The sequence below is a fragment of the Streptomyces sp. NBC_00989 genome (genome assembly GCF_045162655.1).
In the GTDB taxonomy this organism is placed as follows: Bacteria; Actinomycetota; Actinomycetes; order Streptomycetales; family Streptomycetaceae; genus Streptomyces.
Genome location: NZ_CP108728.1, coordinates 1,488,413 through 1,949,785 on the forward strand (window position 1 = coordinate 1,488,413; position 461,373 = coordinate 1,949,785).

332 protein-coding genes, 1 tRNA gene, 5 pseudogenes and 1 riboswitch (1 of these 339 running past the window's edge) are annotated in these 461,373 nt (G+C 70.3%); of the genes and pseudogenes, 154 read left to right on the plus strand and 184 right to left on the minus strand.

Translation table 11 applies throughout. From position 1 onward, the window contains the following. The first annotated feature begins 30 nt into the window (after positions 1-30). The 6 genes from rhaI to OG714_RS06780 all read left to right on the plus strand — a co-directional run bounded on the left by rhaI (position 31) and on the right by OG714_RS06780 (position 7,790). Positions 31-1,191, plus strand: coding sequence for an L-rhamnose isomerase (gene rhaI, locus OG714_RS06755; RefSeq protein WP_406119258.1), 1,161 nt, complete (start codon positions 31-33; stop codon positions 1,189-1,191). A 115-nt stretch (positions 1,192-1,306) separates the two neighbouring features. Further along, positions 1,307-3,346 carry a bifunctional aldolase/short-chain dehydrogenase gene (locus tag OG714_RS06760; protein ID WP_406119260.1) on the plus strand — a complete coding sequence of 680 codons (2,040 nt, stop codon included), beginning with the start codon at positions 1,307-1,309 and terminating at the stop codon, positions 3,344-3,346. Positions 3,347-3,354: 8 nt separating this feature from the next. Next, on the plus strand, positions 3,355-4,806 hold the full coding sequence (locus OG714_RS06765) for a rhamnulokinase family protein (protein ID WP_406131741.1): 1,452 nt from the start codon (positions 3,355-3,357) through the stop codon (positions 4,804-4,806). A 73-nt stretch (positions 4,807-4,879) separates the two neighbouring features. Beyond that, positions 4,880-5,641 carry a (Fe-S)-binding protein gene (locus OG714_RS06770; protein ID WP_406119262.1) on the plus strand — a complete coding sequence of 254 codons (762 nt, stop codon included), beginning with the start codon at positions 4,880-4,882 and terminating at the stop codon, positions 5,639-5,641. Continuing rightward, positions 5,638-7,125 carry a LutB/LldF family L-lactate oxidation iron-sulfur protein gene (locus OG714_RS06775; protein ID WP_406119263.1) on the plus strand — a complete coding sequence of 496 codons (1,488 nt, stop codon included), beginning with the start codon at positions 5,638-5,640 and terminating at the stop codon, positions 7,123-7,125. Before OG714_RS06770 ends, OG714_RS06775 begins: the two co-directional genes overlap by 4 nt. Further along, complete coding sequence (locus tag OG714_RS06780; RefSeq protein ID WP_406119264.1) at positions 7,122-7,790, plus strand: lactate utilization protein C; 669 nt, start codon at positions 7,122-7,124, stop codon at positions 7,788-7,790. Before OG714_RS06775 ends, OG714_RS06780 begins: the two co-directional genes overlap by 4 nt. Here OG714_RS06780 and OG714_RS06785 read toward each other — a convergent pair. Beyond that, the gene (locus tag OG714_RS06785; RefSeq protein ID WP_406119265.1) at positions 7,763-10,870 is read right to left on the minus strand and encodes a family 78 glycoside hydrolase catalytic domain; all 3,108 of its coding nucleotides are present in this window, start codon (positions 10,868-10,870) and stop codon (positions 7,763-7,765) included. The two genes, OG714_RS06780 and OG714_RS06785, sit on opposite strands and share 28 nt — an antisense overlap. A 129-nt stretch (positions 10,871-10,999) precedes the next feature. Between OG714_RS06785 and OG714_RS06790 the strand changes: the two genes are divergently transcribed. Further along, complete coding sequence (locus OG714_RS06790; RefSeq protein ID WP_406119267.1) at positions 11,000-12,154, plus strand: betaine/proline/choline family ABC transporter ATP-binding protein; 1,155 nt, start codon at positions 11,000-11,002, stop codon at positions 12,152-12,154. Positions 12,155-12,169: 15 nt separating this feature from the next. Here the strand turns inward: OG714_RS06790 and OG714_RS06795 are convergent, their stop codons facing one another. From OG714_RS06795 to OG714_RS06820, 6 genes are all read right to left on the minus strand, one after another. Then, positions 12,170-12,748: a hypothetical protein gene (locus OG714_RS06795; RefSeq protein WP_406119269.1), complete on the minus strand. Its 579-nt coding sequence runs from the start codon at positions 12,746-12,748 to the stop codon at positions 12,170-12,172. A gap of 39 nt (positions 12,749-12,787) precedes the next feature. Further along, positions 12,788-13,726 (minus strand): ABC transporter substrate-binding protein, encoded by a 939-nt coding sequence (locus tag OG714_RS06800; RefSeq protein ID WP_406119271.1) that lies wholly within the window; start codon positions 13,724-13,726, stop codon positions 12,788-12,790. Then, positions 13,723-14,394: an ABC transporter permease gene (locus OG714_RS06805; protein WP_406119273.1), complete on the minus strand. Its 672-nt coding sequence runs from the start codon at positions 14,392-14,394 to the stop codon at positions 13,723-13,725. The genes OG714_RS06800 and OG714_RS06805 overlap by 4 nt, the downstream gene beginning before the upstream one ends. Beyond that, positions 14,391-15,071 carry an ABC transporter permease gene (locus OG714_RS06810; RefSeq protein ID WP_406119275.1) on the minus strand — a complete coding sequence of 227 codons (681 nt, stop codon included), beginning with the start codon at positions 15,069-15,071 and terminating at the stop codon, positions 14,391-14,393. Before OG714_RS06810 ends, OG714_RS06805 begins: the two co-directional genes overlap by 4 nt. A gap of 62 nt (positions 15,072-15,133) precedes the next feature. After that, positions 15,134-15,502, minus strand: coding sequence for a hypothetical protein (locus OG714_RS06815; protein ID WP_406119276.1), 369 nt, complete (start codon positions 15,500-15,502; stop codon positions 15,134-15,136). Further along, positions 15,499-16,056, minus strand: a complete 558-nt coding sequence (locus OG714_RS06820) for a DUF4232 domain-containing protein (RefSeq protein ID WP_406119277.1) — start codon at positions 16,054-16,056, stop codon at positions 15,499-15,501. The genes OG714_RS06815 and OG714_RS06820 overlap by 4 nt, the downstream gene beginning before the upstream one ends. 234 nt (positions 16,057-16,290) lie before the next feature. Between OG714_RS06820 and OG714_RS06825 the strand changes: the two genes are divergently transcribed. Next, entirely contained in the window at positions 16,291-17,073 is a 783-nt protein-coding gene (locus OG714_RS06825; RefSeq protein ID WP_406119278.1) for an ABC transporter ATP-binding protein, read from the plus strand. Positions 17,074-17,076: 3 nt separating this feature from the next. Continuing rightward, positions 17,077-18,387 (plus strand): FtsX-like permease family protein, encoded by a 1,311-nt coding sequence (locus tag OG714_RS06830; protein ID WP_406119279.1) that lies wholly within the window; start codon positions 17,077-17,079, stop codon positions 18,385-18,387. Between the two features lie 166 nt (positions 18,388-18,553). Here OG714_RS06830 and OG714_RS06835 read toward each other — a convergent pair whose 3' ends face one another. Next, positions 18,554-19,123, minus strand: a complete 570-nt coding sequence (locus OG714_RS06835) for a TetR/AcrR family transcriptional regulator (RefSeq protein ID WP_406119280.1) — start codon at positions 19,121-19,123, stop codon at positions 18,554-18,556. Between the two features lie 150 nt (positions 19,124-19,273). Here OG714_RS06835 and OG714_RS06840 point away from each other — a divergent pair, with 150 nt between their 5' ends. Together OG714_RS06840 and OG714_RS06845 are read left to right on the plus strand one after the other, a co-directional pair. After that, positions 19,274-20,131: an AAA family ATPase gene (locus OG714_RS06840; protein WP_406119281.1), complete on the plus strand. Its 858-nt coding sequence runs from the start codon at positions 19,274-19,276 to the stop codon at positions 20,129-20,131. Continuing rightward, the gene (locus tag OG714_RS06845; RefSeq protein WP_406119282.1) at positions 20,128-21,483 is read left to right on the plus strand and encodes a vWA domain-containing protein; all 1,356 of its coding nucleotides are present in this window, start codon (positions 20,128-20,130) and stop codon (positions 21,481-21,483) included. The genes OG714_RS06840 and OG714_RS06845 overlap by 4 nt, the downstream gene beginning before the upstream one ends. A gap of 15 nt (positions 21,484-21,498) precedes the next feature. On the opposite strand, the gene OG714_RS06850 is transcribed toward OG714_RS06845, so the two are convergent. Then, positions 21,499-22,200, minus strand: coding sequence for an SDR family oxidoreductase (locus OG714_RS06850; RefSeq protein ID WP_406119283.1), 702 nt, complete (start codon positions 22,198-22,200; stop codon positions 21,499-21,501). A gap of 176 nt (positions 22,201-22,376) precedes the next feature. Here OG714_RS06850 and OG714_RS06855 point away from each other — a divergent pair, with 176 nt between their 5' ends. Beyond that, positions 22,377-23,348, plus strand: a complete 972-nt coding sequence (locus tag OG714_RS06855) for a D-cysteine desulfhydrase family protein (RefSeq protein WP_406119284.1) — start codon at positions 22,377-22,379, stop codon at positions 23,346-23,348. Between the two features lie 50 nt (positions 23,349-23,398). Here OG714_RS06855 and OG714_RS06860 read toward each other — a convergent pair whose 3' ends face one another. The 7 genes from OG714_RS06860 to OG714_RS06890 all read right to left on the minus strand — a co-directional run bounded on the left by OG714_RS06860 (position 23,399) and on the right by OG714_RS06890 (position 29,954). Further along, positions 23,399-23,758 carry a cupin domain-containing protein gene (locus tag OG714_RS06860; RefSeq protein WP_406119285.1) on the minus strand — a complete coding sequence of 120 codons (360 nt, stop codon included), beginning with the start codon at positions 23,756-23,758 and terminating at the stop codon, positions 23,399-23,401. Positions 23,759-23,923: 165 nt separating this feature from the next. Beyond that, on the minus strand, positions 23,924-24,904 hold the full coding sequence (locus OG714_RS06865; protein ID WP_406119286.1) for a pyridoxal-phosphate dependent enzyme: 981 nt from the start codon (positions 24,902-24,904) through the stop codon (positions 23,924-23,926). Further along, a complete protein-coding gene (locus OG714_RS06870; RefSeq protein ID WP_406119287.1) occupies positions 24,901-25,614 on the minus strand; it encodes a transcriptional regulator in 714 nt (237 codons plus the stop codon). Before OG714_RS06870 ends, OG714_RS06865 begins: the two co-directional genes overlap by 4 nt. Before the next feature lie 121 nt (positions 25,615-25,735). Further along, on the minus strand, positions 25,736-26,767 hold the full coding sequence (locus OG714_RS06875; protein WP_406119288.1) for an aldose 1-epimerase: 1,032 nt from the start codon (positions 26,765-26,767) through the stop codon (positions 25,736-25,738). Between the two features lie 86 nt (positions 26,768-26,853). Then, a complete protein-coding gene (locus tag OG714_RS06880; RefSeq protein ID WP_406119289.1) occupies positions 26,854-27,636 on the minus strand; it encodes an ATP-binding cassette domain-containing protein in 783 nt (260 codons plus the stop codon). After that, positions 27,633-28,667, minus strand: a complete 1,035-nt coding sequence (locus OG714_RS06885) for an ABC transporter permease (protein WP_406119291.1) — start codon at positions 28,665-28,667, stop codon at positions 27,633-27,635. The genes OG714_RS06880 and OG714_RS06885 overlap by 4 nt, the downstream gene beginning before the upstream one ends. Before the next feature lie 168 nt (positions 28,668-28,835). Next, on the minus strand, positions 28,836-29,954 hold the full coding sequence (locus tag OG714_RS06890) for a substrate-binding domain-containing protein (RefSeq protein WP_406119293.1): 1,119 nt from the start codon (positions 29,952-29,954) through the stop codon (positions 28,836-28,838). A 148-nt stretch (positions 29,955-30,102) separates the two neighbouring features. Here OG714_RS06890 and OG714_RS06895 point away from each other — a divergent pair, with 148 nt between their 5' ends. Further along, positions 30,103-31,176, plus strand: a complete 1,074-nt coding sequence (locus OG714_RS06895) for a LacI family DNA-binding transcriptional regulator (RefSeq protein ID WP_406119295.1) — start codon at positions 30,103-30,105, stop codon at positions 31,174-31,176. A 214-nt stretch (positions 31,177-31,390) separates the two neighbouring features. Then, positions 31,391-32,611, plus strand: a complete 1,221-nt coding sequence (locus OG714_RS06900) for a metallophosphoesterase (protein ID WP_406119296.1) — start codon at positions 31,391-31,393, stop codon at positions 32,609-32,611. Positions 32,612-32,772: 161 nt separating this feature from the next. On the opposite strand, the gene OG714_RS06905 is transcribed toward OG714_RS06900, so the two are convergent. Next, the gene (locus tag OG714_RS06905) at positions 32,773-33,672 is read right to left on the minus strand and encodes an NAD-dependent protein deacetylase (RefSeq protein WP_406119298.1); all 900 of its coding nucleotides are present in this window, start codon (positions 33,670-33,672) and stop codon (positions 32,773-32,775) included. A gap of 185 nt (positions 33,673-33,857) precedes the next feature. On the opposite strand from OG714_RS06905, the gene OG714_RS06910 reads away from it, so the two are divergent. Continuing rightward, positions 33,858-34,433 carry an EF-hand domain-containing protein gene (locus OG714_RS06910; protein WP_406119299.1) on the plus strand — a complete coding sequence of 192 codons (576 nt, stop codon included), beginning with the start codon at positions 33,858-33,860 and terminating at the stop codon, positions 34,431-34,433. Positions 34,434-34,805: 372 nt separating this feature from the next. Beyond that, entirely contained in the window at positions 34,806-35,870 is a 1,065-nt protein-coding gene (locus tag OG714_RS06915) for a LacI family DNA-binding transcriptional regulator (protein ID WP_406131742.1), read from the plus strand. A gap of 323 nt (positions 35,871-36,193) precedes the next feature. Here OG714_RS06915 and OG714_RS06920 read toward each other — a convergent pair whose 3' ends face one another. From OG714_RS06920 to OG714_RS06935, 4 genes are read right to left on the minus strand one after another with little or no spacing between them, the layout of a single operon-like run. Further along, positions 36,194-37,585 (minus strand): glycoside hydrolase family 32 protein, encoded by a 1,392-nt coding sequence (locus tag OG714_RS06920; protein WP_406119301.1) that lies wholly within the window; start codon positions 37,583-37,585, stop codon positions 36,194-36,196. Next, positions 37,582-38,454, minus strand: coding sequence for a carbohydrate ABC transporter permease (locus tag OG714_RS06925; protein WP_406119302.1), 873 nt, complete (start codon positions 38,452-38,454; stop codon positions 37,582-37,584). Before OG714_RS06925 ends, OG714_RS06920 begins: the two co-directional genes overlap by 4 nt. A 22-nt stretch (positions 38,455-38,476) precedes the next feature. Further along, positions 38,477-39,442 carry a carbohydrate ABC transporter permease gene (locus tag OG714_RS06930; protein ID WP_406119303.1) on the minus strand — a complete coding sequence of 322 codons (966 nt, stop codon included), beginning with the start codon at positions 39,440-39,442 and terminating at the stop codon, positions 38,477-38,479. Continuing rightward, complete coding sequence (locus OG714_RS06935) at positions 39,439-40,848, minus strand: extracellular solute-binding protein (RefSeq protein ID WP_406119304.1); 1,410 nt, start codon at positions 40,846-40,848, stop codon at positions 39,439-39,441. Before OG714_RS06935 ends, OG714_RS06930 begins: the two co-directional genes overlap by 4 nt. A 151-nt stretch (positions 40,849-40,999) precedes the next feature. On the opposite strand from OG714_RS06935, the gene OG714_RS06940 reads away from it, so the two are divergent. Further along, entirely contained in the window at positions 41,000-42,571 is a 1,572-nt protein-coding gene (locus tag OG714_RS06940) for a glycoside hydrolase family 32 protein (protein WP_406119306.1), read from the plus strand. 93 nt (positions 42,572-42,664) lie between these two features. On the opposite strand, the gene OG714_RS06945 is transcribed toward OG714_RS06940, so the two are convergent. Then, on the minus strand, positions 42,665-43,630 hold the full coding sequence (locus tag OG714_RS06945) for a pirin family protein (RefSeq protein WP_406119307.1): 966 nt from the start codon (positions 43,628-43,630) through the stop codon (positions 42,665-42,667). Between the two features lie 160 nt (positions 43,631-43,790). Between OG714_RS06945 and OG714_RS06950 the strand changes: the two genes are divergently transcribed. The 3 genes from OG714_RS06950 to OG714_RS06960 all read left to right on the plus strand — a co-directional run bounded on the left by OG714_RS06950 (position 43,791) and on the right by OG714_RS06960 (position 45,139). Further along, on the plus strand, positions 43,791-44,273 hold the full coding sequence (locus OG714_RS06950) for a MarR family winged helix-turn-helix transcriptional regulator (protein ID WP_406119309.1): 483 nt from the start codon (positions 43,791-43,793) through the stop codon (positions 44,271-44,273). Next, on the plus strand, positions 44,270-44,713 hold the full coding sequence (locus tag OG714_RS06955) for a MarR family transcriptional regulator (RefSeq protein WP_406119310.1): 444 nt from the start codon (positions 44,270-44,272) through the stop codon (positions 44,711-44,713). Before OG714_RS06950 ends, OG714_RS06955 begins: the two co-directional genes overlap by 4 nt. A gap of 78 nt (positions 44,714-44,791) precedes the next feature. Next, the gene (locus OG714_RS06960; RefSeq protein ID WP_406119311.1) at positions 44,792-45,139 is read left to right on the plus strand and encodes a tetratricopeptide repeat protein; all 348 of its coding nucleotides are present in this window, start codon (positions 44,792-44,794) and stop codon (positions 45,137-45,139) included. Between the two features lie 67 nt (positions 45,140-45,206). Here OG714_RS06960 and OG714_RS06965 read toward each other — a convergent pair whose 3' ends face one another. Further along, on the minus strand, positions 45,207-46,598 hold the full coding sequence (locus OG714_RS06965; protein ID WP_406119312.1) for a PepSY-associated TM helix domain-containing protein: 1,392 nt from the start codon (positions 46,596-46,598) through the stop codon (positions 45,207-45,209). 199 nt (positions 46,599-46,797) lie between these two features. Here OG714_RS06965 and OG714_RS06970 point away from each other — a divergent pair, with 199 nt between their 5' ends. Further along, positions 46,798-47,442, plus strand: a complete 645-nt coding sequence (locus tag OG714_RS06970; RefSeq protein WP_406119314.1) for a peptide deformylase — start codon at positions 46,798-46,800, stop codon at positions 47,440-47,442. A gap of 59 nt (positions 47,443-47,501) precedes the next feature. Here the strand turns inward: OG714_RS06970 and OG714_RS06975 are convergent, their stop codons facing one another. Continuing rightward, positions 47,502-48,932, minus strand: coding sequence for a dihydrolipoyl dehydrogenase family protein (locus OG714_RS06975; RefSeq protein WP_406119316.1), 1,431 nt, complete (start codon positions 48,930-48,932; stop codon positions 47,502-47,504). Between the two features lie 122 nt (positions 48,933-49,054). On the opposite strand from OG714_RS06975, the gene trxA reads away from it, so the two are divergent. Beyond that, on the plus strand, positions 49,055-49,441 hold the full coding sequence (gene trxA / locus OG714_RS06980) for a thioredoxin (RefSeq protein ID WP_406119317.1): 387 nt from the start codon (positions 49,055-49,057) through the stop codon (positions 49,439-49,441). Positions 49,442-49,462: 21 nt separating this feature from the next. Here trxA and OG714_RS06985 read toward each other — a convergent pair whose 3' ends face one another. Further along, positions 49,463-50,899, minus strand: a complete 1,437-nt coding sequence (locus tag OG714_RS06985; RefSeq protein ID WP_406119319.1) for a benzaldehyde dehydrogenase — start codon at positions 50,897-50,899, stop codon at positions 49,463-49,465. 409 nt (positions 50,900-51,308) lie between these two features. Next, positions 51,309-52,343 carry a LacI family DNA-binding transcriptional regulator gene (locus tag OG714_RS06990; RefSeq protein WP_406131743.1) on the minus strand — a complete coding sequence of 345 codons (1,035 nt, stop codon included), beginning with the start codon at positions 52,341-52,343 and terminating at the stop codon, positions 51,309-51,311. A 140-nt stretch (positions 52,344-52,483) separates the two neighbouring features. Here OG714_RS06990 and OG714_RS06995 point away from each other — a divergent pair, with 140 nt between their 5' ends. Together OG714_RS06995 and OG714_RS07000 are read left to right on the plus strand one after the other, a co-directional pair. After that, positions 52,484-53,158: a TetR/AcrR family transcriptional regulator gene (locus tag OG714_RS06995; RefSeq protein ID WP_406119320.1), complete on the plus strand. Its 675-nt coding sequence runs from the start codon at positions 52,484-52,486 to the stop codon at positions 53,156-53,158. Between the two features lie 32 nt (positions 53,159-53,190). Continuing rightward, positions 53,191-54,327: an FAD-dependent oxidoreductase gene (locus OG714_RS07000; RefSeq protein ID WP_406119321.1), complete on the plus strand. Its 1,137-nt coding sequence runs from the start codon at positions 53,191-53,193 to the stop codon at positions 54,325-54,327. An 18-nt stretch (positions 54,328-54,345) separates the two neighbouring features. Here the strand turns inward: OG714_RS07000 and OG714_RS07005 are convergent, their stop codons facing one another. Beyond that, positions 54,346-55,026 carry a TetR/AcrR family transcriptional regulator gene (locus OG714_RS07005; protein ID WP_406119322.1) on the minus strand — a complete coding sequence of 227 codons (681 nt, stop codon included), beginning with the start codon at positions 55,024-55,026 and terminating at the stop codon, positions 54,346-54,348. 105 nt (positions 55,027-55,131) lie between these two features. On the opposite strand from OG714_RS07005, the gene OG714_RS07010 reads away from it, so the two are divergent. Continuing rightward, entirely contained in the window at positions 55,132-55,695 is a 564-nt protein-coding gene (locus tag OG714_RS07010) for an NADPH-dependent FMN reductase (RefSeq protein ID WP_406119323.1), read from the plus strand. 80 nt (positions 55,696-55,775) lie between these two features. On the opposite strand, the gene OG714_RS07015 is transcribed toward OG714_RS07010, so the two are convergent. Beyond that, complete coding sequence (locus tag OG714_RS07015) at positions 55,776-56,657, minus strand: LLM class F420-dependent oxidoreductase (protein ID WP_406119324.1); 882 nt, start codon at positions 56,655-56,657, stop codon at positions 55,776-55,778. Positions 56,658-56,766: 109 nt separating this feature from the next. Further along, positions 56,767-57,732 (minus strand): TerC family protein, encoded by a 966-nt coding sequence (locus OG714_RS07020; protein WP_406119325.1) that lies wholly within the window; start codon positions 57,730-57,732, stop codon positions 56,767-56,769. Positions 57,733-57,972: 240 nt separating this feature from the next. Between OG714_RS07020 and OG714_RS07025 the strand changes: the two genes are divergently transcribed. From OG714_RS07025 to OG714_RS07035, 3 genes are all read left to right on the plus strand, one after another. Continuing rightward, on the plus strand, positions 57,973-58,956 hold the full coding sequence (locus OG714_RS07025) for an alpha/beta hydrolase (protein ID WP_406119327.1): 984 nt from the start codon (positions 57,973-57,975) through the stop codon (positions 58,954-58,956). Between the two features lie 407 nt (positions 58,957-59,363). Further along, positions 59,364-60,452, plus strand: coding sequence for a helix-turn-helix domain-containing protein (locus OG714_RS07030; RefSeq protein WP_406119328.1), 1,089 nt, complete (start codon positions 59,364-59,366; stop codon positions 60,450-60,452). Between the two features lie 423 nt (positions 60,453-60,875). After that, complete coding sequence (locus tag OG714_RS07035; protein ID WP_406119330.1) at positions 60,876-62,216, plus strand: jacalin-like lectin; 1,341 nt, start codon at positions 60,876-60,878, stop codon at positions 62,214-62,216. A 98-nt stretch (positions 62,217-62,314) separates the two neighbouring features. Here the strand turns inward: OG714_RS07035 and OG714_RS07040 are convergent, their stop codons facing one another. Next, positions 62,315-63,310, minus strand: coding sequence for an Lrp/AsnC family transcriptional regulator (locus OG714_RS07040; protein ID WP_406119332.1), 996 nt, complete (start codon positions 63,308-63,310; stop codon positions 62,315-62,317). 147 nt (positions 63,311-63,457) lie between these two features. Between OG714_RS07040 and OG714_RS07045 the strand changes: the two genes are divergently transcribed. After that, positions 63,458-65,089 carry a DHA2 family efflux MFS transporter permease subunit gene (locus OG714_RS07045; RefSeq protein ID WP_406119334.1) on the plus strand — a complete coding sequence of 544 codons (1,632 nt, stop codon included), beginning with the start codon at positions 63,458-63,460 and terminating at the stop codon, positions 65,087-65,089. A gap of 62 nt (positions 65,090-65,151) precedes the next feature. On the opposite strand, the gene OG714_RS07050 is transcribed toward OG714_RS07045, so the two are convergent. Continuing rightward, on the minus strand, positions 65,152-66,114 hold the full coding sequence (locus tag OG714_RS07050) for an SMP-30/gluconolactonase/LRE family protein (protein WP_406119335.1): 963 nt from the start codon (positions 66,112-66,114) through the stop codon (positions 65,152-65,154). A gap of 390 nt (positions 66,115-66,504) precedes the next feature. On the opposite strand from OG714_RS07050, the gene OG714_RS07055 reads away from it, so the two are divergent. Genes OG714_RS07055 through OG714_RS07065 form a run of 3 tightly spaced genes read left to right on the plus strand, consistent with a single transcriptional unit; the run spans position 66,505 to position 70,141 of the window. Continuing rightward, positions 66,505-67,854, plus strand: a complete 1,350-nt coding sequence (locus OG714_RS07055) for a flavin-containing monooxygenase (RefSeq protein ID WP_406119336.1) — start codon at positions 66,505-66,507, stop codon at positions 67,852-67,854. Beyond that, positions 67,851-68,732, plus strand: coding sequence for an SDR family NAD(P)-dependent oxidoreductase (locus OG714_RS07060; protein WP_406119338.1), 882 nt, complete (start codon positions 67,851-67,853; stop codon positions 68,730-68,732). Before OG714_RS07055 ends, OG714_RS07060 begins: the two co-directional genes overlap by 4 nt. After that, positions 68,729-70,141, plus strand: a complete 1,413-nt coding sequence (locus OG714_RS07065) for an aldehyde dehydrogenase family protein (protein WP_406119339.1) — start codon at positions 68,729-68,731, stop codon at positions 70,139-70,141. Before OG714_RS07060 ends, OG714_RS07065 begins: the two co-directional genes overlap by 4 nt. A gap of 68 nt (positions 70,142-70,209) precedes the next feature. Here OG714_RS07065 and OG714_RS07070 read toward each other — a convergent pair whose 3' ends face one another. Then, positions 70,210-71,289, minus strand: a complete 1,080-nt coding sequence (locus tag OG714_RS07070) for an AraC family transcriptional regulator (RefSeq protein ID WP_406119341.1) — start codon at positions 71,287-71,289, stop codon at positions 70,210-70,212. Between the two features lie 131 nt (positions 71,290-71,420). On the opposite strand from OG714_RS07070, the gene OG714_RS07075 reads away from it, so the two are divergent. Beyond that, positions 71,421-72,611 (plus strand): MFS transporter, encoded by a 1,191-nt coding sequence (locus tag OG714_RS07075; RefSeq protein ID WP_406119342.1) that lies wholly within the window; start codon positions 71,421-71,423, stop codon positions 72,609-72,611. Positions 72,612-72,698: 87 nt separating this feature from the next. Beyond that, positions 72,699-74,303: a purple acid phosphatase family protein gene (locus tag OG714_RS07080; protein WP_406119344.1), complete on the plus strand. Its 1,605-nt coding sequence runs from the start codon at positions 72,699-72,701 to the stop codon at positions 74,301-74,303. On the opposite strand, the gene OG714_RS07085 is transcribed toward OG714_RS07080, so the two are convergent. The 4 genes from OG714_RS07085 to OG714_RS07100 all read right to left on the minus strand — a co-directional run bounded on the left by OG714_RS07085 (position 74,260) and on the right by OG714_RS07100 (position 76,967). Next, entirely contained in the window at positions 74,260-74,982 is a 723-nt protein-coding gene (locus OG714_RS07085; RefSeq protein ID WP_406119346.1) for an ABC transporter permease, read from the minus strand. The genes OG714_RS07080 and OG714_RS07085 overlap by 44 nt on opposite strands. A gap of 49 nt (positions 74,983-75,031) precedes the next feature. Next, complete coding sequence (locus OG714_RS07090) at positions 75,032-75,697, minus strand: hypothetical protein (RefSeq protein ID WP_406119348.1); 666 nt, start codon at positions 75,695-75,697, stop codon at positions 75,032-75,034. Positions 75,698-75,780: 83 nt separating this feature from the next. Beyond that, a complete protein-coding gene (locus tag OG714_RS07095) occupies positions 75,781-76,077 on the minus strand; it encodes a hypothetical protein (RefSeq protein ID WP_406119349.1) in 297 nt (98 codons plus the stop codon). Between the two features lie 182 nt (positions 76,078-76,259). Beyond that, positions 76,260-76,967: a TetR/AcrR family transcriptional regulator gene (locus OG714_RS07100; RefSeq protein WP_406119351.1), complete on the minus strand. Its 708-nt coding sequence runs from the start codon at positions 76,965-76,967 to the stop codon at positions 76,260-76,262. 250 nt (positions 76,968-77,217) lie between these two features. Here OG714_RS07100 and OG714_RS07105 point away from each other — a divergent pair, with 250 nt between their 5' ends. The 4 genes from OG714_RS07105 to OG714_RS07120 all read left to right on the plus strand — a co-directional run bounded on the left by OG714_RS07105 (position 77,218) and on the right by OG714_RS07120 (position 82,534). Beyond that, positions 77,218-77,340 carry a hypothetical protein gene (locus OG714_RS07105; RefSeq protein WP_406119353.1) on the plus strand — a complete coding sequence of 41 codons (123 nt, stop codon included), beginning with the start codon at positions 77,218-77,220 and terminating at the stop codon, positions 77,338-77,340. 108 nt (positions 77,341-77,448) lie between these two features. After that, positions 77,449-80,196 carry a class III lanthionine synthetase LanKC gene (gene lanKC / locus OG714_RS07110; protein ID WP_406119354.1) on the plus strand — a complete coding sequence of 916 codons (2,748 nt, stop codon included), beginning with the start codon at positions 77,449-77,451 and terminating at the stop codon, positions 80,194-80,196. Then, positions 80,193-81,470, plus strand: coding sequence for an MFS transporter (locus tag OG714_RS07115; RefSeq protein WP_406119356.1), 1,278 nt, complete (start codon positions 80,193-80,195; stop codon positions 81,468-81,470). The genes lanKC and OG714_RS07115 overlap by 4 nt, the downstream gene beginning before the upstream one ends. A 2-nt stretch (positions 81,471-81,472) precedes the next feature. Beyond that, on the plus strand, positions 81,473-82,534 hold the full coding sequence (locus tag OG714_RS07120) for an MsnO8 family LLM class oxidoreductase (protein ID WP_406131744.1): 1,062 nt from the start codon (positions 81,473-81,475) through the stop codon (positions 82,532-82,534). On the opposite strand, the gene OG714_RS07125 is transcribed toward OG714_RS07120, so the two are convergent. After that, on the minus strand, positions 82,488-83,327 hold the full coding sequence (locus OG714_RS07125; RefSeq protein WP_406119358.1) for a BTAD domain-containing putative transcriptional regulator: 840 nt from the start codon (positions 83,325-83,327) through the stop codon (positions 82,488-82,490). The two genes, OG714_RS07120 and OG714_RS07125, sit on opposite strands and share 47 nt — an antisense overlap. Before the next feature lie 152 nt (positions 83,328-83,479). Here OG714_RS07125 and OG714_RS07130 point away from each other — a divergent pair, with 152 nt between their 5' ends. From OG714_RS07130 to OG714_RS07155, 6 genes are all read left to right on the plus strand, one after another. Next, positions 83,480-84,532 carry a LacI family DNA-binding transcriptional regulator gene (locus tag OG714_RS07130; RefSeq protein WP_406119360.1) on the plus strand — a complete coding sequence of 351 codons (1,053 nt, stop codon included), beginning with the start codon at positions 83,480-83,482 and terminating at the stop codon, positions 84,530-84,532. Positions 84,533-84,825: 293 nt separating this feature from the next. Continuing rightward, positions 84,826-86,112, plus strand: a complete 1,287-nt coding sequence (locus OG714_RS07135) for an ABC transporter substrate-binding protein (protein WP_406119362.1) — start codon at positions 84,826-84,828, stop codon at positions 86,110-86,112. A 1-nt stretch (position 86,113) separates the two neighbouring features. Then, positions 86,114-87,130 (plus strand): carbohydrate ABC transporter permease, encoded by a 1,017-nt coding sequence (locus OG714_RS07140; protein ID WP_406119364.1) that lies wholly within the window; start codon positions 86,114-86,116, stop codon positions 87,128-87,130. Beyond that, positions 87,120-87,992: a carbohydrate ABC transporter permease gene (locus OG714_RS07145; protein ID WP_406119365.1), complete on the plus strand. Its 873-nt coding sequence runs from the start codon at positions 87,120-87,122 to the stop codon at positions 87,990-87,992. Before OG714_RS07140 ends, OG714_RS07145 begins: the two co-directional genes overlap by 11 nt. Before the next feature lie 311 nt (positions 87,993-88,303). Beyond that, positions 88,304-89,617 (plus strand): MFS transporter, encoded by a 1,314-nt coding sequence (locus OG714_RS07150; RefSeq protein WP_406119367.1) that lies wholly within the window; start codon positions 88,304-88,306, stop codon positions 89,615-89,617. Between the two features lie 61 nt (positions 89,618-89,678). Further along, positions 89,679-91,052 carry a Fic family protein gene (locus OG714_RS07155; RefSeq protein ID WP_406119368.1) on the plus strand — a complete coding sequence of 458 codons (1,374 nt, stop codon included), beginning with the start codon at positions 89,679-89,681 and terminating at the stop codon, positions 91,050-91,052. Between the two features lie 13 nt (positions 91,053-91,065). Here the strand turns inward: OG714_RS07155 and OG714_RS07160 are convergent, their stop codons facing one another. Together OG714_RS07160 and OG714_RS07165 are read right to left on the minus strand one after the other, a co-directional pair. After that, positions 91,066-92,325: a glucarate dehydratase family protein gene (locus OG714_RS07160; RefSeq protein WP_406119370.1), complete on the minus strand. Its 1,260-nt coding sequence runs from the start codon at positions 92,323-92,325 to the stop codon at positions 91,066-91,068. A 76-nt stretch (positions 92,326-92,401) separates the two neighbouring features. Beyond that, positions 92,402-93,790: a glycoside hydrolase family 43 protein gene (locus OG714_RS07165; protein WP_406119372.1), complete on the minus strand. Its 1,389-nt coding sequence runs from the start codon at positions 93,788-93,790 to the stop codon at positions 92,402-92,404. Between the two features lie 237 nt (positions 93,791-94,027). Between OG714_RS07165 and OG714_RS07170 the strand changes: the two genes are divergently transcribed. The 4 genes from OG714_RS07170 to OG714_RS07185 all read left to right on the plus strand — a co-directional run bounded on the left by OG714_RS07170 (position 94,028) and on the right by OG714_RS07185 (position 97,828). Further along, complete coding sequence (locus OG714_RS07170; RefSeq protein ID WP_406119374.1) at positions 94,028-95,449, plus strand: amidase; 1,422 nt, start codon at positions 94,028-94,030, stop codon at positions 95,447-95,449. Positions 95,450-95,475: 26 nt separating this feature from the next. Then, positions 95,476-95,694 (plus strand): hypothetical protein, encoded by a 219-nt coding sequence (locus tag OG714_RS07175; RefSeq protein ID WP_234444330.1) that lies wholly within the window; start codon positions 95,476-95,478, stop codon positions 95,692-95,694. A 143-nt stretch (positions 95,695-95,837) separates the two neighbouring features. After that, positions 95,838-97,325: a flotillin family protein gene (locus tag OG714_RS07180; protein WP_406119376.1), complete on the plus strand. Its 1,488-nt coding sequence runs from the start codon at positions 95,838-95,840 to the stop codon at positions 97,323-97,325. A gap of 56 nt (positions 97,326-97,381) precedes the next feature. After that, positions 97,382-97,828 (plus strand): type II toxin-antitoxin system PemK/MazF family toxin, encoded by a 447-nt coding sequence (locus OG714_RS07185; RefSeq protein ID WP_406119378.1) that lies wholly within the window; start codon positions 97,382-97,384, stop codon positions 97,826-97,828. A 40-nt stretch (positions 97,829-97,868) separates the two neighbouring features. Here OG714_RS07185 and OG714_RS07190 read toward each other — a convergent pair whose 3' ends face one another. Then, positions 97,869-98,693: a TIGR02452 family protein gene (locus OG714_RS07190; protein WP_406119380.1), complete on the minus strand. Its 825-nt coding sequence runs from the start codon at positions 98,691-98,693 to the stop codon at positions 97,869-97,871. A 282-nt stretch (positions 98,694-98,975) separates the two neighbouring features. Here OG714_RS07190 and egtA point away from each other — a divergent pair, with 282 nt between their 5' ends. From egtA to OG714_RS07215, 5 genes are all read left to right on the plus strand, one after another. Then, the gene (gene egtA / locus OG714_RS07195; RefSeq protein ID WP_406119381.1) at positions 98,976-100,286 is read left to right on the plus strand and encodes an ergothioneine biosynthesis glutamate--cysteine ligase EgtA; all 1,311 of its coding nucleotides are present in this window, start codon (positions 98,976-98,978) and stop codon (positions 100,284-100,286) included. After that, positions 100,283-101,623: an ergothioneine biosynthesis protein EgtB gene (gene egtB / locus OG714_RS07200; RefSeq protein WP_406119382.1), complete on the plus strand. Its 1,341-nt coding sequence runs from the start codon at positions 100,283-100,285 to the stop codon at positions 101,621-101,623. Before egtA ends, egtB begins: the two co-directional genes overlap by 4 nt. Further along, entirely contained in the window at positions 101,623-102,414 is a 792-nt protein-coding gene (gene egtC / locus OG714_RS07205; RefSeq protein WP_406119383.1) for an ergothioneine biosynthesis protein EgtC, read from the plus strand. The genes egtB and egtC overlap by 1 nt, the downstream gene beginning before the upstream one ends. After that, a complete protein-coding gene (egtD, locus tag OG714_RS07210; RefSeq protein WP_406119384.1) occupies positions 102,411-103,373 on the plus strand; it encodes an L-histidine N(alpha)-methyltransferase in 963 nt (320 codons plus the stop codon). The genes egtC and egtD overlap by 4 nt, the downstream gene beginning before the upstream one ends. Before the next feature lie 93 nt (positions 103,374-103,466). Further along, on the plus strand, positions 103,467-103,682 hold the full coding sequence (locus OG714_RS07215) for a dodecin (protein ID WP_019057614.1): 216 nt from the start codon (positions 103,467-103,469) through the stop codon (positions 103,680-103,682). 21 nt (positions 103,683-103,703) lie between these two features. On the opposite strand, the gene OG714_RS07220 is transcribed toward OG714_RS07215, so the two are convergent. Beyond that, positions 103,704-104,195: a hypothetical protein gene (locus tag OG714_RS07220; protein WP_406119386.1), complete on the minus strand. Its 492-nt coding sequence runs from the start codon at positions 104,193-104,195 to the stop codon at positions 103,704-103,706. A gap of 72 nt (positions 104,196-104,267) precedes the next feature. On the opposite strand from OG714_RS07220, the gene OG714_RS07225 reads away from it, so the two are divergent. The 3 genes and pseudogenes from OG714_RS07225 (at position 104,268) to OG714_RS07235 (ending at position 105,855) form a co-directional block, all read left to right on the plus strand. Beyond that, a complete protein-coding gene (locus OG714_RS07225) occupies positions 104,268-104,690 on the plus strand; it encodes a (2Fe-2S) ferredoxin domain-containing protein (protein WP_406119387.1) in 423 nt (140 codons plus the stop codon). Between the two features lie 4 nt (positions 104,691-104,694). Further along, positions 104,695-104,817, plus strand: a pseudogene (locus tag OG714_RS07230) (50S ribosomal protein L32); the annotation flags it as partial. 42 nt (positions 104,818-104,859) lie between these two features. Continuing rightward, entirely contained in the window at positions 104,860-105,855 is a 996-nt protein-coding gene (locus OG714_RS07235) for an LLM class flavin-dependent oxidoreductase (protein ID WP_406119388.1), read from the plus strand. On the opposite strand, the gene OG714_RS07240 is transcribed toward OG714_RS07235, so the two are convergent. Together OG714_RS07240 and OG714_RS07245 are read right to left on the minus strand one after the other, a co-directional pair. Then, positions 105,845-106,867, minus strand: a complete 1,023-nt coding sequence (locus tag OG714_RS07240) for an alcohol dehydrogenase (RefSeq protein WP_406119390.1) — start codon at positions 106,865-106,867, stop codon at positions 105,845-105,847. The genes OG714_RS07235 and OG714_RS07240 overlap by 11 nt on opposite strands. Before the next feature lie 34 nt (positions 106,868-106,901). After that, positions 106,902-109,373 carry an ATP-dependent Clp protease ATP-binding subunit gene (locus tag OG714_RS07245; protein ID WP_406119392.1) on the minus strand — a complete coding sequence of 824 codons (2,472 nt, stop codon included), beginning with the start codon at positions 109,371-109,373 and terminating at the stop codon, positions 106,902-106,904. Between the two features lie 139 nt (positions 109,374-109,512). On the opposite strand from OG714_RS07245, the gene OG714_RS07250 reads away from it, so the two are divergent. After that, entirely contained in the window at positions 109,513-111,867 is a 2,355-nt protein-coding gene (locus OG714_RS07250) for an ATP-binding cassette domain-containing protein (protein WP_406119393.1), read from the plus strand. A gap of 90 nt (positions 111,868-111,957) precedes the next feature. Here OG714_RS07250 and OG714_RS07255 read toward each other — a convergent pair whose 3' ends face one another. From OG714_RS07255 to OG714_RS07280, 6 genes are all read right to left on the minus strand, one after another. Then, positions 111,958-113,088: an alanine--tRNA ligase-related protein gene (locus OG714_RS07255; RefSeq protein WP_406119395.1), complete on the minus strand. Its 1,131-nt coding sequence runs from the start codon at positions 113,086-113,088 to the stop codon at positions 111,958-111,960. Positions 113,089-113,216: 128 nt separating this feature from the next. Next, on the minus strand, positions 113,217-114,149 hold the full coding sequence (locus OG714_RS07260) for a lysophospholipid acyltransferase family protein (RefSeq protein WP_406119396.1): 933 nt from the start codon (positions 114,147-114,149) through the stop codon (positions 113,217-113,219). Next, a complete protein-coding gene (locus OG714_RS07265; protein ID WP_406119397.1) occupies positions 114,149-114,922 on the minus strand; it encodes a GNAT family N-acetyltransferase in 774 nt (257 codons plus the stop codon). Before OG714_RS07265 ends, OG714_RS07260 begins: the two co-directional genes overlap by 1 nt. A 214-nt stretch (positions 114,923-115,136) precedes the next feature. Then, positions 115,137-115,886, minus strand: a complete 750-nt coding sequence (locus OG714_RS07270; RefSeq protein WP_406119399.1) for a succinate dehydrogenase/fumarate reductase iron-sulfur subunit — start codon at positions 115,884-115,886, stop codon at positions 115,137-115,139. Continuing rightward, on the minus strand, positions 115,883-117,835 hold the full coding sequence (locus tag OG714_RS07275; protein WP_406119400.1) for a fumarate reductase/succinate dehydrogenase flavoprotein subunit: 1,953 nt from the start codon (positions 117,833-117,835) through the stop codon (positions 115,883-115,885). The genes OG714_RS07270 and OG714_RS07275 overlap by 4 nt, the downstream gene beginning before the upstream one ends. A 1-nt stretch (position 117,836) precedes the next feature. Then, positions 117,837-118,508 carry a succinate dehydrogenase gene (locus tag OG714_RS07280; RefSeq protein WP_399003825.1) on the minus strand — a complete coding sequence of 224 codons (672 nt, stop codon included), beginning with the start codon at positions 118,506-118,508 and terminating at the stop codon, positions 117,837-117,839. Between the two features lie 120 nt (positions 118,509-118,628). Here OG714_RS07280 and OG714_RS07285 point away from each other — a divergent pair, with 120 nt between their 5' ends. Continuing rightward, the gene (locus OG714_RS07285) at positions 118,629-119,510 is read left to right on the plus strand and encodes a LysR family transcriptional regulator (protein WP_043672571.1); all 882 of its coding nucleotides are present in this window, start codon (positions 118,629-118,631) and stop codon (positions 119,508-119,510) included. Between the two features lie 584 nt (positions 119,511-120,094). Here the strand turns inward: OG714_RS07285 and OG714_RS07290 are convergent. The 4 genes from OG714_RS07290 to OG714_RS07305 all read right to left on the minus strand — a co-directional run bounded on the left by OG714_RS07290 (position 120,095) and on the right by OG714_RS07305 (position 125,254). Further along, positions 120,095-120,874: an SDR family NAD(P)-dependent oxidoreductase gene (locus tag OG714_RS07290; protein ID WP_406119401.1), complete on the minus strand. Its 780-nt coding sequence runs from the start codon at positions 120,872-120,874 to the stop codon at positions 120,095-120,097. 134 nt (positions 120,875-121,008) lie between these two features. After that, positions 121,009-123,144 carry a putative bifunctional diguanylate cyclase/phosphodiesterase gene (locus OG714_RS07295; RefSeq protein WP_406119403.1) on the minus strand — a complete coding sequence of 712 codons (2,136 nt, stop codon included), beginning with the start codon at positions 123,142-123,144 and terminating at the stop codon, positions 121,009-121,011. Next, positions 123,141-123,953 carry an SAM-dependent methyltransferase gene (locus OG714_RS07300; RefSeq protein ID WP_406119405.1) on the minus strand — a complete coding sequence of 271 codons (813 nt, stop codon included), beginning with the start codon at positions 123,951-123,953 and terminating at the stop codon, positions 123,141-123,143. The genes OG714_RS07295 and OG714_RS07300 overlap by 4 nt, the downstream gene beginning before the upstream one ends. A 341-nt stretch (positions 123,954-124,294) precedes the next feature. After that, positions 124,295-125,254 carry an SCO0930 family lipoprotein gene (locus tag OG714_RS07305; RefSeq protein ID WP_406119407.1) on the minus strand — a complete coding sequence of 320 codons (960 nt, stop codon included), beginning with the start codon at positions 125,252-125,254 and terminating at the stop codon, positions 124,295-124,297. A 271-nt stretch (positions 125,255-125,525) separates the two neighbouring features. On the opposite strand from OG714_RS07305, the gene OG714_RS07310 reads away from it, so the two are divergent. The 3 genes from OG714_RS07310 (at position 125,526) to OG714_RS07320 (ending at position 127,689) form a co-directional block, all read left to right on the plus strand. Beyond that, complete coding sequence (locus OG714_RS07310) at positions 125,526-126,137, plus strand: hypothetical protein (protein ID WP_406119408.1); 612 nt, start codon at positions 125,526-125,528, stop codon at positions 126,135-126,137. A 46-nt stretch (positions 126,138-126,183) separates the two neighbouring features. Further along, positions 126,184-126,918: a DUF4239 domain-containing protein gene (locus OG714_RS07315; RefSeq protein WP_406131746.1), complete on the plus strand. Its 735-nt coding sequence runs from the start codon at positions 126,184-126,186 to the stop codon at positions 126,916-126,918. A gap of 222 nt (positions 126,919-127,140) precedes the next feature. Beyond that, positions 127,141-127,689, plus strand: coding sequence for a hypothetical protein (locus OG714_RS07320; RefSeq protein WP_406119409.1), 549 nt, complete (start codon positions 127,141-127,143; stop codon positions 127,687-127,689). 94 nt (positions 127,690-127,783) lie between these two features. Here OG714_RS07320 and OG714_RS07325 read toward each other — a convergent pair whose 3' ends face one another. After that, positions 127,784-128,290 (minus strand): hypothetical protein, encoded by a 507-nt coding sequence (locus OG714_RS07325; protein ID WP_393756116.1) that lies wholly within the window; start codon positions 128,288-128,290, stop codon positions 127,784-127,786. 332 nt (positions 128,291-128,622) lie between these two features. Between OG714_RS07325 and OG714_RS07330 the strand changes: the two genes are divergently transcribed. Then, positions 128,623-129,294: a class F sortase gene (locus OG714_RS07330; protein WP_019057591.1), complete on the plus strand. Its 672-nt coding sequence runs from the start codon at positions 128,623-128,625 to the stop codon at positions 129,292-129,294. Between the two features lie 30 nt (positions 129,295-129,324). Here the strand turns inward: OG714_RS07330 and OG714_RS07335 are convergent, their stop codons facing one another. Both OG714_RS07335 and lysX read right to left on the minus strand, forming a co-directional pair. Then, entirely contained in the window at positions 129,325-130,167 is an 843-nt protein-coding gene (locus OG714_RS07335) for a polysaccharide deacetylase family protein (RefSeq protein WP_406119410.1), read from the minus strand. Positions 130,168-130,258: 91 nt separating this feature from the next. Further along, positions 130,259-133,531, minus strand: a complete 3,273-nt coding sequence (lysX, locus tag OG714_RS07340) for a bifunctional lysylphosphatidylglycerol synthetase/lysine--tRNA ligase LysX (RefSeq protein WP_406119412.1) — start codon at positions 133,529-133,531, stop codon at positions 130,259-130,261. 90 nt (positions 133,532-133,621) lie between these two features. Between lysX and OG714_RS07345 the strand changes: the two genes are divergently transcribed. Further along, the gene (locus OG714_RS07345) at positions 133,622-134,083 is read left to right on the plus strand and encodes a universal stress protein (protein WP_406119413.1); all 462 of its coding nucleotides are present in this window, start codon (positions 133,622-133,624) and stop codon (positions 134,081-134,083) included. Between the two features lie 259 nt (positions 134,084-134,342). Here the strand turns inward: OG714_RS07345 and OG714_RS07350 are convergent, their stop codons facing one another. Then, on the minus strand, positions 134,343-135,158 hold the full coding sequence (locus tag OG714_RS07350) for an alpha/beta fold hydrolase (protein WP_406119415.1): 816 nt from the start codon (positions 135,156-135,158) through the stop codon (positions 134,343-134,345). 52 nt (positions 135,159-135,210) lie between these two features. On the opposite strand from OG714_RS07350, the gene OG714_RS07355 reads away from it, so the two are divergent. Continuing rightward, a complete protein-coding gene (locus OG714_RS07355; protein WP_406119417.1) occupies positions 135,211-135,702 on the plus strand; it encodes a MarR family winged helix-turn-helix transcriptional regulator in 492 nt (163 codons plus the stop codon). Between the two features lie 15 nt (positions 135,703-135,717). Here the strand turns inward: OG714_RS07355 and OG714_RS07360 are convergent, their stop codons facing one another. Further along, positions 135,718-136,857 (minus strand): CapA family protein, encoded by a 1,140-nt coding sequence (locus tag OG714_RS07360; protein WP_406119418.1) that lies wholly within the window; start codon positions 136,855-136,857, stop codon positions 135,718-135,720. A 223-nt stretch (positions 136,858-137,080) separates the two neighbouring features. Here OG714_RS07360 and OG714_RS07365 point away from each other — a divergent pair, with 223 nt between their 5' ends. The 3 genes from OG714_RS07365 to OG714_RS07375 all read left to right on the plus strand — a co-directional run bounded on the left by OG714_RS07365 (position 137,081) and on the right by OG714_RS07375 (position 139,093). Then, positions 137,081-137,626: a sigma-70 family RNA polymerase sigma factor gene (locus tag OG714_RS07365; RefSeq protein WP_329262799.1), complete on the plus strand. Its 546-nt coding sequence runs from the start codon at positions 137,081-137,083 to the stop codon at positions 137,624-137,626. Between the two features lie 155 nt (positions 137,627-137,781). Continuing rightward, positions 137,782-138,303 (plus strand): hypothetical protein, encoded by a 522-nt coding sequence (locus tag OG714_RS07370; RefSeq protein ID WP_406119419.1) that lies wholly within the window; start codon positions 137,782-137,784, stop codon positions 138,301-138,303. Positions 138,304-138,442: 139 nt separating this feature from the next. Further along, positions 138,443-139,093, plus strand: a complete 651-nt coding sequence (locus OG714_RS07375) for a zf-HC2 domain-containing protein (protein ID WP_406119421.1) — start codon at positions 138,443-138,445, stop codon at positions 139,091-139,093. Here OG714_RS07375 and OG714_RS07380 read toward each other — a convergent pair. Then, positions 139,080-139,901, minus strand: a complete 822-nt coding sequence (locus OG714_RS07380) for a helix-turn-helix transcriptional regulator (protein ID WP_406119422.1) — start codon at positions 139,899-139,901, stop codon at positions 139,080-139,082. The two genes, OG714_RS07375 and OG714_RS07380, sit on opposite strands and share 14 nt — an antisense overlap. A 72-nt stretch (positions 139,902-139,973) precedes the next feature. Here OG714_RS07380 and OG714_RS07385 point away from each other — a divergent pair, with 72 nt between their 5' ends. Beyond that, complete coding sequence (locus OG714_RS07385; RefSeq protein WP_406119424.1) at positions 139,974-140,690, plus strand: SDR family NAD(P)-dependent oxidoreductase; 717 nt, start codon at positions 139,974-139,976, stop codon at positions 140,688-140,690. Here the strand turns inward: OG714_RS07385 and OG714_RS07390 are convergent, their stop codons facing one another. From OG714_RS07390 to OG714_RS07400, 3 genes are all read right to left on the minus strand, one after another. Continuing rightward, positions 140,691-141,554: an Fpg/Nei family DNA glycosylase gene (locus OG714_RS07390; protein WP_406119426.1), complete on the minus strand. Its 864-nt coding sequence runs from the start codon at positions 141,552-141,554 to the stop codon at positions 140,691-140,693. A gap of 40 nt (positions 141,555-141,594) precedes the next feature. After that, positions 141,595-143,700 (minus strand): SpoIIE family protein phosphatase, encoded by a 2,106-nt coding sequence (locus OG714_RS07395; RefSeq protein ID WP_406119428.1) that lies wholly within the window; start codon positions 143,698-143,700, stop codon positions 141,595-141,597. A 69-nt stretch (positions 143,701-143,769) separates the two neighbouring features. Continuing rightward, entirely contained in the window at positions 143,770-145,137 is a 1,368-nt protein-coding gene (locus OG714_RS07400) for a DUF6777 domain-containing protein (RefSeq protein ID WP_406119429.1), read from the minus strand. Positions 145,138-145,272: 135 nt separating this feature from the next. Here OG714_RS07400 and OG714_RS07405 point away from each other — a divergent pair, with 135 nt between their 5' ends. After that, positions 145,273-146,694 (plus strand): lipase maturation factor family protein, encoded by a 1,422-nt coding sequence (locus OG714_RS07405; RefSeq protein WP_406119430.1) that lies wholly within the window; start codon positions 145,273-145,275, stop codon positions 146,692-146,694. Here OG714_RS07405 and OG714_RS07410 read toward each other — a convergent pair. The 8 genes from OG714_RS07410 to OG714_RS07445 are packed head-to-tail and all read right to left on the minus strand — an operon-like array spanning position 146,682 to position 154,617. Further along, positions 146,682-147,521, minus strand: a complete 840-nt coding sequence (locus OG714_RS07410) for an amidohydrolase family protein (protein WP_406119431.1) — start codon at positions 147,519-147,521, stop codon at positions 146,682-146,684. The genes OG714_RS07405 and OG714_RS07410 overlap by 13 nt on opposite strands. Further along, on the minus strand, positions 147,518-147,832 hold the full coding sequence (locus OG714_RS07415; protein WP_406119432.1) for an L-rhamnose mutarotase: 315 nt from the start codon (positions 147,830-147,832) through the stop codon (positions 147,518-147,520). Before OG714_RS07415 ends, OG714_RS07410 begins: the two co-directional genes overlap by 4 nt. Next, positions 147,829-148,860, minus strand: coding sequence for an aldo/keto reductase (locus tag OG714_RS07420; protein WP_406119433.1), 1,032 nt, complete (start codon positions 148,858-148,860; stop codon positions 147,829-147,831). The genes OG714_RS07415 and OG714_RS07420 overlap by 4 nt, the downstream gene beginning before the upstream one ends. Beyond that, positions 148,857-149,612: an SDR family NAD(P)-dependent oxidoreductase gene (locus tag OG714_RS07425; protein WP_406119434.1), complete on the minus strand. Its 756-nt coding sequence runs from the start codon at positions 149,610-149,612 to the stop codon at positions 148,857-148,859. Before OG714_RS07425 ends, OG714_RS07420 begins: the two co-directional genes overlap by 4 nt. Continuing rightward, complete coding sequence (locus OG714_RS07430; protein ID WP_406119435.1) at positions 149,609-150,949, minus strand: L-fuconate dehydratase; 1,341 nt, start codon at positions 150,947-150,949, stop codon at positions 149,609-149,611. The genes OG714_RS07425 and OG714_RS07430 overlap by 4 nt, the downstream gene beginning before the upstream one ends. A gap of 59 nt (positions 150,950-151,008) precedes the next feature. Then, positions 151,009-152,037, minus strand: coding sequence for an ABC transporter permease (locus OG714_RS07435; RefSeq protein ID WP_406119436.1), 1,029 nt, complete (start codon positions 152,035-152,037; stop codon positions 151,009-151,011). Beyond that, the gene (locus tag OG714_RS07440) at positions 152,030-153,535 is read right to left on the minus strand and encodes a sugar ABC transporter ATP-binding protein (protein WP_406119437.1); all 1,506 of its coding nucleotides are present in this window, start codon (positions 153,533-153,535) and stop codon (positions 152,030-152,032) included. Before OG714_RS07440 ends, OG714_RS07435 begins: the two co-directional genes overlap by 8 nt. Continuing rightward, on the minus strand, positions 153,532-154,617 hold the full coding sequence (locus OG714_RS07445; protein WP_406119438.1) for a sugar ABC transporter substrate-binding protein: 1,086 nt from the start codon (positions 154,615-154,617) through the stop codon (positions 153,532-153,534). The genes OG714_RS07440 and OG714_RS07445 overlap by 4 nt, the downstream gene beginning before the upstream one ends. Before the next feature lie 163 nt (positions 154,618-154,780). Here OG714_RS07445 and OG714_RS07450 point away from each other — a divergent pair, with 163 nt between their 5' ends. Further along, positions 154,781-155,509, plus strand: coding sequence for a FadR/GntR family transcriptional regulator (locus OG714_RS07450; protein WP_406119439.1), 729 nt, complete (start codon positions 154,781-154,783; stop codon positions 155,507-155,509). Positions 155,510-155,701: 192 nt separating this feature from the next. Further along, a complete protein-coding gene (locus tag OG714_RS07455) occupies positions 155,702-155,953 on the plus strand; it encodes a hypothetical protein (RefSeq protein ID WP_406119440.1) in 252 nt (83 codons plus the stop codon). Here OG714_RS07455 and OG714_RS07460 read toward each other — a convergent pair. From OG714_RS07460 to OG714_RS07490, 7 genes are all read right to left on the minus strand, one after another. Next, entirely contained in the window at positions 155,917-156,606 is a 690-nt protein-coding gene (locus OG714_RS07460; RefSeq protein ID WP_406119442.1) for a hypothetical protein, read from the minus strand. The two genes, OG714_RS07455 and OG714_RS07460, sit on opposite strands and share 37 nt — an antisense overlap. Before the next feature lie 264 nt (positions 156,607-156,870). Next, complete coding sequence (locus tag OG714_RS07465) at positions 156,871-159,885, minus strand: alpha-mannosidase (protein WP_406119443.1); 3,015 nt, start codon at positions 159,883-159,885, stop codon at positions 156,871-156,873. Between the two features lie 56 nt (positions 159,886-159,941). After that, positions 159,942-162,002 carry an endo-beta-N-acetylglucosaminidase gene (locus OG714_RS07470; RefSeq protein WP_406119445.1) on the minus strand — a complete coding sequence of 687 codons (2,061 nt, stop codon included), beginning with the start codon at positions 162,000-162,002 and terminating at the stop codon, positions 159,942-159,944. After that, positions 161,999-163,255, minus strand: coding sequence for a glycosyl hydrolase (locus tag OG714_RS07475; protein ID WP_406119446.1), 1,257 nt, complete (start codon positions 163,253-163,255; stop codon positions 161,999-162,001). The genes OG714_RS07470 and OG714_RS07475 overlap by 4 nt, the downstream gene beginning before the upstream one ends. 90 nt (positions 163,256-163,345) lie before the next feature. After that, positions 163,346-164,248: a carbohydrate ABC transporter permease gene (locus OG714_RS07480; protein ID WP_406119447.1), complete on the minus strand. Its 903-nt coding sequence runs from the start codon at positions 164,246-164,248 to the stop codon at positions 163,346-163,348. Beyond that, complete coding sequence (locus tag OG714_RS07485; RefSeq protein ID WP_406119448.1) at positions 164,245-165,132, minus strand: carbohydrate ABC transporter permease; 888 nt, start codon at positions 165,130-165,132, stop codon at positions 164,245-164,247. Before OG714_RS07485 ends, OG714_RS07480 begins: the two co-directional genes overlap by 4 nt. A gap of 8 nt (positions 165,133-165,140) precedes the next feature. After that, a complete protein-coding gene (locus OG714_RS07490; RefSeq protein WP_406119450.1) occupies positions 165,141-166,433 on the minus strand; it encodes an ABC transporter substrate-binding protein in 1,293 nt (430 codons plus the stop codon). Positions 166,434-166,705: 272 nt separating this feature from the next. On the opposite strand from OG714_RS07490, the gene OG714_RS07495 reads away from it, so the two are divergent. Beyond that, positions 166,706-167,713, plus strand: coding sequence for a LacI family DNA-binding transcriptional regulator (locus OG714_RS07495; protein ID WP_406131747.1), 1,008 nt, complete (start codon positions 166,706-166,708; stop codon positions 167,711-167,713). A gap of 70 nt (positions 167,714-167,783) precedes the next feature. Then, the gene (locus tag OG714_RS07500; protein ID WP_406119451.1) at positions 167,784-168,587 is read left to right on the plus strand and encodes an SAM-dependent methyltransferase; all 804 of its coding nucleotides are present in this window, start codon (positions 167,784-167,786) and stop codon (positions 168,585-168,587) included. Between the two features lie 88 nt (positions 168,588-168,675). On the opposite strand, the gene OG714_RS07505 is transcribed toward OG714_RS07500, so the two are convergent. Beyond that, on the minus strand, positions 168,676-169,224 hold the full coding sequence (locus OG714_RS07505) for an ATP-binding protein (RefSeq protein ID WP_406119453.1): 549 nt from the start codon (positions 169,222-169,224) through the stop codon (positions 168,676-168,678). A 216-nt stretch (positions 169,225-169,440) separates the two neighbouring features. Here OG714_RS07505 and OG714_RS07510 point away from each other — a divergent pair, with 216 nt between their 5' ends. Both OG714_RS07510 and OG714_RS07515 read left to right on the plus strand, forming a co-directional pair. Continuing rightward, positions 169,441-169,692 carry a DUF397 domain-containing protein gene (locus OG714_RS07510; RefSeq protein WP_033279071.1) on the plus strand — a complete coding sequence of 84 codons (252 nt, stop codon included), beginning with the start codon at positions 169,441-169,443 and terminating at the stop codon, positions 169,690-169,692. 160 nt (positions 169,693-169,852) lie between these two features. After that, positions 169,853-170,758 (plus strand): helix-turn-helix domain-containing protein, encoded by a 906-nt coding sequence (locus OG714_RS07515; protein WP_406119455.1) that lies wholly within the window; start codon positions 169,853-169,855, stop codon positions 170,756-170,758. 22 nt (positions 170,759-170,780) lie between these two features. Here OG714_RS07515 and OG714_RS07520 read toward each other — a convergent pair whose 3' ends face one another. Both OG714_RS07520 and OG714_RS07525 read right to left on the minus strand, forming a co-directional pair. Then, complete coding sequence (locus OG714_RS07520; protein ID WP_406119456.1) at positions 170,781-172,328, minus strand: alpha-L-fucosidase; 1,548 nt, start codon at positions 172,326-172,328, stop codon at positions 170,781-170,783. A 22-nt stretch (positions 172,329-172,350) separates the two neighbouring features. Beyond that, positions 172,351-174,204 (minus strand): family 20 glycosylhydrolase, encoded by a 1,854-nt coding sequence (locus OG714_RS07525; RefSeq protein WP_406119458.1) that lies wholly within the window; start codon positions 174,202-174,204, stop codon positions 172,351-172,353. A gap of 353 nt (positions 174,205-174,557) precedes the next feature. Here OG714_RS07525 and OG714_RS07530 point away from each other — a divergent pair, with 353 nt between their 5' ends. Further along, positions 174,558-175,901, plus strand: a complete 1,344-nt coding sequence (locus OG714_RS07530) for an amidase (protein WP_406119459.1) — start codon at positions 174,558-174,560, stop codon at positions 175,899-175,901. A gap of 47 nt (positions 175,902-175,948) precedes the next feature. On the opposite strand, the gene OG714_RS07535 is transcribed toward OG714_RS07530, so the two are convergent. Further along, positions 175,949-176,431, minus strand: coding sequence for a GNAT family N-acetyltransferase (locus OG714_RS07535; protein WP_406119460.1), 483 nt, complete (start codon positions 176,429-176,431; stop codon positions 175,949-175,951). A 55-nt stretch (positions 176,432-176,486) separates the two neighbouring features. Next, complete coding sequence (locus tag OG714_RS07540; RefSeq protein WP_199810877.1) at positions 176,487-176,660, minus strand: hypothetical protein; 174 nt, start codon at positions 176,658-176,660, stop codon at positions 176,487-176,489. Positions 176,661-177,814: 1,154 nt separating this feature from the next. Between OG714_RS07540 and OG714_RS07545 the strand changes: the two genes are divergently transcribed. The 3 genes from OG714_RS07545 to OG714_RS07555 all read left to right on the plus strand — a co-directional run bounded on the left by OG714_RS07545 (position 177,815) and on the right by OG714_RS07555 (position 180,719). After that, the gene (locus OG714_RS07545; RefSeq protein WP_406119462.1) at positions 177,815-179,143 is read left to right on the plus strand and encodes a glycoside hydrolase family 16 protein; all 1,329 of its coding nucleotides are present in this window, start codon (positions 177,815-177,817) and stop codon (positions 179,141-179,143) included. A 165-nt stretch (positions 179,144-179,308) separates the two neighbouring features. Next, positions 179,309-179,884, plus strand: a complete 576-nt coding sequence (locus OG714_RS07550) for an HD domain-containing protein (protein WP_406119464.1) — start codon at positions 179,309-179,311, stop codon at positions 179,882-179,884. Between the two features lie 25 nt (positions 179,885-179,909). Then, the gene (locus OG714_RS07555; RefSeq protein ID WP_406119465.1) at positions 179,910-180,719 is read left to right on the plus strand and encodes an SDR family oxidoreductase; all 810 of its coding nucleotides are present in this window, start codon (positions 179,910-179,912) and stop codon (positions 180,717-180,719) included. A gap of 34 nt (positions 180,720-180,753) precedes the next feature. On the opposite strand, the gene OG714_RS07560 is transcribed toward OG714_RS07555, so the two are convergent. The 7 genes from OG714_RS07560 to OG714_RS07590 all read right to left on the minus strand — a co-directional run bounded on the left by OG714_RS07560 (position 180,754) and on the right by OG714_RS07590 (position 192,194). Then, positions 180,754-182,247: an SDR family NAD(P)-dependent oxidoreductase gene (locus OG714_RS07560; protein ID WP_406119467.1), complete on the minus strand. Its 1,494-nt coding sequence runs from the start codon at positions 182,245-182,247 to the stop codon at positions 180,754-180,756. Positions 182,248-182,352: 105 nt separating this feature from the next. Next, positions 182,353-183,678, minus strand: coding sequence for a wax ester/triacylglycerol synthase family O-acyltransferase (locus OG714_RS07565; RefSeq protein ID WP_406119469.1), 1,326 nt, complete (start codon positions 183,676-183,678; stop codon positions 182,353-182,355). 155 nt (positions 183,679-183,833) lie between these two features. Further along, the gene (locus OG714_RS07570) at positions 183,834-186,149 is read right to left on the minus strand and encodes a GH92 family glycosyl hydrolase (protein ID WP_406119470.1); all 2,316 of its coding nucleotides are present in this window, start codon (positions 186,147-186,149) and stop codon (positions 183,834-183,836) included. 29 nt (positions 186,150-186,178) lie between these two features. After that, positions 186,179-188,794, minus strand: a complete 2,616-nt coding sequence (locus tag OG714_RS07575) for a PA14 domain-containing protein (protein WP_406119472.1) — start codon at positions 188,792-188,794, stop codon at positions 186,179-186,181. Positions 188,795-188,981: 187 nt separating this feature from the next. Next, positions 188,982-190,202 carry a glucose-1-phosphate adenylyltransferase gene (glgC, locus tag OG714_RS07580; RefSeq protein ID WP_406119474.1) on the minus strand — a complete coding sequence of 407 codons (1,221 nt, stop codon included), beginning with the start codon at positions 190,200-190,202 and terminating at the stop codon, positions 188,982-188,984. Positions 190,203-190,253: 51 nt separating this feature from the next. After that, positions 190,254-191,405 carry a glycogen synthase gene (gene glgA / locus OG714_RS07585; RefSeq protein ID WP_406119475.1) on the minus strand — a complete coding sequence of 384 codons (1,152 nt, stop codon included), beginning with the start codon at positions 191,403-191,405 and terminating at the stop codon, positions 190,254-190,256. A 39-nt stretch (positions 191,406-191,444) separates the two neighbouring features. Further along, the gene (locus OG714_RS07590; RefSeq protein ID WP_406119476.1) at positions 191,445-192,194 is read right to left on the minus strand and encodes a (2Fe-2S)-binding protein; all 750 of its coding nucleotides are present in this window, start codon (positions 192,192-192,194) and stop codon (positions 191,445-191,447) included. Positions 192,195-192,403: 209 nt separating this feature from the next. On the opposite strand from OG714_RS07590, the gene OG714_RS07595 reads away from it, so the two are divergent. After that, entirely contained in the window at positions 192,404-193,528 is a 1,125-nt protein-coding gene (locus tag OG714_RS07595) for a DMT family transporter (RefSeq protein WP_406119478.1), read from the plus strand. On the opposite strand, the gene OG714_RS07600 is transcribed toward OG714_RS07595, so the two are convergent. Beyond that, complete coding sequence (locus OG714_RS07600) at positions 193,518-194,741, minus strand: transglycosylase family protein (RefSeq protein ID WP_406119480.1); 1,224 nt, start codon at positions 194,739-194,741, stop codon at positions 193,518-193,520. The genes OG714_RS07595 and OG714_RS07600 overlap by 11 nt on opposite strands. A 319-nt stretch (positions 194,742-195,060) precedes the next feature. Between OG714_RS07600 and gndA the strand changes: the two genes are divergently transcribed. Continuing rightward, positions 195,061-196,500: an NADP-dependent phosphogluconate dehydrogenase gene (gene gndA / locus OG714_RS07605; RefSeq protein ID WP_406119482.1), complete on the plus strand. Its 1,440-nt coding sequence runs from the start codon at positions 195,061-195,063 to the stop codon at positions 196,498-196,500. Between the two features lie 39 nt (positions 196,501-196,539). Here gndA and OG714_RS07610 read toward each other — a convergent pair whose 3' ends face one another. From OG714_RS07610 to OG714_RS07630, 5 genes are all read right to left on the minus strand, one after another. After that, positions 196,540-196,893, minus strand: a complete 354-nt coding sequence (locus OG714_RS07610; RefSeq protein ID WP_406119483.1) for a VOC family protein — start codon at positions 196,891-196,893, stop codon at positions 196,540-196,542. Between the two features lie 707 nt (positions 196,894-197,600). Beyond that, the gene (locus OG714_RS07615; protein WP_406119484.1) at positions 197,601-198,212 is read right to left on the minus strand and encodes an aspartate/glutamate racemase family protein; all 612 of its coding nucleotides are present in this window, start codon (positions 198,210-198,212) and stop codon (positions 197,601-197,603) included. Between the two features lie 47 nt (positions 198,213-198,259). Continuing rightward, entirely contained in the window at positions 198,260-198,604 is a 345-nt protein-coding gene (locus tag OG714_RS07620; protein ID WP_393756001.1) for a GNAT family N-acetyltransferase, read from the minus strand. A 22-nt stretch (positions 198,605-198,626) separates the two neighbouring features. Next, positions 198,627-199,046: an aspartate 1-decarboxylase gene (gene panD, locus OG714_RS07625; RefSeq protein ID WP_406119486.1), complete on the minus strand. Its 420-nt coding sequence runs from the start codon at positions 199,044-199,046 to the stop codon at positions 198,627-198,629. A 302-nt stretch (positions 199,047-199,348) separates the two neighbouring features. Then, entirely contained in the window at positions 199,349-200,248 is a 900-nt protein-coding gene (locus tag OG714_RS07630) for a transcriptional regulator (protein WP_393755997.1), read from the minus strand. Positions 200,249-200,842: 594 nt separating this feature from the next. Here OG714_RS07630 and OG714_RS07635 point away from each other — a divergent pair. Beyond that, a pseudogene (locus OG714_RS07635) lies at positions 200,843-201,939 on the plus strand (ISAzo13 family transposase); the annotation flags it as partial. A 38-nt stretch (positions 201,940-201,977) separates the two neighbouring features. Here OG714_RS07635 and OG714_RS07640 read toward each other — a convergent pair. Together OG714_RS07640 and OG714_RS07645 are read right to left on the minus strand one after the other, a co-directional pair. Beyond that, positions 201,978-202,682: a response regulator gene (locus OG714_RS07640; protein WP_406119487.1), complete on the minus strand. Its 705-nt coding sequence runs from the start codon at positions 202,680-202,682 to the stop codon at positions 201,978-201,980. Next, positions 202,679-203,974, minus strand: a complete 1,296-nt coding sequence (locus OG714_RS07645) for a sensor histidine kinase (protein WP_406119488.1) — start codon at positions 203,972-203,974, stop codon at positions 202,679-202,681. The genes OG714_RS07640 and OG714_RS07645 overlap by 4 nt, the downstream gene beginning before the upstream one ends. Before the next feature lie 221 nt (positions 203,975-204,195). Here OG714_RS07645 and OG714_RS07650 point away from each other — a divergent pair, with 221 nt between their 5' ends. Next, positions 204,196-204,888, plus strand: coding sequence for an ABC transporter ATP-binding protein (locus OG714_RS07650; protein ID WP_406119490.1), 693 nt, complete (start codon positions 204,196-204,198; stop codon positions 204,886-204,888). Next, positions 204,885-207,311: an ABC transporter permease gene (locus OG714_RS07655; RefSeq protein WP_406119492.1), complete on the plus strand. Its 2,427-nt coding sequence runs from the start codon at positions 204,885-204,887 to the stop codon at positions 207,309-207,311. The genes OG714_RS07650 and OG714_RS07655 overlap by 4 nt, the downstream gene beginning before the upstream one ends. Positions 207,312-207,484: 173 nt before the next feature. Here OG714_RS07655 and OG714_RS07660 read toward each other — a convergent pair whose 3' ends face one another. Beyond that, complete coding sequence (locus OG714_RS07660) at positions 207,485-223,291, minus strand: amino acid adenylation domain-containing protein (protein ID WP_406119494.1); 15,807 nt, start codon at positions 223,289-223,291, stop codon at positions 207,485-207,487. Between the two features lie 496 nt (positions 223,292-223,787). On the opposite strand from OG714_RS07660, the gene OG714_RS07665 reads away from it, so the two are divergent. Continuing rightward, complete coding sequence (locus OG714_RS07665) at positions 223,788-225,104, plus strand: helix-turn-helix domain-containing protein (protein WP_406131748.1); 1,317 nt, start codon at positions 223,788-223,790, stop codon at positions 225,102-225,104. A gap of 55 nt (positions 225,105-225,159) precedes the next feature. Here OG714_RS07665 and OG714_RS07670 read toward each other — a convergent pair whose 3' ends face one another. Beyond that, a complete protein-coding gene (locus tag OG714_RS07670; RefSeq protein WP_406119496.1) occupies positions 225,160-227,862 on the minus strand; it encodes a non-ribosomal peptide synthetase in 2,703 nt (900 codons plus the stop codon). A gap of 259 nt (positions 227,863-228,121) precedes the next feature. Between OG714_RS07670 and OG714_RS07675 the strand changes: the two genes are divergently transcribed. Further along, positions 228,122-228,889, plus strand: a complete 768-nt coding sequence (locus OG714_RS07675; protein WP_393765524.1) for an FkbM family methyltransferase — start codon at positions 228,122-228,124, stop codon at positions 228,887-228,889. Between the two features lies 1 nt (position 228,890). Next, positions 228,891-229,772 (plus strand): thioesterase II family protein, encoded by an 882-nt coding sequence (locus OG714_RS07680; RefSeq protein ID WP_406119498.1) that lies wholly within the window; start codon positions 228,891-228,893, stop codon positions 229,770-229,772. Positions 229,773-229,877: 105 nt separating this feature from the next. Here OG714_RS07680 and OG714_RS07685 read toward each other — a convergent pair whose 3' ends face one another. Continuing rightward, positions 229,878-230,090: an MbtH family protein gene (locus OG714_RS07685; RefSeq protein WP_393765528.1), complete on the minus strand. Its 213-nt coding sequence runs from the start codon at positions 230,088-230,090 to the stop codon at positions 229,878-229,880. Positions 230,091-230,428: 338 nt separating this feature from the next. Here OG714_RS07685 and OG714_RS07690 point away from each other — a divergent pair, with 338 nt between their 5' ends. Genes OG714_RS07690 through OG714_RS07700 form a run of 3 tightly spaced genes read left to right on the plus strand, consistent with a single transcriptional unit; the run spans position 230,429 to position 232,950 of the window. Then, positions 230,429-231,463, plus strand: coding sequence for a beta-ketoacyl-ACP synthase III (locus OG714_RS07690; protein ID WP_406119500.1), 1,035 nt, complete (start codon positions 230,429-230,431; stop codon positions 231,461-231,463). Positions 231,464-231,478: 15 nt separating this feature from the next. Beyond that, positions 231,479-231,715, plus strand: a complete 237-nt coding sequence (locus OG714_RS07695) for an acyl carrier protein (RefSeq protein WP_393765532.1) — start codon at positions 231,479-231,481, stop codon at positions 231,713-231,715. Continuing rightward, complete coding sequence (locus OG714_RS07700; protein WP_406119502.1) at positions 231,712-232,950, plus strand: beta-ketoacyl-[acyl-carrier-protein] synthase family protein; 1,239 nt, start codon at positions 231,712-231,714, stop codon at positions 232,948-232,950. The genes OG714_RS07695 and OG714_RS07700 overlap by 4 nt, the downstream gene beginning before the upstream one ends. 196 nt (positions 232,951-233,146) lie before the next feature. Here the strand turns inward: OG714_RS07700 and OG714_RS07705 are convergent, their stop codons facing one another. Then, positions 233,147-234,133: a transcriptional regulator gene (locus OG714_RS07705; protein WP_406119504.1), complete on the minus strand. Its 987-nt coding sequence runs from the start codon at positions 234,131-234,133 to the stop codon at positions 233,147-233,149. A gap of 468 nt (positions 234,134-234,601) precedes the next feature. Here OG714_RS07705 and OG714_RS07710 point away from each other — a divergent pair, with 468 nt between their 5' ends. Together OG714_RS07710 and OG714_RS07715 are read left to right on the plus strand one after the other, a co-directional pair. Further along, positions 234,602-235,048, plus strand: a complete 447-nt coding sequence (locus OG714_RS07710; protein ID WP_406131750.1) for a cold-shock protein — start codon at positions 234,602-234,604, stop codon at positions 235,046-235,048. A gap of 401 nt (positions 235,049-235,449) precedes the next feature. After that, positions 235,450-237,417 (plus strand): ABC transporter ATP-binding protein, encoded by a 1,968-nt coding sequence (locus tag OG714_RS07715; protein ID WP_393765542.1) that lies wholly within the window; start codon positions 235,450-235,452, stop codon positions 237,415-237,417. A 352-nt stretch (positions 237,418-237,769) separates the two neighbouring features. Here OG714_RS07715 and OG714_RS07720 read toward each other — a convergent pair whose 3' ends face one another. Together OG714_RS07720 and OG714_RS07725 are read right to left on the minus strand one after the other, a co-directional pair. Continuing rightward, on the minus strand, positions 237,770-260,866 hold the full coding sequence (locus OG714_RS07720) for a non-ribosomal peptide synthase/polyketide synthase (RefSeq protein ID WP_406119505.1): 23,097 nt from the start codon (positions 260,864-260,866) through the stop codon (positions 237,770-237,772). Further along, positions 260,866-280,227 (minus strand): non-ribosomal peptide synthase/polyketide synthase, encoded by a 19,362-nt coding sequence (locus OG714_RS07725; protein WP_406119506.1) that lies wholly within the window; start codon positions 280,225-280,227, stop codon positions 260,866-260,868. Before OG714_RS07725 ends, OG714_RS07720 begins: the two co-directional genes overlap by 1 nt. Before the next feature lie 938 nt (positions 280,228-281,165). Here OG714_RS07725 and OG714_RS07730 point away from each other — a divergent pair. Continuing rightward, the gene (locus tag OG714_RS07730) at positions 281,166-282,032 is read left to right on the plus strand and encodes a transcriptional regulator (protein WP_406119508.1); all 867 of its coding nucleotides are present in this window, start codon (positions 281,166-281,168) and stop codon (positions 282,030-282,032) included. Between the two features lie 107 nt (positions 282,033-282,139). On the opposite strand, the gene OG714_RS07735 is transcribed toward OG714_RS07730, so the two are convergent. From OG714_RS07735 to OG714_RS07775, 9 genes are all read right to left on the minus strand, one after another. After that, the gene (locus tag OG714_RS07735; RefSeq protein WP_406119509.1) at positions 282,140-282,628 is read right to left on the minus strand and encodes a hypothetical protein; all 489 of its coding nucleotides are present in this window, start codon (positions 282,626-282,628) and stop codon (positions 282,140-282,142) included. A 446-nt stretch (positions 282,629-283,074) separates the two neighbouring features. Continuing rightward, the gene (locus OG714_RS07740; RefSeq protein ID WP_406119510.1) at positions 283,075-284,028 is read right to left on the minus strand and encodes a hypothetical protein; all 954 of its coding nucleotides are present in this window, start codon (positions 284,026-284,028) and stop codon (positions 283,075-283,077) included. A gap of 197 nt (positions 284,029-284,225) precedes the next feature. Beyond that, positions 284,226-285,029: an alpha/beta fold hydrolase gene (locus OG714_RS07745; protein ID WP_406119511.1), complete on the minus strand. Its 804-nt coding sequence runs from the start codon at positions 285,027-285,029 to the stop codon at positions 284,226-284,228. 352 nt (positions 285,030-285,381) lie between these two features. Beyond that, a complete protein-coding gene (gene dpgD, locus OG714_RS07750) occupies positions 285,382-286,188 on the minus strand; it encodes an enoyl-CoA-hydratase DpgD (protein ID WP_393763837.1) in 807 nt (268 codons plus the stop codon). Further along, complete coding sequence (gene dpgC / locus OG714_RS07755) at positions 286,185-287,540, minus strand: (3,5-dihydroxyphenyl)acetyl-CoA 1,2-dioxygenase DpgC (protein ID WP_406119513.1); 1,356 nt, start codon at positions 287,538-287,540, stop codon at positions 286,185-286,187. The genes dpgD and dpgC overlap by 4 nt, the downstream gene beginning before the upstream one ends. Continuing rightward, a complete protein-coding gene (gene dpgB, locus OG714_RS07760; RefSeq protein ID WP_406119515.1) occupies positions 287,537-288,235 on the minus strand; it encodes an enoyl-CoA-hydratase DpgB in 699 nt (232 codons plus the stop codon). Before dpgB ends, dpgC begins: the two co-directional genes overlap by 4 nt. 23 nt (positions 288,236-288,258) lie before the next feature. Beyond that, complete coding sequence (gene dpgA / locus OG714_RS07765) at positions 288,259-289,323, minus strand: 3,5-dihydroxyphenylacetyl-CoA synthase DpgA (protein ID WP_406131751.1); 1,065 nt, start codon at positions 289,321-289,323, stop codon at positions 288,259-288,261. A gap of 189 nt (positions 289,324-289,512) precedes the next feature. Beyond that, the gene (locus OG714_RS07770) at positions 289,513-290,820 is read right to left on the minus strand and encodes a PLP-dependent aminotransferase family protein (RefSeq protein ID WP_393763843.1); all 1,308 of its coding nucleotides are present in this window, start codon (positions 290,818-290,820) and stop codon (positions 289,513-289,515) included. Between the two features lie 2 nt (positions 290,821-290,822). Further along, positions 290,823-292,406 (minus strand): MBL fold metallo-hydrolase, encoded by a 1,584-nt coding sequence (locus tag OG714_RS07775; protein WP_406119516.1) that lies wholly within the window; start codon positions 292,404-292,406, stop codon positions 290,823-290,825. Positions 292,407-292,708: 302 nt separating this feature from the next. Between OG714_RS07775 and OG714_RS07780 the strand changes: the two genes are divergently transcribed. From OG714_RS07780 to OG714_RS07805, 6 genes are all read left to right on the plus strand, one after another. Further along, on the plus strand, positions 292,709-293,812 hold the full coding sequence (locus tag OG714_RS07780; RefSeq protein ID WP_406119517.1) for a hypothetical protein: 1,104 nt from the start codon (positions 292,709-292,711) through the stop codon (positions 293,810-293,812). Next, the gene (locus tag OG714_RS07785; RefSeq protein ID WP_406119518.1) at positions 293,809-294,537 is read left to right on the plus strand and encodes a DUF6182 family protein; all 729 of its coding nucleotides are present in this window, start codon (positions 293,809-293,811) and stop codon (positions 294,535-294,537) included. The genes OG714_RS07780 and OG714_RS07785 overlap by 4 nt, the downstream gene beginning before the upstream one ends. Before the next feature lies 1 nt (position 294,538). Further along, complete coding sequence (locus OG714_RS07790; protein ID WP_406119520.1) at positions 294,539-296,176, plus strand: GH3 auxin-responsive promoter family protein; 1,638 nt, start codon at positions 294,539-294,541, stop codon at positions 296,174-296,176. Further along, entirely contained in the window at positions 296,173-298,545 is a 2,373-nt protein-coding gene (locus OG714_RS07795; RefSeq protein ID WP_406119522.1) for a hypothetical protein, read from the plus strand. The genes OG714_RS07790 and OG714_RS07795 overlap by 4 nt, the downstream gene beginning before the upstream one ends. Before the next feature lies 1 nt (position 298,546). Then, on the plus strand, positions 298,547-299,329 hold the full coding sequence (locus tag OG714_RS07800; RefSeq protein ID WP_406119523.1) for a hypothetical protein: 783 nt from the start codon (positions 298,547-298,549) through the stop codon (positions 299,327-299,329). 428 nt (positions 299,330-299,757) lie between these two features. Continuing rightward, positions 299,758-300,003, plus strand: coding sequence for a hypothetical protein (locus OG714_RS07805; RefSeq protein ID WP_406119525.1), 246 nt, complete (start codon positions 299,758-299,760; stop codon positions 300,001-300,003). Positions 300,004-300,046: 43 nt separating this feature from the next. Here OG714_RS07805 and OG714_RS07810 read toward each other — a convergent pair whose 3' ends face one another. The 7 genes from OG714_RS07810 to asnB all read right to left on the minus strand — a co-directional run bounded on the left by OG714_RS07810 (position 300,047) and on the right by asnB (position 307,254). Beyond that, the gene (locus OG714_RS07810; protein WP_406119527.1) at positions 300,047-300,409 is read right to left on the minus strand and encodes a hypothetical protein; all 363 of its coding nucleotides are present in this window, start codon (positions 300,407-300,409) and stop codon (positions 300,047-300,049) included. Positions 300,410-300,538: 129 nt separating this feature from the next. After that, positions 300,539-301,453 (minus strand): ArsR/SmtB family transcription factor, encoded by a 915-nt coding sequence (locus tag OG714_RS07815; RefSeq protein WP_393763854.1) that lies wholly within the window; start codon positions 301,451-301,453, stop codon positions 300,539-300,541. 102 nt (positions 301,454-301,555) lie between these two features. Continuing rightward, entirely contained in the window at positions 301,556-302,368 is an 813-nt protein-coding gene (locus OG714_RS07820; RefSeq protein WP_393763856.1) for a hypothetical protein, read from the minus strand. Between the two features lie 94 nt (positions 302,369-302,462). Next, a complete protein-coding gene (locus OG714_RS07825; RefSeq protein ID WP_406119528.1) occupies positions 302,463-302,741 on the minus strand; it encodes a PqqD family protein in 279 nt (92 codons plus the stop codon). 54 nt (positions 302,742-302,795) lie between these two features. Beyond that, entirely contained in the window at positions 302,796-304,040 is a 1,245-nt protein-coding gene (locus tag OG714_RS07830) for an MFS transporter (protein WP_406119529.1), read from the minus strand. Next, on the minus strand, positions 304,037-305,074 hold the full coding sequence (locus tag OG714_RS07835) for a diiron oxygenase (RefSeq protein WP_393763862.1): 1,038 nt from the start codon (positions 305,072-305,074) through the stop codon (positions 304,037-304,039). Before OG714_RS07835 ends, OG714_RS07830 begins: the two co-directional genes overlap by 4 nt. A gap of 11 nt (positions 305,075-305,085) precedes the next feature. Then, positions 305,086-307,254, minus strand: a complete 2,169-nt coding sequence (gene asnB, locus OG714_RS07840; protein ID WP_406119531.1) for an asparagine synthase (glutamine-hydrolyzing) — start codon at positions 307,252-307,254, stop codon at positions 305,086-305,088. Positions 307,255-307,897: 643 nt separating this feature from the next. Here asnB and OG714_RS07845 point away from each other — a divergent pair. The 3 genes from OG714_RS07845 to OG714_RS07855 all read left to right on the plus strand — a co-directional run bounded on the left by OG714_RS07845 (position 307,898) and on the right by OG714_RS07855 (position 312,666). After that, positions 307,898-310,711: a type 2 lanthipeptide synthetase LanM family protein gene (locus tag OG714_RS07845; RefSeq protein WP_406119532.1), complete on the plus strand. Its 2,814-nt coding sequence runs from the start codon at positions 307,898-307,900 to the stop codon at positions 310,709-310,711. Positions 310,712-311,091: 380 nt separating this feature from the next. Beyond that, positions 311,092-311,973 carry a class I SAM-dependent methyltransferase gene (locus OG714_RS07850; RefSeq protein WP_406119534.1) on the plus strand — a complete coding sequence of 294 codons (882 nt, stop codon included), beginning with the start codon at positions 311,092-311,094 and terminating at the stop codon, positions 311,971-311,973. A 51-nt stretch (positions 311,974-312,024) separates the two neighbouring features. Beyond that, complete coding sequence (locus OG714_RS07855) at positions 312,025-312,666, plus strand: MSMEG_1061 family FMN-dependent PPOX-type flavoprotein (protein ID WP_406119535.1); 642 nt, start codon at positions 312,025-312,027, stop codon at positions 312,664-312,666. A gap of 92 nt (positions 312,667-312,758) precedes the next feature. Here OG714_RS07855 and OG714_RS07860 read toward each other — a convergent pair whose 3' ends face one another. The 4 genes from OG714_RS07860 to OG714_RS07875 form a co-directional block, all read right to left on the minus strand. After that, positions 312,759-313,634: an NAD(P)-dependent oxidoreductase gene (locus OG714_RS07860; protein ID WP_406119536.1), complete on the minus strand. Its 876-nt coding sequence runs from the start codon at positions 313,632-313,634 to the stop codon at positions 312,759-312,761. A 61-nt stretch (positions 313,635-313,695) separates the two neighbouring features. Beyond that, positions 313,696-314,505: a hypothetical protein gene (locus OG714_RS07865; RefSeq protein WP_393763873.1), complete on the minus strand. Its 810-nt coding sequence runs from the start codon at positions 314,503-314,505 to the stop codon at positions 313,696-313,698. A gap of 124 nt (positions 314,506-314,629) precedes the next feature. Then, positions 314,630-315,907 carry a phosphotransferase gene (locus tag OG714_RS07870; RefSeq protein ID WP_406119538.1) on the minus strand — a complete coding sequence of 426 codons (1,278 nt, stop codon included), beginning with the start codon at positions 315,905-315,907 and terminating at the stop codon, positions 314,630-314,632. A 133-nt stretch (positions 315,908-316,040) separates the two neighbouring features. Continuing rightward, positions 316,041-316,838: a hypothetical protein gene (locus OG714_RS07875; protein WP_393763876.1), complete on the minus strand. Its 798-nt coding sequence runs from the start codon at positions 316,836-316,838 to the stop codon at positions 316,041-316,043. 779 nt (positions 316,839-317,617) lie between these two features. Here OG714_RS07875 and OG714_RS07880 point away from each other — a divergent pair. The 6 genes and pseudogenes from OG714_RS07880 (at position 317,618) to OG714_RS07905 (ending at position 324,972) form a co-directional block, all read left to right on the plus strand. After that, positions 317,618-318,607: a phytanoyl-CoA dioxygenase family protein gene (locus tag OG714_RS07880; RefSeq protein WP_406119540.1), complete on the plus strand. Its 990-nt coding sequence runs from the start codon at positions 317,618-317,620 to the stop codon at positions 318,605-318,607. A 16-nt stretch (positions 318,608-318,623) separates the two neighbouring features. Beyond that, positions 318,624-319,670 (plus strand): SGNH/GDSL hydrolase family protein, encoded by a 1,047-nt coding sequence (locus OG714_RS07885; protein WP_406119542.1) that lies wholly within the window; start codon positions 318,624-318,626, stop codon positions 319,668-319,670. A 198-nt stretch (positions 319,671-319,868) separates the two neighbouring features. Beyond that, positions 319,869-322,106, plus strand: coding sequence for an iron-containing redox enzyme family protein (locus OG714_RS07890; protein WP_406119544.1), 2,238 nt, complete (start codon positions 319,869-319,871; stop codon positions 322,104-322,106). Continuing rightward, positions 322,099-323,937 (plus strand): carbamoyltransferase, encoded by a 1,839-nt coding sequence (locus OG714_RS07895; RefSeq protein WP_406119545.1) that lies wholly within the window; start codon positions 322,099-322,101, stop codon positions 323,935-323,937. Before OG714_RS07890 ends, OG714_RS07895 begins: the two co-directional genes overlap by 8 nt. A 33-nt stretch (positions 323,938-323,970) precedes the next feature. Continuing rightward, positions 323,971-324,111: a hypothetical protein gene (locus OG714_RS07900; protein WP_393763886.1), complete on the plus strand. Its 141-nt coding sequence runs from the start codon at positions 323,971-323,973 to the stop codon at positions 324,109-324,111. Positions 324,112-324,223: 112 nt separating this feature from the next. Further along, positions 324,224-324,972 (plus strand): annotated as a pseudogene (locus OG714_RS07905) (transposase family protein). 397 nt (positions 324,973-325,369) lie between these two features. Here the strand turns inward: OG714_RS07905 and OG714_RS07910 are convergent. Further along, entirely contained in the window at positions 325,370-326,218 is an 849-nt protein-coding gene (locus OG714_RS07910) for a transcriptional regulator (protein WP_406119546.1), read from the minus strand. Between the two features lie 1,482 nt (positions 326,219-327,700). Between OG714_RS07910 and OG714_RS07915 the strand changes: the two genes are divergently transcribed. Continuing rightward, positions 327,701-329,152 (plus strand): purine-cytosine permease family protein, encoded by a 1,452-nt coding sequence (locus tag OG714_RS07915; protein ID WP_406119548.1) that lies wholly within the window; start codon positions 327,701-327,703, stop codon positions 329,150-329,152. 13 nt (positions 329,153-329,165) lie between these two features. Here the strand turns inward: OG714_RS07915 and OG714_RS07920 are convergent, their stop codons facing one another. Beyond that, the gene (locus OG714_RS07920; RefSeq protein WP_406131752.1) at positions 329,166-331,055 is read right to left on the minus strand and encodes an ABC transporter ATP-binding protein; all 1,890 of its coding nucleotides are present in this window, start codon (positions 331,053-331,055) and stop codon (positions 329,166-329,168) included. A gap of 138 nt (positions 331,056-331,193) precedes the next feature. On the opposite strand from OG714_RS07920, the gene OG714_RS07925 reads away from it, so the two are divergent. The 6 genes from OG714_RS07925 to OG714_RS07950 all read left to right on the plus strand — a co-directional run bounded on the left by OG714_RS07925 (position 331,194) and on the right by OG714_RS07950 (position 339,985). Beyond that, positions 331,194-332,126, plus strand: a complete 933-nt coding sequence (locus OG714_RS07925; protein ID WP_406119549.1) for a YbhN family protein — start codon at positions 331,194-331,196, stop codon at positions 332,124-332,126. 173 nt (positions 332,127-332,299) lie between these two features. Then, positions 332,300-333,643, plus strand: coding sequence for a sugar phosphate nucleotidyltransferase (locus OG714_RS07930; protein ID WP_406119551.1), 1,344 nt, complete (start codon positions 332,300-332,302; stop codon positions 333,641-333,643). A 62-nt stretch (positions 333,644-333,705) separates the two neighbouring features. After that, positions 333,706-334,416: an NAD(P)H-binding protein gene (locus OG714_RS07935; protein ID WP_406119553.1), complete on the plus strand. Its 711-nt coding sequence runs from the start codon at positions 333,706-333,708 to the stop codon at positions 334,414-334,416. 62 nt (positions 334,417-334,478) lie between these two features. Further along, positions 334,479-336,614, plus strand: a complete 2,136-nt coding sequence (glgX, locus tag OG714_RS07940) for a glycogen debranching protein GlgX (RefSeq protein WP_406119555.1) — start codon at positions 334,479-334,481, stop codon at positions 336,612-336,614. A gap of 1 nt (position 336,615) precedes the next feature. After that, positions 336,616-338,775, plus strand: a complete 2,160-nt coding sequence (locus OG714_RS07945; RefSeq protein ID WP_406119556.1) for an AGE family epimerase/isomerase — start codon at positions 336,616-336,618, stop codon at positions 338,773-338,775. A gap of 31 nt (positions 338,776-338,806) precedes the next feature. Further along, positions 338,807-339,985: an IS701 family transposase gene (locus tag OG714_RS07950; protein ID WP_406119557.1), complete on the plus strand. Its 1,179-nt coding sequence runs from the start codon at positions 338,807-338,809 to the stop codon at positions 339,983-339,985. A 55-nt stretch (positions 339,986-340,040) separates the two neighbouring features. Here the strand turns inward: OG714_RS07950 and OG714_RS07955 are convergent, their stop codons facing one another. Then, entirely contained in the window at positions 340,041-341,690 is a 1,650-nt protein-coding gene (locus OG714_RS07955) for an ABC transporter family substrate-binding protein (RefSeq protein WP_406131753.1), read from the minus strand. A gap of 145 nt (positions 341,691-341,835) precedes the next feature. Between OG714_RS07955 and OG714_RS07960 the strand changes: the two genes are divergently transcribed. From OG714_RS07960 to OG714_RS07970, 3 genes are read left to right on the plus strand one after another with little or no spacing between them, the layout of a single operon-like run. Continuing rightward, on the plus strand, positions 341,836-342,819 hold the full coding sequence (locus tag OG714_RS07960; RefSeq protein ID WP_406119558.1) for an ABC transporter permease: 984 nt from the start codon (positions 341,836-341,838) through the stop codon (positions 342,817-342,819). A 35-nt stretch (positions 342,820-342,854) separates the two neighbouring features. Beyond that, complete coding sequence (locus OG714_RS07965; RefSeq protein ID WP_406119560.1) at positions 342,855-343,724, plus strand: ABC transporter permease; 870 nt, start codon at positions 342,855-342,857, stop codon at positions 343,722-343,724. After that, on the plus strand, positions 343,721-346,012 hold the full coding sequence (locus OG714_RS07970; protein WP_406119561.1) for a dipeptide ABC transporter ATP-binding protein: 2,292 nt from the start codon (positions 343,721-343,723) through the stop codon (positions 346,010-346,012). The genes OG714_RS07965 and OG714_RS07970 overlap by 4 nt, the downstream gene beginning before the upstream one ends. 34 nt (positions 346,013-346,046) lie before the next feature. On the opposite strand, the gene OG714_RS07975 is transcribed toward OG714_RS07970, so the two are convergent. Further along, complete coding sequence (locus OG714_RS07975; RefSeq protein ID WP_158697264.1) at positions 346,047-346,199, minus strand: hypothetical protein; 153 nt, start codon at positions 346,197-346,199, stop codon at positions 346,047-346,049. Positions 346,200-346,476: 277 nt separating this feature from the next. Between OG714_RS07975 and OG714_RS07980 the strand changes: the two genes are divergently transcribed. Continuing rightward, positions 346,477-347,832 (plus strand): helix-turn-helix domain-containing protein, encoded by a 1,356-nt coding sequence (locus OG714_RS07980; RefSeq protein ID WP_406119562.1) that lies wholly within the window; start codon positions 346,477-346,479, stop codon positions 347,830-347,832. Positions 347,833-348,282: 450 nt separating this feature from the next. On the opposite strand, the gene OG714_RS07985 is transcribed toward OG714_RS07980, so the two are convergent. The 5 genes from OG714_RS07985 to OG714_RS08005 are packed head-to-tail and all read right to left on the minus strand — an operon-like array spanning position 348,283 to position 354,872. Further along, on the minus strand, positions 348,283-349,704 hold the full coding sequence (locus OG714_RS07985; RefSeq protein WP_406119563.1) for a maltokinase N-terminal cap-like domain-containing protein: 1,422 nt from the start codon (positions 349,702-349,704) through the stop codon (positions 348,283-348,285). Then, a complete protein-coding gene (locus OG714_RS07990; RefSeq protein ID WP_406119565.1) occupies positions 349,701-351,689 on the minus strand; it encodes an alpha-1,4-glucan--maltose-1-phosphate maltosyltransferase in 1,989 nt (662 codons plus the stop codon). The genes OG714_RS07985 and OG714_RS07990 overlap by 4 nt, the downstream gene beginning before the upstream one ends. Before the next feature lie 27 nt (positions 351,690-351,716). Beyond that, positions 351,717-352,310 (minus strand): DJ-1/PfpI family protein, encoded by a 594-nt coding sequence (locus OG714_RS07995; protein ID WP_266865035.1) that lies wholly within the window; start codon positions 352,308-352,310, stop codon positions 351,717-351,719. Between the two features lie 5 nt (positions 352,311-352,315). Beyond that, positions 352,316-353,992: a thiamine pyrophosphate-binding protein gene (locus tag OG714_RS08000; protein WP_406119566.1), complete on the minus strand. Its 1,677-nt coding sequence runs from the start codon at positions 353,990-353,992 to the stop codon at positions 352,316-352,318. Between the two features lie 40 nt (positions 353,993-354,032). After that, positions 354,033-354,872 (minus strand): type 1 glutamine amidotransferase domain-containing protein, encoded by an 840-nt coding sequence (locus tag OG714_RS08005; protein WP_406119568.1) that lies wholly within the window; start codon positions 354,870-354,872, stop codon positions 354,033-354,035. A 318-nt stretch (positions 354,873-355,190) separates the two neighbouring features. Here OG714_RS08005 and OG714_RS08010 point away from each other — a divergent pair, with 318 nt between their 5' ends. Genes OG714_RS08010 through OG714_RS08035 form a run of 6 tightly spaced genes read left to right on the plus strand, consistent with a single transcriptional unit; the run spans position 355,191 to position 359,827 of the window. Then, a complete protein-coding gene (locus tag OG714_RS08010; protein WP_406119570.1) occupies positions 355,191-355,604 on the plus strand; it encodes a hypothetical protein in 414 nt (137 codons plus the stop codon). A 25-nt stretch (positions 355,605-355,629) separates the two neighbouring features. Next, a complete protein-coding gene (locus OG714_RS08015; protein ID WP_406119571.1) occupies positions 355,630-357,279 on the plus strand; it encodes a GMC family oxidoreductase in 1,650 nt (549 codons plus the stop codon). A 10-nt stretch (positions 357,280-357,289) separates the two neighbouring features. Next, complete coding sequence (locus OG714_RS08020; protein ID WP_406119572.1) at positions 357,290-358,108, plus strand: ester cyclase; 819 nt, start codon at positions 357,290-357,292, stop codon at positions 358,106-358,108. 41 nt (positions 358,109-358,149) lie between these two features. Continuing rightward, positions 358,150-358,521, plus strand: coding sequence for a nuclear transport factor 2 family protein (locus OG714_RS08025; protein WP_406119574.1), 372 nt, complete (start codon positions 358,150-358,152; stop codon positions 358,519-358,521). Between the two features lie 5 nt (positions 358,522-358,526). Next, complete coding sequence (locus OG714_RS08030; RefSeq protein WP_406119575.1) at positions 358,527-358,976, plus strand: VOC family protein; 450 nt, start codon at positions 358,527-358,529, stop codon at positions 358,974-358,976. 17 nt (positions 358,977-358,993) lie between these two features. Further along, a complete protein-coding gene (locus tag OG714_RS08035) occupies positions 358,994-359,827 on the plus strand; it encodes an SDR family NAD(P)-dependent oxidoreductase (RefSeq protein ID WP_406119576.1) in 834 nt (277 codons plus the stop codon). Positions 359,828-359,895: 68 nt separating this feature from the next. Here OG714_RS08035 and OG714_RS08040 read toward each other — a convergent pair whose 3' ends face one another. The 7 genes from OG714_RS08040 to OG714_RS08070 all read right to left on the minus strand — a co-directional run bounded on the left by OG714_RS08040 (position 359,896) and on the right by OG714_RS08070 (position 368,713). Continuing rightward, a complete protein-coding gene (locus tag OG714_RS08040) occupies positions 359,896-361,527 on the minus strand; it encodes an FAD-binding oxidoreductase (protein ID WP_406119577.1) in 1,632 nt (543 codons plus the stop codon). Positions 361,528-361,648: 121 nt separating this feature from the next. Continuing rightward, positions 361,649-362,023: a nuclear transport factor 2 family protein gene (locus OG714_RS08045; protein ID WP_406119579.1), complete on the minus strand. Its 375-nt coding sequence runs from the start codon at positions 362,021-362,023 to the stop codon at positions 361,649-361,651. Between the two features lie 13 nt (positions 362,024-362,036). Beyond that, positions 362,037-363,233, minus strand: a complete 1,197-nt coding sequence (locus tag OG714_RS08050) for an MFS transporter (protein WP_406119580.1) — start codon at positions 363,231-363,233, stop codon at positions 362,037-362,039. A gap of 121 nt (positions 363,234-363,354) precedes the next feature. Next, entirely contained in the window at positions 363,355-364,524 is a 1,170-nt protein-coding gene (locus OG714_RS08055) for a low temperature requirement protein A (protein WP_406119582.1), read from the minus strand. A 91-nt stretch (positions 364,525-364,615) separates the two neighbouring features. Then, positions 364,616-365,845, minus strand: coding sequence for an NAD(P)/FAD-dependent oxidoreductase (locus tag OG714_RS08060; protein ID WP_406119583.1), 1,230 nt, complete (start codon positions 365,843-365,845; stop codon positions 364,616-364,618). 28 nt (positions 365,846-365,873) lie between these two features. Further along, a complete protein-coding gene (locus OG714_RS08065; RefSeq protein ID WP_406119585.1) occupies positions 365,874-367,277 on the minus strand; it encodes an FAD-dependent oxidoreductase in 1,404 nt (467 codons plus the stop codon). After that, complete coding sequence (locus tag OG714_RS08070; protein ID WP_406119586.1) at positions 367,274-368,713, minus strand: FGGY family carbohydrate kinase; 1,440 nt, start codon at positions 368,711-368,713, stop codon at positions 367,274-367,276. The genes OG714_RS08065 and OG714_RS08070 overlap by 4 nt, the downstream gene beginning before the upstream one ends. A gap of 253 nt (positions 368,714-368,966) precedes the next feature. Here OG714_RS08070 and OG714_RS08075 point away from each other — a divergent pair. The 3 genes and pseudogenes from OG714_RS08075 (at position 368,967) to OG714_RS08085 (ending at position 372,840) form a co-directional block, all read left to right on the plus strand. Then, a pseudogene (locus OG714_RS08075) lies at positions 368,967-369,963 on the plus strand (hypothetical protein). 34 nt (positions 369,964-369,997) lie between these two features. Further along, positions 369,998-371,518, plus strand: a complete 1,521-nt coding sequence (locus tag OG714_RS08080) for an amino acid permease (RefSeq protein ID WP_406119588.1) — start codon at positions 369,998-370,000, stop codon at positions 371,516-371,518. 209 nt (positions 371,519-371,727) lie between these two features. Next, on the plus strand, positions 371,728-372,840 hold the full coding sequence (locus OG714_RS08085) for a mechanosensitive ion channel family protein (RefSeq protein WP_406119589.1): 1,113 nt from the start codon (positions 371,728-371,730) through the stop codon (positions 372,838-372,840). A gap of 27 nt (positions 372,841-372,867) precedes the next feature. On the opposite strand, the gene OG714_RS08090 is transcribed toward OG714_RS08085, so the two are convergent. Beyond that, a complete protein-coding gene (locus OG714_RS08090; protein WP_406119591.1) occupies positions 372,868-374,454 on the minus strand; it encodes a M1 family metallopeptidase in 1,587 nt (528 codons plus the stop codon). A 210-nt stretch (positions 374,455-374,664) separates the two neighbouring features. Between OG714_RS08090 and OG714_RS08095 the strand changes: the two genes are divergently transcribed. Then, positions 374,665-376,884 carry an NADP-dependent isocitrate dehydrogenase gene (locus OG714_RS08095; RefSeq protein WP_406119592.1) on the plus strand — a complete coding sequence of 740 codons (2,220 nt, stop codon included), beginning with the start codon at positions 374,665-374,667 and terminating at the stop codon, positions 376,882-376,884. Between the two features lie 293 nt (positions 376,885-377,177). Here OG714_RS08095 and OG714_RS08100 read toward each other — a convergent pair whose 3' ends face one another. After that, positions 377,178-377,519 carry a DUF5713 family protein gene (locus tag OG714_RS08100; protein WP_406119594.1) on the minus strand — a complete coding sequence of 114 codons (342 nt, stop codon included), beginning with the start codon at positions 377,517-377,519 and terminating at the stop codon, positions 377,178-377,180. An 84-nt stretch (positions 377,520-377,603) separates the two neighbouring features. On the opposite strand from OG714_RS08100, the gene OG714_RS08105 reads away from it, so the two are divergent. Continuing rightward, the gene (locus OG714_RS08105) at positions 377,604-378,422 is read left to right on the plus strand and encodes an N-formylglutamate amidohydrolase (RefSeq protein ID WP_406119595.1); all 819 of its coding nucleotides are present in this window, start codon (positions 377,604-377,606) and stop codon (positions 378,420-378,422) included. Between the two features lie 81 nt (positions 378,423-378,503). Further along, a complete protein-coding gene (locus OG714_RS08110; protein WP_406119596.1) occupies positions 378,504-379,727 on the plus strand; it encodes a cytochrome P450 in 1,224 nt (407 codons plus the stop codon). A 75-nt stretch (positions 379,728-379,802) separates the two neighbouring features. Here the strand turns inward: OG714_RS08110 and OG714_RS08115 are convergent, their stop codons facing one another. Genes OG714_RS08115 through OG714_RS08125 form a run of 3 tightly spaced genes read right to left on the minus strand, consistent with a single transcriptional unit; the run spans position 379,803 to position 382,422 of the window. Next, the gene (locus OG714_RS08115; RefSeq protein WP_406119598.1) at positions 379,803-380,345 is read right to left on the minus strand and encodes a hypothetical protein; all 543 of its coding nucleotides are present in this window, start codon (positions 380,343-380,345) and stop codon (positions 379,803-379,805) included. Positions 380,346-380,350: 5 nt separating this feature from the next. Beyond that, a complete protein-coding gene (locus OG714_RS08120; protein WP_406119599.1) occupies positions 380,351-380,989 on the minus strand; it encodes an RNA polymerase sigma factor in 639 nt (212 codons plus the stop codon). Continuing rightward, on the minus strand, positions 380,986-382,422 hold the full coding sequence (locus OG714_RS08125) for a S8/S53 family peptidase (protein WP_406119601.1): 1,437 nt from the start codon (positions 382,420-382,422) through the stop codon (positions 380,986-380,988). Before OG714_RS08125 ends, OG714_RS08120 begins: the two co-directional genes overlap by 4 nt. Before the next feature lie 110 nt (positions 382,423-382,532). On the opposite strand from OG714_RS08125, the gene OG714_RS08130 reads away from it, so the two are divergent. After that, a complete protein-coding gene (locus OG714_RS08130; protein ID WP_406119602.1) occupies positions 382,533-385,145 on the plus strand; it encodes a CHAT domain-containing protein in 2,613 nt (870 codons plus the stop codon). Between the two features lie 94 nt (positions 385,146-385,239). Here OG714_RS08130 and OG714_RS08135 read toward each other — a convergent pair whose 3' ends face one another. Further along, entirely contained in the window at positions 385,240-387,135 is a 1,896-nt protein-coding gene (locus OG714_RS08135; RefSeq protein WP_406119603.1) for a LuxR C-terminal-related transcriptional regulator, read from the minus strand. Positions 387,136-387,232: 97 nt separating this feature from the next. On the opposite strand from OG714_RS08135, the gene OG714_RS08140 reads away from it, so the two are divergent. Both OG714_RS08140 and OG714_RS08145 read left to right on the plus strand, forming a co-directional pair. After that, positions 387,233-388,339: a M12 family metallopeptidase gene (locus tag OG714_RS08140; protein WP_406119604.1), complete on the plus strand. Its 1,107-nt coding sequence runs from the start codon at positions 387,233-387,235 to the stop codon at positions 388,337-388,339. 190 nt (positions 388,340-388,529) lie between these two features. Beyond that, positions 388,530-388,820: a hypothetical protein gene (locus OG714_RS08145; RefSeq protein ID WP_406119605.1), complete on the plus strand. Its 291-nt coding sequence runs from the start codon at positions 388,530-388,532 to the stop codon at positions 388,818-388,820. Here OG714_RS08145 and OG714_RS08150 read toward each other — a convergent pair. Continuing rightward, a complete protein-coding gene (locus OG714_RS08150) occupies positions 388,817-389,815 on the minus strand; it encodes a sulfurtransferase (RefSeq protein WP_406119606.1) in 999 nt (332 codons plus the stop codon). The genes OG714_RS08145 and OG714_RS08150 overlap by 4 nt on opposite strands. Before the next feature lie 390 nt (positions 389,816-390,205). Between OG714_RS08150 and OG714_RS08155 the strand changes: the two genes are divergently transcribed. From OG714_RS08155 to OG714_RS08175, 5 genes are all read left to right on the plus strand, one after another. Then, positions 390,206-391,126, plus strand: coding sequence for an ABC transporter substrate-binding protein (locus OG714_RS08155; RefSeq protein WP_406119607.1), 921 nt, complete (start codon positions 390,206-390,208; stop codon positions 391,124-391,126). A 129-nt stretch (positions 391,127-391,255) separates the two neighbouring features. Continuing rightward, positions 391,256-392,284 (plus strand): ABC transporter substrate-binding protein, encoded by a 1,029-nt coding sequence (locus OG714_RS08160; RefSeq protein WP_406119608.1) that lies wholly within the window; start codon positions 391,256-391,258, stop codon positions 392,282-392,284. Next, on the plus strand, positions 392,281-393,054 hold the full coding sequence (locus OG714_RS08165) for an ABC transporter permease (RefSeq protein ID WP_327399625.1): 774 nt from the start codon (positions 392,281-392,283) through the stop codon (positions 393,052-393,054). Before OG714_RS08160 ends, OG714_RS08165 begins: the two co-directional genes overlap by 4 nt. Then, on the plus strand, positions 393,051-393,812 hold the full coding sequence (locus tag OG714_RS08170) for an ABC transporter ATP-binding protein (RefSeq protein ID WP_406119609.1): 762 nt from the start codon (positions 393,051-393,053) through the stop codon (positions 393,810-393,812). The genes OG714_RS08165 and OG714_RS08170 overlap by 4 nt, the downstream gene beginning before the upstream one ends. Then, positions 393,809-394,894, plus strand: a complete 1,086-nt coding sequence (locus OG714_RS08175; protein WP_406119610.1) for a phosphotransferase enzyme family protein — start codon at positions 393,809-393,811, stop codon at positions 394,892-394,894. Before OG714_RS08170 ends, OG714_RS08175 begins: the two co-directional genes overlap by 4 nt. On the opposite strand, the gene OG714_RS08180 is transcribed toward OG714_RS08175, so the two are convergent. Beyond that, positions 394,869-395,318, minus strand: a complete 450-nt coding sequence (locus tag OG714_RS08180) for a GNAT family N-acetyltransferase (RefSeq protein WP_406131754.1) — start codon at positions 395,316-395,318, stop codon at positions 394,869-394,871. The genes OG714_RS08175 and OG714_RS08180 overlap by 26 nt on opposite strands. A 49-nt stretch (positions 395,319-395,367) precedes the next feature. Here OG714_RS08180 and OG714_RS08185 point away from each other — a divergent pair, with 49 nt between their 5' ends. Continuing rightward, positions 395,368-395,742: a hypothetical protein gene (locus tag OG714_RS08185; RefSeq protein ID WP_406119611.1), complete on the plus strand. Its 375-nt coding sequence runs from the start codon at positions 395,368-395,370 to the stop codon at positions 395,740-395,742. Here the strand turns inward: OG714_RS08185 and OG714_RS08190 are convergent. The 19 genes from OG714_RS08190 to OG714_RS08280 all read right to left on the minus strand — a co-directional run bounded on the left by OG714_RS08190 (position 395,721) and on the right by OG714_RS08280 (position 417,687). Beyond that, positions 395,721-396,860: an LLM class flavin-dependent oxidoreductase gene (locus OG714_RS08190; protein ID WP_406119612.1), complete on the minus strand. Its 1,140-nt coding sequence runs from the start codon at positions 396,858-396,860 to the stop codon at positions 395,721-395,723. The two genes, OG714_RS08185 and OG714_RS08190, sit on opposite strands and share 22 nt — an antisense overlap. 15 nt (positions 396,861-396,875) lie before the next feature. Continuing rightward, complete coding sequence (locus OG714_RS08195; RefSeq protein ID WP_406119613.1) at positions 396,876-397,955, minus strand: LLM class flavin-dependent oxidoreductase; 1,080 nt, start codon at positions 397,953-397,955, stop codon at positions 396,876-396,878. Further along, entirely contained in the window at positions 397,952-399,325 is a 1,374-nt protein-coding gene (locus OG714_RS08200) for an NtaA/DmoA family FMN-dependent monooxygenase (protein ID WP_406119614.1), read from the minus strand. Before OG714_RS08200 ends, OG714_RS08195 begins: the two co-directional genes overlap by 4 nt. A gap of 19 nt (positions 399,326-399,344) precedes the next feature. Then, positions 399,345-400,565, minus strand: a complete 1,221-nt coding sequence (locus OG714_RS08205; protein ID WP_406119615.1) for an LLM class flavin-dependent oxidoreductase — start codon at positions 400,563-400,565, stop codon at positions 399,345-399,347. Between the two features lie 75 nt (positions 400,566-400,640). Beyond that, positions 400,641-400,781, minus strand: a complete 141-nt coding sequence (locus OG714_RS08210) for a putative leader peptide (protein ID WP_406119616.1) — start codon at positions 400,779-400,781, stop codon at positions 400,641-400,643. Positions 400,782-400,783: 2 nt separating this feature from the next. After that, positions 400,784-401,527 (minus strand): GNAT family N-acetyltransferase, encoded by a 744-nt coding sequence (locus tag OG714_RS08215; protein WP_406119617.1) that lies wholly within the window; start codon positions 401,525-401,527, stop codon positions 400,784-400,786. Positions 401,528-401,606: 79 nt separating this feature from the next. Then, the gene (locus OG714_RS08220) at positions 401,607-402,635 is read right to left on the minus strand and encodes an ABC transporter substrate-binding protein (RefSeq protein ID WP_406119618.1); all 1,029 of its coding nucleotides are present in this window, start codon (positions 402,633-402,635) and stop codon (positions 401,607-401,609) included. A gap of 49 nt (positions 402,636-402,684) precedes the next feature. Further along, entirely contained in the window at positions 402,685-403,482 is a 798-nt protein-coding gene (locus OG714_RS08225) for an amino acid ABC transporter ATP-binding protein (RefSeq protein ID WP_406119619.1), read from the minus strand. Beyond that, entirely contained in the window at positions 403,479-404,459 is a 981-nt protein-coding gene (locus OG714_RS08230) for an amino acid ABC transporter permease (protein ID WP_406119620.1), read from the minus strand. The genes OG714_RS08225 and OG714_RS08230 overlap by 4 nt, the downstream gene beginning before the upstream one ends. Positions 404,460-404,611: 152 nt before the next feature. After that, entirely contained in the window at positions 404,612-404,761 is a 150-nt protein-coding gene (locus OG714_RS08235) for a hypothetical protein (protein ID WP_406119621.1), read from the minus strand. Positions 404,762-404,793: 32 nt separating this feature from the next. Continuing rightward, positions 404,794-404,901: riboswitch (SAM riboswitch) on the minus strand. A 77-nt stretch (positions 404,902-404,978) separates the two neighbouring features. Beyond that, entirely contained in the window at positions 404,979-405,863 is an 885-nt protein-coding gene (locus tag OG714_RS08240; RefSeq protein WP_406119622.1) for a glutathione S-transferase C-terminal domain-containing protein, read from the minus strand. Between the two features lie 68 nt (positions 405,864-405,931). Next, positions 405,932-406,045 (minus strand): putative leader peptide, encoded by a 114-nt coding sequence (locus OG714_RS08245; protein ID WP_401939944.1) that lies wholly within the window; start codon positions 406,043-406,045, stop codon positions 405,932-405,934. Positions 406,046-406,162: 117 nt separating this feature from the next. Next, positions 406,163-407,413: an alginate lyase family protein gene (locus OG714_RS08250; protein WP_406119623.1), complete on the minus strand. Its 1,251-nt coding sequence runs from the start codon at positions 407,411-407,413 to the stop codon at positions 406,163-406,165. Between the two features lie 27 nt (positions 407,414-407,440). Then, a complete protein-coding gene (locus tag OG714_RS08255; RefSeq protein WP_406131755.1) occupies positions 407,441-410,716 on the minus strand; it encodes an alginate lyase family protein in 3,276 nt (1,091 codons plus the stop codon). Between the two features lie 164 nt (positions 410,717-410,880). Next, positions 410,881-412,410 (minus strand): glycosyl hydrolase family 28 protein, encoded by a 1,530-nt coding sequence (locus tag OG714_RS08260; RefSeq protein WP_406119624.1) that lies wholly within the window; start codon positions 412,408-412,410, stop codon positions 410,881-410,883. Positions 412,411-412,445: 35 nt separating this feature from the next. After that, positions 412,446-413,303, minus strand: coding sequence for a carbohydrate ABC transporter permease (locus tag OG714_RS08265; RefSeq protein WP_406119625.1), 858 nt, complete (start codon positions 413,301-413,303; stop codon positions 412,446-412,448). Next, entirely contained in the window at positions 413,300-414,298 is a 999-nt protein-coding gene (locus OG714_RS08270) for a carbohydrate ABC transporter permease (RefSeq protein ID WP_406119626.1), read from the minus strand. The genes OG714_RS08265 and OG714_RS08270 overlap by 4 nt, the downstream gene beginning before the upstream one ends. Then, a complete protein-coding gene (locus tag OG714_RS08275; protein ID WP_406119627.1) occupies positions 414,295-415,644 on the minus strand; it encodes an extracellular solute-binding protein in 1,350 nt (449 codons plus the stop codon). Before OG714_RS08275 ends, OG714_RS08270 begins: the two co-directional genes overlap by 4 nt. A 225-nt stretch (positions 415,645-415,869) precedes the next feature. Continuing rightward, entirely contained in the window at positions 415,870-417,687 is a 1,818-nt protein-coding gene (locus tag OG714_RS08280) for an ABC transporter ATP-binding protein (protein ID WP_406119628.1), read from the minus strand. Positions 417,688-417,829: 142 nt separating this feature from the next. On the opposite strand from OG714_RS08280, the gene OG714_RS08285 reads away from it, so the two are divergent. Next, complete coding sequence (locus OG714_RS08285; protein ID WP_406119629.1) at positions 417,830-418,858, plus strand: glycoside hydrolase family 43 protein; 1,029 nt, start codon at positions 417,830-417,832, stop codon at positions 418,856-418,858. A 42-nt stretch (positions 418,859-418,900) separates the two neighbouring features. On the opposite strand, the gene OG714_RS08290 is transcribed toward OG714_RS08285, so the two are convergent. From OG714_RS08290 to OG714_RS08300, 3 genes are all read right to left on the minus strand, one after another. Beyond that, complete coding sequence (locus OG714_RS08290; RefSeq protein WP_406119630.1) at positions 418,901-419,737, minus strand: carbohydrate ABC transporter permease; 837 nt, start codon at positions 419,735-419,737, stop codon at positions 418,901-418,903. Positions 419,738-419,813: 76 nt separating this feature from the next. Then, entirely contained in the window at positions 419,814-420,809 is a 996-nt protein-coding gene (locus OG714_RS08295) for a carbohydrate ABC transporter permease (protein WP_406119631.1), read from the minus strand. A 9-nt stretch (positions 420,810-420,818) separates the two neighbouring features. Continuing rightward, on the minus strand, positions 420,819-422,309 hold the full coding sequence (locus tag OG714_RS08300) for an ABC transporter substrate-binding protein (RefSeq protein WP_406119632.1): 1,491 nt from the start codon (positions 422,307-422,309) through the stop codon (positions 420,819-420,821). A gap of 302 nt (positions 422,310-422,611) precedes the next feature. On the opposite strand from OG714_RS08300, the gene OG714_RS08305 reads away from it, so the two are divergent. Both OG714_RS08305 and OG714_RS08310 read left to right on the plus strand, forming a co-directional pair. Continuing rightward, positions 422,612-423,649 (plus strand): LacI family DNA-binding transcriptional regulator, encoded by a 1,038-nt coding sequence (locus OG714_RS08305; protein ID WP_406119633.1) that lies wholly within the window; start codon positions 422,612-422,614, stop codon positions 423,647-423,649. Further along, positions 423,646-425,607, plus strand: coding sequence for a DUF2264 domain-containing protein (locus OG714_RS08310; RefSeq protein WP_406119634.1), 1,962 nt, complete (start codon positions 423,646-423,648; stop codon positions 425,605-425,607). The genes OG714_RS08305 and OG714_RS08310 overlap by 4 nt, the downstream gene beginning before the upstream one ends. Before the next feature lie 54 nt (positions 425,608-425,661). On the opposite strand, the gene OG714_RS08315 is transcribed toward OG714_RS08310, so the two are convergent. Together OG714_RS08315 and OG714_RS08320 are read right to left on the minus strand one after the other, a co-directional pair. After that, positions 425,662-426,651 carry a glycoside hydrolase family 6 protein gene (locus OG714_RS08315; protein ID WP_406119635.1) on the minus strand — a complete coding sequence of 330 codons (990 nt, stop codon included), beginning with the start codon at positions 426,649-426,651 and terminating at the stop codon, positions 425,662-425,664. 116 nt (positions 426,652-426,767) lie between these two features. Next, positions 426,768-429,044, minus strand: a complete 2,277-nt coding sequence (locus OG714_RS08320; protein WP_406119636.1) for a glycoside hydrolase family 9 protein — start codon at positions 429,042-429,044, stop codon at positions 426,768-426,770. Between the two features lie 339 nt (positions 429,045-429,383). Here OG714_RS08320 and OG714_RS08325 point away from each other — a divergent pair, with 339 nt between their 5' ends. From OG714_RS08325 to OG714_RS08335, 3 genes are all read left to right on the plus strand, one after another. After that, positions 429,384-430,751: a GH1 family beta-glucosidase gene (locus OG714_RS08325; protein WP_406119638.1), complete on the plus strand. Its 1,368-nt coding sequence runs from the start codon at positions 429,384-429,386 to the stop codon at positions 430,749-430,751. 78 nt (positions 430,752-430,829) lie between these two features. Then, positions 430,830-431,831, plus strand: coding sequence for a LacI family DNA-binding transcriptional regulator (locus tag OG714_RS08330; RefSeq protein WP_406119640.1), 1,002 nt, complete (start codon positions 430,830-430,832; stop codon positions 431,829-431,831). Positions 431,832-431,953: 122 nt separating this feature from the next. Next, on the plus strand, positions 431,954-433,627 hold the full coding sequence (locus OG714_RS08335; RefSeq protein ID WP_406119642.1) for a glycosyltransferase: 1,674 nt from the start codon (positions 431,954-431,956) through the stop codon (positions 433,625-433,627). A 39-nt stretch (positions 433,628-433,666) separates the two neighbouring features. Here the strand turns inward: OG714_RS08335 and OG714_RS08340 are convergent, their stop codons facing one another. The 3 genes from OG714_RS08340 to OG714_RS08350 form a co-directional block, all read right to left on the minus strand. Continuing rightward, on the minus strand, positions 433,667-435,640 hold the full coding sequence (locus OG714_RS08340; RefSeq protein ID WP_406119643.1) for a discoidin domain-containing protein: 1,974 nt from the start codon (positions 435,638-435,640) through the stop codon (positions 433,667-433,669). Positions 435,641-435,742: 102 nt separating this feature from the next. Further along, complete coding sequence (locus tag OG714_RS08345; RefSeq protein WP_406119644.1) at positions 435,743-439,303, minus strand: choice-of-anchor D domain-containing protein; 3,561 nt, start codon at positions 439,301-439,303, stop codon at positions 435,743-435,745. Positions 439,304-439,557: 254 nt separating this feature from the next. Beyond that, complete coding sequence (locus OG714_RS08350) at positions 439,558-442,698, minus strand: discoidin domain-containing protein (RefSeq protein WP_406119645.1); 3,141 nt, start codon at positions 442,696-442,698, stop codon at positions 439,558-439,560. A 1,019-nt stretch (positions 442,699-443,717) separates the two neighbouring features. Here OG714_RS08350 and OG714_RS08355 point away from each other — a divergent pair. Next, positions 443,718-444,146, plus strand: a pseudogene (locus OG714_RS08355) (carbohydrate binding domain-containing protein); the annotation flags it as partial. 97 nt (positions 444,147-444,243) lie between these two features. Here OG714_RS08355 and OG714_RS08360 read toward each other — a convergent pair. From OG714_RS08360 to OG714_RS08375, 4 genes are all read right to left on the minus strand, one after another. Then, positions 444,244-444,317 (minus strand) — tRNA-Pro (locus tag OG714_RS08360). Positions 444,318-444,377: 60 nt separating this feature from the next. Beyond that, positions 444,378-445,292 (minus strand): YceI family protein, encoded by a 915-nt coding sequence (locus OG714_RS08365; protein ID WP_406119647.1) that lies wholly within the window; start codon positions 445,290-445,292, stop codon positions 444,378-444,380. A 109-nt stretch (positions 445,293-445,401) separates the two neighbouring features. Next, entirely contained in the window at positions 445,402-446,160 is a 759-nt protein-coding gene (locus OG714_RS08370) for an NUDIX hydrolase (protein ID WP_406119648.1), read from the minus strand. 26 nt (positions 446,161-446,186) lie between these two features. Beyond that, on the minus strand, positions 446,187-447,647 hold the full coding sequence (locus OG714_RS08375) for an MFS transporter (RefSeq protein ID WP_406119650.1): 1,461 nt from the start codon (positions 447,645-447,647) through the stop codon (positions 446,187-446,189). Positions 447,648-447,794: 147 nt separating this feature from the next. Between OG714_RS08375 and OG714_RS08380 the strand changes: the two genes are divergently transcribed. Then, positions 447,795-448,373 (plus strand): TetR/AcrR family transcriptional regulator, encoded by a 579-nt coding sequence (locus tag OG714_RS08380; RefSeq protein WP_406119651.1) that lies wholly within the window; start codon positions 447,795-447,797, stop codon positions 448,371-448,373. A gap of 24 nt (positions 448,374-448,397) precedes the next feature. Here OG714_RS08380 and OG714_RS08385 read toward each other — a convergent pair whose 3' ends face one another. From OG714_RS08385 to OG714_RS08395, 3 genes are read right to left on the minus strand one after another with little or no spacing between them, the layout of a single operon-like run. Then, positions 448,398-449,468, minus strand: a complete 1,071-nt coding sequence (locus OG714_RS08385) for a maleylacetate reductase (protein WP_406119652.1) — start codon at positions 449,466-449,468, stop codon at positions 448,398-448,400. Then, on the minus strand, positions 449,465-450,322 hold the full coding sequence (locus OG714_RS08390; RefSeq protein ID WP_406119653.1) for an intradiol ring-cleavage dioxygenase: 858 nt from the start codon (positions 450,320-450,322) through the stop codon (positions 449,465-449,467). Before OG714_RS08390 ends, OG714_RS08385 begins: the two co-directional genes overlap by 4 nt. 41 nt (positions 450,323-450,363) lie before the next feature. Beyond that, entirely contained in the window at positions 450,364-452,109 is a 1,746-nt protein-coding gene (locus OG714_RS08395; protein ID WP_406119654.1) for an FAD-dependent oxidoreductase, read from the minus strand. Between the two features lie 192 nt (positions 452,110-452,301). Between OG714_RS08395 and OG714_RS08400 the strand changes: the two genes are divergently transcribed. Further along, complete coding sequence (locus OG714_RS08400; protein WP_406119656.1) at positions 452,302-454,083, plus strand: helix-turn-helix domain-containing protein; 1,782 nt, start codon at positions 452,302-452,304, stop codon at positions 454,081-454,083. 55 nt (positions 454,084-454,138) lie between these two features. Here the strand turns inward: OG714_RS08400 and OG714_RS08405 are convergent, their stop codons facing one another. Then, positions 454,139-454,669: a hypothetical protein gene (locus OG714_RS08405; RefSeq protein ID WP_406119658.1), complete on the minus strand. Its 531-nt coding sequence runs from the start codon at positions 454,667-454,669 to the stop codon at positions 454,139-454,141. A 122-nt stretch (positions 454,670-454,791) separates the two neighbouring features. Here OG714_RS08405 and OG714_RS08410 point away from each other — a divergent pair, with 122 nt between their 5' ends. After that, positions 454,792-455,136 (plus strand): cupin domain-containing protein, encoded by a 345-nt coding sequence (locus OG714_RS08410; RefSeq protein WP_406119660.1) that lies wholly within the window; start codon positions 454,792-454,794, stop codon positions 455,134-455,136. Positions 455,137-455,159: 23 nt separating this feature from the next. On the opposite strand, the gene OG714_RS08415 is transcribed toward OG714_RS08410, so the two are convergent. Next, positions 455,160-456,191: a LacI family DNA-binding transcriptional regulator gene (locus OG714_RS08415; RefSeq protein WP_406119662.1), complete on the minus strand. Its 1,032-nt coding sequence runs from the start codon at positions 456,189-456,191 to the stop codon at positions 455,160-455,162. 107 nt (positions 456,192-456,298) lie between these two features. Between OG714_RS08415 and OG714_RS08420 the strand changes: the two genes are divergently transcribed. From OG714_RS08420 to OG714_RS08435, 4 genes are read left to right on the plus strand one after another with little or no spacing between them, the layout of a single operon-like run. Continuing rightward, positions 456,299-457,474, plus strand: coding sequence for a phytanoyl-CoA dioxygenase family protein (locus tag OG714_RS08420; protein WP_406119664.1), 1,176 nt, complete (start codon positions 456,299-456,301; stop codon positions 457,472-457,474). A gap of 5 nt (positions 457,475-457,479) precedes the next feature. After that, positions 457,480-458,283 (plus strand): SDR family oxidoreductase, encoded by an 804-nt coding sequence (locus tag OG714_RS08425; RefSeq protein ID WP_406119666.1) that lies wholly within the window; start codon positions 457,480-457,482, stop codon positions 458,281-458,283. Positions 458,284-458,334: 51 nt separating this feature from the next. Beyond that, positions 458,335-459,339 (plus strand): Gfo/Idh/MocA family oxidoreductase, encoded by a 1,005-nt coding sequence (locus tag OG714_RS08430; protein ID WP_406119668.1) that lies wholly within the window; start codon positions 458,335-458,337, stop codon positions 459,337-459,339. Further along, entirely contained in the window at positions 459,336-460,358 is a 1,023-nt protein-coding gene (locus OG714_RS08435) for a Gfo/Idh/MocA family protein (protein WP_406119670.1), read from the plus strand. Before OG714_RS08430 ends, OG714_RS08435 begins: the two co-directional genes overlap by 4 nt. A gap of 51 nt (positions 460,359-460,409) precedes the next feature. Here OG714_RS08435 and OG714_RS08440 read toward each other — a convergent pair whose 3' ends face one another. Continuing rightward, positions 460,410-461,373: the 3' portion of a Gfo/Idh/MocA family protein gene (locus OG714_RS08440; RefSeq protein WP_406119672.1), read on the minus strand. It continues 56 nt past the right edge of the window; 964 of the gene's 1,020 nt are visible here — the last part of the coding sequence; the start codon falls outside the window, past its right edge — the gene reads right to left on this strand; the stop codon is at positions 460,410-460,412.

Consider the following 461,373-nt stretch of genomic DNA (forward strand, 5'->3'; position numbering starts at 1 on the left):
CGTTCCGTCGCACGTCACAGGAGCCCTCAAGTGACCGATCTCGCCGCGGTGAAGGCCGCTCTCAGGACCCAGGCAGTCGAGACGCCGTCGTGGGCGTACGGGAACTCGGGGACCCGGTTCAAGGTCTTCGCCCAGGAGGGCGTTCCTCGGACTCCGCAGGAGAAGCTGGAGGACGCGGCCAAGGTCCACGAGTTCACCGGCGTGGCTCCCACGGTGGCCCTGCACATCCCGTGGGACCGGGTCGACGACTTCGGGGCGCTGGGGAAGTTCGCGCAGGATCACGGGCTGAAGCTCGGGGCGATCAACTCCAACACGTTCCAGGACGACGACTATCGGCTCGGGAGTGTGTGTCATCCCGACGCGGCGGTGCGGCGCAAGGCGCTGGATCATCTGCTGGAGTGCGTCGACATCATGGATGCGACGGGCTCCGCCGATCTGAAGCTGTGGTTCGCCGACGGCACGAACTATCCGGGGCAGGATGATCTGAGCGCGCGGCAGGACCGGTTGGCGGAGGCGCTTGCGGCGGTGTACGCGCGGCTCGGGGACGGGCAGCGGATGTTGCTGGAGTACAAGTTCTTCGAGCCGGCGTTCTATGCGACGGATGTGCCGGACTGGGGTACCGCGTACGCGCACTGTCTGAAGCTCGGGCCCAAGGCTCAGGTCGTGGTCGACACGGGACATCACGCGCCCGGTACCAATATCGAGTTCATCGTCGCGACGTTGTTGCGGGAGGGGAAGCTCGGGGCGTTCGACTTCAACTCTCGGTTCTACGCGGACGATGACCTGATGGTGGGGGCGGCTGATCCGTTCCAGTTGTTCCGGATCATGTATGAGGTGATCCGGGGTGGGGGGTTCACCGCTGATGTCGCCTTCATGCTCGATCAGTGCCACAACATCGAGGCGAAGATTCCGGCGATCATTCGGTCGGTGATGAATGTGCAGGAAGCGACGGCTAAGGCGTTGCTGGTGGATCGGGACGCGTTGGGCGTGGCGCAGCGGGACGGGGACGTGCTGGGGGCCAACGCTGTGGTCATGGACGCGTACAACACCGATGTGCGGCCGTTGCTGAGGGAGTTGCGGGAGGAGCAGGGGCTTGACCCTGATCCGATCGCGGCGTATCGCTCCAGCGGGTGGCAGGAGCGGATTGTTGTCGAGCGGGCCGGGGGGCAGCAGGCGGGGTGGGGCGCCTGAGCGTCTGCCGGGTCGTTGTCTGTTCGCGGGTGCGCGCCCTATGTGGCTGGTCGCGCCGTTCCCCGCGCCCCTGAAGGAAATGCGCTCACCCTCTCTCGAAAAGGACTGGAAGTTCATGGCTCCGCACCCCGAAGCTGACGCTCTGCTCTCTCGCTCCAATCGGCTTGGTTCTGATCCTCGTAACACCAACTACGCCGGCGGGAATACGTCCGCGAAGGGCACCGACACTGACCCCGTCACCGGTGGGGATGTCGAGTTGATGTGGGTCAAGGGGTCCGGAGGGGACCTGGGGACGCTCACCGAGGGTGGGCTGGCCGTGTTGCGGCTGGACCGGATGCGGGCGTTGGTCGACGTGTATCCGGGGGTCGAGCGCGAGGACGAGATGGTCGCCGCGTTCGACTACTGCCTGCACGGCAAGGGGGGTGCGGCGCCTTCCATCGACACCGCCATGCATGGACTGGTGGACGCGGCTCATGTCGATCATCTGCACCCGGACTCCGGGATCGCGCTCGCCTGCGCGGCCGACGGGGAGAAGCTGACCGCCGAGTGCTTCGGGGACACCGTGGTGTGGGTGCCGTGGCGGCGGCCCGGGTTTCAGCTGGGGCTGGACATCGCTGCCGTCAAGGCCGCCAATCCGCAGGCCGTCGGGTGTGTGCTCGGAGGGCATGGGATCACCGCGTGGGGTGCGAGTTCCGAGGAGTGTGAGCGGAATTCGCTGCACATCATCCGGACCGCCGAGGCGTTCCTCGTCGAGCGGGGGAAGGCGGAGCCCTTCGGGCCCGTCGTCGAGGGCTACGGTGCGCTCGGCGACGGTGAGCGACGGGAGCGGGCTGCCGCTCTCGCGCCGTACGTTCGTGCTGTCGCCTCTCAAGACCGGCCGCAGGTCGGGCACTTCACCGACTCCGATGTCGTGCTTGATTTTCTCGCGCGGGCCGAGCATCCCCGGCTTGCCGCGCTCGGTACCTCCTGCCCCGACCACTTCTTGCGGACCAAGGTCAGGCCGCTCGTTCTTGATCTGCCGCCCACCGCTCCGCTGGACGAGGCGATCTCGCGGCTGAAGGAGCTGCACGCCGCCTATCGCGAGGAGTACGCCGCCTACTACCAGCGGCACGCTCTGCCCGACTCCCCCGCGATGCGCGGTGCCGATCCGGCGATCGTGTTGATCCCGGGCGTGGGGATGTTCTCCTTCGGCAAGGACAAGCAGACGGCGCGGGTGGCCGGCGAGTTCTACGTCAACGCCATCAACGTGATGCGTGGGGCCGAGGCCGTGTCGGCCTACGCGCCGATCGAGGAGTCGGAGAAGTTCCGGATCGAGTACTGGGCGTTGGAGGAGGCCAAGCTTCAGCGGATGCCCAAGCCGAAGCCGCTTGCCACGCGGGTCGCGCTCGTCACCGGTGCGGGGAGCGGGATCGGGAAGGCCATTGCCCGGCGGCTGGTCGATGAAGGGGCTTGTGTTGTTGTCGCGGATCTCAACTCCGAGAGTGCACAGGCTGTTTCGGAGGAACTGGGCGGGCCCGACAAGGCCGTTGCCGTCGCCGTCGACGTGACGGACGAGGGGCAGATCGCCGATGCCTTCAAGGCCGCGCTGCTCGCCTTCGGTGGCGTCGACCTTGTCGTCAACAACGCGGGGATCTCCATCTCCAAGCCCCTGCTGGAGACTTCGGCCCGGGACTGGGATCTGCAGCACGACATCATGGCCCGCGGGTCGTTCCTCGTCTCGCGTGAGGCGGCTCGGGCGATGATCGCCCAGGGCCTCGGGGGCGACATCCTGTACATCGCTTCCAAGAACGCCGTGTTCGCCGGGCCCAACAACATCGCCTACTCCGCCACCAAGGCCGATCAGGCCCATCAAGTACGGCTGTTGGCCGCCGAGTTGGGTGAGCACGGCATCCGGGTCAACGGGATCAACCCGGACGGTGTCGTGCGTGGCTCGGGCATCTTCGCCGGTGGTTGGGGTGCGCAACGGGCGGCGACCTATGGGATCGAGGAGGAGAAGCTCGGCGAGTTCTACGCCCAGCGGACCATCCTCAAGCGCGAGGTGTTGCCGGAGCATGTCGCCAACGCCGTCTTCGCCCTCACCGGTGGGGACTTGACGCACACCACCGGGCTGCACGTCCCGGTCGACGCCGGCGTTGCGGCCGCCTTCCTTCGGTGAGCGCCGACGTGAGGGTGTATGCCGCGGTCGACCTGGGCGCGTCCAGTGGACGGGTCATGGTCGGCCATGTCGGGCCCGACTCACTGGAGTTGGTGGAGGCCCATCGCTTCCCCAACCGACCTGTTCGTACTCCTGAAGGGCTGCGTTGGGACATCCTCGCGCTGTACGCGGGTGTCCTGGACGGGCTCCGGGCGGCCGGCACGGTCACCGATGGGCGGCTCGACTCGGTCGGCATCGACAGCTGGGCCGTGGACTACGGGCTGTTGGACGCGGACGGGGCGTTGCTGGGCAATCCCGTGCACTATCGGGACGCCCGTACGGAGGGGGTCGCCGAGAAGGTGTGGGCGACCGTGCCCGCGAGTGAGTTGTACGCGTCGACCGGGTTGCAGTACGCGCCGTTCAACACGGTGTACCAGCTGACGGCCGCCCGCGACTCCGCCCAACTGGCCCATGCCGAGCGGCTGTTGCTCATCCCCGATCTGCTGTCGTACTGGCTCACCGGGGAGCAGGGCACCGAGCTGACGAACGCCTCCACCACCCAGCTGATCGATCCCCGGACGCGGGACTGGGCGTCCGGCATCGCCGCGCGCCTCGGCATCGACCTCGGGCTGTTCGCGTCGTTGCGGCAACCGGGCGATCCCGCCGGGGTGCTGCGGGCCGAGGTGGTGGAGGAGACGGGGCTGAACGGGCGCGTGCCGGTGACGGTGGTCGGTTCACATGACACGGCGTCAGCTGTCGCCGCAGTGCCGGCAGTTGGGGAGCGGTTCGCCTATATCTGTACCGGCACCTGGTCCCTGGCCGGGCTGGAACTCGATGCGCCGGTGCTCAGCGAGGCGAGCCGTGCCGCCAACTTCACCAACGAGCTGGGACTGGACGGCACGGTCCGCTATCTGCGCAACATCATGGGGCTGTGGCTGCTTCAGGAGTGCGTACGGGCATGGGGCGAGCCGGAGTTGGGCGAGTTGCTGCGCGGGGCTGCCCAGGTGCCGGCGCTGCGGTCGGTCGTGGACGCGGGGGACGCTTCGTTCCTGGCGCCGGGGCGGATGCCGGAGCGGATCGCCGACGCGTGCCGCGGTTCCGGGCAGCCGGTGCCGGAGTCCCGGGCGGAGATCACGCGCTGCATTCTCGACTCCCTCGCGCTCGCCCATCGGCGGGCGGTCGGCGACGCGCAGGAACTCGCCGGGCATCCGGTCGACGTCGTGCATGTCGTCGGCGGCGGTACCCGCAACGCGCTGTTGTGCCAACTGACCGCCGACGCGTGCGGGTTGCCGGTGGTCGCGGGTCCCACGGAGGCCGCCGCCCTCGGCAACGTGCTCGTCCAGGCGCGGGCCCACGGGCTCGTCGGTGACCTGGCCGGGATGCGGGGGCTCCTCGCCCGTACCCAGCCGTCCACCCGTTACGAACCGCGAGGCGACACCGCCCGGTGGCGGGCCGCCGAGGCCCGGATCGCCGCACGATGAACCGGGGGCTCCCCGAGACGGTGACCTCCGACTACGCTGCACTCATCCGATGATCGACCACTAAGGAGCCGCGATGCGTGTCGCCCTGTTCCTGACTTGCGTCAACGACACGCTCTATCCGGACACCGGGCGCGCCGTGGTGAAACTGCTGACCAGACTGGGCGTCGAGGTCGACTTCCCGATGGCCCAGACATGCTGCGGGCAGGCGCACTACAACACCGGCTACCGCCATGAGGCCGAACCGCTCGCCCGGCATTTCTCCGATGTCTTCGGGGAGTACGAGGCGATCGTCACGCCGTCCGGGTCGTGCGGGGCGATGGTGCGGGAGCTGTATCCGCGGATGGGGGAAAGGGCGCGGGCCGAGGGACGCGGGGACACCCTCGCGGCCACGTTGGCGCCGGTGGTGCCGAAGACGTACGAGCTGACCGAGTTCCTCGTGGACGTGCTCGGGGTGACGGATGTCGGGGCCTACTACCCGCACAAGGTGACCTACCACCCCACCTGTCACGGGCTGCGCAGCCTCGGGCTCGGCGACCGGCCGCTCAAGCTGCTCCGGGCTGTCAAGGGGCTGGAGTTGGCCGAGCTGCCCGGTGCCGACGAGTGCTGCGGGTTCGGCGGGACGTTCGCCGTGAAGAACGCCGACGTCTCGGCGGCGATGGGCGCCGACAAGGTGCGCAACGCCGAGTCGACGGGCGCCGAGGTGCTGTGCGCGGCGGACAACTCCTGTCTGATGCACATCGGGGGCACGATGGCGCGGCTCCACACCGAGATGCGGCCGGTGCACATCGCGGAGATCCTGGCCGCGACGGAGACGGAAGGGGAGGCGGGCGCATGAGCGAGACGTTCGTCGGAATGCCCGCGTTCCCGGCCTTCCCCGTGGCCGCCCACGAGGCCGTCAACAACCAGACCCTGCGCGGAAATCTGCGCCACGCCACCCACACGATCCGCGCCAAACGGGCCAAGGCCGTGGCGGAGCTGTCCGACTGGGCCGCGCTGCGCGAGGCCGGGAAGCAGATCAAGGACCACACGCTCCGTCATCTCGACCGGTATCTGGTCCAGTTGGAGGAGTCGGTGACGGCGGCCGGCGGCATCGTCCACTGGGCCGCCGACGCGGACGAGGCCAACCGGATCGTGACCCGGCTCGTCCAGGAGACGGGCGAGTCGGAGGTCGTCAAGGTCAAGTCGATGGCCACCCAGGAGATCGGGCTCAACGAGGCCCTGGAGGCGGCGGGCATCCACGCCTACGAGACCGATCTCGCCGAACTGATCGTGCAGTTGGGCAAGGACCGTCCCTCGCACATCCTGGTCCCCGCGATCCACCGCAACCGGGGCGAGATCCGGGAGATCTTCGTCCGCGAGATGAGCGAGTGGGGCCGCCCGGCCCCGGACGGGCTGACCGACACGCCCGCCGAACTCGCCGAGGCCGCCCGGCTCCACCTCCGCGAGAAGTTCCTGCGGGCCAAGGTCGGCGTCTCCGGCGCCAACTTCATGGTCGCCGAGACCGGCACGCTCGTCGTCGTCGAGTCCGAGGGCAACGGCCGGATGTGCCTCACCCTCCCCGAGACGCTGATCTCGGTCGTCGGCATCGAGAAGATCGTGCCCACCTGGCAGGACCTGGAGGTGTTCCTCCAGACCCTCCCCCGCTCCTCGACCGCCGAGCGCATGAACCCGTACACCAGCACCTGGACGGGCACGACCGACGGGGACGGGCCGCGCGCCTTCCACCTGGTCCTGCTCGACAACGGCCGCACCGACACCCTCGCCGACGAGGTCGGCCGCCAGGCCCTGCGCTGCATCCGCTGCTCGGCCTGCCTGAACGTCTGCCCGGTGTACGAGCGGGCCGGCGGTCACGCCTACGGCTCGGTCTACCCGGGCCCGATCGGCGCGATCCTCAGCCCCCAACTCCGGGGCACGGCAAGCGAGATCGACGCCTCGCTGCCGTACGCCTCCTCGCTGTGCGGTGCCTGCTACGAGGTGTGTCCGGTCGCCATCGACATCCCCGAGGTGCTGGTACATCTGCGGGAGCGGGTCGTGGAGGGCGGGCTGGTGACCCGCGAGGGCAACAAGGTCGTCCTGCAACCCGCCAAGGGGCATGCCGCCGAGCGCGCGGCGATGCGGGCGGCGCGCTGGACGTTCACCCACCCGGGCGCCCTGCGCACCGGCCAGCGGCTCGCGTCCCGCACCCGGCGCTTCCACCCACGGACGCTGCCCGGCCCCGGCAGGGCGTGGAGCGGCACCCGGGACCTGCCCGCCGTGCCCGCGGAGCCGTTCCGCGACTGGTGGCAGCGCACGAACGGCGGAAAGGACGGCTCCAAGTGAGCAGCAGGGAACGGATTCTGGGCCGCGTGGAGCGTGCCCTCGCGGATGTACCGAAGGACGACACGCCCTACGAGCAGGCCTTCGAGCGCGGCTATCTGCGCGAGCACGGGGACCGGAGTGTCGAGCGGACGGTGGAGCTGCTCGCCGAGAACCTGGCCGACTACCGAGCGCTCGTGCACCGCTGCACGGAGACCGAACTGGCCGCCGTGCTAGCCGGGTTGCTCGCCGAGCGGGGTTCGAAGACCGTCGTCGTACCGCCGGGTCTTGAGCCTTCCTGGCTCGCGGCGGCCGACGTGGAACAGGTCGCGGACCGGGTCGAGAGCACCCCCGCCGAGCTGGACCGGGTCGACAGTGTGGTCACGGCGTGTGCGGTGGCCGTCGCCGAGACCGGCACCATCGTCCTGGACGGCGGCCCGGACCAGGGCCGTCGCCGGATCACGCTCGTCCCCGACCACCACATCTGTGTCGTACGGGTGCCGGACCAGGTGGTGTCCTCGGTGCCCCAGGCGCTCCAACGTCTCGACCCGGCACGCCCGTTGACCTGGATCTCCGGCCCCTCGGCGACCAGTGACATCGAGCTGGACCGGGTCGAGGGGGTGCACGGTCCGCGCACCCTTGAGGTGGTGCTGGTGGGCGGTCAGGCGAGCGTGGAGGTCAACTCGTAGGTGCCGGAGGGCAGTTGGTAGGAGGCGGTGCCGTCCGTGAAGCCGAGGAACTCCACGCCGAGTGCCTCGGTCAGGGGGCGGTCGTTCTCGTGGACGGTCGACGGGTCGGCGGTGGGGATGCGCAGGGTCGCCGTGCTGTTCGCGGGGACCACCGCCCGGTACGTCAACTTCCCTTCCCGCACGGTCCATTCGCTGACGATCTCGCCGTAGGGGGAGACGTGTGAGCCGCGGACCTTCGTGATCCTTCCGGTCGGGTCGATGTGCGGCCGGAGGAGGAAGTGCTTGAAGCCGGGGTGTCCGGGGTCCTTGGCGATGCCGGCCATGCTCTCGTACATCCACTCCATGATCGCGCCGTAGGCGTAGTGGTTGAAGGAGTTCATGTCGACCGGTCCGAAACCGTCCCGCTTCGAGTACGAGTTCCAGCGCTCCCAGACGGTGGTGGCGCCGTTGGCCACCGAGTACAGCCAGGACGGCATCGCGTTCTGGTGGAGGAGCTGGTACGCGAGGTCGACGCGGCCCTCGTCGGTGAGGACGGGGGCGATGACGTTCACGCCGAGGAAGCCCACGGCGAGAGTGTTCTCCGGGTACTCCACGCGGGTGCTGCCGGGGTGGGCGGCCTTGTAGGCCGGACTGTTGCCGATGTTGTCGGCGAGCAGGGTGACCAGTTGGCGGTGCTGCGACTCCGTGTCGTAGAAGCCGAGTTTGAGGATCCAGAGCAGGGCGGTCTGGGTGTCGTCCTCGGTCCTGCCGGCGCTGTTGCCGGGGGTGTGGGGCGGTGGGTCGCCGAGGCTCGACCGGACCGTCAGTTGTCCGCTGAGGGCGTCGGTGGCGAGGTACTTGGTGATGAAGGCCCGTTTGTTGTGGGTGAACAGCCGCTCGTAGGTGGCCGTTTCGGCGGTGCGGCCGGTGGCGCGGGCCATGTCCGCCATGAGGCGGGCGCTGTAGCCGTAGTAGACGTCGCTGATGAGCTGGGTGCTGGTGATCTGGAAGGCGAGCCAGTCGCCGAAGATCGCGCCCTGGCCGGCGTGGGTGCCGCCGGTGCGGCTCCGGATCCAGTCGAGGTATCGGGTCATCGACGCCCAACTGCGGTCGATGATCGTGGTGTCGCCGGACATCTGCCACACCGTCCACGGCACGACCACCCCGCAGTCCGCCCAGCCGCTCGCCGGCTGCGGCCGGCTGAAGCGGTGGCCGGGCGCGACCCAGGGGAACTGGGCTTTCCCCGCGCCGTAGGTGTGCTGCGAGTCGATCAGCGTGTCCTGGAAGTGGCTGAGGAAGGGGACCGCGTCGGTGTTGTACAGGCCCGTGCTGGAGAAGAGCTGGGTGTCGCCGGTCCAGCCGAGGCGTTCGTCGCGCTGCGGGCAGTCGGTGGGTATCCAGAGGTAGTTGCCGCGCTGGCCCCAACGGACGTTGCTGATCAGCTGGTTGACTTCGGTGTCGTCGGTGGTGACCGTGCCGATGTCGTGGAGGGCGGAGGTGGCGACCTTGCCCGTGAGTTTGACGAGGGTGACGGTGGCGGTCGTGGTGACGGAGACGTACCGGAAGCCGTAGAAGGTCAGCGAGTCCTGGTGGGTCTCGCCGGCCGGGTCGCCCTTGAGGATGTAGGTGCTGGTGGCCTCGGCGGTGCGCAGGTTCGCGCGGTAGACCGAGCCGGCCGGCCCGTCGGCGCCGGGGCTGTCGTCGTTGAGCATCTCCCCCGGTCTGAAGGCGACTTGGGCGCCCGCCGGGCCGCGCAGGGTGTAGCGGGGCACGCCGACCAGGTTCTGGCCGAGGTCGATGACGGCGGTGTCGCCGGGGTGCAGGGTGACGGAGACGGTGGACGCCCGCACGGGGTCGGTGACCGTGCGGACGGGGTCGACGACGATCCGGCCCCTGCCGTTCGCGCTGCCGTCCTCGCCGGTGACTCCCGTGTACACGGTGACGGAGCGCGGCTCGCGGTCCCACTCGGGCATCAGGCGGGCGCTCTCGCCGGGATAGGCGACCAACTGGGCGTCGGGGAAGGGGTCTTGTGCCTCGACGGCCGACCAGGCGGAGGTGTCGAAGCCGTTCGCCGTCCAGCCGGGGAGTTCCTCGCGGGCGTCGTAGAACTGGCCGTCGTAGATGTCGTCCGTGCGGTAGGGGCCGGTGTCGGTGGCCCGCCAGTCGGCGCCGGGTGCGGTGACGACCGTCTGGGTGGAGCCGTCGGCGTACCGGACGAGGAGCTTCGCCTTGAGGGCCAGGGGGTTGCCGTCGGCCGAGTAGTGGGCGCTGTTCTCGGAGATGCGGCCGTTGTACCAGCCGTTGCCGAGGACGGCGGCGAGGGTGACCTGGGCCGGGTCCGCGAGCAGGTTCGTGACGTCGTAGGTGAAGTAGTTGACGGTGGTGTCGTAGTTGGTCCAGCCCGGGGGCAGGAACTCGTACGTGGTGCCGTCGCCCTGGGGCACGGACACACGCCGGCCGTTGACGTACGCGTCGTACACGCCGAGCGCGGAGACGTACAGCCGGGCCTCGGTCACCTGCCCGCCCGTCAGTGCCGTCTGGCTGCGCAGAAGGGGTGCGCCGGGGGTGTTCGGGCGCTTGCCGGTCATGGCGATCCACTGCGCGCCGTCCCAGCCGGTGACGCCGTCGGTGCTGCGCAGGCCGGTCTCGAAGTGGGCTGTGGGGGCGGTGACGGCGCGGCCGTGCTCGTCCCACACCGTCACGGTCCAGTGGTAGCGGGTCGAGGCGTGCAGTTCGGGGCCGGAGTAGCGGACGGCGACCGAGTCCGCCGAGTCGACGCGACCGCTGTCCCAGACGTCGGCGCTGCCGTGGGTCAGGTGCCGGGGCGAGGTGGCGACCTTGATCCGGTACGCCGTCTGGTGCCGGCCCCGCGCGGTGGACGCCGTGCGCCAGCCGAATCTCGGGTGTGCCACGTCGACGCCGAGCGGGTCGGTGCGGTGTTCCACGGTCAGGCCCGACACCGTGGTGCCGGCCGAGGCGGTTCCTCCGGCGCCGTTGCCTCCCACCATCGCCGCGGGCACGACGCTCAGGGCCGCGGTGGCGAGCAGCGTGCGGCGGCGCAGCCTTCCCGTGCGGGCCGTGCCGTCGACTTCGTCGTTCATGCCGCTGTCCCTTCGGCCCGCCGGGAGATGGGGGTGCTCCGGATCATTCCAGGGTCTGCGGGCCCGCGTCACCAGCCGGTGGGACGCTGTTGAAGGGCGGCGTCGGACCGGCGCCGTTAGCGTGAGGACATGATCCGGTTCGAGCAGGTCAGCAAGCGGTACCCGGACGGTACGACGGCCGTGGACGGGCTGTCCTTCGAGGTGAACGAGGGTGAACTCGTCACGCTGGTCGGCCCGTCCGGCTGCGGCAAGACGACGACCATGATGATGGTCAACCGCCTCATCGAGCCCACCTCCGGCCGGATCCTCGTGAACGGCGAGGACATCGCGGGCGTCGACCCGGTGCGGTTGCGCCGCCGTATCGGATACGTCATCCAGCAGGTGGGCCTCTTCCCGCACCGCACGGTCCTCGACAACACGGCGACCGTGCCGTCCCTGGTCGGCTGGAAACGGGCGAAGGCGCGGGCCCGGGCCGCCGAACTGCTCGATCTGGTGGGCCTGGACCCGAAGACGTACGGTCCGCGCTACCCGGAGCAGCTGTCCGGCGGCCAGCGGCAGCGCGTCGGTGTGGCGCGGGCGCTCGCCGCCGATCCGCCGGTGCTGCTGATGGACGAACCGTTCGGCGCGGTCGACCCCGTGGTGCGGGAGCAGTTGCAGGACGAGTTCCTGCGCATGCAGGCCGCCGTGCGCAAGACGGTGCTGCTGGTCACGCACGACATCGAGGAGGCGGTACGGCTCGGCGACCGTATCGCCGTGTACGGGCAGGGACGGATCGAGCAGTACGACACCCCCGGCGCCGTGCTCGGCACCCCGGCGACCCCGTATGTCGCCGAGTTCGTGGGCGCGGACCGGGGTCTGAAGCGGCTGTCGGTGACGGAGATCGAGCCCGACGACCTCGAACAGCCCCCCGTCGCCCGCGTGGACGAGCACGCGCAGCGGGCTGCCGAACGGCTGCGGGTGGAGGGCGCGAGGTGGGCGGTGGTCCTCGACGAGCAGGGCGAACTGCAGGGGTGGGTCAAGGCCGACGAACTCACCGCGGGCGGCACGGTCGGCGAACTCTCCCACCGGATGAACGCGTGGGTCCCGGTGGGCGCCCCCTTGAAGCAGGCGTTCGGCGTGATGCTCCAGCACGACGCCGGGTGGGTCGCCGTGCTGGACGGGGCACGCTTCCTCGGTGTGCTGACTCCGGCGAAGCTGCATGAGGCGTTGCGACGGTCGGTGGACGCGGACGCGCTCGGGGTGCCCCGGGGTCAGGTGGACTTCGACTCGGTGGCGGACGCCTGAGCGTGGCTCTCCGGATCAGGTGTAGGTGAGGGGGCAGCCCCGCCGTAGCGCGTGCTGGGCCGCGCGGAGATACAGGGACACGTAGAAGGCCGTGTCCAGGTCCTCGCCCCAGGTCCCGGGGTGGGTGGCGGCGAACTCCTCCGCCTCGCCCTCCAGGAACCAGAACGTCAGGGCGAGGTTCCCGGACGCCTCCGGTATCTCCACGGGCAGTTCGAGTGCCGCCGCAAGCCGCTCGGCGAGGGCGAGCACCTGGGGTGCGCCGACGATCACCGTCTCGTCCGTGTACGCGGAGCTGATCGGCAGCCGTATCTCCTCGGCGATCGAGAACGGCACCAGCACCGACCAGTCGCCGAGCAACGCTCTTTCCGCGGGCGTCAGTCGGGCGCGGCACAGCGCGTCGAACCCCTGCATGGACGGGCTCAGCTTCTCCTCGAAGGCCGCCCCGAAGTCCCGCGCGGGCACGGACGCGTACGGCGGCAGCCCGCGCCGCGCCAGCTCCGCGTCGAGCCCCTTGGCGATCGCCCCCATGCCCCCTTCCCCTGTGTCCTCACTGAACCACTCCTGCGCGTCGACATCGACGAGATAGACACCCATGGCCGCACCGTACAAGCCGCCACTGACAATCCCCCGGCCTCACTTCAGCAGGCCCTTGTCCTCCAGATACGTCCGCGCCACGTCCTGCGCCAACCGCCGCCAGCTGTCCACCTGTTGGTTCATGGAGGCAAGGTCGGCCGTAGTAAGAACGTCGTTGAGTTTCCCCAGCGCCTTGGTCACGCCGGTGCTGCCCGCCCGGGAGCGGTTGACGACCGGGACGACGTAGTCGGCGTTCTGGAGGTGTTTGTCGTCGGTGAGGATGACCAGGCCGAAGTCGTCGAGGGTGGCGTCGGTGGTCGTGGTCAGCACCATCTGGTCCTGGCCGTTCTGTACGGCGCTCTTGGCCTGTGTCGTGCCGACGCCCTTCGGGTCGACGGCGGTGATGTCGATGCCGTAGGTCTTCTTCAACCCCGGTTCGCAGTACGGCCGTTGCACGCACTCGTCACCCGCCGCGAGCCGCACCTCCAGTCCCGAGGCGCCGAGGTCGCTGAGGGTCTTGAGGTGGTGTTCCTCGGCGTACGAGCGGGCCACGGCGAAGGCGTTCTGGTCGACGGCCTTGCCTGGGGCGAGGACCGTCAGACCGCGAGGCGTGGCCAGTTGGCGGAGTGCCTTCATCGTGGTGGTGAGGTCGGGTGAGCCGACGGGCGGTGCGTCGGGGCCGTTGGTCTTGGCGTTGAGCCAGTCGGCGAAGGTGGCCGCGTACTCGGGTACGACGTCGATCTGCCCCGATTCCAGGGCGGGTTCGTAGAGTTCGCGGTTGGCGACGGTGAGCAGGGACGTCTTGTAGCCGGCCTGGTTCAGCAGGAGCGCGTACATCTGGGCCAGCAGGTCGCTCTCGGTGAATCCGGCCGAGCCGATGGTGAGGTGGTGGCTGTCGCCGGGTGGCGCGGTGACGGCGCTCTGGTTCTCCAGGGACGGGCCGGTCGAGCAGCCGGTGACCAGGAGGAGCAGGCCCACCGCGGCCGTACGTCGCTTCATCGCGCTCTCCCCGCCCACCGGGGCGCCAGCCGTTCGGCGACCTCGAAGACACCCTCGACGAGCAGCGCGAACACCGCGACGAGCACCGCCCCGGCCACCACCTGCGCGGTGTTGGCGAGGTTGAAGCCGGCCGTGATGATGCGGCCGAGTCCACCGCCGCCCGCCAGTGCCGCGATCGTGGCGGTGGCGACGAGCTGGACGGCCGCGATCCGTACGCCGTTCATCAACAGCGGCAGGGAGAGCGGCAGTTCGACGCGGAACAGCATCTGCGGCCCGGTCATCCCCATCCCGCGCGCGGCCCGCACCACATCGCGGTCGACCTCGCGCATGCCGACGTACGCGTTGGTGAGCAGCGGCGGTACGGCGAACAGGACGAGGGCGACGACCGTGGGCCCCTCGCCCCATTTGCCGATCGGGGTCAGGAGCAGCAGGACCAGGACGGCGAAGGTGGGCACCGCGCGGCCGATGTTGGAGATGTTCACGGCGAGCGCGCCGCCCTTGCCGAGGTGGCCGAGGACGAGCGCGACGGGCAGCGCGATCAGACAGCTGATGACCAGGCACACGACCGTGAGGACCAGGTGCTGCGCGAGCCGGTGCCAGATGCCGTCGTCGCCCGACCAGTGGGCGGAGTCGGTGAGCCAGTGCCAGGCGTCGGTCAGGGTGTTCATCCGCGCACCGCCCTCGTCCAGGGGGTGATCAGCCGTTGCACGAGCAGGAGGAGCAGGTCGGCGACGATCGCGATCACCACGCACAGCACGGACGCGGTGAGCACCTGTGCCTTGAAGTAGGTGTTCATGCCCGCGTAGATGAGGTTGCCGAGTCCCCCGAAGCCGACGATCGCACCGACCGTGACCAGCGAGACCGCCGAGACGGTGGCGATGCGGAGGCCTGCCATCGCGGCGGGGAGCGCGAGGGGCAGTTCCACGGTGAGGAGGAGGCGGATCGGGCCGTAGCCCATGCCGCGTGCGGCCTGTCGGGTCTCTTCGGGTACGGCGCGCAGGCCCGCGAGGATGTTGCGGACGAGCAGGGTGAGCGAGTAGAGGACGAGCCCGGCGACGACGAGGGTGGCCGAGAGGCCGTAGACGGGCAGGAGCAGGGAGAACATCGCGAGGGACGGGATGGTGTAGAGGATCGTCGTCACCGCGAGCACCGGTCCCGCCGCCCAGCCCCAGCGGCGGGCCACCACCGCGAGCGGCAGCGCGATCGCCAGGCCGATGAGCACCGAGACCGCGGTCAGTTGCAGGTGCTGGACGACCGCGTCGAGAAGGATGTGGCGGCGGGTGCTCAGGTACTCGCCGCAGATCCACTCGTTGCGGGCGAGGCAGTCGTCCGGGGGCGCGGTCACAGGTCCATTGCATCGGGCGGGGCCGGGGGCGGCTCGTTCTGGTGACCCGTACGGGCGGGCGGTCAGGGGTTCCAGTAGGTGGAGAGAGAGGCGGTGAAGGCCGCGGCGGACGTGAGGAGCACGAGTTGGGTGGCGGCCGTGGTCCAGAGGCGGCAGGCGATCGCCAGGGCGACGGTGACGGCCTCGACCCGGCAGAGGAGGACGACGCAGTGGTACTGGTAGGAGGCGGCCGTGGAGTCCATCATCCCGGCGTAGCCCATCCAGTCCTCGGTGAAGACGCCGTCGCTGCCGAGCAGGAGGACCAGCGCGACGAGGAGGACGTCCAGGCCGACGAGCAGCCCGCACGCGATGGCGTCGGCCCGTCGGTGTGCGCGCGAGCGGCGCAGGACGCGCTGCGGGAAGCCGGCCGCGGGGGTGTCCTGGTCGGTCATCGGGTGCCTCCGGCAGTACGCCACGGTCCGACGCCGAGTCTGCCCGTGGTGCCGAGGTCGAGGCCGCCGTCCGGTGTCAGGAGGAGCGGGAGGGAACCGGACCGCGCCGCGACCGTCAGATAGCGCACGTAGGCCGCACCGTCGAAGCCGGTGGTGGTGTTGCGCCACAGCAGGCCGGCGGAGGCGGTCTCGCCGGGTGCGAGCGTCACCGCGCTCGGTGGTTCGTCGAAGCCGGTGACCGTGGCGATTCCGGCGCTGCCGTGGATCACCGACACACCGGTCACGTGCTGCTGGTCGCGGTCGAGCAGCCGGACCTCGGGGTAGCCCTCGACGCGGTAGGCGCGGGTGCCGCAGTTCTCCAGGGTGAGGTCCATGGCGCGCAGGCCCATCGCGGGGTTCACCGGTCCGGCCGTGACGCGGATGCCCTCCTCCGGGCAGACGGGGCCCGGCTTCGGCCATCCGGCGGCGGGATCGTCGTAGGACACGTCCGTGACCGTCCAGATGGCGGCCCCGACGAGGAGCCCCGCCATCGCGACCAGCACGGTGTCGTACACGCTTCTCGGCATCCTTCTCGGCATCCGCAGAGTCGATCAAGACGGGGGCGGGACCGCTGTGGCGGAGGCCATACCTCCGGTCACAGCCCTGTCACAGCATGTCCGGCGGACCCGAGCGCGGGGGTGTCGCTGAGTACACCCCGCGATACGGGTTCTGCGCCCAATGTGCGTAACCGGCTCTCTCCGTAGCGTCGTTGGCGAGGCACAGGGCGTGCCGCACGGAGGGTGATGGCGATGTTTCGCACCGCACGACGCACGCACGACAAGGGACCCGCCGCCGAGGCGCTGCGGCTGGTCAAGGTGAGCAGGACCTACGGCCTTGACGACAGCGCGGTGACCGCTCTGGACGGGGTCACGCTGAGCCTGGAGCGCGGGACGTTCACGGCGGTGATGGGGCCTTCGGGGTCGGGCAAGTCGACGCTGTTGCAGTGCGCGGCGGGGCTGGACCGGCCGGACAGCGGGATCGTGATGGTCGACGGCGCGGAACTGACGGGCGGGAGCGAGGCCGAGCTGACGCGGTTCCGGCGCGGTCGGATCGGGTTCGTGTTCCAGCAGTACAACCTCCTGGACACGCTCACCGTCGCGCAGAACACCGTGCTGCCGCTGAAGCTCGCGGGGCGGCGTGTCGACCGGCGGCGGGCCCAGGAGGTCCTGACCGCGGTCGGGCTCGGTGACCGGCTCGGCCACCGCCCCGACCAGCTCTCCGGCGGTCAGCGACAGCGGGTCGCGATCGCCCGCGCGCTGGTCACCGAACCCCGGGTGATCTTCGCGGACGAGCCGACGGGCGCCCTGGACACGCGGAGCGCGCGGGGCGTGCTGCTGCTGTTGCAGGAGGCGGTGCGGGTGCACGGGCGGACCGTGGTGATGGTGACGCACGACCCGGTGGCGGCCTCGTACGCCGACTCGGTGGTGTTCCTCGCGGACGGCAGGCTCGCCGGCCGGATGCACGCGCCGACCGTCGACGCGGTCGCCGAGCGGCTCGCGCACCTCGGCGACGACGTGACGGCGGGGGTGTGAGCGATGTTCGTACTGGCGATGCGTTCGATCCGGCAGCGGCCGGGACGGTTCCTGGCGACGCTGCTGGCCGCGTTCCTGGGCGCGGCGATCATCATGACGTTCAACTCGCTGCACGACACGGCGGCGCAGCACGGCATCGACTCCGTCAGCGCCGAGACGCTGTCCACGTCGGCGAGTGTCGTCGGGGGCTACGGCACCCTGCTGGTGTTCTTCGCCGTCGCGTCGACGCTGACGGTCAACGTGCGGCAACGGTCAAGGGAGTTGGAGACCCTGCGCTGCTCGGGGGCGACTCCGGCGCAGCTGAAGCGGATGGTCGTGGGTGAGGCGGTGGCCGTCTCTCTGCTGGGCGCGGTCTTGGCCGTCGGTCCCGCGATGCTCGGCGGACGGGCACTGCTCGGGGCGTTCGAGGACAGCGGCCAGGTGGCCCGGTCGGTCGACTACTCCTTCGGCCCCTTCGCGCTCCAATCGGGCCTCGGCATCACGCTGTTGGCCGCGACGGGCGCCGCGTTCCTGGCCGTACGGCGGGCCACGCGCGGGCGGCGCCGGCAGGGCCGGGCGCGGACGTTCTTCGCCTACGCCGCGCTGGTCGCGGGTGTGGTGTCGGTGACGGCGACCTTCGCCTTCTCCGCGACGGACGCGGCGTTGATGGCGGCGCCGGCGTACGGAGCGATCCTGCTGTCGGTCGGCCTGGCACTGCTGGCGCCGCGGCTGCTCAAGGGCCTGCTGGACCGGCTCCAACTCTCGGGCGCGAGCGGCTGGTTGGCCGTACGCAATCTGCGGGAGCGGACCGACCGGCTCGCCGGGATCCTGATGTCGCTGATCCTGTTCACGGCGGTGTCCACGGCGACGCTGTACATGCAGGCGGTGGAGAGCGACGCGGTGAGGTCCTCGGGCCTGACGAAGTCGGTGGACGCGAAGAACCTGGAGACCCTCAACTTCACGGTCGTCGGCATCATCGTGGTCTTCGTCTGCGTGATGCTGGTCAACTCGCTGTACGCGGCGACGACTTACCGCGCCCGCGAGTTCGGCGGACAGCGCCTGGCCGGTGCGACCCCGGGGCAGGTGCTGCGCACGGTCGCCATGGAGACGGCGATCCTCACGCTCACCGGCATCCTGTCCGGCACGGCGGCCGCACTGGCGGGCATCATCCCGTTCACCATGGTCCGCACGGACTCGGTCCTGCCACACCAGGGCCTCGGAATCTGGCTCACGGTCGTCGCGGTGGCGGCGACGGTAACTCTGGGCACGAGCCTGCTGACGGCACACCGGGTACTGCGCACACCGGCGGTGGAGGCGGTGGCATTGGCTGCGTGAGATGAGGGGCATCGCGGTTGGGGGCAGGCGCTACGGCGCCTGCCCCCTCCTAGGTTCTACGCAGGTCGGCCACATACGCACGGTTCGACCTTGCCCTGAAGGGGCGCGGGGAACTGCGCGACCAGCCCCCACGACGCCGCAGCCAAACAACGACATGACCAAATGTTCAGGCAACCCCCGCCGCATCCAACAACGTCCGCACGGTCTCGACAGTCAACCCGTCCAACGACTCCAGCTTCGCCCCGGCACGAGCACTGGCCCCGTCGAAGACCAGCATCAACTGCCGTGCCAGCAAGCCCGGATCACGCGCGCCCCCCAACTCCGCCTGCTCCCGGAACGCGTCCTGCAACTTCTCCTTGGCCGCCCGGGCGACCACGCTCGCCGGATGCTCGGGATCCTTCAGCTCGACCATCGTGGCAAGAAAGGGACAGCCCAGATAGCCGGCCTCGGTCGACGACTTCTCCGCCTGCTCGAAGACGTACAGGATGCGCTCGCGCGACGTACCGGCGTCGTCCGGACCGGGCATGAGCTGCGCCGCGTACCCGGGCGCACGCCGCTCCAGGCTCGCGGCGAGGACCTCGTCCTTGCTGTCGAAGAGCTGGTACATCGACCGCTTCGAAACCCCGGCCGACTTGCACAGGGCTTCCACGCCGAGGGAAACACCGTCGCGGTAGAACAGCTCGGCCGCCGCGTCGAGCAGTCGGTCCCGGGGTGACGCCTTCTCTGTCGTGGCCATACTGCGAGGTTACCGCGCCGCGAGCCAAGAGGAAACCGATCGGTGTACAAGCTTGCGCAGGCACCTGGTCCCGGGTGACAGTGAAGGTGAACAAGCGCTTAGATATGTCGCTGCGCGCCAACGCACCACCCGCGATCCGCCGGAGGCCCCGTGTTCCGTTCCGTCGACGAAGTCGCCGCACGCCTCGCCGAGACCGGCTATCTGGCCTCGCCCGCGGTCGCCACTACCGTCTTCCTCGCCGACCGCCTCGGCAAGCCGCTCCTCGTGGAGGGCCCGGCCGGTGTCGGCAAGACGGAGCTGGCCAAGGCCGTCGCCGAGGTCGCCGGAGCGCGGCTGGTCCGGCTCCAGTGCTACGAGGGCGTCGACGAGTCCCGGGCGCTGTACGAGTGGAACCACGCCAAGCAGCTGCTGCGCATCAGCGCCGGCCGCGACGAGAGCTGGGACGAGACCCGCACCGACATCTTCAGCGAGGAGTTCCTGCTCCCCCGCCCGCTGCTCACGGCGATCCGCGGCGACGACCCGAAGGTCCTGCTGATCGACGAGACCGACAAGGCGGACGTCGAGGTGGAGGGCCTGCTGCTGGAGGTGCTCAGCGACTTCCAGGTCACCGTCCCGGAGTTGGGCACGATCACGGCGACCCGCCGCCCCTTCGTGGTCCTCACCTCGAACGCGAGCCGTGAACTCTCCGAGGCCCTGCGCCGCCGCTGCCTGTTCCTCCATATCGGCTTCCCCGACGAGGAGTTGGAGCGTCGGATCGTACGGCTGAAGGTGCCGGGGCTCGGTGCGGCGCTGGCCGAGTCGGTGGTGCGCGTGGTCGGGGCGCTGCGTGAGATGGAGCTGCGGAAGGTGCCGTCGGTGGCCGAGACCATCGACTGGGCCCGCACCCTCCTGGCGCTCGGCGCCGACACCCTCGACGAGACGGTCGTACGGGACACCCTCGGCGTGCTCCTCAAACATCAGGACGACATCCTCCGGGCGGCCGCGAAGCTCGACCTGGACGCCGTGTGACCGCCGCCGGTGTCACCGAGCGGCTGACGGGCCTCGTCGGGGCGCTGCGCGCGCACGGTCTGCGCATCGGTACCGGCGAGACGGTGGACGCGGCGCTCGCCATGGAGGCGCTCGGTCTCGCCGACCGTGAACTGCTCCGCGAGGGACTGGCCGCGACGCTGCTGCACGGCACGGGTCAACGCCCCCTGTTCGACCCGGTCTTCGACCTCTACTTCCCGCGCGGCGTCGGAGCACCGCAGGCCGAGCCCACCAACCGCGATGACCTCCGCGACCGGCTCGCGGCAGCGCTGGCTGCCAACGACCGAGCGTTGATGGGGCAGTTGGCGGCTGAAGCCGTCGACGGCTTCGGCGGCTACGGCAACTCCCCCACGTCGGACGGCTGGTCGTCGCACCAGACCCTGGAGTGGCTGCGACCGCAGACGCTGCTCGCTCGGGTGCGTACGAGCATCCGGGAGCAGGGCGGACGGTCCGGGTTCACCGACCGGCTGCTCGACGACGAGATCCGGCAGCGCATCGAGGGCTTCCGGCGGCAGGTCGCCTTGGAGGCACGACGCCGGGTCGCCGAGCGGCGCGGCCGGGACGAGATCGCCCGGCGGGCGATCGCTCCGACGGCCGACCGCGTCGACTTCCTGTTCGCCGGACGGGCCCAACTGGCCGAACTGCGCAGGGCAGTTCAGCCGCTGGCCCGGAAGCTGGCCACCCGCCTCGCCGCACGCCGCCGCCGCGCCTCCCGGGGCACGATCGACCTCCGCCGCACCCTGCGCGGCTCACTCTCGACGGGCGGGGTGCCGATGCGTCCGGTACTGCGCCGACGCCGGCCCGTCCGGCCCGAACTGGTGCTGTTGTGCGATGTGTCGGGCTCGGTGTCGGGCTTCTCCGACTTCACGATGCTGCTGGTGCAGGCGCTGCACGACCAGTTCAGCAAGGTGCGCGTGTTCGCCTTCGTCAACCGTCTCGACGAGGTGACGCCGCTGCTCGTGCACGGCACGGCCGACCCCGAGGGCCTCGGCACCCGCATCCGCGACGAGGCCACCCTCACCGGCTGGCACGGCAGCAGCGACTACGGCGTCGCCCTGGGCGAGTTCGCGGAGCGGTACGGCGACGCGGTCGGCCCGCGTACGACCGTGTTCGTGCTTGGTGACGCCCGTACCAACATGAGCGACCCGAATCTCCCGGCCGTCCGGCAGATCGCCCAACGGGCCCGCCGCGTCTACTGGCTGAACCCCGAGCAGCGCACCCAGTGGGGCACCGGCGACTCGGCGGCGCCCGGTTACGCCGAGCTGGTCGAGATGCACGAGTGCCGGAACGCGCAGCAACTCAGCGCGCTGGTCGGCCGGTTGCTGCCGATCTGATCAGCGCAGGTCCGGCTAGGCGGCCAACTGCGGGTACAGGGCGCCGCCTTCGGCGGAGAGCCCGGCCTTCACCTGACGGGTCAGGTCGTCGGCCAGTACCTCGAAGGCGCCGGACTCGATGCCGTCGAGGGCCTGTGCCGCCACGCTCTCGGGAGTGGACTTGGGCGCGTCGACGTGCGCGGCCATGTCGGTGTCGACGTAGCCGACGTGCAGTCCGGTGACGTCGATTCCGCGCGGCTTCAGGTCCAGGCGCAGGGAGTTGGTCTGCGACCAGAACGCGGCCTTGGACGCGCTGTAGGAGCCGGCGATACCCACCCAGGACAGCACCGAGTGGAAGTTCAGGAGGTGGCCGCCGCCGTTGCGCTCGATGATCGGCACGAAGGCACGCGTGACGAGCAGCGGGCCATAGAAGTTGGTCTCGAACTCGCGGCGGATGTCCTCGACGGGCGAGTCCAGGAAGTTCGCGTTCACGGACGCGCCCGCGTTGTTGATCACGATGGTGACGTCCTGCGCCTGCTCGGCCGCCGCGGCGACGGAGGCGGGGTCGCTGACCTCCAGCGCCAGCGGGACGGCGTCCGGGTGCGTGACGGTCTTCGGGTCACGGGCGGTGGCGTACACCTTCTTCGCGCCGCGCTCGTACAGGGCCTCGACCAGCGCCCGGCCGATGCCGCGGCTGCCGCCGGTGACGAGGACGACGGAACCTTCGATGTTCGTCATGGAGATCTCCTGAGGTGAGGGGTGCCGTGGGGTACGCGGCAGGAGGGGCTGGAAACCGATCGGTTTCCTCATGTCGACCACAGTAAACCGATCGGTTTCCATGGGCAAGCCCGCAAGCCCACCCGCAGGTCCGCCCGCGCGTCGGCCGGCGACCGCGACGCGCGATGATGGACGCCATGAGCGACCCGCACAGCGACCCGCACGTGGAACTGGCCACCTTCCCCACCCCCGTCGAACCGGCCCCGAGACTCGCCACCGCGATCGGCCTGGGCCCGGACGACCTGTGGATCAAGCGCGACGATCTGACCGGCCTCGGAGGCGGCGGCAACAAGATCCGCAAGCTGGAGTGGACCGTGGGCGCGGCGCTCGCCGAGGGCGCGGACACCCTGGTCACGACCGGCGCCCCGCAGAGCAACCACGCCCGCCTGACGGCGGCCGCCGGAGCACGCCTGGGCCTGGACGTGGTGCTGGTGCTGCGCGGATCGCCGGGTGCGTCGCGCTCGGGGAACCTCGCCCTCGACGGGCTGTTCGGCGCGCGGATCGCCTGGGCGGGCGACGTGGACCAGGCCGGACTGGACCGGGCGGCGGCCGAGGTGTGCGAACAGCTCCGCACGTCGGGCGCCAGGCCCGCACTGATCCCGTTCGGCGGTTCCAGCGCGCTCGGCGCACGCGGCTATGTGCGCTGCGGTGAGGAGTTGCGCCGGCAGCTCCCCGATCTCCGTACCGCCGTCGTCGCGCTCGGCTCGGGCGGCACGATGGCGGGGCTGGTGGTCGCGCTCGGGGCGGCGGCGGTCCTCGGCGTCGACGTGGGCGCGCTGCCCGAACCCACCCCCGCCGTATGCGAGTTCGCGGGTCTGACCGAACCGGAGGAACTACGGGTACGGCGGGACCAGATCGGCGGCGGCTACGCCACGCTCACCGCGCCCACCGCCGAGGCCCTCACCCTCACCGCCCGCACCGCCGGACTCGTCCTCGACCCGACGTACACGGGACGGGCGATGGCCGGCCTGATCGCGGCCGTCCGGGACGGCGACATCAGGCCGGGTGAGCGGACGGTGTTCGTGCACACGGGCGGGCTGCCCGGACTGTTCGGGCACGCGGAGGCCGTCGCGTACGCCGAGGGGCAGGTCGTCCGGTACGAGGCGTGACGTACGCGCCCGGCGGGTGCGGTGCCGCGGGGCGCGTACATCCGGAGGGGCTACGGAGCCTTCGCGTAGTCCGTGGCCATGGCGCCCGCGAAGTCGTACACGATGACCTGTTCGTCGCCGACGACCCACGCGTCGTGTCCGGGCGGGCACACGAACACGTCGCCGGGACCCACTTCGCCCTCACCGCCGTCGTCCATCAGAAGGTGCATCCGTCCCTGGACCACGTAACCGTTGTGGTGGACCTCGCAACTCTTGGTTCCCGCGATCGGTGCCACGGACTCGGACCAGCGCCAGCCCGGTTCGAAGGTGCCCACGGCGAAGTCGAGTCCGCTGAGGTGGACGGCTTCGAGGTGGCCGCGGGGGAAGTCACGTCGCTCGTCCGGCTTGTCGACCGTCTTCACTTCCAGCATGACGGCTGCCTCCATTCCGGCCGCGCACAGCGCGACCGGGGCCGGTCTCCGTCTCCCGGCATCCTTGAACGGCACCGGCGCTCCGGCGGGGGCCGCGCCCCACCACTCCATCGTCTTCCTGTCCACTCGGGAGCGCCATTCGGGGGAACGCCGGCTCGGGCACCGTCAGGACGAACCGCTCGCGCACAGCCGCGCGAAGCGATCGGTGTCGATGTTGCCGCCGGAGACGATCATCCCCACCCGGCCCGAAAGCGAGCCCGCGCGCCCGGCGAGCAGCGCGGCCAGCGGGGTGGCACCACTGGGCTCGACGACGATCTTCAGCCGCTCGAAGGCGAACCGCATCGCGTCCTTGATCTCCTCATCACTGACCAACGCGACCTCGTCGACCAGCCGTCGGTTCACGGAGAACGTCAACTCGCCGGGCGTATCGGCCGCTTGGCCGTCGGCGATGGTGCGCGGCACCGGGATGGACACGCGGCGGCCCGCCTCCAGGGACCGCTTGGTGTCGTCCCCGGCCTCCGGTTCGACACCGATCACGCGGGTGCGCGGGTGCAGCCCCTTGACGGCGGTGGCCGTCCCGGCGATCAGCCCGCCGCCGCCCACGGGCACCAGGACGGCGTCCAACTCCCCCACTTCCTCGACGAGTTCGAGTGCCGCCGTGCCCTGCCCCGCCATGACGTGCGGATGCTCGTAGGGCGGGATGAGGGAGAGCCCGCGCTCGGCGGCCAGGGCCTCCCCGATGGCCACCCGGTCGCCGCTGTAGCGGTCGTACGTGACGACCTCGGCGCCGTATCCCTCGGTGGCGGCCCGCTTCGAGGCCGGGACGTCCTCGGGCATGAGGATCACCGCGGTGGTGCCGAGTTCGCGGGCGGCGAGGGCGACGGCCTGGGCGTGGTTGCCGGACGAGTAGGCCGCGATGCCACACGCGAGTTGCTCCGGCGTCAGCCGCGAGGCCGCGTTGTAGGCGCCGCGGAACTTGAAGGCGCCGATCCGCTGGAAGTTCTCGCACTTCAAGTACACCTCGGCGCCGACGAGTTGGTCGAGGGTGCGCGAGCGCAGTACCGGCGTGCGGTGGGCGACGCCCTTGATCCGGGCGGCGGCGCCTAGGACGTCGTCGAGGGTGATGGGCGGGGTGCCGGTCGTCACGCGTCTCCTCCAGTGGAAGCGGAATCAGCGGCGGGACCGGGCAGGGTGCCCGTCGCCGCGCGGGCCTGCGAGAGGTAGCTGTAGGCGGAGGCCCGGGAGATACCGAGCCGGGCGGCGACCTGTTCGATGGCCCGGCGCACGGCGAAGACCCCGTGCTCGTCGAGGCCGCGGAACAGCTCCAGCCGCTGCGCGCGGTCGAGTTGGACCCAGGTCCTGCCCCGCCGTAGCTGATGGGCGTCGACGATGGCCTCGACGACGGAGTCGATGTCGTTGCCGAAGGTGGTGGTGGCGGGCGCCTGGGCCGCACCGCCCCCGCCGATCGCGGCCAGCAGCGCCTGCGCCTGCTGTACGGCGGTCACGTCGACGTTGACGCACAACGCGCCGAACACCGCGCCCGTCGAGTCGCGCAGCACCATCGTGGACGACTTGAGCTGCCGGCCGCCCCTGGTCCGGGTGAGGTAGTTCAGCTCGTCGGCGGCCTCGTCGCCGCGCGCCAGCATCCGCAGTCCGATCTCACTCATCGCCCCGCCCACCGACCGCCCGGTCAGGTCCCCAGATACGGCGACCACCGACTTCTCCGGCTGCCGGTAGTCGTGCAGCAGCACCTCGCACACCGGACCGAACGTCGCCGCGAGCCCGTCGACCACGGGCACCAACGCGGCGATGATCGCGTCGCGTTCGGCGTCGCGGGCCGGCTTGCCGTCCGTCATTGCCATCCCTCGGTTCAGACTGTGTGTCCAAGAACTATACCCACAGTCCAACACTCGTCCACAGTGCTCCACCGGAACACCGGGCCGACCGCGTCACACGCGTCCGCCCGGGAGCCACGGTTCAGTGCGTCGAGGGCAGGTACGTGACGCCGAAGCGGAATTCCCGCTGCCGACCGGGCTCCAGGGAAAGGGCGGTGGCGTGTTCCGGACGGTTGTAGGCGTCGGTGGGTGCCTCGACGGGCTCCAGGGCGATTGAGGCGCGCCGGTCGCGGGCCAGGGTGTCGCCGGTGAACACGTGCAGGTACCCGCCGTACTGCCACACCCGTAGCTCGTCCCCGGTCGCGGGGTCGCTCAGCACCGTCTCGGTCCGGCCGCCGGGGCCGGGGACCAGGTCCGCGAAGCAGGCGTCGATGACGGCGTCGCCGAGCCTCCTGGGCCTACGGAAATCCAGGTCGGGGCAACGGTCCAGGGGCAGCAGGGCCTCCTGTCCGCGCAGGGGGATGAGGGAGGCGTCGGTGCGGATCAGGGTGCGGGCGGGGATCCGCAGGACGAGGTCGTCGATGGGGCGGGAGAGGGTGAAGTAGGGGTGCCAGCCCGACGCGTAGGGGGCGACGGTCTCCCCCACGTTCGTCGCCCGGATCTCGATGGCGAGTTCGCGGCGGCCGATCGTGTACTCCACGTCGAGGTCGAGCGCGAACGGGTAGCCGACGTAGCGGCCCGGTCTGATGCTCGTGCTGCGCAGCAGCAGTCGCGCCGAGCCGGCCGTCATGGTGGCCGCGACGAGCCGGAAGGGCGTTTCGCGCGCGAAGCCGTGGTAGATCGTGCGGTCCCCGCGGCGGCCGGGCAGCAGGTCGTGGTCGCGTCCGCCGTGGTGGTAACGGCCGTCGGCGACGCGGTTGGAGAACGGGGCGAGCAGGCCCGCCCGTACGCCGTCCTGCGACCGCAGTTCCGCCTCGTCACGGTAGCCGTCCGTCAGTTCCGTCGGCTGCCCGGCCGCTCCGCGTCCGACCTGCCAGCTCAGCAGCGTCGCCCCGCGCAGGGCTAGGACGGCGCGCACGGCACCGTCCGGCGCGGAGACGGTCACGGTGGGTTCGTCGCCGAGGCAGCCTTCGGCGATCCGGAACGTGTCGGCCGTACCGCCCCTGTCTTTCACTGGGCTTCCGGAACGAGCCTCTTCACCCCCGTCACGGCCTGTGACCCGGCTTCCGGAACGAGCCTCTTCACCCCCGCCATGGCCTGTCACCCGGCTTCCGGAACAAGCTTCTTCGCCCCCGTCATGATGGCCACCGCGTCCTCCATCGAGTGCGACTGCGGGGTGATGACCCCGGCGCAGCCGCCGAGGCGCTGGATGTGGATGCGGTCGGCGACATCGAAGACGTTGGGCATGTTGTGGCTGATCAGGATGACGCCGAGGCCCTGGTCGCGCAGGTCGCGGACGAGTTTGAGGACCTGGCCGGTCTCGCGGACGCCCAGCGCGGCGGTGGGTTCGTCGAGGATGACGACCCGGCCGCCGAAGGCGCCCGCGCGGGCGACGGCCACCGACTGCCGCTGGCCGCCGGAGAGCGTCTCCACGGCCTGGTTGATGTTCTGGAGGGTGCTGATGCCCAGCCGCTTGATGTGGTCGGCCGCCTGACGCTTCATCTCACCGGTGTCGAGCATGCGGAACACCGAGCCGAGCACGCCCTTGCGGCGGATCTCGCGGGCGAGGAACAGGTTGCTGGCGATGTCCAGCGCCGGGGCCACGGCGAGGGTCTGGTAGACCGTCTCGATGCCGGCCTCGCGGGCGTCCTGCGGCCGCTTGAAGTTCACCTCGGTGCCGTCGACCAGGATGCTGCCCTGATCGGGGACGAGCGCCCCGGAGAGGCACTTGATCAGGGTGGACTTGCCGGCGCCGTTGTCGCCGATGACGGCGAGGACCTCGCCGGGGTGGAGGGTGAGGTCGACGTCGTTCAGACCGATGACCCGGCCGAAGACCTTGACCAGGCCCTTGGCCTCGAGAACGGGGGCGGTGGCGGTCGTCACGACTTCACACTCCGGATCCACTGGTCGACGGAGACAGCGGCGATCACCAGGATGCCGACTGCGAGGACTTGGTAGTTGGGGTCGATCCCGGCCAGCGCCAGACCGTTGACGAAGACCTGGACGATGAGCGCGCCGATCAGCGAGCCGAGCACCACGCCGCGTCCGCCGAACAGGCTGGTGCCGCCGATGACGACGGCGGTGATGGACTGGAGGTTGGCGTTGAGACCGCTGTTCGGGTCACCGCCGCCGACCCGGCCGACCAGGATCCAGGCGCCCACCGCGATGGCGAAACCGCCGACCAGGTAGGCGCTCAGCAGCACCCGGTTGACGGAGATGCCGGCCAGTCGGGAGGCCTCGATGTCGTCGCCGACGGCGTACAGGTGACGGCCCCAGGCGGTGTAGCGCAGCGCGTAGCCGATCACCGCGTACAGGGCGATCATGAGCAGGACGCCGTTGGTCAGGTTCAACTGCCCGATGGAGACGGTCTCGCCGCTCCACATGAGGATGTTGCCCGGCTGAAGGGAGATGGTCTGGCCCTTGGCGTAGATGAGCGTGATCGCGGTGAAGATGCTGAGGGTGCCGAGCGTGACGATGAACGGCGGCAGCTTGATCCTGGTCACCAGCAGGCCGTTGAGGGCCTGGGCGGCGATGGCGACGACCGCTCCCGCGAGCAGGGCGAGCACGCCCGACACGTGGTTGTCGGCGACGAGCTTCGACATCAGCAGCGAGGCGAGCACCATGACCGCGCCGATGGACAGGTCGATGCCGGCGGTGAGGATGATGACGGTCTGACCGACGGCCAGCGAGCCGATGACGGCCGTCTGCTGCGCGACCAGGGACAGGTTCTGCAACGCGTAGAAGCGATCGTTGACCAGGGAGAAGACGATGGCGGCGAGCACCAGCACGATCGCCGGGCTGAGCGCCGGCTGACGGTGCAGCACCGAGTGGATGCGCTGGGCCGGTGTGGCGGGCCGGTTGAGGAAGTCCTCCGCCGGTGCCGGTGTCGCTTCACTGTCCACGTGGGTGGTCACAGGGGAGGTCCTTCCGGTTCTGTCCCTCGTGCGGGCCTTCGTAGGAACGAACTCATGAGGTAGGGGCCATGAGGTACGGGCTCATGCGGTACGGGCTCATCGGCTCGTGCGGTGCGGGTGGGCCGCCGGTGCCGGGACGGCTGCCGGCGGCCCACCCGGCCGACCGGGTCAGCTGCCCCAGCAGGCGGAGGCGGCCTGCGCCGGGGTCTGGACCGTCAGTCCCCCGATGGGCTTGGCGGCGGCCAGCGCGGTGCCGGTGTCGTAGAACGACTTGCCGTTGGTGACGCTGGGCTTGCTGCCGCCGCGGGCCAGCTTCGCGATGGAGCTGACGCCGAGCGCCGCCATCTTGCCCGGGTACTGCACGGCGTCGGCGGCGAACTTGCCGCTGGTGACGTTCTTCAGGCCCGAGCAGCTGCCGTCGATCGCGTAGATCGCGGCGGCCTTCTCCTTGCCCGCCGCCTTCAGCGCGTTGTACGCGCCCTCGCCCGCGGGCTCGTTGATGGCGTAGACCACGTTGATGTCCGGGTTGGCCGACAGACAGTTCTCCATCGCGGTGCGTCCGCCGTCGATGGCGCCCTGGGTCGGCTGGTGGCAGGCGATCGTGTAGGTGCCGCCCTTGCCGCCGGTGTACTTCCCGGACTTGGCCTCCTTGCCGTTCTCGGTCTTGCTGCCCGGGTCGATGCCCATGCCCTCCAGGAAGCCGTGGTCGCGGTCGATGTCCACCGAGACGACCTGGTTGTTGAACAGGTCGAGCATGGCGATGACCGCGGGCTTGCCGTCCAGGGCCGCCGCCGCGTACTGGCCGTCGAGCTTGCCCGCCTGCTCGTTGTCGGTGGCGTAGGTGATGTCCGCGACGCTCGGCGGGTTCGGCGCGGTGTCCAGGGCGATCACGAAGAGGCCGGCCTGCTTGGCGCGCTTCAGCGCGGTGTTCACCGCGTCGCCGTTGGTGGTGATCAGGATGCCCTTGTCGCCGCGCGAGACGGCGTTGTCGATGGCGGTGATCTGGGTCTGGGTGTCGCCGTCCGACGTGCCCGCCGCCACGGTGAGGCTCACCTTGTCCTTGGCGGCCTGGGTCTTGGCGTCCTTCTCCATGCTCACGAAGTACGGGTTGCTCAGGGTCTTCAGGATCAGTGACACACCCACCTTCCCGCTGCCGGACGAGGAGGAGCCCGAGTCGGAGGAACCGCAGGCGGCGAGTGTGGCGCCGAGGCACATGGTGACGCCGATGGCCGCCGCACGGGTGCGCCGACTGCGGAGGCCCGACGCCTGGCTGGAGGAGAGGTTCATGACGTGATCCCTTTCGAGCCGTCCCTTGGTCGACGCTGAGACAACGTTGACTCGACGGGATAGTGGGCCCGTATGGACGAGCGCGTCAAGACACTGGTAGACATACGTCGGCAACGACTGGGTAACGCACAATCAGTTGGAGACAACGATGACTCTGGGCGAGCCGCCATCGCGGTCCCCCCGCAGCCGCCCCACCATGCGCGAAGTGGCGGCACTGGCGGGCGTCGCCATCAAGACGGTCTCCCGCGTGGTCAACGAGGTGCCCACCGTCGATCCGGCCATCGCCGCCCGGGTGCGCGACGCGGCCGACAAACTGGGCTACCGGCCCAACCTGACCGCCAGCAGTCTGCGCCGCGGGGACGGCCGTACGGCCACGATCGGGATGCTCGTCGAGGACTCGGCGAACCCCTTCTCGGCGGCCCTGAGCCGCACCGTCGAGAACGTGGCACGCGAGCGCGGAGTGCTCGTACTGGTCGGAAGCCTCGACGAGGACCCGGCCCGGGAGCGGGAGTTGGCCCGGGCTCTCATCGACCGGCGGGTCGACGGCCTGGTGATCGTGCCGGCCGGCCACGACCACAGCTATCTGATCAGCGAGCAGCGTTCGGGCACCTGCATGGTCTTCGTCGACCGCGAGCCCAGCCTGCTCGACGCGGACACCGTCGTCTCCGACAACCGGCAGGGCGCCCTCACCGCCGTCAACCACCTGCTGAAAACCGGCCACCGCCGCATCGCCTACCTCGGCGACCGCGCGACCATCCCCACCGCCGCCCAGCGCTTCGACGGTTACCGGCACGCCCTGGAAGTCGCGCACATCGCCTACGACGACGAGATCGTCCGGCACACAGGGGCCAGCGAGGAATCCGCCATCACCGCGACCCAGCAGCTCCTGGCGCTGCCGAACCCGCCCACCGCGCTGTTCACCAGCCAGAACCTGGTCACCATCGGGGCGGTACGGGCGCTGCGCGCGCTCGGTCTGCAGAACACCGTCGCCCACCTGGGCTTCGACGACTTCCCCCTGGCCGACCTCCTCAGCCCGGGGATCTCCGTCATCGCGCAGGATGTCGAGCAGTTGGGCAGGACAGCGGCCGAGATGCTGTTCCGCAGACTGGACGGCGACCAGTCACCCACCCGCACGGTCACCGTGCCGACCCGGCTGATCGAGCGGGGCTCCGGCGAGATCACAACGGAAGGACCTCAACCTCACCAGGACCGACGGAACTGAACGCACGCGCCGACGGAACAGCCGCCCGCTGTGACCCACCCTGAACACCGCACCCGCATCGGATCCGAAGCGCTTCAAGGTGTCCACGGCGGAGTCCCGCCGCCCCCCGGAGAACCCTCCGCCCACCGGACCGCACCCATGAACTCCCGTCCGCCCGGCCCGAGGACGACCGGATACAGTGCGCGAGACGGCAGCCTGGTCAGAGAGGGGAAGCGTGACCGACACCAGCGACACCCGATCCGCCGACAGCGAAGTGCGAGCCCCGCGGCGGAGCCCACTGCTCCGCCTGATGCGCTACCTCCCCCTGATCGCCCCCGTCCTGCTGTGGGCCGTGCCCTGCTGGGTGCTCCTGTTCACCGGCCAGCACTGGCCGCTGCCCGTCACGCTGGCCGGCACCGCCCTGTTCGTCCTCGGTCTCGTCGGTATGCCGCTCGCCATGGCGCGCGGTCACGGCCGACGCCAGCAGGACCGCGCGGCGATCGTCGGGGACACCCTGCTGGGCTCCAGCTGGGTCCTGTTCACCTGGTCAGTACTGCTCGGCGTCCTGTTGCGGCTCGCCCTGACCGTGGCCGGCGTCGGCGAGGGCCAGGACCGGGCCCGCATCGTCACCTGGGCCGTCCTCGGCGTCTCCGCCCTGCTGCTCGCCTGGGGGTACGCCGAGGCCCGCCGCGTACCACGTGTGCGCCGCCTAGACGTGCAACTCCCGCGGCTGGGAGCCGGGTTGGACGGCACCCGCGTCGTCCTCATCACCGACACCCACTACGGCCCGCTCGACCGCGCCCGCTGGTCGGCGCGGGTGTGCGAGACGGTGAACACCCTGGAAGCCGACCTGGTCTGCCACACCGGCGACATCGCGGACGGCACGGCCGAACGCCGCCGCGCCCAGGCCGTCCCCCTCGGCACCGTGCAAGCCACCAAGGCCCGGGTCTACGTCACCGGCAACCACGAGTACTACAGCGAGGCCCAGGGCTGGGTCGACCTGATGGACGAGCTGGGCTGGGAGCCGCTGCGCAACCGCCATCTGCTGCTGGAACGCGGAGGCGACACGCTCGTGGTCGCCGGCGTCGACGACGTCACCGCCGAGTCCTCCGGCCTGCCGGGCCACCGCGCCCACCTCGCCGGAGCCCTGAACGGCGCCGACCCCGAACTCCCCGTCCTGCTCCTCGCCCACCAGCCCAAGTTCATCGACCGGGCGGCAGCCGCCGGCATCGACCTCCAGCTCTCCGGCCACACCCACGGCGGCCAGATCTGGCCCTTCCACCACCTGGTCCGCCTCGACCAGCCCGCCCTCGCCGGCCTCACCCACCACGGCACCCGCACCCTCCTCTACACCAGCCGCGGCACCGGCTTCTGGGGCCCACCGTTCCGCGTCTTCGCCCCCAGCGAGATCACCCTGCTCGTGCTCCGCTCCCCGCACGTGCCCACCTCGCCGTAGTCCACGAGCCGAGGAATGCGGGGGCGACAGCGGATCAGCGCGCCATTTGCTGAAGGTGCGCGGCCCTTGGACGGTCGACGGGCAACACGTCAACGCTGGTCCCGGTGAACCCTGCTTCGTCCAAGGCCGTCATCCAGACCCTGTTCCTCAGTACCTGTTCCTCAGTCCGCCGGCCCGCCGACCGGGATGCCGAGTCGGTCGGCGACGGTCGTCAGGGCCGTTCCCAGCGGCAGCGCGACCCGGGTGCGGGCGTGCGGGTCGCCCCGGGTGGGGTCCCGGTTGACGATCAGCACCGGCTTGCCCTCCTGCGACGCCTGACGGACGAACCGCAGCCCGGACATCACCGTCAGGGACGAGCCGAGGACCAGCAGCGCGGTCGACTCGCGGACCAGCCGCCGGCAGTGCTCGACGCGCTGCGGCGGAACCGCCTCGCCGAAAAACACCACGTCCGGTTTGAGGACGCCCTCGCAGCCGGCACACGGCATGACGCGGAAGTCCCCGACCTGCGCGTCGGTGAGGTCCGCGTCACCGTCCGGGTTGATCCCGGCGGCGACCGGGTCGAAGCCCGGGTTCTCGGCCTCCAGGCGCCGGGCGAGTTCGCGGCGCGGGCTGATGGCGCGGCAGGAGAGGCACACGACCCGGTCCAGGCTGCCGTGGAGCTCCACGACGCCCTCGCTGCCGGCGGCCTGGTGCAGCCCGTCGACGTTCTGGGTGATCACGCCCGAGACGTGGGCGTCCCGGGCGAAGGCGGCCACCGCGAGGTGTCCCGCGTTCGGGCGGGCCCGCCCGAAGGTGCGCCAGCCGAGGTGGCTGCGCGCCCAGTACCGGCGCCGCGCGTGCGCGCTCCCGGTGAAGTCCTGGTAGGTCATCGGGGTGTGCCGGCTCAGGCTCCCGCCCTCGCCCCGGTAGTCGGGGATGCCCGACTCCGTGGAGATGCCCGCCCCGCTGAGCACCAGCACACCGCCGGCGCTCAGCGCGTCGACGATCGGCTCCAGGTCGGTGGTGCCCGGCAGCAGGTCCGCCGCCGTGGGGGTCCAGCTCAGGGTGGGGCGCATGCGCATGCCGCAAGGGTACGGAATCGGCGGCGACCCCCGGTGGGCGTGACGGGCGTGGACGGTTGCCGGGGAACGGTCCTCCATCCGCCGCGGGCAAACCGGCGCCCGGCGCACCGGGCGGGCGCGTGGGCGCGCGGGGACCCGCCTCGATGAGCTTGAGCGCCGTTGCGGCGCGGCCGGCCGCGGAAAGCATGTCCTCAGTACTGCGAGTGAGGAGACATGTGATGTCCAGCGAGTTCCAGCGGACCAAGCTCCAGGCCATGTTCGAGGCGTTCGACGCGGACGGCAACGGCTACTTGGAGGAAGCGGACTTCGTGGCCCTGGCGGGCCGCTGGGGCCGGCTGCCGCGCGTGAGAGAGGGGGCGGAACTGGCGGCACGCGTGGACGGCGTGCTGAAGGGCTGGTGGCAGCATCTGTCGGCGACCGTGGACACGGACCGGGACGGCCGGATCGACATGGACGACCTCCTCGCCATGGTGGACCTGCTGCCGACCATCCCCGAGGCCGTCACCGCCACCGCCGACACCATCTTCGACGCGGTCGACGAGAACGCCGACGGGCGCATCTCGCGCGGCGAGCACCAGCGGCTCGTCGACACCTGGCACGGGCGGCCCGTGGAGACCGGGGGCGCCTTCGACCGGCTCGACCAGGACGCCGACGGCTACCTCAGCCGCCCCGAGTTCGCCGCGCTGTGGACCCAGTTCTGGACCAGCGACGACCCCGCCGAACCCGGCAACCTGATGTGCGGCCCGATCGGCGCCGGGTGAGGCACCGGAGGCGGCCGTTCAGAGCCGGCCGCGGCGGGTCGCCTGCCAGGTGAGCTGTGTACGGTCGCGGCCCTGGCGACGGTCGTCATCCGCTGAGTGTGGCGCTGGAGGGTGCGCCGCCTGAGCCCCATCCGACTGGCGCCTGTACGTCGGCAGCGTCCGGGATGGTGCCCGCGGCGCTGACGTCGGCATCGCCGGCGGACGACGTGCTTACGCCCAGTCCGAAGCGGCCCCCGCCCTCCGGGGAACCGGGTGATCACATCGGACGCCCGCGCCGCATCGCCCTGAGGATCTCCTGTGTGCCGTGGCGCTCCCCGCGGATAGGGTGGACGGTGATCGACAGGGTCGGGCTGGGTGAGGGCGGCGGGCGGCGTGGGCGGTGCCGAGGAGAGCGGGAGCACGGGCACCGGGCGCCCGACGTCGCGGGACGTCGCCCGGCTCGCCGGTGTGTCGCACACCGCGGTGTCCTTCGTGTTCAACGGCCGGGCCGAGGGCAACCTCTCCCCCGCCACCCAGGAACGCATCCGGCAGGCCGCGGCCCAGCTGAGCTACCGCCCCGACCCGGTGGCCCGCGGTCTGCGCCGTCGTCGTACGGCTGTGATCGGGCTGGTCACCGATGAGATCGCGTCCTCGCCGTTCGCCGGCCGGCTGCTGCGCGGTGCGATGGAGACCGCCTGGGACAGGGACCATCTCGTCCTCACCGTCGACTCCGGCGGTGACCCGGTCAAGGAGGACGCGGCCGTCGCGGAACTGCTCGACCGGCGGGTGGACGGCATCATGTACGCGGCCATGTCACTGCGCCGGGTCCGCGTCCCCGAGGGCCTGCACCGCACCCACTCCGTGCTGGCCAACTGCCTGCCCGAGGACGACTCACTGCCCGCCGTGGTCCCCGCCGAGCGCGCCGGTGGCCGTACGGCGGCCCGGCTGCTGCTCGGTGCGGGCCACCGCCGGCTCGCCGTGATCGGCGGTCTGGACGACATCGCCTCGGCGGAACGTACCCGAGGCATCCGGGACGCCCTGCGCGCCGAGGGCGTCACCCTGCCCAAGGAATGGATCGTGCGCGGCGGCGGGGAGATCTCCGCGGGATACGCGGGAGCGCTGCGCCTGCTCGACGGGGTCGAGCCGGGCCGCCGCCCCACGGGCGTCCTGTGCTACAACGACCGGGTCGCGGCGGGTGTCCTGCACGCCGCGACCCGGCTCGGGATCGACGTGCCCGCCGATCTGTCGGTGGTCGGTTACGACGACCAGGAGCACATGGCCGCGTTCCTCACCCCGCCGCTCACCTCGGTCGCGCTGCCGCACCGGGCGATGGGCGAGGCGGCGGCCCGGCTGCTCCTGGACGCCATCGAGGTCGGCCGTACGCCGCCGGCGACCGTCCGGCGGCTGGCGTGTCCTGTGGTGAGTCGGGCTTCCGTGGGTCCGGCGCCCAGTCGGTGACCCGGGCTGCCAGCCCGTGCCTGGTCAGCCGCGCGGGTCCGGCGCCTCCTTCCTGGTACCCCGGGTCCCCGGTCCGTGCCTGACCTGCCCTGTGGTCAACCGCGCCTCCCTGGATCCGACGCCCACCCGGTAACCCGAGCACCCGGTCCGCGCCTGCCTCTGCCCCTGCCCACGGTCAACCGCACCTCCGTAGGTCCGGCACCCACCCCGTAACCCGCGCACCCGACCCGTGCCAGGGCTGCCCTGTGGTCAACCGCGCCTCCCTCAGTCCGGCGCCCAACCGGTGACCCGGGCGCCCGGCCCGTGCCCGCCCCGACCCATGGTCAGTCGCGCCTCCCTGGGCCCGGCGCCCACCCCGTGACCCGCGCACCCGGCCCGTCGACGACCAGCTCGGCGATGTCGTCGGGGCGGCGGTAGACGCGCTCGGTGACCATGGCCCGGTCCGCGACGAAGAGTTCGAGGAGCGAGCCGTCGACGAGCAGCCGGAGCGTGAGTTCCGGCGCCTTCGGCACGTGCACGGTGATCGGGGCGGAGCCTTCCCTGCCGGTCCGGGGCCAGGCACTGCGGTCGAGGACGACGGTCCCCGAGGCAGGGTCCGCCCGGATGGTCAACTCCCGCCCCGCCGCGTCCCGGAGCAGGCTCACCGTGGTCGCTTCGCATGCGGTGACCGTCAGGTCGTACGCGTGGGGAAGCGGGACCCGGCCCGGCTCGGTGACGAACGGCTCGGCCGGGCGCAGCAGTTCGAGCTCCGGGGCCGGACTCACCCGCAGTGAACCGTCGGGGTGGATGTCGACCACCCGGGGTGCAGTGAGGACGCCCGCCCATCCGGCGCGGTCTATCTCCTCCTGCGGGCGGGCCTCCCACGACCAGCCCCACAGCAGTGCGCGGTCCGGCTCCTGGAGCACGGCGGGAGCGTAGAAGTCCCGCCCCTGGTCGAGCCGGCCGCCGGCGCGCGGCCCGAACCTCAACCCGCCCTGTTCATCGGCCTCCAGACGGCCCGTCAGATATCCGGTGGAGCAGGGGTCTCCGTCCCACAGGGACACCAGAAGTACGTGCTCGCCGCCCGCTGTCCGGTACAGGTGCGGGCACTCCCAGCCCACCGACTTGTCGCCGAACACGCCCGCGGCCACCGGGTCCTTGCCGTCCAGCAGCACGCCGGCGAACCGCCAGTCGGTCAGGTCGTCGCAGTCGTAGAGCAGGACCGACGGCGTGCCGTCGGCGTGCCCGGCGCCGACGAGGGCCCAGCGCCGGTCCGCGTGACGGAAGACGAACGGGTCGCGGAACATCACCACGTCCAGTCCCGGCGGCGGCCCCGCCACCACCGGTGTCGGCAGCGGCTTCCACTCGGTCAGCCGCTCGTCGTCCGGGTCCGCCGCCCGCGCCAGGCAGATGGTGCCGAGTCCGGTGTGGGCATGGTCAACTCCCGTGTACACGGCGGTCGGTGTGCCGTTGTCGTCGGTCACGCAGCCCGACCAGCAGCCGGCCTCGTCGGGGCCGCCGGGCGTCGGGGTGAGCGCGATCGGGTGGTGCTCCCAGTTTGCGAGGTCGGCGCTGGAGGCATGGCCCCAGTGGACGTTCGCGTGCACCGGTGCGTCGGGGTTGTGCTGGTAGAAGAGGTGGTAGCGGTCCCGCCAACGGAACGGCCCATTGGGGTCGTTGATCCAGCCGACGGGCGGACGGACCCTGAAACGCGGCGCGTTGGGGTCATTGCTCAACGGTTGACTCCTGCCGAGGTGATGCCCTCGCGCAGAGGGCGCTGGCCGACGACGAACACGGCGAGGGCGGGGAGCATCGAGAGCACGACCCCGGCCAGGACCACCGAGATCGACCCGGTGCCGAGGTTGCCCTGGAGGGAGACCAGACCCAGCGGAAGCGTGTAGTTCTGGCTGGAGGTCTCCAGGATCAGCGGGCGGAAGAACTCGTTCCAGTGGTAGTTGAAGGCCAGCACGCCGACGATCGCGAGGCCGGGTGTGGCCAGCGGCGCGTACACCGAGCGGAAGATCCGCCAGGTCCCCGCGCCGTCCAGCATGGCCGCCTCGCCCAGGTCCTTCGGCATACCGAGGAAGTACTGGCGCATCAGGAACGTGCCGAAGGCCGTCGGGAAGGCCGGGATGATCAGGCCGAGGAGTGTGTCGGTGAGGCCCATCGACTTCAGCACCAGGAACACGGGCACGATGGTGACCTGCAACGGCACCATCATGGTCGCCAGGACCAGGCCGAAGAGCGGCTTCTTGAAACGGAACTCCAGGCGCGCGAAGGCGTATCCGGCCAGGCCCGCCGTGATCATCTGGCCGACGGCGATCAGTGCCGTCACCAGCGTGGAGTTCAGGGCGAGCAGCCACACGTCGATCTGATCGAAGACCCCGCGGTAGGCCGCGGTCGTCGGATGCGTCGGGATGATCTGCGGGGGCAGGTCGAAGGACTGGGCCGGGGTGCGCAGCGAGGTGGCGACGGTCCAGATGACCGGGCCCAGCGTCAGCAGGGCGCACACGGTCAGTGCGGCGATCCGGGCCCAGGGGGCGATTGAGTGACGTGCGCGACTCAGAGTCGGGGTCGCTTTCAGGGGCGGGGTTGCTCGGCTCATAGCGCTCATGCGGCTCACCGGCTCACTGGTAGTGGACGAAACGCCGGCTGAGCCGGAACTGGAGGGCGGTGACCGCCATGATCAGCGCGAAGAGCAGCACGCCCACCGCGGACGCCTCGCCGAAGTCGAGCTGCTCGAAGGCCCTCTCGTAGATCACCATCACCACGGTGCGGGTGGCGTCGCCGGGGCCGCCGTCGGTGAGGACGTAGGGCTGTTCGAAGACCTGGAGGGCGTTGATGATGCCCATCACCGACGCGACGAGCAGCGTCGGCGACAGCAGCGGCAGCGTGATGCCGAGGTGCTTGCGCAGGCCGGTCGCGCCGTCGAGGGCGGCGGCCTCGTGGATCTCCTTGGGGATGTTGTTCAGGCCGCCGACGAACAGCAGGAACGAGAAGCCGAACTGCTGCCAGACGTAGACCAGGATCACCGTGGCCATCGCCGCGTGCTCCGAGGTCAGCCAGGGCACGGGCGCGACGCCGACCAGGCCGATCAGCCAGTTCACCACCCCGAAGTCCTGGTTGAACAGGTACTTCATCACCACCGAGATAGACGCGGCGGACAGTACGAGCGGGAAGAAGAACGCCGAACGGAACAGCGACCGCAGCCACCCCGGCATCCGCCCGTTCAGCGCGAGCGCCAGCGACAGCGCGATCAGCAGTTGCAGCGCGACCGCGAGGACCATGAAGACGAGCGTGTTGCGGAAGGAGACCAGGACGGTCGAATCCGTGAAGGTCGTACGGTAGTTGGCGCCGCCGGCGAAACGGGGCGGGTCGATCACGTTCCAGTGGAACAGGCTCAGTACGACGGACCCGATGATCGGCACGACCGTGAAGACGACGATGCCGACGACCGTGGGCGCCAGGAACAGCGCGGCCAGCAGCCGGGCACCGCGGTCGCGGACGGACGGCCGCACGGCGACGGCGGGTGGCGTGGCGGGCCGCGAACCTACGGCCGGGACCTGGGAGTTCGGTACCTGGGTGTTCGTCATACCTCACGCTCCATGGCCTGCTCCAGGGCGCCCTGCATCCGGCGCAGCGCGGGACCCACCGCACGCGGCGAGGCCAGCGCGGTGCCGGTGTACTTGAGCAGGACGTCGGTCACCTCGGCGACCTGCGGCGGCGCGGGGATCGGGCCGGTGTCGGGAAACCTGTCGAGGGTGTCGTAGAAGACCTGCCAGTGCGCCGGGCCGCTCTCGGCGTAGCGGGCCGCGTTCAGCATCGAACGCCGGGCCGGGGTGGTCTGGTTGCTCCGGAACAGCCGGGTCATGGTGTCCTTGCGGGCCGCGTACTTGATGAACTCCCAGGCGGCTTCCTGCTTCTTCGAGGTGCGCAGCAGCGCGTAGCCAGCCGCGCCGAACTGGTGGCGCTGGGTGCGCCAGCGCGGGAAGTACTGCACGTCGTAGCCGTCGGCCCGCAGGCCGGCCTGTTGCAGGCCGCCCGCCCAGAAACCGCCCGCCGGTGTGACACCGACGCGGCCGGTGGAGAACACGCCGACCAGATTGCTGCCGTTGCCACCCTCGGGCCGGGTGCACAGGTCCTCCTGGACGAGGGAGGCGAGATAGTCGTACGCCTCCTCGACCCGGCCGGCGGTGGCCTGCGGGGTGCTCCAGCGGAAGCCCCCGCCGCGCCCCTGCCGGTCGGCGGCCGGGTAGAAGGTGTCCCACAGCCAGGAGCCGCCGGGCGCTTTCGACTCCTTCAGCAGGTTCGTGCCGTTCGCGAAGAGCCAGGGCACCACGCCGCCCCACAGCCGGTTGGTCCAGAAGTACGGCGTGAAGTGCGCACCGCCGGTTCGTTTCATCTCCCGCAGCAGCGCGGTGAAGTCGTCGCGGCTCCAGTCGGCCGCCGGGAACCCCGCGCCGGCCCGCTTCAGCACCTGCTTGTTGAGGTACATGTCGGCGGCGTTGAACTCCATGGGCAGCTGGTAGAGGTTGCCCTCGTACATCATCGACTCCACCAGCGAGGGGTGGACGTCGGCGAAGTACTCACGCAGCTCCGCCGCGTCCCGCCGCACCCAGCGGTCCAGGGACACGCCGAGCCGCTGGGCGAACAACTGCACGCCCTCGGTGGCCACATACACCAGGTCGGGAGCGGTGCCCGCGGCGATCTGGGTGAGGATCTTCGCGAAGAAGTCCGACCAGTCGACGGCCTGCACCGCGTTCACCCGCAGCGGGATGTCGGGGTGGAGCCGGTGGAAGCCCTTGGTGAGGGCGTCGACGGTGGCCGGGTCGAAGGCGGCGCCGAGGGTGGCGACGACGAGGGAGCCGTCGTCACGGCCGGGGATGTCGGCTCCCGTGAGCCGGTCCCAGCTCGCGGCGGTCCCGGCCAGGGCGGCTGCTCCGGCCCCGTACGCGCCGTACCGCAGCAGCGTGCGGCGGGGGAGGTGCGAGTCAGTCATCAACGGGCCTAACTCGTGTTAGTTCAGGGGTGATGCCCCAGATGATGGGAACCGGGCGGCGGACCTGTCAAGAGTCGGGAACGCTTGACCTTTATCGAGTTAGGTCTACAGTCCTCGTTCGCAGGAGCCGCCATGAGAGGAACGATGCGTCATGCCCGGAGCGTCAGGGATTTCCAGGAGATCACTGTTCGCGGGATCGGCGGCGGGTACCGCCGCCGCACTGCTGCCGGCCGGAAGGGCCGCGGCCGCTTCGAAGCCCGAGCCGGGGACCGACTCCGCTGCGAGCGGCGCGAGTTACCGCGCCGCGTACCACTTCACGGTCCCCGACCAGTGGAAGAACGACCCGCAGCGGCCCGTCTGGATCGACGGCGAGTACCGCTACTACTACCTCTACAACGCCGACTACTTCACCGGTGCCGTCGGCACCGCGTGGCGCCTGGCCACCACCACGGACCTGGTCTCCTTCACCGACCGCGGGGTCGCCGCGGCCAAGGACACCACGCCCAACGGCGATCTCTGGTCGGGTTCGGCGGTGGTCGACACCGGCGACACGGCCGGGTTCGGTGCGGGCGCGGTCGTCGTCATCGTCACCATGTCCCCCGGCGACGGCACCGACGACCAGGCACAGTTCCTGTACTACTCGACCGACGGCGGCCTCACCTTCACCAACTACGGGACCGACCCCGTCCTGCCCAACCCCGGCGTCGCCGACTTCCGCGACCCCAAGGTGATCCGCGACGAGGACCGGGACCGCTGGGTGATGGCCCTCGCCGAGAACGACAAGATCGGTTTCTACCACTCCGACGACCTCAAGTCCTGGACCTACGTGGGCGGTTTCGTCCACGACGGCATCGGCGTCCTGGAGTGCCCCGACCTGTTCCGCATCACCGCCGGCGACGGCACCGTGAAATGGGTGCTCGGCGCGAGCGCCAACGGGAAGAGCTCAGGGCTGCCCAACACGTACGCCTACTGGACGGGTTCCTTCGACGGCAGCGCGTTCACCGCTGACACGAGTGACCCGCAGTGGCTCGACCACGGCTGGGACTGGTACGCCGCCGTCACCTTCGAGAAGCGGGACGCGAGCGGCGCGGTGGACGCGGCCGCCCGGTACGCGATCGGCTGGGTGAACAACTGGGACTACGCCAACACCACCCCCACCATCGACTGCGACGGCTTCAACGGCACCGACTCCGTCGTCCGCGAGATCACCCTGGAGAAGGCGCCCGACAACACCTACTACCTCGCCTCCCAGCCCGTCGCCGGCCTCGACACACATGTCTCCCGCACCGTGGACCTGGGCGACGTGACCGTGGACGGCACGAAGGTGCTCGACTACACCGGTATCTCCTACGAGGTGACGACCGAGCTCACCTGGTCCCAACTCACCGGCGCCGGGCTCCAGTTGAGGCGCTCACCCGACGGCGGCCGGCACATCGACGCCGGGATCTACACCGACTACGCCTTCCTCAACCGACGCGACACGGTGAACGCCGACACGTCCGGCAAGTGGCAGGAGAGCCACACCCCGTTCGACCCGTCCGCCGGCACGGTGAAGCTGCGCATCCTGGTGGACCGCACGTCGGTGGAGATGTTCGTCGACGACGGCCGCTACGTGCACACCAGCCAGGTGTTCCCGTACCTGCTGGACACCCGGCTCGCGCTGTTCACGATCGGCGGCAGCGCGGTGTTCCGGAACACGGTGATACGTGAGTTCTCGGTGTGAGTCCGGCCAGGCGCAACGCTCATGCCGGCGAGGCTGTCCTGACTGCCTTGGGCTTCGGGCACCAGCCAACCCCATCGACCACACCCCAGCGGCTCAGCGCACCCTCCCCCGCGGCTTCAACCCCACCGGAGGCAGCGCAGGAGCCGGCAACGGATCCCCGTCGTACCCCTTCACCTCGCCGAATCGCGACCCCGTCATCCAGTCCTCACGAGCCTGCGCGATCTCCTCCTGGGACCGTCCGATCCAGTTCCAGAACATGATCAGTTCCTCGTCGAACGGCTCACCCCCCAGCAGCATCAGCCCCGCGTCCGACGTGGCGCGCAGCGGGAGTTCGGTGCGGCCGCAGCCGAGGTAGAGCATCGAGCCCGGGAGGACCGGGACGCCGTCGACGTGGGCCTCGCCGGACATGGCGAGGACGGCGTACTCGAAGTCCGGTTCCAGGGGCAGGCGTACGTCCGCTCCGGCGGCGAGGGCCAGGTCCGCGCCGACGATCGGGGTGTACGTCGTGCCGGGCGAGGCCGCGCCGTCGACGTCGCCGAGGACGATCGTGGCGCGCAGGCCCGGCGCCGTGACGACCGGCAGTTCGGCGTGGTGCTCGAAGTGCGGGTCGACGTGCCGGTGACTGTCGGGGAGGGCGACCCAGAGCTGCGCCCCGTGCAGGAGGCGGGCGTGCGTCTTGGGGCTCTGCTCGGCGTGGCTGATCGCGCGGCCGGAGGTCATGAGGCCCAGTTCGCGCGGGCGGATCGTCGCGACGCTGCCGGTCGAGTCGCGGTGCAGCACCTCGCCCTCGTGCAGCCAGCTCACCGTCTGCAGGCCCATGTGGGGGTGCGGGGGCACCTGCATCCCCGGCTCGTCGGCGATGTCGTCAGGGCCGTAGTGATCCACGAAGCACCACGCGCCGACCATACGGCGGCCCAGGTTGGGCAGCAGCCGGCGGACCTCGGTGGACTCGCCGAGCTGGACCCGGCGCGGGCTGAGGAGTTCACGGACGGGCTCCGCCACCACGAAACCGCGGCCGCCGCACAGGGCCGGAACCGCTTCGCGATCAAGATTGCTCATGGCGACAACCTAGACCCGTCGAGGCGGTTCCGTCAGTCCGTCGAACCGTGGCCGGGGCCGCTCCCCGCCTCCTGTCCTGTCGCCCTCCTTCCCCTCGTCCTGTCGTTCTCCCGTCCGAAAATAGTAGCCATGGACATAGTAGCTATGTACTGTATCGGCCATGAGCAAGGTATCCGAGGGCGCGACGCCCGGTTTCCTGGTCTGGCGGCTGTCGATGAAGTGGCGCGTGGCGGTGGACCGCGCGGTGGCTCCCCTGGGGCTGACCCATGCGCAGTACTCCCTGGTCGCGTCGCTGTACGGCATGCAGCGTTCCGGGCTGCGCCCCAGCCAGCGGCACCTCGCCGACCACACCGGACTCGAAGCCCTCTACGTCTCGAAGCTGGCCCGCGCCCTGGAGGCCGCCGGCCTCGTCGAGCGAACCCGGGACCCCCGGGACCCCCGCGCGGTCCAGCTCGCCCTCACCGAGCAGGGCCGTGAGACGACCCGGCGGGCGATCAAGGTCGTCCACGGTCTTCTGGAGCAGTTGCTGGAGCCGCTCGGCGGTCTCGGCAGCGCACGGAGCCGGGAGTTCGGCCGGGATCTGGCGACCCTGCTCGACACACCCCTCGACCATGCGAGTGAGTACGAGAAGGAGCAGTCATGACCACCACCACGACCCCCGCGGACGCCCGCAAGCTCGCCCTGGCCCACTACGCCGCCCGCGCCGTCCTGGAGAGCGTCCTCACCCGTCACGGCCTCGCCTTCCAGCAGCAGATCGTCCTGCGGCCGGTCGCTCTCGCCGCCGGGCCCGTCGACCGGGGCCGGCTCGCCGCGGACAGCGTCGCGGCCCTGAAGGTCGGCGAGGACTCCGTGCAGGGCACCATCGACGAACTGATCGCGGCCGGACTCGTCGCGACGGACGCGTCCGAGGTGCGGATCACGGACGCGGGCCGGGCCGTGTACGAACGGATCACGCAGGAGACCAGCCCGGTGAGCGCCCGGATCTGGGGCGGCATCCCCGAGGAGGACCTGCTGGCCACCGGCCGCGTGCTGGCCCTGGTCACCGAGCGGGCGAACGCGGAACTGGCGGCCGTAGCAAGGTAGGCGAGGCGCGCGGGGAGGCCGGTTCAGTAGTGGAATATTCAACCAACACGGTCCGTTGTGCACGTCGAAGGAGGTCAAGTGGACATGACGTACTACGACCACGGAACACCGGCGGAGCGCTGGGAGCGCGCGCAGATGTTCTTCGACGCCAAGGACTACGCCGCGGCGGCGCGGGTGTTGGGCGGGCTGGTCGAGGAGGTGCCCGAGCAGACCGGGCCGCGCCTGCTGCTGGCGCGCTCCTACTACCACTCGGCCCAACTGCGGCGCGCCGAAGCCGAGTTGCGCACCCTCGTGGAGCGTGACCCGGTGGAGCACTACGCGCGGCTGATGCTGGGCCGCACGCTGGAGCGCCAGGGGCGCCACGAGGAGGCCGGCTCGCATCTGCGGATCGCCTCGGCGCTCGCGGGTGACTTCGAGCAGGTCTGAGACGCGGCACGGTGAACAGCGAAGGGGCCCGGTTCCGGCACGGAACCGGGCCCCTTCGCATGCGTCGCTACTTCGCGTACGTCCGGCCGCCCCGACGGTGCGCGATCTCGCCCAGCACCACGTCCACGGCGATGAACGCGGCCAGCGGAATGCCCAACAGCGGTACGAAGTAACCGAGTACGGCGATCACCGCCAGGCACGGGACGAGGAGCAGCGGGGACATCTGGGCCCAGGCGCCGCGCGGGATCGGGCGGCCGAAGGAGGAACCCCGGCCGCGCTGCCACCACATGCGGTAGCCCCACACGATCAGCAGGATCAGGGAGCCGGCGAGCAGCATGAGGGCGATCTGGTTGGCCAGGCCGAAGAGGACGCCGGTGTGCAGGTCGATGCCCCAGCGGGTCAGCTTGGCGAGGAACGGGTAGTCGGCGAAGCGGAGTTCGTCGGTCACCTTGCCCGTGGTGGGGTCGACGGCGACGGCGTCCTGTTTCTCGGGCCAGCTGCGCTGGACCTGCTTGACGACGTACGCCGAGTCGGCGTCGGCGGGCGGGACGATCTCGACGGGGTTGCCCAGCCCCTCGGCGCGCGCGGCGGCGAGGATCTTGTCGAGTCCTACGCCGTGTTCGGCGTCGCCGGTCGCGGTGGAGCCGCCGTGGCCCGCGTGCTCCCCGCTCGCCGCTGCGGACACGGAGGGGGTCGACTGGCCGAGGGAGGTGCGGAGTTCGTCGATGTTGGCGCCCGCGTACGTCGACCAGGTCAGTCCGGTCGCCGACAGGAAGATGAAGCCTACGGCGGTCCAGACGCCCACCGTGCCGTGCAGGCCGAGGGTGCGGCGCCGGCCGCTCGTGCCGCGCACCTTGCGCAGGGCACGGCGCCGGGAGAACCACAGCACCAGGCCGCCGCCCGCGATGACCCACAGCCAGCTCGCGGCGAACTCGCTGTACAGGCGGCCGGTTTCGCCGAGTTGGAGATCGCGGTGGAGTTCGTCGATCCAGGTGCGCAGCGGGAGCGCGCCGGTCGAGCCGTACTGTTCGAGCGCGCCGCGGACCTTTCCGGTGTACGGGTCGACGAACACCGCGAGGGTGTGGTCGGCGGCTATGCCCTTGACGCCGGAGAGCATCACACGGGTGGTGGCGCCGTCCTCCGGGGAGGGCCGGACCGCCGAGACCGTGCCCTCGGGGTGCGCCGTGCGGGCGGCGGTCACCTGCTGCGAGATCGGCAGTTCGCGGTCGCCGACGGGGACCGTCAACTCATGGGCGTACACGATCCGTTCGGCCTGGAAGGCACCGGCGTACAGGAAGCCGGTGGCCGCGGCGACGAGCAGGAACGGGGCGACGAGCACTCCGGCGTAGAAGTGCAGACGCAGGATCAGGGGGCGCAGCGGGGCCCAGCGGCTGGGGGACGGTGCCGGGGCCGGCTCTTGCGGGACCTCGGCCGTGGTGGTCGAGGGAGCGGTGGACATGGGCGGGCTTCTCCGGGGGCGAGGAGGAGAGGTACGGGGACGGGAGCGAGGGGGTAGGGGACGGGGGCGCGGAGTCGAGCGGGTGGTGTGTCGTAGCCGTAGTGGTCCAGTAGTCGGGGCGTGAGGGCCGCGAGTTCCCGGGGAAGTGAGTGGCGTGGGTCACACCGGGTGACGGCGGACGCCGTGGCATCCTGGCGCGATGGCACATCCCAGTGATCACGTACCCCTGGCCGAGCGGGTCGAGGAACTCCTCGCCGGCGGCGGCCCGTTGCCCATCGTCTCGGCCGGTGACCCGGTGCTCAGGCGCGGGATCGAGCCGTTCGACGGGCAGTTGGAGCCCGCTCTGCTGGCCCGGTTCGTCGAGGCCCTGCGCGCGACCATGCATGCCGCACCGGGGGTGGGCGTCGCGGCCCCGCAGGTCGGGGTGGGGCTGCGGATCGCGGTGATCGAGGACCCGGCGCCGGTGCCGGACGAGGTGCGGGTCGTGCGCGGGCGGGTGCCGCAGCCGTTCCGGGTGCTGGTCAATCCGTCGTACGAGCCCGTCGGTGACGCTCGGGCCGCGTTCTTCGAGGGGTGTCTGAGCGTGCCGGGCTGGCAGGCCGTGGTCGCGCGGCACGCCTCGGTGCGGCTGACCGGGCAGGACGAGCACGGGCGGGCGGTGGACGAGGTGTTCACCGGGTGGCCCGCGCGGATCGTCCAGCACGAGACGGACCACCTCGACGGGCTGCTCTACCTGGACCGGGCCGAGCTGCGCTCGCTGTCGTCCAACGAGGCGATGGCGGAGCGCTGGGCGCAGCCGACACCGGAGACGGCGTCGGCTGCGCTCGGCTTCGAACTGCCGTAGAGAATCAAGGGGCCCGATGAATCAATCGGCTTTCAACTGCCCAAGGACGTCAGGGGTGTTCAGCCCCGGTAGGCCTCCAGCAGGCGCAGCCACACCTCGCTGATCGTCGGGTACGACGGGACCGCGTGCCACAGGCGGTTGATCGGGACCTGGCCGGCGACCGCGATGGTCGCCGAGTGGATCAGTTCGCCGACGCCGGGCCCTACGAACGTCACACCGCGCAGGATCTCCTCGTCGAGGTCGACGATCATGCGGGCGCGGCCTCGGTAGCCGTCGGCGTAGAGGCCGGCGCCGGCGACCGAGGAGAACTCGACGTCGACCGCGCGGACGCGGTGGCCGGCCTGTTCGGCCTCGGCGAGGGAGAGGCCGACGGACGCGGCCTCCGGGTCGGTGAAGACGACCTGGGGTACGGCGTCGTGGTCGGCGGTGGCCACGTGGGCGCCCCACGGGTCGGTCTCCAGCAGCGGGACGCCGGCGGCGCGGGCGGCGATCGCGGCGCCCGCGATACGGGCCTGGTACTTGCCCTGGTGGGTGAGGAGGGCGCGGTGGTTGACGTCGCCGACCGCGTACAGCCACTCGCTGTCCGGGACGCGCAGGGTGTCGTCCACCGTCAGCCAGGAGCCCGGCTCCAGGCCGATCGTGTCGAGGCCGATGTCGTCGGTCTTCGGGGCGCGTCCGGTGGCGAAGAGGATCTCGTCGGCCTCGACGCGGTCGCCGCTGTCGGTGACGGCGACGACGGTGCCGTTCTCGCGGGTCACCGACGTGACGGACGTACCCGTGCGCAGGTCGACGCCGGCCTCGGTGAGCGCGTCGGCGACCAGCTCGCCGGCGAAGGGCTCCATGCGGGGCAGCAGGCCCTTGCCGCGGACGAGGAGGGTGACGCGGGAGCCGAGGGCCTGCCAGGCGGTCGCCATCTCGACGGCCACGACCCCGCCGCCGACCACGATCAGCCGGCCGGGCGCGGCCTTGGCGCTGGTGGCCTCGCGGCTGGTCCACGGCTTGACGTCGGCGAGTGCGGGCAGGTCGGGGAGGAGGGCACCGGTGCCGGTGCAGACCGCGACGGCGTGCCGCGCGGTGAGGACGTGCCGTACGCCGTCGGGGCCCGTCACCGTCACCCTGCGGGGGCCGTCGAGGCGGCCCTGGCCGCGGTAGAGGTCGGCGGCGATGCCGTCGAGCCATTGGACCTGGCCGTCGTCCTTCCAGCCCGAGGCCTCGTAGTCGCGGTGGGCGAGCACCGCGGCGGTGTCGAGGGGGCCTTGGACGAGGTGGCCGAGGCCGGGCACGCGGCGGGCGTCGGCGCGGGCGATGACCGGGCGCAGCAGGGCCTTGCTGGGCATGCACGCCCAGTACGAGCACTCGCCGCCGACCAGTTCGCTCTCCACGATCGCGGTGGAGAGACCGGCCGCACGGGTGCGGTCGGCGACGTTCTCCCCCACGGGCCCGGCCCCGAGCACCACGACGTCGTACGCGATGGATTCCGTTTCCGTCATGGGGCCAGTCTGCTGGGTGGTGTGCGCTGTGGCCACACGGGTAGGGGCGCGGAATACGGGACCGGACGACCGTGTTGTCCGGGACGGCTTCGCCCCCACATCGAGGAAGAGGGATTTACGTCATGAGCAGCACCGTGGAGCTCACCAAGGACAACTTCGACCAGACGGTCACGGACAACGATTTCGTCCTGATCGACTTCTGGGCGTCCTGGTGCGGGCCGTGCCGTCAGTTCGCCCCGGTCTACGAGAAGGCGGCCGAGGAGAACCCGGACCTCGTCTTCGGCAAGATCGACACCGAGGCCCAGCCCGAGCTGGCCCAGGCCTTCGGCATCCAGTCGATCCCCACGCTGATGATCGTCCGCGACCGCGTCGCCGTGTTCGCCCAGCCCGGCGCGCTGCCGGAGGCCGCCCTGACGGACGTCATCGGCCAGGCCCGCAAGCTCGACATGGACGAGGTCCGCAAGTCCGTCGAGGAGCAGCAGGCGCAGGCCGAGCAGAACGGTCAGTAAGCACCGCCGTTCAGGAAGCGCCTAGAACGGATACGACGCCACGTCCCCGCGTACCGTCGTCCAGCGCACGTCGGTGAAGGCCTCCAGGTTGGCCTCGCCGCCGAAGCGGGCGCCGGTGCCGGACGCGGCGACCCCGCCGAAGGGGGCGACCGCCTCGTCGTTCACGGTCTGGTCGTTGATGTGGACGATTCCGGTGGGGATGCGTTCGGCCAGGTCCAGGCCGCGGGCGCTGTCGCGCGTGACGATGCCGAGCGACAGGCCGTAGGGTCCCGTAGCGGCCAGCGCCGCCGCCTCGTCGGCGGTGGCGAAGGGCCGTACCGGCGCGACCGGGCCGAAGACCTCCTGCGCGTAGGCGGGGGTGTCGTCGTTCACGTCGGCGAGGACGGTGGGCCGGTAGAAGAGGTCCTCGTGGGTGCCACCGGCCGCCAGCCTGGCGCCGGTTGCCGTGCTGGCCTCCACCAGGCCGTGGATCTTGGCCAGTTGAGCGCCGTCGATGATCGGGCCGAGGTGCACCTGCGCGCGGTGCGGGTCGCCGACGGCGAGCAAGTCGGCCTTGGCGGCGAGGCGTTCGACGTACTCCTCGTAGAGCGACTCGTGGACGAGGTGGCGGCCGGTCGTCATGCAGATCTGGCCCTGGTGGAAGAACGAACCCCAGGCCGCGGTCGAGATCACCGCGTCCAGGTCGGCGTCCGCCAGCACGATCAGGGCCGAGTTCCCGCCCAACTCCAGGTGTGCGCGCTTGAGATGACGCCCCGCCGCCTCACCGACCGCGCGTCCGGCGGCAGTCGAGCCGGTGAAGGAGATGACGGGCACCTGCGGATCGGCGACCAGTTCCGCACCGACGTCCGCCCCTCCGGGCAGGATCTGCAGCAGCTCGTCGGGCAGGCCCGCCTCCGCGAAGACCGCCGCGAGCGACAGTCCCCCGCAGACCGCCGTGCGCGGGTCCGGCTTCAGGACGACGGCGTTGCCGAGCGCGAGGGCCGGGGCGACCGAGCGGATGGAGAGGATCAGCGGGGCGTTGAACGGTGCGATCACGCCGACGACCCCGACCGGGATGCGCCGGGTGTAGGACAGCCGGGGCGCCTCCGAGGGGAGGACCTGCCCGGCGGGGCGGGAGGCGAGCGCGGCGGCCTCGTAGCACTCCTGGGCGGCGACGTGCAGTTCGAAGTCGGCCTTGCCGGGGATCGACCCGGACTCCCGCACGAGCCACTCGCGCAACTCCTCGGCGTGCGCGGCGAACAGGTCACCGGCCTTGCGCAGCACACCGGCCCGGACGAAGTGCGGGACGCGCACCCACTCGGCCTGCGCGGCACGGGCCGCCTGGACGGCCGGCCGTACGTCCTCGGCGGCGGCGAGCGTGACGGTGCCGAGCGTGTCGCCGGTGGCGGGCTCGGTGACCGGGTACTCGGGGCCCGAGAGGGGGCGGGGCTGCCAGGTCTTGGGGTCGAGCAGAGGCATGGCGGTTCTCCGATCCGTCACCGGCGGGACCCACCCGGGCGGCGCAAGTCCCGTGTCTTCACGGCCCGTTGGGCGGCCGCGCGACGGGATGCGGTGATCCGGCACAGACACGCGAGCCGCGTCCGGTGTCCGTACGCATCCCCGTCTGGTTGAGCATGCAACATCCTAGTCGCGTACGGCCGAATCGCTCCGGGCACGGTCGCCGGACCCGGGGCGGGCCCGGTCACCGACTCCCCCACTCTCGGCTTCACCCGAGCAGGGCACCCCCACCGCGCCGAGGACGCCCTCCGCCTTGCGGCCGCAGGCACGACACCCGCTCACCGGCGCCCATCAGGCACCGCCGCTCCCCTCCGGCCTGCCCCGCCGGACGGACCCTGGTCGCGTACGGCGGGATCGTCCCGGACACGGGTCAGCTGGAGTCGCGGTGTACCACCGTCGCGCCGAGCAGTTCGTGCGTGGCGGGTACGGCGCCCGGTTCGCGTACCGCGGTATCGACCAGTTCGGCGAGGTCGCGGCCGGACGGCAGTTGGATGTGGACGGTGCTCAGGCGCGGGCGCAGCAGGCGGCCGATCATGAGGTCGTCGGCGCCGATCACCGCCGTGTCCTCGGGGATGCGGATGCCTTCGTCCTGGAGGGCGCGCATCAGCAGCATCGCGTACTCGTCGTTGTACGTGAACACCGCGTCGAGGCCGAGAGCGCGCCAGCGGGCGGCGACCCGGGCGGCGCTCTCCTCGCTGTAGGCGAGCGGGAGTTCGGTCACCGTCGCGTCGGTGTCGAGCAGGGCGCGGCGCACGCCTTCGAGGCGGGGCCGGGAGAAGACCCCCATGCCGGGCTCCTCGGGCACGACCACGCCGATCCGGCGCCGGCCGCGGCCGTACAGGTGCGCACCGGCGCAGTGGCCGACACCTTCGTGGTCCAGGAGCAGGGCGTGCGCGCCCTCGACCTTCTCGGGGCCGAGCGTGAGGACGGCCCGTGCGCCGGAGCGCTTGAGGACCGCGACGCCCTCCGGGCCGAGTCCGGCGCCGGGCACCAGGACGGCGACCGGGCGGAGTTCGGCCCAGGCGCGGGCGGCCTCGTCGCCGCGCAGCCCGACGGAGCCGTGCTGCACGACCGTGTAGTCGAGGCGGCTGAGCGCCCACTGGAGTTCGTTGATGAACTGGCTGTAGAGGAGTCCCACCGGCATCGTCGGCGCCGGCATCAGCACCATGCGGCTGTGGCCGGCGCGCAGACTGCGGGCCGCCGCGTGCGGGACGTACCCGAGTTCCTTGGCGGCCTCGTGGACGCGGCGGCGGGTGGGTTCGCTGATCCGTACGGCACTGGTGTTGTTGAGGACGTAGGAGACGGTCGCGCGTGAGACGCCGGCCAGACGGGCCACATCGGCGCTCGTGGGCACGGAGCGCGGTGCGGGCGACGGAGCTGCGGGCGTTTTCGGTATCTGCACCATGACGTACGGCATCTTGGCAGAAGCCGGGGCCGCAGAGTGCGGCGGGGGAACGGCCGTCACGAGGGCAGCATGGTCCGGTATTTTACGAACATGTTCGTCACGAACTTGTTCGGAGCGAACATGTTCGTTACCGTGGAGGCATGACAGCTCGCCCCGACACCCCGCGCAGCCGCCGTGAACGCCCGGCGAAACCCGCCCTGAACAGGGAGGGCATCGTCGCCGCCGCCGTGGCGGTGCTGCGCGCCGAGGGTCTGAAGAAGGTCACCATGCGGCGCCTGGCCCAGGAGCTCGACACCGGTCCGGCCTCGTTGTACGTGTACGTCCGCAACACCGCGGAGCTGCACGCGGCCGTCCTGGACGAGCTGCTCGGCACGATCGGACCGGCGCCCACCGAGGGTTCCTGGCGCGAGCGGATCGAGCAGGTGCTCACGGCGTACACCGCGATGCTCTTCGAGCACCCGAGCCTCGCCCGTTCGGCGCTCACGGCCTGGCCCAGCGGCCCGCACTACCTGAACCTGATCGAGACCCTGCTGGCCCTGCTCGACGAGGGCGGCGTCCCACCGGCGCAGGCCGCGTGGGGCGTGGACCTGCTGCTCCAGCAGGCCACCGCGACGGCCGCCGAGCACTCGGGCGAGGACGCCGACCAGGACGACTGGGACACCCTGACCGACGCCGTGCGCAACGCGTCCGACCGGACCCACCCGCACATCGCGGCACGCTCCGGCGACCTGCTCGCGGGGGCGCCCCCGGCCCGTCTGTCCTGGCGGTTCCAGGCGCTGATCAACGGGATCGAGCGAACCGCCGTTCCCAACTGACGCTGTTTCCCGCCCACTTCAAGGAGGCCATCATGACCACCCCCCATCACCCCATCGCGATCGTCGGCGGCGGACTCGGCGGGCTGACGCTCGCCCGGGTCCTGCACGTGAACGGCATCGAGGCCGCCGTCCTCGACCTGGACGCCTCCCCCGCCGCGCGCACCCAGGGCGGCATGCTCGACATCCATGACGACTCCGGCCAGCCGGCGCTGCGTGCGGCGGGCCTGTACGAGGAGTTCCGCGCGCTGGTCCACCCGGGCGGCGAGGCCACCCGCGTCCTCGACAGGACCGGCGCGGTCCTCCTGGACGACCCCGACGACGGCACCGGCGGACGCCCCGAGGTGGACCGCGGCCAGCTGCGCGACCTGCTGCTCGGCTCGCTGCCCGAGGGCACCGTCCGCTGGGGCGCGAAGGTCACCGGCGCCCGCCCGCTGGAGGGCGGCCGGCACGAGGTGACGCTCGCGGACGGCACCTCCTTCACCACCGGTCTGCTGATCGGCGCGGACGGCGCCTGGTCAAAGGTGCGCCCCCTGCTCTCGGACGCGAAGCCCGCGTACGTCGGCATCTCGTTCGTCGAGGTGGACCTGCCGGACGCCGATCTACGGCATCCCGTGAGCGCCGAGGTCGTCGGCGGCGGCATGATGATGGCGCTCGGCGCGGGCAAGGGCTTCCTGGCCCACCGTGAGACCGACGGCAGCCTGCACATCTACGTGGCGCTCGCCGTTCCCGAGGACGCGTTCGGGGACGTCGACTTCACGGACACCGAGGCCGCGAAGGCGTACACCCTGGAGCACTTCGCGGACTGGGACAAGAGCCTGCGGGCGCTGCTCGCCGACGCGGACGGGCCGCTGACCCCGCGGCAGATCCACGCGCTGCCGATCGGGCACCGCTGGGAGCGGGTGCCCGGGGTCACGCTGCTGGGCGACGCGGCCCATCTGATGTCGCCGTTCGCGGGCGTGGGCGCCAACCTGGCCATGCTCGACGGCGCCGAACTGGGCGAGGCGCTGGCCGCGCACCCGGGCGACACCGAGGCCGCGCTGGCCGCCTACGAGGCGAAGCTGTTCCCGCGCGGCGAGGAGTCGGCGGCGGAGTCCGCGGCGAACGGGGTCCTGATGTTCGGCGAGGACGCACCGCAGGGCATGCTCGACTTCTTCGCCAGCTTCGGCTGAGCCCCGATCAGCCCGAAGTCAGCGGGGCGACGGCGTACGGGTCACCCGCGCGACGAGGTCGATCCAGCCGGACTCCAGCCGTTCCATGGGCATTCCGCACTGCCTGGTCAGATGGTGGATCAGGGCGGGGTCGAGATAGGCCATGAGCGTCTGGGAGAGGAGATCGCAGTCGGCGTCCGGCAGGAGCTGCCGGAGCAGCATCATGACGTGGGTGCGCAGCGCCTGGAGCGCGGTGTGGGAGAAGCGGCGGGTGGGCTCCGGCTGGGCGGCCAGTTGCAGGTCCAGTTGCTCCGCCGAGCGGTACAGGACGGCCACACCGAACGCGCGCAGCCGCTCGACCGGCGGGGCTCCGGGGCCCAGCGGGGGCGGGCCGCCGAGGAAGTCGGCCTGGAGCGTCTGCGCGGAGTGGTCGAGCAGCGCCATCAGCAGGCCGGTGCGGTCGCCGAAGCGGCGGAAGACGGTCCCCTTGCCGACCTGGGCGGCGGCGGCGACCGCCTCCATGGTGACGCCGGCCACCCCGTGCTCGGAGATCAGCCGGGCGGCGGCCTCCAGCAGCTTGGCGCGGTTGCGGGCCGCGTCGGCACGCAGGCAGGGCTCGTCGGCGTAGGAGCTGACCTCCAGCAACTGGGGCTCGCTTATCGACTCCTCGGGCTTCGGGAAGGGCGGCAGGGCGCTGGACATGAAGACAGCGTAAAGCACGGGGAACAGAACTGGACCGCGGTCCGCTTAGCCTGGTACAACTTTTAAACGGACCTCGGTCCGGATCGTAACGGCAGTGTTTCAGCCCCCCTCTTGGAGTCCCCCATGTCTGTTCGTATCCTCGCGCTCGTCGGCAGCCTGCGTGCCGGCTCGCACAACCGCCAGCTCGCCGAGGCCGCCGTGAAGTTCGCGCCCGAGGGCGCCGACATCGAGATCTTCGAGGGTCTCGCCGAGATCCCGTTCTACAACGAGGACATCGACGTCGAGGGCGACGTTCCGGCCGCCGCCGCCAAGCTCCGCGAGGCCGCCGGCTCCGCCGACGCGTTCCTCTTCTTCTCCCCCGAGTACAACGGCACCATCCCGGCCGTCCTGAAGAACGCCATCGACTGGCTGTCGCGCCCCTACGGCGCCAGCGGCTTCGGCGGCAAGCCCGTCGTCGTGGTCGGCACCGCGTACGGCCAGTTCGGCGGCGTGTGGGCGCAGGACGAGACCCGCAAGGCCGTGGGCATCGCCGGCGGCAAGGTCGTCGAGGAGATCAAGCTCTCGATCCCCGGTTCCGTGACCCGCTTCGCCGAGACCCACCCGGCCGACGACGCCGAGGTCGCCGCCCAGCTGACCGAGGTCATCGCGCAGCTGCACGGCCTCGCGGGCGAGACCGTCGCCGCCTGATCCAGGCACCCCGCTCCACCGTCGAAGGGGCCGGAGTCCATCTGGACTCCGGCCCCTTCGTGTCCCAACGGCCGCTCCGGTCAGTCCAGTTCGGCAAGGCGCGGCACCGCGGGCGCCACGAACCGCTCGATCCACTCGACCGGTTCGCCGGTGCGCGGGCCCAGGATCACCGTGTCGACGCCGAACTTCGTGAAGCCGTCGATCTCCCGCAGGAACGCCTCGACATCGCCCGTGGTGACCGACTCGCCGGTGTGGACGATCGTCTTGCGGATACGGTCGTAGTCGCGCCCCAGGTTGTCGCAGTGCCCGCGCAGCACGTCGAGCTTGTGCCGCAGCTCGTCCGGCGTCGACACGATCAGGTTGCAGGCGTCGGCGTACTGGGCGACCAGCCGGAGGGTCTTCTTCTCACCGCCGCCGCCGATCATGATCTCGGGGTGCGGGCTGCTGACCGGCGCGGGCACGCACAGGGTCTCGGCGAGTCGGTAGTGCTTGCCCTCGAAGGGGCCGTTCGCCTCCGGGTCCCACATCTGGAGGCAGATCCGCAGGGTCTCCTCCAGCCGCTCGAACCGCTCCGCGACCGGCGGGTAGTGCACGCCGAGACCGTGGTGCTCACGGTCGTACCAGGCCGCCCCGATGCCCAGGGTGGCCCGGCCGCCGGACAGCACGTCGAGCGTGGTGGCGATCTTCGCGAGCAGTCCGGGCTGACGGTACGTCACCCCCGTCACCAGCGCGCCCAGTTGGAGCGTGGACGTCCGGCCCGCGAGAAAGCCCAGGGTCGTGTAGGCCTCCAGCATGGCGTCCTCGGCGCCGCCGTTGAACTCCATCTGGAAGTAGTGGTCCATCACCGAGAGCCAGCTGACGCCCGCCGCCTCGGCCGCTGCGCCCGCCGCGGCCAGCTCCGGTCCGACCGCGGCCGGCCCTCCGGGATGGTTGAACCGGTTGATGTGTACGCCGACCCGCATGCCCGACTCCCTTTCACGGTCCACTTCTCAGTGCACTTCGCGGTCCACCCGGACCTACCGTCCCTCGTGACGGTAGGTCTTCGAGCGCTCTCGAAGTCAAGCTCCACGCCTACGGCTTGACGGCGGGTTCCTCGCCCTGCGTCCTCGTGGCCCACAGGCTGGTGAACGTCGTCACCGCGAGGACCAGCACGATGAAGCCGAGGGAGAAGGGGATGGAGATCTCCGGGACGTGCACGCCGGACTCGTGCAGGGCGTGCAGCACCAGTTTGACGCCGATGAAGCCGAGGATGATCGACAGGCCGTAGCTGAGGTGGACGAGTTTCTTCAGCAGGCCGCCGATGAGGAAGTAGAGCTGGCGCAGGCCCATCAGGGCGAAGGCGTTGGCGGTGAAGACGATGTACGGGTCCTGGGTGAGGCCGTAGATCGCGGGGATGGAGTCGAGGGCGAAGAGCACGTCGGTGGAGCCGATGGCGAGCATCACGACCAGCATCGGGGTCATGATGCGCTTGCCGTTCTCCGTGATGAACAGCTTGGTGCCGTGGTAGCGGTCGGCCACGCCGAAGCGGCGTTCGGCGATCTTGAGGAGCTTGTTCTCCTCGTACTCGTCCTCGTGTCCGCCCTTGCGGGCGTCCTGGACGAGCTTCCAGGCGGTCCAGATCAGGAACGCGCCGAAGATGTAGAACACCCAGGAGAACGTGGAGATGATCGCGGCACCGGCCGCGATGAAGCCCGCGCGCAGCACCAGGGCGACGAGGACGCCGACCATGAGCACCCGTTGCTGGTACTGGGACGGCACCGCGAACTTGCCCATGATCAGCACGAAGACGAAGAGGTTGTCGACGCTCAGCGACTTCTCGGTGATGTACCCGGCGAAGAACTCCCCGGTCGGTCCGCTCCCGCCGTAGATGAGCAGTCCGAGTCCGAACAGGCAGGCCAGGACGACCCAGACCACGGTCCAGACGCCGGCTTCCTTGATGGAGACGTCGTGGGGTTTGCGGCCGATGAGGAAGTCGACTCCGACGAGGGCGCACAGGGCGGCGATCGTCAGCAGCCAGACGGTCAGGGAGATGTTCACGGGTGGTGCTCCTGGTACATGAATCAGCAGATGGGGGGATACAGGGGGTCCACAGGGATTTCGACATCGTTGTCTGCGCGAGGTATCCCTTCCACATCCCGCAGATGAACAACAGATCACGTCCTGACAAGGCACCCGCCGTCCGGCGGAGAGGTTCCGCCGGACGGCGGAGGACGGATCGCGGGTAGACGCGCGGAGTATGGCAGTACGAGCCGCCGCGCCCAGCGTCAGGAGAAGCGCATGACGTCCACCCCGCCCCCGCCCCCGTTCGACCCCGAACTCGCCGCGGCGCTGGAGTTGATCAAGGAGTTCATCTCGCCCGGGATGACGATGGAGGACATCGAGGAGATCCGCCTGGGTCCGGCGATCACGGAGTCGATGCAGCTGGACCTGACCCTGGACGGGGCCTTCGCCGTCGAGGACCGGGAGGTGCCGGGACCGGTCGGCGAACCCGCGATCTCGCTGCTGATCTGCCGCCCGACCGCGCCGGCCACGGAAGGTGCGCTGCCCGTCATCTATCACGTGCACGGCGGCGGGATGGTGCTCGGCAACAACCGGGTCGGGGTGACCGGGGCGCTGGACTACGCGCGGGAGCTGGACGCGGTGGTGGTGTCGGTGGAGTACCGGCTGGCGCCCGAGCATCCGCATCCGGCGCCGGTCGAGGACGTGTACGCCGGTCTGCTGTGGACGGCGGAGCACGCGAAGGAGATCGGCGGTGATCCGGAGCGGATCGTCATCATGGGCGCGAGCGCCGGCGGCGGGCTGTCCGCCGCGCTGGCCCTGCTCGCCCGTGACCGCGGCGGACCGCGTCCCATCGGGCAGCTGCTGCTGTGCCCGATGCTCGACGACCGCAACGACACCCCGTCCGCCCGCCAGATGGCCGGCGTCGGCATCTGGGACCGCACGGCCAACGAGACCGGCTGGACCGCTCTTCTGGGCGACCGCCGCGGCACCCCCGACGTGTCGCCGTACGCGGCACCGGCCCGTGCGGAGGACCTCACCGGGCTGCCCCCGGCGTTCCTGGACGTCGGCTCGGCGGAGACCTTCCGCGACGAGGTGGTCACCTACGCCTCCCGCCTCTGGCAGTCGGGCGGCGTCGCCGAGCTCCACGTCTGGCCCGGCGGCTTCCACGGTTTCGACGGCTTCGCGCCACAGGCGGCGGTGTCGCAGGCGGCCCGGGCCGCGCATGTGAGCTGGCTGCGGAGGCTGCTGGCGGCGGCTTGAGCGGCGTGGGAGCGGGGCCGCGGTGACCAGGGGCGTGCCGCGGCGGCTCTTGCCTTGGCCGGGCGGCTTCCACACGGTTCGACGGGTTCACTCCGCGGGCGGCGGTCTCGCGGGCGACTCGGGCCGCGGAGGCTGTCGGCAGCGGCTCAAGGGACGTGGGAGCGCGGCCGCGGTGACGTCGGTGTGTTGTCGCGGCCACTCGACCGGGCGCCCCTCCGCCGGAGGCACGGCACACCAGACGCAGAGGCCGCCGGCGGCTTGAATCCACGACCGCGGCGACTCCGGCGCGCTGTGCGCGGGCGGCACACCAGGGAAGCTCTCCAGTCGCCGCCGTCCAGGGACACACCGTGCGGGATACCCACGCCCTGTCCCTCCTCTCCGCCGGTGGCATGCCGCACCATGGACCTATGAAAGAGCTGGCCGGGCGCCTGACCGCGCTGGATCCGGACGCCGGTGCCGCCGTGCGGGTCATCGGGTACTTCGATCGGCTCGCCGAGTCGCGGGCCGGTCTTGAAGCACTGGTGCGCGGGGCGGCGGTGCTGGCCGGGTGTGCCGCGCGGCTGGTCGACGCCGAACGGCGGGTCCGGGTGCGGGTCGAGGCGGACGGTACGCGCAGGGACAGCGCGTCGCCGCCGGATCCCGCCTGGCCGTCCGCCGCGCTGACGCCGGGCGGGGCCTCCGCGCTCTGGCTGGAGCGTACGGCTCAGGCGGCGCCCAGTGTCGTCGACGCGGTGATCCTGGAGCGGGCGGCCGGTGCCGTACGGCTCGTGCTCGATCGCACCCGGGGCCGGGTTCCCGCCGACGACCCGGAGCTGATCGAGACCCTGCTCGACGGCACGGCTCCCGAGGCGGCCCGGCTGCACGCGGCCCGCCGCCTCGGCCTCGACCCGGCCGACCCCGCGACCCGGGCCCGGGTTCTCGCCCCGCTCGACGGACGGCCCCGGGTCGTCGCCGCGCCGCGGGACACCGGTACGTCCGGCCCGCGACCCGTGTCGGACAGCGATCCGCAGGCGATCCCGGACGGCTCCGGCACCCAACCACCGCACCCGGACGCCGAGTTGCCCGCCGGCCGGCTGGGCATCGGCCCCGCCGTCCCCGTACTGGACCTGCCCCGCTCCTGGGCCGCCGCCCGCACCGCCCTGCGCTTCACCGCCGACGGCACCGCACAGGACCCCGGCCAGCGCATCGTGCACGCCGACGAACTCGGCGGCATCGCCCTCCTCGCCGGACTGGTCGCGCCGGGCGCCGAACCACCGCCCGACGTCCACGACGTGGAAGCGGCGGCGGCCAACGCACCCTGGCTGCTGGCCACGTTGAACGCCGTGGCCACCACGACGAGCCTGCGCGCGGCGGCCACCGAGATCAATGTCCACCACTCCACACTCCAGGACCGGCTGACCCACGCGGAGTCCTTGCTGGGCTGGCCGGTACGGACTCCGCAGGGGCGGCTACGGCTGCAACTGGCCCTGGCGATGCGGCACTTGGCGCGGCCGTAGGGGCGGTCGGGGACGGCGGCGGCCGGAAGCGGCCGGGTTGCCGCCCTCCCCTCATCTCGCCGTGCCCTCGTGACCAGCCGCCGTAGAACTCGCCGTCGTCTCCCTGGACGCGCGCACCGAGCGCTCGCGCCACCTCGCGCATCTTGGCGACGAGGAGGTCACTCGGGTTCTTGGCGATGTTCCCGCGCTCGTCCCGCCAGTCCTGGCGCCGGGTGATGTGGATGTCGTATGCCATACCTGTGGACCGTATCCGCCCGCACTGACAACAAACGGGCACGCAAGGCGAGTTGGCCATCCAGAAGCCACCCGGAATTCCTGATTCGGTGCGGCCGAGGGGGAGTCATAGCAAGCGCTTGTCGCTACATTTTGACATGACCGCCGCATCACCCTCCCCCTCTGTCACTCCGCAGGAGGCACTTCCCCATGCGCAGACTCATCGCCTGTCTGGCGGCCGCGGTCGCGGCCCTGGGCGGGCTCACGGTGGCCGCCGCGACACCGGCCGCCGCCGCAGGTTCGGGCAGCTTCAACGTGCTCACGTACAACGTCGCCGGGCTGCCGGAGTGGTTGTCCAGCGCCTCGACGCCGCGCGACACGAGCACCACCGCGATCGGCACGCGCATCGCCCCGTACGACATCGTGAACGTGCAGGAGGACTTCAACTACCACGCCTACCTGTACTCCACCGACACCCACCCCTACCGCACCGCGACCAGCGGCGGCGCCGGTATCGGCAGCGGGCTCAACACCGTCTCCAACTACGCCTGGGACGGCGACGACTTCGAGCGGGTCGGCTGGAACTCCTGCCAGATCGACTCGGGCGACTGTCTGACGCCGAAGGGCTTCACCTTCATGCGGGAGAGGCTGTCCGAGGGGGTGTACGTCGACTTCTACAACCTGCACACCAACGCGGGTACGAACGACGGCGACGAGGCCTCCCGTGCGGACAACCTCAACCAGCTCACCTCGTTCATCGGCGCCCACTCGGCGGGCAACGCCGTCGTGGTGATGGGTGACACGAACACCCGTTACACCCGCACCGCCGACACCATCGCCGAGTTCGGCGCGGCCAACGGACTCACCGACGCCTGGGTCAAGCTGATCCGCGGCGGCGTCGCGCCGACCAAGGGCAGCGACGCGCTGGTGTGCGACCAGACCGGGGCCACCGTCCCCAACACCTGCGAGGTGGTGGACAAGGTCCTCTACCGCAGCAGCAAGCTGGTCACGCTCAACGCGACCTCGTACAACAACGAGCACGCCAAGTTCCTGAACTCCGACGGGCTGATGCTCTCCGACCACGACCCGATCACGGTCGGCTTCACCTGGTCGCAGAACGCGGACTTCCAGCTCAGCGACCAGTTCGGCGGCCCGCACGGCGACTACTACCAGGACATCGACAGCGTCCCGGCCGCCGCCCGCGCCACCAAGATCTCGCTGCGCTCCGGCTCCCGCGTCGACCAGGTCGGCATCACCCTCGCCAACGGAACGACGCTCACCCACGGCGGCACCGGCGGCACCGCGTCCTCACTGACGCTGGGCAGCGGCGAGTACGTGACGACGGCGTACCTGTGCGAGGGCAAGTACAGCGACACCACGCGGATCTTCTACGCGAAGTTCACCACCAACCTGGGCAACACCCTGGCCGGTGGCACCACCACCTCGGACTGCGTGACCCGCACCGCACCGTCCGGCTGGCAGATCGCCGGCTTCCACGGGCGCTCCGGCGACGAGCTGGACAAGGTCGGCTTCATCTACACGAAGCGCTGACCCGTCGCCGTAGCGACGAAGTGCCGGGCACCGTACGGCAGTTGAGAGCCGGATCATCCGCGACCGCGGGTGGTCCGGCTCGCCGCGTTCCGGCCGCCCTACGCGAACGCCGGGGGTACCAGTCGCCCGCGCGAGATGAGTGAGGTGGCCTGCTTCAGGCGGTGGACGTGGATGCTCACGCCGTAGCCGTCGATGCCCGCCACGGCGGCGACCTTGGTGGTCAGGTACCGGTACAGGTCCTCCGTGTCGCGGCAGATGACGACGACCATGACATTGGAGTCACCGCTGATGGCGGCTGCGAAGGCGACCTCGTCGTGGTCCGCGAGTTCCTCGCCGACGCGTTCGAGGCGGGCCGGGGCGACGCGCAGCCACAGGGTGGCGTTGAGCTCGAAGCCGAAGCGCGCGGAGAGCAGTTCGACGTCGTAGGCGAGCGCCCCCGAGTGCTCCAGGGCGTCCAGCCGGCGGGCCACGCGGGCCGTGGACCAGCCGGTGACGTCGGCGAGCTGGGTGTGCGTGGCGCGGCCGTCCTCCGCGAGGGCGTCGAGGAGCGGGGCGTCCTCGTCGGTGAGGCGTACGGGTGGTCCGGTGGGCATCTCGGGCCGGTCGCCGACGAGTTGACGGATCTGACCGGGCGTCAGCCGACCGCCGTAGCCCGTCCAGTCGCTCACTCCGGACGTGCCGAAGGGATGGATGAGCAGGTCGATGCTCACGTCGAGGACCGAGGCGGACTTGGGCAGTTGACGCAGCAGGACGTCGTCGCGTGACACGTGCAGCGGGGCGCTGATGACGCAGATGATCTCCGAACCGCCGGACGCGAGCCCCGCGTAGGCGATGTCGGGGCGTCGGGCAAGCGCGTCGGCGAGCGTGCCGACCCGGTCGGGGCGGCAGCGGATCCGGGCCACCCAGCGCGCGTCGCCGTGGACGGCGGGGTCGACCAGACCGACCACCCGCATCACCCCGGAGCGGCGCAGGGCGTGGAAGCGGCGGGCGGCGGTCTGCTCCGAGACCCCGGCCACCTCGCCGATCAGCCGGAACGAGGCGCGCGGCGCGCACTGTAGCGCGCGGAGGATTTTCCCGTCGACGTCGTCTGTCATGAGGGAAGTGTGACACTCGAGGGTCGCGATATAGAGGTTTCTCGTCGCATCCCGGCCGTACGTTGGTGATTGTCCATGGTGGAGCTGATCCTGGGGCGCGTGCCTGTTCGAGTTCGAAGGCATCGCATTCGAGAAGGAGAGTTCCCCGTGAACGTCACGACCCCGGCGAGCGGGCGGCCCGGCCGGCGGGCGGCCACCCTCGTCATGGCCTGCCTCGGCGTCTTCGTCGCCTACTTGCCGGTAACCACGGTCGCCGTGAGCCTGCCCGCCATCCAGTCGGCGCTGAACGCGTCGACCTCCCAACTGGCCTGGGTCCAGGACGCGTTCGTCCTGCCCATGGCCGCGTTCATCCTCACCGCCGGTGTCTTCGGCGATGTGCACGGACGCAAGAAGGTGTTCCTGGCGGGCCTGTTGTTCTCCGCCGCCGGTGCGGCCGTGGCACTGTCCGCGCAGTCAGTGCACGTGCTGTGGATCGGCCAGGCGCTGGCCGGTCTCGGCGCGGCGGCCCTGCTGCCGACCACCCTGGCGCTGATCAGCCACGCGGTGCCCGACCACCGGGAGCGCGGCAAGTTCATCGGCGTGTGGGCGACCGCCCTCATGGCCGCGCTGGCCGTCGGCCCGCTGATCGCGGGCGTCATCCTCGACCACGCCGCCTGGCGCTGGATCTACCTCATCTCCGTCCCCGTCCCGCTGATCGCGCTGGGCGTCGCCGCCCGGCTGCTGCCCGACTCACGGGCACCGCACGGCCGGAAGCTGGACTGGCCCGGCCAGCTCACCGCGACCCTCGCCATCACCGCACTCGTCTACGGCGTGATCGAGGGCGGCGCCGGTTCCTTCACGGACGTCAAGGTCATGGTGGCGCTGTTCACCGCGGTGGCCGGCGGGGTCGCGTTCGTGTTCGCCGAGCGGCGCAGTGACAGCCCGATGCTGGACCTGACGCTGTTCCGCAGCCCGGCGTTCACCGCCACCACGCTGGTCGCGATGATCACCTTCCTGGCGCTGATCGGCTTCTTCTTCCTGCTCAGCCTCTACTTCGGCCTGGTGCAGCAACTCGACACGCTCCAAGCGGGGTTGCGGCTGCTCATGGTCACCGCGGCGGCGATCGTGGTCGGCCAGCCGGTCGGCCGGCTGATGCACCGGGTCGCCCCGCGCGTCCTGATCACCGGTGGTCTGCTGGTCATCTCCGGCGCGCTGTTCTCGCTGACCGGCGTCGACGCCGACACCTCGTTCGCGTCCATCGCCTGGCGGCTGGCGCTGCTGGGCCTGGGCATCGGCACCGTCCTGACGCCGATGACCGCGACGGCGGTGGGCTCCGTGCCGTATCAGCAGGCGGGGATGGCCGCGGCCGGCAACAACGCGTTCCGGCAGGTCGGCGGCGCGCTGGGCCCGGCCGTCCTGGGCGCCCTGCTCACCACCAAGGCACTCGACACGCTCCCCGGTCACCTCGCCGACGCCGGGGTGACGGGCGCGACCCAGCGAAGCATCGTCTCGACCGCCGACGCGGGCGGCCTCGGCGCCGTCGCCCACATGAACCTCGGCGCGGACACCGGCCGGGCCCTGGGCGCGCTGGGCGACTCCTTCCTGGACGGCATGAGGCTGTGCCTGGTGGTCGCCGGCTCGCTGACCCTCCTCGCCGCGCTGGTGTGCGTGCTGCTGCTGCGCCGCCCGCGACAGGCCTCTTCGGCTACGGCGGCTCCGGTGGCCGGTACGAGCACAGCCACCGCTGGGGCGCCGACGGCAGCTGTCGCAGCGGCAGTTGACGCCGCACCGAACCGCTGACGCGCGAACCACCCACGGGCGGGACCCCGTTGCACCATTTCGGGGCCCCGCCCGCTGTCACCTCAGATCGACACGGCGACGGCGGTGAACGTCGTGGCGGGCGTCTGCGGGCTGGTGAAGCGGGCGTTGACGAGATAGAGCCGGTTGCCGAAGCGGGCGGCGGTCGTGGGTATGTCGAAACGCGGGTCGGTGATCGTACGGCGCAGGGTCGCCGTGGTGACCTTGGCGTCGAGGTCGAACACGCTGATCCGGTTCAGCCGGTTCTGGACGACGTACAGGGTCCGGCCGATCCGGAACAGGCCGTCCCCGTTGGCCACGTCGGACGCGCCGCTCAGGGCGACCTCGGTGGCGTGGCCGGACCTGAGGGACACGTTGTAGAGCTTGCCGGGGTTGCTGCTGACCACGATGAGGCCGTGTCCGTCCGGGGTACCGACGATGCCGTTCGCGTTGTTCACCCCGGGCGTCTGCACCCAGTCGCCGGTGAGCGGCAGGGCGGTGACCTCGCCCGTGCGGCCGCGGGGCACGCCGTAGAGCACCGCGTCGAGCGAGTCGGTGAACCAGGCGCGGTCGCCGAGCAGGGTGACGTCGTTGATGAAGTGGCCGGTGGCGGGCGTGAGTTGATAGGTCGTCAGCACCTCGCCCGTGCGGGAGTGGACGACTCTCGCGGCCCCGGTGCTGCCGGCGACGTACAACAGCCCGTCGTGGTCCAGCTTCAGGCCGACCGACACCAGGCCGGTGGCGCCCTCGGAGAGGATCTCGCCCTCGCCGGTGCGCAGGTCGGTGCGGTAGATGGCGCCGTTCACCCGGGAGCCCATGTAGGCGTACGGCCTGCTGCCGATGGCTATGCCCTCGGGGAGGAAGCCGTCGGGCAGCGGGAACTCCGTCGGCCAACGGGCCGGTGCGGTCGACGAGTTGGCGCTTGCCGTGCCGGTGCCGGTGGTCACGGCGAGGGCGGTCAGGGCGGCACCGCCGAGCAGGGCGCGCCGGGTGGGGTGGGGGTGTGCGGCTGAGTGGATCCGGGTCATCGTTCGGGCCTCCGGGGACGAGTGGGGGTGAACGGGGGCTGGTGGAACGGTGGTCGATGGACGGCTGGTGATGGAAGGCTGGTCGGGCGAACTCGGGGACTCGGGTGAGCCCAAAGGACTCGGGGTTCGGGGCTCAGCGCTCGGGGTTCAGGGCCCGAGACTCGGGTGAAATCTTCTTCAACTCCGCCCCAAGGCCCGGTATTCGGGTAACGGCCCATCACTCCCCGGAGTTCCCACGCGCCTCGCCCGTATCCGCACGCGCGGCCGCACCCAGCCGTGGCGCGGCCGCTGCGGTCCGGTCCCTGGCCGCGCGGGTCAGTTCGCGCCGGACGGCCGGTGCATACGTTTCCTCCAACACCCGTGGGACGGGACGACAGAGGAGGCAGGCTCGTGACGGAAAGCCAGTTGGACACGTGTGTGATCGGGGCGGGGCCTGCCGGGCTGGCCATGGCCAGGGCGCTGGCGGAGCGGGAGCTGCCGTACACGCATCTGGAGCGGCACACCGGGCTCGGCGGTATCTGGGACATCGAGAACCCGGGCGGCCCGATGTACGAGTCGGCCCACTTCATCTCCAGCAGGACCCTGTCGGGCTTCGGCGGTTTCCCGATGCCGGACCACTTCGCGGACTATCCGCCGCACCGGCAGATCCTGTCGTATCTGCGGTCCTTCGCCGACGCCTACGGGCTGAGCGACCGGATCGAGTTCGGTGTCGGGGTGCGGAGCGTCGAGAAGAACGCGGACGGCACCTGGACGGTCGTCCGGACCGACGGGCAGGAGAGCCTGCACGCCCAGGTCGTGGTGTGCACGGGCTCGCAGTGGCACCCCAACATCCCTGAGATTCCCGGGAAGTTCGACGGGGAGGTCCGGCATACCGCCGGCTATCGCAGCGCGGAGGAGCTGCGGGGCAAGCGGGTACTCGTCGTCGGTGCGGGGAACTCCGGCTGCGACATCGCGTGCGACGCGGCCCGGACGGCGGACCAGGCGGTGATCAGCATGCGGCGCGGGTACTGGTTCATCCCGAAGCATCTGTTCGGGCGGCCGGTGGACACCATCGCCAACAGCGGGCCGCATCTGCCGATGTGGCTGGCGCAGCGCGTCTTCGGCGGACTGCTGCGGATCGTCAACGGCGATCCGACGCGCCTGGGCCTGCAGAAGCCGGACCACAAGCTCTTCGAGACGCACCCGGCCATCAACTCGATGCTGATCCACCACCTCCAGCACGGCGACATCACCGCCAGGCCCGGCATCGCCCGCGCCGAGGGCAGCACCGTGCACTTCACGGACGGCACGAGCGACGACTTCGATCTCGTCCTGCTGGCGACGGGCTACGTCCACAAAGTCCCGGTCGCACAGCGGTACTTCGGCGACGAACAGCATCCCGACCTGTATCTGTCGTCGTTCTCCCGCGAGCACCAGGGCCTGTTCGGGATCGGGTTCGTCGAGACCAACTCCGGCGCTTACCAACTCTTCGACAGCCAGGCGCAGTTGATCGCCGGGTATCTGAACGACGCGCGTCACGGTCTGCCCAGCGCCGAGCGGTTCACGCAGATGGTCCGCGCCGACCGCCCCGATCTGTCCGGCGGGCTGAAGTTCGTCGCCTCGCCCCGCCACACGGGCTACGTCGACAGCGGGGCGTTCGTGAAGTACCTCGGCAAGGTCGCCCGGCAGATGGGCTGGCGCACCGAGGGCCAGGCACCGCCGGCGCGGTCCGCCGCCCGGCGCGTGGAGGCGACGGCATGAGCGGGAGGTTCGACTTCACCGACAAGGTCATGCTGGTCACCGGCGGCGCGGGCGGCATCGGCAGCGCGCTGTGCCGGCGCTTCGCCGCGGGTGGTGCGCGCTGTGTCGTCGTCGACATCGACGGGGTCCGTGCCGAGAAGGTGGCCGCCGGGCTCCCGGGCGTCGGCCACACCGGCATCGGCTGCGATCTGCTGCAACGCGCCGACCTGGAGCGGCTGTTCGAGCGGATCGCCGATGACTACGGCCGTCTCGACGTGCTGGTGAACAACGTGGGGATGACCAGCTCGGAGCGCTTCGACGTCCGCAGCGTCGAGAGCATCGAGCGGGAGATCACCCTCAACCTGACCTCCCCGCTGGTCGCGACCCGGATCGCGATCCCCCTGCTGAAGGCATCCCGCGACGCCCGGGTGGTCACCACGGTCTCCCTCGGCGGGATCTTCCCGCTGGGCGAGACCCCGATCTACACGGCATCCAAGTTCGGGCTGCGCGGCGCGATGCTCGCCATCGGGCTCGACCTGCGCGGCAAGGGCATCCTCGCCGGATCGGTGCTCCCGTCGGCGACCGACACCAGGATGCTGCGCCAAGAGGCCGTGGACGGCGGCAACTCCATGCAGTTCCAGGACCAGCCGCAACAGCCCGCGAACGTCGTCACGGCCGTCGTGAGCCTCCTCGACAGGCCCCGTCTGGAGGCCTACCCGCGGTCCGGCGAGTCCCGTCTGGTGCGGTTCGCGATGCTCGCGCCGAACCTGCTGCCCAGGGTCTTCCCCCTGTTCCGCAAGCGCGGCGACCGCGGCATGGCCCGCTATCTGGAGGAACTCCGCCGCCGCGGACTGGCCCGACAGACCGACGGACGCTGGGAGTTGGTGGAGGAGGCATGACCAGGCGCGACACGCTGCACGTCATCAACCCCGCCACCGGCGAGCCGATCACCAGCCTCCCCGCCGCGAGCGCCGACGACGTCACCAAGGCCGCCGAACAGGCCCGGCACGTCTACGACTCCGGTGTGTGGTCGCGGCTTCCGGTCCGGGAACGCGCCGCCGTACTGCTGCGCCTGGCCGACCTGATGGAACGCGACGCCGAGACCCTCGCCCGGCTGGACAGCGAGGACGCGGGCAAGCCCATCACGGAGTGCCGTACGGGGGACGTGCCGGGCGCGATCGAGACGATCCGCTGGTTCGCCGAGGCGGCGGACAAGGTGTTCGGCCGGATCGCGCCGAGCGGACCCGACGGCCTCGGTCTCCTCACCCGCGAACCGGTCGGCGTGGGCGCGGCGATCCTCCCGTGGAACTACCCCCTGGCGATGGCCAGTTGGAAGATCGGCCCCGCCCTCACCGCGGGCAACTGCCTGCTGGTCAAACCGGCCGAGGCGACCCCGCGTTCGACCCTGCACCTGGCCGCCCTCGCCACCGAAGCAGGCCTCCCAGAGGGCGTGCTCACGGTCCTCCCCGGCTACGGCGAGGAAGCCGGGGCGGCCCTCGCCCGCGACCCCGTCGTCCAGGCCCTCTCCTTCACCGGCTCCACCACGACCGGCCGCCACATCCTCCGGGCGGCAGCCGACAGCAACTTCAAGCGCGTCTCCCTGGAGATGGGCGGCAAGAGCCCGCAGGTGTTGCTGGCCGACGCGCTCTCCTACGGCGACGAGCTGATCGGCGACATGATCGAGGCCGCGTTCCTGACGATGGGGCAGAACTGCACCGCCGGTTCAAGGGTGTTGGTGCACCACAGCATCGCCGAGGAGGTCGTGGAGCGGTTCACGGCCGCCGCGAGGGACCTCGTCATCGGCGATCCGGCCGACCCGCGCACGCAGCAGGGGCCGCTCATCAACCGCGCCGCCTTCGACCGGGTCGCCGGTGCCGTGGATGCCGCCCGGGCGGCCGGCGCCCAGATCCACGCCGCGGGACTCCCCCACGGGCTGCCCGCGCGCGGTGCCTACTACCCGCCCACCGTGATCATCCGCGCGCCCGCCGAAAGCGCCGTACTCACCAGGGAGTTGTTCGGTCCCGTGGTCACCGTCGAGACCTTCGGCTCGGAGGACGAGGCGGTGCGGATGGCCAACGCCACCGAGTACGGGCTCGCCGCCTCGGTCTGGACCCGCGACCTCGACAGCGCGCTGCGGCTGGCCCGGGGCATCGAGGCGGGCGTGGTCTCCGTGAACGCGTACAGCGAGGGGGACATCACCACTCCCTTCGGTGGCTGGAAGCAGTCCGGGTTCGGCGGAGTGGAGAAGTCGACGAACGCCTTCGACCAGTGGACGCGGGAGAAGACGGTCTGGATCCGCACCCGTTGAGCGAGTCATCCGTACCCGTTGAGGGAGTCAGGGGGTAAAGCGCCCTGGAACCCGGCCGGTTGACGGCGTCACGCGCGGTGCGTCGCCGCCCGGAGCAGCTGCTCCCGTAGCTGGACCGGAGAGGTGCCGTGCCAGCGGCGTACCGCGCGGCGCAGGGCGCGTTCGTCGGAGAATCCGGCGCGGCGGGCGATCTCACGGAGCGTCAGCTCCGGGCGCAGCAGGAGCTGTTCGACGCGTTCCCGGCGTACTCCCTCGGCCAGTGCCTCGTACGTCGTGCCGCAGTCGGCGAGTCTGCGGCGCAGGGTCCGTTCGCTCGTCGCGTGCCGTCGTGCCTGTTCGCCGAAGGACGGGATCACCGGGAGGCTCTGCGCGACGGACACCTCCAGGACTTCGAGGAGGTCCTGCTGGTCGGTGCGGGAGGCCAGTTGGGCGTCGAGTGTCTCCAGGGTCGAGGCGTAGGTCACCGGGTCACGGCCGGGCATCCGGGCGCCGGCCCAGGCGGGGTCGATGACGATGCGGTCGGCCGGGGCGCGGAAGCGGACCGGGCAGCCGAACAGGGCGCCGTAGAGCTCCTGTCGGCGGGGTGGCGGCGAGGAGAACTCGACCACGCGCGGGGCGAAGTCCGGGCCGACGGCGAGCCGGGAGAGGGTGACCACGGAGGCGAACCCCTCCTCGATGAGGAAGGACGCCACGCTCGGGTCGATGGCGGGGTCGGGGAGGTCGGCGCGCAGGACGAAGGCGCCGTCCTCGCCGAGCCCGGTGGACCACACGGTCATCGCGCCGGAGAGGTTCTGGTAGTTCACGCCGGTCTCGATGGCGTGCCGCAGGGTGTCGGCGGCCATCAGCGCGAAGCCGAGCAGCCCCCATGCGGTCAGGTGCTGTGCCGCGCCGACCTTGAGGCCCAGCCGCTCGTCCCCGGTGAGTTCCACCGCGTGCCGGATCACCGCGCCGCCCTGCCGGTACGACACCCGCAGCGCGGCCGAGCGCATGAGGGTGTCGTCCAGGCCGACCTCGCTCAGCAGGGGCCGCAGGTCGATGCCGCGTGCGTCGGCGACGATGACGAGATAGCGCAGGATGTTCGGCTGGATCGTCGCCGACGTGCTGCGGCTGGTCCCGTGCGGGTCCGCCGGGGCCGGGGCAGGGAACATCGCACTCACCTCCTCGTGGGCGACCACCGTAAGCACCCGGGCGGCACCGGTCGCGGCGCTGGCCGCCGAAGTCCCCTCAACGGCCCCCGGCGTCCTGCGTCCGTCCCGCCCCGGCTGACTACGGTCTGTGCATGTCAGTCAGCACTCCGGGCCGGGCCCGGGTCGGGCGCCCCGCCGACAGGGCTGGTGCCCGAAGGGCGACGACCCTCGCGTTCGCCGCGCAGGGCATGTCCGTCGCCGCCGTGTACACGACCGTCCCCGCGGTCACGGAACACCTGAGGCTGTCCCCGCTCCTGACCACCGCCACGCTGGTGGGGGTGGCCCTGACGGCGGGGGTCGGCAGCTTCCTGGGACTGGCCGCGGTCCGCGTCGCCGGCCCCGTCGCCACGATGCGCGGGGCCCTGCTCACGGCCGCCACCGCGCTCACGCTGATCGGCTGGGCGCCCGGCACGGCGACCGTTATCTGCGCGTACGTCCTTTTCGGCCTGGCGGTCGGCGGCCTCGACGTCGGCGTCAACACCCGGGCCGCCGCGATCGAACGCGCCTACGGCCGCAGTGTCTTCGGGTCGTTCTACACGGCGTGGAGCGTGGGCGGCGTGCTCGCGGCCCTGCTCACCGCCGGGGTGGCCCGGCTGGACCGGCCGGTGGGCGTCGGCCTGGCCGTACAGGCGGGCGTCCTGTTGGCCGTCGCCGTCTGCCTGCGCACGCACGCTCTTCCCGCCTCCCAAGTGCCTTCTGCGCAGCCGCCGTTGGGGCGGCGGTTGTGGCTGCGGCTCCTCCCCTTCGGGCTGGTCCTCCTCGTCGTCTACGTCGTGGACTCGACCGTCTCCGCCTGGTCGGCGGTGTATCTGCGGCAGACCCTCGGCGCGTCCCTCGCGGTGGCGCCGATGGCGTACGCGGCGTACCAGGCCGGCACGGTCGTCGGGCGCGCGACCGTGGACCGGCTGGTGCAGCGGGTCGGTACGGTCGCCGTCGTGCGCACGGCCGCCCTGGTGGTGGCGGGCGCCCTGGTGGGCATGGCCATGGCTCCGAGCTGGCCGTTCGCCGTGCTCGCGGCGGGAGTCGTGGGGCTGGGGGCCTCGGTGCTGGCCCCGCTGTGTCTGGCCTCCGCCGCGCGGTTGCGGCCCGGCGCCTCGGAGACGGTGCTGGCCCGGCTGAACCTCTTCAACTACGCCGGCGTCGTCACCGGCGGCGCGGTGAGCGGACTCCTCGGCTCCACCGGCGAGTTCCGGCTAGCGTACGCGGCACCGGCCGCGCTGGCGGTGCTCGTCCTGACCGGTGCCCGGCACTTCACGCGGCCGCCGGGGACATCCGGGGCATAGGAAACGAGCCAGGCAATGGGCGGGATATGGCCAACCCATGGGCAGGCGGCAATCGGTCGTTCAACCGGCGCTGCCAGCGTCGCGCCCATGAACACTCCTCGCATGGGCCTCCCCGACCGGCTCGCCGACACCCTGAGCATGCCCGAGCAACACGAATACCTCCGCCGCGCCTTCTCCCGCCGCGGTCTGCTGCGCGGTGGCGCGGTCGCCGCGACCGGGGTCGCCCTCGCGGGCGGCTCCGCCGGACTCGCGGCGGCGGCGACGCCCACGCTCGTGCCGGGTTCCGCCACCGCGGCTGTGCACGGTTCGCTGGTCGCGCCGTTCGGCCGGCACATCGCCTACGGCGCCGATCCGCGGACGCAGATGCGGGTGTCGTGGCAGGTGCCGCTCCCGGTGCGGAAACCCTTCCTCCGGATCGGCAGGAGTCCCCTCGACCTGAGCCACCGCATACCGGCCGAGGTGCGCGACCTGTTCACTCCGGCCGGGATCGGCAAGAGCGCAGACATCGACCAGTACTACGTGCACGCCGCGCTGGACAACCTGAGCCCCGACACCACGTACTACTACGGTGTCGGCCACGACGGCTTCGACCCGGCCGACCCGGGCGCCGCGCACACCGTCTACTCCTTCACCACCGCGCCCCGGACGCACAGCACCCGGCCGTTCACGTTCACCGCCTTCGGTGACCAGAACCCGAGTTACACCTCGATCGGCCTCAACGCCCTTGTCCAGGCGCAGAATCCGGCGTTCCATCTGCACGCGGGCGACATCTGCTACGCGGAGGAGACCGGGCACGGGCTGCCCGGGGACGCGAGCAACTACGACGCCCGCCAATGGGACTCGTTCCTCGCGCAGATCGAACCGCTGTCGAGCCGGGTGCCGTGGATGGTGGCGTTCGGCAACCACGACATGGAGTCCTGGTACTCCCCCAACGGCTACGGCGGCAACGAGGCCCGGTTCACCCTCCCCGGCAACGGTTTTGACGCCGCGTCAGCTCCCGGCGTGTACTCCTTCGTCCACGGCAACGTGGGCGTGGTATCGGTCGACGCGAACGACGTGTCGTACGAGATCCCCGCCAACAAGGGCTACACCGGCGGCAAGCAGACCGCCTGGCTCGACAAGCGGCTCACCGAACTCCGGGCCCGTGCGGACGTCGACTTCGTCGTCGTCTTCCACCATCACTGCGCCTTCTCGACCACCAGCTCGCACGCCTCCGAGGGCGGGGTGCGCGAGCAGTGGGTGCCGCTGTACGAGAAGCACCAGGTGGACCTGGTGGTCAACGGCCACAACCACGTCTACGAGCGCACCGACCCGGTCGTCCAGGACAAGGCCGTACGGACCCTGCCCATCGGCGGCACCCACGAGCCGGCCCGTGGCGGTGTGGTGTACGTGACGGCGGGCGCGGGCGGCGAGAGCGTGTACAGCTTCCCGGTCGCCGACAGCTACGAGGGCCACGAGGACGCGATCGACTCGGTGCCGACGTACTGGACGGGCAAGGACGGCCAGGTCACCGAGAACGTCGACTGGTCCCGGGTCCGCTACACCGGCTACTCGTTCATCCGCGTCGACGTCGAACCCGCCACGCCTGGCCGCACGACGACCCTCACGGTACGGGCGCTGGCCGCGACCGGCGCCGAGGTCGACCGCTTCACGGTCTCCCGCAAAGTGAAGAAGTCCGGGCACGGCCACTAGGACGACACGGAGCGGCGGCCACCGGTGTGGTGCCGGTGGCCGCCGTCCGCGGGTGCCGTCTCAACTCGCCCTGGCGAGCAGGGCCTTGGCGTGGCGGCGGGGTTCGAGGTGCCGCCGCGACGAGGTAGCTGCCGCCGCCCGCCAGCGCGAGCACCCAGTACAGGGGTGCGCCGTGGAGGAAAAGCGCGGCGGAGGAGGTGAGGGCGAGCCAGGCGCCGAGCAGGTACTGGAGGCGGTCGCGGTAGACGGCTCCCCCGGCGAGGTAGAGGAGGCCCACGACGAGTCCGGACGCGGTGGGCCACATGAGCGTGTGGACCTTCTGCTCCTCGAGGGACGCGCTGAGCGCGGTGATGATGAGGAACAGCGCGCCGAAGCCGATCGGCCAGGACGCGGCCAGCAGGTTCCCGACCATCGCGTCGGGGCCGCGAACTCCGCGCAACGTCCTGGCAGTTACGACGCTGGTGACGACGACACCCGCGAGCAGGCCTGCGACGAGCAGCGACGCCGGTATCGCGGACGGCAGGTCGAGGACGGGGTCGTCGCCGTGCGTGAGGGCGTTCACGCCGCGGCAGAGCAGCCAGGCGAGGCCGAAACTCACGTACGACAGACGGTTGTCGAGGACGACGCCGAGGGCGGACGGCTGGGTGCTGTAGGTGGCGGGCGAGCCGGCGTGGGACATGGTGACCTCCGTGGTGGGCTGTGGTGGCGGGGCACGGGCGGGTTGCGGCTCAGGGGTCGCGTCGGTTGGTGAGGATGAACGCCGGTACGAGGACGACGGCCACGTACACCAGGCAGAGGATCAGCGCGGTGAGCGGGGTGGTGACCCCGTCGACGTGCTTGACGACGATGAGGGAGCGGCCGAGTCCGGTGAACGAGTAGGCGGCGACGCCGTCCTGGAAGGACTGCGGTACCAGGGAGGGCAGGATGCCCATGATCACGAAGACCTCCGCCATCAGCACCGACAGGGCGCCCTGCGTGTGCCGGATCAGCGCGCCGAGCGCGAAGCCGAACATGCCGATGAACACCATGTAGAAGGCGGCTCCGAGCACGGCCCGCAGGACGCCCCGGTCGCCGAGCGAGACCCCCAGGCCGGCGGGGAGCGCGGCCTGTCCGACGAGGAACGTGAGCAGCGAGATCACCGTGCCCGCGACCGCGAACACCCCTGTGAGCAGGCCCGCCTTGACGGCGATCACGCGGCTGCGCGCCGGCACCGCGGCGAAGGTCGTACGGATCATGCCGGTGCCGTACTCGGGAGAGATGGCCAGCACGCCGAGGACACCGAAGGCGAACCGCACGATGGCCGTGCCCGTCAGGGTGTCGAGGGCGTCGAAGGACGGGTTGTCGACTTGGCCGGCGCTCGTGTTCAGGCCGATGAGCAGTCCGGTCAGCGGCATGAGGACGAAGGCGGCGCCCAGCGCTCACCAAGTGGAGCGTACCGAGCGGAGTTTGAGCCACTCCGAGGCGATCACGTCACGCATCACGCCGCCTCCTTCGCCCGGTACTCGACGGCGTCGTCGGTGAGGGCCATGTACGCGTCCTCCAACGTCGAGCGCTGGATGGACAGTTCGGTGAGCGGGATGCCGCGGTGGTGGGCGAGCATGCCTGCCTCCTGGGGAGTCGTGCCGCGTACGGCGAGCGCGTCGTCGGCGCGGGTCTCGACCTGGGCCTCCAACGCCCGCAGCGCCGCGGCCAGTTCGCCCCGGCGCGCGGGCAGGGTGCGATGCCGGGGTGGTGGTGACGGACACGGCGGCGCACATGGGTCGCTGCGCGACACTTCAACGCTACTGTTATATAGCGTAACTGTCACGACTAGCTATAACAATACGCCTGGGAGTCGCACCGCCGCAGCGTGGGCCAGGGCACGGAAAAGCCCTGCCGGCGTTGGCCGAAAGGGCTGGAAAGTCCTGTTCAGGGGGCTGGTGGCGCGTCCCGCGCGGGAGGTGGGGGGCGAGGGCGTCAGCGGAGCTGGAAGGCGTCCGCCAGGATCGCGGTCTGTACGTCGAGCAGAGTGGCGGGGTTGTGCCCCATGCCGGTGAACTGGCCCGCGGTCTCCAGCCCCACCGTGCCGTGGATCTGCGGCCAGACCATGATCGTGCCGGTCAGCGCGACGGCCGCCGCGGGGTCCGCGGGGTCCAGGCCGGTCCACTCCGCGACCCACGCCGTCACGTCCCGTTCCTCGCGGAGCCAGGCCTGGAACTCCGCGAGCAGGGGGTCGAGTCCTGCCAGCGGACGCCCCTGCGCGAAGACCGGGAGGAACGGCCCGAGGACGGCGCGGGCCCGCAGCACGGCCTCGGGGGGCAGGGTGAAACCCGCCACCGGGGTGCCCTGCACGAGCAGGTAGAGATGCGGATTCGCCACCGCCCACGCACGGTAGGTCCTGGTCAGGGCATGCAACGCCGCGCGCCCACCGCCTTCGACGTCCACCGCGTGAACCACCACGGCCGCGGCCGTGTAGGCGTCGAGGACCAGCTCGGCCAGCAGATCGTCCCGGCCGGCGTAGTAGCGGTAGAGGGCCGGGCCCGACATCCCGATCTCCTTGGCGATACGCAGCAGGGCCACACTCTCGACGCCACCGGCGGCGAGCTGACGCACGGCCACTTCCTTGATCTCCGAACAGGTCTGCTCCCGGTACCGCTCCCGCGGACTGCGCGCCTGCGCTGCCATGACCCATCCCCTTCCTGCTCACCAACACGTGCATTAACGCCACTGACTTCAGCGACATGCGATAGCGAACGCGATGGTGGAGCACAGCTTCCTTAGATCGCCTCTCAAGGTTTCGGCCTCAGCCCTGGGAAGAGGGGAAATACCGGTTCCAAACCGTTGGTATGCCATTCCCGAAGCGGTCCTCCCCAGCATGGGAAAGGTCAGCGGATCTCGCTGACATCACCCGAAACCACTGAAACGGGAGGCCGTCATGGCCCAGAACATCGAGTCCGCCGACGCGGAGTTCGTCCTGTCCCTGCAGGGCATGGAGATCGAGACCCCCACCAGCTCCATCGTCTTCAGCTGCAGCTCCTGCGGCATCACGAGCTGCTGACACCACCTGAACACGGCGGTCCCGGACGGCATTGGCCACAGCGCGGTGGCCACCGTCCGGGACCGCCCACTTGGTCGAACTCACGAAGACGAACAGGGGCGGGCCGACATGCAATTGCCATGGGAGAACGTGCTGTCGTACATGAACCACGATCCGCGGTGGTTCGAGGACTTCAGCCGACGCGCACCGAGCGGCGAGCACCTGCGCGCTTATCAGACGGTGGTGCCCGACACCTGGCGCACCTGGCGCCGCGGCTACTGGGTCATCGCGGAACCCCCGGGCGCCGCCGTGGTCGGCGAGGGCTGGAAGCTGCATGTCTCGGCGACCTCGCGCACCAGCGTCGAGACCCTGCGGCGGTCCTTGCCGGTGCTGCGGGACGCGGGCGTGCGCTTCAAATTCCTGATGGACCCGATGGCGGTGCGGGAGGCCAACGGGAAGTCGTTCCCGCGTGCTTCGAGCGGGAAGTTCATCACCGTCTATCCCGAGGACGACACGCGGTTCCTCGCCCTCGCGTCCGAACTGACAGACGCCTTGAAGGAGTTGGACGGACCCTATGTCCTGTCCGACCGGCGCTGTCCGGGCTCGCGGGTGGTGTCGTACCGCTACGGCGGGTTCATCAGCCGCTTCGAACTCGAACCGCTGGGTCTGCGCGACCTCATGATCCAGACCCCTGACGGCTCGCTGGTCCAGGATCTGCGCACCCCCTTCTGGTACGCGCCGAGTTGGGCGCGGGACCCGTACGCCGACGCGGAGCCCGTGGCACCCAGGGCCAAGGCCACGGGCAGCACCTCGGGCGGCGGCCAGGGCCTGCTGCACGGCCGGTTCAAGGTCGAGAGCGCGCTGGCGTTCAGCAACCGCGGCGGCATCTACCGGGGCGTGGACACCGAGACGGGCGCGGACGTCGTCCTGCGCGAGGCCCGGCCCGGTGTCGAGGTGGGCCCCGAGGGCATCGACGCGGTCGAACTCCTGCGCCACGAGTACGAGTTGCTGACGGAACTGACCGACACCGGCCTGTTCGTACGGCCCGTCACGTTCTTCGAGCAGTGGGAGCACGCGTTCATCGCCGAGGACCACATCGACGGCGGTCACCTCGGCCACCTGAGCGTCACCCACAACCCGCTGTACGGCCTGGATCTGACCCCGGCCCGGCTGACCGACTACTACGACCGGTTCCGGCTGCTGTGGCTCCAGGTGGCGGACGCGATCGCGGCCTGCCACGAACGCGGCATCGTCCTGGGCGACTTGTCGCCGACGAACATCATGGTCACCGCGGACGACCGCATCCGCGTCATCGACCTGGAGTCCGCCTTCCACGAGGACCGCGGTGGCGGCGCGGGCCTGGGCACCCCCGGGGCGGTCACCCGGCGCGCGATGGCCGCCGGCCGCGGCGACCGGCGCTCCGACTACTACGCGCTCGGCGGCATCATGCTCTGCTGCGTGCTGACCTGCCAGCAGAACGACCTGGTCGACCACGCCGTACCCCTGCGGCTGCTCGACGCAGTGGCCGCCGACCTGGCGCTGCCCGGCGAACTGGTCACGCTGATCCGGGAACTCTACGACGAGGACGCGCCGTTGCCCGACCCGGCGACCCTGCGCCAACGTCTCACCGAGCTGCCCTTCAGCACCGCCTGGCGCGAACTCCCGCCGCTGGCGCGCCGCGTGACCCCCGACCCGGAGTCCAGCGCCGGTCTGCACGGGCGGATCGCGACCACGCTCGACGGCGTGGCGAAGTACCTGCGCGACACCGCCGACCTCCAGCGCGAGGACCGGCTCTTCCCGGCGGACGTGCTCGTCTTCGAGACCAACCCGCTCTCCGTCGCGCACGGCGCCTACGGCTGCCTCTACGCGCTGCACACCACGGGTGAGGCGGTGCCCGACACCTTCCTGGCCTGGGCCCTGCGCAAGCCCACCGGTCACAAGTCCCTGCCGCCCGGCCTGTATTACGGCTCCGCGGGTGTCGCCTGGGTCCTGTCGGCGCTGGGCCATCGCGACGTGGCCGTCCGGGTCCTGCGCGACGCCGCCGAACACCCCCTGCTGTACGCCGAGCCAGGCGTCCTGACCGGCGCCGCCGGACACGGCATGGCGTGCCTGCGGCTGTGGCGCGACACCGGCCTCGCCGAGTTCCTCGACCGCGCCCGCGAGATCGGCGAGCACTTCGCGCGGACCGCGCGGCACGAGGGCGGCCGGGCGCACTGGCCCGGTTCCGGCAAACACGTCCCCGTCGGCTACGGCGAGGGCGCGTCCGGTGTCGCCATGTTCCTGCTGGCCCTGCACGCGGCGACCGGCGACCCGGCCCTGCTGGAACTGGGGCGCGCGGGGCTGGAGTTCGACCTGTCCTGCGGCACGTACGCGCCCAGCGGCCTGTTGTCCTTCCCCGCCGTGGCGGACCCGGACGAGCCGATCGCCGTACTGCGCCACTACTGGGACGAGGGGACCGCGGGCATCCTCACCACCCTGCTGCGCTACCACCACGTGACCGGCGACGAGGCCCTGGGCAAGCACATCGAGGAGCTGCTGCCGGACGTCCGGCGCAAGTACGCGACGTTCCCGCAGCTGTTCCACGGGATCAGCGGGCTCGGCAACGTCCTGCTGGACGCCTACGAGTTCCTTGGCGACCCGGAGTTGCTGGGCGACGCGGAGCGGGCCGCCGAGGCGGTGCTGTGCAGCGCCGTGCGACGGCCGGAGGGCGTGGTGTTCCCGGGCGAGCAGACCGTGCGGGAGAGCTGCGACCTGGCCACCGGTTCGGCCGGTGTCGCGCTCTTCCTGGACCGGTTCCGCAGGACCGGCCCCGGCGCGCGCACCAACACCAACTTCCTTCTGGACGACCTGCTCACGCCGCCCCGGACCGACACATGACCGCCACCGCACCCCTCGACACGGTCAACACACCCCGGCTGAGCCGTAATCGCGAGTTCCGGCTGCTGTGGATCGGCCAGGCACTGTCGGACTTCGGGTCGTCGATGACGTTCATCGTGCTGCCGCTGGTGCTGCTGGCAGCGGGCCACTCCGCGACGGTCGCCGCGACCATCGGCACGGCCTCCCTGGTCGTCGCCCTGGTGACCCGCCTGCCGGCCGGCTACCTCAGCGACCGCTACGACCAGCGCACGCTGATGCTCCTCTGCGACCTGATCCGGATGGTCGCGGTAGGGGCGGTGGCGCTCTATGCGCTGCTGCGCCCCGTGCCGATCGCGCTGGCGCTGGCGACGGTGATCGTGTCGGACGCCGCGCTGGAGGTGTTCCGGCCGTCCCAGAACAAGGTGATCCGACGGATCGTCCCGACCGAACAGCTGAGCGCCGCCCTGTCGTTGAACCAGGCGCGGGCCTACGGCGCCGACATCGCCGCGCCGGCCGCGGCCGGGCTGCTGCTGTCGCTCTCCCCCTCGGTGCCGTTCACGGTGGACGCGCTGACCTTCGGCGCCTCCGCGCTGTGCGTGGCCGCGGCGGTCCGGTCGAGGCGCTCCACGGCGACGCCGGCGGGCACGCCGGGCCCGCGGCCCGAGCGGGCGCGCTTCCGGACCGAATTCACCGCGGGGTGGCGGTACTTGATCAGAGATCCGTTCATGCGCTGCTCCGCCGCGTACTTCGCCGGTCTCAACGTGGCGTTCTCCGCCCTGGCGTTCGCCCTGATCCTCGGCGTGGGCAGGCTGCCCGACGGCGCGGTCATGGTGGGAACGGCCATGAGCGCGGCCGCGATTGTGGGCCTGGCCGGTTCGCTGCTCACCCCGCTCTTCCAGCGGTATGTCTCCCTGAAGGTGACCCTGGCGGCGGCACCGGCGCTCGGGGCCGTACTGCTGGCCCTCGCCTGGACCAGTGGCAGCACCGTCGCGTTCGTCGCCGGCTTCTGCGCCCTGTGCCTGCTCACCCCCGTGACCGCGGCGACGTTCGCCACGATCATGGCGGTCGCCGTACCCGAGGAGATCTACGGCCGGGTCGGCACCACCAGCAGTCTGCTCGCCCAACTCCTCCAGCCCTTCGGGCCGTTGGCCGCCGGTCTGCTGCTGGCCCGGCTGTCGCTGCCCTCGACCGCCGCGGTCCTCGCGGTGGCGCTGGCCCTGCTGGCCGGTGTCCCCCTCGTCCTGCCCGCGCCCACGCAGCCCAACACCCCAGCCCAGGACAGGAGTTCCTCGTGAGCATGCCCCAGTCCCACCCAGGCGCCGACAGCGCCGGTCCCTCCGTCCTCCTCTCCGTGCTGGAGATCGGCGCGACGGACGGACAGGTGCCGGCCGCGCAGGTCGTCCGGGAGATCACCGATGTCGCCCGGGTCAGCGAGGAGTGCGGATTCCACCGTTTCTGGGTCGCCGAGCACCATGGCTCGCCCGACCTCGTCAGCAGCGCACCGGCGGTCCTCATCGCCCATGTCGCCGCCGTCACCCGGCGCATCCGGGTCGGCTCGGGCGGGGTGATGCTCCCCAACCACGCCCCCTACGTCGTGGCCGAACAGTTCGCCACCCTGGGCGCCCTGCACCCCGGCCGGATCGATCTGGGCCTGGGCCGCTCCGCGAGCACGGCGGGGACCGGAACCTACGGCGCGCTGCTGAAGGCGGCACTGCGACGCGACGACAGGGCGACGACCGAGTTCCCCGCCCTGATCGACGAACTGACCGGTTTCCTCCACCCGTTGACGCCGGAGGACCCGGACGACCCGGCCCTGTTCCTGTCCCCCCGGATCACCGAACCGCCCGAACTCCACGTCCTGGGAGCCGGGGAGGGGTCGGCCCGCACCGCCGCCGAACGGTCACTGCCGTTCGTCTACGGCCATCATCTGGGACGCTCCAAGTGCCGCCCTGCGGCGGTGGAACGCTACCGCGAGGCGTTCGTCCCCGGCCCGCGCGGTGCCCTGCCCCATGTCATCGCCTCGCTCAACGTGCTGTGCGCGGAGAGCGACGACGAGGCCGAGCGACTGGCACTGGACGCCGCCCGCCGGACCGCACGGCAACGCAGGGGAACCGCCCCGGACGAGGTACTGCCGCCGGCGCGGGAGGAGTTCCTCGCGCACAGGTTCCTGGAGGACCAGCAGGTGGTCCACGGCGCCCGGGACACGGTGGTCAAGGCCATCGACCATGTGGCGGCCACGCTGGACGCCGACGAGATCATGCTCGTCCCCATCGACCTCACCGGAACGGAACGCTGCCGGACCCTGCGCATGCTCACGGGGCGACGGGCGCCGGCCTCGCGGCCCGCCCGGACCGGCTGATCAGGTCCTGGCAGCCGGTCAGCATCGAGCGGTACTGAGCTTCGAGCACCGGGCTCGGACCCAGGCCGAACTCCCCTGCCAGGAGCTGCCGGTACTCGTCGTAGACCGCGAACGCCTCGGTCTGCCGCCCCAGTTGGAACAGCGTGTTCATGTGCGCGGCCCGCAGGCGCTCGCGGTGCGGATGCAGCACCGTCAGCTCGCCGATGGTGCCGACGACGGCCCGGGCGTTGCCCAGCGCCAACTCCGCCTCCGCCCAGTCCTCGTAGACCTGGAGGTACTGCTTGTCGAGGTGGTCGGCCTCGTCGGACAGGGGCCGCGAACATCGGAGTTCCGGCAGCGCGGGTCCGCTCCACAGGAGCAGCGCCCGGTTCAGCAGCCGTGCCGCGAGGGCGAGTTGGCCCCCGTCCGCAGCCGTGCGTCCGGTGGCGGCGAGGCTCCGGAACCGTAGCGAGTCCAGCTCACCGTCATCCACCGACAGCAGATAGCCGCCCACACCGCGGACCAGCCGTCCGCCCGCGCCGCTGTCGTCGAGGAGTCTTCGCAGCGCCCAGACGTACACCTGGACGTTCTTCCGTGCCGTCCTGGGCGGTCCGCCGTCCCACAGGGCATCCGTCAACACGTCGACGGAGAGCAGGGTGTTGGGGCGGCACAGCAGCATGGCGAGAAGCATGCGCTGCTTGAGCGGCCCGAGCGGCAGCTGCCCGCCGTCCTCGCCGCCGCCGGTGACGGACAGCGGACCCAATACGGAGAACCGAACCTGGCCGGGCCGCTGATCGGCCACCCTTGCGCGCATCTGTACCCCCAACTGTCGGACCACAGGACGAAAGAGTGATCCCCGGGACCGCACCTGTCGCGTCCGGTTCCGTTGAACGGAACCGGACGACCGGTCGGCAGCCCCGCTCCCTCCTTGCCGGGAATCCGCCCACCCCGGCTACAGTGCACACCGTGTGGGCGGACAACCAGGAGCGCGAGCCGCGTGTCGACCGGACGCCGCGGGCCGACGGGATCCGGCGGCGGGCCACGATCCATGACGTCGCGCAGCTGGCCGGGGTGTCCCGGCAGACGGTGTCCCGGGCGGTCAACGACAAGGGTGAGATCGACCCCGCCACCAAGGAGCGGGTCCTGGAGGTCGCGCGGCTGCTGGACTACCGGCCGAGCCGGTTCGCGCGGGGGCTCGTCCGCAAGGGCGCGGTGACGGCGGGGCTGGTGATCCCGGATCTGATGAACCCGTTCTTTCCCGAGGTGGCCGCCGGTGTGCTGGAGGCGGCCGAGGAACGGGGCTGGCAGGTCGTGGTGTGGGACTCGCGCACCGACGAGAACCGGGAGCTCCAGGCGCTGGACACGTTCTCCCACCAGGCGGACGCGGTCGTCGGCTACTTCAAGAACCCGGACGCCGTGCTCGCCCGGCACCTGGGCGGTGTACCGACCGTGGTGCTCGAACGCGGGCCGCACCAGACCCGGTTCGGGGCCGTCGGCATCGACGCCGCCGCCGGTGTCGCGCAGGGCATCAACCATCTGGTGCGTGCGGGGCATCGCAGGATCGGCATGCTCGACGGCGATCGGATCGATGCCCCCGGTCCTCGCAGAGAGGCTTTTCTGTCGGCCGTACGGCAGCACGGTCTGCCCGTCGACGAGAGCTGGGTCGTGCCGAGCCGTGAGCACAGCGTGGCGGGCGGCGAGGCGGCCATGGTGCAACTGCTCGACGCGCGGCCCGAGTTGACGGCCGTCTTCGGGTTCAACGACCTGATCGCCGTCGGCGCGATGCGTGCGGCCCGGCGCCGTGGGTTGCGGGTGCCCGACGACCTGGCCGTGCTGGGCTTCGACGGGCTGTCCCTGGGCGAGTTGGTGGAGCCGACGCTCAGCACCCTGCACATCGACAAGCGGCGCCTGGGCCGGCTGGCCGTCGAACAGGTCGCCCGACTGAGCGCGGGGCAGGAGCCGTTGACCGGCGCCGACGCCTGGGTGATTCCCCAACTGGTGGTGCGGGCCTCGGCGTAGCGCCACTGCGGGTGTGTCGCGCCTGCGTCGGCCGCTGCCTCTCGCCGTCCGTAGAAAGCGCCAACACAACTACCGTGCACGTCCCTTGACACTGGTTTTCGGCCGCCTCGATACTCGACGGCAACGTTCACGTGAACGTTCACGTCCCCCACGTAACCGCCCGGTTTCCCGCCGCCCGATGTCGGACCACCCCCCCATCTCACCGACCGTCGTCGACGTCCTCGCCCCTCCCCCCTCCTCCCCCGGCCGTGGCATGTCCGGAAAGTGAGTGCGCGCCCATGGAAATCCGAACGATGTCCCGCAGACGACTACTGGGGGCCTCCCTCGGTGGCGCGGGTGCCGCCCTGCTCGGCCTGTCGGGGTGCGGGAGCGACCACGGCTCCGTCTCCGCGGGCACCGACCACCTGAGCATCTGGTACTGGAACGGCGCGCTGAGCGACAAGCTCCTCGCCGTCTCCGCCCGCGGCGTGCCCGGCGTACCGGGACTGAAGGTGAAGGGCTCGCCGATCGCCGGCGACTACAAGTCGAAGCTGCGCACCAGCATGGCGGCGCGGGCGTACGTACCGGACCTGGCCTGCGCGAACTCCGACGTCTCGCTGTTCTTCCCCGACGAGGAGGAGTTCCTCGATCTGAGGAAGCTCGGCGCCGACGCTCTGGCGGACGAGTACCTGGGCTGGAAGTGGAAGAGCGGCATCAGCCCGTCCGGGCGGATGATCGGCTTCCCGCTCGACGCCGGCCCGACCGCGCTCTACTACCGCCGGGACCTGTTCGAGAAGGCGGGCCTGCCCACCGAGCCGGCGGACGTCGCGGCGGCGACCGCCACCTGGGACAAGTACCTCGCGCTCGGCCGGACGCTCAGGTCCAAGGCGCCCGGCAAGCCGTTCCTGGTCTCGCAGATCAGCTACGTCTTCCGAATGGCCCTGTACCAGAGCCCGAAGCAGTTCGTGGACGCCGACAACCGCTTCATCGGCGACCAGCAACACGTGAAGCGTGCCTGGGACTTGGCGGTGGAGACCCACCGACAGGGGCTCAGCGCCCGGGTGTTGGACAGCACGCCCGACTACAACGCGGCCATGGGCCACGGCAAGGTCGCCTCGATGATCACGGCGGTGTGGGCGATCGGCGGACTCAAGGACGTGGCGCCGAAGACCTCCGGGGCCTGGCGGCTGACGGCGCTGCCCGGCGGTCCGACGAACTACGGCGGGTCGTACGTGACCATCACCCGCTACTGCCGCGACCCCGAGGGCGCCTTCGCCTATCTGAAGTGGCTGCTCGGGCCGGAGAACCAGCTGAAGAGCTATCAGGAGATGGCGCTGTTCCCCACCACCCCGGCCGCGTACAGCAAGCCGGCGATGCGCAGGCCGGACCCCTTCTTCGGCGGTCAGATACCCGTCGACGTCTTCGGCCCGGCCGCGGAGAAGGCCCCGGTCATCTTCTTCAGCCCCTACGAGGACATCTGCAACACCCCCGTCTTCCAGGAGCTGACCAACGTGGAAACCCTCGGCAAGAACCCCGACAAGGCCTGGCGGGACGCCATGAACGCCTGTGAGCGGACGCTGGCCCAGCAGGGGGTGAGCTGAGATGGCGACCGTCGCCGGAGCGGCCCGGGCGCCCGCGGCCGGAGGCGGAGCCGAGACGGCGCGGGGCGCCGACACCGGGGCCCCGCGCGGGCGTTGGCGGCGGCACGTGCCGCCGTATCTCGCCATCTCGCCGTACTACGTGCTCTTCGCGGTCTTCGGCGCGTTCCCGGTGGGGTTCTCGCTGTATCTGTCCTTCCAGGACTGGGACGGCATCGGGGACATGCGGTTCGTGGGGCTCCAGCAGTACCGCTGGCTGCTGCACGACTCGGTGTTCTGGCACTCGATCCTGAACACCTTCGAGATCTGGTTCATGTCGACGGTGCCGATGCTGTTCCTGGCCCTGGTCATCGCGTTCCTGCTGAACGCGCAGGTGCGCCACGCCACCGCCTACCGGGTCGCGTACTTCATCCCGAACGTGACCTCGATGGTCGCCATGACCATCGTCTTCGGCTCGGTCTTCGCCCAAGCGGGCCTGGCCAACTCGCTGTTGAAGGCGATCGGGGTGGACGGCGTCGGCTGGCTGACGTCCTCCCTCGGCATCAAGTCGGCGATCTCCATCATGATCATCTGGCGCTGGGTCGGCTACAACGCGCTGATCTTCCTGGCGGGTCTGCAGGCCATCCCCACCGAGCTGTTCGAGGCGGCACGGGTGGACGGGGCGAGCAGCCGGCAGACCCTCTTCCGGGTCCTGGTACCGCAGTTGAGGCCGGTGATCCTCTTCGCGGTCATCACGTCCACCATCAACGGCCTGCAGATCTTCACCGAGTCGCAGGTGCTCTTCTACTCGGACGACCCCGGCACCACCGGCGGACCGGGCCAGGAAGGCCTGACCATCGTGCTCTATCTCTGGCAGAAGGCCTTCAACGACCACCAGTTCGGCTACGGCGCGGCGATCGGCTGGTCCCTGTTCGCTCTCATCGCGCTGTTCGCGATCATCAACTGGCGGCTGGTGTCCGGCTCCGAGCGCGACGACCGTCCCCGTATCTCCTGGCGCAAGGGAGCCCGCAGTGGCCGGTGACCGGACGACCCCCGTCGGCGCGGGACTCGCCATCGGTTCCGGCAGCAGGCGCTCCCGTGTCGCCGTGCGGGTGTTGCTGCTGCTCGGTGTGCTGGTGTCACTGTTCCCCTTCTACTGGCTCGTGGTGATGGCCTCGATCACCTCGCAGGAGATCCTCCGGTTCCCGCCCCGGCTGGTGCCGGGCACCCATCTCCTGGAGAACATGCGGCAGGTGATCCACCGGATCGATTTCTTCGGTTCGCTGTTCAACACCGTCGTCGTCTCGGTGGCGGGCACGGTACTGGTGCTGTTCTTCGACTCCCTTGCCGCGTTCGCCTTCGCCAAGTACGAGTTCCCGGCGCGGAAGCTGCTGTTCGGCATCCTGTTGGCGACGTACATGATTCCCGGCCAACTCTCGCTCGTGCCCCAGTTCGTCACCATGGCCGACTTCGGCTGGGCCGGTTCCCTCAAGGCCCTCGTGATACCCGGCGCGGCCAACGCGTTCGGAATCTTCTGGATGCGGCAGTATGCCCAGAACTCACTGCCCGACGAACTCCTGGACGCCGGCCGGATCGACGGGGCCGGTTTCTTCCGCCTGTACCGTCAGGTGGCCCTGCCGCTGTTCCGGCCGGCGCTCGCCTTCCTCGGAATCTTCACGTTCATCCAGCTCTGGAACGACTACATCTGGCCCCTGGTCGTGCTGGTCAACCCCGACCGGCTCACCCTCCAGGTCGCCCTGGCCAACCTCAACGTGGCCTACAACACCGACTACGCGGTGGTGATGGCCGGCGCCCTGATGAGTGTGATCCCGCTGATCGTGGTGTTCCTCATCGGCGCCCGGCACTTCCTGCGGGACCTCGCGGCGGGCGCCACGAAGATGTGACCCGACGGTAGGACCCGAAGACGTGACGGGAAACGCCGTGAATGCCTCGTCTCCCCGTGCCCTAATTGCGACAAAGTGGCTTTCTTTTCGCCTTCTGTCTTCCGGGTACGGGGAGGTGCGGCGTACGCCCTGCGGAGATGTCCGCACCGGATATGCCAAATCTCATTTGACTGCGCTATATTTCACGCCTCAACTCCCCTTGCCCATAGGGGTTTTCCGCTCTCCCCGCCTCCTGCGAATTCTTTTCGCCCCTGGTCGGTACCAACCCGTTTCCCCCTCCGTGATACGCCTCACCGAAAGCTTTCCATTCCGTGGCCATCACTCTGCACGAGGACCGGCCGCCGGCCGGTCGCCATGCAGCCGTTCCGTCCGGCAGCCTGTTCCGACGGATCTACGCACCGCGCACCAGCGACGCCCTGGCGTTCTCCATGTCGACGTACGCCATGCCGCTGCTGGTCCTGGCGATCACCCGGTCCTCGTCGCTGACGGGCCTGGCGTTCGCCCTGGAGTGGACGCCGCGGATCGCGGCGTTCGTGCTGGCGGGCAATGTGGTGGACCGGCGCGGCGCGGCGATCGTGTGTTTCCTCGCCTCGTTCCTGCGGGCCCTGGTGCTGGCGGGGGCGGCCGTGGCGCTGGTGATGCTGCCGCGCGGCACCGCGGAGACGGTGACCGTGCTGGTGCTGGCCGCGGTGACCGGCACCCTCACCCAGTTCAGCTTCGTCGCGAACGAGGCCGTGGGCGCGATCGTCACCCGGCGGGCGGAGAACCGGCCGCACGGAGTGCAGTCGGTCCTCATCGGCATCGACCAGACCGCGATGCTCGTCGGCCCCCTGCTCGCGGGCTTCCTCCTGCTGGTCGGTCCGGGCTGGATGCTCGGCTGCCTGACCGGGCTGTCCCTGCTGGCGGCCGTGCTCGGACTCCAGACCCCGCCCACCCCGCTGCGTGCCGGACGGCCGGTGGGCGAACGCGCGCCCGGCAGTCTGCGGACCGGGCTGCGCATGCTGCGCAAACTGCCCGCCCTGCGCTGGCTGGTGGCGGGCCTGGCCTGTTCCAACCTCGCCCTCGGCCTGCTCCAGTCCGCGAGCCCCATCATCGTCGTCGAGAACTTCGGCCGCTCCTCCGCCGACGTCGGCACCCTGTGGTCCGCCGCCGCGGCCGCGACCCTGCTCGCGGTCACCTGCTGCCGGCTCGCCCTGAGCCGCGTCGACCTCTGGGGCGTGGGAGTCGTCTGCGCGACGTTCGCGTCCGCGGCCTGCCTGGCCCTGCCCCAAGCCCCGTCCTACGCCGCCTACATGGTCCTCATCGCGCTGTTCATGGCGGGCGACGGCGGCCTCACCGTCGTCCTGCGCACCCTGCGCTCGCTGGTCATCCCGGCCACGGCCTTCGGCACCACGCTCTCCCTGACCATGCTGCTCCTGCTGCTGCCCTTCCCGGTGGCCGGCATCCTGGTCGCCGTCACCCCGCCGACCCGCCTCGACACGGTCGTCCTGTGCTGCGCCCTCGTCCAGGCGGTCGCCCTGGCCATCACCTTCGTACGGCTGCGCAACGAGCCCTCGCTACGCGCGTCCGCCGACCGGCCACCCCATCCCATGCTCCCCAACGAACCGTCCACGACGCGACGTTGACGGTAGACGGCCTGCGGTAATTCGGTTGAACGCATGCCGGGCGGGTGTGCAGGCTTGCGCGGTGTTGAAAGACCTGAACCCGAGGACTCTGAGCTGGGACGAGGTGGACCCCGCCCGTCATCCCTTCGACAGCGGGTCCGCGGCACAGACGGTCCGTTCGCTCGGACCGGCCCTGCGGACACCGACCCGCCCCGACGCTTCCGCCGGCCGTCCCGCGACATGCGACTGGGACTGGGACGTGGCGAGGCCCTGGACCGACGCCATGTCGTACTCCCTCGCCGAGCGCTACGGCGGCTGGGCCGTGGGCTGGCGATGGGCCCACGACGAGGGGGACTTCGACGGCGGACCGGTCGGGAGCTGGTGCTGTCCCCCGCACTCGGTCGGCACACCGGAGGAGACCCTGGACCGGGTGGTCGCCGGGCTGTGCGAGTGGCGTGACTGGCTGGAGCGGCTCGCCGACCTGTTCGAGGCACATCCGCTGGACCTGGCGGCCGTGGCGGACCAGCGGATCCTGTGGGAGTGCGCGGCCAGGAACCTGATCTTCCAGGTCATCGACCGCACCGGCTCCGGCAGCGGCTGGTACGGGCACTGCCGTCAGGTCCTCGGCTGGTTCCTCCACCGGTGGAACGTCGACCCCCAGGTCGCGGACGAGTTGGTCGACGAGGCGATCGGCGGGCGGTTCCACAGCTGGACCGGCCCCGACCGGGTGCTCGTCGACGACGTCGCGGAGCGGCTCGTGCGGTCGCTGCGGCCCGCCGACGCGGTGCGCCCCGCCGCCGGACCTCTGCCGGACCACCTGCGGAGCTGGCTCGCGCTGCGCGAGGACGTGAGGTGGGAGGAGATGCCGGACGGCGGCGGGGACGGGCCGGTGATCCCGGCCCGTGACGGCGCGGCGGAGTCCATACGTACCTTCGACAGTGCCGTGGACACGGCGCGCGGGGAGGGTCTGCTCGCCGCCCTGGAGCTGGTGCGGGCCGACGCGGCGCGCGGCGCCCCGCTCGACTTCGACCTGCTGCGCGGCTGGCAGCGGCACGTGCTGGGCACACCGCGACCACCGTCGTTCCGTACCCTGCCGGCCTTCGCGAAAGGCGGCAGGGAGCGCTACGGCATCGGCCCTGACACCCGCGAACGCCTCGACGCCTGTCTGGCCGGGAGCGCGGCGGACGGTGCCCGGCCCCTTCCGTTGACCGCCCGCGCGGCCCGCGCCCATCTCGACGTCTGCTTCTTCCACCCCTTCGACGACGGCAACGCCCGGTCCGCCTTCCTGGCCCTTGTCTTCGTCCTCGCCCGTGAGGGCGTCGCGCTGGACGGGGTCGCCCTGATCCGCCACTTCAGCCTGCCGGCCGACGACCCGCAGAGCGGGGTGATCATGGCCCGGTCCGTCGACATCCACCTCACGGAGACCCGACGCCGTGCGGCCTCGACCGGCGCCTAGACGACGGGCGGGCTCACCAACGCGGCAGTCTCAGCTCGTACTCGGGCCGTACCCGCCGCATGTACGCGGTGTCGTCCCGGCCGCGCACCCCCGAGTCGAGGTAGAGCCGGTGCAGCCGGTCGAGGGCGTCGTGGTCGAGTTCCACGCCGAGGCCGGGGCCTGTGGGCACCTCGACCGCGCCGTCCCGCAGTTCCAGCACCCCGGGGACGATGACGTCGTCGGCCGAGTTCCACGGGTAGTGCGTGTCGCAGGAGTGGTCGAGGTTGGGAATGGCCGCCGCGACATGGGTCATGGCGGCGAGGCTGATGCCCAGGTGCGAGTTGGAGTGCATGGACAGCCCGAGCCCGAACACCTCGCAGACGACGGCCAGTTCACGGGTCCGGCGCAGCCCGCCCCAGTAGTGGTGGTCGGTGAGGAGGACCTGGATCGCGCCCTGCTCGATCGCGGGCCGCAGATGCTCCCAGGCGATCACGCACATGTTGGTGGCGAGCGGGAGCGGTGAGTCCTTCGCGACCCGCGCCATGCCGGGGATGGTGGCGGTCGGATCCTCCAAGTACTCCAGTACACCGTCCAGTTGACGGGCCACGTACGTCGACGTCTCCGCCGTCCAGGCCGTGTTGGGGTCCAGTCGCAGCGGCTGCCCCGGGAAGGCCTCGGCCAGCGCCCTGATCGCGGCGATCTCCTCGTCGGGCGGGAAGACACCGCCCTTGAGCTTGAACGACCGGAAGCCGTACCGCTGTTGCATCAGCCGGGCCTGCTCGACGATCCCGGCGGGGTCCAGCGCCTCGCCCCAGTCGTCGCCGACCGCGGGCCTGCCGTCGAGGGCGGGATGCTCGGCCCACTTGTAGAAGAGGTACGCGGCGAAGGGCACGGCGTCGCGGACCTTGCCGCCGAGCAGGTCGCTGACCGGCCGGCCGAGCAGCTTGCCCTGGGCGTCGAGGCAGGCCACCTCCACCGCCGAGGTGGTCCAGCCGCGTTCGTGGGAGCTGGGGACGGTCGGCAGCAGGGCGGTGTCGATCGCGGCGACGAGGGCCGTCGTGTCGAAGACGTCCAGCCCCACGACGACCTTCGCCGCCGCCGCAAGACGCGCCAGCCGGACGGCGCCGCCCGTGGACTCGCCGAGGCCCACGGTGCCGTCCTCCAACACGAGTTGGAGGACGCATCGGAGGGCCAGCGGCTCGTGGACGCCGTTCGAGTTGAGGAGGGGCGGGTCGCGGAAGGCGATCGGGGTGACGATCAGTTCGCGGATCCGTGTTCCTGCCGTACTGCTCATGCGCCCAGCGCCTCCAGGCCATGGTCGATCAATTCCGCAGGCATCCTGCCCCGTTCCGGCGAACCCCAGTCACAGCTCACGCCCAGGCCGTCACCGGCACGAACGAACTGTCCGTCCGGAAGAGGTCCGTGCCGTCCGTCGGGTCCACCCGCAGTTGGTAGTTGTAGTGACGCAGGTAGTAGCCGGGGTAGTTGTACGACTCGAAGCGCAGCGCGCCGGTGGTGGTGCCCGTCCGGGCGTAGAACGTGGCGTCCCCGGCGAAGGTCGCCGTGCCGTCGTTGGCGTCGAACCGGCCCCGGAAGTCGTAGTGGCGCAGGTAGTTGCCGGCCGAGTCCCGGAAGGAGAAGCCGGTCGCGTCGGCGAGGCCGGCGACGACGGTGAACGTGGACGCCTGCTTCAGCGCGGTGGTGCTGGAGCTGGTCACCACCGGCAGGTTGAGCAGGGAGGACACCTCCTGCCAGTACCGGGTCGTGTAGTTGGCGGACCGGAAGGAGCGCGTGACGCCGGTCGCGAGGCTCGGGCCGCCCGACACCGTCTCCTTGATGACCGTGAAATGGCGTGCCGTACCGGAGAGGGTGGTCAGCGCGGTCGGCACGGACCAGGTGGCGAAGGTGTCGTAGCTGTCGCTGTAGTAGTAGGTGCCGTCGCCGTAGCCGTCGAAGAAGATCCGCCAGCCGCCGTTGTCGAGCTGTACCACCGAGGGGCCCTCGCGGTAGCTGCCCCAGCCGGCCCAGTCGCCGGTCTTCGAGATCGTGTAGGGGCCGGTGAGGCTGGTGGCGGTGCCGTACTCGATGTACTTCGCCGTCTCGTTCTTGGTGAACGCGTGGTACGTCGAGCCGATCCGCACGATGTACGTGTCGATGTGGTTCGAGCCGATGCCGGACAGGGCTACCGGTGAACTCCATGCCGTCAGCGCGGAGTTGGACGCCTTCAGCCGGTACGGCGTGAAGATCCACTCGTCGTCGGTGGTCGAGCAGGACACGATGACGTTGACACTGCCGTCGGCGTCGACGAACCACTCGGGCGCCCACGCGCGGGACAGGTTCGTGATCGGGACCGTGTAGTCGTACAGGAACGTCCAGTTGACCCGGTCCGAGCTGCGCGCGAAGCCGATGGTGGTGCTGACGTCCTCCCAGGTGTGGGTGGTGTACGTCAGGTAGTAGTAGCCGTCGGTGTGCTTGAACACGCTGGCGTCGCGGATGCGGTTGCTCGGCGGGGTGTAGGCCGAGGCCTGGACGAGCCGGAAGTCGGTGGCGTCGTCTGACTGGTAGACGTTGACGGTGCCGTCGTCTCTGTTGAGGAACGGGACGATCGTGTAACGGGTGGCGTAGCCGCTCGCCGGGGCGGCGGCCAGCGCCGTGCCGAGCAGCCCGGGCGCCTCACCCAGGACGAGCACCGAGGCGGGCAGGACGGCGAGCGCGCGCAGCAGGGTACGGCGGGACGGTGTGGGGGGACGTGTGGTCACGGGCGGCTCTCCCGGAGACTCGGACGTTCGCCATGTCGAACGCAGTTCGTGAATTCGGTCAGAAGGTAGGGGTGGGTCAGGGGCACGTCAATGGTTTGTGCAAGGCTGGACGATCTCTGTGGGACGCCTGTGGTCAGGGCCGAACCACCCGCGCCCCGGCGGAAGTTGCCGCATCGGCAGCACACCGGGCGCCCGGACGTTACCGTTCGGTAGACCAAGCGCTTCCGGAGGTGCCGCATGACGCCCGACCGTTCCGCAGGCCTGGCCGAGTCCGCCCGCGCACTGGCCGCCGGGGAGGCGACCGCGCGGGCACTGACCGAGGAGACTCTGGCGCGGATCGAGGCAACTCAGGCCTCCCTGAACGCCTTTCGGATCGTACGGCGGGAAGCGGCGCTCGCCGAGGCCGAAGCCGCGGACAGGGAACTGGCCGCCGGAGTCCGCAAACCGCTGCTCGGCGTGCCGGTCGCCGTCAAGGACGACACGGACGTGGCGGGCGAACCGACCGCGTTCGGCTGCCGGGGCGAGTTCGCGCCGGTCGCGGAGGACGGCGAAGCGGTACGACGGCTGCGGGCGGCCGGTGCCGTGATCGTCGGGAAGACCAACACCTGTGAGCTCGGGCAGTGGCCGTTCACCGAGGGGCCCGCGTTCGGCGCGACCCGCAATCCGTGGAACTCCCGTCATACGCCCGGGGGTTCGTCCGGTGGGTCGGCGGCGGCGGTCGCCGCGGGACTGGTCCCGGCCGCGCTCGGCTCGGACGGCGCGGGCTCGGTGCGCATCCCCGCCGCCTGGACCCACCTCATCGGCGTCAAGCCGCAGCGCGGCCGCATCTCGACCTGGCCGCGGGGCGAGTCCTTCCAGGGCATCACGGTCAACGGCACCCTCGCCCGTACGGTCGCCGACGCCGCCCTGCTCCTGGACGCGGCGAGCGGCAACCACGCGCAGGACCCGCACCAGCCGCCCCGGCTCGCCCTGTCGGAGGCGGTGGGCCGCGACCCCGGCCGACTGCGCATCGCCCTCTCCCTGAAGCCGCCGTTCACCGCACTGCCGGCCCGGCTGCGACCGGACGTACGGGCACGAGTCCTCGAACTCGCCGAGAAACTGGCCCAGTTGGGCCACACGGTCGTGGAGGACGATCCTCCGTACGGGCAGATCGGGTTGACCTTCCTCCCCCGCGCCACCGTCGGCCTCGCCGAGCGGGTCCGCGAGGCGCCGTACCCCGAACTCCTCGACCGCCGCACCCTGGAGGCCGCGCGCCTCGGCCGACGGCTCGTCGGGGCCCCGTTGCGGGCGGCCCGGCGCGCGGAGGCGACCCTGCACGACCGGTTCGGCGCGTTCTTCGGGAGGTACGACGTGGTCCTCGCGCCGACAACGGCCGCTCCCCCGCCCCCTGTCGGCGCGATGCTCGGCCTGGGCGGCCTGGCCACCGACCGCGCGATGGTCGCCGCCTGTCCGTACGCCTGGCCGTGGAACATCCTCGGCTGGCCCGGTGTCAACGTCCCCGCGGGCTTCGTGGCGGGCGGACTCCCGGTCGGCGCCCAGCTGTTGGGCCCGGCGAACAGCGAGCCTCTGCTGCTGTCCCTCGCCGCCCAGTTGGAGGCGGACCTCCGCTGGCACGAGCGGTGGCCGGAGCCGATCACCGCGGATTCCCCGGCCGCATAGGCGGGTTGGGCCCGTACCCTGTGACCATGCAGGATGCGTCGATGGTCGGGCTGATGGGGCGGGTCACCGGGACGGTCGGACCCGGGCTCGTCGGCGAGGTGATCGTCCGGGTGCGCGGCGGCGCCGAGCACTTCCTCGCGTACGCCGCCACGGGCACGGACCGGATAGAGCGGGGCACCGTGGTGATGGTGGTGGAGTACCTGCCGCCGAGGACGGTCTACGTCACGCAGGCATACGACAGTTGAGCCGCCTCCTTCGCAGGTGAGAGCGTTTCAGGGGCGTATGCGTCAAGATTGCAACAAGGATCCGTCAGCGTCTGTACCCCGGTGTCGCGCAGGCGCACACTCCCTTCGTTCGGTGCCGAAAGGGCACCATCAAAAGGGGGCGTATGCCGATGGTCATCGGCGTCGTAGCGGGGGTGGCGGTTCTCGCCGTTCTCGTACTGATAGGCCTGTTCAAGTCGATGTGGCGGGTCGCGGAGCCCAACGAGGCACTCATCATCTCGGGCTCCAAGCACCGTACCGAAGGCCTTGAGGAAGGCATGGGGTTCCGCATCGTCACGGGGCGCGGCACGCTGGTGCTGCCGGGTGTGCAGGCGGTGCGCAAGATCTCGCTCGACCTCAACGAGACCGAGCTGCACGTGGATTGTGTGACCACGCAGGGCATTCCGCTGAAGGTGCGGGGCGTGGTCATCTTCAAGGTGGGCGACGACTTCGTGTCGATCGCCAACGCGGGGCGTCGTTTCCTGGATCAGCAGAAGATGATGTCGGAGCGGGTGCACAACGTGTTCGCCGGTCATCTCCGGTCCATCGTGGGCGGGTTGACGGTCGAGGACATGATCCGCGACCGGGAGAAGCTGACGGGGCAGACCCGTGCCGCGTGCGGTACGGAGATGGAGAAACTGGGTCTGATCGTGGACTCGCTGCAGATCCACGAGATCGAGGACCCGACCGGGTACATCAAGAACCTCGCGATGCCGCACGCCGCCGCCGTACAGCGGGACGCGCGCATCGCGCAGGCCGAGGCCAACCGTCTCGCCACCGAGGCCGAACAGAAGGCCGCGGCCCGGATGTCGGAGGCCACCCGGGACAGCGAGATCCTCCAGGCCGGCTACCAGGCCGAGCGCGACAAGGCGGCGGCGAAGGCCCGGCAGGCCGGACCCCTCGCGGACGCCGCGGCCCGGCAGGACGTCGTCGTGCAGGAGACCCGGATCGCCGAACTCGACGCGCTGCGCCGGGAACAGCAGCTCCAGGCGGACGTCCGCAAGCCCGCGGACGCCCAGGCGTACGAGACCCGGGCCCGCGCCGAGGCCGAACGCGACGCACGGATCTCCGCGGCTCAGGCCAAGGCCAAGGAGACCGAGTTGGCGGCCACGGCCGAGGCGAGCCGGATCAAGACGGCCGCGCTCGCCGAGGCCGAGGCGACCCAGGCACGCGGTGCGGCCGCCGCGACGGCCACCAGGGCGACCGGTGAGGCCGAGGCCGCCGCCGCCCAGGCGAAGGGTCTCGCCACCGCCGAGGCGACCCGGGCCCAGGGTCTCGCCGAGGCGGAGGCCATCAAGGCGCGGGCCGCGGCCCTCGCCGAGAACCAGGAGGCCGTGGTCGCGCAGCAACTCGCCGAGAACTGGCCCGAGATCGTGAAGGCCGGCGCGTCCGCGTTCGGCAGCATCGACAACATGGTGGTCCTCAACGGGGCCGACGGCATGGCGGAGATGCTCGCCAAGGCGCTCACCATGGGCGGCACGGGCCTCGGCCTGGCCCGCCAGCTGCTCTCCTCGATGAACCAGAACGGCCAGACCCCGAACGGGACTTCGGCCCTGAACGGGAGCACGGCACCACCGTCGCAGAAGGTGCCGGTGGAGAAGGACGAGAAGTGATCGTCTGACGGGCGCCCGGCGTCCGCGGTCACGGAGGCACGTTCTAAGGTGCCTCCGTGACCGCCTTTACCGATGAGAACGTTCCGGGCCGCTTCGGCCCCTCCGCCACGACCGAGGCCGACCCGCGTGAGGTCGGCACGGTCCGTACCGAGTACTCCCCCGCGCACGACGGCGACCCCGACCCCGGTGAGATCGTCTGGACCTGGGTGCCGTTCGAGGAGAACGACGGCCGGGGCAAGGACCGTCCGGTGCTCGTCGTGGCCCGTGAGCACGGCGGAACCCTGCTCGCCGTCCAGCTGTCCAGCAAGCGCCACGACGGCGACCGCGAGTGGGTGGCGATCGGCAGCGGCCCGTGGGACAAGTCAGGGCGTGACTCGTGGGTCGACGTGGACCGCGTCCTGCGCCTGCACGAGGACGGCATGCGCCGCGAGGCGTGCGCGATCGACCAGATGCGCTTCAACCTCGTCCGGCACCGGCTGCACGAGCGCTACGGCTGGACCTGAGCGGCCGGCACCGCTTGATCTGAGGGCTTGACCTGAGGGGCTAGCTCTGGAGCTGACGCTCCGGAAACGCCCGTACGAAGGCGTCCAGGACCGTGGCACCCGGCGTGCGGTCCAGGACTCCGAACACCACGTGCTCGAAGGCCGCGGCGAACCGTCCGCCCGGCCCGAGCAGCGCGCGGAAGGCGCCCGCGACCTGCGCCGGGTCGTTCTGGAAGACCCCGCAGCCCCAGGCGCCCAGGACCAGCCGCCGGTAGCCGTGCAGCGCGGCCGTCTCCAGCACCCGCTCCGCCCGTACGGCGATGGCCTGCGGCAGCTCGACCGCGCGCTCGGGTGCCGTGCGCAGGACGACCCCGGCGTTCGGTGCGGCGGCGGTCAGGAATCCGGCGGTGTACGGCTCGTCCAGGAACCGGCCCTTGTCGTCGCGGAAGACGGGGACGGCCGGTGAGTGGATGACCCGGTCCGTGTAGAACGGATCTCGGTGGGCGCGGTGATGATCGTAGAAACCGCGGGCCTCAAGCAGGCATGTGTACAGGGCGGAGCCTCGACACAGGGCCTCTTCCTGGGCCTGCGCGCCGTTGAGGTAGCCGCCGCCGGGGTTGCGGGCGGAGGAGAAGTTCAGGACAGCGACCGGGCCGGTCAGGCGGCGCGCCGCCTCCAGGCTGCTCTCGCCGGTGACCTCGAAGCGGGTCTCCACGGGCGAGAACGGCGATATCCGCACCGGTTCCGGGCCGTACAGGCGCGTTCCCGCACGGGCCGCCTCGACCTCCACGGCGATGGACACCTCGCGCCCGTCCGCCGCGCGATAGCCCCCGGCCGCGACGATCTGCTCGGTCTGCTGCGCGATACCGCGCAGACGCGCGCTCATGGCATAACCCCCGTGTACGCCATGAACGCGCGCCCCGCGATCTCCCCCGTGTTCTCCCCCGTCGTGCTCATACCTGCATCCTGAGCGATGCTGGTCATGCGGTGCAACGGAGTTTTCCGGGGCTTCGCGAACGGCCGGAGAACCGGAGATTACCGATCCCGAACGTGGCAATACGCACCCTTGTGCGACCAGCCGCGAGGGTCTTGGGTGGTACGAGTGTGCCGACCCGGGCCCAACCGAAACCGGGCCGGTGGCATGGTGGAATCTCAGGAGGATCCCGACATGTCCGATACGGCAAGTGACTGTAGCGACTGTACGGAGCCCCGTACCGCGGTCACCGAACCCGAGGTGGAAGCCCTGGTCAGGGGCATCTGCTTCAAGACCGGTCCGCCCCGAACGCTCGGGGTCGAAGTGGAATGGCTCGTCCACGAGCTGCGCATGCCGCAGCTCCCCGTGACACCCGAACGACTCGAAGCGGCCTACGCCGCCTTGAGGACCGTGCCTCTGAGGTCGGCGCTCACCGTCGAGCCCGGCGGCCAGCTGGAACTCAGCTCGTCGCCCGCCGCCTCCCTGATGGAGTGCATCGGTTCCGTCTCCCAGGATCTCGACACCGTCCGCGATGTCCTGCGCCGCGACAACCTGGGGCTGGTCGGCGTCGGCCACGATCCCTGGCACCCGCCGCGCCGCTTCCTGCACGAGCCGCGCTACGACGCCATGGAGCGCTGTCTCGACCGCACCGGCCCCGCGGGCCGCCGCATGATGTGCACCTCGGCGTCCGTGCAGGTGTGCCTGGACGCCGGCTACGAGGAGCCCGGTCCGCTCGGCCTCGGCCGGCGCTGGTGGCTGTCGCACCAGCTGGGCGCGGTCCTGGTGGCCGCGTTCGCCAACTCCCCGCTGGTCGGCCGCAGCCCCACCGGCTGGCGCTCCACCCGGCAGCTCATCTGGATGGAGATCGGCCCCGGCCGGGCGGGCGGTCCGACCCTGGACGCGGAGCCGCGCGACGCCTGGACCGATCACGTCCTGGACTCGCCGGTGATGTGCATACGGCAGGACAGCGGCCCGTGGGAGGTCCCGGAGGAGCTGACGTTCCGGGAGTGGATCAGGTCGGGGGCGCCCAGGCCGCCGACCCGTGAGGACCTCGACTACCACGTCTCGACGCTGTTCCCGCCGGTCAGACCGCGCGGCCATCTCGAACTGCGCATGATCGACGCGCAGCCCGGCGACGACGGCTGGATCGTCCCGCTGGCCGTGACGACGGCGCTGTTCGACGACCCGGAGGCCGCCGAGACCGCGTACCGGGCCGTGAAGCCGCTGGCCGAACGGTCCCAGGGGCTGCCCGCGCCGCACAATCCGCTGTGGATCGACGCGGCCCGCTACGGGCTGTCCGACCCGGAACTGCACGAGGTCGCCCTTGTCTGCTTCGCGGCGGCGCTGGAGGCCCTGCCCCGGCTCGGCGCGACCGCCGAGGTCACGGACGCCGTCCGCGCGTACTTCGACCGCTATGTCGTCCGGGGCCGCTGCCCCGCCGACGATCTGCTCGACCGCGTGCGTGGCACGGACAGCCGCCCGCACGGGAAGGACATCCGCACATGACCGACGCCGACACCGCCGCCGACACCTCCGCTGACATCGATATCGAGGCGCTCAGGCAACGGGCGTTGACCACCCTCACCACGGCCCGGGACCGCACGACGCTCCTCACGAGCTGTGTGGACGAGCCCGAACTCACCGCCCAGGTCTCGCCGTTGATGTCCCCGCTGGTCTGGGACCTCGCGCACATCGGCAACCAGGAAGAACTGTGGCTGCTGCGGGCCGTCGGCGGCCGGGACGCGATGCGGCCCGACATCGACGGTCTCTACGACGCGTTCGAGCACCCGCGCTCCGAACGCCCCTCGCTGCCGCTGCTGCCGCCCGCGGAGGCCCGGCAGTACGCGGCCGAGGTGCGCGGCCGGGTGACCGACGTACTGGAGAGCCACGCCCTCCGCGGGACGCGGCTCACCGACATGGGCTTCGCCTTCGGGATGGTCGCCCAGCACGAACAGCAGCACGACGAAACGATGTTGATCACCCATCAGCTCCGCACGGGCCCACAGGCGTTGACCGCCCCGGACCCGGACCCGGTCCCACTGTTCACCGGACCGTCCGAAGTCCTCGTCCCCGGCGGCCCGTTCACGATGGGCACCTCCACCGAGCCATGGGCCCTGGACAACGAGAAGCCCGCGCACCGGCGGGAGGTGGCGCCCTTCTACATCGACACGACTCCGGTCACGAACGGCGCGTATCTGGCGTTCATCGAGGACGGCGGCTACGACGACCCGCGCTGGTGGACGAAGGAGGGCTGGGCGCACATCCGCCGCAACTCCGTTACGGCGCCCGGGTTCTGGAGCCGGGAGGCGGGCCAGTGGCTGCGGCGCCGGTTCGGCGTCACGGAGGCCGTACCGCTCGACGAGCCCGTGGTCCACGTGTGCTGGTACGAGGCCGACGCCTACGCCCGCTGGGCCGGCCGCCGGCTGCCCACGGAGGCCGAGTGGGAGAAGGCGGCCCGGCACGACCCGACGGCCGACCGCTCGATGCGCTACCCGTGGGGCGACGCCGACCCGGCACCCGAGCACGCCAACCTCGGCCAACGGCACCTGCGCCCGGCCCCCGCCGGAAGCTATCCGGCGGGCGAGTCACCGCTCGGCGTACGCCAGTTGATCGGTGACGTGTGGGAGTGGACGTCGAGCGACTTCCTGCCGTACCCGGGGTTCAAGGCGTTCCCGTACAAGGAGTACTCGGAGGTGTTCTTCGGCCCGGAGTACAAGGTGCTGCGGGGCGGTTCGTTCGCGGTGGACGAGGTGGCCTGCCGGGGCACGTTCCGCAACTGGGACTATCCGATCCGGCGGCAGATCTTCTCCGGCTTCCGCACCGCCCGCTCGGGGGCCGTCTGATGTGCCGTCATCTGGCGTGCCTGGGACCCGAGGAGCCGCTGGGCCGGCTCCTCGTGGACCCGGCGCACAGCCTCTACCGCCAGTCCTGGGAGCCCCGGCGGCAGCGGCACGGGACGGTCAACGCCGATGGTTTCGGGGTGGGTTGGTACGCCGAGGGCGACCCGGTGCCGGGCCGCTACCGGCGGGCCGTGCCCATCTGGGGCGACCAGTCCTTCGCCGACCTGGCCCGCGTGGTCCGTTCGGGGGCGCTGCTGGCCGCCGTACGGGACGCGACGTTCGCGGGTGCGGACGGGGAGGCCGCGGCGGCGCCGTTCGCCGCGGGCCCCTGGCTGTTCAGCCACAACGGCGCGGTCACCGGCTGGCCGCGGACACTGGCGGCCCTGGCCCAACGCCTGCCGCCGGTGGACCTGTTGTCCCTGGAGGCCCGCTGCGACTCGGCGTTCGTCTGGGCCCTGGTCCTGAGCCGGCTGCGGGCCGGAGACGAGGAGGGCCAGGCACTGGCCGACACGGTGACGGAGGTCGCTCACGCGGCCCCCGGCTCCCGCCTCAACCTCCTTCTCACCAACGGCGAGACGATCGCCGCGACGGCCTGGGGCGACACCCTCTGGTACCTCTCGGAGCCCGGCCGCCGCACGGTCGTGGCCTCCGAGCCCTACGACGACGACCCGAACTGGCAGGAGGTCCCCGACCGCACTCTGCTCACCGCAACCCGCACGGAGGTCCTTCTCACCCCCCTGAAAGACCTGCTGAAAGACCTAGCACCCGCACCGTCGAAGGAGCCCCGCACGTGAGCCCGTTCCTTCTCACCCGTACCCTCCCCGAGGACGCCACCGACGCGGCCCTGCGCGCCGACGTCCTGGAGGGCCTCACCCGCACCCCGAAGACACTCCCGCCGAAGTGGTTCTACGACGCCCACGGCAGCGAACTCTTCGAGCAGATCACCGAGTTGCCCGAGTACTACCCCACGCGCGCCGAGCGGGAGATCCTCGTCGACCGGGCCGGCGAGATCGCCGCCGCGACCGGCGCCCGTACGCTCGTCGAACTGGGCTCCGGCTCCTCGGAGAAGACACGTCACCTGCTCGACGCGCTCACCGGCCTGGCGGTGTACGTCCCGGTCGACGTCAGCGAGAGCGCGCTCACGCAGGCCGGGCACGCCCTCATCGAGGAGCGGCCGGGCCTGGACGTGCACGCCCTGATCGCCGACTTCACCGGCGACCTCACCCTGCCGGAGACACCGGGCCCCCGGCTGCTGGCGTTCCTCGGCGGCACGATCGGCAACCTGCTCCCGGCGGAACGCGCGACGTTCTTCGCCGGCCTGCGCTCCCTCCTCTCCCCCGGCGACGCGCTGCTGCTCGGCACGGACCTGGTCAAGGACGAGCAGGTCCTGGTCAGGGCGTACGACGACGCGGCCGGGGTGACGGCCGCCTTCAACAAGAACGTCCTGACCGTCGTCGACCGCGAACTCGGCGCCGACTTCGACGCCGACGCCTTCGACCACGTGGCCCTCTGGGACACCGGCAACGAGTGGATCGAGATGCGGCTGCGGTCCCGCACGGACCAGACCGTGAAGATCCCCGCCCTCGATCTCGCCGTCGACTTCACGGCCGGCGAGGAACTCCGCACCGAGATCTCCGCGAAGTTCCGCAAGGAGGGCGTACGCAGTGAACTGGCAGCCACCGGGCTGGAGTTGGCCCACTGGTGGACCGACCGGGAAGGACGCTTCGCGCTCTCACTGAGCGTGGTGCGCTGACGAAGGGTGACGGGCCGTCTCGCGCACTGCCGCGCCGTGGGGCACGGTGGAGTGACGCGTGACGCGCCCGTCACGGCCGAGAGGAGTACCCGCATGTCCGAGCACACGTACCGGGTCACCGAGATCGTCGGCACCTCTCACGAGGGCATCGACCAGGCCATCCGCAACGGCGTCGCCCGCGCCGCGCAGACCCTGCGCAGCCTCGACTGGTTCGAGGTGACGCAGGTCAGGGGCCAGATCGAGAACGGGCAGATCGAGCACTTCCAGGTCGGCCTGAAGGTCGGCTTCCGCATCGAGGACGAGGACTGACAGCCGTAGCGGCTACAGCTCTCAGGTCCGGCCCTCCCCCTCCTGTGCCGCCTCCAGCGCGGCGGAGGGGGCGGTCCAGCGGGCCCGTACGACCCTGAACCCGGCCCGTTCGGCGTCGTCGCAGACGAGCTCGTCGTCGTCCACGAGGACCCGGATGTCGCGGTCGCGGGCGAGGCGCTTGAGGATCTCCAGTTTGGTGCGCCGGGCGGGCCTGCGGTCGTCGTTGCGCCGCATGAAGACGCGCCCCTCGGGCAGGCCCTGCGCGGCGAGCCAGGCGAGCGTGTCGCGCCGGCAGCGTTCGGGCCGCCCGGTCAGATAGACGACCTCGCACTCCTCGGCACACTCCAGGGCGAGCGCGATGCCCTCCGCCAGCGGCGGGTCCTGCGGCGCGGCCCCGAAGAAGCCGTCCCAGTCGCGCGGCTTGTTCTCCAGGAACCGCTGCCGGTGCGCCGTGTCGGCGAGGGTGTTGTCGAGGTCGAACACGGCGAGCGGGCGCTTGTTGTCGGCAGTCACCCGCCCACCCTAGACAGCCGGACCCTCCACCCCGGCAACAGCCCCTACGAGGCCTGGCCTCATGCTTCTCGCATGTCTGCCGCCACTCCCGCCCCCCGTACGTTCCTCATCGGCGCCGCCCGCGAGCGGCCCTGCACCCTGGTCGTCTGCCGGGGCTGCTGCTGCGGCGACCCGCGCAAACACCCCGGCACGGACCACGCCTGGCAGCTGGAACGGCTGCGGTCCGGTGCCGCCGAGCACGGTTTCGCCGTCCGTACGACGGACTGCCTGGGCCCCTGCGACCAGGCCAACGTGATCGTGGTCCAGCCGTCGGCCGCGGGTCGCCGGGCCGGCGGGCGGCCGACCTGGGTCGGGTTCGCGATGGACGACGACTGCACGGAGGAAATACTCGAGTGGGCGGCCGCGGGCGGGCCGGGGATCGCCGCGCCGCCCGTCACGCTGGAGCTTCAGTTCATCGACCCGCCCCGGGACGCACGCGTCCGGTCCCGGCGGTGAGAGCCGCGCCCGGTGGAAGGCGACGACGCCCGCGCTCGTGCCCGTCACCGTCGACGGCGTACGCCACCTCGGCCCGCAGCGGCCGGCGAAGGCGTACGAGCGGGGGCTGATCCGACCCGAGGGCTGACCAGCACGGGAATGCCGGGGCCTCCCGGGCGTTGAAGTGAACGTGAGTTCCGTGATCGCCTCGACCCCGTTCTCCGTCCTCGACCGGTCCCGCACCCGCGAGGGGCACCCGCCCGCCGAGGCGCTGCGCGACACCGTGCGGCTGGCGCGGGAGGCCGAGGAGCTGGGCTATCACCGGTTCTGGGTGTCGGAGCACCACGGCGTGCCCGGGGTCGCCGGTTCCGCGCCGACCGTGCTGGCCGCCGCCGTCGCCTCGGCCACCCGGAGCATCCGGGTCGGGACGGGCGGGGTGATGCTGCCCAATCACCAACCCCTGGTCGTGGCCGAGCAGTTCGGGGTCCTGGAGTCGCTGTTCCCGGGCCGGATCGACATGGGACTCGGCCGCTCGGTGGGCTTCACCGACGGTGTGCGCAGGGCGCTGGGCCGCGACAAGGACGACGCCGACGACTTCGCCGGACAACTCGACGAACTCCTCGACTGGTTCCGGGGCACGTCACCCACCGGCGCGCACGCACGGCCCTCGGAGGGTCTGAGCGTGCCGCCGTTCGTGCTCGCGATGGGCGAGGGCGCCGACATCGCGGCCAGCGCGGGTCTGCCGATGGTGATCGGGGACCTCCGCAACCGGGAGAAGATGCGGCGCGGCATCGACCACTACCGCGCCCGTTTCCGGCCGTCTCCCTGGGCCGCGAACCCGTACGTCGTCATCTCGGGCACGATCGCCGTGGCCGCCACCCCCGAGGCGGCCCGCCGGCTGCTCGTCCCGGAGGCCTGGTCGATGGCGTACTCGCGCACCCACGGCACCTTCCCGCCGCTGCCGCCCGCCGAGCGCGTGGAGCAACTTCCCATGTCCGACAAGGAGTTCGGGTTCTACGAGGCCGGGCTCACCGGACAGCTCGCGGGCACCGAGGAACAGGTGGCCCACGAGCTGGAGACGGTGCTGAAGGCGACGGCGGCCGACGAGGTCCTCGTCACCACCAGTACCTACGACCGTGAAGCCCTGCTGGACTCCTACCGGCGGCTCGCCTCCCTCATGGCGTGAGCACCATCCGGAAGCGCGCGGCGCCGGACAGCATCCGCTCGTAGGCCTCGCCCGCCTGGTCGAGGGGCACGGTCTCCACCATCGGGCGGATGTTGTGCAGGGCGCTGAAGGCCAGCGTGTCCTGCACGTCCTGCGCGGTACCGGACGGATGACCCCGAACGACCCTGCCGCTCATGAGGAGTTGGAGCGGGCTGATCCCCAACGGCGCGGTGTCCGCCCCGATGACGACCAGCTCGCCGCGGTGCCGCAGGCCCTCCACGGTCGCCGTGGCGGCGTCGGCGTTGCCCGCCGTGGCCAGCACGACCTTGGCGCCGCCGAGCGCCTTCAGCGCGTCCGCGACACCGGTGTCCGCCGTGCTGTCGACGTAGTGGTGCGCGCCCAACTGCTTGGCGAAGTCGGCCTTTTCGGGACCTCGGGCGATCGCCACGGTCTCGAATCCCATGGCGGCCGCGTACTGCACGCCCAGGTGTCCGAGGCCGCCGAGTCCGAGGACGGCGACCAGGTCGCCCGGGCCCGCGGAGCTGCGCCGCAGCCCGTTGAACGTGGTCACGCCCGCGCACCCCATGGGCGCGGCGGCGCTGGCCGACAGGCCGTCGGGGATCCGGGCGAGCGCGTCGACCGGCGCCACGGTCATCTCCGCGAAGCCGCCGTCGTAGGCCCAGCCGGGCACCTTCAGGTTCTCGCAGACGATGAAGTCGCCCTGCCTGCACGGGGTGCAGTGGCCGCAGCTGCCGCCGAACCAGCCGACGGCCACCCGGTCGCCGACCCGCCAGCCGCTGTCCGAGGCGCCTTCGCCGAGCGCGTCGATGTGCCCGGCGATCTCGTGCCCGGTGACGAGCGGGAACTGCACGCCCGGCACTCCGGCGTTCACGAAGAAGGTGTCGCTGTGGCAGATCCCGCAGGCTTCCACGGCGATCCGCACATGGCCCGGTCCCGGCTCCGGCACGTCCCGCTCGGCGATCGCGAACTCGCCGCCGGCCGCGCCCACTTGCGCGACTCGATAACTGCTCATACCTGTCTCCCAGAGGGGTGCGAATGCGGACCGGCTAGTGCGCGGCCGCCTGGCGTGCCCTGATCTCGATCGTGCCGTCGGTCGCGTCGACCAACGCCTGGTCGCCCGCGTCGAGTTCACCGGCGAGCAGCATGTCGGCGAGCCGGTCGTCGACCTCGCGCTGAATGGTGCGGCGCAACGGGCGGGCGCCGAAGTCGGGTTGATAGCCGAGGTTCGCGAGCAGGTCGGCCGCCGCGTCGCTGACCTCCAGGGTGACGTCCTGGGCGTGCAGCCTGCGCCGGGTGTGTTCCAGCAACAGGTCGACGATGTCGCGGAGTTGAGTGCGTTCCAGGCCGCGGAAGACGATGATCTCGTCGATGCGGTTGAGGAACTCGGGGCGGAAGTGCTGGTTCAGGACCGGCATCACCGTCTCGCGCACCTTGGCGTAGTCGTCGACGCCCGCCGCGAGGATGCGGTCGGCGCCGATGTTCGACGTCATGATGACGACGGTGTTCTTGAAGTCGACCGTGCGGCCCTGCGAGTCGGTGAGCCGCCCGTCGTCGAGGAGTTGCAGCAGCGTGTTGAAGACGTCGGGGTGTGCCTTCTCCACCTCGTCGAGCAGCAGCACGGCGTAGGGCTGCCTGCGGACGGCCTCGGTGAGCTGGCCGGCCTCGTCGTGGCCGACGTACCCGGGAGGGGCGCCGACCAGGCGGGAGACGGTGTGCCGCTCCTGGAACTCGCTCATGTCGAGGCGGATCATGCGGCTCTCGTCGCCGAAGAGGGCGGCGGCGAGCGCGCGGGCCAGTTCGGTCTTGCCGACGCCGGTGGGGCCGAGGAAGAGGAAGCTGCCGATGGGCCGGTTCGGGTCGCTCATCCCGGCGCGGGCACGGCGTACGGCGCGGGAGACGGCGGTGATGGCCTCGTCCTGGCCGACGACCCGCTCGTGGAGGTGCTCCTCCAGCTTCATCAGCCGGGCGCGTTCCTCCTCGGTGAGCTGGGCGACGGGGATGCCGGTGGTGCGGGAGACGACCTCGGCGATGTCCTCGGCGGTCACCTTGGGCACCTGTTCCTCGGTGGAGCCGCCCGCCTCCAGCTCGGCCTCGGTGTCCTTGATCCGGTCGCGGATCTCCTTGGCCCGCTCGTACTCCTCGTCGGCGACGGCCTGGTCCTTCTCCCGGTTCAGGGCGGCGAGCCGGTCCTCGACCTCCCGATCGTCGGAGAGCGGCGTCTTGGCGCGCAGCCGTACGCGTGCCGCGGCCTGGTCCATCAGGTCGATGGCCTTGTCGGGCAGGAAGCGGGCGGTGACGTACCGGTCGGAGAGTTCGGCCGCGGCGACAACCGCCTCGTCGGTGATACGGACCTGGTGGTGGGCCTCGTAGCGGTCGCGCAGGCCGCGCAGGATCTCGATGGTGTCGTCGACGGTCGGTTCGCCGATCAGGATGGGCGCGAAGCGGCGCTCCAGCGCGGAGTCCTTCTCGATGTACTTGCGGTACTCGTCGACGGTGGTGGCACCGATGAGGTGCAACTGCCCACGGGCCAGGGCGGGTTTGAGCATGTTCCCCGCGTCGAGGGCACCGTCGCCACCTCCCCCCGCGCCGACGACGGTGTGCAACTCGTCGAGGAACAGCACCAGTTCGTCACTGTGCTCGCTCACCTCGTCGAGGAGTTTCTTCAGCCGCTCCTCGAACTCGCCCCGGTACTTGGTGCCGGCGACCATCCCGGCCAGGTCCAGCGAGACGAGCCGCTTGCCCGTCAGGGTCTTCGGCACGTCACCGGCGACGATCCGCTGGGCGATGCCCTCGACGACGGCGGTCTTGCCGACGCCGGGGTCACCGATGAGGACGGGGTTGTTCTTGCTGCGCCGGGACAGCACCTCGATGGTCTGCTCGACCTCCTCGTCCCGCCCGATCACCGGGTCGAGCCGCCCGGCCCGGGCGTCCTCGGTGAGGTCACGCCCGTACTCGTCGACGGTGGGCGTGCTGCTGGGCTTCTTCCGCTCGGGCTCGGCGCCGGTGGGCACCCGGCCGCTCTCCCAGCCGTTGCCCGCGAGGGCCTGTCCGGCGGCCGACTCGGGGTTGGCGGCCAGGGCCCGCAGCAGATGCTCGGGGCCTATGTAGGAGGAGTCCTCGGCGCGGGAGATCTGGTACGCGTCGAGCAGGGCCCGCTTGGCGGCCGGGGTGAGCGTGGTGGGTTCGGTCTTCGGGCCGCCCTCGGCCCCGGCGGCGAGCCGCTCGCGGATCCGGTCGGGGTCCGCCCCCGCCTCGGCCAGCAGGCGCCGGGTCGACTCCTGCTCGGTGGCGGCGGCCAGCAGATGCCGGGCGTCGAGTTCCTCGCTGCCCTCGACGGCGGCGATGTCCCGGGCCTGGGCCACCAGCTCACGGGCCCGTTCGGAGAGCAGGCTGCCGATGTCGACGCGCTGCGCCCGGCGCGACGGCGCCGCCGGGCCCGAGCCGCCGAAATACCGGGACATCAGCTCGTCGAATTCCTCGAAGGGGCTGCGTCCGAAACCGAATCCGGGAGTGCTCATATGACCACGGGCCTTCTTCCGTGCGGCGACTGTGCGGCAACTGGCATCCGTGTCTTCCAACGTGTCACAGCGCGGACGCCCCCGCACCCCCGCAGGTCACCGGGCACCACACGGCGTGCTCGCATAGACTCGCCGGGTCATGCACAGCCCCGGCACGCCCCGCACCCCTCACGTCCCCGACTCCTACGTCCGTGTCCGCGGCGCCCGCGAGCACAACCTCCAGGGCGTCGACGTCGACATCCCGCGGGACGTGTTGACCGTGTTCACAGGCGTCTCCGGCTCCGGAAAGTCGTCCCTGGCGTTCGGCACGATCTACGCGGAGGCCCAGCGCCGCTACTTCGAGTCGGTGGCGCCGTACGCCCGCAGACTGATCCACCAGGTAGGAGCCCCGAAGGTCGGCGAGATCACCGGCCTCCCGCCCGCGGTCTCCCTCCAGCAACGCCGCTCGACCCCCACCTCCCGTTCCTCGGTAGGCACGGTCACCAACCTCTCGAACTCCCTCCGGATGCTGTTCTCCCGGGCCGGTGACTACCCGCCCGGCGCCGCACGCCTCGACTCCGACGCCTTCTCCCCCAACACGGCGGCGGGCGCATGCCCGGAATGCCACGGCCTCGGCCGGGTCCACCGCACGACCGAGGAATCCCTCGTCCCCGACCCCTCCCTGTCGATCCGCGAGGGCGCGATCGCCGCATGGCCGGGCGCCTGGCAGGGCAAGAACCTGCGCGACATCCTCGACACACTCGGCCACGACGTGGACGTGCCGTGGCGCGAACTCCCCGCCGAGCAGCGGAAGTGGATCCTCTTCACGGACGAACAACCGGTGGTGACCGTCCACCCGATCCGGGACGCGGACCGCATCCAACGCCCGTACCAGGGCACGTACATGAGCGCCCACCGCTACGTCATGAAGACCTTCGCGGACACGAAGAGCCCGACCCTACGGGCCAAGGCGGAACGCTTCCTGACCAGCACCCCCTGCCCGGTCTGCGGAGGCAGCAGACTGCGTGCCGAATCCCTGGCGGTGACCGTCGCGGGCCGTACGATCGCGGACCTGGCCGCGCTGCCACTGGTGGAACTGACAGACACGCTCAACGGAACGTCGGAGGCGGCCCGCGTCCTGACCGAGGACCTGGACTCCCGCATCGCCCCGATCCTCGAACTGGGCCTCGGCTACCTCAGCCTGGACCGCGCCACCCCCACCCTCTCGGCGGGAGAGCTCCAACGGCTGCGCCTGGCCACCCAGTTGAGGTCCGGCCTCTTCGGTGTCGTCTACGTCCTGGACGAACCGTCCGCCGGACTGCACCCCGCGGACACGAAGGCCCTGCTCACGGTGTTGGACCGGCTCAAGTCGGCGGGCAACTCGGTGTTCGTGGTGGAGCACCACCTGGACGTGATGCGCGGCGCCGACTGGCTGGTGGACGTGGGCCCGCAGGCCGGCGAGCACGGCGGACGGGTGCTGTACAGCGGACCGGTGGCCGGTCTGGCGGCGGTGGAGGAGTCGGCGACGGCCCGTTTCCTCTTCGACCACTCGCCCGCACCGGCCCGCGAAGTCCGTTCACCGCGAGGCGAGTTGAAGGTGGGCCCGGTGACCCGGCACAACCTGCGGGACGTGACAGCCGAGTTCCCCCTGGGCGCGTTCACGGCGGTCACCGGCGTCTCCGGCTCAGGCAAGTCCACGCTGATCGGCGAGATCACCGAGGAACTGCCGGGCGTGGGCAGGCTGGTGTCGGTCGATCAGAAACCGATCGGCCGCACCCCACGCTCGAACCTGGCGACGTACACCGGCCTCTTCGACGTTGTCCGCAAGGTCTTCGCGGCAACGGACGAAGCACGCCAACGGGGTTACGGCGTAGGCCAGTTCTCCTTCAACGTGGCCGGCGGCCGCTGCGAGACCTGTCAGGGCGAGGGCTTCGTGAGCGTCGAGCTGCTCTTCCTCCCGAGCACCTACGCGCCGTGCCCGGACTGCGGCGGGGCCCGCTACAACCCCGAGACGCTCCAAGTGACGTACCGGGGACGGAACATCGCGCAGGTCCTCGACCTGACGGTGGAGAGCGCGGCGGAGTTCTTCGCGGACACTCCGTCTGTCGCCCGCAGCCTGGCCGCGCTCCTGGACGTGGGCCTCGGCTACCTCCATCTGGGCCAGCCCGCCACCGAGTTGTCCGGCGGCGAGGCCCAACGCATCAAGCTGGCCACCGAGTTGCAGCGCGGCCGCCGCGGCCACACCCTCTACCTCCTCGACGAACCGACAACCGGCCTCCACCCGGCCGACGTCGAAGTCCTCCTCCGCCAACTCCACGGCCTGGTCGACGCCGGCCACACCGTCATCGTGGTCGAGCACGACATGGCCGTGGTGGCGGGCGCGGACTGGGTGATCGACTTGGGGCCGGGTGGAGGAGAGGAGGGGGGACGAATCGTGGCGGCAGGCCCGCCGGCAGAGGTGGCGGGGGCCAGCGGAAGCACCACGGCCCCCTACCTGGCAGACGCGCTGGGGTAGATGCCCTCTTCTTTTAGGGGCGCGGGGCGGTGTCCATTTGCGGCTCCGCCGCGGGGCGCGACCAGCCCCCACGCACCCGCAGCCAACCGACTACCTCAGAAGACCGGCAACCCACTCCCGGGGCAACCCGTAAGTGTCATGGAGGTAGCGGAAGTCCTCCTCGCTCAACGGCCCTCGAAACTCCGGCCGCGACAACACCCGCCGCCCCCGCTCAAGGAGTTGACCGAACCGCCGCTCCTCGTCCAGCAACACCTCCCGCACAGGGCCGGTACCGACAAGCTCTCCCGGCAGATCGCACAACGTACGCGAGTCGTCGTCCCGGCGCAGAACCGTGAGCAGCCGCCGAATCAACCGCCGCAGCACATATCCACGCCCGGTGTTGGAAGGCCGTACCCCCTCCCCCAGGACGACAACACTCGACCGGAGATGGTCACAGACCACCCGCACCGAGCGCTCGTCCAGATCCCACAACAGCGGAACCGTCCTCATCCACGGTTCGAACAGATCCGTCTCATAGACCGACCGCCGCCCCTGAAGGACGGACACGAGCCGCTCCAGCCCCATCCCCGTGTCGACGTTGACCTGCCGCAGCGGCACGAGCCCACCGTCCTCGCCACGTTCGTACCGCATGTGCACGTGGTTCCAGATCTCCACCCAGCGCGAGTCGGTGGTCGGGCTCCCCTCCGGCGGGCCGTCGCCGGTCCAGTAGAAGATCTCCGAGTCAGGGCCACAGGGACCCACGGGCCCGTTGGACCACCAGTTCTCGTCCCGCGTCGGCTCAACCGGCACACCCAACTCCCGCCAGGTGCCCAGCGATTCAAGGTCAGGACCAACCTGTTCATCGCCGCCGAAGACAGTGACGTACAACTTCTCGCGCGGGATACCGAAACCGTCCCGCAGCAGCTCGTACCCCCAACGCAGGCTCTGCGGATGGTCGTAGTCGCCCAACGACCACGAGCCCAGCATCTCGAACATGGTCAGATGCGTGAGGTCGCCGATCTCGTCGAGGTCGGTGGTGCGCAGACAGCGTTGGACGTTGACCAGGCGCCGCCCCTGTGGATGCGGGCGGCCCTGGAGGTACGGCGTGAGCGGGTGCATGCCGGACGTGGTGAAGAGGACCGGGTCCGAGGGCGGCGGCAGGAGCGTGCTGCCGGTGATCAGCTCGTGCCCGCGCTCGCGGTAGAAGTCGAGGAACGTACGGACGGTGTCGTCGGTGTTCATGGCGGTGAGTCCTTCGGGTCGGGTGGGGACCGGAAAGGAACCGCGGGGAAGCCTATGAACCCTGCGAAGGGGCTGGAAACGACACGTCCCGGCGGTCCGTTTCCGGCCGCCGGGAGAGGTCTGTGAGGTCAGGCGTCGGCAGCCGGCGAGCTGGTCGCTCGCGCGGTCGCGGTGCCGGTGTGCCTGATGATCCTCATGGACGCAACGCTAACAGGACGCCTCCGCGCCGTCCTGCGGATTTTCACCGGGGCCTGCGCCACCGACGTGCAGTGGTCCTGGTGCTGGGGCCGAGCCGTCACCCCGGCCTGTGCCGCGTGGGCGAGGGAGCGGCGGTCGGGGTGGCTGCCGGGCGCGATGGTCTCGCCCACCTCCACCTCGGCGACGAGTCCGCGCGTGGACACCACCCGCCACACCGACGTCAGCAGGGAGTCGCTGCCGACGAACGCGGGCGCGGTGCTGGCGGTGCCGTCCGTCAGGTAGTGCAGGCCGACCGGTTGGACGGGGACTCCGGCGTCCAGCGCGGCCTGGAAGACGGCCCGCCGGAAGTGTCCCTGGGCCCGGCCGCACCAGGTGCTGCCCTCGGGGAAGACCGCGACCGCTCCGCCGGCGCGCAGGGCGCCCGCGATGGACGCGACCGTCTCGGGCAGGGCGCGCAGCCGGTCGCGGTCGATGAACAGGGCGCCGCTGCCCGCGGTCAGTGTCCCGGCGACGGGCCAGTGCCGGATCTCGGCCTTGGCCAGCATGCGGGCGGGGCGTACGGCGGCCAGCAGCGGGATGTCCAGCCACGAGATGTGGTTGGCGACCAACAGCAGTCCGCCGGTAGGAGTGGTGGTGCCGGTGATGCGGAGCCGGATGCCGGCGGCCCGGACGATCGTCCGGCACCACCAGCGCACCGCGCCGGCGGGGATCCGCTTGCCGACGGGAGTGAGTGCGGCCCCGGCGGCCACCACGACCAGGACGGTCACGAAGCGCAGTACGGCGCGCGGTACGGCCGTGACGGACCCCTTCGACTCGATGCACGCCCTGGGGGTGCAGGGCGCGCTGGGCAGCCAGACGCTCATCACGCGGGGACGAGCGAGAGGAAGTGCCGCAGATAGCGCGGGTTGACCCGGCGCATCGACAGCAGCACGTACAGGTCGGCGACCCCGAAGTCCGGGTCGTGGGCGGGCTCGCCGCACACCCAGGCGCCGAGGCGGACGTATCCGCGCAGCAGCGGCGGGAGTTCGACGCGTCCGGTGGGGCGGGTCACGCCGTCGGCGCTCCAGGGCAGCAGCGGTCGTACCCGGAACTCCTCCGGGGCGAGGTGCTTGGCGCTGACCCGGTCCCAGGTGCCGGCGGCGAGGGCGCCGCCGTCGGCGAGCGGGACGGAGCAGCAGCCGGCGAGCCACTCGTGGCCGCGGTCGACCATGTAGCGGGCTATGCCTGCCCAGATGAGGCCGATGACCGCGCCGTCGCGGTGGTCGGGGTGGACGCAGGAGCGGCCGACCTCGACGAGGCCCGGGCGGATCGGGTCGAGGGGGGCGAGGTCGAACTCGCTCTCCGAGTAGAGCCGTCCGGCGACCGCGGCCCGCTCGGGCGGCAGCAGCCGGTAGGTGCCGACCACCTGCCCGGTGACCGTGTCGCGGACGAGGAGGTGGTCGCAGTAGGCGTCGAAGGCGTCGACGTCCAGGCCGGGCTGCGGGCTGGACAGGTGGGCGCCCATCTCCCCGGCGAAGACGTCGTGCCGCAGCCGCTGCGCGGCACGTACGTCGTCCTCGTCGCGGGCGAGCGTGACGGTGTAGCGGGTCGGCGCGGCGGGCTGCGAGGGACGGTCGAGCGTGGATACGCCGGTCATGGCTCTCTCCTGGTCACGGGCCGGGGGCGGCTCGGCGGCGAGCGGTGCCGCCGTACCTGTTGTGCCGACGCCGGCTGTCCGTGGTGTGACCCGCGAAGAGAGAGACGATGTGGGGTTGTTGAATGCCAGGGGTGCTTGGCGGAGCCGGGGTTGAGCACCACTCCGGCTCCGCCCGTCCGCACCCTGCCGGCGAACGTTCGGTGAGCTGGGACGTCTAGCGCTTGGCCACCTTGCGCGTCGCCCGCAGCCACTCCTTGTTCATCCCGGTGATGGACACCAGCGGGATGCCCTTCGGGCAGGCGGTGGCGCATTCGCCGGCGAGCGTGCAGCCGCCGAAGCCCTCCTCGTCCATCTGCGCGACCATGTCGAGGACGCGGGTCTCGCGCTCGGGGGCGCCCTGCGGGAGGACGTTGAGGTGGTTGACCTTGGCGGAGGTGAACAGCATCGCCGCCCCGTTCGGGCACGCGGCCACACACGCTCCGCAGCCGATGCACTCGGCGTGCTCGAAGGCGAAGTCGGCGTCCGGTTTGGGTACGGCGGTGGCGTGGGCTTCGGGGGCCGCGCCCGTCGGGGCCGTGATGTAGCCGCCGGCCTGGATGATGCGGTCGAAGGCCGAGCGGTCGACCACGAGGTCCTTGACGACCGGGAAGGCGGAGGCGCGCCACGGTTCGATGTCGATCGTGTCGCCGTCCTCGAAGGACCGCATGTGGAGTTGGCAGGTGGTGGTGCGCTCCGGGCCGTGCGCGTCTCCGTTGATCACGAGGCTGCACGCGCCGCAGATGCCCTCGCGGCAGTCGTGGTCGAAGGCGACGGGGTCCTCGCCCTTGAGGATGAGTTCCTCGTTGAGGGTGTCGAGCATCTCCAGGAACGACATGTCCGTGGAGATTCCGTCCACTTGGTAGGTGGACATGGCGCCTTCGGCGTCGGCGTTCTGCTGCCGCCAGACGCGCAGGGTGAGCTTCATGCGTAGCTCCGCTGGGTGGGGTGGACGTACTCGAAGACCAGGTCTTCCTTGTGCAGTACGGGAGATGAGCCGGTGCCGGTGAACTCCCAGGCGGCCGCGTAGCTGAACTCCTCGTCCCTGCGCTCCGCTTCGCCGTCCGGAGTCTGCGACTCCTCGCGGAAATGCCCGCCGCAGGACTCGGCACGGTTGAGCGCGTCGAGGCACATCAGCTCGGCGAGTTCGAGGTAGTCGACGATCCGGTTCGCCTTCTCCAGGGACTGGTTGAACTCCTCGCCGGTGCCCGGGACCTTGATCCGCCGCCAGAACTCCTCGCGGATCTGCGGGATGCGCTCCAGCGCCTTGCGCAGTCCGCTGTCGGTGCGGGCCATGCCGCAGAACTCCCACATGAGTTCGCCGAGTTCACGGTGGAAGGAGTCGGGGGTGCGGTCGCCGTCCACCGCGAGGAGGAGGTTGAGCCGGTCCTCGGTCTCCGCCAACACCTCCTGTACGGCCGGGTGTTGGACGTCGATCTCCTCGTGTCCGGGGTGCCGGGCGAGGTAGTCGTTGATGGTCGCCGGGAGCACGAAGTAGCCGTCGGCGAGACCCTGCATCAGCGCGGAGGCGCCGAGGCGGTTGGCCCCGTGGTCGGAGAAGTTGGCCTCGCCGACCGCGAACAGGCCCGGGATGGTGGTCTGGAGGTCGTAGTCGACCCAGAGGCCGCCCATCGTGTAGTGCACGGCGGGATAGATCCGCATCGGCACGGTGTACGGGTCCTCGGCGGTGATCCGGGCGTACATGTCGAAGAGGTTCCCGTACTTCTCCTCGACGGCCTTGCGCCCCAACCGCCCGATGGCGTCGGCGAAGTCGAGGTAGACGCCCTGCCCGCCGGGGCCGACCCCGCGCCCCTCGTCGCACACGTTCTTCGCGGCGCGGGAGGCGATGTCGCGGGGCACGAGGTTGCCGAAGGCCGGGTAGATGCGCTCCAGGTAATAGTCGCGCTCGTCCTCGGGGATCTCGTTCGGCGGGCGCTCGTCGCCCTTCGCCTTCGGCACCCAGATCCGGCCGTCGTTGCGCAACGACTCGCTCATCAGCGTGAGTTTGGACTGGTGGTCGCCGGTACGCGGGATGCAGGTCGGATGGATCTGCGTGAAGCAAGGGTTGGCGAACAAGGCTCCACGCCGGTGCGCCCGCCACACGGCGGTGGCGTTGGAGTTCATGGCGTTCGTCGACAGGTAGAAGACGTTGCCGTAGCCCCCGCTGGCGAGGACGACTGCGTCCGCGAAGTACGTGTCGATACGGCCGCTGATGAGGTCACGCGCCACGATCCCGCGCGCCTTCCCGTCGATGACGATCAGGTCGAGCATCTCGGTGCGCGGGTGCATCTCGATGTTCCCGGCGGCGATCTGCCGGGACAGTGCTTGATAGGCGCCGAGCAGGAGTTGCTGCCCTGTCTGGCCGCGGGCGTAGAAGGTGCGGGAGACCTGGACACCGCCGAAGGAGCGGGTGTCGAGCAGGCCGCCGTACTCCCGCGCGAACGGCACGCCCTGCGCCACGCACTGGTCGATGATCTCCACCGAGATCTGCGCCAGGCGGTGGACGTTGGACTCCCGCGCCCTGAAGTCGCCGCCCTTGACGGTGTCGTAGAAGAGGCGGTGGACGGAGTCGCCGTCGTTGCGGTAGTTCTTCGCCGCGTTGATGCCGCCCTGGGCGGCGATCGAGTGGGCGCGGCGCGGGGAGTCCTGGTAGCAGAACTGGACGACGTGGTAGCCCTGTTCGGCGAGCGTGGCGCCCGCCGAGCCGCCGGCGAGGCCGGTGCCGACGACGATCACCGTGTGTTTGCGGCGGTTGGCGGGGTTGACGAGTTTGGCCTCGAAACGGCGGGTGTCCCAGCGCTCGTTGATCGGGCCGGTGGGGGCCTTGGCGTCGGTGACGGGGTCCCCGGTCGTGAAGTCGGCGTATTCAAGGGCCATTTCAGCTCACCACTCCGGTCATGACGCCCACGGGCACGGCGATGAAGCCGGCGGTGAGCAGCAGTGCGAGGACATTGGCGATGGTCTTCAGGGCGCGGTCACGGCTGCGGCTGCCCGCGCCGAGGGTCTGCGCGGCGCTCCAGAAGCCGTGCCGGACGTGCAGGCCGAGCGCGAGCATCGCGACGATGTAGATGGTGTCTCCGTACCAGGTGGAGAAGGTGTCCACGACGTTCTGGTACGGGTGGCCCTCCTGGAAGCCGCCGGAGTGCACGGTGCCGGTCGTCAGGTCGAGGATGTGCCAGACGATGAACAGGGCGAGGATGATCCCGCCCCAGCGCATGGTGCGCGTGGCGTAGCTCGCCCGGCGTTTCTTGTGCACGTACTTGCTGGGGCGCGCCTTGATGTCGCGGCGGCTGAGCTGGTACGCGGAGACGGCGTGGGCGATCACGGCGACGACGAGGACGATGCGGATCAGCCAGAGCGTCCACTCGTAGTGCATGAAGGGTTCGCCGACGGTGCGCAGCCAGTGGGCGTAGTGGTTGAACTCGCCCGCGCCGAAGAAGATCTTCAGGTTCCCGATCATGTGGACGACCAGGTACAGCAGCATGATCAGACCGCTGACGGCCATCACCGTCTTCTTGCCGACGGAGCTGTCCCACACCGTGCGCGCCATCGACGGCCGTCGGTCCGTCCGCGTTGCCAGAGCCATGTCCAGGGACGTTAGGCGCCCGATACCCGATCGGTCCAAGACATGGTCTGCCTGGTTTCCATAGCCTGTGGCTATCGTGGGTGTATGCAGTTCCAGCAGCTCCAGTACTTCGTGGCCGTCGCCGAGACCCGGCACTTCACCCGGGCCGCCGATCTGGTCCATGTCGCGCAGCCCTCGCTGTCCCAGCAGATCAAGGCGCTGGAGCGGGAGCTGGGTGCCGATCTGTTCCTGCGGGCGCGGGGCAACATCACGCTCACGGACGCGGGCGAGGCGCTGCTGCCGCTGGCCCGGCGCATCCTGGCGGACGCGGACACGGCCCGGCACGAGGTGCTCGAACTGGTCCAACTGCGCAGCGGCCGGATCCGGTTGGGCGCGACCCCGAGCCTGTGCACCGGCCTGCTGCCGGATGTGCTGCGCGCCTTCCACGACCGCTATCCCGGCATCCGGCTGCTGATCGAGGAGGGCGGTTCGCACGATCTCGTACGCGAACTCGCGCGCGGCGCGCTCGACTTGGCCCTGGTGGTGCTGCCGCTGCCCACGCCGTCACCGGCGTTGACCACGGTGGAGCTGCTGCGCGAGGACCTGGTGGTCGTGTCCTCACCGGAGGCGCCGGCGCCGGGCCGCGGCCGGACGGTGCGGATCTCCGACCTGGAAGGCGAGCGCCTGGTGATGTTCCGGCACGGCTACGACCTGCGCGAACTGACCGTCGCCGCCTGCCGCGCCGAGGGCTTCGAACCCGACTTCGCGGTGGAGGGCGGCGAGATGGACGCGGTCCTCGGCTTCGTCCGGGCGGGGCTCGGCGTGGCCGTAGTACCGCGCATGGTGGCGACGAAGTCGGGGCGGGGGCTGCGGGTGACCCCGCTGGCCCGGCCCGGACTGCACCGGACGATCGCACTCGCACATCGCAGCGATGTGGCTCCGCCTCGGGCAGCGAGGGAGTTGCAGCGGATGTTGCTGGAGCGGTGAGGTGGGCTGCGTGGGCTCGGCGGGGGCTGGTGCGGATGCCGGTTGCGGCGGAAGCGGTGGGCTGCGCGGACTCGGGAGGCGGTGGGCGCGGGTGTCGGTTGCGGCGGCTGGTGTGGAGGCGGTGAACCCCGTGATTTCGGCGGGGCCCTGATGCGCATGCCGCAGGAGCGCTGAGCCACAGCACCTCGCCCGGGCGATGTCGCTGACGCCCAGGGCAGCAGGTGCGGCGGGAGCAGCCATCTCGCGGGCGGCACCCGAGCGTCAGCGCGGACGCCGGATGCGGCGGCTGCGGAAGCGATGAACCCCGCGAACCCGGCCGGACCCCGATGCGCATGCCGCGGGACCGGTGAGCCGCAGTGCCGCACCCGAGGGCTGCGGCCGATGCCGATCGCGGCACGTGCGGCGGGAGCAGTCGGCCGCGCGGGCGCACCTGGACGTCGGGGGTGGCCGGTGTTGTGGGAGCGGTCGGCGGCGTGGTTCCACGCGGCGGCCGCCGCCCATGCCGATTGCCGCAGCCGCCGTAGGAGCAGCGGCAACTGGGCGCCGAAGTAAGGGAGTTCATCGGCCCCCGGCTGCCGGGCGGCTCACCAGGTCGGGATGAAGCCGCCGTCGATCACCAGGTCGCTGCCGGTGAGGTTGGCCGCGCGGTCGCCGGCGAGGAAGAGGACCACGTCGGCGATCTCGGCGGGCTGGGAGAAGCGGCCGGTGACGGTGGCGCCGGCGGCCTGGGCGGCGACCTCGGCCGGGGTGAGGCCGGTGGCGGCCGACACGGTCTCGGCCACGCCTCCGCCGCCGAGCCACAGCTCCGTCTCGACCGGGCCGGGGCTGACGGTGTTGACCCGGACGCCTTTCGGGCCGACCTCCTTGGACAGGGCCTTGGAGAAGGCGACCAGGGCGGCCTTGCCCGCGCTGTAGTCGATGACCAGCGGGTCGGGCAGCGTGGCGTTGACCGAGCCGATCGTGACCACGGAGCCGTGCCCGGCGGCCAGCATCAGCGGGAGGGCGGCGCGGGTGACGCGTACCGCCGTGAGGAGGTTCAGGTCGAGGGTGCGCTGCCAGTCCTCGTCGGTCACGGACAGGAAGCCGCCGGTGCGGGGCGGGGCCGTACCGACGTTGTTCACCAGGATGTCGACCCGCCCGCCGGCCGCCGCGATCAGCCGCTCGGCCGCGCCGCGCTCCGCGAGGTCGACCGGCACCCAGGTGACCGGGAACTCCTTGACGAGGGCGTCCAGTCCCTCGGTCGTGGTGCGCGACCCGGCGACGACGGTGGCCCCCGCCCCGGCCAGCGCCTTCACGACGGCGAGCCCGATGCCCTTGCTGGCGCCCGTGACCACGGCGGTGCGGCCTTGCAGTTCGGTGCTCATGGAGTCCGGCTCCTTCGCGATGAGGCCTGCTTCTCAGGACGGCGGCCCGCCGACCCGCCGTGCGTCCGCCTCGGGCCATCCTCGCGCAGCGGCCGCGAGGGCGCCGCGCGAGTCCGGAACCCGGGGTCGCCCACTCACCCCGTAGCGTCCACCAGGGCCAGGTCGTGCAGCCGGTCCGGCGGGCCGGGGCGGGCGTAGTACCAGCCCTGGGCGGTGTCGCAGCCCAGTATGCGGAGCTGTTCGGCCTGGGCGCCGGTCTCGACGCCCTCGACCGTCACCGTGAGGTTCAAGCTGTGGGCGAGGGAGACGATGCCCTCGACGATCTTGAGGTCGACGGGGTCGGCCGGGAACTGCTGCATGCTCTGCGTGAAGGAGCGGTCCAGCTTGAGGATGCTCACCGGCAGCCGGCGGAGGTTGGCGAGGTTGGAGTAGCCGGTGCCGAAGTCGTCGAGGGCGATGTCGACGCCCATCTCGGCGAGGCGCCGCAGCGGCTTCAGGAGGTCGTCGTCGGCGCCGATCAGCGCCGACTCCGTGACCTCCAGGCAGAGCGCGTCGGGTGCGACGCCGGTGCGCTCCAGGATGTCGACGGTGTCCTGGACCAGGCCGGGGTGGGTGAGCTGGCAGGGCGAGAGGTTGACGTTGATGCGCAGGGGGACGCCGTCGCCGTAGGTCTCGCGCCAGGCGCGGGCCTGGCGTACGGACTGTTCCAGGACCCAGCGGCCCAACGGGACGATCAGGCCGGTGTGTTCGGCGAGCGGGATGAAGCGGTCGGGGCCCAGCACGCCGTGCTGCGGGTGCAGCCAGCGGACGAGGGCCTCGGCGCCGCGCACGCTGCCGTCGCCGAGGTGGACCAGCGGCTGGTACTCGATGAAGAACTCGTTGCGGTCCAGGGCGGCGGGCAGGGCCGTTGTGAGGCCGTGGCGGGTGATCGCTCGGGCGTCGGCCTCGGGGTCGGCGAGTTCGAAGCGGTTGCCACCCGCGGACTTGGCGCGGTACATCGTGATGTCGGCACTGCGCAGCACCTCCGCGGGGCCTCGTTCGCCGGCCGGGCCCTCGACGATGCCGATGGAGCCGCGCACGGTGAGGTCACGGCCGTCGATGCTGACGGGGGTGATCAGGGCGTTCATGATGCGGCCCGCGAGTTCGTCGACCTCGCGCTCGGTGTCGGGTCCTGTGGTCAGCGCCACGAACTCGTCGCCGCCGAGCCGGGCGACCATCTCGCCGGGCGCGGTCGCGCACGACTGGAGCCGGTCGGCGACCTCGACGAGCAGCCGGTCGCCGGCCGCGTGGCCGAGGCTGTCGTTGATGGTCTTGAAGCCGTCGAGGTCGAGGTAGCACAGGCCGAACCGCTGGTTGTCGCCCGCGCCGAGCGCCTTCTCCAGGCGTTCGAAGAACAGGGTGCGGTTCGGGAGGCCGGTGAGGGCGTCGTGGGTCGCCTCGTAGCGCAGCCGCAGGTTGAGCAGCCGCCGCTCGGTGGTGTCCTCCATGAGGGCGAGCTGGTACTGCGGGTCGCCGTCGGCGTCGCGCAGCAGGGAGACCGTGAGGTTGGTCCACAGGACCGTTCCGTCAGGCCGGTAGAACGCCTTCTCGACGTGGTAGTGCTCGCGCTCGCCGCGGACGAGTTCGTCGTAGAGGGTCCAGGTCTGGGGCGCGTCGTCCGGGTGGGTCCACTCGCGGACGTTGCGGCCGCCCATGGTCTGTTCGGTGATGCCGAACATGCGCAGCAGCGCGCCGTTGACCTGGAGGATGTTGCCGTCGAGGTCGGCCATGCCGATACCTATGGCCGCGCCCTCGAAGACCGCGCGGAAGCGGGCCTCCGTCGCGTGCAGGGCCTGGGCGACGACGCCCTGGGCCTGGAGGGCGGCCACGGAGATGGCCTCCTGCTCGGCCAGCGTGCGCTCGCGGAGTTCCTGGGCGAAGCCGGCGGCCATGGCGTGCTGGAGGCGGGCCGAGCGGATCCGCAGGTCCTCCTGGGAGCCGTCGCCGCCGCAGTAGAGCACCAGGTAGGCGTCGACGCACTCCAGGGTGTGGGTGAGGGCGTCGGGGTCGGTGCAGTGGGCGGCGACGAGGGCGGCGCCGACCGCCTTGCCCTCCCCGGCCTCGAAGGTCCTGGCGCGCAGCGCCTCGCTCAACCGCCGCGCCAGCGGCAGGAGCAGCTCCTCGAACTCGGGCCGGGTCAGCGACGTCGAGGTCGCCGGGAACACCGCCCGGCTCCAGATGGTCGCGAACCTGCGCAGTCTGCCCTCCGGCCCGTCCGGCTCCGCGATCACGCCGTGCGTCCTACGCCGGCGAATCCGGAGAAGGAGTACGGATCCTCGTCCTCCAGCACCGTGTCCGGCCGCCACTCCGGCATCGGCACCAGTCCGGGTTCCACCATGTCGTACCCCTCGAAGAACCGCGCGATCTCCTCGCGCGAGCGCATGATCAGCGGATTGCGAATGTCCTTGTACACGTCCACCGCGCCCTCCGCCCGCTCCGGTGGCAACGGGATTCCCTCGTACGAGGCATGGGTGAGGATGAGCAGGCTGCCGGGGGCGAGTGCCTCGCGCAGCTGTGCCACCGCTCCGTACGGATCGTCCGTGTCTTCCACGAAGTGCAGTATGGCAACGAGAAGTAAGGCCACTGGCCGATTCACGTCGATGAGCCGCTGCACCTCGGCGCTCGCCAGGATCTCCTGGGGCTTGCGGAGGTCGGCCGCGACGACGTCCGCGGTCGCGTTGCCGGCCAGGACGGCCTGGCTGTGCGCGACCGCCACCGGGTCGTGGTCGACGTACATGACATGGGCGCCGGGGCTGGCCGCCTGGGCCACCTCGTGGACGTTTCCGAAGGTGGGAATTCCGGAGCCGATGTCGAGGAACTGGGTGATGCCCTCGGCGGCCGCGAATCGTACGGCGCGACGCATGAACGCGCGGTTCGCCTGCATGATCTTGGGAAGTCCCGGGAGGAACTCCATGGCCTTGCGGGCCGCTTCCCGGTCGACCTCGAAGTTGTGCGAACCGCCCAGGTAGTAGTCGTAGATACGCGAAACGCTCGGCACCGAGATGTCGATGCTCCGTGGTGCCCAGGCGGGACGCTCCATGTATCTCTCCAAGGCGTAGGCGATCCGGTGTTCGAGCTGAGGCTACTGATCGCCCGCCAAAGGGTCGAGCGGAAACGGAAATTGACCATCCGTTCCCGCTGATTGCCGGTGGCACGTGCCGAATTGCCGTGCGGGGACACGCGGAGAAGCGCGGAGAATGCCGGAATTGGCGCTCGGAATACGCCAAAGCGGCCCGCCCCCTCCGTGCGGTGCGGAGGGGGCGGACCTGGGGTCGCGCGCGCTGCTGTGCTGTTCGGCATGGTGGTCGCTTGCCCACGTCCCTCCCTTCCGCGTTTCGTTGCCGAGTGGGCGGGGGGCGATCAACCCTGGGGAGGTTCTCGCTACGCCGCGGGCGCGCCGACCGCTTTTCCTTCAGGGGAGACGGCGTACCAAGTGCCGCCCACGCCCTGACCGTTGGTCTGTCCGGCGGCCGTGTCACCGGAGAAGGTGTAGATCGGCCAGCAGTCGACGGTCATCTGCTTGGCGCCGTCGGACCGGGTGAAGCCCATGAGGCCCTTCTTCTCGACGCCCTTGGTGTCGTTCGCCGAGACGATGCCGACGGCCGGCCACTTCTCCGCGCAGGCACCGACGCAGTTCGAGACCGACTTCGGCCATGCCTTGTCCTTGAGGAAGCGGTAGACCGTGTGGCCGTTCTTGTCGACGACGATGTCGCCGAGCTTCGCGTCCTTCTTGACGGACAGACCGGGCAGGCTGGCGAGGGTCGCCTTCTTGCCGTCGGGGGCGAGCGCGTACCACTTGCCGCCCACGCCCTGGCCGTTGACGTCACCGGCGTTGACGTCCTTGGCGTAGCGGTAGGCGGGCCAGCCGCCGATGGTCAGCTGCTTGGTGCCGTCGGTGCGGGTCACCTCGCCGAGCAGGGACTTGTCGATACCGGCGCCGGCCGTGGCGTCGTCCGCGGGAACCGGCGGCCACGCGGTGGCGCAGTCGCCGTCGCAGTTGGACTTGGGGGGATTGGCCGTGTCGGCGTCGAAACGGTAGAGGGTGAGACCCGCACCGTCGCTCAACACCTTGCCGAGGTCGGGGTTGTTGGCAACGGTCAGCTGGCCCGCGGGCTCGGCGGCCGCGGCCTGCTGGCCGTCGGCGCCGTATCCGTTGCCGGCGCCGGTGCTGGCGCTCGCCGTGGCACCGATGCTTCCGTAACCTCCGGCCGCCGCCGTGGCACCGACGTTCTGTGCCGCAGAGGAAGGCGTGGTCACATTGTCCGAACCGCACGCCGCCGTCAACGCCATGACGGACACGGCCGTCGCCGCGAGTGAGGCGCTCCGCCAGGAGGTCTTCATCGTCAACTCCCCATAATCACCTGGATGTTGCAGCGCCCGTCTGTGCCGCCGCACGGTCCTAGATACGGGTGGGGACCACGGAAGTGTTCAACCACCGCACAAATTTCTTTCCGACCCCTGTGACACGGCGGCCCCGACTAGTACGCGCGTGCGTATCCGGCCGTGTCCGACGGTCCGTTCGTCAAACGGCCGTACCTCGCCTTCCACTCCTTCGGGGCATTCCTCTCGCGCCCCGGCGCGCCCCGGCCCGCGAGGCCTCATGATCTCGGTCGTGCATGGACCCGAACCGACCCGAACCGCCCTCGCCGCAAGGGTGTTGACCCTGGTGACGCTGACGTGGCTGCTGGCGGGCGCACCGGCGGGCCTGGCAGCGGCCGACGCCTGCGCGTACGCCTCCACGGGGCCCGGCGGCACGGAGGCGGTGGCGGTCGCCGGCGGCGACTGGCCGACTTCCCCGGCCTGCCCGACGCCGACCCCGCCGCCGCCCTGCCCCTCGCCGACGCCCACCCCGTCACCACCGAAGCCCACGCCGTCTCCCCCGCCGAAGGCCACCCCGACGCCGACACCCAAGCCGACGCCGAAGCCGCGGCCCACGCCGAAGCCCACCCCGCCAGCGCCGGCCCAGGCGCCCCGCCCGGCCCCCGCGGCTCCGCTGCCCCGGGTGATCCCGACACCCACACCCACTCCGACACCCACGCCGACGCCGACTCCGAAACCGTCGCCCAAGCCCACCCCGCATCCATCGGCGTCTCCGGTGAGTTATCCGAAGTACCACGCCCAGCCGCGTCCGCGGCCCGCCACCCACCGGACGCCGCCGGTCGTCTACGTCCTGCTCATCACCCTGCCCGCGGTGGTCGCCATCACCGCCCTGCGTCCGCGCTGATCCCCGGAGGAACCCCTTGTCGGAATGGCTTGTTCTCGTCATCGCGATGGTGGCGGCCTGTGCCGTGGTCGTCGTCATCACCTTCGTACGCGAGCGCACCGCGTCCGAGGACGAGGATCCCGGCGACACCCCGGACGTCATCGAGTACATGACGATGTGGATCGGCGTGGTGTACGCCATCGTCCTGGGCCTGGCGATCGCCGGTGTCTGGGAGGCCCGCAGCGCCGCCCAGGACCACGTACAGGCGGAGGCACAGGCGCTGCACGAGATCTCGGAGCGGGTCCGGGTCTATCCGCCTGCCGAACGCGACCGTGTCCGGGCCGACGTCGAGGCCTACGTCTCCCAGGTCGTCAACGTCGAGTGGAAGACGATGGCCGACCACGAGGAGCTCACCCAGCGCGGCACCGACCTCCTCCAGCGCATCCGCGCCGACGTCACCGACTACAAGCCGACGACGGACTTCCAGGCGCAGGCCTACCAGCCGCTCGTCGACCAGGTGGCTGCCGTGGACTCGGCACGCAACGCCCGTTCGGACTCCACGGGGGCGACGATGCCCTCGGTGGTGTGGTTCGGTCTGCTCGCCGGGGCCGTGATCACCATCGGGATGGTCTTCGCGCTGCAGATCCGGCGTACGACACGGGAGCTGATCCTCGCCGGACTGTTCTCGGCGCTGATCGCCTTCCTGCTGTTCCTGATCTGGGACTTCGACGCGCCGTACAGCCGCGGCATCACGGCGTCGGCGCAGCCGTTCCTGAACCTCTTCCCGGACATCAAGGGCTGACGGCCCCTCACCGGGACCGGCCGCCGGGGGACGTCCGCCACGCCGCGGGCGTCCCCCGGTCGCAGGAACGGTGTCCCCTGTGCGGCCCACACCGTTGCCCCATTCGCGCGACTGCGATCGCGGGAGCGCACACATGTTCCTAGCGTTTCGGTCATCGAGGTGCATTTACGGCGCAAGCGGAAAAGGTCCGCTGCTGCTCCTCGGGGACCCGGAGGAACCACCATGCGCGCGATACGCGTCGCTTCGGCCGCACTGCTGGGCATCAGCGCCCTCGCCCTGTCCGCGCCGGTCGCCGTCGCGAAGGGCGACGGCAACCACAACATCACGCCGTTCGGCTTCAGCGTCCTGCCCTCGACGATCGCGGCGGGCGGGCAGGTGACCCTGCGGCTCGACCGGGACCAGGGCGGCTGCAAGGGCTCCGCCACGGTCTCCTCCGGAGTCTTCGACACGGTCAGGATCTCGCCGGGGCAGTCCTCGGCCACGGCGATGGTCGACTGGGACGCGCGGCCGGGCGCGGTGTACCAGGTGACGTTCACGTGTGACGGCGTGAGCGGCTCCACGGGTCTGACCATCGCCTCCGGCCGCACGAACAACAACATCCAGCCGCTCCAGCCGGCCCAGCAGATTCCGCGAGGGGTCCACGCCGGCGAGGGCGGCAGCGTCGCCGGCTTCGACCTCAAGGAGCTCGGCATCGGCGCGGCCCTCATCGCGGGCTCGGTGGGAGCGGCGTACCACTTCTCCCGCCGCCGCACCGGAGAGGACGGCGCCTGACCTCGGCGCCACCTGCACAGGCCTTCGCCCCGGAACCCGCAAGGGTCCGGGGCGAAGGCCTGTCACATGCGCCTGAACTCCGAAGGGGAGGAGGTCAGATCCCGCGCTCGGTGCGGCGGCGCATCCAGAACACCCCGCCGCCCACGACGGCTGCGGCGACCAGGCCGCCGCCGATCGCCATGTCGGTCGGGGTCGCCCCGGCGCTGCTGCTGCCGCCGAGACCGCCGCGGACACCGCCGATGACGGTGTAGGCGGAATCACGGGTCAGCGAGGAGCCGTTGGAGCAACGGACCGTGATGCTGTACGAGCCCGGGGTGGCCGACCGGCTGATCCTGGCCGTTCCGCTGGACGTCGTACCGGAGCCGCCGAGCAGGGACAGGTTGGCGGGGCGTTCGAACCCCGGTGAGGTGGCGATGGCGTTGCCGCCGCTGAAGCAGCCGTCGACCGTGACGGTGAGCTGTCCACCGCGGGCGATCACGCTGGGCAGGGCGACGATGTTGCTGGGGCTGGCGCCCATGCCGTCCGCGACGGCCACCGGGGCGGCGAGCCCCAGGACGGCCACCGCGGCACCGGCGGCAGCCAGGGCACGAGTAGTACGCATGTCATCCTCCGCGGAAGGCGCCCCGGGACCCGTCCCCGGTCGATCGGCGAGAAAGCGCCTCCCAGACGCACCCTCAGATGCCTTGCGCGCGCCCGCATTTCGAGAATGGTCCGTCCTGGTGAGGGGACACGCCGGAGGAAAAGCGCACAATCGGATATTGCCGCAGGTCACGGACCGTCAGAAAATTCCTGCGAGCGTCAACTCGTATGGCGCACATAAGGATGTCCGGGCCACCCGTTCGCGCTTTCCCCGTCGCCGGTTCCGGCTTCGGGACTTAGCGTTCTCGTATGCGCGATTGACGTGGCGACGGCCGCGTCGAGAGGGGATGGCGAATGTCTGCGTCCGAGCTGTCCGAGCTTGCCGAAGAGGAGGAGCGGCAGAAGAAGCGCGCCCCGTGGGGAGTGATAGCGCTTGTTCTGCTGACCGGTCTCGCGCTCATTCGGAATGGTTCGGGGGAGTTCGACATCGGTCCGCCCCAGCCGGCCTCCGCCGCTGCCGCGGACGCCCGGACCGGCCACACCACGTTCGGCAAGGTCCCGGCCCCGCTGCCGTACTCCGTCGCCGACCGGGTGCGGATCCCTGCGATCCGGGTCGACGCCCCAGTCATGCCGGTGGGGCTGGACGCGGACGGCTGGGTCGGCGCTCCGCCGCCGGAGGACCCGAATCTGGCGGGCTGGTTCACCGGTGCCGTCTCCCCCGGCGAAAAGGGCACAGCGGTCGTCGTCGGCCACGTCGACAACAAAATGGGCCCCGCCGTGTTCTACGGACTCGGGGCCCTCAAGAAGGGAAATCGCGTCGAGGTCGCGCGCAAGGACGGAAAGACGGCCGTGTTCGAGATCTACGGCATCGAGGTCTTCGAGAAGAAGGACTTCCCCGGCGACCGCGTCTACGCGTCCAAGGGAACTCCGGAACTCCGCGTCATCACCTGCGGCGGCGGTTTCTCCAAGCAGAACGGCTACGACGGGAACGTCGTCGTCTTCGCCCGCCTGGTCGAGGTCCGCTGAGCGTTCCCCGGCCGGGCGGGCGAAGCCCCGTCAGGTGGTGGTGCGGCGGCGCGGCAGCGTCATGTGGTAGCCGGAGTCGAGCAGGTGCGGCAGGTATTCGCGCAGCGCCTTCACACTCTGGGTCCGGTCGCCCCCGGCGTCGTGCGAGAGCACCACGATGCCGGGGGCGGCGCCGTCCTCGACCGCGTCGACGATGTGGCGGACGCCGGGGGTGTCCCAGTCGAGGGTGTCGACCGTCCAGGCGAGGGGTTCCATGCCCAGGTCGGAGCCGAGCTGGAAGGCAGCCCGGTTCCAGGCGCCGTAGGGCGCGCGGAACCACTGCGGGCGTTCGCCGTAGGCGTCCTCGATGACGTCGCTGGTGCGTTCCATCTCCGAGCGGATCTGACCGCGGGTCATCTTGGTCAGCAGCGGGTGGGACCAGGTGTGGTTGCCGACGACGTGGCCCTCGTCGGACATCCGGGCGAGCAGGTCCCGGTTCCAGTCGGCCATCTCGCCGCACACGAAGAACGTGGCGCGGACGTCGTACTCGGCGAGGGTGTCCAGGATGTGCGGGGTGTAGCGGGGGTCGGGTCCGTCGTCGAACGTGAGCACCATGGTGTTGCCGCGTCCGGACATGCGCAGGAAGGGTTCGTGCCGCACCGGTACGTGGGCGGGGGCGCTGTGGGGTGCGCCGTATCCGGCCACGGGCTGGAGGCGGTAGGAGGAGGGCTTGCGTGTGAGGCGCGGTGGGGGTCCGGCGGCGGGGGCGGTGACCCGGGCGGGGGCGTCGTCCGAGAGTCCGGAGTACAGCAGACCGGCGGTGCCGGCCGCCCCGACGGCAGCGGCGCCGGCGAGCAGGGCCCGTCGGCGCGTGAGCAACTGATCCTTCTTCATGACTCATCAGTCGCCCGCGCGAGCCCCGGCGCCCCACGGCAACACCGGCGCGGCGGCAGGAAAACACCCGCCCGGCCCAGTGTTCGCGCGCTCAGCGGCGCCGGACGAGGGGGAACGGCAGCGTCTCACGGATCGTCAGACCGGTGAGGAACATGACGAGTCGGTCGACGCCGATGCCGAGGCCTCCGGTGGGCGGCATCGCGTATTCGAGCGCGTCGAGGAAGTCCTCGTCCAGCTCCATCGCCTCGGGGTCTCCCCCGGCGGCGAGCAGCGACTGGGCGGTGAGGCGGCGGCGCTGTTCGACGGGGTCGGTCAGTTCGGAGTAGGCGGTGCCGAGTTCGGTGCCGAAGGCGACCAGGTCCCAGCGTTCGGCGAGCCGGGGGTCGGTGCGGTGCTGGCGGGTGAGCGGGGAGACGTCGGTCGGGAAGTCCTTGTAGAAGGTCGGCAGCCGGGTCGGTTCCTCCACGAGCCGTTCGTACATCTCCAGTACGACGTCCCCGCGGCCGTCGTCGGCACCGTACGGCACGCCCGCGCGGTCGCAGAGCCGGTGCAGGCGGGCCAGTTCGGTGTCGGCGTCGATCTCCTCGCCGAGCGCCTCGGAGATCGCGCCGTGGACGGTCTTGACGGGCCAGGGCCCGGAGATGTCGTACTCCTCGCCGTCCTTGCGGGCGACGGGCGAGCCGAAGGCCGCCGTGGCCGCGCCCTGGATCAGTTCGCGGACGAGGTCGAGCATGACGTCGTAGTCGGCGTACGCCTGGTAGGCCTCCAGCATCGTGAACTCGGGGTTGTGCTTGTAGGAGACGCCCTCGTTGCGGAAGGTGCGGCCCATCTCGAAGACCTTCTCCATGCCGCCGACGCAGAGGCGTTTGAGGTACAGCTCGGGGGCGATGCGCAGGTACAGGTCGAGGTCGTAGGCGTTGATGTGGGTGGTGAAGGGGCGGGCGTTGGCGCCGCCGTGGATCTGTTGCAGCATCGGGGTCTCTACCTCCAGGTAGCCGCGCTCCAACAGGCCCTGGCGCAGGGCCTGTACGGCGGTGGAGCGGGCGCGGACGACGCCACGGGCGGCGGGGCTCGCGACGAGGTCGAGGTAGCGCATGCGGACCTTGGCCTCGGGGTCGGTGAGGCCGCGGTGTTTGTCGGGCAGCGGGCGCAGGCACTTGCCGGTGAGCTGCCAGGAGGTGACGAAGACGGTGGGCTCGCCCTGGTCGCTGGTGCCCGCGCGGCCGGTGGCGGTGATGTGGTCGCCGATGTCGGTGTCGGTGACGAAGCGGTCGAGGCCGGGGCCCGACTCGGCGCGGGTGAGGGCGAGTTGGTGGTCGCCTGACCAGTCGCGCAGGGTGAGGAAGACGATGCCGCCGAGGTCGCGCACGAGCATCACCCGCCCGGCGACGGTGACTTGGTCTCCCGCGCGGACCTCGGCGAGGGTGTGGGTGCGCTGGGGGACGCCGACCGGGTAGGGGGCGATGCCCGCGGCGCGCAGCCGGTCGAGTTTGTGGTGCCGGACGCGGACCTGTTCGGGCAGGCCGCTCTCCGGACCGCCGACCTCGTCCGCGCTGTCGGGGCCGAGCGCCGACAGGGGCGGCAGGTCCGCGGTGGTCGCGGGCCGCGGGCCGCTCTTCTGGTGCCCCTTTCCCCAGAGTTGGCGCAGCGACGGTACGGAGACGAAGCCCTCGGCGATGCCGGAGGCGAGGCTGATGCGGGCCAGGGAGGCGGTCTCGCCGTAGCAGATGAAGCGGGGGTACCACTCGGGGTGGTACTTGGCGTTGGAGCGGTAAAGGGCCTCCAGTTGCCACCACTTGGAGAAGAACAGCAGGAGGCGGCGCCACAGGCGGAGTACGGGACCGGCGCCGATGCGGGCGCCCTCCTCGAAGGCCGAGCGGAACACGGCGAAGTTGAGGGAGATCCGGTGGACGCCCAACTTCGGTGCGGCGGCGCAGAGTTCGGCGACCATGAACTCCATGACCCCGTTGGGAGCGGTGCGGTCGCGGCGCATCAGGTCGAGCGAGACGCCGTCGCTGCCCCAGGGGACGAGGGAGAGCAGGGCCAGCAACTTGCCGTCCTCGCCGAGTGCTTCGACGAGGAGGCAGTCGCCGTCGGCCGGGTCGCCGAGGCGGTCCAGGGCCATGGAGAAGCCGCGTTCGGTCTCGGTGTCGCGCCAGGCGTCGGCGCGGTCGACGACCTCCTCCATCTCCGTGTCGGTGAGGGTGGCGTGGCGGCGGACGCGGCAGGTGGCACCGGCGCGGCGGACGCGGCCCACTGCCTGGCGGGTGACGCGCATGTCGCGGCCGGCGAGGTCGAAGTCGGCTACGTGCAGGATGGCCTCGTCGCCGAGTTGGAGGGCGCCGAGTCCGGCGCGGGCGAAGGCCTTCGCCCCGTCCTCGGAGGCGCCCATCACGGCGGGAGCCCAGCCGTGGCGGCGGGCCAGGTCCAGCCAGGTGGCGATGGCGTGCGGCCAGGCCTCGCGGTCGCCGACCGGGTCGCCGCTGGCGAGGCAGACGCCGGCCTCGACGCGGTAGGTGACGGCGGCCTTGCCGCTGGGCGAGAAGACGACGGCCTTGTCGCGCCGGGTGGCGAAGTAGCCGAGGGAGTCGTGGCCGCCGTAGGACTTCAGGAGGGCACGGATGCGGTCCTCCTCGTCGCCGTGCAGGGCCGCTTCGAGGCGTTGGGAGCGGAAGAGGACGGTGGCCGCGTTGAGCAGGGCGAGCGCGCCGAGCAGGCCGAGGAGGAAGAACAGGGCGCGGGGCGGGCGGCCGTCGAAGGAGCGGCCGGAGACCAGGCCACCGCAGACCCGGTCGGCGGCCCAGCCCAGGTGCTGGCTCGTGGGCAGGGTGCCGGGGAACAGGGCGACCAGTCCCCAGCCGGCGAGGATCGCCACGGCGAGCCCGACGAGGAGGACGGCGAGGGCCCGTCGTACGGCCGCGCGGCGGGAGGCGGCGTAGAACTGCTTGCGCGCCACGATCAGCAGGACCAGCAGCAGGGCGCACACGATGAGCGACGGGAGGGACTCGGCGTACAGGCCCAGGGCCACGCCGAGGGCGTCGGTCAGGACCAGCAGGCCGAGGTAGACGACGACCAGCCACCAGGCGATCCTCTTGCGGGCGGCGGTCGCGGCGGCCAGCAGGAACAGGAACACCGCGTAGGCGAGGTTGGCGCTGACGGGGACGATCAGCAGGTCGAGGAAGCGGACCACCGGGCGCAGCACGCGGCGCAGCGGGGCGATGAGGGCGAGCAGGACGCAGAGCAGGCCGAGAGCGCCGAAGAAGGTCGCGAAACCCTCGGGCACTCTGCTGAGGAACCCGTTGCCGGGCGGCCGTATCGGACCCTTGGTGTCCTTGGCTCTCGCGCCCTCCACCGTGGCAGTCATGGTTCCGACTGTAGGAACAGGGCGGGCGGCGCGCCCGTCGAGCGCTCCCGGGCGGGTCCGGGACCTGCGGGTTCCGATAGCCTCACGGCCGTGACGGAACAGCACTCAACTCAGTTCGAGCGGGGCACGGACGGGCCCAAGGTGATCGTGGCCGGAGTGGACGGCTCCGACTCCTCCCTCCGGGCCGCGGCATATGCCGCCGGCCTGGCCAGGCGGCAGGGCGCGCTGCTCGCCATGGTGTACGTGCAGCCGGTGCTGGCGGCGGGCGCGGCGATGGGGGCACCGGTCGCCGACACGACCGACGAGATCGCCGAGAACCTCGTCGCCCAGATCCGCCACGAGACCGAGCGCGTGAAGGGGATATTCGACATCCGCTGGGAATTCCACACGTTCCGCGGCGACCCCTACGGCGGCCTGGTCAAGGCGGCCGACGACCTCAAGGCCGACGCGGTCATCGTGGGCGCCTCGGAACAGGCGGGGCACCGGATCATCGGCTCGGTGGCGGTGCGGCTGGTGAAGGCGGGGCGGTGGCCGGTGACGGTGGTGCCGTAACCTCCGGCGGTGGAGTGGCAGTCGTGGGCGGTCGCGCCGTGGCCGGTGGAGCCGTGGCCCGGTGGTGGTGCCGTAACCGTCGGCGCTCTCGCCGCGGCCGGTGGCGGCCGTGCCGTAGCCGGCAGGGGTGGAGCGGTGGCCGGGCGGTGATGCGCCGGGCCACCGACGACCGTGCCGCGGCCGGTGGCGCTGGTGCCATGGCGGTTCGTACTCGTAGCCGCCGGCGGTTGCGCCCTGGTCGGCCCGTCGCCTCGCTCCGTCAGAGCGCTCCGAGAAAGTCCGTCAGGATCTCGTTGAAGCGTTCCGGGTTCTCCATGTTCGGGTAGTGGCCGACGCCCTCGATGGTCGTGGAGCGGCCGTTCGGGACCGTGTCGGCGAAGCGTTGCGCCATGGCGATGCTGTCCGGCCAGTCGGCTGCGCCGTGGATCGCCAGGACCGGCACGTCCAGCTTCGGGACGCGGGACCACGGGTCGGCCAGGGGGACGTACCAGTCCTGCTCGCCCGGGGTGTGCTTGGAGATCGTGTGGGCGGTGAGTTCGCGCAGGCGGCGGATGACCGACGGGGCGACCTGGTCCGGCGTGCGGTGCGGGCCTGCCACGCCCCGCGTGAACTGGTCGAGCCAGCCCGCGATGTCGCCGGTGGCGAGCAACTGCCCGGCGCGGGCCGTGTGTTCCAGCAGCTCCGGGTCCTTGTACTCGAACACGCTGGTGCCGCCGCCGCTGACGACGATCGCGCGGACGAGTTCGGGGTGTTCCAACGCGGTGTCGGTCGCGACGGCCGCACCCATGGACAGGCCGACCAGGACCGCGGGGCCGAGGTCCAGGTGGCGCAGGAGGCCCGCCAGGTCGTCGGCCCAGCGGAACGGTCCGCTCGCGTTGGCCGAGAAGCCGTGGCCTCGGATGTCGGGCGCGATGACGCGGAAGTCGGCGGCGAGGGACGGTAGTTGGTCGTCGAAGACCCGGTGGTCGGCGAAGCCGGAGTGGAGGAGGACCACGGGGGTGCCGGTGCCCACGTCACGGTAGGCCAGGTCCCCGTCGGCAGATGCGAAGAAGCTCAGTTCCGGAGCAGCTGTCATGACAACCAAGGTGTCATCTTCGGCGGGGGTTTGGCAACCCAGGTGTCATGATGTGCTCGTGAACGACTCCGCTCCCCCGGTTCCCGCCCCGCTGCCCCCCGACGAACTCGGCCATCGCCTCACCGAGGTGTTCGACCTCGTCGGCCCGCTCTACCGGCGCGCGGCGCGCAAGGTGGAGCAGGCCGAACCGGTCGAGGGCGTGTCCGCGGGCGTGCGCGCCGTCCTGAACCTGCTGCGCGTGCACGGGCCCATGACGGTTCCTCAGATGGGCCGCGACCAGGCGCTGAGCCGGCAGTTCGTGCAGCGCATGGTCAACGACGCCGCGACACACGGCTGGGTCGAGAGCGTGCCGAACCCGGCGCACCAGCGGTCCTCACTGATCCGGCTGACCGACGCCGGCCGGTCGACCATCACCGATGTGCTGGGCCGCGAGCACTACTTGATGCGCCAGGTCGGCGGCGAACTGACGGAGGCCGACGTCCGCACGTGCGCACGGGTGCTCACGCAGATGCTGGCCACCTTCGCGCACGTCGACGTCGACTGACCCCGCCCTCTCCCGCTACTTCCCCATCACCAGCCCGTCCTTCGCCGCGCCCCGGCTCAGCACCACCTCGCGGATGCGGTCGCGGTCGCCGGTCAGGTCGGCGCCCTGGCCGATCGCCTGGTTGACGTCGACGACCCGGCCCGCGTCGATGTCGAACAGCTGCGGTACGAACTCCGCCCGGACCACCTCCCAGCGGCCGCCGGGCCGGGCGGGCGGTACGAAGGTGAAGCGGCCGATGGTGCTCAGGTTGCCGCCGGGGTCCTGGGTGCCCGCGTTGTCGTACATCTCGCCGGTGATCTGGTCGCCGAGCCCGTAGACCACCCAGGTGCCGTTGACCTTCTCGTACGCCTGCGGGGCGTGGGCCTGGGTGCCGAGGATCAGGTCGACGTCCGGGCGGCCGTCGGTGCGGGCGGCGGTGAGTTCCCTGGCCAGCGCGAGCTGTTGCGGGTCGGGCGCGTTCTGGCCCGCCGTGCCCCAGCGCAGGGAGACGACGACCACGTCGGCGCCCGCGCGCCGGGCGGCCCGGGCGTCGGCGAGGACGCGGGCGGGGTCGAGGAGGTTGACGGCCCAGGGCTCGGCCGGTGGGAGCGGGACGCCGTTCGTGTCGGCGGTGTAGGCGAGGTGGGCGACCTTCGCCGGACCGGCGCGCAGCAGGGTGACCGTGCGCGCCTCGGCGTCGGTGCGCGCCGTCCCCGCGTGCCGTACGCCGGCCCGGTCGAGGGTGTCGAGGGTGCGCTGGATGCCGGCCGTGCCCTCGTCGAGGCTGTGGTCGGACGCGGTGGAGCAGCTGTCGTAGCCGGTCGCGGCGAGGCCCTGGGCCGCCTCGGGCGGGGACGTGAGGGGCCCGGCGCCGATGGGGTCGCCGTAGCCGCTCTCGACGTGACACAGCGCCAGATCGGCGCGGGAGACGAGGGGTTGGACCGCGGCGAGCATCGGCCGGAAGTCGTAGCCGGTGCCGCCGGCGTCGAAGCGGGCGCGGTCGACGACGGCGCTGTGCGGGAGGACGTCACCGGCGGCGACGAGGGTGAAGCCGCGGGCGGCGGGGGGCGCCGGGCGGCCGGACGCCTTCGGGTCGTGGTGCTGGGCCTGACAGGCGGCGGCCGCGGTGAGAATGCCTGCGACGGCGACGGCCACCTGCTGTCTGCGTGCGATCATCAATTCACCCCACTGTGGTCATATTTACCCACCGATAGGTATGAACTTCACCGCCCCCGCAAACGACTTCCGGCCTCTCATGACCCGTCCGGTGTGCGCGTGCGGCGGATCGCCGGGGGACGCGGACCGTTCGTCGCACCGTTCGTCGACGCGATCGACCGTCCGCCGCAAGCCCCTCGTGCGCCCCCTGTCCCCGAACGTCCCCCTGCGATGCCATACGGCCATGACGGCCGGACCCACGCTCAGAGACGGAACGACCGCCGAGCACGAGCTCGCCGCACTGCAGCGCGAGCACGGCAGGCCGCTGTTCGCGCTGCTGCTCCGGCTCTGCGACGGCGACCGCCAGCGCGCCGAGGACCTCGTCCAGGAGACCCTCGTCCGGGCCTGGCAGCACCCCGAGGCGCTGCGCGCCGACGACTTCGAGTCCGTACGGCCCTGGCTGCTGACGGTGGGCCGGCGGCTCGCCATCGACGCGCGCCGGGCCCGGCAGGCGCGACCGCCCGAGGTCGGGGACGCGGTGCTGGAGAACGCACGCGTATGCGCCGATCACGCGGAACGGTCGGCGGCGACGCTCGATGTGCGGGAGGCTGTGAAGACACTCACTCCGGAGCACCGTGAAGTCCTGGTGCTGGTGTATTTCCACGGGGCGAGTGTGGCGGAGGCCGCGGCAGCACTCGGGATTCCGCCCGGTACGGTGAAGTCCCGCGCGTACTACGCGCTGCGCGCCCTCCGCCGGGTGCTTCCGGGCTATGCGGCCGACCTGCGGTGAAACCAATTCATTAGTCAAACCTCCGTAAAGCGCCTTGCTCAGAACCCGGTTGAGTAATCGGCTGTCCTCATCCGTGTTCCGGACTGGGGGGCCCGGGGTTCCTGACGGAGCCCAGGGCCGGGCGACGCGCACGCACCGGAGGAAGGCAGGAAGGGATGCTGCACAGAGGTCAAGAGAGCACGGACGGCACCGGCGGCGGTGAACTCGTCGTCCCCATGGCGTGGCTGTACGCCGAGTACATCGCCGACGAGTTGCTGCGGACCGGCGACCTGATGCCGCCGACGTCCTTCGAGTTCCGCGCGGGTCGGGACGCGCTGGCGCTGACCATCTTCCTCTCCGACACGGACGGCGAGTTGTCCGGTATCCGAGTGGTGACCCAGTTGGAGACCTGGCTTTCGCTCACGGCGTACGACCAGCCGTGGCAGGACTGGGTCGGGACACGTATGTCCAGGTTGACGGCGGAGGCCGCCGAATCCGGTGCGGACGCACCGGACTTGGCACTGGCGGAGGCCGCCTGGCGCTGGCTGGAGGAGACCGAACTGCTCGCGCCGGATCTGGACGCGGTGCCGGGGCCGGGAGGCGGTCCGGTGACCGGTGAGGACGACGGGCCGAAGGTCTGGACGCCCGCCTGGCAGCTGGGTCTGCCGCTCGGCCATCTCGCCATCCATCTTTTTTGAGATGGGACCAATCCGCGGGCCCGGCCGCTCCGAATCAGTTGCTTGGGATTCTGTGTGCCTTGAGTGATTCGACTGTCTGGTGCGTACCGATGGGAGCAAGGAGTAACCCCACCCGCACCTAACGGCACGAGGATTCGGCATGAGGTCCCTGGAAAGGCATCGCGACGTCGGCGCGTACGCGCTCGGCGTGCTGGACGAGGCGGACGCCTTCCGCTTCGAGGATCACCTCATGGAGTGCACCAGTTGCGCGGCTCATGTGACCGAATTCGGTCCCGCCTCACGGCAGTTGATGCTGTACCGGCGTGCGACGCCGCGCTCTGTGCACCCCATGGCACAACCCGGTCCGCGGCTTCTGGACCGGTTGCTCGGCGAGGTGGCCTCGCGCCATCGGGCCGGACGGCGCCGGTTTCTGTACGCCGTGGCCGCCTCGGTGGTGTTCGCCGTGGGCGGGCCCGCGGTGGCGACCCTGGCCGCGCACGGCGACAACGCCGTGCAACTCACCGCGACCGACGCCAAGTCGGGCGTGTGGGCGCAGGTCACGGCCGCGAACGAGAACTACGGCAGTGACGTGTCCCTCAAGATCAAGGACGGTGCGGGCCCCCGGTCCTGTCGTCTCGTGGTCGTCGGCCGCGACGGTTCCGAGCAGACCGTGACCAGTTGGAACGTGCCCGCGCACGACGCGACGATGATCACGATGCAGGGTGGCGCGGCGATGCACCCCGCCGAGATCGACCACTACGACGTCCGGACCGCGGACGGACTTCAGTTGGTACGGCTCACCTCGCACTGAAGTCCCGGCCTGCTGCGGCCAGTTGCCGCAGGGCCCGGGCGGAGGGGGTCCCCGGATCCGCGGTGACGAAGACCACCTGCTGGTCGTCGTGCGGAACGGTGAGCACATCGCAGTTCACCCGCAGCCGGCCCGCCTGCGGGTGGGTGAGGGTCTTGGTGCGATGACCGGGGGCGTGCACGGGACCGGTCTCCCATATCGCCCCGAACTCCTCGCTGCCGGCGCGCAGTTCGGCCAGCAGGCGGGCGAGCCCCGGGTCGTACGGGTAGCGGTCCGCGGCGCGGCGCAGCCGGGACACCACGATGTGGCCCAACTCCTCGGCGCTGGAGCTCTCTTGGGCCTTTTCCAGGAAGCGGCGACGCGCCAGATTCGGCCGCTCGTCGAGATCGCCGCCGAACAGGGCATCCGCCAGCGGGTTCCAGGCGATGACGTCGTACGTGGCATCCGTGACGATCGCCGCCGTGTCCGGGATGCGGCGCAGCAGGGCCGCCACATGCGGACTGACGGTCCGCACCGGCGCGGCGAGCGGCGTCACCTGCGTCCCCGCCAGCCGGAACAGATGGGTCCGCTCGGCCGGGGTCAGCCGGAACACTCCGGTGAGGGCGTCGAGGATGCGGGGCGAGGGGCGCGGCCCGCGGGCCTGTTCCAGGCGGGCGTAGTAGTCGACGGACATGTGGGCCAACTCGGCGACCTCTTCGCGCCGCAGCCCGAGGGTCCGCCGGGACGGTTCGCCGGGCAGGCCCACATCGGCGGGCGCCAGCTTCTCCCTGCGGCTCCTCAGAAATCGGGCCAGTTCCTGCTTGCCGGTCACTGTGCCTCCCTCCGGCTGCCAGGGATCGGCTGTCCCTGGTTCGACGGCGGCGACTGCGGAATCGTCGTCCCCATGAACGATTCCACAGCACTGGTCACCGGCGCGAACAAGGGCATCGGCAAGGAGATCGCCCGCCTGCTCGTAGCCGAGGGATTCACGGTCCACGTCGGCTCGCGCGACGCGGACCGGGGCGAACGCGCCGTGGCGGAACTGGGCGGCGGCGCAAGGCTGTTGCTCCTCGACGTCACGAGCCCCGACAGCATCACCGCGGCGGCACGGCAGGTGGACGCCCTGGACGTCCTGGTCAACAACGCGGGCATCATGGCCGGCGGAAGCCGGGCACCCGAGGCGGACCTCGACGACTTCCGCCGTACGTACGAGACGAACGTCTTCGGCGTCCTGGCGGTCACCAACGCGTTCCTCCCGGCCCTGCGCCGCTCCCCGCACCCGCGCATCGTGAACATCTCCAGCGGCACCGGCTCCCTGACCTGGAGCGCCGACCCGGACCGCGAGTTCGCCGCCCACGCCGGAGCGGGCGCCGCCTACCGCTCGTCGAAGGCGGCCCTCAACGCCCTGACCCTCTTCTACGCCCAGTCCCTCGCGGCGGACGGCTTCAAGGTGAACGCCCTCGCCCCGGGCCTACGGGCGACGGACCTCAACAAACGGGCCGCGGCGAGCGCCGGGGATCCGGCGGAGGCGGCACGGGGCGCGGTCGACCTGGCGCTGCTGCCGGACGACGGTCCGACGGGGCGGTTCCTGTCCTGGGACGGGACGGGGGTGCCCTGGTAGCTACTTGAGCAGTTTCGACATCCGCCGGTCCGCCAGCGGCTTGCCGCCCGTCTGGCAGGTGGGGCAGTACTGGAGCGAGGAGTCGCTGAAGGAGACCTCGCGGATGGTGTCGCCGCAGACCGGGCAGGGTTCGCCGGTGCGGCCGTGGACACGCAGGCCGCTCTTCTTCTCCGCCTTCAGGCGGCCCGCGGCCACGCCTCGGGAGCGGTCGATTGCCTCCGTGAGTGTGGTGCGGAGGGCCGTGTAGAGCGTGTGGGTCTCGGCCGGGGTCAGGGACGACGCCAGTTTGAAGGGGGACATCCTGGCCGCGTGCAGGATCTCGTCGCTGTACGCGTTGCCCACCCCGGCGATCAGGGTCTGGTCGCGCAGGGCGCCCTTGAGCTGGCGGCGTTCGTCCTTCAGGAGTTCGGCGAAGGCCGGCTCGTCGAAGGCGTCGGCGAGGGGGTCGGGGCCGAGGCGGGCGACACCCGGGACCTCCTGCGGGTCGGCGACGACGTACACCGCGAGGCGCTTCTGGGTGCCCGCCTCCGTGAGGTCGAAGCCCTCGCCGGTCTCCAGGGCCACGCGGAGCGCGAGTGGGCCCTTGCCGGGGCGGGGCGGGCCGTCCGGGAGACGGTCCTTCCAGTGCAGCCAGCCCGCACGGGCGAGGTGGGTCACGAAGTGCGGGCCGCCGTCCGTCTCGACGTCCAGGAACTTGCCGTGGCGGTGCACGGCCACCACCTCGTGTCCCTCCAGCGCGGTGGGCGGAGGGTCGTACGTCTTCAGGACGCTGATGGCGACGGGCAGCACCCGTACGATCTCGTGGCCGACGAGGTGTTCGGTCAGGAAGTCCTTCAGCGCTTCGACCTCGGGAAGTTCCGGCATACGTCCAGGGTGCCATCAGAGGCCCGTGGGGTCAGCTCGGTCAGGTCGGGCCGGATCTGTTCGGATCCGGTCCGCCGCGGTCCGGGATCAGGAACTCGCACCACACGCACTTGCCGCTGCCGCGCGCCTCCACGCCCCACACGTCCGTGAGCAGGTCGACCAGGAGCAGACCGCGCCCGGAGACACCGCTCTCGCCCGCCTCACGGCGGCGCGGGAGGGCACTGGAGGAGTCCTCGACCTCCACGCGCAGCCGCCGTTCGGTGCCGTCGAGGACCCTGAGGGTGACGATCGCGGAGCCTTCGGTGTGCATCAGCGCGTTGGTGATCAGCTCGTCGGCGACCAGTTCGACCTCGTCGGAACGCTCGCCGGCGCCCCACGCGCGGACCGCGGCCCTGATCATGTGCCGCGCCCCGGTGAGGGCCTCGGAGTCGCCGGGGGCCACATGCTGCTGGAGCCGCCCGCCGGACCGCGGGGCGTCGAGTCCGCGCCGGCGCATCAGGAGCAGCGCCACGTCGTCCTCGCCGCCGCGCTCCTCGGCCACGTCGATGAGCAGGTCGGCGAGGTCGCGTACGTCGTCGGGGCCGGAGGCGATGAGCGCGGCGAGGGTCCGCATGCCGTCGTCGAGGTCGGCCCCGGGCTGTTCGACGAGGCCGTCGGTGCACAGCAACAGGGTCTCGCCGGGGGCGAGTTCGATGGTGGAGACGGGGTATTCGAGCCGCCCGAACTCGGCGGACAGCCCGAGCGGCAGCCCTCCCACGACGGTCGCCCGACGGCAGGTCCCGTCCAACTGCCGGACCAGCGGGTCGATATGACCTGCCCGGACCACCTGGACCACTCCGGTCGACAGGTCGACCTCGGCGTAGAGGCAGGTGGCGAAGCGCTCGGTGTCGAGTTCGTGGAGGAAGACGGAGGCGCGGGCCATCACCGTGGCCGGGGTGTGTCCCTCGGCGGCGTACGCCTTGAGGACGATGCGCAGTTGCCCCATGACGGCGGCGGCGTGCGTGTCGTGGCCCTGGACGTCGCCGATGACCGCGCCGACCCGCCCGCCCGGCAGCGGGATGAGGTCGTACCAGTCGCCGCCGATGTCCCGCCCGAGCTTCGCGGACCGGTAGCGGACGGCGACGTCGGCGCCCGGGACGCTGGGGATGGCGCGCGGCAGCATGGCCTGCTGGAGGCCCTGCGCGAGGTCCTTCTCCTGCTCGTAGAACATGGCCCGCTGGAGGCTCTGCGCGATGCTGCTGCCCAGCGCGACGAGCACGTTGCGCTCGTCCGCCGAGAAACCGCGCCGGTCGCTGTAGAGCAGACCCATCGCACCGATCGGCCGTGCCTGCGCGATCAGCGGCAGATAGGCGGCCGCCGTGATGTTCAGCTCGGTGATGTGCGGCCACAGCAGCGGATACCGCTCGGCGAACTCCGCCGGCGACTCGATGAACGCCGGGGCGAGGGTCCGTACGACCTCCCCCATCGGGTACTGCTCGTCGATCCGGGTGACCTCCGTGCCGGGCACGAAGCTGCCCTCGGGGCCCTCCGCGACCAGCCGGATACGGCCGGCCTCCACCAGGCCCATGACCAGGCTGGTCGCGCCGAGGTGGACGAGGCCGTGGGTGTCCTTGAGGACGTCGATCACGTCCTGGACGGTCCGGGCGTGCGCGAGGGCCGCGGTGGTGAGCTGCACGACGTTGGTCTGCCGGCGCAGCGCCGCGTCCTGGGCCGCCTGCTCACGGCGGGCCGCGCTCTCGGCGAGCTCCCGCGTGGCGTCCCGGACGATGCCGATGATCCGGCGCGGGCGACCCGTCTCGTCGCGCCGGATGTAGCCCTGGGTGTGGGTCCAGCGCAGGCTGCCGTCGCGCAGCCGCATACGGAAGTAGGCGCCGTAGTTCTCGCTGCCGTCCTTCAGGGCCTGGGAGACGAGACCGTCGAGCCGGTAGCCCTCCGGCGGCGGTACCCGGATCGCCAGCGACTCGGGCCGCCCGTCGTATTCGTCGGGGCGCAGGTCGAAGACCTCGTGGGCCTGGGCGTCCATGTGGAACAGGCCGTTGTCCAGGTCCCAGTCGAAGCTGCCCATGCGGTTGAGCGCCAGGATCGGGTCCGGGTGGGCGGGCCAGTCGTCCGGGAGTGACAGGGCGCTCGCTCCCCGATCAACCATGCGGCCCACCTTGCCAGGATTTGCCCGATTATTCGACTTGTCCGAGCGCTACGGCGGCACCCTGAGCACTTAGCTGTCGAACATGTTCGTCGGGCTGTCGAAGATGCTGCCGGTACCGGTGTCGTCGGGGATCAGCCCGCCACCGTCGGGCAGGTCAGGGGTCTCCGGGACGGTCGGCGGACCGATCTCGTCCGGGGAGTCCTGACCCTGGGACGGCGCCGGTACGACCGTCCCGGCGCCCGGGGTGGCCCCGCGCTGCGACGGGGTGAGGGTGGTGCCGGGCGGGCTGGTCGTCGGGGTGGCCGTGACGGTGGCGGCGGGGCAGTCCGTGGCGCCCGGGGACGGTGCAGTGCCGGGTGCGACGCCGGTCGCGCCCGGGGTGACGGTGACGGTCGGAGTGACGCAGTCGGTGGCGGACCCCGACGGGGTGGGGCTGCCGCCGGGGGACGCACTCCCGTCGCCCGGGGAGGAGCTCTGCCCCTGGCTCTCGCCCGGGCTCTGGCTCTGGGACGTGCTCGCGCTGCTGCTGGGCGAGGGGCTCGTGCCGCCGGGCGAGGCGCTGGACCCGCTGTCGTGCGGTCGCGGCGACGGACCCGTACGGGACGGTGTCGGCGTCGGCGTCACGTGCGGCGGCCGGGGTACGACGTGGTCGTGGTGGGGCCCGCGATGACCGAGGGGCCGTTCGATCCAGGTGTTGTCGACGATGTTGATGATCGTGATGTTGGTGATCACCTGGGGCGCCGGGGTCACCACGACGACTCCTGCGGGCCGGAACCCGGACCAGGACCGCCCGCTGTCCCCGAGCGCGCCCTGCCCGGCCACGCCCGCCTTGAGCGGGTTGCCACAGGCGCAGCGGACCCGGGGCACGCCCCGGTTGTCGACGAGGACGGCGGTACCGGTCTGGAGGACCGACTGGAACCCGGTCACCCGCGCGTCCCGGAACCCGTGGTTGGTGACCTGGGTGTCGGCGCGCAGCACGACCGAGGTCAGCCCGCGCAGATAGCCGGGGATACCGCCCGGGGAGATCCCCTCGGCCCGCGCGAAAGCGCGGGCCTTGGCCTGGTCGCGGGTGAGATAGGAGATCTGCCGCTCGACGTCGCAGCTGCCGGTCCGCGCGGTCCCGCCGTACAGGCCGGGCGTGGCGCCGGAGACGGTACGCATGGGGCCGGAGGGCGTGGACACGGTCCCCGTGGGTGTCACCTGCGGAGGCGGAGACTTCCGAGGTGTGGACTGCGGCGTTCGGGTGACCCGTGGTGGGGCGCTCGGCGCGGTGGCCGTGGAGTCCGTGAAGGGGTCGGGGCCCTGTGCCGCGACGGGCTGGAGGAAGACCTCGCCGGTCGACTTCGTGTCCTTGCCGCCGTCGCCGCCGCAGCCGGCGACGAGGAGCGTCGCCGAGAGCGCGCAGGCCGTGGCGATGGTTCCGGTGGATGTGCGCACCAGGTTCTCCCGCCTCAAGCCGGGTGATTCGCCACTATTGTCTGCTTCACTCACATGGGTTACGCAACCGGAGGCATGGGACACGGAGAGTGAAGGTCGGCTCGGGCACGCCGACGGAGGGAGGAGGTCACGGTCGTGGGATGGTTCACCGCACCCGACTACTGGCTGAGCCGGCTCGTCTTCCAGCGCGCGTTGGCCGGCGTCTACCTGATCGCGTTCCTCACGGCGGCCCGCCAGTTCCGCGCGCTGATCGGCGAACGCGGCATGCTGCCGATCCCCCGCTTCCTCGCCCTGACGCCGTTCCGCCGGGCCCCGAGCATCTTCCAACTCCACTACACGGACCGCTTCTTCGCGGCCTGCGCGTGGACGGGCTGCGCGGTGTCGGCGGCCCTCGCCGCCGGGCTCGACTCCCAACTCCCGCTCTGGGGCGGGATGTTGTTGTGGCTCATGCCGTGGGTGCTGTACCTGTCGATCGTCAACGTGGGCCAGACCTGGTACGGGTTCGGCTGGGAGTCACTGCTGCTGGAGGTCGGCTTCCTGGCCGTCCTCCTCGGCAACGACGAGGTGGCGCCACCGGTCCTGGTGCTGTTCCTGCTCCGCTGGATCCTGTTCCGGGTCGAGTTCGGCGCGGGTCTGATCAAGCTGCGCGGCGACGCGTGCTGGCGGAAACTGACCTGCCTGGACTTCCACCACGAGACACAGCCGATGCCGGGCCCGCTGAGCTGGTTCTTCCACCACCTCCCCCGGCCCCTGCACCGGGTGGAGGTGGCCGCCAACCACGTGACCCAACTCCTCGTCCCCGTCCTGCTGTTCACCCCGCAGCCGGTCGCGACGGCCGCCGCGTCCCTGATGATCGCGACCCAGCTGTGGCTGGTCCTGTCCGGCAACTTCTCCTGGCTGAACTGGCTCACCATCGTGCTGGCCCTGTCGGCGGTCGAGTTCCCCCACACGGCACCACCCGTACCCGACCCGCCCGTCTGGTACGAGGCCGTGGTCGTCACGGTCGCCGCCCTGCTGCTCTGGCTCGGTCACCGCCCGGTCCGCAACATGGTCTCCAGCCGCCAGATCATGAACCGCTCCTTCGACCCGCTCCATCTGGTCAATTCCTACGGCGCGTTCGGCACCGTCGGCCGCATCCGCCACGAGGTGGTGATCGAGGGCACGACGGACGCCGTACCCCGTGCGGACTCCGACTGGCGGGAGTACGAGTTCAGGGGCAAGCCGGGCGACCCACGCCGCTGGCCGCGCCAGTTCGCGCCGTACCACCTGCGGCTGGACTGGATGATGTGGTTCGCGGCCCTCTCCCCCGGCTACGCCGACCCGTGGTTCGGCGCCCTGGTGGAACGCCTCCTGGAGAACGACCGGGACACGCTACGGCTGTTGCGCCGCTCCCCGTTCCCGCCCGACACGCCCCCGCGCCATGTACGGGCCCGTCTCTTCCGCTACCGCTACACGAGTTGGCGGGAGTTGCGGGAGACGGGCGCGTGCTGGGAGCGGACGTTCGTGCGGGAGTACCTGCCGCCGACGCGGTTGGCGGCAGATATTCAGAGGCCGTAGACGCGGGTGGCGGTGCCCTCGAAGACCTCGGCGCGTTCGGCCGCGCTGAGGTCGTCCGTCAACTCCCCCGCCGAGTCGGCGACTTGGCCGTACGTCGCCGCCAAGGTGCACACCGGCCAGTCCGAACCGAACATCAGCCGGCTCGGGCCGAAGGCGTCGAGTGCGGTGTCCGCGTAGGGGTGCAGGTCTTCGGTGCTCCAGGTCTTCCAGTCGGCCTCCGTGACCAGGCCGGACAGTTTGCAGTACGTGTTGGGGAGCGCGGCGAGGGAGCGGAGGGAGGTCGCCCAGGGCTCCAGTCGTCCCGAGGCGATGGGTGGTTTGCCCAAGTGGTCGAGGACGAAGGCGAGTTGGGGCAGGGAGGCGGCCACCTGCACGGCGGCGGGGAACTGGTGGGGCAGGAGCAGCAGGTCGTAGACGAGTCTCGCGTCGGCGACGGCGGTGAGGCCTCGGCGTACGTCCGGGCGCAGCAGCCAGTTCGGGTCGGGCTCGCCCTGTACCTGGTGGCGGATGCCCTTGAGGTAGTGGCCGCCGGGGAGTTCGCGCAGGCGGGCGAGTTCGTCGGTGACGTCCGGGCTCGTGAGGTCGGTCCACCCGACGACTCCGGCGATCAGGTCGTGCGTGTCGGCGAGGGCCAGGAACTCCGGGGTCTCCTCGGCGACGGTGATCGTCTGGACGAGGACGGTCCGGTCGACGCCGGCCGCCCGGGCCTCGGGTACGAGGTCGGGGACGGTGAAGTCCCGGCGCAGCGGCTGGAGTTCGGGGCCGGTGATCCAGTCCTGGTCGCGGACCGAGAGGTCCCAGACGTGGTGGTGCGCGTCGACCGTCATGGCAGCTCCCATACGACGGGCAGGCCGGCGTCGGCGCCCTTGCCGGAGTAGTCGTGCACCACGCCGAGGAGCTGGGCCATGCGGGCCTGCCAGGCGACGTTCACCGGGAGCTGGTCCAACTCGGCGAGCAGGCGGGCGTAGTCGTCGCATTCCAGGACGTGGAAGAGGTCGGTGCCGCTGCGCCAGATCGTCCAGGAGGTGGCGCCGGCGGCGTGGATCGCGGCGGTGAGTTCCTTGGGGACCTCGCGGTGGGCGCTCTCGTACTCGGCGACGCGGTCGGCGCGGACCTTGGTGTGCAGGGCGACTCTCACGACGGCTCCTCCGGCGGCTTCCCCGACTGCTTCTCCGACGGTTCCCCGGTGAGTCCGGGAACGGGGACGTCGGCGGACAGGAGCCCGGTGTCCCGCAGTTCCCGCCAGAACGCGGCGGGCACGGCGGCGGCGAACTGCTCGGCGCAGTCCCGTACTTCGGCCTCCGACCGGGCGCCGACCAGGACACTCGCCACGGCCGGGTGCGCCGCGCAGAAGGCCAGGGCGGCGGCGCGCAGGGTGATGCCGTGACGCTCGGCCACGGCCTTCATGCGCAGGGCACGGTCCAGCAACTCGGCGGGCGCCTGGGCGTAGTTGTACGTCGCGTCGGGCTTCGGGTCCGCCAGCAGGCCGGAGTTGAAGGCCCCGCCGATGACCACCGACTTGCCGCGTGCGACGGCGGCCGGGAGCAGTTCGGTGAGCGCGCTCTGGTCGAGCAGGGTGTAGCGGCCGGCGCACAGCACCACGTCCACGTCCGTGTCCTGGACGAACCGGGTCAGCATGTCGGCCTGGTTCATGCCCGCGCCGATCGCGCCGACGACGCCCTCCGCACGGAGCTTCTCCAGCGCCGGATAGCCCTCACGGAAGGCCTGTTCGGCGTGGTCGTCGGGGTCGTGGAGGTAGACGACGTCGACGTGGTCGAGGCCGAGCCGATCCAGGCTGGCGTCCAGGGTGCGGCGTACCCCGTCGGCACTGAAGTCCCAGACGCGCTGGTGGGTCGCCGGCACGGCGAAGCCGTTGGCGAGGTCGTCGCCGGCAGCCGCCTCAGCGGGTTCCAGCCGCCGTCCCACCTTCGTGGAGACCGCGTACGACGAGCGCGGATGCTCTCGCAGGGCCGCTCCCAGGCGCCGCTCGGACAGCCCGAGGCCGTAGTGCGGTGCGGTGTCGAAGTAGCGAATGCCTTGCTGCCAGGCCGTGTTGATGGCCAGGGATGCCTGATCGTCGCCGACCGCGGTGTACAGGTTGGCGATCGCGGCGCCGCCGAAGCCCAGTCCGCTGACCTCGACCCCGCTCCCTCCGAGGGCGTTCACTGGCCCACCGGCCGCAGCCGCAGGCCCTGCATGCCGCCGTCCACGGCGAGTGACGTGCCGGTGGTGGCGCCGGACAGGGGGCTCGCCAAGTAGGCGATGGCGCCCGCGACTTCGGCCGCCGAGACGAGCCGGCCGGAGGGCTGGCGGGCGGCCAGGGCGGCGCGTTCGGCGGCCGGGTCGGAGGCGGAGTCGAGGAGGCGGCCGACCCAAGGGGTGTCCGCCGTGCCGGGGTTGACGCAGTTGACGCGGACGCCCTCGCGGAGGTGGTCGGCGGCCATGGCGAGGGTGAGGGAGTACACGGCGCCCTTCGTGGCGCTGTACAGGGCGCGTTGGGGCAGTCCCGCCGTGGCCGCGATGGAGCAGGTGTTGACGATCGCCGCGTGGGAGGACTCACGCAGGTGCGGGAGCGCGGCGCGGGCGACGCGGACCATGCCGATGACGTTGACGTCGAGGACGCGGTGCCATTCCTCGTCGTCGTTGTCCTCGACGGTGCCCTGGGCGCCGATGCCGGCGTTGTTGACCACCACGTCGAGTCCGCCGAGGTCGGCGACCGCGGCGGCGACGGCCTGGCGTACGGAGGCGGCGTCGGTGACGTCGGCGCGGTAGCCGAGCAGCGGCTTCTCGACGCTGCTCGGGTCCAGGTCGAGGACGGCGACCGACGCGCCGCGTTCGGCGAGGAGTTCGGCGGTGGCCCGGCCGATGCCGGAGGCGCCGCCGGTGACCAGGGCCTTGAGGCCCTCGAAGTCGGTCATGCCGCGTGTCCCTTCTGGCGGTCGAGGTCGGCGGCCCAGAAGGTGCCGCCGGGGAACGTGTAGCGCGCGATGGACTCGGGCCGCATGGTGGCCGAGAACCCGGGTGCGGTGGGTGCCATGTAGTGACCTTCGCGGATCACCACCGGATCGAGGAAGTGGTCGTGCAGATGATCGACGTACTCGATGACTCGGTCGTCGGTGGTGCCGGAGACGGCGAGGTAGTCGAACATCGAGAGGTGCTGGACGAGTTCGCACAGTCCGACGCCGCCGGCGTGCGGGCAGACGGGGATGCCGAACTTGGCGGCCAGCAGCAGGATCGCGAGGTTCTCGTTGACGCCGCCGACACGGGCCGCGTCTATCTGGAGGATGTCGAGGGCGCCGGCCTGGAGCAGCTGCTTGAACACGATGCGGTTCTGGACGTGTTCGCCGGTGGCGACCTTGACCGGGGCGACGGCGGCGCGGATGGTGGCGTGACCCAACACGTCGTCGGGGCTGGTGGGTTCCTCGATCCAGTACGGGTCGAACTCGGCGAGTGCCTTGGTCCAGCGGATCGCCTCGGCCACGTCCCAGCGCTGGTTGGCGTCGATCGCCATCCGGATGTCGGGGCCGACGACCGAACGGGCCACCCGGCAACGGCGGATGTCGTCGTCGAGGTCGGCGCCGACCTTCAGCTTGATCTGCCGGAAGCCGTCGGCGACGGCCTGCACCGCGAGCCGGGTGAGCTTCTCGTCGTCGTAGCCGAGCCAGCCCGGGGAGGTGGTGTAGGCGGGGAAGCCGCGCTCCGACAGGATGTTCCTACGGCCCTCCGCGCCCGCCCTGCCACGGCGCAGGATGTCGAGGGCCTCGTCCGGGGTGAGCGCATCGGTGATGTACCTGAAGTCGATCTGGCTGACGAGCCATTCGGGGTCGGCTTCGGCGAGGAGCTGCCACAGCGGTTTGCCGGCGCGCTTGGCGGTGAGGTCCCAGGCCGCGTTGATCACGGCGCCGATCGCCATGTGCATCACGCCCTTCTCAGGGCCCAGCCAGCGGAGTTGGCTGTCGCCGATCAGCTCGCGATTCAACGACCCCGGATCCGCGCAGAGTTCGTCGACCGACCGGCCGATCACATGGTCCCGCAGCGCGTCGATCGCGGCGACCTGGACATCATTGCCCCGCCCGATGGTGAAGGAGAACCCGTGCCCCGCGTGCCCGTCGGCCGCGTCGGTGCGCAGCACGACGTACGCGGCCGAGTAGTCGGGGTCCGGATTCATCGCGTCGGAGCCGTCGAGCTCGCGCGAGGTGGGGAAACGGATGTCGTAGGTGTCGACCGCGGTGATGCGGGCGGGGGTCGGGGACACGGAAGGCCTTTCGGTCGGGTACAGGGATCCGGTGCCGTGCGGGTGCCGGAGCCGGGGGGTCAGTCCTGGGCGCGGCCGGTCGTCACGCGGGCGATCATGAGGGCGACCAGGATGATCCCGCCGTAGATGGCCTGGATCCAGAAGGACGGGACCTGGGCGAGGGTGAGGAGGTTCTGGACGACTCCCAGGAGGAGTACGCCGGTCAGAGCACCGAACATGGTGCCCTTACCGCCGTCGAGGCTGATGCCGCCGATGACCGCGGCCGCCATCACGGTGAAGATCATGTTGTTGCCCTGGTTGGCGCTGATCGCGCCGACGTAGCCGGTCTGCATGACGCCGCCCACCGAGGCGAGGACGCCGGCGACGACGGAGACGCCGAGAAGCATCCGGTCGACGCGGATGCCGGCCGCGCGGGCCGCCTCCTGGTTGCCGCCGATCGCGTACAGGGCGCGTCCGACGCGGTGGTACTTGAGCACGAACCCGGCGATCGCGAAGCAGACGGCGGCCAGCCACACCGACATCGGGACGTTCAGGAAGGTGCTGGTGGCCAGGGTGAAGAAGGAGTCGGGCATGCCGAACAGCGTCTTGCCCTTGGTGGCGCCGACCAGCAGTCCGCGCAGCACGATCAGCATGGCGAGGGTGACGATGAAGGCGTTGAGCTTGAACTTCACCACGAGGATGCCGTTGAAGGCGCCGATGATCCCGCCGACGACGAGGACCGCGACGAGGGCGAGCGGGGCCGCCCACTCGGTGCCCCAGCCGGACTCGGCGGCCGGGAGGACCAGCAGGGCGCCGATGGCGGGCGCGATGCCGACCACCGACTCCAGCGACAGGTCGATCTTGCCGGTGATGAGGATCAGCGACTCGGCCAGGACCACCATCGCGAGCGCGGCGGAGGCGCCGAGGATGGAGATCAGGTTCCGTTCGGTGAGGAACGAGTCGTTGACGATCGCGCCGAGCACCAGGAGCACCAACAGGGCCGGTACGAGGGCGAGTTCACGGGCCCGGCGGAGCAGGACCGTGCGGGCCGAGCCCGCCCCGGTGGCGCGTGGGGCGGCGAGCGGCGGGGCCGCCTTGGTGTCAGCCATGGTCCACTCCTTCGATGGAGGCGATCAGCTCGTGGTCGCGCCAGCCCGCCGGGTGCTCGGCGACGACGCGGCCGTGGAAGAGGACGAGGACGCGGTCGCAGCGCCGCAGGTCGTCGAGTTCGTCGGAGACGACGAGCACGGCGGTGCCGTCGTCGCGGGCGCTGTCCATGCGGGCGAGGAGTGACTCCTTGGACTTCACGTCGACGCCCGCGGTGGGGTTGATGAGGACCAGCAGCCTCGGGTCGGAGGCCAGCGCGCGGGCCATGACGACCTTCTGCGCGTTGCCGCCGGACAGGTCGGAGACGGGCTGTTCGGGGCCCTCGGTGTGGATGTCGAGGCGGTCGATCAGCTCGGTGGCGAAGGCGCGCTTGCGGTCCGTGCCGACGAACCCGAAGCGGCCGAGCCGGTCCAGGACCGTCATGGTGGCGTTGTCCCCGATGGACATGCCGAAGACCAGCCCCTGCCCGTGCCGGTCGCGCGGGACGCATCCGACACCGGCCTTGAGCGCGGCCTGCACATCCCCGAACGGCAGCTTCTCGCCGTCGAGTTGGGCGCTGCCGCCGGTCGGCGTGTACAGCCCGGTGAAGGACTCGGCCAGCTCGATCTTGCCGCTGCCGCTGGACCCGGCGAGTCCGACGACCTCGCCCCGGCGGACGGTGAGGTCGACGTTCTCGTACGACTCGGAGGTGAGCCCTCGTGCGTCGAGGAGGACGGGTGCCGCCTCGTCCAACTCCCGCAGCTGCACCTCCAGTTCGGCGATGGACTCCCCCGCCATGGCCTCCACCAGGGCCCGGCGCGGCAGGTCGGCGACCGGTGCGGTGGTGATCCAGCGGGCGTCGCGCAGCACGGTGACGGTCTGGCACACCTCGTACACCTCCTGGAGGTGGTGCGAGATGAACAGGAAGGTGACGCCCGACTCCTGGAGGGCACGCATCCGCGTGAAGAGCCGCTCGATCTCCCGGTTGTCGAGCTGGGCGGTCGGTTCGTCGAGGACTATGAACCGGGCGCCGAAGCTCAACGCCCTGGCGATCTCCACCATTTGGCGGTCCTCGACCTTGAGGTCGGCGGTGCGCGCCTCGGGGTCGACGTGCACGTCCCAGGTGTCGAGGAGTTCGGCGGCCTCGGTGCGGAGCCTGCGCCAGCTGATGATGCCGCCCCGGGACTGCGGCTGCCGGTTGATGAAGAGGTTCTCGGCGACCGTCAACTCGGGGACCACGGTGGGCTTTTGATAGACGCAGGCCACCTTGGCGCGCCAGGCGTCGCGGTCGGTGAGCGGGGGCGCGGGCTCGCCGTCGAAGCGGACCGTGCCCTCGTCGGGGGCCTGGAGTCCGGTGAGGACGGTGACGAGGGTGGACTTGCCGGCGCCGTTGCGGCCGACGAGGGCGTGGGACTCGCCCGGCAGTACGGTCAGTCGGCCGTCGGCGAGGGCGACGGTGGGGCCGTACCGCTTGACGATTCCCGTCGCCTCCACCAGCGGAGTGGTCGGTGGGCTGCTCATTTGACCGTGTTGCCCCAGAGCTTGGGATCGTCGACGTTGTCCTTGGTGACCAGCGGCGCGGGCAGCTGGTCCTCGAGGATGCCGCTGGGCAGCTTGACGATCGTGGAGTCGTGGTCGGTGGGACCGGGCTTGAAGGTCTTCCCCGCCATCGCGGCCTTGATGTAGTACATGCCGTACTTGGCGTAGGCGTCGGCCGGCTGGGACACGGTGGCGTCGATCTCGCCCTTGCGGATCGCGTCGAACTCCTGCGGGATGCCGTCGTTCGAGACGATCGTGATGTGCCCGGCCTGGCCCGCCTTCTTCAACAGGCCCTTGGACTTGAGGGTCTGGAGGGTGGGCGCGAGGTAGACGCCGCCCGCCTGCATGTAGATGCCCTTGATGTCGGGGTTGGCGTTGAGGAGCGTGTCGAGCTTGGAGGCCGCGGTGTCGGACTCCCACTTGGCGGGGATCTCCAGGACCTTGAGCTTCGGGTACTTCGTCTTGACGCAGGCCCGGAACGCCTCCGACCGGTCACGGCCGTTGACCGAGGCGAGGTCGCCCATGATCTGGACGACCTTGCCGCTGGTGATGTGCGCCCCGAGGTACTCGCAGGCCTTCTCGCCGTACGCGACGTTGTCGGCGCGCACGACCATCGCGACCTTGCCCTTGTCGGGCGCCACGTCGACGGCGACGACCGGCACGCCCTTGCGCTCGGCCTGGTCGAGGCCGGCTTCGATGGCGGCGCTGTCCAGCGGGGCGACGACCAGGCCCTTGACGCCCTGGTTCAGCTCGTTGTTGATGTCGGTGATCTGCTGCGAGGGGTCGCTGTTGGAGTTGACCGTCTTCAGCGCCTGGACACCTTCGGACTTCGCCATCTTCGGCACGTAGTCGTTGTACGACTGCCAGAACGGCGAGGTCAGCAGGGGCAGGATCACCCCGACCTTGCCCGTGCCGCCCCCGCCGGCGCTGGACGCGCCGGTGTCCTTGGTGCTGCCGCACGCCGTGAGCGCGAGGGTGCCGCACGCGGCCGCCGCCGTCGCACGCACCGCCCACGCGGTCAGTCGTCTGCCTTGCCGTCCGTTCCGCACTGTGCTGCCGGCCATCTGTCGGGCTCCTCATCGAGCGGGTTCGAGCAGTTGCCGGAATATTTATCAGACCACTTCGGGGGTGCAACACCCTCAGGAGCCAAATTTTCGCTGTTTCGGGCCGTAGTGGTCGGACCACATCCGTGACTAGACTGCGCGGACCGGCGACAGGAGGAGTGGCGTGGACGAGACCCTGCCGAGTGGGACGGACCCGGTGGCCGCTCCGCCGAAGGGCACGGTGACGCAGCGCGCCATCGACTCGATCAAGGCCTTGATCGGCGAGGGCCGCCTGGAGCCGGGCCAGCGGCTGCCCACCGAGCGCGATCTCGCGGCCCAACTGGGCATCTCCCGCAGCTCGATGCGCGAGGCGATCCGCGCGCTCACGGTGCTCGGCGTCCTGGAGGCCCGGCACGGTTCGGGGATCTACGTCACGCAGCTGGAGGCCGGCGACCTGCTGGAGACCTTCGGTGTCGTCGCCGACCTCTCGCGCGGCCCGGGTCTGGTGGAGCTGCTGGAGGTCCGCCGCATCCTGGAGTCGACGGCGACGGCCCTGGCCGCGGCCCGCATCACCCCGGACCAGCTGGCCGAGGTCGAGAAGCACCTCACGGCGATGAACGCCACCGACGACCCCGAGGAGATCCTCGCCCACGACCTCGCCTTCCACCGCGAGATCGCGGCGGCCGCCGGCAACGACACCATGGCCGCGATCCTGGAGGGCCTGTCGTCCCGGACGTTCCGGGCCCGGGTGTGGCGCGGCTACCAGGAGGAGGGTGCCTTCGCCCGCACCCGCCGCGAACACGCCGCGATCCACCGGGCGTTGGTGGCCCGTGACCCGGAGGCGGCCCGCGCGGCGGCGGCCTCGCACGTGGGCGAGGTGGAGGAGTGGCTCAGGATGCAGTTGGGATCCTGACCGTCACCCGTACGATCGAAGGACCGCCGAAAACCGCCTCGCGTCCGCCGCACGCGCCCTAGCATGACCGTCCCGTTCAGGGGGACGAGGGCATCGGGGGATGACGATGGACAGCGCGGTGGAAGTGGTCCTGTCCGTGACGAGTGAGGGGTCCGCGAACCAGCGGGCCACCGAACTCCGGGAAAGGGGACCGTGGGGGGCGACGGAGACCGCGCCACAGCCATCGGAACCGCGTCCACCGCGAAGGCGGACCTGGTGTCGGTGACCGGCGCCGGCCGACTTCAACTGTCCTTCAGCGACGTCGACTTGGCGACCGCCGAGGTATGTGCGGCGCGGGGCGCCTCGGCGGCCGGGCAGCTGTGGCGCGAGTCGTTCCCCGCCGACCCGCCCTGCCGGGTCCGTGGCGGTCAGCGCCCCGCGACGAAGTCGTCGACCTTGCGATAGGCCACGCGGGCCACCTGCTGGGCGACGTCCGAGTCGGCGGCGTCGCCGAGGGTCATGATCGCGAGGCTGATCACGATGCCCTTGGGGTGCACGACGTACACCAGGTCCGTGTTCTCGCGCAGCCCGAGGACCGTCGTCGCCACCCGCCCCGCCACCGTGCGGTCACCGAACTTCGGGAAGGCGAGCGGACTTTGGTCGCCTGTGTACTCGCCCACGAGGAGCCGGTGGCATTCCCGGAAGGCGTCGGCCTCCAGCCCTACTTCCGTGCGGGCGTCCTCGATCCTGCGCAAGGTGAGCGCCTCGGACAGCACCGTCACGGGCTGATACCGGTTCATCCGCACCTCCACGGTCGGCCGCAGCGGTGGTTTCCGGTACCCGGCCACTCTGCCCGACGCCGGGCAGCCCGAGGAACCCGAAGACGCCGGGCTCGCCGAAGGCGACGGGGAGGGAGACGGGGACGGGGGAATGGAGAAGCCGTCGAGGTCGCCGGGGGCGAGGAGCGCGGCGGCCAGATGGGGCGGCACGGCGGACTCCGCCGCGGTGCCCGTGCCGGCCGGCTTCCCGACCGACCGCTTCGCCACCGGCGTTTCCACGGACGGGACTTGGCCTCCCGGCGTGCACGCGGCCAGCGTGAGCGCACCGGTCGCGGCCACGCACATCAGGCCCCGGCGCACGGCCGGACGGACCCGATGGGCGACACCCCTGAACGCGATTCCTACGGCCCCGGCGCATGACGTCTCCCCCGCGCCACTCCCCCGCCCGCCGGTCCTGGTCCCCGACGGCGCCTGGCGCGATACCGGACGATACGCACCGAAAGAGGCGACATCACCGGTTCCGCCGGATCGCACGCGGCACACGGGCCGTGCGGATACCATCACCGCCCGTGTGCGCGCCCGGTCGTCGGCCTGCCGCCCGCCTCAGCTCCGTCGCAACCTGAGGGTCATCAACTGGAAGGGCCGCAGGGCCAGTTGGATACGGTCCCCGTCCCACCCGGGCGCCGCCTCGTCGGCCAACGGCCGCTCCAGCAGGTCTACGACGTCCACCGCGTCGAACGCGAAGCCCACCGTCAGGGTCGCCCTGGCCCGTCCGCCGTGCGCCTCGTGGAAGCGGACCACGACGTCCCCGCTCCCGTCGTCGGCCAGTTTCACCGCCGTGACGACGACCGCGTCCCGGTCGACGCCCACCAGCGGCGCGACCTCCTGCCCGCCCTCGACCCGCCGCTCCGGCAGGTTGATCCGCCAGCCCTCGCGGACCGCGTCGCCGATGCCCGCGCCGGGCACCAGTGCGTGCCGGAAGCGGTGGACACCCTGGTCGGTCTCGGGGTCCGGGAAGCGCGGGGCGCGGAGGAGGGAGACACGGACCGTGGTGGTCGTACCGTTGTCGCCGTCGCTGCGGACCGTACGGGTCACATCGTGGCCGTACGTCGAGTCGTTGACGACGGAGACGCCCCAGCCGGGTTCCTCCAGGTGGACGAAGCGGTGGTTGCAGGCCTCGAACTTGGCCGCCTCCCATGAGGTGTTGGTGTGCGTGGGGCGGTGGAAGTGCCCGAACTGGGTCTCGGACGCGTAGCGTTCGGCGTGCACGTCCAGCGGGAAGGCGAGCTTGAGGAACTTCTCGGTCTCGTGCCAGTCGACCTCGGTGTCGATGAGCAGCCGCCGCTCCCCGGGGGCGAGGGACAGGACCTGAGTGACCCGGGACGCGCCGAAGGACCGTACGATCCGCACGGCGTTCCCGTCGGCCACGACCTCGTCGGCGTCCGTGAGGTCGGTGACCGTGTTGCGGTAGAACTCGTCGACGTCCCAGGCATCCCACATGTTCGGGAAGTCCGGGTGGAGTTGGAGCAGGTTCGCGGCCCGGCCGGGGGCGATCGTCTCGCGGTCGGCCTCGATGTCGTAGGCGGAGACGACGAGTCCCCGGCCGTCGATCTCGACGCGCAGGAGGCCGTTCTCCAGTACGTGTCCGCCGCCGACCCGGGTCGCGAGTGCCGTCTCGCCCCGCACCGCCGGGGTCTGGGCGCCGCCCGCGGAGACGCCCTCGCGGGTGTGGGGCGCCGAGTTGAAGAGGAGGGTGGTCGTGCCCTCCCCCGCCAGCGCGTACTGGGCCGCGTCGATGATGCCGTTCAGCTCCGCCGCGATCCGCTCGTACGCCCGGCGGGCCTCGCGGTGCACCCAGGCGATGGACGAGCCGGGCAGGATGTCGTGGAACTGGTGCAGCAGCACCGTCTTCCAGATCCGGTCCAAGTCCTCGTACGGGTAAGGGAATCCGGCCCGGACCGCCGCCGTCGCCGCCCACAGCTCGGCCTCGCGCAGGAGGTGTTCGCTGCGGCGGTTGCCCTGCTTGGTCTTGGCCTGGCTGGTGAGGGTGGCGCGGTGCAGTTCGAGGTACAACTCGCCGACCCAGACGGGTGGTTCGGGGTATTCGGCCTCGGCCTTCTCGAAGAACTCCTTCGGGGTCTCCCAGGCCACGGTCGCCGAGCCTTCGAGGTCGCGCAGGCGGGCCGCCTTGGCGACCATCTCGCGCGTGGTGCCGCCGCCTCCGTCGCCCCAGCCGGTGGGCGCGAGGGAGTGCCGGGCGACGCCCTTGTCCTTGAAGTTGCGTGCCGCGTGGGCGATCTCGCGGCCCTGCATGGAGCAGTTGTAGGTGTCGACGGGCGGGAAGTGGGTGAAGATCCGGGTGCCGTCGATGCCCTCCCAACGGAAGGTGTGGTGCGGGAACTTGTTGGTCTGGGACCAGGAGATCTTCTGCGTCAGCAGCCACTTGGACCCGGCCGCCTTGATGATCTGCGGCAGTCCGGCGGCGAAGCCGAAGGTGTCGGGCAGCCAGGCCTCCTCGTTCTCGATGCCGAACTCGTCGAGGAAGAACCGCTTCCCGTGCACGAACTGACGGGCCATCGCCTCCGAGCCCGGCATGTTGGTGTCCGACTCCACCCACATGCCACCGGCCGGCACGAACCGCCCGTCCGCCACCGCCTTCTTGACCCGCGCCCACACCTCGGGCCGGTGCTCCTTCACCCAGGCCCACTGCTGGGCCTGCGACATGGCGAAGATGAAGTCCGGCTCGTCCTCAAGCAGGGCCGTCATGTTGGAGGTTGTGCGCGCCACCTTGCGGACGGTCTCCCGCAGCGGCCACAGCCACGCCGAGTCGATGTGCGCGTGCCCGATGGCGCTGATGCGGTGCGCGGACGGGACGGCGGGCGTGGACAGGACGGCCGACAGCTGTGAACGGGCGCGCTCCGCCGTGCCGTTGACGTCCTGGAGGTCCACCGCGTCCAGCGCCTTCTCGATGGCCCGCAGCAGGTCCCAGCGGCGGGCCGAGTCCACCGGCAGCTCGGCCATCAGCTCGCTGACGACCTCCAGGTCGAGGACGAGCTGCCAGACGTTCTCGTCGAGAACGGCGAGGTCCATGCGGGTGAGCGTGTACTGGGGCTCGCTCCCGGCGGTCTCCTTGTCGCCCAACTGCGTGGGCAGGAAGGGGTGGTAGTCGAGGACGACGGGGTTCGAGGCGGCCTCGATGTGCAGCCGCACCTCCTCGCCGCCGGCGACGGGCGCCCCGATCCTGACCCACTGGTTGCGCGGGTTGAGGCCCTTCACCGGGGTGCCGTCGGGCCGGTAGACGAGGCCCTCGCACTGGAAACCGGGCATGTTCTCGTCGAAGCCGAGGTCGAGCAGCGCCTCGACGGTCTTCCCGGCCCACTCCTGGGGGACGGTCCCGGTGACACGGAACCAGCTGGTCCCCCAGGGAGCACCCCACCGGGCACCCACCTCGATCGGTTCGGGTGTGCCCGCGAGCCCCTCGGCGACGGGCACCGGCTCGTCGGGCGCGTGCCAGACGGCCACCTCCAGCGGCACGGACTCGGGGTACACGGCGGGACGGATGCGCTCTTCGAGGACGCGCTTGAGGCGGGCTTCGACCAGGCTGCGGTCGTCATGCATGCGGGGTGCTCCGTAGCTCGGTTGCGGGTGGGGTCACGGCTGTCGCCAGGCGGGTGCTACCAGGTGTGCGCGACGGTCACGGGGGCCGACGCTGTGTAGAGCTCCCCGGTCGCGCGCAGTTCGAACCACGCCTGCTCCTCGCCCTGTTCGGCCTGCAGGCCTCCGACGAAGAAGGCCCGCTGGCAGGTCCCGCCGAGGAACCGCCGGGTGCCGTCGGGCAGGAGCCGGTGCAGCGTGTAGTGGCGTACGGCGCCGGGCGCGGCGTCCCAGGCGAAGCGCAGGTCGCCTCCGGTGGCGGCGGTGATCCGCAGGTCGGAGGGGGCCGCCGGCGGCTGGGTGTCGTTGACATCGCGAACAGCGAGACCGCCGAGCCGCCAGTTCACAGTGCTCCCGCTCGCGTCGGCCGCGGTGAGCCGTACACCGATCGTGTGCAGCGTTCCGGAGACGCCTGTGAGCGGCACGGTCACCGTCTGCCAGCCGTTGACATCCGTCACAGCCTGCACGCCGTTAACCGAGTTCACAGGCAGATACGTGTACGGCGGTGTCGAGCCCGCCGTGCTCGGCTCGGCGGTGGCGACGGCCAGCTCGACGTTCACACTGCCCGAGTCGGTGCGGAACGTCAGGTCGACCACCGTGTCCTCACCGATCGGCAGCTGTGAACCGTACACATCCACAGTCGCCGGTTGATCCAGTACACCCGAGACCAGCACGCTGCTGCCGCCCCGCCAAGCGGACGCGAAGTCGAAGGTCACAGCGGGCCGTTGCCCGGTCGTCCGCACCACCCAACGCCGGGACGGCAGTCGGTCCTGGAGCCCCAGGTGGTTCCATGCCGTGTCGGAGGTGACCGCCCCGTCCTCGTACCAGCGCAGCCCGTGCCCGGTGTTGAAGACGCTCGCGAACGGCAGCGCGCCGCCCACCGTCGACCGGTCCGCGACCGAAACGGCCGGTGCCCGCCAGGTGTCCGTGCCGTCCGGCTTCGACGGGTCGAGCGAGCGCCCGGTCCAGAACCGGTCGTCGGCGGCGTGGAAGTCGCCGGGGGTACGGCTCGCGGGCAGGTGGTTGCGGGTCCACTCGGGCCGGTAGAAGCCGACGGACGTGATGTGCGCCTTGGTCGTCGGCACCATCGCGTCCCAACTCACGGACGTACTCGACCCGTTGGACTCGACGTCGACACCGGCCCACAACTCGTAGCGGCTGCGCCCAAGCCCGTCCGCCTTCGTCCCGGACGCGGCGAGGGTGCTCGTGCTCCAGCGGAAGTCGATGAACATGGAGTCGGCGGCCTGGAAGAACGCCTGGTTCGACGTGTTCAGGGCGCCCTGCCAGCTGACCGTCCCGTTCACGGTCATCGCGTCGTACCAGGTGACCCGCTGCCCCTGGGCGGCGGCGAGGGACTTCAACTCCCCTACGAAGCCCTGCATGTCCGTCCCGAGGGCGGTGTTCCCGCCACTGGTCTCGGCGTTGACGAACCACCCGTCGAAGCCGTACGCGGCGGCGACCGCGACGAGTTGGGCGGCCAGCGGATAGTGCCCGGCGGAGTCCTTCTGGACCAGGTCGCGGGTCCACTGGAGCTGTCCGCCGTAGGCGACGGGCGGCAGGAAGATGTTGCCGAGGACGGGTACGCCGTGCCGGTGGGCGGCGTCCACAATGGGCGCGTTCGGGGCGAGGATGATGCCCTCGCCGGACGAGCCGCCCCAGAAGACGAGTTCGTCGAGGTAGGACCAGTGGGTGAGGGCGTAGTAGTCGGCGGTGGCCGCGCCCTGCGAGGGGTTGCTCGACGTCGGTCCGAAGGAGACCAGGGACTGGATGCGGGCCTGGCCGGAGCGGGCGGTGCTGTTCGCGGGGGTCGGTGTGAAGCGTGCGGCCAGCGGGACGGCGGCCGCGTTGAAGGCGAGGTCCGCGTCCCCGGCGGCGGTCCAGGTCTTCAGGCTGTTCCAGGTGATGCCGGTGCCCGGGGTACCGGAGGGCAGCGAGTCCGGGTACCAGTAACTGGCGTACGGCTGCCCGGTGTTCGCCGCCGCCTGCTGGGCGGCGAAGGCGGGCGTGGGCAGTTGGGGCAGCAGGGTGGCCGCCGCGCCGGCGAGCAGGACGGTGCGTCTGGTGGGGCCCTGGGGGGTCACGAGCTGGTGTCTCCTTGTGGGGTGGGGAGTACCTGGTCGGGAGTGACGACTTCGGTGATGCCGCGCGCGGCGAGGTGTTCCTTGTCGTCCGCGCGCACGTCGAGGACGGTCGCCGGTCGGGCTCCGTCGGCGACGAGTCGGAAGTAGGCGTCGAACACCGGCCCGCCGGGCCCGCAGACCGAGCGGACCGAGGGATCGGCGGGGACCACGAGCGCCGTCGTGCGGGTGGCGGGCGTGTACGTGGGCTCGCGCGCCGCCTCGGCCAAGACCAGCGCGATGTCCTTGGGTCGCCGGTCGTTGGTCAACAGGCCCAGCCCGTATTCGAGTTCGGGGAAGTCGGCGAGGTCGCGGGACACGTCGTGCGAGCACCACCAGGTGATGCCCCAGAGGTCGGGGCAGTCAAGGGCGTTGGCGATGGTCGCGGAGGCGAAGTCGGCCGCGTGCTCGGCGGGTACGAGCGGCTGGGGCGCGCCGACCTCCTGGAGCCAGACGGGCCGGTGCGGTTCCTCGGCCCACGCCTTGCTCAGCTCGATGAGGTACGCGGCGTGGTGTTCGCTCGGGACGGAGGTACGGCCGTGGCGTTGGGCGGTGCCGTTGAAGACCCAGGAGTGGACGGCCGTCATGGCGCCGCGGCGGGCGGCCTGGGCCGGGGTGAACGGCATGTCGTCCTGGTACCAGGTCGCGTCGTACTCGGCGTGTAGATGCGGCTTGCCGGGCGCACCCTCCGCGCAGGCGGCGAGCATCCGTCCCAGCCAGGCGTCGATCTGGTCCTCGGTGGCCCGGTCGGGGTCCGGATGCGGGCCCGCCGAGAACTGGTTGACCTCGTTGCCGAGGGTCATGCCGATGAAGTTCGGCCGGTCGGCGAGGGCGGCGGCGAGCGTGCGCAGGTAGGCGGCCTGGCCGTCGAGGACGTCCGGGTCGGTGAAGAGGTTGCGCCGGTGCCAGGTCCGGGTCCACGCGGGCAGGTAGTCGAAACTGCTCAAGTGCCCTTGCAGACCGTCCACGTTGACGTCGAGCCCGCGCTCGCCGGCCGCGTCCACGAGGTCAACCAGCTGCTCCACGGCCTTCGTTCGGATCAGGGTCCGGTTGGGCTGGAAGTACGGCCACAGCGGGAAGACTCGGATGTGGTCGAGGCCCAGCTCAGCGATCGAGTCGAGGTCGGCGCGCACGGAGTCGAGGTCGAAGTCGAGCCAGTGGTGGAACCACCCTTGGCTGGGCGTGTAGTTGACGCCGAAGCGCACGGCAGAAGACATCGGGATCCTGGTTCTGTAGTGCGTACGGGACGGGTCTGTAGCGCGTACGGGAGGGGTCTGTAGTGCGTACGAGCGGGTGTCGACCGGCGATCAGCCCTTGACCGCGCCCTCGCCGACGCCCCGGAAGAAGTACCGCTGGAGGCAGGCGAAGAGGGCGATCAGCGGTGCCACGGCGATGACCGTGCCGGCCGCGACGAGCCGTTCGTCGTTGGCGAAGGTGCCGTGCAGATAGTTGAGGCCGATGGTGAGCGTGAACTTGGACGGGTCGCTGAGCACGATGAGCGGCCACAGGAAGTCGTCCCAGGCGCCCATGAAGGCGAAGATCGCGACGACGGCGATGGTCCCATTCACGGACGGCAGCGCGATCCGCAGGAACCGCTGCCACACGTTGGCGCCGTCGACGTAGGCCGCCTCCTCGATCTCGTACGGCAGGTTGAGGAAGGCGTTGCGCATCAACAGGACGTTCATCGCGCCGATGCAGCCCGGGAGGACCACCCCGATCAGGGTGTTGTTCAGGCCCAGCTCCCGCATGGTGGTGAACTGGGCGATGATGATGCCCTCCACCGGCACGAGCATCGCGAGGATGAAGACGAGGGTCGCCACGCGGCGGCCTCGGTAGCGCAGGCGGGCCAGGGCGTAGCCCGCGAGGGCCGAACCGACGCAGTTCGTCACGACGTTGGCGGTGGCCACCTTCAGCGAGTTGAAGGCGTAGTCCCAGACGGGGATGGTGTCGGCGACCCGCTTGTAGTTGTGCAGGGTGGGGTGTTCGGGGAGGAACGTCGGCGGTGAACTGTAGATGTCCTCGGTCGGGCCCTTGAGCGAGGTGGAGAGCTGCCACACGAAGGGGCCTACGGTGATGGCGAGGACGACGAGCAACAGCGTGTAGCGCAGGGTGAGTTCCCAGACGCGGATGCGGCGGCCGTGCTCGTCGGTGATGCGGGGTTCGCGAACCGCCGTCTCCTGGACGGGCCTTGTGCGCTCGATGACGCTCAAGCGTCCTCCTTCCGGTCGGCCCGCAGCACGAGCAGCATCAGCGCGACGGTGACGACGAAGACGACGACCGAGAGCGCGGAGGCATAGCCGACCCGGCCGGTCAGACCCGTGCCCGTGCGCTGGACGAGCATCACCAGGGTGGTGTCCTCGCCGGCCGGTCCGCCGCTGGGGCCCGCCATCAGGTACACCTCGGAGAACACCTTGAAGGCGGCCACCGAGGACAGTGCCCCGACGAGGACCATCGTGGAGCGGACGGCGGGCACGGTCACCGTGAAGAAGCGGCGCACCGCGCCCGCGCCGTCCACCGACGCGGCCTCGTGCAGTTCGCGCGGCACACTCGCGAGCGCGGCCAGATAAATGATCATGTAGTAGCCGAGGCCCTTCCAGACCGTGACGGCCATCGCGCTCAGCAGGAGCAGCCACTGGTCGCTGAGGAAGCCGATCCGTCCGACGCCGATCGTCTCCAACAGCGAGTTGACCAGGCCGCGTTCGTCGAGCAGCCACACCCAGATCAGCCCGACCACGACGATCGACGCGACGACCGGCGTGTAGAAGGCGGACCGGAAGAAGGTGATGCCGGGGATGTTCTTCTGCACCAACAGGGCGAGCAGCAGCGGGAGTACGACGAGTGCGGGGACCACCCCGAGGATGTACAGCGTGCTGTTGCGCAGGCCGGTCCAGAACATGTCGTCGTGCCACAGCTCGCGGAAGTTGGCGAAGCCCACGAAGTGGCCCGGGATCAGGGTGCGCCGGTCCGTGAAGGAGTTGATCACGGTGGAGGCGAAGGGGTACAGCACGAAGACGCCGACGACGAGCAGCCCGGGGGCGGCGAACAGCCAGGGACTGGTGGGCAGTTGGCGCCGCACGCGGGACACGTCGGCCATGGGGACCCTCAGCCTTCCTGCTGGAGCAGCGTGTTGCACGCCTTGACAGCGTTGTCGAGAGCCGTCTCGGGGCTCTCCTTGCCCTGGAGCGCCTTGGCGACCTCGTTGCGCAGCGCGGTCTTCATCTGCTCGCTGAACAGCACCGGCGTGTAATTGACGGCGTTCTTCAGGGACTTGGCGGCGGCGATCCGTACCCGTGTCTCGTCGGTGCCGTCCTCCTTGGTGAAGTACGGGTCGTCGAGGGAGCCGGCGGTGCTCGGGAAGATGGCGACCTTCTTCGCGAACGACATCTGCTGCTGGGCGTCGGTGACGTAGTGCGCGAAGGCCACCGAGGCGGGGGTGTGCTTGGTCTTGGAGTTGACCATCACGCCCATCACGTACATGTTGACGTGCCCCGTGCTGGTGATCTGGTCGGTGATGCCGATGTTCTTATAGAGGGTGGGCGCCTGCTTCTTGAAGTTGTCGAGGTCCAGGGCGCTGCCGGGGTTCATGGCGACGGCGCCGGTCAGGAACTTCTTGCCGGACGACTCCGGGGTGGCGGTCAGCGCTTGCGAGTCGAGGGCCTTCGCGTCGTACAACTCCTTGTACTTGGTGAGGAGTTCGACGCCCTTCGCGTCGTTGAAGGCGAAGGCGGTGCCCGCCTTGTTCATGAGCTGGACGCCGTAGCGGCCGAAGTCCTCGACGGTGGGGACGTTGGCGAGGGTCGCCACCTTGCCATCGGTCTTCTGGGCCAGCTGGAGGGCCTGGGCGAAGAGTTCGTCGTACGTCTTCGGCGGCTGGTCGGGGTCGAGTCCGGCCTGCTTGAAGAGGGACTTGTTGTAGAAGAGCGGGCCCGTGTTGAGGTACCAGGGGAAGGCGTAGGTGCCGGTCATGCCCGGTATCTCGTGGCTGGCCCAAGCACCGGGCAGATACTCGCTCTTGTACTTCGCGGCCGACTTGTCGAGGTCGAGCGCGAGGCCCGCCTTGGCGAGCGGGGCGACGAGGTCCGGGGAGACGTTGACGACGTCGGGCAGGGTGCCGCCGGCGGCGTCCGCGCTGATCTTGTCGGCGTAGCCCTCGGCGGGCTGGTCGATCCACTTCACATGGGTGCCGGGGTACTTCTTCTCGAAGCCGGAGATCACGCCCTCGAAGTAGGACTTGAAGTTGGCGCGGAGGTTCCAGGTCTGGAAGGTGATGTCACCCTCCACCTTGCCCGAGGCGTCGGTCGAACCGCCGTCGTCTCCCCCGGAACCGCAGGCGCTCAGCGGCATGAGGACTACGGCGGCGGCAGCTGCGGCGAAGACTCTGCGGGAGATGCGCACGGCGAGTGGCTCCTTTGCAGTGGGGGTTGGCCAATCGTGCCGGGGCAGACCTTGCACGCTCTCCGGCGGGCGAGTCAATGGATTCCGCTCAGCTAAATTCATTAGTTGGCCGGATCCAGACAACTACACAGGTCAGAGAGGTGTGTTCGCATTCTTGCGGTGGATCACTAATGCGCTTTAGGGTGTGCGGACTCAAGCGCATTAGCGCGCGGCACCGGTGGAATGGAGGGCAGGGGTTGTCAGGCAAGCGGTCGCCCGCGCGTCGGCCGACGATGAAGGACATCGCGCAGCGCGCCGGCGTGTCCGAGAGCGCGGTCTCCTTCGCGCTCAACGGCCGGCCCGGCGTCTCCGAGATCACCCGTGACCGGGTGCGCCGGGTCGCGGAGCAGCTGGGCTGGCGGCCGAGTACGGCGGCGCGGGCGCTGTCCGGGGAGGGTGCGGCGACGGTCGGTTTCGTCCTCGCCCGGCCCGCGGACACCCTCGGCGTCGACTCGTTCTTCCTCCAACTCGTCTCGGGCATCCAGGAGGTGCTCGCCGAGCGCCATCTCGGGCTGCTCTTCCAGATGGCCGAGGACGTCGACGACGAGTGCGCGGTGTACCGGCGCTGGTGGGCCGAGCACCGCGTGGACGGCGTCCTGGTGGCCGACCCGCGCACCGACGACCCGCGGCCCGACCTCCTCGACGAACTGGGCCTGCCCGCCGTGGTGATCGGCGGCGCACCCGACGAACGGCATCCCGGTCTGTCGACGGTGTGGGCGGACGACGCGGGCGCGATGGCGTCGGTGGTCGACGAGTTGTACGCGCGCGGCCATCGGCGGATCGTGCACATCGCGGGCCTGCCGGGCCTCGCGCACACCGAGCGCCGCATCCGCGCCCTGCGCGCCGAGTCCGCGCGGCGCGGGCTGACCGAGGTGCGCTCGGTGACCACCGACTACTCGGACGCCGCGGGCGCCGCCGTCACCCGCCGGGTCCTCGAAGTCGCGGCTCCCCCAACGGCGTTGATCTACGACAACGACGTGATGGCTGTCGCCGGGGTGGCCGCCGCGGCCGAACTCGGCTTCTCCGTACCGGCGGACGTGTCGGTGGTCGCCTGGGAGGACTCCGCGCTGTGCCGCATGGTCCGGCCGTGGCTGTCGGCGCTGTCCCGCGACAGCGTGGAGTTCGGCCGTACGGCGGCGCGGGAGTTGACCGCTCTGCTGGACGGCGGTCCGGCGCGCACGGTGCGGGTGCCGGTGCCCCGGCTGATCGAACGGGACAGCACGGGGACGGCGCGGGACTGAGCGTGCCGTAACTCCCGATTCGAGTCCGAATCGCCGGACACCGCCGGGTACTTCGTGTGAGGCTTTGCCCATGACCTCCGAAGACCCGCTGGCCGACCGGCTCCAGCTCGACCGGCCGCACTCCGCCCGTGTGTGGAACTTCCTCCTGGGCGGCAAGGACAACTACGCCGCCGACCGCGAAGCCGGCGAAATGATCGTCCAGATGTTCCCGGACATCGCCCTGCTCGCCCGACTCCAACGACGCTTCCTGGTAAGGGCGGTGCGCTATCTCGCCGAGGAGGCGGGCATCCGCCAGTTCCTCGACATCGGGACCGGCCTGCCCACCGTCGACAACACGCACGAGGTGGCGCAGCGCATCGCGCCCGAGAGCCGCATCGTGTACGTCGACAACGATCCGCTGGTGCTGGTGCACGCGCAGGCGCTGCTCACCAGCACCCCGGAGGGCGCCTGCGCCTATCTCGACGCCGATGTGCGCGACCCCGAGGGGATTCTCGAAGTCGCCGCCAAGACACTGGACTTCAGCAAGCCGATCGCGCTGACGATGCTGGGCATCCTGGGCCAGATCCCGGACTCGGACGAGCCCGAGTCCGTCGTGGCCCGCTTCCTGGAGGCCCTGCCCCCGGGCAGCTACCTCGCGCTGAGCGACGGCACCGACACCAACGCCGCGCTGAACCAGGCGATTTCGGTGTACAACGCCAACTCCGCCAGCTCGTACCACCTGCGCGGCCCCGAGCGGATCGAGGCGTTCTTCGCGGGCCTGGAGGTCATCGAGCCCGGCATCGTACCCACCTCGCAGTGGCACCCGGAGCCGGTCGACGTGGGCCGAGACCCGTCCGACGTGGACGCGATCTGCGGCATCGGCCGCAAGGCCTGAGCAGCAACACGGAAGAGGGGCACCGGCAGTTACCGGTGCCCCTCTCGCCTTCCCAGGTCTCTCTCGTCGGAGGCGCGTGTGTCTCGGGTCAGATCCTGAACAGCGCCCAGACCGTCTTCCCGCCGCCCGCCCGCAGGTTCCAGCCCCACGACTCGCTCAGCGCGGAGACCACCTGCAGACCGCGCCCGGACTCCGCGAACTCGTCGGGGTGCCCCTCGACAGGTATGCGATCACTGTCATCGGTGACCGCGCACATCGCGTACGGCAGCCGGTCCCACACCGCGAGCCACAGTGAAGGCTGCGGCTCCGCACGGGAGTTGGGCGCCCGCCCGTAACGCAGCGCGTTGCTCACCAGCTCCGACACGGTGACCGTCATGTCGTCGACGAGTTCGTCCCCGGCCCGGCCGGCCAGTGCCGCGCGGGTGAAGTCACGTGCCACCTGGGCCGATCGAGGCATCGGCGGCACGACCAGGACGGAACAGAGGGCCGGGTCGCATCCGTCGCCGACGGCGGGCACCAGGGTGACGGCCTGTCCCGGGTCGGGCGGTCCCACCTGGTCGACGGCTCTGCACAGCCACTCCCAAGTCCCCTCGATCCGCAGGGTGTCGACCGGTCGTACGACTTGCTCTGCGGACATCGCGACCCCTGAGACCCCTGGGAAGAGAGAACACCTGCGCGCACTACACCTGTCCGGAGCATCGTCCTCCGCCTGCCCCTGCGAACGCAAGTGCATCGGCAATTACCGCTGCAATTGCAGACGATCTTGCGAGCGGCCCACCCGAGGGCTATCGTCCTGCACATCACCAATGGATGCAATTGAAGCTGCAATTGCATTCGATCTTCCGGGGGAGCGATGAGGCCTCACATAGAGCACGCGAACGGCATGTCGGCGACCCTGCTGAGCGACGCGCAGTGGCGCAAGAGCCACCACAGCAACCCCGAGGGCAACTGCGTCGAGTTGGCCGCGCTCTCCGACGGCCAGGTCGCCGTGCGCAACTCGCGTCACCCCGAAGGTCCGGCGCTCGTCTACACCAGCGCCGAGATCTCCGCGTTCGTCCGCGGTGTGAAGGACGGCGACTTCGACGGCCTACTCCCCGGCCGCTGAGGTCAGGCAAACCCGCGGATTGGCCGGAAGGCGCCGGACACAGGCCGGCACCTTCCGGCTCCTTCACTCCCCGCAGTTATCCGGAACCTCGGTGCTACGATCCTCTCTTGAGTCCCGAAAACTTGCGGACGGTATCGGCGCGACCGCCGAGGGGATGAACATGACTGCAGCTCAACCGGAATACGCTCCCTCGGGTTCGGACGTGCTGAGCCTTCAGCGCGGCGGTCCGACGGTCCAGCGCATCATGCTGGGCACGCGTCTGCGCCGCCTGCGCGAGTCCCTCAACATCACCCGGGACACGGCCGCTTCGGCGATACGCGCGTCGGACGCCAAGCTCTGCCGCATGGAGCTGGGCCGCGTCGGCTTCAAGGAGCGCGACGTGGCCGACCTGTTGACGCTGTACGGCCTCCAACAGCCCGATGTGCGCCAGGAGTTCCTGGACTCCGCCCGCCGTGCCAACGAACCCGGCTGGTGGCGCGCGTACGGCGACGCCTTCCCGACCTGGTTCGAGCAGCACCTGGGTCTGGAGGAGGCCACCTCCCTCATCCGCACCTACGAAGTCCAGTTCATCCCGGGCCTGTTGCAGACCGCCGCGTACGCCGAGTCCGTCATCCGGCTCGGCCGTCCCATCGACACCCCGGACGCGATCCAGCGCCGTGTCGAACTCCGCATGACCCGGCAGGAGTTGCTCACCAGACCCGGCGCTCCGAAGCTGTGGGTCGTGGTGGACGAGGCGGCGCTGCGCCGTCCGCTCGGCGGGGCGGACGTGATGCGCGAGCAGTTGCGGCACCTCATCGAGACGGCCGCCCTGCCGAACGTCACGCTCCAGGTTCTGCCGTTCCACGTGGGCGGCCACGCGGCCGCCGGCGGTCCGATCACCGTGCTGCGCTTCCCGGTGCCGGACCTGCCGGACATCGTCTACCTCGAACAGCTCACCAGCGCCCTCTACTTGGACAAGCCCGAAGAGGTCGACCGCTATCTCGCGGTCATGGACCGGCTCAGCATGGTGGCCTCACCGGCCCCCGAGTCGGTGGCCTTCCTGGAGAAACTCCTCAGCGACATGTGAGGTCAGGCGAGTCCGCAGTCGCTCAGACCTGTGACCGGTACAGCCCGAACTCCGCGATCTTCACGGTGTCCCGGGCTGCCGTCACACGAACTCGCCACCGCCTAGCGCGTACAGGCGCGGCCAGCAGCAGGATGCGGCTCGCGCCGATCGTTCCCGCGCGGGTGACCTCCGTCCACGCCCCGTCGGCGTACGCCTCGACGACGAAGCCCTCGACCTGCTGGCCGTAGCGCCCTGTGTCCTCCGCCAACCGGACGCGGTCGACGGCCTGTTGCGTGCCCAGGTCGACGGTGACCCGGCCCGGCGAGGTGGTCGTCCGGGCCCCGCGCGCCAGGTCCTCGGGCAGTTCCCGGTCCACGCGCTCGCGGAACTCGCGCAGGCGTGCCACGTCCGGGGCCGCCAGCACGCCGTCCGTGTCCGGTGGGACGTTGAGCAGCAGGACCGAGTTCCGGCCGACCGAGCCGAAGTAGATGTCGATCAACTCGTCGACGCTCTTGGGGACTTGGTCCGGGTGGTAGAACCAGCCGTCGTGGATCGACACATCGCACTCGGCGGGCCACCACTGGAGGTAGTCGGTGTTCGGCTGCGCCGAGACCAGCGCGCCACGGCTGCCCTCGTCGGGGGTGTCGTACGACAACGCCCAGTCCGTGCGCCCGTACTGCTCCTCCTTCACCGGGAGGACGCTCCACTCGTCCTCCCGCGCGATGCCGCCCTCGTTGCCGACCCAGCGCACGTCCGGGCCGGTCACGGCGATCGACGCGTCCGGGGCCAGCGACCTGACCAGGGTGTACCAACTGTCCCAGTCGTAGTCCTCGACGTGGCCCGGCGGGATGCGGCCCTGGGCGCCGTCGAACCAGACCTCGTCGATCGGACCGTACTCGGTCAGCACTTCGTAGAGGGTGTCGAGCATGTGGGCGCCGTAGTCGGTGGCGTCCAGAGTGTAGAAGGCGTCCGGGGAGCGGTCGTCGCCGTCGACGAGTGTCGGGATCGTGCGCGTGGCGCGTGCGCTGCCGTTGGCGTAGACGCCGTGGAGGTACTGGTTCTCGTCGGCGGGCGAGAGGTAGACGCCGGCCTTGAGGCCGTACCGCCGCATGGAGTCGGCGAAGGAGCGCAGTACGTCACCCTGGCCGGCACGCCAACTGCTGTACTCGACCGTGTGGTTGGTGTAGCGGGAGGGGTAGAGGACGAAGCCGTCGTGGTGCTTGACGGTGAGGATGGCGAGCTTGAAACCGCCGTCGCGCAGGGCGCGGGCCCACTGGTCGGTGTCGAGGCCGGTCGGCTGGAACACGTTCGGGTCCTCGTCACCGGTCCCCCACTCAAGCCCGGTGAAGGTGTTCACGCCGAAGTGCAGGAACGCCGTCCGCTCCAGTTTCTGCCAGGCCACCTGCCGTGCGGTGGGCCGGACTTGGGAGGCCTTGCGGACCAGCTCGGCCTCGGTGTCGTCGGGGCTGACGGGGATGCGGGAACGGGAGCCGGACGGGGGCGGGGTCGCCGCGAGGGCGGATGCCGTGGCGGTGCCGGTCGCGGCGAGTGCGGTGGCCGAGAGGACGAAGAGACGTCTGGAGAGGGCCATGGGGTGGGACTCCTCTGGTTGGTCAGTGGGCGGTCAAGTGCCAAGTGGAGGGCTGGTGTTGGTCCGGCGGGTACTGCACGAGCCGGCCGTCGTCCGCGACGCTCAGCGCCATCTGCGTGATCGCGTTCACGAGCCGGTAGCCGCCCGTCGCGGGCGCCAACTCCCAGCGCTGCATGGTGTTCGTGGCGTCGCAGGGCTGCGGGGTGGCCGAAACCCCGGGCTGGAGCGGCACGTTGAGGGTGAGCTTGCCGCCCTGTATCTCCAGGCAGCCCTCGGCGGTCCGCACCGTCGCATAGCCGTCCGGTGTGCGCCGCACCGTGGCGGCCATGGTCGCGCCCGCCGTCCGGAAGGTGTACGTCCCGTCCGCCACCGGTACCCGTGTCAGGTCCCGCCACCCGGGCGCATGCCCAACTGCCGTGCCCCGCGCGGTGAACGCGGCGTACGTGGCGTCGGGGTGCGGGTCGCCCCAGGTCGCCTGGGCGAGGTGCCGTAGCGCGGGCTCGGTGTCGGCGGTGACCTCGTTCTCGGTCTCGCCGCGTCCGTTGTCGGGCCAGAGGCTGATCTTCGCGCCGGTGATGCCGTCGCTGGAGGTGACCTTCTCGCCCTCGAAGCTGCGTGGGTCCCAGCTCTGGTCGTACAGGGCCTCGGTGTCGCTGTGGAAGCCGCCGCGGACGAGGTAGAGGGAGTAGGCCGCGTTCATCAACGGGTAGCCCTGGGCGATGAGTCGGCTCGGCTTCTCCGTGACGTTCAGCCAGTGCTCGACCGTCGTACCGGCGGCCACCGGCACGGTGTTGGCACCGGTGAGTCCGTCGTTCCAGATGCGCAGCTTCCTGCCCTTGCTCGCGGCGTAGGCCTGGACGCGGTTGATGAAGTCGATGTAGGCGTCCTGCGGGGTGGCGTTCGCGCCGTACTTCTCCTGGGCGTAGCGCAGCATCTGCGGGTACTTGGAGTAGTCGGAGCCGAGCATGTACTCGTCGGCGCCCATGTGCCAGGACGACGCGGTGAAGACCTGCGCGTACTCGTCCATGAGGCTCGTGTAGTAGTCGAACGCGGCCTGCTGGGTGACGTCGAGCCGGGCGGGCTGCTTGTTGCCGTCGCTGTCGGTGAGCTGGAGATCGGGGCGGTTCTCTATCCACGGGTCCATGTGGCCCGGGGAGTTGATCTCGGGGATGATCTCGACGTGGTACTTGTCGCCGAGCGCGACGAGACTGCGCATCTCGTCCCGGGTGTAGTAGCCCCAGGTGTTCGCCTCGGGGTGCGCGGCGCTCTTCACCTTGAGTTCGAGGAGCAGTTGGTTGAGCTTGTGGTACGCCATCTCGCGCACCAGGTTCTCCAGCCAGGGCAGGGAGATGTGGACGTAGCAGGCGCAGACGCCGACCCCGCGTTCCTTGTAGCGCGGTACGTCGACCGTGCGTCCGGCGGGGATGTGGTCGCCCTGCGCGAGCAGTTGGAGGAGGGTCCGGGTGCCGTAGAAAGCGCCGGTCTCGGTCGCGCCGGTCACCGACAGCCGTTCGCCTGCCTGGAGTTCATAGCCCTCCGCGCCCAACGAGCCCTTCGACGGCCGGACTTCGATCACGATGTCACCGGGCCGGGTGGCGCCGCCCCGCACGACGGGCACTGTTCCGTGACCGGCCGACTTGAGGTCGTCGGCGAGCGTGTCGGCGACCTCGCGTTCGCTCCTGCTGCCGGCCACGAGCCGGGTCCCGGCCCCGAAGTCGTAACTCCCGGGTTGGGGTGTCCAGTTGGAGAGCGCCGGCACGGTCACCGGCACCGCCCGCTCCTGCTGGACCGCGACCGCCGGCGCGGGTGCCGCGAGCAGTGCGAACACCGCCGCGAAGCCGATGAACCGGAACCGTCTCTTCCTGCACTCAGACATGCCACTCCACCGGTCGCGATTGATCGGACGACTGATAGTTGGACTGCGCTCAGGGACTGTCAATGGGCGGCGGGATCAGCCAAGTTGGGCCATTGATCGGATGACCAGCAGCTCAGTCGGAACCCGCCCGGTACCGGCCCACGAAAAGTCCAAGAAGACGGGACCGAATGTCCAAGGCCGGCGGCCCGTGGCTTTCCACAACCGGCAACCCGTGGTTCTCCACAACTGGCAACCCTTGGTTCTCCACGACGGGCAGCCTTTGGTTCTCCACGACCGCTCACCTCTCGACGCACCGCCCCGGGCGAGGCACAGTTCTCCCTACATACTCGCGAGTAGTGAGAAGGAGCGCGCCCGTGACCAGCTGGGTCGGCCGTACCGCCGTCGAGATCGCCGCCGCCGTACGCGAGAAGCGGGTCACGCCCCGTGAGGTGGTGGCCGAGCATCTCGCCCGGATCGAGCGGCTCGACGGGCGCATCGGCGCGTTCCGGGCGGTGCGGGCGGAGGCCGCCCTCGCGGAGGCCGACGAGGTGGGCGCGCGGGCCGATCTGGCCGAACTCCCCCTGGCGGGCGTGCCGGTGGCCGTGAAGGACAACCTCCCGGTGACCGGCGAGTCCAACCGGGTCGGCTCCGCCGCGACCCCGGACACGCCCGCCGACCACGACCATGTCACCGTGTCCCGGCTGCGGGCGGCGGGTGCGGTGGTCGTGGGGCTGACGAACGTGCCCGAACTGTGCGTCTTCGGCACGACCGAGGGCGTCCACGGCACCGCCCGCAACCCGTGGGACACCACCCGCACCGCGGGCGGTTCCTCGGGCGGCAGCGCGGCCGCGGTCGCCGCCGGCATGGTGCCGATCGCCCTCGGCAACGACGGCATGGGCTCGCTGCGCATCCCGGCGGCCAACTGCGGTCTGGTCACCATCAAGCCGGGGTTCGGGGTCGTACCGGCCGGCATCGGCGACGGCGACTGGTTCGGAATGTCCGAGAACGGACCCCTCGCGACGACCGTCGAGGACGCCCGGCTGATGTTTTCGGTCATCGCGGACATCGAGGTCGTACGCCCCGACGGGCCGACCCCCCGAAAAGTCGCCGTCTCCGTGCGCAGCCCGCTCGCCGGAGTCGCCGTGAGCAAGCCGTATACGACCGCCGTACGGGAGGCGGCCGGGCTGCTGACCAAGGCCGGTCACGCGCTGCACCGCGCCGATCCGCCGTATCCGCTGTCCCTGAGCAACACATCGCTGGCGCACTGGACGGCGGGCACGTCGGTGGACGCGGCGGGGCTCGACCCGCGGAAGCTGACGCGGCGGACCCGGGTGCACGCGGCGATCGGACGCCGGTTCGTGAAGAGCGTCCGTACCGGCAAGGCTCGGGAGCAGCTGCGGGAGCGCCTGACGCCGTTCTTCGCCGAGCACGACATCCTGCTGACGGCGGCGCTGGCCCGCCGCTCCCCCAAGGCCGGGCCGTGGCACGAGCGGGGCTGGCTGCGCAATGTGCTGGCGAACACCAACTACTCGCCGATGACGCCCCCTTGGAACCTCACCGGCTGGCCCGCGATGTCGGTCCCGTTCGGCACCCTGCCCTCCGGCGCGCCCTGCGCCGTACAGCTCGTGGGGCGGCCGGGATCAGAGGCGGCGCTGCTGGACCTGGCGGAGGAGCTGGAGAAGCTGCACCCGTGGGTGCGGACGGCGCCGCTCGACTAGAGGGTGCTTCCAGCAGGCGCTTCTAGAAGGTGCCTCTAGGGGCGCTTCTAGAGGGCTCGGTACATGACGTGCAGGCCGACGCGGCCGTCCCGGGGATGGTCGTAGGCGTCCGGCACCGTGCCCAGGATCGTGAAGCCGAAGGAGAGCCAGAGCTTGACGGCGGGGTTGGTCTCGACGACCGCGTTGAAGACCATGCCGCGAAAGCCCTGGTCGCGGGCGGCGGTGAGGATGTGCTCGGCGAGGGCGCGGCCGATGCCGCGGCCGCCGTGGTCGGGGTCGACCATGAAACCGGCGTTGGCGATGCGGTCGGCGGGGCCGCCGTAGTTCGGGGTGACGTAGGCCGAGCCGACGACGGTCCCGGTCTCGTCCTCGGCGACGTACACGCGCTTCGGCGGGGACGTCCACAGGGCCCGGGCCGCCTCTTCGGAGGTGTCCCGGGCCCAGGTGTAGGTGTCGCCGGCGGCGACGATCCGGTGCCAGAAAGGCCAGATCCGCGGCCAGTCGTCGGCCGCGGCTTCTCTGATCAGCATGGGCGTGATTTTCGCACGCCCATGCTGTCGGCGATCGCGATGGGTCCCGTGGGGGTCAGTCCACGCTGGGCAGGATGTGGGGCTCGGCGAGGTCGTCCTCGTAGCCCGCGAGTCGGATGGGGGCGGACCGTGCCCACACGGCCAGGCTGCCGAGCTCGTCGGACCGGTGGCCCGCACGCTCCGTGTGTTCCTTGGGGCGTTGCTCGCGATTCGTCTTCTCCGGTGTCACCGCGCACTCCTTATGTGTCGGGTCACCCTCGGGGCACAACCGGCCGTCTCCGGTCCGGTACCTGGCCCGCTCGGGCGTGGGTTGTAGGCAGTTCGGACGCGGTGGCGCCAGTTACTCGTGTGAGAGCAGGCCGTTGTGACCGGCTTGTCCCGGGACGGACCATGGGTGTGGGTGGGACCCCTTGTCGCTGTCCGTCTGCCTCAGATTAACCAAATGAGCGGCCCACCGCTCGATGGGGCTGAAAACATGGGGTAAAAATTAGGGACATGCAGCCACCGAGTCTGGCCTGCCCGGACCCGATGGGCTACCGGAGCCCGCGCACATCGCGTGCACGCCGGTGCGGTCAGGGAGCGTCCGGACTCGGCCACCGGACCTTCGCGCAGTCATCCCGCATCCGCCGGCCTTCGAGTTCGCTCAGCCTCCCGTCCACCCCCTCCCGCCCCCAACTGGCCCTCGCAGCCCGGCGAGAAGGTGCTCGACCAGGTTCTGTCCGGCGGCTCATGCGACTGTCGGCGCGTGGATCTCGGTGCTGGTCGCGGTGATCTGACGAACGGGGAGCGGGTACGGCTGGCCGCTCGGGTGTCGGAGCGTTTGCCTTCGACTCCTGAAGCCGCCGTGCAAGGTCCGCGATCGGCTTCAACGGCCGTCGGCTCGGCGACAGAACCCCCCTTCTGACGCCGTCATCGCAGAACCGCAGCTCAACGAGACAAAGCCGCGCTCGACCGATCACCGGAGGACGCTCCACAGCTCGGCGGAACTTGGTTCGGACCTTCTCCGGAGCTCCATAGAGCGTCGCCAGGAGACCTACTCCTCAACCGATCACGTTGAAGCCATTGACGCATGGAGAGCCGCGCCGGACACTCCTGCATTGAAGCGGCGATCCATGCCCGGCGAGCAGCCAACTCAAGCCGTTCTCACACGACATGACGGATCGTCCGTAATCAGCCGCGCGCACCAGGGATCCACGGTGCGGCGGCGTCGACGCAGAGGAGGACAACGAAGAACCGCAGACTCATGATCACCCTGAGAGCGCTCTCAAAGATGTCAGCAGACCATGTCGCCAGACGACGGAGACGACCTGCTCCCCAGCCCCACCAGGAGGCAGGCCCCCGCAGCACTCCCATCCCGCATGCTTGACAGGGAGCACCACAACGATGACAACCTCCCCACCACCTGCCGGTGTTCCGGCCGGCAGGCAGAGAACCGTCCCCCTCGTTCTGGGCAGCGCCCTGGTGCTGCTCATCGGCGCGCTCGCAGGCCTGATCGGCAGCGGCGGCAGCGCCTCGGCGGCCGTACCGGGCGCGCCGGCCGGTTGGACCACCCTCTTCTCGGACGACTTCAACGGCGCTTCCGGCAGCGCGCTGAACCGGACCGACTGGCTGTACGACCTGGGCACCAGTTACGCGGGAGGTGCCGCCAACTGGGGAACGGGCGAGATCGAGTCGGCCACCGACTCCACCAACAACGTCTACCAGGACGGCCAGGGACACCTGGTCATCAAGGCTCTCCGCGACGGGTCCGGCCACTGGACCTCGGGACGCATCGAGACCCAGCGCACCGACTTCGCCGCCCCGGCCGGCGGACAGCTCCAGATGAGCGCGTCCATCCTCCAGCCCAACCCGCAGAACGGACTGGGGTATTGGCCCGCGTTCTGGGCGATGGGCGGCGCGGCCCGCCCGGTCGGCGCGACGAACTGGCCGAGCATCGGCGAGTTCGACATCATGGAGGACGTCAACGCGCTGAGCCAGCACTCCACCACCTTCCACTGCGGCGTGTGGGCAGGCGAGTGCCACGATCCCGACGGCATCACCAGCAATCTTCAGCCGTGCGCGGGCTGCCAGACCGGCTACCACACGTACTCCGCGATCATCGACCGCACGAACACCTCCGCGGAGCAGCTCCGCTTCTACCTCGACGGCAATCTGACCTTCACCGTCAACGAGAACCAGGTGTCGGTCGCGACATGGCAGGCGGCCGTCGACCACGGATTCATGGCCATCTTCGACCTGGCGATCGCCGGTTCCTACCCCGACAAGGTCTGCGGGTGCAGTTCGGCCGCGCAGGCGGGCAGCATCACATCCGGTGCCGCCATGAGCGTCGACTGGTTCGCCGTCTATCAGCAGAGCCCGGGCGGGAGCACCACCGGCGGCACGACGACCGGCGGCACCACAGGCAGTACGACGGGCAGCACGACGGGCGGAAGCACCGGCGGAAGCACGACGACACCGGACTACACCGCCGGGGTGACCCACGTGAGCGCCAGTCAGGCGCAGATCACGTTCGTTCCGACCACACCCGCCGCGTACGTCGATGTGCACTACCTCGTCAACGGCACCGGCCAGCAGAACTTCCGGATGACCAACAGCGGCGGCACCTGGACACAGAACGTCACGCTCACCACCGGTTCCACCCTGACCTACTGGTTCACCTACGAGAAGAACGGGCCTCAGTACGACAGCCCGCACTACACCTACGTTCAGTGAGCCCTCCCGGGCCGGCCCGCCAGGGCCGGCCCGGGAACCGACCAGCGAACTCCGCCAAGCTACGCCGCTCAAGGCGTCACGCAGTTCAGGTCCCGTTGGCCGATCCGCAAGCTCGTCATGATCCCCTGAGGTTCCGCACAGGCTGTCTCGCGGGAGGACTGACGCATGGAGTTGCGCAGCGTCGAGGAGCTGATGGATCTGCTGTACGCGTGTCGGGGCGCCTGGGACACCCCCGACCGGAGCGGCGATCCGGTCGATCTGCACGACCATGCGCTGCAGACGGCCGCGCTGCTGCGCCGAAGTCGCCCCGCCGACAAGGAACTTCAGGTCGCCGGCCTGGTCCACGACATCGGGCATCTGCTGCGGCCGGGTGACGGCGCCGGGCACGCGGACCACGCGGCGGACGCCGTCCGCGCCCTGCTCGGCGAGCGAGTGGCCCACCTGGTCCGCCTGCACGTGCCCGCGAAGCGCTATCTGGCGGCCTCCTCCCCCGGCCGCGACCTGTCCGCCCAGAGCACGCTCACCCTCCGGACGCAGGGCGGCCCCATGTCCCCCGCTGAGGCCGCCGCCTTCGAACGCGACCCGTTCGCCGACGACGCGATCACCTTGCGCCAGGCCGACGACGCGGGCAAGGTCGTCGGCCTCGACGCCGGCGTCCTGGAGGACTGGCGCACAGTGCTGGGCATCGTCGCCGCCCAGCACTCACGACTGCCCAACTCCCGTCTGGGGGCTGTTGACTGACGGTCCGTCATGAGACGGTACGGCGATGACGTCGTCGTACGGTCTGCGAGGTCGGGTCGCCCTGGTCACCGGGGGCACGCGCGGGATCGGCCGCGCGGTCGCCGAGGCGTTCGCCGGGGCCGGGGCGCTGGTGTGCGTGAGCGCGCGGGATGTCGACGAAGTGCGCCGCAGCGCCGAGGAGTTGGGCGGTGTCGGTCTGGCCGGGGATGTCGCCGATCCGGAACACCTGCGCGAGCTGACCGAGTTGGCGCTGCGCGCCTTCGGGCGGATCGACGTGGTCGTCAACAACGCGGCGACGAACCAGCCGTACGGCCCGCTCATGGACGCCGATCCGGACGCGTGGCGCACGGCGTTCGCGGTGAACGTCGAGGCGCCGCTCCGGTTGATGCAGTGCGCGTGGCGGGCGTGGATGCGAGAGCACGGCGGCGCTGTCGTCAACGTGTGCACGGAGGGCGCCGGTCATGTCGGGCCGAACGTCGGGGCGTACGGCACCAGTAAGGCGGCCCTGCTTCATCTCACGCAGCAGCTCGCCGGTGAACTCGCGCCGACGGTGCGGGTCAACTCCGTCTCCCCCGGGCTTGTCCGCACCGACATGGCCCGGTTCGTGTGGGAGCCCGGTGAGGCGGAGGTCGCCGCCGGGCTGCCGCTCGGCCGGATCGGCGAACCGGCCGACATCGCACGCGCCGTGCTGTGGCTGGCCTCCGACCAGGCCGAGTGGATCACCGGGGCGGAGCTGCTGGTGGACGGCGGGACCCGGGTGCGGGCGGCGTACGCGTCGGGCGGGTACGCCGTCCACGACCGGCTGCGGTCGGCGGCGCCGCCTCACCGCACCTGACAGCGAGCCCGCACCACTCGACGCCGGTCGCGGACTACCACTTGCCCGGCGCGTAGTCCTTCAGGAAGACGCCGTACAGGTCCTCGCCCCGTTCGCCGAGGACGATCGGGTCGTAGACGCGGGCGGCTCCGTCGATCAGGTCGAGCGGGGCGTGGAAACCCTCCTCGGCGAGGCGGAGCTTGTCGTAGTGGGGGCGTTCGTCGGTGATCCAGCCGGTGTCGACCGAGGTCATGAGGATGCCGTCGCTCTGGAACATCTCCTGGCCGCTGGTGCGGGTCACCATGTTCATCGCGGCCTTGGCGGCGTTGGTGTTGGGGTGTCCGGCGCCCTTGTAGCCGCGGCCGAAGACGCCTTCCATCGCGGAGACGTTGACGATGTACGCGCGTCCGCTCCTCGCGGACTTCGCGGCGGCGGCCATGGCGGGGCGGAGCTTGCTGATGAGGATGAACGGGGCGGTGTAGTTGCAGAGTTGGGTCTCCAGCAGCTCCACCGGGGAGATCTGCTCGATGGTCTGCACCCAGGTGTTGGTGTCGACGACGTCGGGGACGAGGCCGCCGGCGTCGATGGCGGTGCCGTCGAGGTGCCGGGCGACGCTGGCGTTGCCCGCGACCAGGGCGAGGTCGGCGACCTGCTGGGCGTCGAGGCCGCTGATGCCGACGGGCAGCGCGGCCAGGCCGTCGACCGCGCCGGAGCCGAAGGCGCCGATGACGTGGTGGGCAGGGAGTTCACCGGCGGGCAGCGGGGCACTCTCGCCGTCGACGAGCGCGGCGTAGGCGGAGGGCAGGCGGCGTACGGTCTGGGTCGCGTTGTTGATCAGGATGTCGAGGGGGCCCGCCTCGGCGAGTTGGTCGGCGAGGGCCACGACCTGCGCCGGGTCGCGCAGGTCGGTGCCGACGACCTCCAGGCGGTGCAGCCAGTCCGCCGAGTCGTCCATCGCCTTGAAGCGGCGGATGGCGTCCTTCGGGAAGCGCGTGGTGATCGTCGTGTGGGCGCCGTCGCGCAGCAGCCGCAGCGCGATGTACATGCCGATCTTGGCGCGGCCGCCGGTGAGCAGCGCGCGCTTGCCGGTGAGGTCGGCGTGGACGTCGCGCTTCTCGCGGTTCAGGCGGGCGCAGTCGGGACAGAGCTGGTGGTAGAAGTAGTCGACTTCCACGTACCGGGTCTTGCAGGTGTAGCAGGAGCGGGGGCGCTGGAGTATCCCGGCGATCCGGCCCTCCTCCGTCACCGACGACGGGAGGAGGCCCTCGGTCTCGTCGTCGATGCGCTGGGCGGAGCCGGTCGCGGTGGACTCGGTGACGGCCTTGTCGTGCGCGGTCTTCGCGGCCCGGCGCTCCTGGCGGCGGCGCTGCTTGACGCTGCGGTAGATGCCCGCGGTGGCGCGGCGGACGGTGATCGCGTCGGGGTGGTCGACGTCGATCTTCTCCAGCTCGTCGAGCACGCTGAGGCAGACGGCCAGCCGCTCGGGGTCGATGCCGGGCCCGTACACGACCTCGTCCGGGGTCGTGGAGCCGTTCTCTGTCACCGTCATCGCGCTGCCGTTTCCTTGGGTCATCCGCGGCGGCGCTCGATCGCGCACACCGTCGAACCGGGAATTTTACGGAGCGCCGGGCCGCAGCACCAAACCCGCTCCAGGTCACGACCCGCAGGCGGTGATGAGTGTCTCCACCTCCTCGGTCAGCGCGCGGGCGAACACATCGAGATCCGGTACGGCCTCGGCGTCCGCGACCAGGCCGTAGTGGACCTGTCCCCGGTACGTCGAGACGGCGACCGCGAGGGACTGGCCGCGGGCCAGCGGGGCGAACGGGAAGACCGCGGTCACGGGGTTGCCGCCGAGCTTCAGGCCGATGCCGGGCAGCGGGACGCTGGTGACGAGGATGTCGAACCAGAGCCGGGCGGCCTGCGCCGCGAGGGGTCCGCCGAGGCGGTGGCCGAGCGCCGGGACGTGGTCGGCGAGCAGGGCGACGGCGCCGGCGCCCCGGTTGGGTCCGGCGTCCTTGTTGCGGTCCATGGCGGCGCGCACGGAGTCGAGCCGGGCGAGGGGGTCCGGGTCGTCGACGGGCAGCCGTATCAGGTAGCCGGAGAGCCGGTTGCCCTGGGGCTGCGCGCTGCGCGGGCGGCGTTTGGAGACGGGGATCAGGGCGCGGGGTGAGACGCCCTCGCTGCCGTCGCCGCGTTCGTCGAGCCAGCTGCGCAGGGCGCCCGCGACGACCGCGATGAGCACGTCGTTGACGGTGCCGCCGACGGTCTTGCGGATGCGGTGCACGTCGTCGAGGTCGACGACGACTCCGGCGGTACTGCGGGTGCCCGAGGGTTCGGAGGTCAGCGCCGACGACGAGCGGACGTCCAGGGTGGAGCGGGCGACGGACGCCCCGATGTCGAGGGCCCGGCCGACGTCGGAGAGGGCACCGCGGACCAGTTCGGGCAGTTTGCGCACGTCGGGGATCAGGCCGCGCGCGGGTTCCGCGCGGCGCGGGCGGCGCTCGGGCATGTCCATCGGGTCGAGGATGGCGGCGGCGAGGGTCAGCGCCCGCAGTCCGTCGGCCAGGGCGTGGTGGAACTTGAAGAGCACCGCGAACGAGGCACCGTCCTCGCCGGGCAGCACATGTGCTTCCCACGGCGGTCGGCCGCGCTCCAGCGGGCGTTCCATGAGCCGGCCCGCGTCCGCCTGGAAGTCGGCGGTCGGGGCGTGCAGCCGGACGTGGTGGAGCGGGTCGAAGTCGGGATCGGCCTCGCGGGTGGCGCTCCCGAAGGACAGGGACAGCGGCTGCCACACGTCCCGGATGCGCATCCGCAGCCCGGGGACGGCGGCGGCACGGGCGGCGAGGAGGTCGGCGGCGTGGGCTCCCGCGGTCGGCGAGTGTGCCGAGAAGACGCCGAGTGCGCCCAGGTGCATCGGGTTCCGGTCGGACTCGATGTTCCAGAACGCAAGGTCGAGAGGAGCGAGCAGGTCAGAAGTCAATTGCTTGCCTCGCGTCGACTAGGGGTGAGCCAGCAGTCAAGCGCTGACAAGCGATTACGGTCAAGTACGATCAAGCTACGCACAGTTAACAGCAGATTACATCCGGCCCCGATCCCGCCCCTCTGGGAGGGGCGGGACTCTAGAGGCGCACGGGATCACTTCAGCGCAGGTGGCGCCGCCTGGGGTGATGTACCCCACTCCGACGGGTGCGGGCCGACCGTGAAGTCCAGCGACCGTACGGTGCGGAGCTCGCCGGTGGTCAGGTACGTCCGGTCGTACGACGCCCCGTCCGTCCGGGCGGCCTGGATGTAGCGGTCGGCGGCCGAGGTGCCGGGCGCCCTGATGGTCAGGGCGCCGTGCGGGTAGTAGCGGCGGTCCAGGGTCAGGTCGACCCGGTCGAAGACGGGCGTCGACAGGCCCCAGGTGTCGTAGCCGGGCTGGACCGGGAAGATCCCGATCGACGACAGCACGTTCCAGGCGGACATCGTGCCGAGGTCGTCGTTGCCGGTCATGCCGGTCGGGCCGTCCGTGAACAGGGTCAGCGCGGCATGGACGACGTCGGTCGTCTTCCAGGGCTGTCCGGTCGAGAGGTAGGTGTACGGGGCGATGAGGTCGGGCTCGTTCTGCGGGTTGTACTTGTCCGCGTTGTAGTAGTCGTACGGCCCGTTGACCCACACCTCGCGCGCGGTCTTCGCCGGGTCGGCCAGCAGCTGGTCGTAGGCGAAGAAGGAGTCGAGCCGGTCGTTGGCCGCCTGCCGGCCGCCGATGAGGCCGACCATGCCGGGCAGGTCCTGCGGCACCAGCCACTGGTACTGCCAGGACGTGCCCTCGTGGAAGCCCTCGCTCCGCGCCGGATCGGCCGGTCCGACGAAGGCGCCGGAGGCGTCGCGGGCGCGGAAGAAGCCGGTCGAGGGGTCGAAGATGTTCCGGTAGCTCTGGGCTCGGGCGGCATAGCGCGCGGCGTCGGCGCCGTGCCCGAGGTCGCGGGCCATCTGCGCGAGCATCGCGTCCGAGAGGGCGTACTCCAGGGTGGCCGAGGCCCCGTGGTCGTAGTCGGAGTCACCGGGCTTCACGTGCGGACGGTCCTTGATGTACGGCGCGAAGCCGTTCGCGAGGTACTCCGCGTTGGCCTCCCTGCCCACCGCCGCCGAGTCCGCGGGCGGCACCCCGTCGGCGTTCTGCTTCAACGCCCGGTAGGCGCGCTCCTCGTACCCCTTCAACAGGCCTTGCTGGTAAGCGTTGGTGAGGAATGGCGTGACCGGGTCGCCGGTCATGATGTTCGTCTCGACCGTGTCGTAGCCCCACTTGGGCAGCCAGCCGCTCTCGTCGTCGATCTTGAGCACCGAGATCGCCATGTCGCGGGCCTCGCGGGGTGCGAGCAGGGCGAGGAGTTGGGACTGGGTGCGGTAGGTGTCCCACAGGGACCAGTTCTGGTAGTACGTGAAGTCCCTTGCCCGGTGGACCTGTTGGTCCCAGCCGGTGTAGCGGCCGTCGGCGTCGCTGCCGATGTTGGGCGCGAGGAAGGACCGGTACAGGGACGAGTAGAAGGTCCGGCGCAGGCTGTCGGAGCCGCCCTGCGCGCGTACGTCGTCGAGCCGGTCCTCCCAGGCCCGTTGGGCCTGGTGACGTACCGCGTCGAACGAACTCCCGCCCTCCGCCCGGAGGTTGACGGCCGCGCCGTGCGCGTCGACGTACGACAGGGCTGTGGTCGCCTCGACCGTACGGTCCTTGCCCGTGTCGAAGCAGACGTAGGCGCCGCCGCTCCCGGTCCTCGAACCGGCGGTCACCGTTGGACCGTTCCAGGTTCCGTACGCGGTGAAGGGCCGGTCGAAGCGCGTGACCGTGTAGACGGTGTACGGCTTGGTGTCCTGGCAGAAGCCGCGGCCGGTGATCGAGGTGCGCACGGTCCGGTTGTCGAGGACCTCGACCTTCGAGGTGACCCCGCTGTGGAGCGACTGGGCCGCGTTCAGCAGGACGTTGGCCTTGTCGGTGGCCGGGAAGGTGTAGCGCTGCACGCCGGTGCGCGCGGTCGCCGTCAGTTCGGCCTCGATGCCTGATTTCAGGCCGACTTGGTAGTAGCCGGGGCTCGCGTGCTCGTCGTCGTGGCTGAACTCGGCCGCGTACTGGGCGTAGTCCGTCCGCGTCACGTCACCGGTCGTCGGCAGCACGGGCAGGTCGCCGCCGAGCCCGCAGCCTACGCCGGAGAGGTGCACGAGGGAGAAACCGCGGATGTGGTTCTGGGAGTAGTCGTACCCGGTGTTGTGGCCGGTGTCCGGCGAGAACTGCACCATGCCGAAGGGCACGGCGGCACCGGGATAGGTGTTCCCGTCGTTCTCGGTGCCGATGAACGGGTTGACCAGATCGGTGAGTCGGCTGTCGGTCGAGGCCTGGGCGGTGCCGGGGACGGCGAACAGCGCGGACGCTGCCACCGCCCCCGCCACGCACAGGCGCAGGCGCCGGGTCCATCTCATGCGGGTGGGCCTCCAGTTGGCGAAAAAGTTCAGGCGGAGGGGCAGTTCGCGGGAGTCGCCTGCGAGGCGTCGCGGATCAGGGCCTGCTGAGCGGCCTTCACCCGCTGCACGTCCGGCTTGAGCACCCGCCTGTCGTAGGTCATCAGGCCGTTCAACTCGCCCTCGACGTCCGATATTTGGGTGTAGACCGCGCCGTTGCTCCCCTGGCAGGTCAGGGCGTGCACCTCGGCGAGCTTGGCGAGGTAGTCGTCGGTGTAGGCGGCCGGATCGACGTCCACGTACGACTGCTGCACCGACCAGGCGTGTCCCGGGACCGCGAGCCCGAGACCGCCGTACTCCCCACTCACCAGGGCACGTTGACCGTCCGGATGCGGTGGCAGGGCGGGGCTGGGATAGCCGTGTTCGTCGATGATGTCGCCGGTGCCGCCGTCGACGCCGAGGTTGATGCCGGACATGCTGTTGACGAGCCGGGTCGGGTCCCAGGCCTTGGCCTGGTCGGCGATGCGGGCCTCGTCGTACTGGCCCCACCCCTCGTTGAACGTCACCCACATGACGATCGACGGGCTGCTGATGTGCTCGTCGATCATCTGCTTCATCTCGCGCTCGTACTCGGCACGGGCGGCGGCGGACGGGTTCACCCCCGCGGTCATCGCGGGCATGTCCTGCCACACCATGAGGCCGAGCTTGTCGGCCCAGTAGAACCAGCGGTCGGGCTCGACCTTGATGTGCTTGCGCACGGAGTTGAAGCCCAACTCCTTGTGAACCTTGAGGTCATGGGCGAGCGCCTCGTCGGTCGGGGCCGTGTAGAGACCGTCCGGCCAGAAGCCCTGGTCGAGCGTGGCCATCATGAAGATGGGCTTGCCGTTGAGGACCGTGCGCGGGACGCCGTTCACCTTCTCGACGGCGATCGAACGCATCCCGAAGTAACTGCCGACGCGGTCCTTGCCGACGGTGACCTTCAGGTCGTAGAGGAACGGGTCGTCCGGTGACCAGAGACGGGGGTTCTTGACAGTCAGGGTGAGCGGTCCGCCTGTGCGCCCGTGCACGGTGGCCACCTGCCGCTTTCCGTCGTACGCCGTCGCAGTGATCGGTACGCCGTCCCGAACTCCCTGCGCCTCGACGGTGAGTTGGCTCTTGGCGACGTCGGGGGTGAGTTTGAGGGAGTCGACGTGGTCGGAGGCGACCGGTTCCATCCAGACCGTCTGCCAGATGCCGGAGGTCGGGGTGTACCAGATGCCGCTCGGGTCGAGCCGCTGCTTGCCGATCGGGGGGTTCTCGCCGTTCGCCGCGTCGGTGGGGTCGTAGACACCGACGATCAGTTCCTGGGTGCGGCCGGGCTTCAGCGCGTCGGTGACGTCGGCGCCGAACTTGTCGTAGCCGCCCTGGTGTTCGGTGACCTTCGTGCCGTTGACGTAGACCTCGGCCCGCCAGTCGACGGCGCCGAAGTTGAGCATCAGCCGCTTGCCCGAGCCGATTCTCCAGTCGGCGGGGACGGTGAAGGTGCGGCGGTACCACATGCGGTCCTCGTGCCGTTCGAGCCCGGAAAGCTGGGACTCGACGGGGTACGGGACGAGGATGCGCTCGGCGAGGTTCTTGCCGACCGGGGGCTGCTCCCCTGCCGCGGCCGCGGCGAACTGCCAACTCCCGTTGAGGTTGCGCCAGTCGGTGCGGGTGAGCTGGGGGCGCGGGTACTCGGGGAGGGCGTTGTGCGGGCCCACCTGGTCGGCCCACTGGGTGCGCAGTTCATGGGTGGAGCGGTTCGGGCCGGTGCTCCAGAAGCCGTTGATAACGTTGCCATCGGCCGAGGCGAGGCCGGCTTCGCCGTCGTAGCGGATGTCCGCGGTGCCGGGTGCGGTGCCCGTCTTGTTGCCCACGACGGGTTCGGTGAGCGGGACGAGCAGGGTGCGCGGGTCCGCCGGGTCCAACTTGGCTGTCCCCAAAGGCCACTTGGCGCCGCCGATCACCGCTTCGAGGTGGTCGGTCAGGTCGGGCGGGGGTGCGGCGAGGGGCTGGGCGAAGTCGAGCTTCAGGGTGCGGCCCGTGCTCGTGACCGTGGCGGCGATGGCGCCGTCGTAGTCGTAGCCGTCGGGGAGCCGGAAGGCCGACTGTGGGATGGCCGTCTTCGTGCCGCCGGGCTCGGTCCAGCGCACGTGGAGGTTGGAGCCGCCGTAGTGCTCGAAGTACTCGACCTTGATGTCGTAGGCCGTGCCGGCGGTCAACTCGACGGGGGCGGCGGTCTGTTCGCGGTCCCAGTCGTCGACCCAGTGGTCGATGACGAGCTGTCCGCCGATCCAGAGGCGGAAGCCGTTGTCGCCGATGATCGAGAAGGTGTGGGGGCCGGTCTTCGTCGGGACGAGCTTGCCGGTCCAGCGGACGCTGACGTCGTCGGACCGGCCGGTGGTGAAGGCGAGTCGGGGTTCGAGGTTGTCGAAGTCGAGGTTCGGGTCGAAGCCGGTGGCCTTGAGGTCGGCGAAGTCGAAGGCGCCGGGGGCGGACTGGGTGTAGTAGTCGCCCTTCAGGCCGTGGATCTCGACGGGGTCGTCGGCGGCGGTGGCGCTCGCGCTGGGGACGGCGGCCAGCCCGGCGATGCCGAGGGCCAGGGCGAGCAGGAGCGCGAGTCGGTCTCTGAGTCGTCTGATGCGCACGGAACCCTCCATAACAACGTTGTCATAGGCGGCAGTTGGCATGACAACACGGATTCCGCATTCCGTCCAGGGACATGACAAGCACGGACAGGGCCTGGGCGGGACGGGGTCAGGGCAGGCACCCGGACAGCGCGAAGCCCCGGTGCGGCCGAAAAGCACCGGGGCCCCGGATCGCCAAGACGTGGTGTTACGTGACGAGTTGGCCTTTCCCGAGTGCGATGACCCCGCCCTTGGAGACCGTGTACAGGTCCGCGTCGCGCTCCGGGTTGACGCCGATCGTCGCGCCCGGCGGTACCTCGACGTTCTTGTCCAGGACCGCGCCCCGGACCACCGCGCCCCGCCCGATGTGGACGTTGTCGTGCAGGATCGAGCCCTGGACGACGGCTCCGGGGTCGACCACCACGCCCGGGGACAGCACCGAGCGCGTGACCTGGCCGCGGATGAGGCACCCGGAGCTGATGATCGACTCGCTGGCCATGCCGCCGGCGTTGAAGCGGGCCGGGGAGAGCTGGCCGGAGTGGGTGTAGATGGGCCAGTTGCGGTTGAAGAGGTTGAAGGCGGGGCGCTCGGCGATGAGGTCCATGTGGGCGTCGTAGTAGGCGTCGAGCGAGCCGACGTCACGCCAGTAGCCCTGGTCGCGGGTGGTCTCGCCGGGGACGTGGTTGGCGCTGAAGTCGTACAGCGCGGCCTCACCCCGGTCGGTGAGCGCGGGCAGGATCGAACCGCCCATGTCGTGCACGGAGTTGAGGTCCTCCGCGTCACGCTGGAGGGCCTCTATCAGCGCCTTGGTGGTGAAGATGTAGTTGCCCATCGAGGCGTAGACGCACTCCGGGTCGTCCACCAGACCGGGCGGGTCGGCGGGCTTCTCCAGGAAGTTCTCCACGGTCTGGCCGTCCGAGCCCGGTGTGATCACGCCGAACTGCGAGGACTCGGCGCGCGGGACGCGGATTCCGGCCACGGTGACGCCCGCGCCGCTCTCGATGTGCTGGGCGAGCATCTGGCGCGGGTCCATGCGGTACACGTGGTCCGCGCCGAACACCGCGACATACTCGGGGCGCTCGTCGTAGATCAGGTTCAGCGACTGCAGGATCGCGTCCGCGCTGCCGAGGTACCAGCGCGGGCCGAGGCGCTGCTGGGCCGGGACGGGTGTGACGTAGTTGCCGAGCAGGCTGGACATGCGCCAGGTGGTGGTGATGTGGCGGTCCAGCGAGTGCGACTTGTACTGCGTGAGGACGCAGATGCGCAGAATATCGGCGTTGACGAGATTGGACAGCACGAAGTCCACTAGGCGGTACGTTCCGCCGAAGGTGACCGCGGGTTTGGCCCGGTCGGCGGTCAAGGGCATCAGCCGCTTGCCCTCACCGCCCGCCAGTACGATCCCGAGCACCGAAGGTCCGCCACGACGCATGGCCGCTCCCCTCACCCTGGTTGACCCCAGCCTGCCCCTGAGCAGCGCACACTAAGCCTGTTTGGCGATCTCCCCGTAGAGCCGCGCGGTGCGCAGCGCCACGGCGTCCCAGCCGAACTCGCCCACCGCGCGCTCCCGCCCGGCCTCACCCATCCGTTTCGCAGTCTCCGGGTCGGCGAGCACGGCGTCGAGAGCGAGCGCCAGGTTGGCCTCGAAGTCGTCGTCGACGGACACCAGCAGCCCCGTCTCCCCATGTGCCACCACCTCCGGGATGCCCCCGACGCGGGACGCGACCACGGCCGTACCGCAGGCCATCGCCTCCAGGTTGACGATCCCGAGGGGTTCGTACACCGAGGGGCAGGCGAACACGGTGGCGTGGGTGAGGAGCTGGATCACTTCCGGGCGCGGCAGCATCTGCGGGATCCAGTGGACGCCCGCGCGGACGCTGCTCAGCTCCTGGAAGAGCTCGCGGAACTCCCGGTCGATCTCGGGGGTGTCCGGCGCGCCCGCGCAGAGCACGACCTGTGCGGCCGGGTCGATGTTCCGCACGGCGCGCAGCAGATGGGGCACGCCCTTCTGGCGGGTGATGCGGCCGACGAACAGGACGTAGGGGCGGTCGGGGTCGATGCCGAGCCGGGTGAGGACGTCCGTGCCGTGGTCGGGCCGGTAGAGCGTGGTGTCGATGCCGTTGTGGACGACCTGCACCTTGGCGGGGTCCAGCGACGGGTAGCAGGTGAGGATGTCCTCGCGCATGGCCCCGGATACGGCGATCACGCCGTCCGCGGCCTCGATCGCGGTGCGCTCGGCCCAGCTGGAGAGGGCGTATCCGCCGCCGAGCTGCTCGGCCTTCCAGGGGCGCAGCGGCTCCAGGGAGTGGGCGGTCATCACGTGCGGGATGCCGTACAGGAGCTTGGCGAAGTGGCCGGCCAGGTTGGCGTACCAGGTGTGCGAGTGGACGAGTTCGCGGCCTTCGAGGGCGGCGGCCATGGAGAGGTCCACGGAGAAGGTCCGCAGGGCGTCGTTGGCTCCGTCGAGGGTGGGCCAGGAGCGGTGGCGTACGACGCCTTCGGTGCGGCCCTCACCCCAGCAGTGCACGTCGAGATCGACCAGGGGCCTCAACTCCCGGGCGAGGAACTCCACATGGACGCCCGCACCGCCGTACACATCCGGCGGGTACTCCCGGGTCAGCAGTCCCACTCGCACCCGAAACCCCTTGTTCTCGGCGGCTGATTGCCCTCATGGTCACCCAGAAGCGGCGTTTCGGGAAGAGCCCGGCGGCTGTGTGAAGCAGCAGTCCCCGCACACCCCGCCACCAGGGACCCGATAGTAGAGGCAGCAGCTGCGGCGCCGGAAGGCGGTGCCGGTGAACGTTCCGGTGCCGGCGAGGAGCGGGTGGGCGAAGAGTTCCGCGGTGAGCGCACGCGCGCGTGCGGCCGCTTCCGTACGGCCACGCGTGCGTGCCCAGCGGTCCAGTTCCCGGGCCGCGCCCGCGAGCGCGGAGGCCGCGTTGCCCCACAGGAGGCCGGTGGCCGTGCGGTGGCGGGCGGCCAGGGCCGCGTTCAGTGGTTCCAGGTGGCCGTGGAGCACGGTCTCGGCGAGGGCGTCGGCCGGCAGCGGGCGCACCTCGGCCAGCCACAGGTCGTCCGGCGCGCCGGCGTCGGCGTCCCAGTGCAGCAGGCGCGGGTCGAGGTCGGGGATCCGCCCGTAGAGGGTGGCGCAGCCGAGCGCCACGGACCACAGCCGGGCCGCGAGCGCCTGCTGGGCGATCGAGGCGGCGATGCGCAGCTCAGGGGCCTGGAGACGCTCCGCGACGAGGCGTACACGAAAAGTCAGGGAATTTCCGTAAACATCCGACGCCGGGTTTTCGTAGGTCCGGGCGAGCGTCGGCAGCGGGCCGTGCGGGGCTCCGCCCGTGCGTAGTACGAAGAAGCCGCCGAGGGGGCGGAGCGCGGCAAGTTCGGGGTCGAGGTCCACGAAGAGCAGTAGTACCAAGGCTCTTAGGGGTTTCACCCAGGGGGTGTCGTCCGGTGTCACCCACCTTGGGGAGGACAGAGGTCCTTTCGTACTCCATCGGTAGTACTAGCCAATAGGTGCTCAGGTACGACGACGGGAAGAACATCAAGCGGCATCGTGTTCTGTATGAAAGCCGACCGTTCGCCGCGTGGTGCCAGAGGCGCCCGCCTGACGCAGAGGAGCTGCCGATGAGCGCCCTCGCGTTGTCCATCGTGCTGTCGCTCGTCTCCGCCGTGGCCTACGCCGGCGGGGCGATCGTGCAGGAGCGCGTCGCGGTGTCGTCCCCCGACCAGGAGTACGCGCCGCTGCGCCGACCGAGCTGGTGGGCGGCGGTCGCGTTGAACGGCACGGGCGGTCTCCTGCACGTGGTGGCGCTGGCCTACGGCCCGCTGAGCCTGGTGCAGCCCCTCGGCGCCCTGACGATCGTGTTCGCGCTGCCGATGGCGGCCCTGTTCGTCGGCCGCAAGGCCGGCTCCACCGCCTGGCGCGGCGCCATCATGGCGACGATCGGTCTCGCGGGTCTGCTGTCCCTGGTGGGTACGTCCGACGGTCAGTCGCTGAGCACCGCCCAGCGGGTGTCCGTGGCCGTGTTCACCGGTGCGGTGGTCGTGACCCTGATGATCGCGGGCCGCGCCGCACACCGGCACCCGGCGGTGCGCAGCGTGCTGCTGGCGACCGCGTCCGGCATAGCGTTCGGCATGTCCTCGGTCTTCACCAAGACGGTGACGGTCGACTGGGACAACGGCGCGGTCTCGGCGACCGACATCCCGTTCCTCGGCGTGATCGCGGTGTTCGCGGTGGCCGGTCTGATGCTCTCGCAGGCGTCCTACCGGGGCGCGGGCCTGGCGGCTCCGCTGGCGGTCCTGACGGTCGTGAACCCGGTGGTGGCGGCCGCGGTCGGCATCACGATGTTCGGTGAGACCTTCCGCTACGGCACGACGGGCACCCTGCTCGCCCTGTCCGCCGGAGTGGTCGCCACGGGCGGCCTGATCCTGCTGACCACGGAGCGCCTGGAGAAGACCGCACCGGCCGACTCCGTCAAGGCTCCCGTGGCCCCCTCGCCCGTCGAGGAGTTGCTGGACGCCCTCCCTGGACAGCCCGTCGACGTGAGCGCGAACGTCGACGCCGAGCTCGCCGTGCGGGCCGGGGACATCCTCGTCCCGGCGCCGGCGGCGGTACCGGCCGGCGAGAGTTACGAGACCCTGGAGCCGGCCGGCTCCACTGAACCAGCCGGCTACTTCGGTCCGTTCCACGCCGGGCTGTACGTGATGATGCCGGTCCACGACCGGCGCCGTACCCGAGTCAAATCCTGACGCCGCCGGCCCGCAGATAGGCGAGCGGGTCGATGTCGGTACCGAATCCGGGCCCCGTCCGCACCTCGAAGTGCAGATGCGGGCCCGTGGTGTTCCCGGTGGAGCCCGACCGCCCGATGCGCTGCCCCTCGCCGACCGACTGACCGTCCCGCACGGAGATCGCGGACAGGTGCGCGTACTGCGAGTACCGCCCGTCGGCGTGCCGGATGACGACCTGGTAGCCGTACGACCCCGCCCACCCGGCGCTGACGACCGTCCCCGTCTCGATGGCCTTCACAGAAGTGCCGGTGGGGACGAGGAAGTCGACGCCGGTGTGGTAGCCCTTCGACCAGGAGGAGCCCGTCGCGTGGTAGGCGGTGCCGATGGGGGCGCTCACGGGGGCGACGAGGGAGCGACTCGTCGTCTTCTTGTGGGTGACCTTCTCGGCGGTGTCCGAAGAGGCCTTCTTCTTCGGGGACTTGGTGGTCGACGACTTGGTGGCCGGTTTCGTCTTCGTGTGGGCCGTAGGGGCCGCCTTGCCGTGCAGGCTGAGGCGCTGGCCCGGCAGGATCAGGTCGGGGTCGTCCCCTACGGTCGTGCGGTTCGCGGCGTAGAGCCCGTGCCAGCCGCCGTCGACGCGCTCGGTGTCGGCGATCCCGGAGAGGGTGTCGCCGCGCACGACCGTGTACATCTCGGCGGTGCCCGCGCGGGACTGCGGTGTGGTCTGCGGCTGGACGTCCTTCACGGACCGCTTGACGGTGGTCTGCTTCTTGGACGCCTCGGTCTTGGTCTTGGCCTTGGCGGACTCGGTCCCGGTGCCGCCGACGTGGATGTCGGGGGTGCCGCCGCCCCGGGTGAGCCCGGCGCGCACCGAGCACACCGGCCAGGCACCGGGCCCCTGACCCTTGAGCACCTTCTCCGCTACGGCGATCTGCTGGTCCCGGGTGGCGAGATCGGCGCGGTGCGCGTACGCCGTGCCGCCGTAGGCCTCCCAGGTGGACTGGGTGAACTGCAGCCCGCCGTAGTACCCGTTGCCGGTGTTGATGCTCCAGTCGCCGCTGGACTCACAGGCGGCGACCTTGTTCCAGGTGCTCACATCGGCCGCCTGGGCGGTGCCCGCGCCGACGGCCGCGAGCGGGATCGCGATGCCCGCACCGCCCGCCGTGACCGTGAGCAGCGAGGCCCGGTTGATCCTGCTCGGCTGATACCGGCGGTGCCGACCGCGTACGGCCATGGGAGATCTCCCTCGACGTGCGTCAGGAGGGCCAAAAATAAGCGCCCCGAACAGGCCATGACAAGACGGGTACCGGCCTCCCTGGGGCTCAAGTGACCGGTATTCCCTGCCCGTTGGGAAACAGGTGGGGCCAGAGGGGTTGGCGTTGCGTATCCGCGGAAGGAGCGCTGGTGGAACACCGGCAGAAGACGGACAACTCCGCACGGCCAGCACGTGCGGTCGGGGTACCGGCGGGCCAGGATGGTCAGTGGGGCAATACTGACGAGCACGACCGGTACCACCGATGTCAGGACCTTCCTGATCTTTAGGAGCCAACCGAATGAGCACTTCAGCGCAGATCGGCGTCACGGGTCTCGCGGTCATGGGCCGCAACCTCGCCCGCAACTTCGCGCGCAACGGCTATACGGTCGCCGTGCACAACAGGACCGCGTCCCGCACGCGTGACCTGGTGGCGGAGTTCGGGAGCGAGGGCGACTTCATCGCGGCGGAGACCGCCAAGGACTTCGTGGCGGCGCTGGAGCGGCCGCGCCGCCTGGTCGTCATGGTGAAGGCCGGTGAGCCGACGGACGCGGTGATCCAGGAGTTCGCCCCGCTCCTCGAACCCGGCGACATGATCATCGACGGCGGCAACGCGCACTTCGCGGACACCCGGCGCCGGGAGCGCGACCTGCGCGAACAGGGCATCCACTTCGTCGGCATGGGCGTCTCCGGCGGCGAGGAGGGCGCGCTGCACGGGCCGAGCATCATGCCGGGTGGCCCGAAGGAGTCGTACGACTCGCTCGGTCCGATGCTGGAGAAGATCTCTGCGAAGGCCGAGGACGGGGCGCCCTGTGTGACCCACGTGGGTCCCGACGGCGCCGGGCACTTCGTGAAGATGGTGCACAACGGCATCGAGTACGCCGACATGCAGCTGATCGGCGAGGCGTACCAGCTGCTGCGCGATGTCGCCGGGTACTCCCCCGCGCAGATCGCGGACATCTTCCGCACCTGGAACACGGGCCGGCTGGACTCCTACCTGATCGAGATCACCGCCGAGGTGCTGTCCCACGTGGACGCGGCCACCGGCAAGCCGTTCGTGGACGTGGTCGTCGACCAGGCGGAACAGAAGGGCACCGGCCGCTGGACGGTCCAGATCGCCCTCGACCTCGGCGTCCCGGTCTCGGGCATCGCCGAGGCGGTGTTCGCCCGCTCCCTCTCCGGCCACGCGGCGCTGCGCGAGGCCTCGCGGGGTCTGGCCGGTCCCACCGCCTCGCCCCTGAGCGAGTCGGAGGCGGGAGCCTTCGCGGACCGGGTCGAGCAGGCGCTGTACGCGTCGAAGATCGTGTCGTACACGCAGGGCTTCCACGAGATCGCGGCGGGCAGCGAGGAGTACGACTGGAACGTCGACCTCGGCGCCGTCTCCTCGATCTGGCGCGGCGGTTGCATCATCCGCGCGGCCTTCCTCGACCGCATCCGCGCCGCGTACGACGCCCGCGCGGACCTGCCGAGCCTGCTGTCCGACGAGACGTTCGCGCAGGAGATCGCGGCGGCGCAGGACGACTGGCGCGAGGTCGTCGTCGCCGCGACCCGCCAGGGCGTCCCGACGCCCGGCTTCTCGGCGGCCCTCGCGTACTACGACGCGCTGCGCGCCGAGCGCCTGCCCGCGGCGCTCACGCAGGGACAGCGGGACTTCTTCGGGGCGCACACGTATCGCCGGGTGGACCGGGACGGCTCGTTCCACACCCTCTGGGGCGGTGACCGCTCGGAGGTCGCGAGCTGACCTGGCCGACCGTGCCGAGCCCGCCTGCCGATGAGACGGTCAGGCGGGCTGCCACAGTTCGATGCGATTGCCCTCGGGGTCGGTGACCCAGCCGAAGCGGCCGACGCCCTCCATGTCCTGAGTCTCGCCGTCCACGTCCGCGCCCTTGGCGCGCAGCTGCGCGAGCATCGCGTCGAGGTCGCGGACCCGGAAGTTGAGCATGGTCTGCTGGGTGCGGGACCCGAAATAGTCGGTCCCGGCCTCGAAGGCCGCGAACACCGTCGGCCCGGCCTCCTGGCCCCACAGACCGTGCTCGTCGGCATCGAGGCCGAGGCAGTCCCGATACCACGCGCCGATCGCCTCCGGGTCGGTGGCCCGCAGGAAGTATCCGCCGATTCCAAGCACACGTTCCATGGGGTCATCGTGCCAGGACGGCCGGGCAGGTGCCGGGGCCCGTCCCAGGTGAGCTTTCAGGTGAGCGGCGGTCCCGGTTCAGGAGTCGGTACCGGTTCCGGGCCCGGTGGGATCGGGGACGGAGACGGCTCCGGGGTGGGGCGGGGGTCCGGCGGCGGTGTGGGGAGCGGTACCGGGGGCTCCGGGTCCGGGAACGGAGTCGGGACGGGACCCGGCGTCGGGCCCGGGTGTACGGGGTCGGGGTACGGATGGCTCATCGTGTCCTCCAGCCAGTGGCTACGTCGGCTCTGGACTACTCCCCCGCGTACCCGCCACCCGCGCCGCCACTCACCCGGCTGGGCTCAGCCGACCCGCGCGACGCCTGCCCCGGCAGCGGAGCGGGACGGAGCTCGACAACACCGGGGGCGGACGGAGGCCACCGGACCTGCACCGCCCCGCGCCGCCACTCCCCCAGCCGGTCTCAGCCGACCCGCGCGGCCCGGGCACCGGCAGCCAGCCCCGGGCGCGGGCGCGGACTCGACAGGACCGAGAGCGGGAGGGTGCCACGGGACCTGCATCGCCCACGCCACTCGTCACGCGCGCCACCACTCCCCCGGCCGGTCTCAGCCAACCCGCGCAGCGTCTGTCCCAGCGGCCGCCCGGGGCAGAGCCCGACACCACCACGGGCGGACGGAGGCCACCGGACCTGCACCGCCCCGCGCCACTCGTCACCCGCGCGGGCTCGACAGGACCGGGATCGTCGTGGTCGTCAAGTGCTGGGCCGGTGCCATGGAACCCTGTGCGAGGACGATCGCGTCGGTGCCGGTGACCGCGTCCACGGCGGCCGCCACCAGCCGGGCGCAGCCCTCGGTGTCGCCGGCCTCGAAGCGGGCCCAGGCGCCTTCGACGAGCAGTGTGCGGACTTCGGGAAGTCCCGCAGGGTGGCCGAAACGCCTCCCCTCCTCCTCGACCAGCGCCACGGTCGGACCCAGCGTGCTCTCCAGCGTCGCGGCCACGACGACGTGGGGACCGGCGGCCACGGCGGCGGCTGCCATCGGGCGGTCGGTGCGCAGCACCGGTACGCCGACCCGCGCGCCGGCCGTCTCCGCGACCCCGCCGATGGTCGAGCACGTGCACAGCACCGCCCGAGCCCCTTCGGCGACGGCCGCGTCCAGCACGTCCCGTACCGCCCCTGCCACCGCTTCCGGCCCCTCGCGTCGGGCCCGCACCAACAGCTCCTCGTCGACGAAGTGCCGTAGTTCCAGGCCTTGATGGTCCTCGTCGCGCAGGGCGTCGAAGACCGGGATGTGGGCGGGAGAGGTGTGCAGGAGGGCGAGCACGCGGGCGGGGCCTTTCTTCGGTGCCCGCACAGGGCGGGACGCCGGTTCTAGAAGCGGCCCGGATGCGCCCTGAGCCACTCCATCGCCGCCCGCAGCAACGCCGGGTCCGCGGCCGGTGCCTCGTCGGGATGCCGTTCCGCCCACTTGACGACGTACGGGCACAGCGGGGCGACGACGATCCCCTCGCGGGCCGCGATGCCGTACAGCTCGCGGGCCAGTGAACCCGCGATGCCCTTTCCCTCGTGGGCCGGTTCCACGATCGTGTGGACCGGGACGAGGGCGCGCGCGGGGGCCTCAAGGACGAAGTACTCGATGTGGCCCACGACTTCACCGCCACCGACCGCCTCCAGACGGCCCGCCGCCCGGTCGTCGCGGATCTCGATCTCGCTCATGGGCTTCCTCCTGGTGGGCTGGTCAGGCCGTGACGGCCTGCGGGCTGCGCGTCTGCTCCGAACCCGGCACCGGCTCGGACGGATCGGCGCCCAGGCCCACGATCCGGTTGGCGGAGTCCACATGCACGACCCGGGGCCGAAGCGCCCGCGCCTCGGCGTCGGACACCTGAGCGTAACTGATGATGATCACCAGGTCTCCGGGATGTACGAGGTGCGCTGCCGCCCCGTTGATCCCGATGACGCCGGAGCCCCGCTCGCCCTCGATGACGTACGTCTCCAGGCGGGCGCCGTTGGTGATGTCGACGATGTGGACCAGCTCGCCGGGCAGCAGATCCGCGGCGTCCAGCAGGTCGGCGTCGATGGTGACGGAGCCGACGTAGTGCAGGTCGGCCTGGGTGACGGTGGCACGGTGGATCTTCGATTTGAATACTGTACGAAACACGAAGAAACTCCCTGTTTGTCTGCTCCCTGCCTGTCTCTGCAGGTCAAGGGCGGTCTCCGGAGGCTACATCCTTACGCGTGGTCGGTCAGCTGCGGCCCGGTGTTCAAAGGGCCTTGGCGTGCTCCGGCGACGCACGACTGCCCACTCCTTGCGCCGCATGGGAGGCGTTCCCGTTCACACGTCGCGAGCTCATGGACAGAAAGGGCGCCCGACCATTGCCGAGGCAGGTCAGGCGCCCTTACCGGCGCACATCTGGGGTCCGGGGGATCTACTCGTAGTCCCCTTGCTCGCCCACGGTCCGCTTACTCGCCCGCGGTCCGCCGACTCGACAACTGCATCTGTTCATCGAGGTTCTGGGCGAACTGCAGCCAGGTCTCCGCGTACTGGCGGGCCAGTTTCATCACCAGGGCACCGCAGTGCGGCGGGACCGCCGCAGAGAGCTCGAACCACTGCTGCATACCGACGGCGTTCTGGTGCAACAGGCGCAGCAGGTTACGTCCCTCCTCCTTGTGGCGCAGGGACGGGTCGCGCAACAGCTTCTCCAGCAGGTCGTGGGGATCGCTGTCGCGCGTGTCGTCCGTGCGGCCGGTACGCAATGAGCGCACCACTCCGGCGGGCTGGGCCACCTTGTCCTGGTGCGCCGCCTGTCCGTGTCCGACCACCGGCGCCTCTCCGGCCTGCAGCCGTCTTTTGACATCGCTCACGGTCGCCGGGGAGAGTCCCGCCAGACGAGCGATCTCACGGAGTGAGGCGTCCGGGCGCTCGACGATCAGCTCCGCCGCCCGCTTGCGCCCCTCATCACTGCTGAGCGGGCGGACCTTGCCGTCCCTGCCCACTCTGGCGTGCAGTTGCAGCACGTCGTCGGACTGTCGGCGGATGGCGGCAACGGTCTTGGCTCCGAGACCGGAGGCGCGCGCGACCGCCCGGTCCGACAGATGGGGGTGCGACTTCACGATCTTCGCCGCTGCGGCCCGCCGGTCGGCCTGCGAGAGCGGCAGGCCATGTCTGACGTTCGCCTGTACGGCACGCAGAAACGCGTCCTCGGTGCTGCCTTCGAAAAACTCCACACCGATGACCCGCTGGCCCCTGACGAAGGCGGCCATCAGGCGGTGCATTCCGTCGATTACGCGCATGGTGCGACGGTCGACGAGAATTGGCGGAAGCGACCCTTCCATTTCCGCCAGACGTTCCACGTGCTCCACGTCCGGCCCTCGTGACCGCAGAGAGACGCCGGGCATGATCGAGGATATGGGGACGTCCTCCACCGCCGATGGTTTCGCCTGCGCGGATTCGGATGTCGCACACGAGCCGGGGTCGCGAGTGGCGACTCCGGCAGTGGCCACTCCGGTTAAGTCCGCAGCCACGGATTCGTGAGAGACGCCGAGCACCTGATCCATTCTGTCCACCCCGTTGATTGACAGCTCACAGAACCTGACACACGTAGCGCCCGGACGGCTCAGCACCACCGGGCCGCACTGCCGGACCGCGCCTGGCCGCGGTCTCGGTCGGAGTCCGGGCACAACCGACAGGCGGAATAAAGAATTCCGTTCATCTCACCCCGTTCTTGAGGCGTTGCCCGTGCCTCACTGCCCATGCTCACGCGTCGCTCTGGTCATTGTCGAGCCCTTTGATGTCAGGAACGCACAGTTACAAGCATCCATGACGAGTGATTAGCTGTGGTTTTGTTAGACGGCTCGTCAGTTCGACGGGGGGCACTTTCCTCCCGGACTCCGCCCCGGACCGGCCGGCTAAGGGCTTGCAGGGAATCAAGGTGTTGCTTCCCGTCGAAGTTCGCGGTGTTGCTCCCGTATCCGGACGAGCGCCGGCGACACCTGTCAATGGCTGCGGAAGGCCCGGGGACTCGGGCACGGCGGCGGCGTCCGAGCCGTGGCACAGGCGGCTGCGGTCAGTGAGACGACCGTCCGCAAAGGCGCGTTCGAACTCGAGGCCGGTGAGCAGCCGTTGGAGCGGGTGCGTCGTCCGGGCGGGGGCCGCAAACGAGTCGTGGATCTGAATCCGGGCCTGCGGCCTGCGCTGTTGGCGCTGGTCGAACCGGACGTACGGGGTGACCCGATGTCGCCGCTGCGGTGGACGGTGAAGCCCACCCGCACGCTGGCGCACGAGCTGACCCGGGCCGGCCACCGCGTCAGCGCCGACACCGTCGCCGGCCTGCCGCGGGAGGAAGGCTTCAGCCCGCAGGCCAACGCCAAGACCATCGAGGGCAGCCAGCACCTGGACAGAGATGCCCGGTTCCGCTATCTCAACGAGCAGGCCCGCGCGCAGCGCAACGCCGGCCAGCCGGTCATCAGCGTGGACACCAAGAAGAGAGAACTCGTCGGCGAGTTCAAGAACAACGGTCGCCAGTGGCGGCCGACGGGTGAGCCGGTGCCGGTGAACGTGCACGACTCGCCGACCCGCAACTGGTCAAAGCCGTCCCCTACGGGATCTACGACGCCGCGGCGACCACCACCCGCACCGGACTGCCCGTGGGCGCAGCACTGGGCACCAACACGTACCCGACCGGAGTCCGTACCGGTGACGCCGAGATGGCCGCACTGCCGCTGACCCGGCACGCATTCCACGGCGAGTGGAACTACGCCCTCCACCCGCAGCCCCACCCTGCCGTTCCGGTGGCCCGGGCTCCACAGGAGCCGACCCCGCGGTGGGACCAGGCCTTGCTGTCCGATCCCGCCCTGCCCGGCATGTCCCGGCAGCAACTGGCCGACGTCACAAGGACGTTGATCCCCGACGGCGATGCCCGACGCGGCCGTCCCCCAGGCTCGCCTTCCCCGAACAGATCCTGGCCACCGAGCTCCATCTACGGGTCGCCCTGGCCGCTGAACCTCTCGCCGTACTGTTCGGCAGCAGCCGGACCGCGATGCACCGCACCCTTCAAACCGGCGAGCCCCACAACAAGATCAGGACGACGCGTCAATGATCTGCAAGCCCTTGGGCGCCTCCGCCCGGGGCGATCAGACCCGTCTCGTAGGCGAAGACGACGGCCTGGACGCGGTCGCGCAGGTCCAGCTTCGACAGGATGCGGCCGACGTGGCTCTTGACAGTGGTCGGGCTCAAGAACAGCCGCGAGGCGAGTTCGGCGTTGCTGAGGCCCGTGGCGAGCAGGCGGAGCACCTCAAGTTCACGAGGGGTCAGGCCGGAGAGATCGCGGTGCGGGGTGACGGTCTGCGGTTCGTCGTGCTGGGCGAAGCGCTCGATCAGCCGACGAGTGATCGTGGGTGCGAGGAGAGCGTCGCCGGATTGCACCAACCGCAGGGCGGACACCAGGTGTTCGGGGGTGACGTCCTTGAGCAGGAAGCCGCTGGCGCCGGCCGTGAGCGCGGCATAGACGTACTGGTCGAGGTCGTACGTGGTGAGGATGATGACCCGGGTCTCCGACGACCCGTCACCACCGAGGATGCGCCGGGTGGCCTCGATGCCGTCCATCACCGGCATCCGGATGTCCATGAGGACGACGTCGGGCCGCGTGCGGCGCACCGCTGCGACAGCCTCGGCCCCGTCAGCGGCCTCGGCCGCCACCTCGATGCCGTCCGCAGCCAGAATCATCTTGAAACCGGTCCGTACGAGGGCCTGGTCGTCGGCGATGACGGCGCGCAGCGGCGGCCGCTCCTCTGTCATGCCGCGCTCCACGGGATGCGGGCGGTAACCCGGTAGCCGCCGGTCGGCGTCGGACCGGCCGTCAGTTCCCCCTCGTACACGGCCAGCCGCTCCCGCAGCCCCATGTGGCCGCGACCGTTGCTCTCCACCGGCGAGGCGTCCTTCGCGCCTCCTGTGTCCGTGACCTCGATCTCCAGGCAGTGGTCGGTGTATCCGATGGCGACGGACGCCTCCGCGCCGCGTGCGTGCTTGATCGTGTTGGTCAGTGCCTCCTGTACGACCCGATACGCCGCGAGGTCCACCCCCGACGGCAGCGGTTCCGACGGCAGCGACACCCCGACGCTCACGGGCGTTCCGGCGGCCCGTACCCGGGCGACCAGCGCATCGAGCTGCGCCAGCCCCGGCTGCGGCTCCAGGCCGTCGGGCCTCTCGTAGTCCGGAGCCGCCAACAGGCCCATCACGTGCCGCAGTTCGGCCATGGCGGCCCTGCCGCCCGCCTCGACGGCCAACAACGCCTCCTTGGACTGCTCGGGCACCACGTCCATCACTTTGCGGGCCGCGCCCGCCTGGATCACCATCACGCTGACATTGTGGGTCACGACGTCGTGCAGTTCGGCGGCAATGCGCGCACGCTCCTCCGCGACAGCCCGGCGCATGGCCTCCTCCTGTGCCTGCTGCAGCTCGGTGACCCGGTCCCGGCTGGACGCCAGCCGCAGTTGCAGGAACCGGACGAGACTGGCCAGCATCCCAGCCACCAGCAACACGAATCCCGGGCTGGACCAGCCCGGGAGCAGGGGATGGGCGTTGCGGAACGCGTAACCGGAGAGCGCGGCGGCCATCACCAGGACGACGATCGCCAGTATCCGGTAGCGGCTGTACACGACGGCGCTGTAGGCGCCGACGACACAGACCAGGATGGTGATCCAGGAGGCGGAGCCGCCGATGGCCAGCGCCGCGACCAGCACCGTCACGAAAGCGGCCAGCGGGTACAGGCGCCTCAGTCCGATCGGCAGTGTCGACAGGATGACCATGGCCCACGGGACGGGCGGAACGTCTGCCTCCACGGGCGCCTGATCGGGGCCGGGCAAGGGCGGCGCCGGCACACCGGTTCCGACGTCGATTCTTGGAGGGGGCGCATCCTCCAGCCCGTTACCGGGGTACCGCATCACCACGTACAGAGCGACGGCGGTCAGCACGACCGCCAGCACCACGTCCACGCGCACCGCCCGCTTCGACTGCGGGGCGGACTTCGCCTCGGGGCGCAGCGCGTCGATGAGCTGGTGAAGCCGGCGGCGCCGGTCTTGCGTCTCCATCCGTCCATTGTGGGGCGCTCGTCGCCCGGTCCGCGTCCACCTGTCTGATCAGTGCATTGTCTTCGAGGCCTACTCCTCAGGTAGGACTCCCTGACCGAATCATCCGCTGGGAGGGGCCGATGTTGGTTCCGCGGCCGACGCGCCGCGCGGGCGGCAACCCCTAGGTTCACAGGGTCGGCAACGGCATGTGTCTCTCGCGACCGTAAGGACGGACAACCCGCATGAACCAAGTGATCGAGCTGGAAGGTGTGGCGAAGCGCTACGACACCGCCGGTGCGCCGGCGCTCGGACCGCTCACGCTCAGCGTCGCCAAGGGTGAGGCCCTTGCCGTGACGGGCCCTTCCGGCAGCGGCAAGTCCACGCTACTGAACCTCATCGCCGGCCTGGACAAGCCGACCGAGGGCTCCGTGGTCGTCGCGGGGCTGCGGATCGACCGGTTGAGCGAGCACGCCCTCGCCAAGTTCCGTCGCGAGCACATCGGCATCGCCTTCCAGTTCTTCAATCTCCTCGACGACCTCACGGTCACCGACAACATCCAGCTTCCGGCCCAGCTGACCGGGACGAGCCGGCGCGCGGCCGCGGCCCGCGCGGGTGAGCTCATGGAGATGCTGGGCATCCAGAAGCACGCACGCGCCTATCCGGGCCGGCTGTCCGGAGGTGAGCGCCAACGCGTGGGTGTCGCACGGGCGTTGATCAACCGTCCCGAGCTGCTGCTGGCCGACGAGCCCACGGGTGCGCTGGACTCCGCCTCGGGCGCCGAGGTCCGCAAGCTGCTGATCGATTTGCATCGCGGTGGCCAGACCATCGTGCTGGTGACACATGACCTGGCACTGGCGGAGGCGTGTGCGAGCCGCACGATCCACCTGGTGGACGGTCACCTCGCCCTCGACACGTATGCGCAGGGCGTCCGATGAGCCTCTTCGGTAACGGCGCGCTGGGCCGGGTCGTGCGCTCCGGGGTCGGGCGGCGGCGGGTGCAGACCCTGGTGATCGCCGTGGCCACGATGATGGCCGTGGCCTCGGCCGTGGTGGCCGGGGCCCTGATGGTCGCCGCGGCCGCTCCCTTCGACGACGCCTTCAAGAAGCAGCAGGGCCCGCACATCATCGCGCAGTTCGATCCGGCCAAGGCGAGTGCGGCGCAGCTGGAGCGCACCAAGAAGCTGGCCGGCGTCACGGCGAGCGCCGGGCCTTACGCGTCCACCGCGTTCCGCCCGGTGGACAGGTCGGGCTTCCGGATGCCGACGCTGACCGTGGTCGGGCGGTCCGGCGCGGACGCCGCCGTCGACCGCGTGGAGCTGAAGTCCGGCCGGTGGGCGCAGAAGCCCGGCGAGATCGTGGTCGACGCGTCCTTCCAAGGCCCCTCCGTCGACATCGGCTCCGCCCTCAAGACGTCGGACACCACGAACGCCCAGACCCTGTCGGTCGTCGGGTTCGCCGTATCGGTCGGCAAGTCCGCCGACGCGTGGGCGACCTCGGAGCAGGTCGAAGCGCTGGCGGCGCTGGGCAACCCCCTCACGACCCAGATGCTCTACCGCTTCGACTCCGCGAGCACCAACCAGCAGATCCTCGCCGACCGGGCGAAGCTCGGCTCCTCCGTGAACGCCGGGGCCCTGCTGGGCACGCAGTCCTGGCTGGACACCAAGCGGGCCGCGGATCAGGGCGCGGCGGCGACCGTCCCGTTCGTGATGGCCTTCGGTGTGCTCGGCATCGTCATGTCGGTGATCATCATCAGCAGTGTGATCAGCGGTGCGGTCGGCACGAGTCTGCGCAGGATCGGCATCCTCAAGGCCATCGGTTTCACGCCTCGCGAGGTCGTCCGCGCGTATGTGGCGCAGGCACTGATCCCGGCCACGGTCGGCATCACCCTGGGTGTCGTACTGGGCAACCTGCTCGCGGTGCCGCTGCTGGCGGACACCGAGTCGGTGTACGGCAACATCTCCCTGTCGGTGGCCTGGTGGGTGGATGTCGCGGTGCCCGCCGCCGCACTGCTCGTGGTCGGCCTCGCGGCGCTGATCCCGGCACGGCGCGCCGGACGGCTGAACACGGTCGAGGCCATCGCGGTCGGCCGGGCGCCGCGCCCGGGCCGCGGGCAGTGGGCGCACCGGACCTTGGGACGGCTGCCGCTGCCCCGGCCGGTGACGTACGGGCTCGCCACTCCCTTCACGCATCCGGTGCGTGCCCTCGCGATGCTGCTCGCGGTGGCGTTCGGCACGATCGCGGCGACCTTCGCGGTGGGACTGACCTCGTCCCTCAACGAGGTCGGCAAGTCGCAGGATCCCGAGAGCCGTGCCGCGGTCACGGTCACGACGGTCAAGATGAACAACATCGCTCCCCCGCCGCCACCGCCTCCCGCGGGGGGTGCGGCGGCGGCGAGCCCGTCCCCGGTGACCCCCAGCCCGGCGGCCGGCTCGTCCAAGCCCAAGGTGGCCGACCCGGCGAAGGTGCGGGCCGCCGTCAAGTCCGAGGCGGGGCTGAAGTCGTACTACGGCAAGCTCCAGACGGAGGTCGCCGTGGCCGGGATCTCCGGCGCGGTGCAGGCCAGCCTCTACGAGGGCGACTCGCGCTCCGGCAGCTACGAGATGCTCTCGGGGCACTGGATCACCGGGAAGGGCCAGGTCGTCGTGCCCACGCGCTTCCTGGAGCGGACCAGCACCAAGGTCGGCGACACGGTGCGGATGACCTTCGAGAAAGAGAGCGCCGATCTGCGGATCGTGGGTGAGTCCTTCGACACCTCCGGCAATGAGCTGGAGGTCCACGCGGACATGGCCAACTTCCCGTCGGCCCAGCCCGAGACGTTCCTCGTCGACGTGAAGTCCGGTGTCTCGGCCGACGAGTTCGCCCGGAAGCTCGCGGCGGTGGTGCAGCCGATGGGCGGCGACGCCACGACCGCCGTGGAGCCGGATCAGAGCGGCGTCATCCTCATCATGGACGCCATGGCGGTGCTGCTCACCATCATGCTGATCACCGTGGCCGGTCTCGGCGTGCTCAACTCCGTCGTCCTGGACACCCGCGAACGCGTCCACGACCTGGGCGTCTGCAAGGCGATCGGCATGTCGCCGCGGCAGACGGTGAGCCTCGTGCTCGCCTCGGTAGCCGCGATCGGTGTGGTCGGCGGGCTGCTGGGCGTGCCGGCGGGGTACCTGCTGCACGGCGTCGTCCTGCCGGTGATGGGGCACGCCGTGGGCACCGGAATGCCGTCGCCGGTCCTCGACGTGTACGGGCCGGTCGAGCTGCTCCTGCTGGGGCTGGGTGGCGTCGTGCTGGCCATGCTGGGCGCGATGATCCCGGCCGGGTGGGCGGCCAGAGCCCGTACGGCCACGGCCCTGCGCACCGAGTGAAGCCGGACACGACACGGACAGCGTGAAAGGACAGCCCGGCCCGGGAAGGGCCGGGCTGTCCTCATGCGTACCACTCCGAGCCGTGCGCAGGGTTGCCCGGATGTGCCGCCGGGCTGGCCGGGCCTCCGCTCATCAGCGGGGGCCCGGCCGTCACCTGCCGGCCGTGGGACGGCTCATACGCCGTCGGGCCTGCGCATGCGCCGCAGCGCGGGCCTGGCCTTCGGCCGCCGGTCACCCTGGTCGGCGAGCCAGCCCGCGAGTGCGGCCGGCGTGGGCGAGGTGAAGACGGTACGGATCGGCAGCTCCTCGCCCAGCACCGTACGCACTCGGCTGACCAGGCGTGTGGCCAGCAGCGAATGACCGCCGAGGGCGAAGAAGTCGTCGTCCGCACCGACCGTCGGCAGGCCCAGCACCCGTGCGAACGCCTGACAGAGGATCCGCTCCTGTTCCGTGGCCGGTTCCCGGCCGGCCCCCGCCGACGCGGCGACATCCGGCTCCGGCAGCGCCGCGCGGTCCAGTTTGCCGTTGACCGTCAGCGGAAGCGCGTCGAGGACCACGACCGCCGACGGCACCATGTACTGCGGCAGAGCCCGCGCGACGTGGTCGCGCACCGTCCGGCCGAGCGCGCCGTCGTCGGCGTCCGAGCGGTCGCCCGCGGGCACGACGTAGGCCACCAGACGCCCCTCGCCCGAGGCGTCCACGCGTACGGTCACGGCGGCCCGCGCCAGCGCGGGGTGTCCGGTCAGTACGGACGCGATCTCCTCCGGCTCCACCCGGAAGCCACGGATCTTCACCTGCGCGTCGTCCCGCCCGGCGAACACCAGCCGGCCGTCGGCCGTCCACCGCACCCGGTCACCCGTCCGGTACATCCGCTCACCGGGCCCGGTGTACGGGGACGCCACGAACCGCTCGGCCGTCAGGTCGGGCCGCCCCACGTACCCGCGGGCCAGGTTGGAGCCCGCGACGTACAGTTCGCCCGCCACCCCGACCGGGACGGGGGCGAGCCGGTCGTCGAGGACGAACGCCCGCACACCGCTGATCGGACCGCCGATGTCCGGGTCGTCGCCCACTGCCAGCGGCCGGGACATCGTCGCGCACACCGTTGTCTCCGTCGGCCCGTAGGCGTTGACGAGCCGCCGCCCCGGCGCCCAGCGCCCCACCAGCTCCCTGCCCAGCGCTTCACCGGCCGAGACCAGGGTCGTCACCGGTGCCAGGTCCTCGGGCGTCATCTCGGCCAGGACCGCCGGCGGCAGGGTCACGTGCGTCACCGCGTGCCGGGACAGCACCCGCGCCAGCCCGGGCCCGGGCAGAAGCTCGTCGGCCCCGGCCATGACGAGGCGGGCACCGCAGGACAGCGCCACGACCACGTCCGACACCGCCGCGTCGAAGCTCATCGACGCGAACTGCAGCAGACGGCTCGATCCGTCCACGGCGAACCGGTCCGTCTGCGCGGCCGCCAGGTTCGCCAGCCCAGCGTGCGACACGGCCACGCCCTTGGGGCGACCCGTCGAACCGGACGTATAGATCACGTAGGCCATCCGGTCGGGTGTTCCGGCCACTCGGGGAGCGGTCACCGGAGCCGTCTCCAGGGCGGTCTCCACCCCGGGATCGTCCAGGTTCAGCACCAGAGGCCCCGGAGCGGAGAAGCGCCGCGTCAGGTCGCTCCGGCCGACGACGACGTCGGCCCCGCTGTCCGAGAGCATGAACGCCAGCCGCTCCCCCGGGTACTCCGGATCCAGGGGAAGATACGCCGCCCCTGCCTTCCACACGCCGAGGATCGCGGCCACCGCCTCCACGCCCCGCGGCAGGCACAGACCCACCACGGACTCCGGCCCCACCCCGTGATCCCTCAGGAGGTGTGCCAGGCGGCTGGCCCGCGTGTCGAGTTCCGCGTACGACACCTCGGTCGCACCGGCCACGACCGCGACCGCGTCGGGAGTCCTGGCCACCTGGGCCTCGAACAGCTCCGGCGCCGTCACCGCGACGGCCGGCCCACCGGTGTCGTTCCACTCCGTCAGCACCCGCCGCAGTTCGTGCGCGGGCACCGCCTCAACGGCCACGAACCGTGTGTCGGGTGCTTCTTCCAGCGCGGTCACCAGGTTGCCGACGGTGGTGTGCAGCATGGAGCACAGGGCGTCGGCGTCCACGGAAGCCACCGCGTCGACGGTGAGGGCGAACCCCGAACCGAGGTCGTCCACCGCCACGGCGACCGGATAGTTGGTGCGTTCCCGGGTGAGCAGCAGGCTCACGCCGTCCGGCATGGTGCCGCTGCCCCGCTCCGCTGTGCGGGCGGCGGCCTGATGGTGCCGGTAGTTGAAGATCGAGGTGAACAGCGGGCTGCCGCCCGGGACGCCGCCGGCCCGTTGCGCCAGCGCCAGCGGGGCGTGCTCGTGCACCAGCAACTCGGCCAGCTGGTCCCGCAGTCCGAGCAGTACGTCGCTCACCTTCGACGATCCCACGCGTACCCGCACGGGCAGGGTGTTGATGAAGGGCCCCTGGACGCGGTCGGCTCCGGCCCCGGCGTTCATCCGGCCGAAGAGCACGGTGCCGAACACCACGTCCTCCCGGCCGCTGACCGTCGCGAGGACACGGGCCCACGCCAGGTGGAACACCGTGGCCGGGCTGACACCGAGCGACCTCGCCACCTCGCGCACCCGACCTGCCAGTCCGTCGTCGACGGACCACCGTGAACGGTCCGCGTCAGTGCCGTCACCGTGGACGTCCAGCAGCCCGTACGGGGCCGTAGTCTCCTCGACGTCCCCGAGCAGATCCCTGAAGTACCGCTCGTGTTCCTCCCTCGTCACGCCCAGCCGGGCCTGCGCCACGAAGTCCCGGAACGGAAGCGCCTCGGGAAGCGTGTCGCCCCGGCCCGACAAGAAGGCGCCCAACTCTCTCAGCAGGGCTTCCTGACTCGTGTGGTCCCGGACGGTCTGGTGGATCCGGATGAGGCACACCCATCGGTCAACGCCCGGCCGGGCGGCGATGTGCGCACGGATCAGCGGAGCGCTGCTCAGGTCCATCCGGCCCCCGGCATGCGCCAGCAACTGCCTTACCGTGTCGCCGCCTTCGGGGTCGGCCACGAACTCCTCGACGGGCAGCTCCACTTCGCGCAGCACCACCTGGACAGGCTCGCGCAGTTCCCGCCACAGAATCGCGGTCCGGTAGATGTCGTGCCGGTCCACCACCCGCTGCAACGCCCCGAGGAACGCGTCCAGCCGCTCCCGCGACTCCAACTCGAGCACGATCGGCAGCACATAGACATCGCCTCCCTCCTGATCAGCGACCAGGTGGTGGAAGAGGATGCCCTCCTGGAGCGGGGCGAGCGGGTAGACGTCGGCGATGTTGGCCGCGCCGCCCGGTATCTGCGCGACGACGTGCTCCAGCTCGGCCTCGCTCAGCTCGACGAGCGGGAGCATGTCCGGGGTGATGCGCTCGGCACCCTCCGGAATCCGGTTCTCCGGAACGTCGACCGCGTCCGGAGCCGCGACAGCTGCCAGTCCTGCGGGGGTCGGCGTCTGGAACAGCGCGCGCACCGAAACGGACACACCCCGGCCGCGGAGCTGCTCCACCAGCGACACCGCCAGCAGCGAGTGCCCACCCAGCGAGAAGAAGTCGTCATCGACACCGACCGCGGGCAGGCCCAGGACCTGGGCGAAGGCCTGGCACAGGATCTCCTCCTGCACGGTTGCCGGCGGACGCCCCGTGTCCGCCGTCGCCGCAGCACCGTAGTCAGGAGCCGGCAGCGCCTTGCGGTCCAGTTTCCCGTTACCGGTCAGCGGCAAGGCATCGAGGACCACCACGGCTGCGGGGACCATGTACTCCGGCAGACGGGCGGCCACGAACTCCTTCACCGTTGTGGTGAGTTCAGCAGCGTCCGTGTCGTCGGCCTCGCCGGTGACGACGTAGGCGACGAGTCGGACATCGCCCGGGGTGTCCTCGCGGGCGACGACTGCAGCGTGGGTGACCAGCGGGTGCGCGGCTACGACGGCCTGGACCTCGCCGGGCTCCACGCGGAAGCCGCGGATCTTCACCTGCTCATCCGCACGCCCGGCGAACACCAGCCGCCCATCGACCGTCCACCGTGCGCGGTCCCCCGTGCGGTACATCCGCTCACCGGATGTACCGAAGGGACACGCAACGAACCGCTCCGCCGTCAGCCCGGACCGGCCGACATACCCGCGCGCCACCTGCGCACCGGCCACATACAACTCACCCACCACACCCACCGGAACTGGCTTCAGGTCCCTGTCCAGGACGTAGGTCTGCGTGTTGGCCACCGGAGAACCCACCGGGATCACCCCGGACGCCACATCCCGCACAGTCAGCCGCGTGGTAGCCACACCGACCGTGGTCTCCGTCGGCCCGTAATGGTTGAACACCATGCGCTCAGCGGCAGCCGCCCCCAGCAACTCACCCACCAACTCGGCGGAGGCCGCCTCACCACCCAGGACCAGAGAGCGCACCGAGGCCACCGACGCCGCACCCAACGCCGCCACGTGCGACGGCACCGCCTTCAGACAATCGATCCCCTGCTCCGTGAGGTAGGCCGCCACCGCGACCGGATCGGTCACCGACTCCTCATCGATGAAGTGCAGTTCACCCCCACCGGTCAGGCTCGCGAAGACGGTCGTGTTCGCCAGGTCGGTCGCCTGACCCTGCACCACCGCATACCGGCCTCCGATGCCGAAGCCCACCCGCTCGGGCACCGAGGTGACGTAATTGGCCAATCCTGCGTGGGTGACCGCGACGCCCTTCGCGCGCCCCGTCGAACCCGACGTATAGACCACATACGCCACCTGCCCCGGCAGAATCTCCACCCCCGGCGCCGTCTCCGGGAACGCGGCCAACTGCATCGCCGTGAGCGTGTCATCGACGGCGACCAGACGATGACGTCCCGCCGGAAGATCCTCCAGGATCTCCTCCGTCGTGAGTGTCAGCACCGCACCACTGTCACGCAGGACGAACGCCACCCGCTCCGCCGGCTGACCCACATCCACCGGCACATACGCCGCCCCCACCTTCCACACCCCCAACATCCCGACCAGCGTCTCCACCCCCCGCGGCAGACACAAACCCACCACCGACTCCGCACCCACACCCTGCGCCCGCAGAAAATGCGCCAGCCGATTCGCCCGCACCTCCAACTCCCCGAACGACACCGACACACCCCCCTGCACCACCGCCACCACACCCGGCGACCGCACCACCTGCCCCTCGAACAACCCCAGGACCGTAGCCCCCGCCACCGGCAGACCGGTGTCGTTCCACTCCACCACCACCCGCCGACGCTCAGCCTCGTCAACGACTTCCACCGAAGACAGCCGCAGCTCGGGCTCGGTCAACAACTGGTCCAGCACCCGGACCCAGCGGTCGGCAACGGTTCGAGCGGTCCTGGGGTCGAACAGGTCGGTCGCGACCGTCAACGCACCGTGCACGCCCATCGGGCCACCGTCGGGGTCGTACGACTCACCGACCATCACGTCCAGGTCGAACTTCGCCGCCGGGCGGGCGGTCGGGAGGAGTTCGACGTCGATGCCGGGCAGTTCCAGGGTCGCTTCCGCGGTGTTGTGCATCGTGAAGACGACCTGGAAGAGGGGATGCCGGGCCAGCGACCGGGCCGGTGCCAGTTCCTCCACCAACCGCTCGAACGGCACATCCTGATGCCCGAACCCCGCAAGACTCGTCTCCCGGACCCGCTCCAGCACCTGAGCGAACGTCGGATCACCCGACAGATCCGTACGGATCACCAGCGTGTTGACGAAACAGCCCACCAACTCGTCCAACGCCTCATCCGTACGCCCCGCGATCGCCGAACCGATCGGGATGTCCGTCCCCGCACCCAGCCGCGACAACGTCACCGCCAACGCCGCCTGCAACACCATGAACACCGTCACACCACGCTCACGGGCCACCTCACGCAACCGCACATGCACCCCAGCCGGCATCTCGAACACCGCCGTATGCCCACGATGCGACGCCACCGCAGGACGCGGACGATCGAACGGAAGCCCCAACTCCTCCGGAACCCCCGCCAACGCCTCACGCCAAAAACCCACCTGACGCGACATCAAACTGTCCGCGTCCTCCTCGGACCCCAGCAACTCCCGCTGCCACAACGCATAGTCCGCGTACTGCACCGGCAACGCACCCCACCCGGGCGCCCGACCCTCACACCGCGCCGCGTACGCCACCGACACATCCCGCGCCAGGGGGCGGGTCGACCAACCGTCGCCCGCGATGTGGTGCACCACCAAGGCGAGTACGTGCTCCTCGGTACCGGTCTCGAACAACCACGCCTTCAACGGAGCCTCGGCCGCGAGGTCGAAGGCGTACGAAGAGATCCGCGCGAGTGTGGCCGACAGCTCGGAGGAGTCGAGCCGGACGGCAGGCAGCTCCCACTCGACCTCGTCCACTCCGAGAACATTCTGGTACGGCTCGCCGTCCACGACTCGGAAGACCGTGCGCAGGGATTCATGGCGCGATATGACGTCCCGCAGCGCGTCGGCCAGAGCCCGTGTGTCGAGCCGCCCGGTGAGCCGCAGCGCCACCGGGCTGTTGTACGTCTGGCTCGGCCCCTCCAACTGGCCGATGAACCAGAGCCGGCGCTGCCCGTACGACAGAGGCACCCGTTCCGGGCGGCCCATCGGTACCAGGGCTGCGCGCGCCTCGTCCGCTTCTGCCAGCCGGGCGGCCAACCCTGCCACTGTGGGTGCCTCGAAGAGTTCGCGGATCCCCACTTCCACGCCGAGCAGGGTCCGCAACCGGCTCACCAGTCTGGTCGCCAGCAGTGAGTGCCCGCCCAGCGCGAAGAAGTCGTCATTCACGCCGACCGCGGGCAGGCCCAGGACCTGGGCGAAGGCCTGGCACAGGATCTCCTCCTGCAAGGAGACCGGAGCCCGGTCCGAATCGGTCGTCGCCGCCGCGTATTCGGGGCTGGGCAGGGCCTTGCGGTCCAGCTTCCCGTTACCGGTCAGCGGCAGGGCATCGAGGACCACCACGGCCGCGGGAACCATGTGGTCCGGCAGACGCGCGGCGACGAACTCCTTCACCGTCGCGCTGAGTTCAGCAGTGTCCGTATCGTCCGTCTCGCCGGTGACGACGTAGGCGACGAGTCGGACATCGCCCGGGGTGTCCTCGCGGGCGACGACTGCGGCGTGGGCGACCAGCGGGTGCGCGGCTACGACGGCCTGCACCTCGCCGGGCTCGACCCGGAAGCCGCGGATCTTCACCTGCTCATCCGCACGACCCGCGAACACCAGCCGCCCATCGACCGTCCAACGCACCCGGTCCCCCGTGCGATACATCCGCTCACCGGATGTACCGAAGGGACACGCAACGAACCGCTCCGCCGTCAGCCCGGACCGGCCGACATACCCGCGCGCCACCTGCGCACCGGCCACATACAACTCACCGACCACACCCACCGGAACGGGGCGGAGCCACTCGTCCAGGACGTAGGTCTGCGTGTTGGCCACCGGAGAACCCACCGGGATCACCCCGGACGCCACATCCCGCACAGTCAGCCGCGTGGTAGCCACACCGACCGTGGTCTCCGTCGGCCCGTAATGGTTGAACACCGCCCGATCACCGGCCGATGCCAGCAGCTCACCCACCAGCTCGGCGGAAGCCGCCTCACCACCCAGAACCACAGACCGCACCGAGGCCACCGACGCCGCACCCAACGCCGCCACATGCGACGGCACCGCCTTCAGACAATCGATCCCCTGCTCCGTGAGGTAGGCCGCCACCGCCGCCGGATCGGTCACCGACTCCTCATCGATGAAGTGCAGTTCACCCCCGCCGGTCAAGCTCGCGAAGACCGTCGTGTTCGCCAGGTCGGTCGCCTGACCCTGCACCACCGCATACCGGCCCCCACCACCAAAGCCCACCCGCTCAGGCACCGAGGTGACGTAATTCGCCAACCCTGCGTGGGTGACCGCGACGCCCTTCGCGCGCCCCGTCGAACCCGACGTATAGACCACATACGCCACCTGCCCCGGCAGAATCTCCACCCCCGGTGCAGTCTCCGGGAACACGGCCAACTGCATCGCCGTGAGCGTGTCATCGACGGCGACCACACGATGACGTCCCGCCGGAAGATCCTCCAGGATCTCCTCCGTCGTCAACGTCAGCACCGCACCACTGTCACCCAGGACGAACGCCACCCGCTCCGCCGGCTGACCCACATCCACCGGCACATACGCCGCCCCCACCTTCCACACCCCCAACATCCCGACCAGCGTCTCCACCCCCCGCGGCAGACACAAACCCACCACCGACTCCGCACCCACACCCTGCGCCCGCAGAAAATGCGCCAGCCGGCTCGCCCGTCCGTCCAGTTCCGCGAACGACACCGACACATCCCCCTGCACCACCGCCACCCCACCCGGCGACCGCACCACCTGCCCCTCGAACAACCCCAACACCGACATCCACGGCAAATCCACCACCGTGTCGTTCCACTCCACCACCACCCGCCGACGCTCAGCCGGCAAGACGACATCCACCGCGCCCACTCGGGCCTGTGTGTCCTCGGTCAGCTCGGACAGGACGTGGATGAACCGCTCCGCCAGCCGCCCGGCCGTGGTCGCGTCGAAGAGGTCCGCGGCGACGGTGACAGCGCCTCGCACCCCGGCGGGGTCGCCCTCTGCGTCGAACTCCTCCTCGACCATCACGTCGAGGTCGAACTTCGCGGAGGGCTTGCCCAGGAAGAGCTGCGTGGACCGGATGCCGGGCAGGGTCAGTGTCGCTTCACCCGTTTCCTTGCCGGACGTGGCGTTCAGCTTGGTGAGGACGACCTGGAAGAGGGGATGCCGGGCCAGGGACCGGGCCGGTGCCAGTTCCTCCACCAACCGCTCGAACGGCACATCCTGATGCCCGAACCCCGCCAGACTCGTCTCCCGGACCCGCTCCAGCACCTGAGCGAACGTCGGATCACCCGACAGATCCGTACGGATCACCAGCGTGTTGACGAAGCAGCCCACCAACTCGTCCAACGCCTCATCCGTACGGCCCGCGACCGCCGAACCGATCGGGATGTCCGTCCCCGCACCCAACCGCGACAACGTCACCGCCAACGCCGCCTGCAACACCATGAACACCGTCACACCACGCTCACGGGCCACCTCACGCAACCGCACATGCACCCCAGCCGGCATCTCGAACACCGCCGTATGCCCACGATGCGACGCCACCGCAGGACGCGGACGATCGAACGGAAGCCCCAACTCCTCCGGAACCCCCGCCAACGCCTCACGCCAAAAACCCACCTGACGCGACATCAAACTGTCCGCGTCCTCCTCGGACCCCAGCAACTCCCGCTGCCACAACGCATAGTCCGCGTACTGCACCGGCAACGCACCCCACCCGGGCGCCCGACCCTCACACCGCGCCGCGTACGCCACCGACACATCCCGCGCGAGCGGACCCATCGACCAGCCGTCACCGGCGATGTGGTGCACCACGAGCACCAGCACGTGCTCGTCGCGGTCCACCCCGAACAACCAGGCGCGGACGGGCGTCTCGACGGACAGGTCGAAAGCGTAGCCAGCGGCTCGGGCCATCGCTGCCGTGAGGTCGCCCGGGGCGATCTCACCGGGCGGCAGGTCGGCAGAGGGTTCGATCGTCGGCAGGTCGATCACCGGCTCGGTCAGTGACAGGTCGCCGAGGTCGAGCAGGCGGCCGTCCTGGTGTGGCTGCCGCCCTTGCCGCACATCGACCACGGTGAGGTCCCAGTCGAGCTCGTCGACGGGGACGATCCGCTGGTAGGGCTCCCCGTCGGCAACGGGGAACACCGTCCGCAGCACCTCGTGCCGCTCGATGACGTCCGTCAGCGCCTGGGCGAGGGCCTGCCGGTCCAGATCCCCCGTGAGGCGTACGACGACCGGGCTGTTGTAGGTCTGGCTGGGGCCTTCCAGCTGGCCGATGAACCACAGCCGGCGCTGCCCGTACGACAGGGGCAGCCGCTCCGGCCTCCGCCGCTCGGCCAAGGCCGCGCGGGCCGTGCCCGCTCCGGCCAGTCCGGCGGCCACACCGGCCGGGGTCGGGGCGTCGAAGAGCGTCCTGATCTCCATCTCCACGCCGAGTACGGTGCGGATCCGGCTGACGAGTCGTGTGGCCAGCAGCGAATGCCCGCCCAGTTCGAAGAAGTCGTCGTCGACGCCGACGCTCTCCAGGCCCAGGACCTCGGCGAACGCGCCGCACAGGATCTCCTCCCGGAGATCTGCCGGTCCGCGGCGCGATCGAGCGGCCGCCGCGGCGTAGTCGGGGGTCGGCAGGGCCGAGCGGTCGAGCTTGCCGTTGCCGGTCAGCGGCAGCGTCTCCAGGACCACCACCACCGACGGCACCATGTGCTCCGGAAGCCGTTCACCGGCGTAGGCGCGCAACGAGGCGGCGAGGGTCGTGGGGTCGGCGTCCTCGTCATCGGTGACGACGTACGCGACCAGGCGCACCTCTCCGGGGATGTCCTCCCGGGCGACGACGGCCGCTCGGGTGGTCTGCGGGTGGGCATCCAGTACCGCCCGGACCTCTCCGGGCTCGACGCGGAAGCCGCGGATCTTGGTCTGTTCGTCGACACGGCCGGCGAAGACGACCTGGCCGTCCGGAGTCCAGCGGGCGCGGTCCCCCGTGCGGTACATCCGCTCGCCGTTCGCGAAGGGGCATGCCACGAAGCGTTCGGCGGTCAGCCCCGGCTGTCCCGTGTAGCCGCGCGCCAGCTGCGCGCCCGCGACGTACAGCTCCCCCACCACGCCCTGCGGGACCGGTTCCAGGGTGGCGTCCAGCACGTACAGCCGGGTGTTCGCCGTCGGGGTGCCCACCGGTATCACTCCGGAGGCAGCCCGGTCCGGGGTGAGGCGGGTGGTGGCGACGCCGATCGTCGTCTCCGTGGGCCCGTAGTGGTTGAAGACGGCCCGGTCGCCGGCCATGGCCAGGAGCTCACCCACGAGCGCGGGCGAAGCGGCTTCACCGCCGAGGACCAGTGCTCGGGCGGGCAGTGCACCGTCGGGGCCGAGAGCGGCCACGTGTGAGGGGACCGCCTTCAGGAAGTCGATCCGGTGTTCCGTCAGGTACGCCGCGACGGCGATCGGGTCGGTGACCGTCTCCGCGTCCAGGACGTGGAGTTCACCACCCGTGGTCAGGGACGCGAACACCACGGTGTTGCCCAGGTCCGTGGCCTGTGCCTGGAGTACCGCGTAGCGGCCGCCCGGCGTGCCGAAGCCCACCCGGGCCGGCACCGAGGTCACGTAGTTGGCCAGCGCGCCGTGGGTGACGGCCACTCCCTTGGGGCGCCCGGTCGACCCCGACGTGTACATCACGTAGGCCACCTGTTGCGCCCACAGGTCTACGTCGGGTGCCGTGGGAGGCGCGGCGGTGAGCTGGGCCGCGACCATGATGCCGTCCACCGCGACCAGGCGGTGCCGTCCCGCGGGGAGTTCCTCCAGGATCTCCTCGGTGGTCAGCGTCAGCACGGCACGGCTGTCGCCGAGCATGAACGCGATGCGTTCCGCGGGCTGGCCGGGGTCGATCGGCAGGTAGGCCGCGCCCGCCTTCCACACCGCCAGCATTCCGGTGACGGTCTCCACGCCCCGCGGCAGGCACAGGCCCACCACCGAGTCCGTGCCCACGCCCTGGGCCCGCAGGTAGTGCGCCAGCCGGTTCGCCCGTCCGTCCAGTTCCGCGAACGACACCGAACCACCGGACGAGACGACGGCCGTGGCATCGGCCGTCCGTGCCGCCTGCGCCGCGAACAGTTCGGGCACCAGCTCGCCCGCCGGCTCGGCCGCCGTGTCGTTCCACCCGGTCAGGACCTGTGCGCGTTCGGCGGGTGCGAGCACCCCGACCTGGCTCAGTCGCGTCGCGGGGGCCGTGACCAGTTCTTCAAGCGCCCGGACGAACCGGTCCGCGATCCGCTGGGCGGCTCCCTCGTCGAACAGGTCCACCGCCGCGGTCAGTGAGCCCCGGATGCCTGCCGGTGCCCCTGTCTCGTCGAACGCCTCACCCGCCATGACGTCCAGGTCGAACTTGGCCGCGGGCCGGGCGGTCGACATCATCTCCGCGCGCAGCCCCGGGAGTTCCATCAGCCCGTCGGCGATGTCGTTCATGGTGAGGACGACCTGGAAGAGGGGGTGGCGGGCGCGGGAGCGCTGCGGCGCCAGCTCCTCCACCAGCCGCTCGAACGGCACGTCCTGATGCTCGAAGGCCCCCAGGCCCGCTTCTCGCACGCGGCGCAGCACCTCGGTGAATGCCGGGTCGCCGGACAGGTCGGTGCGCACCACAAGGGTGTTGACGAAGCAGCCGACCAGGTCGTCCAGCGCCTCGTCCGTGCGCCCGGCCACCGCCGACCCGATGGGGATGTCGACGCCGGCCCCCAGGCGGGACAGCAGCACCGCCAGAGCGCCGTGCAGCACCATGAACGGTGTCACGCCCTCGGCGCGGGCCAGGTCCAGCAGCCTCGCGTGCACTTCGGCGGACACGCCGAAGGCGGCCGTGCGTCCGCGGTGACTCGCCACCGGCAGGCGTGGCCGGTCCGTCGGCAGGCGCAGTTCCTCCGGCGCGCCCGCGAGCGCGTCGCGCCAGTACGCCACCTGGCGCGACAGCACGCTCCTCGGGTCGTCGTCCGCGCCCAGCAACTCCCTTTGCCACAGGGCGTAGTCGGCGTACTGCACCGGCAGCTCGTCCCACGTAGGTGTCTGCCCCTCGCAGCGCGCCGTGTAGGCCGTGGAGATGTCCCGGGCGAGCGGTCCCATGGACCAGCCGTCACCGGCGATGTGGTGCACCAGCACCACCAGGACGTGCTCGTCCGTGCGCTCGGTGCGGAACAGCCAGGCCCGCACTGGTACTTCGGCCGACAGGTCGAAGACGTGACCGGCGGCGCCCACGACGGCGCTCGCCAGCTCCGAGAGCGTCCCGTCGGCGGACGCGGCCGGTTCGGGCAGGTCGGTCATCCGCGAGAGCTGCTCGTAGGCCCGGCCGGAATCCCGGACGGTGACCTCCGTCAGCTCCCAGTCGAGGTCCTCCGTGCCGAGGACCGCCTGGTACGGCTCTCCGTCCTCGGACGGCAGGATCGTGCGGAGCGCCTCGTGGCGGCCCAGCACGTCACGCATGGCGGCCTTCAGGGCCCCGGAGTCCAGCCGGCCGGACAGCTTCAGCACGATCGGGGTGTTGTAGGTGGCGCTGGGGCCCTCCAGCCGGCTCAGGAACCACAGCCGACGCTGCGCGAACGACAGCGGCACCCGTTCAGGGCGTTGCCGTCGGGCGAGCACCACGCGGGCCTGGTCCGCGCCCGCGAGTCTGCCGGCGAGTCCCACGACGGTCGGCGTCTCGAACACGGCCCGCATCGGCAGTTCGACGTTCAGCATGCTGCGGATGCGGCTCACGAGCTGTGTCGCGAGCAGTGAATGGCCGCCCAGGTCGAAGAAGTCGTCGTCGACGTCGACGCTCTCCAGTTCCAGGACCTCGGCGAACAGCGCGCACAGGGCCTCTTCACGAGCGTCGGCAGCGCTTCGTCCCGTGTCCGCGTCCGTGGGCCGCTGCGGTGTGGGCGGGTTCTGTGCGAGCTGCTCCGGTGCCGGCGGCTTCTGTCCGTGCTGTTCCGCCTCGGCCGCGCCGCCCGGAAGCTCCAGTTCGCCGTCGGTGGTCCAGCGCGCCCGCATGCCCGCCCGGTACATGCGTGAGCCATCCGCCGCGAACGGGTCCGCGACGAACCGCTCCGCCGTCGCCCCGGCCCGGCCCAGCAGCCCGCGCGCCACCCCGGCACCGGCCAGGTACAGCTCACCCGGCACGCCGGGCGCGACGGGGCGGAGCCCGGCGTCGAGCACGTAGACGCGGTTGTTGGCGATCGGCCGCCCGAGCCGGACCGAGCCGTCGCGCGCGACGGTGCCGGTCTCGTGGACACAGCAGGCCACCAGTGCTTCGGCACCGGTGCCGCCGGTCCGCCACGGAGCCGGGGCGTCGACGCCGTCGGGTGCTTCGGACGCGGTCCTCGCCTGCGGCAGCAGCGCGCTCAGCACGGTCCGGTCGACCGGTGCCGCCGTCTGCGGGTGCAGGCCCGCTGCTGCGTCCGCCGCCCACCCGACATGGTTGGCCAGTGCGCCGTGGGTGATTCCCACGCACGTCGGCTGCCCCGTCGCGTCCGTCGTGGGGACCACCTGCGCGAGGGTCCGGCTCGGGACAAGCAGGTCCAACGGGCCGGTGCGCGGCCCGGCCAGCGGTTCTGTCAGCGACGGATCGTCCAGGGCGATCGCTCGCACCCGGCTCCACGGCAGAGCCGGGAGCCCGTGGTCGGGGTCGTCGCGGCCGGTGAGGACGAGATCGGCCCCCGCCTCGGCGAGCAGTCGGTCGATCCTCTCGGCTGGCAGGGCCGGGTCGACAGGCAGCGTGGCGCCGCCGGCCTTCCACACCGCCAGGGTCGCCACGATCGTGTCCGTGGCGCGCGACGTGCACAGGCCGACCACGGACTCCGGGCCCACCTGCTGCTCGGCCAGATGGTGCGCCAGCCGGTCGGCCCGCCCGTCCAGCTCGGCGCAGGACATGCCGGTGCCGTCGACGATCGCGTCCGGTGTACGGGCGGCCAGCGCCTCCCACAGCCGCACCGGCGACGGCTCCGTCACCGCCTCGGAGTCCGTGTCGTTCCACTCGACGAGTACGCGCGCCCGCTCCCGCTCCGAAAGGACGTCGATCCGGCCGAGGGGGTCGGTGTGCTCGGCCGCGACGAGGCCGCGCAGGATCCGGCCGAAGCGGGGGCAGATCTGCTCCTCCGGCTCCAGGTCACGTGTGCCGCGGTGCACGTCGACGTCCAGCTGGAGCCCGGCGCCGTCCAGCCGGTCGTAGACGTCGAAGCTCAGCGTGTCGATGGGGCCGTTGGCGAGGTTGCGGGTGGTCGCCGTGCAGTCGCCGAAGCCGAGCCGGTAGTCGAACGCCATGACGTTGACGACCAGGTCGCAGAGCGGAACGCCGCCGAGGAGCTTCAGGTCGCGCAGCATGTCCTCGTAGCGGTAGCGCTGGTGCCGGGTCGCGGCCCGCACCTGTGACGTGATCTGCCGCAGGAGGCTCCCCACCGTGGTCGACTCGGCGACGGAGAGACGGATGGGGAGGATGTTCGACGTCATGCCGGGGACCGCGAGCGCGCGGCGTCCGGAACGCCCGAGGACGGGGACCCCGACGACGATGTCCCGCGCGTCCGTCATGCGGTGGTGGTAGAGGGCCGCGGCGGCGATCGTCAGACCGGCCAGGGAGGTCCGCAGCCGCCGCGCACCCAGCTTGAGGTCTGCGCTGTCCGCGGCGTCGATCCCGCCCCGGTACCGGACCGGTGTCCGGGGGAGCTGCCGGGGCCGGTGCCCGTCGGACCGTTTCGCGTGCGGGAGGTCCGACAGCGCACCCGTCCAGTACGCCCGGTCCTCCGCCAGGGCCGGGGAGGAACGGTAGGCGAGGTCCTGGTCCAGAAGGACCTCGATCGGCTCGATGATCCGGTCCTGCTGCGGATCGCGGCCTTCCACCAGGGCCGTGTAGTTGTGCGCCAGCCGGTCGGCGAACAGCCGGCCGCTGTGTCCGTCCATCACGAGGTGGTGAGCGCAGTGCAGCCAATAGTGGCGGTCCGGGCCGACCTTGATCACGGCGTAGCGGGTGAGGGGCCCGCCGAGGACGTCCATCGGCCGGCGCATCCGGCCCAGCATCCAGGCCTCTGCGGCCGCGCGGGGATCGGGCTCCGCGGTGAGGTCCAGGATCTCGACGGGGTGGTCGTCCGCGTCGCCGAGGTGCTGCCGCGGAACGCCGTCCACCAGCCGGAAGCGCAGCCGCGCCGTCTCGGCGTCGTCCATCGTGCGGCGCAGGGCTTGGGTGAGCAGGTCCACGTCGAGGGGGCCGCGTATCTCCACGTACTCGCCGACGTTGTAGACCGGGTTCCCGGGGTCGAGTTGCTGTGCGTACCAGACAGCGAGCTGACCGGCCGTGAGTTCCCGGTGTTCACCTACAGTTGCTGCCATCCCTGCACACCCCAACCGATCCGAATCATCGACTGGAGCAGCGAGGAGCAGCCGCCGTCGAGGCATGCTGAATTACCGTCCAGTCCTCAATGACAAAGCTGCGAGGGGATGCTGTTCGGCACCCCGGATACTGCGCTCGGAATTCCCGCCATGGGCTCGGAATTCCGCGGAGTTCGACGTGCTCGTCCCTTCCGACCGTCGGCGGAGCGAATCAGGACACGGACATTCACGGGCGCGGCCACTCGCCCGGTGGCCTGCTGCCTGGCCACGGCGCGCCCCATGGTGGCAGTTCCCCGCGAAGACGGTCCAGGTCGGCGCCCCGCGTGTTCAACTGAGGCAGCGCCTCACTTGAACGGCTGCCGGTCCGATGCGGGCGTGCTCCCGCTGACACCGGAAGTCGGGCCTGCGTACGGTAGGGCGGATGAGCCGTGCCCAATAGGACAGAGAGCGGGGGGCATTGAGCGTCGACCGCATATCGAAGACGCAGTTCGGTTCCGTGCTGCGCAGCGCGCGAAAGCGCGCGGGTATGACACAAGGGCAGCTCGCCGAGATCTCGACGGTGAGCATCCGGGCCATTCGGGACCTCGAACTCGACCGTACCGGCAGCCCGCGATTGCAGACCGTCCGATTACTGGCCGATGCCCTGCGGTTGAACGGGGCACGGCGGGCGGAACTGGAAGCCGTCGCCGGGCCGACGGTGGTGCGGTCGCTCCACGACGACCTGCCGGCACCACCGGCCCCCCTGTCCCCGCCCCTTGCCCGGGAGGAGGAGACGTCCTCGCTCATCGCACTGCTGCGGTCCACCGGTCACCGGCTGGTCCGGGTGGTGGGCGCGCCCGGGGTGGGCAAAACGACGCTCGTCCAGAACGTCGCGAGCGAACTGCACCGGAACCGGCTCGTTCCGGTGCTCTTCCTGGAGCGTCCTGAGGCACTGCCCGGCACCGGCCCGCACGGTTCCGCGCGCCGGCTGCTGAGCCGCGTCGCGGACGTGGTCGGCTGCGCCCCCACGGTGGACGAGGTGGCCGGCAGTCTCGCCGCGGACGAGGTCCTTCTCGTCGTCGACGACCGTGACCTCGACGAGCGGGATCACCAGGACCTGCGGGGGCTGCTGCGGCTCTGCCGCACGCTACGGGTGCTGATGGAGTCCTGCGACGCCGCCCCGGTACGCGTCGGGGAGATCACCTTCACGCTCTTCCCCCTCGACGTCCCGGAATGGGACCCCCGCGCCTGCGATGCGGCCGCCCTGGACTCCCCCGTGACGCGGTACATGCTGTCGCGCTGCGCCCTGCTCTACCCGGCGGAGGTGTCGTCCCCGGAGACGGTGGCCGCGATCGCCGGCGTGTGCTGGCTCCTCGACGGAATCCCGTCGGCGCTCGAGTCGGCTGCCTCCTGGCTGCTCATCTACGAGCCCACGGAACTTCTGCGCATGGCACAGGCGTCCCCGGCACGGCTGGTGATGCCTCCGTCCCGGACCGATGCCCCGCTCGTCGTCTGGATGCGTGACGCCCTCACGTCGCTCCCGCCGTCGCAGCTCGACGCCCTGCGCAGGCTGGTCGACGCGCGGCCCTGGACGGTGAGCGACGCCGTCACGCTGCTCGCCGGGTCCGTCACGGACACGGAGAGCGCCGTGCACGCGTTGCGCGCACGCGGTCTGGTACGCCGCGTGGCATCCGCGCACGGGAACGGGCAGCGGTTCGTGGTGCTCAACCTGGTGCGCCACCTCGTGCACTCCGAGTTCGGTGCCTCCTCCCCGGCCTGCGGTGTGCCCGTCGCGTGGGCCGGGCTCCGTGACGTCCAGCCGCTGACGTCGTGAGCGGAGCCCGCCGTCGGCGGGATCGCCGGGGCCGTGCGCGGCCGTTCCGGGTCTGTCAGCGGTCCGCCGCCTTGAGGGCCGCCACCACCTGGCGGATGGTGGGGTGGCGGTAGAACTCGCGCAGGCGGAGGGTGGGCAGCCCTTCGGCCCGCATCGCCGCGGAGCTCTTCACCGCGACCGTGGAGTTGCCTCCGGCCTCGAAGAAGTCGTCGTCGAGACCGACCGGGAAGCCCAGGAGTCGTGACCACAACTCCTGCATCCAGGCCGCCAGTTCGTCGTCCGCCGTCGGCGTGGCGTCCTCGGCGGCGCCCTTGGTGATCCCGGGGGCGGGCAGCCGGGCCACATCCACCTTGCCGCTCGTGGTCAGCGGCAGGGCATCCACCTGCGTCATCGTGGCCGGGACCATGTAGTCGGGCAGGAGGGCGGCGGCGTGTTCGCGGACAGACCGCACGTCCCCGCCGTCCAGCACCACGTAGGCGTCGAGGCGCAGGCCGGATGAACCGCCCCCGTCGGTGGAGCCCACGACAACCGCTGCGGCCCGGACGGCTCCGTCCTCCAGCAACACCGTGCGGATCTCGTCCAGTTCGATCCGGAACCCCCGTATCTTCACCTGGTCGTCCAGGCGTCCCAGGTGTTCCAGTGCCCCGTCCGGCCGCAGCCGTCCCCGGTCGCCGCTGCGGTACATGCGGCCACCGTGGTACGGGTCGGGCAGGAACCGTTCGGCGGTCAGGTCCGGTTGGCCGACGTAGCCGTGGGCGACGCCGGCACCGCCGACGCAGATCTCGCCCGCGACCCCGGGCGGCAGCAGCCGTCCCTCGGGATCCAGCACGTAGAGGTGCCATCCGGGCAGCGGTGCGCCCACCGAACGCGTCGCGCCGAGCGCCAGCTCACGTGTCACGGTCTGTGCGGTGACGTGCACGGTGGTCTCGGTGATGCCGAACATGTTCACCACCCGGCACCGGTCGTCGGGGTACGCGTCGAACCAGGGCAGCAGCATCCTGGCGTCCAGCGGTTCACCGCCCAGGATCAGCAGCCGCACCACGAGGCCCGTGTGGTCGACGGACAGGAGGTTGGCGAGGGCCGAGGGCGTCTGGCTGAGCACCGTGACCCCGTGGGCGACCATGAGGTCGCGGAACCGGTCGGGTTCGCGTGAGGTGAGGTGGGGCACGACCACGAGGCGGCCGCCGGTCAGCAGGCAGCCCCAGATCTCCCACACCGAGAAGTCGAAGGCGCTCGAGTGGAAGAACGTCCACACGTCCGCCGCTCCCAGCCCGAAGTCGGCGCGGGTCGCCCGCACGAGACTCAGCACGTTGTCGTGGGGTACGGCGACGCCCTTGGGCCGCCCGGTGGAACCGGACGTGAAGATCACGTAGGCGGTGTCGGCGTCCCCCGCGCCGCGCTGCCCGCCGGGCGCGTCCGGCGCGTGGTCGTCCTCGAGCAACTGGTCGGGGGTGGCCGGACGGTGGCCGTCCTGCGCGAGATCGAGGCGCCGGGTGACCAGCAGGTGTGCCGCCGAGGTCGCCATCATGTGGGAGACCCGTTCGGCCGGGTACGCGGGGTCGGCCGGGACGTAGGCGGCGCCGGCCTTGAGCACGCCGAGCAGCACGGCGACCAGTTCCGCCGACCGGTCCAGGCAGACTCCGACGCGGTCGCCGGGGCGAATCCCCCGCGCTCGGAGACCGGCCGCGAACATGTCCGCCAAGTCGTCGAGTTGGGCGTAGGTGAGCCGCACGTCGTCGTCGGACACCGCGACGGCGCCGGGAGCGGAGGCGACCACCCGGGCGAACGCCTCGTGCACGGTTTCCGCCGAGGCGGGCGACGCGGGCAGCGACCTGCCCAGGCGCACGATGCGGTCGCGTTCCCCGTCGTCGAAGAGCTCGGCGTCGGCGGCGGGAGTCCGCGGTGCCGTCGACGACTGCCCGTACACGTGGGCGACGTGCCGGGCCAGTTGCTCACCGGTCGTGGAACCGGCATGGCTCAGCAGGTGGTCGCAGCGCAGCCACAGCCTGCGGTCCGCCCGGCGGACGAGGGAGAACGTCAGGGGGAACACCGGCGCCAGTGAGGGGAGGTAGGCCTCGCCCTCGCGCAGCGGTTCCCCGGCGCCGCTCGGCAGCGTGCCGGCCACCACCGGGGCGGCCACGAACGCATGCGGCTGCCGGTACACCTCGTCGAGGGTGCCGTTCACCCGCACGGCCACGGCGCCCTCGTCGGATCCGAGGACGATCTCATCGGTGTCGTCGTCGGCGTAGCGTCGCAGCGTCACGGCCAGCGCGGTGCGCAGCCTTCTGTCGTCGGCCGGCGCGTCGGGCGGCAGGACCGCCCAGGCCGTGGCGGACCGGTCGCCGTCGCCCTCACCGAACCCCCAGCCGGGAGGGGTGCCGTTCTCGGTGGCCGGCGTGCTCACGGAAGCGTCGGCGATGCGCTTGAACTCCGCGGTCACCGCCTCCTGGTTCCCGTCGGCCAGCTCGGAGACCAGACGCCGCAGTCCGGCCGTGTCCAGCAGGGCGCGGGGGGCCACGACGACCAGGTCGGCCGGTCCGTCCGGGCGTCGGAGCAGGAGCGCCTGCACACCGTCCCCCGCTCTCGCCGCTTCCCCGCACCACACGTCCGGGGCGCCGTGTTTTCCCGTCACCGGTGGCACGTCCACGACGCGGAGGTACGGCACGTCGCCGACGCCCGCGAAACGCTGCATGACGAGTTCCGCCCGCGCGGGATCCGTCAGGCGGAGCCGGACGGCGTGCTGCTGTGCCCTCACCATGGGTGCGCTCCTCCGCGTCGCCGAATCACCCGAGTACGGTACGAGGCCCCGCGCACGCTGAACGGCAGTTCGGGCGGCGACTCGTAGGCAGCGCGCATACCGCCCTCTCCCCGGAAGGCGGCACGGCGCTCGGGGAAACTGCCTCAGGGATCGCCTCCCGTACTGCCGGTGCCGGAGGCGGCGGGACCCTAGTCTCGGTGCGATGACAGCAGGTGGAGGAACTCCCACGGCTCCGGTCAGGAGAAAGCTCCCGAACGGGATGCACGTCTTCAGTCTCAACGGCAACGAGACGGACTACCTGTACGGCGAGATCTTCGATGACGAGTCCTACGTCCCACCGCAGGGCTGGCGCATGTCCGAGAAGCCGGTGGTTCTCGATGTCGGCGCCAACATAGGGCTGTTCACGCTCTTCGCGACGCAGCAGTGGCCCGACGCACAGGTGTTCTCCTTCGAGCCGGCGCCCGACGTCTTCGACGCCCTCCGGCGGAACACGGGCCACCTTCCCGGTGTGCGCGTCCACAACCTGGCGCTGGGCGACGAGGACCAGACGCGCGAGCTGACCTACTACCCCAACTACACCATGATGTCGGGCTTCGACGCCGACCCGGCGGTCGACAGGGTGCTCGCCTCGGCGTTCATCACCAGCGCCGCCGACTCCATCGACGAGGAGCTCCGGGAGGAGTTCATCCATCAGGCGAAAGACCTGGTGGAAGACAGCCTCGACGAACGGCGGCTGGTGCGCTGTGACGTGCGGCGCGTGGAGACGTTCGCCGAGCGGGCCGGCATCGACCGGATCGACTTCCTCAAGGTCGACGTGGAGGGCTTCGAACTGCGGGTCCTGCGGGGCATCGGCGACCGTCTGTGGCCGACGATCGCCAATGCCGCCGTCGAGGTCGCCGATCGGGGCGGGGCGCTCAACGCGGTGGTCTCGCTCCTGGAGAGCCAGGGCATGACCACGTTCGTCCGGCAGGCGGCGGAGTACCGCACCACCGATCTCCACACCGTTTTCGCATGGCGGGTGGCGTGAGATGACGGAAGTTTCTCCCGCACCCGCACCCGCCGCCCCCGCACCGCCACCGGTACCCGCACCGCCACCGGTACCGGCACGCCCGCCGGCACCGGACCCGCGGGCCCTGCTGTCCGCCAAGCGGTGGGTCGTCCGTCCCCGGCGGACCGAGGATCCGGGCATCAGAGTCTTCTGCTTCCCGCACGCGGGCGCGGGGGCGGCCGCGTTCACCCCGTGGGCCAGGCGCCTGCCACCCGGGGCCGAACTGTGCGCCGTGCGCTACCCGGGGCGGGAGAACCGGATCGATGAGCGGCCCTTCGACGACCTCCACCGACTGGTGGACGCGCTCGCACCCGTGGTCGCGCCGCTGACCGACCGGCCTTTCGTCTTCCTCGGGCACTGCTCCGGCAGCGTCGTCGCGCTGGAAGTGGCCCGCCGCATCCGCGAGGCACAAGGGCGGCTTCCTGCCGCCCTGTTCGTGTCCTCCATCGCGGGACCCGTCCGGCATTCCTCGGAGTCGATCCACCTGCTGCCGCGGGAGGCGTTCTTCGAACGCGTCGCGCTCTACGGCGGGATCGACGCCTCCGTGCTCGACGACCCCGAGATCATGGACGTATTCGAGCCGACGCTGCGCGCCGACTTCCGTATCGCCGAGGAGGGAACGCCCGGGCAGGCGGCACCCCTGGACGTGGCGATCACCGCGGTGGGCGGCCGGCACGATCCCTTCGTGAGCTTCGAGGACCTGGCGGCCTGGCGCGAGGAGACGAGCACCGCGTTCTCCCTCCATCACATCGACGCGGGGCACTTCGTCCTGGACCAGACGATGGAGCGGATGGCGGACGCCCTGCCCGACCTCCTGCGGCAGGCCGGCGCGACCGTACCCACGCCTCGCCCGGCGGACTGAGGGCCGGCCGGGGGGCAGAACGAGTCGGCGGCACGGCGGCACACACACGCCCGTGCCCCCGGCCCGACGTGGACGTCGGACCGGGGGCACGGGCTTTTCGAATGCCTACTTCTTCTCCATGGCCTCGATCAGACTCTTGGGACGCATATCGGTCCAGGTCCTCTCGATGTAGTCGAGGCATTCCGCGCGGCCCGCCTCACCGAACACGGTCTTCCAGCCACCCGGCGTATCCACGAAGACCGGCCAGAGGGAGTGCTGCCCCTCTTCGTTGACCAAGACATAGTAGTTGGCATCGGGGTCGTCGAATGGATTCGTCACCACGCCGTCCCTTCCGAGGTAGTCAAATCAGCCGGCCGGTCAGGGCCATCCCCCGATCAGCAACGGTTGGAGGCTAATCAATCAGCGGCAGCACCACACCCATCGTTCAACTGCGCCGCCGCACCAGTTGAACAACTCACCCCTTCTCAGCTGTGAGTTCACAGCAGCAGCCGACCTTGGAAGGTGATGCGGAATTTCCGTTCCGGCGATACGTGAAGACCTTTTCCGGCCACAGTTGTGCACGGATCCGGAAATGGATACCGTCGCCGGACGATTCACATCACCTCATGCCACGGGACCGCCGTGCCGATCGCGCACGCACTTTGGGAGGCGGCTGAATGAGCGTGTCACGCCTCGGCATCGGTACCCGGAGGGATTCCCAACCCCGGGCAGCGGCCGTGATCTCCGGACTGGGAGCCTGCCTTCCGTCGAGAGCGGTCCACAACACTTCATTGGCGGAAGGCCTGGACACCAGTGACGAATGGATTCGCACCCGTACCGGAATCCAGTCCCGCCGGCGCATCGACCCGGAACTGTCGGTGCTCGACCTGGCCTGCGAGGCCGCCGGAAACGCCCTGCGGTCGGCGGGGACCGACACCGTCGACGGCCTCGTCTTCGCCACGACGACACCGGAGCGCCCCTGCCCCTCCGCAGCCCCCGAGATCGCGTCCCGCACAGGACTGGGACACGTCCTCGCCTTCGACGTCTCAGCCGCCTGCAGTGGGTTCCTGTACGCGCTGACGACGGCAGGCGCCCTGATTACGGCCGGCACCGTGGACAGCGTCCTGGTCGTGGCGGCGGAGACGTACTCACGCATCGTCGACCCGGCGGACCGGTCCACGGCCGTCCTCTTCGGGGACGGGGCAGGGGCGGTCGTGCTGCGCTCCGGCGCGACCGGCGACCCCGGGGCGCTCCTCGCCCACGACCTGGGCAGCGACGGCACGGGCGCGGATCTGATCCGGATCCCCGGCGCCCGCGAACAGAGCACCGGGCAACGCTGGTTCAGCATGTCCGGACGGAAGGTGTACCTGCAGGCCATCGACCGCATGGCGGAGTCGGCCCGACGGGTCATGAAGGACTGCGGCTGGAGCCCCGGAACTCTCGGCATGCTCGTACCGCACCAGGCGAACGCACGCATCATCGAGGCTTTGGCCGGCCGGCTCGGACTCCCGCCGGAACGCGTGCTCTGCGCACTCACACACACCGGCAACACCGCGGCCGCTTCCATCCCGCTGGCCCTGGCCGGCGCGGTGGCCGACCGCCGGCTGGAACCCGGGGCCCGCACCGTGCTGACCGCCTTCGGCGGCGGCCTCAGCTGGGCGTCCACGGGACTGATCTGGCCACAGCTGACCGCCGTCACCTCAGAGGTCTGACAGAAGGAGCCACCTGTGTTCATCGACTACCTCACCACCCTCCTCGGCACCGTCTACAAGGTCCCCGGAGTCATCGACCCCGACAAGTCGTTCGCGGAACTGGAAGTGGACTCGCTGTCCCTGGCGGAGCTCGGCGCGCATCTGGAGGAGGAACTCGGCGTGACGGTCGACGAGGCGGAGCTGACCGGCTCCACCACCGTCACCGAGCTGGCCGGGCTGCTGCACGTTCGCGGGGCGGTCGTGCCGGCATGAACGGGCGAAGACAGCAGCACCCGGATGTGGTGATCACGGGCGTCGGGATGGTGTCGCCCGCCGGCACGGACACGGCGACGGCGTGGAAGGCAGCCTGTGCCGGGCTGCCCACGGCGGCTTCCGACGCCCGGCTCGAGGGCATGGCCGTGGACTTCAGCTGTGCGGTGTCGGCGTTCGACGCGCACGCGGTACTGGGGACCGACGCGCGCCGGATGGATCCCTTCACGCAGTACGCCGTCGCGGCGGCCCGCGAAGCCGTGGCGGACGCGGCGGCGGACGGCGGGCACTGGGACCCGGCCAGGGTAGGAGTGCTGATCGGTACCGCCGTCGGTGGCCTGGAAACCTGGCTGGAGCAGTCGGCGCGGCTGCGGAACACGGGGCCGCGTGCGGTCAATCCGCTGACCGTCCCCAAGGCCATCGGGAACATGGCCGCGGCCGCTGTGGCCCTGGACCTCGGCCTGAACGGACCCACGCTCGCCGTGGCCACCGCGTGCGCATCCGGCACCACGGCGCTGGGTTTCGCCCTCGACCTCTTGCGCGCCGGCCGCTGCGACGTCGTGCTGGCCGGTGGCACCGACGCCGCGATCACCCCGCTCCTGTCCGCCGCCTTCGACCGGCTCAAGGCCCTGTCCCGGCGCCGCGACGAACCGTCGTCGGCGTCCCGGCCGTTCGACCGGCACCGTGACGGCTTCGTCTTGGCGGAAGGGGCCGCGGTGCTCGTGCTGGAGCGTGCGGCGGACGCGCGGGCCCGTGGCCGACGCCCGTACGCGACGCTCCTGGGGTACGGCGAGTCCACGGACGCCCACCACCTCACCTCGCCCGACCCGGACGGGAAAGGCGCGCGGCTCGCCATGCGAAGCGCACTGGCGGACGCCGGGGTGGCCGCGTCGGACGTGGCGCTGGTCAACGCGCATGCCACGGGCACGCCGCTGGGCGACGCCGTCGAGGCACGCCTCATCCACAGCTTCTTCGGCTCGCACACGGCGGTCACCTCCACGAAGGGAGTGACGGGGCACATGCTGGGAGCCGCCGGCGCCGCCGAGGCGGTGTTCACGGCCTTGTCCGTCGAACAGGGCGTCGTCCCGCCCACCGCCAACCTCGATGAGCCGGGGGCCGACATCGCCGACATCGACATCGTGCACGGCGCTCCGCGGTCCGCCCCGGTCCCCGTAGCGGTGAGCAACTCGTTCGGCTTCGGCGGGCACAACGCCGTCGTCGTCCTGGGGCGCGCCTGAACGAGACGCACGAGGAGCCGGGGCGGGCGTCCGCGGCACACGAGGAGTGGGGGTTGTTCGCCGCGCAGGAGAGCCAAGGAGAGCCAAGGAGATGTTCGCCGCCCCACAGAGGCCCAGAGGCCCAGAGGGCATACGGGACGCACCAGGGCTCGTCAGTTCGCGTCAAGGTCTCCCGCGCCGGTTCCCCGCGCGGCCCTCACCCGGCGCCTTCGTCGAGTTCCTGCGCCACCTCCAGCCAGGTCTCGGCGTACTGGCGGGCGAGGTCGACGACGAGGTCCCCGCAGTGCGAGGGCACCGCAGCGGCCAGCTTGGACCAGCCCCGCTCCTCGATCGCGTTGCGCTGGAGTACCCGGAACAGGCGCAGGTCCCCCTCCCTGTGCCGCAGCGACGGATCGCTGAGCAACCTGTCGAAGAGGGCGGCGTGGTCGGGGACCGGCAGCCGGCTGCCACGCGCAGGCGGCCGCGGCCCCTCCGGCGCGGCGGACACCACCGGCAGGATCGGATCCACGGCGTCGGCTTGCGGGCGCCCGCCGCCGGGCGGGGCCGGCTGGGGCGTCTGCTCCGGGACGGGCGGCTCGCCGGCCAGGAGCCGTCTGCGGACGTCGCTCACCGTCGCGGGCGAGACACCGGCGAGCCTCGCGATCTCGCGCAACGACGCCTGCGGACGCTCGGCGATCAGTCGAGCGGCCCGCTCGCGGCCCTCGGCGCCGTTGAGGGGGCGCACCTTGCCGTCCCTGCCGATGCGCGCGCTCAACTGGGTGTTCCCGCCTGCGGAGTTGCGCCGTATGGCGGCTACCGTCTTGGCTCCCAGGCCCGCGACCCGGGCGATCGCCCGGTCCGACATCGCGGGATGCGAGGCGATGATGCGCTCGGTCGCGGCTCGGCGGTCCTCCCTCGACAGCGGGAGGCCGTGGGTCACGTTCGCCTCGACAGCCCGCAGGAAGGCCTCCTCGGCGGTGCCGTCGAAGAACTCGACGAGGACGGTCGCCTCGCCCTTGCGGAAGGCGGCCGCCAGCCGGTGCATTCCGTCGATCACGCGCAGGCTGCGCCGGTCCACCAGGATGGGAGGGAGCGGGGTCTCCACCGCCGCCAACCGGGCCACGTGCTCCGCGGCCTGGCCCTCGAGACGCGGGGAGTCCGCGGGAAGGAGCGAGGCGACCGGAACGGACGTGACCCCGCGCACGGCCGACGCGGGAGGCGCGGCGGACCAGGCCGAGCCGTCTCTTTCTCCGGAGGATTCTGGATACCTCGAGTCGACAGCGCTACGCTTCATTTCCCGCTCCCCCACTGAAGAAACGTCTGTTCTTGACGACGACTTTCGGCAGAAAATCTGCGACCGCCGGGCAGTGAGGGAAATGCGGAATCAATGCTGTCGAACTCGCGACCAGTACACCGGTAGCGGTTTCATCAACTCACCGCCACTCCTCCAGAACGCCCGAAACTGCATTCGAACCTACCTCCAGCATGCAGTTCGGGCAACCGGCGAAGACCAATCCGCGGCCGTCACGAGACGGCGTTCAAGTGCGGCACGGCGGCGGTTGAACGTCCTGTTCCACCGCCGGCCGCTCGCCTCCACGGGTGCCCCTGTCCTATCTTCTTCAGCATGACGCTGATCCGGGCAAGGGGCCCGGTGGGCAAGGGGTTGGTGGGCATGGTTACCGGTCATGTGGTGCGGTTCGACAGTGTGCGGGGTTTTGGATTCATCGCTCCCGATCACGGAGGGGACGACGTCTTCCTGCACGTGAACGATCTCCTGATCCCCGAGCACTATATTCGCTCGGGCCTCGCGGTCCAGTTCGAGGTGGAGGAGGGTGACCGCGGGCTCAAGGCCTCGGCCGTCCGGCTCGCGGAAGGGGCCGAGGCCAAGTCCGCGGCCTTCCAGACGCCCGTCGGCGTCGCCGCGGCCCTGGCGTCGGAGCCCACCAGGCATGCCGACGGCGACGACTCCCTGTGCGACGTGCTCGCCGCGAACGAGTACCTGCACGAGGTGACCGAGGTGCTCCTGTCGACGGCCCCGTCGCTGACGGGAGATCAGATTGTGCAGATCCGGGCGGGATTGCTCCAGTCCGCCAAGAACCACGGCTGGACCGAGGGCTGATCGACGGTGTCGGGGGAGCTCCGGCTCCCCCGCATCCCACCCTCGTCTTTCACGGCCTTCCGGCCTTCCCGGGGTCCTCGCGCGTGACGCCATTCCGCGCTGACACCCCGAAGCGCCGCGATTTCCTCTCCGGGCTCGGCACCCTTCCCGTGCCATGAGCCGAGCACCCCGCAAACAGCCGGATGAACGGTCCGTCCGGCATTGATCGGGGCGACCGTGCACTGCATCGTGGATGCCACGGTTTTCTCTTCATGGAATGCTGCGACGGCGATTTCAGCACACCGCAGAATTCCGGTCCTGGTCGCCGGATGTTGACCCGATGTCTTCTCTCCACCCGATGCGGCGATGCGAGAAGAACAGAGAGCGAGGCAGTTTCCGTGACCGTGCTAAACCGCCCGTCCATGGGCCCGATACGGCTGCGGCCGGGCGACGAGTCGCTCCAGCGCCAGCAGGTCAGACCGGGAACGGTGCGGCGCATCCTCCCGTACGCCCGGCCCTACCGCCGGCAGGTGGCGCTGCTGCTGACGGTGACCGCCCTGGACGCCTGCATCGCGGCCGCCAGTCCGCTGATCCTGAAGTACATCATCGATCAGGGCATCCTGCCCGGGCACCTCGACGTCGTCGTGTGGCTCAGCCTGGCGCTGGCCGGACTGGCCCTGGTGGACGCCGGGGTCGCCTACATGCAGAGCTGGTGCTCGGGCCGGGTGGGCGAAGGAGTCGTCTACCAACTGCGCACCCAGGTGTTCTCGCACGTGCAGCAGCAGCCGCTGGCGTTCTTCACCCGCACACAGACCGGCAAGCTGATCAGCCGGCTCAACACTGATGTCGCCGGTGCCCGGCAGGCCGTGACCACCCTGCTCACCCAGGCCGTCTCCACGATTCTGACCCTGGTCCTGGTCCTCGGCGCGATGTTCTACCTCTCCTGGCAGATCACCGTGGCGGCTCTGGTGATGATTCCGTTGTTCCTGATCCCCGCGCGTCTGCTGACGCGTCGCATGCAGCGCATCACCAGATCGCTCATGGAGCAGGACGCGGAGATGAGCTCGATCATGACCGAGCGTTTCAACGTCTCGGGCGCCATGCTGGCCAAGCTCTACGGGCGTCCGCAGGACGAGGACGCGCTGTTCGCCGGCAAGGCCGCCGAAGTCCGCGACCTCGCCATCAGGCTGGTCGTCTGGGGTCGGCTGCTGCCCATCATCGTCACCGTTCTCACGACCTTCACCACGGCCCTGGTCTACGGCCTGGGCGGCGCCCTCACCATCGACGGGACCATCGAGTTCGGCACGCTGGTGGCCATGGTGGCCCTGCTGATGCGGCTGTACGGCCCCGTCAACGAACTGTCGACCATGCAGGCGACCGCCACGGTCGCCCTGGTCAGCTTCGACCGGGTCTTCGAGGTTCTCGATCTCAAGCCGCTGATCACCGAGCGCCCCGGCGCCAAGGCGTTGCTGCCCGAAGCCGGTGCCGAGAGCCGGGAGGGATCGGCCGCGGACGCCCCGGACATCGAGTTCGAGGGGGTTTCCTTCCGGTACCCCAGCGCCGACGAGGTGTCGATGGAGTCACTGGAGGCGACCGCGAGCCGCAAGCACGAGCGGTCGGACGCGACCGCGCAGGAAGTCCTCCACGAACTGAGCTTCCGCGCTCCGGCCGGCAAACTCACCGCGTTGGTCGGCCCGTCGGGCGCCGGCAAGACCACCATCACCCAGCTGGTGCCCCGTATGTACGATCCGCACCTCGGCACCGTACGCATCGGCGGCCACGACATCCGTGAGCTGACCCTCGACTCACTGCGCGAGAACGTCGGTGTCGTCACCCAGGAGTCCCACCTCTTCCACGACACCCTCCGCGCCAACCTGTCGTACGCCCGTCCCGGCGCCGACGAGCAGGAGCTGATCGAGGCGTGCAGGGCGGCGTTGATGTGGGACACCATCACCGCTCTTCCCGAGGGCCTCGACACCGTCGTGGGTGACCGCGGCTACCGTCTCTCCGGCGGCGAGAAGCAACGGATAGCCCTGGCCCGGTTGCTGCTCAAGGCCCCGCCGATCGTCGTGCTCGACGAGGCGACCGCCCATCTGGACTCGGAGTCGGAGGCGGCGATCCAGCAGGCGCTCAGGACTGCCCTCGCCGGCCGCACCTCGCTGGTGATCGCCCATCGACTGTCCACCATCCGCGAGGCCGACCAGATCCTGGTCGTCGAGGACGGCCGGATCTGCGAGAGCGGAACCCACGAGGAACTGCTGGCGGCGGCAGGACTCTACGCCGATCTCTACCACACGCAGTTCTCCCACCAGGCGACCGACCGCAGGAGCGTCGGCCACCAGCCGTCGCCGTCCGCGGTGATCGCGGGCAGCGCGCAACTCGGGTCCTGACCGACTCCGTCCCCTCGAACGCCGAGCCGGGTCACCTCATGCGGTGACCCGGCTCGGCGTTCGTGTTCCCCTCCCGACAGCGACCCGTCGTGGTCTCGCGTCACTCGGCCCCGCGGACGCCGCCCTGCCGCGCCGTCCGTAAGCGGGCGGGAGCCTCCTCGACCGTGGAAGCCGCCACCTGGCGGAACGTGTGCCCGTGCGTAGCGCCTGCCGGCGCCACGCAGGTCCGGAAGGCGTTCGGTGCGACGCGGGCTTCGGACGCCACATGGGACGGTGCCCGGGCCTGACCCGTCATCGACGGGCAGGCCCGGGCACCGTCCGGCAGAGAGGCGTCAGGCCGTTACCGGAAGGCTCAGGCCTCTCGCTCCGGCCGTGCGGACAGCCACTGCGCCATGGCGTCCCATGCCGCTCCCAGCATGTCGGGCCTTGCCATGTCCGAGTGCCTGCAGGGAAGACGGACGGCTGCGGCCTGCCGGGTGAGGTGGGGCTGCCACAGACCCTCGAACGAGAAGTCCGCCGGTTTCCCTTCTTCCGCGATGAGCAGCAACGTGTCTCCGCCGAAGGTTCCGTATGCATGGCGGTCCCTCAGCGTCGCGTTGTTGTCGAACACGCGGACCAGCAGGGCCACTTCGTCGTCGTCGACTCCGCCCAGCACCGGACCGAGTTCAGCACGGACGCGCTGCGCCAGGCGCGTCGGGCCGTCGGCTCCGTCACTCCGGGGAGTCGCGGCGTCGGTTCCCGGAATCGGCGGGTACGCGTCCATGAGGACCAGCGACACCTCCTCGCCCTCGGCCTCGAGCCGCACCGCGATCTCGTGTGCGGGAGTTCCTCCGAAGGACCAGCCCACGAGGTAGTACGGACCCGACGGCTGCAGAGCGCGAATGCGGTTCACGTACTCAGCGGCCATGTCGGCGACCGAGACCGACAGTTCCCCGGAGCCGTCGAGACCCTGCGCCTGGAGACCGTACAGCGGGTGCTCCTGGGGAATGAAACGGGCGAACGGCATGTAGCACCAACTCAGCCCGCCTGCGGGGTGGATGAAGAAGAACGCCGGTTCGGTACCGCCGGTCCGGATCGACAGCACTCCGCCGAGGGCGTCCTGCACCGAGGTCAGGCTGAACGTCTGCATCAGCCGCGCCGGCGTCGGGTGGGCGATCAGGGTGCGCAGCGACACGGTGACGCCCTTGCCCCGCAGCCGCTCAACCAACGAGACCGCCATCAGCGAGTGGCCCCCGAGCGCGAAGAAGTCGTCGTCCACGCCGACCGCCGGCACACCCAGGACCTCGGCGAACGTCTCGCACACCGCAGCTTCGAGCACCCCCGCGGGGCCACGGCCGGGCGACGGATCCCCGGCGCTCCCCGCCGTGAAGTCGGGGGCGGGCAGGGCTCTGCGGTCCACCTTGCCGTTCACCGTCAGCGGCAAGGCGTCCAGGACCGTCACCGAGGACGGCACCATGTAGTTCGGCAGCCGTTCGGCCGCGAAGCCCCGCACCGAGCCGACCAACGCGCCCGGATCGGCATCAGCGGCCGCAGGAACGACGTAGGCCACCAGACGCTTGCCGCCCTGGGTGTCCTCGTGCACGACGACGGCCGCCTGGCTCAACCGCGGGTGCCCGTCGAGCACCTTCTCGATCTCGCCCGGTTCGATTCGGAAACCACGGACCTTCACCTGGTCGTCCGTACGGCCGGCGAACACGAGCCGGCCGTCGGCCGTCCACCGCGCACGGTCCCCGGTCCGGTACAGCCGCGACCCACCTTCGGCGAACGGATTCGCCACGAAGCGCTCCGCGGTGAGTCCCGCACGTCCCACATAGCCGCGTGCCAGCCCGACGCCGGCCACGTACAGCTCACCCGCGACACCCACCGGCACCGGCGCCATGCGTTCGTCCAGCACGTACACCCGGGTGTTCACCACCGGGGAGCCGATCGCGACGGCCGCCGCTCCGGCGTCGCATCGCCAGAGCGTCGCGTCCACCGTGGTCTCCGTCGGACCGTACGAGTTGAACATGGCACGTCCCCGCGCCCAGCGCGCCATCACGTCCGGTGGGCACGCCTCGCCTGCCACCACCAGCACGGTGTCCGTGCTGATCGATCCCTCGTCGAGGGTTGCCAGCACAGCCGGCGGCAGCGTCGCGTGGGTCACGCGTGTCTCGGCGAGGAACTCCGGCAGCGCGGTGCCCAGCCGCCGATCGGCCGGCACCACCACCAGGGTCGCCCCCGACAGCAGGGCCATCATCCACTCCCACCCGAAGGTATCGAAGGCAGCCGACGCGAACTGCGCCACTCGTGCCCCCGGCCCGACGGCCAGGTGCTGCACATGCCCCGCCACCAGGCTCGCCACGCCCACATGGGAGACCAGCACTCCCTTCGGCCGGCCGGTCGATCCCGACGTGTAGATCACATACGCCGGGTGCTCCGGCCGCAGCTCGGCACAGGCCGTCGCCGAGCTGTCGAGAGCAGCCAGCTCCGTTCGGACCGCCGGGTCGTCCACGACCACCGTCCGCACGTCACCGGGCAGGGTCTCGGTCAGCGCCCCGGAGGTCAGCACGACCTCCAGTCCGGCGTCCCGCACCACATAGGCCATGCGTTCGGCGGGGTGGTCGGGATCCAGCGGCACATACGCTCCACCGGCCTTCAGCACCGCCAGCAACGCCGTCTGAAGGTCGCTGCCACGCTCTAGGCACACACCGACGCACGATTCGGGGCCGACTCCCAAGCCGGTCAGGTATCGCGCGAGGCGGTTCGCACGGGCGTCGAGCTCCGAGTACGAGATCTCCACACCGTCCGAGACGATCGCCACCGCGTCGGGATCACGCACCAGTCGAGCCGCGAACAGCTCCGGCACCGTGACCGCCTGGACCGACGTGTCGATGCCATTCCAATCCGTCAGCATGCGCCGCTGCTCGGTGTCGTCGAGGACGCTCACCTCGGCGAGCCCGCTCTCCGGGCTGTACTCCAGCGCGCTCACCAGGTTGTCCAGGCACGTGTGCAGCAGCCGGCACACCGCCTGCCCGTCCACCGACTTCACCACCTCCACGCTCAGCCCGAACCCGGCCCCGAGATCGTCCACCGAAACGGCGACCGGGTAGTTGGTGGCAACCCGGGCAAACACCATCTGGATACCCCTGGGCGCAGCACCGTCTTCCTTGCGGGGCTCCGCACTCGGGCGCTGACTGTGCCGGAAGTTGAAGATCGAGGTGAACAGCGGACTGCCGTTCGGGATACCGCTCGCCTGCTGCGCCAGCGTCAACGGAGCGTGCTCGTGCACCAGCAACTCCGCCAGCTGGCTGCGCACCCCTTCCAGCGCCCGTTCGACACCGACGGTGCCGACGCGGACCCGCACGGGCAGGGTGTTGAGGAAAAGACCCGGTACCCGGTCCGCGCCGGCTCCGGCGTTCATGCGCCCGAACAGCACCGTGCCGAACACGACGTCGTCGCGGCCGCTGACCGTGGCCAGCACTCGCGCCCAGGCAAGGTGGAACACTGTGGCCGGGCTCACGCCGAGTGAGCGGGCGACATCGCGTACCCGCCGGCCGACCTCGTCGTCGACGTCCAGGTGGGAGTGCACGACACCGCTGCCATCACCATGCACGTCCAGCAGGCCGTACGGGGCGGTGGTCTCCTCCACGTCCCCCAGCAGATCGGTGAAGTACCGCTCGTGCTCCTCCCGCGTCACTCCCAGCCGGGCCTGCGCCACGAAGTTCCGGAACGGCAGCGGCTCCGGCAGGGAGTCCTCACGCCCGGACAGGAACGCGCCCATCTCCTCCAGCAGCACGTCCTGGGTGGTGTGGTCCTGGACCAGGTGATGCATCCGCAACAACGCCAGCCACCCACCGTCCTCACCCGGTTGTGTGGCGGTGTGGACATCGATCAGCGGCGCGCGGCCGGTGTCCATGCTCGGCCCGGCCGCCGCGATCAGCTGCTCCGCCGCAGCAGGGCCTTCAGCGGTCAACTCCACGGATACGACAGGCAGTTCAACCTGGCGGGCCACGACCTGGACCGGCTCACGCAGTTCCTTCCACAGGATCGCGGTGCGGTAGATGTCGTGCCGGTTCACCACCCGCTGGAGAGCGCCGAGGAACGCGTCCAGCCGCTCCCGCGAGTCGAAGCGGATGACTCGCGGTGCCGCGTACACGTCCGTGCCACCACCGTCCGTCTGCAGCAGGTGATGGAAGAGGATGCCCTCCTGGAGCGGGGCGAGCGGGTAGATGTCGGCGATGTTGGCCGCGCCGCCCGGGATCCGCGCGACGATGTGCGCCAGCTCGGCCTCGCTCAGCTCGACGAGCGGGAGCATGTCCGGGGTGATGCGCTCGGCGCCGTGCGGTATGCGGTTCTCCGGAACGTCGACCGCGTCCGGAGCCGCGACAGCTGCCAGTCCTGCGGGGGTCGGCGTCTGGAACAGGGCACGGACGGAGATGGACACACCCCGGCCGCGGAGCTGCTCCACCAGCGACACCGCCAGCAGCGAGTGCCCGCCCAGCGAGAAGAAGTCGTCATCGACACCGACCGCGGGCAGGCCCAGGACCTGGGCGAAGGCCTGGCACAGGATCTCCTCCTGCACGGTTGCCGGCGGACGCCCCGTGTCCGCCGTCGCCGCAGCACCGTAGTCAGGAGCCGGCAGCGCCTTGCGGTCCAGCTTCCCGTTACCGGTCAGCGGCAGGGCATCGAGGACCACCACGCCTGCGGGAACCATGTACTCCGGCAGACGCGCGGCCACGAACTCCTTCACCGTCGCGCCGAGTTCAGCAGTGTCCGTGTCGTCGGCCTCGTCGATGACGATGTAGGCGACCAGTCGGACATCACCCGGGGTGTCTTCGCGGGCGACCACCGTGGCCTGGGTGACCAGCGGGTGGGCGGCTACGACGGCCTGGACCTCGCCGGGCTCGACCCGGAAGCCGCGGATCTTCACCTGCTCATCCGCACGCCCGGCGAACACCAGCCGCCCATCGACCGTCCACCGAGCGCGGTCCCCCGTGCGATACATCCGCTCACCGGATGTACCGAAGGGGCACGCAACGAACCGCTCCGCCGTCAGCCCGGACCGACCCACATACCCGCGCGCCACCTGCGCACCGGCCACATACAACTCACCGACCACACCGACCGGAACGGGGTTGAGCCGGTCGTCCAGGACGTAGGTCTGCGTGTTGGCCACCGGAGAACCCACCGGGATCACCCCGGAAGCCACATCCCGCACGGTCAGCCGTGTCGTGGCCACACCGACCGTGGTCTCCGTCGGCCCGTAATGGTTGAACACCGCCCGGTCACCGGCCATGGCCAGCAGCTCCCCGACCAGCTCGGCGGAAGCCGCCTCACCACCCAGAACCAGAGAGCGCACCGAGGCCACCGACGCCGCACCCAACGCCGCCACATGCGACGGCACCGCCTTCAGACAATCGATCCCCTGCTCCGTGAGGTAGGCCGCCACCGCCGCCGGATCGGTCACCGACTCCTCATCGATGAAGTGGAGTTCACCCCCACCGGTCAAGCTCGCGAAGACCGTCGTGTTCGCCAGGTCGGTCGCCTGACCCTGCACCACCGCATACCGGCCCCCGATGCCGAAGCCCACCCGCTCAGGCACCGAGGCGACGTAATTCGCCAACCCTGCGTGGGTGACCGCGACGCCCTTCGCGCGCCCCGTCGAACCCGACGTATAGACCACATACGCCACCTGCCCCGGCAGAATCTCCACCCCCGGCGCCGTCTCCGGGAACGCGGCCAACTGCATCGCCGTGAGCGTGTCATCGACGGCGACCACACGATGACGTCCCGCCGGAAGATCCTCCAGGATCTCCTCCGTCGTCAACGTCAGCACCGCACCACTGTCACGCAGGACGAACGCCACCCGCTCCGCCGGCTGACCCACATCCACCGGCACATACGCCGCCCCCACCTTCCACACCCCCAACATCCCCGCGAGCATCTCCACGCCCCGCGGCAGACACAGACCCACCACCGACTCCGCACCCACACCCTGCGCCCGCAGAAAATGCGCCAGCCGATTCGCCCGCACCTCCAACTCCCCGAACGACACCGACACACCCCCCTGCACGACCGCCACCCCACCCGGCGACCGCACCACCTGCCCCTCGAACAACCCCAGGACCGTAGCCCCCGCCACTGGCAGACCGGTGTCGTTCCAGTCCACCAGCACCTGCCGACGCTCATCGGGCCGGAGCACATCGGCCGCACTCACTCGTGTCGAGCGGTCGTGGGCCACCTGGGACAGCAGCAGGTTCAGGGCGTCGGCCATACGGGCCACCGTGCCAGGCTCGAACAGATCGGCCGCCGCTGTCACCACCCCGCCGATGCCCGCCGGAGCACCGCCCCGATCGAACCGCTCACCCACCAGCACCGACAGATCAAACTTCGCACCCACCCGGCCCAACGGCAACGCACTGCCCCGCAGACCCGGCACCTGCGCAGCCGTCCCGCCCACACCCGCCACCGACACCGTGTCCTGCATCGTCAAAATGACCTGGAACAACGGATGCCGCGCCGCCGAACGCACCGGCGCCAACTCCTCCACCAGCCGCTCGAACGGCACATCCTGATGCCCGAACCCCGCCAGACTCGCCTCCCGGACCCGCTCCAACACCTGAGCGAACGTCGGATCACCCGACAGATCCGTACGGATCACCAGCGTGTTGACGAAACAGCCCACCAACTCGTCCAACGCCTCATCCGTACGCCCCGCCACCGCCGAACCGATCGGAACGTCCATCCCCGCACCCAACCGCGACAACGTCACCGCCAACGCCGCCTGCAACACCATGAACACCGTCACACCACGCTCACGCGCCACCTCACGCAACCGCACATGCACCGCGGCCGGCACCTGCACCCCCACCGCATGGCCTTCATGCGAGGCGACCGCAGGACGCAACCGGTCATACGGCAACGCCAACTCCTCCGGCACCCCCGCCAACGCCTCACGCCAGAACCCGACCTGACGCGACAGGACACTCTCCGGATCGTTCTCCTCGCCGAGCAATTCCCGCTGCCACAAGGCGTAATCCGCGTACTGCACCGGCAACGGCGCCCACACCGGCGCCCGGCCCTCGCACCGCGCCGCATAAGCAGACGTCAGGTCACGCTCCAGCGGAGCAGACGACCACCCGTCACTGGCAATGTGATGCACCACGACTGTCAGCACGTGCTCGTCCGGTCCCACAGTGAACAGACGTGCCTGGACGGGGATTTCCTCAGCAAGGTCAAACGCGTACCCTGCCGCCTCCGCCACTGCTTCGTCCAACTCCTCCGCGCGCACATCGGTGACGGTCAGCGTGAACCCGGTCTCCTCGACCGACAGGATCCGCTGATACGGCTCCCCATCCACCACCGCGAACATCGTCCGCAGCACCTCATGACGCTCCAAAACATCGCACAGGGCTTCTTCAAGCGCTCGCTGGTCCAAGGCCCCGGTCAGCCGCACCCCGATCGGAATGTTGTACGTCGCGCCCGGACCTTCCAACTGACCGATAAACCACAGCCGTCGCTGCGCATACGACAACGGCACCCGCTCCGGACGCACCCCCGCCACCAGAGCCGGACGCGCCACTTCGGCCTGACCGAGCCTGGTCGCAAGCCCCGCAGGCGTCGGCACCTCGAACAACGTCCGAAGTGGCACCTCGACACCCAGCACCGCACGCACCCGACTCACCAAACGCGTCGCCAGCAACGAATGCCCACCAAGCGCGAAGAAGTCGTCCTCGACCCCCACCTCGTCCAGGCCGAGTATCTGGGCGAACGCCTGGCAGAGAATCTCCTCCTGGACGGTCGCCGGACCACGACCCCCGCCACTCACATACTCCGGAGCAGGAAGCGCCTTACGGTCCAGCTTGCCGTTCACCGTCAACGGCAACGCATCCAGCACCACCACCGCCGACGGCACCATGAACTGCGGCAACCGCTCACCCACAAACTCACGCAGCTCGGACTCCACCACCTCCCCCACCACATACGCCACCAGACGCTTGTCCCCCGGGACGTCCTCGCGAGCGATCACCGTCGCCTGTGTGACCTGCGGATGTGCGGCCAGGACCGCTTCGACCTCACCCGGCTCGATACGGAAACCACGGACCTTCACCTGCTCATCCGCACGCCCCAGATACTCCAGCCGGCCCCCGGCCGACCACCGCACCACATCCCCCGTCCGATACATCCGCTCACCCACCGAACCGAACGGACAGGCGACGAACCTCTCACCCGTCAGCCCCGGACGACCCACATACCCACGCGCCAGACCCGCACCCGCCACATACAACTCCCCCGCCACACCCACCGGCACCGGACGCAACCCACCATCCAGGACGTACACCTGAGTGTTCGCGATCGGGGCGCCGATCGGCACGGACCGCGTGTCCTCGGGCAGCTCCGGAATGGCGTACGTGCAGGCGAACGTGGTGGTCTCGGTCGGCCCGTACCCGTTCACCACCCGCAGTCCCGGCACCGCTGTCTGCGCCTCTCGCACATGCCGCACCGACAACGCCTCGCCGCCGACCAGCACCCGCGCCAGGCCCGCCAGCACACCCGGGTCCTCATCGACGACCGTGTTGAAGAGCCCAGCGGTCAACCACAGGTTGCGGATGTTCTTACCCGAGATCAACAACCGCAGTTCCGCCATGCCCACGGCACCAGGAGGAGCGATCACCAGGCGGCCACCGTGGACCAGTGCGCCCCACAACTCGAAGGTCGAGGCGTCGAACGCCAGCGGTGCCAGCAGGAGGTGCACATTCTGCTCGCTGAACTCGGCGTACTGCTGACCCCACACCAGCCGCACCACGGCACGGTGCTCCACCATCACGCCCTTGGGCAGCCCCGCCGATCCGGACGTGAACATCACGTAGGCGGCGTCACCTGCGGCAACGGCTACTGCCGGATCCTCACTCGGGAAGGATTCATCGACGCTCTCGACCGGTACGACCACGCCGCCGAAGTCCGTCAGAAGATCGGCCAGTCCTCCCTGGCTGACGACGACCTGGACGTCGGCGTCGCGCATCATGGATGCCAACCGGGCGGAGGGGTAGTCCGTGTCCAGCGGTACGTAACCCGCGCCGGCCTTCCAGACTCCCAACAATGCGGCTACTGCATCAGGACCGCGCTCAAGGCACACTCCCACCAGCAAACCCCTGCTCACACCGGCCGCGATGAGCGCATGCGCGATCTGGTTGGCTCGCGCGTTCAGCTCCCGGTACGAGAGCTGCGCGTCCCCGAACTCCACCGCCACGGCGTCCGGACGCAGCCGCGCCTGTTCGGCGACCAAGGTGTGAACACCCTGCTCCGGCAGTTCTGTTGTGGTGTCGTTCCAGTCTTCGAGGAGTCGGTTCTGTTCGGTGGCGTCGAGGATGTCCACCGCCGACAGAAGGCCGTCAGGGTCGTCCTCCAGCGTGCTCACGAGGTTGTCCAAGCAGGTGTGCAACAACCGGCACACCGCCTGCCCGTCGACCGGGCCCACCGCGTCCACCGTCAGCCCGAACCGGGACTCCAGGTCATCCACCGCCACAGTTACCGGGTAGTTCGTCACCTCACGTATGGACACCGTGCTGATGCCTCTAGGCGCGTTGTCGGCTTTCGGCACGGGCACCGCCTGCGGGCGTCGGCCGTGCCGGTAGTTGAACAATGAGGTGAACAGCGGGCTGCCGTTCGGAATGCTGCTGGCCTGCTGCGCCAGGGTCAGCGGAGCGTGCTCGTGCACCAGCAACTCCGCCAACTGGTCGCGCACCCCCTCCAGCGCACTGCCCACACCAACGGCGTCGGTACGGACCCGGACCGGCAGCGTGTTGATGAACAACCCCGGCACCCGATCCGCACCCGCACCCGCGTTCATCCGCCCGAACAACACCGTCCCGAACACGACATCGTCACGACCACTGACCGTGGCCAGCACCCTCGCCCACGCCAGATGGAACACGCTGGCCGGGCTCACCCCGAGCGACCGGGCCACATCCCGCACCCGCAGGCCAACCTCCTCATCGACCCGAAGATACGAACGCACCACACCGCTGCCATCACCGTGCACGTCCAGCAGACCGTACGGAGCGGTGGTCTCCTCCACATCCCCCAACAGGCCCGCGAAGTACCGCTCGTGCTCCTCCCGCGTCACACCCAGCCGGGCCTGCGCCACGAAATTCCGGAACGGCAGCGGCTCCGGCAGCGAGTCCTCCCGCCCGGACAGGAACGCGCCCATCTCCTCCAGCAGGACATCCTGGGTGGTGTGGTCCTGGACCAGGTGATGCATCCGCAACAACGCCAGCCACCCACCGTCCTCACCCGGTTGTGTGGCGGTGTGGACGTCGATCAGCGGCGCACGGCCGATATCCATGCTAGAACCGGCCGCCGCGATCAGCTCCTCCACCGCAGCGGTGCCTTGTGACTCGACAGGGACTTCGATGACGGGCAGTTCGGCCCGGCGGACCACGACCTGGACCGGCTCACGCAACTGCTCCCACAGGATCGCGGTGCGGTAGATGTCGTGCCGATCCACCACCCGCTGAAGCGCGCCGAGGAACGCGTCCAGCCGCTCGCGCGAGTCGAAGCGCAGAACCCGAGGCACCACATACGCATCCGCACCGCCTCCATCCGCCTGCAACAGGTGATGGAAGAACAGACCCTCCTGCAAAGGCGCCAGAGGATACACATCAGCGATGTTCGCCGCGCCGCCCGGTATCTGCGCGACGACGTGCGCCAACTCGGACGCGTCCAGATCAACCAGCGGCAACATGTCCGGAGTGATGCGCTCGGCACCCTGCGGAATCCGGTTCTCCGGGACCACGACAGCGTCCGGAGCCGCCACCGCGGCCAGCCCTGCGGGGGTGGGTGTCTGGAACAGTGCGCGCACCGAGACGGACACGCCCCGGCCGCGCAGCTGCTCGACCAGCGACACCGCCAGCAGTGAATGCCCGCCCAGCGCGAAGAAGTCGTCGTCCACACCCACCGCGGGCAGACCCAGAACCTGGGCGAAGACCTGGCAGAGGATCTCCTCCTGCACCGTCACCGGACCACGCCCCGCACCCGCCGTGAACTCGGGAGCCGGCAACGCCTTGCGGTCCAGCTTCCCGTTCACCGTCAACGGCAGCACATCCAGCGTCATGACGGCCGACGGCACCATGTGCTCCGGCAACCGGTCAGCCGCGAACGCCCTTACCCCGGCGGCAAGGTCGCCTGCGTCGCCGTCCCGGTCCGTCGGTACGAGGTAGGCGACCAGGCGGACATCACCGGGCGTGTCCTCTCTGGCGATCACCGCAGCCCGCGCCACCTGAGGGTGCGCGGCCACCACCGTTTCGATCTCGCCCGGCTCGACACGGAACCCGCGGATCTTCACCTGCTCATCCGCGCGGCCCTCGAAGGCCAGCCGGCCCTCAGCCGTCCAGCGCGCACGGTCCCCGGTCCGATACATCCGCTCACCCGCACCACCGAACGGACACGCCACAAACCGCCCCGACGTCAACCCCGCACGATGCAGATAACCCCGCGCAAGCCCCGCCCCCGCCACATACAACTCCCCCACCACACCCACCGGCACCGGACGCAACCACTCATCCAGCACAAACACCCGAAGATCCGGAAGCCCCACACCAATCACACCACCACCAACACCCGCCGGATCCAACGGCGCATACGTGACATGCACCGTCGTCTCCGTAATCCCATACATATTCACCAACCGCGGCCCCCCACCCCCATGCCGCGCAAACCAACCCTCCAACCGACCCACATCCAACGCCTCACCACCAAACACCACACACCGCACCACCCAGTCATCCCGCTCCTGAGCCATCAACTGATAAAAAGCCGACGGCGTCTGATTCAAAACCGTCACCCCCTCCACCGCCAACAACCGCGCAAACTCCCGCGGCGACCGACTCACCTCAAACGGCACCACCACAAGCCGCCCACCATGCAACAACGCACCCCACAACTCCCACACCGAAAAATCAAACGCATACGAATGAAACAACGACCACACATCACCCGGACCAAACCCAAACCACTCCCGCGTCACCCCGAACAACCGCACCACATTCCGATGCGACACCACCACACCCTTCGGCCGCCCCGTCGAACCCGACGTATAAATCACATACGCCGCAGAATCCGGCAACACCTCCACCCCCAAATTCCCCTCCCCCAACCCCAACCCCAACTCCACCCCAGCAACATCATCCGCACCCAACACCACCACCGGCCGCACATCACCCAACACAAACTCCACCCGCTCCGCCGGATACTCCGGATCCACCGGCACATACGCCGCCCCCGACTTCAACACCGCCAACACCCCAACCACCAACTCCACCGACCGCGGCAACACCAACGCCACAAACCGCTCCGGCCCCGCCCCCCGCTCCACCAACCACCGCGCCAAACGATTCGCCCACGCATTCAACTCCCCATACGACAACGACCGCCCCCCACACACCACCGCCACCGCACCCGGATCACACACCACCTGCGCCTCAAACAACTCCACCACCGACAACCCATCAACCAACCCATCCCCACCCACCAACCCATCCACCACATCCCCACCCACACCAGCCCAACCCAAAACCAACCCACGCTCATCAGCACTCAGCACATCCACCCCACCCACCCGGATATCCGGCGTCTCCACCACCACCCCGACCACCCGCACCAACCACTCCACGAACCGCTCAGCCATCGACGCATCGAACACATCCGCAGCCACGATCACGACACCCCGCACACCAGCAGGAGCACCCCCGGCGTCGAACACCTCAGAAGCCATGACATCCAGATCGAACTTGGCCGTCACCGACCCTGCCGCCCCCGCCGACCCGGCAGATCCGGCCGGCACTCCGGCAGCCTGCAACCCCGGCAGGTCGACAACCGCCCGGGCATTGTTCTGCAGCGTCAACATCACCTGAAACAGCGGATGCCGGGCCAGGGAACGCACCGGCGCGAGTTCCTCCACCAACCGCTCGAACGGCACATCCTGATGCCCGAACCCCGCCAGACTCGCCTCCCGGACCCGCTCCAACACCTCACCGAACGTCGGATCACCCGACAGATCCGTACGCACCACCAGCGTGTTCACAAAGAACCCGACCAGGTCGTCCAACGCCTCATCCGTGCGGCCCGCGACCGCCGAACCGATCGGAATATCCGTCCCCGCACCCACCCGCGACAACGTCACCGCCAACGCCGCCTGCAACACCATGAACACCGTCACGCCATGTTCACGGGCCACCTCACGCAACCGCGCATGCACCGCGGCCGGCACCTCCAGCCCGACCGCATGGCCCTCATGCGAGGCGACCGCAGGACGCGACCGGTCATACGGCAACGCCAACTCCTCCGGAACCCCCGCCAACGCCTCACGCCAGAACCCGACCTGACGCGACATCACACTCTCCGGGCCCTCCTCGGACCCGAGCAATTCCCGCTGCCACAAGGCGTAATCCGCGTACTGGACCGGCAACGGCGCCCACTCGGGCGCACGCCCCTCACACCGCGCCGCATACGCAGACGTCAGATCCCGCTCCAGCGGAGCAGACGACCACCCATCACTCGCAATGTGATGCACCACAAGGCTCAGGACGTGCTCGTCCGGAGCAACCCTGAACAGACGTGCCTGAACGGGGATCTCCGCACTCAGGTCGAAGGCATACCGCGCCGCCTCCGCCACAACCCCGCCGAGCTCCTCCGCGCGCACATCCGTGACCGTCAGCGCGAAGCCGCTCTCCTCGACCGGCAGAATCCGCTGATACGGCTCCCCATCCACCACCGCGAACACCGTCCGCAGCACCTCATGACGCCCGACCACATCCCGCAGCGCCTCCTCAAGCGCATCCCGATCCAGCGCCCCGGCCAGCCGCACCGCGATCGGAATGTTGTACGTCGCGCCCGGACCTTCCAACTGACCGATAAACCACAGCCGGCGCTGCGCATACGACAACGGCACCCGCTCCGGACGCACCCCCGCCACCAGAGCCGGACGCGCCACTTCGGCCTGACCCAACCGCGCCGCAAGCCCAGCCGGCGTCGGCACCTCGAACAACGTCCGCAGCGCCACCTCCACACCCAGCACCGCACGCACCCGACTCACCAAACGCGTCGCCAGCAACGAATGCCCACCAAGCGCGAAGAAGTCGTCCTCAACCCCCACCTCATCCAAGCCGAGAACCTGGGCGAACGCCTGGCACAGGATCTCCTCCTGCACGGTCGCCGGACCACGACCCCCACCGCTCACATACTCCGGAGCAGGCAACGCCTTACGGTCCAGCTTGCCGTTCACCGTCAACGGCAACGCATCCAGCACCACCACCGCCGACGGGACCATGAACTGCGGCAACCGCTCACCCACAAACTCACGCAGCTCGGACTCCACCGCCTCCCCCACCACATACGCCACCAGACGCTTGTCCCCCGGGACGTCCTCGCGAGCGATCACCGTCGCCTGTGTGACCTGGGGGTGTGCGGCCAGGACCGCTTCGACCTCACCCGGCTCGATACGGAAACCACGGATCTTCACCTGCTCATCCGCACGCCCCAGATACTCCAGCCGACCCCCGGCCGACCACCGCACCACATCCCCCGTCCGATACATCCGCTCACCCACCGAACCGAACGGACAGGCGACGAACCGCTCACCCGTCAGCCCCGGACGACCCACATACCCCCGCGCCAGACCCGCACCCGCCACATACAACTCCCCCGCCACACCCACCGGCACCGGACGCAAACCACCATCCAGGACGTACACCTGAGTGTTGACGATCGGAGAACCGATTCCGGCACTGTCGCCCGGTGCGAGCGGGGCCGACATCGTGGCGCACACGCTGGTCTCCGTGGGGCCATAGGCATTGATGAACCGGCGGCCAGGAGCCCAGCGTCCGACCAGGTCACCGCCCAGTGCTTCACCCGCTGACACCAGCGTCAACACCGAAGGCAGATCCTCTGGCGCCAGCACGGCCAGAACGGCCGGCGGCAGCGTCACATGTGTCACCTGGTGCCGCGCCACGACTTCGGCCAACCCCTGACCCGGCAACAGCTCGTGCGCATCGGACAGCACGAGTCGTGCTCCACACGACAGCGCCACCAATACCTCGGACACCGCCGCGTCGAAGCTCACCGACGCGAACTGCAGCATTCGGCTGGCGGAATCCACCGCGAATCGCTCTGTCTGAGCCGCCACCAGGCTGGCCACGCCGCCATGCGACACGGCCACTCCCTTGGGTCGCCCCGTCGAGCCGGACGTGTAGATGACATAGGCCAGTCCACCGGCCTCGCAAACGACTTCGGGAGGAGTGATGGGCGCCGCCACCAGTTCACATGCCACCCGCGTGTCATCCAGGTTCACCAGGTGCACTGCGGGCCCTGACAGTACGGCTGCCATGTCGCCGCGCCCGAGGACTACCCGTGCGCCGCTGTCGGCGAGCATGAACTCCAGCCGCTCCACCGGATACTGCGCATCGAGCGGCACATACGCCGCGCCGGTCTTCAAGACCGCCAGCAATGCGACGACCAGATCCACCCCACGCGGCAGGAACACTCCCACCACGGACTCTGCGCCGACCCCGAGCCCTCGCAGGTAGTGCGCCAGCCCATTCGCCTTGGCCTCCAACTCCGCGTACGACAGCTCAGTAGCGCCGTACACCACCGCCACAGCGTCCGGGGTGCGAGCCACCTGGGCCTGGAACATCTCGGGCGCAGACTGCCGGGACAGTTCTGTTGTGGTGTCGTTCCAGTCTTCGAGGAGTCGGTTCTGTTCGGTGGCGTCGAGGATGTCCACCGCCGACAGAAGGCCGTCGGGGTCGTCCTCCAGCGTGCTCACGAGGTTGTCCAGGCAGGTGTGCAGCAGCCGGCACACCGCCTGCCCGTCGACCGGGCCCACCGCATCGACGGTCAGCCCGAACCTGGACTCCAGGTCATCGACCGCTACGGCCACCGGGTAGTTCGTCACCTCACGCACGGACACCGTGCTGATGCCCCTGGACGCCGTGCCCGCGTCCGGACGAGGGCCTGCCTGCCGACGCCTGCCGTGCCGGTAGTTGAACAGTGAGGTGAACAGCGGGCTGCCGTTCGGAATGCTGCTGGCCTGCTGTGCCAGGGTCAGCGGAGCGTGCTCGTGCACCAGCAACTCCGCCAGCTGGTCGCGCACCCCCTCCAGCGCACTGCCCACACCGACAGTGTCGGTGCGGACCCGGACCGGCAGGGTGTTGATGAACAACCCCGGCACCCGGTCCGCACCCGCACCCGCGTTCATCCGCCCGAACAACACCGTGCCGAACACGACATCGTCACGACCGCTGACCGTGGCCAGCACCCTCGCCCAGGCAAGGTGGAACACGCTGGCCGGGCTCACGCCGAGTGACCGGGCGACGTCACGTACCCGCCGGCCGACCTCGTCGTCGACGTCCAGGTGGGAGTGCACGACACCGCTGCCATCACCGTGCACGTCCAGCAGGCCGTACGGGGCGGTGGTCTCCTCCACGTCCCCCAGCAGATCGGTGAAGTACCGCTCGTGCTCCTCGCGCGTCACTCCCAGCCGGGCCTGCGCCACGAAGTTCCGGAACGGCAGCGGCTCCGGCAGGGAGTCCTCACGCCCGGACAGGAACGCGCCCATCTCCTCCAGCAGGACATCCTGGGTGGTGTGGTCCTGGACCAGGTGATGCATCCGCAACAACGCCAGCCACCCACCGTCCTCACCCGGTTGTGTGGCGGTGTGGACATCGATCAGCGGCGCACGGCCGATATCCATCCTCGACCCGGCCGCCGCGGTCAACTGACCTGCGACATCACTGCTTTCCCGATCGACAGCGACTTCGATGACCGGCAGGTCGGCCCGGCGGACCACAACCTGGACCGGCTCACGCAACTGCTCCCACACGACCGCCGTGCGGTAGATGTCATGCCGATCCACCACCCTCTGAAGCGCGTCCAGGAACGCATCCAGCCGCTCACGCGAGTCGAACCGCAGAACCCGAGGCACCACATACGCATCCGCACCGCCTCCATCCGCCTGCAACAGGTGATGGAAGAACAGACCCTCCTGCAAAGGCGCCAGAGGATACACATCAGCGATGTTCGCCGCACCGCCCGGTATCTGCCCGATGACGTGCGCCAACTCGGACGCGTCCAGATCAACCAGCGGCAACATGTCCGGAGTGATGCGCTCGGCACCCTGCGGAATCCGGTTCTCCGGGACCACGACAGCGTCCGGAGCCGCCACCGCGGCCAGCCCTGCGGGGGTGGGTGTCTGGAACAGCGCGCGGACGGAGACGGACACGCCCCGGCCGCGCAGCTGCTCGACCAGCGACACCGCCAGCAGTGAATGCCCGCCCAGGGCGAAGAAGTCGTCGTCCACACCCACCGCGGGCAGACCCAGAACCTGGGCGAACGCCTGGCAGAGGATCTCCTCCTGCACTGTCGCCGGACCACGCCCCACACCCGCCGTGAACTCCGGGGCGGGTAACGCCTTGCGGTCCAGCTTGCCGTTCACCGTCAACGGCAACGCCTCCAGCGTCATGACGGCCGAGGGCACCATGTGCTCCGGCAACCAGTCAGCCACGAACGCCCGCAGCAGTGCCCCCTCCACGTCACCCACCACATACGCGATCAGCCGCTCATCACGCACCACCACCGCCACGTCCACGACCGCGTCATGACGCGACAACACCGCCTCAACCTCACCCAACTCCACCCGGAACCCACGCAACTGCACCTGCTCATCCGCACGGCCCTCGAAGGCCAGCCGGCCCTCAGCCGTCCAGCGCACACGGTCCCCGGTCCGATACATCCGCTCACCCGCACCACCGAACGGACACGCCACAAACCGCCCCGACGTCAACCCCGCACGATGCAGATAACCCCGCGCAAGCCCCGCCCCCGCCACATACAACTCCCCCACCACACCCACCGGCACCGGACGCAACCACTCATCCAGCACAAACACCCGAAGATCCGGAAGCCCCACACCAATCACACCACCACCAACACCCGCCGGATCCAACGGCGCATACGTGACATGCACCGTCGTCTCCGTAATCCCATACATATTCACCAACCGCGGCCCCCCACCCCCATGCCGCGCAAACCACCCCTCCAACCGACCCACATCCAACGCCTCACCACCAAACACCACACACCGCACCACCCAGTCATCCCGCTCCTGAGCCATCAACTGATAAAACGCCGACGGCGTCTGATTCAAAACCGTCACCCCCTCCACCGCCAACAACCGCGCAAACTCCCGCGGCGACCGACTCACCTCAAACGGCACCACCACAAGCCGCCCACCATGCAACAACGCACCCCACAACTCCCACACCGAAAAATCAAACGCATACGAATGAAACAACGACCACACATCACCCGGACCAAACCCAAACCACTCCCGCGTCACCCCGAACAACCGCACCACATTCCGATGCGACACCACCACACCCTTCGGCCGCCCCGTCGAACCCGACGTATAAATCACATACGCCGCAGAATCCGGCAACACCTCCACCCCCAAATTCCCCTCCCCCAACCCCAACCCCAACTCCAACTCCAACTCCAACTCCAACTCCAACCCAGCAACATCATCCGCACCCAACACCACCACCGGCCGCACATCACCCAACACAAACTCCACCCGCTCCGCCGGATACTCCGGATCCACCGGCACATACGCCGCCCCCGACTTCAACACCGCCAACACCCCAACCACCAACTCCACCGACCGCGGCAACACCAACGCCACAAACCGCTCCGGCCCCGCCCCCCGCTCCACCAACCACCGCGCCAACCTATTCGCCCACGCATTCAACTCCCCATACGACAACGACCGCCCCCCACACACCACCGCCACCGCACCCGGATCACACACCACCTGCGCCTCAAACAACTCCACCACCGACAACCCATCAACCAACCCATCCCCACCCACCAACCCATCCACCACATCCCCACCCACACCAGCCCAACCCAAAACCAACCCACGCTCACCCTCATCAAGAAACTCCACACCCCCCACCCGCACATCAGGATCAGCCACCAAACCCTCCAGCAAACGCCCGAACCAACCCACCAAACGCTCAGCCGTCCCCGCATCAAAAACATCGAGGGCATATTCCAGCGCCCCAGCAATGCCTTCTTCGCGCTCCTCCATGTAGAGCGCGAGGTCATACTTGGCCGTGGTGGACTGCGTGTGTTCAAGGGAACCGCTCAGTCCAGCCATTTCGAGCTTGGCCTCACGGTTGTTCTGGAAGCTCAGCACGACCTGGAACAGCGGATGCCGCGCCATGGAGCGCGTCGGGTTGAGGTCCTCCACCAGCCGTTCGAAGGGCACGTCCTGATGCGCGTACGCGGCCAGGTCGCTCTCCTTGACCCGCGCGACGAGTTCGCGGAAGGAGGGATTCCCAGACGTGTCGGTACGCAGGACCATCATGTTGACGAACATGCCGACCAGATCGTCCAGCGACTGGTCCGTCCGTCCGGCGATCGGGGAACCGATCGGCACGTCGGTCCCCGCACCCAGTCGCGTGAGCAATGCCGCGTACGCCGCCTGCACGACCATGAACAGACTCGCGCCAGACTCACGTGCCAGTCTTGTGAGGCCCTCATGCACTTCGGCCGGCAGCACGAAGCGCACCTTGCCACCGCGGTGTGATGCCACAGCTGGACGCGACCGGTCATACGGCAACGCCAGCTCCTCCGGAGCCCCCGCCAACGCCTCACGCCAGAACTCCACCTGACGCGACAGCAGGCTGTCCGGGTCCTCCTCGGACCCGAACACCTCCCGCTGCCACAGCACGTAATCCGCGTACTGCACCGGCAACGGCACCCACCCAGGCGCACGCCCCTCACACCGCGCCCCATACGCCACCGACACATCCCGCGCCAACGGACCCATCGACCAGCCATCACCCGCAATGTGATGCACCACAAGGCTCAGGACATGCTCGTCCGGAGCAACCCTGAACAGACGTGCCTGGACAGGGATCTCCGCACTCAGGTCGAAGGCATACCGCGCCGCCTCCGCCACGACCCCGCCGAGCTCCTCCGCAGCGACATCAGTAACGGTCAGCGCAAAACCGGTCTCCTCGACCGACAGAATCCGCTGATACGGCTCCCCATCCACCACCGCGAACACCGTCCGCAGCACCTCATGCCGCTCCAGCACGTCCCGCAGCGCCTGGTCCAACGCCTCTCGGTCCAGCTCACCCGACAGCCGCACCCCGACCGGGATGTTGTACGTCGCGCCCGGACCTTCCAACTGACCGATAAACCACAGCCGTCGCTGCGCATACGACAACGGCACCCGCTCCGGACGCACCCCCGCCACCAGAGCCGGACGCGCCACTTCGGCCTGACCGAGCCTGGTCGCAAGCCCCGCAGGCGTCGGCACCTCGAACAACGTCCGAAGTGGCACCTCGACACCCAGCACCGCACGCACCCGACTCACCAAACGCGTCGCCAGCAACGAATGCCCACCAAGCGCGAAGAAGTCGTCCTCGACCCCCACCTCGTCCAGGCCGAGTATCTGGGCGAACGCCTGGCAGAGAATCTCCTCCTGGACGGTCGCCGGACCACGACCCCCGCCACTCACATACTCCGGAGCAGGAAGCGCCTTACGGTCCAGCTTGCCGTTCACCGTCAACGGCAACGCATCCAGCACCACCACCGCCGACGGCACCATGAACTGCGGCAACCGCTCACCCACAAACTCACGCAGCTCGGACTCCACCACCTCCCCCACCACATACGCCACCAGACGCTTGTCCCCCGGGACGTCCTCGCGAGCGATCACCGTCGCCTGTGTGACCTGCGGATGTGCGGCCAGGACCGCTTCGACCTCACCCGGCTCGATACGGAAACCACGGACCTTCACCTGCTCATCCGCACGCCCCAGATACTCCAGCCGGCCCCCGGCCGACCACCGCACCACATCCCCCGTCCGATACATCCGCTCACCCACCGAACCGAACGGACAGGCGACGAACCTCTCACCCGTCAACCCCGGACGACCCACATACCCGCGCGCCAACTGCACGCCCGCCAGATACAGCTCACCCGCCACACCCACCGGCACCGGACGCAGCCCACCATCCAGGACGTACACCTGAGTGTTCGCGATCGGGGCGCCAATCGGCACCGACGCACCCGCATCTCCCGGCGCACACTGCCAGGACGTCACATCCACCGACGCCTCTGTCGGCCCGTACAAGTTGTGCAGCTCCACACCGTCGAACACCTCGAAGAAACTGTTCTGCGCAGTCACCGACAGCGCCTCACCCGAACAGATCACCCGACGCAGACCCACACAACCCGCCGCCGACGGCTCCGCCAGAAAAGCCTCCAGCATCGACGGCACGAAATGCACCGTCGTCACCCGCTCCTGCCGGATCAGATCCGCCACATACACCGGATCCCGATGCCCCCCAGGCCGCGCGAGAACCAACACCGCGCCATTCAGCAACGGCCAGAAAAACTCCCACACCGACACATCGAAACCGAACGGCGTCTTCTGCAAAACCCGGTCACCCGACGACATCCCATACCGCGACTGCATCCACCCCAACCGGTTCACAATCCCGCCGTGAGAAACCGCCACACCCTTCGGACGCCCCGTCGACCCCGACGTGAACATCACATACGCCGGATGCCCCGGCTCCACCACCACGTCCGGCGCCCCACCGGGCCGTCCCGCCACCTCAGCCACCACCGCCGGATCGTCCACCACCACCCGTGCCACGCCCTCCGGCAACCGCCCCTCACACCCACCCGACGTCACCACACACACCGCACCCGCATCCGCCAACATCCCGGCGACCCGCTCCACCGGAAACTCCGGATCCACCGGCACATACGCGCCCCCCGCCTTCAACACCGCAAGCAACCCCACCACCAAATCCACACCACGCTCCAAACACACCCCCACCACCGACTCAACACCCACACCCTGATCCCTCAAGCAATGCGCCAACCGATTGGCCCGCACATCCAACTCCCCATACGACAACTCCACCCCCTCACACACCACCGCCACCGCACCCGGATCAGACGCGACCCGAACCGCAAACAACTCCGCCAACGACGACCCAGCCCCGGCAACCCCAACCCCCGTGTCATTCCAATCCACCAGTATTCTCCGGCGCTCGTCGGCATCGAGGATCTCGACCGAGCTCATCCGCATCGACGGATCCGAGACCGCCGCCGAGAGCACGCGGACCCAGCGGCGCGCGATCTGGTCGGCCGCCTTCTCGTCGAAGACGTCGGCCGCCACCGTCACCACGCCACGCACACCGGCCGGCGCACCCCCGGCGCCGAACATCTCGGCAGCGGTGACCTCGAGGTCGAACTTCGCCGCGGACGTTCCCCCGGTCATGCGGGACACCTTGAGACCGGGCAGGTCCAGCTTCGCCGGCCCGGCGTTCTGCAGCGTCAGCATGACCTGGAACAGGGGGTGCCGCGCGAGGGAGCGGGCCGGTGCCAGTTCCTCCACGAGCCGCTCGAAGGGGACGTCCTGGTGCTCGTACGCGCCGAAACTCGCCTCCCGGACCCGCTCCAGCACCTCGGCGAAAGTCGGATCGCCGGAGAGGTCGGTCCGGATGACCAGCGTGTTGACGAAGAAGCCGACCAGGTCGTGCAGGGCCTTGTCGGTGCGTCCGGCGATGGCTGAACCGATCGGGATGTCCGTGCCGGCACCGAGGCGGGACAGCGTCACCGCGAGTGCTGCCTGGAGCACCATGAAGAGGCTCATACCTCGTTCACGTGCCATGGTGACGAGCCGCTCGTGCACCGCGGCCGGGATCTCCAGCTCAGCTTGGTGACCGCGGCAGGTCGGGACTACCGGCCGCGGCCGGTCGGTCGGCAGCGACAGTTCCTCGGGGACTCCTGTCAGGGCCTCACGCCAGTACTCGACCTGCTGCGACAGCACGCTCTCCGGGTCGTCCTCGTCGCCGAGCAGCTCCCTCTGCCACATGGTGTAGTCGGCGTACTGCACCGGCAGGGGCTCCCACTCGGGCGCCCGGCCCGCGCGTCGCGCCGTGTACGCCACCGACAGGTCCCGCGCAAGCGGGCCGGCCGACCAGGCGTCCCAAGCGATGTGATGCACCAACAGGACGAGAACGTGCTCGTCCTGGCCCGCTGCGAACAGGCTGGCCCGCAGCGGGATCTCCGTGGCCAGGTCGAAGGTGTGCCGCACCGCGCGGTGGACGGTCTCCGTCAGCTGCTTCGGAGCCACATCCGCGACGACCAGCTCGAACCCGGTCTCATCGACCGGCAGGATGCGCTGGTACGGCTCGCCGTCGGGCGCCGGGAACACCGTCCGCAGCACCTCGTGCCGTTCCAGCACATCCCGTAGCGCCGCTTCCAGCGCTTCCCGGTCGAGCGCCTCGGAGAAGCGCAGCACCGTGGGGTTCGTGTACGTCGTGCTCGGCCCTGCCAGCTGTGCCAGGAACCACAAACGACGCTGGGCGAACGAGAGCGGGATCATCAGGACTCCTCCTGGCTGCGCATCGGCCGCAGCGCGGGCCTAGCTTTCCGACGACTGTCACTTTGCTGTGCGAGCCAGACCGCGAGCGCGGCCGGCGTCGGGGTGCCGAAGACCGACCGGATCGGCAGTTCCGCCCCCGTTTCCTCTCTGATCTCGCTGCTCAGCCTGGTCGCCAGCAGCGAATGTCCGCCGAGGGCGAAGAAGTCGTCGTCGACTCCGACCTGGTCCAGGCCGAGCACACGGGCGAACGCCCGGCAGAGGATCTCCTCCTGTGGCGTGGCCGGGCCGCGTCCCCGCCTCTCCGCGTATTCGGGGACGGGCAGTGCCGCACGGTCGAGCTTCCCGTTCACCGTCAGCGGCAGCGCGTCCAAAGCCACCACGGCCGAGGGCACCATGTGGCCGGGGAGCCGACCTGTCGCCCACGCGCGCAGGGCATCGGGCAGTGCGTTCGGCAGGGCCGCCCCCGCCGTGGCATCGGCGGTGGCGTCGGTGGTGCCGCCGTTGGGGGCCGGGACCACGTAGGCGACCAGGCGCCTGTCGCCGAGTGCGTCCTGCCTTGCGATCACCGCTGCCTGCGCCACCTGCGGGTGCGCGGCCAGCACCGCCTCGATCTCGCCCGGCTCGACACGGAACCCGCGGATCTTCACCTGCTCGTCGACTCGTCCGGCGAACACCAACTGGCCGTCCCCGGTCCAGCGCACCAGGTCCCCGGTCCGATACATCCGCTCGCCCGAACCACCGTACGGGCAGGCCACGAACCGCTCACCGGTCAGGTCGGGCCGGCCCACATAGCCACGCGCCACCTGTGCACCGGCGACGTACAGCTCGCCCGCGACGCCCACCGGCACCGGCTTCAGTCGGGCGTCCAGCGCGTACAGCCGCGTGTTGGCCACGGGCCTGCCCACCGGCACCGCACCCGAGCCGATCGACTCCGCAGACAGCCGAGCCGTCGCCACGGCGATGGTCGTCTCCGTCGGACCGTAATGGTTGAACACCCCGTGCTCACCGGCCGCCGCAAGCAAGCCGGCCACCAGTTTCCGCGGTGCCTCTTCACCGCCCAGCACCAGTGCCTTGGCCGGCAGCACCCCGGCGGTACCCTCGGGCCCGGCCGTCAGCGCCGCGAGGTGCGAGGGCACGGCCTTGAGGTAGTCGATGCGGTGTTCCGTCAGATACCGGCTCACGGCCACCGCATCGGTCACCGTGTCCTCGTCCAGGATGTGCAGCTCACCACCGGTGACCAGACTGGCGAACACCAGCGTGTTCCCCGAGTCGGTCGTCTGGGCCTGCACCACCGCGTAGCGGCCGGGCCGGTCGAGGCCGATCCGCCCGGGCACCGTGGTCACATAGTTCGCCAGTCCGCCGTGCGTGACCGCCACGCCCTTGGGCCGCCCCGTCGAACCCGACGTGTAGATCACGTACGCGATCTGGCCCGGCAACGGCGCTGCGGGCTCCACCGACGGTTCCGGTCCCACCGACGGTTCCGGTCCCACCGACGGTTCCGGTTCGGTCGACGGCTGTGTCGACTCGGGTGCGTCCACCGCGATCAGCCGATGTCCGCTCGCCGGCAGTGACTCGAGGAGCTCGCCCGTGGTGAGGGTCAGCACCGCACCACTGTCCGCCAGCACGTACGCGATGCGTTCGGCGGGCATCGTCGAATCGACCGGCACGTAGGCCGCCCCCGCCTTCCACACACCCAGGATCGCCGCGATCGTCTGGACCCCGCGTGGCAGGCACAGTCCCACCACGGACTCCGTGCCCACGCCGTGAGCGCGCAGATAGCGCGCCAGCCGGTTCGCCCGTGCCTCCAGCTCCGCGAACGACACCTCCACCCCGTCTTGAACCACGGCCACGGCGCTCCCGGTACGACGCACCTGAGCCTCGAACAGGGTGGGCGCCATCGACGCGGCGCCCCCCACCACCGTGTCGTTCCAGTCCGTCAGCAGTCGGTCCTTCTCCACCGCGTCCAGGATCTCCATCGACGACAACGAGCTGTCCGGGTCGTGCTCCAGAGCAGTCACCACGCTGTCCAGGCAGGTGTGCAGCAGCCGGCACACCGCCTGCCCGTCGACCGGGCCCACCGCGTCCACGTTCAGCCAGAACCCGGACTCCAGGTCGTCCACCGACACGGCCACCGGATAGTTGGTGGCGGTCCGGGCGTACACGGTGCTGATGCCCTTGGACGAGGTCGCGGCGCTCGGACCGGGCTCCGCCTTCGGGCGCCTGCCATGCCGATAGTTGAACAGTGAGGCGAACAGCGGGCTGCCGTTCGGGACGCCACTGGCCTGCTGCGCCAGCCTCAGCGGCGCGTGCTCGTGCACCAGCAGCTCCGCCAGCTGGTCGCGTACGCCCTCCAGCGCCGTGCCCACACTGACCCCGTCGACACGGACGCGGACGGGCAGGGTGTTGATGAACAACCCCGGCACCCGGTCCGCGCCAGCTCCGGCGTTCATGCGCCCGAACAGCACCGTGCCGAACACGACGTCGTCGCGGCCGCTGATCGCGGCCAGCACCCGCGCCCAGGCCAGGTGGAACACGGTGGCCGGGCTCGCACCGAGTGAGCGGGCGACGTCGCGTATTCGTCGGCCCACCTCGTCGTCGACGTCCATCCGGGAACGCACGACATCGGTGCCGTCACCGTGCACGTCCAGCAGACCGTACGGAGCGGTGGTCTCCTCCACATCCCCCAACAGGCCCGCGAAGTACCGCTCGTGCTCCTCCCGCGTCACACCGAGTCGGGCCTGCGCGACGAAGTTCCGGAACGGCACCGGCTCGGCCAGGGAACCCTCCTGCCCCGACAGGAACGCTCGCATCTCATCGAGCAGCACGTCCTGGCCGGTGTGGTCCTGGACCAGGTGATGCATCCGCAGCAACGCCAGCCAACCACCGTCCTGGCCGGGCTGTGGGGTGGTGTGCACGTCGATCAGCGGCGCGCGACGGATGTCCATGCTCGATCCGGCGGCCTCGATCAACTGCTTTACGACATCGGGGCCTTGCAGGTCGACAGAGATCTCGTGGACGGGCAGTGCGGCCGTTCGGACCACGACCTGCACCGGCTCACGGAGTTGCTCCCACACGATCGCCGTGCGGTAGATGTCATGCCGGTCCACCACCCGCTGGAGAGCGCAGAGGAAGGTGTCCAGACGATCCCGTGAGTCGAACTCCATGACCCTCGGGGCCGCGTACACGTCCGTGCCACCGTCCGTCTGCAACAGGTGATGGAAGAACAGGCCCTCCTGCAGCGGCGCCAGGGGGTACACGTCGGCGATGTTGGCCGCGCCGCCCTGGATCGATGCGACGATCCGCTCGACCTCCGCTTCGGACAGCTCGACGAGCGGGAGCATGTCCGGGGTGATGCGCTCAGCACCCTCCGGAATCCGGTTCTCCGGAACCACGACCGCATCCGGAGCCGCCACCACGGCCAGGCCCGCGGGTGTCGGCGTCTGGAACAGCGCGCGCACCGAAACGGACACACCCCGGCCGCGGAGCTGCTCCACCAGCGACACCGCCAGCAGCGAGTGCCCACCCAGCGAGAAGAAGTCGTCATCGACACCGACCGCGGGCAGGCCCAGGACCTGGGCGAAGGCCTGGCACAGGATCTCCTCCTGCACGGTTGCCGGCGGACGCCCCGTGTCCGCCGTCGCCGCAGCACCGTAGTCAGGAGCCGGCAGCGCCTTGCGGTCCAGTTTCCCGTTACCGGTCAGCGGCAAGGCATCGAGGACCACCACGGCTGCGGGGACCATGTACTCCGGCAGACGGGCGGCCACGAACTCCTTCACCGTTGTGGTGAGTTCAGCAGCGTCCGTGTCGTCGGCCTCGCCGGTGACGACGTAGGCGACGAGTCGGACATCGCCCGGGGTGTCCTCGCGGGCGACGACTGCAGCGTGGGTGACCAGCGGGTGCGCGGCTACGACGGCCTGGACCTCGCCGGGCTCGACCCGGAAGCCGCGGATCTTCACCTGCTCATCCGCACGCCCGGCGAACACCAGCCGCCCATCGACCGTCCAACGCACCCGGTCCCCCGTGCGATACATCCGCTCACCGGATGTACCGAAGGGACACGCAACGAACCGCTCCGCCGTCAGCCCGGACCGGCCGACATACCCACGCGCCACCTGCGCACCGGCCACATACAACTCACCCACCACACCCACCGGAACTGGCTTCAGGTCCCTGTCCAGGACGTAGGTCTGCGTGTTGGCCACCGGAGAACCCACCGGGATCACCCCGGACGCCACATCCCGCACAGTCAGCCGCGTGGTAGCCACACCGACCGTGGTCTCCGTCGGCCCGTAATGGTTGAACACCATGCGCTCAGCGGCAGCCGCCCCCAGCAACTCACCCACCAACTCGGCGGAGGCCGCCTCACCACCCAGGACCAGAGAGCGCACCGAGGCCACCGACGCCGCACCCAACGCCGCCACGTGCGACGGCACCGCCTTCAGACAATCGATCCCCTGCTCCGTGAGGTAGGCCGCCACCGCGACCGGATCGGTCACCGACTCCTCATCGATGAAGTGCAGTTCACCCCCACCGGTCAGGCTCGCGAAGACGGTCGTGTTCGCCAGGTCGGTCGCCTGACCCTGCACCACCGCATACCGGCCCCCGATGCCGAAGCCCACCCGCTCGGGCACCGAGGTGACGTAATTGGCCAATCCTGCGTGGGTGACCGCGACGCCCTTCGCGCGCCCCGTCGAACCCGACGTGTAGACCACATACGCCACCTGCTCCGGCAGAATCTCCACCCCCGGTGCAGTCTCCGGGAAGGCGGCCAACTGCATCGCCGTGAGCGTGTCATCGACGGCGACCAGACGATGACGTCCCGCCGGAAGATCCTCCAGGATCTCCTCCGTCGTCAACGTCAGCACCGCACCACTGTCACGCAGGACGAACGCCACCCGCTCCGCCGGCTGACCCACATCCACCGGCACATACGCCGCCCCCGCCTTCCACACCGCCAGCATCCCCGCGAGCATCTCCACGCCCCGCGGCAGACACAGACCCACCACCGACTCCGCACCCACACCCTGCGCCCGCAGATAATGCGCCAGCCGGCTCGCCCGTCCGTCCAGTTCCGCGAACGACACCGACTCATCCCCCTGCACGACCGCCACCGCATCCGGCGACCGCACCACCTGCCCCTCGAACAACCCCAACACCGACATCCACGGCAAATCCACCACCGTGTCGTTCCACTCCACCACCACCCGCCGACGCTCAGCCTCGTCAACGACTTCCAGAGCGCTCAGTCGTGTGGAGGGCTCCTCTACGACCTGAGCAAGCAGCAGGTTCAGCGCTTCGGCCATGCGGCTGACGGTGTCCGGGTCGAACAGATCAGCCGCCGCTGTCACCACCCCGCCGATGCCCGCCGGAGCACCGCCCCGATCGAACCGCTCACCCACCAGCACCGACAGATCGAACTTCGCACCCACCCGGCCCAACGGCAACGCACTGCCCCGCAGACCCGGCACCTGCGCAGCCGTCCCGCCCACACCCGCCACCGACACCGTGTCCTGCATCGTCAAAATGACCTGGAACAACGGATGCCGCGCCGCCGAACGCACCGGCGCCAACTCCTCCACCAGCCGCTCGAACGGCACATCCTGATGCCCGAACCCGGCAAGACTCGTCTCCCGGACCCGCTCCAGCACCTGAGCGAACGTCGGATCCCCCGACAGATCCGTACGGATCACCAGCGTGTTGACGAAGCAGCCCACCAACTCGTCCAACGCCTCATCCGTACGGCCCGCGACCGCCGAACCGATCGGGATGTCCGTCCCCGCACCCAACCGCGACAACGTCACCGCCAACGCCGCCTGCAACACCATGAACACCGTCACACCACGCTCACGCGCCACCTCACGCAACCGCACATGCACCCCAGCCGGCACCTGCACCCCCACCGCATGGCCCTCATGCGAGGCGACCGCAGGACGCAACCGGTCATACGGCAACGCCAACTCCTCCGGCACCCCCGCCAACGCCTCACACCAGAACCCGACCTGACGCGACATCACACTCTCCGGGCCCTCCTCGGACCCGAGCAATTCCCGCTGCCACAACGCATAGTCGGCGTACTGGACCGGCAACGCCGCCCACTCGGGGGCCCGCTCCTCACACCGCGCCGCATAAGCAGACGTCAGGTCACGCTCCAGCGGAGCAGACGACCACCCGTCACTGGCAATGTGATGCACCACGACTGTCAGCACATGCTCATCAGGCCCTGTGGCGAACAACCACGCCCGCAACGGAATCTCGGAACTCAGATCGAAGGCATAGCCTGCCGCCTCCGTAACCACCTCATCGAGGTTCTCTGTTTCCACATCGGTGACGGTCAGCGCGAAGCCGGTCTCCTCGACGGACAGGATCTGCTGGTACGGCTCCCCATCGGCGACTGCGAACACCGTCCGCAGCACCTCATGACGCCCGACCACATCCCGTAGCGCGTCTTCCAGCGCTTGCCGGTTCAGGGCCCCGGTCAGCCGCAGGACCACAGGCTGGTTGTAGGTGGAACTCGGACCCTCCAGCTGCGTCAAGAACCACAGTCGGCGCTGCGCGTACGACAACGGCACCCGCTGCGGACGCACCCCCGCCACCAGAGCCGGACGCGCCACTTCGGCCTGGCCGAGCCTGGTCGCAAGCCCGGCCGGCGTCGGCACCTCGAACAACGTCCTCAGCGCCACCTCCACACCCAGCACCGCACGCACCCGACTCACCAAACGCGTCGCCAGCAACGAATGCCCACCAAGCGCGAAGAAGTCGTCCTCGACACCCACCTCATCAAGGCCGAGGACCTGGGCGAACGCCTGGCAGAGAATCTCCTCCTGCACGGTCGCCGGGCCCCGGCCTCCACCGCTCACATACTCCGGAGCGGGAAGCGCCCTACGGTCCAGCTTGCCGTTCACCGTCAGCGGCAACGCATCCAGGACTATGACCGCCGACGGCACCATGAACTGCGGCAACCGCTCACCCACGTACTCACGCAGCTCGGCCGGGACCGCATCCCCCACGACGTAGGCCACAAGGCGTTTGTCCCCGGGCACGTCCTCACGAGCGACCACCGCAGCCTGCCCCACCCCCGGATGCGCGGCCAGCACGGCCTCGACCTCACCCGGCTCGATACGGAACCCACGGACCTTCACCTGCTCATCCGCACGCCCCAGATACTCCAGCCGGCCCCCGGCCGACCACCGCACCACATCCCCCGTCCGATACATCCGCCCACCCACCGCACCGAACGGACACGCCACAAACCGCTCCGACGTCAGCCCCGGGCGCCGCACATACCCGCGCGCCAGACCCGCACCCGCCACATACAACTCCCCCGCCACACCCACCGGCACCGGACGCAAACCTTCATCCAGCACATACACCCGCGTATTCGCAATCGGCACACCGATCGGAACCCCGGCAGCGGAAAAATCATCCCCGGGACAAATGGAATACGTGACACACCCGACCGTCGCTTCGGTCGGCCCGTATTCATTCACCACCCTCGCGTCAGGATTCACCCCACGCCAACGCCGCACCATCTCACCAGAAAGCGCCTCACCACCCACCACCACATCACCCGACAACGCACGACCCCGCGCCAGATCACCCAGCAAACCCAGATGACTTGGCGTCACCTTCAAGAAAGTGCAGCCCCACTGGCCCGACAACGCCTCCACCACATCCGCGCTCCCGGTCAACCCCACCACCCGCACACACCCGCCCACCAGCAACGGGCCCAGCAACGACGTCACCGTCAAATCGAACGCCACCGACGAATGAAGACCCGCCACCCCACGCAGACCCTCATACTCCTCACCACACCACCGCAGATAACCCACCGCACTCCGATGAGAAATCACCACACCCTTCGGACGCCCCGTCGAACCCGACGTATAAATCACATACGCCGGATGATCCACACTCAGCGAACCCAAACGCTCGGCATCCGCGACATCCGCATTCGACACACCCGCCAAACGATCCTCAAAACCAGAATCACCCAGCACCATGCACGGCACGGAAACCTCGGGAAACACCGTGCCCGCAGCAGTGATCACACACACCAGACCCGCATCAGCGACCATGAACTCGACGCGATCCGCCGGATAGTCGACATCGATCGGCACATACGCCGCCCCCGCCTTCAGCACCGCCCACACCGACACCACCAACTCGGCCGAACGCGGCAACGCCAGACCCACCAACGTCTCAGGACCCACCCCCTCACCCACCAACACCCGAGCCAACCGACTCGCACGCGCATCCAACTCCGCATACGACAACTCGACATCCCCCACCACCACAGCCACCGCATCCGGCGTCCGCACCACCTGCGCCGCAAACAACTCGGGCAACGTCAACCCCGAGCCCTCCACCCCCGTGTCATTCCAGTCCACGAGCGTCTTCCGGTGCTCGTCGTCGTCGAGAATGTCCACTGCCGACAGGAGACCCCGGGGGTCCTCTTCCAGCGTGGTCACGAGGCTGTCGAGGCAGGTGTGCAGCAGCCGGCACACCGCCTGCCCGTCGACCGGCCCCACCGCATCGACGGTCAGTCCGAACCGGGACTCCAAGTCGTCCACCGACACGGCCACCGGGTAGTTCGTCACCTCATGCATGGACAGGGTGCTGATGCCCTGCGTCGTACTGTCGGTGTCCGCGCCGACATCCGCCTGTGGGCGTCGGCCGTGCCGGTAGTTGAACAGCGAGGTGAACAGCGGGCTGCCGTTCGGAATGCTGCTGGCCTGCTGCGCCAGGGTCAGCGGAGCGTGCTCGTGCACCAGCAACTCCGCCAGCTGGTCGCGCACCCCCTCCAGCGCACTGCCCACACCAACGGCGTCGGTGCGGACCCGGACCGGCAGCGTGTTGATGAACAACCCCGGCACCCGATCCGCACCCGCACCCGCGTTCATCCGCCCGAACAACACCGTGCCGAACACGACATCGTCACGACCGCTGACCGTGGCCAGCACCCTCGCCCAGGCAAGGTGGAACACGCTGGCCGGGCTCACGCCGAGTGACCGGGCGACGTCACGTACCCGCCGGCCGACCTCCTCATCGACGTCCAGGTGCGAGCGCACGACACCGCTGCCATCACCATGCACATCCAGCAGGCCGTACGGAGCGGTGGTCTCCTCCACGTCCCCCAGCAGATCGGTGAAGTACCGCTCGTGCTCCTCCCGCGTCACACCCAGCCGGGCCTGCGCCACGAAATTCCGGAACGGCAGCGGCTCCGGCAGGGAGTCCTCGCGCCCGGACAGGAACGCGCCCATCTCCTCCAGCAGGACATCCTGCGTGGTGTGGTCCTGAACCAGGTGATGCATCCGCAACAACGCCAGCCACCCACCGTCCTCACCCGGTTGTGTGGCGGTGTGGACGTCGATCAGCGGCGCACGGCCGATATCCATCCTCGACCCGGCCGCCGCGGTCAACTGACCTGCGACATCACTGCTTTCCCGATCGACAGCGACTTCGATGACCGGCAGTTCGGCCCGGCGGACCACGACCTGGACCGGCTCACGCAACTGCTCCCACACGACCGCGGTGCGGTAGATGTCGTGCCGATCCACCACCCGCTGAAGCGCACCGAGGAACGCGTCCAGCCGCTCGCGCGAGTCGAAGCGCAGAACCCGAGGCACCACATACGCATCCGCACCGCCTCCATCGGCCTGCAACAGGTGATGGAAGAACAGACCCTCCTGCAAAGGCGCCAGAGGATACACATCAGCGATGTTCGCCGCGCCGCCCGGTATCTGTGCGACGACGTGCGCCAACTCGGACGCGTCCAGATCAACCAGCGGCAACATGTCCGCGGTGATGCGTTCCGCGTCGTCCGGAATCAAGTTGGGCGGCACCACCACCTCGGCCGGCCCAGCGGCCGCCGCCAGGCCCGCAGGCGTCGGCGTCTGGAACAACGCCCGCACCGACACGGACACACCCCGGCCGCGCAGCTGCTCCACCAACGACACCGCCAGCAGAGAGTGCCCACCCAGGGCGAAGAAGTCGTCCTCCACACCCACCGCGGGCAGACCCAGAACCTGGGCGAAGACCTGGCAGAGGATCTCCTCCTGCACCGTCACCGGACCACGCCCACCACCCGCCGTGAACTCGGGAGCCGGCAACGCCTTACGGTCCAGCTTCCCGTTCACCGTCAACGGCAGCACATCCAACGACACCACCGCCGACGGCACCATGAACTCCGGCAACCAGTCAGCCGCGAACCTACGCAGATCCGCCCCCGCAACCTCCCCGACCACATACGCGATCAGCCGCTCATCACGCACCACGACAGCCACGTCCACGACCGCGTCATGACGCGACAACACCGCCTCAACCTCACCCAACTCCACCCGGAACCCACGCAACTGCACCTGCTCGTCCGCACGGCCGTCGAAGGCCAGCCGGCCCTCAGCCGTCCAGCGCACACGGTCCCCGGTCCGATACATCCGCTCACCCGCACCACCGAACGGACACGCCACAAACCGCCCCGACGTCAACCCCGCACGATGCAGATAACCCCGCGCAAGCCCCGCCCCCGCCACATACAACTCCCCCACCACACCCACCGGCACCGGACGCAACCACTCATCCAGCACAAACACCCGAAGATCCGGAAGCCCCACACCAATCACACCACCACGACCACTCCCACCCATCGCCATACCATCCACCGGCGCATACGTGACGTGGACCGTCGTCTCCGTAATCCCATACATATTCACCAACCGCGGCCCCCCACCCCCATGCCGCGCAAACCAACCCTCCAACCGACCCACATCCAACGCCTCACCACCAAACACCACACACCGCACCACCCAGTCATCCCGCTCCTGAGCCATCAACTGATAAAAAGCCGACGGCGTCTGATTCAAAACCGTCACCCCCTCCACCGCCAACAACCGCGCAAACTCCCGCGGCGACCGACTCACCTCAAACGGCACCACCACAAGCCGCCCACCATGCAACAACGCACCCCACAACTCCCACACCGAAAAATCAAACGCATACGAATGAAACAACGACCACACATCACCCGGACCAAACCCAAACCACTCCCGCGTCACCCCGAACAACCGCACCACATTCCGATGCGACACCACCACACCCTTCGGCCGCCCCGTCGAACCCGACGTATAAATCACATACGCCGCAGAATCCGGCAACACCTCCACCCCCAAATTCCCCTCCCCCAACCCCAACCCCAACTCCACCCCAGCAACATCACCCAAACCCAACACCACCACCGGCCGCACATCACCCAACACAAACTCCACCCGCTCCGCCGGATACTCCGGATCCACCGGCACATACGCCGCCCCCGACTTCAACACCGCCAACACCCCAACCACCAACTCCACCGACCGCGGCAACACCAACGCCACAAACCGCTCCGGCCCCGCCCCCCGCTCCACCAACCACCGCGCCAAACGATTCGCCCACGCATTCAACTCCCCATACGACAACGACCGCCCCCCACACACCACCGCCACCGCACCCGGATCACACACCACCTGCGCCTCAAACAACTCCACCACCGACAACAACCCACCCACTGCACCCCCACCCACCAACCCATCCACCACATCCCCACCCACACCAGCCCAACCCAAAACCAACCCACGCTCATCAGCACCCAGCACATCCACCCCACCCACCCGGATATCCGGCGTCTCCACCACCACCCCGACCACCCGCACCAACCACTCCACGAACCGCTCAGCCATCGACGCATCGAACACATCCGCAGCCACGATCACGACACCCCGCACACCAGCAGGAGCACCCCCGGCGTCGAACACCTCAGAAGCCATGACATCCAGATCGAACTTGGCCGTCACCGACCCTGCCGCCCCCGCCGCCCCCGCCGACCCGGCAGATCCGGTCGGTACTCCGGCAGCCTGCAACCCCGGCAGGTCGACAACCGCCCGGGCATTGTTCTGCAGCGTCAACATCACCTGAAACAGCGGATGCCGGGCCAGGGAACGCACCGGCGCGAGTTCCTCCACCAACCGCTCGAACGGCACATCCTGATGCCCGAACCCCGCCAGACTCGCCTCCCGGACCCGCTCCAACACCTCACCGAACGTCGGATCACCCGACAGATCCGTCCGCACCACCAGCGTGTTCACAAAGAACCCGACCAGGTCGTCCAACGCCTCATCCGTGCGGCCCGCGACCGCCGAACCGATCGGAATATCCGTCCCCGCACCCACCCGCGACAACGTCACCGCCAACGCCGCCTGCAACACCATGAACACCGTCACGCCATGTTCACGGGCCACCTCACGCAACCGCGCATGCACCGCGGCCGGCACCTCCAGCCCGACCGCATGGCCCTCATGGGACGCGACCGCAGGACGCGACCGGTCATACGGCAACGCCAACTCCTCCGGAACCCCCGCCAACGCCTCACGCCAGAACCCGACCTGACGCGACAGCAGGCTGTCCGGATCCTCCTCGGACCCGAGCAATTCCCGCTGCCACAAGGCGTAATCCGCGTACTGGACCGGCAACGGCGCCCACTCGGGCGCACGCCCCTCACACCGCGCCGCATACGCAGACGTCAGATCCCGCTCCAGCGGAGCAGACGACCACCCATCACTCGCAATGTGATGCACCACAAGGCTCAGGACGTGCTCGTCCGGAGCAACCCTGAACAGACGTGCTTGAACGGGGATCTCCGCACTCAGGTCGAAGGCATACCGCGCCGCCTCCGCCACAACCCCGCCGAGCTCCTCCGCGCGCACATCCGTGACCGTCAGCGCGAAGCCGCTCTCCTCGACCGGCAGAATCCGCTGATACGGCTCCCCATCCACCACCGCGAACACCGTCCGCAGCACCTCATGACGCCCGACCACATCCCGCAGCGCCTCCTCAAGCGCATCCCGATCCAGCGCCCCGGCCAGCCGCACCGCGATCGGAATGTTGTACGTCGCGCCCGGACCTTCCAACTGACCGATAAACCACAGCCGGCGCTGCGCATACGACAACGGCACCCGCTCCGGACGCACCCCCGCCACCAGAGCCGGACGCGCCACTTCGGCCTGACCCAACCGCGCCGCAAGCCCAGCCGGCGTCGGCACCTCGAACAACGTCCGCAGCGCCACCTCCACACCCAGCACCGCACGCACCCGACTCACCAAACGCGTCGCCAGCAACGAATGCCCACCAAGCGCGAAGAAGTCGTCCTCCACACCCACCTCATCCAGCCCAAGGACCTCGGCGAACGCCTGGCAGAGAATCTCCTCCTGCACGGTCGCCGGGCCCCGGCCTCCACCGCTCACATACTCCGGAGCGGGAAGCGCCTTACGGTCCAGCTTGCCGTTCACCGTCAACGGCAACGCATCCAGCACCACCACCGCCGACGGCACCATGTAGTCCGGCAACCGCTCACCGGCAAAGGCCCGCAGCTCGGACTCCGACGCCTCCCCCACCACATACGCCACCAGGCGTTTGTCGCCGGGAACGTCCTCGCGGGCGATCACCGCAGCCTGCGCCACCCCCGGATGCGCGGCCAGCACAGCCTGGACCTCACCCGGCTCGATACGGAAACCGCGGATCTTCACCTGCTCATCCGCACGCCCCGCGAACACCAACCGGCCCCCGGCCGACCACCGCACCCGGTCCCCCGTCCGATACATCCGCCCACCCACCGCACCGAACGGACACGCCACAAACCGCTCACCCGTCAACCCCGGACGACCCACATACCCCCGCGCCACCTGCGCACCCGCCACATACAACTCCCCCACCACACCCACCGGCACCGGCCGCAAACCCTCATCCAGCACATACACCCGCGAATGAGCAACCGGAGCACCCATCGACACCACCGGCCCCGACCCATCCACCTCCCCCGCCGTCACCATCACCGTCGTCTCCGTCGGACCATACGTATTCACCAACGTCCGACCCGCCGACCACACCCCCGCCAACCCCACCCCGATCGGCTCCGCCCCCACCACAACCCTCGACACACCCGCAAACTCACCCGGATCCAACACCCCCAACAACGACGGCACCACACTCGCCGCCACCACACCCCGCCCCCGCACCAACCCCGCCAACAACGACCCATCCGACCGCTCCGCCGACGACGCCACCACCAACGTCCCACCCGACGCCAACGTCACCGCAACATCCAAAACCGACGCATCAAAACTGAACGACGCGAACTGCAACACCCCCACACCCGGCCCCGCACCCAACACCGGACCCAACGCACCCACCAAAGACGCCAACCCACCCTGCGTAACCGCCACACCCTTCGGCCGCCCCGTCGAACCCGACGTATAAATCACATACGCCAAACTCCCGGCATGCAGGGCGACTTCGAGCGGGATGACCGGCGCAGCCGCCAGTTCACGTGCCACGTGCGTGTCGTCCAGGTTCACCATGTGGGCAGCCGAGTCGGACAGTGCGGCCACCTTGCCGCCGCGTCCGACCACGATCCCGGCGCCGCTGTCGGTGAGCATGAACTCCAGCCGTTCCGCCGGATATTCGGGGTCCAGCGGCACATAGGCAGCCCCCGCCCGCCACACACCCACAATCGCCGCCACCATCTCCACACCCCGCGGCAAGCACAGCCCCACCACCGACTCCACACCCACACCACGCGCCCTCAACAACCCCGCAAACCGACTGGCCCACACATCCAACTCCCCATACGACAACTCCACCCCCTCACACACCACCGCCACCGCACCCGGATCAACAACCGCCCACCGCGCAATCCGCCCAGGAACCAACCCCTCCACCACACCCACACCCACACCCACACCCACAGAAGTCGCATTCCACGCCTCGACCACCAACTCCCGCTCAGCCACACCAAACACATCCACCCCACCCACCCGGATATCCGGCGTCTCCACCACCACCCCGACCACCCGCACCAACCACTCCACGAACCGCTCAGCCATCGACGCATCGAACACATCCGCAGCCACGGTCACGACACCCCGCATACCAGCGGGAGCGCCCTCGGCGTCGAACACCTCGGAAGCAGTGACGTCCAGATCGAACTTGGCCGTGACCGTTCTGACGGACTCCGCCGGCGCAGCCAGCACTCCGGAGGCCTGCAACCCGGGCAGGTCGACGACCGCCTGGGCGTTGTTCTGCAGCGTCAACATCACCTGAAACAGCGGATGCCGGGCCAGTGACCGAGTCGGCGCGAGTTCCTCCACCAGCCGCTCGAACGGCACATCCTGATGCCCGAACCCCGCCAGACTCGCCTCCCGGACCCGCTCCAACACCTCACCGAACGTCGGATCACCCGACAGATCCGTCCGCACCACCAGCGTGTTCACAAAGAACCCGACCAGGTCGTCCAACGCCTCATCCGTGCGGCCCGCGACCGCTGAACCGATCGGGATGTCCGTCCCCGCACCCACCCGCGACAACGTCACCGCCAACGCCGCCTGCAACACCATGAACACCGTCACGCCACGCTCACGCGCCACCTCACGCAACCGCACATGCACCCCAGCCGGCACCTCCAGCCCCACCGCATGCCCCTCATGCGACGCGACCGCAGGACGCAACCGGTCATACGGCAACGCCAACTCCTCCGGAACCCCCGCCAACGCCTCACGCCAAAAACCCACCTGACGCGACAACACACTCTCCGGATCCTCCTCGGACCCGATCACTCTCTGCTGCCACAGCACGTAGTCCGCGTACTGCACCGGCAACGGCGCCCACCCAGGCGCACGCCCCTCACACCGCGCCGCGTACGCCACCGACACATCCCGCGCCAACGGACCCATCGACCAGCCATCACCCGCAATGTGATGCACCACGACGGTCAGCACATGCTCATCCGGACCGACCGAGAACAGACGTGCCTGGACAGGGATCTCCGCACTCAGATCGAAGGCATACCGCGCCACCTCCGCCACAACCCCGCCAAGCTCCTCCGCGCGCACATCGGTGACGGTCAGCGTGAACCCGGTCTCCTCGACCGACAGGATCCGCTGATACGGCTCCCCATCCACCACCGCGAACACCGTCCGCAGCACCTCATGCCGCTCCAAAACATCGCGCAGGGCTTCTTCAAGCGCATCCCGATCCAACGCCCCGGTCAGCCGCACCCCGATCGGCATGTTGTAGATCGCGCTCGGACCTTCCAGCTGCGTCAAGAACCACAGCCGGCGCTGCGCGTACGCCAACGGCAACCGCTCCGGACGCACCCCCGCCACCAGAGCCGGACGCGCCACTTCGGCCTGGCCGAGCCTGGTCGCAAGCCCCGCCGGAGTGGACGCCTCGAACAGCGTCCGAAGTGGCACCTCGACACCCAGCACCGCACGCACCCGACTCACCAGCCGCGTCGCCAGCAACGAATGCCCACCAAGCGCGAAGAAGTCGTCCTCGACCCCCACCTCATCCAGGCCGAGAACCTGGGCGAACGCCTGGCACAGGATCTCCTCCTGCACGGTCGCCGGGCCCCGGCCTCCGCCGCTCACATATTCCGGAGCGGGAAGCGCCTTACGGTCCAGCTTGCCGTTCACCGTCAACGGCAACGCATCCAGGACTATGACCGCCGACGGCACCATGTACGCCGGCAACCGCTCCGCCGAGAAGGCGCGCACCTGCCGAGCCAGCCCCTCGGGCACCGTGCCCTCACCAGGAACCGGAACTATGTACGCCACCAGGCGTTTGTCGCCGGGAACGTCTTCACGGGCGACCACCGCAGCCTGCGCCACCCCCGGATGCGCGGCCAGCACAGCCTCGACCTCACCCGGCTCGATACGGAAACCACGGACCTTCACCTGCTCATCCGCACGCCCCGCGAACACCAACCGGCCCCCGGCCGACCACCGCACCCGGTCCCCCGTCCGATACATCCGCCCACCCACCGCACCGAACGGACACGCCACAAACCGCTCACCCGTCAACCCCGGACGACCCACATACCCCCGCGCCACCTGCGCACCCGCCACATACAACTCCCCCACCACACCCACCGGCACCGGCCGCAAACCCTCATCCAGCACATACACCCGCGAATGAGCAACCGGAGCACCCATCGACACCACCGGCCCCGACCCATCCACCTCCCCCGCCGTCACCATCACCGTCGTCTCCGTCGGACCATACGTATTCACCAACGTCCGACCCGCCGACCACACCCCCGCCAACCCCACCCCGATCGGCTCCGCCCCCACCACAACCCTCGACACACCCGCAAACTCACCCGGATCCAACACCCCCAACAACGACGGCACCACACTCGCCGCCACCACACCCCGCCCCCGCACCAACCCCGCCAACAACGACCCATCCGACCGCTCCGCCGACGACGCCACCACCAACGTCCCACCCGACGCCAACGTCACCGCAACATCCAAAACCGACGCATCAAAACTGAACGACGCGAACTGCAACACCCCCACACCCGGCCCCGCACCCAACACCGGACCCAACGCACCCACCAAAGACGCCAACCCACCCTGCGTAACCGCCACACCCTTCGGCCGCCCCGTCGAACCCGACGTATAAATCACATACGCCAAACTCCCGGCATGCAGCTCCATCCCGGACATGCCGTCTCCCGGCAAGCCGGCCCATTCCTCGACCACAGCCCGATCAGCCAGATCGACGCCTTCCATCCCGGCCGCCGACAAGACCCCCATCAGGCCGCCCCGGCCCACCACAAGCTCAGCCCCGCTGTCCTCCACCATGAAGTGCAAACGCTCCGCCGGATACTCGGGATCCAGCGGCACATAGGCAGCCCCCGCCCGCCACACACCCACAATCGCCGCCACCATCTCCACACCCCGCGGCAAGCACAGCCCCACCACCGACTCCACACCCACACCACGCGCCCTCAACAACCCCGCAAACCGACTGGCCCACACATCCAACTCCCCATACGACAACTCCACCCCCTCACACACCACCGCCACCGCACCCGGATCAACAACCGCCCACCGCGCAATCCGCCCAGGAACCAACCCCTCCACCACACCCACACCCACACCCACAGAAGTCGCATTCCACGCCTCGACCACCAACTCCCGCTCAGCCACACCCAACACATCCACCCCACCCACCCGGACGTCCGGCGTCTCCACCACCACCCCGACCACCCGCACCAACCACTCCACGAACCGCTCAGCCATCGACGCATCGAACACATCCGCAGCCACGACAAGCCGGCCGGTGAGGCCGACCGGGGTGCCGTCCGTGTCGAGGGTCTCGGTGAGCATGACGTCCAGGTCGAACTTCGTTTTCCTCGAGCCCGTCAGTGGCTGAGTCGCGAGTCCTTCGACGTCGACGCCCGGCAGGTCGACGACCGCCTGGGCGTTGTTCTGCAGCGTCAACATCACCTGAAACAGCGGATGCCGGGCCAGTGACCGAGCCGGCGCGAGTTCCTCCACCAACCGCTCGAACGGCACATCCTGATGCCCGAACCCCGCCAGACTCGCCTCCCGGACCCGCTCCAACACCTCACCGAACGTCGGATCACCCGACAGATCCGTCCGCACCACCAGCGTGTTCACAAAGAACCCGACCAGGTCGTCCAACGCCTCATCCGTACGCCCCGCCACCGCCGAACCGATCGGGATATCCGTCCCCGCACCCACCCGCGACAACGTCACCGCCAACGCCGCCTGCAACACCATGAACACCGTCACACCACGCTCACGCGCCACCTCACGCAACCGCACATGCACCCCAGCCGGCACCTCCAGCCCCACCGCATGCCCCTCATGCGACGCGACCGCAGGACGCAACCGGTCATACGGCAACGCCAACTCCTCCGGCACCCCCGCCAACGCCTCACGCCAAAAACCCACCTGACGCGACAGCAGGCTGTCCGGGTCCTCCTCGGACCCGGACACCTCCCGCTGCCACAACACGTAATCCGCGTACTGCACCGGCAACGGCACCCACCCAGGCGCACGCCCCTCACACCGCGCCCCATACGCCACCGACACATCCCGCGCCAACGGACCCATCGACCAGCCATCACCCGCAATGTGATGCACCACCAGCACCAGCACATGCTCGTCGCGGCCCACCCCGAACAACCACGCACGCAGCGGAATGCCGACGCTCAGGTCGAAGACGTGGCGCACCGCCTCCGCCACCGCGGTGTCCAGTTCCTCCGGTCGCACGTCTGCGACGGTCAGTGCGAAGCCGCTCTCCTCGACCGGCAGAATCCGCTGATACGGCTCCCCGTCCGTCTCCGCGAACACCGTCCGCAGCACCTCATGCCGCTCCAGCACGTCCCGCAGCGCGCTTTCCAGGGCATCCCGGTCGAGTCGGCCCGACAGCCGTAGGGCCATCGGAATGTTGTACGTCGCGCTCGGACCTTCCAGCTGCGTCAAGAACCACAGCCGGCGCTGCGCGTACGACAACGGGATCATCGGGATTCCTCCTGTTTACGCGTAACCGCGGCGGGGATCGTGTTCCCCATTCGAAGGTGTCGCACCTGAGGGGCATGCCTTCGCAGCCTCCGCTCGAGCGGAGGCTTGATATTCAACTGCCGGTTTCGTCAGGGGCGGCAGTTGTTTTGGGCTTCGAACGGGTCGGTCATCCGTCATCCCTTACAAGACGTGTCCACGGGCGGCCGTAGGCGGAGCCAGTTCACTATGGTCCAGGCCGCATGTCTGATCAATGCCGGTGATCGAATTCGCCGATCGTTCAACTGCGTCCTGACCGCACTTGAACAGACGTGGCCGGCCCCCGCAGAGCATTGCCCGCCCGCGGTCGGGGCGTCATCGCTTGGGATTCCGGGCTTTCCCGGGGTACGTGCGCCGGACATGGGTGGAGCGACCGTTTTGAAACGTTGACTACCCTTTCGGGGGCCTCATTCCACCGCTGTTTTCACTCAGGATGCCCGCATACTCACGTCTCGTAGTGGGCGCAATACGGAATATTTGGCTCCGAATAAACCCCCCTGTCGTCGCGCAGATGTGAATGTAGGGTGGATGCCGAAGAGCGTCCGACAACCGTCATACGGTCGCGTGTCGGCCACCCGGCGACCGTTAATGGCCATACAGACACCGGTCCGGCTCACCCCGTTGCTCCAAGTTCTCGTAAAAGTACGTGGCACGAACCGGCTCATGCACGGCACGACCCACGAACAGCGGTTCCGAGATACTGATTAATCTGGGGGTAGATCTTGACGCAATCTGGAAGTGAAAGGGCCATATCCAGACCGGAGTACGACTCCAGGACTTCGGACAGCCGGATCGCAACCGTACCCATCGCGTCGCTGCTGCGGGGTGACTCGCCTCGTACCGAGGGCGTGGACGCCCAGCACATCGCACGGCTCGCCGAAATCGAAGGACCCTTACCCGCCGTGCTGGTGCACCGACCGACGATGCGGGTCATCGACGGAATGCACCGCTATCTGGCGGCACTCTCGAACGGCCAGAAGACTATCGAGGTCGAGTTCTTCGACGGAACGACCGAAGAAGCGTATCTGCGGGCCGTGCAGGCGAATTCGATGCACGGGCTCCCGCTCTCCCCCGCCGAACGCAAAGCCGCAGCCGCCCGGATCATCGCATCCCTGCCCCACATGTCGGACCGCGCGATCGCGAAGGCGGCGGGTCTGGGTGCCAAGGCCGTGGCCGGCATCCGCCGCCGGATGGACGAGACGCCCCAACTCAACGCCCGTGTCGGCCAGGACGGCAAGGTCCGTCCCCTCAACAGCGCCGAGGCGCGGTACCGGGTCGCCGAGTTGCTGGCCGAACGTCCCGACGCCTCCCTGCGGGAACTGGCGCGGATCACCTGCGTCTCGCCGGCCACCGTCAGCGACGTCCGAAGACGTCTCGCCTCGGGCGAGCCGCCCGCCCCGGAGCGCTCGGGGGGCCGGAGCCAGGCGGACAAGGGCCCGGCCGCGAGCCGGCCCGCCGCCGCGCCTCCCCAGCCGGCCGGGCGTAAGCAGCACCGCCGGATGCGTCTGGTGGCGCAGGATCCCGGAGTGGTGCTCGACAAGCTGTCGCGTGATCCGTCACTGCGTCACAGGGAGGAAGGGCGGCTGCTGCTGCGGCTGCTCCAGCAGCACGCGATCGCCACGCAGGAATGGCCCGCGCTGAGCACCTCCCTGTCGGGCGACTCCAGGGAAACCGTGGCGAGTCTCGCCCGGGAGTACGCCAAGACATGGCTCGGCTTCGCACAGGAGCTGGACGAGCGTCTCCGGGCCGGGCTGCTCGCCAGCGGGTGAGGACGGCCGCCCGGGCGGGAGCAGGGGGCACACGCCTGCGGCCGCGGACCTGCTCCGCTCGCCGCGCCGATGAGGAGCCCGGACCCCGGGTGATCCGGCTGGCTCCGTCAGGGTAATCGGCCCGGGACCGGCTGCGGCCGGAACAGGAACCCGCCCCATCCGGGCACGGCGTCCGTCACCGGTCGCCAGGTGCCCTCCTGCCAGCCGTGCATCATGTACGACAGGGAGACGGTGAGGCTGCGGACGGTGTCGGCCGTGCGCCGCCGGTGGGGGCGCCGGCGCCCCCACCGCAGGAGCAGAGCGGGGCGGTCGCGCAGCAGTGTCGCGAACGCCCCGAGCAGGACATCCAGTTCGTCCTCGCCGAACTGGATCCGGATGAAGTCGACCCGTGTCAGGTCCTTCCGCCGGCTGAGATCGTCCACGGTGGCCGCCCGTGGACCACCCGGGCGTCCCGGCACGAGACGGTGCACCTGCCCGTCCGGGCCCGCGAGGGTCCTCAATGCCGCGATGCACCGCGCGCAGCCGGCCCCGACGTCCACGCAGACGGCGCCGGGTGCCACGAGCTGGTCCAGTCCCGGGGCCTCCGGATGGGGCACCGGCCGGTGTGGCCGACTCTGGGCGACCGGGGAGGCGGGTCCCGGTTCCCGGGAGTGCCGGAGCCCTGGCAGCGCGACGACGGAACCGCGCGGGTCATCCGCTGTGGGGAGCTCGGATGCCTCGGTCGGCGGCCCGTCGGCGCCTTCGCGACCCGGCCTTCCGTGGTCTGCCACTGCGCATCAGTCCTTCCGGGTCGTGTCACCGCGCCGGCATCGTGGCCGGGCGCCCGTTGACGGTTCGAGGCTAGGTTCCTCACCCGCCGGACCGCGTCCCCCACGGTGACGACCCCGTGTCCTTCGCGGCGCCACGCCCTCCCGTCCGGGACCGTCGGAGGGTGTCCTCCCCTGGGCGTGTCATCCCCTAGGCGTACGCCTAGGGGCGGGGCCTGCGTGCTGGTGCCACAGAGGTGGGAGTCGACCCGGGGCGGGTGGGTGCGGTGCGTGGCTCACCGCGCGGCCAGTCCGTGCCGGCCGACCGTCTCGTACAGGGCCTGGAGGTCCTCGCCGCCGAGAGCGTCGGGGCCGTCTCCGTGCGGGACGAGTTCGATGAGCAGGGTGTCGCCCAAGTGTGCTGAGGTGCCCACGAGATGGGCTCGCGCGGGGCCTCCTGCGGGCTGTTCGGCAGGTGTCGGTGTGCAGAACTCAACCCCGGCTTCCAGGAGTGCGCGGGCCGCGCGGGCGATGTCGTCCGTGCGGAAGGTGAGTCGCTGCTCCGCGCGGTGCGTGGGGGGCGGTTGCGGCGTCGTCCCGTGGCGGGGGCCGGTATCGGGCTCCGGGGCCGCGAGGGTGAGGGCCATGTCGTTCTGGAGTCCGGCGAGTTCCACGGCGCGGGGCGTCGGGTCCGCTGCGCTGTCTCCGCGCGGTCGGCGCGGGGTCAGCCCGAACCCTTCCTCGTACAGGCGGACACAGCCATGGAGGTCGGTCTCTCCGACACCGGTCGTCACGCCTTCGAGCCGCACGAGGGGGGCCGCGGGCGTCCTGGGGGCGGGGCTCTGCGGGAGCCGCGCCCAGCGGTGGCCGCCCGGCCGGCCCGCCGGGGTGTGTCCGGCGGGCAGCAGGGTGTGGTTCATGCCGCCGGCCCCCGCGAGGATCGGGTTGCCGCGTGCGGAGCCGACCTCACGGGCACCGGCCCGCAGCGCCCGCTCCGCGGTGGCGGTGACGTCCGTGCAGTGCAGTGCGATGTCGGCGATGCCGTCGCCGTGTGCGTCGAGGAAGCCCCAGGTGGCGGGTCCGGAGGTGACGACGAGGGAGGCGGTGTCCTGCCGTAGCAGCAGGGAGCTGCGGTCGGGGGCGACGGAGTCCGCCACGCACTCGAACCCCAGGGCCGAGACAAGGTACTGGGCGGTCCGCTGCTTGTCCTTGGCGTACAACTCGAAGTACGCGATGCCGTGCCCTGCCATAGGTCTTCCTTCCTGCGCGAGGTGGTCCGGAGGGCCGTGCCGTTCCCTCCGGGTGCCGACGTTCGAGGTGCGCGTCGTGACCGCGTGCACGTCGTACCGCGTGCACGTCGCGAGCGCGTGCGCTGCGGTCGTGTGTGCGGCGCGCGCGGTTCCGGCCCGCAGCTTCGTGTCCGTGGGCCGTGGACGGTGCCGCGTGGTCAGTACTTGTCGAGGAACTCGATCAGGGCCGCGTTGACCTCGTCGGGGCGTTCCAGATAGCCGAGGTGCCCGCAGTCCGCGATCTCCACGAGGTCACAGTCTGGGATGGCGTCGGCCACCTCGGCGACCAGGTGGGGCGGGCAGACTAGGTCGTGGCTGAAGGCGATGGCCCGGCACGGCACCGTGATGCCGCGCAGTGACGCGCGCCGGTCGCCGAGACCGTCGACGGCGGCGGCCTGGCCGGCGGAGGAGTGGCCGCCGCCGGTGAGTTCGAACAGCTCGAGCAGGGGCGTGACAGCGGTGTCGTCGTTGAGGGTCGTCGGGGAGAACATCTCACTGACCGTCTTCACGGCGTCGTAGCCGGCCGGCAGTCGTATGCCGCTCTCCCGCAGCGCGCGGTCGGCGGCGCTCTGGGCGCGCCGGAAGGCGTCGGAGCGGGCCCGGGACGCGATCAGGATCGCGGAGCGGACCAGTTCGGGTGCGGCGAGGGCGAGTTCCTGGGCGATCATGGAGCCGAGGGACGTTCCCACGATGTGGCAGGGGCCCAGTCCCAGCTGCTCGATGAGGCCCCGGGTGTCAGCCACCATGTCGGCGAGGCGGTAGTCGCCCGCGGGGGCGTCCGATGGTGCGATGCCCCGGTTGTCGAAGGCGACGGTCTCGTATCCGGCGCGGTTCAGTGCCGGCGTCTGGTGCATCGTCCATACCCGGCCCGACGCGGACGAGCCCATGATCAGCAGGACCGGCGTGCCGCTGCCGGAGCGCTGGTAGGAGAGCCTCACACCGTTGGTGTTCACGAATGGCATGTCGAGCCCGTTCTCGTAAGGGGGCAACAGGCGCTCTCCGTTCGGTCACCACGGAGAGGTCCGGGTGGCCGCCCCGCCCTCGGCCCCCGTCGGTCCCGGCTCGCGGGCCGGGTGTCGTGCTCGGTGGAGCATGCGGGCTCCGTCACGGCTCACGATGGCATCGCACCTCGGCGGCGATCAAGCGTTGCCGAGTGGGCCGGGGGCGGGGCCGGTGTTCAACCGCTGCGCCCGCGCGGTTGAACGGCGGCCGGCCACAGCGCTTGCGGCGCGGTGCGGCCGGGCCTGCCTCGGACACCAGGGTATGGAAGGTCCGCGGGAGCCGGTGTGCCGGTGTGCCGGTGTGGGCGTCGCGTCAGGCACCGCGCCAGACCGGAGCACGCTTCTCGGCGAAGGCGCGCGGGCCCTCGACGGCGTCATGGCTGCGGCGTCGTTTCTCCTCCCACGGGTACGTCGCCGTGAAGGCCTCTTCCAGCGGCAGGTGCAGGGACCGCTGCACCGCTTCCTTGAGGGCCCGCACGGAGAGCGGGGCGCTGCGCCGCAGGGCGTCCGTCCAGGTGTCCACGGCGGCGTCCAGGTCGCGCAGCGGGACGACCTCGTTGACGAGGCCGAAGCGCAGTGCCTCGGCGGCGCTCATGCGGCGTCCGGTGAGCAGGTATCCCATGGCCTGTTTCAGGGGCATCTGCCGGGCCAGGCGGAAGGCGCCGCCCGCGCCGGGGACCAAGCCGAGCGTGGCCTCCGGCAGCGCGAACACGGCGTGGTCGGCGGCGACGACGAGGTCACAGGCCAGGGCGAGTTCGAAGCCGCCGCCGAGGGCGTAGCCGTTGACGCGGGCGATCACGGGCTTGGACAGGTCGAACCGGTCGGTGAGCCGGGGTGAGCCGGGCTGTCCGCGGCTGCCGAAGCTGGTGGGCGGGGTGCCCTCCCGGTCCAGCCGGGCCCGCTCGCGCAGGTCCTGGCCGACGGTGAACGCGCGCTCGCCGGCGCCGGTCAGCACCGCTGCCCGGATGTCGTCGTCGGCCTCGATGTCGTCCCAGACGAGGGCGAGTTCGCGGTGCATGCGCTGGTTCATCGCGTTGAGCACCTCGGGCCGGTCGAGGGTGACCCGGGCGATCCGGCCGTCCTTCTCGTAGCGTACGCCCGAGTCCCCGCCGCCGATCACGGTGTGCGCCCGGCTGAGGGTGCCGAGGCGTTGGTGAAGCGGCCGACCTTGTCGATCACGTCGGAGCTGTAGAGGCGGAGGGCCTGTTGCAGCGCGAACTCGGACATGTAGCGGCGGAAGTCGTCGGGTGACTCCTCGGACAGGTTCAGCATCCGCCGGTTGGCGAGGACCGCGCTGCCGCGCAGGCGTTCCACGCTACGTTCCACCGCGAGGTCGAGTTCGGTGCGGTCGTGGACCTCGTCGACGAGGACCCGGGCCTCGGGTTCGGTGGCGAAGATCCGCCGTCCTTCGAGGATCATCTGCCGTGACAGGCGTGGCCCCGCGGAGCGGGTCAGCCGGAAGTTGGCGGCGCCCGGGACGATGCCCTCCTGCGCGGCGGGGAGGCTGATGTAGGCGTCGGCGGCTGCGATGACGTGGTCGAAGACGAGCAGCAGTTGGGCTCCGCCGCCGATCGCGAAGGAGTCGACGACGGCGACCCAGGGTTTGTCGGTGGTCCCCGACCGCCAGCCCGGTGCGTCGGTGCGGATGCCGCACAACAGCTTGTGGATGTAGCCGAGTTCGCGGCGGAGCAGGAAGTCGACGAGGGAGATGTCCCCGCTGTGCAGGGCTTTGAGGTTGATGCCCGCGCTGAAGACGCGGCGTCCGCGGTAGCGGGGATGGGTCATCTCGCCGCCGCGCAGGAGTCCGACCTCGACGGCCGGGTCGAGCAGGGCGAGGTCGACCGCGGTCTCCATGTCGTCGACCTGGGCGTTGTCCTCGGCGTTGAGGGCGTCGTCGCGGCACATGGTCAGCCGGGCCACGGCTCCGGTGCGTTCGAGGCGGACGGAGCCCAGGTCGGCGCGGCCGGTGCGGGTGAAGTCGGGCAGCAGTGCGGTGGCGCGCGGGGTCGGGCGGAGCATGGCGTCGAGGAGGTGGGCGCCGGCCAGGGGTGAGCGCAGGATGCGGCTGAAGAAGATGCCCTGGTCTATTTCGTGGCCCTCTTTGCGGGCCTGTGGCCGGCCGCGTTCGGTGGCGAGCTGGTCGTCGGTGGGGACGAGGCCGGGGAAGGCGGTCGCGGCGGCCCTGGCCAGTTCGTCGATGCGCAGGGGGCGGGTGCGCCGGTCGGTGAGTTCGTCGTAGACCGCGTCGGTGTGGGTGTCGAGGAACGCTGCCCGCAGGTCGCGGACGGTGTCGGCGGCCGTGGTGGCGAGGGTCTGCTGCCGTGCGGAGCGTTCGCCGTGCGGGGGCAGGCCGTCCAGCAGGGTCCGGTGGTGGCGTGCCGCTTGTTCCAGGGCCTGTCTGGCCCGGGGCAAGGGTGCGCGGACGTCGTCCGGGTCGGTGTGCGGTGCGGTGGGTTCCGCGGTGGCGGTCATGCCTCGGCTCCTGTCGTGGCGCGGCGCAGGACGCGGTCGCAGGCCGCGAGGTGGGCGCCGAGCGCCTCTTCGAAGCTGGTGCCGGCCGCTTCGTGCAGCAGTTGGCGGCGGATGGCCAGTTCGGTGCCCGAGACGGCACGTGCGCGGTCCGCGGCGAGCCGGAGGGCCTCGGGCACGTCGTCGGTCAGCTCGTCGACCAGGTGCAGGGCCAGGGCGTCGGCGGCGCTGACGGGGGTGCCGTAGAGGACGGCGTGGCGGATGGGGGCCGCGTGGGTGCCGTGTCCGGCGAGCCGGTACAGGGCCATGCCCGGCCAGGTCCCGCCGCCCTCGACGGGGACGACCAGGCGCACCGTGGTAGTGGCGATGCGGTGGTCGGTGGCCAGCAGCACGTCCAGGGCGGGGCCTCCGCAGTCGCCGTCGGCGACGGCGACGGTGGTGGCGGGCAGGCGTTCCAGGCGGCGCAGGACGCGCTCCCACTTGCTGACGAGGGAGACGGTCAGGCCGTCCGGCAGGGGTCCACCCGGGGCGCCGGAGACGTGTACGACGACGCTGGCGCGTCCGTCGAGGTCCTCGGCTGCCTCGCAGGCCGCGGTGACGGCGGCGACGGTGTGGGCGGACAGGGACTGCCGCCCGTCGATCCGCAGGGGGATCTCCTCGGACGCGGGGTGTGCCGCGGCCGTCGGGGTGCTCTTCATCGCTTCTCTCACCTGTTCCGTGGTCACCACTGCACCAGTGCGGTCTCGATGGTCGAGCCGGGTCCCATCGTCATCAATACGCCGTAGTCGCCGGCGTGGGCGGCTCCCTCCCGGAGCAGTCGCTCGTAGGAGAACAGGAAGGACCCGCTGGAGAGGTTGCCGTAGTCGCGCAGGACGCCGGTGGTGTGCCGTAGGTCGTGGCGGGTGAGGCCGAGGTTGACGCGTACGGCGTCGATCACCTTCTTGCCGCCGGAGTGCACGAGCCAGTGTGCGATGTCGCGCCGCCGCAGGCCGGCGCCAGTGAGAAGCCGGTCGACGATCTGCTCGGCGTTGGCTCCGACGACGTAGGGGACGAGCGGGTCGAGGTAGAAGCTGAACTTGTTCTGGTCGTCGTCCCAGTCGTAGCGCATCGCTTCGATGGCGTCGGTGATCAGGTGGCTGGCGAAGGCGAGGATGCGGGGGCCGTCCTGTGCCGGCGGGGTGCCGGCCGGGCCGTAGGCGGCGTCGGGTGGGTCGGCGGTGAGCGCGACGGCCGCTGCGCCGTCCCCGAAGAGGCTGTTGACGACAGCGGTGCGCATGCTGCCGTCGATGACGTAGGCGGCGGAGCAGGCTTCCGCGCAGAGCATCACGGCAACCTTGCCGGGGTTGGCGGTGACCCAGCCGGAGGTGGCGTTGAGGGCGTTGAGTCCCGCGTTGCAGCCCATGCCGACGACGTCGACGCGGCTGGTGCGGGGCAGGAGGCCCATGGCCTTGATGAGGTGGGCGCTGAGGCCGGGGGTGAGGAATCCGGTGGTGGTGGTGCAGCACAGGTAGTCGATGTCGGCGAGGTCGAGGCCGGCGTTCTCCAGGCAGGCGCGGATGGCTCGGGCGCCCATGTCGAGGGCGGTCCGCTTGTGCTTCGCGAGGAGTGCGCCCTGAGCCTCGGGAAGGACGGCGCCGTCGCTGTCCCGGGGCGGGAGGGTGAGGTGACGGCGTTCGATGGCGCTGTTGAGGAAGACCGAGCGGACCTTGGGGTCGGTGATGCCGAAGAGGTCGAGGACTTCCCGCTGGGAGTACGAATGGTCGGTGACGGCGGTGCCGACCCCCATGATCCGTGGGCTGCCTAGGCCCTTGGACGGTGTGGTGACGGGGGTGTCGAGGAGGGCGGTGTCGTGGAGATCTGCGTCGGCGGTCATCGGAAGGTCCACCCCCACATGCGTGGCTTGCTGCGAATGAGACGTCGTGCTGTCGACACGGGACTTCGCTTTCTGTGAGTGACGGGAGGGAAAGGCGGTGCTTCAGCGGGCCCGGGCCGCTTCGGCGGTGATGAACCGGGCGAGCCGGGCCGTGCCTTCGGTGATGTCGGCCTGGGTCAGGTAGCTGATGGACAGGCGCAGGCTGTGCTCGCCGCCGCCCTGGGGATAGAAGTAGGACATGGGCGTCCAGATGACGCCGTGGTCCTCCGCCGAGCGCACCAGGGCGGCGTTGTCGGCGGGGAAGGGGACGTCCAGGGTGAGGAAGAACCCGCCGTCCGGCTCGTTCCAGCGAACGCCGAGTGCGCTGCGCTCGGGTTCGGGGAAGCATTCGTCGAGCCGTTTCAGGATGGCCCGCATCGCCTCCCCGTAGTGCGCCGAGGTGTCGGTGTTGAGTTCCGAGGTGCGTCCGCCGGCGGCGAGGAGCATGCCCGCCACGGCGGCCTGGCTCAGGGGCGAGGTGTTGACCGTGACCATGCTCTTGATCTTGATGAGTTCGTCGGCGAGGAGGCCCTGCCCGCCGTTCTCGTCCACAACCACCTGGTCGGCGACGGCGAAGCCGACCCGGGCGCCGGGGAAGAGGGTCTTGGAGTACGAGCCGAGGTGGACGACACGCCGGTCGCGGTCGAGGGACTTCAGGGTGGGCAGTTGCCGACCGGGGCTGACCAGCCGGTAGGGGCTGTCCTCCAGGATCAGGAAGTCCTCGCGCCGCGCCAGGTCGAGCAGAGCGTGCCGCTCCCGCAACGGCATCGTGGATCCGGACGGGTTGGAGTGGTCGGGGACGACGTAGAAGGCGCGGGGGCGGCGGCCGCGCGCCTTCTCGGCGGCGACCGCAGCCTCCAGACCGGCGCTGCGGAAGCCGTCGGGGCCCTCCGTCACCGGGGTCGGTTCGACGCCGAGCAGCCGGGCGGCCCCGGTGATGCCGACGTAGCACGGGCTGGAGACCAGCAGGGTGTCCCGCGGCCCCGCCAGCAGGGCGCGCAGGGTGAGGAAGATGGCCTCCTGGCAGCCCACGGTCACCACCACGGCCTCGGGCGGCACGTCGATGCCCTCGTCCTCGCGCAGTGACAGCGTGACGAGTTCGCGGATCTGCCCGCCCGTCGGTCCGTACTGGAAGAGCGCGTCGCGGATCTCCCCCGGTGTGGCGCCGCGTTCCTCCAGGTGGTCGAGGTAGCGGCGGATGTGCCGGAAGATCTCCTCGACGTCGAAGAAGCCGTCGTACGGGCGGCCCGGTGCGAACGAGACCGTCCGGGGGTAGCGGTGGGTGATCTCGTTCAGGAAGTTCATCGTGTCGAGGACCGGGTCGCTGACGCTGGCGTGCAGTTCCGCTCTCCGGAGGGTGGCGGGTGCCATGTCTACCAACGCCATTCCTGCTGGCCGTAGAGATGGCCGGCCTTGATGCCGCGGTCGGCGCACCAGGTCATGAACTCCTCGATCTGCTTGATCTGGTACGTGTCGGGGGTGTACGTCGTCGCCATGACGTGGCCGAGCCAGGGCTCCTCGCCCATGGCGTACACGTACGCCTCCTTGGCGCCCAGTTCGGTCATGATCGCGGCGGCCTGCTCGGCGTTGGAGCCGGACAGCTTGCGGGAGTTGCTCATCTTCTTGGTGATCGGGATGGTGAGCAGGGCCTGGTAGAGCCAGGTGAGGGGGGCGCCGTCGCACTCCATGCCGAGGAAGGCGTAGTCGGCGGCGCCCAGTTCCTGCTTGACGTAGCGGTAGAGGGAGGGCTCGATACCGGAGGAGTCGGCGCCGGCGAAGACGTTCTTGCCGGCGAGCCGCACCCAGTACGTGGACTTGGCGCGGATGTCGAGGTCGCAGTGCTCTCCGAGGAACGGGGTGGCCGTGACCTTGCCGCCGGGGAACTCGACCTCGTCGAAGTCGTCGACCTCGATCACCGGGAAGCCCTGGCTCTTGAGCATCAGCGCTATGTTCGGGTCGGCCAGGTTGCCGCGGGAGGACCGGGGCACGACGATCGCGCCGACGCGGCCGCGCAGTTGCAGCAGGGTCTCCAGCACGATGTGGTCCTGGTGCCCGTGGGTGATCAGCACGAGGTCGATGAAGTCGGGCAGGTCGTCGAGGGTGTAGCGGTCGCCGGCCGTGTTGTCGGCGCTGATGAACGGGTCCGTGACGATGGCCGCCTGCGGGGTCTGCATCACCAGACAGGCGTGGCCGAAGTAGCGGATGCGGCCGCCGGACTCGATGTGGCGGTCCTCGGCGAGGGAGGGCCCTTCGCTGAGCATGTGCGACAGCTGTCCGGCCTGGGTGTCGTCGAGGCCGAGGGCCTCGCGCAGGTGGCCGAGGGTGGTGGGCCGCACGCGGGTGCGGAACAGCTCCGCGAGACCCTCGTGGCGGAAGGGGATGTCGAGCTCCAGGACGTCCGGGGAGGGCAGGCGCGGAGTGCTGAGGACGAAGGGGCGCTCGATGCCGGTCTCGAAGGACAGCTGCACCGACTGCCGCGACTCCTGGTAGATGTCGCTCTTGTAGACGACCGGCTCCATGAAGCGCAGCTGCGCCTGGTTGTCGGTGTCGTAGGCGAGTTCGATCAGGCCGCCGAGCTCCGGCGGCAGCTTCGGGTACAGCGGGGTGAGGTCGAAGCCGGTGGCGTTGGCGCGCAGCAGTTCCTGGCCGGCGACGATCGCGTCGGCGAAGCGCAGGATGTGCGCGCGGTCCCGCTTGATCGCGGCGAGCAGATCGCGCACCTCGTCGGCGCGCTCCTCCGGGATGTTGATGAAGTAGCCGCCGCGGAGGTCGGGGTTGTTGCTGGCCGCCACGTGCACCTGAGGGGACTGCAGGTAGGACTCGAGCAGCGGTACCTGGAGGAATGCGAGGTTCATCGCCGACTGCACCGGTGCCGTGGTGTACGGCCACGCGAAAAATCTGTCGATCAGCGGTTCGACGATCACGTTCGAGCGCAGGAACAGCTGCTGATCAGCCATTGGTTTCCCATCTCTTGGAGCCTTTGAACAGGCAAGGGTGCGGCCTCAAGCTAGGCGTGACGGGGCTGACCGATCAATGTCCAACAGATTTAACGGCGTTGTGTTCAACTGCTTCCTCGCAGCAGTTGAACATGCGGAAAGCCCTCTGCAATTCGGGCAGAAAAACGCCGTCTGTTCAACCGTGTACCAGCGGCAGTTGAACACCCCTGGACCATTGTTACGGTTGTCCCATTCTTCGCCGACTCTTCCGTCGCCGCTTCGTGAATTGCCGCCGAATTCCCTATGCAGAAAGGGCCGATCGCGTGCTCCTCGACGAACTCGTGGTGGCTCCGGTGACGATCACGCCGACGAAACCGCTGACGCCGACGCATGTCAAAGGCCTGTTGTGGACCGACATACTGGTCAAGGCGAGCGCGTCGGTCGGGCGAGTTCGGCTGCTGTGGAACAACCGGATGGCGACCCTCACGACCCAGTCGACCGCGTTCTGGCACTACTTGGACCGGGTCGAGCCGGACACGGACTGGAACCTGGAGTCGGCGGCCGCGATCGGTCAGCGTTACGTCCGCTTCCACTCCGAGGGCGGGAGGAGCGACCCACGGGGAGTGGGCGCCTACCTGGAGCGGGTCGACGCGGCCGGGTGGATCCACCCGGCCGGCCGGCGGGTGCTGGATTCATGGCGCGCGGAGCTGGAACTGCTGGGTGTCGGCGATCTCGGCCTCGGGGAGGACCGTCCGCTGGCAGCGGCGGCGGACACGACGCTGCAAGCGCTGGCGGAGCGGGGCCTGTTGATCGACCACCGCCGCTTCGGCGGTCCCGTCCACCTGGACGGCACGCGCTGGGGCCTGCCGCTGCGGCAGCTGGTCGGGAGCGACGGGCATCCCAACTACCTGCTGCCCATCCTGCGCGAGCTGATCCCCGCGATCGGCCCGGGCCGGGTGTTCCTGCTGGTCTTCGACGACGGTCTGGCCGCCGACTATCTGCTGCTCGACCGGGTGCTGACCGCGTTCGGCGCCCGTTCGGTACGGCTCGCGTTCAGCAGGGTGCCCGTCGGTGGAAGCGTCCGCTCCAGCCGGTACGGCGGCTGGAGCGGGACTACGCTCTCCGACCTGTCGGCGGTCTCCGGTTCGGCCGACAGGGCCGCCTACCGGCTGGGGATGCGGCTGTACTTCGCGGGGGTGCTGCCCCGCCGCTCCGAGCAGCCGTTCCGCATGCAGTTGCTGCGCCGATGCGTGGGACGCGCCGCCCGGCTGCTCACCCGCACCGCGGCCGACGTCGACGGGGGCATGCCGCCGGAGGCGCTCTCCCGGTCCCGGGACCCGAACGGCTTCGTCGACCCCTACCGGCTGACGACGTCCCTGCTCGGCCCGCCGCCGGCGGACCCGCGGCTGCTGAGGATCTACACGTGAGCGGGTTACCGGCCGGGGCGCCGGCGGACGCGGCGGCCCTGCGGGACGCGGCGCTGTCCCGGGTGGCGGCGGTCCGTGCGCGGCTGGGCGCCGGACCGGTTCCCGGGGGGCTGGGGGTGGCCGTGGTCGTGGCCGACCTCGACGTCGCGGCGTTCGTTCGGTGCGCCGCGCAGTTCGCCATGGGGGTCCCGGCCGACCTGCGGGAAGGCTGGTACCAGACCTTCACCAGAACGGTGTTCCTGGCGGGCCGGCCGGAGGCCGTGGCCCTCCGGCACCCGCACCGGCTCGTCACTCCGGACGGGAACCTCGCGTGGCACGGCCCGGCCGCACGCGGGGCGCTGCTGCCGCTGTCCCGGCTGCTGCGCTCCTTCCAGGGCCCCCGGCCGGTCGAGGTGCCGGCCGGACCCCTGACCGTGACCGTGCCGGGGCCGCCCTCCGGACACGCCGCGCAGGTGTCGGTCGCGGTCGGCGACGTCAGCACCGGCGCCTACCTGGTCCATGTGCACCATCTGATCGCGGAGGCCGTGCTGCGCGGGCTGGTGGGCCCAGGTGACACCCTCCGGGTCGGCCACCGGCAGTTCCTCGACCCCGCGGAGTTCCACGACGCCCTCGACCCCGCCCGTGCCGGTGCGGTCCAGACCCGGATCGCCGGCAGCGGCTCCGACCCCGACCGACTGGCCCTGTTCGGCGTGCTGACGTCGGACCGCAACGAAGGAGACCACTGACGTGCAGGCCGAACGGGTGCTCGCGGAGCACCGCCGGTTCCTGGAGTGCCTGGAGCGCCCCGAGGAAGTGCAACAGGACCTGCTCCGGGACATGCTGGAGCGCAACGCGGACACGTCGTTCGGGCATGAGCACGGGCTGGCCTCGGTCCGCACCCTGGACGAGCTGCGCCGGGCCGTGCCGATCCGCACCCATGAGGCGATGATGCCGTGGATCGAGCGCGCCATGGACGGCGAGCCGAAGGTGCTGACCACCGACGATCCGGTCGTCTACTTCTCGTCCAGCGGGAGCACGGGCCGCGAGAAGCACATCCCCATCACCCGTACCTACATGCGGCAGACTTTCCTGCCCTTCTACCACGCGAGTTTCGCGCCGCTGCTGCGGACACTTCCGCAGGCTCCGGCCTCGCCCGGTGGTGTGCTGAACCTCTGGCAGGACCCGACCTCGCCGATCACCCGCACCCAGCAGGGCCGGCCGCACATCGGCGCCAGCCAAGTCGACTACCGCAAGTTCGGCGAGGACGCCGCCGTGGGTCTCGGCAACAACGCCGAGTGGAGCCGCATCCCGGAGGCGCTGGCCGGTGACGACCCCTGGGAGCGCAGCTTCTACAAGCTGCGCCTGGCCGCCGAGCAGGACATCCGGGTGGTGATCGGCGTCAATCCCGCGATGGTGGCCGGGCTGCCGTACCAACTGCGGCAGATGTGGCCACGGCTGGTGGACGACATCCGGGCCGGGACTCTCGGCGGGCACCGGCACTCGACGCCGAACCCGGAGCGTGCCGAGCAGATCGAGGAGTACGCGAAGACGTTCGGCACGGTCCACCCCTACCATCTGTGGCCGCACCTGGCCGCCGTGTTCGTGTGGAACAGCGGCCTCGCCCGGTCCTACCTCCCCCGGGTGCGGGAGACCTACGGGCCGGGGGTGCGGCTGTTCCCGGCGCCGATCGCGTCCTGCGAGGGGCCGGCGGCCGTTCCCGTCGACGGGCATCCTCACGGGGCGCCGCTGTACCTGCCGGGCTGCGTCTACGAGTTCGCCCCCGCCGAGCGGCCGGTCACCGCCGGCAGTGAAACGCTGTCGGCCACCGAGGTGGAGGAGGGGCGCGACTACCACCTGGTGCTCAGCCACGTCGGCGGGCTGTACCGGTGCGCCGTCACGGACGTGGTGACGGTGGTCGGGCGGGTGGGCCGTACCCCGCGTATCGAATACGCCGGGCGGGACGTCGCCCGGTCCGCGGCCGGGGAGCGGCTGACCGAGGCCGTCGCGCTGCGCGCCCTGCGGGCCGCCTGTGACGACACCGGCGCGGAGCTGCGCAACGCGACGTTCCGCCTGCGCCCCGAGGACGAGGGGACCGGCCCCCGCTACCAGATGGCCGCCGCCTTCGCGGGGCCACCGGTTCCCGCACTGGCCGCCGCGCTCGACCGGCGGCTGTCGCGGGAGTGTCCCGGATACGCCCCCGGCCGAGACTCCGGGGCGATCGGACCGCTCGAGGTGATCACCGTGCACCCGGACGCGTTCCTGCGGGAGTGGGAGCGCGCCGCACGCTCCGGGCAGCGTCCGCCCCGCATCAAGGACCGTGTCTTCCTGCCCGACGAGGAGAGGTGGGCGAGGATCGTCGCCACCGCGCAGGAGGTGGCGGTTTGACGCCGGAGCGGGCAGCGGGGCAGGGGTCGGCGGACGTGGTCCCCGGCCGGGGTCAGTACACCGAGGACGCCCGCAGACAGCGGCTTCAGTGGCTGCGCGGGCACAGCGGCGCCGCACTCACGTCGCTGGAGCGGACCGGCCTGGACGCGTACAACCTGGTCGGGAACGTGGAGAACTTCATCGGTTCGGTCGAGGTGCCGGTGGGTCTGGCGGGGCCACTGCTGTTCGTCGGGGACGCGGCGCGCGGGGAGGTGGTGGCCCCGCTGGCGACCACCGAGGGCGCCCTGGTCGCGTCGGCGTCCCGGGGTGCCCGAGCGGTGACCGCGTCCGGCGGGGTGACCACGATGGTGCTGTCGCAGCGGATGACGCGAGCGCCCGTGCTCGAGTGCGCCGGCATCGCCGCCGCCCACCGCCTCACCGAGTGGTTGCGGGAGCGGCGGCCCGCGCTGGAGGCTCAGGTCGGGCTGGTCTCCCGGCACACCCGTCTGGTGGACGTCGAACCTCACCAGATCGGCCGGTACCTGCACGTGCGGTTCGTCTTCGAGACCGCCGACGCGGCCGGGCAGAACATGACGACGGCGGCGACCTGGCAGATCTGTCGCTGGCTGACCGACACGCTCGCTGCCGATGAGGGGCTGCGGCCCAGGAACGTACTGCTGGAGGGCAATCTCAGCGGTGACAAGAAGGCGACCGTCGGCTCCATGCTGGCCGGTCGCGGAACCCGGGTGACGGCCGAGTGCCGCCTGAGCCGCGCCACCATGGACTCGGTGCTCAAGACCACGCCCGAGGCCATGGTCAAGGGCCACCTCTCCACGGTTCTCGGCGCCCAGCAGATCGGCATGCCGGGCCACGGCGTCAACGCGGCGAACATCGTCGCTGCCCTGTTCGTCGCCACAGGACAGGACGTGGCCTGCGTCCACGAGTCGGGTGTGTCGATCTTCTCGATGGAGCAGGACGGCGACGACCTGGTCGCCACGATCCTGCTGCCCAACCTGGTCGTGGGGACGGTCGGCGGGGGCACCGGGCTGCCGCACCAGCGCGACCTGCTCGACCTGCTCGGCTGCGCGGGCACGGGCGGCGGCCGCCGGTTCGCGGAGATCATCGCCGGGTTCGCGCTGGCCCTGGACCTGTCGACGATGGCGGCGCTGGTCAGCGGCCAGTTCGCCCAGGCTCACCAGCGGCTGGGGCGGGCCAGGCGGGTGGACTGGCTGCAGGACGGTGACCTCGACGCGGCCCTGCTGCAGCCGGTGCTGACGCGCGGGCTCGGCGACCCCGGCCTGCACGTCACCCGGGTGGTGTCGTCGCCGCCCCTGCGCGGCGACGGGATCGCCGGCGAACTCGGCGCGCTCGCCGAACGGCGCAGGCTGAGCGGGCTGCACCCCCTGCGGGTCGACTGGACCGCCGGCGACGGGTCCACCACCGCGGTCGACCTCGTCGCCAAGGTCAAGCCACGGGGCGAGGAGATCGTCGCCGGAATCGCGATGGTGCTGTCGCTGTGCGGCCCGGAACCGGCGCGGGCGTGGGAGCGTTGGGGCGCAGTCACCGGGTTTCCCGACGCGCACCGCCGTGAGCTGGCGGTGTACCGGCGCACGGAGAGCGCTCTGACGGAGCTCCTGCCGCGCTGCTACGGGATTCTCGAGGACGACGAGCGCGAGGCGTACGTCGTCCTCATGGAGCGGTTGTCCGACGACGGCCGACCGTGGACACGTGACCGGATCGACAGCGTGCTGCGGGGCGTCGGCCGGGTCCATGGGCACTGGCTCGGCCGGGACGGGGAACTGCTCGCCGAGGGCTGGCTGCAGCGCGTGCCGGAGCCGGCAGACCTGGCCAAGGCGCACGAGCTGTGGGGGGCACTGGTCCGGCACGCCGCGCACGAGCAGCCCGAGCTGCTGGGCCCCGCCCGGACGGACGTGCTGATCGGGCTGGTGGAGGACGCCGGACAGTGGGCCCCCGCCGTACACGCCCTGCCCCGGACGCTGGTCCACAACGACCTCAACCCGCGCAACATCGCGGTGCGCGGAGGACGGGTCGCCGTGTACGACTGGGAACTCGCCACGGTCGACGTGCCACAGCGCGACGTCGTGGAACTGCTCGCGTCCACCCTCGGTCCCGACGCCACGGCGGACGACGTCGAGCACGCCCTCACCGCGCACGCCGAAGCCGTGGCCGCGGTGTCGCCGGAGGCGGCGGCACTGGTGGCCGGATGCGACTGGCGCCGCGGCTACCAGCTGGCGCTGCGCACGTTTCTGACGACCCGGCTGACGCTGTACCTCGCCGGGCACAGCCAGCGCGAGTTCGGCTTCCTGCCCGGCGTCGTGGAGACGGCGTTCCGGCTGTGGCAGCTCGAAGAGGCCCGAGAGGACGACTGACATGCGGGCCGCTGTCGTGGGTATCGACGGTTCGGGCAAGACCACTGTGCTGCGCCGGATGCGCGAGCGGGGTGACGTCATCGTCGTGCACGCCATACGGGCCCACGACGACCCGGACAGTCCCTACGCCGCGCTGTCCAGGGCACTGGCCGGGGCGTCGGCCGCGGCGGACGCCCTGGGCCGGGTACAGCTGAAGCTAGCCGTGCTGTACCTGCAACTCTGTCTGTACGGCCCGACGGAGCGGCAGGCGTCGCGGAACGGCCGGCCCCTGGTCTCCGACCGGCATCCGCTGATCGATCCACTCGCGTATCTGCCGATGTTCGCCCGCACCGAACGGGAGGACACTCCTGGCGCGGACGTCGATGCTTGGTGGCGCGGGCAGGAACCACGGGACGCCCGCGCGGTACGCGACTGGCTCGTGGCCCGCACGGGAAGCGCCGACCCGTGGCCGCTGGGCACCGACTTCCTGGACCAGGCGACGAGGCCACTGCAGGACGTACTGGACTATTTGAGCCGGTCGTTCGGCGTGCCGCTGCCGAACGCCGTGGTGCTGCTCGACCTGCCCGTCGAGGACGCCCTGGCACGGACCAGAAGCCGGTCGAGCAGGAGCGAGCTGCACGAGACGGCGGACCTGTTGTCGCTGGCCCGGCAGCACTACGACACCGCTCTGGCCTGGCTGTCGCGAGCACGGCCCGAGGTCTCCGTGCACCGCGTCGACTGCCGCGGCCGCACCGCAGCCGAGGTGACCGAGGCAGTTCGGGCAGTGGTCGCCTCTGAGGTCTGAGGGATAGGGCGGAGCGCGGCACTGACCTCCACCGCGGTACGGGCACTCCCGAATGACGGCGAGGAGGACCCGGTGGCAGTCATGAGCGGCGCCTCGCGCACCACCCTTCGCTGCTCCCTTGCCAAGGTCTTCATTCTGCGAGGCCAGTCGACTCCTGCCACCAACTCGACGGCCATGGAGGTGACTTCGGCCTTCGCGTCAGGTGCGAGTCGGCCTGGACGGTGTGGTTGTTGCCGAAGACCCGGGTCATAGGTCCCGTGCCGGCGTAGCTCTTGCGGCCCCTCACGTCGGCGTAGCGGCCGAGGTCGTTTGAACCTCAACCGCCGCGATTGGCCAACGAGTTGGCGTGCTCGCGGGCATAGACGGTCTCCGTCCGTGCTGTCGGGACTGGCAGTCGGGGTTTCCTGCATCACTGGCATGGGGTGTTGATGGCGATCGGGTGGGGTGACATGCCGGGTCGGCTGTCGGCACTGGGCTCCGTGTTCGCGCTGGGGTTCGCCGCTGTCGCGGTCGTAGTCACGCGCCGTACTTACCAGATCGAGTCCGAACGCGACTACGGAGTCGCCTTCGACGCGGACACCGCCGGCCTCCCCCAACAGCAGTTTGTGGCCGGACTCCAAAACCCTTCCACGACCGACGCGTCGTCTGCCCGCATGACTGGATCGGAGATTTGATCTCCCGTGATCTGGTCGAGCCGAATGCCCTGGCCGCCGAACATCAGAGCGTCTTCCCCGCCCGGGCGCTGTCCGCGTTGACCGTCAACGGACGTCTGTACGGAATACCGACAAGCGTGGACACCGTAGCGCTGATCCACAACACGCAACTCGCGCCGCAACCACCCGAAACCTTGGACGAGTTGATTGCCACAGGCCGGCCGCTGGCTTCGGCTTGGCCGCTCCGGAATCCATCGCCGCGTTCGAGCGGCTGGGGGAACTCGGCGAGTCCGGCCCAGGACCGCTCCGTCGGTCGATCGACCGCGATGAAGCCTTCGAGCTCTTTGCCACGGCCCGTAGCCCCTGCCTGATCAGTTCCTCGGATGTCATGCAGTGCCTTCAACACAGCGAGCACCAAGTCGTTCATGACTACCAGAAACGATCATGCAACCGATGAGAAGCGACTTTGAAAACGCTCCCTACGCTGCAGGCTGCTACGCCTCGTGAACACCCGTCCGGAGACCGTACGTCGCGAGACGTCGAGCCGGTTGCCAGGTCAGCCGAGCTGCCTCAACAACGCGAGGCCGCTTTGATCAAGTTGGTAGAAGACACTTCCGCCGATGCGCTGCTTCCACACAACGCCGCTCCCGGTCAGCACCGCGAGATGTTGGGAGACGGTGCTCTTCGCAAGCCCCAGCGTCGCGGCCACTGCTGTGGTCGTCATCGGTAGTTCAAGGGTGCGCACCACCTGTGCGCGCCCCTTTCCCAGCAGCAACGCGAGCCGGTCCTCGGTTCCGCCGCCGTCGGCTCCGGCCGTCAGTACACGCAGGCGGCCCGTGGCCCGCGCCTGATACGACATGGCCACCCCGTCGCGGTTCTCGACGAGCAACCGGAGACCGCCGGAGAACGCGGTGGGGACGAGGAGCAGCCGGGACCTCGTGATCCGCAGATCGAGATCCCGGTGGTAGGGCACGGTGAGCCGGGGCCTGGACCAGAGCACCCGGCCACCCAGCTCGCCGAGCATCGCCTCAGGGCCCTCGACGGCGAGAGTACGGCCACGGAGCAGGATCTCCTCCTCCAACGAGGAGCGGATCCGGTTCCAGTGGGGAGCGAGCGCACAGTCCCAGTACCGCTTCAGCAAGGAGTAGAGGCCCCGCTCTTCCGGCACGTTGCCCCTGGTGCGGCGCAAGCGGTCCAGTTCGGCCGCGAAGGTGTTCAGCGCAGGGTCCGGAAGGGGCACGAACCCGGGGACGAGGCGCGACAGCCCGGAGTCACGCAGCACCCCGGACAGGTCCCGCCCCAGCCCTGCCGGCATGTTGAGGCGTACCGCTCGCGCCCAGTCCGCGTACGGCGCGGGTACCTCACCCCGGTAGCGGGCGAGGAGACCGAGGCTGCCAAAGGTCTCCCACAGGGGGCTGAAGGTCAACCGCACGGTGCGGAGGGTGTCCTCGTCGACGTCGATCCTGATCACGACGCCGCGTGCCGAACGCGAGATCGTAGTGCCACTCCGCCATCCCCCTGTTCGTCGACCCGTAAGGCCTCTGTCCGGAATCCCAGCGCCGGCTGCGGACCGTCAGGAGACGTCCACCCGCATGGCGATGTCCTGGCACAGGGCGAGCACGTCCTTGATCCAGGGACGAGGGTCGCCGCTCTCGTACGTCTTCATCGTCTCCACCGCCCAGTACTCCTCGAAGGTGAGGACAGCCGGAGAGGCGGCCTTGAACCTGTTGGCACGCCATTTGGGCTGGTGACTGCCGAACTCGCCCTCGCCTTCGAGCAGGGCGTCGACGGCATGGCCGAAGGCCAGTCGGGCCGAGAGCACCGCACTCTCCAGGTCGTCTGCCTCCATCTGCCCCAGCGCGTCCTCGACGTACATGTCCGCCTCCCCCAGGGAACGGGCGATGACGAACGAACGGAACGCCGTCCCGGCGAGACGACCGCGCCGCTCGTCGACCCAGTCGGCGCCGATCAGGGGAAGACAGTGTCTGATGCGGGCGAGCGTGAGTTCCTCGACGGGCGCCAGGACGTTTCCCGCGACGGTGCCCCGCTCGTACGCCTCCCACGAGACCTTGGCCAGCATCTGGTCGATCTGGGCGTCACACCAGTACTTCACCTCCCACCGTTTCTCCTGCGCGTAGAAGACCTCGAGGCTCACGAACGGAGGCTCCAGCGGCACCGGCAGAGCCCCGCTCGTCTCGGCGTCGTGGAGCGGGTTCGAGACGATGTAGATGTCGTAGTCGCTGCGCAGGTTGTGCCAGCCACGGGCAGCGGAGCCGACGACGAACGCGGCCTGGGTGTCGTCGGGGATGAGGTGACGCTCCCTCAGCGGGGCCAGCCAGTCTTCCTCGGTCATCTTCTGCATGCCGTACGCCCTTCTCCTGGACATGTCCGAACTCGATGCCATCGCCGCACAGCACGCCCGGACCCGTTGCTGAGCCCTTGAACGGACTCGTCAGCGGCCCCGCGCGAGCCGGGGCCCCTCACCATTCGACGATCCCCTTGTCCACCAGCTCGCCGAGGAACTCGACCACGTCCGCCAACACCTGCTCCTCGTCGGCCCCGTACTCCTCGGCCACCAGCCGCGCCACCTCGAGAGTGCTCCGGCGGCCGTCCAGCGAAGCGAAGATGAACGCGGCAATGCCCTCCAGGAGCAGTGCCCTGTCCTCGTCCCCGATCAGGAAATCGTCCTTCATCCGGCGGATTCTGATGCCGAGCACCCGGCGCGGCAGGACATCGCTCCGTGCGACGACCTCATCCATGGGGGATTCCCTTCCTTCGCGGCGTTTTCTACACGGGGATGCAGGAGTCCGGTGTCAGGCCCGCACCTCGCTCAGATCTCGAAGCTTCCGCACGGTGCTCATGACGAGTACGACCGGTGCGAACAGGAATCCGGCGCACACCATCCACAGCGCCGTGTGCAGGCCGAACGCGTTGGCCAGTACACCGCTGAGGAGGGCTCCCAGGGGAAGTGCGCCCCACGAGATGAAGCGCACCGTCGCCATGACCCTGGAGAGGAGATCCGGCGGTGACTCCACCTGCCGGTGCGTTCTGGCCATGATGCTGCCGATCACCAGGGCCATCGCCACTCCGGCGTTGCCGATGACGAAGAAGCCGATGGTGCCCCGCGTGGTCGTCATCGGTATCAACAGTGCGAGGACACCGCCGGCGACCGCTGACACGATCATGGCGCGCGCTGTTCCGATCCGCGCCGCGAGCCTGGCCGCCACCATCGAACCGAACAGGGCCCCGACTCCGTCCGAGGCGATCACGAGGCCGACCACGGTGGACGACGCTCCCACCTCCCGCACCAGGTAGAGCGGGGTCAGCGCCATCAGGGCCGCGGTGCAGAAGTTGCTCAACGCCGCCCAGATCATGCACGGTCTCATCACGGGATGCCGCAGCACGAAGAGGCATCCCTCGCGGATGAGCGTCCATACCGGCACCTGCGGCTGCGCCTTGGGCCTCCGCTCGGGAAGCGTCCACAACGTCGCGGCCGACAGGAGGTAGCTGACGCTGTCGATCAGGAGGACGTCGACGGCTCCCACGACCTTGATGAGCACCCCGCTCAGAGACGGTGCTCCGGTCGAGTTGACCGCGTCCGTGCCCGAGATCAGGCTGTTGCGCGCGGTGAGTTCGTCCTTGGAGACCAGCGCCGGCAGGAAGGTGGAGCTGCCGACGTCGAAGAGTACGGTCGCCAGACTTGTGATCAGGGCTGTCAGCAGCAGATGCACGAACGTGAGCCGGTCCAGCCACCAGGCCACCGGCACGGAGCCCATGGCCGTCATACGCACCAGGTCCATCGTCACCTGCAGCCCGCGCAGGGGGACCTTCTGCACGATGACCCCGGCCGGCAGCCCGAGGAACAGCCAGGCGGCCTGGCTCGCGGCGGCCAGCAACGTGACCTGGGAGGTCGTGGCATGCAGGTTGGTGAGTGCCACGAGTGGCAGCGCCACCGACGTCATGTTGGATCCGGCGCTACTGACGGTGGAGGCGAACCAGAAGCGCCAGAAGGTCCGGGAGTCGTTCGTGCCGCGGGTGGCGGCTTGGCTTGTCGTCATCCGGTGAGCTCTCTGGAAGCATCGCCGCGCTCCTCGTACCCCGGTCCCAGCAGCTCGGACTCCTCGAACGCCGCGAGGGTACGCATGTTTTCCAGCGCTCCGACCTCGGCGAGGTAGCGGGTCAGTTGCGACGCCGCTGCGGCGACATCGCTCTGGATCCTGTGCTTCGGCCAGCTCTCCGCGACGACCTGGTCGATCTGCTCGCTGGTCAGGCCGATGTCCCGAAGGTGGTGCGCCGTCTGCGCGTAGTCGGGTTCGAGGAAGGCGTAGACGGCCGCGGGGATCAGCGGGCCGAGGGCCTGTCGTTCGGAGCGCCCCAGGGCCGGCCACAGATGGGAGAGCACGGACCTGAAGTAGACATGGTGGCGGCCTTCGTCCTCCGCGTGGTCACGGATGATGTTGCGCACGGACTGCGGCAGTCTGCTGTCGCGAGGGATCTGGGACAGCATCCCCGAGATGAGGGTCTCGCTCACGATGGCGAACAACAGTCCTTCCACGCCCCTCAGATGCTGCGGCAGCCGGCCGCGTACCTCGTCGAGTCGCAGCAGGAACGCGGGGGGAACGCGAGCCCCTCTCCGCAGCCATGGCACGCGGGTCTCGGCCTCGATCTCGCAGGCGAACTCATGCGAGAACTGGGCGTGCCAGGCCTCGTCCGTGACGATCTTGTACGCGTCGGACCTCATGTGCCCGGGGAGGGCAAGACCCGAACGGCCCCGGCTGATCTTCGTGGCGACGGGGATGACCGCGAGGGTCTCCAGCTCCGTCGTGAACTCCAGGTAGTCGTACAGCCGTTGCAGGAGCAGCCCCTTCACGACGGCACTCCCCTTGGCCGCGACCAGGGGGTGCCGCACCACCGGGTACAGCTCGGGCGGGAAGTAGAGTTCCAGCTCCGCGGCGGCGAAGTGCCGACGGGGGCGGCGGCGTACGCTCGCGAGGTCGTCCCAGCGTTCGAAACGGCTCACGTACTCCGGACCGCGTGGCCGTTCGGCAGCCTCTCCACGGAGCAACTGCTCCTCGAACCGCTGGAGATACATGGGTGCTCCCGTTACGCGACGAAGAGGATCAACCGCTGGTCGACGAGTGTGTCCAGCTCCTCCTCCACGGCCGTGAGTTCGACGCGTGCCTCGCTGAGCACCGTGGCGAGTGTGGCCGTCCCGTCGATCCGCTGCAGCACCCGGACGATCGGGCTGTCCGGTTCGAGTACGAACTCGATCTGCCCGTCGTTCGCGAGGTACCAGTCGCCGCTGTCGTGGGACAGGAGCAGAAGTCCCTTGGCGGAGACGGGTACTCCGTCCAGGTCGTGGCTCCGCCTCGGTTCGAAGAGCTGCTGGGTGTCGGCCACCGGATCGCTCTGCACGCGGAGTTCGGAGCGCACCGTGCCCGCGTTCATCGACTCCAGCTGCGGCGCGGACGTCACCATCTCGGCGAGCAGACCCATGTTGATGATCCGTGTCAGGAGTTCCACGGAGGGCGAGTCGCTCGTCCCGTCCGCGAAGTCGCTCAGCCGCCGTCGGATCACCCCGGCGTCCAGGTAGGCGTCGGCGCCCGGCGCCGCCAGGGCACGCTCGACCAGTTCCTGCCCGTTGCCGTTCATCAGCCTCACCAGCATGCCGTAGGCGTGGTGGGTGCCGCTTCCATAGAAGAAGGGGCCCTTGGGCCGTTCGGCTATGCGCTGCGGGAGCCGCGATCCCACGGCGTCGCGGAGTATCCGTTTGTCCCACAGCAGTCGGGGACGCAGGTGCTCCGGGATGGACGAGGTGAGTTCCACGATCCGGTGATCGAGGAACGGCACGCGTGCCTCGACACCACTGCCGGCCGCGGTCCGGTCCTCGTGCCAGACGTTGTACTGCTGGATCTTGCGGTACTCGGACAGCACGTACGACGCGTAGACGTCGGCGCTCCGGGTCCTTCCCAGGGAGTCGAGGGCGTCGTCGGACAGGAACGACTCGTCCTCGCCCCACCAGTGCCGGAGGCCGGGCAGCCGGTCGAAGTGCGTGGTGCGGTTCATCCCGGTCAGCCCGGCGAGGAAGGACGGCCAGTCGTCGCTCATGCCGTCGGAGTAGCCGCCGTTGAACTCGTCACTGGCGGCTCCGAGCAGCATGCCGCGCAACTCCGGCCGCACTTGGCGGGCGAACCGATGGAGTTCGTGCTTGTAGTACACCTCCGGGCCGACCATGGGGCTCTCGGTGAGCCAGACCAGGCGCCGCCACTCCTCGGGTGTGGGCGTGAGGTCGGGTTCGAAGAGCACCTGATGGTTGTGGACCCCCCACAGACGGGACAGCCAACTGGCGTGCTCCGCGTCCCCGTTGGCGTGTGTGCCACCGCTGAGGACGGTGAACGTGTGGATGTCCTCGACCTGCGTCCTGGCCAGGGCCAGGACGATCGACGAGTCGATCCCTCCGGACAGGAAGAGCCCCAGTTCACTGTCGGCGGTCGCGCAGTCGCGGATCGACGCCTCCAGCAGGTCTCCGTACCGCTCGATGAAGCCCTCGGCGCTGGTCGACTCGTCCGCCTCGGTGGGCAGTTCCCAGTAGCGGTGCTCCGTCGTTCTGCCGTCGCGGAGGTCCACGCGGAGCACCGAGGCCGCCGGCACGCTTTCCACGCCCTCGAACCAGGTGCACATCTGTTCCGCGCTGAACCGGGGTGCGGCGGCGAGGGCGGGCAGGGCCAGAGCCTTGTCCCATGCGAACCGGCGGGGCGTCGCGGGGTCGGCGAAGAGGCCCTTGATCTCGGACGACAGGACGATGCGCTCGTCCGTGCGGTGGTAATACAGCGGCTTGATGCCGAAACGGTCGCGCGCCAGGACGAGTTGTCCGCGGGCACGGTCCCAGAGGACGATCGCGAACATACCGCGCACGTCGCGCAGGAAGTCCAGGCCGTGCTGCCGGTAGAGGTAGAGCAGGACCTCGCAGTCCGAACCCGTCTTCAACCGCACGTCCGACGGAAGGCCGGCGGCGAGCTCCTTGTGGTTGTACACCTCACCGTTGGCGATCAGGACGAGATTGCCGTCGTCGCTGACGAGCGGCTGGGTGCCGTCCTGCGGATCCACCAAGGACAGCCTGGTGAAGGCAAGACCCACCGGACCGCTTCGCAGCAACTCGCGCTCGTCAGGGCCACGGTGGTGCAGCAGGTCGGCGAAGTCGTTCAGAAGGGCATCGAACTCCGGCCCGAGGTCCTGTCCGTCGAGCCGGGCAACGCCTGCGAGTCCACACATGAATCGTCCTTCAGTGGTGCGTTACCCGATTCCCGGATTTGAGCGGTAAGTGCGCCCCGGTGACGGGGCGCACTTACCAGCGGCCATGATCAGACCGTCCCACGCAGGACAGTGCCCTGGGTGACGGGCTTGGCGGCGGGCTTCGTGTACTTACGCATGCAGATCCCCTCCTCTCGTAATGGCGTACCGGCTCAGACTCCTGCGGCATTGAAACCGCTGGTGTCCGGTTCACCGGCCGATGAAGTGAAGCACGGGAGCAGCGGGCTCGACCAGATGTTTCGCCTCTCACCGAATCACCCTTTCCATTTGTCCGGATCGCGCGCGGATTGCCAGGAGTGCGTCGGCTGCTCCTCGTTCTTCGCGCCGCCATAAAACACCCCCGTCACTGTCTCGACCTGCACTTGTCATTCGGTGTGCGCGGCTGTATAGATGGAATGCTCCCTGGACGTGTGCGGCGTCACCGGCCGGATGCGTCGAATGCCTCGTACGGCCTTTCTTTCCTCTCATATAGCGGCCCGAATAGAGAGGTGCGCGGAGCCATCACCCGCCCTGCCGAAATCATTGATCTCGGAGTGAGATTGTGACGCACAGCCAGGACCATCCATCCTCAGGTGCCACGGACGCGACCGGGGAACTCCGTGATGTGTGGCACCGTTTCCCGGGCCGCTCATGGCCGGGAGAAGTCGCCGACGAGGACAGGGAACTTCTGGGCTGGATCGGCCCGCTCGCCGTGTCGGCACAGGGAAACCTGCGCCGACGGCTCGGTGAGTCGAATCCCGGGCTGGGCCTGCTGGACCACTCCCACGCGTTTCTCGCGCTTCCTTCCTCCCGCTTCCTGGCCATGGTGAAGCCGATGTTGGTTGAGGAGCTGAAGGCGGCACGGAGGAACCGCGAGCCGGACGCGCAGGATGCGGGAAACCGAGGTTTCGAGCGCTTCACCACCTCGCTCCGTGACCCGGAGACCGCCGTCGGCCTGCTGCGGAAATACCCCGCGCTGGCCAGGGAACTGGTCGCGGAATTCGACCGCTGGGTGGCCTTTCGTCTGGAATTCGTGACGAATCTGGTGACCGACCTGCCCCTCCTCCGCGAAGGGCTGGCGGTGACGGCCGCGTCCGCGGCCGATGTGGAAGCCGTCGACTTCGGCGCGGGAGACGCCCACAACGAGGGGAAGGCGGTGGCCGTGGTCTCCTTCCATGGGGGACCCAAGGTTGTTTACAAGCCGCGCTCCCTCGCCTGCGACGCGGTGTTCGCGGAATTCGTCGACTGGCTCGGCGACCGGGGTCTGACGCACCGTCTCCGCGCCGCGCGCGTCCTCGACCGCGGTACCCACGGGTGGTCGGCGCACTACGCGCCGGCTCCGTGCGCCGACGACGGGTCCTTGCGACGCTTCTACTGGCGGCAGGGCGCGTTCCTCGCCGTGTTCCACCTGCTGCGCGGCTACGACATGCACTTCGAGAACCAGGTGGCGGTCGGTGACAACCCCGTCTACTTCGACTTGGAAGCGCTGTTCCACACGGAGCCCTCGGACCCGGGCTGGCTCGACGACGCGGAGGACGTGGTGGCACGGCGTCTCCGCGACTCCGTGCTGGCGGTGGGCCTCCTGCCGCACCGGCTCATCCGGACCGACGAACACGGCGTTCGGGCCATGGAGATGAGCGGCCTGGCCGGTGGTGCGGCACCTGGCGAGTTCTGGGCCCACCCCAGCACCGAGTACCGCGATCCCGGCACGGACCGCATGGAACCGGTCCCGGCGTTCCACTCGGTCGGGGAGTACGGCAACCGCCCCTCCGCCGTGGGCCGCAGTCACGCCCCGGAGGACATGGCTGATGACCTGATCTCGGGCTTCACCCACTGTTATCGCCTTCTGCTCGCTCAGCGTCCGGCGCTGTCGCGGGCCGACGGGCCGCTGGCGCGGTTCTCCCAGGTCCCGGTGCGGGCGGTGCTGCGCGACACCTTCCAGTACCGCGCCGTACTCACCGAGTCCTGGAACCCGGCCCTGCTCACAGATCCGGACCAGCGCCACGCCCACCTCGGGAGCCTCGCACGGTACGACGTCGGCAACGCCATCGAGGACAGCGAGTGGCGGCAGCTCGCGTGCGGCGACATACCCGCCTTCCAGACCACCTCGGACGGCACCGATGTCAGAGACCACTCCGGGGTCCTGCAGAGGGACTTCTTCTCGCGAAGTGGCGCGGACGGTGTGCGGAATCGCCTCGCGTCCTTCTCGGAGGAGGACCTGCGGGAACAGATCTGGTTCGTCGAGACTTCGTTCGCCACCCGCCAGGAGGGCGGTCACCTGTGCCGCCCAGGTTCTTCCGCGTCCGGGGCCGCGTCCCCCGGTCTCGATCTGGATCTGGATCTGGCAGTCTCCGCCGCCCAAGGCATCGGGGACCGGATATGCGACTCGGTGATCCATGGCGAGGGAGGACTGGTCGAATGGCCTTCGCTCCGCATGGCGGGTGACCGTTACTGGTTCGTGGAGGCCGGTGGTATGGGCCTCTACCGCGGTGTCAGCGGCATCGCGCTCTTCCTCGCCGAGCTGGGCCGGTTCACCGGTACGGACCGCTACCGCACACTGGCCCAGGACATCCTCGCCGCCCTCCTGGACCCCGACGACATGCCCGAACCGGAGGAGCTGGCGGGCCTGGACATCGGGGGATACGGCGAACTGGGGGGTGTTCTCTACCTCCTGACCCGGGTGGGCGAGATCTGGGATGCCCCCGAACTCCTCCGTTCCGCCCACCGGCTCGTGCCGGCGTTCACCGCGGCCCTCGACGCACCGCAGCCCCTGGACGTCATGACCGGGGTGGCCGGGGCGGCACTGGCCCTCGTCGCCCTCCACAGGGCCGACCCCCGCGCCCAGGCCCTGGAGGTCATCCGTGCCGCCGGGGCGAAGCTTGCCGACATGGAGGAGTCCACCGCCCCCGGATTCGCCCACGGCCTGGCGGGCAGGGCCCACGCGTTGACGGCTGTCGCGACCCTGACGAGCGACACGACACTGCTGGACAAGGCGGCCGAGGCGCGCAAACGCGTCGCCGGCGCGCGTCTTGCCTCAGCCTCCTGGTGCCGCGGGAACGCCGGTCTCGTCATGGCCGAAGTCGGCAGTCAGCGACTCGTCGACGGTGTCGGGTACCAGCGGCACCCCGGGCTGGACCTCGTCGAAGCGGCCGCGGTCCAGGGGGTCTGCAACGATTCGCTCTGTCACGGCACACTCGGTCTGGTCGAAGCGCTCCTGACCACCGCCGAGCACACGGGCAGCGAGGAACTGCTGCGAGCCGCGCGGGGTGCGGCAGCCGGCGTCGCCCGACGGGTGGCCGTCGGGCGGGTGGTGACCGGTGCCCCCCGGGGCACGTGGACGCCCGGTCTCCTGGACGGAGCCGCCGGAATCGGGTACGGCCTGCTGAGGACCGCGGCACCGTGGCGAGTGCCTAACGTGCTCCTGCTGTCCGCCCTGTAACAGCCCACCTGGTGACCGACGCGACAGATCCACCGGCCGCCGTGGCCCAGCGCTGACCGGCATGGTCCCCTCAACGCTGACGTGGGGCATGAAGGGGGCCGGAACTGAAACTCGGCGACATCACTCCCATGAAGCCACACCCCGATGTGCTCGCATCAGTGCGCACATACCGGAAGCGTGTTGAAAGTCTCCACCAGTTTCCGTGAGCCCGACATCATGGTCAGGACGAAAAGGATGAATCAATCGCTTCACCGGGCGCCTCGCATCGCCGACGAATCGAGGTCTCATCCACAACGACGTCCCGCATCATTTCCCTTGTCCAGAAATGCACTCAGTGAACGATGCACACTCGAACATTGACAGCCGGACGGAGTGCAATCATGCTGTCACGCATGCCTGCTTTTCCACGGAAGGAAAAACCCTTCACGTACTTCAGCGGCGACGCTGCTCTCTACGACCAATCAAGGCCCGCATATCCGGAACCGATGATTTCTCGAATCGTCGCCGCGATGCCTGGACGTAGCGTGGTCAATGTCGGGTGCGGCACCGGCATCGAGGCCCGACAGTTCCAGGCGGCCGGGTGCACCGTGCTCGGGGTGGACCCCGATGCGCAGATGGCGGAGTACGCCCACAGCACCGGTGTCGAGGTCGAGGTCGCGGCGTTCGAGACCTGGGCTTCGGCGGGCCGCGTGTTCGACGCGGTCGTCGCCGGGACGGCCTGGCACTGGGTGGACCCGGTGGCCGGGGCAGCCAAGGCAGCACGGGTACTGAGGCCCGGCGGCGTGCTCGCACCGTTCCACCACTCGTCCCACACCCCGCACGAGCTGGTCGATGCCGTCGGCGGGAGCGCGCTGCCCGCCTGGACCACGCGCTCCGCGGAGGCGTACCAGCGAGTCGCGCCTGACTCCGAGTTCGACGCCGCCGGCCGTCGGAGATCGGCCATGGATCTCTATCAGCCGATGTTCGACAAGATCGCCGACGCGATCCGGGAGACGGGCGTTTTCGGCCAACCCGAGGAGTGGCGGCTCGACTGGGAGCAGAGGTACTCACGAGACGAGTGGCTCGCCCTGGTCCCCACGCAGACCGCCCTCGCCGGGCTTTCGCCGGACAGGATGGCTCAGATACTGGAAGCCACGGCGAAGGCAATTGACAAAATGGGCGGCAGCTTCACCATGACCTACACCACCGTCGTCGTGACGGCGGTGCGTGCGAATACCGGGAGCTGGGTCGGTCCGGCCGAGCACGGCACCCTGCAGAGCTGACTCGTCCTCATGCAGCTTCGGCGCTCGTAAACACCGCGGGAGAAGGTTCTCTTGAGAGCCCATCAGCACACCGGATACACAGAAGTCGGTTCCGCCGATGAATTGCGCGGGCTGCTTGGTGAGCCCAATCAGCGCGCGGTGAACAGGGCACGCCCTCGGCTGCACGAATACGACAAGCAATGGCTCACCATCTCGCCGTACTGCGTACTGGCGACTTCGGATGTTCACGGCAGATGCACGGCATCCGGGAGGGGTGACCCTGCTGGGCATCTTTTCCACGTCCTCGATGACACGACGATCGCCCTGCCCGAACGGCCCGGCAACAAGCGTGGCGACAGCCTCTTCAATATTCTGAGCAATCCACGCGTCGGGATCATCTCCCTGGTCCCCGGCTCCACATCGGTGCTGCTCGTCAACGGGCGAGGCCGCGTTCTCCGGGACGCGCCCTTCTTCGAAGCGATGACGCTCCGCGGGCACCGACCGAAACTCGCACTGCTGGTCGAGGTGGAGGAAGTCACCTACAACTGTCCCAAATCGTTGATTCGGTCCGGGCTCTGGCAGCCGGAGAGCTGGCAGCCGGAGGTGCTTCCCTCGCTCGCCACGCTGATCAAGGCGGTCGAGGCACCTCCTCAGACCGTGCAGGAGCTGGAGGACCACTACGCCCCGCAGAACTACTCCAAGCGTCTCTACTGACCAGCTCCCGGAGGGGAGTTGCGGCCTCCCGGTCCTGTCGCGCCCCTCATCATGAGGCGTACGGAACCAGGGGCGGTATCCCCGGGACCACCTCAGTCGGCCGACGGCCCAGGCGGCTTCTGGCCGCGCAGGAAGCCTGCCAGAACGGAGTAGTCCAGGTCCCCCAGTCCCGCAGCCATCGCCTCCCCGGCCAGCAACCGCGCCTGCCCCGCCAGGCGCAACCGCGTTCCGTGGTGGGCGGCCGTCGCCTCCGCGATCTCCATGTCCTTGGCGAAGAGCCTCAGCCGCGAGTCCGCGGGGAACTCGCCGCCCTCGATCATCGCCCGCTTGCGGACAACCAGTGGCCCGACCCGGGTGCGCTCGAGTTCGTCGAGCGTCAGGTACGGGTCGAGGCCCAATGTGTCGGCGAGGGCCAGTCCTTCGGCCAACAGAGCCATCATGGGCGAGACACACGCGTTCAGGACGCATTTCAGAGCCGCCGCGGCTCCCAGCGGGCCGCAGGGCACCACCGTCCCCAGCGTCTCAAGTACCGGCCTGGCGAGGGCACATGCCTCGTCGCCACCACCGGTCAGGACTCGGAGCTGCCCAGTCACCACCTGGGGAACGCTGCCCGTCACCGGCGAGTCGAGCAGGTGCACGTCCGGCGGCAGCCCCCTGGCCAGCTCGACGATCTCATGCGGTGCGATCGTCGACATCTGCGCGATCACCCGCGGCCGGCCGGCCACCATCCCCTCCGGCCCGCTCATCACCGACCGCACGGCGTTGGCGTCGCTCACCAGCACGATGGCCACCTGGGCACCCGCCGTGGCCGCCGCGGGTGACGGTGCCACCGTCACCCCGCTCTCCATGAAGGGCGCAGTCCTGGCCGGAGTGCGGTCCCACACACTGACGCCGTACCCGGCTTGCGCCAGCCGTACGGCGACCGGCCCACCCATCAGTCCGAGGCCGCAGACTGCCACGGCGATCACCCGGCCTCCCAGCGGAACGTTGTGGTCTCGACGTGTCCAGCCCCCCGGCACCGAACCGGACTCATCGCACCAGCTCCACTGCCCCCGTGGGATGCGCACCGGACAACGTCCGCGCCGAGGCCAGCAAGGCATCGAGATCGGCGTCCGACCCGGACACGTGCAGGTCGGTGAGCATCCCGCTCGGCGGCATCAGCGCCTGGAGCCACGCCGGGCACGACACCTCCACCGGGTCACCGCACGCCTCACGCCATTTCGCCGAGAGGGCGATGTCGAACCCGGTACCCGACCGCCTGGCCGTGATCTCAGCCGGTCCACGCCGCGAGCGGTACTTCGAGGGCGCACTGTGTGCGGCGTCGGCGCCCGTCCCGTCGTCGGCGGGGCCCGAGTACATGTTGAACACCATGGCCGGACCGTCGAGCACGTACGTCAGGTGCCAGGCGCCGAACGGCACCACCGCCAACTCCCCGGACCGGCACACCTGGAAGCCCACGAACGCCTCGTCGCCGGACTCGTCGGCCATGCTGCTCAGCATGAGCACACGCCCGCTGAGCACCTGGAAGATCTCCAGCTGGTCGGCGGGGTTCCAGTGCCCGGTCGAGCGGAATGGCTCACCGCCGGGCAGCGTGCCGTGCTCGTAGACGACCAGGTCGGCGGACCATAAGGTGCCCCCGGCTCCCGCGGGGCCCTGCTCGGCCACCCGAGAGGGAAGCACGTCCCGGGCCGCGGAGTACAGGCGCGGATCGGAGCCGTCCGCGACCGCCGCCGCCATCGCGGCCGAGTCCGCGAAGAGTGCCTCTGGCCCGCTCTCCGCACCCTCTTGGAAGAAGTCCGAGAGACGCCGCTCCATGAGACGGTTGCCAGTGAGCTCCACAGAACACCTCATATCGTCATGCTCGAACATCCTTCGAGCGGTATCAGCTCTTACGAAAGCGGGGCGAACGGGATTTGCGACGGAGACCGGCCTCGAAGGGAGTCCTGGCGACCGGACAGAGCGGTCACTGCGGGGATGAGGAGGCCGTGGCCCACCCGTTGATCGTTGCCAAGCAGTCCAGATGCGCCGCGGGGTCGCTCTCGGGATCGTCGGGACCGGACAACAGGTTGTCGAGCAGCAGTAGCCCGCTGAGGTAGAGGCCCAGGGCGAGTTCGCGGCGAGCGGCCCATCCGGAGGCCCCGGGAAACTCGCGGTCCGTCCTGTCGGAAAGCCGGCAGGCCGCCTCCGACAGGACGTGGAAAGTGTGCGTGTAGAGGAGCCTTCGGGGCCACAGCGGGTCGCTACGGCTGAGTTCACGGAAGAACTCCACAGTCATCAGCATGGCGGGCAAGTCCACCGCGGCGCTGCCGTACGCCGGGAGCGGGCGACGCAGCCGAATCTCGTGGCTGAGGGAGCTGTCCTGGCTGATCTCGAATCCACCGCCGATCGCGGCATCGAACAGGGTCAGACTGAACAGCGCCTTCGCGGCGTCGTACACCGGATCCCAGTATTCCTCGATACCGCGCGGATCCAGCACGGTGAACCGCGGGCCGGGTATCGGGTCGACGCCGCTGCCGGGCCCCTCCTCCGTGCGGATGATGAGGTTGCCCAAGTTCAGGTCGCCATGCACCGGGTAGTACAGCCGCGCCGGCTCGATCGCGGCGAGCACGTCCGGCCGAGAAGCGACCCGGCGGAGCAGCTCGCGGACGGACGGAACCCGGCGCCCGTTCACCCGCAGCTCCGTATCTCCCACCAGCGGCCCCAAGTGCTGCTGGAGCAGTGGCAATCGGCGAGAGAGACGGTCCATGTGGGTGCCGAAACCGTGGCCCGGCGGGGCTGGCACCACGTCGGCCGCGTAGCCATGGGTGCCGAGCACCGCGAACACCGACCGCAGCGTGGCCAGGAACCGTCGCCTGCCCTGATCCCCGTCGTGCAGCAGCATGGTGGGAGAGACCCCGTCGATCCGGGGCATCGCGTACGCTCCCCAGCCCGGCCCCCGCCACTGGCCGACGAGCGGCACGTAGTAGGGCGAGAGGTACGGCAGTTCCCTGTGAATCCGGGAGATCTGTGCGGGCTTCCGGAGGAAGGAGCCCAAGTCGTGGCCATCCACCACACCGGCTCCGGCGCGCAGGACCTTGACCACGACCGCCTTCGCGTCCTCGTCCTCGCACAGGTACACGTGCGCAGGAGTACCGCCGCCGCCGAGTGTGAGCGCCCGCCGCAGCTTGAGTTCCTCGCGCACCCCCGGGGGGATCTGTTCCAGGGAGTCCGCTGCGGAAGAAGGCACCCCCGTGCTGATCATCGATGTATCCGCCCTTCGCACCGCGTACGAATTGACAGTGGTCGCGCCTTCTCGCCGGTTGACGCCGGGCCCGACGCACTCGCACCCGGTGGCGCTGTCACGCGACCGCGACCGCGCGCGGGCCGGCGCAGAACTACGCAGTCCCCTGAAGGGGCCCGGCCGCCTGCCACGCCGACGCGACATCGGCAACCACGATTTCGTTGACGGCGTCGAGGACCTCTTCGGCGGTGGCGCCGTCTCCGTCGACGATGTGCCAGCCCCATTGGGTGGCCATCCGTTCGTACTCCGCCAGCAGAGCGCTCTGCAGTTCCATGAAGGACGTCCGGCCCGCCCGGCCGGCGAAGCCCATGTCCTCCACCGGCCCGACGCCGCCACGCCGCGCTGTGATGCGCCGATAGCACTCCTCCGGCGTGACGCGCAGGAAGATTCCGATGTCGGGCTGCATATACCGGGTGGAGTAGCAGTCGGTGATGAAGTCGCGCATCCTGGCAATGATCTCGCCGGAGAGGTCGTCGTGCGGGACCTCTCCGGCCACGCGCAGCACCTTCATCACGTTCTTGTAGCCGAAGCTCTCCGTGACGACGATCCTGCCGCTGGACGCACTCTCGTTGATGAACTCCGCTTGGATCAGCATGTCGGCCACGAATTCAAGCATCGCGGATGTCGCCATGCCGGAGCGGTGGACGCCAACCGGGGAAACAGTGCCGTCCTGTTCGAGTTTGGCGCGCGTGAAATCCTCGTAGAGAGGCGGACCGTGTTGCACACGGAGCGAGGACGCATCCTCGGCGCCACCGTAGCGCGACCGCCATGTCTCCACGAGGAGCTGTCGCAGAGTGATGTGAGGGAATTCGACCCGGTCCACCTGGGCGGCGATATCCCGCCATCTCAGAAACTCGGACTTGTATCCCTGGTCGGCCAGCCGTGCGGTCAAGCCGTGAGCGACAGTGGTCTTACCAGCTCCGTCCAGCCCTAGGATTCCTACATAGAATCCTCGGCCGGCTCCAGCTGTATCCGTCATAGCCATGGAAATGCTTTCATGTCAGTTCAGCATCCATTCGCTCGATCCCTAGCAGTACCACAGCGCGCCATGTGTGCGCGAGGAATTACTCACCACTCAGTCGTCCCGTTGAGGTCGCAGACCCACATAAGCTAGCTGGCAGCCGGACGTACGGCAAGGGCATCAGAGCCGGGGCGGGTTGCCGCTTCCGCGCCGAGAACCCACGGAATGCAGGGAACAGTCCGATACAGCGCGGGTTCGGATGAACGCCGGTCCCATGGGCACGGGTTAGCGATGTCGCGCCTTACGCGGGCTTCGAACTTTCGATCCCGCGGTGGGGATGTGTCGCCCCCAACCAGCGCCGGAAAATCGGAATCAAAGCTTCCGTCAAACGCGAACGTCCGCAATTGACGGACCATGGGCGGCTTACCCGATTGCCGCTTCCGAACCTGGACCCCATAGACCTGATCAAAACAACGGACATAGCGGATTCAACCCGGCTATCAGGACGTTGACTCGCTCCGATCTCGGTGATTAGCTCGCTGTTCAAGGAAGATGAAGCGGGATGTTTAGATGCCCGCTCCTGCCTCTTGCACTCAGCGCGCCGGAGCCGCCAGGACCGGCTCCAGTCGACGCGCTCGGGATTCAAGCTCCGGTACATCGCTTCATGGTGAAGAAACTCCTGACGGCAGAGATTCGGAACGGAGTACATGATGGCCAACATCGAACATGACTGGCGTGGGCTCAGCAACGAGGAACTCTCGCAGTACGCGACCCAGGGGTACCTCCATCTGCGCGGGCTGTTCAACGAGGCGGAGATCGACCTCGGGCGGGAGATCGTCGACCGGGCCGTGGATGCCCTGATCGTCGACGGCGAGGATCCGGTGCCTTACCACGCCAGCTACTTCGACGAGGGCAGCAGGAAAGATCTGGTGCGGGTGCGCAACGCGATAGCCCAGCAACGCGCGCTGGCGTACTTCCTCGACCACCCACGGCTGGTCGGGCCGATGGTCTCGCTGCTCGGCGAGGGGCTGCACGTGCTGGGCACGGAAGTCTTCTACCGTGACATCGACCAGGCGCCCCACGAGCCCTGGCACGTCGACGGTGGCTCCGCGATGCACGACGTGAACATCGACCACTCGGGACGCAGTCTGCAGGCCAAGGCGCAGATCTTCCTCACCGAGGTGTCCGAGCCCCGTTCCGGGAACTTCCTGTTGATCCCGGGCAGCCACACAGGGCCCGCCCCCACCGCCACCGACATTGAGGAGCTGAACAGGCAGCAGCGCGCGGGAGGCGTCCCCGGGGCGGTGACCGTACGCGCGAAACCCGGTGACGTGCTGCTGTTCCCGTACTCGCTGTGGCACGCCGTCGACTGCAACGTCCACGCGCCGCGTAAGAGCTTCATCCTGCGCTTCGGGCACCTGTGGCACCGGCCGCACGACTACCACGCGCAACCTCCCACCGTGCTCGACGACCTCTCGCCGCGCCTACGCCGGATGTTCGGCGACTTCGGGGCGACGGGACACCCGATGGACCACTACAAACCGACCGACCAGACGACGGTGATGGGCCGCGGCGGCGACTACACCCGGCTGGTCCCGGCTCCGCTCCTCGAACAGCACGGCAAGGACGCGTACGGGCCCGCGTCCTGGGCGGCCGACACACCGTGGACGGTCTGCAACAACGCTCCGGTACCGCGATGAGCGGCGGGGGGACGCTGTGGCTGTGAAGCTCCAACGGTATGAACTAACGCCGCAAATGCGGGATTACGACGAGTTCAACGACGCCGGGCGGCGTCATTACCTGCCCTACCTCATGTACTTCGGACGGCCTGATTTCATCTCGCCGACTGTCAACACCGACCGGTCCGGCTTCCGCGTCAGCACCGGGCCGGACGGGACCAAGGCGTCCGCCGCGGGGCATGTCCCGCCGGGACCGGTGCGTATCCTCACCGGCGGCTCGACCGCCCTCGGCGTAGGCGCCACCAGCGACGACAGTACGCTGGCATCCCTGCTGTGGAGCCGGTACGCCCCGTCCGAACCGTGGCTCAACTTCGCCGGCCACTGCTTCAACCCGGCCCAGGAAGCACTGCTTTTCACGCTGTACCGGAACCTGCTGGGCAACATCAGCGAGATCGTCATCTGTTCTGGCGTCAACGCCATGATGCTCGCGCGGCTGCCCGAGTGGCAGCAGGGTGATCATGGCGCCTTCTTCTTCTGCGGCGAGTACTTCGAGAAAATGGAGGAGCTGCGGGAGCAGAACCGGGACCGGTCCAGGCGCTTCGGCCGCCGGGCGAAAGCGTCGTCCTCACCAGCCGGCGTCGCGACCTTCGACGACGTGCGCCGCGACATCACCACGGTCATCGACTCCGCGGCGGACACCACGCTCCGCCAGCTCGACACGTGGCAGCGCGTAGCCGGTCCTGAGACACGTATTTCGTACGTTCTCCAGCCGATGTCCCGGTGGATGCGTCAGACCTCCACACCGCAGGAGGAGATCCTCTTCGAGGAGAGGGACCGAATCTACAAGCGGGGGGTGTGGGAGGAACTCTACGGGGACGTCGCGACGACAGAGGTCGCGCGAACCTTCGCCGCGGCGCTTCGCGTCGGCTGCGAGAAGCGGGGAGTCCGGTTCCTCGATCTGAACCCCGTCGTCGCCGAGGCGACGACCCCGCACGACTGGCTCTTCGTCGACCGCGTGCACTACAACGACACGGGCCACGACATCGTCGCCAGAACCATGGCCGAAGCACTCGAGCTCTCCTAGGCCCCAGCGTCTCCAGACACGCGGTGCGCGTGCTGCCCAAGCGAGGTGTGGCATGTCTTTCATACGCATGATCGTCGACAAGATCTTCCGGCGCCGGAAACGCGGCGGACGGAAGGACGACGCATCGATCTATCCGATGTTCTGAGAGTTCGCGACTCCGCTCGGCACACGTGGCAAGTCCACCTACTGGGAGGGCCCATGCACCATGACGTGACAAGCGGCGGCACCGTCGCACCCGCCTCATCCGCGCGGGGCGTCGGCTTCGAGCACACCTATCGCAGGCTCTACGCCCACGCCGCCGATCCTGAAGCGCTCGTCCCGGGTGGCACGCTGGTCGACCTGGTCCGCACGGAGCTGCTCCAAGCCTCCGTCGGCACCGATCAGCCGCTCGACAACCTGATCCGCATGGCCGCCGAGTGGTCGTCCGCAGCTGCCGACGCATACCGAGCGGTTGGGCGCCTCACTGACGCCGAGGGCCGCCGGCTCCTCGTCCGCAGGGCAGCCCTTGGATGGGCGCCCCTCGGCCTCGCGTCCGGGGCGTGGCTCCAGTGGCTCACGGCCCCGGGCACCGCGGACTCGACACTGTCGCTCCGGACCCTCGCGCTCTACGCCTCCGATGTCGGCGTTGGCCACCCCGGTTCGGCCAGGGGCAGTGCCTACCTTGGTCTGCTGCGGCGGTTGCGGGCCTCGGACAACGCCGTACCGCTGGCTCGTCTTGCCGGCGACCGGCGGATCGCGGACATGGCATTCCGTCTCGCGGCCCTGCTCCTCCTGATGAGCCGACGGCCCGACGACTTCCGCGACGAGCTCATCGGGGCGGACCTGTGTCTGCGCGCCGTAGGGGTGCCGCCGCCGCTCGCTCTGGCTGGGCGGGAGCTGAACGCAGACTGGGCGGCGATCGACTACTCCGCGGCAACGGACGGCGATCTTCCGCCGATCGACCGGTGCCGTGCCATCGCGGACACCCTGGTGCGGTCCGGTCCGGAGTCAGCCGCACGGGTATACACGGGCTTCCGCTGGGCACTGGCCACGCTGAAGGACCAGGTCGACGCGCTGCGCGAGGAGTTGCGCGCATCGCTGGACCCTGGCTTCGACATGGCCGAGCTGATGCGACGGCGTGCCAGGGAAGGCTCGTTCTACCACCGTCACGTCCTCTTGAAGGATCGGCCGCTGTCCGAGTGGCTGAAGGACTGCCGGGACGATCCGAAGCCGTTTCTCGATGTCCTGGCGCGCAGCGATCTCGTCAGACCGGGGCGTTCCGGTGCCAGTCCTCTGGTCAAGGGTTTGGTCAGCGAGCGCGGCCCGATGTTCAGGGTCTTCTCGCCCGATGATCTCTCCGTCATCAGCCGGTGGATCGACGCCCTCCCCGGTCCCACGAAGCCCCGCGATTCTGACGCTCCCACCCGTACACCGGCTCCCGCCGCGCGGCCGTCGGACCCGCGGCCCCTGGTGAAGCTGTCCGGCCTGCTGGAGACCGGAGTCCCGTCCGGCGGCGGCCCGCGCGACCTGCGCGAGGCCTACCACGCGCTCATGGTGCGTACCGGCAGCCCGGAACTGAACGACTGGTGCCTGCGATACATACGAGGATGGCTGGCACGCGCCCGGCATCGAATGGACTCCCGGTCCGTGCCGCTCCCGGCGCGGTGGACGACCGAAGGTCTGCGGCCCTGGCTCCTGGCGCAGCACGACCGGCACGGAGCGTACTTCGAGGAGAGCGTGAACGTCCCGTTGCCGTCACGCGAGGCCGTGGTGGACGACGCTGTGCAGACGGCGCCGCTCACCCTGATCGACGGAAGCTGGCTGCAGGGCTTCACCGACTACGAACTGGCGTCTTCGGACATCGGACACTCACTCTTCGCGACCTACTGGGACGAACTGGGCAATGGCGACACCAACCTGAACCACCCCCTGATCTACCGTCAGGTCTTGAAGGAGATGGCCGTCCAGCTACCGCCCACGGACTCACCGGAGTTCGCGCGCTGGCCGGGCTTCCGCGACGCGTCGTTCGAACTGCCCGTCTACTGGCTGTGCATCGGACGCTTCCCGCGCACCTTCCTGCCCGAGGTGCTCGGTCTCAATCTCGCCATGGAGCTGTCCGGCGTGGGCGGCGCCTACCGCAGGGCGGGGCTGGCACTGCGGGAATACGGCTTCAGCACCCGCTTCGTGGACATCCACAACACCATCGACAACGTCGCGACTGGGCATTCCGCCTGGGCGGCCGACGCCGTCGACTCATTCATGACGAGCCTGCCGGACCGCGCCGGGCCGGGCAGCCGGGCAGAGACCTGGGAGCGGGTGCGCGTCGGCTACCGCTCGCTCAATCCCCCCACCGGATTCATGGCCCGCAGGGCCGGCCGTCACGGTCGGCTCGCCGGAAGCCGGCCTCGCGGTCCCAGAGCGGTCGTACCAGGGACGGAGGAGCACACCGGTGTCTGACCTGGTTCTCGGAATCTCGGCCTTCTACCATGACAGCGCGGCCGCGCTCGTGCGCGACGGAGTTCCCGTCGCGGCCGCGCAGGAAGAGCGTTTCAGCAGGAAACGGCATGATCCCTCGTTTCCCGTCCAGGCGGTCCGCAGCTGTCTCGACGAGTTGGGGGTGTCCTTCGCGGACATCTCCACGGTCGCCTACCACGAAGACCCCCGGCTGAAGTTCCGCAGGGTACTGGCCACCCTGATAGGTACCGCGCCCGCGGCTGTCACCTCCTTCCGTGAAACCCTGCCGAGTTGGCTGCGGTCCGACGGCAAGCTCCGGACGCTCCAGGTCATCCGGCGCGAACTCGAGTCGATGGGCCTGGGGAAGGTGCCGGACATTGTCGCGCGGCGGCACCACGAGTCACACGCGGCCTCGGCCTTCTTCCCCAGCCCGTATCAGTCGGCCGCCGTTCTGTGCGTGGACGGTGTGGGCGAATGGGCCACCACGACGTTGTGGCATGGCCGGGACACTCAGCTCAGGGCGCTCGCCGAGATCCGGTTCCCGCATTCGCTGGGACTGCTGTACTCCGCCCTGACCTACTTCTGCGGCTTCAAGGTCGATTCCGGCGAATACAAGCTCATGGGCCTGGCCCCGTACGGCAGGCCCCGGTACGCGGACCTGATGAGGGAGCGGCTGATCGACATCAAGCCGGACGGGTCGTTCCACATGGACATGCGGTACTTCGAGTACCTGCGGGGGCAGGTGATGACCGGCCGGGCGTTCGAGAAACTCTTCGGCGGTCCGCGGCGCACGCCCGAGGGACCGCTGACGCAGCGCGAGTTCGATCTGGCTGCGTCCGTCCAGAGCGTCACCGAGGACGTGATGCTCCGCCTGGCTCGTACCGCGCAGGAGCGCACAGGGGAAGCCACCCTCTGCCTGGCCGGCGGCGTGGCGTTGAACTGCGTCGCCAACGGAGAGATCGTCAGGAGCGGGGTCTTCGACGAGGTATGGATCCAGCCCGCTGCCGGGGACGCCGGCGGGGCACTGGGGGCGGCCATGGCGGTGGCGATGGAGCGAGGAGCCGTGCGCGACCACGTCGGCAGCCGGCGGGACGCGATGTCCGGCTCTCTACTGGGCCCCGCCTTCAGCGACGCGCAGATCGCCGAATTCCTGCGGAGCCGCGGAATTCCACACCACCGTCCGGATTCCGGCAGCCTGGTTGATGACGTCGCGGCGGCACTGGCCGACGGCAAGGTCGTCGGATGGTTCCAGGACCGCATGGAGTTCGGACCTCGGGCGCTGGGAGCCCGCTCCATCCTGGGCGATCCGCGCGATCCCGCGATGCAGTCCGCCATGAACCTCAAAATCAAGTTCCGGGAGTCGTTCCGCCCGTTCGCGCCAGCCGTGCTGGCCGCTGATGCGAAGGACTACTTCGACCTCCGCCAGGAGAGCCCGTACATGCTGGTGGTGGCGCAGGTGGCGGCGGCCCAGCAGCTCCCGGTGACCGAGACCGACGCGACCGGAATCGACCTGCTGCACGTGCAGCGTTCCACGATCCCCGCCGTCACCCACGTCGACGGCTCCGCGCGCGTGCAAACGGTCACCCCGGACAGCAACCCCGCCTACCACGAGCTGCTGACCGCCTTCAAGGCGCGCACGGGCTGCCCGGTGCTGGTCAACACGTCGTTCAACGTCCGCGGCGAGCCGATCGTGAACTCGCCGCACGACGCCTACACCTGCTTCATGCGCACCGACATCGACATGCTCGCGATGGGCGGTTTCCTGCTGCACAAGAGCGAGCAGCCTGCGTGGTCCGAGGAAGGCGACTGGCGTGCGGACATCCCCCTCGACTGACCCCTCCCGCCAACCATCCTCACCGGAGAGGTCGTGAGAGACATCATGCTCTTCATCATCTACTTCCTGGTCGTCACCCCGATCGGTCTGGCGAGCCGCTTCCTTCTCGACCCGCTGACGCGACGTCGCAGGCAGCGGGCAAAGACCTACTGGATCGAATCAGCTGATCATTGAGCTTCTTCGAGCGGCCACCGATCGGGTGACGGTCCGTGAAGCGCAACGAGCGAGGCCCCCGGGCAGTTGATCGAGATGTCTGACGTCTCAACCACGCTGCTCAGGGGCCTCGTTGGTCATCCATCCTGCCGCACTCGACCTGCCCCATGCGCTCGTGGACGGGGTCACCATGCTCGTTGTCACCCGCGAGGGCGACCGGCGCCGCAAGCTCCGCCCGTCCCAACGCGCGATGGTGGCACTGGTATACCTGCGCGAACACACCACCCTGGCGAAGATTGCTGCCGGGTTCGAGATCAGCGAGTCCACCGCCCACGCCTGCACCAGCGCGGTCATCGACCTCCTCGCCGACCGTGCACCGGGCCTGCTGAAGGTCCTACGCGAGCAGGATCCGGACTTCGTCCTCCTGGACGGCACGCTCGCCGAGTGCGACCGGGTCGGCGACGGACGGGCCGACTACTCCCACAAGCACCGCCGGCACGGGGTGAACGTGCAGCTAGTCACCGATCCGGACGGCCGGCTGCTGTGGCTCTTGCCCGCGCTGCCGGGCCGCTCCCACGACCTGACCGCCGCCCGCACCCACCGGACCATCCGCATCTGCGAGCGCCAGGGCGTCCCCATCCTGGCCGACCTCGCCTACCAGGGCGGTGACCCTTGGCTGACCACGGGCATCAAACGCAGGCCCCTGCGGGAACTCCCCCTACCGGGAAGACCGTCAACCGGGCCCTGGCCGCGGCCCGGGCACCGGTCGAACGCGGCGTCGCACGCCTGAAGTCCTGGCGGATCTTCCGCAGGTCCCACTGCCGCCCCAACCGCATGACGTCAATCGCCAAAGCCATTCTCACCCTGGAGCGGCAACACTGAAGAGGCTCCCCACGTTGTTCACTGACGGCGTCCGGCTCTACCGCCAGGATCCGGTGCAGCTGGTCGAATACCCCAGGCTGCTGTCACCTCTCCAGACGGCGCCGGCAGGTCCACCCCGAGCCGAACGCCAGCTCCATACGCAGGAGTTGCCGAGCAATGCCCTTGTAGAGGACATACACGAAGCCCTACAAGCAGAGCGGGTTCGCCACCGGCCGTGGCCCCGGCGACTTCTCGGGCCAGGGCGGCAGCAGCGGCTCGATCAACGCCCACAAGTGGTCGTCCGCGATTCACTGCCGAGTACTCACACCATCACGAACGGCCGAATCGACACACCGATCACGCCCGACCAGGACAGTTCAAGAAGGTCGTGTTACGAGTTCTACGGAGTCACCTGCTACTACATCGAAGCCTCGGTCTCATCTCTGATGGCCTGGATGCGCTCGTCCAGCTCCTTGGCGAACTCCGCCCAAGTCTCCGCATACTGTCTCGCGAGGTCGGCGATCAAGTCACCAAAGTGCGGCGGCACTGCTGCGGCAAGCTTGGACCACTCCTGAGCCCCGATGGCGTTCAGTTGCAGGACACGAAGCAGGTATCGCCCCTCTTCCTTGTGCCTCAGGGACGGATCACGCACCAGTTTCTCGACCAGCGAGACAGGATCCGGCTGAACCAGCCGCACTCTTCGTACTACACGCCCTGTACCGGCCTGCACCGAATCCGCCGGGCTGAGGCGATCGGGCTCGGAATCCGTCTCAGTCGCCACCTGCTCCGCCACGGGCGGCTCACCGGACGTGATTCGCTTACGGACATCGCTCACGGTCGCCGGCGAGATACCTGCGCGGCGTGCCACTTCGCGTAGCGAAGCATCCGGATTCTCCGCGATCAGCTCGGCCGCACGGATCCTGCCCTCGGTGCTGTTGAGGGGGCGGGCCTTGCCGTCTCTGCCAACACGTGCACCCAGCTGCGACGCGTCAGCGTCCGAGCTTCGTCGGAGGAGCGCCACCGCCTTGGCTCCCAGGCCTGCGGCGCGTGCGATAGCCCGGTCCGACATCTCGGGATGTGACGCGATAATGCGCGCGGCCGCAGCTCGGCGATCTTCCTTTGACAGAGGAAGACCATGCGTCACATTAGCTTCGACGGCCCGCAGGAAGGCTTCCTCTGGGGTGCCATCGAACAACTCGACTTCGATCGTCTCCTGGCCTTTCAAAAAGGCAACCATCAGGCGATGCATCCCGTCGATCACGCGCATACTGCGCCGATCCACGAGAATAGGAGGAAGGGGAACATCAAGATCGGCTAACCGAGCTACGTGATTCGCATCCTGACCTTCCAACCGCGGTGATTCACCCGGCAGGAGAGACTCAATCAGAACAGGTACAACTTGTCTTTCGCGAGCCTTGGATGGCACAATCGGCGAGGCCGCATCGATCGCTCTATCTTCACGTATTGATGACATCAAGTCGACAGTGTGACGATTCAAGCTCATCTCCCCCATTGGCACAAGATTCGAATCCCTTTGCCACAAGAAAATCTGACAGACACCACCACGCCTTCCTGGAATCCGAGCAAGAGGCCGTAATAAGCGCCCAGGACATTACAGCGGCCCCTGAAACAGGGCATGGGTAAGAACGTCCAGTGCCTCACATCCGTTCCCAACTCAAGGCGAGCCCGACATCTCACCCATTCCTGCCGCCTCACTGGCGATCGCCGCCAGCACCTCCGGTGCGCCGACAACACCTCCAGCGAACCAATCCCGTCTCCCCCTGAGCTCTCGAAAGCCCTTTCGAACCCACATACATGTTCACGTTTCGCTGCAGAGCTGTCGAGGTTTCCTACCTGTGAACCGACGGCCGTTCAACTGCGGCGTCGCATCAGTTGAACGAGCTGTGCAACACATGTCCTGTGCGTTCCAACGTCCCGACCGCCACAGCAGTGACACGGCCACGCCCAACGGAGCCACTCGCAACACATCGTCCACACCACTCGCCACCGTCGACCCAGAAGCGCGGGAGGAGACTTGGGCACCCGGGCCGCCCGGCACTACGCCCGACCACACCCCGCGTCCCACCAGAACTCCAAGTTGACGACGGCCGAGAATTACGCACCCACGAATACCTCATGTAGCGCGCCTTGACATGACGCAACGATCTCCCTCTCTGCAAACACTTTCCGTGACTCTCAGGGAGATCATTCCGACAGGCCCACGTGAGGCCGGAATACCGACGTTCGGAAATGTGCACGGTGAGACTCTCGATCACGTCGTCCTGCGTGTCGTAGCCGACCTCTTCACGCTGCTTACCGAGAGCCTTCCGGAACCGAATCGTGTACGAGCGCGGGCAACGGGTCGGCCTGGAACAACCGCACTCCTTGAAGAACGACCCGATCCCACGAGCAAGCTGTCGACCCACGCATCAAGCCTTCCGAGCAGGGCGATGGGCGGCGCAGGAGGCCCCTGCCGCAGGCGCAGGCGCAGGCGCAGGTCAGCAAGCCGGAGATTCGGGAGTCTCTCCATGCTCGGTAAAAGGTCAGCACCGGGTCGGCTCCCTGCCTGCGTTTATGCAGGTCAAAGGCTGTTCGCCTACTTTACAGCGAGGGGCCCGCGCCATCACAGGCCCAAGCGTCATGTATGGACCAGGTAAAGAGAGTGGTTCACAGATTCAGTTGCGGTTGCCGGGACCCCTGCGGGGGATGAATGTGGCCACACAGGCCTGATCAGCATCCTGGAGGCACCGTGACCACCACATCTGAGCCCCGGGTGTCGGGGCTGGAGATACGTTCCATCGACTATGTCCCCCTGAACGAGCGCCACGGCAAGCTGTGGCACCTGGGCCCCCTGTGGTTCATGTCGAACGCGCAGATCGCCACCCTCGCCGTCGGCCTGATCAGCATCACCGAGGGCGGCAACCTCATCTGGTCGCTCATCGCGATCGTCGCGGGCACCCTGCTCGGCACCTTCTTCATGGCCTTCCACTCGGCCCAGGGCCCCCAGCTGGGGCTGCCGCAGATGATCCAGTCGCGGCCCCAATTCGGTTACGTGGGCGCCCTGTTGGTGTGGCTGTTCGCGTATGTACAGTACGCGGGCTTCAACGTCTTCAACACGATCCTCGCCGGTGAGGCCCTGCACACCACGGTGCACGGCGGCACCAAGATGTGGGTGGCCGTGGTCACCGTGGTCGGCTTCGTGATCGCGCTGGTGGGCTACGACGTCATCCACAAGGCCGAGCAGTTCCTGACGTACACCTTCCTGGTCGTCTTCGGGATCTTCACCGTGGGCGTGCTGGCGACCCTGCACTACCCGGCCGGCTCCTTCGACCTCGGCGGCTTCTCCTGGACGCCGTTCCTCGCGCAGTTCGGCGTGGTCGCGGGCTACCAGATCAGCTGGGCGATCTACGTCTCGGACTACTCGCGCTACCTCCCGCCGGACGTGACCGTCCGCAAGACCTTCTACTGGACCTACTTCGGTTCGGCGCTCGGCGGGGTCTGGCTGATGACGCTCGGCGCGCTGCTCGCCGCCTGGGCGGGCAAGGACTTCGACACGATCCGCTCGATCAACGCGGCGGGCGACAAGGTGTTCAGCGGCTTCGGCGCGATCGTGCTGCTCTTCGCCACCCTGGGCCTGGTCTCGGTGACCGCGCTGAACATGTACGGCGGTTCGCTGACCCTGATCAGCGCGATCGACTCGTTCAAGAAGGTCCAACCGACCGTGTCCGTCAGGGCGTTGACGATCGGACTGACCGCCGCGCTCTCCCTGGCCGGCGCGATGGCCGCGACCGCGAACTTCCTGACGAACTTCAACAACTTCCTGCTGCTGGTGCTCTATCTGTTCATCCCGTGGACCGCGGTCAACCTGATGGACTACTACGTGGTGCGCCGCGGCCACTACGCGATCGCCGAGATCTTCAACCCCCATGGCATGTACGGCCGTTGGGGCTGGCACGGCATCATCTCCTACCTCGTGGGCTTCGGCGTCATGGTGCCGTTCTTCTCCGTCGGCACGCTCTACGTCGGCCCGATCGCGCACGCCATGGACGGCGCCGACCTCTCACTGTTCGTCGGGCTGCCCGTCGCCGGGGCGCTGTACTGGTGGCTGAGCCGCTCGATCGACGTGGAGGCCGAGATCCGGGTGGCCGAGGCGGAGGCCGAGGGGTTGGAGCAGGCGGCGCACGAGCACCGCGAGCCCTGACGCCGCTCCGCCGTCACACCACCGCTTCCTGGACCGGTCCGATCTCCGGCTGCTTCTCGAACTGCGTGCGGTACAGCTCCGCGTATCGCCCATCCCCCGCGAGGAGTTGGTCGTGCGTGCCGCGTTCCACGATGCGGCCCGCCTCGACGACGAGGATCTGGTCGGCGGAGCGCACAGTGGACAGCCGGTGGGCGATCACCACGGCCGTGCGGCCCTGCAACGCCTCGGTGAGCGCCTCCTGGACGGCCGCTTCCGAGGTGTTGTCCAGGTGGGCGGTGGCCTCGTCGAGGATGACGACGCGCTGCCCGGCCAGCAACAGCCGGGCGATGGTGAGGCGTTGGCGCTCGCCTCCGGAGAGCCGGTAGCCGCGTTCGCCGACGACCGTGTCCAGGCCGTCGGGCAGGGACCGTACGAGATCGTCGAGGCGGGAGCGGCGCAGCGCGTCCCACAACTCGTCCTCGGTGGCGGCGGGTTGGGCCAGCAGGAGGTTGGCGCGGACCGAGTCGTGGAAGAGGTGGCCGTCCTGGGTGACCATGCCGAGGGTGGCCCGCAGGGAGGCGGCGGTGAGGTCGCGGACGTCGACGCCTCCGACGCGTACGGCGCCTTCGTCGACGTCGTAGAGCCGGGGCAGGAGCTGGGCGACCGTCGACTTGCCGGCGCCGGAGGAGCCGACGAGGGCGATGGTCTGGCCGGGTTCGGCGCGGAAGGAGATGCCGTGCAGGACCTCGGCGCCGCCGCGGGTGTCGAGGGAGGCGACCTCTTCGAGTGAGGCGAGGGAGACCTTGTCGGCGGAGGGGTAGGCGAAGCGGACCTCGTCGAACTCGACCGCGACCGGGCCCTCGGGGACCTCACGGGCATCGGGTTTGTCCTCGATGAGGGGTTTGAGGTCGAGGACCTCGAAGACGCGCTCGAAGCTGACCAGCGCGCTCATCACCTCGACGCGGGCTCCGGCGAGGGCGGTGAGCGGGGCGTAGAGGCGGGTCAGGAGCAGGGCCAGTGACACGACCGCGCCCGGCTCCAGGCTGCCGTGCAGGGCGAACCAGCCGCCGAGGCCGTAGACGAGGGCGAGGGCCAGGGCGGAGACCAGGGTCAGCGAGGTGATGAACACCGACTGGGCGGTGGCCGTGCGGACGCCGATGTCCCGGACCTGGCTCGCGCGCTCCGCGAACTCCACGGACTCCTCGTCGGGGCGGCCGAAGAGTTTGACGAGGGTCGCGCCGGGCGCGGAGAAGCGTTCGGTCATACGGGTGCTCATCGCGGCGTTGAGCGTGGCCGCCTCGCGCTGCATGCGGGCCATGCGGCTGCCCATCCGGCGGGCCGGGATCACGAACACCGGGAGCAGCACGAGCGCGAGCAGGGTGATCTGCCAGGACAGGGTGAGCATGACGACCAGCGTGAGCAGCAGCGTGACGAAGTTGCTCACCACTCCGGACAGGGTGTTGCTGAACGCCCGTTGGGCTCCGATGACGTCGTTGTTGAGTCGGGAGACGAGCGCGCCCGTACGGGTACGTGTGAAGAACGCGACCGGCATGCGCTGCACATGATCGAACACAGCTGTCCGCAGATCGAGGATGAGCCCCTCCCCGAGCGCGGCGGAAAGCCGCCGTCCCAGAATGCCGAGGGCCGCCTCGGCGACCGCGATCAGGGCGATGAGCAGGGCGAGGCGTACGACGGTGCCGTCGTCGCCGCCCGACACGATCGCGTCGACGACGTGCCCGGCGAGTACGGGGGTCGCGACGGCGAGCAGCGCGGTCACCACCCCGAGCAGGACGAACCGCGCGATCGGGCGGCGGTGCGGCCTAGCGAACTCCGCGATGCGGCGCAGCGTGGCGCGGGCGAAGGGGCGGCGTTCCTGTTCTGCGGTCATGACGGTGTGCAATTGGGTCCAGGCCGTGCTCTCCATGCTCATGGGAGAGACCGTAGGACCTCAAGCGGCGTTGAGGTCAACGGATTCGCCGCAGCCTCGTGTAACGACGCGCGTAAGGACCTGTCCCTGCAGCCGCAACCCGCAGTTGTCGTGGCGCGGAAACCCTCCAGGGATGTGAGACACGTCCGCGTCCGGCAGATCCTGTGCCTGCTTCCGCTGCTCCTGGTCACCGTCGTCGCCGTCCAGCACCGGTCCGTCCTCGTCGAGGGCTTCGGCCAGCTGCGGGCCGCGGAGTGGCCCTGGCTGGTGGCGGCGGCCGGTGCCACCTGTCTGACCTGGGTCGCCGCCGCTTTCACCCGGCAGGGTGCCGTGGTCGAACGGCTGCCCGCACGACGGCTGTTGGCCACACAGTTCGCGGCGGGTGCGGCAAACCACCTGCTACCCACGGGACTTGGCGCGGGCGCGGTCAACCTGCGCTTCCTGACGGTGTGCGGGCTGCCGCTGGCCCGTTCGTCCGCGGCGCTGGCCCTGTACCTGCTCGCGGAGTCGATAGCCCGGCTGAGCCTGCTCACCGGTCTGCTGATCGCCTTCCCGGACGCCCTGCGCCTCGGAACTCTCCTGCCCGCGGGGGCACTTGGCCCGCTGCTCGCCATCGTCGGCGCCGTGCTGTGCGCGGCGGTCCTGACCCTCGTTCTGGTACGGCGGCTGCGGACGGCGATCCTGTCGTTCCTCCGTACGGCGCTCAGCGAGGCGCGTTCCGTGCACACGCGGCCGGCGCGGGCGCTCGCGCTGTGGGGCGGTTCGCTGGCGTTCCCCGCACTCCAGGCGGCCGGACTCGTCGCGGTGGGGCAGGCGTTGGACCTGCCGGTGCCGCCCGCGCAGATGGCGCTCGCCTATCTGGCGGCGACGGTCACGGTGGCGCTGGTGCCCACGCCGGGCGGGATCGGCTCGGTGGAGGCCGCGCTGATCGTGGCGCTGGTGGCGGCGGGCGGCCCGGTCGCGGTGGCCACGGCGGTAGTGCTGGCCTACCGGATCATCACGGTCTGGCTGCCCCTGCTGCCGGGGGCGTTGACGCTCGGCGCGCTGGTTCGGCTGAGAGTCATCTGATTCTCAGGTTCGCTCGAACATTCCTGTAAAGCAGCATCAGCCCTGGTCGAGACATCGGCCAGGGCTGCTTCACGTTCACCCCAACTCCCTTGTTTTACTTTTTACTTGACTCCACATGACAGCACGAGTTGACTGAAGAGCGTTGATTTGTCAGCCGAGGAGGCAGGACTGTCATGGGGGACGAGACGTTAGGAATCATCCTGGCGGGAGGCAGGGGCGAACGCGCCAAGCCGCTCACCCTCGCCTCGTCCGACTACATCCGCAGCAAGGCCCTCATCCCGTTCGTCGGCCGTTCCGTCGTCGAGTGGCTCGTCGAGTCCTGCCGCGACCAGGGCATCCGCCGCTTCTACGTGATCGCCCAGGGAGCCGAGAACCACAGCCAGATCAAGCTCGTGCTCGGCCACGGCGAACGGTTCGGCGTGGAGATCCACTACTCCCGTGCCCGCTTGGACCGGTACAACGTCGGATCGGGCGCCGCCACCCTGCACAACCTCGAACAGTGGGACCTGACGGGCCGTGCACTGGTACTGCCGGTGGACTCCGTCTTCGAGTTCGACCTGGGCAGACTGAAGGAGGCGCACGTCGCCGCAGACGCCGTCGTGACCGTCGCCTCGGTCGGCCGTACCCCCGAGGAGATCGCCGGCAAGTACGGCGTGATGCAGACCTCCCCGGACGGCCTGGTCTCGGGGTTCGTGGAGAAACCCACCCTGGACCGCGTCCACCGGATCTTCCCCGAGACATCGTTGACCCCGCTGGCTTCGTCCGGCCGCACCCTGCCCACCAACGCCGGGATGTACCTGGTCGACTGCGGCCGGCTGCGGCTGGCCGTGCGCAACGCCGAGATGATCCGGCTCGCCCAGCAGCGCCTCGACTGGGGCGGCGACCTGCTGCCCTGGCTGGTCGGGCGCGGGCTGCCGGTCGCCGCCGCGCCCATCGACCGGCTCGGTGACCTCGGCAGCATCGCCGACTACCTCGCCACCCTCGGCGACGTGCTCGGCGGCCGCTACCGGTGGATGACCCGGGCCATGGGCGAACCGACGAGCACCGACCCGCCGTACTGGATCCACGAGTCCAGCCTGCGCACCAAGGACAGCGTCACCGGCACCACCCTCGCCCAGAAGATCTCCGAGGGCAGTGTCGTCATCGGCCCCGCCGTGCGCATCGGGCGCAACGCCGAGATCGGGCCGGGTGTGAAGCTGCGGTTCAGCGACATCGGTGACGGCGTCGACGTGGACGAGGGCGCCCGGCTCAGCCGGACGGCGATCGGCGACAGCGCTGTCGTCGGGCCGTACGCCCGGATCACCGACTCGTACGTCGGGCCGATGGCGCGGGTGCACTCCGAGCGGGACAACCCGGTCCGGCTCGTCCACTCCGCGATCGGCGAGGCCGCCGACCTGCGGCCCGGCACCCGGCTGTCCGGGGTGAGCGTCTATCCGCGGCTGCGGGTGCCCGCCGTCACCGGGCTGCCCACCGGCACCCATCTGACCAGCTCCGACGACATCCTGCACTGGATCTGAGCGCTCCCCCCGTCAACTCCCCCGCCCTTTCCGGCTCTTCCGCAGCCCCCGTGGAGATCTCGATGGACAGCCCGATCGCCGTCATAGGAGGAACCGGCCGCACAGGCCGGCTCGTCGCCCGTCAACTGCTCGCCCGGAGCGAACGCGTCCGCGTCATCGGCCGCAGCACCCAGCGCGCCCGCCGGCACACCCCGCCGCAGGCCCAGTTCTTCGCGGCCGACGTGCGCTCCCCCGCCTCCGTCCGCACGCCCCTGCACGGCTGCTCCGCGGTCGTCTACATCGTGGAACCGGGCACCGACGACGCCGGACCCGACAGCCCCGAGACCACCCTGCACACCGGGGTCCGCCATGTCCTCGACGCCCTGGACTCCACCGCCGCGGCCCCGTACTTCGTGCTGGTCAGCCAGCGTCATGTGACCCGCCGCGACCACCCCATGAACGCCTACGGCCGGATGCTGGACTGGCGCCTCGCGGGCGAGAACGCGGTCCGCTCCTCCGGGCTGCCGTACACCGTGATCCGCCCGGGCTGGCTGACCGACGAGCCCGATCACGGTCATCTGCACCTGGAACAGGGCGACTTGGGCGACGGCCGGGTGGCCCGCCCGCTCGTCGCCGACGCCTGTGTGCAGGCGCTGTACTCCCCCGCGGCCCGCGGCGTGACCTTCGAGATGCGCAGCGAGACGGGACCGGGCGCGACTCCCGTGCCCTGGCAGGAACTCTTCGCCGGCCTCCGCGCCGACGCCCCGACCGCGGCCCGGGCCGCACTCACCTGAGGGTGGCCACCCATGCGTACGACACTCCGACGGACTCTGCGACCGATGCCATGACAGAACAGATGACCTTACGCCCCGACCAGGCCACCGGCTCCCCAGGTGGCCGCCCCTCCGACGTCACCCCCGGGCGGCCACAGCCGCTGGGTCCCACCGTCGACGCCGACGGTGTCAACTTCTCGCTCTTCTCCGAACACGCCACCCGGGTCGACCTGTTGCTCTTCGAGCACTGCGACAGCCCACAGCCGTACCGCACGATCACGCTGCTGCCCGACCGACACCGCAGTTTCCACTTCTGGCACTGTCACGTCAGCGGGATCGGCGCCGGCCAGGTCTACGCCTTCCGTATCGACGGACCGCGTGACAACGGCGAGTTGGGCACCCGCTTCGACCACCGCAAGGTGCTGATCGACCCGTACGCGCGCGCCAACATCAACGGCCGCTGGGAGCGCACCCACGCGATCGGCCCCGGCGACAACGTCGAGAGCTGCATGCGCAGTCTGGTGGTCGACCTCGACGACTACGACTGGGAGGGCGACACCCCGCTGCGCACGCCGATGGCGGAGACCGTCGTCTACGAGATGCACGTGCGCGGTCTGACCGCGTCACCGTCCTCGGACGCCGAGCGGCCTGGCACCTTCTCCGCCGTCATCGACAAGATCCCGCACCTGCGCGAACTCGGCGTCACCGCCGTGGAGTTGCTGCCGGTCTTCGACTTCGACGAGACCCAGGTCCTGCGTACCGGACCGGACGGCACCCCGCGCCGCAACTACTGGGGCTACGACCCCTACGGCTTCTTCGCCCCGCACACCGGCTACTGCTCCAGCCCCCATCTCGCCACGCACATCACCGAGTTCCGCGACATGGTGAAGGCGTTCCACCAGGCGGGCATCGAGGTCATCCTCGACGTGGTCTTCAACCACACCAGCGAGGGCAACGAGTTCGGGCCGACCATCAGCTTCCGGGGCGCGGCCAACGAGGCGTACTACCACCTGTGGCCGCAGGACCGCTCGCACTACATGGACTTCACGGGCTGCGGCAACGCTGTCAACGCCAACCATCCGATGGTCACCAAGTTCATCGTGGAGAGCCTCGAGTACTGGGTGACCGAGCACCACATCGACGGCTTCCGCTTCGACCTCGCCTCCGAACTCTCGCGCGGCCCGCTGGGCTACGAGATGGCGGTGCCGCCGGCCCTGTGGGCGATCGAGCTGTCGCAGGTGCTGGCCGAGACGAAGATCATCGCGGAGCCGTGGGACGGCGGCGGCCTCTACCAGGTCGGCCGGTTCCCGGGGAAGCGCTGGGCGCAGTGGAACGGTCCATTCAGGGACGACGTACGGCGGTTCGTGCGCGGTGACGCGGGGATGGTCGGCGAGGTCGCCTCACGGCTCGGCGGCTCCGCCGACCTGTTCGCGGCCCAGGGCGAACTCCCCACCAACAGCATCAACTTCATCACCTGCCACGACGGCTTCACCCTCAACGACCTGGTCAGCTACAACTCCAAGCACAACCACTCCAACGGCGAGGCCAACGCCGACGGCGCCGACGAGAACTACAGCTGGAACTGCGGCGTAGAGGGCCCCACCGACGACGCCGACGTCGAGTGCCTGCGGGCGCGGCAGATCAAGAACCTGCTGTCGCTGCTCATGCTCAGCCGCGGCGTGCCGATGCTGCTGGCCGGCGACGAGTTCCGCAACAGCCAGGGCGGCAACAACAACGGCTACTGCCAGGACAGTCCGGTCTCCTGGCTCGACTGGAACCAGGCCAGGAAGGAGAAGGAGACCACCGGCTTCACCCAGCGCCTCATCCGGCTCCGCAAGCGCCACCGCACCCTGCGCGAACCGCAGTTCTTCTCCGAACGCCTCAACTCCCGCTCCCTGCCCGACATCACGTGGCACGGCACCCGGCTCGACCAACCCGGCTGGGAGGACCCCAACGCCCGGGTGCTGGCCTGCACGTACGGCGGTTTCGACGGTGACCCGGACCTGCACCTGATCCTCAACATGTACCACCTGGGCCTCGACTTCGAGCTGCCCGAGATCCCCGGTCACCGCTGGCACCGCGTCCTCGACACGGCCCGCCCCGGCCCCGACGACATCCCGCCGCCCGGAGAAGAGGAGCTGGTCGACGGTCCCACCCACCACGCCCAGGGCCGCAGCGTCGTCCTGCTGGCGGCCCTGCCCGACGAGAAGGGCACCTGAGATGACTACCCCTGCCCAACGCCGCATCCACTCCGACACCCTCGCGGGCTACATCACGTACTACAGCCCGACCGGCCGCCGCTTCGGCCTGCGCACCTCCGACGAACGGGAGTTCACCGTCCACCTGGCGTCCAACGCCGTCTCCCGCATCGTCCGCAACCTCGGCGACGACTACCGCGACACCACCGCCGACACCGTCGACATGCTGGCCGAGGGCCGGTTCGTCTTCGCGTACGGCATCCTCTACGAGTGGGAGGGCGGCTCCCGGTTCGACGCCAAGGAGATCACCTTCCCGGAGGAGACCCGCGGCCAGTACGTCTTCGAGCACCCGAACTGGTGGGTCCAACAGGCCACCGCCATCGCCGACTTCTACCTGCGCGGCCACTTCCCCGACGGGGTGTACGACTGGCGCAGGTTCCGCACCCACCTCACCCTCAGCGGCACGCACCTCCCGGACTTCGCCGGCGCGGACGTGCGCCAGGAGACGGACACCATCTCCCGGCTCGTCTACGGCCTGTCCACCGCGTATCTGCTGACCGGCAAGGACCGCTTCCTGGAGGCGGCCGAGGCCGGCACCCTGTATCTGCGCGAACACATGCGGGTGGATGACCAGGCCGACGGCATCACCTACTGGTACCACGGCATCGACATCACCTCGTCCGGCCACCGCCCCGTCTTCGCCTCGGAGTTCGGCGACGACTTCGACGCGATCCCGATGTACGAGCAGATCTACGCGCTCGCCGGCCCCACCCAGACGTTCCGCATCACCGGCGACCCGCGGATCCTGGAGGACATCGACCGTACGTCCGCGCTGTTCCAGAAGTACTTCCGCGACCCGGTGCGCGGCGGGTTCTTCTCGCACCTGGACCCGATCACCCTGGACCCGAACGCCGACTCGCTCGGCCGCAACAGGTCCCGCAAGAACTGGAACTCGGTCGGCGACCACGCACCGGCGTACCTGATCAACGCCTATCTCGCCACGGGCCGTTCGGACTTCGCCGCCCTGCTGGAGGAGACCGCGGACACCATCGTGGAGCGGTTCCCCGACGAGCCGAACAGCCCCTTCGTGCAGGAGCGGTTCCACGCGGACTGGAGTCCGGACCGGACCTGGGGCTGGCAGCAGGACCGGGCGGTCGTCGGCCACAACCTGAAGATCGCCTGGAACCTGACCCGCATCAAGGCCCTGTTCGACAAGCCCGAGTACGCCACGACCGCCGAGCGCATCGCCGAGATCATGCCGGCGGTGGGCAGCGACGGGCTGCGCGGCGGCTGGCTGGACGTCGTCGAGCGGCAGCCCGACCCGGACAGCGGCATCCACCGCATGGTGTGGCACGACCGCAAGGCCTGGTGGCAGCAGGAGCAGGCGATCCTCGCCTATCTGATCCTGGCCGGCACCACCGGCGACCCGGAGCAACTGCGGCTGGGACGGGAGGCGGCGGCGTTCTACAACGCCTTCTTCCTCGACTACCAGGACGGCGGCGTCTACTTCAACGTGCTCGCCAGCGGCATCCCGTACCTGCTCGGCACCGAGCGGCTCAAGGGCAGCCACGCCATGGCCGGCTACCACGCCCTGGAGCTGTGCTACCTCGCGGCCAGCTACACCGGGCTGCTGCTCAGCAACGACCCGATCACCCTGCACTTCAAGCCCCGCCCGGAGGACCTCCCGGACCGGGTGCTGCGCGTCGCGCCCGATCTGCTGCCCGCGGGCACCGTTGAGCTGACCCGGGTGTGGATCGACGACCAGCCGTACCAGAACTTCGACGGCAAGGCCCTCAGCGTCCGGCTGCCGCGCGGCGACGAACCGGTCCGGGTCCGCGTCGAGCTGGAGCCGGCCACGATGCGGCTGCGGATGCGCACCTCGTTCGACGGCGGCACCGCGCACGTCAGCTGCCACGGTGTGATCGACGCGGCCGAACTGGGCAAGTTCCGGCGGATTTTGGCCGAGGTCATGGCGGCGACCCCGCGCCGGGTGGAGTTCCATCTGTGCGAGGTCGGGGGCATGTGCCGGCCCGCCATCAACGAGCTGCTGTTCCAGCGCACCAAGGCGGGCCTGGACGTCGACTTCGTCATCGTGGGCTGTGCGCTGCCGGACGTGGCGGACGCGTTGCTCGCGACGGACGCCTTCCTGCTGGCTGGGGGTGACGAGTGCAACCATGACTGAACTCGCGACCTTCACCCTCCCATTACCCCCGATGCGCACCCCGGGGGCACCGCCGGGCACCTCCGCCGGTCTCCCCGCCTACTGCCGTGACCTGTTCGGCGACTTCACCCGCGCCGACCAGCGGCGCTGGGGCGAGGTGTACGTGCGCGGGCTGCTGGACGTACCCGGACGCAAGACGCCCGCCCGGATCTCCGAGCAGGTGCTCGGCAGGCGGGCCGTGCAGCAGATCCAGCAGTTCGTGAACCAGAGTCCGTGGGCGTCCGCTCCCGTACGGGGGCGGCTCGCCCGGCAGGTGGTGCGGGCCTCGCGTGCCGAGGCCTGGTCCGTCGACGAGGTCGTCTTCGCCAAGAACGGCGACCGCTCGGTGGGCGTCGCCCGCCAGTACGCGGCCTCCCAGGAGCGGACGGTGAACTGCCAACTGGCCCTCGCCGCCTCGCTGGTGGGGCAGGCCGGCGGGGTCCCGGTGAACTGGCGGCTGATGCTGCCGGCCCGCTGGGACCGCGACGAACGGCTGCGCGGCCAGGCCCATGTACCGGTCCAGGAACGCTGCCGGCCACGCTGGAGCTATGTCCTGGAGGCCCTCGACGAGATGCTCGACGAGTGGTCCCTGGAACCGCTGCCGGTGCTGGCCGACTGGCGCTGCGAGAGCGACCCCGACCCGCTGCTGCGCGGTCTGGAGGCGCGGGGCCTCGGCTATCTCGTGCAGGCCGCACCGCACACCCCGGTGCTGCTGCCACGGCGGCAGGCCACCACCCCCGGGATGCGCGGCACGCTCGCCGAACTCGCCGCGTACGCGGCCCGGCACGGTGAGCGCACCTCGGTGACCTGGCACGACCCGGTGACCGAACGCATGCGGCACTCGGAGTTCGTGGCGGGCCCGGTCCTGCTGCGCGCGGACCCGGCCTCGGCCACGGCACCCCGGCCACGCCTGCTCCTCGCGGACTGGCCCTACGGCCGCCCCCGGCCGCGCGCCTACTGGCTGACGAACCTCCCGGCCCGCCGTCTCGCGGAGATCGTGCCGCTGGCGCAGCTGCGCAGGTTCGCCGATCAGGCGCTGGGCCGGATGCACGAGGAGTTCGGGCTCGGCGACTTCGAGGGCCGGTCCTTCCGCGGCTGGCACCACCATGTGACGCTCGCCTCGGCCGCGTTCGGCTACGACATGGTGCGCCAGCAGGCCGACGAGAGAGCGCTGACCCGCGCACGTGCCTGACCATGCGCGCCGCGAGGGCCCCGTACGGATCCGTCCGTACGGGGCTTTCGCATGCTCACTTCTGCCAGCCGACCCGGCTGAAGTCGACGTCGCCGAGGCCCGGCACCCCGTAGTTCGCCAACCCCTCGCGCACGGCGAGGACTTGAGGCCGCTGATACAGCTCGATGTCGTGGCCGAGCTTCCAGATCTCGGCGTCCGCCCGGTCGTAGAGCTGCTCGGCGGCCCGTTCGTCGAGGGTGCCGACGGCCTGGCCCAGGAGCTTGTCCACCTCCGCCGAGCCGACCCCGCCGTAGTTCTGGAAGGCCTGCCCCTTCTCGGGGCGGCGGTAGATGGCGTAGGCGGAACTGGGGTAAGTGAGGCCCGTGAAGCGGAAGATGGCGAGGTCGAAGTTGCCCTTCTCCAGGTACTGCGGTGCGTAGGCGGAGGCGGGCACCTGCTGGATGACGACCTTGACACCGACCTGGGCGAGCATGTGCTGGACGAGCTGGGCGAGGTCCTCGCCGAGCCGGTTGGTGCCGTCGCTCAGCACGAAGCGGAGGGTGAGGCTACGGCCGTTCTTGACCCGGGTTCTTCCGCTGCCCGGGCTCTTCCAGCCCGCCGCGTCCAGGGCGCGTTCGGCGGCCTCGGGGTCGTAACTGCCGTAGGGGCGGGAGTTGTCGGTGTATCCGGGCTGGTTGGTCATGAAGAAGTGGTTGCCGAGCAGCGGCACCTTCACCGGGAGGCCCTCGGCCGCGACATCGGCCAACGCCGTGCGGTCGACGGCCTGTTGGACCGCGTTGCGCACCGACCGGTCGGCCAGCGCACCGCCCGCGCCGTTGAGGGTGATGTGCACCTCGTCCCAGGCGGAGCCGATGCGGAGGTCGCTGTCGCGCGCCTTCTTCAGCTGGGCGTAGGCCTCGCTGGTGGCCGCGTTGACCGCGTCGACCTCGCCGTTCAGGAAGGCCTGGAGTGCCGCGTCGGCGTCGAGAACGCGGAAGACGATCCGGTCGAGCCGGGGCTTGGTGCCCCACCACCGGGGGTCGGGCACGAAGCTGAGGGTCTGCGCCGTCTTGTCGACCGATTCCAGCTTGAACGGGCCCGCACTGATGGGCAGTTGTCCCTGCCAGCCGGAGTTGAAGCGCTGCGGGGTGTCATAGCCGGCGGCCGGGAAGAGCGGGGTAAACAGCCTGCGCCAGTCGGCGTACGGCTGCTTGAAGGTGACGCGGACCTCGTGCGGGCCGGCGCCCTGGCGGACGTCCGCGATGCGGTCGTAGCCGCTGGTGTCGGCGATCAGGTAGCGCGGGTCGGAGCCGTCGAGCGCGTGCCACTGGGCGGCGAAGTCCCGCCAACCCAGGGCCGTTCCGTCGGACCAGCGGGCCTTCGGGTTGAGCCGGTAGGTGACGACCTGGGGCGAGGTGCCGGTGACGGACGCGGAGAGGAGGTACTCGGGGACCGTGTGCGGGACGCCCTTGACGTCACGGGCGAAGAGCCGGGGCTCGGTCATGCTGTCGACGGTCCACACGTCGTCCAACGCGCCGTCGACGTGGTCGAAGTTGAACTGCGTGATCATCTGCGCGATCGGCAGGGTCAGCGTCCCGCCCTGGCGAAGGGCCTTGGTGGGCTGCGCGTTGATGTCGTACGTGCCGTAGGTCGGCAGTGCCGGGCGCCGGTCCGGGTCCGGGGAGCCGGAACAGCCCGCCACGAGGAGGGTGAGTGCGCAGGCCACCGCCCACGCGGACCAGACCCGTAATCGCTCCACCCCACGGCCCTCCCAGCGCGGACGAACCGTCAACTGCCCGAACTGTCCCGCGAATTGCGGAGCCGGAGCTTAACATCACGATGTGTCACCCACATGAAGCGGAACGAGTTCCATGCTCTCCCTGATCCTCAGGCGCCTGGTCCACTGCACGATCCTCTTCCTCTCCTCCGTCGTCCTCACCTACGCCCTCGCCTCGACCGCGCTCGATCCGCGCGCCTACTTCGAGGGCCGACAGCCGCCCCCGCCCAGCCGGGTCGTCGACAGTGAGCTGTCCCGGCTGGGCATGGACGACCGCGCCCCGCTGCCGGAACGCTTCGCGCACTGGGCGGGCCGGGCCGTCCACGGCGACCTCGGCCGGACCATCGACGGCGAGTCCGTGAACGCCGAGTTCGGCCGCAGGGTCGGTGTGTCCGTGCGGCTGTTGCTGGTGGGCACCGTGGCCGGCACGGCGGTCGGGGTGCTGGCCGGGGTGTGGGCGGCGGTACGGCGCGGCGGTACGGGCGACCGGGCGCTGACGGTGTTCTCGTTCGCGGCGCTGTGCGTGCCCACGTTCGTGTTGGCGCTGCTGCTGAAGACCGGGGCGCTGGCGGTCAACCGGGCCGCCGGCAGCACGGTCATCCTCTACACCGGCGAGCACACCCCGGGACTGCGGGGCGACTGGACCGTCCAACTCCAGGACACCGCCGCCCACTTGCTCCTCCCGGCGATCTGTGTGGCGATCCCCGCGATCGCCTCGTACAGCCGCTACCAGCGCGCCGCGACCCTCGACGTGCTCGGCGCCGACCATCTGCGCACCGCGCAGGCCAAGGGGCTCACCCCGGGGCGGGCACTGCTGCGCCACGGGCTGCGGATCTCGCTCGTCCCGGTGTCGGTGTTCTTCTCCTTCGGGATGCTGACCCTGTTCACCGGGGCCGTCTTCACCGAGGAGGTCTTCGGCTGGCCCGGGATGGGCAGTTGGCTCGTCGACTCGGTACAGAAGGGCGACGTCAACTCGGTGGTGGCGGTCGACCTGTTCGCCGCGGCCGTCGTCCTGCTCGCCGGGCTGCTGGCCGATGTCGCGCACGCGCTCCTCGATCCCCGCGTACGGCAGCCGTGACGGGCGTCGGCGGTCGGGGAGGCCGAGGGCGGGCGGTGCTGCGGCGGATGGTGCGGCGGCCGGGGGCGCTGTGCGGCCTCGCGGTTCTCCTGCTGCTCTTCACGCTGGCCTTCGTGGGACCGTTCGTCAGCCCGTGGACGCACACGGACGTCGACTACACGGCGCTGCGGCAGCCGCCGGACGCGCGGCACTGGATGGGCACGAACCGGATCGGGCAGGACGTGTTCGCCCAGGTGGTGCGGGGGCTGCAGAAGTCGCTGCTGATCGGGCTGTTGGTCGCCCTGTTCTCCACGGTGCTGGCGGCGGCGGTGGGTGCCTGCGCCGGCTACTTCGGCGGCTGGACGGACCGGGTGCTGATGTTCGTCGTGGACCTCATGCTCGTCCTGCCCGGCCTGCTCGTGCTGGTGGTGGTCGCGCCGAAGCTGCGCGACCGGGGCTGGATCGCGCTGGTCGGGCTGCTGGCCCTGCTGGGGTGGATGGTCACGGCGCGGGCGGTGCGCGGCATGACGCTGTCCCTGAAGGAGCGTCAGTTCGTGGTGGTGGCACGGCTGATGGGTGTCTCCTCCCTGCGGATCATCTGGCGGCATGTGCTGCCGCACACGGCGTCGTTCCTGATCACGGACGCGACGATCGCCGTGGGCGGGGCGGTGATCAGCGAGACCGGTCTGTCGTACTTCGGCCTGGGCGTCCAGCCGCCGGACGTCTCCCTCGGCACACTGATCGCGGACGCGACGGACGTGGCGCTGGTGTATCCGTGGATGTTCTTCTTCCCCACGGGCCTGTTGATCGCGTTCGTGCTGGCGGTCAACCTGGTGGGCGGCGCCCTGCGGGACGCGCTGGACCCGACGACGGCGGACTCCACGAGCCGCCCGTCCCGAACCCCCCTGGCAGGGATGTCCAGTTGACCACCGTCCTGGAGGTCCGTGGCCTGACCGTCGCCGTCGGTGTGGAGCGGCGTCCACCGCTGCCCGTGGTGCGCGGTGTCGACCTCACCCTCCGGCGCGGTGAAGTCCTGGGCCTGGTGGGCGAGTCGGGCACCGGCAAGACACTCACGGCGCTGGCCCTGATGGGCCTCGCACCGCCGGGCGCTCAGGTCGGCGGCTCGGTACGACTACTGGGCGAGGAGCTACTGGACCTCCCGGCAAGGGAGTTGGCGCGGATCCGCGGCCGCCGTATCGCGATGGTCTTCCAGGACCCGCTGCACGCGTTCACCCCGGTGCAGCGGGTCGGCGACCAGATCGCGGAGGCGCTGCGCATCCACCAACACCCGCGCCCGCAAAGGGAGTCGGCGCGGCGCCGGGCGGTGGAGCTGCTGGACTTCGTGGGGGTGCCACGGCCGGCATGGGCGGCGCGCGCCTACCCGCACCAGCTCTCCGGCGGGATGCGTCAGCGGGCGATGATCGCCATGGCGATGGCCAACAACCCCGACGTCCTGGTCGCGGACGAGCCCACCAGCGCGCTCGATGTCACCGTCCAGGCACAGGTGTTGGAGGCACTGGCCGCCGCCCGGCGCGAGACGGGCGCGGCCCTGCTCCTGGTCACCCACGACCTGGGAGTGGTCGCGGGCACGGCGGACCGGGTCGCCGTCCTGTACGCGGGCCGCATCGTGGAGACGGGCCCGGCCGAGGCGGTCCTCACCCGCCCCCGGATGCCGTACACCCTCGGCCTGGTCGGCTCGGTACCACGCGCCGACGCCCGATCCCCCCTCACCCCGATCCCGGGCACGGCCCCCGCCCCGGGCGCCGTGGGCAACGGCTGCGCCTTCGCCCCACGCTGCCCCCTCGCGGAGCCGGACTGCGTCACGTCGGACATCCAGCTCCTCGGTGTGGACAGCCCGTCCAGGGCCGGCCTCGCGGGCCTCGACGCCCACGAAGCGGCTTGCCGCCGGGTCCGGTTGGTGTCGCAGCGGACGGCGGTGGAACTGTTTCCGCCGGGCGGGGAGGCGGGAGAAGGTGTACCGGGAGGGGACATGCCGGGCGAGAGACGGTCGGGGGAACGCACCGCACCGCCCAGACCCCGCCACGGAACCCCGGGGTCATGGGCGCGCCCCACTCCATCCGTCCCGGCTCCCCCGCGCCCCACTCCCGCCCTGCCCCCGTCGGCCTCGCCCGCCCCCGAACTCGTCCTACGCGTCAGCGGTCTGGCCAAGTCCTACGTCCCGCCCAGCGGCCGGCGCCGTCGCGAGCGGGCGGTCGTCGCCGTGGAGGAGGTCGACCTGGAGGTACGCCGCGGTGAGACCCTCGCGCTCGTCGGGGAGTCCGGGGCCGGGAAGTCCACGGTGCTCATGGAGATCGTGTCGCTCACGGCACCGGAGACCGGCACCGTGGAGATCCTCGGGCAGGATGTCGCGCGGCTGACCCGGCGTACGGCACGGTTGCTGCGCGGGGCCGTGCAGATCGTGCCGCAGGATCCCATGTCGAGTCTCGATCCGCGGATGCCGGTGGGTGACATCGTTGCCGAGCCGCTGTACGCGCGGCGGGTGCCGCGGGACGTCGTAGCGGCGCGGGTTCCGCGGTTGCTCGGGCAGGTGGGGCTGGAGGCGGGAGACGCGGAGCGGTATCCGCATCAGTTCTCCGGGGGGCAGCGGCAGCGGGTCGCCATCGCGCGGGCCCTCGCCGTCGAGCCCGCGTTGCTGCTGCTCGACGAACCGGTGTCCGCGCTGGACGTGTCCGTGCAGGCCCAGATCCTGGATCTGCTGCTGCGGCTCAAGCGGGAGTTGGGGCCCGCCTATCTGCTGGTGTCGCACGACCTCGCGGTGGTGCGGCAGATCGCGGACCGGGTGTCGGTGATGTACGCGGGGCGGACCGTGGAGACGGGGCCCGTGGCCGAGGTGTTCGACGCGCCCCGGCATCCCTACGCGCGGGCCCTCCTGTCGGCCGTCCCGCTGCCGGACCCGGTAGCCGAACGCACCCGGCGCCGGATCGTGCTGCCCGGCGACCCCCCGTCCGGTGTGCCGGTCACGGCGGGGTGCCGGTTCCTGGCCCGTTGTCCGGTCGCCGCGCTGCTCACGCCGGGGCGGCGTACGCGGTGTGAGACCGAGATCCCGCGGGCCGCTCAGGTCACCGTCGCCGGCACGCACACCGTGGCCTGTCATTTCCCGCACGGTGGAATGCCCTGGCAGCACATACGGACGGACCGGGGGACGTCCGGCCGGCCGTGGAACCAGCCGCCGGACCGTCCACCGGTCCACTGAGCCTGAAGTGCCGTTGTCCGTACGGGCGGTCGCCTCAGCAGCAGGCACCGCTCGCGCCGCTGGACTGTGCGATGCCTTCGCGCAGGGGATGGGTGGTGGCACCCGATCCGTTCAACCAGAGTCCGCTCGTCACAAGTCCACCGACGAAGACGACGATTGCTATGAGCGTGAATACTTTGATGCTCATGAAAATCTCCTCTCCGAGCATTTACGGATGACGCTTTGACAAGATGAGTCAACAAGAACTTACTCAATCGGTCAAGTATTAATCTAGCAAAAGACGATCTCGAAAAGCGGAATGCCCTTACCCATATGAAATCTGAATTGGCATCAATTCAAAAAATGCCTGTCCAGACTACTTCGCGCCAGCGAATCGATCATGCCAACTCCGTTGGATCGTCGGCGACTTACTGGTAACGTTGATCTGTCATCCCGGTGGTCATAGCCACCTCCAAGGAGCCCACATGGACCCCCTCGAAAACACGACGACGACAGGGCTGGGCGAGCGCATCCGGCTACTGCGCGGCAAACGTGGCCTCAAGCAGCAGGATCTGGCGTCCAGCGAGATATCGGCGAGCTACATCTCCTTGATCGAATCCGGCAAGCGCGCCCCCTCGGAGTCGGTGCTCGCCACGCTCGCGGAGCGCCTCGGCTGCTCCGCGGAGTACCTGCGCAGCGGCCGGGACGACCACGAGCTGGAAGAGGCACGGCTGCGGCTGGCCTTCGGCGAGATGGCTTTGCGCAACGGCAGCAACGGCGAGGCCCTGCAAACCCTCAGCGAACTCCTCACCAGGCCCAGCCTGCTGGACGTCTCCATGACCCGGCGCGCCCGCATGGGCCAGGCCTCCGCGCTGGAGAAGCTCGACCGCACCGAGGCCGCCATCGCCGTCCTGGAAGAGCTCTACCGCGACCCCGACCTGGCCCCGGGTTCCACCGAGTGGTGCCAGACGGCGGTCGCCCTGTGCCGCTGCTACCGCGACGCCGGCGACATCACGCTCAGCATCGAGATCGGCGAGCGGGCCATGTCCCGGCTGGACGCCCTCGGCCTGGACGTGACGGTCGACCACGTCCAGCTCGGCGCCACGCTCATGGCGTCGTACCACATGCGCGGTGACCTGACCCGGGCCCAGCTGATGGGCGGCAAGCTGCTCGACGCCGCCGAGAAGCAGGGCGCCCGGGCCGCGCGGGGCGCCGTGTACTGGAACGCGGGTCTGGTGGCCCGCTCCCGCGGCCAGCTGAACGAGGCCATGGCCCTGGTGGAGCGGGCGCTCGCGCTGATGTCCGAGGACGACAACCTGCGCCACCTCGCCATGCTCAAGATGAACTACGGCTCACTGCTCCTCCAGGTCGACGAGCCCGAACCGGCGCGCGGCAAGCAGCTGTTGGAGGAGGCGCAGCAACTGCTGGCCGAGGTGGGCAACGCGCCGGAGCTGGCCCAGTGCGAGATCGGGCTCGCCGACGCGGACGCGATGCTCGGGCAGTGGGACGAGGCCGCGGCGCACGCCGAGCGCGCTCTCGGACTGACCGGCACCGAGTCCCGCATCCAGGCCGTCGGCGCCCGGGGCACCCTTGCCGAGATCCAGCTGATGCGCGGCAACTTCGACCAGGCCGCGCAGTATCTCCAGGCCGCCACCCGGCAGTTGCGCCAGTTCCGCCCGTCCCACCAGGTGGCCCTCAACTGGCGTTACCTGGGCGACTTGTGGAAGCGCCAGGGCAACACCGCCGAGGCCCTCAAGGCGTACGACCGGGCACTGTCGGCGGCCGGCATGGCACCGCACCGCGACCACAGCCAGATCTTCACCGAGCACCACCGTTCCTGAGCTCCCGGCCGTTTTCCCGAATCCGACCGAATCCGACCGAGTTCCCTACCTTCCAGGTGGAGTTCACCTCGCGGGCAGTCCCGCGCAAAGGCGTGGACCTTTGGCTGTCGCCCCTGGTAAAGGCATGGACCATTCGACGTCGAACAGACCGGCGGAGCAGGCCGCCCGGTTCCGTTTCCGGCCGGATCCGAGCCCTCCGAACCCCTCGCCTGGAAGTGTGTCCGGGCCGGGGGGTTCGTCGTGTCTCCGGTCGGGGTGGTGGCGGGTGCCCGGCGGCGAGCCGTCGAACCCCGCCGAATTACCCCGCCGTTGGCACGCACAAGGCCGCCCGGACGGCGCTCCCTTTTCCGTCGCGGGAATTCCCGCCGCGCACCTCCGCCGGGAATTCCGAATGCGGCCCGGGTACTCAATTCCCGGTCGACGCACGGGAATTACCGGCGCCAGGGGCCGTCAGCGGGAGGTGTTCGCCAGCCGGTGCACCGCCGCGAGCGGGATCGGCAGCCGGTCGGGGCGGAGCCGGGATTCGTACAGGGCCTCGTAGACGGCCTTGTCCGCCTCGAAGGCACGCAGCACCACGGGCCGGCAGTGCGGGTCCTCGCGGCCGGCCGACGCGTAGCCCTCGATGAACGCGCGCCGGTTGCGCACCGCCCACGCGGACGCCCGCCGTCGCCGGCGCAGCCGCCCTGCGGGTGAGCCGTCCTCGGGATCGGCGGACTCCAGGGCGGCGAGGCCGGTGCGGGCCGCGTAGTCGAAGGAGCGCAGCATGCCGGCGACGTCCCGCAACACCGGTTGCGGGAGGGCGCGTTCGGCTGCGGTGCGGGCCGGTTCGCCCTCGAAGTCGACGATGCGCCAGCCGTCGGCGGTGCGCAGCGCCTGGCCCAGGTGCAGGTCGCCGTGGGTGCGCTGGGCGAAGACGGGGTTGCCGCGCCCGGCGACCCGGGCGTAGTCGTCGAAGAGGGCGCCGATCCGGGTGGTGTAGCGGGCGAGCGCGGGGATCTCCTCGGCGGCCTCCTTGAGCCGCATGTTCATCCCCGCCGCCTCCTCGGCCACGTCCTGGGCGGTGAGCCGGCTGCGGCCGAAGGCCTTGTCCAGGGCGCCGTGCACCTCGGCGACAGCCCGGCCCAGGCTGCGGGCGTGCGGGGTGAATCCGCCGCTCGCCGGTACGCCGCGGCGCGCGTCGTCCATGCAGTCGCTCGCGTGCCGTACCGCCTCCTCCCAGCCGTCCCGGGCGTCGGGCAGGAACTCCTCGACGAGGCCGAGCACCAGGCCCTCGGCGCCGGGGGCGTCGCTGTGCAGGGCGCCGTAGAGGCGGGGGGTGCGGGCGCAGTGTTCGCGGGTGAGGGCGTGCAGGGCCTCGACCTCGGTGTGCGGGCCGGGTTCGGGGCGGCGGAAGATCTTGAGGAGGATCTGGCCGCCGTACGCCACGGCCGTGTTGCTCATCTCGACGTCGAGCGGGTGGGGCACGAGGCCGACGGGGAGCGGGTAGCGGCCGGTGCGTTCCAGGCGGGGGCCGGGGCCCGCGCCGCCGCCCGCCAGGGTGCGCAGCAGCAGTCCGAGGAGGGCACCGTCGGCGAGCGCGTCGTAGACCCGCCAGCCCTGCCAGGGGCCGGCCGGGACGGTGGTGATCGCGGCGGGTTCGAGGCGGGTGGGGAGCTCGGGCCGCAGGCCGAGGAGGAGTTGGTAGTGCAGGGTCTGTCCGTCGGGGCGGTGGGCCGAGACCACGGCGTGCAGCAGCAGGGGCGGCTCGTCGCCGAGGACGGAGGCCGCGCGGGCTTCCAGGCGGGCCCCGGTGAAGCGGGCGTCGAACCAGCGGCGTCCCTCCAGCCAGGGTCCGATGGCCGGGAGCAGGGGTTCGAGGATGCCGTCGCTCATGATCCCTCCGCGGGTGTGAGCACGTGCGCGACCTGGTGGGCCGGATCGAGGCGTACGTAGGTGGACTCGCCCCAGGCGTAGGTCTCGCCGGTGAGTTCGTCGCGCAGCTTGAGCGTGCCGTCGGCGGGCAGGCCGAGGGCGGCAGGGTCGCAGGTGACGGTGGCCTCGTGGGCGTGGTGCGGGTCGAGGTTGACGATGACGAGCACCAAGTCGGTACCTCTGTCCGGCAGTTCGACGCTCTTGGTGTAGGCGAGGATCTGGTCGGAGTCGGTGCTCTGGAGGCGCAGGTTGCGCAACTCCTGGAGGGCCGGGTGCAGTCGGCGGAGCCGGTTGAGGAGCGTGATCAGGGGGGTGATGGTGCGTCCCTCGGTCTCCGCGAGTGCCCAGTCCCGGGGCCGGAGTTGGTACTTCTCCGAGGCGAGGTAGTCCTCGGCGCCCTCCGCCAGCGGGGTGTTCTCGCAGAGTTCGTAGCCGGCGTAGACACCCCAGCTCGGCGCGGCGGTCGCGGCGAGCACGGCCCGGGCCTCGAAGGCGGGTCTGCCGCCGTGCTGGAGGTAGGCGTGCAGGATGTCGGGGGTGTTCACGAACAGGTTGGGCCGCAGGAACCCGGCGCTGTCCTGGGCGAGTTCGGGCAGGTAGTCGGTCAGCTCCTCCTTGGTGTTCTTCCAGGTGAAGTAGGTGTACGACTGCTGGAAGCCGGCCTGCGCCAGCGCGTGCACCATCGCGCGTCGGGTGAACGCCTCGGCCAGGAACAGCACATCGGGGTCGGTGGCGTTCACCTCCGCGATCAGCCACTCCCAGAACCGCACCGGTTTGGTGTGCGGGTTGTCCACGCGGAAGATCCGCACGCCCAGGTTCATCCAGTGCCGCACGATCCGCAGCGCCTCGGCGTACAGGCCCTCCGGGTCGCCGTCGAAGTCGAGTTGGTGGATGTCCTCGTACGTCTTGGGCGGGTTCTCGGCGTAGGCGATGGAACCGTCGGCGCGGTGGTGGAACCACTCGGGGTGCTCGGTGAGCCAGGGGTGGTCCGGCGAGCACTGGAGAGCGAGGTCCAGGGCGACTTCGAGGCCCGACTCCCTTGCCGTGGACACGAAGTGACGGAAGTCGTCCTCGGTGCCGAGGCCGGGGTGGATCGCGTCGTGGCCGCCGTGCCGGGAGCCGATGGCCCAGGGCGAGCCGACGTCGTCGGGGCCGGCGTGGAGGGTGTTGTTCGCGCCCTTGCGGTGGGTGGTGCCGATGGGGTGGACGGGTGGGAGGTAGACGACGTCGAAGCCCATAGCGGCGACGGCGGGCAGCCGCTCGGCGGCACTCCGCAGTGTGCCGCCGACCGGGCGGCTGCCCGCCTGGACCACCGCTCCCTCGGAGCGCGGGAACAGCTCGTACCAGGAGCCGACGAGGGCGCGCCGCCGTTCGACGCGCAGCGGCAGGGGCCGGGAGGCGGTGACGAGGTCACGCAGCGCGTAGCGCCCCAGGGCGGCCGTCACCCGGGGGGTGGTGACGGCGGACAGCCGGGCCGGAGGGGGGCCCAGGGTGTCGCGGAGCGCGGCCACGGCTGCGGCGACCGCCTCCCGGCGGTCCGATGAGGTGATGCCGAGCGCCGCCCGTTCGTGCAGCAACGCGCCCTCGGCAAGGGTGAGTTCGGTGTCTACGTCCGCCTCGATCTTCAGCGTGGCGTCGTGCCGCCAGCTCTCCAGCGGGTCGGCCCAGGCCTCGACACGGAAGGTCCAGGAACCCTCCGTGTCGGGCACCACGGTCGCCTGCCAGCGGTCGGCGTCCTCGTCGACGAGGGTCATCGGGACCCGGTGGGCGGGGCGCCCCGCGGGGTCGTGCAGGACGACGTCCGCGGCGACGGCACCGTGGCCCTCGCGGAAGACGGTGGCCGTGATGTCGAGGTGTTCTCCCGTCACGGCCTTGGCGGGCAACTCCCCGTCCCGCACCCGTGGTCGGACGTCGAGGACGGGGATGCGCCCGGTCACCGGTGTCATGGTCGGCTCCTCCCCGCTCGGATCCCGTCAGCGGAGCCCGGTCGGGGCCGGCGTCCGGGCTGCGAGCAGGTCGATGATGGTCCGTGCGAAGAGGTGGCAGTGGTTGCCGGTGCGGCCGGTGACCAGGTCGTCGTGGATGACGACGTCCTGGTCGACGTACTCGCCGCCCATGTTCCGCAGATCGCCCAGCAGGTTGTTGTGCACCACCGCGCGCCTGCCCTGCATCAGTCCCTGTACGGGCGCTGCCAGCCACATGCCGTGGCAGATGATGCCCTTGAGGATCGCCGGGTCGGCGAACGCGCGGCGCAGGAACTGCGAGGCGGGCGGCAGCAGTTGGGGGTCCTCGGTGAAGCGCAGCCGGTCGGCGACCATCCCGGAGGGGACGATGACCGCGGAGTACTCCTTCAGCGCGAACTCGTCGAGGTCCTCGAAGGACTCGGTGACCTCGAAGGGCATGCGGTGCTCATGGCCCTGGAAGGTCATCTGCTCGTTGCCCCACAGCCGGGACAGGAAGTGGACCTCGGCTCCCTCCTCGGGGAAGCGGTAGCGGTAGTAGAGGATCTCGGGCTCGTAGAAGTCGCTCTCCATCAGGACGGCGATCTTGTGACCGGACAGTCGCACGGCGGCTACCCCTTCCCCTTCGCGGTGACCAGGTCGATGAGGAACGGCCCGCGATGCGCGAGCGCCTGCGCGACCGCCTCCTCCGCCTGCCCGGGCTTCTCGACCCGTAGGGCGGCCACGCCGAGCGAGCCGGCGAGGGAGACGAAGTCGACGGCCGGGCTGCTCAGGTCGAAGATCTCGGGCTGTTCGTGGGCGGGGATGTGCTGGTCCCGCCAGTACTCCTCGATGTTGTCCTCAAGGAGCTTGTAGCTGCCGTTGTTGCAGATGACGAACTTGGTGGGGAGGCCGTAGCGGGCCGCCGTCCACAGGGCCTGGAAGGTGTACATGCTGCCGCCGTCGCCGGTGAAGCCGACCACCGTGCGTTCGGGGTGGGCGAGTTGGGCGCCCAGCGCGCCGGGGATGCCGACGCCGAGGGAGCCGCCGCGGGTCTGCATCCACTGGCCCGGCACGGTCGGCGGGAGCCGGCGGAAGAGCGCCGGGGACGCCGTCAGCGCCTCGTCGAAGAGGATCGCGTCCGACGGCAGCCGGCGGGCGAACTCCTGGGCGAGGGCGATCGTGGGCAGCTCCGCCGCCTCGGCCGCGGCCTCGGCCCGCTCGTCCGCCTTGGCGAGCGCGGCCGAGCGCTGCGCGGCGTGCCGGCGCAGCCGCTCGACCGCCGCCGTCCGCCGCCCGAGGCCCATCGCCCGGCCCAGCGCGTCCGCGAGGAGGCCCAGGGTGGCCTTCGGGTCGGCGACGATGCCGAGGTCGACGGGGTGGTTCTTGGCGATCGCGCCGGAGTCGAGGTCGATGTGGACGACCGGGACACCGGCCCCGAAGACGCCGTCGAGCGCCGGGTACACCTCGGGCAGCGCGTAGGTGCCCACGATGAGGACACCGTCGGCGGCGCCGGTGATCTTCCGGCTCTGCTCGCCGAACATGTGGCCCAACTGGCCCGCGTAGGCGGGGTGTTCGACGGAGAGGTTGACCTCGGCCCAGTCCGCGCCGTACACGTCGGCGCCCCACACCTCGGCCAGCCGCCCCAACTCGGCCTGGGCGCCCGCGAAGTGGATACCGTCACCGGCGATGACGAGCGGTTTGCGGGCGTCGGCGAGCAGGGCCACGGCCTTCGCCACGGTGTCCGGGGCCGGCAGGCTGCGGGTCTCCGGGTAGGACACGGGCGCCACCGGTTCGGCGGTCTCGTGGTCCATGACGTCGGCGGGCAGCACGACCAGCACCGGACCGTACGGCGGGGTCGCGGCGACCTTGAAGGCGCGGCGCAGCACCCGCAGCGTGGAGTCGGGATCGACCACGCGGGTGGCCCACTTGGTCACCGGCCTGGCCATGCCGACCAGGTCGGCGGCCATCTGCGCGTCCATGCTGTCGTAGCGCAGTCCGGACTCGCCGACCAGGGTGACGATCGGGGCGTGGCCGCGCATCGCCTGGTAGAGCATGCCGATGCCGTTGCCGAGCCCGACTCCGGAGTGGAGTTGCAGGACCGCCGGGGTGCGGGTGGCGCGTGCGTAGCCGTCCGCCATGCCGACGGCCGTGCACTCCTGGAGGGCCAGGATGTACTGGATCGAGGGGAAGGAGCGCAGTTCGTCGAGGAACCCCTGCTCGACCGTGCCGGGGTTGCCGAACATGAACCGGACCCCTTCGGCCTGCAGTTGTTCGAGCAGCGCGATCCGCGCGGGCCTGCTGTCCATCGTGCTCACCTCTCGTCGGAGCAAAGGGCGTCGGGCGGCCTCAGGCGGTCGCCGTGAACCCCCACTGCCGCAGGCCCTCTTCGAGGACCTCGACGGTCTTCTGTCCGGTCAGGTAGGAGTCGGGCGTCGAACGGCCCGTGATGAACGGGTAGTCGACGATGACGGAGGTCGTCTTCCCGAAGTTCCCGTGGTAGGCGCCGCCGGGTGCGGTGGCGTCGCGCAGGATGAACTCCAGCGGGTACGGGGGCGGCCCCATCACGAAGTCGGTGCCGAGGAAGCCGGTGCCGTCCTTGTAGTCGTACTCGATGCAGTGGCCGGTGACGTGCTTGCCGCGGATGAGGGACTGGCGGGTCTCCTGGTCGCGGGCGAAGGCGAGGCAGGCGACGCCGTAGCACTCGGCGGCGATCGGCCGGTCCAGTGCGTGGAAGGCGAGGATCAGGTCGTGGACCCGCCAGTTGTTGGCGAGGTCGACGATCGGTCCGCTGCCGCCGACGATCAGCAGCGCGTCGTAGCGGTCGGCGATCTGTGAACGCACCTGCTCCAGACGGGTGTTGTAGGCCTCCCAGTCACGCAGGAAGTACGGCTTGGACCGGTAGGGCCGGTCGGGCAGCCAGGACGACAGGTCGAGGGGGTTGTCGAGCCGGTCCGAGGCCTCGACCTTCCGTACCTTGTCCGCTATCTCGGGCGTGGTGACGGAGCGGCCGAGCGGCGGGTCGACGTACTCGGGGTCCATGCTCGGCGGCAGCGCGTGCGGGCGCTTGCCGGTCGCGGTGGCGAAGGTGAGGTGGTAGCCGGCCTGGTCGAAGGTCTCCAGGGGGCCGATCAACTCCTCACCCCAGTAACCGTATTCGGACAGGACGACCAGAATGCGCTTGCTCATGGGGTTCCTCCCGTTCGGCGGGACGGTGCCGACTGGCGGATTCCTGTGTACGTCGATGTCGTTCGCGCCGGTCGGCGGCGGGGCCCGGGTCGCGGCACATCCTCAAGTGGCCGAACGCACTACGGCATGTCCTGGCCATCGATCTTCGACCGGTGAACTCGCGGGCGTCCGCCGGGAGTTGCCGCAGCTCCGGCGGCGACTTCGCACAGTGCGACCGGTCCCCGTGCGCGAGCGGCCGGGGCGGGCGCGGTTGTGGGGTCATCGGACGTGCGTCGCTTCCGGCCCCCGGGAGCGGAACCCCGATGAGCGGAGACTTTCATGCCGAGCGAACAGACCGGCTCCGACCGGGAGATCGCCGAGTTCGTGCAGCGCTGGTTCGACCTGCTGAGCGAGCACGCGCCGGTCGAGGAGCTGCTGCCCTTCGTCGCCGACGAGGGCCTGGTGATGGCCTTCCCGGAGCGGACCCTGTACAGCCACGCGGACTTCGTGGACTGGTACGCGGCCGTGGGCGTGGCGTTCAGCGACCAGAGCCACACCGTCGAGGAGCTCACCCCCCACGAGGACGGCACCCGTATCGACCTCGACGTCCGGGTGGTGTGGACCGCCAAGTCGTCGGCCGACGGCGTTGTTTCGTCCTTCCGGATCAACCAGAAGTGGCAGTTGGAACGTTCCACGCCGGGTGCCCGTCCGCTGATCGTCGACTACCGGGTCGGCGAGCCGGCCGCCATCTGATCCCCGACACCTTTTGGAGGCTGTCATGCCGTCGAAGTCGGTGCCCCTCGGGGCCGATTACATCGTCGTCGGCGCCGGCTCGGCCGGCTGTGCGGTCGCGGCCCGGCTGAGCGAGGACCCGTCCGTGAGCGTGGTCCTGCTGGAGGCGGGCGGCTGGGACGAGCGCCCCGAGATCCACCGGGCCGACGCGGCCTCGGTCCTCTCGCTGCTCACCGCCGAGTGGCGGAGCGAGATCGACTGGGGCTACGTCACCGAGTCCGAGGCGGGCATGGAGGGCCGCCGTGTCCCCGTGGCCCGTGGCAAGGTCGTCGGCGGGTGCAGTTCCGTCAACGCCCTGATGTGGGTGCGCGGCAGCCGCCACGACTACACCCGCTGGGTCGCCGAGGGCGCCACGGGATGGTCCTACGACGACGTCCTGCCGTTCTTCCGCAAGGCCGAGGACTACTCGGGCGGCGCCGACGAGTTCCGCGGCGCGGGCGGTCCCGTCCGGGTGCGGCAGCTCGACCGACCCGCCCCGATCGCGCGGGCGTTCGTGGCGGGCGCCGGTGAACTCGGGTACGCCGCGGACACCGACGGCGACTACAACGGGGCCCGGCAGGAGGGTTTCGGCTTCCTGTACCAGACGTTCCGCGACGACGCGGGCCACCGGTGCAGCACCGCCGACGCCTATCTCCGCCCGGCCTTGGACCGCTCCAACCTGACCGTACTCACCGACACCCTGGTCACCCGGCTGCTGCTGGACGGGGCGCGGGTCACGGGCATCGAGTACGTCCAGGACGGCACCCGGCGCCAGTTGCGCGCCGAGGGTGAAGTCATCGTGTCCGCCGGGGCGTTCGAGACGCCGAAGCTGCTCATGCTGTCCGGGATCGGCCCGGCCGCGCACCTGCGGGAGCACGGCGTCCGCTGCGTCCAGGACCTGCCGGGCGTCGGCGCCGGACTCCAGGACCACCTGTTCGTGCCGATCTGCTACCAGTCGCTCCAGGAGCACCCGGACGGGGCGCTGCTGTCCGAGGCGGGGCTGTTCACCCACACCCGCGAGGCGGGCCCGGAGGACTCCCCCGACCTCCAGTTCACGTTCGGTCCCATCAAGTTCCTGCCGGCCGACGCCCCCGCCGACCTGTGGGAAGGGCCCGGTTTCACCTTCGCGCCGATCGCGCTGCGCCCCCAGAGCCGGGGCCGGATACGGCTGCGCGACAGCAGCCCGGAGTCCAACGCCGTCGTCAGCGCCGGCTACCTCACCTCCACCGCCGACCTCGACGTTCTCGTCCACGGCGTCCAGCTGGCCCGCGAGTTGGCGGCCACCCGGGCCTTCGACCCGTTCCGCGGCGACGAGTTGGGCCCCGGCAAGGACATCACCGGACCCGAGGAGCTGCGCGGGTACGTCGCCGCGAACGCGACCACTCTGTGGCACCCGGCCGGCACCTGCCGGATGGGCACGGGCGCGGACGCCGTCACGGACCCGGAGCTGCGCGTGCACGGCATCGCGGGGCTGCGGATCGCGGACGCGTCGGTGATGCCGTCGATCACCGCGGGCAATACACACGCGCCCGCCGTGATGATCGGCGAGCGCGCGGCGGCGTTCGTCCGCGAGGCCGCCGTCCCGTCCCGGTCCGCCGCTGCGGAGTCCGTGCCGTCTCTCTCCCAACCGTCCCTGTCCGACGTCCACTTGAGCTAGGGGATGCAGCATGTCCGACCTCGACCAGTCCCAGCAGGAGAACCTGAAGCTGTACCGGCGCTTCCTCGACGCGTTCAACTCCGGCGACCTGGCGGAGATCCCCCGGGTCATCGCCGGCGACTTCACCGACCACCACCCCGGGTTCGACATCACCGGCATCGACTCCTACCTGGAGGCGCTGCGCGGGGCGTACAACTCCCTCGATCTGAAGGGCGAGTTGGAGGAGCTGTCGGCGCTCGGCGAGGACCGGGTCCTGACCCGGGTCAAGCTGACCGGCACGCATCTCGCGCCGCTGCTCGGCCTCCCGGCCACGGGCCGCAAGGTGGAGTGGTCCACCACCGAGATCTGGCGGGTCCAGGGCGGCCTGTTCGTGGAGCGCTGGGCACAGGACGACATGCTCGGCCTGCGCGAGCAGATCTCCTCGGACGCCCTGAACCTGGCCGTCGTCCAGCAGGTCAGCGACGCCGTCAACCAGCGCCGCCTGGACGACCTCGACGACCTGTTCGGGCCGACGTTCCACGACAACAACCCGGCGTGGAGCTGCGAGAGCCTGGCGGAACTGAAGGGGATCATCCAGGGCGCGTACGACGGGCTCGACTTCTCCGTGGGCCTCGACGCGCTGTACCCGGCCGCGCCCGACAAGGTGATCATGCACATCACCTTCCACGGCAAGCACATCGCCCCGTTCTTCGGTCAGGAGCCGACCGGCAAGGAGGTCTCCTGGACCAGCCTTGAGGTCTACCGGCTGGAGGACGGCAAGGTCGTCGAGCGCTGGGTGCAGGCCGACACCGCGGGCCTGATGCGCCAGGTCGGCGTCCCGCTCCCCTGATCGATCCCGTACCCCGCAACAGCCACAGAAAGGACGGGCGCATGGACACCCGAGAAGTGGTCGACACGTACTACCGGCTGGCCAACGCGGGCGAGTGGGACGCCTGGTGCGACCTGTTCGCCGCCGACCAGACCATGGACGAACAGCTGGCCGGACATGTCGAGGGCCGCGAGACCCTCCGGGAGATGATGAAGGGCTTCCCGGAGATGTACGCCTCCTTCGCCAACGTCCCCCGGCACGTGGTCGTGGACGGCGAGCAGGCCGCGGTGGTCTCCGACATCACCGGCCGCACCCACGACGGCATCACCGTCGAGGCCAAGGTGTGCAACTACTTCCGCGTCACCGGCGGCCTCATCAGCTACTTCGCGAACTTCCACGACAGCGTGCCGTTCGCCCCGGTCACCGGGACGTGACGGCGATGACGACTTCCACCCCGGCCGGCCTGCGCTGGTCGCACGTCGGCCTCAACTGCCGCGACCAGAAGGCCACGGAGGACTTCTACACCCGGCACTTCGGGTTCGCCCGGGCCCGGGTGGTGGAGGCCGACGGGGTCCGCGTGGTGTTCCTGCGCAACGGCCCCGTCTATCTGGAGCTGTTCGCGACCGACGCGGACGCCCTGTTCACCACGGCGAAGGACGGCCCGGCCAACCCCGGTACGGCACGCCATCTCGCGTTCCAGGTCGAGGACGTGGACGCGTTCCTCGCCGCCGCCGGGGGCGAACTGGAGCCGCTGCTCGGCCCGTTGACCTTCGACGCGTTCATCCCCGGCTGGAAGACGGTGTGGGTGTCCGACCCGGACGGCATCGTGCTGGAGGTCAGCCAGGGCTACACCGATCAGTCCACCGACGAACTGGCCACGTACGCCTGACAGGAGAGTCCCCCACCATGAGGCCCGTCCCCGACCAGACCATCCTCCTCACCGGCGCCACCGACGGCATGGGCCGTGAGCTGGCCCGTGAACTCGCCGCGCAGGGGGCGTCGTTGATCCTGCACGGCCGCAGTGCCACCAAGGGCGCGGAGCTGCTGGCCGAACTGCGCGCGTCCACCGGCAACGAGAAGCTCAGCTACGAGCTGGCCGACTTCTCCTCGCTGGAGGACATCCGCAAGCTCGCCGACCGGATCCTCTCCACGCACGACCGGCTCGACGCGCTGGTGAACAACGCCGGCATCGGGGTCGAGCTGGCCCGCCAGGAGAGCCAGGACGGCCTGGAACTCACCTTCCAGGTCGACTACTTGGCGGCCTACATGCTCAGTTGCCGGCTCGCGCCGCTGCTGGTGCGCTCGGCCCCGGCCCGCATCGTGAACGTCAGCTCCGCGGGCCAGGCGCCGATCGACTTCCGTGACGTGATGCTGGAGCGGAACTGGGACGGGGTGCAGGCCTACTGCCAGGCGAAACTCGCCCAGATCAGCCTGACCTTCGACCTGGCCGAGCGGCTGCGCGGCACCGGCGTGACGGCCAACGCCCTGCACCCGGCGTCGTACATGCCGACGAAGATGGTCGTGAACCTCTTCACCCCGCAGTCCACGGTCGAGGAAGGCGTGCACAGCACCCTGCGCATGATCACCGACCCGGCCCTCGACGACGTCACGGGCGCCTACTTCAACCGCACCCAGCGCTCCCGCGCGGGCGCCCAGGCCTACGACGAGCGCGACCGGGCCCGGCTGCGCGCGCTGAGCGAGTCGCTGACCGGGGTGAGCTTCCCGGACGCACTGGTCTGACCCCGCGCTGGGCGACACCGAGCCCCCGCCTCGTGCACGCGAGGCGGGGGCTTCGTGGTGTGCGGCTACTAGCTCGCGGTGACGGACAGCTTGTGGTGGAAGACGTTGCCCGGGTCCCAAGTGGCCTTCACCCGCCGCAACTTGGCGAGGTTGCCCTTGAAGTACAGGGTCTGCCAGGGCACTCCGGAGGTGTTCCAGGCCGGGTCGGTGAGGTCGGTGTCGGGGTAGTTGATGTACGAGCCGTCGTTGGTGTCGTTCGGCACCGGTACCCCGCCGGTGTCCGCGTAGAGGTCGCGGTACAGGGTGCGCATCCAGGCGACGTGCCGGTCGTCCTGTGCCGGATCCGGCCAGTACGTCGTGAAGTTGGCCTTGAGGACCGAGTCCCGCTGGGCCAGCGCGGTGGCCGTGGGCGACACGGTGTTGACCTTGCCGCCGTAGGAGTAGAGCAGGATGCCTGCGTGCCCGTCGTAGGCGGCGTCGGAGAGGTAGCCGTAGAGCGTCTTCGCCTGGGCGGCGGACCAACCCCGGCGCAGATAGGCGCCCTTGGACTTCGTGCGGTTGTAAAGGCCGGTGTCGTAGGGGTCCTTGAGCGTCGTCTTCAGCCAGGGCCAGGAGGAGCGGGCGTCCGTGTACGGCACGCCGATGCCGCCGGTCACCGCTGCGACGTAGGCGTCGAGGAGGGCCGAGGCGTCCGAACGGGTGCCGTCTATCTGGGTGTTGAGGACGAGGCTGCCCTGGACCCGGTTGTAGAGGATCAGGACGCTGTGGAGGCTGTCGTAGGAGGAGCCTGCGACGCTGTTGCGGGCGTGCCAGGTGCCGTGGTTCGCGATCAGCGCGGTGAAAGCCGCCTCCGTGAGGTCGCTCCATTTGATGGCGACGGTCGACTTCAGCAGGGTCTTGGGCGGCCTGGGCAGGAGGGTGGAGGGGTCGGTGCCGGTGGCGTCGGGGGCGCGGAACCAGTAGCGGGTGACGATGCCGAAGGTGCCTCCGCCGCCGCCCGTGTGGGCCCACCACAGGTCGCGGTGCGGGTCGTCGGCCTCGCGGGTGGCGACGACGGCACGGGCGGTGCCGGAGGCGTCGACCACGACGACCTCGACGGCGTAGAGGTGGTCGACGACGGCGCCGTACTGGCGGCACATCGCGCCGTAGCCGCCGCCGGTGACGTGTCCGCCGACGCCGACGGTCGGGCAGGTCCCGCCCGGCAGGGACACGCCCCACTCCAGGTACAGGGTGCGGTAGACGTGCCCGAGGGTGGCGCCGCCCTCGACGAGGAAGGCGCGGCGGGCGGGGTCGTAGCGGACCGTGTCCATCTCGGACATGTCGACGAGTGTCCGTACGTCGGGGTCGTCGACGAGTGAGTCCAGGCAGTGCCCGCCGCCGCGTACGCCGATGCGTTTGCCGGTGTCGACCGCCTCCTGGACGACGGACACCACCTGCGCGGTGGTGTGGACGAGGCGTATCGAGTCGGGGGCGGCGGTGAATCTCGCGTTGTAGCCGCGGGAGGTGAGGTCGAGATAGCGGGCGTCCGAGGCGTCGACGGTGACCGCGGCGGGGGTGGTGGTGTCCGTGACCGTGTTGTCGGCGGCCAGGGCGCGGCTGGGGACTGCGGCCGCGGCGATCCCCGCGGCGGTGGCGGTGCCGAGGAGGCCGCGCCGGGTGAGGCCGGCGGCCGGGCGCCGGTCGGGTGGCTGTCTTGTCACTGCTGTCTCCCGCATCTCGTGGTGGACGAACGTAAAAGTGGAGGGGCGAAAAAGTGGAGGGGCGTAAAAACTGCCGCCCAGGAGGCCGGGAGCCTTCTGGGCGGCAGGAGTTGAGGGGGGATCAGACGACGTCGTGTCCGCTGACCGTGGTCTCCGGGATCTCGTCGCGGACGTCCCAGTGCTCGGCGATCAGGCCGTTGTCGAGCCGGAAGATCTCCACGACGGCCGAGCCCCGGTCCGTCGAGGTGGCGCGGAAGTGGGTGTGCACGAAGACCAGGTCACCGGAGCCCGCCGCGCGCTTGATCTCGAACCGTGCCTCGGGGAGCTGCTTGCGGAAGCCCTCGATGAACTCGACCAGCGGGCCCCGCCCGTCCGGCAGGTTCGGGTTGTGCTGGATGAGGTCCGCGGCCAGGTACTTGTCGGCCAGGTCGGTCTGCCCCTGGTTCCAGACGGTCTCCAGGTAGTCGCGCACGAAGTGCACCTGGTGGCTGCTCATGAGTTCTCCTTGGCTAACTGATGTGTACAGGTGTGGCGGGCTGCTCGGCGACCTTGGCCGCCGACGCCTGCCGGACGGACAGCAGATGGGTCAGCGCGGCCAGGACGAGGACGCCCAGGGCGGCGGCCGGGATGGGGCCCGCGCCCACGCCCGGCAGCAGGGAGCTGCCGACGAAGCTGCCGAGGCTCATCCCGAGGTAGAGCGCGGCGGCGTTCAGCGCGAGGATCAACCCCGGTTGCAGGGGCACCAGTTCGACCAGCCGGGCCTGCTGCGGGGCCTGGTAGAGCTGGCTGAAGAAGGCCCAGAACGCGAAGAACACGAGCCCGGCCGTGGAGTGCGGCGCGACCAGCAACAGGGCGAAGCCCAGGGCGAGTCCGATGACGGCGAGGCCCACCGTCCGTTCGCCGCCCAGCCGTTCGGCGATCCTCGGCGCGGACGCGTTGCCCGCGACACCGATCACGCCGAAGGCGAGCAGGGTCACGGAGATCAGCCCGGACGACGCGTCGAAGCGGTCCTTGAGATAGGCGCCCGCGATGCCGTAGACGGTGAACTGGGCGGCCATGAACAGCAGGGTCGTCGAGACCGTGGCCACGGTCGCGGGGGTGCGCAGCGCGCCGCGGTAGGCCTGCACGGTGGGGGGTTCGCCGGCCGGGATCTCGGGGACGAACACGAACACCGTCACGAAGGCGATCGCGGAGAGCGCGGCCACGCCGAGCAGCGCCGGACGCCAGCCGAGGCTGCCGCCCAGGAACGACGCCAGCGGCACACCGAGCACGGCGGCGGCCGTCATCCCGCCGAAGACGGTGGCCAGGGCCCGCTGTCGGCGCTCCGGCGGGACGATCAGTGCACCGGCCGCCGAGGCGCCGGGTCCGAAGACGGCCGCGCCCATCGCGCCGAGGACCCGAGTGGCCGTCAGGAAGCCGTAGTTGGGCGCCACGGCTCCGAGGGCGGCGCCGACGGTGAGCAGGCCGATGCCCACGAGGAGGACCCGCTTGCGGTCCCATCGGCGCAGCAGGATGGGGGCCGTGGGCGCGAAGACCGCGAAGGTCAGCGCGAAGACGGTGACGAGGATGCCCACCGAGGCGGGCTGGACGTGCAGATCGTCCCCGATCGGACCGTTCAGGCCGACGACCGCCAGCGAGATCGTCCCCAGGCTGAAGTAGCCAAGTGACAGCGACAGCAAGGCCGGTAAGGCGCTGCGGGAGGGCATCACGCCACCTCCTCTTCCGAGCGGGAAAGGTGCATACGGCGACGGTAGGAGCGCCCCGCGGACCCTCGCGCGCGCCGCGAGGAGGACCCCGGCACTGCCCGAGGTCCGTCCCCGCACTACGTCAGGTCGTGCCGAAGGAGCGTGAGCGCAGCACCAGCGGCACGCTGCGGCCGGAGCTGATCAGCCAGTGCTCCACGGCGTTGACCAGCAGGAGCAGCAGGGCAGTTGAGGCCAGTACGGCGAGGGCCGGCAGGAGGGGTGCGACCGCGGCGGCGGCCAGCAGCACCAGGCCGGAGTAGAAGCGGGTGGCGGACGCGGCGCCGAACATCCGGCGGCGCGTGTAGCAGAACGTCAGGAGGATCAGGGCGGCGCCGACGGGCAGCAGTCCGGCGGCACCGGAGTGCGGGGTGCGCAGGGGGTCGTGGACGGTCCGTACGGCGCCGACGGAGACCAGCAACAGCCCGGCGACCAGGACGAGATGGCCGTAGCTGAGCACGTCGCGGACGACGATCGCGGGGGTGGGGTGGGTGCGCAGGGCGTGGGCGACGGCCGAGGCGACGAGGTGGAAGTAGAGCCACCACAAGGCGCAGCCGATGAGGAAGGCGAGGACGAGGGCGGTCAGACTGACTGGATCGAGGGGTCCTTTGGCGACTCCGGCGCCGACGGAGAAGATGTTCTCGCCGAGGGCGATGATGATGAACAGGCCGAATCTTTCCGGGAGATGGTTGACGCCGAAGGCCAGTCGCCGCAGATGTCCGCTGAGCAGGACGGGTGCCGCAAGCTCGGCGAGCACCGCGAGCGCCCAGCACACCTCGCGCCAGGGCGCGGGGAGGGTGGCGGCGGCGAACAGCACGAGGGCGAAGGCGAGTCCGGCGCGGTAGGGGTGGATGGTGTAGAGGGCGCACTCTCTGCGGATGGCCTCGCCGATGAGCAGTCTGAGGGCGAGATAGCTGCCCGCGTACAGCAGGGCCTGTTCCCGGTTGTCGAGCGCCTGCGGGGCGGCAACCGCCATGCCGTAGACGGCTAGTGCGGTGAGCATCAGGAACACGCGTTGCAGACTGGTCTCGTGCACGGCGTTCATCGCCATGACGACGTCGACCCAGGCCCACCACAGCGGGACGAGCACGAGCAGACACTGTCCGAGCACGGGCCAGGTGGCGTGTCCGGCGAGGAGGTGCGCGATCTGGCCCACGCCGAACGCGAGGACCAGATCGAAGAAGAGCTCCGCCCAGGTGGCCCGGTCGCGCACCTGAACGGCCGGGACGGTCGTTGTCGCGGTTGCGTCGGTCATCGTCGTATCGGGACACGGGCGGGCCCGGCTGACGTGGAATGCGCGAAGTGGGCTTCCATTGCGGCAAGTCGGCCGCCCGGCTGTCCGAACTTCAGCGCTCGGTGAGTGTCACCCGCACCGGCCCGCCCGTCACGTCGAGGAGCCGGGTCCATTCCGCCGTCAGGGTCAGCGTGCGGTTCGGTACGGCTGCCCCCAGCCACTCCTTGAACAACAGCCGTCCGTCCTGGACGACTTGCAGGACCGGCCGGTCCACCAGGGCCGAGGTGCGCAGGACGTACGGGTGCTCGTCGCCCGGGGCGACCCGGTTCGGGGCGATCCAGCGCAGGGGCGGCTCGACGAGCAGGGGAACCGCGGGGCGGGACCACCCGGCGCCGGCGAGCAACTCCAGGACACCTGCGGCGACATGAGTGCCGTCACGGACGGCGGTGGCCGCGCTCTCCACAGGGTGCAGCACACTCCCGGCGGCGAACACACCGGGCCGGGAGGTGTGCAGGGCTCCGTCGACGGCGGGGCCCCGGGTGCCGGGGTCCAGGTCGAGGCGCCCCCGCCGGGCGAGTTCGTGGTCGGGCACGAAGTCACCGGTGAACACGACGGTGTCACAGGCCAGTTGGACGGTACGGCCGTCCCGGTGCCGGATGCGGACGCCGGACAGCCGTCCGTGGCCGAGGAGTTCGGTGACCGTGGTGTCGGTGAGGAGAGGGATGCGGTGGCGGAGGCGGGCGATGTGAGTGCGGGTGACCGTCGTCTGGGAGATGGGCAACTCGGTGACCATGGCGACGACTTCGGCTCCGGCGGTCCGCACGGTGTCGGCGGCGGCGTAGGAGACGTCCTCGGCACCGACCACGACGGCCCGGGTGCCGATCCGCTGCCCGTGAAGATGCACCGCCTGCTGCAACTCACCGGTGGTGTACACCCCGTCGGGCCGCGTACCCGGCACCAGCCGGGCCGCCCGGGGTCGTTCGCGGGCACCGGTGGCGAGGACGACGGCTGATGCGTGGATGGTCTCCGGGCCTCGCGGGCCAACGGTGTTCAGCGCCAGCGGCCCCGCCCAGTCGAGGGCGGTGATCCCGGTACGGACGAGGGCACCGGCACGCACGGCGGCGGTGAGCACCAGGCGGGCGTACGCGGGCCCGGTGAGCGGATGCGTCCAGGTGCCGAAGCCGCCGTGGTGACAGTGCCGGGGCACTCCCCCGGCCTGCTGTTCCCGGTCCAGGACTTCGACGCGGGCGACTCCGGCGGCGGCGAGGCGCGCGGCTGCGGCGAGTCCTGCGGGGCCGGCGCCGATGACGAGGACGTCGACCTCGCGTTCCGGGCGGGTCATGGCCGGGCTCCTTCGGGCGTCGCGGGGATCACGCCTCGGCCCCTTCGAACAACTCCCGCACAGCCGCCCCGCAGTAGAACCCCTGACAGCGCCCCGCCCGTGCCCGGGTCCGCCGGCGCAGTCCGTCGAGGTTGCGCGGCGGCACCGTGCTCGCGAGCGCGTCCCGGATCTCGCCACGTGAGACGCGCTCACAGTGGCAGACGAGGGTGCCGTACTCCGGGTCGGTGGCGACGAGTTGGGGATTCTGGTGGGGGCGCGGGTGCGCCTCGCCGAGGTTCGGCATGCGGACCGGTTCCAGGTCCCGTGCCGGGCCGAGGTCGAGGCCCGTGTCGGCCAGCGACTCGGTGACGTGCGCGGCGATGGCCATGGACGCCGTCAGGCCGGTGGAGCGGATTCCGCCGACCGTGATGTACGCCTGCTCGGGGTGGGCGGTGATGCGGTAGTCGTCCTGCTCGGTGGCGGCGCGCAGCCCGGCGTAGACGGCGGTGACCTCCTCGTCGAGCAGCGCGGGGAGGATCCGTGCGCCCATCTCCCGCAGCAGGGCGAGCCCTTCGGCCGTGGAGCCGGTCGCCCGCTTGTCGTCCAGGTCCTCGGCGGTGGGGCCGAGGAGCAGGTTGCCGTAGACGGTGGGGCTGACCAGAACCCCCTTGCCGAGTGCCGTGGGGACGGGCAGGAGGATGTGGTGGAGCAGGTCGCGGGCGAGCTTGTCGAAGACGATCAGCTGGCCCCGGCGCGGGGTGACCGTGAAGTCGTGGTGTCCGAGGTGGCGGTCGAGGGTGTCGGCGTGCAGCCCGGCCGCGTTGACGAGGTGCCGGGTGCGGAGGGTGCCTCGGGGTGTGGTGAGGACGTGGGCACCCTCTCGCCGACTGACGCCATTCACCGGCGAGTTGAGGTGCAGGTCGACTCCGTGCCGGACCGCCTGTGTCGCGTACGCCAGTGTCGTCGTCCAGGGGCAGATGATGCTCTCGCCGGGCACGTGCAGGGCGCCGAGCGCGCCCGGGCCGAGGTGTGGCTCGCGTTCGTGGAGTTCGGAGGGGTCGATCAGGCGGGTGCCTCCGTACTCGTTCCGTACGGCCTTCTCCGCCAAGTGCGGTAGCGCGGCGAGCTGTTCCTCGTCCCAGGCCACGAGCAGCGCGCCTACCGGTTCGACGGCGATGCCCGACTCGGCTGCGTACGCGGCGAGTTGACGTGAGCCCTGGCGGACGAGCCGTGCCTCCAGGGAGCCCGGTGCCGCGTCGAAGCCGGTGTGCAGGATCGCGGTGTTGGCCTTCGAGGTGCCCTGGCCGACGTCGTCCTGCGCCTCGACGAGGGCCACGCGCAGGCTCCGGTGGCGGGCGAGTTCGCGGGCGATGGCGCAGCCGACGACTCCCGCGCCGACCACCGCCACGTCGTAACTCCCCGACGGCAGCGGTCCGTTGACCGTCACTGTCATACAGGGGTCCGGTCGAGCAGCGCCGTGACTTCGGTGCGGAAGGCGGCGAGGCGTTCGGCCGCGTGGTCGGGGGTGATGCGCGGCTCGTAGACGGCGGCCGGTTTCCAGTCGGGCAGGGCGTCGGCGAGCATCAGCCCCGGCTCCACGCCGAGTTGGGCCAGGGCGCCCACGCCCAGGGCGGTCGCGTCGGGCAGCGCGGAGACCTCGACGGGGCGTTGCAGGAGGTCGGCCTGGGTCTGCATGAGCAGGGCGGAGCGGGTCAGGCCGCCGTCGACGCGCAGGACGTCCAGGGGTGTGCCGAGGTCGGTCGCGGCGGCCTCGGCGAGTTCGACGACCTGTGCGGCGAGGCCCTCGCACAGGGCGCGCACCAGGTGTCCTGAGGAGGTGTCGAGGCCGAGTCCGGTGAGTGAGCCGCGCACGTCGCCGCGCCACCAGGGTGCGGCGAGCCCGGCCAGGGCGGGCACGAAGGTGACCCCGCCCGTGTCCGGTACCGCGCCGCCGACGCGGTCCAGGTCGGCCGCGCCGCTGATGACCCCGAGGTCGGCGAGCCACCGTACGGCGGACGCGGCCGTGTACACCTGGCCGTCGAGGCAGTAGCTGGTCCGCCCGCCGAGCCGCCACGCCACACAGCTCACCAGGCCCGAGTCCCCGCGCCGGGGTGTGTCGCCGGTGTGCGCGAGCAGGAACGCCCCTGTGCCGTAGGTGCACTTGGCGCCGCCGGGTGCGGTGATGCGCTGGGCGAGGAGGGCCGCCTGCTGGTCCACGACCAGGCCGGTGAGGGGTATCTCCGCGCCGAACGCCGTGGTCGTGCCGATGAGTCCGGCGCAGTCGACCACACCCGGGAGGCGTTCCCCGGACAGGCCGTAGAGGTCGAGGGCGCGGGGTGACCAGGCGGCCTTGTCGAGGTCGAGGAGTTGGGTGCGGCCCGCGGTCGCCGCGTCGGTGACGTGGGTACCGGTGAGGCGGTGGACGAGCCAGGAGTCGCTGGTGGTGACCATGCCGTCACGGGTGAGATGGCGGCGGATCCAGGCCATCTTGGGCGCGGCGAAGTACGGGTCGAGGGGCAGGCCGGTCAGGTGGCGCAACTCGGCGGCGTGCTCGGCGAGTTCGGCGAAGACGCTCTCGGCGCGGCGGTCCTGCCAGACGAGTGCGTCGGTGAGCGGCATACCGGTGTCGGGGTCCCAGGCGAGCACGGTCTCGCCCTGGTTGGCGAGGCCCAGCGCCACCACGGGTTCGTCGGCCTCGGCGAGTGCGCGGCGGCCGGCGATGATCACCGACTCGTACAGTTCCTCGGGGTCGGCCTCGACCAGGCCGCCCGCCAGCCGGCGGGTCCCCACGGAGACGAACCCGGTGCCGATCACGCCGCGTTCGGGACAGATCACCAGGGCCTTCGTACCGGATGTTCCCTGGTCGACGGCGAGTACCGGACCCGTCATACCACCCCTCCCATAGATCACTGCGCGACAGCCTGCCGCCGGTCCGCACCGCACGTCAAGCGTTTCTGATCTTCGGTCAACTCGCAGATATATCTGCCGAGTTGGGGTAGATCGGGAAAGCGGACGCGATGCGGAACGTCCGCCTCTACAGTGACCGCGGACCGACGCGGTCTCCTCGACCGCCGCCCGCAGGAGGGCTGTTGTTGCTCCACCCTGCCGTCATGCCCACCGGCCGCCTCGCGGCGGGCGGCTGATGGCGAGAGAAGGAGCACGTCCCGCCCACGATCCCGCCGGTCACGACGCGGCGCTGCGCGCGGCGCTGCAGGATCTGCGGACGGGGCGCTGGATGGCGATGCGCGGTCTGCTCGCCGACACCACCCAGTGGTGGCAGTGGACGCGGCGCACCCAGGTCCTGGCGGCCGCGGCGGCCGGTACGGACGTGGTGCGGGCCTGGCTCGCGGAGGAGCCGGACAGTGTGCCGGCCGCGGTGATGCGGGCCCGGGTCGCCGTGGAGCGCGCGCTGCGGGCCCACCGCGAGAAGCACCGTCGTACGCACGAACTGTGGGTCGAGGCCTGGGACGCGAGCGACTCCGCCGCCCGGGTCGCGCCGCAGGACCCGGTGCCGCGGGTGTGTCTGCTGGCGCTCGCCCAGATCGACCGGGACCAGCGCTGGGCAGAGCACCGGGCCGAGCCCCCGGAACCGATGCTGCCGACGGGGCCGTGGGGGCTGCTGGCCGAGGCCGACCGGCGCGACCCGTTCAACCGCGAGGCGCACCACCGGATGCTGCAGTTCCTGTACGCGCGCGGCCTCGGGGCGGCCGACGGAGGCGGTGGGCTACGCGCAGTGGGCGGCGGAGTCGGCGCCTCAAGGTTCCGCGCTGCATGTCCTGCCGCTGTACGTGCGGGTCGAGCGGTACCGGCGCGGCGGCGGGCAGGATGCCGCGCTCGATCTGCACTGGGTGGCGGAGGACGCCGGCCGTGAGGCGCGCCGCGCCCTGCACCTGTGGTTCGAGCACACGCACATGGCCGAGCGCTCCCTGCTGGACCTGAACCATCTCGCCCACGCGCTGTGGGGCGCGCTCCAATTCCCGCACGCGGCCCGGGTGTTCGACGCGCTCGACCCGTACTGCACGGCCGTGCCGTGGGCCTACCGCACCCCGCGGCCGGGCGATCCGGCCCAGGCGGCCGAGGTGTTCGTCCAGGCCCGCGCGCGCTGCCGGGCCGCCCGCGATCCCGGCGGGCGCCTCTGAGACCCCCACACCCCCTACCCCCGGAGGTTCCGTCATGTCGCCCCTCGATTCCGATGGTGATCCGCAGCACGACGAGGAACAGCGCCTGCGCGAACTCGGCTACCGGCCGGTGCTCGCCCGCCGCATGGGCGGTTTCGGCAACTTCGCGATCAGCTTCTCGGTGATCTCGGTCCTGTCCGGCTGCATGACCCTGTACGGCTTCGGCATGGGCGCGGGCGGCCCCGCCGTGATGCTGTGGGGCTGGGCGGGCGTCGGCCTGTTCGTGTTGTGCGTGGGGCTCGCGCTCGCCGAGGTCACCAGCGCGTATCCGACGTCCGGCGCCCTGTACTACATGGCCGACCGGCTCGGCGGCCAGCGTTGGGGCTGGTACACGGGCTGGCTGAATCTGCTCGGTCTGCTGGGCGCGATCGCCGGTATCGACTATGGCGCGGCCCTGTTCACGGGCGCCTTCGCGAGCATCCAGTGGGGTTTCGCGCCGACGCCCGGGAAGACGATGCTGATCTTCCTCGGCATCCTGCTGCTGCACGCGTTACTCAACCTGTTCGGCGTCCGGCTGGTCAGCGTGCTCAACTCGATCAGCGTGTGGTGGCACCTGGCCGGAGTCGCGGTGATCGTCGGCGCGCTCGCGATCGTCCCGGACCATCACCGGTCGGCGTCCTTCGTGTTCACGAAGTTCGTCAACGACACCGGCTGGTCGAACCCCTTGTACGTGGCGGCGATCGGCCCGCTCCTCGCTCAGTACACCTTCTCCGGCTACGACGCCTCGGCGCACCTGTCCGAGGAGACGTCGAACGCGTCGGTGTCGGCGGCACGCGGCATCGTCCGCTCGATCTGGGTCTCGTGGATAGCGGGTTTCGCGCTGCTGGCGGGCCTGACCTTCGCCATCCAGGACTACGCGGGCACCCGGAACAGCGCGACCGGGGTGCCGCCCGCGCAGATCCTCCTCGACGGCCTGGGCACGGACGGCGCGAGCGCCCTGCTCCTGGTGGTGATCGTGGCGCAGCTCTTCTGCGGCAACGCCGAGGTCGCCGCCGCCAGCCGCATGGTCTTCGCGTTCAGCCGGGACAAGGCCCTGCCCGGCTCGGCCCTGTGGCGCCGGGTCAGCAGCCGCACCCAGACCCCGGTGGCCGCCGTATGGCCGGCGGTGGTGGCGGCCGGGGTGCTCGCGCTGCCGTCCCTGTACTCGACGACGGCGTACGGCGCGGTCACCGCGATCAACGTCATCGGCATCACACCGGCGTACGCCATTCCCGTGTTCCTGCGGCTGCGCGCGGGGGACCGTTTTCAGCCGGGTCCGTGGAGCCTGGGCCGGTGGAGCAGGCCGGTCGGCTGGGTCGCCGTGGTGTGGGTGACCTGCGTGACCGTCCTGTTCTGTCTGCCGCAGTCCTCGCCGGTGACGGTCGACTCGATGAACTACGCGTCCATCGCCCTCGCCGTCGTCCTGATCCTGGCCAGTGTGTGGTGGTACGTCGCCCACCGTTCCTACGGCACCCCGACCACCGCGGCCTACGGCTCCGACCGCGACCAGGCCGAACTCGCCGAGGGAATCGTCTGAAAGCCGTGCTCACAGCCCCGGACGAGGTACGAACTCCCCGTCCGGATACGGCAGGATGAGCGGTCGCGCCGGTGCGGAGAGCCGTTCCGGCCGGCGCGACGGCAGTTCCGGCAATGCCCGTACTTCGAGCAGGTGGACAACGTCACGACTCTTCACATCCGGCCGTCGGCGGCGCCCTTCGCCACCGTTTCTCTCCCCGGAGGTGACCGATGAACCGCATGCCGACCCTGGACGACTTCATGCTCGCCGGAATAGCGCTGGCCTCGGGCCTGTTGGCGGCGTTCCTGTTGCGCATACTGCTGCGCTGGCTCGGCAAGCACGCCGACCGCACCCGCTGGAGCGGCGACGACGTGATGGTCGACGCGCTGCGGACGGTGCTGCCGTGGTCGGCGATCGCCGGTGGCGCGGCGATCGCGGGGGCCGTGCTGCCGCTGACGCACACGGTCCAGCACCAGGTCAACCAGAGCCTCAAGGTGCTGATCATCCTCGCCGTGACGGTGGCGGCGGCCCGGGTGATCGCGGGTCTGGTCCGGGCGGTCACCAACTCCCGCTCCGGAGTGGCCGGTTCGGCCACGATCTTCGTCAACATCACCCGGATACTGGTCCTGGCGATCGGCTTCCTGGTGATGCTGCAGACGCTGGGCATCTCGATAGCGCCGATGCTCACCGCCCTGGGCGTCGGCGGTCTCGCCGTGGCGCTCGCACTTCAGGACACCCTTGCGAACCTGTTCGCGGGCATCCACATCCTCGCGTCGAAGACCGTGCAGCCCGGCGACTACATCAAGTTGAGCAGCGGCGAGGAGGGTTACGTCGAGGACATCAACTGGCGCCAGACGACGGTACGGGCGCTCTCCAACAACCTCGTCGTGATACCGAACGGCCAGCTCGCCAAGACGAACATGACCAACTTCATGCGTCCCGAGCAGGAGTTGACGATCCTCGTCCAGGTGGGCGTCGGCTACGACAGCGACCTGGAGCATGTCGAGGAGGTGACCATGGAGGTCATCGCCGAGGTCATGAACGACATCACCGGCGCGCTGCCGGAGCACGAACCGGCGATCCGGTTCCACACGTTCGGCGACTCCCGGATCGGCTTCACGGTGATCCTGGGTGTCGGCGAGTTCAGCGACCAGTTCCGCATCAAGCACGAGTTCATCAAGCGCCTGCACAGGCGGTACCGCGCCGAGGGCATCCGCATCCCGGCGCCGACGCGGACGGTGGCGTTGCAGCAGGGGTCGGTCCCCCAGGGTGCGATCGCCATACCGCAACAGCGGATCCATGAGGACGAGCCGGGCGAAGTCCCCTCCACCCGGCTCGACTGACGGATCAGACCCCTCGGGTCAACTCCCTCAGAGCGTCGCGGAGTTGTCGTGGTGGTGCCCGCCGGTCCGGTTGTGCGGGACGGCGAGGGACGGGTTCACCGGCGTCACCGTCCAGTCCGGATGACCGGGCATGCGCGGCGTCGCCGTACCGTACAACCAGTCCCGCAGGAAGCCGGACAGGTCCTGGCGGGCGACCTTCGACGCGACGGCGATGTAGTCCTCCGTCGTCGCGGCGGAGTCGCGATAGCGGGCGAGGAAGGCGCGCTCGACGGCGTGGAAGGTGTCCTCGCCGATGAACTCCCGCAGGGCGTACAGGACGAGGACGCCGCCCACGTAGCGCTGGTTGTCGAAGAGGTTGGCCGCGTTCGGGGCGGCGACCGGACCCGAGTCGTGGCGCCACTGGTCGCCGCGGGCGTAGGTGTCCTTCATGCGGGCTTCCATCGTGGTCAGGCCGAGGGAGTCGGCCCAGCCGCGCTCGTAGCGGTAGAGCAGTCCGTAGAAGTCGGCGTGGCCCTCGTTCAGCCAGAGGTCGGCCCAGGTGGCGGGGCTGACGCTGTTGCCGAACCAGGAGTGCACCAGCTCGTGCATCATGTGCGAGCCGATCTTGCTCTCCTCCTGGAGCAGGAAGTTCGGCTTGTACAGGGTGAGGGTCTGGGTCTCAAGTCCCGTGAAATCAAAGGCGTTCGGGGCGTCCGAGTTGCAGGGCAGCAGTCCGTACGTCTCGAACGGGTAGGCGCCCAGGCGCTGTTCGAGCCAGTCCACGAGGCCGGGGGTCAGCGCGAGCGCCGGTTCCAGGGCGGCGGCGCGCGCGGCCGGCACGACGTCCCGCAGCGGCAGCCCGTGCGGGCCAGGCCGGTCCTTGATCACGTAGTCGCCGACCGTTATCTGCACCAGCTCGGTCGCCATCGGCGAACGCGAGCGGTAACTGAACGCGGTCCGGTCGCCGTCCAGCCGCTCGGTGCACACCAGTTGACCGTTCGCGACCCCGCGCAGCCCGTCCGGGACGGTGATCCGGAACGTGAAGTCGGCCTTGTCGCTGGGGTGGTCGTTGCAGGGGAAGACGGTGTGCGCCAGGTTCGGCTGGCCGCACACCGCGAAACCGTCCGGGGTGACGACCCAGCCGCCGGTGGGCGCGGCGGCGCGGCCCGGGTCGGCGGAGTACTCCACGCGGACGGTGACGCGGGCCTTCGCCGGGAGCGTCCTGGCAGGCGTGATCCGCAGCTTCTCGTCGACCTGCTCGAATCCGGCCCTACGCCCCTCGACGCGGACCTCGTGGATGTCGAGGCCGAGGGCGTCGAGGGAGAACCGGGTCAGGGACTCGGTGGTGCGCAGTTCTATCGTGACCGTGCCGTCGACGAGCTTCGTCGTCGCGTCGTAGGCGAGGTCGAGGTCGTAGGAGCGGACGCGGTAGCCGTCGTTGCCGAGGCTCGGGTACACCGGGTCGCCGAGGGTCTCGGCGCCCTCGCCGCCGTATCCCCGTCCGGTTGTCCCATCTCCGTTCGCCTCGTCAGCGTTCCCCCGTCCGACCGCGAAGGCCGGGGAACCCACGGTCAGTGCCGTGGCCGTACCGATCAGGGCGGCCACCGGGGCCGTCACTCTGGTGCGATTTCTCATGATCCGCTTTCGCTCGGGCGGCCGGGTGGTCAGCTCCGGCCGTCGGTCAGTGAAGGTGATCCACTCCCTATTGACCACGGGGTCGGGCGAACGGTTGCCCTTGATCGCCGGACAGGTGTTCGCGCAGTGCGGACGGACCGCTGTCGAGTCGGACCCGATCAGGAGATATCTTGATGTCGAGCAATGTTGCAGACGTGGAGCGGAGCACCGGTGACTGACTCGACCATCATCTATACGCACACTGACGAGGCCCCGGCCCTGGCGACGTATTCCTTCCTGCCGGTGGTCCAGGCGTACGCCTCGCAGGCGGGTGTCGCCGTGACCACGCGGGACATCTCGCTGGCCGGGCGCATCATCGCCGTGTTCCCGGAGTACCTCACCGAGGACCAGCGGATCCCGGACGCCCTGCACGAGCTGGGCGAACTGGCGAAGACGCCCGAGGCCAACATCATCAAGCTGCCGAACGTCTCGGCGTCCATCCCGCAGCTCAAGGCCGCGGTGGCCGAGCTGCAGGAGCAGGGCTACGCGCTGCCGAGCTACCCGGACGACCCGAAGACCGACGAGGAGCGGGACATCCAGTCCCGCTACGACAAGATCAAGGGCTCCGCGGTCAACCCGGTGCTGCGCGAGGGCAACTCCGACCGCCGTGCCCCCGCCTCGGTCAAGAACTACGCGAAGACGCACCCGCACCGCATGGGCGCCTGGACGTCGGACTCCAAGACCAACGTGGCGACGATGGGCGAGAACGACTTCCGCTCCACCGAGAAGTCGGTGACGATCACCGAGGCCGGCGCGCTGAAGATCGAGCTGGTCGCCGAGGACGGCACCACCACCGTGCTGCGCGAGTCCGTACCCGTCCTCAAGGACGAGGTCGTCGACGCCTCCGTGCTGCACGTCGCCGAGCTGCGCGAGTTCCTCACCGCGCAGATCGCCCGTGCCAAGGCCGAGGACATCCTGTTCTCCGTGCACCTCAAGGCCACGATGATGAAGGTCTCCGACCCGATCATCTTCGGCCACGTGGTCCGCACCTTCTTCCCGAAGACCTTCGAGCAGTACGGCGCCACGCTCGCCGCGGCCGGTCTCTCCCCGAACGACGGTCTCGGCGGCATCCTCAAGGGCCTGGCCGCGCTGCCCGAGGGCGACGCGATCAAGGCGTCCTTCGACGCGGAGATCGCCGAGGGCCCCGCGCTCGCGATGGTCGACTCCGACAAGGGCATCACCAACCTGCACGTGCCGTCCGACGTCATCGTCGACGCCTCGATGCCGGCCATGATCCGCACCTCCGGCCACATGTGGGGCCCGGACGGCGCGGAGGCGGACACCCTCGCGGTGCTCCCGGACTCCTCCTACTCCGGCGTCTACCAGGCCGTCCTCGACGACTGCCGTGCGCACGGCGCCTACGACCCGTCCACCATGGGCTCGGTGCCGAACGTCGGTCTGATGGCGCAGAAGGCCGAGGAGTACGGCTCGCACGACAAGACCTTCGAGGTCCCGGCGGCCGGTACGGTCCGCCTCGTCGACCAGGCGGGCAACGTCGTCCTGGAGCAGTCGGTCGCCAAGGGCGACATCTTCCGCGCCTGCCAGACCAAGGACGCCCCGATCAAGGACTGGGTGAAGCTCGCCGTCACCCGCGCCCGCGCCACCGGCAACCCGGCGGTGTTCTGGCTGGACGAGACCCGCGCGCACGACGCCCAGCTGATCGCCAAGGTCAACGCGTACCTGCCGGAGCACGACACCGAGGGCCTGGACATCCGGATCCTCGCGCCGGTCGAGGCGACCCAGCTGTCGGTGGAGCGCATCCGCCGCGGCGAGGACACCATCTCGGTGACCGGCAACGTGCTGCGTGACTACCTGACCGACCTCTTCCCCATCCTGGAGCTGGGCACCAGCGCCAAGATGCTGTCGGTCGTCCCGCTGATGGCGGGCGGCGGCCTCTTCGAGACGGGCGCCGGCGGCTCCGCGCCGAAGCACGTGCAGCAGCTGGTCAAGGAGAACTACCTGCGCTGGGACTCGCTCGGTGAGTTCTTCGCGCTGGTCCCCTCCCTGGAGCAGTACGCGACGTTCACCGGCAACGCCCGCGCGCAGGTCCTCGCGGACACCCTCGACCGCGCGACGGCGACCTTCCTCAACGAGGACAAGTCCCCGACCCGTCGCGTCGGCGGCATCGACAACCGCGGCAGCCACTTCTTCCTCTCCTTGTACTGGGCCCAGGAGCTGGCCGCGCAAACCGACGACGCCGACCTCGCGAAGGCCTTCGCCCCGCTCGCCGAGACCCTCGCGGGCGCCGAGGCGAAGATCGTCGAGGAACTCCTCGCGGTCCAGGGCAACCCCGCCGACATCGGCGGCTACTACCAGCCCGACCCGGCCAAGGCCGCGAAGATCATGCGCCCGTCGACGACGTGGAACGAGGCGCTGGCTTCCCTGAGCTGACGCGACGGACGGCCCGAGGGCCGTTCACCCCACGATCGCTCCGCCCCGGCCGGGATTTCCTCCGGCCGGGGCGGCGGCGTTGCGGGGGGGCGGCGTTGGAAGGAACGGCGACAGGGGGACGGCCGCCGCCCTCCCGTGCCCAAGCGGGCCGCAAGCCACCCGCACCCGCCAGGCTCGCAGGCCACCCGCGCGAGAACCACGGCCCGCTGCCCGTCCCGGCCAGGACTACGACCCGCCGCAGTCGCCAGCCCCGGTCGGCATCCCCCACCAACCCCCGCCCCCACCCCCGCCCGTCACCAGTCCCGCGCGGCGATCAGCTTCTCCACGTCCGCGTCCGCGAACCCGTACGCGTTCGCCACGAACCAGAAGTCCTCGGCTATCTCCTCGCGCGCCACGGTCTCGATGTCGCTGTCGGCCGACTCGAAGTCGGCCTGAAGGGCGTTGAACTCCTCGGTGGCGACCTCGGTGAGGGCGTACAACGCGGGCAGGTCGGCGGGGTGTTCGGTCTCGATGCGCTCGCACAGGCGCAGCAGGATGGCCTTGCCGAGATCCAGGACGTGGTCGGGGTAGTAGTCGTCCCGGTACAGCGCGGGCAGGAAGGCGTGCGCTGCGATCTGCTGGTTGCTGACGGGCATGGTGGTGCTCCCCCGGTCCGTGATCGTCGTTGCGGATACCTTGATCCTGCACCACGCCACTGACAACGCCCCCGGGAGTCGCCCGTGTCCCCCACCGCGCCGTCCTCGCCGTCCGCGCCGTCCTTCGAGTTGCTGCCCGGCGCCGCCGACTCTCCCGTGATCCTCCATGTCCCGCACTCCGCACGGGAGATACCGGCCGACGTCCGCGTGGACATCCTGCTGGACGACCCGGCGTTGGAGAGCGAGCTGGACCACATCACCGACAGCCACACCGCGCGGATCGCCGCCGAGGCGGCACGCGCGTGTGCGGTCACCCCGTGGCGGTTCGTGAACCGGCTGTCGCGCCTGGTCGTCGATCCGGAACGCTTCCCGGACGAGCGCGAGGAGATGCTCGCGGTGGGCATGGGCGCGGTCTACACCCGCACCACCCACCACGCCGACCTACGGCCCGCCGGCCACGACCCCGAGCCGCTGATCGACCGCTACTTCCGCCCGTACGCCCGCGCGATGGCGGAGGCCGTCGCCGACCGGCTGGCCGTGACGGGCCGGGCCGTCGTCGTCGACCTGCACTCCTATCCCACCGCCCCGCTCCCCTACGAACTCCACGGCACCGACCCCCGCCCGGCCGTCTGCCTGGGCACCGACACCCTCCACACCCCGCCCGCACTGCTGTCGGCGGCCCGCGAGGCGTTCGCGGAGTGCGGGGAGACCGGGCTCGACAGCCCGTTCCGGGGTGTCTACGTCCCGCTGGAGTTCTACGGCAAGGAGCCGGCGGTCGGCGCCCTGATGGTGGAGATCCGCCGGGACACGTACATGACGGAGCCCGGTGGCCCGCCCGACGGCCCGGGGGTCGCCCGGCTCGCCTCCGCGCTGACGACGCTGGTGAACGCCGTATCCGCATAGCGTCCGGCTCTCCGGCGTTCCGGCCCTCCGGCTGGAGCACTCCCGCAGGACAGGCGGCCGGGGGCGTACGAGGGTGGACGCATGACCGAGGAGACCACCACGCTGACCGGCCAGGCCCCGCCCCCCGTCTGGGACTGGCCCCCGTTCGACCTGACCGGGACGGACTTCGACCCGGTCCTCGCGGAGCTCATGCGCGAGGGCCCGCTGACCCGGATCCGGCTGCCGCACGGCGAGGGCTGGGCGTGGCTGGCCACCCGCTACGACGACGTGAAGATGATCACCAACGATCCGCGGTTCGGCCGCGCGGAGGTCACCACACGCCAAGTGACCAGGATGGCCCCGCACTTCAAGCCGCGCCCGGGGTCCCTGGCCTTCGCCGACCAGCCGGACCACAACCGGCTGCGCAAGGCGATCGCGGGCGCGTTCACGGTCGGCGCGATGAAGCGGCTGCGGCCCCGGGCGCAGTCACTGCTCGACGCGCTGGTCGACGGGGTCGTGGCGGACGGGCCCCCGGCCGATCTGATGGAGCGGGTCCTCGAACCCTTCCCGCTCGCCGTCGTCAGCGAGGTCATGGGCGTGCCCGACGAGGACCGGGAGCAGGTGCACGCCTGGACCCGGCAGATCATCTCCATGTCCGGTGGCGCCGAGGCCGCCGACCGTGCCAAGGCCGGCCTGTACGCGTGGATCACGGACACGATCCGCGCCCGCGCCGAGAGCGACGGCACCGATGTGTACTCGCTGCTGGGCGGCGCCGTGGCCCGGGGCGAGATCAGCGAGGCGGAGGCATCCGGTGTGGCGGGCCCGCTGCAGATCGGCGGCGAGGCGGTCACCCACAACTGCGGTCAGATGCTGTACCTGATGCTCACCCGCCCCGACCTGCTGGAGCGCCTGCGTGCCCAACCCGAGTGCAGGGACGCCGCGTTGGACGAACTCCTGCGCTACATCCCTCACCGCTCCTCGGTCGGCCTGGCCCGGATCGCCCTGGAGGACGTCGAGTTGCACGGCCTGCGCATCAGCGCGGGCGACCCGGTCTACGTCTCCTACCTCGCCGCCAACCGCGACCCGGCCGTCTTCCCCGACCCGGACCGCATCGACGTCGACCGCGATCCCAACCCCCACCTGGCCCTCGGCAACGGCTCGCACTACTGCACCGGCGCCGTGCTGGCCCGCCTCCAGACCGAACTCCTCGTCGACACCCTGCTGGACCGCCTCCCGGGACTCCGACTCGCCGTCCCCGCCGAGGAGATCGTCTGGCGCCGGAAGACCATGATCCGGGGGCCGCAGACGCTGCCGGTGACCTGGTAGGCCGCAGCACGTGGATCGCCGCACGCGAGGACGGGTGCCCTGGCCTTGCTCAACACCCGCCTCGCGCACCGGCGTTCACGCCCGCAGCCACTCCGTGACGACGACCTCCCCGCCGGCCCGCAGCCGTAGCGCGAAGGGGCCGCTCGGGGGTGCGTCGCTGGTGAAGCGGCCCATGGCGTCGGCCGTGAGGGTGGTGGGGCGCAGGGCCTGGGGGCCGTTCAGGACCTCGATGCCGGCCGGCTGGGGTGGCATCACCTGACCCATCAGACCCTCGCTCGTCACCTCCACGTCGATGCTGAGCTCACCCGCGGTGAAGGTCAGCATGCGGGGCACGTCCGTGGCCCCTCTGATCGGGATCGCGTCGACCAGGGAGTCGAAGGTCAGCTCCGCGAGCCGGGCGTCCATGTCGTACAACGCGTAGGCGTCCATGGCGATTTGGCGCAGCTCGGCGGGGACCGGGTCCAGGATGGCGGCGGCCTGCCGCAGCTCCTCCTCCAGGAGTCCGTCCTCGAACTCCCCGGCGCCGTCGTCCTGTTCGCCCTCCAGCTCGGCGAACTCCTCGTCGTCGAAAGGGTCCTGGCCGAAGGCGCCGAGCGCGTCGAGACCGTCGTCGTGCATGCCGTTCACACCGCCCCCCGGGCGTCGAGTCGGGCCCGCAGCCGGCGCAGGCAGCGCTGGCGCATCGGGCCGATGCTGCCGACGGCGATCCCCAGACCGGCGGACACCTCCAGGTAGCTGGGCGGCGGCGAGGCCATCAGCACCCGCAGCAACTGCCTGCACCGGTCGCCCAGTTCCTCGAACTCCTGCCACAGCCGCCGGATGCGCTGGGCGTCGGAGGCCGCCTCCTCGGAGTCGATCAGCGACTGTTCGGGGGTGCGCTCCTCGCTGATGCGGTCGAGGAGTTGGGGATCGTCCGTGGGCATGAGCCGCCGTAGGCTCTTGATCACCTTCAGGCACTCGTTGCGCGCGGTGCTCGCCAGCCAGGAGCCGGCCTTCTCGGGTTCGCGGATGCGCCGCAGGTGCTGGGCGAAGCGGAACCACACGGTCTGGTACACCTCGTGGCCGTCGGCGTCGGAGAGCCGGTGGGCGCGCACCACTGACCAGACCAGTGGGCTCAACCCCTCCACGAGCGCCTTCCAGGCCGCCGCGTCGCCGTCGACGGCGGACTGGACGAGCGCGCCGACTTCTGCACGTTCCACGGTGCCACCCCTCGTGTACGGCATGTCATCGTACGCCGTGGAGGGGATGGTTCCGGCCCTCATGCCGGAGGGGAGAGCGGTACGACGGGGACCGGGCGCCAGGTGGGCGGGCGCAGCGCCGGTACGTGCGCCCCGCGCACTTCGGCGTACTCGGTGTTCCCCGTGAGGAGTTGGGTGCGGGCGGCGCGCGCGTCGGTCTCCTTGTTGGCCGTCATGAAGGCGGCGACCATGCCGGCGGCGACGGGTGCGGCGAACGAGGTCCCGCTCCAGTGCGCGAGCCCGTCGAACGTCACCTGGTCCGGGCTGCCCGGCTCGGCGTCCCCGGCCTGGCTCAACACGCCCTTGTGGGCGGGTGATTGGCAGGTGCAGGTGTAGGTGAAGCCGAACCGGCAGGCGTCGTAGGTGGTGTGCTGGTAGGCGTACGGCGTGGGTGCGCCGAAGCCGGTGAGGGGGCCGATGAGCCGCTCGCCGGGGGCGTAGGCCTTGACCCAGGCGCCGTGGTTGCTGAAGCAGGCGCCGAACTCGCCGTCGCTGCGCAGCGCGCCGACCGAGAGGACGACGTCCTGGTAGTCGGGCAGGTCGGCGTAGGCGGCGGGCCAGAACGGCGTGGCGCTCGCGTTGTTGCCGGCCGCCGCCACCAACAGGGTGCGCTGGCCTCGCAGTTGCTGCATGAAGCCCTCGACGCCGAGGAGTCCGTCGGTGCGGCCGTTCGAGGTGCCGGCGGAGAGGCTGATGACGTCGGGCCAGCCGTGCTGGTCGACGGCGGCGAACAGCGCCTCGCCGAAGTCCGATTCGAGGATGGCGCCCGCGTCGTTGAGGGTGTTGCGGACGGTGACCTCGGTGTTGGGCGAGACGGCCGCGACGAGCCCGGCGATGAACGTGCCGTGTCCTACGTACTGTTGGAGCACTCCCGCGTCGTCCGTCTCCCGGATCTGCGCGTCGCCCTGGACGTGCGCGAGCAGCGGGTACGACCGGTAGTCGTGCATGAGACCGGTGTCGATGACGAGGACGCCCACGACGGTGTCGGCGTCGTAACCGGCTTCCGCGGGCGCCGGGTTGGCGCCCTCGGTGAGCGGGGCGGGCACGGGCTCGTCGCCGGGACAGGCGTTCACCGCGATCGACACCACGTGGTTGCGGCTGATCAGCCGGCGTCCGGCGCGGCCCTCCGGCTCACGCAGGGCGCGCAGCGCGTTCGCCACGGCGTGGTCGCCGCGCCGGTCGCCGACGCCCGGGTCACCGACCTGGATGCGGGTGATGCCGGACCGGTTGGTCTCGGGCCCGGCCCGGCGCACGGAGTCCTCGCTGAGGCCGGTGGCCGCGGTGAAGTGCGCGCGTACGGTGTCCTCGACGACGCGGGCCTCCTCGCCGTCGCGGGCGAGCACGACGCCCTTCTCGTAGAAGAACTCGGCGGAGTCGTCCGGCCCCATCGCCAGGGGGACGTCGGGCATCGAGCGCTGGATCTGGTCGAACTGCTCGTGGAATCGCTGTGGCGCCATGGCGTGTTCCTCCCACTGCGGCGGCGGTCGTCAATCAGAGCCGCCAGGCCGCTGCTTGATACAGCTCCAAACCTGTGTGGTCTGCACCTGGGACCACTAGCATGGGATAAGTGACAACGGGAAGCGACTCGGTTCTCGAACTGCTGCCGATGGTGTTCGCGGCTCCGAGCGAGGCGCTGGCCGGCGCGCGGGAGGTTCTCGACGGCGATCCGACGCCGTTCCGCGCCTCCGTGGCACACCACGCGATCGGCATGTGGCAGCGGGACTTCGGCGATCTGCGGCTCGCCCTGCACCATCTGCGGCGCGCCCGCGACCTGGCGGCCCGCGCGGATTCCGCGGACCGGGAGGCGGACGTCCTCGGCACGCTCGGTGTGGCGTTGGTGCACGCGGGCCGCACCCGGCAGGGCCTGGAGGCCTTCGAGCGGGGCATCGCCCGCGGCACGGGACAGACCCGGGCGCGGGTGCTGTACCGGCGGGCGTACGTCTGGTGGGTGCTGGGGCGGCACCGCGAGGCGCTGGAGGACGTACGGCGGGCAATTGCCGTGCTGCGGCAGGCGGATGACGTGATCTGGATCGCGCGGGCGATCACCCTGCGCGCGACCGTGCATCTCGCGCTCGGCGCGGTGGACCGGGCCGACGCCGACTTCACGGCGGCCGAGGTGCTGTGGGAGACCACCGGCCAGGAGCACGACAAGGCGGACGTGGTGGAGAGCCGGGGGCTGGCCGCATTCCGGTCGGGCGACATCCCGGTGGCGCTCCAACTGCTCGACGAGGCACAGAAGATGTACGCCAAGCTCGCCACGCCGACGTTCATGCTCACCATCCGCCGCTGCGAGGTGCTGATGAGCGCGGGCCTGGCCGGGGAGGCGCTGGCGCACGCGGACACGGCGGTCGGGCTGCTCGACGGCATCGGCGGACAGTCCACCCGCAAGGCGGAGTTGCTGCTCGTGGCCGCCCGGGCCGCGCGGCTCGCGGACGATCCGCCCACGGCGATCGCACGCGCGGCCGTGGCGGTACGGCTGTTCGCCGCGCAGCGGCGCACCTGGTGGGAGACGCATGCCCAACTGGTGCTCATCGAGGCCCGGTTGGCGGCCGGGCGGGCGTCGGGGCGGCTGGTGGCGGACGCCGCCGCGGTGGCCGACCGGCTGGCCGCGTTCGGCTCGCCGTCCGCACCGGAGGCCTCGCTCCTCGCGGGCCGGATCGCGCTCGCCCTGGGCTGGACGGCGGACGCGGAACGGCACTTGGCGGTGGCGGCCCGCAGCAGACGCGGCGGCCCGCCGCTGGCCCGGATGACCGGCTGGGCGGCACAGGCGCTACGCGCGCAGGCCGCGGGCTCCGGTCGCGGGGTGCTGGAGGCGTGCCGGCGCGGTCTCGACGTCCTGGACGATCACCGTACGACCCTGGGCGCCTCGGAGTTGAGGGCGCGGGCGACGGCGCAGGGCGCGGAGCTGGCAGCGCTGGCCCAGCGCGCGAGCCTGGCGTCCGGCGGCCCGCGACGCCTCCTGGTCTGGAGCGAACGCTGGCGGGCGACCGCGCTCTCGACGCCGCCCACCAGACCCCCCGCCGACCCGACCCTGCTCAGCGACTTGACGGCGTTCCGCGAGATCGCCGCCCGCGCGGAGGAGGCCCGCATGGAGGGCCGCCCGCTACCGGCCCTGGAACGCGAACAGCGGCGCCTGGAACGGGAGATCCGCTCCCGCACCCTCCACATGCGCGGCGACTCCCCCGGTGAGGGCGACCGCTTCGACCCGACTCGCCTGCTGGCGCGCCTGGGTGAGGGACGGCTGGTCGAACTCGCCGTCGTGGACGGCCGGGTGCACGCCCTGCTCTGCGGGGAGGGGAGGGTACGCCGCTTCGAGGCAGGCCTGCTCGCAGAGGCGATGGCCGAGGCGGAACACGTACAGGCGGGTCTACGACGCCTGGCGCACCCCGGAGCGGAGGCCAGACTCCCGGTGGTGGAGGCGGCGGGCCGACGCCTGGAGGAACTCCTGCTGGGCGAGGCGGCTCAACACCTGGGCTCGGGCCCGGTGGTGGTGGTCCCACCGGGCCGACTCCACCGCGTTCCCTGGGCGTTGCTGCCGTCGCTGCGTGATCGGGTGCTCAGCGTGTCGCCGTCGGCGGGCAGTTGGCTGCGCGCCCTGGACACCGAACCGCCGTCCGGTGCCCGGCACGTCCTGGTGCGCGGCCCGGGTCTCGCGACCGGCGGCGCCGAGGTCCCCGACCTCGCCGACCTCGCCGACCGCTACGGCAGACCTACGGTCCTGGAGCACGACGACGCCGAAGTCCCCCGGGTGCTGGCCGAGTTGGACGGCGCGACCCTGGCCCACATCGCGGCCCACGGCACGTTCCGCGCGGACAGCCCGCTGTTCTCGTCCCTCCGCATGGCCGACGGCCCGCTCATCGTCCACGACTTCGAACGGCTCACCCGCAGCCCGTACCGCATCATCCTCTCCAGCTGCGACACCGCCCGCCTCGCCTCGGTCGGCGCGGACGAACTCCTCGGCCTGGTCACGGCGTTGCTCCCCCTGGGCACGGCGGGCGTGATCGCGAGCAGCGCCCCCGTCAACGACGCGGCGGTGGTCCCACTGATGCTCACCCTGCACAAGGGCCTGCGCGCCGGCCTGTCCTTGGCGGAGGCGCTGCGCGATGCCCGGGCGTCGTTGCCCGGCGATGCGGTGCATCGGGCGACGGGGTGGGCGTTCACGGCGTTCGGGGCGGCTTGAGCAGACCCGAACACGGGCGCCAGGAGACCCAGTTGGACGTGCGGGGCGGCCTGACCCCCGGGCAGGCGGATCAGGCCGTTGGTCGTCCCATCGCTCACGCCGACTGCGCCGCCGGCAGTTCCACCAGCCACGGCAGTGCGCCACGGTCGCTCGCGCCGAGGCGGGCGTAGGCGCTGTAGAGGTGGTTGCCTACGGTGCGGACCGAGAGGGTGAGGCGGTCGGCGATCTGGCGGTTGCTGAGGCCCGCGGCGGCGAGGGTGACGATCTGGCGCTGGCGGGCGGTGAGTTCGCCCAGGACCAGGCCGGACAGGGCCGGGGTGCGGGCGCCCTGGCAGCGGCGGGCGAGGGCGACCGCGCGGGTGCGGGACATGCGGGCGGCACGGGGGTCGCGGTGCGCGCGAACGGCCTGGGCGTGTGCCTCGGCCGCGAAGAGCAGGAAGCCGCGCTGTTCCAACTCCCCCGCCACCTTGTCCAGCGCGGGGCCGTCCCCGTCGACCAACGCCTCCGCGTGCCTCGCGAGGACGGCCGGTCCATCGCCGGGCAGTCGGGCGAGCCGGCCGGCGACGCGTTCGGGAGCACCGAGGCGTACGGCGTCGTAGAGCACATACGCGGCGGGCCTGCCGTCCTCGACGGTGGCGCCGCGGCTCTCCTCGCCCTCGCTCCATCTGCCGTCCACGATCTCGCGGGCCGCCTCCACATCGCCGCGTGCCGCCGCCAGCCAGCTGCCCGCGTCGCCGGACGCGGGGCGGTGGGCGAGGGCCTCGTCGGTGGCCGGTACGTCGCCCGACTGGGCTGCCGCCAGGGCGAGTTCGGCCCCGCAGGCCCGGTTGCCCGCGGTCTGCCGCAGGCCCTCCCGCGCCCACGCGGCCGCCTCGCGCAGCTCGCCGCGCAGCCGTGCGAACCGTGCGCGGACGGCGGCGTACCCGGCCGGTACCGGTGCGCCCTCCGCCACCAGCCACTCCCCCACGGGCGTCGGCAGCGGGCGTACGTCGGTGCGGTCGATGCGGTCGGTCAGCGCGGACCGTTCGGCCGCGAGGGCCGGGGCGCACTGGTCCGGGGTGCGGGCCAGCCGGCGGGCCCGGAGCCGGCCGGCGGCGGCGCGCAGCGCGGGGCCGTGCAGGGGGTGGGCGAGTCGGACGGCACCCTGGTCGTCGACGTGGATCAGGGCCTCGGTCTCCAGGCGTTCGAGGATGGCGAGGTCGAAGTCGTCCAGCGGTGCCGCCAACGGCTCGGCGAACGCGAGGCGTTCGAGGCTCTCGCGCTCCTCGGGGCCGGTGTGGGCGAGGACTTGCGCGGTACGTTCGCGGACGGTGGCCGTGACCGGCACCGGGCCGCGCCACGCCCACTCGTCGGAGTCGGTCGCCCGGGTCAGCAGTCCGCGCTCGCGCACCGCGCCGAACAGGTCGCGCAGCAGCCGCAGATCACCTTGGCAGAGGCCGTAGAGGCGGTTCACGGTGAGGGGTTCCAGCGGGCCGCCGGCACCCAGCGCGAGCAACTGCGCCGTCTCCTCCCGGGGCAGCGGCTCCAGCGCGAGGCGCGGCAGCAGTTCGCCCGTCCACAGACGCGACACCGCACCGGGTACCGGGTCGCCGTCGGCCACCACGACCACCAGGCGGGTCCGGCCGTGCACGGCGAGCTGGTGAACGAGCGCGGCCGAGGAGTCGTCGAGCAGATGGGCGTCGTCGACCAGCAACAGGCGGACCCCGGACAGGAGTTGGACCGCGCGGTGCAGGGAGACGCTCTCGGGCAGCAGGTGCGCGAACGCGGCGAAGGGGAGCAGGCGGGTCTCGGGCGTCCCGGTGACCCTCGCGCAGTCGCTGCCCCGGACGGCCTCGGTCACCAGCCGGGTCTTGCCCCGGCCGGCCGGACCGGTCACCACGATGCCGTGCCGCCCCGCCGTCAACGAGCCGCGGATCAGCTCGAGTTCGTCCGCCCGGCCGGTGAACGGCCAGGGCAGTTCCAGGGTCTTCGCATCCTGATCGAAAGTCATCACACAGATATGAGCCCGGCTACTCACCCTTGATACAGGGTGACTTGAGTAGCCCTCGACTCAGGCGCCCGGGAACGGTCAACGGCAATCTGGTCGCATGCCCACCCGCTACTGCTCCCTCGCGCAGCAGTCGGCCCCGGAGTTCGCACCGGGACTGACCGCCGAGCGACGCAGTGCGCTCATCGGCGGAAGCCGCATGTGGGTCAACGGCACTGTCCTGCACTACTACTTCTTCGACTCCGAGAACTCCGAGAACGCTGCCGTCACCGACGCCTCCGTCATCCCGGTTCCCGGGACCGGCGAGATGCGGCGGGTGCCCTGGGGCGGCGCCAAGGAGCAGCAGGACGTCGTACGCGAGTGCTTCCGTGAGTGGCGGGTCCTTGGCATCGGCGTCGACTTCGCCGAGGTGGGGGACCGTTCGGAGGCGGAACTGCGCATCGGGTTCCAGCCCGGTGACGGCTCCTGGTCGACGGTGGGCCGGGACGCGCTCACGGTCGGTCTGTCCGACCGCACCATGAACTTCGGCTGGGACCTGACCGTGCCCGGACAGCGCGGGACGGCCCTGCACGAGATCGGGCACGCCCTGGGGCTGCTGCACGAGCACCAGAGCCCGTTCGCCGGTATCCACTGGGACGACGAGGCCGTCTACGCCGAGTTGGCGGGCCCGCCGAACTTCTGGAGCCGGGACAGGACCCGCTTCAACATCCTGCGCAAGCTCGACCCGGACGAGGTCAACGGCTCCGTCTGGGACCCGCAGTCGGTCATGGAGTACCCGTTCGCGTCGGGGCTGATCCTGGAGCCGGAGGAGTACCGCACGGGTCTGCACCCGCACGGCGGTCTCTCCCCCTCCGACAAGGAGTTCGTCCTGCGCTGGTACCCGCCCGCCGGCCCTCCCCGGCCGACCGAGCTGGTGCCGTTCCGGTCGGCGCCTTTGCGCCTGGGACCGGGCGAGCAGGCCGACTTCGCGGTCGAACCGACACAGACGCGCGAGTACGCCGTCGGCGCCTTCGGGGACAGCGACACGGTCGTCGTGGTCTTCGAGGAGCGGGACGGCGAACCGCGCTTCCTCGCCGGGCAGGACGACGGGGGCACGCCGCACAACGCAACACTCAAGGTCAGGCTCGTCAAGGGCCGCCGCTACTTCGTCCGTGTGCGCCTGTACTCCACGTGGGGGTCGGGGGACACCGCGGTGATGTGCTGGTAACAGCATGGGTACAGCCGCACGCGGACGGACGGACCACTGTCCGGCGCCGGGGGAAGCGGCCGAGGAAACGTCTCCTTCGGGGGAGGGAGACGTTTCCTCGGCCACGCCGCCATTTTCGGCGTTCGACCGCCCAACTCGTGGGGTTGTGAGGGGCCTTGCACCGACTGATCACCATGCATAGGGTCCCTCCATGCACGATGAGATCACGGCTAGGGTCGGCTTTCAGTTCTACTCGTTCGACGGCCGGATCCTGGAGATCTTCGGCGGTCACCCCAACCGCTTCCACATCAGGAACCTGCATCTGAGCGTCACCGGCCCGGACCGGAAGGGGCGGCGGACCGTGACGATCGTCCATGCTCCGCCGGGAGCCTCGGGTCACAGTCTCAGCTGGCAGGCCACGGCCGCGGAATGGGAGCAGTCCCCCGACCTGGTCGCGCTTCTCGAAGCGGTGCAGGCGAGCGTCGAACGGGAAAGGGCTTAGGACCCCAACTCCATAGGCCGTGCAGGGTCCTTGGACCACTCCTCCAGCGAACCGTCGTAGACGGACACATCCGTACGGCCGAGCAGGGTGAGCGCGAGTGCCGCGCCCGCCGCCGAGATGCCGCCACCGCAGTACAGGACGACCGGTGAGTCGTCGCCGTCGAGGACCGCGTCGACCCGCGCCGCGAGTTCCCCGGCGGGCAGCACGTGTCCGGACTCGTCGAGGAGACCGCGGCCCGGGAGGCTGCGGCTGGCGGGGATGTGGCCGCGGCGGCTGTAACGCGTGGGGGACGAGCCGTCGTAGCCGCCGGTGGGAAGGGCACACACGAGGGTGCCGGGGCGCTCGCCGCGGCTGACAGCGGCCACGTCCTCGATGCCGGCCCACAGATCCGGACGTACGACGGGTGTCACGGGCCGGACGGCTGGAACCGGTCCGGGAGCCCCCGCCGGAGCGGCGGACGCATCGATCGGATCGACGGACTCGATGGACCCGCCGGACGGACCGGCGGACCCGGCGGCCGCAGGCCCTGCCTGCGCGGCCGTCGCCGGGTCGGTGTCGTCGTCGGAGACCAGCGGGCGGCCTGCCGCCTCCCATGCCTCCAGGCCACCGTCGAGGACGGCCGCCGGTACGCCGATCGCGCGCAGCATCCACCACAGGCGTGCCGCCCAGATGCCGCCCCCGCTGTCGTAGGAGACGACCTCGCTGCCCTCCCCCACGCCCAGCCGGGCCAGTGCGGCGGCGAGGGCCTCGGGGGACGGCACGGCGAAGTGGTACGGCGCGTCGTGGTCGGAGAGGTCGCCGGTCAGATCGGCGTGTCGCGATCCGGGCAGGTGCCGTTCGGCCCATGTCCCGCGCCCGCTCGCGGAGCGGTAGTCGCCGTCCTCGCGGGGTGAGGGCAGGAGCGCGGTGGCGTCGAGGACGACCAGCCGAGGGTCGTCGAGATGCGCGGCGAGCCAGGTGTCGTCGACCAGAGGGCCGGGCAGCAGGGAGGTCATGGCGGCCGATCGTACGCCCGTGAGCTGGGCGTCTCACGCCTCGGGCGCGGCCGTCCCAGATATCGGACCGCGCTTGCACAGAATCCGGGTAGTGCGGTTATCGTTCGGCCATCTACGCGGGAGCCCCTACCCGGTTGGGCTGAGAGGGCGTCTGGGACCGGCTCGTCGAGAGTCCGGCCCCCATGGGGACGCCGACCGCACCACTCGCGCCTCAGCGCCCGCGTAGGAGTTCACGTGTCTGCAGCAGTCGAGCCCAAGCACCCGGTGGTCAACACCCCGGCGCGCAGCTCCTGTTGTTGTCGCATGCACTGATCCACCTCCTCCGCGCACCCCTCCTCCTTCTCCTCCCTTCAGGCGCCGTCACGCCTGCGCACCTCCCGGAGTACCCCCATGCCGCACATACGGGTCATGCTCGACTATTTCCACCCCTGGCCGAATTCGGCCGGTCTGTACGTCGCCCGCGCCCGCCGCTGGTACGAGGAGGCCGGTCTGGATGTCGAGCTGGTGGTCCAGGATCCGGGACGCGGGGACACGCTGGAGTACCTGGCCCGGGGCGAGGTGGACTTCGGGATCTTCCCGCCGAACCGGCTGCTGGCCCGGCGCGCGGAGCACGGGCAGCCGCTGGTCGCCGTGTCCGCGATCAATCACCGGGGTCTGGAGGCGATCCAGACCACGACGTCGACCGGGATCACGCGTCCCCGCGAGCTGGCCGGCCGCCGTATCGCCTACAACCCGACCCCACGCGGCCGGGCCATGGTGCGTCACCTGGTGGCGGCCGACGGCGGTGACCCGGACGCCGTGATCGGTGTGGACGCCGGCGCGCGTGAGCTGACCGTGGACGACATCGCGGCGGGCGAGGCGGACGCGACCTTCGGCAACTACTGGTCCTGGGACGCGCTGCGCGGCGATCTGCCCGAGGAGCAGCGGCTGACCTGGCCGGTCGACGAGATCGGCGCCCCGCGCTACCACAGCTACCTGCTCGGCACGAACGAGGACCTGCTCACCCAACACCCTTCCCTCGTACGGGACTTCCTCGCCGTGACGGCTCGCGGTTACGCGGCCGCCGCCCAAGAGCCGGACGCCACGCTGGAGTTGCTGGAGCGGGTCATCCCGTACTTCCCGCGCCCGCTGATCGCCCGTTCCCTGGCGCTGATCGCGCCCACCTGGACGGACACGGACGGCCGTTGGGGCGTGATCGACGAGGGCCGGATGGGCCCGTACGCGCACTGGCTCGCCGAGAACGGCGCCATCCCGGACGACCGCGACTGGGCGAGGTCGTTCACCAACGGCCTGCTGGACGTGGCCACATGAGGACCCTGGCCTGCCAGGCGCGGACGCTGACCCGGCGTCTCGCCGTCGACTTCATGAGGGTGGGCAGCGCGCTGTGTCGGCCGTGACCGGCCCGACCCGCCAGCCCTCCCACCCCGCGAAGGACCCGACATGCATCGCCGTACCGCCCTGTCCGCCATAGCCGCGACCGCCCTCCTCGCCGTCACCGGCTGCTCCGCCGACTCCACGGCCGCCGCGAAGGACGGCACCACGACCGTCACCCTCGCCCTGGACTGGACGCCCAACACCAACCACACCGGCATCTACGTCGCCCAGGCCAAGGGCTGGTTCAAGGCCGCCGGGATCAACGTCAAGATCGTGCCCTACGGTTCGACGGCGCCCGAGACGCTGATCGCCAACCACAAGGCGGACTTCGGCATTTCGTACCAGGAGGGCATCACCACCGCGCGTGCGGCGGGCCAGGACATCACCTCCGTCTACGCGGTGACGCAGAAGACGGACGTGACGATCGCGGTGCGCGCCGACCGGGACGACATCACCTCGCCGAAGGACCTGGACGGCAAGACGTACGCCGGTTTCGGCGCCCCGTACGAGAAGCCGCTGCTGCAAAAGGTGATCCAGAACGCTGGTGGCAAGGGCGACTTCAAGCAGGTCACCCTCAACACCTCGGCGTACGCGGCGCTTTACGCGGGCCAGGCGGACTTCGCGATGCCGATGCCGACCTGGGAGGGGCTGGAGGCGAAGCTGAGCGGCAAACCGCTGAAGAACTTCCAGCTCTCCGACTACGGCTTCCCGGCGATCTACTCGACCCTCGTCGCGTCCTCGGACCAGTTCCTGAAGAAGAACCCGGAGGTCGCGCAGAAGTTCCTGGCCGCCGTCGACAAGGGCTACCGCTACGCCGCCGAACACCCCGACCAGGCAGCCGACTTGCTCATCTCGGAGAACAAGAGCGTCCTCACCAACACCAAGCTGGTGCAGGAGAGCGAGGCGCTGCTGGCGAAGGAGTACTACAAGGGCACGGACGGTTCGATCGGCACGCAGAGCGCGGAGCGCTGGCAGGCCTTCGCCGATTTCGAGTACAAGGCGGGCCTGCTGGTCGACGCCGACGGCAAGAAGCTGACGTCCGCCCCGAAGGCGTCGACGTTCTTCACCAACGCCTACCTCCCGGACGCCAAGTGAGGCCGCTCCTGCGGTCGTTGTGGCCGCCACTCCTCGTCCTGACCGTGGTCCTCGGCGGCTGGCAGCTCTACGTGACCGCGGCCGGCGTCGATCCGACGACGCTCCCCTCCCCCGCCCGGGTGGTGGAGCAGGGCTGGCTGAACCGCCAGGACCTGTGGGACCAGACGCTCCCCACTCTCCAGGAGACGCTGCTCGGCTTCGCGTTGTCGTTCGCGGCGGCCTGGCTGGTCGCCGTCCTCCTCGACTTCTCCTCGGCGGCCCGCCGGGGCCTGTACCCGCTGCTCGTCGCCTCACAGACCATCCCGATCGTGGCCGTCGCACCGCTGCTGATCATCTGGTTCGGCTTCGGACTGCTGCCGAAAATGCTGGTGGTGACCCTGACGACGTTCTTCCCGCTCGCCGCCAACCTCGCCGCCGGCTTCGCGGCCACCGACCGCGAGGCGATGCGCCTGCTGCGCTCGCTCGGCGCGGGCCGCTGGCGGACGTTCCGGCTGGTGCGGGTGCCGAGCGCGATGCCGTACTTCTTCGCCGGGCTGCGGGTGAGCATCACCTACGCCGTCGTCGGCGCCGTGTTCGCCGAGTACGCGGGCGCGGAGGCGGGCCTCGGGATCTATATGCAGGCGCAGAAGAGCGCGTTCCGCACGGACCTGGTGTTCGCGGCGGTCGCGGTGACGGCGGCGCTGAGCATCGCCCTGTTCGGGGCGACCTATCTGCTGCAACGGCTGGTACTCCCGTGGGAGCGGGCGCTGAAGGAGGACACGTCGTCATGAGCAGTCTGCGTATCGAGGGCGTCGGCAAGTCCTTCGGGCGGTTGGAGGTCCTGCGGGATCTCGAACTCGCCGTGGAACCGGGCGAGTTCGCGGCCGTCATCGGCCCGAGCGGCAGCGGCAAGAGCACGTTGTTCAACCTGGTCTCCGGGCTGGACCGCCCCACGACCGGCCGCGTCCTGGTGGAGGGCGAACCGGCCGGAGTGGAGTCGGGCAAGGTGGCCTACATGCCGCAGAAGGACCTCCTCTTCCCGTGGCGGACCGTGCTCGAGAATACGGCGCTGGGCCTTGAGGCGCAGGGAGTCGGGAAGAAGGAGGCACGGCGACGGGCCGACGCACTGTTCGTGGACTTCGGCCTCGACGGCTTCCAGAAGGCGTACCCGTCCCAACTCAGCGGCGGTATGCGGCAACGAGCGGCCTTGCTCCGTACGGTAGTTCTTGAGCGACCCGTTCTCCTGCTCGACGAGCCGTTCGGCGCCCTCGACTCCCTCACCCGCACCGAGATGCAGCTGTGGCTGGCCGACATGTGGCAACGCCACCGCTGGACGGTGGTCCTGGTCACCCACGACATCCGCGAGGCGGTCCTGCTCGCGGACACCGTGCACGTCCTGTCGCCCCGACCGGCCACGATCGTCGACCGCGTCGAGGTCCCCCTGGCCCGCCCGCGCGGCGCCGACGACTTCACCGACCCGGACTTCGCCGCGACCGAGCGCCGCGTCCTGGACTCCCTGCGCGGCACAACGGCGGTGCGCACAGCATGAGTTCACACCTCGCCCACGGCCTGGGCACCGACCCGGTCGACCCCGACTGGCCACCCCTGACGGACACCGAGGTCACGGACATCGTGGGCCCGGCCCGGGTGATCTGGCGCAGCCCGCGCCCTCTGTCAGCGGCGGCCGTCGTGGAACGGTCCAACCGCCGCCTCTTCGTGAAACGCCACCACACCTCCGTCCGCACGACAGAGGGCCTGGCCGAGGAACACGCCTTCCTACGACACCTGCGGCTGCGCGGCGCCCCGGTCGTCGAGGTGCTGGACGCGGCGACACGTGGCGAGTGGACGTACGAGGTCCACTCCGCCGGGACCGGCACGGACCTCTACCGCGACGCCCTGTCCTGGTCCCCGTTCCGCTCCCCCGCCCACGCGAGGTCAGCCGGCGAGGCGCTGGCCCGCCTGCACCTGGCGGCGGAGGGTTTCGACGCACCGCGCCGTCAAGCGCAGCCGCTGGTCGCGTCGTTCACGGTGTTCGCCTCGGACGACCCGGAAGCGGAGCTGGAGCGCTACGTGGAGGAGCGCCCCCAACTGGCAAAGGGGCTCGCGGACTTCCCCTGGCGGGAGGACACGCGACGCGCCCTGCTCCCGCTGCACGAGGAACTGGTGCCGCACCTCCCTGGTCTAACCCCTCTGTGGACCCACAACGACTGGCACGCCTCCAACCTCCTCTGGAACGAGGACGGTTCGGTCGCGACGGTCCTCGACTTCGGCATGAGCGACCGCACGACAGCCGTGCACGACCTGGCCACCGCCATCGAACGCAACACGGTCCAGTGGCTCCAGCCCGGCTTCCCGGTCCGCGAGGCGGACGCCGTCGCGCTGCTGGACGGCTATCAGTCGGTACGCCCGCTCAGCCCCACCGAGTCGAAGGCACTGCCGGCTCTACTCCCCCTGGTCCACGCCGAGTTCGCGCTCTCCGAGCTGGGCTACTTCCACGGTGTGACGCGGTCGGCGGAGAACACCCGACTGGCGTACGAGTACTACGTGGGCCACGCGGAGTGGTTCTCCGGGGACAGCGGACGGCGCCTGCTGGACCTGTGCGGCGCTAGCGGGGCAGCAGCTCACGGGTGAAGACGACACGGGGCCGGCCGGGGCCGTCGTAGTCCTCCACGGTGCGCGCGTCGAAACCGAGGGTGCGGTGGAACGCGATCGAGCCCTCGTTGGTGACCGAGGTGATGGCCTTGAGGCGGACCGCGCCCTGCCGTCCGGCGGCCTCGATGAAGGCCGTGTAGAGGCTGCGGCCGAGGCCGGTGCCTCGCGCGTCGTCCCGGGTCGCCACCAGGTGTACGTATCCGGTGTGGTCGGGCGTGACGAACCCGAAGAGGTATCCGCGGATGCCGTCGTCGGCGCGGGCGACCAGACAGGTGGACCCGAACTCCTGGACCAGCGCGGTGAGATGGAGGGCGCGAAGGTCACGCTCTCCCCAGTAGCGTGCGTGGTCCTCCAGGACCTGGTGGAGGTCGGTGACATCGGCGGGTTCGATCCGGACGGCCATGGCATCGATCATGGCAGAGAGCCGTTCGGAGTCGAGTAGGAGATGGTTCATGATCACGGGTTATGTGCTCGGTGAAAGCCTGCGCCCGGGTGCCGCGTTCGCGCCGCACGGCCTGCGCATCCGGAAGGTCGAGCGGGTCGACAACTCGGCGAGTGCGACGGCCGGGCAGCCCGACGCCTGGACGTTCATCGAGTGGGAGACCGACGACGACGGTGCCGCGGGTGCGATCGCGGAGGCGCTCGCCGGCGCCTTGGAGCGGTCCAACGGCTGGTACGCCGACTTCAGCGTCGGCGATGAGCGGGTCGTCGTCTTCGCGGGCCAGGTGTTCCGCTATCGGCGCGGCGACGAAGCCGGCCGCGCCGAAGCGGTCGCGTACGGGCGGTCGGTGGGAACTCCGGAGCATCAGCTCGACTGGGAGGAGTGACCCCGGCGACGCCATTCCTGTGCGAGCAACTCGTACGACCGCACCCGGTCCGCGTGGTCGTGGGTGATGGTCGTGATGAGCAACTCGTCGGCTCCGGTGGCCTTCTGGAGCTGTTCGAGTTGGTCGGCGACCCGGCCGGGCGAGCCGACGAACTGGGTGTCGATGCGGTCCTGGACCAGTTCGCGGTCCTCGTCGGTCCAGACGTGGGCGCGTGCCTCGTCGGGGGTGGGGAACTGGATGGCGCCCTCGGCCGTACGGATGGAGCGCACCCACAGGCCGTAGCCGGTGGCGAGTTCACGGGCCGTGGCGTCGTCCTCGGCGACGACGACGTCGGCGGAGACGCTGACGTACGGCTTGTCGAGGGCGTCGGAGGGCTGGAACGCGGCGCGGTAGCCGTCCGCCGCCTCAAGGACGGTGGCGGGGCTGACGTGGTAATTCGCCGCGAAGCGCAGGCCGTTGCGGCCCGCGACCTCGGCACTCGTGCCACCGCTGCTGCCCAGGATCCACACCTCGACGTCGGCGCCCTCGCCCGGTACGACGTGCGCCTCGACGCCCTCCGGGGAGCGGTAGGTGCCGGCCAGCAGGGCGAGGACGTCGTCGATCTGCTCGCCGTAGTCCTGGGACTTGGCTTCGGGCAGCAGGAGCAGCTTGCGCTGGAGGGCGATTCTGGGTGAGCCGAGGAGGCGCTCGAAGGAGAAACGGGGCGGGATGCGCAGGCCGTTGGGGGCCCGGCCGTCGACGATCGGGGTCGCCGTCGGCAGCGGGGGCGACGGACGGCCGCCGGAGCGGCCCAGGCCCAGGTCGAAGCGGCCGGGGTGGAGCGCGTCGAGCAGGCCGAACTCCTCGACCGTGGACAGGGCGGTGCGGTGGCCGAGTTGTACGGCGCCGGAGCCGAGCCGGATCGTGGAGGTCGCGGAAGCCGTCAGCGCCAGGACCACCGCGGGGGACGTGCCCGCGACGCCCGGGTTGAGGTGGTGCTCGGCGAACCAGTAGCGGGCGTAACCGAACTCCTCGGCTCTGCGGGCGAGTTGGATGGAGTTGCGCAGTGCCTCGGGCGCGGTGGAGCCGGAGGAGACCGGGACCAGGTCGAGGACACCGAGCGGGATACCGGGAGACATCTTCTCGCTCACTCCTCAGTGGCCGACGGAGACGGGCTCGGGCAGGACCGGTCCCCAGTCGAACGGCGGGTCCGGGATGTCCTTGCGCAGCACGGGAGTCACCGCCGACTGGAACAGCTCCAGCGAGTCCCGGTGCTGATGGTCCGTCAAGCCGCTTGCGTCCGCGTGCAGATGGAGCACGGTGTGGCCGAACCGCTCGTGGTAGCGGTGCACCTTGTCGATGACCTGCTGCGGGCTGCCGATCAGTGCGGAGCTGCGCTCGACGTAGTCCTCCAGGGTCTCGAAGACGATGGGCAGGCCGATCTGTTTCTGGAAGGCGAGGTTGCTCTCGAAGATCGGCCGGTAGGCGGCCAGCGCCTCCTGGGTCGTGGGGGCGACGTAGAGCCCGGCCGTGCCCGCGCCCACCGCGATGTCCGCCGGGTCGTGGCCGTAGTGCTCCCAGCGCTCCCGGTAGTAGCGGATCAACTCGGCATAGGGCTCTATGGGGTTGGTGACGTTGGCGGAGAACAGCGGGTCGCCGTAGCGGGCGGCGAGGTCGACGCTCTCCTTGCTCGTCGCGCTGCCGTGCCAGACCCGGACGGGTTGTTGGTACGGCCGCGGCCACACCTCCGCGTCCTTCAACTCCGGGCGGAATCGGGTTCTCGCCGTCACTTTGTCCTGCCGCCAGAGCTGGCGGAACACCTCGTAGCTCTCGGCGTTGCGCTCCCACTGGTCCTCGGGTGTGACGTGGAACAGCTCGCGCTGGGCGGTGCCGTTGCCCTTGCCGATGATCAGGTCGAGGCGTCCGCCGGAGAGGTGGTCGAGCGTGGCGTAGTCCTCGTAGGCGCGGACCGGGTCGAGCAGGCTCAGCGTGGTGACCGCCGTGAAGAGGCGGATGCGGCGAGTGAGCGCGGCGATGTGGCTGAGGACGACGGTCGGCGAGGAGGAGATGAAGGGCCGCTCGTGCCGCTCCCCCACGCCGAAGCCGTCGAAGCCCAACTCCTCGGCCAGCAGGGCGTTGTCGAGTACTTCGCGGAAGCGTTCGTGCGTCGGCTTCTGGACGCCTGTGGCCGGGTCCGGGCGGTGGACGATGAGGGTGATCGCGAGGAACTTCACGATGCCGCCCGTTCCTCGCGCACGTCGTCCGGGTGGGCGAGGCCGAGGTGGTCGCGCAGGGTCGGGCCCTCGTACTCGGTGCGGAAGACGCCCCGTTCCTGGAGGAGCGGGACCACCTTGTCCGCGAACGGGTCGAGGCCGGTCGGGGTGATGTGCGGGACGAGGATGAAGCCGTCGCTGGCGTCGGCCTGCACGAAGTCGTTGATGGTCTTCGCGACCGTGGACGGGGAGCCGATGAAGGCCTGCCGGTTGCCGGTCTCGATGACCAGGTCGCGGATGGACCACTTGTTGGCGGCGGCCAGTTCGCGCCACTCGCGGGCGGTGGTCAACGGGTCGCGGTACATGCGGACTTGGGCCCGGCCCTTGGAGATGTGGTTGTCGCTGACGTCCGGGTCGATGTCGGGGAGCGGGCCGTCCGGGTCGTAGGACGACAGGTCCCGGTTCCAGACGAACTCCAGGTGCTTGATGGCCGTGGCGCCGCTGACCTGCTGGCGGCGTACCTCCTTGGCCAGGTCCTCGGCCTCGGCGTCGGTGTCGCCGAGCACGAAGGTCGCGGCCGGGAGGATGAGCAACTGGTCCGACCTGCGGCCGTACTTGGCGAGGCGGGACTTGACGTCGGTGTAGAACGCCTGGCCCTGGTCGAGGGTGCTGTAGCGGCTGAAGATGGCGTCGGCACTGGACGCGGCGAACTCGCGGCCCTCGTCGGAGTCGCCCGCCTGGAAGATCACCGGGCGGCCCTGCGGGGAGCGCGGGACGTTGAACTGGCCGTGGATGTCGAAGTGTTGGCCCTGGTGGACGAAGGCGCCGGCCTTGGCGTCGGTCAGGAAGGTGCCGCTCGCCTGGTCGGCGAGGATCTCGTCGCCGTGCCAGGAGTCGAAGAGTTCGTTGGTGGTGGCGAGGAACTCCTTGGCCCGGGAGTACCGCTCGTCCTGCGGCAGGAAGCCGCCGCGGCGGAAGTTCTCGCCGGTGAACGCGTCCCAGGAGGTGACGACGTTCCACGCCGCACGGCCGTCGGAGAGGTGGTCGAGGCTGGCGAACTGGCGGGCCACCTCATAGGGCTCGTTGAAGGTGGAGTTGATGGTGCCGGTCAGGCCGAGGTGTTCGGTGACGGCGGCGAGCGCGGCGAGGATCGTGAAGGTGTCGGGGCGGCCGACCACGTCCAAGTCGTAGATTTTTCCCCCCTGTTCGCGCAGTCGCAGCCCTTCGGCGAGGAAGAGGAAGTCGAACTTGGCGCGTTCGGCGGTGCGGGCGAACTTCGCGAAGGAGCTGAACTCGATGTGGCTGCCGGCCGCGGGGTCGCTCCACACGGTGGTGTTGTTGACACCGGGGAAGTGGGCGGCCAGGTGGATCTGCTTCAGGGGCTTGCTCATGTCGTACGGTCCCTCCGGCTCAGGCGGTGGCTGCGGCAGCGGCGTAGCGGTTGGCGGGGCGGGCGAGCCCCAGCAGTCCGCGCAGGGTGTCGGCCTCGTAGGCCTGGCGGAAGGCGCCCCGGCGCTGGAGTTCGGGGACCAGCCCCCGCGTGATCGCCGGGAGGTCGTGGCCGGCTACTGCGGGCCGCAGCCGGAAGCCGGTCAGCCCTGCCGGCTGCAACTCCTGGAGGAGATCGGCGAGTTGGGCGGGTGTACCGGCGAAGATACGGGCGTCGCTGGTGTACGGCTCCCCCGCGAGCGCGTCGAGCCTCTCGCGGCGGGCGACCGCCGTGGCCTCGTCGTCGTCGAGAAAGACCACCAAGTCGCCGAAGATGTGCAGGAGTTCGTCGGCACGGCCCGCGGTCTGCTGCTCGGCGCGGATCTCCGCGACGATCGCCCGCGCGTCGTCGGTGTCGTGCGGCGTGACATAGCCGACGTCGGTGGCGCGGGCCACCAGCCGGTACGGGATGGTCTGGTGGGCCAGGGAGCTGACGACCGGCTGGCCCTGCGGCGGGCGGGGCGTGATGGAGGGGCCCTTGACGCTGAAGTGGCGGCCCTCGAAGTCGATGTAGTGCAGCTTGTCGCGGTCGACGAAGCGGCCGGTGGCGATGTCGCGGATCTCGGCGTCGTCCTCCCAGCTGTCCCAGAGGCGGCGCACGACCTCGATGTAGTCGGCGGCCTCGTCGAAGTGCTCGGCGAGGCGCTTCTGCCCGGCCTCGGTCCGCAGGCTCTCCAGGCTGATCGGCGGGAAGGTGCGGCGTCCGAAGTGGTCGGCCTCGTGCGGGCGGGCGGAGAGTTGCACGCGCAGGCCCGCGCGGCCGGTGCTGACGTAGTCGAGGGTGGCGATCGCCTTGGATATGTGGAACGGCTCCGTGTGCGTGGACACCACCGTCGGGACCAGACCTATGTGACTGGTCAGCGGTGCGATGCGGGCCGCGATGAGCACGGCGTCGAGGCGGCCGCGGACCTGGTCGGTGCGGCCGTCCAGCTCGCCGTAGTGCGAGGACTGAAGGCCCAGGCCGTCCTCGAAGGTCACGAAGTCGAGCAGGCCGCGCTCGGCCTCGGCGACCAGGTCGGCCCAGTAACCGGGGGTGAACAGGTCCCGGGGCCGGGCCACCGGCTCGCGCCAGGAGGCCGGGTGCCAGCCGGTGCCGTCGAGGGCGACGGCGAGATGCAGGGGGGTGGAGCTGGTTGGGGACACGGTGGTGCCTTCCTGGAGATCCGTACGAGATCGCCGGTCCGCCGGATGAGCGGGTACGGCGGCTGGGGCAACGGGTCAGGAGCAACAGAGCGCGCCGGCCGTGCGCAGCAGGTCGATGTGGGGCCGGGTGGTGAGGCGCACGGTGACAGGAAGGCGGGACGCGCTGAGCATGTCCATCACCTCCACGGAGTCCGGCATCAACAGGGACAACGGCACGGCTATGCCGTTTCTTCCGGATCGGCGGCGGCAATCGGGCCGGTGCGCCGGACCAGCGAGAAGACCGTGCGGGCGCGCAGCGTGAAGCCGATCGACTCGTACAGGCGGATCGCGTTGGTGTTGGTGGCCGCCGCGTGCAGGAAGGGGTGCTCGCCGCGTTCCTTGATGCCGGCGGCGACCGCGCGGACCAGGCGGGTGGCCAGGCCCCGGCCGCGGTGGTCGGGGTCGGTGCACACGGCGCTGATCTCGGTCCAGCCGGGCGGGTGGAGGCGTTCGCCGGCCAGGGCGACGAGCCGGCCCTCGTCGCGGATGCCGAGGTAGGTGCCCAGTTCGACGGTGCGGGGCAGGTAGGGGCCGGGTTCGGTGCGGGCGACCATGTCGAGGATCTCGGGTACGTCGTCGGGGCCCAGACGTAGGGCCTCGGGGTCGGACTCGGCCCGCAGACCGGTGTCCACGAGTTGGACACCCTGTCCGGATCGGACGATCTCCCAGCCGTCCGGCGCCGCGCTCACCCCGCGCACCGCGGCGGAGCCGCCGGGGCCGACGAGAGCGGCCAGGTCCGCCCAGGCGCGCGGGTCGTCGTTGTCGGTGATGGCGTGGAATCCGGCGACGTCGACGGGGTAGCGGGCGGCGCGGCCGACGCGCTCGGCGAAGTGGGCGTGCGGGCCGGTGAGCGCGGCCCAGGCCGGGTTGTCCAGAACGTGGGACGTGGATGTGGTGGTTTCGAGACTGATGGTGGAAGACATCGGGTGACGGCTCCAGTACTGGTCACGCGGGCGGGGACCCCGCTGTGGCGTGGCGGGGTCCCCTTGCCGAGAGGGTGGGTCAGGAGTCGCTGAGCGGCAGTCCGGGCGGGTTGACCTCGGACTTGGCGACTGCCTCGTTGGAGAGGTTCCAGGCGGCCAGCCACTTGGCGTACTGCCCGTTCTTGATCAGGTAGTTGATGGCGTCCGCGAGGGGCTTGGCGAGGCCGCTGTTCTTCTTCGCGGTGGCCGCGATCAGGCCCTGGAGGGAGGATCCGGCGCCGGAGTAGGTGCCCGCGTTGCGGACCGCCTTCGCCGTGCCCTTGGTCGAGGAGACCTGGTAGGCGACCGAGGGGTTCGGGGCGAGGTAGGCGTCGATCTTCCCGGAGGCCAGCGCGAGGTAGGTGCTGTTGTTGTCCTGGAAGTACTTGACGGTGAGCGCCTTCTTGCCCTCGGCGGCCAGCTTCTTCTTCCACTCCAGGAGGATCCGCTCCTGGTTGGTGCCGGCGCCCACGGCGACGGTCTTGCCGGCGAGGTTCTCGTAACTGCCGGCGAAGTTCCAGGAGTTGTCGGCCTTCACCGCGAAGCCGAGGTTGTCCTCGCGATAGGAGGCGAACTCGTACTTCGCCTTGCGCTCCTCGGTGTCGGTGACGTTGGAGAAGGCGACGTCGACCTTGCCGCTGTCCAGGCCGATGAAGAGGTTCTCCCAGGTGGAGTTCTTCAGCTCCGGCTTGAGACCGAGGACGGCGGCGACCAGGCGGGCGATGTCGGTCTCCGAGCCGGTGAGGGTCTTCTGGTCCGAGCCGACGTAGCCGAGCGGCGGCGATCCGGCGGGCAGGAAGCCGACGCCGATCTCCAACGTGCCGCTCTCGGCTACGGACTTGGGCAACTCGGCGCTGATCGACTTCACTTCGGCGACCTTGAGCGTGGCCTCCTTGGCGGCACCGTTGGACAGAGCGCCCACGGTGACCGTGCCGGAGGCGGCGCTGCCGGACGTGGTGGCCGCGTCGCTGTCTCCCCCGCAGGCGGCGAGTCCGCCCGCGAGGGAGGCGACGACGGTGCCGGCGGTGAGTCCGCGAGTGAGTCTGCTGCGAAGGCTGAGGGGAGACATGGCTGTTCCTAGGCTCGGTGTTCGGGGCTGCTGAAAGGGAGGGCGGGGCTCAGAGGACCTTGCTGAGGAAGTCCCTGGTCCGTTCGTGCTGTGGCTTGTCGAGGACCTCGTGCGGCGGGCCCTGCTCGACGATCTTTCCGCCGTCGATGAAGACGACCCGGTCGGCGACCTCGCGGGCGAAGCCGATCTCGTGGGTGACGATGACGAGGGTGGTGCCGCTGGTCGCCAAGTCCTTGATGACGGCGAGGACTTCGCCGACGAGTTCGGGGTCGAGGGCGGAGGTCGGCTCGTCGAAGAGGATGACGCCGGGGCGCAGGGCGAGGGCGCGTGCGATGGCGACGCGCTGCTGCTGGCCGCCGGAGAGCTGCCTCGGGTAGGCGCCGGTCTTCTCGGCGAGACCGACGCGGCCGAGCAACTCCCGTGCCAGTTCCAGGGCTTCGGGCTTGCCGAGCCTGCCGGTGGCGACCGGGGCGGCGGCGACGTTGTCGAGGACGGTCAGGTGCGGGAAGAGGTTGAAGTTCTGGAAGACGAACCCGATCCGGCTGCGCTGCGCGAGGATGGCGCGTTCGCTCAACTCCTTGAGCCGTCCGCCCTGTTGCCGCACTCCGATCAGCTCGCCGTTGACGCTGACGTAGCCGATCTCGGGCTTCTCCAGGTGGTTGATGACCCGCAGCAGCGTGGACTTGCCGGAGCCGGACGGGCCGAGGATCACGGTGACCTCGCCGGGCCGCACGGTCAGGTCGACGCCGTCCAGCACCCGGTGCGCGCCGTACCACTTGTGCACGTCGTGCACCTCTACGGCCGCGGGTGTGATGTCCGCCGGCGGCTCGGCTGTCTTCGTGGTCATACGGCGGCCTCCCTGCGGATGCGGGCCCGCAGATCGGTGACACCGGTGCGGAGTTTCTGGATCGGGGTCGGCGGCAGGGAGCGGGTGGCGCCCCGGGCGTAGTGCCGCTCGACGTAGAACTGGATGACGGACACGACGCTGGTGAGGATCAGGTACCAGACGGTGACGACCAGGAGCAGCGGGACGATGTCGCCGGGGTAGGTGGAGCCCATCGTCTGCGCGGAGCCGAACAGGTCGAGCAGCGAGACGTAGAAGACCAGTGAGGTGCTCTTGATCAGGCCGATCAGCTGGTTGACGTAGTTCGGGGTGATGGAGCGCAGGGCCTGCGGGAAGACGATTCTGCGGAACTGGTAGCCCTTGGGCAGGCCGAGGGCGGAGGCCGCCTCGTGCTGGCCCTGGTCGACGGAGAGGATGCCGCCGCGGACCACTTCGGCCGCATAGGCCGCCTCGTTGAGGCTGAGGCCGACGACGGCGACGGCCATGTCGGTGGCGAGCTTCGACTCGTCGAAGGAGAAGAAGGCGGGGCCGAAGGGGACGCCGATGCTGAGCGTCTGGTACAGGGCGCTGAAGTTGTAGAGGAAGATCAGCACCACGATGAGCGGGATCGAGCGCAGTGCCCACACGTAGGTCCAGCTCGTCGCGCGCAGCACGGGGCTCTTGGAGAGGCGGGCCAGGGCGAGCAGGATGCCGCCGAGGAGGCCCAACACCGCGCTCAGAGCGGCCACTTCGAGGGTGATGACGAGCCCGTCGAGGATCGTCGGGCGCAGGAACCAGTAGCCGAAGCGGCTCCACTGGTAGAAGGGGTTGGTCGCCAGGCCGTGGACGAACTGGGCGACGACAACCAGCACGACCAGGGTGACGATCCACCGGCCGGGCCGGCGCAGCGGCTGAACTCGCTGTGCTGTCAGGGCTTTTGACGGGGCGTCAGTGGACGGGGCGTCGGCCAGGGACACGGTGGTGCCTGGGGGTTCACTCATGGTGGGCTCCGGCAGGTTCACAGACCCCGGTCCGTGGCGGTGGACGCGCGACGGCGGACGGCACGCGCGGGTGCACGGGACCGGGGGCGGGGAGGGGGCAGGCACACCGACGGGATCGGGTGTGCGTCAGAGATGCGTCGGCCGACTGGTCGTCAGGCGCGACAGCGGGCGCGGCCCGACGCGGTACACAGTGCGCTGCTGACCCGGAGCAGATCGACAGCGCGGTCGGCGACGAACAGGTTGGCGTACGACAGCACGCAGCCCTGCGGGCGGCATGTGGCCGTCCTGGGAGCTGCGTACATGGCGTCACCTGTCACTGTTCCGGCCCCGCGGGGCCTCGCGCTTACCGAACGTCATCCGGTCCGGTCGTCACCTGGGGCACCCCACCGCGTGCGAGGGTTGCCGGTCAGCAAGCCAGGGCTTGTCGCTGACACTCATGACCGTTCTGGGTCGCAAGTTAAGACAATTGTCCGAACGTATGTCAATGCCCGTCCATCAACTGGACGGCACAGACCGCGCTCAGCTGCGGCAAGCTCCCGTTTCGTCCGCCGCGTGGGCCGCCCAGTCCAGGATCTGGACAGCCGCGCCGGCGGCCTCCAGGCCCCGGCAGTGGGCGTGGTGACGGCGGGCGATGCCGTCGAGGTCGAGGTGCGTGCCGAAGGCGGGGTGGGCGGCCAGCCGACGGGCGTAGGCCCACAGGTGGGGGTGATCGGCGATGCGCTGTACGGCGGCGGCGTCCAGGTGATTGCGGTGCACGGTGTCGAGTTGCACCAGCGACACCCACAACTCGACGTCGGCGGCGGTGAGTTCGTCGCGGATCATGTGCTCGCGGCCGTCCAGCCAGCGGTCCAGCGAACCCAGCGTCTCCAGCAGCCGGCCGACCGCCTCGTCACGCTCCTCCTGCTCGACACCGGCCGCACCGGCGCGCTGCGCCGCGTCCTCGATGCCTTCCGCGCACAGCCGCTCGACGGCCTCGATCTCCGACTCGGCGCCGCACGGGTAGAGCTGGGGTCCGCCCTCGCCGAAGTGCCGGGCGAGGTCGCGCGTGATGTCGGGGGCGTGGGTGCTGACGATCCGGCCGGACCAGTCGTCGCTGAGCACCGGCGCGGTGGCCGGTCCGGAGTAGCGGTGCGCGCTCGCCTCGTAGAGCGGGCGCAGCGCGGAGTGTCCACCACTCGGACAGTCGGGTACGGCGGACAGGAACACGGCCGGACAGCTCTCGTCGAGGCCGAGCAGGCTGTGCGTGACGGCGATGCGGAGGCCGTCGGCGCAGGCGGTGGACAGATGGAGGCGGTAGCGGCGCGGCACGGCGTAGTGCCCGCTGCGCGCGTCACTGCCGATCCGGCCCCGGAACGTGGGGGCGGACCGGGGTGAGGGGATGGCGGCGAGAGGCGTGCTGGACATGGGACTCCCCGGGTACGGGCGCGTGGACGTACGCGCGGCGGAAGCGTCGTCGAGCGGTGGGCGGGGGTTCAGCGCAGGGGGCTGATCGCGCTGCAGACCCGCAGCAGGTCGATGTGACGGCGGGAGGTCAGAAGAGGCGAACGGTCCACGCGGCTGGTGGTGACCGGCTCAAGGCGCCCCATGCTTCCCTACCTGTTCACTAGGATTCCCTGCTCGAGTGTCGATCCACCGCCACCCGAGGTCAAGAGGGCGTCCACGGACCGGGCACCGACGGCCCGGTCCGTGGACGCCCCGCGTCCCTACTTCGCGTACATCAGCGTCCCGAACCCGAGCTGGTCGTAGCCGCCGCTGTCGGAGCCGTAGTCACCTCCCCCGCCCTCGGGCGCGACGAGGTCGTAGTACATGGCCGAGATGTACTTGTCGTCGAGGCCGATCCGCCGGTTGTAGTGGAAGTGGAGCATCGCCCACACGGGGCGGATCTGGCCGCGCGAGGCGGAGGAGACCACCGTCTGGGACGCCTGGGCGCAGCTCTGCCCGGTGCCCCAGGTGTAGGTGGTGAAGGGGACATCGCTGCCGCTGTTGTACTTCGCGACGTACTGGGCGGCCTTCATGAAGCGACGGCTGTCGTACGAGTACAGGTCGTCGCCCTGGTTCCAGGCCATCTCGCAGATCGCGCCCATCTGGCCCATGCCCAGGACGGTGTGGCCCTGGTCGCGGCCCGACTCCTGCCACTGGCCGAGCGCGTAGCCGTCCGCGTCGGTGTACAGATACGGCACCGCGTGCGCGATGGAGCCGTTGCCCGCACCGGACTTGAAGTAGGTGACGGCCTGGTCGTACTTGGCGCTGTCCTCGTTGAGGATCCCGATGGCCAGGATCGCGGCCATGTTGCAGAGGTCCCAGTTGGCCCAGTAGTTGGTGATGCAGGCATCGTTGTGGTTGGTCAGGAAGCTGTTGTTGAGCGGGTAGAAGACGTTCGCCAGCATCGTCTGGGCAGCGGCCAGGTTGAAGCCGCTGTAGTCGCGCATCAGCTCGCAGGCATTGGCGAACTGCCAGCCGTAGAGGCCGGCCGCGAGGAAGCGGTCGGCGTTTCCGGTGACCGAAGTCAGCGTCGACGACCAGGCGTTGAGGATGTTCGCGGCGCACACGGCGTTCGCCTCGGTGCCGCCGACCTTCCAGCGCAGGGCGTTCTGGTAGGCGGCGGCGATGTCGTTGTAGAGCAGGCTGTAGTTCTGGCCGTCGCCGCCCCGGATGATCGTCGCCGTCGCCCGGTTCGTCCAGGTCGACTGGGAGTGGGAGTTGGCGGTCAGCCTGTTCCAGCCGGACAGCCAGGGGTCGGTTCCCGCCGCGACCCTGACCTTGGCCCGGTTGATGTCTCCGGCGTTGTGCAGCATGCCGGGATGGGTGAACGTGGCCGGGGCCGCGCTCGCGGTGGAGGCGACCGTTGCGCCGCCGAGGGCGACGGCGGCGGTGAGACCACCGGCGGTCTTCAGAAGACCGCGGCGGCTCAACTCTGTTCTGCGGAGGCGCTCGTGGGGGGAAGTGCGGCTCATTGCGGTGCATCTCCAATCCATGACGGATCAGGTGGGCGTGATGCTCACCTCGTCGAACTCGGTGGTGCAGCGGACCGGTTGGCTGCGTGAGCAGACCACCAGCCCGACGTAGTAGGGGGCGTCACCGAAGCCGGGGATCTCTCCGTCGGCGAGGGGGGTCCAGGTGACACCGTCATCGGTGGACAGGGCCGCGCCGAAGGCGGTCCCGACGCGCCTCAGCCGCAGCAGGGCGGGGAGGGTGACAGCGGCTCCGCCGGTGAAGGCGGAGGCACCGGCCACGGTCTTGCGGAGCATGAGCTGAGCACTCGTCCCACCGGTGACGATCGCTCCGGCGGCCTGGTCGAACGGCGACAGCGACTTCGCCATGAGCAGCCCCACCCGGTCGGTGGTCACACCGCTGCGGGAGACGAGCCGGGCGACGACTTCGCAATCACCGCTGACCGGCCGCCGCACGAACTGCCCTGTCATTCCCTGGCCGTTGGCGTTCAGGTCGACACCCGCGCCTCGCACGGTGAAGGTGCCGCCGTCGTACGACGTGCTGCCCGGCGTCGTGATCGCCACCACGCCCAGCGTCCCGAAGGCACGGTCGTCGAGCACGGTGTCGCCGAGATCGCCGTACGTCCACGGCGCGGGCGGCGCGGTGCCGACCGTGAGCGCGAGGGTGCCGGTCGCGGTTCCGGAGGCGTTGGCCGCGGTCGTCGCGACCGTGAACTCGCCTGTCTCCGTTGGGGTTCCGGAGACCAGGCCGGTGCGCCGGTCGATGCGGAGACCGGCGGGCAGGCCATCCGCGGTGAACCGAACGGGCTCGTGCGAGGCCCGCAGCAGATGCCGGAAGGTCGCGCCCTGATTCGTGAACGCGGCGGTGGTGAAGGTGAGTTGGGGAAGCGCCGGGGTCGGCATCACGGCCCCTGCCCGCGCCGAACGCGGCCCGCGTCCACCAGCGCTGGTCTTCGCGACCGTGTAGTGGTACGTCGTTCCCGGCGTCCCCGTCGCGTCGGTGTGGCGGATGCGGGTGCCGAAGCCGACCGGGCCGACGCGGGTGGCGAGGGTCTCGTACGGTCCGGCGGTTCGGGTTGCGCGCAGCACGGTGTACTCGGCGGACAGGTCCGGGTCGGTCCAGGTCAACTCGACTGCGTCGGCGCCGGTTTCGGCCCGAAGGTCGGTGGCGGTACGGGCGGGACGGGGCACGCGCCAGACCGTGCCGGACGAGGAGGTCACGCTGACGTTGTCGAAGGCGCCGGTGCCGGTCTCGGCGTAGTCCTCGTCGACTCCGAGGCAGGAGGTGAGGGCGAGGCCCGCGTACGCGGTGCGGCCCAACTCGACCTCGGTGGAACCGACTTCGGTCCAGTGGATGCCGTCCGGCGAGATGGCGCCGGTGCAGCGCGCGCCCTTACGGGTCACGCGCACCCAGTAGGGCGCCCGCAACCGGTAGCCGTCGCCCGCGCCCTCGACGTACGGCGCCTCCAGCGGGGTCGCCGACTCGGGCAGTGTGCCGAGGCTGGAGATCGGGAAGGCGGCCGACGTCGTGATCGCCTGCTGCTGGGAAGGCGGTACGGGTGTGCTGCCGGTGGCGGAGATCTGCGCGCCGGTCGACGGGCGTGCCGTCCACACCCCGCTCCAAGTGTGCAGGGGCAGCCCTTGGATCAGCATCGAGGCGTGCGCCGCGTCCGCGTCGAGGGAGGCGCGGACGGTGACGCCGATCTTCGAGTACTGCGAGCTGAGCGGCCACACGATCCGCGCGGTGACCGTGCCGTCGCCGCGCAGCGGAAGGTGGACGAGACGGTAAGTGTCGGAGGTGCCGCTCGCCTCCAGGACGAAGCGTTCGCCGTCGAAGGTGCCGGAACCGGGGACCTTCACGTCACCCACGTCCCGGGTCGACCAAGGACCGGGGAGACCCGCGGAGGCTGCCGCCCAGGCCGAACTGCCGCTGCCACCCAGGGTGTTGGAGGCGGCGACCGTGTAGTAGTACGTCCGTCCGGCGTGCACGTTCCGGTCGGCGTACGTGGGCCGGTCGACGCCGGACGCGATCTTCTCGTAGCGGCCGTCCACCTCGGTCGCCCGTAGGACCGTGTAGGAGTCGGCCCACGTCGACGGCAGCCAACTCACCGTCACGGAACGGTCGTTGCCGACCGCCGTGACACCGGCCGGTGGTGTCGGCACGGTCGGCGAGGGGGCGGTGGCGCCGGCGTAGGCGAAGGTGCCCCAGCTCGGCAGGTCGTCGTTGCTGCCCTCGACGACTCGGGTGCCGCCGGTGCCTCGGAAGACCGCGTTCTTCGTGTTCGGGGTGTCCAGGCCGCGCACACCGGCGTAATGCGCGTACGCCATCTCGTAGATGGGCGGCAGGCTGCCGCGCGACGTGGCCGAGACGGCCGGCTTGATGTACTTGCCGGTGCGGTCGAGGTCGGGGACGAAGGGGACGTCGCCGCCGAGGTTGTAGCGGGCGGCGTACTCGACGTTGGCGAGGATGCGGTTGTCGTCGAAGCCCCAGAGGTCGACGCCCTGGTTCCAGGCGACCTGCGCGGCATCCGCCAACAGGCCGACCGCGAGCTGTTCGTGGCCCTGGTCGCGGCCGCTCTCCTGGCCCTGGCCGGCGTCGGTGACGATGCGGTGGAGGACGCTGCCGTTGCCCGCGCCGGCCGCGGCGAAGCGGAGCGCGTCGTGGAAGAGGGTGGGTTCCTCACAGAACACGCCTATGGCCAGCAGGGATTGAAGAGACGTCAGGTCCCAGTTGCCGTTGGCGTAGAGCATGTAGCAGGACAGGGCCGGGTACCAGACGCGGAGGAAGGAGTCCTCGCAGCGGGCGATGTCGGCGGCGGTCCAGCCGTCGTAGCCGGTGTGGCGGAGGAGTTCGGCGGCGTTGACGAACTTGAAGGCCTGGAGGCCGGCGCCGAGGGGGCCGTCGGCTCCGGTGATGGCGGTGAGCGAGGCGGACCAGGCGTTGAGGATGTCGCGGGCCTTGTCGGCGTGTGCGGTGTCTCCGGTGACGGACCAGATGAGGGCGTTCTGGTAGGCGGCGGCCGAGTCGGCGACGGCCTGGTTCTGGTAGTTGGTGGGGCCGCGGCCCCAGGTGGTGATCTGCCCCGTGTTCTGCACGGTGTACGAGGACGAGGAGCGGGCGTGGGCGGCGAGCGCCAAGTAGCCGTCGTAGACCGGGGATTGCTTGGCGACGACCGCCGCCTTCATGCGGGCGAGGTCGTCGGCGGTGTGCAGCAGGCCGGGGTGGGAGAAGGTCACCTCGGAGTCGTCCGGGGCCGCCGCCGCCCGGCCGGGCACGAGCAGTCCGCTCGCGCCCGAGGCCAGCAGCAGGGCTGCGGTGCCACCGAGGAAGACCCGGCGGCTGAGCGGAGCCGGTGTAATCGACTCCGGTTCGGCAACACCCTCAAGGGGCGCGGGGAACGGCGCGATCAACCACGACGGCGCCGCAGCCGACCAACAGCCCCTTCCTGCCCTTCCAGCGGAGCGCTTCGTCATGACGCCGCAGCCGCCTCGGCCTCGGCGGTCGTGAGGAACTTCAGGTTCGTCACGTGCTCGTTGTAGAACCACTGGATCTCGTCGGTGGTGTAGTACCAGGTGGGCTTCTTCATCGAGTCGGCGACGACCAGGCCGTTGATCACCAGGTTCTCGAACGTGACGTTGTTGATGGCGTGTTCGGCGTCGTAGCCGAGGAAGAGCGACGGGTTGGCGCGGGTGCCCGTGTAGCTGAGGTTCTTGACGTAGACGCCGTCGATGCCGCGGCCGACCGAGGTGTTGTACTTCGTGTTGAACATGACCTTCATGTAAATGACCTGGCCCCAGCGGAAGTCCTCGATCCGTACGTCCTCGATGCGCACGTTCTTGATCAGGTTGGAGTCGCCGGGGTTGAGGGCGATGCAGCCCTGGTAGTTCATCTGGGGTTCGCGGTGGTCGAGGATGTCGATGTTCTTGATGACGAGGTTCTCGATCACCTCGGGGGCGTCGCTGTTGCCGTGTGTGCCGACGTTGATCGGGTGGGCGACGTCGGCCCACAGGGTGCAGTTCTTGACGGTGATGTCGCGGGTGTCGCCGTAGTAGTCCCAGCGGTGGCAGTAAATGGCTATGCAGTCATCGGAGTTGCGCATGAAGCAGCCGTCGAAGGTGATCCCGGTCGAGGAGAAGACGTCGAAGCCGTCGCCGTTGCCCTTCGAACTGAACGCGCGTGCCTTGGTGATGTGGACGTTCTTGCTCTCGGCGAAGGTGCCCGCGTAGCCGGCCGGGTTGAGGATGATGACGTCCTCGACGCGGATGTTCCTGCTGCCCTCGCTGAGGATGGCGCCGCCGGGGTTGTTGTAGAGCACCCCGCGCCCGATGAGGCGGGACTTCTCCACGTCCTTGAAGTAGACCTGCGCGGTGAGGACGGCGCCGCCCGCGAGGTAGACGGTCTTGCCGCCGGGGACGGTGAGGACGTTGCCGGTGACGGTGTGGACGCCGGGGCCGAAGTAGATGACGTTCGGGTCGTCGGCGGACGGGACGTGGTGCTCGACGCGGTTGGTGATCAGGTGCAGGGCGTCGAACACCTCGTCGTTGATCTGCACGACGACGTCCTTGGGCTCGTCGAGGGTGAACCGCAGGGTGTCGCCGAGGAGTTCGGGCTTGATGCCCAGCGCGTCCGGTCTCACCCGGGCCTTGGTGGTGCCGCCCTTGAGGTAGGTCACCTCGATCTCGACCGAGCCGTTGAAGTCGAAGTACGCCATCGACGAGTTGTAGACCTTGCCCGACCCGGTGGACGCGTTGATCTCCTCGAACTGCGGGCGGTAGATGTCGAGGGTCTGCCAGGCGCCGTCGGGGGCGGTGCGGACCCGGACCTGGAAGCTGGTGTTGGTCGGCATGGTGGCCGGACGCGGGTAAGTGACCAGCTTGGGGCGGGAGTTGTGGCCGCCGGAGGCGTGGGCCGCCGTCGCGGTCAGTCCGGAGAGGCCGACGGCGAGCGCGGTGGCACCGGCGGCTTGCAGGGCCGTACGACGGGACAGGGGCGTGTTCATACCTACTACTCCTTGCAACAGGGGGAAACGAAGGGCTACTTGAGGCCGCTCGTCGACATCCCGGCGACGAACCCGCGCTGGGCGACGAGGAAGATCAGGAGGATGGGGACGACGTACATCACGGAGGCGGCGGCCTGGAGGTCGGCGACCGGGGTGCCCGCCGAGGTGACGTAGGTGGACATGACGGCGACCGCGAGGGTGGTGCGGTCGGTGGAGAGCAGGAGTTGGGGGGCTATGTAGTCGCCCCAGGTCCAGGTGAAGGCGATCACGAAGCTCGCGCTGAGGACCGGCCAGGACTGCGGCAGGAAGATCCGCCAGAAGATGGTGGCCCACCCGCAGCCGTCGACGATCGCGGCCTCCTCCAACTCCCTTGGCAGGCCCGCGAAGAACTGCCGGAAGAGGAAGACGAGATACGGCGTGGCGGCCAGTCCCCACAGCACCCACGGCCAGTAGGTGTCGACCATGCCGAGCTTGGCGAAGATCAGATAGGTCGGCAGCAGGGTGATCATCTGGGGCAGCATCATCGAGCCGAGCAGGATGCCGAAGAGCGTCTTCTTGCCGGGTGCGGAGAGACGGGCGAAGCCGAAGCCGACCCAGGCGGAGCTGAGGGTGACGAGAGTGGCGTAAATGGTCGCGATGATGAGGGAGTTGCGGGCGTAGCCGAGGAAGTCGATGAGCCGGTAGGCGTCGGTGAAGTTGTGCCACTGGATGTGCTGGGGCAGCCAGTGCACGGGGGACGCGGCGAGTTCGGCCGGGGTCTTCAGTCCGGCGAGGACGAGCCAGCCGAAGGGGCCGAGGAACAGGCCCGTGATGGCGACGAGGACGGTGTAGAGGACCAGGCGGCCCGCCCGCACGCGGACCGGGGGCTTCGCGAACGGGCTGGTGGCGCTCACTTGTTGGCCTCCGGGTCGACGTTGTAGAAGACCACGCCGGACGTGAACCTGAAGATGAGTCCGGTCACGACGAGGATGAGGACGAAGAGCACCCACAGCAGCGCGGAGGCGTAGCCGTAGCGGCCGAGCGCGAAGTACTCCGCGAACACGTGCATCATGTAGAGGTAGTTGGACTGCGGGATCGCGGTGACGCCGCCCGTGGTGGCGTCGGGTGCGAGCAGCAGCGGCATGATGGTCTGCACCGAGGCGATCACGCCGGTCACGGTCTGGAAGAGCAGGACCGGTGAGAGCAGCGGCACGGTGATGCTGCGGAAGGTCCGCCAGGCGCTCGCGCCGTCGATGCGGGCCGCCTCGTGGAGTTCGCGGGGTACGTCCTGGAGCCCGGCCAGCGAGATGATCATGACGTTTCCGGCGGTCCACAACACGCTCATCAGCAGCACGTAGCGGGCGTACGGATCGGCCAGCCAGCCCAGGGCATTGACGCCGAAGATGTTCAACACCCCGTTGGCGGCACCGGAGTTCTGGTCGAAGAGCTGCTTGAAGGCGATGCCCGCGCCCACGGGCGGTACCACGGCGGGCAGATAGAGCAGGGTGCGGAACAACCCGCGTGCCTTGAGCGGCCGGTTGACCAGGACCGCGAGCCCGAGTCCCGCCGCGATCGACAACGGCACGGAGGTCACCGCGAACAGGCCCGTGCGGCCGAGCGCGGCCCAGGTCACCGAGTCGGAGAACAGCTCGCGGTAGTTGCCGAGGCCGACGTAGCGCCAGTGCGGCGAGATGCCGTCGAACGTGGTGAAGCTCAGCCACAGGGCGTACGCCATGGGGAGGACGGTCAGCAGCAGGAAACCGATGATCCAGGGCGAGGTGAACATGTAGAACGCGCGATGTCTGCGCCCGGTCGCGGTGGTCCTCGGCTGCCGCACCGCCCGCGCCCGCTCGCCGCTCGCGGTCGAGCCGGACCGGCCCGCGACCGAGGTGATCTGATCGGCCGTCATCCCACTTGCTCCTTACCGCGCTTGAGCTGCTCGTTCATGGACGAGTTCAGCCGGCCCGCGAGGGTGTCGACGGAGATCCCGCCCGACATGGCGGCGGGGGCGGCCTGGTTGAAGAGGGCGGCGAGCGCGTCGGCCGAGGCGTACGGCGTGAAGGCGGTCACCGAGAAGTGCTTCAGCTCGGCCTCCTGCACCCTCAACGCCCGCTTCTGGTACGACTCCTGAGCGGGCATCAGCGGGCGCAGGGACTTCAGGGTCGGGATGCCCCAGCCGCTCGACGCGCGCGCCTTGGCCGGTGCCTCGCCGAAGAACCACTCGAAGACCCGCCACGCGGCGTCCTTGTTGGGGGCCTTCTTCGGCATCCACAAGCCGGTGCCGCCCTGGCAGGGGCTGAGCCGGGGGCCGCCCGCGAAGACCGGGGCCGGGGCGAGCCGGGACACCTGTGCCAGTTTCCTGTCGGTGTCGATCATGCCGCCGAGCCAGTAGCCGTCGCCCGCCATGGCCATCCGGCCGGCCTGATAGGTGGGCCCGTCCCAGGTGTTGGGGTCGGGCTGGATCAGGCTCGGGCCGACCTTGGCCCGGCAGTAGTCGATGTACCAGGCCAGTGCCTTGCGGGCCTCGGGGGCGGTGAAGTCGACGCGGGAGAAGTCGTCGCTGAACAAACTGCCTCCGGCGGCAGCCGTCAACCCGGCCAGCAGACCTGGGGCGTTGAGCCCGTTGTAGCTGCCGCCGAAGACCGTCGTCTGCCCCTTCTTGCGCTGGGTCAGGCGCTTGGCGTCCTCCAACCACTGTTCATAGGTGACCGGTTGGGTCTCCGGCGGGTAGGCGACGCGCGCCTCGTCGAAGTGCGCGGTGTTGTACCAGTACATGGAGTCCTGGGAGAAGTCCTTCGCCATGCCGTAGCGCGGGCCCTTGCCCTGGGTGTGGCCGTCGTAGCGCCACAGGTCGTTGACCGGATCGAGGTCGCCGGCCTTCAGGACGCTGCTCGCGGCGAAGTAGGGGTCGAGGTTCTCGGCGACGTCCCGGGCCACGAAGTACGGGGCGTCCACGGCGCCGACGCCGCGCACCAGGTCCGGCGGGGCGCCGGTGGTCATCATCGCGATCAGCTTGGTGAGGTCGAAGCGCACCAGGTGGATCTTGATGCCGAGGTCCTTGTGGGCCTGCGTGACCTGGTCGGCCGTGATGTCCCCGTCCTTGACCATCACCGTGACGGTCTCGCCCGCACCGCTCACCCCGGTCGACACCTGGAGCGCGCAGCCGCCCAGTACCGTCGCGCCGGCCGCCGCGCCCGTCGCCGAGAGGGCGAGAAATCGTCGGCGGCTCAGGGGCGCACCAGCACGTGGGTGCATGACCGCACCACCTCCAATAGAAACCGGTTGTCACGCGTTGGGGCAGAGCTTCTTCCGGCTCGGAAACGGCGTCAAGACCTTGGGCGAACTTTCGAAAAGACTGGGTAACCTCGGTGAGACGGCTCTGGAACACGGTTGACTAGAAACCGGTTGTCCGCCAGGCATCGCCGAAGTCCCGAAAAGCCGATGGCCGAAGTCGCGGGAATCCGGCCGCTGTTCGGGCCGTCAGCGCAGGTCGGCGGCCTGCTCGGGGCTGTCGTCGAGGAAGCCGCCCGACTGGTGCTGCCACAGCTTGGCGTAGGCGCCCTCGGTCGCCAACAGCTCCTGGTGCGTGCCCTGTTCGACGATCCGGCCGCGGTCGAGGACGACGAGCCGGTCCATGCCGGCGACGGTGCTCAGCCGGTGGGCGACGACGAGTGCGGTCCGGCCCTCCATGAGCCGCCACAGTGCTTCCTGTACGAGGATCTCACTCTCGGAGTCGAGCGCGCTGGTCGCCTCGTCGAGCAGCAGGATCGGGGCATCGCGCAGGATCGCCCGGGCGAGGGCGACGCGTTGGCGCTGGCCGCCGGAGAGCTTGATCCCGCGCTCCCCCACCATCGTCTCGAAGCCGTCCGGCAGCGCGTCGGCGAACTCGGTGACGTGCGCGGCCTCGGCGGCCCGGCGGACCTCGGCGTCGGTGGCGTCGGGGCGGGCGAAGGTGAGGTTCTCGCGGAGGGTGCGGTGGAACATCGCCGGGTCCTGCGGTACGTAGGCGATCAGGCCGCGCAGGTCGGCCTGGCGCAGTCTGCTGATGTCCTGGCCGCCGATCAGGATGCGGCCGGCGTCGATGTCCGTCATCCGCAGCAGCAGTCGGCTGAGGGTGGTCTTGCCGCCGCCGGACCGGCCGACGAGGCCGATCTTCGTGCCGCTGGGCACGCTCAGGTCGAGCCCGTCGAAGAGGGTGTCCGCGCCCGCGTGGGCGAAGGTCACGTTCTCGAAGCGGACGTCGGTGGCACGGGAGCGCAGCGGTTCGGGCGAGGCCGGGTCGACCACGGTGGGCGGTGCCATCAACAGCTCGGTGAACTGGGCTGCTTCGGTCATCGAGCTTTCCAGACGCCGGTAGATCTGGTTGAACTCGAACATGATCCTGGTCGCGTTGCTGTAGTACGTGAAGGCGACGACTACCGCCTCCACACCGTGTGTTCCTCCGCCGAGCGCGACGGCGAGCAGCAGGCCCAGCGCGTTGGTGAACACGGACAGGGGCGCGACCAGGGTGTCGATGCGCAGGTTGCCGTAGTCCCAGGAGCGCAGCGTGAGGCGCCTCGACTGGGCGACGCGGGAGCGGTGTTCGGCGGCCTCGCGTTCCTCGGCGGCGAACGCGCGGACCGTGTCCATGTTCATCAGGCTGTCGGCGACATGGCCGGACACCCGGGCGATGGCCTCCTCGCGCAGGTCGACGAGTGCCTGGCGGCGCCGGATGAGGGGCGCGACGACCAGGGCGGTGAGCGCGATCATCGCCAACAGGCCTACGACGAGCAGCGGTTCGTAGCGCCACAGCACGACCGAGCCGAACAGCAGCGGGACCAGGCTGCCCACCACCTGGAACGTCATGGTGTCGACGAACTCCTCGAAGCGGGAGGCGAAGCTCAACACCCGCTTGGTGAGCGACCCGGCGAAGTTGTCGTGGAAGAACGCGGCGTCCTTGGCGAAGAGTTCGTCCATGCCGATCACATACAGGTGCTCGATGCCGAGCGCGTCCAGCCGGTTCAGACAGTGCAGTCCCAGACGCCAGAACACCTCGGCGAGCAGCAGCACTCCGGCGAACCCGAGGACGTACGGCAGCGTCGCACGGACGCTGATGCCCGCGTCTCCGGCGATCCGGCCGACGAGCTTGGCGACGATCAGCGGTGCGATGTAGTTGATGCCGATGTTGCCCAGCGCGGGCAGCAGTGTGGCGGGCGCGGTCCAGCGGCGGAGCCGGGCCAACTCCCGTCCGTAGTAGCGAAGTGCGAGTGACACCGAGCCTCTGCGCGGCCCGACGTCGCGCGATTCAGGCGATCCCATCCCCACCCCGTGATGTCGACGGCGGCCCGGTAAACGGGCAGGCCAGAAGTGGCAGTGTCCCGCGTCGGCACCCGTGCGGTCCAAGCGTTTTTCCCTCAACAGTTGTGATGCGCGCGGGGTTTGTGGGCTCTACGGTGACACCATGGCGACCGATCCAGTGAGCGAGCCGATGCGGCTTCCCGACATGCCGTTGCACGATCCGTTCGTCGTGGCCGACGACGCGACCCGCACCTATCACCTCTACACCTCCAACGACCCTTCGGTGTCGGGTGTGGAGGGCGTCGGCACGATGGTCTACCGCAGCCCCGACCTGCGTGACTGGACGCGCCCCGAGGTGGTCTTCCTCGCGGCGGAGCAGGGCAACCTCTGGGCGGGCGACGGTGGTTGGGCGCCGGAGGTGCACGCCTGGGACGGCAGGTACTACCTGTTCACCACGCTGCACGACGAGGACAGCCCGCTCCCGGTGCCCCCGACCGGCCGCTGGGGCACGCCGTTCCAGCTCCCGAACCATCGGCGCGGCACGATCACGGCCGTGTCCGAATCCCTGCTCGGCCCCTTCACCGTGGTCGACCCCACGCACCCCACCCCGCCCAGCCGACTCATGACCCTGGACGGCACGCTGTACGTCGACCCGTCCGGGCAGCCGTGGATGGTGTACGCGCACGAGTGGCTGCAGACAATCGACGGCACGATGGAAGCGATCCGGCTGGCCCCGGACCTGACCGGGACGATCGGCGATCCGGTCTTCCTCTTCAAGGGCTCGGACGCGCCCTGGATCGGCGAGGAGATCCCCGCCGGCGTACCGCACCAGCTCCCGCCCTACGTCACGGACGGCCCGCAGTTGTACCGGACCCCCGACGGGTCGCTGCTCATGCTGTGGTCGACGTACGAGAAGAACGTGGTCGGCGCGGACGGCACCCTCACCGGTGGTTACGTCCAGACCTACGCCGTCTCCAAGTCCGGGGAGATCAACGGGCCTTGGCGGCAGCGGCGGCCGCTGGTGCGGGAGGACAGCGGGCACGGGATGCTGTTCCGGACGTTCGAGGGGCGGCTGATGATGATCCTGCACCGGCCGTTCGAGAACGCGCGCGGCAAGCTGTACGAGATGGAGTTCGCCGGTGACGAACTGCGGGCTCTGCGGCAGCGCAGCGACCTCGACGGCGGCGGATGATCCGGCGGCCGCTGCTCTCAACTCCTCGACGGCCGCTCCTCGTTACTGCTTGACCGCGCCCGCGAGCCCGTTGATGAAGAACCGCTGGAGCACGATGAAGATCAGGACGATGGGCAGCAGCGTGATGACCGACCCCGCGCACACCAGGGTCCACGCGGTGGAGTTCTGGCCGATGAAGTTGAACATGCCGACCGAGAGGGTGTGCAGGTCGGGGCGGGAGAGGGTGAAGACCAGCGGGATGAAGAAGCTGTTCCAGGCGTTGATGCAGGCGAACAGGCCGACGGTCGCCAGCATCGGCCCGGACAGCGGGAGCATGATCCGCCAGAAGATCTGGTGGAAGTTCGCGCCGTCCACGCGGGCCGCGTCCTCCAGGCCCCGGTCGATCGTCGTGAAGTAGCCCATGAAGAGGAAGGTGCCGAAGACCATCCCGCCCGCGGACTGGACGATGACCACCGACCAGAGGGTATTGAGGAGATGGAGGCGCTGGATGAGGTCGAAGACGGGGATGATCGTGTAGCCGTGCGGCAGGAAGAGCGTCACCCCGACCAGACCGAGCCACAGCTTCTTGCCGGGGAAGTCGGTGCGGGCCAGGACGTAGCCGGCCATGGAGGTGGCGAGCAGGGTGACGATGACCGTGCCGGTCGCGAACAGCACCGTGTTGACGAAGAACCGGCTGAAGTCCGCCTGGGTCCAGGCCTCGCTGTAGTTGGACCAGTGGAACTCGGACGGGATCGGGTTGAGCCCGCCGGAGAAGAAGCCGTCGGTGCTCTTGAGCGAACTGCCGAGCGCCCACAGGAACGGGTAGAGCCAGATGAGGCCGCCGCCGAGCAGCGCGGCGTAGAGCAGGCCGCGCCGGCCTCGGCGGGGGCTCAATCGCATTCGCGGGCGCGGACGTTGGGACAGTGTGGACATCGACGTGACCCTTTGCTGGTTGGGCGGCCGTTGACTGGTTTGCTCATTGGCCGGCGGCCGTGCGCCGGCGGCTGATCCCGCGCAGGGCGAGGACCTGGAGCGCGGAGAAGACGATGAGGAGCAGCCCGTAGAGGAACGAGGCGGCGGAGGCCAGTCCGATGTCCGGCTGGGCGGCGGCGCCGGCGGAGCCACCGAAGGCCAGGTGGTAGATGTACGTGTTGACGACCTCGGTGGCGAAGTACGGGCCGCCGCCGGTGAGGACCTGCACCAGGTCGAAGACCTGGAAGCTGCCGATGAACGCCAACACCACGATGACGACGCCGACTTGGCGCAGCATCGGGATGGTGATGCGGAAGAAGGACTGCACCGGGCCGCAGCCGTCGAGCTTGGCCGCCTCGTACAACTCGGCCGGGATGGTCTGGAGTCCGGCGAGGAAGTAGACGAGGTTGTAGCCCAGGGTGTGCCAGATGCCGATCGCGATGATCACGGCGAGCGCGGTGTGCGGATCGCCGAGCCAGTCGATCTGCCCGTCGGTCACTCCGGTCTTGGCTAGCAGACTCCCCGCCGAATCACCGAAGTTGGCGAGCATGAGCTGGATGACGACGCCGACGACCGCGGCCGAGGTGACGACGGGGATGAAGTAGACGGTCCGGAAGAACAGCGCGAACTTGAGCTTCGGGTTGTTCAGTACGAGGGCGAGCGCCAACGCCAGCAGGAGTTGGACCGGGACAAGTACGAAGGCGTAGACGAAGGTGTGCTCGACGGCGCCCCAGAAGATGCCGTCGTGCAGGATCTGGCGGAAGTTGGCGAGGCCCACGTAGTCACCGGGTGCGCCGATGCCGTTCCACCGGTAGAAGGTGTAGCCGAAGGAGGCGAAGATCGGGTAGACCACAAAGGCCAGGAGCAGCACGGCCATTGGGGCGAGGTAGAGGTACGACCACTTGGCGGCGCGGATGCGGCGGCCGAGGCCTGGGCGGGCGGCGGCCGGTGGTGGGGTCGGGGGTGTTCGTCGGCGTTCGCGGGTGTCGAGGAGTGGCATGGTGACGGCTCACGCCTTCTTCTTCGTGGTGTACGGCTTGGTGGGGTCCCAGTCCGCGAAGACGTAGTCGGACGTGCTGACCTTCTTGCCCTGCTTGGCCACCGCCGCGACCGCGTCCGAGAGCAGCTGGAACTTCTTGTCGGCCAGGCTGCTCAACGCGCCCTGCACGTCCTTGATCTGGCCGGTGTAGACACCGGTCACGACATCGCCGATGTCGGGCTTGGGAACGCTGGGCGCGACGCCGGCCAGCTCCGGGTTGCGCACGAGGGGCACCGGGCCGCGCAGCACCTGCCGGGTCATGCCGATGAAGGCGGCGAAGGGCTTGGAGTCGATGCCGTCCGGGTCGTTGTTCGCGGGGTGGGCCGAGACGCCGTTGAGGTCCTGGACCCAGCGCCGCCCGGCGGCGGGGGACGTCAGCGCGTCGAGCCACTGGAACGCCTCGTGCGCCTTCTTGCTCTTGGCGGAGACCGCGGCGAAGGAGCCGTTGCCGACCGGGTCGGCGTAGTAGTAGCCCTTCGGGGTCGCGGTGGGCGAGGGCAGGGTGACGAGGCTGTAGTCGGTGAACTTGTGCTGGGTCCACTCGGGTTGGTTCCAGACGCCGCCGACGGTCATGCCGAACTTGCCGCGCTCGAAGAACGCGCGGGCCGCTTCGTCGGACAGGCTCACGGAGTTGGGGTGGAAGAAGCCGCGCTTCTTCCATTCGACGAACAGCTCCAGGAAGTCGGCGTACGCCCGGTCGGTGCCGAACGTCCACTTGCCGACGCGGTAGTCCATGCCGGTGCCGGGCACGGTGGGGGCGCCGCCCGGTACGCCGGCGCCGCGGACGAACAGGTCCAGCCACCAGGCGAGGACGCCGATGCCGTCGGCGTTGCCGAAGCCGAAGCCGTACGACTTGCCGCCGCTCTTCTTGGTGATCGTCTGGGCGGCGCTGGTCACTTCGTCCCAGGTGCGGGGCAGCTTCACGCTCCCGTCCGGGTTCGTCAGGCCGACGGACTTGAAGACGCCGTGGTGGATGTAGAGCTGCAACTGCGGACCCGAGCCCTTGAGCGGGGCCGAATAGACCTTGCCGTCAAAGACGTTGGCGCCTTCCAGGAAGGTGCCTTCGGGGAAGCGTGACCGCCAGGCCGGGGTCGCCCACTCGTCGAGCGGGTGCAGCCAGCCCTTGGCGACCTGCTCGGCGACGCTGGGGACCTGCGGGATCATGAAGACGTCCGGCGGGTTGCCGCTGCGGTTGGCGAGCGCGACCAAGTCCGGGTACTTGGCGTTCTGTTGGGTGGTCTTCTTGACGCCGACCCCGCTGTGGGCCTTCTCGAAGAGCTCTATCTCCCTGTCCACCCAGGGCCCTTGGGTGACGTACCAGTCCCAGTAGGCGAGCGCGTCCGCCGACGAGGAGGGGGAGCCCGAGCCGCACGCGCTCAGGCCGCCGCCCAGGGCGAGGGTGCCGGCGCCGAGTGCGGCGGTGCGCAGGAGGCCGCGTCTGGAGACGTTCGACGAAGTCATCTGGTGTTCCTCCGAGGCGGAGAAGAGGGATGCAGTGGAATGCCGACGGCTGCCGAGCGGCATGTAACGTTCACTGAACCGTTTACAGTAACCGGGACGTTAAGGGGAGGTCTCACCGTCGTCAAGAGGTTCGGCAGTCCTGGAGAAGTTCCGACAGGTACCTGCATCAGGGCCGTAGAGAAACCCTCGCCAGTTGTGTAACTTTTTCATCGTTGTTACTTACATCGGCTGTTCACCGGAGCGAGGAGAAGCAGAGCATGGCTCAAGGTCGGGGTTCCGCGGGTCGGGCGACGATCCGTGACGTGGCATCGCGCGCGGGCGTGTCCGTCGCCACCGTCTCGCGGATTCTCAGCGGGGCGTACACCGCGCCACCGGCGACGCACGAGCGGGTCATGCAGGCCGTACACGACCTCGACTACGTGGTCAACGCCAACGCCCGCTCCCTCAACACGACTTCGGGTCTGATCGCGATGGTGGTCAACGACATCACCTCGCCGTTCTTCATGAACGTCGCCTCCGGAGTCGAGGAACAGGCCGTCGCAGACGGCCGGGTCTGCCTGGTCTGTTCCACGCAGGGTGTCCCGGAGCGGGAGTTGTCGGTGATCGAGCTGATGCGTCAGCGCGGTGCGGAGGCGATCATCCTGGTCGGCGGCATGGCCGAGACCGAGGAGCATCTCGCCCAACTCACCGCCGCCGCCGAGGGATTGGAACGGGCCGGCTCCCGCCTCGTGCTCTGTGCCCGGCCGTGGAAGGGCGGCGCGAAGGCACCGGTGGACGTGGTGGAGTGCGACATGGAGAGCGGCGCCTTCGCCGCCACCAGCCACCTTCTCTCCGCCGGTCACACCCGGGTGGCCCACCTGGCGGGACCGCACGAGTTCAGCGTGGCGGGCCAGCGCCTCGAGGGGTACGAACGAGCCCTGCGCGCCCACGGCGTCAAGCCCGACCCCGCGCTCGTCGCCGAGAGCGACATGACCCGCGAGTCCGGCTACGAGGCGGCCTGCCGCCTGCTGACCGACACCGACGCCACCGCTATCTTCTGCGCCAGCGACATGAGCGCGGCCGGTGCCATCGCCGCCGCCCGCGACCTGGGCCGCTCGGTCCCCGACGACCTCTCCGTGGTCGGCTTCGACGACATCCCGCTCGCCGAGGACCTCTACCCCCGGCTGACCACCGTGCACGTCCCCCAGCAGGAACTCGGCCGCTCCGCGACCCGCCTCGCCCTGCACCGCCGCCCCATGGACCCGCCGAGCCGCCGTGTGGTGCTCGGCTCGCATGTCGTCGTACGCCAGTCGGTGGCGCCCCCGGCCCGCCTCAACACCGTTGGAAAGGTGGACAGTTGATACCGGAGGACCGGCTCCTCTCCCCCCACACCGGCTGGACGCGCGCACACTGGGAGGCGCTGGCCGACGCCCAGCTGACCGCCGTCCGCCCGTACTCCACGGACCGGCACGCCCTGCTCCGTCTCCCCGGCCCCGCCAGCCGCAACGGCCGGCACAGCGACGGCCTCGAAGGTTTCGCCCGCACCTTCCTGCTCGCCGGCTTCCGCCTGGCCCACTCCGGCGCCGACGACCCGGCCGGCCACGCCGGTTGGTACGCCGAGGGCCTGACCGCGGGCACCGACCCGCACTCCCCGGAACACTGGCCGAGCATGCGCGAGTGCGGGCAGGCCAAGGTGGAGTGCGCGTCGGTGGCCATCGCGCTGCACGAGACCCGGCCCTGGATCTGGGACCGGCTCGACGACGCCGTACGGCAGCGGATCGTCGCCTGGATGACGGAGCTGCTCGGCAGCGAGGTCCCCGACAACAACTGGGTCTGGTTCAGGGCGATCACGTCTGCGTTCCTGCGCTCGGTCGGCGCCCCGTGGAGCGCGCCCGACATCGACCACGCGATCGCGCGCACGGAGGCCTGGTACGCGGGCGACGGCTGGTACTCCGACGGCGGCGGCACCGGCGGCCCGCTCCGCCACTTCGACCACTACTCGGGCTGGGCCATGCACTACTACCCGCTCTGGTACTGCCGCGTCTCCGGCGCCGACGCGGACCCCGCCCTGCTCCCCCGCTACCGGGCCCGGCTGCGCGGCTACCTGGACGACGCCCAGCACCTCGTGGCGGCGGACGGCGCGCCGCTGTTCCAGGGCCGCTCCCTGACGTACCGCTACGCGATGCTCTGCCCGCTGTGGGCGGGCGCCGTCTTCGACGCCACTCCCCTGCCGGCGGGCCGCACCCGCCGCCTCGCGAGCGGAGTCCTACGGCACTTCACCGAGGCCGGCTGCTTCGACGAGCGTGGGCTCCAACCACTGGGCTGGCACGGGGAGTTCGCGGCGATCCGGCAGCCGTACTCGGGACCCGGTTCACCGTACTGGTCGAGCAAGGGCTTCGCCGGGCTGGTGCTGTCGGCGGACCACCCGGTGTGGACGGAGAAGGAGGAGGCGCTGCCGATCGAACCCCGGGACGTGCGGCGGACGTTGACCGCCCCGGGGTGGCTCGTCTCGGGCACGGCGGCGGACGGGATCGTCCGCGTCGTCAACCACGGCAGCGACCACGCGTCCGGTGACGGTGCCGACGCCGAGGCGGACGACCCGGTCTACAGCCGCCTCGCCTACGCCTCCCATGCCGCCCCCGACTGCACGGAGGCGAGCCTGAACGACCCGCTCGACTCGCACATCGCACTGCTCGACGCCGAGGAACGGCCGTCCCACCGGCGCCCGTTGACCCGCCTGCACCTGGGCGTACACACCGCCGTCTCCCGCCATCGCGCGCACTGGCCGGTCGGCCCGGTGCCCGCCCCGTATGCCCACGATCCCGCGCCCGACTTCCGTACGGGGCCGTGGATCACGACGGCGTCCGTACTGAACGGGCCGCTGGAGGTGCGGCTCGCTCGGGTCGACGGACTGTGGCAGGAGCCGTTGCGGCTACGGCTCGGCGGTTACTGCCTGGCCGCGACCGAGCCGCCCGGCATGCACCTGGAGCCCCAGCCGGCCGCATGGGTGCGCAGCCCAACCGGCCTGTCCAGCACGGTGGTCGGGCTGCGCGGTTTCGACGAGGCGGGCATCGCCACCGCGCGCGACGCCAACGCCTTCGGACCGCACTCGGCGACACCCTGGCTCGCCACGACGACGGAGGTCCAACTGGGCACGGTCTACGCCGCGTTGGTCTGTCTCTCCGGGGTGGTCGCGGGTCCGGGTGCCGCCGAAGCCGTACGTCTGGAGGTCTGTTACGACGGTGACGGCACCGCCCTCGCGTCCGTCACCTGGCCCGACGGCACCCAGGACAACGTCCGCTTGGAGCCGCCGAGTTGATGAGCGGGACGGTGTGGGACGCGGGCTGTCAGGGGCCCACGCCCCACACCGCGATCACGTGCCGTCGATGAGCCTGACGGCGAGATCGGGACTGAACTGCCCGGCGGGCACAGTCGGTGCGACGCCGCACCGACCATCGGAGTTCCCCGGTGTCTTGACCCACAACAGCAGGTCCTCGGCACCGCCCACCCGTGGTGTGACACCGAGTTTGCGGCCGGCGGGGTTGCACCATTCGCCGTTGGAGCCGTTGCCGTTGCGGCTGGTGTCGACGGCGAAGTGGGAGGTGCCGCCGAGCGCGGAGTTGATCGAGTTGCCGTAGGTCTCCGAGGACGGGGTGGTGTAGAAGTTCGAGACGTTCAGGGAGAAGCCGCGGATGTTGGCGACGCCCGCCGACCTCAACCGGCTCGCCATGGTCGCCGGGTCGACCCAGTTGGTGTGTCCGGCGTCGAGGTAGGCCCAGGTGTTGGGGGCCTTCTGCTGGAACATCTGGGTGGCGTAGGAGAGCATCGCGAGGCGGTCGCTGATCTGTGCGCCGGTCAGGCAGCTGAAGTCGGACAGGGCGTCCGGCTCGATGACGACGACGGCGGGGTGGGTGCCGACCGCCGCCGCGAAGGTGGAGATCCAGGTGCGGTAGGCGGCCACGCTGCCCGCGCCGCCGGACGATTCGCCGCCGCACGCGTCCCGGCCCGGGATGTTGTACGCGACCAGGACCGGCAGTTTGTCGTGGCTGTCGGCGGCACCGACGTAGCCGGACACGGCCGGTCCGATCCCCGCGCTCTCGTTGGCGAACCAGCGGGCGATCGGCTGGGACGCGATGGCCGACTTGATGCGTGCGGCTCGGGCGTCGGAGGCGTTGTCGCGGACCCAGACCGCCGGGCCGGAGTCGGGGTTGGAATAGAAGCCGCTCGTCAGGGAGACCGGGCTGGCGGCGGCCGCCGAACCGGTCGCCGCGAGCGACAGTGGCGCAACGAGCAGGCAGATCAGGGCAGTTCGGAACGAGACGGATTTCAGCGAGTCGGTTTTGAGCAGGGCTTTCCAGCGCATGGTGCGTCCCTATCTCTCGGGGCGGGGCCGCCGTGGACCCCTCGGCTCGGCACCCGCCCGCGCTCGTCCGAGCGCGGGCGGAGCCACGGCGGTACATACCGTTCGATCAGCGGTGCTCAGCGCGCCGAGTCGGCGGCGAAGGTCGCCACCCAGGCGAGCGCGGAGTTCCAGTTGATGGCGACCTCGTTGGTCGAGTACGAGTAGATGTCGTCGATGTAGCAGGTGGCCGGGGCGCAGCCGACGAGGTTCTGCTGCGCGACCGGGTCCTGGAGGGCCGAGTCGGGGCCGCCGGCCAGTGAACCGGGCGGCGGGCTGGGCAGGTTGGCGTCGATCTGGTGGGCCCAGATGCGGTTGTGCTGGTTGTGGCTGAACCGGGTGCCGTAGCCGGTGACGAAGGACTGGTTCAGGGCGTTGCGGCCCAGGAGGTAGTCCAGTGACTCCAGGACGGCGCTGCGATAGCTGTCCCGGTGGGTGAGGTCGTAGGCGGTCGCGATGACCATGGCGTTGTTCGCGGTGACGCTGTTGGAGCCCCAGACGTAGGCGCCGTCGGTGGGGAGGTTGGGGTTCGGATAACCCTGCGACCGCTCGTCGCGTACGAAGCCGTCCGCGACGGCGAGGACCCGCTTGCGGGCGGCGGCGACCATGCGGGACGGAAAACGGCTCGGCAGGCGGACGACGGTGAGGTCGGCCAGCGCTCCGGTGTCCCGCCAGGAGAACCCGGCCGGGGTGATCCCCGTGTCGATGCGGGACAGGTAGGCGCGGTCGTGTGTGGTGGCGTACAACTCCGTTGCGGCCCAGGAGAATTCGTCGGTCACGTCCGTGTCGGCGTACGCTCCGCCGCCGACGCTGTCGCCGCTCGGGGCGTACACGTCGGGGTGGGCGAGCGCGGCCTTCCAGGCGGTCTCGGCGGCGGTCAGGCACTTGTGCGCGAAAGCGGCGTCGTAGCGGGCCCAGACCCGGGCGCACTGGGCGCCCGCGGCGGCCAGGTTGAGGGTCGCGGCCGTGGACGGCGCGTGCAGGTAACGGGGTTGGGAGTCCTGGTCGGGCCGGGTGGGCAGGGCGGTCCAGGCCAGGTCGTGGACCTTGTGGTGGACCATGCCGGCGAGCGGTTCGCCCGCCGGGACCTGCATGCTCAGCAGGAACTCGGTCTCCCAGCGGGACTCGTCGAGGACGTCCGGTACATCGTTGTGGTTCTCGGGGATGCTCAGCAGTCCGTCGCGCAGCCCGGCCAAGTCGCCCTGGGCGCGGGAGCGTTCGTAGGAGTCCATCAACTGCCAGGCCGCGAGGGCCCCGTTGACGACGTACTTGCCCTGGTCGCCCGCGTCGTACCAACCGCCCTGGACGTCAAGGGAGTAGTCGCAAGTGCCAGGCAGGCAGGGCACGTTGGTGTCGCCCTTGTTGGGGGCCACGCCGACATGCCCTGCGGGGCGGGCGTAGGCGTCACCAGCGTACTGGGCCTCGATGGGCGTACCGCTGCGGACGTCGTAGAAGTACCCCAACGAGTCTTTGCGCAGGGCGGTGTAGGGGTTCTCCGCGATGGCGAACGGGTAGCTGGTCGCGTCGCCGACGACGAGCGTGTATCCCGTGCCGGCCTTGCGCACCGAGCTGAAGTCGGCGATGTGCACATGGTCGCCGGAGGCGGCGTCCGTGCCCTGGACATCGGTGCGGCCCGACTTCACGACCTCACCCGAGTCGTCGAGCAGGCGCCAACGCACGGACTTCGTCGAGGAGTTGACGATCGACGCCTTCTTGGGGCCGTGGACCGCGTAGCCGTACTGGTTCGTCCTCACCGGAGAGCCGAAGTCGCGTCCGCCGCCCGGGGGTGTCGCGCCGCCGGTGAGGGAGACGTCGTCGAGGCAGAGGGTGAACGGCTGCGCGGCGCCGCCCTGTTGGAAGGAGAGCTGGGCGTGCAGGTTGGCGGCGGTGGAGTTGCCGGTGAACTGGAAGGTCTTCGGTGTGGTGGTGACGGCGGCGGTCTTGTTGAGGGTGGTCGTGAACGGGGCGGCGGGCAGCTGCAGTACGGCGTGGATCGACACGTCCCGGGTGGCGGAGGCCGTGAAGCGCAGCGTGTAGGGCCGGCCGGCCTCCAGTGGGATGTCGTTCTGGCCGATCATCGAGTCCCAGACGTTGACGGTCCCGCCGGGGACGTCGGCGCACAGACGGCCCGAGGTGACGGCGGACGGCGTGTTGCCGCTGCTCCACCAGGAGGTCTTGCCGTTGTCGAACGTGCCGTTGAGCACCCGTTCGTAGGGCGCGTCCGCGGCCTGCGCGGACGTCACGGGAAGCACAGGGGTCGCCGCCAGGGTGGCGACGGTCAGGGCGGGCGCGAGAAGGACCGCGCCCCATCTGGTCCTGCGGAACTCGGTCCTGCGAAATCTGGTCCTGCGGAACATACCGGGCCCTCTCGGTGACAGGGTCCCGGCTCGGTGCGGCGTCAGTGCCAGATGGTCGGTGGGGGCGACGAGGCTGTCAAGACTTCACACACAGGAGCCATCTCCACGGTCTTTCCGCGTCCGGACCCTTCACAGACCGAACGTTCCACTTCTAGTCTGCGACTGTTAGCGCTTCCAGTTTCAGACGGAGGCATCGCACAGGAACCGGCCGGGCTGTGGCGTCAACCCAGTTCCATCCCAGGTCAGCAGCTGTATTCACATCGAGGACGAGGGCACTCCGACTGTCACCGCTCTCGGAATATCCCGTAGACGGAGGTTCAAGTCAGTGAGTTCGAGTCAGTGAGCACGTTCGGTCCCGGCTTCCTGTGGGGCGCCGCCACATCGAGCTATCAGATCGAGGGCGCGATCGCGGAGGACGGCCGGGGGCCCTCGATCTGGGACACCTTCGCGGCCACACCGGGCGCCGTCCGGGGCGGTGACACCGGGGCCGTCGCGGCCGACCACTACCACCGCTTCCCCGGGGACATCGCGCTGATGGCCCAACTCGGCCTGCGCGCCTACCGGTTCTCCCTCGCGTGGCCCCGGATCCAGCCGAGCGGCTCCGGCCCGGCGAACCAGCGCGGCCTCGACTTCTACCGCCGTCTCACGGACACCCTCCTGGACCACGGCATCCAGCCCTGGCCCACCCTCTACCACTGGGACCTGCCCCAGCCGCTGGAGGACGCCGGCGGCTGGCCGGTGCGGGACACGGCCGAGCGGTTCGCCGAGTACTCGGCCCTCGCGCACGAGGCGCTGGGCGACCGCGTCGCCCACTGGACCACCCTCAACGAGCCGTGGTGCTCGGCCTTCCTCGGCTACGCCACGGGCCGCCACGCCCCCGGCCGCCGCGAGCCCGCCGCCGCAGTACGCGCCGCCCATCACCTGCTGCTCGCCCACGGGTTGGCGGCGGAGGCGATACGCGACGGCGGCTCGCACATCGGCATCACGCTCAACCTCACCCACGTCACCCCGCTCGGCACCGAGCCCGCCGACCTGGACGCGGCCCGCCGTGTCGACGGCATGCAGAACCGCCTCTTCCTCGACCCGCTGCTGCGCGGCGCCTACCCCGACGACGTGCTCGACGACCTCCGCGAGGTCACGGGCACCGGCCACATCCGCGACGGCGACCTGAAGCGGATCGGGGCGCCGCTGGACCACCTGGGCATCAACTACTACGCGCCGATGCTGGTCGCGGGCAGCGCGACACCGGTCCAATCCGCCTATGTGGGCTCGCCGTTGGTCCGTGTCGCCGACGGCGGCCGGCCGCGCACCGCGATGGGCTGGGAGATCGACGAGCGGGGACTCCTGGACCTCCTCCTGCGGCTCAAGGCCGACTATCCGGCCGTACCCCTGTACATCACGGAGAACGGCGCCGCCTTCGACGACGTGGTCGAGCGGGACGGGGCGCACGGGGCGGTGCGTGAGGTGGTGCACGACACGGACCGGATCGCCTATCTGGACGGCCATCTCCGTGCCTGCGCACGGGCGATCGACCGCGGTGTGCCGCTCAGGGGCTACTTCGTCTGGTCGTTCCTCGACAACTTCGAGTGGTCCTTCGGCTACGGGCCCCGCTTCGGCATCGTGCACGTCGACTACGCGACCCAGCGCCGTACACCGAAGGACAGCGCCCGCTGGTACGCGGAGGTCATCCGGCGCGGCGGCCCGTGACGCCGTCAGCGCTTACAGTGCTGCTACCGCCCACCCCCGCTACCACCCGCCCCTCCGTACGAACTGGAGTCGCCCCACATGACCACACGGCCGCCGACGCTCGACGAGGTGGCGCTGCGCGCCGGGGTGTCCGTCGGAACCGTCTCGCGTGTGATCAACAACCGCCGGCATGTCAGCCAGAAGGCGCGGCAGGCTGTGGAGAGCGCCGTGGCGGAGCTGGGCTATGTGCCGAACGTGGCGGCCCGTTCGCTCGCCTCGCAGCGGCGCGGCGCGGTGGTGCTGGCGATCTCCAGCGACGATCCGGCGCTGTTCGCCAACCTCTTCTTCGCCGAGGTCATCACCGGGGTCAACGCGGTGGTGGAGGAGACCGACCTCGAACTGCTGCTGATCCTGGCCGCGGGCGAGCGGGGCCGGACCCGGCTCACCCGCATCCTCCAGTCCCGGGGTGCCGACGGCGTAATGCTGCTGGCCCTGCGCGAGAACGATCCGCTGGCGAAAGTCGCCGAGGCGGGGAACGTCCCCGTCGTCCACGGAGGCCGCTCCCTCGAGAAGGCCCCGCGCTGGTACGTGGACGCCGACAACCGGGGTGGGGCCCGCGAGGCGGTGGAGTACCTGATCTCTACGGGCCGCCGCGCCATCGGCACCGTCACCGGCCCGCTCGACATGCACGCGGGTGTCTCCCGCTACCTGGGCTTCCGCGAGGCGGTCGCCCTGGCCGGGCTGGCGGACCACCGGGTGGCGCACGGGGACTTCAGCGAGCTGGGCGGTGCCACGGCGACCGCCCGTCTCCTCGACGAACACCCGGACCTGGACGCGGTGTTCGTCGCCTCGGACGCCATGGCGGCGGGCGCCCTGCACGTCCTGCGCGAGCGCGGCCGGTCCGTCCCCGAGGACGTCGCGGTCGTCGGCTTCAACGACATCCTCACCGCCCGGCACACCCAGCCCGCCCTGACGACGATCCGCCAGCCCATCGTGGCGCTCGGCAGCGAGATGACCCGGATGCTGGTGCGCGTACTGGCCGGCGAGGAGCCGACGCCGCTCATCCTGCCGACGGAACTGGTGATCAGGGAATCCGCGTAGCGCGGCGGTCCCGGCCGTCCGGCCCTTCGCACATTCCGTAAGGCGCACCCCAAGGGCCGTACAACTAATCCCCAACAACAAGTGTCTCGTAGGGCAACAACACTTGTCCCGGGGGGGATATTTTGATCAAGGTAAGCGTTGTCGTACCCGTGTACAACGCCGGTTCCTACATTGACCGTTGCGCGCCTTCGCTCGTCAACCAGAGCATGGGGACCGACGCGTACGAGGTCGTGTACGTCGACGACGGGTCGACGGACGACTCCGCCGAACGCCTCGGTCGACTTGCCGAGGCCCATTCGCACGTCCGGGTCTACCGGCAGGAGAACTCCGGCTGGCCGGGCAAGCCGCGCAACGTGGGGATCGACCGGGCCAAGGGGAAGTACGTCCAATTCGTCGACCAGGACGACGAGTTGTCGTACGAGGCGCTGGAGCGGCTGTACGCCCTGGCGGAGCGCAACGGGTCGGACATCGTGCTGGGCAAGGTGCACGGGACGATGCAGGGGCCCAGCAACGTGTTCAAGCGGACGGTCGAGCGGTGCACCGCCGCGGACGCCCCGCTCTTCGAGAGCCTGACGCCGCACAAGATGTTCCGCCGTGACTTCCTGCGGGAGCACGGGATCCGCTTCCCGGAGGGGCGGGTCAGGCTGGAGGACCAGCTGTTCATGGCGCGCACCTACGTGCGGGCCAAGACGGTGTCGATACTCGGCAACTACCCCTGCTACCAGTGGAATCGGCGCGAGGACGGCGGCAACAACAGCAGCCGCCGGATCACCGCCGACGACTACTACGGCCACCTGGACAAGGTCGTGGAGGCGATCAAGGAGGGCACGCCTCCGGGCGACCTCCAGGACCGGCTGCTGCGCCGCTCGTACCGGGTGGAGCTGCTACGGCCGGTGAGCGAGCCGCGTGTGCTGCGGCGCACCGGCAAGGACTTGGAGGAGTACTTCACCACCGTCCGCCGGATGGCGATGACGAGTTACCCGCCCGGGGTGAGCGAGGGGCTCCCGGCGATCAGCCGGCTGCGGGCGGAGCTGCTCGTGCAGGGCCGGCTGGACTCCCTGGTCGAACTCGCCCGCCGCACCGAGCAGATCAGGGCACACGTCGAGGTGGACGACATGCGCTGGCGGAACGAGAAGCTGGTGATCCGGACCCGCGTCGCCATGGTCCGGGCCGACGGCGAACCGCTGACCGTGGTGGAGCGCGGGGGCCGGATGCTGCTCGACCCCGAACTCCTCAACGGCATTGAGGGAGCGGAGAACTGGGAGGTCCCCGATCCCTTCTCGCACGCGTACGGCGAACTCATCGTGCACGACACCGCCGACAACCACTGGTGGTACCCCGACGGGGAGTTGACGCCGGCCCTGGAACCGCTCGGCGGCGACCGCCACCGGGTCGTGGTCTCCGGTGAGACGGTCATCGACCCGCTGACCATCCGCGGTGACGCGCCCATGGACTCGGGCGCCTATCAAGTCTGGGCCAGCGCACAGCTGTTGGGCGTCGGCCGCCGTCCCCGGCTGGCCCCCGCCCAGGGCCGCGCCCGTATCGCCCTCGGCACCGTCGCCGTCGGCGCACCCCCGCGTCTCGTCTCCCCCACCTGGGCCGGGCCGGGCGGCCAGCTCCGGCTCGCCGTCGGCGACCCCGGCCGGATCGGCACCACCCGCCGCGTCCTGCTCCGGACCACCGCCGACCACCGCCTGCGCCACGGCGTCCGCGAGGTACTGCGGCGCCTGCCACCGGGCGCACGCAAGAACATCCGCGCCAGGGCGCGGCGGGCGGAGAGCTGGATGCTGGGGTAGCGGGGGCACGGGGGCCGTAGGGGCGAGGCCCGGTGTCCGTCAGGCGCCGAAGACCTGGAACTCCGAGACCTGCCCGGCCGGCCAGCCGGTGTTCGCCGTGATGGTGAGCCGTATGTAGCGGGTGGTGACGGTGGACGGGAGCGTGAGGGTCGCGGTGTTCCCGGTCGCCGGGTCGAAAGTGTAGCCCGCCGGGGTGAGGAGTTGGGTGGTGGTGCCTGCGTCCGTGCCGCCCTGGACGGTGATCGTCTGGGTGCGGGTGGCCCAGGCGGTCGCCGGCGGAAGGCGGAGGACGATCCGCTTGACGCCGGTCGCGGCGCCCAGATCGACCTGGACCCACTGCGGGAAGGCGTTGTTGGCGGACTCCCAGTAGGTGGTGGTGTCGCCGTCGGTCGCGTTGCCGGAGGCGTAGATCTGGGTGTGGCTGCTCTCCGAAGTGGCGCGGTGGAGCGCCAAGTTGGTGGTGCTGGACGGGGGGTCGGTCGTGACGGTGACCTGGCTGGAGGGTTGCGAGACGTTGCCCGCCGCGTCGTAGGCGACGACGTCGAAGGTGTAGGCGGTGGACGCGCCAAGTCCGGTGACGGTGAAGGAGGTTGAGCTGGTGGTGCCCACCTGTGTGCTGGTCGAGCCGGAGACCCGCAGGACGTGGTAGCCGCTCACGCCGACGTTGTCGGTCGCCGTGTTCCAGCTCAGCGAGACGGAGTCACTGGTGTGTCCGGTGGCGGTCAGGCCGGCCGGCGCGGCGGGCGGTGTGGTGTCACCGCCGTTCGGAACCACCGGCTGGGTGGGGCGAGTTGGGGTCAGCGCGAGCTGGCCCTTGAGCATGCGGCCGCCGTCGCCGGTCAGGCGCAGGTAGTAGTCGGAGGAGCAGGCGGTGCCGTCCTCGTCGAGGGCGAGGAACCCGGAGTTGGTGGGCACCCAGGCCTGGGTCTCGGCGGTCTTGGCGATCTGGTTGCCCTCGTTGTACTCGTCGAACATCGAGATGTAGATGCCCTGCACCCCGGCCCGCACCATGTTGTAGAACTGCCGCCACATGAAGTCGCCGTGCGCGCGCTGCCGGCCGGAGACGTCACCGGGCAGGACGCAGGGCTGGAAGTCGACGCCGTTGGCGTTGCAGTCGGCCTGGTCGGGGACGGTGTAGGTGGTGTACGCGTTGTCGGCCTCGGTCACGTTGCCGATGGCGCCGACCATCCACGGCGAGATCATGTTGAAGGCGTGGTAGACACCCAGGAAGCCGGGCTGCGAGCCCTCGGTCCCCGTCCGCCATTCGCGCGGGACGCCGCCGATGACGTAACAGCCCTGATTCTTGAACCAGTTGACGACGTCGAGGCAGGCGTCGGGGGTGAAGGGGTGGTTGGGGTCGTTGAAGCCGAAGCCCCAGACGCATACGACCGGCTTGCCGTTCTGCTTCGCGTAGGCCGAACTCGCGGTGTGCGCGGACATCTTGTTCGTCCAGTCCGTCTTGATCTCGGACTGCATGTTCGTCCAGTTGGAGACGTCGTACATGATGTAGAACTTCCGGCCGTACGACTCGGCGGCGGCGCGCACCTTGGTCGCCATGGCGTCGCGGGTGGGGCCCTCGCCGCCGGTGGGGTTGAAGCGTTGCAGGGCTGCCGTGTCGATGTTGTTCTGCTGCATCCACAGGAAGTGGGTGTTCACCGTCTGCTGGTCGTAGGAGGAGAACAGCTTGGCGGGCTGGCCGTTGCCGAGGGCGGCGTACGACGTCTGATACGTGTTGGTGTACTCGCGCACGTCGGGCCAGCAGCTGATGCCGGTGTTGTTCGGGGACGGCGGCTGGCCCCAGTCCTGGGTCCAGTGCCACCAGCCGTTGATGGGCGCGCCGTCGCCGATGCAGGCGAACCAGCCCTGGTAGCCGACGGTGATCTTGCCGACGACGTCGCCCGGCCCGCTGGCCGCCGACGCGGTGGGGGCGAGTACGGTCTCGGTCGCGCCCACGGTTCCCACCGCGGCGGTCGCGATCGCGGCTCTCAGGAAGACTCTGCGTGTGACACCCATCTGGACTCCTCCGGACTCCTGTTGACGCCTGTCGACTCCGCTTCGGTGGGCGGTGCCGCCGAGCGCGCTCACGCTCGCGCTCGGCGGCACCATCGGGTCCGATCAGGTGTTCCAGACCTGGAACTCCGAGATCTGACCCGCCGGCCAGCCGTTGTTCGCCGTGATGTTCACCCGCAGGTATCGCTGGGTGGTCGCGGTGAACGTGAGGGTGACCGTGTTGTTGGTGGTGGGATCGAAGGTGTACGTCGCCGATGACTTGACGGTGCTGAAGGCGGCGCCGTCGGTGCTGCCCGACAGGGACAGCGTCTGGTTGCGGGCGCCCCAGCTCGCGGGGAGTTGGAGGACGACCCGGCTCGCGCTCTGTGCCGAACCGAGGTCCACCTGGACCCACTGCGGGAAGGCGTTGTTGGCGCTCTCCCAGTAGGTGCCCTGGTTGCCGTCCGTGACGTTCGACGACGCGTACACGTCGGTGTGGCTGGACTCGGTGGTGGCCGCGCCGGCCGCCAGGTTCCTGCTCACCGTGCCGGCGCCGACTCCGGTCAGCGCGACCGTGGTTGTGCCGTTCGACGCGTTGCTGGCGATGCTGAGGTCACCGGCGCGGGTGCCGGACGCGGTGGGTGTGAACGTGACGCTCACCGTGCAGGAGGCGCCCGCCGCGATCGACGAACCGCAGGTGTTGGTCTGCGCGAAGTCGCCGGTCACGGTGATGCCGGAGACGGTCGCGGCCGCGGTCCCGGTGTTGGTCACCGTGACCGTCTTCGCGCTGCTGGCGGTGTTGAGCGCCTGCGTGGGATACGACAAGGACGTCGGGTCGGCCGACAGGGTCGCCGGTGAGGAGCCGCCGCTGCTGGGGAACACCTCGAAGTCCGACAACTGGGCAGCGTTCCAGCCCGAGTTGGCGGTGATGTTGACCCGTACGTATCTCGCGGTGGCCGAACTGAACGTGATGGTCACCGTGTTGGCGTTGGCGCTCGGGTCGAAGGTGTACCCGGCCGAGGCCTTGATCGTGGAGAAGCTGGAGCCGTCCGTGGATCCCTGCACCGACAGGGTCTGCGTACGGGCCGACCACGCGGTCGCCGGCGGGAGTTTGAGCACGACCTTGCCGACGCCGTAGTTCTGGCCGAGGTCGACCTGGGCCCACTGCGGGAACGAACCGAGCGTGCCCTCCCAGTACGTGGACGCGTCCGTGTCGGTGAGGTTCGAGGCGACGTACGGACTGCTGCTCGAACTCGCCGACGCGGGACGCCCGGCGGCGATGTTGGTGGTGCTGTCGATGCCACTGCCGGTCAGGGATACGACAGTTGGGCTGTTGTTGGCGTTGCTGGTGACGGTCAGGTTGCCGGCGCGCGCTCCGCCCGTGGTGGGCTTGAAGCCGACGGTCACCGTGCAGGACGCGCCGACCGCGACGGTGGAGCAGTTGTTGGTCTGGCTGAAGTCACCGGTCGCCGCGACGGCCGAGACGGTCGCCGATGCCGTACCCGAGTTGGTCACCGTCACCGTCTGCGCGGTGGCCGACGAGCCGACCACCGTGGCGGGGAAGGACAGGCTCGCCGGATCGGTGTTCAGTACCGGGCCCGGCGCGGTGCCGATTCCGGAGAGGGTGACCGTGTTGGTGGTGCCGCCCGCGTTGACGGTCAGCGCGCCGTTACGGCTGCCGGTCGCCGTCGGCGTGAACTTCACGCTGACGGTGCACGAGCCGTTCGCCGCGATCGACGAGCCGCAGGTGTTGGTCTGGGCGTAGTCGCCGCTGGTGGCGATCGAGGAGACGGACGCGGCGGTGTTGGTCGGGTTGGAGACCGTCACAGTCTGCGCGGCGCTCGTCGAACCGGTCGCCACGGAACCGAAGTTGAGCGCGCCGGGGGTGGCCGTCACTCCTTCCGACGGGTAGGGCGGGTAGACCGGCGCGGGCCAACCGCCGCAGTACGGCGTGCCGCTGATGCCGGAGTTGCCGCCGCCGTCGGTGATGACGAAGTTGCCGCCCGAGCAGTTGTACACCGGGGTCGAGTAACCGACGCCGGTGGCCGTGACGTTGGTGAACTTGGCGGCGCCGCCGGTCTGTTCCTGGAGGGCGAAGGTTCCGGTGCCGGCGATGGTGACGTTGTTGAGGTTGACGCCGCTGATGGTGCCCTCGACCCACTGGACGGCTTCGTAAGGGCTCTGCTGGATGAGCGCGTTGGTCACGTTGATCGGGCCGGTGATCGCGCCCTGGCTGCCGTCGAACCACAACGCGCCTACGCCGAACTGCCAGTTGGGGTCGAGGCTGCCGGCGCGGACCATGGTGTTGTCGGAGATGGTGGTGGTGCCGACCGGCGTCGACGTGAAGCGCTGCCCCACGTGGATGCCGCCGCCCTGGGCGATGCCGGTGTCGACCACGCGGTTGCCGCTGACGGTGTTGTCGTGGCCGCCGTAGATCGCGATGGCGTTGGCGAGGATCTGAAGTGACACCGTGTTGTTGGAGATCGTGTCGTTGGCGTCGGCGCCGAGAGCCGAGTCCGCCCAGGTGGCGATGCCGTCGTCGCCGGTGTTGCGGATCTCGCTGTTGGTCACCTTCGAGTTGGTGACGCCGCCATGGAAGTTGATGCCGTCCGCGGTGGTGTCACGGATGCGCATGCCGGTGAACGTCAGCCCGTCCATCGGCCCGTCCATCCAGGCGCCGACCTTCATGTGGTCGATCCACAGGTTGGACACGGTCGAGTCGCTCATCGCGCCGCCGATGCCGTTGACCTGGGCGCTGTCGTCGCGTTCCTGCACATTGCCGAAGATCGCGAAGTTCTGCAGGCGCACATCGGTGCTCGCGTTGGGTGCGGAGTTGCCGTAGAAGCCGGGGGCCGTGCCGATGACGGTCGAGTACCACATGCCGGCGCCGGCGATCGTGACGTTGTTGACGCTGATGTGCCCGGGGATGTTGAAGGTGCCCGGCGGGATCCACACGGTCCCGCCGGGGCCCGCCGAGCTGATCGCGGCGTTGAACGCGCTGGTCGCGTCGGCCACGCCGGTCGCGTCGGCGCCCTTGCTGGTCACCGACACCGCGCCCGAGGGTGCGGTCAGGGCTGCGCCGACCTGCTCGAAGTCGGCGAAGTCGATCGTGTACGAGGACGCGGTGTCGCCCGCGTCGACCTGGAGCTTGAAGGTCGTTCCCGCCGGATACGTGGTGGAGAACAGGCGGTGGGCCTCGTCGTAGAAGTGGTGCGGGTTGCTGCCCGGTGTGTTGGTGAAGGGGTAGCTGCCGTAGTACCAGCTGTAGGCGTTGGTCAGGGTGAAGTCGGGCTGCTTGACGCCGTTGACGTACAGCGACAGCGCGGCGGTGTAGACCGAGCCGCCCGAGGTGTCGGGGATGCTGTAGCGGAAGTTGATCGAGTTGGTCGCCACCGGCGTGGTGAACGTGACGTACTGGCCGGTGCCCTGGAGCGTTGTCGCCTTGCGGTACGACGCCTCGTCGGCGAGCTGGCCCGCGGTGTAACTCGGGCCGATGGACGTGCCGTTGGTGGCGGAGTTCTCCGCCTGCACCTCGACGTACGGCAGGCTCGCGCCGCTGCCGCCGGTGGCGGTGGACGCCGCCGCGGCGGGTGGGACGGCCAGAGCGAAGACGCCTACGGCCGCCAGCATCACGGTGCTGACCGCCCAGGCGAGGGCTCGTCTCAGGTCTCGGATGGAATGGAACACGTGCCACTCCTTACGTAATGAAATGCCGGAACTGTCGCGCTGGCGCCGCCAGAGAGGGAGCGGAGATGGGGGGTCGGTGACGATGCATGGGGGACCGTAATATCGTTGACATGATCACGCAATAACTAGACAGGACTCTGCAACAAACAAATTTGAGACCTGCAAGATCTCATGTGCCCCGCGCACATGACGGTGCCGCCGGACGGAATGTCCGGCGGCACCGTGGGGAGGGTGGGGTCGGGAGGAGGGCGGGGTCAGGCGTTCCAGACCTGGAATTCGGACACCTGGCCCGCCGGCCAGCCGGTGTTGGCGGTGATGGTGACGCGGTAGTAGCGCTGGGTGGTGGCGGGGAAGGTGAGCGTCACGGTGTTCTTGGTGCCCGGGTCGAAGGTGTGGGCGGCCGAGGCCTTCAGGGTGGTGAAGGTGGTGCCGTCGGCACTGCCGGCGAGGGCCAGGGTCTGGGTGCGGGCGCCCCAGCCGGCGGGCAGTTGCAGCACCACGCGGGAGGCGCTCCGGGCCGAGCCCAGGTCGACCTGGACCCACTGCGGGAACGTGTTGTTGGCGCTCTCCCAGTAGGAACCCTGGTTGCCGTCCGTGACGTTCGACGACGGGTACACGTCGGTGTGGCTGGACTCGCTGGTGGGCTTGCCGGCGGCGAGATCGGTCCCGGCGCTGTCGGTGCCGGTGCCCGAAAGGGCCACCGTGGTCGGGCTGTTGGACTGGTTGCCGGTCAGGGTGAGGGTGCCGGTGCGGGTGCCGGCGGCGGTGGGTGTGAAGGTGACGGAAACCGTGCAGTTCGCGCCGGCGGCCAGCGAGGTGCCGCAGGTGCCGGTCCGGGCGAAGTCGCCGCCGACGGTGACTCCGGTCAACGAGGCAGCGGCGGTACCGGAGTTGGTGACCGTGACGGTCTGTGCGGCGCTGGTCGTGTTCACGGCCTGGTCGGCGAAGGTCAGCGATCCCGGAGACGCGGTCAGGACGGCCGACGGCGAGCCGCTACTCGCCGTGAAGGCAAGGGAGTTGATGTTCCAGCCGCCGCTGTCCTGATTCAGCGTCAGGATCTGTCGGCCGGCGGGGAGGGTCACGTGCGTGGTCGCGCTGCCCCAGGTCTGCCAGTCGCCGGTGGCGGGCAGGTCGACGGCTCCGGTGAGGTTCGTGCCGGAGGCGTCCGACAGGTGCAGTGCGCCGGGCACCGCGGACGGGGCCGCGATACGGAGGCCGAGGGTGTAGGTGCCGGCCGTGGCGACGTCCACGGTGTAGCGGAACCACTGCCCGGCGCCGGTCCAGCCCAGGTTGTAACCGCCGCCGGTGTCCGAGGTGTTGTCCAGGTCCACGCCGTCGGCGCGGTAGGAGTTGGCGTTGCCGTTGACGGAGGTGACGTTGTACGCGACCCCTTGTCCGCCGGTGTCGTAGTCCTCCGCCTGGACCGTGCCGGGTACGGCGGCCGGGGTGCCGCCGTAGGGGCCCTCGGGAGCGGGCGGCGGCCAGTGGTTGTCGCTCAACGTCGCTACGAAACCGGTGGAGTTGTTGACGAAGGCCGAGGTGCCGGCGCCAAGTTTCGTGACGGTGTTGCCGGTTATCGTCGCGGAGCCGGTGGGCGCGGGGTAGAACGGCGGCGAGATCGCGATGCCGTTGCGGCCGGGATCGCTGACCGTGTTGTCCTGGAGCAGGGTGTTGGTCGAGGTGGAGAAGGCGATCCCGTCGTAGAGGGAGCCGGTGACGGTGTTGCCGGTCACCGTGACCTTGTCGACGGTCCCGGTGTTCTGTCCGTCGCCGCCGTTGCCGATGTGCAGGGCGGGCTGGCCCTGGCCGTAGGCGTTGCCGCCGGAGCGGACCACGGTGTTGCCCGTCACGTTCGCGGACAGCAGGTCGCTGCCGTTGACACCGAAGCGCCCGGCGCCCAGACCGATGTAACGGGCGGTGTCGCTGATGTAGTTGTCCCTGACCTGGTGGTCGCTGCCTCCGTAGATCCCGATGCCCTTGCCGCCCCAGGGCGCGATCGAGGTGTTGTCGCTGACGGTGACATCGCTCATCGGGTTGTAGTGGGTCTGGGAACCGTCGCTGTTGGTGTTGTACGCCACCGAGTTGATGGCGATCGCGTCGTCCCCGGTGCCGCGCACGAAGTTGTTCGTGACCGTCAGGTCGTTCCCGGTGTCGGCGCCCAGCGACACGTTGTTCACGTTGATCCCGTCCGCCCAGATCGACGTCAGCCTGCTGTTCTTCACCGTCCCGCCGGTGCCGGAGGCCCAGAAGCCGGACATGGTGTGCTGGGTCCAGATGCCGTCGGCCAGCCAGTCGGTACCGGTGGTGTCCATCGCGCCGCCGTCCCCGCCGATGGTGCTCCGGCTGACGGCGTTGGCGTCGATGTGGAAGTTACGCACCGTGCACGAGGTCAGGTCGAACAGGGCTGCCAGCGGTGTGGTGTTGGGGACCGGGACGTCTCGGTAGACCGTGCTGTACCAGAGGCCGGCGCCCGCGATGGTGATGCCCTGGGCGTTCAGTCCCGCGGTGCCCTTCACATAGAAGGTGCCCTGTGGGATCCACAGGGTCCTGCCCTGGGCCTGTGCCTGGTCGATGCAGGTCTGGATGGCGGCCCGGCTGTCCACGGACCGGCTGTCGGCCGCGCCGTTGGTCGGGTTGTCGTCCGACACCGCACCGCAGCTCGTGATCGAGATCGAGTTCGCCGGCTGTGTCTGCGGCGCCGGCGGGTCCTCCACGTCGACGGAGTCCACGTCGTAGAAGGACGCGTTGTTGTCGGCGTCCTTCCGCAGCGAGAACGTGGCGCCTGACGGGATCGGTGACCCGGTGACGAAGGTGTGCGACTCGTCCCAGAAGACCCTCGGGTCACCGTCGGCCGGATTCTGGTCGTCGCTCGTGTTGTAGTTGCCGTTGCCCTCATACACCCAGCTCTGCCGGGAGTTGAGGTTCAGCGCCTGCCGGAACACCCCGTTGACGTACAGGTTCAGCGTGCCGGTGACCCCACCGCCGGATGCCGAATCGGGCACGCTGGCGCGGACGTTGAGGAAGGAGATCGGCTGCCCGGTGGTGTTCGTCCACTGCACCGACTGGCCCGTGCCGTCCAGGTGGACATAGGAATGGCCCGAGGCTTCCAGGGCGGCGCTCGAGTACTGCGTCGCCGGCGCCGAGGTCAGCGAGCGGACGGCCGCGCCGCCGCCGGGAGTTCCGCCCTCGGCCTCATAGACGGAGAACGGCGTCGTCGCACCCACCGCCGCGCTCGCCGCCGCGCTCGCCGCCGCGCTCGCCGCCACCTTGGCCGGGGGCGTCTTGGCCGGGGGCGCCTGCTGTGTGGCGGCGGCCGGTAAGACGGACACGCACAGCGCACCGACCGCGGCGACGACGGCCACCGCCAGTCGCCGGGGTCTGGGAATCGTCAGCATGTGAGGCTCCTTCACGGAGTGGGGGGAGACCGGCGCCCCGACCGTACAGAGACCGCATCCAGCCCGCTAGATTCCGACGAAGCAAAGAATTAATTGCGCAAGCTGCTGCAAGTTTCTTGCTAAGTTACGCAAATAGATGACGCACCCCAGACGGCACGCAGGCTGAAGGAGCGGTCCTGGATTTCTCCGGGATCGAGTCGTGCGGCCCTGCGATGAAGGCGATCAGGGCGTCGAGGTCGGTCTCGTCACACCGCCGGTCGACCAGCCCGTCGGCCGGTCGAGCGCCTCGGCCCGTTCGCACAGCTCGGCGAACCCCTTCCCGTTTCCCGCAGATGATGTGCCCGTCGCGGACGTACCGCGCCACGGTGTCGCGCCAACTCCGCACCCACGAAGGCCAGGGACTTCGGACCGGTCCAGGTCAACGCCCCGTCGACGTACGGCTGTCCCTGACCTCACGGGCGTCGAGCCGGGCTTCCTCGGGCGCGGCACCGGCTGAACCTCCGGAGCGGGCGCTGCGTATCCATTCGGCGGGGACAGCTCGGGTCTCTGCCACGGGACGGAAGGAGAGCACCGTGCCCACACCGCCCACGTCCGACACATCGGACGACCGCACCGTGCTGGAGCCCATCCGCGTGCTGCGCCCGCGCCGCACCGACGCACTGGCCCAACTGCTCGACGAGATACGTCAGGACAAGGACTACCGCAGTCACGCGACCGAGACCGTACCCGTCCCGCACGCGCCGACCGACGCAGAGACGCAGGAACTCCCGCCCGTCCCCGGCGGCACGACGGAGAGACTGCCCGCACCCGACGGCAACGCCCGTCCACCGCGCCCCGTCGACGGCCCGCACATGGGGCCCGGACAGCGCCGGGCGGCCGTGCTGATCGCCGTCGCCGCGGCGGCCGTCGCCGGCTTCGGCTGCTCCCTCCTGATCCCCAGCCCCACCGAGGCCACCCCGGCCACTCCCTCGGCGAGCGCGTCGGCCGCCCCGTCGTCAGCCGCCCCGAGCGCGGTCGGGGCAGCCGACGTCCTGGCCAACCCCGGCTTCGAGTCGGGCGGCGTCTCGCCGTGGAGCTGCGCCGGCAACCCGGGCTCCGTCGTCACCTCCCCCGTCCACGCGGGCTCCAAGGCCCTCCAGGGGACGGTGAGTTCGCGCGACACCGCGCAGTGCGACCAGACCGTCGCGGTACGGCCGAACACCACCTACTCACTCAGCGGCTGGGTCCGCGGCTCCTACGTCTACCTGGGCGTGACCGGCGGCACCTCCACCTGGGCCACTTCCCCCGCTGCCTACACCCGGCTGAACGTCTCCTTCACCACAGGCCCGACCCAGACCGAGGCGACCGTCTACGTGCACGGCTGGTACGCACAGGGCCGGTACTACGCCGACGACATCGCCCTGAACGGGCCCGGTGGCGACACTCAAACCCGGAACCCGCCGTCAGGCGGTCCCACACGGTGAACCACAAACGGCAGAGACGCTGAAGGGGCGGCCCCGGATTTCTCCGGGGCCGCCCCTTCAACTCATCTACGACTCCATCGAGTCGGGACGACAGGATTTGAACCTGCGACCCCTTGACCCCCAGTCAAGTGCGCTACCAAGCTGCGCCACGTCCCGCTCGCGCCCCACCCGGTCGGCCGGGTGAACGCGCAGGTAAACCCTACCGCATGTGCCGGGTCACTTCGGCGGCGTCGGGGTGTCGTGGGTGCGGTACATCGCCTGGACGTCCAACTCCAGCTGGACGGTGGGGCCCACGACGGCGATGCCCCGGGCCAGCATGCTGCGCCAGTTGAGGGTGTAGTCCTCGCGGTGCAGTTCGGCCGTGGCGAGGGCGGCGCAGCGGAGTTCCTCGGCGTAGCCGCCGTTGACCGTGCCCAGGTAGGTGGTGTCCAGGTTCACCGAGCGGCTCACGCCGTGCATCGTCAGCGAACCCTGCAACGTCCACTTGCTGCCGCCCCGGTAGGCGAACCGGGTGCTGGCGAAGTCGATGTACGGGTAGCGCTCCACGTCGAGGAAGTCACCGGAGCGCAGGTGGTTGTCCCGCGTGGTGTTGCCGGTGGTGATGCTGGACGCGTCGATGCGGACGTGGACCTTGGATTCGGCCACCTCCTGGGCGATCTGGATACCGCCCTGGAACCGCTCGAACCGGCCGTGCACATGGGCCATGCCGACGTGCTTGGCGATGAAGCGGATCGCGGTGTGCGGCGGGTCGAAGAGCCAGGTGCCGGGCGGCGGGAGTTCCTGGGCGCGGCCGGGCTGGAGCCAGACGCGTTCCGTGGGCTCGGCGATTCCGGCCACGATCTCCAGCGTCTCCTGGTGCGGCTGGAGTCCCTGGGCCGAGACGAGGAGGCTGTAGCGGCCGGGCGGCAGGGCCGCGAGGAAGAAGCCGTACGGGTCGGTCGTGCCGGAGGCGGCGACGCGGTGCGAGTCGAGGGCCGTCACGGTCACGTCGGCGGAGGCCATGGGCGCGCCCATCGGGTCGACGATCTCACGGCCGAGGCCGCCCGCGCCGGGCGGCAGGGGGAGCGAGAGGCCCGCCGCCGTGGCGGAGGCGCCTTGGGGCCGCCAGCGCCTGAGCAGTGCGAGGGCCATGGTGATCACCTTTCTTCACAGCAGTCGTACAGGCATACGGCGCCGGACGACATGTCCCCGATCCTGAGCGCTCCGGTGCTGAAACGGGTGTCTCATATCGAGACACCCGTTACGCCCCTTCCGTCGCCGATGCCTGGTAGCGGCGGACGATCGGCTCCAGGTAGTCCGCGTGCGGGCCCGCCAGGTCCGGGAGTTGGGCCGTGGAGCCGATCAGGGCGATCCGGTCCAGCTCCGGGTCGCGCCCCTGGGCCCGTTCCGCCGCCACCACCGCTTCGAATCGCTCGTGCAGCCGCTCCGCGGGGAGGGCGGGCGCACGGAACAGGACGCCGATGCCGCCGTTTCCGGCGCGGGTGACGTTCCAGAGGGTGAGGTCGTCGGGCCGGATGTCGATGCCGGCCTCCTCGATCAACTCCCGTGCGGCATGGCGGTACAGGGCCGCCATGTCGAGCGGCTCGTCGCCCTCGGGAGGTTCGAGGGAGCCGCCCGGCAACTGCCAACGTCGCGGTGCCGCCGTCGAGTTCGACATGCGGCCCACCAACAGGCGTCCGTCGTCGGCCGGTTGGAGGACGGAGACGAAGAACGACGGCAGCCACGAGGTCGAGAACGGGACGCGCCGCAGGGCGAAGTGCCGGTACGTCGTCCTGACCCAGAAGACGGTGAGCTCGTCCGGTCCCTCCCGCCGCGTGCCCGCGCACACCAGGACCGGCCCGTCGAAGAAGCTCGGGTTGTCCCGTACCTTCGCGTCCCACACCCGGTTCATCGCCAGCCGCTCCTCGGGCGTGAGCCGAGGAGCGGCGGTCTCGACGAACCGGAACCGGTGCACGTCCAGGAGTTCGCCACCGGAACCCCCCGCACTCTCTTCGATCATCGGTTCATGCTGGCACACCGGCCGGGTCAGTTCAGGGCGCCGGGAGCCATCACCGACGCCTCCTCCTCCGCCTTCAGCAGCGCCGACCCGGAGCCACCGACGGTCGTTCCTCCGCTACGGCCGGACCGTCGCGGCACCAGGAGCGCGGCCAGCGCGGCGCCGAGGAGCAGCACCGCCAGCAGCGTGAACCCGTGGGTGTACCCGGAGTCGTAGGGCAGGCCGGAGGGCTGGAGGTGGCCGGTGACCAGGACGCTGGTCACCGCGGCCCCGATCGAGCCGCCGATGGTGCGGATGTTGGCGTTCATGCCGGTCGCGGCGCCGGTCTGCTCGGGCGGGACGCTGCCGACGATGAGGTTGGCCATGGAAGCGAAGGCGAGTCCGATGCCGAGGCCGAAGATGCCTGCCACGAGGGCTATTTGCCACTGCTGGTCGTGCCAGAGGGCGAGGATCGCGCAGGCGACCGCGCCGAGGGCGGCACCGGTGGTGAGCAGGGCCTTGGCGCCGACGATCGGTTCCAGGCGGCCGCTGAGCACGCCCGAGACGAACATCGCGAGCAGCATCGGAAGCATCAGCAGGCCGGACGCGGTCACGCTGGCGCCGAAGCCGTAGCCGGCGGACGACGGGGTCTGGACGAAGCCGGGCAGGAAGGACCAGATCGCGTACATGCCCGCGCCGAACAGCAGCGCGGCGGTGTTGGTGGTCCACACCGAGGGCAGGCGCATCACCTTCAGGTCGATGAGCGGGCTGCGCGAGCGGGCCTCCGACAACAGCCAGGCCGCGAAGAGCACGACGGCCGCGGCGAACAGGCCGACGACCCGCACGGAGCCCCAGCCCCAGCTGCCGGCCTGGCTCAGCGGGAGCAGCAGGGCGACCAGCCAGCCCGAGAGGAGCACGGCGCCGAGCCAATTGACGTGCCCCTGTGCGCGGTTGGGCGACTCGGGGACGTAGCGCACGGCGATGAGGGTGGTGACGGCGACGATGCCGACGGGGAACCAGAACAGCCAGCGGTAGTCGAGCGCGGTCACGATGGGACCGGCGGCGACCATGCCGACGCCACCGCCCGCGGCGATCACGGCGGACAGGTTGCTGATGCTGCCCGGGACTCGGGACGCGTCGAACTCGTCGCGGATGATGCCGAAGGACAGCGGGAACAGCGCGCCGCCGATGCCCTGGACGACCCGGGCGATGATCAGGACGCCGATGTTGGGGGCGAGCGCGGCGACCAGGCAGCCGGCCAGCACCGCGACGAGGACGGCGACGAGGGTGCGCTTCTTGCCGACCAGGTCGCCGACGCGGCCGAGTATCGGGGTGAAGACCGAGGCGGACAGCAGATAGGCCGTCATCACCCAGGTCGCGGTGGACTGGGAGGTGTGCAGCGCGTGCTGGACGGTCGGCAGGGCCGGCGCGATCAGCGACTGGAGCATGGAGAACACGCCCGCACCGGTCGCGAGGACCGCGAAGGTGAGGCGGGAGGACTTGCGGGGCATCGAGAGCCTCTCCGGAACAAGCGAACGGGGGTGCGCCCGCGTATGGCTCTGCGGCGGAACGCGCCCACACTGCTAAAGTGGAGGTACCCCTCCACCATAACGGAGGCACACCTCCGGTTCAACCGCGCCCACCCCAGGGAGGCACCCGTGACGGCCCAGCCGTTCCCCGTCAGCGAGATCGTCGCGGCCCAGAGACCCCACCGCAAGGACGCCGCCCGCAACTACGACGCCCTGCTGGCCGCCGCCCGCGAGGCCTTCGCGGAGCACGGCTCGGAGGCGTCGCTGGAGGACATCGCGCGCCGCGCGGGCGTCGGCATCGGCACGCTCTACCGCAACTTCCCGACCCGCCGGGCCCTCTTCGAGAGCGTCTACGCGCACGAGGTGAACGCGCTGTGCCAGTTCGCCCTGGACGTCGCCGACCGCGAGCCGTGGGAGGCGCTGACCGCGTGGCTGAACCGTTTCGCGGGCTATGTGACGACGAAGCAGGCGGTGCGCCAGGCGCTGGAGAACGACTCGGAGATCTTCGGGACCTGCCGCGAGTCGATGTTCTCGGCGGGCGGCCCGCTGTTCGAGCGCGCGCAGAAGGCGGGCGTGGCCCGCACGGACATGGACTTCGGTGATCTGCTGCGGATGGCCGCCGGGATCACCGGCACGACGTTCGTGGACGACGCCCAGCGCGACCGCGTCCTGGCGATCGCGCTGGACGGCGTCCGCACGAACCACTGACCTCACGCACCACCGAACGGCCGTTTACGCGGGGGGCGTTCCCTCGTACGCCGCGCGCAGCAGCGCGAGGACGCCCTCCTCGGTGACCGGCCGGGGGTTGGCGTACGCCTGGCTCACCGCCTGCGTGGCCGCCGTCGCCAAGTCGCCCTCCTTCAGGCCGAGTTCGGCGAGTGTGCGCGGTGCGTCGAGCCGCCGGGCCAGGTCCCACAGGGCGCGTGAGGCATCCCCGGCGTCCAGCGCGCGGGCCACGGCGGCAGCGGCTTCCGGTGCGGCGGGCGCGTTGTACGCCAGCGCGTACGGCAGCACCACCGTGTGCGTCTCCGCGTGCGGCAGGCCGAAGGTGCCGCCGAGAACGTGGCACAGCTTGTGGTGCAGGCCCATGGTCGTGCCGCCCAGGCAGGAGCCGCACAGCCACGCCCCGTACAGGGCACGGCTCCGGGCGTCCAACGACCTTGGATCGGCGGCCAGTTCGGGCAGCGCGCCCGCCAGCGCCCGTACGCCCTCCTCCGCCATGAGGGCGATCAGGGGCGAGGTGTCCGGGGCGTACAGGGCCTCCACGGAGTGCGCGATCGCGTTGACGCCGCTGGTCACCGTGAGCGGGACGGGGAGTTCCAGGGTGAGTTCGGGGTCGTAGACGACGCTGCGGGGCAGGACGGCGGGGTCGCGGCCGGTGCGTTTGGCGCCGTTCTCGGTGAGGCCCCAGACCGGGGTCATCTCGGAGCCGGCGTAGGTGGAGGGGACGGCGATCAGCGGGAGGCCGGTGCGCAGGGCGATGGCCTTGCCGAGGCCGACCGCCGAGCCGCCGCCGACCGCGACGCAACCGTCGGCGCCCAGCGTGCGCGCCAACTCGACCGCGCGGTCGGCGACTTCGACCGGGACGTGCATCCGCGCCTCCGCGTGCAGCCCGACGCACACCTCCCCCAGCGAGTCGGCGACCGCCCGCGCGGTGTCGGCGCCGCGTGCTCCCGAGAGCACCAACACCCGCCGCAGACCGAGCCGTTCGGCCTCCCCGGCGGTCGCGGTCAGCGCGGCGCCGGGGCGGAACACGACGCGCATGGGCTGGGCGTCGTAGGCGAAGTCGAGGAAGTCCTTCACGCGTGGTCCAGGACGAGGTCGAAGCGGGCGTGGCGGAAGGGGTTGGCGATGCCGAACTCCCGTGCCAGGGACGGGTCGTCGGTCGGGGTGAAGTCCTCGACGAGGCTCTGTTTGACGGCGAAGACGGCGTCGGAGTCCAAGTAGTCGCTGCCCGCTACGAAGATGTGGGTGGTGACCGGGGTGTGGTCCTCGGCCGAGGCGATGAAGTGGATGTGGGCGGGGCGGTAGGGGTGGCGGCCGGTGGCCTTGAGGAGTTCGCCGACCGGGCCGTCCGTGGGGATGGGGTAGGGACTCGGTACGCAGGTGCGGAACCGGAACCGGCCATCGGCGTCCGCGGTGAACAACCCCCGTCCGTTGCCCGGGGGTTGGAGGTCCGGGCGCTGCACGTCGTAGAAGCCGTTGCCGTCGGCCTGCCACACGTCGAGGAGCGCGCCCGGCAGCGGAGTTCCGTCCCCCGACACGATCCGGCCGCTGACCACGCACGGCTCGCCGCCGCCCACCAGGTCGATGTTCGCGCCGAGTTCACGCACCGGCGACTCGGTCATGTGGAAGGGGCCCAGGACCGTCGACTCGGTGGAACCGGCGGCCCGGTCGCCGTTGATCGTCTCCACCAGCATCGACAGGCCGAGCACGTCCGAGAGGAGGATGAACTCCTGCCGGGTGTCCGTGCACATCTTCCCGGTCTCCGTCAGGAAGCCGATCGCCCGCTCCCACTCCGCCTGGGTCAGGTCGGTCTCCCGCGCGAACGCGTGGAGATGCCGGATCAGGCCGGTCAGCAGTTCACGCAGGCGGGGATCGGCCGTCCCCTCCAGACTGGCGACGGCCTCATCCGTGACGGTGACGTCAGTGGTCATTGCGGCTCCCTACCCTCTGCGAAGTGCCCCTGTACGAAATGTCAGCCGTGCCCGAGGATGCGTCGCAACGCGTCCGTGAGCAACTGTTCGGCGTTCTCGGCCGCGTCGGCGTGGCGGAAGGCGACGTAGCCGTCGGGGCGGACGAGGAGGGCGCCCCCGTCGGACACCTCGCTCAGGCGGGCCCAGTCGCCGTACGGGTCGTCGTACTCCTGGCCGGGGCCGATCACGACCGTCGCGATGTCCAGGGACTGCGCCTTTGCCGCGCGCACCCAGGCCTCGCCGCCGATGCCGGTGAGGAGGGTGAAGCGGCCCTTGCCCACCGTGTCGAGGGTCGAGACGGTGCGGGGGCCCGAAGTGATCCAGGCGTGCGGGAGCTTGGCGCCGGGGCGGGAACTGGGCTGGTGGTACAGCTCGCGGTCGCGTTCGAAACCGGGGTCGGGCGTGCCGTCGGAGACGATCGCGGCCGAACTCTCGGCGGAATAGCGCTGGTTGAGGTCGACGCCGTGCGCGTTGAACTCGTACACCTTGAAGGCGATCGCCTCGCGCAGCGCGGCCCGCTGCTTGCCGGCGGCCTCGGTGGCGTCCTTGCGGGCCTCGATGTTGGCCCACAACTGCTCGGGCGTCTGCGGGGAGAGGCCGTCGAGCGCCTCGAAGATCGGGGCGGTCTCGCCGATGGACTTGTTGGCGCGGGTGACGATCTGCTTGCCGATCGGGGCGCGTTCGGCGTCGTAGCTGTCGAGGAGTCTCGGCGTGGCGGTGCCGTCGAGGACCAGCTTCAGCTTCCAGGCCAGGTTGTAGGCGTCCTGGATCGAGGTGTTGGAGCCGAGCCCGTTCGACGGCGGGTGGCGGTGCACGGCGTCACCGGCACACAGCACACGCCCGTTGACATAGGTCTCGGCGTACAGCTCGTTGACCGTCCACGCGGAGGACGACTTGATGGTCACCGGGATCTCGTCGTCGCCGACCAACTGCCGTACGACGGACAGGGCGTACTCCTCGGTAAGGTCGGGGGCGCCGGCGCTCACGTCGTAGCCCCACACGATCAGCCACTCGTTCCAGGGCTTGACGCAGCGCACCAGGCCCGCGCCGATGCCGCCGACGGTGGCGCCGGGGGCGAGCACCCAGTAGAGGGTGGAGGGCCGGTGGGCGGTGTACTCGCTCAGGTCCGCGTCGAAGACGATGTTGATGCTGCCCGCGACGCCCATCTGGCCGCCCATCGGCAGTCCGGCGTCCTCGGCGACCTGCGAGCGGCCGCCGTCGGCGCCGATGAGGTACTTGGCGCGGATCCGGTACTCGTCGCCGCGCAGCCGGTCCTCGACGGTGACCGTGACGCCATCCTCGTCCTGGACGAAGGACTTGTAGACCGTGCTGAAGCGGACGTTGGAGCCGCGCGCGAGCGCAGCGTCGATGAGCACCGGCTCCATCAGGTGCTGCGGCATGTCGCACATTCGGGTCGGGCTGGCCAGGTCGTGCGCAGCCTGCACGAGCGGGTCGTTGCCCCAGGAGCGGATCCGGCCGAGCTCCTCGCCGGCGAGGCTGGTGCAGAACGTGGTGTTGCCCATCAGGTTCTGCGGCGTCGCCTGGGCCAGCACCTCGTCCTCGACGCCGAGGTCGCGCAGGACCTCCATGGTGCGCTGGTTGGTGATGTGCGCGCGGGGCGTCCTGGTGAGGCGCGAGTAGCGCGTGACGACGATGTGGGGCACGCCGTAGGTGCTCAGCGCCAGCGCGGCGGACGCGCCGGCCGGGCCGCTGCCCACGATCAGTACGTCGGTCTCGACAACGTGCACGGCGGGACGCTCCAGGGGTGAGGCAGGGGTGCGACGGAGGTGGGGCGGGTCGGGACAGGCTGAGGCAGAGGTGAGAAAGGCACCGACTCTTCACGATCATGATGCGGGCCGGACCTGCGCGGGTGTCTCATTACGAGACAGTTGCAGCCCCTCGGCGGCCGCCGCCACGGGCCCGATACGGTGAGAGGCGTCATGACCACCCTGGATCACTCCCCCGCCCTCGCCCCGCTGCGCCAGGCGCGCGAGCGGTTCCTGAGCGGCCGCCCACTGCCCGACGACGTCCCGGACGAGGTCCTCGCGGCCTGGCGTCGCGCCCGCTTCTTCGGCGTACGGCACGACCTCGATGGACCGGTCCACGAACCCGAACCGCCCACCGATTCCGCCCTGTTGGAGGCGGCGCGGCCCGTGCTGGAACGCATCGCGCCGGCGCTCGGGCACTCGGCGATGCTCCTCACCGACGAGCGTCTGCGCCTGCTGTGGACCACGGGCGAGGTTCCCGGCGACGACCGGTGCCGTGACCTGTCCGAGCGGGAGGTGGGCCACAACAGCGCGGCCCTCGCCCTGCGCACCAGGCGCCGGGCCGAGGTGCACGGCCCCGAACACTTCCTCGACGTGTGGCAGGACGTGTCCGCCGTCAGCGTGCCGCTGCTCGCCCCGGATTCCGGGCAGGTGCTGGGCACGGTGACCGTCGCGTCCGCCCTGTGCGCCGGCTGCGGGCCGCACCCCGGAGCCGCCCTCGCCGAGGCGACGGCCACGGCGGTCGAAGCGGAACTGCTCGCCCGCTCCCGCACCGCCGAACGGGTGCTCCTCGACGCCTACACCCGCGCCGCCCACGGCCCGGACCGGGCGATCGTCGCCCTCGACGGCCGCAACCGCCTCGTCAGCGAGGCCGCCGTCCGCCTCGCCACACCCCAGGTACTGGCCGCGCTGGAACGGTCCAGCACGAGCGAGCGAGCCTCCGGCGCACGGCCGCCTCACGACACCGGGTGCGGTCCGTTGGTGGAACGGTCCCACGACGCCGGGTGCGATCCGGTGCGGGAGCAGTCCTACGACCTGACGCTCCCCGACGGTGCCGGGTGCACCGCCACGATCACTCCCGTACGGCATGAGGGCCGCGTCCTCGGGATCGTCGCCGTCCTCGAAGCGCGGGCCGCCGAGGTGCCGCGTCCCGTTCCGCGCCCGGCGCTGGCGCTCGCGGGTGGTTCGGTGCCGTGGCGGCACGCGGTCGCCCGGGCGGTAGAGCTGGCCCGGGTCCCTGAGCCCCTGCTGCTGACCGGTGAGCGCGGGAGCGGCAAGACCGCGCTGGCCCGTGAACTGCTCGGCGGGACCGTGCCGTTGGTCGCCGATGCCGCCGAGTCGCCCGAACTGGGCGTGAAGTACAGCGAGCTGGCCGACGGCCGCCCGCTTCTCCTGCGGCACGCCGAACGGCTCGCCCAGCCGGACGTCGCCGCGCTCAACTCCCTGCTCGACGAACACCCCGACGTCCGTCTGCTGGTCACCTACACGCCCGGCACTCCCCCGGGCCCGTGCTTCCAGCGGCTGCTGGACACCCTCGCGCCCCGGTCGGTGACCGTCCCCGCGCTGCGTGAACGCCCCGAGGACGTACGGGAGTTGCTGCCCTTCCTCGCGCCCCGCCCGGCCCCAGGACAGCCGCCGCTCACCTGGACCCTGGACGCGTTGCGGGCTCTGGAAGAACACCCGTGGCCCGGGAACGTCACCGAACTCGCCCATGTCGTCAGGGCGTTGGCGGAGCACCGGCGGGTCACCGGCCCGGTGCGGCGGGCCGAGCTGCCCGATCCCGTCCGGGAGGGTCCCGCGGCCCGGCGGCTGAGCCCGATGGAGCACGCCGAACGCACGGCGATCCTGGCCGCGTTGCGTCGGCACGGGGGCAACAAGGCGCGGGCCGCTTCCGCGTTGGGGATCGGCCGGGCGACGCTGTATCGCAAGCTGCGCGGTTACCGAGACGTGCCGTAGGAGAGCCGCGTGGGCGGGTGCCGTTGTACGAGCAGGCCGTACAGGCCGAACGGGCTTATTTGATCAGGGCGTTGGCCACGACGACCACCACCCCGAGCAGCGCGTCCACCGTCCCGATGGCCACCGCCGCCGCCCAACTCCGCGCAGACCAGCGGGCCGTGACCAGCCCCAGGCAGAACAGCAGCGCGATGTTGAGGACGAAGGCCGCGTACTCGACGCCGTTCGCGGGCCACCAGCCCCAGCCCGCCCCGGCGAGCAGCAGGACCGTCGGCAGCGTGACGGCGACCAGGGGCCACTCGTCGCGCAGGGTGCGCAGGGCGTCCCAGCGGCCGTGCGGGGCGCGCTCGGCGATGTAGTGGGCGTACCCGTGGGCCAGCGCCGAGGCTGCCGCGGTCACCAGCAGCCACAGGGCGTCGTAGCGACGGCTGCCCCGGTCGGTGTGGCCGTACTGGGTGAGCGCGGCGACCATCGAGCAGGCGAGGACGGCGCCGTAGACGCCCCCGAAGAGGATGTTCTCCCGGGTCTCGTGCGAATGCGGCCGCGCGTGTGGGTGTGGTTCGGGGACGGCTGCCGTGGTCTGCGCCATGCCCTCCACGATCACCCGGCCCCGCCCGGGCCGCCACTCCGCGACGAAGTGTCCTCCGACCTGGGCCGATACCCCACACAGTGTCCACGCCTGGACCGGTCCACCCCGGCTAGGGTCGCGGCATGACGCACAGTTTCGTAGTCCGCATCCCCGACGCCGAGCTCGAACCCGAGCCGCTCGATCCGGCGCAGATCGTCTCCGGTACGCCCGAGGTCACCGGGAAGGTCGTGTGGGAGTCCGAGGACGGGCGGCAGGTCCGCGGGATCTGGCAGATCACGCCGGGTGTGGTCACCGACACGGAGGCGGACGAGCTGTTCGTCGTGATCAGCGGTTCGGCCACCATCGAGGTCGAGGGCGGCGGGACGCTGACGGTCGGTCCCGGCGACATGGCCGTGCTGCGCGAGGGCGACCGTACGACGTGGACGGTGCACGAGACGCTGCGCAAGGCGTACGCCATCAATCTGTGAGCGGGCTCAACCGTTGATCCGGGTCAACGCGGCTGCGCCGTAGGCATGTTGTAGGGCGTGACGACCTGGATCGCGGACGGCAGGGTCGGGCCCGCGGGCGGCAGCGCGTCGTGGGCGCGCATGACGATGCGGCAGGCCTCGCGGACGTCCTGGCGCAGGTCGTGGTGGAGGACGGCGGACAGGCGCTGGTCGTGCAGCAGCCGGGTGTTGTCGTGGTCGAGGTCGTGCGCGACGAACACGGCGCACTCGCGGCCGAGGTCGGCGAAGGCGCGCAGGGTCGCGATGTTGCCGCCGCCGATCGAGTAGACCGCGCGGATGTCCGGGTCGCGCTTCAGGGCGGCCCGGACGAGCTCGTACTGGGTGGCGTCCAGGCCGTGGCCCTCGGTGATCTCGACGAGCGCGCGTTCCGGGTAGCGGGCGCGCATGGCGCTGCGGAAACCCATCTCGCGTTCTTCCTCGTTGCGGAAGAAACCGCTGCTCAGACTGGTCAGGATGTTGGCCGGGCGGTCGCCGAGCCACTGGCCCATGAGGTAGGCGGCAGTCGCGCCCGCCGCCCGGTTGTCTATGCCGACGTAGGCCAGGCGGGCGCTGGCGGGCAGGTCGGTGACCAGGGTGACGACCGGGATCCCGGCGGCGACGAGCCGGCCGACGGCGGCGGTGATCTCGGGGACGTCCGGTGCCTTGAGGATGACGCCCTGCGAGCCGCGCCGCACGATCCTGTCCAGGGTCCCGACCAGCTCCTTCACCGGGGCGGTCTCCCGGAAGTGGAAGCGCGATCGCACGACGGCCGGGTGCAGGTCGGGCAGTTCGGCCTCCAGCGCGTTCCGTACGGCGGTGGAGAAGCGCTCCGGCGTCTGCATCACGATGTCGATCATGAACGTACGGCCGACGAGTCTGACCTGGGTGCGCTGCCGGTCGAGATCGGCGATGGCCTGCCGCACCTCACGCTGCGTGCTCTCGCGGACCCCGCCCCTGCCGTTCAGGACACGGTCCACGGTGGCCTCGCTGAGACCCGCCTGACGTGCGATTTCACGGATCGGGAAGGGGTGGCCCACGGGTCGCCTCCTTGAGGGGTTTTTGATGGTCGGCTGCTGGTTGTTCGATGGGTTTGTACTGACAAGAATGACAGCACCGCACCACTCCGTGACCCGAGGGGACGACGATGTCCTTCACATCAGCAGAAACCCGCGCCTGGCTCACCGAGCAGGACTGCGACCTCGACACCTTCCGCACACTCGTCGAGCAGCCGACCGAGCTGGCCGACTTCCCGTACGCGTCCGCCGTCGAGCGGAACGTCCTCGTCTACGACAGCGACCGGCTCCGCAAGTCCGTGGCGGCCGGCGAGCGCCGCGAGGTGCAGGCCGAGCTGGTGCGGGCGTTCGCCGAGGGGCCCGGCATCGTGGTCCTCCAGGGCGCCTTCCCGGACCTGTCGGTTGTGGACCGTTCCACCGAGGTGTTCGAGGCCCTGATCGCCGAGCAGCGCGCCTCGGGCGCGGGCGCCGGGGACCACTTCGCGCAGCCGGGGGCCAACGACCGGGTGTGGAACGCCCTGGAGAAGGCCGCGCTCTACGACCCCGAGGTGTTCGCCGACTACTACGCGAACGACATCCTGGCCCTGGTCTCCACCGCGTGGCTCGGCCCCGGCTACCAGGTCACCTCGCAGATCAACGTGGTCCACCCGGGCGGCGCCGCGCAGACCGTGCACCGCGACTACCACCTCGGGTTCCTCACGAACGAGGTCGCCGCCGGGTACCCGGCGCACGTGCACCGCCTCTCCCCCGTGCTCACGCTCCAAGGGGCCGTCGCCCACTGCGACATGCCGGTGGAGTCGGGGCCGACGATGTACCTGCCGCACTCCCAGAAGTACGAGCCGGGCTATCTGGCGTGGCGACTCCCGGAATTCCAGGCCTACTTCGAGTCGCACTACATCCAACTGCCCCTCGCCAAGGGCGATGCGGCGTTCTTCAACCCCGCGCTGTTCCACGCGGCAGGCACCAACCGCACGGCCGACGTCCGGCGCATGGCCAACCTGCTCCAGGTGTCGTCCGCGTTCGGGCGGGCGATGGAGACGGTGGACCGCGAGGCCGTCACCAACGCGGTCTTCCCCGTGCTGCTCAAGCGCAAGGCCGAGGGCGTGGGCGAGGAGTGGCTGGACACGGTCGTCGCGGCGAGTGCCGAGGGCTACCCGTTCCCCACCAACCTCGACAACGACCCGCCGGTCGAGGGCCTGGCCCCGCCCTCGCAGGCCGACCTCGTACGGCGCGCGGTGCGTGAGGGGTGGGACCCACAGGCGCTGCGCGGGGAACTGCGGGCCGGTGCCGAGCGGCGCGAGAGCTGAACACCATGGGATCCACGGAACGTTCAGGGCTCACGGGGCTCCTCGACGGCAAGGTCGTCCTCGTCAACGGCGGCAGCCAGGGCATCGGCGCCGCGATCGTCCGGGCGGCGGTGCGCGAGGGCGCGGTGGTGTCCTTCACCGGTCGCCGTGCTGAGCCCGGTGACGCCCTGGTGGCCGAACTCACGGAGGCGGGCGGCAAGGCGACGTTCGTCCGGGCCGACCTGTCCGACGCCGAGCAGGCGAAGGGCGCGGTGGGCGAGGTGATCGCCGCGCACGGACGCGTCGACTGTCTGGTGAACTCCGCGGGACTCACCTCACGCGGCTCGCTGCTGGACACCACACCCGAGCTGTTCGACCAGCACATGGCGATCAATCTCAAGGCGCCGTTCTTCGCCATGCAGGCAGCCGTGACCGACATGACCGCCCGCCAGGCGCCGGGCACGATCGTCAACATCGGCTCCAACTGCGCCCATGGCGGCCCGCCTCACCTCGCCCCGTATTCCACCGCCAAGGCCGGCCTCGCGGGCCTGACCCGCAACGCCGCCCACGCCCACCGCTTCGACCGGATCCGCATCAACACCGTCAACATCGGCTGGACCGACACCGAGGGCGAGGACGCCACCCAACGCGCCTTCCACGGCGCGGGCGACGACTGGCGCGAGGAGGCCGCCGCCCGTCAGCCGATGGGCAAACTCGGCCAGCCGGACGAGATCGCCGACTTCGTGGTGTTCCTGCTGTCCGACCGGTCCGGGGTGGTCACCGGTTCGGTGATCGACTGGGACCAGAACGTCCTCGGCGTCCTCGACTGACCTTCGACACAAGCGACACACCCGCACCTCTCAAGAAAGCAAGAGCCCCTCATGCGCATCGGAATCCTCGGCCTCGGCCGCATCGGCGCCTTCCACGCCGAGACCCTCTCCGGACTCGACGTCGTCGAGTCCCTCGTCGTGGCCGACCCGTTCGCGGAGGCGGCGAAGAAGGCCGCCGAGCGGTTCGGCGCCGAGGTCGCGGACTCCCCCGAGGCCGTGCTGGCCGCCGGGGTCGACGGTGTCGTCATCGCCGCGGCGACCGACGCCCACCCGGGTCTGATCCTGGCCGCCGTCGAGGCGGGCATCCCCGTCTTCTGCGAGAAGCCCGTCGCCAAGACGATGGCCGAGGGCGTCAAGGTCCTCCAGGCCGTCGAGGGCAGCAGCGTGCCGATCCAGATCGGCTACAACCGCCGCTTCGACGCCGGTTTCGTCGCCGCGCGTGCCGCCGTAGAGTCCGGCGAGCTGGGCAAGCTGCACACCGTGCGCTCGACGACGCTGGACCCGGCGCCGCCGCCGGCCGCGTACATCGCCGCGTCCGGGGGCATCTTCCGGGACTGTTCCGTGCACGACTTCGACATCATCCGCTGGGTCACCGGCCGTGAGGTCACCGAGGTGTACGCGGTCGGCGGCAACCGGGGCGCCGAGTACATCAAGGAGGCGGGCGACGCCGACACGACCGGCGCGATCCTGACCCTGGACGACGGCACCATCGCGGTGGTGTCCAACTCCCGCCACAACGCCCGGGGTTACGACGTCCGCATGGAGATCCACGGCTTCACGGACTCCATCGCGGTGGGCCTGGAGGACAAGCTGCCGCTGCGCTCGGTCGAGCCGGGCGTGACCTTCCCGGCGGGCGTCCCGCACGACTTCTTCATGGACCGCTTCACGGCCGCCTACCGCGCCGAACTCACCGCGTTCACCGAGGTCGTGGCCGGCACCCGCACCTCGCCCTGCACGGTCGCGGACGCCCTGGAGGCCGGCTGGATCGCCGACGCCTGCACCCTGTCCCTGCACGAGCACCGCCCCGTCACCATCCAGGAGGTACGCGAAGCATGAGCGGTCCGGGCCGGGAACCACTGCGCATCGGAGTACTGGGAGCGGCTCGGATCACCGAGAACTCCCTGATCGGTCCCGCCCGGACGACCGGCCACCGCGTTGTCGCGGTGGCCGCGCGCGACCGGTCCCGGGCCGAGGCGTACGCCGCCGCGCACCGCGTCGAGCGGGTCGCGGACTCGTACGCCGACCTGATCGCCGACCCGGAGGTGGAGGTCGTCTACAACCCCCTCGCCAACGGCCTGCACGGACCGTGGAACCTCGCGGCGCTGGCGGCGGGCAAGCACGTCCTGTCGGAGAAGCCGTCGGCGAGCAACGCGGAGGAGGCGGCCGAGGTGAGGGAGGCCGCCGCCAAAGCCGGAACGGTCTTCATGGAGGCCTTCCACTACCTCTTCCACCCGGTCACCCGGCGCCTGCACGAACTGTTGGCCTCGGGTGAACTCGGCGAGCTGCGGCACGTCGAGACGCGCGTCGCGATCGCCGCGCCGCCGGACACCGACCCACGCTGGTCCCTGGACCTGGCCGGCGGCGCCATGATGGACCTGGGCTGCTACAGCCTGCACGCGCTGCGGATGCTCGCTCCCTGGGCGGGCGGCGCGCCACGGCTCGTCTCGGCCCGGGGTGGTGAACGCGCGGGGGCGCCGGGCGTCGACGAGTGGCTGGACGCCGAGCTGGCGTTCCCGAGCGGCGCCACGGGCTCCGCCTGCTGTCACATGGCGTACGACGGGCTGGACATGAGCTGCCGGATCGTCGGCAGCCGGGGCGAGGCACGCGCGCTCAACTTCGTGCTGCCCCACCAGGACGACCGGATCATGATCCGCACGACGGACGGCGAACGCACGGAACGCCTCGGCCGCCGGTCCTCCTACACCTACCAACTGGAGGCGCTCGCCGCCCGGTTGAGGGAGGGCGCACCCCTGCCGTTGGGCCCGGACGACGCGGTCGCGACGATGACACTCATCGACGAGGCCTACCGCGCGGCGGGGTTCGAGGCGCGTCCGCGCGTGCCGGTTCTGCCGTAGACGCACGTCGGGGGCGGCACGTGGTCGCACGCGCCGCCCCCGACGAAGTGGTCACCGGTAGAACTCGGGCCGCTCCACCAGTTCGACCTCCACCCGCACCCCGTCCTCCAACGCCCGCACCCCCGCCTCGCATACGGCCGCCGCCGCGTACCCGTCCCACACGCTCGGGCCGGTCACCTCGCCGCGGCGGGTGGCGTCGACCCAGGTCTGGATCTCGCGGTCGTAGGCGTCGGCGAAGCGTTCGACGTAGTCCTGGGCGATGGTGCCGCCCCAGCGGCCGGCCATGTTGGTGACCATGGCGTGGCCGTCGCCGATGCGGGCGGTGCCGCGTTCGCAGACGATCTCGGCCTGGACCTGGTAGCCGAAGCCGCAGTTGACGAACATCTCGACGTCGACGATCGCGCCGCCGTCGGTCTCGAAGACGACGAACTGCGGGTCCTGGAGGTCGTCCGGGGCGCTCGCCGTGGGGCGCGGGCGCAGCACCGTCACCGCCGTGATCTCGTGGCCCAGCAGCCAGCGCGTCGCGTCCGTCTCGTGGGCCACGGAGTCGCTGATGAGCATGGAGCTGGTGAAGAAGGGCGGGCTGGCGGCGTTGCGGTGCCGGTTGTGGAGCATGAGCGGTCTGCCCAACTGGCCTGTCCCCAGGAGGGACTTGAGCTTCATGTACTCGGCGTCGTAGCGCCGCATGAAGCCGACCTGCACCCGGCGGTGGCCGAGTCGGATCTCCGCCTCCATCACGCGGAGCGCCGAGGCCGCGTCCGGTGTGAGCGGCTTCTCGCACAGGACGGGCAGATCGTGTTCGAAGGCCGTCAGGAGGGCCGCCTCGTGGGCGGGGCCCGGTGAGGCGATCAGGACCGCGTCGACGTCGGCCGCCGCCATCGCCGCGGCCGGGTCGGTGTACGCCGTGCAGCCGTCCACACCGGACGCGATCCGTTTGGCACGCTCGGCGTCGACGTCCACGACGGCACTCACCCGGGCTCCGTTGACCACGTCCTGGATCCTGCGGACGTGGTCG

Bases quoted from the DNA above. Each gene is read 5' to 3' on its own strand.
- OG714_RS06760 (WP_406119260.1), top strand. From the start codon at position 1,307: ATGGCTCCGCACCCCGAAGCTGACGCTCTGCTCTCTCGCTCCAATCGG.
- OG714_RS06770 (WP_406119262.1), top strand. From the start codon at position 4,880: ATGCGTGTCGCCCTGTTCCTGACTTGCGTCAACGACACGCTCTATCCG.
- OG714_RS06775 (WP_406119263.1), top strand. From the start codon at position 5,638: ATGAGCGAGACGTTCGTCGGAATGCCCGCGTTCCCGGCCTTCCCCGTG.
- OG714_RS06785 (WP_406119265.1), bottom strand. From the start codon at position 10,870: ATGAACGACGAAGTCGACGGCACGGCCCGCACGGGAAGGCTGCGCCGC.
- OG714_RS06790 (WP_406119267.1), top strand. From the start codon at position 11,000: ATGATCCGGTTCGAGCAGGTCAGCAAGCGGTACCCGGACGGTACGACG.
- OG714_RS06795 (WP_406119269.1), bottom strand. From the start codon at position 12,748: ATGGGTGTCTATCTCGTCGATGTCGACGCGCAGGAGTGGTTCAGTGAG.
- OG714_RS06800 (WP_406119271.1), bottom strand. From the start codon at position 13,726: ATGAAGCGACGTACGGCCGCGGTGGGCCTGCTCCTCCTGGTCACCGGC.
- OG714_RS06805 (WP_406119273.1), bottom strand. From the start codon at position 14,394: ATGAACACCCTGACCGACGCCTGGCACTGGCTCACCGACTCCGCCCAC.
- OG714_RS06815 (WP_406119276.1), bottom strand. From the start codon at position 15,502: ATGACCGACCAGGACACCCCCGCGGCCGGCTTCCCGCAGCGCGTCCTG.
- OG714_RS06825 (WP_406119278.1), top strand. From the start codon at position 16,291: ATGTTTCGCACCGCACGACGCACGCACGACAAGGGACCCGCCGCCGAG.
- OG714_RS06830 (WP_406119279.1), top strand. From the start codon at position 17,077: ATGTTCGTACTGGCGATGCGTTCGATCCGGCAGCGGCCGGGACGGTTC.
- OG714_RS06835 (WP_406119280.1), bottom strand. From the start codon at position 19,123: ATGGCCACGACAGAGAAGGCGTCACCCCGGGACCGACTGCTCGACGCG.
- OG714_RS06850 (WP_406119283.1), bottom strand. From the start codon at position 22,200: ATGACGAACATCGAAGGTTCCGTCGTCCTCGTCACCGGCGGCAGCCGC.
- OG714_RS06855 (WP_406119284.1), top strand. From the start codon at position 22,377: ATGAGCGACCCGCACAGCGACCCGCACGTGGAACTGGCCACCTTCCCC.
- OG714_RS06860 (WP_406119285.1), bottom strand. From the start codon at position 23,758: ATGCTGGAAGTGAAGACGGTCGACAAGCCGGACGAGCGACGTGACTTC.
- OG714_RS06870 (WP_406119287.1), bottom strand. From the start codon at position 25,614: ATGACGGACGGCAAGCCGGCCCGCGACGCCGAACGCGACGCGATCATC.
- OG714_RS06890 (WP_406119293.1), bottom strand. From the start codon at position 29,954: ATGAACCTCTCCTCCAGCCAGGCGTCGGGCCTCCGCAGTCGGCGCACC.
- OG714_RS06895 (WP_406119295.1), top strand. From the start codon at position 30,103: ATGACTCTGGGCGAGCCGCCATCGCGGTCCCCCCGCAGCCGCCCCACC.
- OG714_RS06905 (WP_406119298.1), bottom strand. From the start codon at position 33,672: ATGCGCATGCGCCCCACCCTGAGCTGGACCCCCACGGCGGCGGACCTG.
- OG714_RS06910 (WP_406119299.1), top strand. From the start codon at position 33,858: ATGTCCTCAGTACTGCGAGTGAGGAGACATGTGATGTCCAGCGAGTTC.
- OG714_RS06925 (WP_406119302.1), bottom strand. From the start codon at position 38,454: ATGAGCCGAGCAACCCCGCCCCTGAAAGCGACCCCGACTCTGAGTCGC.
- OG714_RS06930 (WP_406119303.1), bottom strand. From the start codon at position 39,442: ATGACGAACACCCAGGTACCGAACTCCCAGGTCCCGGCCGTAGGTTCG.
- OG714_RS06935 (WP_406119304.1), bottom strand. From the start codon at position 40,848: ATGACTGACTCGCACCTCCCCCGCCGCACGCTGCTGCGGTACGGCGCG.
- OG714_RS06940 (WP_406119306.1), top strand. From the start codon at position 41,000: ATGCCCGGAGCGTCAGGGATTTCCAGGAGATCACTGTTCGCGGGATCG.
- OG714_RS06945 (WP_406119307.1), bottom strand. From the start codon at position 43,630: ATGAGCAATCTTGATCGCGAAGCGGTTCCGGCCCTGTGCGGCGGCCGC.
- OG714_RS06950 (WP_406119309.1), top strand. From the start codon at position 43,791: ATGAGCAAGGTATCCGAGGGCGCGACGCCCGGTTTCCTGGTCTGGCGG.
- OG714_RS06955 (WP_406119310.1), top strand. From the start codon at position 44,270: ATGACCACCACCACGACCCCCGCGGACGCCCGCAAGCTCGCCCTGGCC.
- OG714_RS06965 (WP_406119312.1), bottom strand. From the start codon at position 46,598: ATGTCCACCGCTCCCTCGACCACCACGGCCGAGGTCCCGCAAGAGCCG.
- OG714_RS06970 (WP_406119314.1), top strand. From the start codon at position 46,798: ATGGCACATCCCAGTGATCACGTACCCCTGGCCGAGCGGGTCGAGGAA.
- OG714_RS06975 (WP_406119316.1), bottom strand. From the start codon at position 48,932: ATGACGGAAACGGAATCCATCGCGTACGACGTCGTGGTGCTCGGGGCC.
- trxA (WP_406119317.1), top strand. From the start codon at position 49,055: ATGAGCAGCACCGTGGAGCTCACCAAGGACAACTTCGACCAGACGGTC.
- OG714_RS06985 (WP_406119319.1), bottom strand. From the start codon at position 50,899: ATGCCTCTGCTCGACCCCAAGACCTGGCAGCCCCGCCCCCTCTCGGGC.
- OG714_RS06990 (WP_406131743.1), bottom strand. From the start codon at position 52,343: ATGGTGCAGATACCGAAAACGCCCGCAGCTCCGTCGCCCGCACCGCGC.
- OG714_RS06995 (WP_406119320.1), top strand. From the start codon at position 52,484: ATGACAGCTCGCCCCGACACCCCGCGCAGCCGCCGTGAACGCCCGGCG.
- OG714_RS07000 (WP_406119321.1), top strand. From the start codon at position 53,191: ATGACCACCCCCCATCACCCCATCGCGATCGTCGGCGGCGGACTCGGC.
- OG714_RS07010 (WP_406119323.1), top strand. From the start codon at position 55,132: ATGTCTGTTCGTATCCTCGCGCTCGTCGGCAGCCTGCGTGCCGGCTCG.
- OG714_RS07015 (WP_406119324.1), bottom strand. From the start codon at position 56,657: ATGCGGGTCGGCGTACACATCAACCGGTTCAACCATCCCGGAGGGCCG.
- OG714_RS07025 (WP_406119327.1), top strand. From the start codon at position 57,973: ATGACGTCCACCCCGCCCCCGCCCCCGTTCGACCCCGAACTCGCCGCG.
- OG714_RS07030 (WP_406119328.1), top strand. From the start codon at position 59,364: ATGAAAGAGCTGGCCGGGCGCCTGACCGCGCTGGATCCGGACGCCGGT.
- OG714_RS07035 (WP_406119330.1), top strand. From the start codon at position 60,876: ATGCGCAGACTCATCGCCTGTCTGGCGGCCGCGGTCGCGGCCCTGGGC.
- OG714_RS07040 (WP_406119332.1), bottom strand. From the start codon at position 63,310: ATGACAGACGACGTCGACGGGAAAATCCTCCGCGCGCTACAGTGCGCG.
- OG714_RS07050 (WP_406119335.1), bottom strand. From the start codon at position 66,114: ATGACCCGGATCCACTCAGCCGCACACCCCCACCCCACCCGGCGCGCC.
- OG714_RS07060 (WP_406119338.1), top strand. From the start codon at position 67,851: ATGAGCGGGAGGTTCGACTTCACCGACAAGGTCATGCTGGTCACCGGC.
- OG714_RS07065 (WP_406119339.1), top strand. From the start codon at position 68,729: ATGACCAGGCGCGACACGCTGCACGTCATCAACCCCGCCACCGGCGAG.
- OG714_RS07070 (WP_406119341.1), bottom strand. From the start codon at position 71,289: ATGTTCCCTGCCCCGGCCCCGGCGGACCCGCACGGGACCAGCCGCAGC.
- OG714_RS07075 (WP_406119342.1), top strand. From the start codon at position 71,421: ATGTCAGTCAGCACTCCGGGCCGGGCCCGGGTCGGGCGCCCCGCCGAC.
- OG714_RS07080 (WP_406119344.1), top strand. From the start codon at position 72,699: ATGAACACTCCTCGCATGGGCCTCCCCGACCGGCTCGCCGACACCCTG.
- OG714_RS07085 (WP_406119346.1), bottom strand. From the start codon at position 74,982: ATGTCCCACGCCGGCTCGCCCGCCACCTACAGCACCCAGCCGTCCGCC.
- OG714_RS07090 (WP_406119348.1), bottom strand. From the start codon at position 75,697: ATGCCGCTGACCGGACTGCTCATCGGCCTGAACACGAGCGCCGGCCAA.
- OG714_RS07100 (WP_406119351.1), bottom strand. From the start codon at position 76,967: ATGGCAGCGCAGGCGCGCAGTCCGCGGGAGCGGTACCGGGAGCAGACC.
- OG714_RS07105 (WP_406119353.1), top strand. From the start codon at position 77,218: ATGGCCCAGAACATCGAGTCCGCCGACGCGGAGTTCGTCCTGTCCCTG.
- lanKC (WP_406119354.1), top strand. From the start codon at position 77,449: ATGCAATTGCCATGGGAGAACGTGCTGTCGTACATGAACCACGATCCG.
- OG714_RS07115 (WP_406119356.1), top strand. From the start codon at position 80,193: ATGACCGCCACCGCACCCCTCGACACGGTCAACACACCCCGGCTGAGC.
- OG714_RS07120 (WP_406131744.1), top strand. From the start codon at position 81,473: ATGCCCCAGTCCCACCCAGGCGCCGACAGCGCCGGTCCCTCCGTCCTC.
- OG714_RS07125 (WP_406119358.1), bottom strand. From the start codon at position 83,327: ATGCGCGCAAGGGTGGCCGATCAGCGGCCCGGCCAGGTTCGGTTCTCC.
- OG714_RS07135 (WP_406119362.1), top strand. From the start codon at position 84,826: ATGTCCCGCAGACGACTACTGGGGGCCTCCCTCGGTGGCGCGGGTGCC.
- OG714_RS07140 (WP_406119364.1), top strand. From the start codon at position 86,114: ATGGCGACCGTCGCCGGAGCGGCCCGGGCGCCCGCGGCCGGAGGCGGA.
- OG714_RS07160 (WP_406119370.1), bottom strand. From the start codon at position 92,325: ATGAGCAGTACGGCAGGAACACGGATCCGCGAACTGATCGTCACCCCG.
- OG714_RS07170 (WP_406119374.1), top strand. From the start codon at position 94,028: ATGACGCCCGACCGTTCCGCAGGCCTGGCCGAGTCCGCCCGCGCACTG.
- OG714_RS07175 (WP_234444330.1), top strand. From the start codon at position 95,476: ATGCAGGATGCGTCGATGGTCGGGCTGATGGGGCGGGTCACCGGGACG.
- OG714_RS07180 (WP_406119376.1), top strand. From the start codon at position 95,838: ATGCCGATGGTCATCGGCGTCGTAGCGGGGGTGGCGGTTCTCGCCGTT.
- OG714_RS07190 (WP_406119380.1), bottom strand. From the start codon at position 98,693: ATGAGCGCGCGTCTGCGCGGTATCGCGCAGCAGACCGAGCAGATCGTC.
- egtA (WP_406119381.1), top strand. From the start codon at position 98,976: ATGTCCGATACGGCAAGTGACTGTAGCGACTGTACGGAGCCCCGTACC.
- egtB (WP_406119382.1), top strand. From the start codon at position 100,283: ATGACCGACGCCGACACCGCCGCCGACACCTCCGCTGACATCGATATC.
- egtC (WP_406119383.1), top strand. From the start codon at position 101,623: ATGTGCCGTCATCTGGCGTGCCTGGGACCCGAGGAGCCGCTGGGCCGG.
- OG714_RS07215 (WP_019057614.1), top strand. From the start codon at position 103,467: ATGTCCGAGCACACGTACCGGGTCACCGAGATCGTCGGCACCTCTCAC.
- OG714_RS07225 (WP_406119387.1), top strand. From the start codon at position 104,268: ATGTCTGCCGCCACTCCCGCCCCCCGTACGTTCCTCATCGGCGCCGCC.
- OG714_RS07240 (WP_406119390.1), bottom strand. From the start codon at position 106,867: ATGAGCAGTTATCGAGTCGCGCAAGTGGGCGCGGCCGGCGGCGAGTTC.
- OG714_RS07245 (WP_406119392.1), bottom strand. From the start codon at position 109,373: ATGAGCACTCCCGGATTCGGTTTCGGACGCAGCCCCTTCGAGGAATTC.
- OG714_RS07250 (WP_406119393.1), top strand. From the start codon at position 109,513: ATGCACAGCCCCGGCACGCCCCGCACCCCTCACGTCCCCGACTCCTAC.
- OG714_RS07255 (WP_406119395.1), bottom strand. From the start codon at position 113,088: ATGAACACCGACGACACCGTCCGTACGTTCCTCGACTTCTACCGCGAG.
- OG714_RS07260 (WP_406119396.1), bottom strand. From the start codon at position 114,149: ATGAGCGTCTGGCTGCCCAGCGCGCCCTGCACCCCCAGGGCGTGCATC.
- OG714_RS07265 (WP_406119397.1), bottom strand. From the start codon at position 114,922: ATGACCGGCGTATCCACGCTCGACCGTCCCTCGCAGCCCGCCGCGCCG.
- OG714_RS07270 (WP_406119399.1), bottom strand. From the start codon at position 115,886: ATGAAGCTCACCCTGCGCGTCTGGCGGCAGCAGAACGCCGACGCCGAA.
- OG714_RS07275 (WP_406119400.1), bottom strand. From the start codon at position 117,835: ATGGCCCTTGAATACGCCGACTTCACGACCGGGGACCCCGTCACCGAC.
- OG714_RS07280 (WP_399003825.1), bottom strand. From the start codon at position 118,508: ATGGCGCGCACGGTGTGGGACAGCTCCGTCGGCAAGAAGACGGTGATG.
- OG714_RS07285 (WP_043672571.1), top strand. From the start codon at position 118,629: ATGCAGTTCCAGCAGCTCCAGTACTTCGTGGCCGTCGCCGAGACCCGG.
- OG714_RS07290 (WP_406119401.1), bottom strand. From the start codon at position 120,874: ATGAGCACCGAACTGCAAGGCCGCACCGCCGTGGTCACGGGCGCCAGC.
- OG714_RS07300 (WP_406119405.1), bottom strand. From the start codon at position 123,953: ATGGAGCGTCCCGCCTGGGCACCACGGAGCATCGACATCTCGGTGCCG.
- OG714_RS07305 (WP_406119407.1), bottom strand. From the start codon at position 125,254: ATGAAGACCTCCTGGCGGAGCGCCTCACTCGCGGCGACGGCCGTGTCC.
- OG714_RS07315 (WP_406131746.1), top strand. From the start codon at position 126,184: ATGGTGGCGGCCTGTGCCGTGGTCGTCGTCATCACCTTCGTACGCGAG.
- OG714_RS07320 (WP_406119409.1), top strand. From the start codon at position 127,141: ATGCGCGCGATACGCGTCGCTTCGGCCGCACTGCTGGGCATCAGCGCC.
- OG714_RS07325 (WP_393756116.1), bottom strand. From the start codon at position 128,290: ATGCGTACTACTCGTGCCCTGGCTGCCGCCGGTGCCGCGGTGGCCGTC.
- OG714_RS07330 (WP_019057591.1), top strand. From the start codon at position 128,623: ATGTCTGCGTCCGAGCTGTCCGAGCTTGCCGAAGAGGAGGAGCGGCAG.
- OG714_RS07335 (WP_406119410.1), bottom strand. From the start codon at position 130,167: ATGAAGAAGGATCAGTTGCTCACGCGCCGACGGGCCCTGCTCGCCGGC.
- lysX (WP_406119412.1), bottom strand. From the start codon at position 133,531: ATGACTGCCACGGTGGAGGGCGCGAGAGCCAAGGACACCAAGGGTCCG.
- OG714_RS07350 (WP_406119415.1), bottom strand. From the start codon at position 135,158: ATGACAGCTGCTCCGGAACTGAGCTTCTTCGCATCTGCCGACGGGGAC.
- OG714_RS07360 (WP_406119418.1), bottom strand. From the start codon at position 136,857: ATGATCGCACGCAGACAGCAGGTGGCCGTCGCCGTCGCAGGCATTCTC.
- OG714_RS07365 (WP_329262799.1), top strand. From the start codon at position 137,081: ATGACGGCCGGACCCACGCTCAGAGACGGAACGACCGCCGAGCACGAG.
- OG714_RS07370 (WP_406119419.1), top strand. From the start codon at position 137,782: ATGCTGCACAGAGGTCAAGAGAGCACGGACGGCACCGGCGGCGGTGAA.
- OG714_RS07375 (WP_406119421.1), top strand. From the start codon at position 138,443: ATGAGGTCCCTGGAAAGGCATCGCGACGTCGGCGCGTACGCGCTCGGC.
- OG714_RS07385 (WP_406119424.1), top strand. From the start codon at position 139,974: ATGAACGATTCCACAGCACTGGTCACCGGCGCGAACAAGGGCATCGGC.
- OG714_RS07390 (WP_406119426.1), bottom strand. From the start codon at position 141,554: ATGCCGGAACTTCCCGAGGTCGAAGCGCTGAAGGACTTCCTGACCGAA.
- OG714_RS07395 (WP_406119428.1), bottom strand. From the start codon at position 143,700: ATGGTTGATCGGGGAGCGAGCGCCCTGTCACTCCCGGACGACTGGCCC.
- OG714_RS07410 (WP_406119431.1), bottom strand. From the start codon at position 147,521: ATGACGGTCGACGCGCACCACCACGTCTGGGACCTCTCGGTCCGCGAC.
- OG714_RS07425 (WP_406119434.1), bottom strand. From the start codon at position 149,612: ATGACCGACTTCGAGGGCCTCAAGGCCCTGGTCACCGGCGGCGCCTCC.
- OG714_RS07435 (WP_406119436.1), bottom strand. From the start codon at position 152,037: ATGGCTGACACCAAGGCGGCCCCGCCGCTCGCCGCCCCACGCGCCACC.
- OG714_RS07440 (WP_406119437.1), bottom strand. From the start codon at position 153,535: ATGAGCAGCCCACCGACCACTCCGCTGGTGGAGGCGACGGGAATCGTC.
- OG714_RS07445 (WP_406119438.1), bottom strand. From the start codon at position 154,617: ATGGCCGGCAGCACAGTGCGGAACGGACGGCAAGGCAGACGACTGACC.
- OG714_RS07465 (WP_406119443.1), bottom strand. From the start codon at position 159,885: ATGCATGACGACCGCAGCCTGGTCGAAGCCCGCCTCAAGCGCGTCCTC.
- OG714_RS07475 (WP_406119446.1), bottom strand. From the start codon at position 163,255: ATGTCTTCTGCCGTGCGCTTCGGCGTCAACTACACGCCCAGCCAAGGG.
- OG714_RS07485 (WP_406119448.1), bottom strand. From the start codon at position 165,132: ATGGCCGACGTGTCCCGCGTGCGGCGCCAACTGCCCACCAGTCCCTGG.
- OG714_RS07495 (WP_406131747.1), top strand. From the start codon at position 166,706: ATGAAGGACATCGCGCAGCGCGCCGGCGTGTCCGAGAGCGCGGTCTCC.
- OG714_RS07500 (WP_406119451.1), top strand. From the start codon at position 167,784: ATGACCTCCGAAGACCCGCTGGCCGACCGGCTCCAGCTCGACCGGCCG.
- OG714_RS07505 (WP_406119453.1), bottom strand. From the start codon at position 169,224: ATGTCCGCAGAGCAAGTCGTACGACCGGTCGACACCCTGCGGATCGAG.
- OG714_RS07510 (WP_033279071.1), top strand. From the start codon at position 169,441: ATGAGGCCTCACATAGAGCACGCGAACGGCATGTCGGCGACCCTGCTG.
- OG714_RS07515 (WP_406119455.1), top strand. From the start codon at position 169,853: ATGACTGCAGCTCAACCGGAATACGCTCCCTCGGGTTCGGACGTGCTG.
- OG714_RS07520 (WP_406119456.1), bottom strand. From the start codon at position 172,328: ATGGCCCTCTCCAGACGTCTCTTCGTCCTCTCGGCCACCGCACTCGCC.
- OG714_RS07525 (WP_406119458.1), bottom strand. From the start codon at position 174,204: ATGTCTGAGTGCAGGAAGAGACGGTTCCGGTTCATCGGCTTCGCGGCG.
- OG714_RS07535 (WP_406119460.1), bottom strand. From the start codon at position 176,431: ATGCTGATCAGAGAAGCCGCGGCCGACGACTGGCCGCGGATCTGGCCT.
- OG714_RS07545 (WP_406119462.1), top strand. From the start codon at position 177,815: ATGACAACCTCCCCACCACCTGCCGGTGTTCCGGCCGGCAGGCAGAGA.
- OG714_RS07550 (WP_406119464.1), top strand. From the start codon at position 179,309: ATGGAGTTGCGCAGCGTCGAGGAGCTGATGGATCTGCTGTACGCGTGT.
- OG714_RS07555 (WP_406119465.1), top strand. From the start codon at position 179,910: ATGACGTCGTCGTACGGTCTGCGAGGTCGGGTCGCCCTGGTCACCGGG.
- OG714_RS07560 (WP_406119467.1), bottom strand. From the start codon at position 182,247: ATGACGGTGACAGAGAACGGCTCCACGACCCCGGACGAGGTCGTGTAC.
- OG714_RS07570 (WP_406119470.1), bottom strand. From the start codon at position 186,149: ATGAGATGGACCCGGCGCCTGCGCCTGTGCGTGGCGGGGGCGGTGGCA.
- glgC (WP_406119474.1), bottom strand. From the start codon at position 190,202: ATGCGTCGTGGCGGACCTTCGGTGCTCGGGATCGTACTGGCGGGCGGT.
- OG714_RS07595 (WP_406119478.1), top strand. From the start codon at position 192,404: ATGAGCGCCCTCGCGTTGTCCATCGTGCTGTCGCTCGTCTCCGCCGTG.
- OG714_RS07600 (WP_406119480.1), bottom strand. From the start codon at position 194,741: ATGGCCGTACGCGGTCGGCACCGCCGGTATCAGCCGAGCAGGATCAAC.
- gndA (WP_406119482.1), top strand. From the start codon at position 195,061: ATGAGCACTTCAGCGCAGATCGGCGTCACGGGTCTCGCGGTCATGGGC.
- OG714_RS07610 (WP_406119483.1), bottom strand. From the start codon at position 196,893: ATGGAACGTGTGCTTGGAATCGGCGGATACTTCCTGCGGGCCACCGAC.
- OG714_RS07620 (WP_393756001.1), bottom strand. From the start codon at position 198,604: ATGAGCGAGATCGAGATCCGCGACGACCGGGCGGCGGGCCGTCTGGAG.
- OG714_RS07640 (WP_406119487.1), bottom strand. From the start codon at position 202,682: ATGACAGAGGAGCGGCCGCCGCTGCGCGCCGTCATCGCCGACGACCAG.
- OG714_RS07645 (WP_406119488.1), bottom strand. From the start codon at position 203,974: ATGGAGACGCAAGACCGGCGCCGCCGGCTTCACCAGCTCATCGACGCG.
- OG714_RS07650 (WP_406119490.1), top strand. From the start codon at position 204,196: ATGAACCAAGTGATCGAGCTGGAAGGTGTGGCGAAGCGCTACGACACC.
- OG714_RS07655 (WP_406119492.1), top strand. From the start codon at position 204,885: ATGAGCCTCTTCGGTAACGGCGCGCTGGGCCGGGTCGTGCGCTCCGGG.
- OG714_RS07660 (WP_406119494.1), bottom strand. From the start codon at position 223,291: ATGGCAGCAACTGTAGGTGAACACCGGGAACTCACGGCCGGTCAGCTC.
- OG714_RS07670 (WP_406119496.1), bottom strand. From the start codon at position 227,862: ATGGTGAGGGCACAGCAGCACGCCGTCCGGCTCCGCCTGACGGATCCC.
- OG714_RS07675 (WP_393765524.1), top strand. From the start codon at position 228,122: ATGCACGTCTTCAGTCTCAACGGCAACGAGACGGACTACCTGTACGGC.
- OG714_RS07680 (WP_406119498.1), top strand. From the start codon at position 228,891: ATGACGGAAGTTTCTCCCGCACCCGCACCCGCCGCCCCCGCACCGCCA.
- OG714_RS07690 (WP_406119500.1), top strand. From the start codon at position 230,429: ATGAGCGTGTCACGCCTCGGCATCGGTACCCGGAGGGATTCCCAACCC.
- OG714_RS07700 (WP_406119502.1), top strand. From the start codon at position 231,712: ATGAACGGGCGAAGACAGCAGCACCCGGATGTGGTGATCACGGGCGTC.
- OG714_RS07710 (WP_406131750.1), top strand. From the start codon at position 234,602: ATGGTTACCGGTCATGTGGTGCGGTTCGACAGTGTGCGGGGTTTTGGA.
- OG714_RS07715 (WP_393765542.1), top strand. From the start codon at position 235,450: ATGGGCCCGATACGGCTGCGGCCGGGCGACGAGTCGCTCCAGCGCCAG.
- OG714_RS07720 (WP_406119505.1), bottom strand. From the start codon at position 260,866: ATGATCCCGCTCTCGTTCGCCCAGCGTCGTTTGTGGTTCCTGGCACAG.
- OG714_RS07725 (WP_406119506.1), bottom strand. From the start codon at position 280,227: ATGATCCCGTTGTCGTACGCGCAGCGCCGGCTGTGGTTCTTGACGCAG.
- OG714_RS07740 (WP_406119510.1), bottom strand. From the start codon at position 284,028: ATGGCAGGGCACGGCATCGCGTACTTCGAGTTGTACGCCAAGGACAAG.
- OG714_RS07745 (WP_406119511.1), bottom strand. From the start codon at position 285,029: ATGCCATTCGTGAACACCAACGGTGTGAGGCTCTCCTACCAGCGCTCC.
- dpgC (WP_406119513.1), bottom strand. From the start codon at position 287,540: ATGACCGCCACCGCGGAACCCACCGCACCGCACACCGACCCGGACGAC.
- dpgB (WP_406119515.1), bottom strand. From the start codon at position 288,235: ATGAAGAGCACCCCGACGGCCGCGGCACACCCCGCGTCCGAGGAGATC.
- dpgA (WP_406131751.1), bottom strand. From the start codon at position 289,323: ATGGGGGTCGGCACCGCCGTCACCGACCATTCGTACTCCCAGCGGGAA.
- OG714_RS07770 (WP_393763843.1), bottom strand. From the start codon at position 290,820: ATGGCACCCGCCACCCTCCGGAGAGCGGAACTGCACGCCAGCGTCAGC.
- OG714_RS07775 (WP_406119516.1), bottom strand. From the start codon at position 292,406: ATGGCTGATCAGCAGCTGTTCCTGCGCTCGAACGTGATCGTCGAACCG.
- OG714_RS07800 (WP_406119523.1), top strand. From the start codon at position 298,547: ATGCGGGCCGCTGTCGTGGGTATCGACGGTTCGGGCAAGACCACTGTG.
- OG714_RS07805 (WP_406119525.1), top strand. From the start codon at position 299,758: ATGGCGATCGGGTGGGGTGACATGCCGGGTCGGCTGTCGGCACTGGGC.
- OG714_RS07810 (WP_406119527.1), bottom strand. From the start codon at position 300,409: ATGAACGACTTGGTGCTCGCTGTGTTGAAGGCACTGCATGACATCCGA.
- OG714_RS07820 (WP_393763856.1), bottom strand. From the start codon at position 302,368: ATGTCCAGGAGAAGGGCGTACGGCATGCAGAAGATGACCGAGGAAGAC.
- OG714_RS07825 (WP_406119528.1), bottom strand. From the start codon at position 302,741: ATGGATGAGGTCGTCGCACGGAGCGATGTCCTGCCGCGCCGGGTGCTC.
- OG714_RS07830 (WP_406119529.1), bottom strand. From the start codon at position 304,040: ATGACGACAAGCCAAGCCGCCACCCGCGGCACGAACGACTCCCGGACC.
- OG714_RS07835 (WP_393763862.1), bottom strand. From the start codon at position 305,074: ATGTATCTCCAGCGGTTCGAGGAGCAGTTGCTCCGTGGAGAGGCTGCC.
- asnB (WP_406119531.1), bottom strand. From the start codon at position 307,254: ATGTGTGGACTCGCAGGCGTTGCCCGGCTCGACGGACAGGACCTCGGG.
- OG714_RS07850 (WP_406119534.1), top strand. From the start codon at position 311,092: ATGCTGTCACGCATGCCTGCTTTTCCACGGAAGGAAAAACCCTTCACG.
- OG714_RS07870 (WP_406119538.1), bottom strand. From the start codon at position 315,907: ATGATCAGCACGGGGGTGCCTTCTTCCGCAGCGGACTCCCTGGAACAG.
- OG714_RS07880 (WP_406119540.1), top strand. From the start codon at position 317,618: ATGGCCAACATCGAACATGACTGGCGTGGGCTCAGCAACGAGGAACTC.
- OG714_RS07890 (WP_406119544.1), top strand. From the start codon at position 319,869: ATGCACCATGACGTGACAAGCGGCGGCACCGTCGCACCCGCCTCATCC.
- OG714_RS07910 (WP_406119546.1), bottom strand. From the start codon at position 326,218: ATGCGCGTGATCGACGGGATGCATCGCCTGATGGTTGCCTTTTTGAAA.
- OG714_RS07920 (WP_406131752.1), bottom strand. From the start codon at position 331,055: ATGGAGAGCACGGCCTGGACCCAATTGCACACCGTCATGACCGCAGAA.
- OG714_RS07930 (WP_406119551.1), top strand. From the start codon at position 332,300: ATGGGGGACGAGACGTTAGGAATCATCCTGGCGGGAGGCAGGGGCGAA.
- OG714_RS07935 (WP_406119553.1), top strand. From the start codon at position 333,706: ATGGACAGCCCGATCGCCGTCATAGGAGGAACCGGCCGCACAGGCCGG.
- glgX (WP_406119555.1), top strand. From the start codon at position 334,479: ATGACCTTACGCCCCGACCAGGCCACCGGCTCCCCAGGTGGCCGCCCC.
- OG714_RS07945 (WP_406119556.1), top strand. From the start codon at position 336,616: ATGACTACCCCTGCCCAACGCCGCATCCACTCCGACACCCTCGCGGGC.
- OG714_RS07950 (WP_406119557.1), top strand. From the start codon at position 338,807: ATGCGCACCCCGGGGGCACCGCCGGGCACCTCCGCCGGTCTCCCCGCC.
- OG714_RS07960 (WP_406119558.1), top strand. From the start codon at position 341,836: ATGCTCTCCCTGATCCTCAGGCGCCTGGTCCACTGCACGATCCTCTTC.
- OG714_RS07975 (WP_158697264.1), bottom strand. From the start codon at position 346,199: ATGAGCATCAAAGTATTCACGCTCATAGCAATCGTCGTCTTCGTCGGT.
- OG714_RS07980 (WP_406119562.1), top strand. From the start codon at position 346,477: ATGGACCCCCTCGAAAACACGACGACGACAGGGCTGGGCGAGCGCATC.
- OG714_RS07985 (WP_406119563.1), bottom strand. From the start codon at position 349,704: ATGAGCGACGGCATCCTCGAACCCCTGCTCCCGGCCATCGGACCCTGG.
- OG714_RS07990 (WP_406119565.1), bottom strand. From the start codon at position 351,689: ATGACACCGGTGACCGGGCGCATCCCCGTCCTCGACGTCCGACCACGG.
- OG714_RS08000 (WP_406119566.1), bottom strand. From the start codon at position 353,992: ATGGACAGCAGGCCCGCGCGGATCGCGCTGCTCGAACAACTGCAGGCC.
- OG714_RS08005 (WP_406119568.1), bottom strand. From the start codon at position 354,872: ATGAGCAAGCGCATTCTGGTCGTCCTGTCCGAATACGGTTACTGGGGT.
- OG714_RS08010 (WP_406119570.1), top strand. From the start codon at position 355,191: ATGCCGAGCGAACAGACCGGCTCCGACCGGGAGATCGCCGAGTTCGTG.
- OG714_RS08015 (WP_406119571.1), top strand. From the start codon at position 355,630: ATGCCGTCGAAGTCGGTGCCCCTCGGGGCCGATTACATCGTCGTCGGC.
- OG714_RS08020 (WP_406119572.1), top strand. From the start codon at position 357,290: ATGTCCGACCTCGACCAGTCCCAGCAGGAGAACCTGAAGCTGTACCGG.
- OG714_RS08025 (WP_406119574.1), top strand. From the start codon at position 358,150: ATGGACACCCGAGAAGTGGTCGACACGTACTACCGGCTGGCCAACGCG.
- OG714_RS08030 (WP_406119575.1), top strand. From the start codon at position 358,527: ATGACGACTTCCACCCCGGCCGGCCTGCGCTGGTCGCACGTCGGCCTC.
- OG714_RS08035 (WP_406119576.1), top strand. From the start codon at position 358,994: ATGAGGCCCGTCCCCGACCAGACCATCCTCCTCACCGGCGCCACCGAC.
- OG714_RS08045 (WP_406119579.1), bottom strand. From the start codon at position 362,023: ATGAGCAGCCACCAGGTGCACTTCGTGCGCGACTACCTGGAGACCGTC.
- OG714_RS08050 (WP_406119580.1), bottom strand. From the start codon at position 363,233: ATGCCCTCCCGCAGCGCCTTACCGGCCTTGCTGTCGCTGTCACTTGGC.
- OG714_RS08055 (WP_406119582.1), bottom strand. From the start codon at position 364,524: ATGACCGACGCAACCGCGACAACGACCGTCCCGGCCGTTCAGGTGCGC.
- OG714_RS08060 (WP_406119583.1), bottom strand. From the start codon at position 365,845: ATGACCCGCCCGGAACGCGAGGTCGACGTCCTCGTCATCGGCGCCGGC.
- OG714_RS08065 (WP_406119585.1), bottom strand. From the start codon at position 367,277: ATGACAGTGACGGTCAACGGACCGCTGCCGTCGGGGAGTTACGACGTG.
- OG714_RS08070 (WP_406119586.1), bottom strand. From the start codon at position 368,713: ATGACGGGTCCGGTACTCGCCGTCGACCAGGGAACATCCGGTACGAAG.
- OG714_RS08080 (WP_406119588.1), top strand. From the start codon at position 369,998: ATGTCGCCCCTCGATTCCGATGGTGATCCGCAGCACGACGAGGAACAG.
- OG714_RS08085 (WP_406119589.1), top strand. From the start codon at position 371,728: ATGAACCGCATGCCGACCCTGGACGACTTCATGCTCGCCGGAATAGCG.
- OG714_RS08090 (WP_406119591.1), bottom strand. From the start codon at position 374,454: ATGAGAAATCGCACCAGAGTGACGGCCCCGGTGGCCGCCCTGATCGGT.
- OG714_RS08100 (WP_406119594.1), bottom strand. From the start codon at position 377,519: ATGCCCGTCAGCAACCAGCAGATCGCAGCGCACGCCTTCCTGCCCGCG.
- OG714_RS08110 (WP_406119596.1), top strand. From the start codon at position 378,504: ATGACCGAGGAGACCACCACGCTGACCGGCCAGGCCCCGCCCCCCGTC.
- OG714_RS08115 (WP_406119598.1), bottom strand. From the start codon at position 380,345: ATGCACGACGACGGTCTCGACGCGCTCGGCGCCTTCGGCCAGGACCCT.
- OG714_RS08120 (WP_406119599.1), bottom strand. From the start codon at position 380,989: ATGAGGGCCGGAACCATCCCCTCCACGGCGTACGATGACATGCCGTAC.
- OG714_RS08125 (WP_406119601.1), bottom strand. From the start codon at position 382,422: ATGGCGCCACAGCGATTCCACGAGCAGTTCGACCAGATCCAGCGCTCG.
- OG714_RS08135 (WP_406119603.1), bottom strand. From the start codon at position 387,135: ATGACTTTCGATCAGGATGCGAAGACCCTGGAACTGCCCTGGCCGTTC.
- OG714_RS08140 (WP_406119604.1), top strand. From the start codon at position 387,233: ATGCCCACCCGCTACTGCTCCCTCGCGCAGCAGTCGGCCCCGGAGTTC.
- OG714_RS08145 (WP_406119605.1), top strand. From the start codon at position 388,530: ATGCACGATGAGATCACGGCTAGGGTCGGCTTTCAGTTCTACTCGTTC.
- OG714_RS08150 (WP_406119606.1), bottom strand. From the start codon at position 389,815: ATGACCTCCCTGCTGCCCGGCCCTCTGGTCGACGACACCTGGCTCGCC.
- OG714_RS08155 (WP_406119607.1), top strand. From the start codon at position 390,206: ATGCCGCACATACGGGTCATGCTCGACTATTTCCACCCCTGGCCGAAT.
- OG714_RS08160 (WP_406119608.1), top strand. From the start codon at position 391,256: ATGCATCGCCGTACCGCCCTGTCCGCCATAGCCGCGACCGCCCTCCTC.
- OG714_RS08170 (WP_406119609.1), top strand. From the start codon at position 393,051: ATGAGCAGTCTGCGTATCGAGGGCGTCGGCAAGTCCTTCGGGCGGTTG.
- OG714_RS08175 (WP_406119610.1), top strand. From the start codon at position 393,809: ATGAGTTCACACCTCGCCCACGGCCTGGGCACCGACCCGGTCGACCCC.
- OG714_RS08180 (WP_406131754.1), bottom strand. From the start codon at position 395,318: ATGGCCGTCCGGATCGAACCCGCCGATGTCACCGACCTCCACCAGGTC.
- OG714_RS08185 (WP_406119611.1), top strand. From the start codon at position 395,368: ATGATCACGGGTTATGTGCTCGGTGAAAGCCTGCGCCCGGGTGCCGCG.
- OG714_RS08190 (WP_406119612.1), bottom strand. From the start codon at position 396,860: ATGTCTCCCGGTATCCCGCTCGGTGTCCTCGACCTGGTCCCGGTCTCC.
- OG714_RS08200 (WP_406119614.1), bottom strand. From the start codon at position 399,325: ATGAGCAAGCCCCTGAAGCAGATCCACCTGGCCGCCCACTTCCCCGGT.
- OG714_RS08215 (WP_406119617.1), bottom strand. From the start codon at position 401,527: ATGTCTTCCACCATCAGTCTCGAAACCACCACATCCACGTCCCACGTT.
- OG714_RS08220 (WP_406119618.1), bottom strand. From the start codon at position 402,635: ATGTCTCCCCTCAGCCTTCGCAGCAGACTCACTCGCGGACTCACCGCC.
- OG714_RS08225 (WP_406119619.1), bottom strand. From the start codon at position 403,482: ATGACCACGAAGACAGCCGAGCCGCCGGCGGACATCACACCCGCGGCC.
- OG714_RS08230 (WP_406119620.1), bottom strand. From the start codon at position 404,459: ATGAGTGAACCCCCAGGCACCACCGTGTCCCTGGCCGACGCCCCGTCC.
- OG714_RS08235 (WP_406119621.1), bottom strand. From the start codon at position 404,761: ATGTACGCAGCTCCCAGGACGGCCACATGCCGCCCGCAGGGCTGCGTG.
- OG714_RS08240 (WP_406119622.1), bottom strand. From the start codon at position 405,863: ATGTCCAGCACGCCTCTCGCCGCCATCCCCTCACCCCGGTCCGCCCCC.
- OG714_RS08245 (WP_401939944.1), bottom strand. From the start codon at position 406,045: ATGGGGCGCCTTGAGCCGGTCACCACCAGCCGCGTGGACCGTTCGCCT.
- OG714_RS08250 (WP_406119623.1), bottom strand. From the start codon at position 407,413: ATGAGCCGCACTTCCCCCCACGAGCGCCTCCGCAGAACAGAGTTGAGC.
- OG714_RS08260 (WP_406119624.1), bottom strand. From the start codon at position 412,410: ATGAACACGCCCCTGTCCCGTCGTACGGCCCTGCAAGCCGCCGGTGCC.
- OG714_RS08270 (WP_406119626.1), bottom strand. From the start codon at position 414,298: ATGACGGCCGATCAGATCACCTCGGTCGCGGGCCGGTCCGGCTCGACC.
- OG714_RS08275 (WP_406119627.1), bottom strand. From the start codon at position 415,644: ATGCACCCACGTGCTGGTGCGCCCCTGAGCCGCCGACGATTTCTCGCC.
- OG714_RS08280 (WP_406119628.1), bottom strand. From the start codon at position 417,687: ATGGGATCGCCTGAATCGCGCGACGTCGGGCCGCGCAGAGGCTCGGTG.
- OG714_RS08285 (WP_406119629.1), top strand. From the start codon at position 417,830: ATGGCGACCGATCCAGTGAGCGAGCCGATGCGGCTTCCCGACATGCCG.
- OG714_RS08290 (WP_406119630.1), bottom strand. From the start codon at position 419,737: ATGCGATTGAGCCCCCGCCGAGGCCGGCGCGGCCTGCTCTACGCCGCG.
- OG714_RS08295 (WP_406119631.1), bottom strand. From the start codon at position 420,809: ATGCCACTCCTCGACACCCGCGAACGCCGACGAACACCCCCGACCCCA.
- OG714_RS08300 (WP_406119632.1), bottom strand. From the start codon at position 422,309: ATGACTTCGTCGAACGTCTCCAGACGCGGCCTCCTGCGCACCGCCGCA.
- OG714_RS08315 (WP_406119635.1), bottom strand. From the start codon at position 426,651: ATGCGCTGGAAAGCCCTGCTCAAAACCGACTCGCTGAAATCCGTCTCG.
- OG714_RS08320 (WP_406119636.1), bottom strand. From the start codon at position 429,044: ATGTTCCGCAGGACCAGATTTCGCAGGACCGAGTTCCGCAGGACCAGA.
- OG714_RS08330 (WP_406119640.1), top strand. From the start codon at position 430,830: ATGACCACACGGCCGCCGACGCTCGACGAGGTGGCGCTGCGCGCCGGG.
- OG714_RS08340 (WP_406119643.1), bottom strand. From the start codon at position 435,640: ATGGGTGTCACACGCAGAGTCTTCCTGAGAGCCGCGATCGCGACCGCC.
- OG714_RS08350 (WP_406119645.1), bottom strand. From the start codon at position 442,698: ATGCTGACGATTCCCAGACCCCGGCGACTGGCGGTGGCCGTCGTCGCC.
- OG714_RS08365 (WP_406119647.1), bottom strand. From the start codon at position 445,292: ATGGCCCTCGCACTGCTCAGGCGCTGGCGGCCCCAAGGCGCCTCCGCC.
- OG714_RS08370 (WP_406119648.1), bottom strand. From the start codon at position 446,160: ATGATCGAAGAGAGTGCGGGGGGTTCCGGTGGCGAACTCCTGGACGTG.
- OG714_RS08375 (WP_406119650.1), bottom strand. From the start codon at position 447,647: ATGCCCCGCAAGTCCTCCCGCCTCACCTTCGCGGTCCTCGCGACCGGT.
- OG714_RS08390 (WP_406119653.1), bottom strand. From the start codon at position 450,322: ATGACCACTGACGTCACCGTCACGGATGAGGCCGTCGCCAGTCTGGAG.
- OG714_RS08400 (WP_406119656.1), top strand. From the start codon at position 452,302: ATGACCACCCTGGATCACTCCCCCGCCCTCGCCCCGCTGCGCCAGGCG.
- OG714_RS08405 (WP_406119658.1), bottom strand. From the start codon at position 454,669: ATGGCGCAGACCACGGCAGCCGTCCCCGAACCACACCCACACGCGCGG.
- OG714_RS08410 (WP_406119660.1), top strand. From the start codon at position 454,792: ATGACGCACAGTTTCGTAGTCCGCATCCCCGACGCCGAGCTCGAACCC.
- OG714_RS08420 (WP_406119664.1), top strand. From the start codon at position 456,299: ATGTCCTTCACATCAGCAGAAACCCGCGCCTGGCTCACCGAGCAGGAC.
- OG714_RS08425 (WP_406119666.1), top strand. From the start codon at position 457,480: ATGGGATCCACGGAACGTTCAGGGCTCACGGGGCTCCTCGACGGCAAG.
- OG714_RS08430 (WP_406119668.1), top strand. From the start codon at position 458,335: ATGCGCATCGGAATCCTCGGCCTCGGCCGCATCGGCGCCTTCCACGCC.
- OG714_RS08435 (WP_406119670.1), top strand. From the start codon at position 459,336: ATGAGCGGTCCGGGCCGGGAACCACTGCGCATCGGAGTACTGGGAGCG.